440 protein-coding genes, 2 tRNA genes, 3 rRNA genes and 11 pseudogenes (2 of these 456 only partly in view) are annotated in these 458,579 nt (G+C 65.9%); 190 read left to right on the top strand and 266 right to left on the bottom strand.

The features are described from left to right. The 5 genes and pseudogenes from ACQPW1_RS09450 to ACQPW1_RS09430 all read left to right on the top strand — a co-directional run. Nucleotides 1-543, top strand: the 3' portion of a protein-coding gene (locus ACQPW1_RS09450) for a hypothetical protein (RefSeq protein ID WP_433662350.1). It extends 78 nt beyond the left edge of the window; only the last 543 of its 621 coding nucleotides appear in the window; the start codon falls outside the window, past its left edge; it ends in the stop codon at nt 541-543. A gap of 102 nt (nt 544-645) precedes the next feature. Continuing rightward, on the top strand, nt 646-990 hold the full coding sequence (locus ACQPW1_RS09445) for a hypothetical protein (protein ID WP_433662349.1): 345 nt from the start codon (nt 646-648) through the stop codon (nt 988-990). A 20-nt stretch (nt 991-1,010) separates the two neighbouring features. Further along, entirely contained in the window at nt 1,011-1,841 is an 831-nt protein-coding gene (locus ACQPW1_RS09440; RefSeq protein ID WP_433662348.1) for a DUF2637 domain-containing protein, read from the top strand. Nucleotides 1,842-2,936: 1,095 nt separating this feature from the next. Further along, nucleotides 2,937-3,203, top strand: a pseudogene (locus tag ACQPW1_RS09435) (non-homologous end-joining DNA ligase); the annotation flags it as partial. 66 nt (nt 3,204-3,269) lie between these two features. After that, complete coding sequence (locus ACQPW1_RS09430; protein ID WP_433662347.1) at nt 3,270-3,635, top strand: hypothetical protein; 366 nt, start codon at nt 3,270-3,272, stop codon at nt 3,633-3,635. A gap of 63 nt (nt 3,636-3,698) precedes the next feature. On the opposite strand, the pseudogene ACQPW1_RS09425 reads toward ACQPW1_RS09430, so the two are convergent. The 5 genes and pseudogenes from ACQPW1_RS09425 to ACQPW1_RS09405 form a co-directional block, all read right to left on the bottom strand. After that, nucleotides 3,699-4,782: pseudogene (locus ACQPW1_RS09425) on the bottom strand (IS630 family transposase). A 1,076-nt stretch (nt 4,783-5,858) separates the two neighbouring features. Then, entirely contained in the window at nt 5,859-6,365 is a 507-nt protein-coding gene (locus tag ACQPW1_RS09420; protein WP_433662346.1) for a hypothetical protein, read from the bottom strand. A 178-nt stretch (nt 6,366-6,543) separates the two neighbouring features. Next, on the bottom strand, nt 6,544-7,302 hold the full coding sequence (locus ACQPW1_RS09415) for an alpha/beta fold hydrolase (protein WP_433662345.1): 759 nt from the start codon (nt 7,300-7,302) through the stop codon (nt 6,544-6,546). 767 nt (nt 7,303-8,069) lie between these two features. After that, complete coding sequence (locus ACQPW1_RS09410) at nt 8,070-9,191, bottom strand: erythromycin esterase family protein (RefSeq protein WP_433662344.1); 1,122 nt, start codon at nt 9,189-9,191, stop codon at nt 8,070-8,072. Nucleotides 9,192-9,444: 253 nt separating this feature from the next. Next, nucleotides 9,445-9,870 carry a MarR family winged helix-turn-helix transcriptional regulator gene (locus ACQPW1_RS09405; protein WP_433662343.1) on the bottom strand — a complete coding sequence of 142 codons (426 nt, stop codon included), beginning with the start codon at nt 9,868-9,870 and terminating at the stop codon, nt 9,445-9,447. 130 nt (nt 9,871-10,000) lie between these two features. On the opposite strand from ACQPW1_RS09405, the gene ACQPW1_RS09400 reads away from it, so the two are divergent. Both ACQPW1_RS09400 and ACQPW1_RS09395 read left to right on the top strand, forming a co-directional pair. After that, complete coding sequence (locus ACQPW1_RS09400; protein ID WP_433662342.1) at nt 10,001-10,876, top strand: MBL fold metallo-hydrolase; 876 nt, start codon at nt 10,001-10,003, stop codon at nt 10,874-10,876. Nucleotides 10,877-11,174: 298 nt separating this feature from the next. Next, nucleotides 11,175-11,810 carry an AAA family ATPase gene (locus ACQPW1_RS09395; RefSeq protein WP_433662341.1) on the top strand — a complete coding sequence of 212 codons (636 nt, stop codon included), beginning with the start codon at nt 11,175-11,177 and terminating at the stop codon, nt 11,808-11,810. 155 nt (nt 11,811-11,965) lie between these two features. Here the strand turns inward: ACQPW1_RS09395 and ltrA (ACQPW1_RS09390) are convergent, their stop codons facing one another. Beyond that, on the bottom strand, nt 11,966-13,744 hold the full coding sequence (gene ltrA / locus ACQPW1_RS09390; RefSeq protein ID WP_433662340.1) for a group II intron reverse transcriptase/maturase: 1,779 nt from the start codon (nt 13,742-13,744) through the stop codon (nt 11,966-11,968). A 280-nt stretch (nt 13,745-14,024) separates the two neighbouring features. Between ltrA (ACQPW1_RS09390) and ACQPW1_RS09385 the strand changes: the two genes are divergently transcribed. Together ACQPW1_RS09385 and ACQPW1_RS09380 are read left to right on the top strand one after the other, a co-directional pair. Then, entirely contained in the window at nt 14,025-15,248 is a 1,224-nt protein-coding gene (locus tag ACQPW1_RS09385) for an IS110 family transposase (protein ID WP_433654210.1), read from the top strand. 871 nt (nt 15,249-16,119) lie between these two features. Then, nucleotides 16,120-17,088, top strand: coding sequence for a MerR family transcriptional regulator (locus tag ACQPW1_RS09380; protein WP_433662339.1), 969 nt, complete (start codon nt 16,120-16,122; stop codon nt 17,086-17,088). Nucleotides 17,089-17,255: 167 nt separating this feature from the next. Here ACQPW1_RS09380 and ACQPW1_RS09375 read toward each other — a convergent pair whose 3' ends face one another. After that, complete coding sequence (locus ACQPW1_RS09375; protein WP_433662338.1) at nt 17,256-18,035, bottom strand: phosphodiesterase; 780 nt, start codon at nt 18,033-18,035, stop codon at nt 17,256-17,258. A 286-nt stretch (nt 18,036-18,321) separates the two neighbouring features. Between ACQPW1_RS09375 and ACQPW1_RS09370 the strand changes: the two genes are divergently transcribed. Both ACQPW1_RS09370 and ACQPW1_RS09365 read left to right on the top strand, forming a co-directional pair. Continuing rightward, nucleotides 18,322-18,807 carry a hypothetical protein gene (locus ACQPW1_RS09370; protein WP_433662337.1) on the top strand — a complete coding sequence of 162 codons (486 nt, stop codon included), beginning with the start codon at nt 18,322-18,324 and terminating at the stop codon, nt 18,805-18,807. Between the two features lie 276 nt (nt 18,808-19,083). Continuing rightward, complete coding sequence (locus tag ACQPW1_RS09365; RefSeq protein WP_433662336.1) at nt 19,084-19,389, top strand: Ser-Thr-rich GPI-anchored membrane family protein; 306 nt, start codon at nt 19,084-19,086, stop codon at nt 19,387-19,389. 250 nt (nt 19,390-19,639) lie between these two features. Here ACQPW1_RS09365 and ACQPW1_RS09360 read toward each other — a convergent pair whose 3' ends face one another. Beyond that, a complete protein-coding gene (locus ACQPW1_RS09360) occupies nt 19,640-19,888 on the bottom strand; it encodes a hypothetical protein (RefSeq protein ID WP_433662335.1) in 249 nt (82 codons plus the stop codon). Nucleotides 19,889-20,011: 123 nt separating this feature from the next. Further along, nucleotides 20,012-21,223 (bottom strand): polyketide synthase, encoded by a 1,212-nt coding sequence (locus ACQPW1_RS09355; RefSeq protein ID WP_433662334.1) that lies wholly within the window; start codon nt 21,221-21,223, stop codon nt 20,012-20,014. 157 nt (nt 21,224-21,380) lie between these two features. On the opposite strand from ACQPW1_RS09355, the gene asnB reads away from it, so the two are divergent. Next, the gene (asnB, locus tag ACQPW1_RS09350; RefSeq protein WP_433662333.1) at nt 21,381-23,246 is read left to right on the top strand and encodes an asparagine synthase (glutamine-hydrolyzing); all 1,866 of its coding nucleotides are present in this window, start codon (nt 21,381-21,383) and stop codon (nt 23,244-23,246) included. An 875-nt stretch (nt 23,247-24,121) separates the two neighbouring features. On the opposite strand, the gene ACQPW1_RS09345 is transcribed toward asnB, so the two are convergent. The 8 genes and pseudogenes from ACQPW1_RS09345 to ACQPW1_RS09310 all read right to left on the bottom strand — a co-directional run bounded on the left by ACQPW1_RS09345 (nt 24,122) and on the right by ACQPW1_RS09310 (nt 33,437). Further along, nucleotides 24,122-25,945 carry an SDR family NAD(P)-dependent oxidoreductase gene (locus ACQPW1_RS09345; protein WP_433662332.1) on the bottom strand — a complete coding sequence of 608 codons (1,824 nt, stop codon included), beginning with the start codon at nt 25,943-25,945 and terminating at the stop codon, nt 24,122-24,124. Continuing rightward, nucleotides 25,942-27,480 (bottom strand): flavin-containing monooxygenase, encoded by a 1,539-nt coding sequence (locus ACQPW1_RS09340; protein WP_433662331.1) that lies wholly within the window; start codon nt 27,478-27,480, stop codon nt 25,942-25,944. The genes ACQPW1_RS09345 and ACQPW1_RS09340 overlap by 4 nt, the downstream gene beginning before the upstream one ends. After that, complete coding sequence (locus tag ACQPW1_RS09335) at nt 27,477-29,003, bottom strand: flavin-containing monooxygenase (RefSeq protein ID WP_433662330.1); 1,527 nt, start codon at nt 29,001-29,003, stop codon at nt 27,477-27,479. The genes ACQPW1_RS09340 and ACQPW1_RS09335 overlap by 4 nt, the downstream gene beginning before the upstream one ends. Nucleotides 29,004-29,013: 10 nt before the next feature. After that, the gene (locus ACQPW1_RS09330) at nt 29,014-29,877 is read right to left on the bottom strand and encodes an SDR family NAD(P)-dependent oxidoreductase (RefSeq protein ID WP_433662329.1); all 864 of its coding nucleotides are present in this window, start codon (nt 29,875-29,877) and stop codon (nt 29,014-29,016) included. Then, nucleotides 29,874-30,467 (bottom strand): annotated as a pseudogene (locus ACQPW1_RS09325) (SDR family NAD(P)-dependent oxidoreductase); the annotation flags it as partial. The gene ACQPW1_RS09330 and the pseudogene ACQPW1_RS09325, both read right to left, overlap by 4 nt. Nucleotides 30,468-30,531: 64 nt before the next feature. Further along, nucleotides 30,532-31,809, bottom strand: a complete 1,278-nt coding sequence (ltrA, locus tag ACQPW1_RS09320) for a group II intron reverse transcriptase/maturase (protein WP_433655162.1) — start codon at nt 31,807-31,809, stop codon at nt 30,532-30,534. A 524-nt stretch (nt 31,810-32,333) separates the two neighbouring features. After that, nucleotides 32,334-32,636 carry an SDR family NAD(P)-dependent oxidoreductase gene (locus ACQPW1_RS09315; RefSeq protein WP_433662328.1) on the bottom strand — a complete coding sequence of 101 codons (303 nt, stop codon included), beginning with the start codon at nt 32,634-32,636 and terminating at the stop codon, nt 32,334-32,336. Nucleotides 32,637-32,807: 171 nt separating this feature from the next. Then, nucleotides 32,808-33,437, bottom strand: a complete 630-nt coding sequence (locus ACQPW1_RS09310; RefSeq protein WP_433662327.1) for a TetR/AcrR family transcriptional regulator — start codon at nt 33,435-33,437, stop codon at nt 32,808-32,810. A gap of 421 nt (nt 33,438-33,858) precedes the next feature. On the opposite strand from ACQPW1_RS09310, the gene ACQPW1_RS09305 reads away from it, so the two are divergent. Genes ACQPW1_RS09305 through ACQPW1_RS09290 form a run of 4 tightly spaced genes read left to right on the top strand, consistent with a single transcriptional unit; the run spans nt 33,859 to nt 36,964 of the window. Continuing rightward, nucleotides 33,859-34,665 (top strand): MlaE family ABC transporter permease, encoded by an 807-nt coding sequence (locus ACQPW1_RS09305; protein WP_433662326.1) that lies wholly within the window; start codon nt 33,859-33,861, stop codon nt 34,663-34,665. Further along, nucleotides 34,662-35,525: an ABC transporter permease gene (locus ACQPW1_RS09300; RefSeq protein ID WP_433662325.1), complete on the top strand. Its 864-nt coding sequence runs from the start codon at nt 34,662-34,664 to the stop codon at nt 35,523-35,525. The genes ACQPW1_RS09305 and ACQPW1_RS09300 overlap by 4 nt, the downstream gene beginning before the upstream one ends. 6 nt (nt 35,526-35,531) lie before the next feature. Next, the gene (locus ACQPW1_RS09295) at nt 35,532-36,572 is read left to right on the top strand and encodes an MlaD family protein (RefSeq protein WP_433662324.1); all 1,041 of its coding nucleotides are present in this window, start codon (nt 35,532-35,534) and stop codon (nt 36,570-36,572) included. Continuing rightward, nucleotides 36,569-36,964 (top strand): MlaD family protein, encoded by a 396-nt coding sequence (locus ACQPW1_RS09290; RefSeq protein WP_433662323.1) that lies wholly within the window; start codon nt 36,569-36,571, stop codon nt 36,962-36,964. Before ACQPW1_RS09295 ends, ACQPW1_RS09290 begins: the two co-directional genes overlap by 4 nt. On the opposite strand, the gene ACQPW1_RS09285 is transcribed toward ACQPW1_RS09290, so the two are convergent. Beyond that, nucleotides 36,937-37,563, bottom strand: a complete 627-nt coding sequence (locus tag ACQPW1_RS09285) for an IS3 family transposase (protein WP_433662322.1) — start codon at nt 37,561-37,563, stop codon at nt 36,937-36,939. The two genes, ACQPW1_RS09290 and ACQPW1_RS09285, sit on opposite strands and share 28 nt — an antisense overlap. Before the next feature lie 39 nt (nt 37,564-37,602). Further along, entirely contained in the window at nt 37,603-38,826 is a 1,224-nt protein-coding gene (locus tag ACQPW1_RS09280) for an IS110 family transposase (protein WP_433654210.1), read from the bottom strand. 267 nt (nt 38,827-39,093) lie between these two features. On the opposite strand from ACQPW1_RS09280, the gene ACQPW1_RS09275 reads away from it, so the two are divergent. Beyond that, nucleotides 39,094-39,444: a helix-turn-helix domain-containing protein gene (locus tag ACQPW1_RS09275; RefSeq protein ID WP_433662321.1), complete on the top strand. Its 351-nt coding sequence runs from the start codon at nt 39,094-39,096 to the stop codon at nt 39,442-39,444. Here the strand turns inward: ACQPW1_RS09275 and ACQPW1_RS09270 are convergent. Further along, nucleotides 39,412-41,058 carry an IS1182 family transposase gene (locus ACQPW1_RS09270; protein WP_433665190.1) on the bottom strand — a complete coding sequence of 549 codons (1,647 nt, stop codon included), beginning with the start codon at nt 41,056-41,058 and terminating at the stop codon, nt 39,412-39,414. The two genes, ACQPW1_RS09275 and ACQPW1_RS09270, sit on opposite strands and share 33 nt — an antisense overlap. Nucleotides 41,059-41,077: 19 nt before the next feature. Between ACQPW1_RS09270 and ACQPW1_RS09265 the strand changes: the two genes are divergently transcribed. Beyond that, complete coding sequence (locus ACQPW1_RS09265; protein ID WP_433662320.1) at nt 41,078-41,998, top strand: IS630 family transposase; 921 nt, start codon at nt 41,078-41,080, stop codon at nt 41,996-41,998. On the opposite strand, the gene ACQPW1_RS09260 is transcribed toward ACQPW1_RS09265, so the two are convergent. The 3 genes from ACQPW1_RS09260 to ACQPW1_RS09250 all read right to left on the bottom strand — a co-directional run bounded on the left by ACQPW1_RS09260 (nt 41,977) and on the right by ACQPW1_RS09250 (nt 44,474). Then, complete coding sequence (locus tag ACQPW1_RS09260; protein WP_433662319.1) at nt 41,977-42,258, bottom strand: IS3 family transposase; 282 nt, start codon at nt 42,256-42,258, stop codon at nt 41,977-41,979. The two genes, ACQPW1_RS09265 and ACQPW1_RS09260, sit on opposite strands and share 22 nt — an antisense overlap. Nucleotides 42,259-42,360: 102 nt before the next feature. Next, a complete protein-coding gene (gene ltrA, locus ACQPW1_RS09255; protein WP_433662318.1) occupies nt 42,361-43,626 on the bottom strand; it encodes a group II intron reverse transcriptase/maturase in 1,266 nt (421 codons plus the stop codon). 554 nt (nt 43,627-44,180) lie between these two features. After that, nucleotides 44,181-44,474 (bottom strand): transposase, encoded by a 294-nt coding sequence (locus ACQPW1_RS09250; RefSeq protein WP_433662317.1) that lies wholly within the window; start codon nt 44,472-44,474, stop codon nt 44,181-44,183. A 76-nt stretch (nt 44,475-44,550) separates the two neighbouring features. Here ACQPW1_RS09250 and ACQPW1_RS09245 point away from each other — a divergent pair, with 76 nt between their 5' ends. The 10 genes from ACQPW1_RS09245 (at nt 44,551) to ACQPW1_RS09200 (ending at nt 52,683) form a co-directional block, all read left to right on the top strand. After that, nucleotides 44,551-45,243 carry an MCE family protein gene (locus ACQPW1_RS09245; RefSeq protein WP_433662316.1) on the top strand — a complete coding sequence of 231 codons (693 nt, stop codon included), beginning with the start codon at nt 44,551-44,553 and terminating at the stop codon, nt 45,241-45,243. Beyond that, nucleotides 45,231-46,253 (top strand): MlaD family protein, encoded by a 1,023-nt coding sequence (locus ACQPW1_RS09240; protein WP_433662315.1) that lies wholly within the window; start codon nt 45,231-45,233, stop codon nt 46,251-46,253. The genes ACQPW1_RS09245 and ACQPW1_RS09240 overlap by 13 nt, the downstream gene beginning before the upstream one ends. 2 nt (nt 46,254-46,255) lie before the next feature. Next, nucleotides 46,256-47,356 (top strand): MlaD family protein, encoded by a 1,101-nt coding sequence (locus ACQPW1_RS09235; RefSeq protein WP_433662314.1) that lies wholly within the window; start codon nt 46,256-46,258, stop codon nt 47,354-47,356. Continuing rightward, the gene (locus ACQPW1_RS09230; RefSeq protein ID WP_433662313.1) at nt 47,353-48,417 is read left to right on the top strand and encodes an MlaD family protein; all 1,065 of its coding nucleotides are present in this window, start codon (nt 47,353-47,355) and stop codon (nt 48,415-48,417) included. The genes ACQPW1_RS09235 and ACQPW1_RS09230 overlap by 4 nt, the downstream gene beginning before the upstream one ends. Continuing rightward, nucleotides 48,414-49,385, top strand: a complete 972-nt coding sequence (locus tag ACQPW1_RS09225) for an MlaD family protein (RefSeq protein ID WP_433662312.1) — start codon at nt 48,414-48,416, stop codon at nt 49,383-49,385. Before ACQPW1_RS09230 ends, ACQPW1_RS09225 begins: the two co-directional genes overlap by 4 nt. Nucleotides 49,386-49,414: 29 nt before the next feature. Then, the gene (locus ACQPW1_RS09220) at nt 49,415-49,561 is read left to right on the top strand and encodes a hypothetical protein (protein ID WP_433662311.1); all 147 of its coding nucleotides are present in this window, start codon (nt 49,415-49,417) and stop codon (nt 49,559-49,561) included. 103 nt (nt 49,562-49,664) lie between these two features. Further along, on the top strand, nt 49,665-50,978 hold the full coding sequence (locus ACQPW1_RS09215; RefSeq protein ID WP_433662310.1) for an IS256 family transposase: 1,314 nt from the start codon (nt 49,665-49,667) through the stop codon (nt 50,976-50,978). A gap of 20 nt (nt 50,979-50,998) precedes the next feature. Continuing rightward, nucleotides 50,999-51,466 carry a hypothetical protein gene (locus tag ACQPW1_RS09210; protein ID WP_433662309.1) on the top strand — a complete coding sequence of 156 codons (468 nt, stop codon included), beginning with the start codon at nt 50,999-51,001 and terminating at the stop codon, nt 51,464-51,466. Between the two features lie 47 nt (nt 51,467-51,513). After that, on the top strand, nt 51,514-51,726 hold the full coding sequence (locus ACQPW1_RS09205; RefSeq protein WP_433662308.1) for a hypothetical protein: 213 nt from the start codon (nt 51,514-51,516) through the stop codon (nt 51,724-51,726). A 6-nt stretch (nt 51,727-51,732) separates the two neighbouring features. Beyond that, nucleotides 51,733-52,683 (top strand): hypothetical protein, encoded by a 951-nt coding sequence (locus ACQPW1_RS09200; RefSeq protein ID WP_433662307.1) that lies wholly within the window; start codon nt 51,733-51,735, stop codon nt 52,681-52,683. Between the two features lie 115 nt (nt 52,684-52,798). Here ACQPW1_RS09200 and ACQPW1_RS09195 read toward each other — a convergent pair whose 3' ends face one another. Further along, nucleotides 52,799-53,836: a polyprenyl synthetase family protein gene (locus tag ACQPW1_RS09195; RefSeq protein WP_433662306.1), complete on the bottom strand. Its 1,038-nt coding sequence runs from the start codon at nt 53,834-53,836 to the stop codon at nt 52,799-52,801. A 97-nt stretch (nt 53,837-53,933) separates the two neighbouring features. On the opposite strand from ACQPW1_RS09195, the gene ACQPW1_RS09190 reads away from it, so the two are divergent. Further along, nucleotides 53,934-54,995: a methyltransferase domain-containing protein gene (locus ACQPW1_RS09190; protein WP_433662305.1), complete on the top strand. Its 1,062-nt coding sequence runs from the start codon at nt 53,934-53,936 to the stop codon at nt 54,993-54,995. A gap of 171 nt (nt 54,996-55,166) precedes the next feature. Further along, complete coding sequence (locus tag ACQPW1_RS09185) at nt 55,167-55,550, top strand: hypothetical protein (protein ID WP_433662304.1); 384 nt, start codon at nt 55,167-55,169, stop codon at nt 55,548-55,550. Nucleotides 55,551-55,697: 147 nt separating this feature from the next. On the opposite strand, the gene ACQPW1_RS09180 is transcribed toward ACQPW1_RS09185, so the two are convergent. Then, complete coding sequence (locus tag ACQPW1_RS09180) at nt 55,698-56,702, bottom strand: Lrp/AsnC family transcriptional regulator (RefSeq protein ID WP_433662303.1); 1,005 nt, start codon at nt 56,700-56,702, stop codon at nt 55,698-55,700. A 251-nt stretch (nt 56,703-56,953) separates the two neighbouring features. Here ACQPW1_RS09180 and ACQPW1_RS09175 point away from each other — a divergent pair, with 251 nt between their 5' ends. The 8 genes from ACQPW1_RS09175 to ACQPW1_RS09140 all read left to right on the top strand — a co-directional run bounded on the left by ACQPW1_RS09175 (nt 56,954) and on the right by ACQPW1_RS09140 (nt 66,515). After that, nucleotides 56,954-58,510 carry an aldehyde dehydrogenase family protein gene (locus tag ACQPW1_RS09175; RefSeq protein WP_433662302.1) on the top strand — a complete coding sequence of 519 codons (1,557 nt, stop codon included), beginning with the start codon at nt 56,954-56,956 and terminating at the stop codon, nt 58,508-58,510. A gap of 18 nt (nt 58,511-58,528) precedes the next feature. After that, nucleotides 58,529-59,503: an amidohydrolase family protein gene (locus tag ACQPW1_RS09170; RefSeq protein WP_433662301.1), complete on the top strand. Its 975-nt coding sequence runs from the start codon at nt 58,529-58,531 to the stop codon at nt 59,501-59,503. A 42-nt stretch (nt 59,504-59,545) separates the two neighbouring features. Next, nucleotides 59,546-60,778 carry a phthiocerol/phthiodiolone dimycocerosyl transferase family protein gene (locus ACQPW1_RS09165; RefSeq protein ID WP_433662300.1) on the top strand — a complete coding sequence of 411 codons (1,233 nt, stop codon included), beginning with the start codon at nt 59,546-59,548 and terminating at the stop codon, nt 60,776-60,778. Between the two features lie 222 nt (nt 60,779-61,000). Next, on the top strand, nt 61,001-62,020 hold the full coding sequence (locus tag ACQPW1_RS09160; protein ID WP_433662299.1) for an alcohol dehydrogenase catalytic domain-containing protein: 1,020 nt from the start codon (nt 61,001-61,003) through the stop codon (nt 62,018-62,020). Between the two features lie 108 nt (nt 62,021-62,128). Then, on the top strand, nt 62,129-62,878 hold the full coding sequence (locus ACQPW1_RS09155) for a glucose 1-dehydrogenase (protein WP_433662298.1): 750 nt from the start codon (nt 62,129-62,131) through the stop codon (nt 62,876-62,878). Nucleotides 62,879-63,074: 196 nt separating this feature from the next. Further along, a complete protein-coding gene (locus ACQPW1_RS09150; RefSeq protein WP_433662297.1) occupies nt 63,075-64,559 on the top strand; it encodes a GMC family oxidoreductase in 1,485 nt (494 codons plus the stop codon). Next, a complete protein-coding gene (locus ACQPW1_RS09145) occupies nt 64,556-65,551 on the top strand; it encodes an amidohydrolase family protein (protein ID WP_433662296.1) in 996 nt (331 codons plus the stop codon). Before ACQPW1_RS09150 ends, ACQPW1_RS09145 begins: the two co-directional genes overlap by 4 nt. Nucleotides 65,552-65,594: 43 nt before the next feature. Next, complete coding sequence (locus ACQPW1_RS09140; protein ID WP_433662295.1) at nt 65,595-66,515, top strand: MBL fold metallo-hydrolase; 921 nt, start codon at nt 65,595-65,597, stop codon at nt 66,513-66,515. A gap of 287 nt (nt 66,516-66,802) precedes the next feature. Here ACQPW1_RS09140 and ACQPW1_RS09135 read toward each other — a convergent pair whose 3' ends face one another. The 5 genes and pseudogenes from ACQPW1_RS09135 to ACQPW1_RS09115 form a co-directional block, all read right to left on the bottom strand. After that, nucleotides 66,803-67,255 carry a hypothetical protein gene (locus ACQPW1_RS09135; RefSeq protein WP_433662294.1) on the bottom strand — a complete coding sequence of 151 codons (453 nt, stop codon included), beginning with the start codon at nt 67,253-67,255 and terminating at the stop codon, nt 66,803-66,805. A 433-nt stretch (nt 67,256-67,688) separates the two neighbouring features. Then, complete coding sequence (locus tag ACQPW1_RS09130; protein ID WP_433662293.1) at nt 67,689-68,387, bottom strand: TetR/AcrR family transcriptional regulator; 699 nt, start codon at nt 68,385-68,387, stop codon at nt 67,689-67,691. A 149-nt stretch (nt 68,388-68,536) separates the two neighbouring features. Next, nucleotides 68,537-68,626 (bottom strand): annotated as a pseudogene (locus ACQPW1_RS09125) (RidA family protein); the annotation flags it as partial. A 5-nt stretch (nt 68,627-68,631) separates the two neighbouring features. Beyond that, nucleotides 68,632-69,714 carry a dipeptidase gene (locus ACQPW1_RS09120; RefSeq protein WP_433662292.1) on the bottom strand — a complete coding sequence of 361 codons (1,083 nt, stop codon included), beginning with the start codon at nt 69,712-69,714 and terminating at the stop codon, nt 68,632-68,634. Beyond that, a complete protein-coding gene (locus tag ACQPW1_RS09115; protein WP_433662291.1) occupies nt 69,711-70,808 on the bottom strand; it encodes an MBL fold metallo-hydrolase in 1,098 nt (365 codons plus the stop codon). The genes ACQPW1_RS09120 and ACQPW1_RS09115 overlap by 4 nt, the downstream gene beginning before the upstream one ends. Here ACQPW1_RS09115 and ACQPW1_RS09110 point away from each other — a divergent pair. Next, nucleotides 70,794-71,480: a TetR/AcrR family transcriptional regulator gene (locus ACQPW1_RS09110; protein ID WP_433662290.1), complete on the top strand. Its 687-nt coding sequence runs from the start codon at nt 70,794-70,796 to the stop codon at nt 71,478-71,480. The genes ACQPW1_RS09115 and ACQPW1_RS09110 overlap by 15 nt on opposite strands. A gap of 87 nt (nt 71,481-71,567) precedes the next feature. Here the strand turns inward: ACQPW1_RS09110 and ACQPW1_RS09105 are convergent, their stop codons facing one another. Continuing rightward, entirely contained in the window at nt 71,568-71,927 is a 360-nt protein-coding gene (locus ACQPW1_RS09105) for a hypothetical protein (RefSeq protein WP_433662289.1), read from the bottom strand. A 907-nt stretch (nt 71,928-72,834) separates the two neighbouring features. Between ACQPW1_RS09105 and ACQPW1_RS09100 the strand changes: the two genes are divergently transcribed. The 3 genes from ACQPW1_RS09100 (at nt 72,835) to ACQPW1_RS09090 (ending at nt 74,882) form a co-directional block, all read left to right on the top strand. Further along, nucleotides 72,835-73,362, top strand: a complete 528-nt coding sequence (locus tag ACQPW1_RS09100) for a DUF4241 domain-containing protein (RefSeq protein ID WP_433665189.1) — start codon at nt 72,835-72,837, stop codon at nt 73,360-73,362. A gap of 63 nt (nt 73,363-73,425) precedes the next feature. Further along, nucleotides 73,426-74,031: a dihydrofolate reductase family protein gene (locus ACQPW1_RS09095; protein ID WP_433662288.1), complete on the top strand. Its 606-nt coding sequence runs from the start codon at nt 73,426-73,428 to the stop codon at nt 74,029-74,031. Between the two features lie 125 nt (nt 74,032-74,156). Beyond that, complete coding sequence (locus tag ACQPW1_RS09090) at nt 74,157-74,882, top strand: DUF1877 family protein (RefSeq protein WP_433662287.1); 726 nt, start codon at nt 74,157-74,159, stop codon at nt 74,880-74,882. Between the two features lie 110 nt (nt 74,883-74,992). Here the strand turns inward: ACQPW1_RS09090 and ACQPW1_RS09085 are convergent. Further along, a pseudogene (locus ACQPW1_RS09085) lies at nt 74,993-75,358 on the bottom strand (methyltransferase); the annotation flags it as partial. 155 nt (nt 75,359-75,513) lie between these two features. On the opposite strand from ACQPW1_RS09085, the gene ACQPW1_RS09080 reads away from it, so the two are divergent. Next, on the top strand, nt 75,514-75,936 hold the full coding sequence (locus ACQPW1_RS09080) for a VOC family protein (RefSeq protein ID WP_433662286.1): 423 nt from the start codon (nt 75,514-75,516) through the stop codon (nt 75,934-75,936). 186 nt (nt 75,937-76,122) lie between these two features. On the opposite strand, the gene ACQPW1_RS09075 is transcribed toward ACQPW1_RS09080, so the two are convergent. The 3 genes from ACQPW1_RS09075 to ACQPW1_RS09065 all read right to left on the bottom strand — a co-directional run bounded on the left by ACQPW1_RS09075 (nt 76,123) and on the right by ACQPW1_RS09065 (nt 77,533). After that, nucleotides 76,123-76,521: a DUF4870 domain-containing protein gene (locus ACQPW1_RS09075; protein WP_433662285.1), complete on the bottom strand. Its 399-nt coding sequence runs from the start codon at nt 76,519-76,521 to the stop codon at nt 76,123-76,125. 78 nt (nt 76,522-76,599) lie between these two features. Then, complete coding sequence (locus tag ACQPW1_RS09070) at nt 76,600-76,956, bottom strand: hypothetical protein (protein ID WP_433662284.1); 357 nt, start codon at nt 76,954-76,956, stop codon at nt 76,600-76,602. Between the two features lie 130 nt (nt 76,957-77,086). Next, nucleotides 77,087-77,533, bottom strand: coding sequence for a MarR family winged helix-turn-helix transcriptional regulator (locus tag ACQPW1_RS09065; RefSeq protein WP_433662283.1), 447 nt, complete (start codon nt 77,531-77,533; stop codon nt 77,087-77,089). A gap of 84 nt (nt 77,534-77,617) precedes the next feature. On the opposite strand from ACQPW1_RS09065, the gene ACQPW1_RS09060 reads away from it, so the two are divergent. The 3 genes from ACQPW1_RS09060 to ACQPW1_RS09050 all read left to right on the top strand — a co-directional run bounded on the left by ACQPW1_RS09060 (nt 77,618) and on the right by ACQPW1_RS09050 (nt 78,693). Continuing rightward, the gene (locus ACQPW1_RS09060; RefSeq protein WP_433662282.1) at nt 77,618-78,013 is read left to right on the top strand and encodes a nuclear transport factor 2 family protein; all 396 of its coding nucleotides are present in this window, start codon (nt 77,618-77,620) and stop codon (nt 78,011-78,013) included. A gap of 204 nt (nt 78,014-78,217) precedes the next feature. After that, nucleotides 78,218-78,457, top strand: coding sequence for a hypothetical protein (locus ACQPW1_RS09055; RefSeq protein ID WP_433662281.1), 240 nt, complete (start codon nt 78,218-78,220; stop codon nt 78,455-78,457). A gap of 5 nt (nt 78,458-78,462) precedes the next feature. Then, entirely contained in the window at nt 78,463-78,693 is a 231-nt protein-coding gene (locus ACQPW1_RS09050) for a hemerythrin domain-containing protein (RefSeq protein WP_433662280.1), read from the top strand. A 148-nt stretch (nt 78,694-78,841) separates the two neighbouring features. Here the strand turns inward: ACQPW1_RS09050 and ACQPW1_RS09045 are convergent, their stop codons facing one another. Beyond that, nucleotides 78,842-79,159: a hypothetical protein gene (locus tag ACQPW1_RS09045; protein WP_433662279.1), complete on the bottom strand. Its 318-nt coding sequence runs from the start codon at nt 79,157-79,159 to the stop codon at nt 78,842-78,844. Beyond that, nucleotides 79,156-79,626 (bottom strand): MarR family transcriptional regulator, encoded by a 471-nt coding sequence (locus ACQPW1_RS09040; protein ID WP_433662278.1) that lies wholly within the window; start codon nt 79,624-79,626, stop codon nt 79,156-79,158. Before ACQPW1_RS09040 ends, ACQPW1_RS09045 begins: the two co-directional genes overlap by 4 nt. Here ACQPW1_RS09040 and ACQPW1_RS09035 point away from each other — a divergent pair. Then, nucleotides 79,525-80,037: a DUF4267 domain-containing protein gene (locus tag ACQPW1_RS09035; RefSeq protein ID WP_433662277.1), complete on the top strand. Its 513-nt coding sequence runs from the start codon at nt 79,525-79,527 to the stop codon at nt 80,035-80,037. The genes ACQPW1_RS09040 and ACQPW1_RS09035 overlap by 102 nt on opposite strands. A 182-nt stretch (nt 80,038-80,219) precedes the next feature. Beyond that, on the top strand, nt 80,220-80,510 hold the full coding sequence (locus ACQPW1_RS09030; RefSeq protein ID WP_433662276.1) for a hypothetical protein: 291 nt from the start codon (nt 80,220-80,222) through the stop codon (nt 80,508-80,510). Nucleotides 80,511-80,550: 40 nt separating this feature from the next. Here ACQPW1_RS09030 and ACQPW1_RS09025 read toward each other — a convergent pair whose 3' ends face one another. From ACQPW1_RS09025 to ACQPW1_RS09015, 3 genes are all read right to left on the bottom strand, one after another. Next, a complete protein-coding gene (locus ACQPW1_RS09025) occupies nt 80,551-80,868 on the bottom strand; it encodes a DUF222 domain-containing protein (protein WP_433662275.1) in 318 nt (105 codons plus the stop codon). Between the two features lie 365 nt (nt 80,869-81,233). Continuing rightward, entirely contained in the window at nt 81,234-81,833 is a 600-nt protein-coding gene (locus ACQPW1_RS09020) for a nitrilase-related carbon-nitrogen hydrolase (RefSeq protein ID WP_433662274.1), read from the bottom strand. A 256-nt stretch (nt 81,834-82,089) separates the two neighbouring features. Further along, entirely contained in the window at nt 82,090-82,473 is a 384-nt protein-coding gene (locus ACQPW1_RS09015) for an HIT family protein (RefSeq protein ID WP_433662273.1), read from the bottom strand. 257 nt (nt 82,474-82,730) lie between these two features. Between ACQPW1_RS09015 and arfB the strand changes: the two genes are divergently transcribed. After that, nucleotides 82,731-83,159 (top strand): alternative ribosome rescue aminoacyl-tRNA hydrolase ArfB, encoded by a 429-nt coding sequence (arfB, locus tag ACQPW1_RS09010; protein ID WP_433662272.1) that lies wholly within the window; start codon nt 82,731-82,733, stop codon nt 83,157-83,159. A gap of 85 nt (nt 83,160-83,244) precedes the next feature. On the opposite strand, the gene ACQPW1_RS09005 is transcribed toward arfB, so the two are convergent. From ACQPW1_RS09005 to ACQPW1_RS08975, 7 genes are all read right to left on the bottom strand, one after another. Beyond that, nucleotides 83,245-83,886: a hypothetical protein gene (locus ACQPW1_RS09005; RefSeq protein WP_433662271.1), complete on the bottom strand. Its 642-nt coding sequence runs from the start codon at nt 83,884-83,886 to the stop codon at nt 83,245-83,247. 342 nt (nt 83,887-84,228) lie between these two features. After that, complete coding sequence (locus tag ACQPW1_RS09000) at nt 84,229-84,498, bottom strand: Lrp/AsnC family transcriptional regulator (protein WP_433662270.1); 270 nt, start codon at nt 84,496-84,498, stop codon at nt 84,229-84,231. A 96-nt stretch (nt 84,499-84,594) separates the two neighbouring features. Beyond that, nucleotides 84,595-85,761, bottom strand: a complete 1,167-nt coding sequence (locus ACQPW1_RS08995; protein ID WP_433662269.1) for an FAD-dependent oxidoreductase — start codon at nt 85,759-85,761, stop codon at nt 84,595-84,597. An 18-nt stretch (nt 85,762-85,779) separates the two neighbouring features. Further along, nucleotides 85,780-87,342: an AMP-binding protein gene (locus tag ACQPW1_RS08990; RefSeq protein ID WP_433662268.1), complete on the bottom strand. Its 1,563-nt coding sequence runs from the start codon at nt 87,340-87,342 to the stop codon at nt 85,780-85,782. 8 nt (nt 87,343-87,350) lie between these two features. Then, nucleotides 87,351-87,608, bottom strand: coding sequence for an acyl carrier protein (locus ACQPW1_RS08985; protein ID WP_433662267.1), 258 nt, complete (start codon nt 87,606-87,608; stop codon nt 87,351-87,353). Nucleotides 87,609-87,680: 72 nt separating this feature from the next. Then, a complete protein-coding gene (locus tag ACQPW1_RS08980) occupies nt 87,681-89,156 on the bottom strand; it encodes a DHA2 family efflux MFS transporter permease subunit (RefSeq protein WP_433665188.1) in 1,476 nt (491 codons plus the stop codon). A gap of 108 nt (nt 89,157-89,264) precedes the next feature. Next, nucleotides 89,265-90,005: an SGNH/GDSL hydrolase family protein gene (locus ACQPW1_RS08975; RefSeq protein ID WP_433662266.1), complete on the bottom strand. Its 741-nt coding sequence runs from the start codon at nt 90,003-90,005 to the stop codon at nt 89,265-89,267. 601 nt (nt 90,006-90,606) lie between these two features. Between ACQPW1_RS08975 and ACQPW1_RS08970 the strand changes: the two genes are divergently transcribed. The 7 genes from ACQPW1_RS08970 (at nt 90,607) to ACQPW1_RS08940 (ending at nt 97,741) form a co-directional block, all read left to right on the top strand. Beyond that, the gene (locus tag ACQPW1_RS08970) at nt 90,607-91,059 is read left to right on the top strand and encodes a PaaI family thioesterase (protein ID WP_433662265.1); all 453 of its coding nucleotides are present in this window, start codon (nt 90,607-90,609) and stop codon (nt 91,057-91,059) included. Between the two features lie 176 nt (nt 91,060-91,235). Next, complete coding sequence (locus ACQPW1_RS08965) at nt 91,236-91,895, top strand: iron-containing redox enzyme family protein (RefSeq protein ID WP_433662264.1); 660 nt, start codon at nt 91,236-91,238, stop codon at nt 91,893-91,895. A gap of 46 nt (nt 91,896-91,941) precedes the next feature. Next, nucleotides 91,942-92,655: a hypothetical protein gene (locus ACQPW1_RS08960; RefSeq protein ID WP_433662263.1), complete on the top strand. Its 714-nt coding sequence runs from the start codon at nt 91,942-91,944 to the stop codon at nt 92,653-92,655. Between the two features lies 1 nt (nt 92,656). Further along, a complete protein-coding gene (locus ACQPW1_RS08955) occupies nt 92,657-93,730 on the top strand; it encodes a methyltransferase (RefSeq protein WP_433662262.1) in 1,074 nt (357 codons plus the stop codon). Nucleotides 93,731-93,741: 11 nt separating this feature from the next. Then, complete coding sequence (locus tag ACQPW1_RS08950; protein WP_433662261.1) at nt 93,742-94,947, top strand: acyl-CoA dehydrogenase family protein; 1,206 nt, start codon at nt 93,742-93,744, stop codon at nt 94,945-94,947. Nucleotides 94,948-94,980: 33 nt separating this feature from the next. Then, nucleotides 94,981-96,339, top strand: coding sequence for a cytochrome P450 (locus ACQPW1_RS08945; protein WP_433662260.1), 1,359 nt, complete (start codon nt 94,981-94,983; stop codon nt 96,337-96,339). A gap of 103 nt (nt 96,340-96,442) precedes the next feature. Then, on the top strand, nt 96,443-97,741 hold the full coding sequence (locus ACQPW1_RS08940; RefSeq protein ID WP_433662259.1) for a cytochrome P450: 1,299 nt from the start codon (nt 96,443-96,445) through the stop codon (nt 97,739-97,741). On the opposite strand, the gene ACQPW1_RS08935 is transcribed toward ACQPW1_RS08940, so the two are convergent. The 7 genes from ACQPW1_RS08935 to ACQPW1_RS08905 all read right to left on the bottom strand — a co-directional run bounded on the left by ACQPW1_RS08935 (nt 97,738) and on the right by ACQPW1_RS08905 (nt 103,881). After that, on the bottom strand, nt 97,738-98,454 hold the full coding sequence (locus tag ACQPW1_RS08935; protein ID WP_433662258.1) for a hypothetical protein: 717 nt from the start codon (nt 98,452-98,454) through the stop codon (nt 97,738-97,740). The genes ACQPW1_RS08940 and ACQPW1_RS08935 overlap by 4 nt on opposite strands. A 13-nt stretch (nt 98,455-98,467) precedes the next feature. Beyond that, nucleotides 98,468-99,013, bottom strand: coding sequence for a hypothetical protein (locus ACQPW1_RS08930; protein WP_433662257.1), 546 nt, complete (start codon nt 99,011-99,013; stop codon nt 98,468-98,470). After that, entirely contained in the window at nt 99,013-99,774 is a 762-nt protein-coding gene (locus tag ACQPW1_RS08925; protein WP_433662256.1) for a WXG100 family type VII secretion target, read from the bottom strand. Before ACQPW1_RS08925 ends, ACQPW1_RS08930 begins: the two co-directional genes overlap by 1 nt. Next, nucleotides 99,771-100,091: a type VII secretion target gene (locus ACQPW1_RS08920; RefSeq protein WP_433662255.1), complete on the bottom strand. Its 321-nt coding sequence runs from the start codon at nt 100,089-100,091 to the stop codon at nt 99,771-99,773. Before ACQPW1_RS08920 ends, ACQPW1_RS08925 begins: the two co-directional genes overlap by 4 nt. Nucleotides 100,092-100,616: 525 nt before the next feature. Then, nucleotides 100,617-101,261, bottom strand: a complete 645-nt coding sequence (locus tag ACQPW1_RS08915) for a hypothetical protein (protein WP_433662254.1) — start codon at nt 101,259-101,261, stop codon at nt 100,617-100,619. 268 nt (nt 101,262-101,529) lie between these two features. Further along, the gene (locus tag ACQPW1_RS08910; protein WP_433662253.1) at nt 101,530-102,684 is read right to left on the bottom strand and encodes a hypothetical protein; all 1,155 of its coding nucleotides are present in this window, start codon (nt 102,682-102,684) and stop codon (nt 101,530-101,532) included. A gap of 339 nt (nt 102,685-103,023) precedes the next feature. Next, entirely contained in the window at nt 103,024-103,881 is an 858-nt protein-coding gene (locus ACQPW1_RS08905) for an alpha/beta fold hydrolase (protein WP_433662252.1), read from the bottom strand. A gap of 114 nt (nt 103,882-103,995) precedes the next feature. On the opposite strand from ACQPW1_RS08905, the gene ACQPW1_RS08900 reads away from it, so the two are divergent. From ACQPW1_RS08900 to ACQPW1_RS08880, 5 genes are all read left to right on the top strand, one after another. Beyond that, complete coding sequence (locus ACQPW1_RS08900; protein WP_433662251.1) at nt 103,996-105,006, top strand: FecCD family ABC transporter permease; 1,011 nt, start codon at nt 103,996-103,998, stop codon at nt 105,004-105,006. 26 nt (nt 105,007-105,032) lie between these two features. Next, nucleotides 105,033-106,058: a FecCD family ABC transporter permease gene (locus ACQPW1_RS08895; RefSeq protein WP_433665187.1), complete on the top strand. Its 1,026-nt coding sequence runs from the start codon at nt 105,033-105,035 to the stop codon at nt 106,056-106,058. A gap of 11 nt (nt 106,059-106,069) precedes the next feature. After that, nucleotides 106,070-106,918, top strand: a complete 849-nt coding sequence (locus ACQPW1_RS08890; RefSeq protein WP_433662250.1) for an ABC transporter ATP-binding protein — start codon at nt 106,070-106,072, stop codon at nt 106,916-106,918. Nucleotides 106,919-106,972: 54 nt separating this feature from the next. Next, on the top strand, nt 106,973-107,968 hold the full coding sequence (locus ACQPW1_RS08885) for a Fe2+-enterobactin ABC transporter substrate-binding protein (RefSeq protein ID WP_433662249.1): 996 nt from the start codon (nt 106,973-106,975) through the stop codon (nt 107,966-107,968). A gap of 120 nt (nt 107,969-108,088) precedes the next feature. Next, a complete protein-coding gene (locus ACQPW1_RS08880) occupies nt 108,089-108,757 on the top strand; it encodes a lysophospholipid acyltransferase family protein (protein WP_433662248.1) in 669 nt (222 codons plus the stop codon). A gap of 9 nt (nt 108,758-108,766) precedes the next feature. Here the strand turns inward: ACQPW1_RS08880 and ACQPW1_RS08875 are convergent, their stop codons facing one another. Continuing rightward, nucleotides 108,767-115,555 carry an amino acid adenylation domain-containing protein gene (locus tag ACQPW1_RS08875; RefSeq protein ID WP_433662247.1) on the bottom strand — a complete coding sequence of 2,263 codons (6,789 nt, stop codon included), beginning with the start codon at nt 115,553-115,555 and terminating at the stop codon, nt 108,767-108,769. A 938-nt stretch (nt 115,556-116,493) separates the two neighbouring features. Here ACQPW1_RS08875 and ACQPW1_RS08870 point away from each other — a divergent pair. Continuing rightward, entirely contained in the window at nt 116,494-117,513 is a 1,020-nt protein-coding gene (locus ACQPW1_RS08870) for an alpha/beta hydrolase (RefSeq protein ID WP_433662246.1), read from the top strand. A gap of 82 nt (nt 117,514-117,595) precedes the next feature. After that, nucleotides 117,596-118,309 (top strand): spermidine synthase, encoded by a 714-nt coding sequence (locus ACQPW1_RS08865; RefSeq protein ID WP_433662245.1) that lies wholly within the window; start codon nt 117,596-117,598, stop codon nt 118,307-118,309. A gap of 1 nt (nt 118,310) precedes the next feature. On the opposite strand, the gene ACQPW1_RS08860 is transcribed toward ACQPW1_RS08865, so the two are convergent. The 4 genes from ACQPW1_RS08860 to ACQPW1_RS08845 form a co-directional block, all read right to left on the bottom strand. Next, nucleotides 118,311-118,811, bottom strand: coding sequence for a metallophosphoesterase family protein (locus ACQPW1_RS08860; protein ID WP_433662244.1), 501 nt, complete (start codon nt 118,809-118,811; stop codon nt 118,311-118,313). 13 nt (nt 118,812-118,824) lie between these two features. Further along, complete coding sequence (locus tag ACQPW1_RS08855) at nt 118,825-121,683, bottom strand: RND family transporter (protein ID WP_433665186.1); 2,859 nt, start codon at nt 121,681-121,683, stop codon at nt 118,825-118,827. Nucleotides 121,684-121,733: 50 nt separating this feature from the next. Further along, entirely contained in the window at nt 121,734-122,147 is a 414-nt protein-coding gene (locus ACQPW1_RS08850; RefSeq protein WP_433662243.1) for an MmpS family transport accessory protein, read from the bottom strand. A gap of 191 nt (nt 122,148-122,338) precedes the next feature. Further along, entirely contained in the window at nt 122,339-124,249 is a 1,911-nt protein-coding gene (locus ACQPW1_RS08845; RefSeq protein WP_433662242.1) for a sensor histidine kinase, read from the bottom strand. Nucleotides 124,250-124,768: 519 nt separating this feature from the next. On the opposite strand from ACQPW1_RS08845, the gene ACQPW1_RS08840 reads away from it, so the two are divergent. Continuing rightward, nucleotides 124,769-125,146: a type II toxin-antitoxin system RelE/ParE family toxin gene (locus ACQPW1_RS08840; RefSeq protein ID WP_433662241.1), complete on the top strand. Its 378-nt coding sequence runs from the start codon at nt 124,769-124,771 to the stop codon at nt 125,144-125,146. Next, complete coding sequence (locus ACQPW1_RS08835) at nt 125,146-125,472, top strand: helix-turn-helix domain-containing protein (RefSeq protein WP_433662240.1); 327 nt, start codon at nt 125,146-125,148, stop codon at nt 125,470-125,472. The genes ACQPW1_RS08840 and ACQPW1_RS08835 overlap by 1 nt, the downstream gene beginning before the upstream one ends. A gap of 36 nt (nt 125,473-125,508) precedes the next feature. On the opposite strand, the gene ACQPW1_RS08830 is transcribed toward ACQPW1_RS08835, so the two are convergent. Then, nucleotides 125,509-126,618 carry a hypothetical protein gene (locus ACQPW1_RS08830; RefSeq protein ID WP_433662239.1) on the bottom strand — a complete coding sequence of 370 codons (1,110 nt, stop codon included), beginning with the start codon at nt 126,616-126,618 and terminating at the stop codon, nt 125,509-125,511. A gap of 146 nt (nt 126,619-126,764) precedes the next feature. Between ACQPW1_RS08830 and ACQPW1_RS08825 the strand changes: the two genes are divergently transcribed. From ACQPW1_RS08825 to ACQPW1_RS08815, 3 genes are all read left to right on the top strand, one after another. Beyond that, nucleotides 126,765-128,801, top strand: coding sequence for a M3 family metallopeptidase (locus ACQPW1_RS08825; protein WP_433662238.1), 2,037 nt, complete (start codon nt 126,765-126,767; stop codon nt 128,799-128,801). Beyond that, a complete protein-coding gene (locus tag ACQPW1_RS08820; protein ID WP_433662237.1) occupies nt 128,801-129,667 on the top strand; it encodes an alpha/beta fold hydrolase in 867 nt (288 codons plus the stop codon). Before ACQPW1_RS08825 ends, ACQPW1_RS08820 begins: the two co-directional genes overlap by 1 nt. Before the next feature lie 97 nt (nt 129,668-129,764). Further along, nucleotides 129,765-130,430, top strand: a complete 666-nt coding sequence (locus tag ACQPW1_RS08815; RefSeq protein WP_433662236.1) for a serine protease — start codon at nt 129,765-129,767, stop codon at nt 130,428-130,430. An 11-nt stretch (nt 130,431-130,441) separates the two neighbouring features. Here ACQPW1_RS08815 and ACQPW1_RS08810 read toward each other — a convergent pair whose 3' ends face one another. Next, entirely contained in the window at nt 130,442-131,023 is a 582-nt protein-coding gene (locus ACQPW1_RS08810; protein WP_433665185.1) for a TerD family protein, read from the bottom strand. 136 nt (nt 131,024-131,159) lie between these two features. Continuing rightward, on the bottom strand, nt 131,160-131,651 hold the full coding sequence (locus tag ACQPW1_RS08805; RefSeq protein ID WP_433662235.1) for a C40 family peptidase: 492 nt from the start codon (nt 131,649-131,651) through the stop codon (nt 131,160-131,162). A gap of 301 nt (nt 131,652-131,952) precedes the next feature. On the opposite strand from ACQPW1_RS08805, the gene ACQPW1_RS08800 reads away from it, so the two are divergent. Continuing rightward, nucleotides 131,953-132,426: an NUDIX hydrolase gene (locus ACQPW1_RS08800; protein ID WP_433662234.1), complete on the top strand. Its 474-nt coding sequence runs from the start codon at nt 131,953-131,955 to the stop codon at nt 132,424-132,426. Nucleotides 132,427-132,455: 29 nt separating this feature from the next. Here ACQPW1_RS08800 and ACQPW1_RS08795 read toward each other — a convergent pair whose 3' ends face one another. The 3 genes from ACQPW1_RS08795 to ACQPW1_RS08785 form a co-directional block, all read right to left on the bottom strand. Then, entirely contained in the window at nt 132,456-133,745 is a 1,290-nt protein-coding gene (locus ACQPW1_RS08795) for a hypothetical protein (protein ID WP_433662233.1), read from the bottom strand. Nucleotides 133,746-134,206: 461 nt separating this feature from the next. Continuing rightward, nucleotides 134,207-134,386, bottom strand: a complete 180-nt coding sequence (locus ACQPW1_RS08790) for an RNA polymerase sigma factor region1.1 domain-containing protein (protein WP_433662232.1) — start codon at nt 134,384-134,386, stop codon at nt 134,207-134,209. 146 nt (nt 134,387-134,532) lie between these two features. After that, nucleotides 134,533-134,982, bottom strand: coding sequence for an SET domain-containing protein-lysine N-methyltransferase (locus tag ACQPW1_RS08785; protein WP_433662231.1), 450 nt, complete (start codon nt 134,980-134,982; stop codon nt 134,533-134,535). Nucleotides 134,983-135,185: 203 nt separating this feature from the next. Between ACQPW1_RS08785 and ACQPW1_RS08780 the strand changes: the two genes are divergently transcribed. Both ACQPW1_RS08780 and ACQPW1_RS08775 read left to right on the top strand, forming a co-directional pair. After that, nucleotides 135,186-136,544 (top strand): peptide ligase PGM1-related protein, encoded by a 1,359-nt coding sequence (locus tag ACQPW1_RS08780; RefSeq protein ID WP_433662230.1) that lies wholly within the window; start codon nt 135,186-135,188, stop codon nt 136,542-136,544. Between the two features lie 169 nt (nt 136,545-136,713). Then, complete coding sequence (locus ACQPW1_RS08775) at nt 136,714-137,949, top strand: hypothetical protein (RefSeq protein WP_433662229.1); 1,236 nt, start codon at nt 136,714-136,716, stop codon at nt 137,947-137,949. A 10-nt stretch (nt 137,950-137,959) separates the two neighbouring features. Here the strand turns inward: ACQPW1_RS08775 and ACQPW1_RS08770 are convergent, their stop codons facing one another. Then, nucleotides 137,960-138,940 carry a G1 family glutamic endopeptidase gene (locus tag ACQPW1_RS08770; protein ID WP_433662228.1) on the bottom strand — a complete coding sequence of 327 codons (981 nt, stop codon included), beginning with the start codon at nt 138,938-138,940 and terminating at the stop codon, nt 137,960-137,962. Between the two features lie 480 nt (nt 138,941-139,420). Here ACQPW1_RS08770 and ACQPW1_RS08765 point away from each other — a divergent pair, with 480 nt between their 5' ends. Then, on the top strand, nt 139,421-139,879 hold the full coding sequence (locus ACQPW1_RS08765) for a lytic transglycosylase domain-containing protein (protein ID WP_433662227.1): 459 nt from the start codon (nt 139,421-139,423) through the stop codon (nt 139,877-139,879). A 15-nt stretch (nt 139,880-139,894) separates the two neighbouring features. On the opposite strand, the gene ACQPW1_RS08760 is transcribed toward ACQPW1_RS08765, so the two are convergent. The 3 genes from ACQPW1_RS08760 to ACQPW1_RS08750 form a co-directional block, all read right to left on the bottom strand. Next, nucleotides 139,895-140,704, bottom strand: a complete 810-nt coding sequence (locus ACQPW1_RS08760; RefSeq protein ID WP_433662226.1) for an RNA polymerase sigma factor SigF — start codon at nt 140,702-140,704, stop codon at nt 139,895-139,897. Between the two features lie 197 nt (nt 140,705-140,901). Further along, nucleotides 140,902-141,675, bottom strand: a complete 774-nt coding sequence (locus tag ACQPW1_RS08755) for an SDR family NAD(P)-dependent oxidoreductase (protein WP_433662225.1) — start codon at nt 141,673-141,675, stop codon at nt 140,902-140,904. Further along, entirely contained in the window at nt 141,672-143,234 is a 1,563-nt protein-coding gene (locus ACQPW1_RS08750; protein ID WP_433662224.1) for a cytochrome P450, read from the bottom strand. Before ACQPW1_RS08750 ends, ACQPW1_RS08755 begins: the two co-directional genes overlap by 4 nt. A 63-nt stretch (nt 143,235-143,297) precedes the next feature. Here ACQPW1_RS08750 and ACQPW1_RS08745 point away from each other — a divergent pair, with 63 nt between their 5' ends. Then, on the top strand, nt 143,298-143,921 hold the full coding sequence (locus ACQPW1_RS08745; RefSeq protein WP_433662223.1) for a TetR/AcrR family transcriptional regulator: 624 nt from the start codon (nt 143,298-143,300) through the stop codon (nt 143,919-143,921). A gap of 9 nt (nt 143,922-143,930) precedes the next feature. On the opposite strand, the gene ACQPW1_RS08740 is transcribed toward ACQPW1_RS08745, so the two are convergent. Beyond that, on the bottom strand, nt 143,931-144,749 hold the full coding sequence (locus ACQPW1_RS08740; protein ID WP_433662222.1) for an alpha/beta fold hydrolase: 819 nt from the start codon (nt 144,747-144,749) through the stop codon (nt 143,931-143,933). A 13-nt stretch (nt 144,750-144,762) separates the two neighbouring features. Then, nucleotides 144,763-145,374: a TetR family transcriptional regulator gene (locus ACQPW1_RS08735; RefSeq protein ID WP_433662221.1), complete on the bottom strand. Its 612-nt coding sequence runs from the start codon at nt 145,372-145,374 to the stop codon at nt 144,763-144,765. Between the two features lie 126 nt (nt 145,375-145,500). Between ACQPW1_RS08735 and ACQPW1_RS08730 the strand changes: the two genes are divergently transcribed. The 3 genes from ACQPW1_RS08730 (at nt 145,501) to ACQPW1_RS08720 (ending at nt 148,551) form a co-directional block, all read left to right on the top strand. Continuing rightward, complete coding sequence (locus ACQPW1_RS08730) at nt 145,501-146,427, top strand: NAD(P)H-dependent flavin oxidoreductase (RefSeq protein ID WP_433662220.1); 927 nt, start codon at nt 145,501-145,503, stop codon at nt 146,425-146,427. A gap of 14 nt (nt 146,428-146,441) precedes the next feature. Then, the gene (locus ACQPW1_RS08725; protein ID WP_433662219.1) at nt 146,442-148,016 is read left to right on the top strand and encodes an AMP-binding protein; all 1,575 of its coding nucleotides are present in this window, start codon (nt 146,442-146,444) and stop codon (nt 148,014-148,016) included. Between the two features lie 64 nt (nt 148,017-148,080). Continuing rightward, entirely contained in the window at nt 148,081-148,551 is a 471-nt protein-coding gene (locus tag ACQPW1_RS08720) for a DUF4352 domain-containing protein (RefSeq protein WP_433662218.1), read from the top strand. A gap of 28 nt (nt 148,552-148,579) precedes the next feature. Here ACQPW1_RS08720 and ACQPW1_RS08715 read toward each other — a convergent pair whose 3' ends face one another. The 5 genes from ACQPW1_RS08715 to ACQPW1_RS08695 are packed head-to-tail and all read right to left on the bottom strand — an operon-like array spanning nt 148,580 to nt 154,757. After that, the gene (locus ACQPW1_RS08715; RefSeq protein ID WP_433662217.1) at nt 148,580-150,181 is read right to left on the bottom strand and encodes a carboxylesterase/lipase family protein; all 1,602 of its coding nucleotides are present in this window, start codon (nt 150,179-150,181) and stop codon (nt 148,580-148,582) included. Nucleotides 150,182-150,214: 33 nt separating this feature from the next. Further along, nucleotides 150,215-151,081 carry a FadR/GntR family transcriptional regulator gene (locus ACQPW1_RS08710; protein ID WP_433662216.1) on the bottom strand — a complete coding sequence of 289 codons (867 nt, stop codon included), beginning with the start codon at nt 151,079-151,081 and terminating at the stop codon, nt 150,215-150,217. Between the two features lie 11 nt (nt 151,082-151,092). Next, a complete protein-coding gene (locus ACQPW1_RS08705) occupies nt 151,093-152,670 on the bottom strand; it encodes a flavin-containing monooxygenase (protein ID WP_433662215.1) in 1,578 nt (525 codons plus the stop codon). Between the two features lie 52 nt (nt 152,671-152,722). Continuing rightward, nucleotides 152,723-153,658, bottom strand: a complete 936-nt coding sequence (locus ACQPW1_RS08700; RefSeq protein ID WP_433662214.1) for an SDR family NAD(P)-dependent oxidoreductase — start codon at nt 153,656-153,658, stop codon at nt 152,723-152,725. A 25-nt stretch (nt 153,659-153,683) separates the two neighbouring features. Next, nucleotides 153,684-154,757, bottom strand: coding sequence for an alpha/beta hydrolase (locus ACQPW1_RS08695; RefSeq protein WP_433662213.1), 1,074 nt, complete (start codon nt 154,755-154,757; stop codon nt 153,684-153,686). 109 nt (nt 154,758-154,866) lie between these two features. Between ACQPW1_RS08695 and ACQPW1_RS08690 the strand changes: the two genes are divergently transcribed. From ACQPW1_RS08690 to ACQPW1_RS08655, 8 genes and pseudogenes are all read left to right on the top strand, one after another. Continuing rightward, nucleotides 154,867-155,778, top strand: coding sequence for an SDR family NAD(P)-dependent oxidoreductase (locus tag ACQPW1_RS08690; protein WP_433662212.1), 912 nt, complete (start codon nt 154,867-154,869; stop codon nt 155,776-155,778). Between the two features lie 47 nt (nt 155,779-155,825). After that, nucleotides 155,826-156,437: pseudogene (locus ACQPW1_RS08685) on the top strand (flavin-containing monooxygenase); the annotation flags it as partial. A 182-nt stretch (nt 156,438-156,619) separates the two neighbouring features. Further along, complete coding sequence (locus ACQPW1_RS08680; protein ID WP_433665600.1) at nt 156,620-157,399, top strand: hypothetical protein; 780 nt, start codon at nt 156,620-156,622, stop codon at nt 157,397-157,399. Further along, on the top strand, nt 157,396-157,809 hold the full coding sequence (locus ACQPW1_RS08675) for a hypothetical protein (protein WP_433662211.1): 414 nt from the start codon (nt 157,396-157,398) through the stop codon (nt 157,807-157,809). Before ACQPW1_RS08680 ends, ACQPW1_RS08675 begins: the two co-directional genes overlap by 4 nt. A gap of 537 nt (nt 157,810-158,346) precedes the next feature. Continuing rightward, the gene (locus ACQPW1_RS08670) at nt 158,347-158,991 is read left to right on the top strand and encodes a TetR/AcrR family transcriptional regulator (protein WP_433662210.1); all 645 of its coding nucleotides are present in this window, start codon (nt 158,347-158,349) and stop codon (nt 158,989-158,991) included. A 64-nt stretch (nt 158,992-159,055) separates the two neighbouring features. Continuing rightward, nucleotides 159,056-159,535, top strand: coding sequence for a VOC family protein (locus ACQPW1_RS08665; RefSeq protein ID WP_433662209.1), 480 nt, complete (start codon nt 159,056-159,058; stop codon nt 159,533-159,535). A 189-nt stretch (nt 159,536-159,724) separates the two neighbouring features. Beyond that, entirely contained in the window at nt 159,725-159,979 is a 255-nt protein-coding gene (locus ACQPW1_RS08660; RefSeq protein WP_433662208.1) for an STAS domain-containing protein, read from the top strand. After that, the gene (locus ACQPW1_RS08655; RefSeq protein ID WP_433662207.1) at nt 159,976-160,923 is read left to right on the top strand and encodes an anti-sigma factor RsbA family regulatory protein; all 948 of its coding nucleotides are present in this window, start codon (nt 159,976-159,978) and stop codon (nt 160,921-160,923) included. The genes ACQPW1_RS08660 and ACQPW1_RS08655 overlap by 4 nt, the downstream gene beginning before the upstream one ends. Nucleotides 160,924-160,933: 10 nt before the next feature. Here ACQPW1_RS08655 and ACQPW1_RS08650 read toward each other — a convergent pair whose 3' ends face one another. Next, nucleotides 160,934-161,536 carry a TetR/AcrR family transcriptional regulator gene (locus ACQPW1_RS08650; protein WP_433662206.1) on the bottom strand — a complete coding sequence of 201 codons (603 nt, stop codon included), beginning with the start codon at nt 161,534-161,536 and terminating at the stop codon, nt 160,934-160,936. Between the two features lie 114 nt (nt 161,537-161,650). Here ACQPW1_RS08650 and ACQPW1_RS08645 point away from each other — a divergent pair, with 114 nt between their 5' ends. From ACQPW1_RS08645 to ACQPW1_RS08635, 3 genes are read left to right on the top strand one after another with little or no spacing between them, the layout of a single operon-like run. Then, a complete protein-coding gene (locus ACQPW1_RS08645) occupies nt 161,651-162,850 on the top strand; it encodes an MFS transporter (RefSeq protein ID WP_433662205.1) in 1,200 nt (399 codons plus the stop codon). Continuing rightward, a complete protein-coding gene (locus ACQPW1_RS08640; RefSeq protein ID WP_433662204.1) occupies nt 162,847-163,632 on the top strand; it encodes a cyclase family protein in 786 nt (261 codons plus the stop codon). The genes ACQPW1_RS08645 and ACQPW1_RS08640 overlap by 4 nt, the downstream gene beginning before the upstream one ends. Continuing rightward, nucleotides 163,632-164,564 (top strand): fumarylacetoacetate hydrolase family protein, encoded by a 933-nt coding sequence (locus ACQPW1_RS08635; protein ID WP_433662203.1) that lies wholly within the window; start codon nt 163,632-163,634, stop codon nt 164,562-164,564. Before ACQPW1_RS08640 ends, ACQPW1_RS08635 begins: the two co-directional genes overlap by 1 nt. A gap of 38 nt (nt 164,565-164,602) precedes the next feature. Here ACQPW1_RS08635 and ACQPW1_RS08630 read toward each other — a convergent pair whose 3' ends face one another. Genes ACQPW1_RS08630 through ACQPW1_RS08620 form a run of 3 tightly spaced genes read right to left on the bottom strand, consistent with a single transcriptional unit; the run spans nt 164,603 to nt 167,811 of the window. After that, nucleotides 164,603-165,385, bottom strand: a complete 783-nt coding sequence (locus ACQPW1_RS08630; protein ID WP_433662202.1) for a crotonase/enoyl-CoA hydratase family protein — start codon at nt 165,383-165,385, stop codon at nt 164,603-164,605. A gap of 60 nt (nt 165,386-165,445) precedes the next feature. After that, nucleotides 165,446-166,069, bottom strand: a complete 624-nt coding sequence (locus ACQPW1_RS08625; RefSeq protein ID WP_433662201.1) for a TetR/AcrR family transcriptional regulator — start codon at nt 166,067-166,069, stop codon at nt 165,446-165,448. Beyond that, a complete protein-coding gene (locus tag ACQPW1_RS08620; protein WP_433662200.1) occupies nt 166,066-167,811 on the bottom strand; it encodes an N-acyl-D-amino-acid deacylase family protein in 1,746 nt (581 codons plus the stop codon). The genes ACQPW1_RS08625 and ACQPW1_RS08620 overlap by 4 nt, the downstream gene beginning before the upstream one ends. A 354-nt stretch (nt 167,812-168,165) precedes the next feature. On the opposite strand from ACQPW1_RS08620, the gene ACQPW1_RS08615 reads away from it, so the two are divergent. The 5 genes from ACQPW1_RS08615 to ACQPW1_RS08595 all read left to right on the top strand — a co-directional run bounded on the left by ACQPW1_RS08615 (nt 168,166) and on the right by ACQPW1_RS08595 (nt 174,323). After that, a complete protein-coding gene (locus ACQPW1_RS08615) occupies nt 168,166-170,112 on the top strand; it encodes a primary-amine oxidase (RefSeq protein WP_433662199.1) in 1,947 nt (648 codons plus the stop codon). Beyond that, nucleotides 170,105-171,508 carry an APC family permease gene (locus tag ACQPW1_RS08610; RefSeq protein ID WP_433662198.1) on the top strand — a complete coding sequence of 468 codons (1,404 nt, stop codon included), beginning with the start codon at nt 170,105-170,107 and terminating at the stop codon, nt 171,506-171,508. Before ACQPW1_RS08615 ends, ACQPW1_RS08610 begins: the two co-directional genes overlap by 8 nt. 115 nt (nt 171,509-171,623) lie before the next feature. Then, entirely contained in the window at nt 171,624-173,075 is a 1,452-nt protein-coding gene (locus ACQPW1_RS08605) for an AIM24 family protein (RefSeq protein WP_433662197.1), read from the top strand. Nucleotides 173,076-173,326: 251 nt separating this feature from the next. Next, nucleotides 173,327-173,767: a L,D-transpeptidase gene (locus ACQPW1_RS08600; RefSeq protein WP_433662196.1), complete on the top strand. Its 441-nt coding sequence runs from the start codon at nt 173,327-173,329 to the stop codon at nt 173,765-173,767. Between the two features lie 187 nt (nt 173,768-173,954). Then, a complete protein-coding gene (locus tag ACQPW1_RS08595) occupies nt 173,955-174,323 on the top strand; it encodes a DUF1304 domain-containing protein (protein ID WP_433662195.1) in 369 nt (122 codons plus the stop codon). A 13-nt stretch (nt 174,324-174,336) separates the two neighbouring features. Here the strand turns inward: ACQPW1_RS08595 and ACQPW1_RS08590 are convergent, their stop codons facing one another. The 3 genes from ACQPW1_RS08590 to ACQPW1_RS08580 all read right to left on the bottom strand — a co-directional run bounded on the left by ACQPW1_RS08590 (nt 174,337) and on the right by ACQPW1_RS08580 (nt 176,514). Beyond that, nucleotides 174,337-175,770, bottom strand: coding sequence for a family 1 glycosylhydrolase (locus ACQPW1_RS08590; protein ID WP_433662194.1), 1,434 nt, complete (start codon nt 175,768-175,770; stop codon nt 174,337-174,339). A gap of 79 nt (nt 175,771-175,849) precedes the next feature. Then, nucleotides 175,850-176,350: a hypothetical protein gene (locus ACQPW1_RS08585; protein WP_433662193.1), complete on the bottom strand. Its 501-nt coding sequence runs from the start codon at nt 176,348-176,350 to the stop codon at nt 175,850-175,852. Next, nucleotides 176,344-176,514 (bottom strand): hypothetical protein, encoded by a 171-nt coding sequence (locus ACQPW1_RS08580; RefSeq protein ID WP_433662192.1) that lies wholly within the window; start codon nt 176,512-176,514, stop codon nt 176,344-176,346. The genes ACQPW1_RS08585 and ACQPW1_RS08580 overlap by 7 nt, the downstream gene beginning before the upstream one ends. Before the next feature lie 794 nt (nt 176,515-177,308). On the opposite strand from ACQPW1_RS08580, the gene ACQPW1_RS08575 reads away from it, so the two are divergent. After that, a complete protein-coding gene (locus ACQPW1_RS08575; protein WP_433662191.1) occupies nt 177,309-178,985 on the top strand; it encodes a cutinase family protein in 1,677 nt (558 codons plus the stop codon). An 80-nt stretch (nt 178,986-179,065) separates the two neighbouring features. Here the strand turns inward: ACQPW1_RS08575 and ACQPW1_RS08570 are convergent, their stop codons facing one another. After that, complete coding sequence (locus tag ACQPW1_RS08570) at nt 179,066-179,524, bottom strand: hypothetical protein (RefSeq protein WP_433662190.1); 459 nt, start codon at nt 179,522-179,524, stop codon at nt 179,066-179,068. Between the two features lie 451 nt (nt 179,525-179,975). Next, a complete protein-coding gene (locus ACQPW1_RS08565; RefSeq protein WP_433662189.1) occupies nt 179,976-180,437 on the bottom strand; it encodes a hypothetical protein in 462 nt (153 codons plus the stop codon). Between the two features lie 358 nt (nt 180,438-180,795). Between ACQPW1_RS08565 and ACQPW1_RS08560 the strand changes: the two genes are divergently transcribed. Beyond that, nucleotides 180,796-181,743, top strand: a complete 948-nt coding sequence (locus ACQPW1_RS08560) for a glycoside hydrolase family 43 protein (RefSeq protein WP_433662188.1) — start codon at nt 180,796-180,798, stop codon at nt 181,741-181,743. On the opposite strand, the gene ACQPW1_RS08555 is transcribed toward ACQPW1_RS08560, so the two are convergent. The 3 genes and pseudogenes from ACQPW1_RS08555 to ACQPW1_RS08545 form a co-directional block, all read right to left on the bottom strand. After that, nucleotides 181,740-182,324, bottom strand: coding sequence for an isochorismatase family protein (locus ACQPW1_RS08555; RefSeq protein WP_433662187.1), 585 nt, complete (start codon nt 182,322-182,324; stop codon nt 181,740-181,742). The genes ACQPW1_RS08560 and ACQPW1_RS08555 overlap by 4 nt on opposite strands. Before the next feature lie 21 nt (nt 182,325-182,345). Then, a pseudogene (locus ACQPW1_RS08550) lies at nt 182,346-184,080 on the bottom strand (MFS transporter). 27 nt (nt 184,081-184,107) lie between these two features. Then, complete coding sequence (locus ACQPW1_RS08545; RefSeq protein WP_433662186.1) at nt 184,108-184,545, bottom strand: MarR family winged helix-turn-helix transcriptional regulator; 438 nt, start codon at nt 184,543-184,545, stop codon at nt 184,108-184,110. A gap of 496 nt (nt 184,546-185,041) precedes the next feature. Between ACQPW1_RS08545 and ACQPW1_RS08540 the strand changes: the two genes are divergently transcribed. After that, nucleotides 185,042-185,500 (top strand): DUF4254 domain-containing protein, encoded by a 459-nt coding sequence (locus tag ACQPW1_RS08540; RefSeq protein WP_433662185.1) that lies wholly within the window; start codon nt 185,042-185,044, stop codon nt 185,498-185,500. A 28-nt stretch (nt 185,501-185,528) separates the two neighbouring features. Here the strand turns inward: ACQPW1_RS08540 and ACQPW1_RS08535 are convergent, their stop codons facing one another. Then, nucleotides 185,529-185,684, bottom strand: a complete 156-nt coding sequence (locus tag ACQPW1_RS08535) for a hypothetical protein (RefSeq protein WP_433662184.1) — start codon at nt 185,682-185,684, stop codon at nt 185,529-185,531. A gap of 457 nt (nt 185,685-186,141) precedes the next feature. Here ACQPW1_RS08535 and ACQPW1_RS08530 point away from each other — a divergent pair, with 457 nt between their 5' ends. Next, nucleotides 186,142-187,404 (top strand): PucR family transcriptional regulator, encoded by a 1,263-nt coding sequence (locus tag ACQPW1_RS08530; protein WP_433662183.1) that lies wholly within the window; start codon nt 186,142-186,144, stop codon nt 187,402-187,404. A 35-nt stretch (nt 187,405-187,439) separates the two neighbouring features. Here the strand turns inward: ACQPW1_RS08530 and ACQPW1_RS08525 are convergent, their stop codons facing one another. Beyond that, the gene (locus tag ACQPW1_RS08525) at nt 187,440-188,282 is read right to left on the bottom strand and encodes an alpha/beta fold hydrolase (RefSeq protein WP_433662182.1); all 843 of its coding nucleotides are present in this window, start codon (nt 188,280-188,282) and stop codon (nt 187,440-187,442) included. A gap of 461 nt (nt 188,283-188,743) precedes the next feature. On the opposite strand from ACQPW1_RS08525, the gene ACQPW1_RS08520 reads away from it, so the two are divergent. After that, nucleotides 188,744-190,183, top strand: coding sequence for a lipase family protein (locus tag ACQPW1_RS08520; protein ID WP_433662181.1), 1,440 nt, complete (start codon nt 188,744-188,746; stop codon nt 190,181-190,183). Between the two features lie 60 nt (nt 190,184-190,243). Then, entirely contained in the window at nt 190,244-190,789 is a 546-nt protein-coding gene (locus tag ACQPW1_RS08515) for an EamA family transporter (RefSeq protein WP_433662180.1), read from the top strand. Here ACQPW1_RS08515 and ACQPW1_RS08510 read toward each other — a convergent pair. After that, the gene (locus ACQPW1_RS08510; protein WP_433662179.1) at nt 190,764-191,603 is read right to left on the bottom strand and encodes a DUF72 domain-containing protein; all 840 of its coding nucleotides are present in this window, start codon (nt 191,601-191,603) and stop codon (nt 190,764-190,766) included. The genes ACQPW1_RS08515 and ACQPW1_RS08510 overlap by 26 nt on opposite strands. 103 nt (nt 191,604-191,706) lie before the next feature. On the opposite strand from ACQPW1_RS08510, the gene ACQPW1_RS08505 reads away from it, so the two are divergent. The 3 genes from ACQPW1_RS08505 (at nt 191,707) to ACQPW1_RS08495 (ending at nt 192,728) form a co-directional block, all read left to right on the top strand. Next, the gene (locus ACQPW1_RS08505; protein ID WP_433662178.1) at nt 191,707-192,129 is read left to right on the top strand and encodes a PPOX class F420-dependent oxidoreductase; all 423 of its coding nucleotides are present in this window, start codon (nt 191,707-191,709) and stop codon (nt 192,127-192,129) included. 186 nt (nt 192,130-192,315) lie between these two features. Beyond that, a complete protein-coding gene (locus ACQPW1_RS08500; RefSeq protein ID WP_433662177.1) occupies nt 192,316-192,483 on the top strand; it encodes a hypothetical protein in 168 nt (55 codons plus the stop codon). Beyond that, the gene (locus ACQPW1_RS08495) at nt 192,483-192,728 is read left to right on the top strand and encodes a cold shock domain-containing protein (RefSeq protein WP_433662176.1); all 246 of its coding nucleotides are present in this window, start codon (nt 192,483-192,485) and stop codon (nt 192,726-192,728) included. The genes ACQPW1_RS08500 and ACQPW1_RS08495 overlap by 1 nt, the downstream gene beginning before the upstream one ends. Here the strand turns inward: ACQPW1_RS08495 and ACQPW1_RS08490 are convergent, their stop codons facing one another. Genes ACQPW1_RS08490 through ACQPW1_RS08465 form a run of 6 tightly spaced genes read right to left on the bottom strand, consistent with a single transcriptional unit; the run spans nt 192,729 to nt 198,385 of the window. Next, on the bottom strand, nt 192,729-193,913 hold the full coding sequence (locus ACQPW1_RS08490; protein ID WP_433662175.1) for a TetR/AcrR family transcriptional regulator: 1,185 nt from the start codon (nt 193,911-193,913) through the stop codon (nt 192,729-192,731). A gap of 14 nt (nt 193,914-193,927) precedes the next feature. Next, complete coding sequence (locus ACQPW1_RS08485) at nt 193,928-195,475, bottom strand: long-chain-fatty-acid--CoA ligase (RefSeq protein WP_433662174.1); 1,548 nt, start codon at nt 195,473-195,475, stop codon at nt 193,928-193,930. 15 nt (nt 195,476-195,490) lie between these two features. Next, nucleotides 195,491-196,312: an SDR family NAD(P)-dependent oxidoreductase gene (locus ACQPW1_RS08480; protein ID WP_433662173.1), complete on the bottom strand. Its 822-nt coding sequence runs from the start codon at nt 196,310-196,312 to the stop codon at nt 195,491-195,493. A gap of 15 nt (nt 196,313-196,327) precedes the next feature. Beyond that, nucleotides 196,328-196,738 carry a MaoC/PaaZ C-terminal domain-containing protein gene (locus tag ACQPW1_RS08475; protein ID WP_433662172.1) on the bottom strand — a complete coding sequence of 137 codons (411 nt, stop codon included), beginning with the start codon at nt 196,736-196,738 and terminating at the stop codon, nt 196,328-196,330. Further along, nucleotides 196,735-197,193, bottom strand: a complete 459-nt coding sequence (locus ACQPW1_RS08470; protein WP_433662171.1) for a MaoC family dehydratase N-terminal domain-containing protein — start codon at nt 197,191-197,193, stop codon at nt 196,735-196,737. The genes ACQPW1_RS08475 and ACQPW1_RS08470 overlap by 4 nt, the downstream gene beginning before the upstream one ends. A gap of 4 nt (nt 197,194-197,197) precedes the next feature. Then, nucleotides 197,198-198,385, bottom strand: coding sequence for a lipid-transfer protein (locus ACQPW1_RS08465; protein WP_433662170.1), 1,188 nt, complete (start codon nt 198,383-198,385; stop codon nt 197,198-197,200). Nucleotides 198,386-199,098: 713 nt separating this feature from the next. On the opposite strand from ACQPW1_RS08465, the gene ACQPW1_RS08460 reads away from it, so the two are divergent. Further along, a complete protein-coding gene (locus ACQPW1_RS08460; RefSeq protein WP_433662169.1) occupies nt 199,099-200,409 on the top strand; it encodes a fatty acid desaturase family protein in 1,311 nt (436 codons plus the stop codon). A 3-nt stretch (nt 200,410-200,412) separates the two neighbouring features. Here the strand turns inward: ACQPW1_RS08460 and glpK (ACQPW1_RS08455) are convergent, their stop codons facing one another. Together glpK (ACQPW1_RS08455) and ACQPW1_RS08450 are read right to left on the bottom strand one after the other, a co-directional pair. After that, nucleotides 200,413-201,945: a glycerol kinase GlpK gene (gene glpK / locus ACQPW1_RS08455; protein ID WP_433662168.1), complete on the bottom strand. Its 1,533-nt coding sequence runs from the start codon at nt 201,943-201,945 to the stop codon at nt 200,413-200,415. A 30-nt stretch (nt 201,946-201,975) separates the two neighbouring features. Beyond that, nucleotides 201,976-202,740, bottom strand: a complete 765-nt coding sequence (locus ACQPW1_RS08450; protein ID WP_433662167.1) for an IclR family transcriptional regulator — start codon at nt 202,738-202,740, stop codon at nt 201,976-201,978. A 250-nt stretch (nt 202,741-202,990) separates the two neighbouring features. On the opposite strand from ACQPW1_RS08450, the gene ACQPW1_RS08445 reads away from it, so the two are divergent. From ACQPW1_RS08445 to glpD, 3 genes are all read left to right on the top strand, one after another. Further along, entirely contained in the window at nt 202,991-203,812 is an 822-nt protein-coding gene (locus ACQPW1_RS08445) for an MIP/aquaporin family protein (RefSeq protein WP_433662166.1), read from the top strand. 118 nt (nt 203,813-203,930) lie between these two features. Next, nucleotides 203,931-205,451 (top strand): glycerol kinase GlpK, encoded by a 1,521-nt coding sequence (glpK, locus tag ACQPW1_RS08440; protein WP_433662165.1) that lies wholly within the window; start codon nt 203,931-203,933, stop codon nt 205,449-205,451. A 41-nt stretch (nt 205,452-205,492) separates the two neighbouring features. After that, the gene (gene glpD, locus ACQPW1_RS08435; protein ID WP_433662164.1) at nt 205,493-207,172 is read left to right on the top strand and encodes a glycerol-3-phosphate dehydrogenase; all 1,680 of its coding nucleotides are present in this window, start codon (nt 205,493-205,495) and stop codon (nt 207,170-207,172) included. A gap of 134 nt (nt 207,173-207,306) precedes the next feature. Here the strand turns inward: glpD and ACQPW1_RS08430 are convergent, their stop codons facing one another. The 3 genes from ACQPW1_RS08430 to ACQPW1_RS08420 all read right to left on the bottom strand — a co-directional run bounded on the left by ACQPW1_RS08430 (nt 207,307) and on the right by ACQPW1_RS08420 (nt 209,302). After that, nucleotides 207,307-207,492, bottom strand: a complete 186-nt coding sequence (locus ACQPW1_RS08430) for a GNAT family N-acetyltransferase (RefSeq protein WP_433662163.1) — start codon at nt 207,490-207,492, stop codon at nt 207,307-207,309. A gap of 39 nt (nt 207,493-207,531) precedes the next feature. Next, nucleotides 207,532-208,755, bottom strand: a complete 1,224-nt coding sequence (locus ACQPW1_RS08425) for an IS110 family transposase (protein ID WP_433654210.1) — start codon at nt 208,753-208,755, stop codon at nt 207,532-207,534. A 238-nt stretch (nt 208,756-208,993) separates the two neighbouring features. Beyond that, nucleotides 208,994-209,302, bottom strand: a complete 309-nt coding sequence (locus ACQPW1_RS08420; protein ID WP_433662162.1) for a hypothetical protein — start codon at nt 209,300-209,302, stop codon at nt 208,994-208,996. Nucleotides 209,303-209,397: 95 nt separating this feature from the next. Here ACQPW1_RS08420 and ACQPW1_RS08415 point away from each other — a divergent pair, with 95 nt between their 5' ends. Beyond that, complete coding sequence (locus ACQPW1_RS08415; protein WP_433662161.1) at nt 209,398-210,048, top strand: class I SAM-dependent methyltransferase; 651 nt, start codon at nt 209,398-209,400, stop codon at nt 210,046-210,048. Here the strand turns inward: ACQPW1_RS08415 and ACQPW1_RS08410 are convergent. Further along, the gene (locus ACQPW1_RS08410; protein WP_433662160.1) at nt 210,045-210,797 is read right to left on the bottom strand and encodes a GNAT family N-acetyltransferase; all 753 of its coding nucleotides are present in this window, start codon (nt 210,795-210,797) and stop codon (nt 210,045-210,047) included. The two genes, ACQPW1_RS08415 and ACQPW1_RS08410, sit on opposite strands and share 4 nt — an antisense overlap. Nucleotides 210,798-210,934: 137 nt before the next feature. On the opposite strand from ACQPW1_RS08410, the gene ACQPW1_RS08405 reads away from it, so the two are divergent. Next, nucleotides 210,935-211,636: a M24 family metallopeptidase gene (locus tag ACQPW1_RS08405; RefSeq protein ID WP_433665184.1), complete on the top strand. Its 702-nt coding sequence runs from the start codon at nt 210,935-210,937 to the stop codon at nt 211,634-211,636. Nucleotides 211,637-211,640: 4 nt separating this feature from the next. On the opposite strand, the gene ACQPW1_RS08400 is transcribed toward ACQPW1_RS08405, so the two are convergent. Continuing rightward, entirely contained in the window at nt 211,641-212,090 is a 450-nt protein-coding gene (locus ACQPW1_RS08400) for an SRPBCC family protein (RefSeq protein WP_433662159.1), read from the bottom strand. A gap of 274 nt (nt 212,091-212,364) precedes the next feature. On the opposite strand from ACQPW1_RS08400, the gene ACQPW1_RS08395 reads away from it, so the two are divergent. Next, nucleotides 212,365-214,005, top strand: a complete 1,641-nt coding sequence (locus tag ACQPW1_RS08395) for an FMN-binding glutamate synthase family protein (protein WP_433662158.1) — start codon at nt 212,365-212,367, stop codon at nt 214,003-214,005. Here ACQPW1_RS08395 and ACQPW1_RS08390 read toward each other — a convergent pair. Next, a complete protein-coding gene (locus ACQPW1_RS08390; RefSeq protein WP_433662157.1) occupies nt 213,974-214,522 on the bottom strand; it encodes a nuclear transport factor 2 family protein in 549 nt (182 codons plus the stop codon). The two genes, ACQPW1_RS08395 and ACQPW1_RS08390, sit on opposite strands and share 32 nt — an antisense overlap. A gap of 496 nt (nt 214,523-215,018) precedes the next feature. On the opposite strand from ACQPW1_RS08390, the gene ACQPW1_RS08385 reads away from it, so the two are divergent. Both ACQPW1_RS08385 and ACQPW1_RS08380 read left to right on the top strand, forming a co-directional pair. Beyond that, on the top strand, nt 215,019-216,233 hold the full coding sequence (locus ACQPW1_RS08385) for a L,D-transpeptidase (RefSeq protein ID WP_433662156.1): 1,215 nt from the start codon (nt 215,019-215,021) through the stop codon (nt 216,231-216,233). A gap of 62 nt (nt 216,234-216,295) precedes the next feature. Then, nucleotides 216,296-217,687, top strand: a complete 1,392-nt coding sequence (locus tag ACQPW1_RS08380) for a pyridoxal phosphate-dependent decarboxylase family protein (protein ID WP_433662155.1) — start codon at nt 216,296-216,298, stop codon at nt 217,685-217,687. Here ACQPW1_RS08380 and ACQPW1_RS08375 read toward each other — a convergent pair whose 3' ends face one another. Beyond that, nucleotides 217,688-218,158, bottom strand: a complete 471-nt coding sequence (locus ACQPW1_RS08375; RefSeq protein ID WP_433662154.1) for a winged helix-turn-helix transcriptional regulator — start codon at nt 218,156-218,158, stop codon at nt 217,688-217,690. A 132-nt stretch (nt 218,159-218,290) separates the two neighbouring features. On the opposite strand from ACQPW1_RS08375, the gene ACQPW1_RS08370 reads away from it, so the two are divergent. Beyond that, on the top strand, nt 218,291-219,541 hold the full coding sequence (locus tag ACQPW1_RS08370; protein WP_433662153.1) for a cytochrome P450: 1,251 nt from the start codon (nt 218,291-218,293) through the stop codon (nt 219,539-219,541). Here the strand turns inward: ACQPW1_RS08370 and ACQPW1_RS08365 are convergent, their stop codons facing one another. Then, a complete protein-coding gene (locus ACQPW1_RS08365) occupies nt 219,542-220,195 on the bottom strand; it encodes an SDR family NAD(P)-dependent oxidoreductase (RefSeq protein ID WP_433662152.1) in 654 nt (217 codons plus the stop codon). 164 nt (nt 220,196-220,359) lie between these two features. Between ACQPW1_RS08365 and ACQPW1_RS08360 the strand changes: the two genes are divergently transcribed. Next, the gene (locus ACQPW1_RS08360) at nt 220,360-221,955 is read left to right on the top strand and encodes an LCP family protein (RefSeq protein WP_433662151.1); all 1,596 of its coding nucleotides are present in this window, start codon (nt 220,360-220,362) and stop codon (nt 221,953-221,955) included. 3 nt (nt 221,956-221,958) lie between these two features. On the opposite strand, the gene ACQPW1_RS08355 is transcribed toward ACQPW1_RS08360, so the two are convergent. Genes ACQPW1_RS08355 through ACQPW1_RS08345 form a run of 3 tightly spaced genes read right to left on the bottom strand, consistent with a single transcriptional unit; the run spans nt 221,959 to nt 224,093 of the window. After that, nucleotides 221,959-222,411: an SRPBCC family protein gene (locus tag ACQPW1_RS08355; protein WP_433662150.1), complete on the bottom strand. Its 453-nt coding sequence runs from the start codon at nt 222,409-222,411 to the stop codon at nt 221,959-221,961. Nucleotides 222,412-222,441: 30 nt separating this feature from the next. Next, a complete protein-coding gene (locus ACQPW1_RS08350) occupies nt 222,442-222,759 on the bottom strand; it encodes a hypothetical protein (protein WP_433662149.1) in 318 nt (105 codons plus the stop codon). Further along, a complete protein-coding gene (locus ACQPW1_RS08345) occupies nt 222,672-224,093 on the bottom strand; it encodes an FUSC family protein (protein WP_433662148.1) in 1,422 nt (473 codons plus the stop codon). The genes ACQPW1_RS08350 and ACQPW1_RS08345 overlap by 88 nt, the downstream gene beginning before the upstream one ends. Nucleotides 224,094-224,201: 108 nt before the next feature. Here ACQPW1_RS08345 and ACQPW1_RS08340 point away from each other — a divergent pair, with 108 nt between their 5' ends. Further along, nucleotides 224,202-225,611, top strand: coding sequence for an amidase (locus ACQPW1_RS08340; protein WP_433662147.1), 1,410 nt, complete (start codon nt 224,202-224,204; stop codon nt 225,609-225,611). Between the two features lie 847 nt (nt 225,612-226,458). On the opposite strand, the gene ACQPW1_RS08335 is transcribed toward ACQPW1_RS08340, so the two are convergent. From ACQPW1_RS08335 to ACQPW1_RS08295, 9 genes are all read right to left on the bottom strand, one after another. Further along, the gene (locus ACQPW1_RS08335) at nt 226,459-227,493 is read right to left on the bottom strand and encodes a transposase (RefSeq protein WP_433662146.1); all 1,035 of its coding nucleotides are present in this window, start codon (nt 227,491-227,493) and stop codon (nt 226,459-226,461) included. 201 nt (nt 227,494-227,694) lie between these two features. Then, nucleotides 227,695-228,960, bottom strand: a complete 1,266-nt coding sequence (gene ltrA, locus ACQPW1_RS08330) for a group II intron reverse transcriptase/maturase (protein WP_433662145.1) — start codon at nt 228,958-228,960, stop codon at nt 227,695-227,697. Between the two features lie 554 nt (nt 228,961-229,514). Further along, complete coding sequence (locus ACQPW1_RS08325) at nt 229,515-229,880, bottom strand: hypothetical protein (protein ID WP_433656367.1); 366 nt, start codon at nt 229,878-229,880, stop codon at nt 229,515-229,517. A gap of 676 nt (nt 229,881-230,556) precedes the next feature. After that, a complete protein-coding gene (locus ACQPW1_RS08320) occupies nt 230,557-232,140 on the bottom strand; it encodes an IS1182 family transposase (RefSeq protein ID WP_433662144.1) in 1,584 nt (527 codons plus the stop codon). Nucleotides 232,141-232,290: 150 nt separating this feature from the next. Next, nucleotides 232,291-233,316, bottom strand: a complete 1,026-nt coding sequence (locus ACQPW1_RS08315) for a cation diffusion facilitator family transporter (RefSeq protein WP_433662143.1) — start codon at nt 233,314-233,316, stop codon at nt 232,291-232,293. 130 nt (nt 233,317-233,446) lie between these two features. Continuing rightward, a complete protein-coding gene (locus ACQPW1_RS08310; protein ID WP_433662142.1) occupies nt 233,447-234,508 on the bottom strand; it encodes an alpha/beta hydrolase in 1,062 nt (353 codons plus the stop codon). 236 nt (nt 234,509-234,744) lie between these two features. After that, nucleotides 234,745-235,959, bottom strand: coding sequence for a sugar ABC transporter permease (locus ACQPW1_RS08305; RefSeq protein ID WP_433662141.1), 1,215 nt, complete (start codon nt 235,957-235,959; stop codon nt 234,745-234,747). Next, nucleotides 235,956-236,693, bottom strand: a complete 738-nt coding sequence (locus ACQPW1_RS08300; RefSeq protein WP_433662140.1) for an ATP-binding cassette domain-containing protein — start codon at nt 236,691-236,693, stop codon at nt 235,956-235,958. The genes ACQPW1_RS08305 and ACQPW1_RS08300 overlap by 4 nt, the downstream gene beginning before the upstream one ends. Then, nucleotides 236,690-237,772, bottom strand: coding sequence for a sugar ABC transporter substrate-binding protein (locus ACQPW1_RS08295; protein WP_433662139.1), 1,083 nt, complete (start codon nt 237,770-237,772; stop codon nt 236,690-236,692). The genes ACQPW1_RS08300 and ACQPW1_RS08295 overlap by 4 nt, the downstream gene beginning before the upstream one ends. Nucleotides 237,773-237,875: 103 nt before the next feature. On the opposite strand from ACQPW1_RS08295, the gene ACQPW1_RS08290 reads away from it, so the two are divergent. Beyond that, nucleotides 237,876-239,051: an ROK family protein gene (locus ACQPW1_RS08290; RefSeq protein WP_433662138.1), complete on the top strand. Its 1,176-nt coding sequence runs from the start codon at nt 237,876-237,878 to the stop codon at nt 239,049-239,051. A gap of 1 nt (nt 239,052) precedes the next feature. On the opposite strand, the gene ACQPW1_RS08285 is transcribed toward ACQPW1_RS08290, so the two are convergent. The 7 genes from ACQPW1_RS08285 to ACQPW1_RS08255 all read right to left on the bottom strand — a co-directional run bounded on the left by ACQPW1_RS08285 (nt 239,053) and on the right by ACQPW1_RS08255 (nt 248,559). Continuing rightward, the gene (locus tag ACQPW1_RS08285) at nt 239,053-239,598 is read right to left on the bottom strand and encodes a hypothetical protein (RefSeq protein WP_433662137.1); all 546 of its coding nucleotides are present in this window, start codon (nt 239,596-239,598) and stop codon (nt 239,053-239,055) included. Nucleotides 239,599-239,647: 49 nt separating this feature from the next. Then, nucleotides 239,648-239,932: a hypothetical protein gene (locus ACQPW1_RS08280; RefSeq protein WP_433662136.1), complete on the bottom strand. Its 285-nt coding sequence runs from the start codon at nt 239,930-239,932 to the stop codon at nt 239,648-239,650. A 46-nt stretch (nt 239,933-239,978) separates the two neighbouring features. Next, a complete protein-coding gene (locus ACQPW1_RS08275; protein ID WP_433662135.1) occupies nt 239,979-240,509 on the bottom strand; it encodes a hypothetical protein in 531 nt (176 codons plus the stop codon). 50 nt (nt 240,510-240,559) lie between these two features. Then, nucleotides 240,560-245,704: a hypothetical protein gene (locus ACQPW1_RS08270; RefSeq protein ID WP_433662134.1), complete on the bottom strand. Its 5,145-nt coding sequence runs from the start codon at nt 245,702-245,704 to the stop codon at nt 240,560-240,562. 124 nt (nt 245,705-245,828) lie between these two features. Next, nucleotides 245,829-246,164, bottom strand: coding sequence for a hypothetical protein (locus ACQPW1_RS08265; protein WP_433662133.1), 336 nt, complete (start codon nt 246,162-246,164; stop codon nt 245,829-245,831). Nucleotides 246,165-246,412: 248 nt separating this feature from the next. After that, the gene (locus ACQPW1_RS08260) at nt 246,413-247,768 is read right to left on the bottom strand and encodes a flavin monoamine oxidase family protein (protein ID WP_433662132.1); all 1,356 of its coding nucleotides are present in this window, start codon (nt 247,766-247,768) and stop codon (nt 246,413-246,415) included. Nucleotides 247,769-247,866: 98 nt separating this feature from the next. Next, complete coding sequence (locus ACQPW1_RS08255; RefSeq protein ID WP_433662131.1) at nt 247,867-248,559, bottom strand: hypothetical protein; 693 nt, start codon at nt 248,557-248,559, stop codon at nt 247,867-247,869. A 411-nt stretch (nt 248,560-248,970) separates the two neighbouring features. On the opposite strand from ACQPW1_RS08255, the gene ACQPW1_RS08250 reads away from it, so the two are divergent. Beyond that, nucleotides 248,971-249,762 carry a CPBP family glutamic-type intramembrane protease gene (locus tag ACQPW1_RS08250; RefSeq protein WP_433662130.1) on the top strand — a complete coding sequence of 264 codons (792 nt, stop codon included), beginning with the start codon at nt 248,971-248,973 and terminating at the stop codon, nt 249,760-249,762. A 39-nt stretch (nt 249,763-249,801) separates the two neighbouring features. Next, nucleotides 249,802-251,163, top strand: a complete 1,362-nt coding sequence (locus ACQPW1_RS08245) for a DUF2252 domain-containing protein (RefSeq protein WP_433662129.1) — start codon at nt 249,802-249,804, stop codon at nt 251,161-251,163. A gap of 3 nt (nt 251,164-251,166) precedes the next feature. Here ACQPW1_RS08245 and ACQPW1_RS08240 read toward each other — a convergent pair whose 3' ends face one another. After that, complete coding sequence (locus ACQPW1_RS08240; RefSeq protein ID WP_433662128.1) at nt 251,167-251,667, bottom strand: CGNR zinc finger domain-containing protein; 501 nt, start codon at nt 251,665-251,667, stop codon at nt 251,167-251,169. Nucleotides 251,668-251,944: 277 nt separating this feature from the next. Between ACQPW1_RS08240 and ACQPW1_RS08235 the strand changes: the two genes are divergently transcribed. Further along, a complete protein-coding gene (locus tag ACQPW1_RS08235) occupies nt 251,945-253,204 on the top strand; it encodes a phthiocerol/phthiodiolone dimycocerosyl transferase family protein (protein WP_433662127.1) in 1,260 nt (419 codons plus the stop codon). A gap of 127 nt (nt 253,205-253,331) precedes the next feature. After that, nucleotides 253,332-254,606, top strand: a pseudogene (locus tag ACQPW1_RS08230) (phthiocerol/phthiodiolone dimycocerosyl transferase family protein). A gap of 232 nt (nt 254,607-254,838) precedes the next feature. On the opposite strand, the gene ACQPW1_RS08225 reads toward ACQPW1_RS08230, so the two are convergent. From ACQPW1_RS08225 to ACQPW1_RS08215, 3 genes are all read right to left on the bottom strand, one after another. Then, nucleotides 254,839-255,936: a CSLREA domain-containing protein gene (locus ACQPW1_RS08225; RefSeq protein ID WP_433662126.1), complete on the bottom strand. Its 1,098-nt coding sequence runs from the start codon at nt 255,934-255,936 to the stop codon at nt 254,839-254,841. 174 nt (nt 255,937-256,110) lie between these two features. Next, complete coding sequence (locus ACQPW1_RS08220; RefSeq protein ID WP_433662125.1) at nt 256,111-256,839, bottom strand: NIPSNAP family protein; 729 nt, start codon at nt 256,837-256,839, stop codon at nt 256,111-256,113. Nucleotides 256,840-256,870: 31 nt separating this feature from the next. Continuing rightward, entirely contained in the window at nt 256,871-257,191 is a 321-nt protein-coding gene (locus ACQPW1_RS08215) for a DUF4873 domain-containing protein (RefSeq protein ID WP_433662124.1), read from the bottom strand. Nucleotides 257,192-257,362: 171 nt separating this feature from the next. Between ACQPW1_RS08215 and ACQPW1_RS08210 the strand changes: the two genes are divergently transcribed. From ACQPW1_RS08210 to ACQPW1_RS08195, 4 genes are read left to right on the top strand one after another with little or no spacing between them, the layout of a single operon-like run. Further along, nucleotides 257,363-258,355, top strand: a complete 993-nt coding sequence (locus ACQPW1_RS08210) for a diiron oxygenase (RefSeq protein WP_433662123.1) — start codon at nt 257,363-257,365, stop codon at nt 258,353-258,355. After that, nucleotides 258,352-259,353, top strand: a complete 1,002-nt coding sequence (locus ACQPW1_RS08205; protein WP_433662122.1) for an AurF N-oxygenase family protein — start codon at nt 258,352-258,354, stop codon at nt 259,351-259,353. Before ACQPW1_RS08210 ends, ACQPW1_RS08205 begins: the two co-directional genes overlap by 4 nt. Before the next feature lie 2 nt (nt 259,354-259,355). Beyond that, nucleotides 259,356-260,429, top strand: a complete 1,074-nt coding sequence (locus ACQPW1_RS08200) for a 2Fe-2S iron-sulfur cluster-binding protein (RefSeq protein ID WP_433662121.1) — start codon at nt 259,356-259,358, stop codon at nt 260,427-260,429. 8 nt (nt 260,430-260,437) lie between these two features. Continuing rightward, on the top strand, nt 260,438-260,770 hold the full coding sequence (locus ACQPW1_RS08195; RefSeq protein ID WP_433662120.1) for a DUF4873 domain-containing protein: 333 nt from the start codon (nt 260,438-260,440) through the stop codon (nt 260,768-260,770). Here the strand turns inward: ACQPW1_RS08195 and ACQPW1_RS08190 are convergent. The 4 genes from ACQPW1_RS08190 to ACQPW1_RS08175 all read right to left on the bottom strand — a co-directional run bounded on the left by ACQPW1_RS08190 (nt 260,759) and on the right by ACQPW1_RS08175 (nt 263,581). Next, a complete protein-coding gene (locus ACQPW1_RS08190; protein ID WP_433662119.1) occupies nt 260,759-261,379 on the bottom strand; it encodes an NmrA family NAD(P)-binding protein in 621 nt (206 codons plus the stop codon). The genes ACQPW1_RS08195 and ACQPW1_RS08190 overlap by 12 nt on opposite strands. Nucleotides 261,380-261,427: 48 nt before the next feature. Beyond that, nucleotides 261,428-262,651 (bottom strand): IS110 family transposase, encoded by a 1,224-nt coding sequence (locus tag ACQPW1_RS08185; protein WP_433653875.1) that lies wholly within the window; start codon nt 262,649-262,651, stop codon nt 261,428-261,430. A gap of 238 nt (nt 262,652-262,889) precedes the next feature. Then, the gene (locus tag ACQPW1_RS08180) at nt 262,890-263,132 is read right to left on the bottom strand and encodes an NAD-dependent epimerase/dehydratase family protein (RefSeq protein ID WP_433662118.1); all 243 of its coding nucleotides are present in this window, start codon (nt 263,130-263,132) and stop codon (nt 262,890-262,892) included. Further along, on the bottom strand, nt 263,129-263,581 hold the full coding sequence (locus ACQPW1_RS08175; protein ID WP_433662117.1) for a nuclear transport factor 2 family protein: 453 nt from the start codon (nt 263,579-263,581) through the stop codon (nt 263,129-263,131). Before ACQPW1_RS08175 ends, ACQPW1_RS08180 begins: the two co-directional genes overlap by 4 nt. Nucleotides 263,582-263,672: 91 nt before the next feature. On the opposite strand from ACQPW1_RS08175, the gene ACQPW1_RS08170 reads away from it, so the two are divergent. Continuing rightward, entirely contained in the window at nt 263,673-264,272 is a 600-nt protein-coding gene (locus ACQPW1_RS08170) for a TetR/AcrR family transcriptional regulator (RefSeq protein WP_433662116.1), read from the top strand. A gap of 1 nt (nt 264,273) precedes the next feature. Here ACQPW1_RS08170 and ACQPW1_RS08165 read toward each other — a convergent pair whose 3' ends face one another. From ACQPW1_RS08165 to ACQPW1_RS08135, 7 genes are all read right to left on the bottom strand, one after another. Continuing rightward, complete coding sequence (locus tag ACQPW1_RS08165) at nt 264,274-265,545, bottom strand: diguanylate cyclase domain-containing protein (protein ID WP_433662115.1); 1,272 nt, start codon at nt 265,543-265,545, stop codon at nt 264,274-264,276. 53 nt (nt 265,546-265,598) lie between these two features. Then, nucleotides 265,599-266,408: an SAM-dependent methyltransferase gene (locus ACQPW1_RS08160; RefSeq protein WP_433662114.1), complete on the bottom strand. Its 810-nt coding sequence runs from the start codon at nt 266,406-266,408 to the stop codon at nt 265,599-265,601. A gap of 198 nt (nt 266,409-266,606) precedes the next feature. Then, the gene (locus ACQPW1_RS08155; RefSeq protein WP_433662113.1) at nt 266,607-267,806 is read right to left on the bottom strand and encodes an ROK family protein; all 1,200 of its coding nucleotides are present in this window, start codon (nt 267,804-267,806) and stop codon (nt 266,607-266,609) included. A 26-nt stretch (nt 267,807-267,832) separates the two neighbouring features. Further along, a complete protein-coding gene (locus tag ACQPW1_RS08150; protein ID WP_433662112.1) occupies nt 267,833-269,068 on the bottom strand; it encodes a sugar ABC transporter permease in 1,236 nt (411 codons plus the stop codon). Nucleotides 269,069-269,144: 76 nt separating this feature from the next. After that, nucleotides 269,145-269,945: an ATP-binding cassette domain-containing protein gene (locus ACQPW1_RS08145; protein WP_433665183.1), complete on the bottom strand. Its 801-nt coding sequence runs from the start codon at nt 269,943-269,945 to the stop codon at nt 269,145-269,147. Between the two features lie 93 nt (nt 269,946-270,038). Further along, nucleotides 270,039-271,124 (bottom strand): sugar ABC transporter substrate-binding protein, encoded by a 1,086-nt coding sequence (locus ACQPW1_RS08140; protein ID WP_433662111.1) that lies wholly within the window; start codon nt 271,122-271,124, stop codon nt 270,039-270,041. A gap of 187 nt (nt 271,125-271,311) precedes the next feature. Continuing rightward, nucleotides 271,312-271,908 (bottom strand): NAD(P)H-dependent oxidoreductase, encoded by a 597-nt coding sequence (locus ACQPW1_RS08135; protein WP_433662110.1) that lies wholly within the window; start codon nt 271,906-271,908, stop codon nt 271,312-271,314. Nucleotides 271,909-272,121: 213 nt separating this feature from the next. Here ACQPW1_RS08135 and ACQPW1_RS08130 point away from each other — a divergent pair, with 213 nt between their 5' ends. Together ACQPW1_RS08130 and ACQPW1_RS08125 are read left to right on the top strand one after the other, a co-directional pair. Then, the gene (locus ACQPW1_RS08130; RefSeq protein WP_433662109.1) at nt 272,122-273,063 is read left to right on the top strand and encodes an alpha/beta hydrolase; all 942 of its coding nucleotides are present in this window, start codon (nt 272,122-272,124) and stop codon (nt 273,061-273,063) included. An 83-nt stretch (nt 273,064-273,146) separates the two neighbouring features. Next, nucleotides 273,147-273,857, top strand: coding sequence for a hypothetical protein (locus tag ACQPW1_RS08125; RefSeq protein ID WP_433662108.1), 711 nt, complete (start codon nt 273,147-273,149; stop codon nt 273,855-273,857). Here the strand turns inward: ACQPW1_RS08125 and ACQPW1_RS08120 are convergent. The 3 genes from ACQPW1_RS08120 to ACQPW1_RS08110 all read right to left on the bottom strand — a co-directional run bounded on the left by ACQPW1_RS08120 (nt 273,854) and on the right by ACQPW1_RS08110 (nt 276,847). Then, complete coding sequence (locus ACQPW1_RS08120; RefSeq protein WP_433662107.1) at nt 273,854-274,774, bottom strand: LLM class flavin-dependent oxidoreductase; 921 nt, start codon at nt 274,772-274,774, stop codon at nt 273,854-273,856. The two genes, ACQPW1_RS08125 and ACQPW1_RS08120, sit on opposite strands and share 4 nt — an antisense overlap. 49 nt (nt 274,775-274,823) lie before the next feature. Beyond that, the gene (locus tag ACQPW1_RS08115) at nt 274,824-275,234 is read right to left on the bottom strand and encodes a nitroreductase family deazaflavin-dependent oxidoreductase (RefSeq protein WP_433662106.1); all 411 of its coding nucleotides are present in this window, start codon (nt 275,232-275,234) and stop codon (nt 274,824-274,826) included. A gap of 101 nt (nt 275,235-275,335) precedes the next feature. Then, on the bottom strand, nt 275,336-276,847 hold the full coding sequence (locus ACQPW1_RS08110; RefSeq protein ID WP_433662105.1) for a flavin-containing monooxygenase: 1,512 nt from the start codon (nt 276,845-276,847) through the stop codon (nt 275,336-275,338). Nucleotides 276,848-276,916: 69 nt separating this feature from the next. On the opposite strand from ACQPW1_RS08110, the gene ACQPW1_RS08105 reads away from it, so the two are divergent. Continuing rightward, nucleotides 276,917-277,933, top strand: a complete 1,017-nt coding sequence (locus tag ACQPW1_RS08105) for an AraC family transcriptional regulator (RefSeq protein WP_433662104.1) — start codon at nt 276,917-276,919, stop codon at nt 277,931-277,933. Nucleotides 277,934-277,936: 3 nt separating this feature from the next. Here ACQPW1_RS08105 and ACQPW1_RS08100 read toward each other — a convergent pair whose 3' ends face one another. Then, nucleotides 277,937-278,506 (bottom strand): TetR/AcrR family transcriptional regulator, encoded by a 570-nt coding sequence (locus tag ACQPW1_RS08100; RefSeq protein WP_433662103.1) that lies wholly within the window; start codon nt 278,504-278,506, stop codon nt 277,937-277,939. A 126-nt stretch (nt 278,507-278,632) separates the two neighbouring features. On the opposite strand from ACQPW1_RS08100, the gene ACQPW1_RS08095 reads away from it, so the two are divergent. Continuing rightward, nucleotides 278,633-280,063, top strand: a complete 1,431-nt coding sequence (locus tag ACQPW1_RS08095) for an MFS transporter (protein ID WP_433662102.1) — start codon at nt 278,633-278,635, stop codon at nt 280,061-280,063. A 141-nt stretch (nt 280,064-280,204) separates the two neighbouring features. Next, on the top strand, nt 280,205-283,084 hold the full coding sequence (locus ACQPW1_RS08090) for an AfsR/SARP family transcriptional regulator (protein WP_433662101.1): 2,880 nt from the start codon (nt 280,205-280,207) through the stop codon (nt 283,082-283,084). Between the two features lie 330 nt (nt 283,085-283,414). Here the strand turns inward: ACQPW1_RS08090 and ACQPW1_RS08085 are convergent, their stop codons facing one another. Next, the gene (locus tag ACQPW1_RS08085) at nt 283,415-283,894 is read right to left on the bottom strand and encodes a MarR family winged helix-turn-helix transcriptional regulator (protein ID WP_433662100.1); all 480 of its coding nucleotides are present in this window, start codon (nt 283,892-283,894) and stop codon (nt 283,415-283,417) included. Nucleotides 283,895-283,974: 80 nt separating this feature from the next. On the opposite strand from ACQPW1_RS08085, the gene ACQPW1_RS08080 reads away from it, so the two are divergent. Further along, nucleotides 283,975-285,237 carry an FAD-dependent oxidoreductase gene (locus tag ACQPW1_RS08080; RefSeq protein ID WP_433662099.1) on the top strand — a complete coding sequence of 421 codons (1,263 nt, stop codon included), beginning with the start codon at nt 283,975-283,977 and terminating at the stop codon, nt 285,235-285,237. Here the strand turns inward: ACQPW1_RS08080 and ACQPW1_RS08075 are convergent. Continuing rightward, nucleotides 285,189-286,178: a zinc-binding alcohol dehydrogenase family protein gene (locus ACQPW1_RS08075; protein WP_433662098.1), complete on the bottom strand. Its 990-nt coding sequence runs from the start codon at nt 286,176-286,178 to the stop codon at nt 285,189-285,191. The two genes, ACQPW1_RS08080 and ACQPW1_RS08075, sit on opposite strands and share 49 nt — an antisense overlap. A gap of 4 nt (nt 286,179-286,182) precedes the next feature. After that, nucleotides 286,183-286,647: a MarR family winged helix-turn-helix transcriptional regulator gene (locus ACQPW1_RS08070; protein ID WP_433662097.1), complete on the bottom strand. Its 465-nt coding sequence runs from the start codon at nt 286,645-286,647 to the stop codon at nt 286,183-286,185. Between the two features lie 288 nt (nt 286,648-286,935). Here ACQPW1_RS08070 and ACQPW1_RS08065 point away from each other — a divergent pair, with 288 nt between their 5' ends. Beyond that, nucleotides 286,936-287,481, top strand: coding sequence for a YdcF family protein (locus ACQPW1_RS08065; RefSeq protein WP_433662096.1), 546 nt, complete (start codon nt 286,936-286,938; stop codon nt 287,479-287,481). 45 nt (nt 287,482-287,526) lie between these two features. Beyond that, nucleotides 287,527-288,258 (top strand): VIT1/CCC1 transporter family protein, encoded by a 732-nt coding sequence (locus ACQPW1_RS08060; RefSeq protein WP_433662095.1) that lies wholly within the window; start codon nt 287,527-287,529, stop codon nt 288,256-288,258. A gap of 50 nt (nt 288,259-288,308) precedes the next feature. Here the strand turns inward: ACQPW1_RS08060 and ACQPW1_RS08055 are convergent, their stop codons facing one another. After that, nucleotides 288,309-289,520, bottom strand: a complete 1,212-nt coding sequence (locus ACQPW1_RS08055; protein ID WP_433662094.1) for an alpha/beta hydrolase family protein — start codon at nt 289,518-289,520, stop codon at nt 288,309-288,311. Between the two features lie 109 nt (nt 289,521-289,629). Here ACQPW1_RS08055 and ACQPW1_RS08050 point away from each other — a divergent pair, with 109 nt between their 5' ends. Further along, nucleotides 289,630-290,232, top strand: a complete 603-nt coding sequence (locus tag ACQPW1_RS08050) for a TetR/AcrR family transcriptional regulator (protein WP_433662093.1) — start codon at nt 289,630-289,632, stop codon at nt 290,230-290,232. Nucleotides 290,233-290,339: 107 nt separating this feature from the next. Here ACQPW1_RS08050 and ACQPW1_RS08045 read toward each other — a convergent pair whose 3' ends face one another. Genes ACQPW1_RS08045 through ACQPW1_RS08035 form a run of 3 tightly spaced genes read right to left on the bottom strand, consistent with a single transcriptional unit; the run spans nt 290,340 to nt 291,158 of the window. Further along, on the bottom strand, nt 290,340-290,516 hold the full coding sequence (locus ACQPW1_RS08045) for a CsbD family protein (protein WP_433662092.1): 177 nt from the start codon (nt 290,514-290,516) through the stop codon (nt 290,340-290,342). A gap of 9 nt (nt 290,517-290,525) precedes the next feature. Beyond that, nucleotides 290,526-290,681 carry a hypothetical protein gene (locus tag ACQPW1_RS08040; RefSeq protein ID WP_396997687.1) on the bottom strand — a complete coding sequence of 52 codons (156 nt, stop codon included), beginning with the start codon at nt 290,679-290,681 and terminating at the stop codon, nt 290,526-290,528. A gap of 24 nt (nt 290,682-290,705) precedes the next feature. Then, nucleotides 290,706-291,158 carry a hypothetical protein gene (locus ACQPW1_RS08035; RefSeq protein ID WP_433662091.1) on the bottom strand — a complete coding sequence of 151 codons (453 nt, stop codon included), beginning with the start codon at nt 291,156-291,158 and terminating at the stop codon, nt 290,706-290,708. A gap of 127 nt (nt 291,159-291,285) precedes the next feature. Between ACQPW1_RS08035 and ACQPW1_RS08030 the strand changes: the two genes are divergently transcribed. Continuing rightward, the gene (locus ACQPW1_RS08030; RefSeq protein WP_433662090.1) at nt 291,286-291,480 is read left to right on the top strand and encodes a heavy-metal-associated domain-containing protein; all 195 of its coding nucleotides are present in this window, start codon (nt 291,286-291,288) and stop codon (nt 291,478-291,480) included. 38 nt (nt 291,481-291,518) lie between these two features. Here the strand turns inward: ACQPW1_RS08030 and ACQPW1_RS08025 are convergent, their stop codons facing one another. Next, nucleotides 291,519-293,090: a Na+/H+ antiporter gene (locus tag ACQPW1_RS08025; RefSeq protein WP_433662089.1), complete on the bottom strand. Its 1,572-nt coding sequence runs from the start codon at nt 293,088-293,090 to the stop codon at nt 291,519-291,521. 249 nt (nt 293,091-293,339) lie between these two features. Between ACQPW1_RS08025 and ACQPW1_RS08020 the strand changes: the two genes are divergently transcribed. Both ACQPW1_RS08020 and ACQPW1_RS08015 read left to right on the top strand, forming a co-directional pair. Next, nucleotides 293,340-293,576 (top strand): hypothetical protein, encoded by a 237-nt coding sequence (locus tag ACQPW1_RS08020; protein WP_433662088.1) that lies wholly within the window; start codon nt 293,340-293,342, stop codon nt 293,574-293,576. Beyond that, nucleotides 293,576-293,893 (top strand): hypothetical protein, encoded by a 318-nt coding sequence (locus ACQPW1_RS08015; RefSeq protein WP_433662087.1) that lies wholly within the window; start codon nt 293,576-293,578, stop codon nt 293,891-293,893. Before ACQPW1_RS08020 ends, ACQPW1_RS08015 begins: the two co-directional genes overlap by 1 nt. Nucleotides 293,894-293,919: 26 nt before the next feature. Here ACQPW1_RS08015 and ACQPW1_RS08010 read toward each other — a convergent pair whose 3' ends face one another. Next, nucleotides 293,920-294,915 carry a DUF418 domain-containing protein gene (locus tag ACQPW1_RS08010; RefSeq protein ID WP_433662086.1) on the bottom strand — a complete coding sequence of 332 codons (996 nt, stop codon included), beginning with the start codon at nt 294,913-294,915 and terminating at the stop codon, nt 293,920-293,922. A 120-nt stretch (nt 294,916-295,035) separates the two neighbouring features. On the opposite strand from ACQPW1_RS08010, the gene ACQPW1_RS08005 reads away from it, so the two are divergent. Together ACQPW1_RS08005 and ACQPW1_RS08000 are read left to right on the top strand one after the other, a co-directional pair. Next, nucleotides 295,036-295,476 carry a MarR family winged helix-turn-helix transcriptional regulator gene (locus tag ACQPW1_RS08005; RefSeq protein ID WP_433662085.1) on the top strand — a complete coding sequence of 147 codons (441 nt, stop codon included), beginning with the start codon at nt 295,036-295,038 and terminating at the stop codon, nt 295,474-295,476. A 32-nt stretch (nt 295,477-295,508) separates the two neighbouring features. Further along, a complete protein-coding gene (locus ACQPW1_RS08000; RefSeq protein ID WP_433662084.1) occupies nt 295,509-295,889 on the top strand; it encodes a DUF5313 family protein in 381 nt (126 codons plus the stop codon). Between the two features lie 92 nt (nt 295,890-295,981). Here ACQPW1_RS08000 and ACQPW1_RS07995 read toward each other — a convergent pair whose 3' ends face one another. Further along, entirely contained in the window at nt 295,982-297,199 is a 1,218-nt protein-coding gene (locus ACQPW1_RS07995) for a cytochrome P450 (protein ID WP_433662083.1), read from the bottom strand. Between the two features lie 229 nt (nt 297,200-297,428). Between ACQPW1_RS07995 and ACQPW1_RS07990 the strand changes: the two genes are divergently transcribed. Beyond that, on the top strand, nt 297,429-297,983 hold the full coding sequence (locus ACQPW1_RS07990; RefSeq protein ID WP_433662082.1) for a TetR/AcrR family transcriptional regulator: 555 nt from the start codon (nt 297,429-297,431) through the stop codon (nt 297,981-297,983). 9 nt (nt 297,984-297,992) lie between these two features. On the opposite strand, the gene ACQPW1_RS07985 is transcribed toward ACQPW1_RS07990, so the two are convergent. The 3 genes from ACQPW1_RS07985 to ACQPW1_RS07975 are packed head-to-tail and all read right to left on the bottom strand — an operon-like array spanning nt 297,993 to nt 300,744. After that, nucleotides 297,993-298,877, bottom strand: a complete 885-nt coding sequence (locus tag ACQPW1_RS07985; protein ID WP_433662081.1) for an aminoglycoside phosphotransferase family protein — start codon at nt 298,875-298,877, stop codon at nt 297,993-297,995. Between the two features lie 32 nt (nt 298,878-298,909). Further along, nucleotides 298,910-299,554 (bottom strand): response regulator, encoded by a 645-nt coding sequence (locus ACQPW1_RS07980; RefSeq protein WP_433662080.1) that lies wholly within the window; start codon nt 299,552-299,554, stop codon nt 298,910-298,912. Next, nucleotides 299,551-300,744 carry a sensor histidine kinase gene (locus ACQPW1_RS07975; protein WP_433665182.1) on the bottom strand — a complete coding sequence of 398 codons (1,194 nt, stop codon included), beginning with the start codon at nt 300,742-300,744 and terminating at the stop codon, nt 299,551-299,553. The genes ACQPW1_RS07980 and ACQPW1_RS07975 overlap by 4 nt, the downstream gene beginning before the upstream one ends. Before the next feature lie 118 nt (nt 300,745-300,862). On the opposite strand from ACQPW1_RS07975, the gene ACQPW1_RS07970 reads away from it, so the two are divergent. Continuing rightward, a complete protein-coding gene (locus tag ACQPW1_RS07970; protein ID WP_433662079.1) occupies nt 300,863-301,876 on the top strand; it encodes an SDR family NAD(P)-dependent oxidoreductase in 1,014 nt (337 codons plus the stop codon). 4 nt (nt 301,877-301,880) lie between these two features. Here ACQPW1_RS07970 and ACQPW1_RS07965 read toward each other — a convergent pair whose 3' ends face one another. The 12 genes and pseudogenes from ACQPW1_RS07965 to ACQPW1_RS07910 form a co-directional block, all read right to left on the bottom strand. Next, nucleotides 301,881-302,765 carry an aminoglycoside phosphotransferase family protein gene (locus ACQPW1_RS07965; RefSeq protein ID WP_433662078.1) on the bottom strand — a complete coding sequence of 295 codons (885 nt, stop codon included), beginning with the start codon at nt 302,763-302,765 and terminating at the stop codon, nt 301,881-301,883. 42 nt (nt 302,766-302,807) lie between these two features. Then, the gene (locus tag ACQPW1_RS07960) at nt 302,808-303,626 is read right to left on the bottom strand and encodes a hypothetical protein (protein ID WP_433662077.1); all 819 of its coding nucleotides are present in this window, start codon (nt 303,624-303,626) and stop codon (nt 302,808-302,810) included. Between the two features lie 183 nt (nt 303,627-303,809). After that, nucleotides 303,810-304,418, bottom strand: coding sequence for a hypothetical protein (locus ACQPW1_RS07955; protein ID WP_433662076.1), 609 nt, complete (start codon nt 304,416-304,418; stop codon nt 303,810-303,812). A gap of 14 nt (nt 304,419-304,432) precedes the next feature. Next, nucleotides 304,433-305,404: an MlaD family protein gene (locus ACQPW1_RS07950; RefSeq protein ID WP_433662075.1), complete on the bottom strand. Its 972-nt coding sequence runs from the start codon at nt 305,402-305,404 to the stop codon at nt 304,433-304,435. After that, entirely contained in the window at nt 305,401-306,453 is a 1,053-nt protein-coding gene (locus ACQPW1_RS07945; protein ID WP_433662074.1) for an MlaD family protein, read from the bottom strand. The genes ACQPW1_RS07950 and ACQPW1_RS07945 overlap by 4 nt, the downstream gene beginning before the upstream one ends. A 74-nt stretch (nt 306,454-306,527) precedes the next feature. Continuing rightward, nucleotides 306,528-307,613, bottom strand: coding sequence for an MlaD family protein (locus ACQPW1_RS07940; protein WP_433662073.1), 1,086 nt, complete (start codon nt 307,611-307,613; stop codon nt 306,528-306,530). After that, nucleotides 307,613-308,647 carry an MlaD family protein gene (locus ACQPW1_RS07935; protein WP_433662072.1) on the bottom strand — a complete coding sequence of 345 codons (1,035 nt, stop codon included), beginning with the start codon at nt 308,645-308,647 and terminating at the stop codon, nt 307,613-307,615. Before ACQPW1_RS07935 ends, ACQPW1_RS07940 begins: the two co-directional genes overlap by 1 nt. After that, nucleotides 308,635-309,636 (bottom strand): MlaD family protein, encoded by a 1,002-nt coding sequence (locus tag ACQPW1_RS07930; RefSeq protein ID WP_433662071.1) that lies wholly within the window; start codon nt 309,634-309,636, stop codon nt 308,635-308,637. Before ACQPW1_RS07930 ends, ACQPW1_RS07935 begins: the two co-directional genes overlap by 13 nt. Beyond that, the gene (locus ACQPW1_RS07925; RefSeq protein WP_433662070.1) at nt 309,633-310,658 is read right to left on the bottom strand and encodes an MlaD family protein; all 1,026 of its coding nucleotides are present in this window, start codon (nt 310,656-310,658) and stop codon (nt 309,633-309,635) included. Before ACQPW1_RS07925 ends, ACQPW1_RS07930 begins: the two co-directional genes overlap by 4 nt. Before the next feature lie 5 nt (nt 310,659-310,663). Further along, nucleotides 310,664-311,518, bottom strand: a complete 855-nt coding sequence (locus tag ACQPW1_RS07920; protein WP_433662069.1) for an ABC transporter permease — start codon at nt 311,516-311,518, stop codon at nt 310,664-310,666. A gap of 1 nt (nt 311,519) precedes the next feature. Next, nucleotides 311,520-312,365, bottom strand: a complete 846-nt coding sequence (locus tag ACQPW1_RS07915; RefSeq protein ID WP_433662068.1) for an ABC transporter permease — start codon at nt 312,363-312,365, stop codon at nt 311,520-311,522. 510 nt (nt 312,366-312,875) lie between these two features. After that, nucleotides 312,876-313,679 (bottom strand): annotated as a pseudogene (locus ACQPW1_RS07910) (calcium:proton antiporter); the annotation flags it as partial. 12 nt (nt 313,680-313,691) lie between these two features. Between ACQPW1_RS07910 and ACQPW1_RS07905 the strand changes: the two are divergent. Both ACQPW1_RS07905 and ACQPW1_RS07900 read left to right on the top strand, forming a co-directional pair. Beyond that, nucleotides 313,692-313,856, top strand: coding sequence for a hypothetical protein (locus tag ACQPW1_RS07905; RefSeq protein ID WP_433665599.1), 165 nt, complete (start codon nt 313,692-313,694; stop codon nt 313,854-313,856). 253 nt (nt 313,857-314,109) lie between these two features. Next, entirely contained in the window at nt 314,110-314,430 is a 321-nt protein-coding gene (locus ACQPW1_RS07900) for a hypothetical protein (RefSeq protein ID WP_433662067.1), read from the top strand. A 720-nt stretch (nt 314,431-315,150) separates the two neighbouring features. On the opposite strand, the gene ACQPW1_RS07895 is transcribed toward ACQPW1_RS07900, so the two are convergent. The 4 genes from ACQPW1_RS07895 to ACQPW1_RS07880 form a co-directional block, all read right to left on the bottom strand. Then, on the bottom strand, nt 315,151-316,251 hold the full coding sequence (locus ACQPW1_RS07895) for a hypothetical protein (RefSeq protein ID WP_433662066.1): 1,101 nt from the start codon (nt 316,249-316,251) through the stop codon (nt 315,151-315,153). A gap of 30 nt (nt 316,252-316,281) precedes the next feature. Continuing rightward, entirely contained in the window at nt 316,282-316,785 is a 504-nt protein-coding gene (locus ACQPW1_RS07890) for a hypothetical protein (protein WP_433662065.1), read from the bottom strand. Nucleotides 316,786-317,019: 234 nt separating this feature from the next. Continuing rightward, a complete protein-coding gene (locus tag ACQPW1_RS07885) occupies nt 317,020-317,253 on the bottom strand; it encodes a hypothetical protein (protein ID WP_433662064.1) in 234 nt (77 codons plus the stop codon). A gap of 144 nt (nt 317,254-317,397) precedes the next feature. Continuing rightward, a complete protein-coding gene (locus ACQPW1_RS07880; RefSeq protein ID WP_433662063.1) occupies nt 317,398-317,631 on the bottom strand; it encodes a hypothetical protein in 234 nt (77 codons plus the stop codon). A gap of 507 nt (nt 317,632-318,138) precedes the next feature. Here ACQPW1_RS07880 and ACQPW1_RS07875 point away from each other — a divergent pair. Together ACQPW1_RS07875 and ACQPW1_RS07870 are read left to right on the top strand one after the other, a co-directional pair. Further along, nucleotides 318,139-319,023 (top strand): helix-turn-helix domain-containing protein, encoded by an 885-nt coding sequence (locus tag ACQPW1_RS07875; protein ID WP_433662062.1) that lies wholly within the window; start codon nt 318,139-318,141, stop codon nt 319,021-319,023. Next, the gene (locus ACQPW1_RS07870) at nt 319,013-319,219 is read left to right on the top strand and encodes a DUF397 domain-containing protein (RefSeq protein WP_433662061.1); all 207 of its coding nucleotides are present in this window, start codon (nt 319,013-319,015) and stop codon (nt 319,217-319,219) included. Before ACQPW1_RS07875 ends, ACQPW1_RS07870 begins: the two co-directional genes overlap by 11 nt. A gap of 92 nt (nt 319,220-319,311) precedes the next feature. On the opposite strand, the pseudogene ACQPW1_RS07865 reads toward ACQPW1_RS07870, so the two are convergent. After that, nucleotides 319,312-319,545: pseudogene (locus ACQPW1_RS07865) on the bottom strand (ionic transporter y4hA); the annotation flags it as partial. A gap of 76 nt (nt 319,546-319,621) precedes the next feature. Beyond that, a complete protein-coding gene (locus ACQPW1_RS07860) occupies nt 319,622-320,026 on the bottom strand; it encodes a PPOX class F420-dependent oxidoreductase (RefSeq protein ID WP_433662060.1) in 405 nt (134 codons plus the stop codon). Between the two features lie 166 nt (nt 320,027-320,192). Here ACQPW1_RS07860 and ACQPW1_RS07855 point away from each other — a divergent pair, with 166 nt between their 5' ends. Continuing rightward, entirely contained in the window at nt 320,193-321,200 is a 1,008-nt protein-coding gene (locus tag ACQPW1_RS07855) for a DUF4189 domain-containing protein (protein ID WP_433662059.1), read from the top strand. Nucleotides 321,201-321,207: 7 nt separating this feature from the next. On the opposite strand, the gene ACQPW1_RS07850 is transcribed toward ACQPW1_RS07855, so the two are convergent. Beyond that, nucleotides 321,208-321,603 (bottom strand): nitroreductase/quinone reductase family protein, encoded by a 396-nt coding sequence (locus tag ACQPW1_RS07850; RefSeq protein ID WP_433662058.1) that lies wholly within the window; start codon nt 321,601-321,603, stop codon nt 321,208-321,210. Nucleotides 321,604-321,813: 210 nt separating this feature from the next. On the opposite strand from ACQPW1_RS07850, the gene ACQPW1_RS07845 reads away from it, so the two are divergent. Continuing rightward, on the top strand, nt 321,814-322,974 hold the full coding sequence (locus ACQPW1_RS07845; RefSeq protein WP_433662057.1) for an FG-GAP repeat domain-containing protein: 1,161 nt from the start codon (nt 321,814-321,816) through the stop codon (nt 322,972-322,974). Between the two features lie 3 nt (nt 322,975-322,977). Here the strand turns inward: ACQPW1_RS07845 and ACQPW1_RS07840 are convergent, their stop codons facing one another. Continuing rightward, nucleotides 322,978-323,781: a transglutaminase-like domain-containing protein gene (locus tag ACQPW1_RS07840; protein WP_433662056.1), complete on the bottom strand. Its 804-nt coding sequence runs from the start codon at nt 323,779-323,781 to the stop codon at nt 322,978-322,980. Nucleotides 323,782-323,922: 141 nt separating this feature from the next. On the opposite strand from ACQPW1_RS07840, the gene ACQPW1_RS07835 reads away from it, so the two are divergent. After that, a complete protein-coding gene (locus ACQPW1_RS07835; RefSeq protein WP_433662055.1) occupies nt 323,923-324,588 on the top strand; it encodes a phosphate signaling complex PhoU family protein in 666 nt (221 codons plus the stop codon). Nucleotides 324,589-324,591: 3 nt separating this feature from the next. Here ACQPW1_RS07835 and ACQPW1_RS07830 read toward each other — a convergent pair whose 3' ends face one another. Further along, nucleotides 324,592-325,497, bottom strand: a complete 906-nt coding sequence (locus tag ACQPW1_RS07830) for a LysR family transcriptional regulator (protein ID WP_433662054.1) — start codon at nt 325,495-325,497, stop codon at nt 324,592-324,594. Between the two features lie 70 nt (nt 325,498-325,567). Between ACQPW1_RS07830 and ACQPW1_RS07825 the strand changes: the two genes are divergently transcribed. Continuing rightward, nucleotides 325,568-326,713, top strand: a complete 1,146-nt coding sequence (locus tag ACQPW1_RS07825; RefSeq protein WP_433662053.1) for a TDT family transporter — start codon at nt 325,568-325,570, stop codon at nt 326,711-326,713. Between the two features lie 2 nt (nt 326,714-326,715). Here the strand turns inward: ACQPW1_RS07825 and ACQPW1_RS07820 are convergent, their stop codons facing one another. Continuing rightward, on the bottom strand, nt 326,716-327,573 hold the full coding sequence (locus tag ACQPW1_RS07820) for an RNA polymerase sigma factor (protein WP_433662052.1): 858 nt from the start codon (nt 327,571-327,573) through the stop codon (nt 326,716-326,718). Nucleotides 327,574-327,618: 45 nt separating this feature from the next. Next, nucleotides 327,619-328,758 (bottom strand): FAD-dependent monooxygenase, encoded by a 1,140-nt coding sequence (locus ACQPW1_RS07815; protein WP_433662051.1) that lies wholly within the window; start codon nt 328,756-328,758, stop codon nt 327,619-327,621. 117 nt (nt 328,759-328,875) lie between these two features. Between ACQPW1_RS07815 and ACQPW1_RS07810 the strand changes: the two genes are divergently transcribed. Further along, nucleotides 328,876-329,805 carry a TetR/AcrR family transcriptional regulator C-terminal domain-containing protein gene (locus tag ACQPW1_RS07810; RefSeq protein WP_433662050.1) on the top strand — a complete coding sequence of 310 codons (930 nt, stop codon included), beginning with the start codon at nt 328,876-328,878 and terminating at the stop codon, nt 329,803-329,805. Between the two features lie 42 nt (nt 329,806-329,847). Here the strand turns inward: ACQPW1_RS07810 and ACQPW1_RS07805 are convergent, their stop codons facing one another. Beyond that, complete coding sequence (locus ACQPW1_RS07805; protein ID WP_433662049.1) at nt 329,848-330,723, bottom strand: haloalkane dehalogenase; 876 nt, start codon at nt 330,721-330,723, stop codon at nt 329,848-329,850. A gap of 665 nt (nt 330,724-331,388) precedes the next feature. Here ACQPW1_RS07805 and ACQPW1_RS07800 point away from each other — a divergent pair. Next, the gene (locus ACQPW1_RS07800) at nt 331,389-332,120 is read left to right on the top strand and encodes an HNH endonuclease family protein (protein ID WP_433662048.1); all 732 of its coding nucleotides are present in this window, start codon (nt 331,389-331,391) and stop codon (nt 332,118-332,120) included. On the opposite strand, the gene ACQPW1_RS07795 is transcribed toward ACQPW1_RS07800, so the two are convergent. Together ACQPW1_RS07795 and ACQPW1_RS07790 are read right to left on the bottom strand one after the other, a co-directional pair. Continuing rightward, nucleotides 332,121-333,140 carry a zinc-dependent alcohol dehydrogenase family protein gene (locus tag ACQPW1_RS07795; protein WP_433662047.1) on the bottom strand — a complete coding sequence of 340 codons (1,020 nt, stop codon included), beginning with the start codon at nt 333,138-333,140 and terminating at the stop codon, nt 332,121-332,123. Beyond that, nucleotides 333,137-333,583, bottom strand: a complete 447-nt coding sequence (locus ACQPW1_RS07790; RefSeq protein WP_433662046.1) for a hypothetical protein — start codon at nt 333,581-333,583, stop codon at nt 333,137-333,139. Before ACQPW1_RS07790 ends, ACQPW1_RS07795 begins: the two co-directional genes overlap by 4 nt. A gap of 206 nt (nt 333,584-333,789) precedes the next feature. On the opposite strand from ACQPW1_RS07790, the gene ACQPW1_RS07785 reads away from it, so the two are divergent. Both ACQPW1_RS07785 and ACQPW1_RS07780 read left to right on the top strand, forming a co-directional pair. Then, entirely contained in the window at nt 333,790-334,581 is a 792-nt protein-coding gene (locus ACQPW1_RS07785; RefSeq protein WP_433662045.1) for a helix-turn-helix domain-containing protein, read from the top strand. Between the two features lie 65 nt (nt 334,582-334,646). Then, nucleotides 334,647-335,528, top strand: coding sequence for a lipase family protein (locus tag ACQPW1_RS07780; RefSeq protein ID WP_433665181.1), 882 nt, complete (start codon nt 334,647-334,649; stop codon nt 335,526-335,528). Nucleotides 335,529-335,599: 71 nt separating this feature from the next. Here the strand turns inward: ACQPW1_RS07780 and ACQPW1_RS07775 are convergent, their stop codons facing one another. The 8 genes from ACQPW1_RS07775 to ACQPW1_RS07740 all read right to left on the bottom strand — a co-directional run bounded on the left by ACQPW1_RS07775 (nt 335,600) and on the right by ACQPW1_RS07740 (nt 344,576). After that, complete coding sequence (locus tag ACQPW1_RS07775; protein WP_433662044.1) at nt 335,600-336,523, bottom strand: LysR family transcriptional regulator; 924 nt, start codon at nt 336,521-336,523, stop codon at nt 335,600-335,602. 130 nt (nt 336,524-336,653) lie between these two features. Beyond that, entirely contained in the window at nt 336,654-338,222 is a 1,569-nt protein-coding gene (locus tag ACQPW1_RS07770; protein ID WP_433662043.1) for a hypothetical protein, read from the bottom strand. Then, the gene (locus ACQPW1_RS07765) at nt 338,204-338,974 is read right to left on the bottom strand and encodes an ABC transporter ATP-binding protein (RefSeq protein WP_433662042.1); all 771 of its coding nucleotides are present in this window, start codon (nt 338,972-338,974) and stop codon (nt 338,204-338,206) included. The genes ACQPW1_RS07770 and ACQPW1_RS07765 overlap by 19 nt, the downstream gene beginning before the upstream one ends. A 73-nt stretch (nt 338,975-339,047) precedes the next feature. Continuing rightward, entirely contained in the window at nt 339,048-340,250 is a 1,203-nt protein-coding gene (locus ACQPW1_RS07760) for an FAD-dependent oxidoreductase (protein WP_433662041.1), read from the bottom strand. A 183-nt stretch (nt 340,251-340,433) separates the two neighbouring features. After that, nucleotides 340,434-341,093, bottom strand: a complete 660-nt coding sequence (locus tag ACQPW1_RS07755) for a PadR family transcriptional regulator (protein ID WP_433662040.1) — start codon at nt 341,091-341,093, stop codon at nt 340,434-340,436. 82 nt (nt 341,094-341,175) lie between these two features. Continuing rightward, the gene (locus tag ACQPW1_RS07750) at nt 341,176-343,209 is read right to left on the bottom strand and encodes a DHA2 family efflux MFS transporter permease subunit (protein ID WP_433662039.1); all 2,034 of its coding nucleotides are present in this window, start codon (nt 343,207-343,209) and stop codon (nt 341,176-341,178) included. Between the two features lie 54 nt (nt 343,210-343,263). Then, on the bottom strand, nt 343,264-344,217 hold the full coding sequence (locus tag ACQPW1_RS07745) for a sigma-70 family RNA polymerase sigma factor (RefSeq protein ID WP_433662038.1): 954 nt from the start codon (nt 344,215-344,217) through the stop codon (nt 343,264-343,266). 77 nt (nt 344,218-344,294) lie between these two features. Then, a complete protein-coding gene (locus ACQPW1_RS07740) occupies nt 344,295-344,576 on the bottom strand; it encodes a hypothetical protein (protein WP_433662037.1) in 282 nt (93 codons plus the stop codon). Between the two features lie 179 nt (nt 344,577-344,755). Here ACQPW1_RS07740 and ACQPW1_RS07735 point away from each other — a divergent pair, with 179 nt between their 5' ends. Then, on the top strand, nt 344,756-345,391 hold the full coding sequence (locus tag ACQPW1_RS07735; protein ID WP_433662036.1) for a TetR family transcriptional regulator: 636 nt from the start codon (nt 344,756-344,758) through the stop codon (nt 345,389-345,391). Here ACQPW1_RS07735 and ACQPW1_RS07730 read toward each other — a convergent pair. Beyond that, the gene (locus ACQPW1_RS07730; protein WP_433662035.1) at nt 345,376-346,020 is read right to left on the bottom strand and encodes a TetR/AcrR family transcriptional regulator; all 645 of its coding nucleotides are present in this window, start codon (nt 346,018-346,020) and stop codon (nt 345,376-345,378) included. The genes ACQPW1_RS07735 and ACQPW1_RS07730 overlap by 16 nt on opposite strands. Before the next feature lie 198 nt (nt 346,021-346,218). Between ACQPW1_RS07730 and ACQPW1_RS07725 the strand changes: the two genes are divergently transcribed. The 4 genes from ACQPW1_RS07725 to ACQPW1_RS07710 all read left to right on the top strand — a co-directional run bounded on the left by ACQPW1_RS07725 (nt 346,219) and on the right by ACQPW1_RS07710 (nt 348,805). After that, nucleotides 346,219-346,773 (top strand): lipase family protein, encoded by a 555-nt coding sequence (locus ACQPW1_RS07725; RefSeq protein WP_433662034.1) that lies wholly within the window; start codon nt 346,219-346,221, stop codon nt 346,771-346,773. A 206-nt stretch (nt 346,774-346,979) separates the two neighbouring features. Beyond that, nucleotides 346,980-347,855 carry an oxidoreductase gene (locus ACQPW1_RS07720; protein WP_433662033.1) on the top strand — a complete coding sequence of 292 codons (876 nt, stop codon included), beginning with the start codon at nt 346,980-346,982 and terminating at the stop codon, nt 347,853-347,855. Between the two features lie 108 nt (nt 347,856-347,963). Beyond that, complete coding sequence (locus ACQPW1_RS07715; RefSeq protein WP_433662032.1) at nt 347,964-348,413, top strand: transcriptional regulator; 450 nt, start codon at nt 347,964-347,966, stop codon at nt 348,411-348,413. A 53-nt stretch (nt 348,414-348,466) separates the two neighbouring features. Next, complete coding sequence (locus ACQPW1_RS07710) at nt 348,467-348,805, top strand: DUF3817 domain-containing protein (RefSeq protein WP_433665180.1); 339 nt, start codon at nt 348,467-348,469, stop codon at nt 348,803-348,805. Between the two features lie 164 nt (nt 348,806-348,969). Here the strand turns inward: ACQPW1_RS07710 and rdgB are convergent, their stop codons facing one another. The 10 genes from rdgB to clpS all read right to left on the bottom strand — a co-directional run bounded on the left by rdgB (nt 348,970) and on the right by clpS (nt 355,964). Beyond that, on the bottom strand, nt 348,970-349,581 hold the full coding sequence (rdgB, locus tag ACQPW1_RS07705) for an RdgB/HAM1 family non-canonical purine NTP pyrophosphatase (protein ID WP_433662031.1): 612 nt from the start codon (nt 349,579-349,581) through the stop codon (nt 348,970-348,972). 2 nt (nt 349,582-349,583) lie between these two features. Beyond that, nucleotides 349,584-350,354, bottom strand: coding sequence for a ribonuclease PH (rph, locus tag ACQPW1_RS07700; protein WP_433662030.1), 771 nt, complete (start codon nt 350,352-350,354; stop codon nt 349,584-349,586). 42 nt (nt 350,355-350,396) lie between these two features. Next, the gene (locus ACQPW1_RS07695; RefSeq protein WP_433662029.1) at nt 350,397-351,161 is read right to left on the bottom strand and encodes a cyclic nucleotide-degrading phosphodiesterase; all 765 of its coding nucleotides are present in this window, start codon (nt 351,159-351,161) and stop codon (nt 350,397-350,399) included. A gap of 69 nt (nt 351,162-351,230) precedes the next feature. Continuing rightward, entirely contained in the window at nt 351,231-351,968 is a 738-nt protein-coding gene (locus ACQPW1_RS07690; protein WP_433662028.1) for a rhomboid family protein, read from the bottom strand. A gap of 91 nt (nt 351,969-352,059) precedes the next feature. After that, nucleotides 352,060-353,022 (bottom strand): PLP-dependent cysteine synthase family protein, encoded by a 963-nt coding sequence (locus ACQPW1_RS07685; RefSeq protein WP_433662027.1) that lies wholly within the window; start codon nt 353,020-353,022, stop codon nt 352,060-352,062. Between the two features lie 7 nt (nt 353,023-353,029). Then, nucleotides 353,030-353,302, bottom strand: coding sequence for a MoaD/ThiS family protein (locus ACQPW1_RS07680; RefSeq protein ID WP_433662026.1), 273 nt, complete (start codon nt 353,300-353,302; stop codon nt 353,030-353,032). 33 nt (nt 353,303-353,335) lie between these two features. Beyond that, nucleotides 353,336-353,758 (bottom strand): Mov34/MPN/PAD-1 family protein, encoded by a 423-nt coding sequence (locus ACQPW1_RS07675; RefSeq protein WP_379289580.1) that lies wholly within the window; start codon nt 353,756-353,758, stop codon nt 353,336-353,338. 124 nt (nt 353,759-353,882) lie between these two features. Next, nucleotides 353,883-354,947, bottom strand: coding sequence for a P1 family peptidase (locus ACQPW1_RS07670; RefSeq protein WP_433662025.1), 1,065 nt, complete (start codon nt 354,945-354,947; stop codon nt 353,883-353,885). A 74-nt stretch (nt 354,948-355,021) separates the two neighbouring features. Beyond that, complete coding sequence (locus ACQPW1_RS07665) at nt 355,022-355,591, bottom strand: DUF2017 domain-containing protein (RefSeq protein ID WP_433662024.1); 570 nt, start codon at nt 355,589-355,591, stop codon at nt 355,022-355,024. Nucleotides 355,592-355,613: 22 nt separating this feature from the next. Beyond that, nucleotides 355,614-355,964, bottom strand: coding sequence for an ATP-dependent Clp protease adapter ClpS (gene clpS, locus ACQPW1_RS07660; protein WP_357390609.1), 351 nt, complete (start codon nt 355,962-355,964; stop codon nt 355,614-355,616). Between the two features lie 161 nt (nt 355,965-356,125). Here clpS and ACQPW1_RS07655 point away from each other — a divergent pair, with 161 nt between their 5' ends. From ACQPW1_RS07655 to ACQPW1_RS07640, 4 genes are all read left to right on the top strand, one after another. Continuing rightward, on the top strand, nt 356,126-357,481 hold the full coding sequence (locus ACQPW1_RS07655) for a nicotinate phosphoribosyltransferase (RefSeq protein WP_433662023.1): 1,356 nt from the start codon (nt 356,126-356,128) through the stop codon (nt 357,479-357,481). A gap of 121 nt (nt 357,482-357,602) precedes the next feature. Further along, nucleotides 357,603-358,169 carry a nicotinamidase gene (locus ACQPW1_RS07650; protein ID WP_433662022.1) on the top strand — a complete coding sequence of 189 codons (567 nt, stop codon included), beginning with the start codon at nt 357,603-357,605 and terminating at the stop codon, nt 358,167-358,169. A gap of 55 nt (nt 358,170-358,224) precedes the next feature. Continuing rightward, nucleotides 358,225-360,303: an ATP-dependent DNA helicase gene (locus tag ACQPW1_RS07645; protein WP_433662021.1), complete on the top strand. Its 2,079-nt coding sequence runs from the start codon at nt 358,225-358,227 to the stop codon at nt 360,301-360,303. 176 nt (nt 360,304-360,479) lie between these two features. Further along, nucleotides 360,480-361,175, top strand: coding sequence for a class I SAM-dependent methyltransferase (locus tag ACQPW1_RS07640; protein WP_433662020.1), 696 nt, complete (start codon nt 360,480-360,482; stop codon nt 361,173-361,175). Here the strand turns inward: ACQPW1_RS07640 and ACQPW1_RS07635 are convergent, their stop codons facing one another. The 8 genes and pseudogenes from ACQPW1_RS07635 to glgP all read right to left on the bottom strand — a co-directional run bounded on the left by ACQPW1_RS07635 (nt 361,176) and on the right by glgP (nt 369,661). Continuing rightward, complete coding sequence (locus tag ACQPW1_RS07635) at nt 361,176-361,943, bottom strand: ESX secretion-associated protein EspG (RefSeq protein WP_433662019.1); 768 nt, start codon at nt 361,941-361,943, stop codon at nt 361,176-361,178. Continuing rightward, a complete protein-coding gene (locus ACQPW1_RS07630; RefSeq protein ID WP_433662018.1) occupies nt 361,940-363,235 on the bottom strand; it encodes a hypothetical protein in 1,296 nt (431 codons plus the stop codon). Before ACQPW1_RS07630 ends, ACQPW1_RS07635 begins: the two co-directional genes overlap by 4 nt. Then, a complete protein-coding gene (locus ACQPW1_RS07625; protein ID WP_433662017.1) occupies nt 363,235-363,636 on the bottom strand; it encodes a hypothetical protein in 402 nt (133 codons plus the stop codon). Before ACQPW1_RS07625 ends, ACQPW1_RS07630 begins: the two co-directional genes overlap by 1 nt. Nucleotides 363,637-363,723: 87 nt before the next feature. Beyond that, nucleotides 363,724-364,308, bottom strand: a complete 585-nt coding sequence (locus ACQPW1_RS07620; protein WP_433662016.1) for a DUF3558 domain-containing protein — start codon at nt 364,306-364,308, stop codon at nt 363,724-363,726. A gap of 237 nt (nt 364,309-364,545) precedes the next feature. Then, nucleotides 364,546-364,941 (bottom strand): RidA family protein, encoded by a 396-nt coding sequence (locus ACQPW1_RS07615; RefSeq protein ID WP_433662015.1) that lies wholly within the window; start codon nt 364,939-364,941, stop codon nt 364,546-364,548. A 133-nt stretch (nt 364,942-365,074) separates the two neighbouring features. After that, a pseudogene (locus tag ACQPW1_RS07610) lies at nt 365,075-365,521 on the bottom strand (DoxX family protein); the annotation flags it as partial. A gap of 52 nt (nt 365,522-365,573) precedes the next feature. Further along, entirely contained in the window at nt 365,574-366,935 is a 1,362-nt protein-coding gene (locus tag ACQPW1_RS07605; protein WP_433662014.1) for an NCS2 family permease, read from the bottom strand. 131 nt (nt 366,936-367,066) lie between these two features. Beyond that, nucleotides 367,067-369,661 carry an alpha-glucan family phosphorylase gene (glgP, locus tag ACQPW1_RS07600; protein WP_433662013.1) on the bottom strand — a complete coding sequence of 865 codons (2,595 nt, stop codon included), beginning with the start codon at nt 369,659-369,661 and terminating at the stop codon, nt 367,067-367,069. A 95-nt stretch (nt 369,662-369,756) separates the two neighbouring features. Here glgP and ACQPW1_RS07595 point away from each other — a divergent pair, with 95 nt between their 5' ends. Together ACQPW1_RS07595 and ACQPW1_RS07590 are read left to right on the top strand one after the other, a co-directional pair. After that, on the top strand, nt 369,757-369,960 hold the full coding sequence (locus ACQPW1_RS07595; protein ID WP_433662012.1) for a hypothetical protein: 204 nt from the start codon (nt 369,757-369,759) through the stop codon (nt 369,958-369,960). Beyond that, nucleotides 369,957-370,271 (top strand): type II toxin-antitoxin system PemK/MazF family toxin, encoded by a 315-nt coding sequence (locus ACQPW1_RS07590; RefSeq protein ID WP_433662011.1) that lies wholly within the window; start codon nt 369,957-369,959, stop codon nt 370,269-370,271. Before ACQPW1_RS07595 ends, ACQPW1_RS07590 begins: the two co-directional genes overlap by 4 nt. A 27-nt stretch (nt 370,272-370,298) precedes the next feature. Here ACQPW1_RS07590 and ACQPW1_RS07585 read toward each other — a convergent pair whose 3' ends face one another. Then, nucleotides 370,299-370,841, bottom strand: coding sequence for a DUF4262 domain-containing protein (locus ACQPW1_RS07585; RefSeq protein ID WP_433662010.1), 543 nt, complete (start codon nt 370,839-370,841; stop codon nt 370,299-370,301). A 99-nt stretch (nt 370,842-370,940) separates the two neighbouring features. Between ACQPW1_RS07585 and ACQPW1_RS07580 the strand changes: the two genes are divergently transcribed. From ACQPW1_RS07580 to glgB, 3 genes are read left to right on the top strand one after another with little or no spacing between them, the layout of a single operon-like run. Then, entirely contained in the window at nt 370,941-371,582 is a 642-nt protein-coding gene (locus ACQPW1_RS07580) for a LysE family translocator (RefSeq protein WP_433662009.1), read from the top strand. Nucleotides 371,583-371,634: 52 nt separating this feature from the next. Further along, the gene (locus tag ACQPW1_RS07575) at nt 371,635-373,635 is read left to right on the top strand and encodes a maltotransferase domain-containing protein (RefSeq protein ID WP_433662008.1); all 2,001 of its coding nucleotides are present in this window, start codon (nt 371,635-371,637) and stop codon (nt 373,633-373,635) included. A 14-nt stretch (nt 373,636-373,649) separates the two neighbouring features. Beyond that, nucleotides 373,650-375,788, top strand: a complete 2,139-nt coding sequence (gene glgB / locus ACQPW1_RS07570; protein WP_433665179.1) for a 1,4-alpha-glucan branching protein GlgB — start codon at nt 373,650-373,652, stop codon at nt 375,786-375,788. Nucleotides 375,789-375,803: 15 nt separating this feature from the next. Here glgB and ACQPW1_RS07565 read toward each other — a convergent pair whose 3' ends face one another. The 3 genes from ACQPW1_RS07565 to ACQPW1_RS07555 all read right to left on the bottom strand — a co-directional run bounded on the left by ACQPW1_RS07565 (nt 375,804) and on the right by ACQPW1_RS07555 (nt 378,444). After that, on the bottom strand, nt 375,804-376,655 hold the full coding sequence (locus tag ACQPW1_RS07565; RefSeq protein WP_433662007.1) for a tetratricopeptide repeat protein: 852 nt from the start codon (nt 376,653-376,655) through the stop codon (nt 375,804-375,806). A 61-nt stretch (nt 376,656-376,716) separates the two neighbouring features. Then, on the bottom strand, nt 376,717-377,094 hold the full coding sequence (locus ACQPW1_RS07560) for a DUF3817 domain-containing protein (RefSeq protein ID WP_433665178.1): 378 nt from the start codon (nt 377,092-377,094) through the stop codon (nt 376,717-376,719). Nucleotides 377,095-377,265: 171 nt separating this feature from the next. Further along, nucleotides 377,266-378,444 (bottom strand): acetyl-CoA C-acetyltransferase, encoded by a 1,179-nt coding sequence (locus ACQPW1_RS07555; protein ID WP_433662006.1) that lies wholly within the window; start codon nt 378,442-378,444, stop codon nt 377,266-377,268. 108 nt (nt 378,445-378,552) lie between these two features. On the opposite strand from ACQPW1_RS07555, the gene mce reads away from it, so the two are divergent. Both mce and ACQPW1_RS07545 read left to right on the top strand, forming a co-directional pair. Continuing rightward, the gene (gene mce / locus ACQPW1_RS07550) at nt 378,553-379,014 is read left to right on the top strand and encodes a methylmalonyl-CoA epimerase (protein ID WP_150403704.1); all 462 of its coding nucleotides are present in this window, start codon (nt 378,553-378,555) and stop codon (nt 379,012-379,014) included. Nucleotides 379,015-379,100: 86 nt separating this feature from the next. After that, complete coding sequence (locus ACQPW1_RS07545) at nt 379,101-380,099, top strand: hypothetical protein (RefSeq protein WP_433662005.1); 999 nt, start codon at nt 379,101-379,103, stop codon at nt 380,097-380,099. A 277-nt stretch (nt 380,100-380,376) separates the two neighbouring features. Here ACQPW1_RS07545 and ACQPW1_RS07540 read toward each other — a convergent pair whose 3' ends face one another. After that, nucleotides 380,377-380,685, bottom strand: a complete 309-nt coding sequence (locus ACQPW1_RS07540; RefSeq protein WP_433662004.1) for an ATP/GTP-binding protein — start codon at nt 380,683-380,685, stop codon at nt 380,377-380,379. A gap of 210 nt (nt 380,686-380,895) precedes the next feature. Here ACQPW1_RS07540 and ACQPW1_RS07535 point away from each other — a divergent pair, with 210 nt between their 5' ends. Next, nucleotides 380,896-381,612, top strand: a complete 717-nt coding sequence (locus ACQPW1_RS07535; protein ID WP_433662003.1) for a rhomboid-like protein — start codon at nt 380,896-380,898, stop codon at nt 381,610-381,612. 69 nt (nt 381,613-381,681) lie between these two features. Beyond that, nucleotides 381,682-382,368 carry an endonuclease NucS gene (gene nucS / locus ACQPW1_RS07530; RefSeq protein WP_433662002.1) on the top strand — a complete coding sequence of 229 codons (687 nt, stop codon included), beginning with the start codon at nt 381,682-381,684 and terminating at the stop codon, nt 382,366-382,368. A 471-nt stretch (nt 382,369-382,839) separates the two neighbouring features. On the opposite strand, the gene rrf is transcribed toward nucS, so the two are convergent. The 26 genes from rrf to argS form a co-directional block, all read right to left on the bottom strand. After that, nucleotides 382,840-382,956 (bottom strand): 5S ribosomal RNA (gene rrf, locus ACQPW1_RS07525). Between the two features lie 230 nt (nt 382,957-383,186). Then, nucleotides 383,187-386,322: ribosomal RNA gene (locus ACQPW1_RS07520) — 23S ribosomal RNA — on the bottom strand. 348 nt (nt 386,323-386,670) lie between these two features. Next, a 16S ribosomal RNA gene (locus tag ACQPW1_RS07515) occupies nt 386,671-388,187 on the bottom strand. The 16S, 23S and 5S rRNA genes sit together here, the layout of an rRNA operon. Before the next feature lie 474 nt (nt 388,188-388,661). After that, nucleotides 388,662-389,921 carry a UDP-N-acetylglucosamine 1-carboxyvinyltransferase gene (gene murA, locus ACQPW1_RS07510; RefSeq protein WP_433662001.1) on the bottom strand — a complete coding sequence of 420 codons (1,260 nt, stop codon included), beginning with the start codon at nt 389,919-389,921 and terminating at the stop codon, nt 388,662-388,664. Between the two features lie 147 nt (nt 389,922-390,068). Further along, nucleotides 390,069-390,650, bottom strand: a complete 582-nt coding sequence (locus ACQPW1_RS07505; protein WP_433662000.1) for a cob(I)yrinic acid a,c-diamide adenosyltransferase — start codon at nt 390,648-390,650, stop codon at nt 390,069-390,071. Between the two features lie 59 nt (nt 390,651-390,709). Beyond that, complete coding sequence (locus ACQPW1_RS07500; RefSeq protein ID WP_433661999.1) at nt 390,710-391,126, bottom strand: DUF2550 domain-containing protein; 417 nt, start codon at nt 391,124-391,126, stop codon at nt 390,710-390,712. Between the two features lie 193 nt (nt 391,127-391,319). Continuing rightward, on the bottom strand, nt 391,320-391,697 hold the full coding sequence (locus ACQPW1_RS07495) for a F0F1 ATP synthase subunit epsilon (RefSeq protein ID WP_433661998.1): 378 nt from the start codon (nt 391,695-391,697) through the stop codon (nt 391,320-391,322). A gap of 5 nt (nt 391,698-391,702) precedes the next feature. Beyond that, the gene (gene atpD, locus ACQPW1_RS07490) at nt 391,703-393,151 is read right to left on the bottom strand and encodes a F0F1 ATP synthase subunit beta (protein ID WP_433661997.1); all 1,449 of its coding nucleotides are present in this window, start codon (nt 393,149-393,151) and stop codon (nt 391,703-391,705) included. A gap of 16 nt (nt 393,152-393,167) precedes the next feature. Continuing rightward, nucleotides 393,168-394,139, bottom strand: a complete 972-nt coding sequence (locus ACQPW1_RS07485; RefSeq protein ID WP_433661996.1) for a F0F1 ATP synthase subunit gamma — start codon at nt 394,137-394,139, stop codon at nt 393,168-393,170. A 66-nt stretch (nt 394,140-394,205) separates the two neighbouring features. Next, nucleotides 394,206-395,843, bottom strand: a complete 1,638-nt coding sequence (gene atpA, locus ACQPW1_RS07480; protein ID WP_433661995.1) for a F0F1 ATP synthase subunit alpha — start codon at nt 395,841-395,843, stop codon at nt 394,206-394,208. 86 nt (nt 395,844-395,929) lie between these two features. After that, the gene (locus tag ACQPW1_RS07475) at nt 395,930-396,739 is read right to left on the bottom strand and encodes a F0F1 ATP synthase subunit delta (protein ID WP_433661994.1); all 810 of its coding nucleotides are present in this window, start codon (nt 396,737-396,739) and stop codon (nt 395,930-395,932) included. 19 nt (nt 396,740-396,758) lie between these two features. Continuing rightward, a complete protein-coding gene (locus tag ACQPW1_RS07470; RefSeq protein ID WP_397139588.1) occupies nt 396,759-397,322 on the bottom strand; it encodes a F0F1 ATP synthase subunit B in 564 nt (187 codons plus the stop codon). A gap of 5 nt (nt 397,323-397,327) precedes the next feature. Continuing rightward, the gene (locus ACQPW1_RS07465) at nt 397,328-397,576 is read right to left on the bottom strand and encodes an ATP synthase F0 subunit C (RefSeq protein WP_150407935.1); all 249 of its coding nucleotides are present in this window, start codon (nt 397,574-397,576) and stop codon (nt 397,328-397,330) included. 70 nt (nt 397,577-397,646) lie between these two features. After that, on the bottom strand, nt 397,647-398,495 hold the full coding sequence (atpB, locus tag ACQPW1_RS07460; RefSeq protein ID WP_433661993.1) for a F0F1 ATP synthase subunit A: 849 nt from the start codon (nt 398,493-398,495) through the stop codon (nt 397,647-397,649). A 249-nt stretch (nt 398,496-398,744) separates the two neighbouring features. Then, on the bottom strand, nt 398,745-399,203 hold the full coding sequence (locus tag ACQPW1_RS07455; RefSeq protein WP_433661992.1) for a hypothetical protein: 459 nt from the start codon (nt 399,201-399,203) through the stop codon (nt 398,745-398,747). 11 nt (nt 399,204-399,214) lie between these two features. Further along, nucleotides 399,215-400,363 (bottom strand): glycosyltransferase family 4 protein, encoded by a 1,149-nt coding sequence (locus ACQPW1_RS07450; protein WP_433661991.1) that lies wholly within the window; start codon nt 400,361-400,363, stop codon nt 399,215-399,217. A gap of 81 nt (nt 400,364-400,444) precedes the next feature. Beyond that, nucleotides 400,445-401,110: an L-threonylcarbamoyladenylate synthase gene (locus ACQPW1_RS07445; RefSeq protein ID WP_433661990.1), complete on the bottom strand. Its 666-nt coding sequence runs from the start codon at nt 401,108-401,110 to the stop codon at nt 400,445-400,447. A 184-nt stretch (nt 401,111-401,294) separates the two neighbouring features. Then, a complete protein-coding gene (gene prmC / locus ACQPW1_RS07440; protein ID WP_433665177.1) occupies nt 401,295-402,173 on the bottom strand; it encodes a peptide chain release factor N(5)-glutamine methyltransferase in 879 nt (292 codons plus the stop codon). A 31-nt stretch (nt 402,174-402,204) separates the two neighbouring features. Further along, complete coding sequence (gene prfA / locus ACQPW1_RS07435) at nt 402,205-403,275, bottom strand: peptide chain release factor 1 (protein ID WP_433661989.1); 1,071 nt, start codon at nt 403,273-403,275, stop codon at nt 402,205-402,207. 93 nt (nt 403,276-403,368) lie between these two features. Beyond that, nucleotides 403,369-403,617, bottom strand: a complete 249-nt coding sequence (rpmE, locus tag ACQPW1_RS07430) for a 50S ribosomal protein L31 (RefSeq protein WP_433661988.1) — start codon at nt 403,615-403,617, stop codon at nt 403,369-403,371. A 627-nt stretch (nt 403,618-404,244) separates the two neighbouring features. Further along, on the bottom strand, nt 404,245-406,404 hold the full coding sequence (gene rho / locus ACQPW1_RS07425) for a transcription termination factor Rho (RefSeq protein ID WP_433661987.1): 2,160 nt from the start codon (nt 406,402-406,404) through the stop codon (nt 404,245-404,247). Nucleotides 406,405-406,763: 359 nt separating this feature from the next. Then, nucleotides 406,764-407,735 carry a homoserine kinase gene (gene thrB / locus ACQPW1_RS07420; RefSeq protein WP_433661986.1) on the bottom strand — a complete coding sequence of 324 codons (972 nt, stop codon included), beginning with the start codon at nt 407,733-407,735 and terminating at the stop codon, nt 406,764-406,766. Nucleotides 407,736-407,784: 49 nt separating this feature from the next. Beyond that, nucleotides 407,785-408,846, bottom strand: a complete 1,062-nt coding sequence (thrC, locus tag ACQPW1_RS07415; RefSeq protein ID WP_433665176.1) for a threonine synthase — start codon at nt 408,844-408,846, stop codon at nt 407,785-407,787. A 71-nt stretch (nt 408,847-408,917) separates the two neighbouring features. Continuing rightward, entirely contained in the window at nt 408,918-410,270 is a 1,353-nt protein-coding gene (locus tag ACQPW1_RS07410) for a homoserine dehydrogenase (protein WP_433661985.1), read from the bottom strand. Continuing rightward, complete coding sequence (lysA, locus tag ACQPW1_RS07405; RefSeq protein WP_433661984.1) at nt 410,267-411,688, bottom strand: diaminopimelate decarboxylase; 1,422 nt, start codon at nt 411,686-411,688, stop codon at nt 410,267-410,269. The genes ACQPW1_RS07410 and lysA overlap by 4 nt, the downstream gene beginning before the upstream one ends. Before the next feature lie 43 nt (nt 411,689-411,731). Further along, nucleotides 411,732-413,390, bottom strand: coding sequence for an arginine--tRNA ligase (gene argS, locus ACQPW1_RS07400; protein ID WP_433661983.1), 1,659 nt, complete (start codon nt 413,388-413,390; stop codon nt 411,732-411,734). Nucleotides 413,391-413,504: 114 nt separating this feature from the next. On the opposite strand from argS, the gene ACQPW1_RS07395 reads away from it, so the two are divergent. The 6 genes from ACQPW1_RS07395 (at nt 413,505) to ACQPW1_RS07370 (ending at nt 417,547) form a co-directional block, all read left to right on the top strand. Next, entirely contained in the window at nt 413,505-414,425 is a 921-nt protein-coding gene (locus ACQPW1_RS07395; protein WP_433661982.1) for a DUF3105 domain-containing protein, read from the top strand. Then, nucleotides 414,425-415,135 carry a DUF305 domain-containing protein gene (locus ACQPW1_RS07390; protein WP_433661981.1) on the top strand — a complete coding sequence of 237 codons (711 nt, stop codon included), beginning with the start codon at nt 414,425-414,427 and terminating at the stop codon, nt 415,133-415,135. The genes ACQPW1_RS07395 and ACQPW1_RS07390 overlap by 1 nt, the downstream gene beginning before the upstream one ends. Before the next feature lie 104 nt (nt 415,136-415,239). Then, nucleotides 415,240-415,312, top strand: a tRNA-Arg gene (locus tag ACQPW1_RS07385). A gap of 279 nt (nt 415,313-415,591) precedes the next feature. Continuing rightward, nucleotides 415,592-416,023, top strand: a complete 432-nt coding sequence (locus ACQPW1_RS07380; RefSeq protein ID WP_433661980.1) for a hypothetical protein — start codon at nt 415,592-415,594, stop codon at nt 416,021-416,023. A 264-nt stretch (nt 416,024-416,287) separates the two neighbouring features. Then, nucleotides 416,288-417,127 (top strand): DUF1684 domain-containing protein, encoded by an 840-nt coding sequence (locus ACQPW1_RS07375; protein WP_433661979.1) that lies wholly within the window; start codon nt 416,288-416,290, stop codon nt 417,125-417,127. 51 nt (nt 417,128-417,178) lie between these two features. Continuing rightward, on the top strand, nt 417,179-417,547 hold the full coding sequence (locus ACQPW1_RS07370) for a nuclear transport factor 2 family protein (protein ID WP_433661978.1): 369 nt from the start codon (nt 417,179-417,181) through the stop codon (nt 417,545-417,547). 146 nt (nt 417,548-417,693) lie between these two features. Here ACQPW1_RS07370 and ACQPW1_RS07365 read toward each other — a convergent pair whose 3' ends face one another. Beyond that, nucleotides 417,694-418,065: a hypothetical protein gene (locus tag ACQPW1_RS07365; protein WP_433661977.1), complete on the bottom strand. Its 372-nt coding sequence runs from the start codon at nt 418,063-418,065 to the stop codon at nt 417,694-417,696. A gap of 274 nt (nt 418,066-418,339) precedes the next feature. Between ACQPW1_RS07365 and ACQPW1_RS07360 the strand changes: the two genes are divergently transcribed. Both ACQPW1_RS07360 and ACQPW1_RS07355 read left to right on the top strand, forming a co-directional pair. Beyond that, a complete protein-coding gene (locus ACQPW1_RS07360; RefSeq protein ID WP_433661976.1) occupies nt 418,340-418,927 on the top strand; it encodes an Rv0361 family membrane protein in 588 nt (195 codons plus the stop codon). Nucleotides 418,928-418,943: 16 nt separating this feature from the next. Further along, a complete protein-coding gene (locus tag ACQPW1_RS07355; RefSeq protein ID WP_433661975.1) occupies nt 418,944-420,353 on the top strand; it encodes a metallophosphoesterase in 1,410 nt (469 codons plus the stop codon). Between the two features lie 82 nt (nt 420,354-420,435). Here the strand turns inward: ACQPW1_RS07355 and ACQPW1_RS07350 are convergent. Further along, a tRNA-Cys gene (locus ACQPW1_RS07350) sits at nt 420,436-420,507 on the bottom strand. Nucleotides 420,508-420,645: 138 nt separating this feature from the next. Here ACQPW1_RS07350 and ACQPW1_RS07345 point away from each other — a divergent pair. Both ACQPW1_RS07345 and ACQPW1_RS07340 read left to right on the top strand, forming a co-directional pair. Beyond that, entirely contained in the window at nt 420,646-421,188 is a 543-nt protein-coding gene (locus tag ACQPW1_RS07345) for a MarR family winged helix-turn-helix transcriptional regulator (protein WP_433661974.1), read from the top strand. Nucleotides 421,189-421,323: 135 nt separating this feature from the next. Beyond that, complete coding sequence (locus ACQPW1_RS07340) at nt 421,324-422,382, top strand: Hsp70 family protein (RefSeq protein ID WP_433661973.1); 1,059 nt, start codon at nt 421,324-421,326, stop codon at nt 422,380-422,382. Between the two features lie 59 nt (nt 422,383-422,441). Here the strand turns inward: ACQPW1_RS07340 and ACQPW1_RS07335 are convergent, their stop codons facing one another. The 11 genes from ACQPW1_RS07335 to ACQPW1_RS07285 form a co-directional block, all read right to left on the bottom strand. Continuing rightward, nucleotides 422,442-423,269 carry an enoyl-CoA hydratase gene (locus tag ACQPW1_RS07335; protein WP_433661972.1) on the bottom strand — a complete coding sequence of 276 codons (828 nt, stop codon included), beginning with the start codon at nt 423,267-423,269 and terminating at the stop codon, nt 422,442-422,444. Between the two features lie 117 nt (nt 423,270-423,386). Further along, nucleotides 423,387-423,575: a DUF6374 family protein gene (locus tag ACQPW1_RS07330; RefSeq protein WP_364739452.1), complete on the bottom strand. Its 189-nt coding sequence runs from the start codon at nt 423,573-423,575 to the stop codon at nt 423,387-423,389. 72 nt (nt 423,576-423,647) lie between these two features. Continuing rightward, nucleotides 423,648-424,547, bottom strand: a complete 900-nt coding sequence (gene mmsB / locus ACQPW1_RS07325; RefSeq protein ID WP_433661971.1) for a 3-hydroxyisobutyrate dehydrogenase — start codon at nt 424,545-424,547, stop codon at nt 423,648-423,650. Continuing rightward, nucleotides 424,540-425,598, bottom strand: a complete 1,059-nt coding sequence (locus tag ACQPW1_RS07320) for an enoyl-CoA hydratase/isomerase family protein (RefSeq protein WP_433661970.1) — start codon at nt 425,596-425,598, stop codon at nt 424,540-424,542. The genes mmsB and ACQPW1_RS07320 overlap by 8 nt, the downstream gene beginning before the upstream one ends. Nucleotides 425,599-425,671: 73 nt before the next feature. Next, the gene (locus ACQPW1_RS07315; protein ID WP_433661969.1) at nt 425,672-426,811 is read right to left on the bottom strand and encodes an acyl-CoA dehydrogenase family protein; all 1,140 of its coding nucleotides are present in this window, start codon (nt 426,809-426,811) and stop codon (nt 425,672-425,674) included. A gap of 2 nt (nt 426,812-426,813) precedes the next feature. Next, complete coding sequence (locus ACQPW1_RS07310; RefSeq protein WP_433661968.1) at nt 426,814-428,313, bottom strand: CoA-acylating methylmalonate-semialdehyde dehydrogenase; 1,500 nt, start codon at nt 428,311-428,313, stop codon at nt 426,814-426,816. 115 nt (nt 428,314-428,428) lie between these two features. Beyond that, nucleotides 428,429-429,373, bottom strand: a complete 945-nt coding sequence (locus ACQPW1_RS07305; RefSeq protein ID WP_433661967.1) for a DUF2157 domain-containing protein — start codon at nt 429,371-429,373, stop codon at nt 428,429-428,431. A gap of 267 nt (nt 429,374-429,640) precedes the next feature. Next, complete coding sequence (locus ACQPW1_RS07300; protein WP_433661966.1) at nt 429,641-430,591, bottom strand: hypothetical protein; 951 nt, start codon at nt 430,589-430,591, stop codon at nt 429,641-429,643. A 22-nt stretch (nt 430,592-430,613) separates the two neighbouring features. Then, a complete protein-coding gene (locus ACQPW1_RS07295; RefSeq protein ID WP_433661965.1) occupies nt 430,614-431,429 on the bottom strand; it encodes a hypothetical protein in 816 nt (271 codons plus the stop codon). A gap of 50 nt (nt 431,430-431,479) precedes the next feature. Next, nucleotides 431,480-432,526, bottom strand: coding sequence for a hypothetical protein (locus tag ACQPW1_RS07290; RefSeq protein ID WP_433661964.1), 1,047 nt, complete (start codon nt 432,524-432,526; stop codon nt 431,480-431,482). Continuing rightward, nucleotides 432,523-433,536, bottom strand: coding sequence for a hypothetical protein (locus ACQPW1_RS07285; protein WP_433661963.1), 1,014 nt, complete (start codon nt 433,534-433,536; stop codon nt 432,523-432,525). The genes ACQPW1_RS07290 and ACQPW1_RS07285 overlap by 4 nt, the downstream gene beginning before the upstream one ends. A 236-nt stretch (nt 433,537-433,772) precedes the next feature. Between ACQPW1_RS07285 and icmF the strand changes: the two genes are divergently transcribed. Both icmF and ACQPW1_RS07275 read left to right on the top strand, forming a co-directional pair. Continuing rightward, entirely contained in the window at nt 433,773-436,991 is a 3,219-nt protein-coding gene (icmF, locus tag ACQPW1_RS07280) for a fused isobutyryl-CoA mutase/GTPase IcmF (protein ID WP_433661962.1), read from the top strand. 113 nt (nt 436,992-437,104) lie between these two features. Beyond that, nucleotides 437,105-438,187: an amidohydrolase family protein gene (locus ACQPW1_RS07275; RefSeq protein WP_433661961.1), complete on the top strand. Its 1,083-nt coding sequence runs from the start codon at nt 437,105-437,107 to the stop codon at nt 438,185-438,187. A gap of 14 nt (nt 438,188-438,201) precedes the next feature. Here ACQPW1_RS07275 and ACQPW1_RS07270 read toward each other — a convergent pair whose 3' ends face one another. Continuing rightward, on the bottom strand, nt 438,202-438,858 hold the full coding sequence (locus tag ACQPW1_RS07270) for a TetR/AcrR family transcriptional regulator (RefSeq protein ID WP_433661960.1): 657 nt from the start codon (nt 438,856-438,858) through the stop codon (nt 438,202-438,204). A 161-nt stretch (nt 438,859-439,019) separates the two neighbouring features. Between ACQPW1_RS07270 and ACQPW1_RS07265 the strand changes: the two genes are divergently transcribed. Together ACQPW1_RS07265 and ACQPW1_RS07260 are read left to right on the top strand one after the other, a co-directional pair. Beyond that, a complete protein-coding gene (locus ACQPW1_RS07265; protein ID WP_433661959.1) occupies nt 439,020-440,513 on the top strand; it encodes a flavin-containing monooxygenase in 1,494 nt (497 codons plus the stop codon). Nucleotides 440,514-440,554: 41 nt separating this feature from the next. Beyond that, nucleotides 440,555-440,962 (top strand): DUF3224 domain-containing protein, encoded by a 408-nt coding sequence (locus tag ACQPW1_RS07260; RefSeq protein ID WP_433661958.1) that lies wholly within the window; start codon nt 440,555-440,557, stop codon nt 440,960-440,962. Here ACQPW1_RS07260 and ACQPW1_RS07255 read toward each other — a convergent pair. The 3 genes from ACQPW1_RS07255 to ACQPW1_RS07245 all read right to left on the bottom strand — a co-directional run bounded on the left by ACQPW1_RS07255 (nt 440,947) and on the right by ACQPW1_RS07245 (nt 445,552). Further along, entirely contained in the window at nt 440,947-441,768 is an 822-nt protein-coding gene (locus ACQPW1_RS07255; protein WP_433661957.1) for a helical backbone metal receptor, read from the bottom strand. The two genes, ACQPW1_RS07260 and ACQPW1_RS07255, sit on opposite strands and share 16 nt — an antisense overlap. A 221-nt stretch (nt 441,769-441,989) precedes the next feature. Then, nucleotides 441,990-442,757 (bottom strand): SWIM zinc finger family protein, encoded by a 768-nt coding sequence (locus tag ACQPW1_RS07250; RefSeq protein WP_433661956.1) that lies wholly within the window; start codon nt 442,755-442,757, stop codon nt 441,990-441,992. Beyond that, entirely contained in the window at nt 442,754-445,552 is a 2,799-nt protein-coding gene (locus ACQPW1_RS07245) for a DEAD/DEAH box helicase (RefSeq protein ID WP_433661955.1), read from the bottom strand. Before ACQPW1_RS07245 ends, ACQPW1_RS07250 begins: the two co-directional genes overlap by 4 nt. A gap of 115 nt (nt 445,553-445,667) precedes the next feature. On the opposite strand from ACQPW1_RS07245, the gene ACQPW1_RS07240 reads away from it, so the two are divergent. Together ACQPW1_RS07240 and ACQPW1_RS07235 are read left to right on the top strand one after the other, a co-directional pair. Beyond that, nucleotides 445,668-446,030, top strand: a complete 363-nt coding sequence (locus ACQPW1_RS07240) for a hypothetical protein (RefSeq protein ID WP_379286355.1) — start codon at nt 445,668-445,670, stop codon at nt 446,028-446,030. Nucleotides 446,031-446,110: 80 nt separating this feature from the next. After that, a complete protein-coding gene (locus ACQPW1_RS07235; protein WP_433661954.1) occupies nt 446,111-446,809 on the top strand; it encodes an HNH endonuclease family protein in 699 nt (232 codons plus the stop codon). Between the two features lie 49 nt (nt 446,810-446,858). On the opposite strand, the gene ACQPW1_RS07230 is transcribed toward ACQPW1_RS07235, so the two are convergent. Continuing rightward, a complete protein-coding gene (locus ACQPW1_RS07230; RefSeq protein WP_433661953.1) occupies nt 446,859-447,185 on the bottom strand; it encodes a TetR-like C-terminal domain-containing protein in 327 nt (108 codons plus the stop codon). 71 nt (nt 447,186-447,256) lie between these two features. Next, on the bottom strand, nt 447,257-448,075 hold the full coding sequence (locus ACQPW1_RS07225; protein ID WP_433661952.1) for a sulfurtransferase: 819 nt from the start codon (nt 448,073-448,075) through the stop codon (nt 447,257-447,259). A gap of 238 nt (nt 448,076-448,313) precedes the next feature. Here ACQPW1_RS07225 and ACQPW1_RS07220 point away from each other — a divergent pair, with 238 nt between their 5' ends. Further along, nucleotides 448,314-449,543: a benzoate/H(+) symporter BenE family transporter gene (locus tag ACQPW1_RS07220; protein WP_433661951.1), complete on the top strand. Its 1,230-nt coding sequence runs from the start codon at nt 448,314-448,316 to the stop codon at nt 449,541-449,543. A gap of 233 nt (nt 449,544-449,776) precedes the next feature. On the opposite strand, the gene ACQPW1_RS07215 is transcribed toward ACQPW1_RS07220, so the two are convergent. The 4 genes from ACQPW1_RS07215 to pdhA form a co-directional block, all read right to left on the bottom strand. Then, the gene (locus ACQPW1_RS07215; protein ID WP_433661950.1) at nt 449,777-451,183 is read right to left on the bottom strand and encodes a uracil-xanthine permease family protein; all 1,407 of its coding nucleotides are present in this window, start codon (nt 451,181-451,183) and stop codon (nt 449,777-449,779) included. A gap of 79 nt (nt 451,184-451,262) precedes the next feature. After that, the gene (locus tag ACQPW1_RS07210; protein ID WP_433661949.1) at nt 451,263-452,807 is read right to left on the bottom strand and encodes a dihydrolipoamide acetyltransferase family protein; all 1,545 of its coding nucleotides are present in this window, start codon (nt 452,805-452,807) and stop codon (nt 451,263-451,265) included. A gap of 30 nt (nt 452,808-452,837) precedes the next feature. Then, nucleotides 452,838-453,821 (bottom strand): alpha-ketoacid dehydrogenase subunit beta, encoded by a 984-nt coding sequence (locus tag ACQPW1_RS07205; RefSeq protein ID WP_433661948.1) that lies wholly within the window; start codon nt 453,819-453,821, stop codon nt 452,838-452,840. Beyond that, entirely contained in the window at nt 453,818-454,930 is a 1,113-nt protein-coding gene (gene pdhA, locus ACQPW1_RS07200; protein WP_433661947.1) for a pyruvate dehydrogenase (acetyl-transferring) E1 component subunit alpha, read from the bottom strand. Before pdhA ends, ACQPW1_RS07205 begins: the two co-directional genes overlap by 4 nt. Before the next feature lie 134 nt (nt 454,931-455,064). Here pdhA and ACQPW1_RS07195 point away from each other — a divergent pair, with 134 nt between their 5' ends. The 4 genes from ACQPW1_RS07195 to ACQPW1_RS07180 all read left to right on the top strand — a co-directional run bounded on the left by ACQPW1_RS07195 (nt 455,065) and on the right by ACQPW1_RS07180 (nt 458,264). Next, a complete protein-coding gene (locus ACQPW1_RS07195; protein WP_357386696.1) occupies nt 455,065-455,556 on the top strand; it encodes an Lrp/AsnC family transcriptional regulator in 492 nt (163 codons plus the stop codon). Between the two features lie 60 nt (nt 455,557-455,616). Further along, nucleotides 455,617-456,255, top strand: a complete 639-nt coding sequence (locus ACQPW1_RS07190; RefSeq protein ID WP_433661946.1) for an antibiotic biosynthesis monooxygenase family protein — start codon at nt 455,617-455,619, stop codon at nt 456,253-456,255. Between the two features lie 20 nt (nt 456,256-456,275). Beyond that, nucleotides 456,276-457,082 carry an SDR family oxidoreductase gene (locus tag ACQPW1_RS07185; RefSeq protein WP_433661945.1) on the top strand — a complete coding sequence of 269 codons (807 nt, stop codon included), beginning with the start codon at nt 456,276-456,278 and terminating at the stop codon, nt 457,080-457,082. A 165-nt stretch (nt 457,083-457,247) separates the two neighbouring features. Continuing rightward, the gene (locus tag ACQPW1_RS07180; RefSeq protein ID WP_433661944.1) at nt 457,248-458,264 is read left to right on the top strand and encodes a hypothetical protein; all 1,017 of its coding nucleotides are present in this window, start codon (nt 457,248-457,250) and stop codon (nt 458,262-458,264) included. 3 nt (nt 458,265-458,267) lie between these two features. Here ACQPW1_RS07180 and ACQPW1_RS07175 read toward each other — a convergent pair whose 3' ends face one another. Next, nucleotides 458,268-458,579: the final stretch of an alpha/beta hydrolase family protein gene (locus tag ACQPW1_RS07175; RefSeq protein WP_433661943.1), read on the bottom strand. It continues 771 nt past the right edge of the window; the window shows 312 of its 1,083 coding nt (coding positions 772-1,083); its start codon lies beyond the right edge, outside the window; its stop codon occupies nt 458,268-458,270.

Below are 458,579 nucleotides of genomic sequence, written 5' to 3'. Positions count from 1 at the left end.
ATGGGGATCTCCCCCGCCGACCTGGTCGCCGGCACCACGGTGGTGCCGACCTTCGCCGAGGTGATCCCCCAGGTCCGCGCCACCCTGGCGCCGGGCACCCTGCGCACCTACAACGCCGGGCTGACCCGCCTGGAAGGCACCTGGCCCGAGCGTCGTCTCGACGAGCCGACCAAGGCCGATTTCGAGGAGATGGCCCGGGCATCCAGGCCGGCGCGCGGGTCAATCGTGCCTCGCGCGGGGGTACCAGCGCGGTCGAGCACTTCATCAGCGCGGCGCGCTGTGTCTACCGCTACGCCGAGGACAAGGGCTGGATCCGCCGCACCGACAACCCCGCCCGCCGCCTGGCCATGCCGACACGACGCCCTTCACACCGCTACGCGATCCCCTCGGCCCGGCTGGCCGAGATCTGCCAAGCCACCGCCACCAGCGGCGACGACCCCGAACTCGACACCCTGCTCCTGCGCCTGCACATCGAAACCGCCTGCCGTCGCAGCGGCGCGCTCGCCCTGCGCCCGCACGATCTCGACCGCGAGCAGTGCCTGATCTATCTGCGGGAAAAAGACGGCGTCGACCGCTGGCAGCCGGTCTCACCGACGCTGATGCGGTATCTGATCGAGCTACGCCGAGCAACGCCACAGCCCGCTCATGGGACAGCTGCTGCGCTACCGCAACGGGCGCGCGATCAGCTCGCGCCGCTACGACCACCTCTGGAATCGCGTCGGGGAAATCCTGCCGTGGGTCGCCGCCCAGGGCATCACCACCCACTGGCTGCGCCACACCACCGTGACCTGGGTCGAACGCACCTTCAGCTACGCCGTCGCCTGCGCCTACGCCGGACACCGCGGCAAAGGCCCCGGCGCCACCGCCACCTACGTCAAGTCCTATCTGGCCGAGGTCGCCGCCGCGCTGTCGGTACTCACCGGCGAACCCCACCCGATCCTGTCCGCGCAACTGCCCAGCCCGACCGCGATGACCGCGCCCGCACGCTGATCGCACCGGAAAGGTTCCTCATGGCCGACACCACCCTTGAGCTCACCTCGACCGACAATCTTCGCCCGGAGGTGCGCACGCCGCCGCGTTCGCGTGCGCACACCTTCTTCTGGAGCGTGCTCACCGCGGCAGCCACGATCAGCATCACCGGCAACGCCACCCAAGCCGTGCTGCACACGACCGCAGCCCCCGCGATCGCCGCGACCGTCGCCATAGTCCCGCCGCTGGCGCTGCTGGCCGCCGTGCACGGTGTCTCCATCCTGTTGAGCACACATGCGCACGCCCGGGGCATCCATTTCATGGCTGCGGCGATGACAGCGCTGATCGCGGCAGGGGCGTTCTGGCTGTCGTTCACCGCACTGCGAGCCCTGGCACTGCTGGCCGGCATCCCTGCGGGCGAGGCATGGCTCTGGCCGCTGATCGTCGAGGGGTCCATGGCGCAGTCCACCATCGCGCTCCTGGCACTGGCTCACACCGCGAATCGTTCCGGTAGCCGTGCGGACGGCGAACTCCGAGCACAACCGCCAGGGGAAAACGCAGCGAGCACGACAAGGATCGACGACGACGCCACCGTGCGGCCGCCGCGCGAAGACGATGCCGTGCACACGATCCCGGCTCTCGCGACCAGACCCGAGCAGTTCGCCGAGTTGGCGACCCGAATGTGTGCACGCGACCCCGGGCGACGACGAGACCCGGACCTGGTCGTGCATATCCTCACCCGTCACCATCTCGATGGCTGGAACCCTACCCAGATCGCCGAGGAGACGAACCGCAGCCGCTCAACCGTCAGCCGGATCATCAGCGAGGCCGCGCAGATGGAAGCCTCAGTGCAGAACCTGTTGATGAACTGATCGCATCCTGCGGCCGCTCCCCACCACCACCTGTCCATCGCGGCGGACCAGCGTCGGACACGGGCTCCATACCCACCGCATCACGACGAACAGCATCGCCTGCTCGGGCCGCGCTTCATACAATCGGCTAGCTGTCTCCGAGGTCGATCGCTGCGCCCCAGCATTCCGATGCTTCCCTAGATGAAAGGCACGAAGGTGACTGACGATTCGAGCACTCTCCTGCCCGAGTCCGCGCAACTCTCACCAGGTGGGTCGCACCAAGCGACGTACCCGGTCTCCGCTGGTGCCCGCGCACTAGGCAAGTCAGAACGCTGGTACATCGAGCAACTGAAAACCGGCCGCTTTCCGGGACACAAGGCCGGCCGCAGCTGGTTCCTCACCACCGAGGACATCAACGCGGCAATCGAAGCCACTCGACGCCCCGCCTACACGACCCCCGAAGCGCGATTGACATACGAAGCCGCGCTCCAAAAGAGGCGTGCGACGCGTCCGCGCCGTCCGATACCACCACAGAATCCGACAAGGCAGCGAAGCGACCCCACACCCAAATAGCAAACATTGGGCAATCTCATCCTCGATTCGGATCGAGGCCGACAAAGCGAGCCAATTCACGCAGGACCGCCAAGGACTTGAACCTCTTCGGTCTACTCCCGCTAACGCGCAGGTCAGAGGCTGACCCCTACATTGCAGACTGCACGTCACCTGCCGTTTCGTGACACTTGGTTACTGTTCATTACAGAAAATATCATGTCGGTGATGACCGCGTCATCACCGGGGTCAGAGCCATGTTTTCCGGCCGATTGATGACCGCGTCATCAGCCAGCAACCTACCGGATCCCTGAGTTGCCCGACGCCGTTCAACACCTGGTTAGCACCAGTTCGTGCATCGAATGATCTCGCCCTCACGCGCCTACCACTCGATTTTCCGCACCGGCCGGTATCATTCAATCTGGCTATCGATCAGCAACGCGGGGTTCGGAGAGGACCGGCGATGGTGGCGAGACGGGCGTGACAGGGCTACCGCGCTACGCCCCCATGCTGGCCGCCCCCGGCGTACTGCCCAGCGAGGATGCCGACTAGGGTTTCGAGGTCAAGTTCGACGGCATCCGGGCGATCGCCTATATCGACCAGGACCTGCGGCTGACGTCTAGAAACGGCAAAGACATCTCCCCGGCCTGGCCGGAAATCGCCGACCTGGCCCCGGCAGTGCCCGGAGTCGTGGTCGACGGCGAGATCGTGGCGATTGCTGCGGACGGCCGAACCTCCTTCGAGGCACTGCAACCGCGGATGCACCAGCGCAACCCTTCCGCAATCAAAGCGCTGGCGAGCGCAGTCCCGGTGTCAGCGGAACGTACATCTTGACCGTCCGGCCCGACCTCGGCCATCAGCTCTTCTTCATCAACGAGGATGAGCAGTGCGGGCCTACACATGCACCGCCTGAAACAGAATGAGCCGCCGGTGACTACACCTGAAGAACGGCCGGGTGACGTGCTTTCCGTCGTCGTGGCCGCCATCGATGATGAGTCTGATTCCGGCGATTTCGCGACCGCCGACCTCCTCCGAGTCGTGCGTCGCGGCCTTGTTACGCCGCCGACGGAAGGAGAAGTTATCGCGGCGCTGGGCTTGCTCGCGCTACCCAGCATCAACGGTATTCGGGCTGATGGGGACAGCTGGCAAGTTGCTGACCCAATGGATGTGGTCGCCCGGAGGATCCACTATCTGGCGGAGGCCGTAGCCGACTTCCGGCATGGTTACGGCGGCGGCCTTCATTTGGGCGACGACGACGCGTACTGAGATCCGACGCCTCGGCTCGCTCCCTCAACGTAGCGCAGGCATACACATCTGCTGGTCCCGCCGCTAGTGCCCTGCGCCTGAAATTCGTTGAAGATATTTCGCCAGGGAGTTGAGGATTTCCTCGGCGGTCTTCTTCCATACGAACGGTTTTGGGTTGTCGTTCCATGTGGTGATCCATGCGTTTACCTGGCGTTCGAGTGACTGGACGCTGGTGTGCACGCCGCGACGTAGGAGTTGGTCGGTGAGGTAGGCGAACCAGCGTTCGACCTGGTTGAGCCAGGAGGAGCCGGTCGGGGTGAAGTGCACGTGGAAGCGCGGGTGCCGTGCCAGCCACTCGTAGACGGCCGGGGTTTTGTGGGTGGCGAGGTTGTCGCACACGATGTGCACGTCCAACTCGGCCGGCACCGCCTTGTCGATAGCGACCAGAAACTTCTTGTACTCGGCTGCGCGGTGACGTCGGCGCAGCTCGCCGATCACGGTGCCGTCGGCGACGTTGAACGCCGCGAAAAGTGTTGTGGTGCCGTGACGTTGGTAGTCATGGGTGCGTCCTTTCGGGCATGCCCGGCATCATCGGCAATACTGGCTGGGAACGGTCCAGTGCCTGGATCTGACTCTTCTCGTCCACGCACAGCACCACGGCCCGCTCGGGCGGATTGTGGTACAGGCCAACAACATCGACGACTTTCTCCACGAACAGCGGATCGGTCGAGAGCTTGAATCCGTCCTGGATATGCGGTTTGAGGTCGAACCTGCGCCAGATCCGCCCGATCGTCGATTTCGACAATCCGCTGTGAGCTGCCATCGAGGCCCGCGACCAGTGCGTCGCGTTCACCGGTCTCGACGCCAACGTGTCGGTGAGGACCTCTTCGACCTGGTCGAGCAGAATCGACGGCGGCCGACCCGGCCGCTGCTCATCGGCCAAACCAGCCAACCGCGAGGCAACGAACCGTGACCGCCACTTACCCACCGTCGGTGCCGAAACCCCAAGCCGCACAGCAACTTCGGTGTTGGGAGCGGGCTCGGCGCAGGCGAGCACGATTCGGCATCGTAGCGCATACGCCTGCGACGAACTCGCCGCGCGCGCACCACGGGTCAACGCCGCCCGCTCCTCATCACTGAGCACCAATTCGGACTTCGGTCGCCCCATCACCACGCACCGAACCTACGCCCCCACCAACACATCCCGGAATAAATTGAACGAATTTCAGGCGCAGGACACTAGTCCTTGGGACCAAACGTCTGCCAACGGGTTCGCCCGCATGACTCGACGTGCCGCTAGGCCAGCGTGACCGGGATGGATTGCCGTCACCGTCGGAACCTGTAGGCAGAAGCCATTACTCGCCGTCGAATCATCGGACTGGCGCCGTGCACGTCATCGTTCAGTCCGGCTGGCAAGTCGTCGAATCTCGCCGAGCAAGGAGTCCCCAGTGAAAACACTTTTTCGTGGAACAACGCGCACAGTCCCTCGACAGACACCGCTCAAAGGTGTTCGATATCGGAAGGAGTCACCACTACGCATCGCAGAATCCGCCATCGCCACACACGATCCGAGCTCAACTCCTGCTCGGGAGAGGGGCTCTCATATGGAGATCGATATCTCGTGCCCCCGGTGCGGCGACGGTCACGGTGTTCAGAGGGTTCCTGCGGCGCATGCCGAAGGGGTCTCCACCAGCTACGGCACCAACTTCACCACCGGCGTGGGCGTCACCTCGGCGGGATTGGTGCCAGTCCTGGGCACGACGACAGTCGAACGAACACACACGACCGCACTGGCCCAAAGTCTGTCACTCGCCCCCGCGCAACGACCGGTAGGCCGACTCATAGTTGTCGGACTCCTACTACTCGTCCCGGATCTCCTCGCCATAGTCCCGGTGACGCTTGCCATTCTGCAACCCGATCAAGTCGGGTTGTTGGCGAAACTCTTCGGGGCGTCCTTCTTCCTTGGCGGGTTGGCTATGCCGTCGGCCTTAGCGTTCTGCCTCGCAATCGGCAGGACTCGCTTCAATAACCGCATCTCACGGGGACGCCGGGCAGCCCACACGGTGTGGAGCTCGGGGTTCTATTGCCATCGGTGTGGCGTGGTGTTCTGGCCGTTGTCCCCGGCACCGAACATCCCAGCTCGGCAAGCCTTCATACCCGAGCATTTTCGCTGGTTCGTCTGGGACGCCGGAGACTATGTGAATGCGTAACCGGCCTCTCCAGCGGCCAGCGAATCGCCGGGGCTCACGCGCTGGTCTCTTGATTCTGGTTCAGCGAGTTGCTGACTTTCCTGGCGTCGGCTCGGTGTCGCTGCTTGATCGGGCAGATGGGTCGGCGCTCGTGCGGCTCAGGGGATTTGACTTCTGGTGTGGCCTTGCCACTGCCGCCAGAGGGGCCACTCTCGTGAGCAGCGCTCCGGGCAGCGGAGATCAGTTGCCGTGCCTGCCGTGGTGTGATTTCCAGCAGTTCGGCAACATCGTCGTCGCTTTGGCCTTCCTCGCGGAGAGCGACTGCGGCGGCGGCCTGCTCGCCGCGGTATCCGGCCAGTTCCTCCTCAGCGCCGATTTTCAGCTGCTGCATCTGCTGCCGGTAGCTCTCGAGGTCGCGATCGCGCTTACTCTCGCACTCATCGATGGCGACCCAGACTGCGACGTATCGCTTCACCGCCGCCGTGATCGCCTTTTCGCGTTGCCGAGCCCGCGCCCGGCGTTTTTCCACCCGTTCACGGTTTCGTTCCAGGCGTTCGGACACTTCACGGTGGCGGGGCGGACGCGGTGACGGTTTCGGTTTCGATCCTGGATTCGGCATGACGGGTCTCCTCATCGACCCATCCACCTGATTCTCCCGTCCACCAGCGTACCGACATCCACGCCGCCGACCATTCCTGGGATCAATGAACTCGGGGCCGGCGCGACCTGCGATGGGCTTGTCAGTTGTTGATGGAATCCATCCAGTCCCGTACGGCCGCTTGATATTCGGGGGCGCCCGGGGAGAGATTGATCATGTCCCCGCCGTCTTCGAGGACGTAGGTGCGCAGCTGGGCGGCAGGGCTGTAGAACTGGGATTCGGCGGCATAGAGGGTGGCTGCGTCGCGGCATATCGCACCGCAGCCCAGCCGATCTTGGCTGCCTGCTGCCAGCAGTACCGGCACGATGATGTGGGAGGTGGCGCCGGGCAGCGTGGCGACGAGTCCGTCGGGCCACTCGGTCAGCGAGAACCGGTCTTTGGTCCTCTCGGAGGTCTCGATCACTTCGGGGCCATCGTGAGGACCAAAGTAGTTGCGAGCCGCTTCAGGAGTGTTGAACGCCAGAGTCAGCCAGCCAGGCTCGGATCCCCTGAACGCAGGATCGTCTGGGGCGTGGCGAGACGTTTTGGCCGAGTCGAGTGCGACGAGCGGGTCGATCGAGTGTGAGTATCCGGTGAGTAGCCCGTCCACATCGTGATAGTTAGCAGCCTCGAGCACGCTAACCCCGGAGCCGAGTGCGTTGCCCCCGAGGATGACCGTCTCGAATGGGTCGACATCCGGTATGCCGCGCCGGAGCGCTTGCACTGCGGTGTGGACTCCTGACGCATCGCCAGAGGCGGTGACCGTCCAGACTGGCGGCGTCGAGGACTGTCCGTTTCCCGGGCGATCCAGAGCCAGCGTCGCGTAGCCCGCAGCGTTCATTGCACGGGCGAACGAGTACACCTCAGGTTTGTACGGAAAGTCCCACTACACAGCGTTTGCGGCCGCAGAGCCCGATGTCAGGACCATGACCGCCCGCACGTCGCCAGCCGGTAGGCATAACGATCCGGCGATGGTTCCGCCCAGCACACTGAAAGACACTGTCTGACAGTGCCGTTCGGTGTCTGCGTGGGCGGTCGGGTTCGACGCGCCTATGACTGCCGTGGCCATCAGCACAGTGATGATCGGCAGGCTTCCACACCAGCGGAAGCCTGCTTCCTTGTCCGGACGTGTTCGCACCCAACGGCGTTGTGCCCGTTCATGATTGCGCGCGGGCTGGTGGTGGATAACCGTGTGGCGCCGCGATCGCGGGGACGTATGCGAATTTGGTGTCGGCATGACGGGCTCCTGGATCGACCCGTCAACTGATTCCCGCTCACCAGCGTACTCCGCGTATCAGTCCTTCCGTGTCCACGACTCGATCGACGCCGCCGTTCTGTGGGCATCGCCGGCCAACTCCGCGTCACCAACCCCATTCATCGCCCCGCCGAAAGGACGTCTGTTATGAACCAGATTGAGCTTCTGGCCCGAGTCACCCGGCTCGTCGAGCACGAACTTTTGGGGTCTGGCTGGCCCCGGCCGTGCGCTGACTATGACGGCACCGTCGCCAGAGATGTTGGGAGCCTCTTGATGTGGAACGACCTACGCTGATGAGCGGATGTTGGCACTGGCGAGGGATCGTCGCGATCGTCGTTCTCGTGCGTGTTGGTGGCGGCTGAGGGGTTCGGTTGTCAGGTGATGTGCAGGACCGTGTCGGCGTCGGCGAGGGTTGCCTGGTCGAGGGGAAAGTAGTCGTGGTTGGTGTCGGTGCGTGTGCGGGCGGGTCCGAGTGCGGCGGGCATCGCCAGACCCCAGGTCGCGATGTGGCTGCTCAGGATTCCTTCGTAGGTGTCCGGGTCAGGATCGGGGAGGCCGAGAACCTGGCCGCGGCCGAGGCTTCCGGCGATGAACCGATACCGATTCCCGAGCAGGGAACCCACGATCGCGCCCGCACTGAACCAGGTGAGATCCATGCCGGCGAGAGTCCAGTTGCTCGGGTTTCGTTGCAGGTGCCGATTCTGGGCGAAGATGAAGGTGGCTCCCCGTGGTGTTTCGGCTTGGTGGATGTCGAGCAGGTTCTGGGCCATGACGGCGTCCCGGACGGCGAGCATCCGCGATATTCGTGCGGGTTCGTCGAGTTGCCGGTCGGCGGACTGCTTGTGATAGCGCAGCAGGCCGAGGCCTGCGGCGAGATGCGTTTGGGCAGAGACCCATTCGGCGCGTGTGGTGGCCGCGATGAGTTCCGGCGCACGGGCGTAGAGCACAGTGAGCATGTCGTCCGCGATCACCCGCAGCCGCTCGGCCGCGACCGTGGCGCCGATCGAGGCAGCGGGATCCATGATCGCCTCGGCGCGGCTCCATTGCTCGTCGTCACCGATGAGATCTGCGAGATCGATGTCGAGCTGCAGGTAGTCCCGGGCAAATTCGAGATAGCACCGCGGACTCGGCGCACTCGCCATCTCGATAGGTGTATCGAATCCGTGGAAGGACAGCCGCTGCTCTGCGGTCTCATTCGTGTTGTAGTCGCGCATCCAGGCGACCAGTTGCCGGTTGGCGTCGAGGTTTCCGAAGCCGTGGGAGAAGCCCCCATCCATCACTTCGTCGAGGGTGCCGGTTCCGTTCTGGACGAACTCGTTCACGGCGAGTGCGGCCACGCGGTCGGTCTCGAGTGCGATCGATCGGAAACCGCATTCGACCAACCGAGCGAACAATTCGTTGCGGACTTGCCCGAAAGCAGGTTCCTGATGCGTCGGTTCACCGAACGCCAGCAGGCGACATGACGCTGGGACGAAGTCTCGAATGTCTTGGCTCATGCGTCTTGATCGTATCGTTGAAGGGTCTGTTGAGAGTTTGTCGTTCCCGAACCACAGAGCGTCCCCTGAAGTCTCAAAACCGTGCTTTGAACGGGCTAGGCCGTGAGGAGGCCCAGGACCGCGCGGGCAGCGGCAGATGAGGACGTTCGTCGGCCACTCGGAAGCAATGTCGGCATGCGGGTCGGTCGAGGCCGGGTGCCGCTGACGGATGCCCGGTCCGGCTCATCATCGGCTGTCTCTCGCTACGCATCATTCAGGGCCGAAGGATGGCTTGTTCGAGCAGGCTTTGAAGAGTGCGCTGTTGCTCCGGAGCGAGTGCGGCCAGGGGTGAGCCCTGGACGAGGAGTTGAAGTAGCTGCTCACGCAACGCGCAGCCGGTGGGGGTGAGGATGAGGTGTTTAGCGCGCCGGTCGGTCGGGTGCGCCCGACGTTCGATGAGTCCCTGTTTCTCGAGTTTGTCGACGATGAAGGTGGCGTTGGATGGCTCGCAGCTCATGCGTTCGGCGAGTTCGCGCATAGTCATCGCGCCGGTCATCTCGCGCAAAGCGGTCGCCTGAGCAGTGGTGAGTCCCAGCGTGATTGCGCGCTCGCGGACATGGTCGGCTATCTGCTGTGCAAGTCCGTTCACCAGGCCGCATAGTTCGCGCTCGGCGCTTGACTGGGGCTCCGGAGTAGGCATGCGTGCAAGCCTAGCAAATCCATCAAGTCATACTATTTATAGCTTGAATAATTATAGCTTGATGCTTATCGTTGCGGTGGCGGTTCCGCCGGATGCGACCGACAGCCCGACACTGAAGTGGAGATCCACCATGGCGAACTTTGCGATCGACCAGGCCGAGCGGCTGCGGCGGCCTGGGCAGATTCGATCGATCCACCTGGGTGACACGAAAGTGTCGTTCGTCCCGGATGGCGCCATACAGGGCAGGCCTCGCAGCTGGCTGCCGGACGCCACCGACGCGATGTGGGACGCACACCAGCGATACCTCGACGACTCCGGCTACCTCGTCGCCAGCATCGGCGGGCTACTGGTCGAGAACGGCGACCGAGCATTGTTGATCGACGCAGGATTCGGTCCGCAGTCGCTGCCTGCCGAGCCGGGAAGTCCGAACGGCGCCATCCGCAGCGGTGCACTGCTGGACAACCTGGCCGTGCTCGGGCGCAGACCCGAACATATCGAGGCCGTTGCCTTCACCCACCTGCACTCTGATCACGTTGGCTGGGCCTGTCATCTCGCTCCGGACAGTGATCGGCCCGCTTTCGCCCACGCCAACTACCTTGTGGCCGAACCGGAATGGGATAGCCGCGGGCCAACGGACATCGAGATCGCAACCGCATTCGCATCGCGCCTGCGTACCGTGACCGACGGCGAAGAGGTCTTCCCCGGCGTGCGGATCCGGATCACCGCCGGTCACACACCCGGCCACGCTGAATACCGTATTTCCTCCGGGGGACAACGAGTGATCGCTTTCGGCGATGCTCTGCATTCACCTATCCAGGCCGATCACCCTGAGTGGTCGTGCATATACGACCACGACCCGGTCCGCGCGGCCGAACATCGCCACCGTCTCCTCGCCGAGCTGGAAGAGCCCGGCACAATCGGATTCGGCATCCACTTCGCCGACGCCGTTTTCGGCCGCGTCAGCCGCGACGGCTCCGGACCAGCGTGGCGACCCCTGCACATTTGATCCATCGCTTGGATGCCGAGCCACCCGCAAGTCGTTCCCTAGCATCCGCCGCTTCGGGCCACGCGGTCCGCGCCACAAGTGGACGTTTCAACGACGACGGCTCCACCCGTAGATCACTTTGGGCAGAGCCGTCAACGAGACCAGGTGCGGCGGGGAGCTGCGACTACCCAGCGGCCCTTGTTCGAACACAACGTAATCGGCATAGAAAGACGTTACGCGTCTCGGTGTGGCGTGCGGGTCGATATCCGGGACGGCGGTACGTCGGGCGGTCCGGGGATCCGTCGATAGGGTTGTGGCCATGCTGCTTTGGATCAACGGGCCCTTCGGCGGAGGAAAGACCCAGACCGCGCACGAGCTGCATCGGCGGCTTCCCGGAAGCGTCATATGCGATCCCGAACAGGTGGGGTTCGGTCTGCATCGGATGATGCCGTCGGATCTGCGTGCCGATTTCCAGAGCTACCCCAGCTGGCGGCAAGGGGTGTTCGAGGTCCTCGATCATGTGCTTGCTGAGCACGACGGGGTCGTGATCGCACCGATGACAGTGGTCGAGCCTCGATACTTCGCCGAGACAGTAGGGCGGCTGCGCGAGGCTGGGCACAAAGTTCGCCATTTCGCGTTGCTCGCCGACCGGGAAACGGTGCTGAATCGTCTCAGTGATCGTGGACTCGGTCTCGCGCCTGTCCTGCGCTGTATCGGTCAAGGCGATCTACTGCTTCGGCGAGAGCAGTTCGCCGTGGACAAGCTCGACTATTGCCTCGAGCAGCTGAGCAAACCCGAGTTCGCCGAACATATTCGGACCGACACCACCACGGTGGCGGCGGTAGCCGACCGTATCGCCGACACCGTCGGTGTGATGCTGGCACCCAACAACGACAGTCTGCTGCAAGGCAGGCTGCGCCGGATGGCTGTCACAGTCCGCCACGCCCGTTTGTGAATACCGGTCCCGCTGGAAGCGAACCATCCCCATGCGCTTACGCCCTGGGTGCGGGTTGACCATGCCAGCACACACGCACATGCCGGGTAGGCCGAGCGCATTACTGCGCCCGGCCCCCCTCAGAACCGGACGTGCACGATTTCCATGCATCCGGCTCAAGCAAGCCCTTGGCGGGCTGATGGTGTGCCGGGCTGCCGGGGGTGGCAGCGTGTGTGGATGAGACGGAGTTCGGATTGGTCCGGTGCCCGGTCCCGTAAGGTGATGGCGTTGTTGGTGATTGCCTTGCGGGTAGCCGCCAGCCACTGTTCCCATTCGGCCGGGGTTTGTGGCGGATGCTCGGCGTGCAGGAGCAACTCACCGCATCGCGGGCAGCGACCGTGCTGCGTTTGGAGCAGCCGCAGTCGGGTGCTGTCGATGGGAAGCCGTATTCCTTTGCGCCGCCGGGTTTTCCAGTAGTCGGTTAGGGCGGGATCATCGACCGATGCGGTGCCCTTGACCATCTGGTGCCGGACAATCCTGGTCCAGGCGAATTTCAGCAGGTAAGCGCCGCTGACGCGGTCACCGAACACCCACCGATCTCGCCGGGATGTGTTGAACGCACCGAAGTAGCGGCGAACGATCCACCGCGTCGGCTTGTTCGGGTGGCTGTGTTTGGCCCATTTGTAGATGAGCTTCCACAGGTAGTGATCCAGATCGTTGAATTCCTCACTGGATACCACGCTCCGGTAATAGGCGGCCCAGCCCCCGATGATGGGGTTGAGCCGTGAAATCACTGCGGCCGCATTGGATCCCCGCAGGGACCATATTTCGGTGCGCAGCCGTTCCCGGATCCGTCTCAGTGCCGCTTTGCTCGGTTTGATCAGCAGCGTGCCGCGATAGCGGCGGACGTTGAACCCGAGGAAATCGAAGCCCTCGTCGAGGTGGGCGATGCGTGTCTTGTCCTCGTTGAAGGCCAGTCCCCGTGGATTCAGCCATGCGGCAAGCTGTGCTTTGATCTGTTCGGCCTGCTGCCTGGAGTGACAGAGGGCGACCAGGTCGTCGGCATATCTGATCAGCACCGGGGAATTCCGTTGCGCCACCAATGAATTAGCATCGACACGCGCATATCGGACTCCGGCGGCCTGCTCCATTCCGTGCAGGGCCACGTTCAGCAGCACGGGGCTGACCACCCCACCTTGCGGTGTTCCCGCCTCGGTGGCAGTGAACTGCCCGTTGTCGACCACTCCGGCCCTGAGCCATCGCCGAATACTCCTGCTGGCAGGGAATCCGCCGATCTGATCGAGCAGGCTGTCGTGGTCGATGCGGTCGAACGCCGCCCTCAGGTCGGCGTCGAGCACCCACTGGCGTCCCGGGTTGGTGCCCTTGGCCACCTGGAAGATGGCCTCGATCGCGTCGTGGCAGCCGCGACCCGGCCGAAATCCATAGGATCTCGGTTCGAATCGGGCCTCCCACTCCGGTTCCAGCGCGTTGACCACCCGCGCTTGCAGCACCCGATCCACGATCACCGGAATGCCCAGTGCCCGCCGCTTCCCGTTGGCCTTGGGGATATACACCCGCTTGACCGGCCGGGCCGTCCACGGTTTCACTTGGCGGTGAACCCACCGCGTCAGTTCCACCTTCTCCGGGCCGGTCGAGATGACCTGCCCGTCGATGCCCGGGGTCTTGCGACCGGCATTGATCTCCGTCACCCGCCGCACGCTGATCAGCGTGTTCGCGCGCGAGCGGAGCATCAGCTTTTGCAGGTTGCGGACCCGTTTCCAGTTCCCTGCCTGCGTCGCCGTGAAGATCCGTTGCCGCAAACGCCGTACGTTGTTCTCGACGGCCCGCCAATCCAGCGCGGCCCAATCGAATTCGCCGTCCTCCGGTCCGTTCACCATCACAGCTCGCGCCGATCCGGTATCCAACTTGTCCGTCGGTTCCAGTGTCGTTGTCAACCAATACCTCACAGGCTCACCTGGCCCGCGTCAGCACCCTAATCAGTTCTGGGAGTGAGCTATCCGGCACACTCCTGGTAGTAGCCGGCCGGTAGGTGAGCACTTTCGCACCCTGGACTTCGAGTCCTGGAGAAAGACCGTGCCCCTGCCGGTAGGCCGGGAGAGTTGATCGCTGCTGGGATGTCGTGCCCGCCCGAATGGGCGTGAGCACTGCTTGATTAGGTCGCTGATGGTTCTCCTGCTGGCTGCTCGACGGTGATCGGCATTAGCAATTGGAGGATTGTTGCGACTGTTCGTAGGAGATGACTGGGCTGAAGACCACCACGACGTGGAGGTGATGGACACCGCCGGGCGCCGCCTGGCCAAAACGCGCGTGCCCGAGGGCGTCGCCGGAATGGCGAGACTGCACGCGATCCTCGGCGGCCTGGTCGACGACGCCGACGAGGTCGAGGTCCTGGTCGGGATCGAGACCGACCGCGGTCCCTGGGTCGGGGCGCTGGTCGCCGCCGGATACACGGTACTGGCGGTGAATCCATTGCAGGCGGCCAGGTTTCGGGACCGGCTGGGAGTCTCGGGTGCCAAAAGCGACGCTGGTGACGCTCACGTGCTGGCGGATATGGTCCGCACCCATTCCCACGAATTGCGACCTGTCGCTGGGGATTCCGCGCGAGCCGAGGCCGTGAAGGTGGTGGCCCGTGCTCACAAGACGATGATCTGGGACCGAACTCGCCACACCCAGCGGTTGCGTCACGCTCTGCGTGACTACTTCCCCGCCGCGCTGGCCGCGTTCGACGACCTCGACGCCGCCGACACCCTGGAACTGCTCGCCAAAGCACCCACCCCAGCTGCGGCGGCCCGGCTCACGATCCCCCAGATCAGTGCCGCGTTGAAGCGGGCGCGCCGCCGCAACGTCGCCGACAAAGCCACCGCTATTGCGGCCGCACTGCGCAGCGAGCAGCTCGGCCAGCCCGAGGTCGTGGCGCAGGCCTACGCAGCCTCGGTCCAGGCGCTGCTGGCGGTCCTGACTGTCCTCAACACCCAGATCAAGACGTTGCAGGGGCAGGTCGAGGCGCATTTTGGGCAGCACCCGGCCGCTGAGATCATCGCGTCCCAGCCCGGTTTGGGACAGGTCCTCGGTGCCCGGGTGCTCGCAGAGTTCGGTGACGACCCCGACCGCTACCGCAGCGCCAAAGCCCGCAAGAACTACGCGGGCACCTCCCCGATCACCCGCGCGTCGGGCAAGAAGAAGGTCGCCCTGGCCCGGTTCGTACACAACGACCGGCTCATCGACGCCCTCACCACCCAGGCGCAATCCGCGCTGATGTGGTCCCGGGGCGCCCGCGACTACTACGACCGTCAGCGAGCCCGCGGTGTCGGTCACTACGCCGCGCTACGCCAGCTCGCCAACCGACTCGTCGGGATCCTGCACGGCTGCCTCAAAACCGGAACCCTCTACAACGAGACCACAGCCTGGCCCGACCCAGCTCAGCAGTCCGCTGCTTGACATTCAAGCTCCTGGGATGTCTTTCGAGTCCGGACACATGGTCCGGTATCCGGCCGGTTATCCACCACGCACCAGCGGAGGGGCCAGTAACTACCGTCGTGGTTTCCCGTTGCCTTTCGGCCACCGGCATTCGCTTCTCGGGCCATCCCGATCCCGCTCGGGGAGTTCAGCTTTCCTCACAGTCGGCCTACCCGACACCAACATTCGATGCCCGGACCCCGTCGGGGTTACCACGTTCCACACGCGCGAGATACGACCGGGGAGGGTGCCTCCTATATCCCGGGGACGGCGGTGCTCTCCCGGTCGAGTGCCGTCCCCGACCGGCGCCTGCCGCTTCCCAACGGCCAGCCCCTACCCCCTGCCAACACTTCATCCATCGACAGGGCCCGCTTTACGAGACATCAACGAAGGTTCACGCAATTCACCCGTCCGGCCTGCCCCTGGCCCGTGGCCCCCGGATGGAACGGAGACCCTTCGGCGTTCCTCTGAGCTTCGCACCCTGCCGTTACCAGCAACGCACGTCAGAGCGGGGCCGGGCATCGAGCACGCACCCGGAACTCACACAGCCGAAACCAAGTTCGGCCCTCCTATCTGCGAGTTCACTCGCATCGTGTGACCTCGTGTCGCAACGGCACTACCGGACGTCGAGAAGCTGTGCCAGCCAACCATTTTGGACCACTGACCAACGCGCGGCATGCGGCACGTGCGGATGTATGTGAGCGTCTTTGGATCGTCCCTGTCCTTCGTGGCGGCCGTGGTGTGGTGTGGTGGTTGTGCAGCCACTGACTGGGGGTGACTGGTTCCTCCGTGTGGGGGGCGAACGGCAGTGCCAGTACGCTAAAAGCTCCATCGGGGTGAGGTTCAACAGGTTGTGACAGACGACATACGAGCGAGCGCGTTGGTGAGCATCGGGGAGTTGGCGCGCAGCACGGGGCTTGCGGTGCGAACAATCCGGTTCTATTGCGACGAGGGCATTCTGGAATCCCGCCGCAGCGCGGGCGGGCATCGGATGTTCGATGCCGACAGCGCCACCGAACGACTGCTGCTGGTCCGGCGGTTGCGCGCGCTCGGTCTCGGGCTGAGCTCGATCACCGATGTACTGCACGGAGGACGGTCCATCGCCGAGGCCATCGCCGCCGAAAGCGCGCGACTCGATATCGAATTCAGGTCGCTGGCATGGCGGCGTGCATCACTGCGAGCCGTCGAGTCGGCTACCCCGACGCAGCGGGCCGAGCGGCTCGCGTTGCTGGCCGCCGCACAAGACGGTGGTGCGGCACACGATTGCCTTGTCCAGTTCTGGCGGCGCATACTTGCGCCGGTACCTCGGTCCGACCTCGACATGTGGTTGTACTGGAACGTCCCGGAGCCACCCGCTGATCCGTCCGTCGACGAAGTTGTCGCGTATGCCGAGCTGGCCGCTCTCATCGTCGACCCTGGCATGAGCAGCACTGTGCGACAGCAATACTGGCGCAGCCAGCCGGAAATGATCCGCGACCGTCGAGGACTGTACATCGGTGTAGGCGACCTATTGACGGACGTGGTGCCACTGTTATCGGCTGGCGTACGGCCGCACGCCGGCCGCGAACTCGACCGATTCGTCAACGCCCATGCCCGCGCACGAGGCGAACGTGATTCTCTCCGATTCCGCCAGTATTTGCTGATCGACGCAACCGACACCGACCATCGGATTCATCGTTACTGGGCCCTTACAGGGCAGCTGCTAGGAACCCGCATCACCGTGGGGCCAGCCCATAACTGGATCTACGACGCACTGGCCCGCTCCACCGACGTTGCCGACGCACCCGCAGCCCAGCAGCGGCACAACGAGCAAGCACACTGAAATCGGCAGATCCGGACGTTCCAGAAGCGTTGGTGGCCGACCGGTTCGAGGCTGCCACCGACCGCTCAGAACGCGCGCTCCGCGGCATAGAAAGACGTTCGATTGATGGGACTGCCGGGCGCGACCGCGTCGGCTGATTCCTGCCCTGCCTCTAAGCCTCGTGATGCTCAGAACGCGCCGATCAATGCACCCGCATCGCTGATCGGTACGGTATGCGTCGCAACACCGTCGTCAGTGCTGACATGCAACAACAGCCCGGTCGGTTCGGCCAGATACCCGATCTGCCGATCTGCCCGCAATGTCAGCGACGTCTGCCGAAACGTGCTCGGTGCCACCGAAACCAAAGTCCCCGCGAACGGCACCGTGATCACGCGATGGACATGCCCGGTGAGCACTCTGACGACATTACGATGCCGCAAGATGACCTCACTCAGCTCGGCTCCGTCCGCCAATCGCATCCCGTCCAGAAACGGGATACCCACCGCGACCGGCGGGTGATGCAGGCACACGAACACCGGTACACCGCGCCGGGCCGTCAGTACTTGATCCAGCCACCTCAACTGCTCCTCACCCAACCGTCCACCCGGCCCGTCAGAGCTCCACGAGTCCAGCGTGACCACCACGAACGACTCGTGGTCGACGACGTAGCGAGTCTCATCTGCCTCTCCGAGAAACCCTGTCCCAGAGAACACTTCGCGCATCACAACCGGATCGTCGTGGTTTCCGACCACCAGGTGCAGGGGTAAGGGGAACCTCTCGATCAGTTCCAGCAGTTGTGCGTACGCTGCACGATGCCCGTACTCGATCAAGTCTCCGGTGATGACGACACAGTCCGGGCGCGGATCCAACGCCAGGATTCGCCCCAGTGCCAAATGCAAAGCAGCAACGGGTGCCGCGGAGAGTGCATCGGCCCGCAGGTGCGGGTCGCTCAAATGCGCTAGCAGCATCACTCGCTCCAGTGTTCGTCCCTGAGCCGAGTGCGGACGAGCGCTGTGCCAGCCATGCGTAATTGCTCTGCGCCAGAAGCACTTCGACTTTCACTCACCGTAGCGAGTGGCCGGGGCGGTGGTGACCGCAACCCGCCACCGCAGGTCACCGATGCACGGTATTCGGCTAGTACCGGACGTTCTGAGCAGCAACGGATCTGGTCCGTCCGGACACAGTGGCAAGGCACGGCACGGCGATCGGCGGGTCGCGGCATGAGCGCCACTGCTCTGGCACAAAATGATCGGGATGGACACTGAGCCCGAACCGCGGCGTCGACCCCGGACGCATCCGGACTATCAGCCCGAGCCCCGAGAGATCACCGCTGAACATCTGCGCCTCGGAGAGGAGTTCGCGGCGATCGTTTCGCCCCGATGGTCCGAAATCGCAGTGTCCGCATGTCTGCAATGGCTGATGACCAGCAACGCCACAGACGCGCGGCTCATCACTGTCGAGGACGCCCGGGTCGAGGACGAATGGACCTTCGTGGTTGTCTACCGATCTCAGTACTTCGATGGCCGCCTGGCGTTGCGAAGCTCCACCTACAACCCTCGCGACAACACGTTCTCCAGCATGTACTCCCCGGAGTTGACCAGCGCGCCGGACCCGGTGCGTTACGGCCGCGACGTCGCCGACTTCGATATCGGCGAACCGCTTGGCACGGTGGCGGATCGCCTCCGAATTGATGAAAACGGCATCCAGTGGTGGGGAAGCCCGCCGCCGACACCCACTTGAGATCCCGTCGCCCGCACAGAACGCCGACTTGCCGCGAGCGATCCGATCGCAGGACGCGAACGCCCGCTCCTCGGCAGATCCGGACGTTCGCGAGATCGACTGGGGCCTGCCGATTGCGGCCGACCGGCCGTGCGGGCCGCGGCAATACCGGACATCTGAACGCCGACATCATGTCCTCACTCTGGTGCGGCAATTTCCAGCGAGCGTGCGCGCGGTGCGTCATCCTGAGACGCATCAACTGGTCAGCGGCGTATTGTGCGAACAGGCGGAGTGACAATGTCTTTGACGATCGTTTTTCCAGTTTTCGGAACAATCTGGACTCGGGGCGGATCCGGCCGAGTTATCTGGAAGGCGACGGGAACCTCCGCTGGCGGCACGATGGAAGTCACCCTCTGCGATGCCACTGACCCCGACAATGTGCTGCCTGTGTGCGATCTTGCAGCTGGAGTTCGAACCGATCAGGGCTCCCTGAAAGTCGATGTCTTACCGACGTGGCCTCCCGCTGAGTCCTACGTAGTTCGCGCTGTCGTCGACAACGGTGTCGAAGAGCCGGTGTACAGCCCCCGCTTCTCAGTTACCTAGGAGCCGGTGTCCCCGAGTGCTTCTGAGTCGGAGGACATCGCTGCATGAAGCCCGCCCGCTCGGTCGATTAGAACGCGCGCCATGCGGCATTACCGCTCGCTCACTCGTACTGACTGAAGTCAGCCTCGATAAACGCGGCCAGAATGTCCTACGCCGATGAGAGTGCGTTCAGCGTGACCCTTGAACAAAAAGTGCCCCACCTGGGTTTACCCAGGTGGGGCACTTCATGTTCCATTACAGTCGGGGGCCTCTACGCCTCGAGCGCGGACCGGACCTTCGAGATCACCTGATCGACGGTGATGGACGAACCCTCGAACAGCACAGCCCTACCGAACTCTTTTGCGATGGCACCCGTGAACGCCTGGATGCCGCCCTTATTGCTCACGTAGGGGAACAGCGACGATTCGTCGTCGATCTCGGACGCCTTCACCTGGAATTCGTCGGCCAGAACGCGGTGCACCCGTTCCTGGACCTGCTCATACGTCAGTTGCTCAGCCATCGGACGTCCTCCCGCGCGAAAAGGGAACTGGCGGTTAGCGATTCAAACAATACCGGTCTGGGCACCTCCCACGTAGGCGATTGCCGGAAGCCAGGCGCGGCCACAATTTGTTGCGTGGCTGGGCTAGGCGGCACCGAGTACGAGGTGGACGAAGGTGCCGGACAAGCCGTAGGTGTTGACTCCGGCGTAAGGCGGGCCGGAGTAGGGCCAGTCGGTGCCGGTGCGGACTGCAGCGATGCCCAGGCCCGGCCAGTCCACTGCGGAGGTGGGGTGGTCGCAGTGCAGGGTCGCGGGAATGTGGCGATGCTGCAGTGCGAGTGCGGTTTTCATCAATCCGGCCAGTCCACCGGCGGCTTCGGGGTGGCCGATGTTGGATTTGATCGATCCGACCAGGCACGGTTGTGTGGCGGGGCGGTGGCGGCCGATCGCGGTGCCGATGGCTTGCAGTTCGAGGTGGTCACCGGACGGGGCGGCGTTGCCGTGCGCCTCGATGTAGCCGAGTAGATCGGGAGTCAGACCGGCTGTGGCGCAGGCACGTTCGATGACCTGGAGGTAGCCCTCGACCGAGGGCGCGATCACTGCCTTGGCGGTGCGGCCTTTGCTCGCTTGGGCGCTGCCGTGGATGAGCGCGTGGATCTGGTCACCGTCGCGGCGGGCGTGGGTGAGGGTTTTCAGGACGAGGACCGCGGCGCCGTCACTGCGCACGAATCCGTCGGCCTCCTCGCTGCCGAAACGGCAACGGCCCGTGCGGGACAGCATGCCGGCCGCGGCGTATCCATCGGTGTGATCGGTGCCCAGGACCAGACTGACCCCGCCCGCGAGCGCGGTGTCGCATTCACCGGTGCGCAGCGCCTGGCAGGCCAGATGTACCGCCAGCGTCCCCGACGAGCAGGCCGCATCCACTGTCGCGCATGGGCCGCGCAGGTCCCAGGCGTAACCGATGCGCCCCGAGGCCATGCTGCGGGCAGCTGCCCCGGCGATGGCGTACATATCCACGGGGCGGTCGAGGGGGCGGGTGTCCCAGTGCTCGGCGGTGCTCTGCCCCATGAAGATCCCGATGTCTTGCCCGGCGATCTGGTTGTTGTCGAGCCCGGCATCGCGCAACGCATCGCGAGCAGTGAGCAGCAACGCCTTGTGCTGGGGATCGAGTTCAGCGTTCTCGCGGTCGGTGAGGTGAAAATCGCCGGGCACGAAATCGGCGGTGCAGTCCGGTGCTTCGCCGCCGGCCAATGCGTCTGCGCTCGCGCACAGCAGTTCCCACAGCTGTCGGTGGTCGGTGGCGCCAGGAAATCGGCAGCCCATGCCGACGATCGCGATCGGTTCGCTGAGGCTCATGCACCCATCCGTTTCTCGACACGTGATCGACAGAGTGATCGTTCACACAAGATCGCTCGTAAGATAGCCGAGCTCTATCGCAATGTTGGACACCTGATGCTGGTCGGCGCGGCCGTGAACCGTATTTCCGTCTCCCGCAACAGAAAAGGTGTCCGAAATGTGCGGTATCGCAGGCTGGGTGGATCCCTGCGGCCTGGTGCGCGACGGTGAGCGAGTTGTGGCAGCCATGGCCCAGGCAGTGTCTCGTCGCGGGCCCGACGGGCACGGCACCTGGGCCGATTCCCACGTCGTACTGGCGCATCGCCGCCTCGCCGTGTTCGATCCGGACCACGGTCACCAGCCCATGATCGCCACCGACGATGCCGACCGCACGCTCGCGGCGCTGGCCTACACCGGCGAGGTGTTCAACCACGCCGAACTGCGCGGCACACTGGAGTTACGAGGCCACAAGTTCACCACCCGAACCGACACCGAGGTCGTACTGCATGCCTGCCTCGAATGGGGCCTGGACGCGGTCCACCGACTACACGGCATGTTCGCCTTCGCCTATTGGGATGTCGCCAGCCGTCGCCTGCTGCTGGTCCGCGACCGCCTCGGCATCAAACCGCTCTGCTACCAAATACACGGCAGCGGTGTGCGTTTCGGTTCCGAACCCAAGGCCCTGCTCGCCCCGGGCCCGACACCGGCGATCGACACCGACGGGCTGCGCGACTTCCTCTCGTGCGTCCGTACTCCCGGCCGCACCCTGCTCCACGGCATCCAGGAGGTGCGGCCCGGCACCGTCCTGATCATCGACCCGCGAGGCGTTCGCGAACACCGTTACTGGCAACTGGAATCCGCCCCGCACACCGACGACCTGCCCACCACCATCGACACCGTCAGCGACCTTTTGGACGGCATCACCACCAGCCACCTGCGCGCCGACGTCCCCCTCGGCGCGCTGCTATCGGGCGGCTTGGATTCCAGCGCGCTCACCGCGCTCGCCCAACGCACCCTGCGCCCGACCGGCGCCGCCCTGGCGACCTTCTCGGTCGACTTCGCCGGCAACACCACCGATTTCACCCCCGACGCGCTCCGCTCCACACCCGACGCACCCTATGTGCGCGATATGGTTGCCCACTGCGGTTTCAACCATCGCGATATCGTGCTCGACGCCACCGCCCTCACCGACCCCGCGGTGCGCAACGCGGTCGTCGCCGCTCGTGATCTCCCCGCCGCCGGCGACATGGATACCTCGCTCTACCTGTTGTTCGCCGCAGTGCGCGAACATGTCACCGTCGCGGTATCGGGTGAGTGCGCCGACGAAGTCTTCGGCGGATACTCCTGGTTCCACGACCCGCAAGCGACCACGCGGCCCGACTATCCGTGGCGGTACTTCGCGGGCCGCAGCGGCGCCTACCGAGCGTTGCTGCGCGACGACGTCACCGCCGAACTCGATCTCACCGCACACCGATGTGCCCACTACCAGCAAGCGCTCACCGAAATACCCGCGCTCCCCGGCGAATCCGCGGACGCGCGCCGCATGCGCGAGATCTTCTGGCTGCATTACACACGCTGGCTTCCGGACCTGCTCGACCGCAAGGACCGCTTGTCGATGGCCGTCGGCCTGGAAGTGCGGGTGCCATTCTGCGACCACCGCCTGGTCGAATACGCCTTCAACATCCCGTGGCACCAGCAGACTTTCGACGGCCGCGAGAAGTCGCTGCTGCGCGCCGCTGTCACCGGATTGCTGCCGCCCAGCGTCAGCGGCCGCACGAAGGCTCCCTACCCGATCACCCACGACCCCGCTTACGATCGCGCCCTGCGCGAACAAGCCGCCGACCTACTCGCTCAACCCGCGGCCCCGGTCTGGGACTACCTCGACCGCAACCGCTTACGCGAGCGCCTGCGACGACCGCTCGATGATCGAGCCACCCGCTCCGGCATCGACTTCACCCTCAACTTCGACATCTGGCTCCGCCACCTGGCGACCCCCACACATCTCAGCCAACCACTGGAATCCACCGGTTCGTCGATGCTGTAGGAGCCGCTCGATTCCGCTTGCGACCGGCACCACCCCGCAGTCGAATCCCCTCCCTCAGCAAACCTTTCGACAACACCACACACGCCGAACCAAAACCCCACACCGACAACCCAAACCAGTCCACTCGCCCAGCAACAACCCCAGTCGCCACGAAACGCGTTACAGCACAACAAGATAAAGCAGAAACCTCATCCGTCGCGAAGCTCGTGCTACGCTCTAGCGACGTTAAATAACAGCTCTCAAATACGCGGCCACGTCATCAGTGTCGCGGGGACGGGCTTGAGTCCCCTCTCGCGCACAACTTTGCGTCATCCGTGTCGGGTTCGGGGGTGCAAGAACCCCCCGAACCCGACACATGCGCCCCCACCAGGGATCTTCCCGCCATCGAAGCCAGCTGCCGGGTTCGGGACACCGCGAACACGCGCCTGCGGCACACGCGAGAAGTTTGCTCGGCCCGGTCAGGAACCTGTCGAGTACCCGACCGTCTGGCCTCTTCGAGATAACAGGATGGTCGCTGGTCCAACACCGACGAAGGCCGGACGTGTCGGCGTGTCTCATCAAGCACGTTTTCCCGAACGCATGCGAAGCCAGCAACCAAGGTGTAATGGCCTGATAACCGCTTCTACCGCGAAGCGAAGCCGGTCAAACACCCCCGAACCGGACACCGCAACGCAGCAGCTAGCCCTCCCTCGGCCCGAGGAGCGGAATCACCGGCTACGTGTCCCGAGGAGCGTTCGCGCTCCTTGTGCCGTGGCTACCTGTTGTGCGACGTGATCGGGGCCAGTCAGTGAATATGCCCGGACGTAGGTGGTCGGCTTGCTGACACCTTGTCGCTCAGGATTGGCGCGCCCCTGTAGCCGTTACCGTTGCCCGAGTTAGTCGACACTGTTACGTACTCGTCGAGGGGTGAGGCGATCACTCCAGGTCGCCATCGTGTTGGCATCGGACAATCGGGTCGCTATCCGCATCGCCGGTGGCGCGATCGAGGAAAGTACATACGCGAACCACGACTCGATGGTCACCGGTCGTACTGCGGTATTGCGACGTACTGAGGCCGTGACCGCTTTGGCGACCGAGTCTGCGCTGTGTCCCGGTACAAGGTCGAGCATTCTCGCTAATCCGGTCACCTTGCTGCGCTGGCGAGTGTGCTCCTCGGCGTCGAAACCGAAGACCTCGGCATTGTTGAAGATGTTGGTGCTGATGCCGCCGGGGCAGATTGCGGTGACACCGATACCGTGGCCGGCCAGCTCGCCGCGCAAGCAGGCACTGAACATCTTCACCGCCGCCTTGCTCGTGCAATAGATATTGAGCAGCGCGAGCGGTGTATACGCCGCTCCGGAGGCAATATTCACGATATGGCCCCCTTCGCCGCGAGCAACCATCTGCTTGCCGAACAGTCGGGAGCCGTGGATCACCCCTCTCAGATTGACCGACAGCAGCCGATCGATGTCGGCCGGGGCCTGATCCAGAAAAGTCCCGGCCGCACCGAAACCGGCATTGTTGACCAGCACGTCGGCGACGCCATGCGCAGCAAGGACAGCCTCGGCGAACTCTTCCAGGGCGGCCACGTCTGCGACATCTACTCGATACGGATAGGCGACACCACCTGCATCCGCTATCAGCTTCACGGTCTCTTCCGCGGTGTCCTGGTTGATGTCGGCGACGACAACACGGGAACCGCCTGCGGCGAACCGCAGGCTCGTAGCCCGGCCGATGCCACTACCGGCACCGGTGACAACCACGAGTTCGGGTTGATCGGCTCCGGCCTGGAAGACGTGAATCGCCTTGTCCCAGATTTGCACGGTGCAGGGCACGCCTGCTTCGGCGCAGCGTCGAGCGAGTTGCTCGGTGTCGGGTAGCAGCACCTCCTGGGCGCCGACCTGGATGAAAACCGGTGGCATTCCGGTGAAATCATGATTCACCGGAGACCACGACAGGTCCAGTTCGCCGTCGTGGGCAAAGCCGACCAGCGCAGGCACCGATATCGAGAACGCCGACAGCAGAGCATCTTTCGCATCGTTCGGGTGAGTACGGCGCACGGTAGGGTCGAGGTCGGCGAACGGTGCGATGGTCGCGATGCCGCCGGGCAGCGGCAGGCCTTGCTCACCGGCCGCGAGAACGGTAGCGAATGACAGACCGCCGCCGGCGGAATCGCCTGCCACGACGATCCTTTCGGGCGCGAAACCTCGGTCAAGCAGGTGGCGGTAGGCGGTGAGGCCATCCTGAATCGTCTCAGTGATGTGCACCTTTGGCAGTTGCCGGTAGGCGACGTTGAGCAACGGCACACCGCTGGCCCTCGCGATCCGTGCCGCCAACCGTCGATGACTGTGCAGGCCACCGAACACGAACCCGCCACCGTGGAAGTACAGGATCACACCCTGCTCGATGTCGTCCGGCCCTTTGATCCCCTTGTGCCACAACCATTCCGCACGGAAATCTGGAAACAGCTGGGCCCGTCGTACGGTGCCGTGGGGTGCTACCAGTGGCGCGATGACCAATTCCGCCCAGTTGGCGATCCGGAAGGCGGGAGCACCACGCAGCGGCCCCCGCTGAGCAATCTTGGCAACTGTGTCGAGGGCTGGTCGCAGTGTTGCCTTCGATATCGCGTGCGACACCCGTGCGGTGAGACCGGCGCGGTTCATCAGTTCGATGGTGACGAGCGCGGAGTCGGTAGCTCCGGCAACTGCGGGGCTGCTCATGCCGATATCCTCGATTCAGCCATAGCTTCGTAGCTGTAGTCGTCGAGCGGGAACTTGCGGTTGCCGCGGCGGGCTTCGAAGAATCCAGAGGGACGCACGTAGGTGGTGTCTCCCTGGGAGTTCCGGTAGTAGGTCGGCACGTGCGCGTTCAACTCGGTCAGGTAGTAGCGCAGCAGTTCGCCCCGCTCGTAGAGCGCCTCGTGATAGGCATCCGCGGCTTCCTTGCGGATCTCACAGACCACCGCGCCGCGGCGTCGTGTCTCGGTGATCGCGCGTACGGCGTGATCGCTGGTCATCTCGACAAACGCATGCCAGCCGCTACCGGTCCACGAGTACGGGCCGCACAGCGTCCATCTGTTCGGCAGGTTCGGCACCGAAACACTCTCGTACGCCTGCAGTCCGTGCTCGTTGTAGAACTTCGCGAGGTCGAATCCGCCACGCCCCACAATGGTTCCGGGCCGGTAGGTCTCCGGATCGGAGAACACTTCGTACCCGGTGGCCAGAATGAGCACGTCCAGCTTGTGCTGCGTGCTGTCGCGGGTTTTGACGCCGGTCGGGGTGATCTTCTCGATCGGTTCGGTCACCAGCGACACGTTGTCGCGGTTGTAGGCCTTGATGTAGCCGTTGGACATCGTCGGACGTTTGGCGGCGATACCGAAGTTGGGCGTCAGCTTCTCTCGCGTATCCGACTCTGTGACAACACGATTCAGATAGCGTCGGTAGGCGGCGATGCAAACGGCGTCGAATCGGTCCATGGCCGGTCGCATGGCGCCGCGTGGCCCTTTGACGATCGCGCGCAGCACGAGATCGATCACGACCAGTGCGCTGCCGTGCAGTGCGGGCTGTACCCCTGGTACGGCCAGCACCTTCTGCAGAGCGGGTGGTATCCGGAAGTCGGGCTTGGGGATCGACCAGACCGGGGTGCGTTGGAAGACGGTGAGATACCCGACCTGCGGTGCGATGGTGGGGATGATCTGCACCGCACTGGCTCCGGTGCCGATGATGCCGACGCTCTTGCCGGTCAAATCGTAGTCGTGATCCCAGTCGGCAGGCCGCTGCACTTTGCCTTTGAACGACTTCGCGCCGGGGATACCCACGTCCGTTTTGGGCCGCACGAACGCGCCGACGGCACTGATGACGAACCGTGCGGTGACGATGGTGCCGTCGGCGGTGTGCAGCTTCCACAAGCGGGCATCGTCGTCCCACTGCTCGCGCTCGACGTTGGTGTCGAACCGGATATGCGGGTACAGCCCGAAGCGCCGAGCGACGTCGGCGTGGTACTTCTTCACTTCGGCGCCGAGCGGAAAGGCTCTGCTCCAGTTGGAGTTTCGCGCGAAGGAGTATTGGTAGGCCACCGCGGGGATATCGACACCGATGCCGGGGTAGTGATTCTCGTGCCAGCTGCCGCCCACGTCGTCGGCGCGTTCGAGGATAACGAAGTTCTCGATCCCGGCCTTGCGGAGTTTCACTCCTGCGGCGATGCCACCGGGACCCGCTCCGATAACGGCGACTTCGTACTGGGGAACGACATTCATGCGGTCCTGCTCTCGGTCAGCTGGGCCGGCGTACGGGTGAACCGGTAGTCCGACAGCGGGAAATGTTTGTTCCACCAACGCATCTCGACGGTGGTGGTGGGCCGGAACGCGGCCGCGTCGCCTTGATGGTTGAGGTAGTAGGTGTTGGATCCGTGGCACGCGGGCGTCATGATCGGGGTGCGCGCGACACGTTCGAGCATCTGCGCGAAATAACGGTCGTGCGGCTCTTGTCGTACCTCGGCGCGGGTCGCGCCGCGGCGCAGGCTTTCGGTGATGACCCGGATGGTGTGTTTGGTGGTCGACTCGATCAGGACGAGATAGGAGCCAGGGGCATAGGCGTACGGTCCGATGGTCAGGAACAGGTTCGGGAACTTCGGCACCGTGACGCCCTGGTAGGCCTGGTATCGGTGCTGTTCCCAGTACTCGTTGAGATCGATTCCGTCCCGGCCGCGCGTCGAGAACGGTGGGGTGCTGCCCTTGGCCATGACCTTGAATCCGGTGGCGCACACCAGCACATCGATCGCGCGCTCGGTCCCGTCATCGGTGACGACCGCGTCCGGGGTGATCTTCTCGATCGGCTCGGTCACCAGATTCACGTGCGGCAGGTTGTAGGTCTTGAAGTACTCGTTGTGCATCGACGGCCGCTTGCAACCGAGCAGGTACTTCGGGGTCAGCTTTTCCCGCGTCCGCTTGTCCTCGACCTGGGTGCGCATCCACAGCTTCAGCAACGCTTCGGCCCCTCTGATCAGCGGCATCATCCGCCGACCTGCCAGCATTCCCGCGCCGACACCCAATTCGACACCGGCCATCCCGGCCGCGCGCAACGGATACCGCAGCACCCGGTTGCCTAGCACGAACCGGGTGAGCGGTCCCGGCGCGAAATCCGGCTTCGGCGCGACCCAGATCGGCGTGCGCTGAAACACCGTCAGGTGTGCGGAGACCTTGGCGATCTCCGGGATCAGTTGCAGCGCACTGGCACCGGTGCCGATCACCGCGACCCGCTTACCCGCCAGATCCACACTGTGGTCCCACTTCGCGGTATGCAGCACGGTCCCGGCGAAGCTGTCGACTCCAGGGATGTCGGGCAGATTGGGCACCTCGAGCCCACCCACACCTGCGATGACGAAACGCGCCGTGATCTCACCGCTGTCGGTGGTGGCGCGCCAGAGGTCGGCGGCTTCGTCGAAGCGGGCCCCCGTGATCCGGGTGTTCAGCCGCAGCTTGGGACGTAACCCGTGCGCGTCGACGATTTCCTCGGCATAGCGCTGCAACTCGGCACCGGGGGCGAACAGTCGTGACCAGTCGCCCTTCTGCGCATAGGAGAAGCTGTAGATGAACGACGGGATATCCACTGCGACACCGGGATAGCGGTTGGCGTTCCAGGTGCCGCCCACTTTGTCCCACTTGTCGATGATGACGAAGTTTTCGATGCCTGCCTTGCGTAACTGGACGCCGGCATTGATGCCTCCGAAGCCCGCGCCGAGGACCGCGACCTCGAAATCCGGGGTGGTGGTGGAAGTCATTGCCGTTCCTTCACTTGGTCGCGAGTCGGGTGAGTATCGATCGAGCCAACGGCATCACCGCTTCGATTCGGTCGAACGAAGCGCGAGCGAGCAGCTCACGAGTCAGGCTCGGCGAGAACCTGAACAAGGCGTAGGTGGCCCAGGATTCGGGATTGACCGGCACTATCGCCCAGTTGCGTCGGGCCGCGCGTTCGATGACTCTGGCGACCTTGTCGGGCCCGGCGAACGCCAGTGTCTGCATGCCGCTGGCCGCGCGCTGCCATTCATCGGCTTCGCCATCGGACAACCCCGCGCGCTGCCCGTTGGCGATCAGGTCGGTGCGAATAGCCCCGGGACAGATTGTGCTGACACCGATTCCGTGCCTGCGCAGTTCGATGCGCAGTGATTGGCTCGCCATCAGCACTGCGGACTTGGCGACGCCATAGGCCGGGTCCAGCGGTGACGGGAAGTAGGCCGCCATCGATGACAGGTTGACGATGTGACCGCGGACGTTATTGTCGATCATCTGCTGCGCGAACACTTTTGAGCCGTAGACAACGCTCATCAGATCTATATCGATCTCACGTTGCCAGCCGGCCGCGCTCATTTCGACGAACCCGCCCAGGTCCATGACGCCCGCGTTGTTCACCAGGACGTGCGCGGGCCCGAATTCGCCGAACACCCACTCGGCGAAGTCTTCCCACTGCTGCTCATCGGATACGTCGAGCCGACGGGCGACGGCCAGGCCGCCTGTCGCGCGGATCTCCTCGGCGGCAGTCTTCGCACCTACCTCGTCGATATCAGCGATGACGACCCGAGCGCCCTTGTGGGCGAACAGCTTCGCCGTCTCCCTGCCGATACCGGCACCTGCGCCGGTGACGATCACCGTCCTCATCGCTTGCCTCCCAAGTCCTTGCTGACCTGTTCGGTGGCAGCGTCGATGAACGAAACCGTGAAAAGCCCTGTGAGGCCGCGCATCACACTGGGCGATAGCCGGTACAGATACCAACCTGCCCACGCCTCGATGCCGACCGGAACGGTGGACAGGTTCCAGCGCACCGCGCGGTCGATGGCCGCCGCGACCCTGTCCGGGCTCCGGCCGAAATGGCGATGCACCCCGCCGAGCCGGGCGGCCCACGCCGAACTGTCTTGCTTATCCGCGCCGCCCCGGCTGCCGTTGGCGGCCAGGCTGGTGCGGATGAGTCCGGGACAGATCGCGCTCACGCCGATCCCCTGTGGACCGAATTCCGCACGCAGCGCTTGAGTTCCGAACCATGCGCCTGCCTTGGCGGTGACGTAGGAGGGCGCGGCCGCCGCGGGCAGGAACGCCCCGACCGAACAGATGTTGATGATGTGGCCGCGGACGCCCGCCTCGGTCATCCGCTGGACGAACAGTCGCGACCCGACTAGCGGGCTCATCAGGTTGATCGCGATCATCCGCCGCCAGTCCTGCCCGGTCTGCTCCAGGAAGCCGCCGCCGATCAGGGTCGGGTGGCCCGAGGGGATTGCACCCTCGGGCTCCCGCAGATCCCGGCGTGAAGGTCTCCCTTCACCGGGCTCCTGTCGTCTTGATCATCAGCGGATAGGCCACCCAACGCCAGTGGGCGAAGGCACGCGGGTACTCGGTGGTGGTGCGTTCCCAGTACTCCCTGGCCTTGCGGCGCGGCCGTAACCGTTTGAACTTCTTGCGGATCCACCGCACCAGGTAGGTGTTGATGCGGGCCAGAAGGTTATGTATCGCCGAAGGGTAGAACGCCCCGTAATAGTTCATCCAACCCCGGACGACCGGATTGATCATCGCGGCGAGTTCAGCCCAACCGAGATCGGTGCGGCGATGTAACCGCCACCCCCGTACCGTACGACCGAGCCTGGTCAAAGCGTCCTTACTGATCGCGGGCAGAAACGAGGTGAACACCCTGCCCTGCTTGTCGCGAGCACTGCGAGCGCGGAATGTGTAACCGAGGAACGTGAACGACGTATGCTCAGCCGAGCCCCGCCGTTTGCCGCCCTTGCAGTACACGATCCGGGTCTTGTCCGGATGCAACCGCAACCCGACCTCGCTCATCCTGTTCTCGATCGCGGCCAGCACCAGGCGAGCCTGGCGTTCGCTGACGCAGTGCACGATCGCATCGTCGGCATAACGTTCGAACACGACATCGGGGAACTCCCGGACCATCCACATGTCGAACGCGTAATGCAGGAACAGGTTCGCGAGTACAGGCGAGACCGCGGACCCCTGCGGGGTACCTCGATCTCGTTGCGCCACAGTGCCATCGGGCAGTTGAAGCGGCGCTTCGAGCCACCGCTTCACATACAGCACCACCCAACGCTGATCGGTGTGCGCCTGGACCGCTTTGAGCACGAGATCCCAAGGGACACTGTCGAAGAACTTCTCCACGTCCAAGTCGATGACCCAGTCGTATCTCCAACACCGCTGCCGAGCCACCCCGACCGCGTCCAACTGCGACCGCCCCGGCCGGTAACCATAAGAATCCGGATGAAAGATCGGCTCGACCCTCTTCTCCAGCCTCGCGGCCACCACCGTTTGAGCGATCCTGTCCGCAATCGTGGGCACCCCGAGCATCCTCGTGCCCGCGCCATGCGATTTCGGTATCTCCACCGCTTTGACCGGAGGCGGAAAGTAGCTGCCCGACGACATCCGATTCCAGATCCGATACAGATTGTTCTTCAGATCGGTTTCGAACTCCGCCAAGCTCACCGCGTCCACTCCCGGCGCACCCTTGTTCGCTTTGACCTTCTCGTATGCCTCCTGAACTTCCCACTTGAAAATCTCGAACGACTTCGCTGACGACTTCAGCTCGCTCACCACAGCTCCTCCCGGACCACACGGCCCGGTTGACAGGACAAACAACAGCCACAGACGACCCGGCCCCTTCGCTCCACACCCATTACAGAAGCTTCACCACTACTACGAGCCGGTCCGCCGGCGCACCCCGCGACGGGGGTTTCCCTCTCGCCGCCGATCTACTCGACGAAAACGGTTTCAGGGCACGCCTTCCCACGTTCCATGCCAAAGCCGCAGACCAGGCTCATGCCGCCTCAATGCCGGACGCCACCTGACCATCAATCGGGACAACCTGTCAGGCCCAGCTCCCGCAGCCCGGAACATGGCCACGGTTTCGACGTCACTTCGAACGTAACGACACGTCAACAGCGGTTCGGGTTCACTCATCTTCCTGGTCCCCACCTGACGCCTCTCACGACGCCTTTTCCACATCGCTCACCACGACGGTCTTCAGCCAACGCAGCATGTGGCGGTTTGAAGCCTCCGCCCGAGCGGCGACTCCGAAGGGCCAAACCTTCATCTCTGGCACAGCATCAACTCCAAGCTCAGCTACCTACACTGACCTCCTCGTTGTTCGTGGCACACATTCCGGCGTTGTTCACCACCACCTGGGGCACACCGTGTTCTGCGCACACCCAGTCGGCGAAGGTCTCCCATTCGGCGACATCGGCGACGTCCAACCGCCGGAACACCGCACGACCGCCCTCGCGCTCGATCAGCCCGACGGTGTCGGCGCCGGTCTGTTCGTTGATGTCGGCCACGATCACTGTTGAGCCTTTGCGGGCGAATCGCTGGGCCGTGGCTCGGCCGATGCCGCTGCCCGCACCCGTCACCACGGTTACCGACATGCTCGCCGCCCTCGGATCGCCGTGGTGGTGTCTGTGCCGATCATTTGGACGACTCCCTTGTCAGTCTTCATGGCTACTGACTCAGAGAGTAGGAGCATTCAGATACTGATGCAATCCCAAATTTGACAAAGACGTCCACTACCCCGATGTCGGGAGCGATGGAATCAGGGGTCAGTAGGTGTTCGGATGATGTTCGAGGTCGGCCGCCCAGAGGCGCAGCGTTCGAGTGAGCAGCTCGATGACCTGGTCGTCATCGACGACTCCAAGGGTGCGACCGAAGGCGAGTCCGGTACCGGTCGCCATCACTGCCAGCAGTGCCATATCGCGCTGCTGCGGTGAGGCGTCGACCGACAAGACGGTCGACAGCATCGCACCCAGCAATCCTCGGCCCATCTCGATATGCCCGTGCGAGACGGCCATCTGGTCTGGATCTTTATGCACGGCCAGTGCGTACTCGGCGGCCAGCGCGATCAAGCTTTCCTCGCCGACCAGCGCTCGATACCAGTCCCCGAGAGCGTCGATCTGCCGGTCGGGCGAGCTGGCGACTTGGGCCATATCGGCGACCAGACCGGCGAAGGTGCGCAGGTAACAACGCAGCAGCACTTCGGCGCAGAGGTTCTCCTTGCTGGAGAAATTGGCATAGATCGCCCCCTGCGTACGCCCTGCCGCGGCAGCGATCTTGGCAACGGTCGTGCCGTGCAACCCGTCGGCGAGGAACAGCTCCTCGGCGGCGTCGAGCAACTCCTCCTTGGTGCGCTGCCGAGACTCCGCGCGGGTGACCCGCTTGCGCTCGCCTGGCATCGCACACCTTTCCTCATCGACGTGATCGGTCCACCACCGATCCTAATCTGCGACAGGCGGCTCAGATACCGCCGCTATCCCGGCTATTGCACAGCCAACTCCGATACCGCTAGTATTCAAAAATCAATGCAATGCGAATAGGCGGCTGCAGCGACGGCGTCACGGAGGACGCGATGGCCGATATCCGGCCTTCCCGGGCCAGCACCCGTCTCGATCCCAGTACGACGACCGGACTCGACCGCGCGACCAACCCACGCAACACCGCGCGTTGCCATCAGATTGCTGCAACGGTCGATAGGTTGATTCCGTTTCCGCCGGAACCCTGCCCCGCTGGACCATCACTATGCAATCGTGCTCTGGAAGGAGCCCTTTGAAGGCGTCCCAGTCACCGGCTCCGAGATCTGGCCATGCCGCCTCGGCAATGCAGGTCGCCCGTACCAATGTCGTGCAGACGACGCGGTCGAGCCTGCGAACCTTCGGGCGGGTAGTCGATCTGGCGTTGCGGTCGGTACGGGGCACGGTTTCCGATGTCACCACGCGCAGGTTCCAGTGGCGCGAGATGCTGGATCAGGCGTGGTATCTGATCACTGTCACCGCACTGCCCGCGGTGCTGATGGCTGTCCCGTTCGGGGTGGTGGTTTCGGTGCAGGTGGGCAATCTGATCCACCAAATCGGCGCGGATTCGCTGATCGGCGCAGCGGGCGGGCTCGGCGTCATTCAGCAGGGTGCGCCCATCGCCACCGGACTGCTACTCGGCGGCGCGGGCGCCTCGGCGATCGCGGCCGATCTGGGGGCACGCACCATTCGGGACGAGATCGCGGCGCTCGAGGTGATGGGTATCGATCCGGTGCATCGGCTGGTGATTCCGCGCATGGTCGCGATGCTGCTGGTCGCGCCGCTGCTCAACATTCTGGTCATCTTCGTCGGCGTGGTGTCCGGGTACGCGGTGGCCATCGGCGCGCAGAACGTGACACCGGGTAGTTACTGGGCGACCTTCGGGTCGTTCGCGGTGCTGACCGATGTGTGGGTCTCCCTCAGCAAGGCCGTGTTGTTCGGCTTCATCGTGGTGATCGTGGCCTGCCAGCGCGGACTGGAGGCCGGCGGCGGCCCACGTGGTGTGGCAGACGGAGTCAACGCGGCGGTGGTGCTGTCGGTGGCAGCGGTCATCGTCGTCAATCTCGTTATCACGCAGGTGGTCACGATGTTCTTGCCGATCCGGGTCGCATGATGGCCGCTCCGTATCGCCCCAAGGGCACCCGGTGGATCTATCAGGCCGCCGGGTACGCGCGCCCGCTCGCACCGTTCGAGAGCGCCGGGTTCGTGCTCGATTTCCTGTGGCAGGCGCTGTCGTCGATTCCGCTGACACTGCGGCGGTATCGCGGCGAGACCTTGCGCGCGGTCACCGATATGACCTGGGGCCGTGGATCATTGATCGTCGGTGGCGGCACCGTGCCGATGCTGATCGTGCTCGGCCTCGCCATGGGCGCAGGCACCGGCATCCAGGCCTTCGCCGCGTTGGACCTGGTCGGCCTCGGTTCGGTCTCCGGTGTGGTGTCGGCGTTCGCCAATACCCGCGAACTGGCACCTATCGCCGCGGCCGTCGGGTTCGCCGCCCAAGCGGGCTGCCGAATGACCGCCGAGATCGGCTCCATGCGCATCTCCGAGGAGATCGATGCGCTGGAATCCCTTGGCCTGCGGTCGATTCCGTTCGTCGTGACCACTCGGGTCATCGCGGGCGCGGTAGCGATCGTGCCGACCTTTCTGATCGCGCTGATCCTGTCCTACCTGGCCTGCGACACCGTGGTGGTGTTGCTACACGGCCAGGCAGGCGGCGTCTACGACCACTATTTCTTCCAATTCACCAGCGGCTACGACATTCTCGCCGCGACGATCAAGATCCTCATCTTCGGCGTCGCGGTCATCCTGATCCACTGCTACTACGGGTTCTTCGCCACCGGCGGCCCCGAAGGCGTCGGTATCGCCTCCGGCCGTGCGGTGCGCGCCAGCTTCGTCGCCATCATCGGCCTCGACATGGTGCTGACGCTGCTGCTGTGGGGCATCAATTCCTCGATCGAATTCACTGGGTGACCTCAGATGCCGAACTACACCATTCCCGGTGTCGCCACCACCTCGAAGCGGGCCCGAATCCTCGGACTGGTCGCCGCCGTCATCGTGGCTGTCCTGGGGATCGCAGGCAGCCAGTTGCGAGACACCTCCGAGGGCAAGCGCCTCGAAATCCGTTTGCGCACAGACCAGATCGGTGAGGGTGTCACCTCGGGTACCTCGGTGCGGGTCGAGGGTGTCGCGGTCGGGGAAGTCTTAGCGGTATCCAGTGTCGAACAGGGTCGCCAACTACTCACCCTCGGCCTCGATCGCGACCAGATCGCCGGACTCACCGACGCGATCACCGTCGATTACTCACCGGAGAACCTGTTCGGGATCAGCGCTGTCACCCTGCGCCCCGGCTCCGGCGGCACACCGTTGCGCGCCGATGCGGTGATCGATCTGGTTGGCAAGGTCCAGGATTCGACCATGGGTGCCCTGCTGCGGCAGCTCACGCAGACCTCCACCGACGTGTTCACGCCCCGGCTCGCCGACCTGCTCCGAGAGTTCAGCGGCGACCTCCGGGCGTTCACCCCGATCCTGCAGGCGATGGTGACGATGAGCCGGGCGATCGCCGACACTCAGATTTACCCGCCGTCGTTTCTGCTCGATCAATATGCTTCGTTCTTCGGCGGTCTGGGGACCTTCAGTTCGGCGACGTTGACCCTGCTGAACTCCATCCTGTCCATCGAAGTGTTCAACAACGATCGCGCACGGTACGACGCCTCCGTCTCGATGGTGACCGATCAAGCGTTCCCGGCCATCGCCGCACTCGGCGGCGTCGCCCGCGCCCACTTCACCGGCTACGCAGACATGTTCACCCCCTTGGTCGCAGCCCTCGCCGCCACCGTGCCGACTCCGGACCGATCACACGCGCAGTTGAGCGAGCTGATCGACCGGCTCGACCGCATCTTCGCCGACACTCCCGACGGGCCGAAGGTGAACCTCGCCGTAACCCTGCGCGGCGTACCCGGAATCGCGGTACCGCTGCTGGGTCAACAGGCGCTCACCGGCTTGGAAGGGGCACGATGACACGACGATCGACCCTCGGCGTGAGCTGGCGACTGGGCTTGTTCGCCGCCGCCATGGTCGGACTGCTGGTAGTCATCGCGACCGCCATCACCCGACCCGTACACGGCGACACCGACACCTATCACGCCCTTTTCACCGATGTGAGTGGGCTGAAGTCCGGTGACGATGTGCGCATCTACGGGGTGTCCGTCGGCAAGGTCACCGGCATCCACCTCGACGGCACCCGCGCCCAGGTCGACTTCAGCGTGCACTCCGCGCGTCCCGTGTACACCGCCAGCGTGCTCGCCATCCGCTACCAGTCGCTGACCGGGCAGCGCTATATTGAGGGGCCACGAGAATCCCGGACAGCTGACCGGTGGTTAGTTCACGCCGCTTGCTGCCGAGTCATGTAGTCATCGTGGGCTTCCAACGGGGTCATGTAAGAAATCCCCGAGTGGATCCGCCTGCGATTGTAGAAGCCCTCGATGTATTGCACAACAGCAGAACGTGCTTCGTCTCGCGTCGCGAACGTCAGGCGATGGATCCACTCATTTTTCAAAGCACCGAAGAAGGATTCGGCCATCGCGTTGTCCCAGCACACGCCGGTACGACCCACAGATTGCCGGAAACCCAAGTCTGCCAGCTTCTTCGCGAACTCATACGAGGTGTAATTCGAGCCGCGATCGGAATGAATGACACACTCGTCGATCAACTCGATGTTGGATGCCGCCATATCGAGGGCGGAGCAGATCAACGATGTACGGAAATGGTCGGCCATCGACCAGCCGACGACCATCTTCGAATAGCAGTCGATCCAGGTCGCCAAATACAGCCAGCCCTCACCGGTTTGGATGTAGGTGATGTCACCGACGAGCTTGCGACCCGGTGCGTCGGCGCCGAAGTCGCGTCCCACCAGGTCCGGGAGGCGGTGTTCGGTTCCCTCGGTCGTGATCGGGCGCCACGGCCGCGGCTGGCAGGCCCGCAAGCCCAGCTCACGCATCAATCGACGCACTAGTGCCTCATCCAGAAAGACATCCCAGGAGCTTGAATGTCAAGCAGCGGACTGCTGAGCTGGGTCGGGCCAGGCTGTGGTCTCGTTGTAGAGGGTTCCGGTTTTGAGGCAGCCGTGCAGGATCCCGACGAGTCGGTTGGCGAGCTGGCGTAGCGCGGCGTAGTGACCGACACCGCGGGCTCGCTGACGGTCGTAGTAGTCGCGGGCGCCCCGGGACCACATCAGCGCGGATTGCGCCTGGGTGGTGAGGGCGTCGATGAGCCGGTCGTTGTGTACGAACCGGGCCAGGGCGACCTTCTTCTTGCCCGACGCGCGGGTGATCGGGGAGGTGCCCGCGTAGTTCTTGCGGGCTTTGGCGCTGCGGTAGCGGTCGGGGTCGTCACCGAACTCTGCGAGCACCCGGGCACCGAGGACCTGTCCCAAACCGGGCTGGGACGCGATGATCTCAGCGGCCGGGTGCTGCCCAAAATGCGCCTCGACCTGCCCCTGCAACGTCTTGATCTGGGTGTTGAGGACAGTCAGGACCGCCAGCAGCGCCTGGACCGAGGCTGCGTAGGCCTGCGCCACGACCTCGGGCTGGCCGAGCTGCTCGCTGCGCAGTGCGGCCGCAATAGCGGTGGCTTTGTCGGCGACGTTGCGGCGGCGCGCCCGCTTCAACGCGGCACTGATCTGGGGGATCGTGAGCCGGGCCGCCGCAGCTGGGGTGGGTGCTTTGGCGAGCAGTTCCAGGGTGTCGGCGGCGTCGAGGTCGTCGAACGCGGCCAGCGCGGCGGGGAAGTAGTCACGCAGAGCGTGACGCAACCGCTGGGTGTGGCGAGTTCGGTCCCAGATCATCGTCTTGTGAGCACGGGCCACCACCTTCACGGCCTCGGCTCGCGCGGAATCCCCAGCGACAGGTCGCAATTCGTGGGAATGGGTGCGGACCATATCCGCCAGCACGTGAGCGTCACCAGCGTCGCTTTTGGCACCCGAGACTCCCAGCCGGTCCCGAAACCTGGCCGCCTGCAATGGATTCACCGCCAGTACCGTGTATCCGGCGGCGACCAGCGCCCCGACCCAGGGACCGCGGTCGGTCTCGATCCCGACCAGGACCTCGACCTCGTCGGCGTCGTCGACCAGGCCGCCGAGGATCGCGTGCAGTCTCGCCATTCCGGCGACGCCCTCGGGCACGCGCGTTTTGGCCAGGCGGCGCCCGGCGGTGTCCATCACCTCCACGTCGTGGTGGTCTTCAGCCCAGTCATCTCCTACGAACAGTCGCAACAATCCTCCAATTGCTAATGCCGATCACCGTCGAGCAGCCAGCAGGAGAACCATCAGCGACCTAATCAAGCAGTGCTCACGCCCATTCGGGCGGGCACGACATCCCAGCAGCGATCAACTCTCCCGGCCTACCGGCAGGGGCACGGTCTTTCTCCAGGACTCGAAGTCCAGGGTGCGAAAGTGCTCACCTACCGGCCGGCTACTACCAGGAGTGTGCCGGATAGCTCACTCCCAGAACTGATTAGGTTGCTTCGGTAACCGGGTGTCGGTTTGCCCGAGCGCTCGCTGGCAGCGAAGCTGCCGGTGGAGGTGATGCCGGTGGCTCGGAAACCGGAAGTGTTTGTGCGAGCGGTGACCCCGGAAGAGGGGCGACGGTTGCAGAGGATCACGAAGACGAGCAGGCAACCAGTCAGGATGCGGCGCGCGATCGTGGTGATGTGCTCGGCGCAGCGGCAACCGGTCCCGGCGATCGCGCGGTTGATGCAAGTGTCGGAAGCCTATGTGCGGCAAGTGATTCATGAGTTCAACGAGCGGGGGTTCGAGGCGTTGGACCCAAAATGGACACCGTTGGCGAATTCCGGTGTGCTGTCAGACTGTTGGCCGGAGGGCGGCGAAGTGTGATAACCGGGTCGGGGCGAGTGGTGTGTTCTCCCACCAAGCGTTGAGGCGGTTGAGGTTCATGCCTGCAGCAGTCAGCAGGTGCTGGAGGCTGGTCTTGGCTAAGCCTCGATAGCGGGATCGGCGGAGGCCGTAAGCTCGGATGCCTTGAGCCACAGTCCCTTCCACGCCCGCGCGGTGCTGGTAACGCTGTTGCCATTGATCGGTCTGTTGGTCGGCGCGGCCCAGTTGGAGAGCTTGGTGCTGGGCACGATGGCGGATGGTGAGCCGTCGGCCCGAACTGGAGCGGGTGCAATGCTCACGGGCCGGACAGGGGCGGCATGCCGAGTGTGGGAATCGGACCCTGATGACCGGGACTCCGTCCTGGGATCGGTCAGATTTCCAGTCGGTGGAGGCGGTGCCTTGCGGGCAGGTGACCCGCTCGTTGTCCCAGTCGATTCTGAAGTCGTGCAGGGTGTAGCCCCTGTCGGCTGCGGCTTGCCAGCCGGTGGCCGCCTTCACCGGCCCCAGCAGTTCGACACCGTGCTGCTGCTGCGTAGCGACGAGCAGGTCGGCATCGACATAACCGGCGTCGACCAGATGCACGTCGGGAAGCAGATCCCGCTCGGCCAGGCTGGTATGGATCGCCGCGGTCATCGCCATGTCCGGGACCGGTGCCGGTGTGGTGGCGACCTGGGTGATCAGGTGCGGCGCGTCGGGCTCGCAGGTTTCGGTGAGATGGACCTTGTAACCGTTCCAAGAGGTGTCGCGTTTGGTGCCGGTGCGCGCTTGCTCGTCATAGGGCGAGCAGTAGCGGATCGCCGCTGGTGGCAGGTCTTTCTTGTCTCTCCAGGCCACCGCCTCGTCGGTGAGCTGGTATTGCTGCACCCATATCCTTCGCAGCAATTCCACTGCGGGCAGCTGCCGCAGCCACGTTGCGGCAGCGGGTGCGGTGACCGCCGACAGCACGGTCATGCCATCGGAACCGATCTGGTTCGCGTGGGCGGCCCGGGCCGCCCAGCGGCTCGGGAACCGAGTGTCTTCCGACCGGGCACTGTATCGGTCGAACCACTCGGGTTCGGCGATACCGGCCAGCCAGTCGGGTGCCGCGGCGGCAAGGGCGTTGAGCGCGGATCGTAGTGTCTCGGTCACGAACTGGAGCCGGTTGAGGTCCCGGACCGATGCCAGCACATGAGTGGAATCGCTGCGTTGCCGGCCACCCGGCTTCAGCAATCCGGCTTGTCGAACGGCTTCCAGGACCGCGTCGAGCACACGCTGCTCCAGCCCGCCCGTGATCAGCCGGGAACGGAACTCGCTGAGCACCGAGTAGTCGAAACCTTGATCGGTCAACTCCAATCCCAGAGCGTATTTCCAGTCGATCCGAGCCCGAACAGCGTGTGCCGCTTGACGATCGGTGAGTCCTTCGGCGAACTGCAACACCGACACCAGCGCCAGCAACGCCGGTGAAATCGCGGGTTGACCGCGGCGTGAGAACACCTCCGCGAACTCGGCATCAGCGAAGATCTGCCCCAGAACATCCCGCATCCGCATCGCCAGGCAACCCTCCGGAAACACGGTCCGAGCGACCCGAACCGTCTCCACCGGAACCTCATCCCACCTGCGCGGACGCAACGACACCACAACCTCCATCGACATCATGCCCGAAACATCGATGTCAATCATGCCGAACCCGCACCACCCCAAACGAATTCGCCAACGGTGTCCAAAATGGAGCGGGGGCAGGCCGAGGAAAGTCGATCGGGCGACGCGTGAACGCATCGCTTGCATCGCCCGGTGCTGCCCCCGCGACCTGGGTTGGCCGTTCTCGACGTGGAGTCTGTCGAAACTGCGGGAAGTATTGCAGTCCAATGGGATCGCCGAGATCAGCCGCGAAACCGTGCGCAAGATTTTGAAGGCCGAGGGTGTGTCGTGGCAGGCGGTCAAGACCTGGAAGGCCGGCACCGACCCAGAATTCACCGCGAAGATGAACCGCATCCTGGACCTCTATGACCGGCCGCCCACCGACGGGCGAGTGCTCTGCGTGGACGAGTTCGGGCCCTTGAACCTGCAACCCCGCGCTGGTCGTGGCTGGTTTCCGCGACGAAGACCGAAACGATTACGCGCGACCTACCACCGGACCCAAGGAGTGCGGCACCTGCTCGGCGCCCTGGATCTGGCCACCGGAAGAATCCACTACCGAATTCGGGATCGTAAGCGGTGGACGGAGTTCCTGGCGTTTCTGAAATCCCTGCGGGCCCGCTGGCCCGGGGAGAAGCTCTACGTCATCGCCGACAACTTTTCCCCGCACAAGCGAGCCGAGGTCGGTGACTGGGCCACAGCCAACGATGTGGAACTGGTGTTCTTGCCGACCTATTCGTCCTGGTTGAACTGGATCGAGTCGGAGTTCGCCGCGCTGCGGTATTTCGCCTTGAACGGCACCGATCACCGCAGCCACGGCGAACAGGACGCCGCGATCGGCGCCTACATCCGCTGGCACAACCAGCACGCCAAGCCCAAACGCGAGTTCGCGGTGAACTCCAAGATCCGGCTACCCGATTACCTGCCGAAGGTTGCTTGACGAGGCACTAGCTCGAGGCCGACCTCGTGGCCGGACCGGACCAACACCGCATGGATTCGGCGGTGCCCATACGTTTCGTGGCTATCGTCGAAGATTGCCTGGATCATCACCTTGAGATCGTCACGCCGGCGGGCCGTCATCGACATCGGTGCCGAACGCCACTCGTAGTACCGGGATTTCGACACCTCGAGCCACTGACACATCTTCACAATCGGGAAGCGGGCCTTCTCACCGTCGATGAACTCGAACTTCGAGGTCACCGATATTCCTGGGCGAAGAAGGCCGCCGGTCGAGTAGCCCGGAGGAATCGCACCTCCGGGCCCTCACAGAACCGTGCTTAACAATCTCTCGTTACACGGCTCCTACCATCCAGTCGCCATGAAACCACGGGTATATTCCCAGTGCGAAAACGTTCGGGGATGCCGCTCCCCCAACGCTTTCCACCAGGCATTGACCTTCTTGAACCCGTGCAACCGTCGATACTTCTTACGAGCCCACCGCACCAGATAGGTGTTGATGCGTTTGCACAGCGCATACAATTTCGTCCGGTAGAACCGGCCGTAATACTGCAACCAGCCCCGCACGATGGGATTGATCCACCGTGCCAGCTGACCCAGAGTCCAATCCGTGTGCCGATGCAGACGCCAACCGCGGACCTCCCGGTTGATGCGTTTCTCCGCGTCGCGGCTTATGACGGGCAGGAACGAGGTGAACAACTCCCCGAACTTGCTACGCGCCGAACGCATTCGGAACTCGTAGCCGAGAAACGTGAACGAGGTGTGCTCGTAGTCGAGCGTCCTCTTGTTCTCGTCCCGACAGTAGACGATCTTCGTCTTGTCCGGATGCAGTTCCAGCCCCACCTCGGTGAAACGTTCCCCAATCGCGGCCTTCAGCATGCGCGCCTGCCGCTCGCTCGCACAATGGATTACAGCGTCATCCACGTAACGTTCGAAGCCGATATCCGGGAACTTCCGGACCATCCACATGTCGAACGCGTAATGCATGAACAGATTCGCCAGAATCGGCGACACCGCAGACCCCTGCGGGGTCCCGCGATCCCGCGTCTCCAGCGTCCCGTCCGGCCGTTGCAGCGAAGCCGAAAGCCACCGCCGCACATACAACACCACCCACTCCTGGTCGGTGTTGGCCCGGACCGCTCTGACCATCAATTCGTGGTTCACGGTGTCGAAGAACTTGCGGATGTCCAAATCAACAACCCAGTCCTTCTTCAGACACCGTTGTCGGCATGTCGCAACCGCATCCAGCGCCGACCGCTTCGGGCGATAGCCATAGGAGTCTGGATGGAACATCGGCTCCACCCGTTTCTCCAATTCCATGGCCACCACCGTCTGCGCGACCCGGTCCGCGACCGTCGGCACACCCAGAACACGAACCCCACCACCGGTTTTCGGGATCTCCACCGCCCGCACGGGCGGCGGAAAATATGTCCCCGACGACATCCGGTTCCAGATCTTGTAGAGGTTGTTCCTCAAATCCTTGTCGAAGTCATCGATGGACTGCCCATCGACCCCGGCAGCGCCTTTATTCGCCTTGACTCTGCGATACGCCTCGCGCACAGCCCATTTCGAAATTTCGAACGGCTTGCCCGACGACCCTGGTTGACTCATCCAGCTCCTCCCGACCACAGCCGGTTGACCACATCAGCAACCCGAATGGTCCGGCCCCTTCGCTCCACACCCATTACAGGTGCTTCACCACTACTACGAGCCGGTCCGCCAGCACACCCCGCATCGGTACTCAACGCCTCACAGTTTCTGCTGCTCGACGTGCTCCCTCTCGACCCGCCGAAGCGAAATCCGTATCGGGACATGCCTTCCCACGTTCCATGCGAAAGCCGCAGATCAGGCTCACGTCGCCTCCATGCCGGACACCGCCTGGCCAGAAATCGGGCCACCCGCCAGACTCTTTCCCGGTTCCAAAAAGAAGCCCCGGTTTCGATGTCGTCTCATTCATTTCGACACGTCGTCAGCGATTCACTCGCGTTCGTCTTCCTGATCCCCACCTGACGCCTCTACCGACGCCTTTTCCTCATCGCTCACCACGACGGTCTTCAGCCAACGCAGCATGAGGTGGTTTGAAGCCTCCCACCCGACGGGCGACTCCGAAGGGCCACAACCCCTTCATCATTCGCACAGCACCACGATCCTCCGCCTGACCTACCTCATGCGGCCTCCCGTGTTCGTGGCACACCTTTTCCCAAAAACTCGTTCTTCTGCCGGAGTTCACGATTCTCGCGCTCCAATTCACGAAGCCGCGCCCGCTCGTTCACCAACAACGGCTCATCGGCAACCGGCGTCTGGCTGTTCCGATACCGCGCCATCCAGTTACCCAGCGTGCCCTCGTTGATATTCAAGGCACGCGCCACCGCGGCGGCGCCACCGTGCTCGCCCGACAACACCATCTTCACGGCCTCATCCCGAAACTCCGGAGAGTACGCCCGCTTCTTCTGCGCCACTACGCCTTACACCTTTCCTTCCAGACAACCCTAGTAGGTCGACTGTCCGGATTCCTGGTGGCTCCTCAATATCGATGTGCGGCAACCCGATGCCGCGGGTGACAAGCTGCGAGCAGGTGCCACCATCGACACCGACAAGACCGTCCCGTCTTTCGATATCACCCAGCTGTTCAACGGACTACAGCCCGCGCTGGCGGAGTTCTCGCCCGGCGCGATGAACCAGTTCACCCAGAACGTGCTCGCGGTGATCGAGGGCAACGGCAGCGGCATCGGTCCCGCACTGGACGCCTTCGAGCAGATGAGCCGTTACGCCACCGACCGACAGACCGTCCTCGCGGCGATCGTGTCCAACCTGCAGACCATCTCCACGCAGATCGGCGGGAAATCCCCCTACCTGGTCACCCTGCTACGCGGACTGGCCGACGTATTCACCGCGTTCCGCGAAAAGCTCGCCGGGCTCATCGATTTCGCGGCAGTGGCCCCCTCGGCGCTCGGCCCGCTCAACAGCCTCCTGGCCACCCTCGGGTTCACCGAGAACACCAATCCCGATCTCGTGCACGACCTTCGGCTGTTGTTCCCCGACCCCGACCAAGCCATGGAAGTGCTCGGCAGGCTCCCCGGATTGCTGCAGTCACTGGCGAATCTGCTGCCGCCGAGTACGCCTGATGCTCCCCGAATCGACCGAACCTGCTCAAAGGGCCCCGGTGCGGTGCCAGGACCGCTGGCCGTGCTCATCGGCGGGCAAAGGATTTCGATATGCCAACGATGATGCGACGGCGCCCGCGCAGCCGTCACGACCGCCACGAAGACACCAAGCAGCGCCGTGAGATGCGGTTGGGTCTGCTCAGCACAGCCGCACTGGTTGCGCTGTTGATCGCAGCCGGACTGATCTACGTACTGCCGATCGGCAAACACGCCTACACCGCCGATCTCACCGATGCCCAGTCGGTAAAAGTGGGCGACCAGATCCGGGTCGCGGGCATCCCGGTCGGTTCGGTGAAATCCCTGCAGCTGCAACGCAAGAAGGTCCGCATGACCTTCACCGCCGACGACGACGTGCGCCTCGGCGACCAGACCACCCTCGAGATCCGGATGCTGACCGCCGTCGGCGGCCACTACATCGCGGTCTTCCCGGCCGGGACCAAACCCCTGGGCCGCAAGACCATTCCAGCCGACCGAGTGCGATTGCCGTACAGCCTGGTCCGGACCATGCAGGACGCCGCTACCCCGATCGACCAGGTCGACGGCGACACTCTGCGTAAAAACTTTGCCACGCTGCAGGATTCACTCGACAACAGCCCTGACTCACTGCGGCACATGACCAGCGCGATAGAAGGCTTCGTCGGCATCCTCGACCGCCAGAACAGCGAGATCTCCAAGGCGCTGGAGGTGATGGACGAATATCTGACCACCATCGACCAGAACAGATCTCTGGTAGGCACGTTCGTGCGACAGATCGGCCTGCTCGAGACCGAAGGCTTAGACAAGCAGGCTGAGATCAGCGAGGCGCTACGCATTGCGGGAGAACTACTCTCGCGCATCGCGGCCGCCGAGCCGGCCTGGCGAGAGGTGCTGCAGCCCGTCGTCGACAAACTGCTCGAGGCGTTGCCCGAACTCAAAGATCTCGGCGCGCGAATGGGCCAGGCCACCACGGCGATCGGGGACCTCCGTGGGCGGCTGCAAGCCGCGATGACCGCACAGGGCCCGGTTCTCGACCAGTCCGATGTCACCCTCACCGCCCCGAGTCTGTGCGTGCCGGTCCCCGGGCGGGGGTGCTGAAGATGAAGCGCTTCCTCGGCTCGCAGGGATTTGTCACCGTGCTCGGCATCGCATTGGTCGCCACGGTGACCGTTGTCGGCTATCTCGTCGCGTTCGACCCGATGAAGAAGACCCTCGGATATTGCGCGATCATGCCCGACGGCATCGGCCTCTACCCCGGCAACCAGGTCACCATGCTCGGCATCCCGGTCGGCACCGTGGACCGGGTGCACCCCGAAAACGGTGCGGTACGAGTGAATTTCACCGTCGGTGCCGACCATCCGCTGCACGGCGATGTCATCGCGACGACGGTCTCCGACACTCTGGTCGCCGACCGCACCCTGTCCGTGCTCGGCGACGACGACGCACCGACCGAATGGCAGCGTGACACCTGCATCACCAAAGCATTCACGCCTAAAAGCATCACCGAGACCCTCGAAGCGTTCTCCGGACTCGCCGAGGAACTCACCGATCACGGAAACCCCGCCGACCAGCAGCGACTGCGCGACAGCATCCGCGCCTTCCGCGACGCCACCGCAGGCACCGGGCAACAGCTCAACCAAACAATCCGTGATCTCGGTGCGGCACTGCGCCAACCAGACGCCGCCATCGGGCACATCGGGGCACTCCTCGATGCGTTCGCCTCGCTCGCAGACAGCGTCTCCACCAACTGGGGCGAGATCAAAACCACGCTGCTACAGACCGCGCCAGGCATCACCTTGATCAACAACGTCTGGACGCGAGTGGTACAGATCGTCGACTCGCTGCTGGTGATCCTGCCCTGGTTGAACGACATCGCGCGAAAATACGGGCGGCCGATCCTGGCAGGCATCGATGAGCTGGCCCCGAGCTTGCGCATGATCTCGGCCAACGTCGGCACCCTGCAGAAACTCATCGACATGATTCCGCCTCTGGTGACCGCGTTTCAACAGTCCATCGACCCGGAAACCGGGCACGCCAGACTGGTGTACGCGCCACCGAAAGTCGCACTGCCGCAAGAAACCGCCACCCAGGTCTGCGCCACACTGGACGCGATAAACCCAGGCCGATGCACCACCGACGGCAGCAGTCTCACCAACGTTGACCTGGTTCCCCTCGTACTGGGCTTGGCAGGTGCCCGATGACGCACTCCCCCTGGCACCGCACACTCACCGCCATCGCTGTGACCTCAACGGTCATCGCCTCGGCAGGATGCGGTTTCGATCCGGCCACCATCCCAGTGCCCGGAGCCACGGTGCCCGGCCCCACCTACCAGGTTCGCATCGAGCTCGCCAACGCACTCAACCTGCCCGCGCAGGCGAAAGTAGTCGCCAACGGCGCGAAGATCGGCAGTTTGCGCGCGGTCACCGTGATAGATCCCACCCGCACCACACCCGGCCGCATCGACGCCGTCGTCGAGATCTCCTCCTCGGTGCAACTGCCGACGCCCACCACCGCACAGTTGCGCCAGACCACCATCCTCGGTGACATCTATATCGGGCTCACCACGCCTGCAACGGATTTCGGTAAGACCATCCCACCAGGAGGTCTCATCCCCCTTGCCCAGACGAAGCCTGCGTTACAAGTGGAGGACCTGCTCGCCGGCCTATCCACCTTTATCGGCGGTGGTGCACTCCACCAGTTCCAAGAGATCGTCGATCAAACCAACGCCGTGCTGCCCCAACAGCAGCAACAGAGCCGTCAGATCGCCGACACCATCGGTCGCGACGTGGAAGATCTTGCCCACAGCCAAGATTCGCTCGATCGGCTCCTCGACGCCATCCACACCGACCTGGCCGCGGCCACCGACAACCGAGACGAACTCGACGCGCTGCTCAGTCCCCGCGGCGCGGTGGACATTCCCGCCGATGCTCAGTCGCTGGTGCTCACGCTGGGCATCGTCGGCGGGCTCGGCAGTATCGGGCACGCCGTGCAATGGCTGGGACCGTTACTCGCTTCCGGCGACGCCGCCGCACAAGCACTGGTACCACTGCTGTTCGGCAGCCAACCGCTGAACCTGAACGCGCCGTCGAACCTCAACCGGCTGGTGGCCCTGCTGCGCGACAAGATCATCCCCTGGGCCGAACACGGTCCGAAAGCCGACATCACCAGCGTGACAATCGATGGCCCAGCTACTTCGGTCTCGCATGACGACCAAGTCGAGGCCATGGTGCGCACACTTCGGATGATCGGAATAGTGCGATGAAGCCGAGCTCGGTCGTCTCCTTGACCGCTATCGTGGCGATCCTGATCGCGGGCACCACCTACCTGACCTTCGGCGTGGTGCGGGTAAATCCCTTCCGCGACAACATATCCGCCACCATGTCCGTGCCTGACTCGGGTGGACTGATTCCCCGCTCGAAGGTGCTGCTCTCCGGAGTTGAAGTCGGACAAGTCACCTCGGTGCACCGCACCCGCACCGGAATCCAGGTCGGCTTCCAGGTAGACAGCCGCTACCCGATCCCCACCTCCAGCGTTGTCCGCATCCGCGGTCTCTCCGCGCTGGGTGAGCCCTACCTCGAATTCCGGCCCGCCAACGGCGCCGGACCATTCCTGACCGACGGACAGGTGGTGCAGGCCTCCCAAATCCGCCGTCCGATGTCGATCGCCGAGGTCGCCCGCACCGCCACCGGGCTACTCGAACAACTCGAGCCCGAGGCACTCACCGATATCGTGAACACCTTCAGCCAGGCACTCGCGGGCACTCAAACGGTGTTGCCGCAGTTGTCCCGCTCGACCGAACTCCTCTCCGCGACACTGCTGAGCCGCACCGATCTGATCCGCAAGTTGCTGATCGCGCTGCAGGCCAACGCCACCGACATGGACTGGGCCGGTCCCGCGCTCACCGAAGCATCAGGTCCGTGGGCAGACTTCGGCCCGCGCGTCGCCGACGTCGCCAACGCGATCGCCCGCGTCATCCGCACCGGCGATGTACCCGCCGACTACCTCGTCGACACTCCCGAAACACTGGGCCTTGTCCCGTTTCTGCACGAGCTGACGACCAGAATCGACACCCTCGGTCCGGAGGTTGCACCGCTGCTACCTGTGCTGCAACCACTGATCGCCTCAGCCACCGGCACGCTGCACCAGCTCGACATCAGCACCCTTATCGGCCAGGCCCTGGCCACCACCGGTGCCGACGGCACGCTCCAACTACAGCTCCAGATCAAATAGCCGCCACCGAAACCCCCATGGAGACAACGATGTCCGACAACATCACCCTCGACAAGAGCACAGACGACACCGGGAAATCCGCTCCGGCCACCGGCCGCTCGGTGTCGATTCCGCTGTCCACCATCGCGTGGAGCGCGGCCACCGCACTGCTCGCCGTGGTCTCGATCGAGAAATGATCAAGACCTGTGGATGACGGGAAGGACGCACCTTCCCGGATGATCTATCTGTCCGAAGTCTTGATCATGCCGGCGCGCCAACGCCGGTCGGGAAGGTACGTCCGTGTTTACGGTAGTTCAGAACACCCCCTCAGCAAACGATGCGGCTGGTTCGACCCGGTCGTTGCTCGATGAGATCGTGCGTGACGGTGCCCGGCAGATGCTCGCGGCGGCGTTGAAGGCCGAGGTCGCGGCCTATGTTGCCCAGTTCGCCGATCAGCTCGACGAGAACGGCCACCGCCTGGTGGTGCGCAACGGTTACCACGCCGAACGGGAGGTCCTCACGGCGGCGGGCGCGGTGAGGGTGAAGGCGCCGCGGGTCAACGACAAGCGTGTGGACCCGGAATCTGGTGAGCGGCAGCGGTTTTCCTCGGCGATCCTGCCCGCGTGGGCGCGTAAGTCGCCGCAGGTGGCCGAGGTTCTGCCGCTGTTGTATCTGCATGGGCTCTCCACCGGGGACTTCGGTCCTGCGCTCGAGCAGTTCCTCGGATCCGGTGCCGGGCTGTCGGCGGCGTCGATCACTCGGTTGACCGGCCAATGGCAGGACGAGGCCCGCACCTTCGCCGCCCGGGACCTCTCGGGCACCGATTACGTGTATCTGTGGGTCGATGGCATCCACACCAAAGTGCGGCTCGAGCAGGAGAAGCTATGCCTGCTGGTGATGATCGGGGTGCGTGCCGATGGCCGCAAAGAGCTCGTTGCATTGGCCGACGGCTACCGGGAATCGACCGAATCGTGGGCTGATCTGCTGCGTGGCTGCCGTCGACGTGGCATGGCCGCTCCCGTGCTCGCGGTCGGTGACGGCGCACTCGGGTTCTGGAAGGCATTGCGCGATGTGTTCCCGACCACCCACGAGCAGCGCTGCTGGTTCCACAAGAGCGCCAATGTCCTTGCCGCGCTGCCGAAATCGGCGCATCCCGGTGCGATCGCGGCGATGAAGGACATCTACATGGCCGAGGATATCGACAAAGCGCAAATCGCGGTGAAAGCATTCGAAATCGACTACGGCGCAAAATATCCGAAAGCCGTCGCGAAGATCACCGACGATCTCGATGTGCTGCTCGAGTTCTTCAAATATCCGGCCGAGCACTGGATCCATCTGCGGACCACGAACCCGATCGAATCCACCTTCGCTACCGTGCGGTTACGCACGAAGGTCACCAAGGGGCCGGGCTCGCGTGCGGCCGGAATTGCCATGGCCTACAAGCTGATCGAGGCCGCCCAAGGCCGCTGGCGCAAGGTCAACGCACCCGAACTGGTCGCGCTCGTGCGCAACGGTGCCCTGTTCCACAAAGGCAAGCTGCTCGAACGCCCCCGCGACATCACCCCGACATCACCAACCGACCCGGCCGACACCACCCGAACGGAGATTGCCTGAAACTTGCCAATCCACAGGATTTGACAATATCTCTCTCGATCGTGTTGGCAGGCTTCCTCATCGCGGCGCACAACGGCATCTCCGATCGAGACGCCGCCGCGGACAACCATCATGCCGAACAGGTCGCCACCGACTATGCCGTCGGCGCGTCCACGGTCAACTTCGCCGACTTCAATGCCTGGGTCGGACGGCTGAAGAACAACACCGCGCCCGCACTGGCCAACAAATTCGACGCCACGGCACCGAAACTGCAAGAAGTACTCACCCCGCTCAAGTGGACCTCGACCGCGCAGCCGATCACCGCGAAAGTAATGACCGAATCCAACGGCCTCTACCACGTCGACGTCTTCATCAACGTCTCCTCCACCAACGCCCAGACCCCCGACGGTGCGCAAACCACGGTCACCTACCAGGTCACCGTCGACCGGAACTCCGACTGGAAGGTCAGCGACGTCGGGGGTATGGACGGGGCACTGCCGCTCAAGTGAGCGGGCCGGATGCCACAAGGACGAATCGCGAGTAAGGAACAGACCTGATGCCGACCGATAGCCCGCTGCTCACAGAGCTGAAGGAACCAAGGGAAATCCTGGAATCACTCACCCCCAAAGAATCCGACCAGCTCCTAGCGCTGATGCGCCAAGCGATGCGCGACCAGCAGCGCAGTCTCGATGCCGCCATCGATCAGGGACTCCAAATACTGCCACGCCTGGCTCGCATCCCCGCCCGCAGAATCCTGTTCGGAAAGTGAACTGACATGGCCGACATAGTGACTCGGGCACAGATCAATACCCTCGCGCACACCCTCGGCGCCGACCCTACGGCGCTGGCCGGGCTGGAACGCCTCGGCGCGCACAACCTCAAAGTACTGCGTGAGCGCATCTCCGATGCCCTGTTCGACGTGCTGGCACCGACCTTCGCGCGGGTCAGCAAACTCGCACCCATCGTGCCCAACGCGCTCGCGGTCACCTTGGCGCTCAAGGCAATTCCCGCCGAGGTCGCGGGACGCGCAGGCGGTGCGCTCGGCCTCGACCACCCCGACCGTGCCGCCGGAATCCTGGCCGGCCTCACACCCACATATCTGGCCGACGCGGCACCACACCTCGATCCGCGCGCCATCCCGGTGCTCGCACCGCGACTACCTGCCGCCGCCTTGATCCCCGCGGCCAACGAACTGCTGCGCCGCCGTGACTATCTGACGGCGTCCCGGTTCGTCGAGCACGCGACCGAACAGCTGATCCGGGAATTCGAACGCGGCATCGACGATGACGAAGGACTCTTGCATACCGCGGCCCTCGTATCCTCCACCGACCGACTCAACGACATCCTGCGAGTGCTCCCCACCGAACGGCAGCATCGTATAATCACCACTGCCGCAGCAGGTTCCGCCGACACCGTCGCCGCCGCCTTATCCGTGCTCGCACGCCTGGAAACCGAACTTGCCGCACCACTGAGCAATCGACTGTTCCACGGCCAGGACACCGATGGCATCGACCGGATCCTGACCAGCGCAACAGATCACGGCGCCCTGTCCGGACTCCTCGATATCACCGACCACCTCAGCGATGAAATCCTCACCCGCATAATCCAATCGAGGTTCATGAACGACACCTCCGCCGTCCATGCCCTAGAACAGGCCGCAACCGTCGACCGGCACTACCGCGCTCTGCAGCGCCTTTGCCCGCCGAGACACGAAAATCGTTTGTAGTCATGTGATCCCGATAGCCGTTCCTTGCCGGTCACGTCACGAATCAACGCATTGAAGCGATGACTCACCTGGATCGCCGCACCGTGGCAGCACCGCTGTCCGGCGCTGTAGTCGCTCAGTGATCAACGGCAAACAGGGAAAGTAGACCGTGCAGCTCGTCGTGAGTGGCCGGCGGCAGCCGGATGTTCGCGAGATTCCGCTTTGCGCGTTCCTGAAACTGGAGGATTTGCTGATGGCTCCACTCTTTACCTCCGCACTGCTCGATAATGTTGGCCATGTATCGCAATTCTTCGGCTTCTGGAGTGTGGGTCGAGCGGTAGAATTGTCGTAGTTCGTCGCGAAGCCTCGTATTTGAATCACTGTTCAGGGCGTATGCTATCGGGGCTGTGATCTTGCGCTGATACAAGTCCGGGGCAACGGTGTGGCCCGACGTACTGTCCGGCCAGAGGTCGAGGTGGTCGTCGGCGAGCGACAGGGCCATCATCCAGTTCTTTCCGAAGCGTTCGACGTAGTCCAATCGTTCACTGTCGAGCCCGGTGCACATGGCTACCAGCACGAAGTGGCATCCGTAAAACTCTGCCGCCGTGGCCATTCGAACATCGAGCACGGTTTCCAGATCTACGTCGTTGGCGCCTTCGAGCGTCAGATCGTCGAGCCCGCGTGAGTAGCCCTGCTGGATGGCAGCACCGAAGCGCGCACAGGCTTTCGTCACATTTGAGTGTGACTGCTGGGAAAGTATTTTGAAGGCCAATCCGACCAATGCCTGACCACATAACAGACCGGTGCCGGGTCCGAATTCGGCTTGCACTGTAGGGCGTCCGTATCGTGCCTCTTCTTTGTCGATGACATCGTCGTGGATGATGGAGGCGATTTCGGTCAGTCCGCAGGCGACCGCGGTGTCGAGTGCTCTTTCCATCGGGCCGTTGTCGGCATTGCCGAATAGCAGAAGGATGGCGGGGTAGCGCATCGCCTTCGGCCTTCCTTCGGGCGCGCTGTTGTTGTCGCCGCGCCAACCCAGGTGATATTCGATGACCTGCCGCACCGTGTTATCCAGGCTGTGGACGGCGGACTCGAATGCTGGAACAACCATGCGTTGCGACTCGCGAAAAAGAGGACTGCTGATTGCGGCTTCGGCCTTGGCTTCATAACTCACGCTCAGGTACCTCCTGGAGCAGGCAAATTCCATGCGCGGCAGGTACTCCCAGCTCAAGGTTACGCCCCATTCGTTATCCGAGGTGTGTGTTCGCGGAATGGATGCGATGGGTTGTCGATCCGCGCGCTTTGACCTTGTGCACGATCGCCGGATGACCGATACTGAGATCCCGGTGACTTGTGCTGGGTCAGATTCATTTCTCGCGGTCACCGGAAAGCCATGTCGCGCAATCATTCCCAGCCCTATGGACGGGAGCCCGATCGTGGAAGATATGCCAGCTGCGCCGATGCCCACAGCGTCACCGTCAGCGGTGCGCGCGTACTACCTTCGCAAGAACGCCGAAATTCTGCACCGGTACGGTCCCGGTCCGCAGGTGCACTTCCATGCCGCGGTTATGACCGGCGGGCCACCGCATGACGGCACGCCTGCGGAGCTTCGCCGAAGAATCGTCGAGGGCCAGACCCGTTACCTCGATCGGTGCGCCGATATCTGGGAGGCCGCGACGGTGTTTCGCGGTCGGGTGCTCGATATCGGATGTGGCCTGGGCGGGCCGGCCATCTACTGGGCCCAGCGCTTCGGCGTCGAAGTCACCGGCCTCACTATCGAACCAGCGCAAGCTCAGCTGGCAGCACAGTTGGCCGACGACGCCGGGATGGCTCACCTGGTCTCGACAACGGTCGAGGACTTCACTGTCGCGCATCCACAAGGAAAGTTCGACACGGCGGTGTCCAACGAAGCGTTCGTTCATATGGACCGACACGCGGCTTTCGCCAACGCGTCGCGAACGCTGCCGTTAGGGGCGTACCTGTGCATCGAGGATGTCCTGCTGACCAAGCCCGAGGGCAAGGCACCGGCAGATCGGTACTGGACAATCGACATCGGTCCGCTGGCCGAGTACATCGCGGCCGCGCAGGCCAGCGGGTTCACCCTCGATCGCAATGTCGACGTCACCGCCGAAGGTGCTGACTATTGGTTATGGAGTATCGCCTGGGCGGATTCGCAACTGGCACAACTCGAATCCGAAGATGCGCTCACCGAGGCAACCGAATCGAGGCTGCTGCGGTCGATCCGAGAGCATGCGCGCATGTATCGATGTATTACCAACAATGTCTACGAGTTCCGCGCCTTGCGGTTCCACAAAGTGCGAGACCTGGCCTAGCGATCGGAGCTGAGCCGAATGGATCCTGCGACGAGCACGCCAAGACCTCGCATGCCTGTCATCCCGTTCGCAGCGGCTGAGCATCCGCAATAGCAGCGGGCAGAAGAACATCCCGCCGATTACACCGCAGTACGTTACTCGGCTTCGGTGTACCAGGAACGAGGAGTATCCATGCTGTGTGTTCACGCAGACGTCATTACCACCGCGGCTTTGGGTGCCGGATTGCGCAGGGCCGCAACAACACTGACGATCGTCTGGAGCATTGCTGCAGCAACCACCCTTCTCGACGGGGCGGCAGTCGCTGCGCCCCAGCAGACGATGCGCACCCTGGTCGTCAAGCACAACGAAATGACCTGCTTCTCGACCAAGCCGGTGGCAGTGCCTACCACCAGGGCGGCCGTGATTGCGTTTCATTGCTTGCCATCGGACAGTCGGTTCACCAAGCAGCTCGAGCGGGAGGCGAAAGACAAAGTTGTGAAGGAACTCGCCAACAAGCGCGTCGATATTCGATTGCGTTGCACCGCCGACGCCGACGCGGTCGCCTCATGCCGGTGACCGAGGCTTACCGACGGCGCGGACATTGCCCCGCAGGGAAATCGGCCGACTGCCGCTCATTGCTGGAACAAGGGGCCCGAATTGCGTTCCGCGTATGAGTGTCGTCGATGCCATAGCGCACCTCTTCGATATCGGGGCTGGCTTGGCTCACGGAAACCGATGCGGTGTGGTTGTGGTCTTCAGAGTGCGTGTGACCAGCGCGGTTTCATAGCGTTGTAATCCGGGGAGGTGGGCGAGTTCCTGAGTGAGATAGGTGTAAAGCGCGGTCTCGTCGCGGGCAAGGACGTAGGCGTGCAGGTTGCTGGTCCCGGTGGTGGCCGCCACCGCCGCCACACCCCGGTGTGTGCCCAGCACCGCACCGGCATGCTCGAGCTTATCGGGGCTGATTGATAACCAGATCTGGGCCGTGACAGCACAACCGAGTACGGCACGTTTGTCGTAGTCGAGGTCGAAATACAACACTCCGACGCGCCGCAATTCCTCGATGCGGGCACGTACCGCGGCCTCGTGCAGCCCGGTGGCGCCGGCGAGTTCGCGTGCCGTGGCGCGGCCGTCGCGGGCGAGATACTCGACCATCCTGTGGTCGGAATCGGTCAGTGTCGGCGACGACAGCGCGAGCGCGGGGGTGGCCTCGCGGACCAATCTGTTGCGCTGGGTGGGGGTGAGGAATTCGAATTTGGTGATGGCGCTGTCGGTGCCGCCGTAAAACGGGTGCAGCAAGCATTGAGCCGTGACATCGAGAACGCGCGGGGTGTCGCCCAGCTTGTCCATCAGGCCTAGCCGCCCCTGGCGGGTGCGCAGAAACGTGACGATCTCGCAGCCACCAGCGGTCATGCTGACCCACGCGGTGTCTGAGTGTTTCGCCAACGCCTCGGCGATCGGTAGCGCGCCACGCGGTTCACAGCGGATTCGGAGCACCCATTCGGTTTCGCCCATCGCCTGCGGGATCGTCACGCCATGCACGGTGAGCCCGACGGTGGACCTGAGCGTGGAGTAGCGCCGCCGCACGGTGTGGTCGGACACCTCCAGCACTGCCGCCAGCCGGGTGAACGCCACCCGCCCGTCGAGCTGCAGGGCTTGGATCAGGCGCCGATCGAGCTCGTCGATGCCACCGGGTACGCGAGCGGCCCGTGTCATCGATGTGGTCGACATTGTCCACCTTCCGGCTCTCGAACGTCGGATACCGATGTGAAACGACGACATTTTCTCGGATAACACGCGTCAGCCCGCGGTTAGGTGCGTCCCGATGCCCTGTTTCGCATCATAGCCGGTAGCTACCAGCCCTGCTCAGTGCGCTTACCGGATCCGGTTCGGGTCTCCGCCATCAAACCCGTCCTGCTGCACACATCGCACTGAGACCACCGCTGACATCCACCCATCACCTGTACCGAAAGCGAGCCGACATGACCACCAACATCAGGCACGCCGCTTCGACCGAACTGTTGCCCGAGCTCACGCGCCTGGGTGAGCATGACGCAATTCCCTACTACGGCAACCTGATCGGCGGCAAACCACGACCGGCCGTCGACGAGGCGGTGATGGCCAGCACCAACCCCGCTCGCCCCACGCAGATCCTGGGCTACGTCCCCGCCTCGGGCGCAGCCGATATCGAGGCGGCGGTCGCCGCCGCGCACGCCGCGTTTCCGGGGTGGCGCGACACCCCGGCGCCACAGCGTGGGCAGATCCTCGCCCGAATCGCTGAACGGCTGCACGCACACCGGGATGGGTTGGGCCGGTTGGTTTCTCGGGAGATGGGCAAGGTGTACGACGAAGCCCGTGGCTACGACGTGCGTGGTGCCGCCGCACTGGCGGAGTACATGTCCGGGGAAGGCCGCCGTTTCACCGGAGTGACCTCCCCGTCGGAGACCCCGGGGCGGATGGGGTTCACCCTGCGCGAGCCGATCGGGGTCGTCGGGCTGATCACGCCGTGGAATCTGCCGGTGCTCACCCCGGGCCAGAAGATCATCGGCGCGATCATGTGCGGCAACACCGTGGTGCTCAAACCCGCCGAGGACACACCGCTGACCGCGCTGCTGCTGGCCGAGATCTTCCAGGAGGCCGGGGTCCCCGACGGGGTGGTCAACGTGGTCACCGGTCGTGGCGGCGAGGCGGGGCAAGCACTGGTCGCACACCCCGGGGTCGACATGATCAGTTTCACCGGCTCGACCGCGGCGGGACGCACAATCGGCGGGGTCGCCGGATCGCTGTTGAAACGTGTCAGCCTCGAACTCGGCGGCAAGAACGCCATCGTCGTGCTCGACGACGCGGATGTGCAGTTGGCCGTCGACGGCGCGGTGTGGGGCGGATACGCCAGCAACGGGCAACGCTGCACCGCCTCCTCCCGGATCGTGGTGGACCGGCGCGTGGCCGCGGAGTTCACCGACAGCTTCGTTGCCCGGGTGCGCGCGCTGCGCGTCGGAGATCCGCTGATCGAGGGCGTGCAAGTCGGGCCGCTGGTCAACCAGGCCGCACTGGACAAGGTCGACTCCTACACCCGGATCGGGCTGAGTCAGGGAGCCGAGTTACTGACCGGTGGCCGCCCTGTCCCCGACGCCGCGGGCGGCTACTACTACCAGCCCACAGTGTTGGGCAACGTCGCACCCACCGACCGAGTCGCCCAGGAAGAAATCTTCGGTCCCACGGTCTCCATCACCGTGGTCGACGACGAGGACGAGGCATTACAGGTGGCCAACGGCACCGAATACGGGCTGAGCATGGCCGTCTACACCCGCGACGCCAGCCGCGGGCTGGCCTGGGTGCATCGCATGGAAGCCGGAATGGTCTACCTCAACGCGCCAACCATCGGTGCGGAAGTGCAGTTCCCGTTCGGCGGGATCAAGAACACCGGCAACGGCCACCGCGAAACCGGGCCGTCGGTGATCGAGCAGTTCACCGAAGTCAAATCCGTGTATCTGGACTACTCCGGACAGCTTCAGCGCACCGGATTCACCCTCGACTGACCACGCCAAGGAGTCCTCATGCCCGGCAAAATCGCCTTCGAAGAGCACTTCGGCGTCCCCGGCTCCGAGCTGCTCGACCGCACCGAGGAGGTCCTCACCCTCGCGGCGCGCCGCGCCATGCACACACGATTGACCGACCTCACCGGCGACAGATTGCGGCTGATGGACGCCGCCGACATCGAGCACAGCGTGCTGTCGCTGATGGCCCCCGGCATCCAGGCCCTCACCGAGCCCGCGCACGCCGCCACCGCCGCGCGCTGGCACAACGACTACATCGCCGACGCTATCGCCGACCACCGCGACCGCTTCTCCGCGTTCGCTGTGCTGCCCCTGCAGGATCCCGACGCCGCCGCCGCTGAACTACAGCGCGCGGTCATCGAGCTGGGCTGTGTCGGCGCGCTGGTCAACGGATACTCCCAGATCAGCACCGCCGAATCCGCGCACTACTACGACCAACCCGAATACTGGCCGTTCTGGAGCGTCGTGGAGCAACTCGGCGTGCCGGTCTATCTGCACCCGCGCAACCCACTGCCCAGCCGCCAGCAGATCTACCGCGACCACCCCTGGCTGCTCTCGGCAGCCTGGGCGTTCTCGGTCGAAACGGGAACCCACGCACTGCGATTGATGGGATCCGGGCTGTTCGACACCTACCCCGGCCTCAATGTCATCCTCGGACACCTGGGCGAGCTCGTCCCGTTCAACATCTGGCGCACCGACCACCGCATCGGCATCGCCCCGCGCGGCGTGCCCGCCCGCCACCCGTTTCGCACCTACCTGCGAAACAACTTCTACCTCACCACCAGCGGCAACTTCGACCACACCGCACTGGCCCACGTCCTCGACGTCGTCGGCGCCGAGCGGATCCTGTTCGCCACCGACTACCCGTTCGAATCCATGTCCGAGGCCGCCGAATGGTTCGACACCCTGCCGTTGGACCAGACCACACGCACCGCGATCGCCACCACCAACGCCCGCGCCCTGTTACGCCTGTGACGCAAGCGCGGTAGTCCCCGGTTGAAATTAAGGAGAACCGCTATGACTGTCACCGATGCAATTCGATTGTTGGCACCGACCGAAGCGGTGTATGTCGATCGGGGAGTATTCGTCGGATACTCGGTCCGAGTGCGGGGCACGTTGGATATCACGGCGTTGTCAGACGCTTTCGACGCCCTGCGTCGTGCGCATCCGGTCCACGGATCGCGTCTTGCCGTCGATCATCAGGGGACTGCGATAGTCGGCTCGTCGGCGTTGCCGTCGGCGCTGAAGGTGTTCGACGGCAATATCGAGACCGTCTTCCATGATCAGGATCTGGACCCGGCCCGGGCGATATGTGAGCTGCATGTGGTTCGGGACGGCGATCGCGCGAACGTGACTCTGGTGACCCAACACAGCGTCGCCGACGGTCACCACGCGCTGGCGGTGCTGGCCGATCTGTGGTCGCTGTACACCGATTTCGCTGAGGGAGTGGCCGCTCCCGCGGTCGCGCAGCACGGGTACCCGATGTCGATGGAGGCGTTGTTCGCTGAACGCGGGATCGGCGCTGTCGAGGTCAGAGCCGCCCCCGCAGCACCCGGCGATGCATCGGCGGAGACAGACACCGAGCGCCGCCGATGGGTGCAGTGGTGCCTGCGTTGCCAGCTCGACGAGACTCAGACCAGGGCGCTGGTCGACCTCGGTCACCGGGAAGGCGCGACGATCAACGGCTTGGTCTCAGCGGCGATCCTGCTTGCCGTTGCCGATGTGAGTAACGTGCCGCTGACCGAAATACCCTATGCCTTTCTCGTCGATTTGCGGTCGCGCATCTCGCCTCCGGTCGCTTTGACGGCAGGCACGAATGTATTGGGCACCGCGCGATACATCACCGAAGACGGCGTGTTCGAACTCGTGGATATTGCGCGAGCAATCGGGGGAAGGCTCGCTGCCGATCTGGCCGACCACACAATTCATGACGAGGCCACGCAGATTACCGCGACTCCACCGGCCGTGACGTACCAGCTTCGACAGGCACCAGCGTCGGCCTACGCAACGAACTGGGGCAAAGTCCCCGCGCTGCGGCATCCGGAGGCCCTCGAATTCGAAGACCTCTGGCCACTCTTCCAATTCGACGCCCACGTGGCGGTCGCCGCACCAACGACGAACCCGTTGTTCGAATTCGTGATCCTCAGCTTCCAGGGTCGGCTGAGCGTAGACCTGCTCGTCACTGACCCGGATAACACGTCAGAGGAGATCGTCGCGGCACTGCGAAGCCGGCTGTTGTCGGTCCTGTAGCGAGACTCTGGCTTGCGTGGACCGTTCAGCAACGGTCATGTAACGCTGATAACAAAGAGTTGGTAGCGGCGATAGTTAGCGCTAGTATCATGTAATCGTTAGCGCCGATAACACCGGAGAGGGCTTCCCCTGATGCGGTCGACCAAGCACCTAGCGATGTGTCGCGAGCGACTCCACGGCACGCCGAACCCCAATCAAATGACGACACAAGGGAGTACGACTGTGAGCACCTCCACCATGCACGCGATGCAGGTAGTCAAGGCCGGCGCGGAATTCGTTTCGGCCGAAATCCCGATCCCCGAACCCGCAGCAGGCCAGGTCCGCGTCAAGGTCCATGCCTGCGGCGTCTGCGGCGGGGAGAACCTGGCCAGGCTCGGATTGCTCGGCGTCGCCTTGCCACGCGTGCCGGGACACGAGATCGCCGGTGAGGTCGACGCCGTCGGATCGGGCGTGACCGCCTGGCAGGTCGGTGACCGGGTCGGTATCGGTTGGCACGGCGGCAGCTGCATGACGTGCGACTACTGCCGTCAGGGCGAGTTCGCGCTCTGCGTGGACCGCAAGATCGTCGGCCTGTCCTACGACGGCGGCTACGCCGAGTACACGATCGCGCCGCAAGACGCACTTGCTCGGATCCCGGCCGCGCTGTCGTTCGAGGACGCGGCACCCCTGATGTGCGCGGGCATCACCACCTTCAACGCGCTACGTCACTCCGAAGCGGGTCCGGGCGACACGGTCGCCGTACATGGCGTGGGCGGCCTGGGCCACCTCGCGATCCAGTTCGCCAACAAGATGGGCTTCCACACGATTGCCATCAACCGCGGACGCACCAAGGAAGGCATCGCCAGGGAGCTGGGCGCCGACGATTACATCGACAGCAACGAGGGCAGTGTCGGAGAAGCGCTCACCCGCCTCGGTGGTGCCAAGGTTGCGCTGTCCACCGTCGGTTCCAGTCCCGCCCAAGCCGATCTGCTCGCGGGTCTGCGTCCCGGCGGACGTCTTGTGGTGATCGCCGCAGACCACCAATCCCTCGACCTCAACCCCGAGCTACTGGTATTCGGCCGCCGTGCCGTCACCGGCTGGTACAGCGGACACGCCAAGGACTCCGAAGACACCCTCAACTTCGCCGCACTCAAAAACATTCGTCCCCTGGTGGAGACCTACTCCCTCAAAGACGCCGAAGCCGCCTTCCAGAACATGTCCAACGCGCGCTATCGCTCAGTTCTGCTCCCCGACCACCACTGATACCCAACCCCCATACGGGTGGCTGACTCGGCCGGGGCAAGTCCCGAGGACAGCCACCCGGGTTGGTGGCGATGGTCGCCCACCACAACGACAGCAAAGGATTCCGTTATGTCCCTGCACGGAAAAGTGGCCGTGATTACCGGCTCATCCCGTGGCATCGGTCGCGCCATCGCGTTGCGCTACGCCGAACTAGGTGCCGACATCGTCATCAACTACGCCAAAGACACGGCGGCGGCCGAGGAGGTCCAGGATGCCGTGAGCGCGGCCGGCGCGAAAGCGATCATCGTGCGGGCAGATGTGTCCAAGGTTTCCGAGATCGAGCGTTTGTTCGCCGTGGCGCTCGACGCGTTCGGAAAGGTCGACATCGTGGTAGCCAACGCGGGCATCGAAAAGGTCAACATCCCTGTCACCGAGGTGACCGAAGACGATTTCGACCTGTTGTTCCGCATCAACACCAAGGGCCCGTTCTTCGTGCTGCAGGCCGCCGCCCGCCATGTCGCCGACGGCGGACGGATCATCAACATCGCCTCCAGCTCCACCTCCCGCCCACACCCAGGACTCGGGCTCTACGGCACCAGCAAAACCGCACCCAAATACCTCGTCAGAGTCTTGGCCCAGGAAATCGGACACCGCAAGGTCACCGTCAATTCCCTGGTCCCCGGCCCCATCGAGGGAGCCGGAATCTTCGCCGGCGTCAGCGACGACGACCCCTACAAAAAGGAACTCCTGGACTCGGTGCCGATCGGGGCACTGGCCACCGCTGACGACGTTGCCGATGTCGCCGAATTCCTCGCCAGCGACGCCTCGTTCTTCATTACCGGCGAAGAAATTCTCATGAACGGCGGCTCCAGCAACTAGCCACACCAATCAGACCGGAGACACCGTCACCGTCAGCGCCCAGGTCGGCGGCAACGGCTTCAACGGGCCGTCGGACTTCACCTTCACCCTCAACGGTGACCGGCTCGACCTGATGCGCATCACAGTCTGAAAGACAACACAGAAGGCTGCTGGAAGGTACTCGCGCACAACAATTCACACGCGAAAGGCTCTGACCATGACACAAGAGAAAACCGTGGACGTCCTCATCGTCGGTGGTGGCTCGGCCGGTGCCGTGCTGGCCGCCCGGTTGAGCGAGGACCCGGCACAGCGGGTGACGCTGGTGGAGGCGGGCCCGGTATATCCGCCGGATGGTTACCCGCCCTCGGTCTCCTCCAGCAATGTGCTGGGCGGCGCGACCGGCCATGACTGGGGCACGATCTCCGAACCGGGCGTCGTCGGTCACCCGGTGGCCCTCTACCGGGGCAAGGTTCTCGGCGGTGGTTCCGCGATCAACGGTGCGATCGCGGTCCGGGCGACACAGGCGGACTTCGCCCGGTGGAATATCGCGGGCTGGTCGTTCGACGATGTCCTGCCCGCATTTAAAACGCTGGAAAACGCCGACGGGGGCAGTGATCAGTGGCATGGCCGCAGCGGCCCGCTGCCCGTGCACCAGTTGGATCGCACCGAACTGAGCACCATGCAGCGCGCATTCGTCGATGCCGCGCTCGCCACCGGGATCCCGGCCGCCGACGACTTCAACGGCCCCAAACCCGCAGGCGTGGGGCCGTATCCGATGAACATCGTCGACGGCGTCCGGGTCAATACCGGCATGGCGTATTTGACCGAGTCCGTCCGCTCCCGCCCCAACCTGACCATCCTCGGCGATCAGTTGGTGGATCGGGTGCTGACCGAAGGCGGCCGCGCCGTCGGCGTCCTCCTCGCGGGGGGCACTCAGCTCAGAGCCGCGGAGGTGGTGCTCAGTGCGGGTGCCATCGGCACCCCCGCGATCCTGCTGCGCTCCGGGATCGGCCCCGCCGCCCACCTCTCCGCACTCGGCATCGATGTGGTCGCGGACCTCCCGGTCGGCCAGACCCTGTATGACCACCCGTTCTATCACAACGTCTACGCCGCGAAACCAGACGTGATCGGCGAACCGACTCCGGTGCTCGGCGCGAAAGTATGGACCGCCAGTTCCGAAGCCGTCGGCGACGAACTGGACCTACACATCGTCGCTTCTCACGTTGGGGATCAAAGCGTGAGCCCGACGGGCGCCGCGTTTTTGCTCTCGATCGGACTGGTCCGACCGGTCTCCTGCGGCACCCTCACTCTGACCAGCACCGACCCTCACATCGACCCTCGCGTTGATCTCAACCTTCTCGCGGAGAGCACCGACTCCCGCAGGATGGCCGAAGGCATCACGCTGGCCCGGCACATCGCGGCCACCAGCCCGCTGGCCGATCTCATCGACCACGAACTCAACCCAGGATCGATGGACGTCGACGCCTCCATCAAATCCACTGTGAACAGTTATCACCACTATTCATCGACCACCCCGATCGGCACCGTCGTCGACCCGCTCGGAGCGGTCTTCGGAGTCGAGGGGCTGCGGGTGGTCGACGCCTCGATCTTCCCCGACGTCCCCTCCGCGGCGATCCACCTCACCGTGCTCATGGCCGCCGAACACATCGCAGCCGAACTCGCGCCTAGGAGGATCAAGTGAAAATCATTGCCCTGGAAGAGCATTTCACCACTCGGGCGCTACGCGAGGCGAACGCGGATCATCCGCTCACGAAAATGTACGACTTGCTCGCCGATGCCGGGCAATGGCAGAAAGGCGCCGAGATACCAGCGGGCATTACCGATCTCGGTGACGGGCGGCTGGCCGATATGGACGCGGCGGGCATCGACATGCAGCTGCTGTCGCAGACCGTTCCGGCCACCGAATCCCTCGCATCCACGGCGGCGGTCCGGCTGGCCGCGGAGGCCAATGACGTTATCGCAGAAGCGGTCTCGGCCCACCCCGATCGATTCGCCGGGTTCGCCACCCTGCCCATGTCAGAGCCCAAGACGGCCGCCGACGAGCTCGACCGCACGGTCTCACAACTCGGCTTCCGCGGAGCCATGGTCAACGGCCACGTCGGCGGCCGGTACCTCGACGACGAGTTCTTCTGGCCGGTCTTCGAGCGTGCCGAGGCGCTGGGGGTGCCGATTTACCTGCACCCCACCCGCCCACCACAGGCTGTCTTCGATGCCTGCTATGCCGGATTCTCGCCGGTGGTCACCGAGATCCTCGGTACCGCTGCTTGGGGATGGCACGTCGACACCGGGCTGCATGCACTCCGGCTGATCATCGGGGGCGTCTTCGACCGCTTCCCGAACCTCCAAATCATCATCGGTCACATGGGCGAAACCCTGCCCTCCATGATCTGGCGCGTCGAGGACCGGATGGGCAAACTCGTCAAACTCGACAGACCCATCCCCCACTACTTCACCCAGAACTTTCACATCACCATCAGCGGCGTATTCGACTACGCCCCGTTCGCCAGCGCGGTCCACGCCATCGGCATCGACCGAATCATGTTCGCCGTCGACTACCCGTACAGCACCAACACCGCAGGAAAGCAATTCCTCGACAGCCTGCCCATCAGCCCTGGCGATAAAGAAAAGATCGCTCATCTCAACGCGGAGCGACTGCTCGGGCTGGCCAAGTAGCAGTCGAGCATGCCCGTCAGACCAAGGAGATAGGAGAGCACCAATGTTGTTCTCGGTTCTAGGAGCTCTGAACGAGCAGTCAGCGGTGCGGACATTGCAATTGGGTGAGGTACGACTGACCTACGTGGTCGACGGCGCCATGGGACTGACGCCGGCAGGATTCTTCCCCGACATCCCCGCCGAACATTGGGCCGACCATCCCGAACTACTCGACGCTAACGGATTCGTGCCGTTATCCGCAGGCGGCCTGCTCGTCGAACGAGACAACAGACGGCTACTGATCGACACCGGCATGGGCCCCTACACCGGCGAGGTGTCACTCGGGCAGACCTACGTCGGCCCCGTCAATTGCGGGGCACTGCCAGAAGTGCTCGCCGAACTCGGGCACGCACCGTCGGACATCGACACCGTGGCATTCACCCACCTCCACATCGACCACACCGGATGGGCATTCGGACCCGACGGCCACAAATTCTTCCCGAACGCCCGCTACCTGGTCGCCGCACAGGAATGGGCGCCACACGGACGCGGTGAAATCATCCCCGGCGCACCACCGCGGCCCACAGTGATCGAGCCGATGGCGGGCACCCACACCCGCATCACCGACGGCGAGGAGATCTTCCCCGGCGTCCACGCCCTCGTCACACCAGGGCACAGCCCAGGCCATACCTCTTACATCATCTCCACAAGCTCCGGGCGGATCATCGTGTTCGGCGACGGCTTCCACATCCCGGCACAACTCACACATCCGGACTGGCCATCCAAACCCGACGTCGACCGCACCGCGGTACGCACCGCACGCAACCGCCTGATCACCGAACTCGAGCAACCCCAAACGATCGGGTTCGCATTCCATTTCGGCGACCAAGCATTCGGCCGCGTCGTGCGAGACCAGGACGGGCTCGCCGGTTGGGAACCAGTCCCCGCAACGGCACTGCTGCCCACACCCCGCCGCCTCCCCTGACAGGGGCGCCAGAACAACCGACCAAAAACGACCCGACGTATCAGCGGATCAGCCCGGTCGCACAGAACCAGCCCACGGTCCCCGCCGCCGCGCCGGGTGCGCTTCACCTGCCGATCACCCCCGTCGACCGGTCAGCCGCCGTTGCGGGCCCGGCCTGACCAGCGAACTGGATTCGGTGACGGTGCGTCTATGTGCACTGCAGAATCTCGGGATTCGCCGGAGTAACTGATAGTTCCGGCGAGCCGCGGCTCGCCGGAACTATCAGTCATGGGTATCCCGCCAGCGTGTCAGAGGCCGAAGACGCCTTGACGATTGTTCTCCTCGCCGGTCCTGGAAACGCACATGAAGGTGCCGCGGAAACTCTCCTCACAAAATGCTCCCGCGTACGAGATCCGCGCGCCGAACGTGCCGCGATCGTTGGCGACTTGATAAAAGTCGGGGTTGCCACCCGGCTGGGTGTAAGGGTTGCTGAAGTCGTAGCTCGGGCGAGTTCGAGGATCGGCGACAATTTGTTGAGCTGGAACCGGAATCGAGACATCACCGACGATATTGAGACCGACCAACCGAATATTCGGCAGGTCACATCCGATCGAGCCATCCGGCATGATCGCGCAGTTCGCCCCTCCGTAGCTGAAGTACATGGAGCCGGCGGGCGCCGCTTGAGCTGTCGCGGCAAACACGATCGGCAGCGTGGCGGCGACAGAGAGCAATCCTGCACATGTCTTCGTGACTCGTTTCATTACGTCTCCTTATCTCGGTGAACAGGGACGATCGCTCTGGCCGGACCGGTGGGCGATGAACAATCGTTCTCGTGGTCATCTGCCCTCTCACTTCGACCCCGATCGCCGAGTGACTTACCCCGCACACTCGACGGATGTCGGGCCGATATCCCGCGCCGATCTCAGTACACCAGACCAGTCAGCGATCAAACAGCTAACTCGCATATCGGCGCCGAAGACCAATTGGTTAGAACAAAGAGATGCAGTTCACATGCCGTCACCGGGCGGAAAACCGGCAAGGGCTGCCGACGCGACACCGATGCCTGAGGCAGTATGGCAACTCTTCGACGGCTAGGCGGACATCTCGATCCGTCCTGGTTTATCCGGTGGCGTCATCACCGATCCGGCTCTGCGCAGCGGTCAGATACCCGAGCCTCGGATATGTCACCAGGGCCTACCGATGGGCGATGCGTAGCAGCCATTCATGCAAGAGGGCGGTTTCGGCGGTGCTCAACGGGTGGGCTTGGTCGGTGAGCGTTGCCTCGAGACTCAGAGCGCGGGTGGCCAACGAGGCGTTTCCCGTTGGCTCGGCGTCGGCGGTGACGGCGGCGAGGACGATCTCACGCGTGCGCGCGGAGAGTTCGGGATCGCGGTCGGCGCTGGGTGTGGCGATCAGCGACAGGGTGACTCCAGTATTGGCGGCGTGGATGAGGCCCGCGGCGGCTTCCGCGGGCATCCGCAATCTGCCTGCGACGGCGATGCGTTCGAGCACCGCGCGCAGCAGGCGGTCGGTCTCGGCGGCGGTGGCAGGTCGGCGTTCGGGCTGAGGGACGCCGTACATCAGCACATAGAAGGCGGGATGAGTCAGGCCGAACTCGACGTGGCCGTCCCATCCACGCCTGAGGTCTTCCACTGGATCGCCGGTGGGCCCGAGGCTCTTCTTCCGTGCCAGGTATTGCTCGAATCCGTGCGCGGTGACCGCGTCAAGCAGCCCCTGCTTATCACCGAACAGCCGATACAACGTGGGCGCCTGCACATTGGCGGCGGCGGCGACCGCGCGTGTGGAGACCGCCTCGGCGCCGCCGTCGGCCAGGAGATCGGCGGCCGCGACCAGGATGCGCTCACGGGTAGTGTTCGCTGTCACATCACTCATCCATATCGACGATAACAGAAAGAAAGTATCAACGATATCATGTTTCGACACCCCCGCCTGGCTTGGTAAGCGGGGCGGCTGCCTGGCATCGAGGACGCTGCCCGGGTCCGGCTCTTGTGCGTTGCGGCACGCATGCTGGTCGAGAGGCTTCATGACTGGAGGATCGCGAGGGCGTCGATCTCGACGAGCAGGCCTGGTGGCAGTCCGCCGAACAAGGTGGTGCGCGCCGGGTACGGCGGTGCGATTACCTCCTCGAACGCTCGAAGTGATCGGGTTCGGTTCCCGAGCTGGTCGGTGCGGGGAGTCGATCATTTTGTAACAGCGCCGTTTTCAGCACGCGGAGCGCATTGTCGCCGAGGATGCCGCGGACCTCGGCGGCGTCGAACCCGATGTGCGAGAGCGCCGCGGCCAAATTCGGGAAGTCCCTGGGCCCCTTGAGTCCGTCGAGGTAGCCGATGACACCGTTCATGTCGGAGCCGAGGCACAGGTGTTCGGCGCCCACCAGTTGCGCCACATGTGCTGCGTGCCTGGCGAAGTCGTCGAGATCCTGCATGGCGTGCGTGCCGATGCGTGAGGGCGAAAGGCCGATCACGCCGCCGGTCGCGGCGATCGCCTCGACCTCGGCATCGCTGATGAACCTCGGAAAGTCCTGCGCACCGGTCACGCCGGTGTGTGAACTGAGCACCGGTGCCGAGCTGTGCTCGCAGGCCGCCATGGTGGTGGCGATATCGGCGTGCGCGAGATCGATCAGCATGTGCAGCCGATTCATCTCCGCGACAACCTCTTTGCCGAGCGAACTCAGGCCCGCCGGTCTGCGGCCCGACCGGACCGCCCGGCTGCCTCGGCCGCCGAGCGCGGACATGCCGATGGTGCCGAGTCCGTTGTCCGCGTAGTGCACGAGCCCGAGCACTCGAACGCCCAGCCGATGCAGGTCGATCAGCCGTTGCGGATCGGCCCCGACGACATCGGCGCCCTCGACTCCGAGCATGACCGCGGGGCCGCTGGAGTTGGTGATCGCCGCGGCGTCGGTGACCACCGTGAGGCCTGCCGAGATCGCCTCGGCGCGCGCTGCCGACAACTGGTCGACGACCCCCGACCAAGCGGAGCCGCGACGCCAACGGGTCCCGACCGGATCGCCGACGGCGGTGACCACGGTCAGGCTGATGTCCTCCGCCCGAAGCGTGGCTAGCGGGTCGCCCGGCATGGACACCGTCGTCTTGCCCACGGCGCGAAGCCAACCGGGGATGATGCTCGGACTGTGCGCGTGCAAGTCGATAACCGGTGGCCGGTCGCCGCGCCCAGCCGACTCGACACGGAGTTCGTTCATCGCAGCGCCACCGATTCGATTCCCTTGGCTGGCAGCAGCGGCGAGAAACGGTCGAAGTCGGCCGGGTCATGAGCGCAGAAAATATCGACCGTACCGGTGGTGGCCAATTCGCGTAGGCGTTCGACATTGTGCAGTCGATTGGATCGATTCGATTGCAGCGCATACTGGAACGCTGCTAATCCGAGCGGGCAGCTCGGGTCTGCGGCGAGTTGGTTGTGGTGATCGTAGGAATCACCGGCATGCAGCAGCCAGCGCGGGCCGGAGGTGGCACCGGTGTCTATCGCGATTCCGGTATGGCCACGGGTGTGACCATCGAGCGGGACGAGCAGGATTTCGGCGGGTAGGCCGGGCAGATCACGGACGGAACGGAATCCGAACCATTGGTCGCCCTCGGCGCGATGTTCGGCCCACTTCGGCCCGTGTGCCCAGGACGCACCCGCGTAGCGTCGACGCTCCATGAAGGTGAGAGGCCCACGGGCAGCGGCAAGTTCGTCTGTGTTGACGTGCACCGTGGCGTGCGGAAAGTCCGGCAGGCCACCGGTATGGTCGATATCGAGGTGCGTCACCACGATGTGCCTGACGTCTCCGGCGGTATAGCCGAGTCGCTGGATCTGCCGGATTGCGGTCTCGTCGGGATCCAAATCAGGGTGTACGCCCCAGACGAATTCGGCACCCAGGGTCTTGGCAGGGTTCGCGATGTCGTTGTTACCGATGCCGGTGTCGACCAGTACGAGATGCGCATCGGTTTCGATCAAAAGGCAATGACACACGCATTTTCCGCGCCCGAAGAGCGAACCGGTCCCGTTCACCAGCCGTGGCGAAGGGGGTCGCAGTGTCCCGCAATTTAGGTGATGAATCCGCAACAATACTCCTCGAGTCGGCGCATTACGCGCATGCGGGTATTTCGTGGCAAGCCGCTGGCCGCGCGCTCCGAGATAGGTATTCGACTTTGGCGAGGCGGTTGATTTGCGTCGTGTGTAGGGCGGCTGTGCGGCGCTGACCTCAGCATGCCCGACGCGCGGGACAAAGTCTAGAAGATATTCCAGACTTCCTGGATCGGTGCAGCTAGGATCGGTGATATGGCGGCTAACCACCCATCCGATCCGAACCAGGCGACGGCTCCGAAGGCTCGCAAGCATCGAGCGTCGGGCACCGCTCGGCGTGACGCGCTGCTGGCCGCGACGGTCGAAGTGGTGGCCGACCGGGGCATGGCAGGCGTCACGCACCGTACGGTGACCGAACAAGCAGGCGTTCCGCTGGCCACGATCAGCTACTTTTTCGAGTCGATCGATGACCTTGCGGCCGAAGCACTCCGGGTCTTCACCGCCGAGCGGGTGAAGGTGATGAGCTCGCTCAGCGACGTGTTGTCGGGGCAGCCGCTCGATTTACCCGAGTTGGCGTCGCTCGTCGCCAACTCGGCGGCGGCGAACCGAACTCAGAGCATGGCAATCTTCGAGGCCTTTCTGCATGCGGGCCGGCGACCAGATCAACGCGCCATGGTGGCCGCCGCGTTGGCCGCGCTGCGGCAGGTCGCGACCACCGCGCTCACCGCGGCCGGGGCCAGCGATCCCGAAGGAGCGGCGGAGTCCTACGCCGCGCTTGTCGATGGCTTCGCGATGCATGCGCTGACCCACGAAACACAGCAGGTCGACCGCGTCGGACTACACCGCGCGATCCGCGCACTGTTCCTCGGCGAACTCGTCGAAGCCGGCAGACTCGAGGAAGCCGCGCAACTAGCTGCCGCTCAACCGCGCCCAGGAAAGTAACGACCCATCACTTATCGACCGCTGACGCATTCGCACTGGCCAGCTCGAGCAGGACTCCGCCTCGTTCGGGTACGTGGGCCTGGTGCTTCATCGGCGGAAGCCACCCTCCTGGTCGGCGGCAGCGATTTGGTCGTGAAAGCGTTTGTGGACCCAATGACGCTCGCCCAGAATGGTCAGCCGCCCCCATCGGCCGGAGACCGGACCGAGTCGGGTCTGACGTGGCACGATACCCAGCAAATGCCGCGGCTCGGCGCCGCCGGACGATTTGCTGCTTTCCAGCACGTAGATGGCGTCCTGGGTGACCGCCACGCAGCGGTACTCGATCCAAAATATCGTGAGGCCAGTGAGATACATGATCAGGAAGAAGGCGAAGTTCGGCGCCGTCTGACAAATGAACACCTGCCGGATCTGACTGCCTGCGGGCAGAAAAGGTGCCGAACGCTCCACCAGGCCCTTCCGCGGCCCAGGATCACCCAGTCCTGTCCGGTCCGTCAGTCATGGACGAGTCTTTCCACCTCCCCAACGCTAAAGCTCGGCCCCGAGATGCGCTATCGACTCAACGCACTCCGTCCGTGGGGCCATGTTCTGGCCACACGACAGTACGGTGGGGGTGTTGTCGTGTGTAGAGACGGTGAGTTCGTGAATTTCGACAGTCTTGATGTGTCTTATGGTGAGACGTGGGGCTTAACGCTTGGGTCGGCTCATTCGCAACCGATATCGCGTGCGTTAGCTGCGCGCCGACATGCCGCCGGGTACGGGTACGCGGTGTTGCTGGCTGCGCAGGGGCAGCCGCTGGCGATGCTCGAGTACTACCAGCACGAGGGGAAACAGTGGTGGAAGGTGAATCTGTTCAACGACAGGTCCTTTCGCACGCAGCTGATCTGCCTCGAGAGTCACGGCGAGGAGATGTTGCGCGTTTACCAGAAAATACACTGGCGGTTTTCCGGTGAGCGGCAGTACTTCTCCCGTGAATGGGATGTCTATGAGACCACGACGGTCTCGGCGGACGGACTGGTCGAGATCAGATCCGAGTTCGACGGGTCGGATAAAGCCCTGTACCTTCGGCGTGCGGCGCAAAGTAGTGGTCAGTCGCCGGTTGAACCGGAAAATAGCACAGTGCAGCTGTTTTCAGCTCCCGTCGAGGACTTCCTCTGCTCCGCACCGCAATTCGGAGACTGGCAGGTTTTCGTGCGGTTCCTCGCCCAGTATGGCCACGAACCCGCCGCAGCGGTGACCCTGAACGAGACGCCGTCGGACGAGCTCCCGGGGCCGCTGCGCGCCAACGGAATCGAGCAGATGTTCACCCCGGGCGGACGTGACACCCCGCACGGTCCGGCTGTTGTCGAGCTCATCGATGCGGGGCTGCTGCGAGTCCCGTCCGGGCGACTGGTTGCCATGGACCCTGGATGGCCCGAGAAGGTCTCGGCGACCATTTGTGCCAGCGGGCGAGTATCCGGTCACGGTGTCGCTGATGCGGTTCGCCGACACCATGCACCCGCCGAGTGTCGCCGCGGCCCGGGTGTCCCTCCTGGACACCCCACCGATCGAGTGGGAAATGAGTCTGCGGCCCGACGAGGACCAGAGACACCTCGACGACGGCAAGTTCTACGGAGTCGGTGTGGATACCGGCATCGCGGCCTTCCTCGATATGACTCGGACTGTGGACGAAGACGAGTTCAACGACGAGCTGGTCATGCCCTTCGACAGCTGCTTCACGGTGGAACTGGCCAACGTGGCGTCCGAGCCGAACCTCATCGGTTTCCGCGCCGGCTCCCCCGACGGCGGAACCTTTCCTGTCTGGATCGGCCGCACCGAAGGCGGGCAGGTGAGCTGCCTCGTGATCGACTTCCAGCTCTACCCTCCCCTACGGCGGAGTGACTAGGGCCGATGAGTTTGTGGCTCCAGGCCGGTCAAAGCTCGTGACACCCTAGGAAAGGACACCGCCATGCCGGAGCTTCTCGTCGACTTCATCACCTCCCTCGACGGCTACGCATCGGGAGAGGGATGGCCCGGGTTCTGGGGCCTCGAGGGCCCGGAGTACCTCGCGTGGCTCGGCGAGCAACCCGAGGTCACATACCTGATGGGAGCGAACACCTACCGCCTGATGTCGGGCTTCGCCGCCGGCGAGGTCCCGGATGGCCAAGACGAGTTCAGGCCCGAAGAAGAGGCGTCCGTCGACGAGCTCACGCAAGCGTCCAAGGTGGTGTTCTCCTCCTCACTCGCGGAGCCACTGACGTGGGCCAACTCCACGCTCGTCCGTGACGACGCCGTCGAGGCGGTCCGCGCCATGAAGTCGAGTGGTTCGGGGCTCCTCAGCACGATCGGCAGCCTGAGCCTGTGCCGGTCCCTGCTACGAGCCGGCCTCGTCGACCGATTCCGGGTCGTGATGTTCCCGGTGATCACCGGTGCCACGGGCACAGAACGTATCTACGACGGCTATCCGGATGTTGCCCTCGAGATGATCGAGCACCGCACCTTCGACGGCCGCATCCAGCTGGTCGAGTACAAGCCCCGGGTGCTCGAGCACCCGCCGCTCGGCGCCCCTGCGTGACGTCGCCCGTCCGCCGTTCTGGACCGCCACCAGGCCTGGCATCCGGCTCGGCTTTGCACAGTGGTATCGGCGGTGGCTGGACCGAAGCGAGCTGAACTCATGAGCCAAGCACCCAACGCCAGGTAATGCCGACCCGCGCGTTGGCCATTCGTCCAAACCGGTTGGCTGACAGCACTTCTCAACGCACGCATGCCGAGTACAGCGCGAATTTGGACTTCGGGTTGCCGCAGATCCGAGACCGTCGAAACTACGATCTCGGGATGGCCATCGACGCTCGGTACCAGGCAATGCCTTACGAACCGCTGCTGAAGCGCGCTATGCAGGATCGCGAGGCCGCCGAGGACGCTATCCAGTTCTTCGGCAGCTTGGCCATCGACGATGTCGCGAACTCGCGCTACCGGGATGACCCGATCTGGCTCGAGCTGGCCCCGGTCGCTCGTCGGATCGTCAGGGAGCGCCCCGGCATTCTCGGGCGGACCTTCAGCACGCGGGCCTGGGACGCCGTGTACTGGCTGCTTGCGCCCAACCGCCGGAATCAAGAGGGAAGGAATCCCAACGGACTCGCCGAGATCGCCGTGTTCGGGGCGGAGCCCTTCGCTTCCGGTGCGACTGCGACACAAGGGATTCCGCTCCAGTTCGTCAGACCGGATACTGCGCGGGCGGTAGCGGCGTTCGTAGAGAGCAATCGGGAAATCGCCGCACGGCCGCTCGACACTGAAGCGATGGAAGCGTCGGGCGTCTACAAAGGCCCGCGAGATCGCGATTACTTACTCGATCTGCTGGACCAGTATGCGGCCCTGTATCGGACTGCCGCCGACCTGGACGAATGCGTACTGGTGCAGTTCGACTGAAACTGTTCAGGATTTTCGCGGCGTCGTCGTCGTTCCAATCGTGGAGAATCCAGCTCAGCAGGTAGATGTCCGCGTGCGATACGCCTTCGAAGAAGTTTTCCGGCGACCACCTCGAGGCGCTCAGCCATTCGAGTGGCGGCGAGTGTGGCGTGTGCGGCGCCGACGACGCTCGGTAGGTCGAAGACGACGCCTCGCCGATCGAGGTGACCATTCTGGCGAAGCAGCTCCACGAGCACGGCGCCGTCGCCACCGCCAAGGTCGACGATCGAATCGCCGACCGGCAGCTGGTAGCCATCGAACATGCCGGCCCGCAGCGTGTTGGCGAAAACCGTCATCGCCCGCCCGAACGGCTCCGCAAGCTCTGGGTTGGTGGCGACGTAGTCGAAATACGGTGTGCCGAAATACTTTCGCGCGGCCGGCTCCCCGGTGCGCAAGGTGTGTGCGAGTTCGGCGACCGCCCGATAATGCAGGTGCATGCCACCCACGGCAGCAGTACGAGAGGACCGATCGATCGGTGCACATGCCGCCAGGGTTCTACCGGTAATCACGACAGGAGGTGTCGTGATTACCTGAAAGGCTGGCTTGGCGACCGTCGGGCGGCCCGATCGGTCACGTCACGAAGGAGCGTCACGTGAGTTCTGGAGTCAATCCGTGCATCGTGTTCAACGGCAACGCGCGGCAAGCGCTGGAGTTCTATCGGGAGGTCTTCGGCGGCGAGTTGGCGGTCGCAACGGTCGCGGACTTCGGCGCACCCGAAGCGCCCAATGCTGACAAGGTCATGCACGCCCGGCTCGACACGCCGACCGGCTACACGGTGATGGGATGGGACTTCCCCGACGACCGGCCCGGCCAACCGCCGTATCGGCCAGGCAACAACGTTGCGGTCTTCGTCGGTGGTGACGACGACGAACTCCGCGGCTACTTCGAGAAGCTTTCGGTCGGCGGCACCATCACGCTGCCCCTCGAAGAGCAGGTGTGGGGCGACGAGGCGGGCTCGCTCGTGGACCAGTTCGGAATCAGCTGGATGTTCAACATCGCGGCCCAGCAGCACTGACCGAGTAGTGACGTTGAACGCCGACGACTTGAACGCCGAGCCGCACCGGGTCGGGCAACATCCACATGCTTGTCCCCGGGGCGGCGGAGCGAAGGGTAAAAGCGCGTAGTAATCGGCAGTTCCGGACATTCCGCGCGACGCCAACGGCCCGAGATAGCCTCGGGCCGTTGATGGTCGAATACGCCGCTACTTGACCGAGTTGGCCAACCGATCGGCATATGGGGCAGTGAACTTTCCGACAATGGGAAGCTCCGCCCGGACACCGCCGGTGTTGTTCGCCCGGACCATGGCCATGATCCAGACGACGACGGTGAAGACCGAGACTGCGAGTCCGGCGAGGCTGAAGATGATCCCCAGGGCTCCGAGGAGTGAGCCGACGATGCTCAGGACGATATTGACCACCGAGACCGCTCCGAAGAAGACGATCGATTGCGAGGCATGGAATTTCACGTCGGGATCGTTCTTTCCCACGAATAGGAAGATGATTCCGGTGAGCCACCCCAGCGCGTACGACAGGATCGCACTGGTCTTCTTGTCCAAGCCGGCGGACTGCGGTTGGTTCGTGGGAGATTGAGAAGATGTCATGGGGTAAGTAGATCCACGAGCGTCACCTACCGATCCCAGGTTTCGGCACGAACCCGCACGTAGCGCCATGAACGTAGATCAGGGAGGGCTCGACGCTGGAAGGTCGGAGACGTCTGGCGGTAGCCAAAGGTTATCGCCCGGTCGAAGGTCTCCGCTGCGAATACCCCGGTCGGCGCGTGCGCAGGCATAGAAGTCGTTCCGGCAGTAGCTCACCGATTCATAGCACTGTCGATACTCCTGGTGGCTCGTCTCACGTCCCAGTGCCACGTTTTCGAGCTGCCACTTGGCGCGTTCGGTCAGCGCCGTTGCGGTGAACGTCGCAGAGGCGCCGACAAGAACACCGACCAACGTCAATACTTGCTGAGTTGCCGCCCCCACAATGAAATCGTAAGTGCGCCGCTCGGAACACGGCACCAGATCAGGAGATTCGGCCACCGACCCAGCTCGTCGGACAGATGACGGCATCGCGGTATCCGGCAGACCGTCGGACGATCAAGTGCCTCTGTCACCGCGCCACGGGATAGCGAGACGCCATGCCCGGGCGTCGAAGCCGCGGCTGACCGGCTCAGCCGAATGGTTCCTCACGGACGAACCTGGTCAGTGCCGCGGCGAACGCCTCTGCTTCGGACGCGGGCCACGCGGCGAGATGCTGGTCGAAGCGGCGGGCGAGCCGGCCGCGCATCACATCGACCGCTCGCTGCCCGGGTTCGGTCAAGCTGAGCAGAGTGGCTCTGGCGTCGTCCGGATCCGGTGAGCGTCGCACCAGCCCGGCCTGCTCGAGCCGGGTAGCGTGGCGGCTGGTCACCGACCGGTCCAGCCCGATCTCGGCAGCCAGCGCGGCCGCACTGCGTGGGCCGAAGCGGCCCAGGGCGCTGAGTACCGGATAGGTTGCCGTGTCCACTGCCGGGTCCAGTCCTTCGGTGAGTTCGGCGTAGATCGCCTCCCTCGTCCGCCTGCGCAGCAGCTCCGCGATGGCGTCGGCGACGTGGGCACCGAGTCCCTGGTGTGACATGTTTCCAGAATAGCGTGCATCGAGCACGCATATGTTGTAGCCTCATATGCGTGCACGATGCACGCATATGATTGGAGAGATCTCATGTCCGGTACCACCAGCATTGCCGCCGCGCTCAACGACCTGCTGTTCGACCGGCAGCTCGACGTCGACTCCGCTGTCACGCGTCACTTCGCCGACGGCTATCGCCAACGCACCGACGGCGTGTGGAGCGACCGCACCGAATTCGCCGCGCACATCACCCACCTGCGCGACGTTCTCGTCGGCGGACACGTCGAGGTGCACGACGAACTGATCGTCGGCAATCGCTACGCCGACCGGCACACCGTCCACGCCAGCAAGGTCGACGGCAGCGAAATCGCCTTCGAGGTACTGGTTTTCGCCGAGTTGACCCCCGACGGCCGCTTCCAGCAGATCATCGAAACAACCCGCATGGTCACCGGAGGAGAAGGGGATCAACACCTGGGCAGTGCCCGCTGACCGCTCGCCAATGGTACGGACGGTCATGGTGCGGCGACGCGCCTCGCGGCAATGGCGGATGTTCATGAGACCGGCTGGCGGCCAACGGTTACGGCTCACTCATACGACCGGTACGCGGCATGGGCGAGAGTCGCGGGGCCTACAACTTATCCACGGCGACCTGGTTGACGTCCATACCGGGAAGCTGCTAGATCTGGAATTCTCATGCCTTCAGACGGGCGCGCGCGGGCGCTGAGCCGCGAACTGATCGACGTCCACAACTGGCTACGCGACGAATTGCGCCGTGTCACCGACGAACTCGACCACTACCCGGGCACCCACCCCACGGATCTGCGAGCCCATTGCCTCGCCTTCTGCACTGCCCTGACCGACCACCACACCAGCGAGGACGACACCGCCTTTCCACTCTGGCACAACGCTTTCCAGAGCTCGCACCGATCCTGAAGGAGTTGCGCGAAGACCATCAGCTCGTCGCCGACATCCTGCAGCGCCTGCGCACGCTCCTCGCCGACCTCGACTCCGGCAACCTCGACCGCATCAAAGGTGAAATCGCAGGCCTGACCGCAATTCTCGAATCCCACTTCCAATGGGAGGAACGCCGCATCGCGGAGGCACTCGATGAACTGTCGCCGACCGAGCGAACCAGCGCCGAACTGTTCGGCACAACCACACTCCGATAGCAGCCCCCGACCCTGTCGACAGTCTGCGCGGAGCCGTCTCCGCGCAAACCCTGCGATGGATCGATCATCCGACACTCGGCAAATGCGTGCTTCGGGAAGCCTTGTCTACCAACATATCTGGGCCGCGCGGTTTATGGGCGAGGACGATTCACACCGGTAAGTGGTCGGGAGAGTTGGGGACTGGGATTTCGAACTGCCAGGGGCCGGAGCGGGCGGGGCGGGCGGCGGCCCGGGTGTGCAGGTCGGTCGGCACCAGAATGCTCCGCGGGTCCGGGCAGTACCAGTGGATCGTTTCGCCGGGGTTGTACCAGGGAAAGATGCCCGCGGAATAGGCCGCCAACAGCCGCTCTGGCGACAGATCCCCGCCGAGCGCGACCAGTCCGGACGGATCCGCGAGCTCGACCGGCGGGAAAGGCTGGTCCGGATCGACCAGATACATCCGCATCAGGTCGGTAGCGTCGGTCACCGGACAGACGTTACCGACCTGAGCGAACAGCCTCTGGAGCTCATGGTGCCTCTCGGCGGGCGCGGCGCCGTCGTTGCAGACCGGGGTGGATTCCGGCGGGGAGGTCCGCGTGTGCGGCGATGCGATGAAGGAGCGGGAGGAGCAGGGTTCGCTCGGTCTCGTCGAGGGGCGCGAGGATTTCCGATTCCAGTGCGTCGGCCTCGGATTGGATCGCCCCGAGCACTTCGCGTGCGTGCTCGGTGAGGTGGACCGCGTGTGCGCGACGGTCGTCCGGATGCGGGCGCCGGGTCACCAGGGCGCTCTTCCAACTCGTCGACCAGTCCGACCATCGCGTTGCGGTGAACCCGCAGTAGATCCGCGAGTTCTTGCTGGCTGCGGCCATCCGCGGCGGCCAGGTTGCCCAGGACCGCAAAGTGGGCCGGATCCAGATCCAATCGCGCCAGCTGCTCGGTGAACCGGTACGCCACGTGATGACCGATCTGCGACAACAGGAATACCCCACGCGAGTCCAGCGGCCGGTTCGTCATGACCTCACGCCCGCTACGTCGGCCCCGGGCTTCGGCCTGCCGAGCTGGCCCGCCGGCGACGGCGGCGGCTTCCTCATCGTGAAAGGCTGCCGCGAACTCGCGATGGGCCTGAGCACGGGCATCCTGCTGGTAACCGGCCAGCGCCGCGCCCTGGGCTGGGTCCTGCTGATGACGGCCGCGGCCCCGCTCGGCGACATGGTCAACGTCCTGTCCCACCACGGCTCCACGGCCACCGCGTTCGGCGTCCACGGTCTGACCTCGGCGCTGATCGCGATCACGGGCCTGCTGATCCTCGGTGAGACCAGCAAGGCACCAAAGGCTGCCCCAGCGCTCGCCGCGCAGGCCGTCTGAGGTCTGCTCGAACATCAACTCACCCTGTCGAACACCCGCGCCTACCACTGGTTCTTCGCCGTCTACAACACGCGGTCCTCTCTTGCGTCAGCCTGTCGGAACGGCTGAATCAGGTTTGCTCGGTACCCTGAGCCCCGCACGCGGTATCCGGTGCTCCCGAATTCACGCGAGAGGATCTCACCGTGAGGCTTGGGTTTTCCGGCAGCGTCTTGGCTGCCATCGGTGCTCTGCTCGTCGCTCCGGCCATGATTGCCACGCCTGCGGCCACGGCGGCCGTTGTGACCGTCACGCACCTACAGTCCCCGACGAAGAACGGCGACTCCGAGTGGTGGGGGCGCAAGCATCCTGGCCAGACGGATCCCAGCGATCCCACCAGCAACAAGTGGAACTGCGATCGAAAAGGCAACTGGCACAATGACGAGCACGACTCCGCCGGACATGCGGACAGTCGTTGCGAGGAGTGGCCCCAATAGCAGGCGTGCTGCCCGCCCGACGAGCTACCGGGTCTCGGCCTCAGCTCGCGGTCGCCAGCACTCTCCACACCTTTCTGGAACGCGCGCGGGCCTGCGGAGCCGCGTATTCGATTCGCCGGCGTGCTTCGTGAGCGCTGATCCGCAGCAGATCAATCAATAGCTCCACGGTGTCCCGATATCCGGTGTCTGCGGCGAGGCCACGGCGCTCGGCTTCAGCGACGGCCGCGCGCATGGCAGCATCCAGTCGCCGCCGGCGGCGTTCGGTTTCGACGAGGGTACGCAGCAAGTCGGCATCGGCCAGTTCCGGCCATCCTGATGTTCGAGCATCCGGCGCCAGCGCGGTCGAATGTATGTTCACCCGAACCAGCCTACCGCAGAATAGAACATATGTTCGATGGTTGAGCTTGCTGGGTATGTCCGAGTCGGCGTCACAGTCGGTCCGTGGTTGCCGGACCGCTGCCCGCCGTCGCGACACACTCGATTCGGCTATGCGGGTGCGTTCGAACGGAGATCGGTCTTGTTGCTTTGCGGACGCCGAACTGGCTCTATCCAGGCCGGAACGCGCGTGCCACCTTCTGACGGACCAACTCACGAAGGCGTACCCGAGATGAGCTCTGCCCGTTGATCTTCGACCGACCGGCGGGGGCCCGGTCATCGACAGATGCGGACGTTCCGAACGCGCGGGTCGCGGCATTGCCGTGCGTTCGAACTGTGGGCGGTGGGTCAGGGTGTTTCGGGGTCGCGTGGTGGCGGGGCCCAGGTGCCGCGTTCGACGAGTTCTTCGATCAGACCTCGCCGGAGTTGTTCGTGTGCGGCGTGGCCGGGAGGGGCCTGTGTCAGTCGCAGGTTCTTGGGGTAGATGGGCTGGTCGTAGATCAGCTGGTATTGCTCGGTGCGAAGTTCTTTGAGCCAGTTGGTCCCGACGGATCGGACACGGAAGTCGCGCAATGTCTGAATGTCGATGGTCGCGGCCGCGTAGGAGGCGCTGCCGCCGTAGGTATGCTCGCAGAGAATCTGGCCGTGGTAGTCGATGATCATGGTTTGTCCGCCGAAGCAGTCGATCGGTGCCGGGCTGTTCGGTGTGATGTGGTAGCTCGCCAGGTTGGGGGCGATGACGTAGCAGTTGTTGTCCAATGCCCGTGCCCGGTTCTGTACTTCCCATAGTCCGCTGCCGACCGAGGGCTCGGGATAGCTTGGCCGGTAAATGATTTCGGCGCCGTTCATGGCAAGCCCGCGGGCGGTTTCGGGGAAGCTGCCGTCCATGCAGACGATGGTCCCGATCCGCCCGATCGGCGTGTGTGCCACCGGGTAGAACGCGTCCAAGCAGCCGCTGCGAGGTCCGGTAGGGCCGTCTACCGCAACAGCCGGGCCCGCGGCGGCGCCGGGCGTAGGAATTCTCGTCGGCCGTCTCCGCAGAATCGGAATCCGGAGCGGCGTCTAATCACCTTCATCAGACTCGCGGCCAACTTAACAGTCCCGACGGGAAGGGCGACGAACATCCTCAATTCGGAATTGCGTGCGTCGGAAAGCCGTGTCGACCAAGATATCTGCACAATCGTCCAACGACATCCAGATCGCCTCAGCCCGGTAACGCTGCCGCCAACTCGGCACACAGCGCATCGAGTTCGGAAGCAGGGATTCGAGGCGCGGCCGAAGAATCGGCGTCATGCCACGGCACATCTCGCGCGGTACCGGACGGTCGAGTGAAGATGTGCTGGTGGAGGTGAACACCGGCCGCGCTCAGGCCCGCGACGAAGGTGAAGACATGGGCGGGTTCGAGGACCCGCCGCAGGGCGCTGATCGACGAGCGGACAGCGCGGGCGAACCCTACGGTCTCGGCGTCATCGAGCAGATCGAGCGTCGCGACGTGACGGCGCGGCTCGACGAACAGATACCCCGGCCGGGCCCACTCGCCTTGGGCAGGCCGGTGCGTCACCATCATGAGGTCATCGGCATGGATCACCGGGCTTACCAGCGGTCCGGTTCCATTGTGTTTGTCGCAGATCATGCACCCCCACATGCGGGTGGACGATACCGCTGCTCGGATAGCGAGTGCCCAAGCGCAGTCGCAGACGTTCTCGAACGCGCGCCGAGCGGCATTGCGGACGGCCTGCCTCTTACCCGTCGATAAGGTCGTCACTATCGTGAACGACAAGGTCAATCGAGACTGGACCGACGTGGCCTAGTCAACTCGCGGATCAGAAAGAGCGGCGTCGGATCATGGCTGAGGACCTGACCGTGACTCGGGCGCTGGTGATTCCCGCGTCGGAGTTGCGCGAGCGGTTCTCCCGGTCGTCCGGTCCGGGCGGGCAGCACGTCAACACCACCGACAGCCGGGTAGAGCTGTCGTTCGACCTCGCCAACTCGCCCTCGGTGCCGGAGTGGCTGCGCACCCGGATGCTCGACCGCCTGGCCACCCGCCTGGTCAACGGGGTGCTCACGATCGCCGCGTCGGAGCAACGCGCACAGCTGCAGAACCGCGCGGCCGCCCGCGAACGCCTCGCCGCGTTACTGCGTGACGCCGCTGCCGCCCCGCCACCCGTGCGCCGCGCCACCAAGCCCTCACGCGGGGCAAAGGAACGCCGCATCGCCGAGAAGAAGCGGCGCGGCATCACCAAACGCAACCGCCGCGCCTCCCCCGACGACTAGCCGACGGGCAGCGCCACCGGTCCGAAGTATCGGCGGCACAACCATTGGCGAACGGGCCGTGCTCCCCGGTACCCGTCTGCCCCGCTCAGCTCTCGGCGAGGACCGCAGCATCTACATACCGTGGATCGCGGGCGATCGCGGCGAAACTCGACTCCCCTTCGGCGCCAACCGATTCCTCCACCTCGGACAACCGGACAAGCAAATCGAAGTAGCTCGCCTCGGCCGTCCGTAACTCCGCGATCGTCGCCGTGAGATCGATATCGGCGGCGAACCGCGCCCCGTCGACACCCACCGACAGGGTCGCCAGCCATCCGTCCGAATCGGCCGCGAACATCGACCCGCTGGTCTCGGCCCAGAACAACACCGTGCTCGGCGCCGCCTCGGAGCTCAACCGCCCTGCCGCGGCAAGCATCACCAGCGCGGTATAGATGTTCGACTCACAGAACCCGAAGTGCATCAGATACGCCTCGAGCGCCCCCGCCCGATACCTCAGTACGTACGTCAGCCCACCGGCGTCCTCCCCGAAACAGTCGGCAAAATACTCCCGAGGTGTTGTCCCCTCCCCTGCCTGCCGCCAATCCGGCGCCTTCCCGTCCCAGAACCACCCGTCATACATCGCTCCGTGATTCTCGATGACCTCCGCCCCCGGCGCCGGTGTCTCCAGCCACTGCTCGAATGCCTTCCGCCCCATGGGAATTCGCGCAGCAATGACAAACGTGTCCGACACAACCGGCTCCTCATCGATCTCGACGGCGCCCACTTTCCCGGGCCCCCGCGTCATCCTAAGATCTCGCCTCCTGAGCCATGATCGGCCCGCCGCCGACACCCTTCGAGACCTGCTGACCACGGGCACGGGCACGGGCACGGGCACGGGCACGGGTATGTTGCGGCCCGCCGGGTGGACGAATGAGTCCGCCAGCCTTCGGGCGCGCGCCGTGATGGAAACGGTGGCGCGGGCGGAAATGAAACCACCAGGGACACCGGGCGACTCACTGATCGGCGGCGTCCTCGTGGTCTTCGTCGAAGTCCGCCCGCCCTGCCTTCCAGTAGGCGGCCCGAACGTACGGATCTACGTGTCCGCGGCGATACCCAACGAGAAACCTGCAGAAATATCGGTGCGTAAGTGGCACTTGTATACCAGGTACGTAATTGTTCGGGAAACACCGGGGAGCCTGGCGATTCCGTTCGCTACTATTTCCTCAATTTGATCCACGCTCGGTACTCGAATGATGGCAATTAAGTCGACATTCCCAGCGCAAGAATATATTTCGACTACGCTCTCGATGCCTGCGATCACCTCCGCAGTTTCAACGACCCACCCGAGATCGACGTGGACCAAAACGATAGCGTTGACAGATCTGGCCAATCCGTTCCCCCAAATGGCTCGTTCTCGAACACATACCTGAAATCATGACCTGAAGAAAAGGATACCTGGTCACACATGGCGTGCAATGAATTCTCTGTCGACCAACTCGCTCGACGGGCTCGCCCCAGCCAGCGTGGCAAAGAAACGCTCCGTCAGAGCCGGATCGTCAGCCATGGCTTGCATCAGCCGGGTTCGACGCTCCGGACGTAATCTGGCCGCCGTCAATGTATCGCGGTATCCATCCATTACTAATTCGTTCCTCGCGGATTCATATCGGCGCAGCGCAGCTTGCATTCTCAGCCTGTCATCGAAGTGCTCACGTACGCAATCGACCAGTAGGTCGGCTTGTCGAAAGGCATCCGTTATCCCTTTCCCGGTGATCGAATCCTTGTGATGACCCGCATCTCCCACAAGGGCCCAACCCTGTCCAGCAGCGGCACGTAGATAGTTGCGTTGGTCACCTGAACCGAAAATGCGATCGACAGAACGGCCATCTCGAAGGCGCTGGTAGAGCTGCGGCGCCGTTGCTGCAACAGAGTCGAGTAACGCTTGACGCGAATTGGTGCGGATGGCGGCAAATTCAGATTGCGGGAAGTAGCTGGCAACCAGAGTCAGACCGTCATTCGTCGGTACGGATCCAACCCACCGACCACTCGTATTATATACTTCGAATCCCGCGTCAACTCCCTCGAAATAAGTATAGTAGACACAGGTCATCTTGGGATGGCGGGAAAGGTATCCTGCTCCGACGGCAGCAGCCACAGTGGACCGCATACCATCTGCACCTACTACGAGTCGAGCACGCTCGATGCGGCCGGCCAACCGAACGCCGACCACTCGTCCTTCGTCGATCACAATATCCGTAACCGGCACAGCATCTTCGCATTCCGCCCCAGCAGCACCGGCTGCGTTCCAGAGAATTTCGTCGAGCAGATATCGACGCGGCGCCAAAGCCTCGCGGATTCCATCAACCGGCCAGGCACACCCGCTGAAGCGGACGTCCCCAACCTGGTGTATCGCATGGTCTATCGGCGGACACCCGGTCGCACGCACGGAATCCAACAATCCCCATCTATTAAGGAGTGCAGTTCCCGGCTGATGAATATACAGCGTCGATACGGTATCTCGCGGAAATCGCACGCGGTCGACGAGTAGCGTCCGGAACCCAGCACGTGCGAACAGCATTGCGGTCGGACTACCAGCGCAGCGGCCGCCTACCACAATAACGTCATACATGCAATTCCCATTCGCGCTTCAGGTAGTGGGGTGCCGGACGACATCAAAGCGCTCGGAATCAATGTGCCCCATCGTCCGGAGTCGATACCGAGCGAGCTTCCCCGTTGAAGTGGTCGGCAGTGACTCGACCATCTCGACCCTGCCGGGGCGCTTGAACGGTGCAAGGTCAGCACGCATGGCAGCCAGCACAGCGTGGCGCACTGCAGCGGGACTCTCACCGTCGGACACAACATAGGCTATTGCCTCATCGAGTCCGTCTGCGTTAAGGCCGCCAACTACGGCACAGTCGGCAACGCCGGCGACGCCTTGTATGGCACTCTCGATTTCGCCGGGTGCCACCTTGTGGCCACCAAGATTCATCATGTCGTCCGCCCGAGCCACATATCCGACCGAGCCCGCACTGGATACCCGCGCGATGTCTCCGGTGTAGACGCCTCCATCTGCGAACGTTCGCCGCTCAGCTTCTGGCCGATTCAGATATCCCGCAGCGACAGTAGGCCCGGCGATGTGCAACCTGCCCACGGTGTCTTCCGCAAGCACCTTCCCATCATCACCACGCACAGTGGCGACCGTTCCGGGTACGGCGAAGCCCGTTGTCCCGGGCTCTGAATGATCGGACGTGGCTACTACGATGTGCAACGCCTCGGTCGCGCCGAGGCCGTTGATCAGAGGGACTCCGAGTAGACGCCTAGTGGATTCAACCAATTCCGCGGGACAGTGTTCCCCGGCCGTTACGGCTAGGCGCAGACAGTGATCAGTGATCTCTCCAGCACCGAACGTACCGGGCAAAGATGCGTAGATCCGTGGCACCGAACAAAGCACTGTAGGTCTGTGGACACGGATGGCGCGCGTTACGACATAGGCATCGATACCACCACGGAGAAGCACCGTGCACGCACCTGCCGCCAATGGCAGCAGCACGGAGTTTCCAAAGCCATACCCGAATGACAGCTTAGCCGTCGACAGAAGAGTGTCCGCCGGACCAAGAGCCAGAATCCGCCCGAACCCGGCCGAGACATCCATCATTGCCGCGGCTGAATGTCGAACTCCCTTCGCAGTACCTGTGCTGCCCGATGTGTATTGCAGCAATGCCTCCTGACTCGATGCCCACCGCGCCCGAGTCGGCACTCGATCCACTCGCAGCACAGCAGGTGCCTTCGCGAGGTCTTCTCGAACAAGTGTGCTGTCGCATTGTTCGATCTCCGACAGTAGTCTCGCGAGACCTACCCGCCTTGCTGAAAGGACGTCCAGATATGCAAATACCGCGCCGCTGTCCTCGACAATGAAGATAATTTCCTTCTCAGTCAATTGTGGACTGACCGGCACTGGGATACAACCACGCCACCACAATCCAACAATCGCAGCGACGGCTGCCGCCGAATCGTCGGCTACTACGATACACCGCGACCCCGAAACGACACCCTGCTCTGCCAGCCGGGCGGCGAACGCACCGGCTGCACAGTAGAGCTGCCGATACGTTACCTCTCCCATATCAGAGTCAATGTACGCAATTCTGTCCGCGCCGTCCTCAGCCACATGCTTACCGACCAAGGATTCGATAAGATCTACCGTCTCGACCATCGATATTCCTATCGGTTCCGAGAAAAAGAGTTCACAATGCGAGTCGCATCGCCGAGGCTCATTATCGATGCCGACTGATCGAAATCGAGCTTGATTTCGAACTCTTTCTCGATCCGAGATAGTATCTCTATCTTGTCAAGCGAGCTCGCGGCTAGATCATCGTAGATATCCGCGCTCTCGCATATACGTTCATAATCTATATCCAGGACCGCAGAAAATATACTGAGCACTCTGCTTGCCGTATCTGGATCATTCAACGAACACATACTAGAATCCTTCCAATCAGATATATCTACCTCACGCAATCCCTTGCCGTAGGTCGGATATCCGAGACGCCGTCAGGCCACCGACGTACGCTCGGAATTTGACATATCGGTTGTTGCCTGAGCGGGTTTTTTGTGGGCCGTCAGCATGATCGATGCGACAAGTCCGATGAGGAGCACGACGATAGGGATGACAAGCGACTGGGCGAGAGCTGAGCTGAACGGGTGCAGCAGACTCGACGGCAGGTGACGAGCCTGGTCGTGGGTGGCAGGCGACGCAATGCCGTTGGCGGTCATACGTGCGGCTATGAGCGCGCCGATCGCGGCGCTGCCGAGCACGGCGCCAACCTGACGGATGGTGTTGTAGAGTCCGGCTCCCGCGCCAATCAAATCCATCGGCAGATCGTGGGTGGCGGTCGCGCCGAGAGGCGCCCAGATGCAGCACATTGCCAGGCCCATCAACGCAACCGGGATCATGAGTTGCCAGATGGGTTGGTCAACCTTCAGCATCGTCGCGAGCCAGACCAAGCCGATGAAGTTGAGCATGAATCCGAACATCGGGATGTAGCGCGGATGCACCTTGTCGACGAGCCGCCCAACTGAGGGAGCAAGCAGCACTTGACACAGTGCCATCGGCGAGAAGGTCAGGGCCGCACGGGTCGGGGACATCTCGCGGACCGTTTCGAGGTAGAAGAATATCGGCAGGACCATGGCGGTCATCGCAGCGTTCACCGCGCCGATCGCGACACTCGCCAGCGCGAAGTTGCGGACTCTGAACAGCGACAGCGGAACCAGGGGCTCCCGCTTGCTCTTCGACTGGTACAGGATGAAGCCCACCAACACGATCACGCCTGTCGCAACCATCACCCATGTCGTTGGTGACCAACGATTCGCGTCGCCCTGTTGGAGGCCGAACACCAGCAAGAACATCCCGGTTGAGCTCAACAACACACCAGGTATGTCGAAGCGGTGAGATCGCGTCTCCAAGCGCGGAATGAAACGCAGCGCTAGTACGAGCCCGATCAGACCCAGCGGGACATTCATATAGAAGATCCATTGCCAGCCGAGCACGTCGACGAAGACACCGCCGACGACCGGTCCCACCAGCGACGCGACGCCGGCGACCGCACCCCATACGCCCATTGCCGTACCTCGTTTGTCCGGCGGGAAAACGCGGGTGATCAACGCCATCGTCTGTGGTGCTATGAGCGACGCTCCGAGGCCTTGAACGGCACGCGCGGCAATGAGCACGCCGACACTGGTTGCGAGACCACACCAGATAGACGAGGCGGTGAACAAGACAAGCCCGCTGATGTAGACGTTCTTCGGCCCGAACCGGTCGCCTAATCGTCCGGTGACCAGCAGTGAAACGGCGAAGGTCAGCAGGTACGCACTGGTGACCCAGATGACGTCGGAAATATCCGATCTCAAGTCGGACATGATCGCGGGCGTCGCCACCACGACGATCGTCATATCCAGCATGATCATGAAGAAACCGATGCAAAGGGTCCACAGTGTGACCCACGGATTCGATCTCGCGTCTAACTGCATTCCGGCCTTTCGCGTGTCGGTCAATCGGCTCCGAGCGTGTTCAATCGGGCGAGGTCGAGGCTGCGGGTGGTGCGGGTGGTGCGGCCAAATAGGCGCATTACCAGCGGGTCATTGCTGACCGGCAGCGTCGCGGTCGACAAGGACGGCGGACAGTGCCTTGACGACCTCCGCGGCAATGACCGCATGCCCGCTGGTTGTCATATGGATCTTGTCGGCTCCGAGGATTCCGGGGCGCTTTCCGACCGGATGCCACCAGAATTCGACGAGAGCGGCGTTGTAACGACTCGCAACAGTTCGAACGATTTCATTGAGTCGTTCGACACGTGGACGGAACCGAATCATCTTCGGGTCGGTGGTCGCGTCCGCGAAGGTCATCGTGATCAACTGTGCGCCGGTGGATGCCCCAGCAGCGAAGAGCTGATTCAGATTCGATTCGATGTCCTGGTAGTCCGGCTCGGTCGTCATGAGATCATTGCCGCCACACGCAACGAACAACAGGTCGGGATCGAATTCGAGGACCGCCTCCAGTTGATCATCGAGAACTTGCCGGCTGGTCGCCCAACTACGAGCGAGGTTCAAATACTCGAGTCCACCGACAGCTGCGTCGAGAGAATTCTGTACTCGAATCGGCCAATGTAACGACCGATACCCGGGGCTCGCATCGCCGACACCCTCAGCGATGCTATCGCCGATCAAGCCAAATCGACGCCACGGTGCGCCGCGGAGTAAGTCGCGGGCCGACGCATCATCGATACAGTACGGATCGGTCTCTTCGTCGTACTGTGTGGCGTCGTCCGTTTTATCAGTCGTATTACTCATCACGGCCCCCGTCTCGAACGCCGCGATCAATCGCTGGTAATCCTCCGGAGCGATGCCGTCACGGCGCGGACCCCCCGGTCTAACCCGCCACCAGGCTACGACGGAATACTCGTCGAGTCAATGGGCTTCGAGTTCTCACAGCGAAATCAGTTCGCGGCAGGGTTCTCGACGCAACGACGACGACAAGCAAGCTCTTGAAGTCATCGGGTGGTGCGCGTCCACAAAATGAAGGTTCCAGAATGACGCACTTGCGAGACATATTGCATCGGACACGATGCTCCCCAGCCGTCGTCATTTTGTACCACTTGAATCGCAGAACTACTACGCGGTCAGCACTCCGACCAGACCTCGCGTACATGCTCGAACACGTCGACAGCGCACGGCGATGGCATCGAATTCTACTGTGGCAGTGGACAACTGGATTCCGCCGACCACGCCGGAGCACGCCGACGCGCGGCGCGTCGCCGACCGGTCTGCACCTGGCACGCCGTCAACATCTAGGGGTTGCCGTCGACGCGGCCAGTAGATACAGTGGTGCCTATCTCGTTATCGTTCGTTGATTACCCGAACGTCGACGCGGTGCGGTGGGTGAGATCGCACGCAACTCAAACTTATAAGGGGGATTTTGTCGATGGAACGTACAGAACCTGCAACGGTATTCGACCGCCTCGGAGAACGCCCGCAGGTGGCTGCGGCTATCGACTGGACGCTAATCGATCTTGACAGAGATTCTCAAAAGATCCATCTGTCGTTCACTACTGTGGACGAATTCACAAATCCCGCTGGTAACGTGCACGGCGGCTACATCGCAGCCATGCTGGACGAATGCATGGGCTCGGCGATTGTAGGACTCACCGATGCAAAGTTTTTACCGGCTACAATCTCGATGACCATCGATTTCATTCAACCGATCGCGGTGGGCAAGGTGCTGGGCGAAGCACACATTGTGTCGATGAGCACGAACTCAGCGCACCTTGAAGCAAAGCTCACCGATCCGGACGGGCGGATCCGTGCCCGTGCGATCGGCACCTATCGTTTGCTGGCATTCTCCTCAGCGTCACCGAACGGTCCCGCACGTCCGTAGTCACCGAGGCATAAGGGTGAGGGCCGAGATCGTGCTCGAATCCTGAATTCCAGTATCCAACATGCCAAACTTCAACTAACCGACCTTCTCTACCCATGTCCGGGGCAAGAAAGGCCGTGTTGCAGGCGCATCATCAATACTTGGCAAATCTGTATCAAAATGTCTGGAGATCTATCATGAGTAATTTCGAAATCCTTCTTGCCGCAACCGCCGACGATCACAGAAAGGAAATCGAACAGCACCCGCTTCTGGCGCTTGTACTCGAAGGAAAGATGAAGCGCGAGCACTACATCAGCTACCTCCGCGAGACATACCACATGGTCCGGCACACTTCGCGAATGCTTTCATTGGCCGGAGCACGACTCGGCGACGACTATCGCGGCCTTCGAGACTGGTTCTTCGAGCAAGTACAGGAAGAGAACAACCACGATCTGTTCTGCATCAAAGACCTCAGGACCTATGGCGAGGATCCAGAGCGGGTCCTTGCGGAACCGCCGAAGCCTGGAGCCTGGGGCCTGGTGGCGCAGAACTACTACATGGCGACCTACGGTAATCCGCTCGGAATTCTCGGTGTCGCTAGCCTGACCGAAGGTCTCGGCGCCGGTGTCGGCGCGGTATTCGCCGAAGTGCTGGTGGAAAAGTACGGGATGCAGCGCAGTCAGGTCACCTTCATCCACAGTCACGCGGGCTTCGATGCCAAGCACATCGAAGACGTCAAGAATGCCGTGAACAATCTCATCGTCAAGGAATCCGATATGGATGAGGTAGTGCAAGGGCGGCGGATGACGATCCACTTCTACAGCCAAATGTTCCACGACGTGCTCGCGGCGGCCTGACACGACCGGCGCTCTTGCGCCGGCGCAGCACGCTCTGGGGGGTTGTATGTTCGAAACGCAAGTTATTCTCGACAATCGTGATCTAGAATTGCCGATAACATTCTCGGCATCTCCGGCCAGCGCCATTGTCATCGAGGAACTCCGCAAGTACCAGACGCACGAGATTCCGGATGTCGACGATAATGAAGAAAGTTATCGCCAGTACAAGGAATTTCTCGAACGGGCGTTGAAACCACTCGGGCTGTACAGGGAAGAATTTCTTCCGGCCACCGCTTCACTGTGCTACCGGGTAACCTACTGCGACGAGACCGCCGCAATATTCAGGCTCACGCCGGTCGGTGACAAATCGATTTATCACAGACTCATTCCGGGCGCGTCGCGCAAGCGGATTCTAGAGGTAAACAACGTAGCGGTCGAGCCTGCCTATCGCGGCGACCTGCTCCTCGGGATAATCATGAAGAACTGTGCGCTACTATCACACACTCTAGGCTTCGAAATTGTCGCAGGGATCGTACGATATGAAGTGCTGCCCATGTTCGTGGACTTCGGAACAGTTCCCGTCCATCACGAGGCAATCCATCTGTTGGGTGACGACACGATCTGTGATTATATCACCTATTTCATGACCCGCGAACAGGCACATGTCGACTACGCACTGGCACGCAGTTATCACTACTTCCATCGGAAAGTGACGATGAAGAATATCCAAACCGACGTAGAGAGTCGGCAACCGCGCGGAACCGCACGGATAGGGGCTTGACGTGGAGCCCGTCGTCAACAATGCCATCGACTCTCGAAACTCCGAACATAAGCCGAATGCGCAGACGTTCCTGCTGCGCATGGTCCTTCAGGCAATGGCCGCGAAAACCGTCAACGCCGCAGCCGAGCTGGGCATAGCCGACCTGCTTGCCGACGGACCGCTGACCTCCTACGAGCTCGCCGACAAGTCTGGCACCCACCATCAGTCGCTACATCGGCTGCTGCTGGCCCTAGCTGGACTCGGCGTCCTCACCTGTGTCGACAACGAAACGTTCACGTTGGCAGAACTCGGCCGCCCGTTGCGCAGCGACGTTACCGACTCAGTACTAGGGCTTGTCCGAACGATGACCGGCCCCGAGGTCTGGCGTAGTTGGGGCGAGATGGTTCCGAGCGTACGGTCGGGCAAACCGGGGTGGGATCTCGCATACCAGATGAACTGGCTCGACTACTACAGTCGAGATCCCGAGCCGTCGACCATTTTCAATCTGGCAATGGCCGAACAGAGTCGCGACGCCGCACCGGGGATCATCGCCGCGGCCGGTCTATCCCGATTTCGAACCGTGGTTGATATCGGCGGCGGCGATGGAACGCTTATCGCACAGATCTTGCAGGCGGAGCAGCAGATCTCCGGGATCGTGTTCGACCGGTCGACCGGACTGTGCACCGCCACGACCCGACTCGAGGCGGCTGGAGTCGCCGACCGATGTCAGATCGTAACCGGCGATTTCTTCGACTCGATTCCAGCAGGCGCCGACGCATACCTCCTCAAACAGATACTGCACGACTGGAACGACAAACTGTGCCTTGCCATCCTGCGCAATGTACGGGCGGCGATCCCCAGCCACGGCCGACTGCTGATCCTCGAGCGCACCCTGCCCGACCAGATCATCCCAGGCGACGGTGCCGGCATTCAGTCGCTACTTCTCGATCTTCATATGCTCGTCGTCACCGGTGGATGCGAGCGCACCGAGGGAGACTTCGGCGTGCTGCTGCAAACGTCCGGCTTCGAACTTGTGGAGATGTCACCGCCGATCCCGCCCTTCGACTATCGCGTGCTCGAAGCCCGCCCGGTCTGACAGGAGTTGACATGACCTTGTTGAGCGATGCGCAGACCCTCGACGGCGCCGCCATCCTGCAGAACGTCCGCGCGGTCGCGCCGATACTCCGCGCCGAAGCGACCGAGAGCGACCGCAACAGGACGCTCACCCAGCGAACCATCGAAACGTTGCGTTCGACCGGCGTGTTCCGGATGCCCATGCCACGCGAATGGGGCGGACCGGAAGTCGATATCTGCACGCAGAACAGAATCATCGAGGAACTGTCGGCGGCAGACGGTGCCGCAGGCTGGTGCGCGATGATCGGATCCGACGGCGGGTTCTATTCGGCCGCCCTCGAGGACGAACCGGCTCGCCGGCTGTTCTCGAACCTCGACACAATCACCGCCGGATGGATCGTTCCCGCCGGACGGTTGCACAAGATGGCCGGCGGATTCACTTTGGAAGGACGCTGGCAGTTCGGCAGCGGCTGCGGTCATGCCGACGTCATCATTGGCGGTGCCGTGGTTTTCGACAATGGCGCCCCTGTGCTCACCGAGGTCGGACGCCCCGAAATACGCATAGCGTTGCTGCCTGCCGAAGACTTCGAAATACTCGATACCTGGCACACGACCGGCCTCGCCGGTAGCGGCAGCCACGATTATCGAATTTCCGACGCATTCGTCCCTCTCGATCAAACTTTCCGATTCCGCGATCTTCGGCAGCGTCGTCGGGAAGGCCCTCTCTATGCGTGGCCCGGTATGTTCTTCGCGAACGTACCCGGAGTACCGCTCGGAATAGCTCGTGCCTCACTCGAAGTGGCCGAACAGATCCTGGCCGACAAGATGCTGGTGCCCGAGATGCGACCAGCCCGTGAGGACCCGCGGATCCGTGCCGGTGTCGCGCAAGCGCATGCGATGGTCGGTTCAGCGCGTAGCTATCTTTACGACGTGCTCGACGAACTCTGGACTACGTTGGAGTCGGGCGATGAACCACCGATCAGGCTGCGAGCAGCCTTGGCGGGCACATATGTTCACACGATTCGCGCATGTCTCGATGCCGTACGCATCCTGGCAGACGTACTCGGGAGCGTGACCATATATCGGAGTTGCCCGATCGAGGGATATCTTCGCGACCTCACCACGATCAGCCAGCATCTCATGGGGCAACCGAAGATGCTCGAAATGGCGGGTGCTCTCTGGCTGGGTGCCGAAAAGATCACTGCCAGGCATCCGCTGTCGGCCGAAGGGCTGATCTGACCGTTCCAATGCCCCGACTTCAGGAGACTCGTCATGACAACTCAGTCGTTGGCGGCCCCACCGCCGGATAGCGGCCTCGAGCAGATCACCGGTCCGTCCACGAACGGCATCATTCAGATGCTGCGCCAACGTCGGAATCTGTTCGAACAGGCCCGCCTCAACGAACAGCGGTATGGGCCGGTTCATGTGCTCAATATGTTCGGAACAAAATGGGTTGCCGCGTGCGGGCCGAACGCTGCGGAAACAATCTTGATGAACAAGGCGAAGGCATTCGCCAACGGCCCGGGCTGGAGCCCATTGATCGGCAATTTCTTCGATCGCGGCTTGATGTTGCTCGACTTCGAGGAGCACCGGCACCACCGAACAATCATGCAACAGGCGTTCACGCCGACCGTGCTCAAAGGATACCTACAAGAGCTACAACCGATTGTCGCGCGCCACATCGCCGCACTTCCCGTCGGCAGCGTCGAAGACGGCAACCCCGTGCCGATCTATCAGCACCTCAAGAAAATGACTCTCGATGTCGCACTCGAAGTCTTCCTCGGCGCTAAACTGCCGCGGCCCGAAGCTGACAGAATCAACGCCGCGTTCATCGCCTGCCTGCGGGCGAGTGGCGCTATCTTGCGTCGACCGTTACCGGGTAGTCGCTGGTCGAAAGGGGTACGCGGGCGACGGGTACTCGAAGAGTTCCTCGTCGAGCGGATCGATCATGCTCGCGGCAGCGAGACCGCCGATCTGTTGTCGGTGATGTGCCATGCCGAAAGTGGCGACGGCCACCGTTTCAGTGATCAAGACATTGTCGACCACATGATCTTCCTCTTGATGGCCGCACACGACACTACTACCACGACCCTGGCGAACATGGTCTACTACACCGCTAAAACCCCTCGATGGCAGGACCGTGCCCGAGCACAATCGATGGAGCTGAACATCGACCTCTCGTTCGAGGATCTATCGCGACTCACCGATGTCGAGCTCGTCTTCAAGGAAGCATCCCGCCTTTGCCCGCCGACACCGCTCGAACCACGACGAGCCGTCAAAGACACCGAAGTCTGCGGTTATTTCGTACCGAAAGGCACGCTCATCTTTGTGCCGACCAATGTCAATCACCGACGCGCAGAGATTTGGCGTGACCCTGAAATCTTCGACCCGGAACGATTCACAAAAGAACGAGCCGAGGACAAAGTACACCGATTGGCATGGGCCCCGTTCGGCGCGGGAATTCACAAATGTATCGGACTCTATTTCGCACAGTATGAGATCAAGGCAGTGATGCATCATCTCCTGCGTGGATACGAATGGTCGGTCCCGCCCGAATACGAGATGCGCATTGACATCAGCGCATTGCCGGCGCCCGTCGATTCGCTGCCGATCACATTGTCCAAGCTGTGACGCACTCGAGCTGGGCTGACCGGCAGGCCGGGCCCACCACGCAGAGTTCGATCCACGCCATGGGATAGCTCAGGACATTGTTCAGCCGATCAGGAAGTTTTCCATGGACGATATCAGCGGTGTATCACCCGCACAGAACGATAATCTCGAACCGGGCTTCGAAAGTCGGTCCGACTCCGGTCGCCCCGAGAAACGGACCAACTCGATCACCTTCAACCCGTTTGCACCAGGATTCGCGAACAACCCATATCCGCACTACACGGAGTTGCGCGACCAATCACCGGTCAGCTTCAATCCGCTCGGATTCTGGGTACTCACCAAATACCACGATGTGTCGGCTCTGCTGCGATCCAATCTCTCGGTCGAAAGTAAGCACTTGGCACCGAGCCCCATCCGCGAGCTGCGAGACCGAGCGGGCGGGGATCGTGGCTGGCGCATGTTCGGACTCGCCATGGCCGATCGAGATCCCCCCGACCACACCAGACTGCGCAAACTGGTGTCCAAGGTATTCACACCGCGTGCCATCGCCGAGCTCGAGTCGAACGTGATTCGGCACGTCGACAACGCGCTCGATCGAATCGCGCACAAGCGGCGTTGCGACCTGGTCGATGAACTTGCGTCGCCGCTTCCGTTCGCAGTGATCGGAGAAATGCTGGGCATGCCGAACGCGAGCCACGCCCGAATCCGCGAGGTCACCGGAACATTCGTCCGTTCGCTGGAGCCAGTGAACGACCCCACCCTCCTCGCTGCCATCGCCGAAGCTGACACCGAACTGATCGCCATCGTCACCGACTCGATCGCGTGGAAGCGGAAGCACCTGACCGACGACCTGCTCTCAGCATTGATCTGCGCAGAGGTGGACGGAGATGTACTCAGCAGCAATGAGCTGATCGCACAGGTCGCACTCCTGTACGTCGCCGGGCATCAGACGACCGTCAATCTGATCGCCAACGGCACGCTCGCGCTGCTCGAGGCGCCGGATCAGCTTCGATCACTTCGGACCGATCCCAGCATCGCGGCAAATACTGTCGAAGAAGTCCTGCGGTTCGACAGCCCAGTCCAGATGAGCCGCCGAATCACGATCACGCCGTACACCGTCGGCGAGCACGAGATTCCAGCAGGGTCGATAGTGCTGGCGAGTATCGGATCAGCTAACCGCGACGAGTCGTTTTGGGGGCCCCACGCAGCGGAGCTGCATATTGGTCGCCCCGATGCTCGCAGCCATCTCTCGTTCGGAGCCGGCGCTCACGCTTGCCTCGGTCCTGCGCTGGCACGGCTGGAGGGACGCATCGCGGTTGAACGACTCGTGTCCCGGTTCGACTCTCTCCGAATCGACGGTGACGTCGAGCGCAACGGTCGGATCAACCTCCGAGGATTGGACAAACTGCCGGTCAGAATCTAGAAGTCGGGCTGTCTCGTCTCGGGGATGGCCTGCAACGCTGCACGAAAGCGCGGGTGGGCTTGGACGAAGGCGAATCGCTCGTCATAGATCGGTCGGAACACCGCTGGCTGCGTTCCGCTGCGCAGTAGCAGCAGCACCGCGCAGGCGCCGAGGGGAATCGAGCCCGGAAAGAATGCCCACACCAAGGGTTCGACCACTGTCTGAAAGTCGGCCTTGTACCCGGCCCACGCGGCAACGATCAGGATCGTCAAGATGAGCAGGTTGGCGGCCATCACCGCTGCGAGCACTGCGGCGATGCGGCGGGAGTTTCGGCCGGAGCGCTCACACCGGTCGCAAACCGGCCAGTCACCGACGAGGATCGTCGACATCGGTGAAAGCACCCTGCTGTGCCAGTTTTCCACGGAGGTGCGGTGGAACCTGGGGTGCTGCTTCGTATCGTAGAAAGGTACTCTGATCGGCTTGCGTGCCGATGCTGGACGTCCGTGCCTGCTGCAGAGATCGGGAAGTTCCTGGGCGAGCTCCAATTCGAGCGGATCGACAGTCCGCGCCACACTGTCCCGGTACAGCAATTTGGTGTGCGGCAACGGTTCTCGGCAGCGGCGCAGCCGGACCGTCGCATCATCTGCGCCGGTCCATGGCCGCTGATACGTCATCGGCGGCTGACCTCGCCGGTCGTCACCGGCGGGGTCGTCTACTTGATGGCGGCGGTCCATCGGCCCTCCTTGCTCATTCGAGCCATCCGCGTTGACGCCGATCCCGATAGTAGAGATCGTCATCATCGGGTTCGTCGGGGGCGACGATCCGGTCACGGTCCGGTTTGCGCGTTCCGGGAATCACGTTGCGCGTCACCCTCGGATCACCGCGGTGCGCAGTCGGGTCGGCCAGCGTCACGGCTGCCGGGCTCGACTTGGACTCGAGGGCCGCGGTTTCCGGCGCACTGCTCGCGGCAGACGATACGTCGGGGACCTCATTGCGGTAGGTGTCGAGGATCCGTTCTCCTGCTCCCGCCAGCCGTTGGATCTCCTCGGGTGTTCTGCTCGCGGTATCGGCAACGATCTTCGACATCGCGGCCTCGCTGTACCGGGTGAACGATTCGCTGCGGGCCAGATCGCGCAGGCTGCCCTGCCCATTCATGATCTCGCGCAGCTGTTTCTGCAGGTCTTTGTCGATGCCGGGACTGTCGGCGAGGATCTTCAACGCCTTCGACAGATGCCGTGACACGCCGATATCGTTGCCGACCAGATCGAGCATCGGCTCATTGTCGCCCTTCATCACGACACACCGGGGTGATCGTAGGAAGAGGCGGGAAGCGCAGGAATCTTCGACGCTTCCATCGCCGCGCTGATTCCTCCCGACATCACCCCGACCAGTGCCTCGGAGGCGTTCACCATGTGGCCGAGGTTGCCGATAATCTTGACAACCGTAGCCGCCATGTACACCGCCAACGCCGCCGCGGCCGCCTCCAGCGCCGCCGCCACTCCGGCGCCCACGACGGTCGAAGCCGATGCGGCGGCCGCGAGTTCGGTGACCAACCATTGGATGGCGCGGTCACCGAGAGTCTGTACCAGGTCGGCGATTCCGTTGGCCATACCGTAGGAGGCGAGAGCGTAAGCGGAGATCTCGTCGGCCACTTTGCTCAAGGCGTCGGCTTGGCCGTCGAGAGCCTTGGTCAGCGACTCGAAATACGCGCGTGCGCTCTCGGCTGCGTTCCCCTGCCAGGACGTTTCCACATTCTTCAGCGCGGCATCGATCGACTCGTGGTAGGCCTGGTTGTACTCGGCCAGCTTGCCGATCGCGTCAGCCGACTTCTGCAGCGAGACCCAGTCGCCGGAGAGATTGTTGGTGATCGTCGCGATGCAGTTGAAGCCGCCGCCGGCCACGAACGGGCTGGTCGCCATGGCAATGAGGTTGTTCAGGTGATACGTCAAACTGGGGCCGTTGCCGCTGATCACGAGCTCGACGTAGTCATGAATCGGATCCGAGGATTGCGGTTCGGACAGCTTCTCGACGGGGTAGGCGGTCGTTGCTGTCACTTGCCGATCCTTCCGTAGTAGGCGTCCATGTCCTTGGCTCGCTTGGCATCAGTGGTCCGGTACATGCGCGAGGCGTTGGTGAGCTCGGTCGAGGAGTTGTCGGTCACCGTGCCCAAGCGCTCGTAGTTCGACTTCAGCTGATCACACGCCTCCTGCAGCTGATCGAGTACCGGAGTGAGAACGAGACCACCGCTGCTTTGCACTTCGAGCCACTTCTGGGCGTAGGCGACAGCCTGACTGTTGTCTTCGGCGATCTTCCACAGCCCACGTGCCGCCAAATCCACGTCGTCCGGCTTGACTCGGAAATCTTCAGTCATCCATGCACCTACTGATTCTGTGATCGTCGTTCGCGAAGCTGAGCGGCAGATAACTACCTTGCAAAGTATCTGACGCTGCTCGGCGCTGATCGGTTCCATCGGATCAGCGCGGACTCACCTGAGTCGAACAAACATTCAGCTATGCCGCTGCTCGCGCCGACGCCAGCAGCACCACCCGAGTCGACGGCATGGCCGCCCCCTACGGCAAAGACGACCTTTACGAAATCAGTGCAGCACCAACCACACTCACTCCAGAACCGGTTTGGGGAGCAGGTAGGCGATGTATACCTGGGCACCGGTTGCCATTTCGTTGAAGACGGTCGAGTCGCGGATGCCGCGGCGCGCCGAGGAACGGGCCTACTCCGATGGGGCGCGGACGATCTCCCGACAGGCCGTACGCGGCGCACCCGACAAGGTGATGCTGACCGCTGCCACGGAATCCGGTGCGGACCTGCCGGTCGTCGGCAATGGAAGCGCGGGTCCGATTCGGCAGCGTCTGTCCGCCAACGGATCTCGCCCGCACCGTCAGCGCATCAGCTGGGGTATCGGGCTGTTGCCCACCGCTTGGACAGGTTCCGGACAGCTCGCCACAACAGCCGGCAGTTGTTCGAAGTAGTCGCCGACCGCGAACCGCTTGCCGAGGTTGACCGACACCTCGTCGCGATCCTGATATTCAGAAGCTCTGATGACCCGGAATTCGAAACTGACTCTCGTTCGGCCGGATGTATTCGGCACATTTCCGTGCTCGAGGCTGGATGCCTTGAAGATAAGGGCCGAACCGACCGAAACGACGGCCGGTTGGAAGTCTCGCGCACCCTTCGACGACTCCAGCCAGACGCAATTTCGATCGTTCACCGTAGTCAACGGCACCCAGATATTGGTCTCGCTCGGATGGTGTCCGGATTCGCTGTCCCGATGCCACTTTGCCACGGCAACGTCGCCGGGCACCTGAAAACGGAAATTCGGCTTCGATTGGTACACGACGTCCTCACCGAACAGTGGCCGAACCCATTCGGCAACGAATCGGGCATAGACGTCGTAGAACTCGCGGCCGATCTTGTACAGCAGCCGATGCAGGTCTGTTGCTTGCTCGTTCTCGGACGTCAGCCGCGGCACATCGTGGTACTTGTGCAGATCTTCCAGTGTGTCGACACCGAGGTGCGAACGCATGAGCTGGTCGAAAGGGTACTTCCGGACATCGTATGGCCGGTCCCACCAGGCACGCTCCGACAACGCCCATACCCTTCCATTGCCCGAAAGTGACCGACACTGGGCCCATGTCGGTTGACAGCGGGCGGACGCAGTCTAGCGGACGCTATCGGGCATCCCTCCAGCATCCAAGGGCGAGTCGCCACGTCCCGATCACAGTCGGCGACCGACCAAGTACGACCCCTTCGGAGTCGCGGCGTCCGCGTAGCGGCACAGGCTGTGCGGTGAGTTAGCTGTGCCGCCCCATCCGGCCCGACCGTAGCCACGCCGAATAGAAGGGGATGCCGAACGGCCGGAACCAAATCTTTTGCACAAAGAACTGCCAGGCCGCGACGGTGACGCCGACCATGCCGATCCCGGTTACCGAAAGTACCCACTCCCGGTCATGACTGCGAGCAACGGCGATCATCCCCATCAGCGCGAGTACCAACGCGGCAAGGAACCCGAAGCCAACCAGGACGTCCACCACCCGGCGTCGAAACTTCGCACTGCGGTGGTGTTTACGGACTTCCTCCATCAACTCGTCCGAGAGTGCCGTCTCCGCTATACGGGACGCCAGTTTGATCTGCGATGCCGAGATCCACATCGTGGAAGCCAATATCAGTCCTTTACCGCGCACCTTGGCCAGGAGCACCGGGCCTCTGTCGCTATCGGGACCGTCGTTGTACAGCAACGGTATCCAGTCCGAGCCCCACCACGTGAACCAGCCGAACCAAATGGAAGTCGATATGCCATTTCGCGGGTCGTAGCGTATTCCGCCTCTCGCCCGTCCGTCACTGTTCTTCGGTATGAATTCGTCTGGGACATAACCGAAGATCTCGTGTGGTCGCGCCTTACACAGGTTCAACTCGGGGTCCAACGGATCGGACAGTCCACGCAGAATCGGATGGTTTTTCCGTGCACGGTCCCGCCGCGCCCTGGTGCCGTGCGCGGTTGCGCGACTCGGCCAGTCGGTGACGACGCGGAGCTCGCCTGCCCCGAGCACGGCGTCGTAGGACTCCTGCACCGGACGTGACTGGGCCGTCTGGGACTCGATGAAGACTATCGCCTGCCCTTTCATCAGTTCGCCCACATGGACTCTCGCCTGCGTTCGCAGGTACGTCAATGTGGCATCGGACCGGTACAGCGGGTCACCGTTGGCCGAGTCCCAGCTGATGATGAACAGCTTCGTCGCGGCGTACAGCTCGGTGGATGTCGGAAAGGTTGTCACAGAGTAGATCTCCGGATCAGGGATCGAATCCTGTGAGTCCTCGGCCGACAGCCGAATGTCTTTCCAGAAGCAATATCGCGATGGCGGCGGATTTTGTATATAGGGAGTCGGGAGTTGGAAATTCAGAATACCCCGCGCACCCGCAGCGGTTTCGCCAGGATCGGCGATGACCACAATCCTCTTGTGTGGCAAATCGGACATACCGTCACCAACTTCCGAAGGGGCAGAGTTCAGCGATAGACTCCGCGGCCATTCAGCAAGTCTAAGGCCTGATTGCTCTGTGCCGCTGTCGTTCTCGTAGCTGACGCACTACATGCGACTCGACTGCATTCCAGACGTGGCACCAGCAACCATTCGCGCAAACCTGGCTACATGCGGAATGAAGTACAGAAGTCACCATCAGATGCAAACACTCCTGAGGGGGCCCCACGGCTAGCGGCAAACTCGGCACTGAGGGACCCGGCAAGTGCATCAGTTGGGTCTGGGGTTGTTGCCAACCGCTTGGACGCGGGATCAGCTGAAGAAGCGACGCAGCTCCGCGGCAACGAGTTCAGGCTTCCCATCATTGAATGCCGCGGTGTGCCCGACACCAGCCAGCGTCACATACCTCGCATCCGGCAGCACCGTGTGCAGTTGGTCCAGCGCCTCCTTCAGATACTCAATGCTTTTGGTGCCTCCGAGTAGCAGTGTGTCGCAACGCAGTTCGGCCACTTCCGCCCACCGATCGCCGACGCTGCGGACGATCTCGACGTCGTAGCGCCCAGTCGGGACGAGATCACGCAACGCCACCCCGTCGCGGCCACTGTCCATCCGCAACGCCAACGCCATAACCGGCATCAGCAGGAACCGCGGCAGCGACGCGATGCTCCGTACGTCGCCGGTGCCCTTGAGGATGGTGACGAACGCGGCGGCGATCCGGCCCTCGGCGAGCTCACGGTTATAACGTACCGCCCACGTCAACGGCGACACCCCGCCCGCGGCAAGCGGCGGCTCGTACAACGCGAGCTTCGTGATCTCCGGCAGCGCCAATGCCGCACGCAGCGCGATCACCGCACCCGAGCTCAGCCCGAACACGTTGTGGGCGCCGGTCTCTCGCAGCAGCGCGGCAAGATCCTCGATCTCGGCCCCGATCCCGTAGTCCGGCCCGACCGTCCCACTCATGCCGCGACCGCGTCGATCGGGCGCGTAGACGGTGAAGTCCTCGGCCAGTGCCCGGGCGAGCTCGTCGAACAGCTGCGCCGTCATCATCGCGCCGTGCACCAGGATCACGCCCGGTCCACGGCCGATCCGCCGATAGCCGATCGGCGTGCCGTCACTCGACCACACCGACCCCGTCTCGAATTCCGTCGATCGCACCGCATTGCTTCGCATGCGAACAGCCTGATCCCCACCGATTGCGCAGCGCTTGCACCGTGCTGTCACATCCAAGGTAGGCAAGGCTAGGCTATGTTCGATCATTGTCGAACATAGTGGAGAAACGACCCGATGGACCTACCGAGAATCCAGCCCCGGCGCTGGTCAGGGTGGTTGTCCGCGGCGGCGGTGCTGGCGGCGGCGTGCCTGCTCAGCCTCGTCGTCGGCACGAAGTCCGTGTCGATCCCCGATATCTGGGCGGCGATCTGGGACAGTAACGGCTCCCCCAATCATGTGATCGTCACCGAATACCGGGTGCCGCGGACCCTGCTCGGCCTGCTCGCCGGGCTCGCGCTCGGTGTCGCGGGTTGCCTGATGCAGGGGCTCACCCGCAACCCGCTGGCCGATCCCGGCCTCCTCGGCGTCAACGCGGGCGCGGCCTTCGCCATCACCCTCGCGGTCGCCTTCCTCGGCGTCACCGAGATCACGTCGTATGTGTGGTTCGGGTTCGCCGGGGCGGCCGTGGTGTCGCTGGTGGTGTACCGGTTGGGCACCGCGGGCAGGCAGGGTTCGGACCCGATCCGGCTGACCCTGGCGGGTGTCGCGGTCACCGCAGCGCTGACCGGACTGACCAAGGGCTTGATCCTGTTGCACCCCAAGGCCTTCGATGAATGGCGGCAGTGGGATTCGGGATCGCTGACCGGCCGTGGTTATGACGTCATCGGTGGCGCCGCCCCGTTCATCGCCGTCGGTGTGATCGCCGCGGTCATCGCGTCCCGCTCGCTCAACTCCCTCGCGCTCGGCGACGACCTCGCGCGCTCGCTCGGCGTCCACGTCGGGCGCACCCGCCTGCTCACCGTGGTGGCACTCACGCTGCTGTGCGGCACGGCGACCGCGGCGGTGGGTCCGATCACCTTCGTCGGCTTGGCGGTGCCGCACGTGGCACGCTGGATCGTCGGCGCCGACCAACGCTGGATCATCGCCTACTCGATGCTGCTCGCGCCGATCCTGGTGCTGGGCTCGGATGTGATCGGCCGCATCATCATCCGGCCCGACGAGGTGCCCGCCGGATTGGTGAGCGCGTTCCTCGGCGCACCGGTGCTGATCTGGCTGGCCCGCCGCGACCAGGTTGGTTCGTCGTGAGCTCCGGGATCGATTTCGGCCGGTCGATGCTGCGGCTCCGGTCCCGCCGCACCGGGATCACGGCGCGCATCGGAGTACGCACCGTGGTGGTCTGCGCGGTGCTGCTGATCGCGGCCCTCGTCATCGCCGTGCTGGCGCTCGGCACCGGCGACTACCCGATTCCACCCGATCGGGTGCTGCGCGTGCTGTTCGTCGGGGACAACCGGTTCGAACGGCTTGTCGTGTGGCAGTGGCGTTTTCCTCGAGTGGTCCTGGCTCTCGCACTCGGCGCGGCGCTGGGCCTGAGCGGTGCGATCCTGCAATCGGTGACCCGAAATCCGTTGGGCAGCCCGGATATCGTCGGCTTCAACACCGGCGCCTACACCGGCGCGCTGATCGCCATGCTCATGCTCGGCGGCGGCCACTTCCAGACCGCCCTCGGCGCGTTGCTCGGTGGCCTCGGCGCGGCAGTGGTCATCCAGCTACTTGCCTTCCGGCACAACGTGACCGGTTTCCGGCTGATCATCATCGGTATCGGTGTGAGCGCCATGTTGGCCTCGGTCAACACCTGGCTGATTCTGCGTGCCGATCTGAATTCGGCAATGTCGGCCGCCGCTTGGGGCGCGGGTTCGCTGAGCGGTTTGTCGTGGACACAGGTCGGGCCCGCGCTCGTACTGTTGGCCGTGCTGACCATTGTGGTGATCCCGGCCGCGCCTCGATTGCACGTCCTGGAACTGGGTGACGATCTGGCGCGTGCGTTCGGCGTCAAGGTGGGGCGGGCGCGGCTGCTGCTGATCGTGCTGAGCGTCGCGCTCACGTCGGTGGCCACCGCGGTCGCCGGGCCGATCGCGTTCGTCGCCCTTGCGGCACCGCAGTTGGGTCGTCGGCTGGCGCGCACGCCGTCCACCGCGCTCGTGCCCGCCGCGGCGATGGGGGCGCTGCTGCTGATCACCGGCGACTGGGTCGCGCAGCGAGCCTTCGCGCCGACTCAGCTGCCGGTCGGCGTGGTGACCGTGTCGATCGGCGGCGTGTATCTGGCGTATCTGCTGGTGACCGAGGCTCGGCGGACCTAGAGGAAATGACGATGAACGAAAAGCATGATCCCCAGGTCGAATCGGGCGCGGACGAGGCGAAAACCGCCGCGCTGCGGGCAGATCGGGTTCGCCTCGGTTACCGCGGCCGCACGATCAGCGACCAGCTGTCGGTGGACATCCCGGACGGTGAATTCACCGTCGTCATCGGCCCGAACGCCTGCGGTAAGTCCACGCTGTTGCGCGCACTGGCCCGGTTGCTCACGCCCGAATCCGGTGCGGTGCTGCTGGATGGGAAGGCGATCGCGACGTATCCGGCGAAGGAGGTGGCGCGCCGGATCGGGCTGCTCCCGCAGTCCTCGATCGCGCCGGACGGCATCCGGGTCGCCGATCTGGTTGCCCGCGGCCGATACCCGCACCAGTCGCTGTTGCGGCAATGGTCGAAGGCGGACGAGGACGCGGTGGCCGCGGCCATGGCGGCGACGGGTGTGACGGACCTGTCGGCCCGGCCGGTGGACGAGCTGTCCGGCGGTCAGCGCCAACGGGTCTGGATCGCGATGGTGCTCGCCCAGGACACCCCGATGATCCTGCTCGACGAGCCGACCACCTATCTGGACATCGCGCATCAGATCAATCTGCTCGATCTGTGCCGATCGCTGAATCGCGAGTCCGGCCGCACCGTGGTCGCCGTCCTGCACGACCTGAACCACGCCTTCCGTTACGCGGGCCATCTCATCGCCATGAAGGACGGCCGGGTGGTCGCGGCGGGTGCGCCCGCCGACATCGTCACCGCCGAGTTGGTGCGGGAGGTCTTCGATCTCGGCTGCCGGATTATCGACGACCCGGAAACCGGTGCGCCGCTGGTCATTCCGCTCGCACACAATGCCGCACAGGTGGGCTGACCGGTTCGGCCCGCGAATGAGCTTGTCCAACAACACGATAAGGATCACCGATTCATGACGCTGTACCGAATGACGGCCCGCTTACGCGCCGTCGTCGCCCTGTTGATACTCGCGCTGGTCGCGGTGGCCGGGTGTAGCAGTTCCACCTCGGACCCGGCCGACAAGTCCGCCACCCGGCAGGTGCAGACCGAGCGCGGCGCCATCACGGTTCCGGCGAATCCGCAGCGCATCGCCGTGGTCAACGGCGCGCTCGCCGGGTATCTCTTCGACCTCGGTGTCCCGGTGAAGGCCGCGGACCCGCGGGTACTCGGCGTCACGCTGAAGCCGGGCGAGTTCCCGGCGGCCTGGGACGCGGACGCCAAAAAGCAAGGCACCGCGCTGCTTCCGTCCGGCGACGACATCAATCTGGAGTTCATCGCCGCCCAGCAGCCGGACCTGATCATCGGTGGCGGGCAGGGCTTCCCCGCCCAGCAGTCCATCCAGGCCTACGATCAGCTCTCCGCCATCGCCCCGACCGTGCTGGTGTCGACCACCTTCACCAACTGGCAGGACCAACTGAAGGCGGTCGCGGACGCGGTGGGCCGGGCCGACCGGGTGGACGGGCTGATCGGCCAGTACAACGACAAGGTCGCGAAGGTCAGGTCCTCGATCAAGCCGCCGCAGGGCGCGGTCTCCGTCTTCCAGTCACGCAAGGACCTGAAGCCGTCGGTGATCGCACCCGGCACCCCGCTGGCCACGCTGCTGACCGAGGCCGGCTTCACCATCGACAAGCAGGTGGAGGCCAAGGCCGGTAACCCCTCGCGGCCAGCCGCGGCGGACTGGGTGTCGTTCAGTCCGGAACTGCTGACCACCGTCGTCGATGCCCCCGCGTTGATCGTCATCCAGCTCGACGGCGGTCGCACCCTCGACCAGCTGAAGCAGGACCCGATGCTGGCCAATCTCCCGGCCTTCCGGTCCGGCCAGGTCTATGAGCTGCCCGCGACCAGCCAGCGCCCGGACTACCGCAATGTCATGAGCACCCTCGACCTCCTGGCGGCACGCTTCAAGTGACAGTCGACGTGCACTGTTGACCAGCAATCTGGATCCCGCACGGGCGGTTCGGGTTACCGGCGTCGGTAACCTGGTTCGAGGGTTGGAATTTCGAGCCGACCGCACCGTGTGGGGGTAGCAATGAACGAGGAATCGGTACGGCGGCCGAAGGGGCTCGGTAAGCGCGCGTGGCTGACCACGAAGCTGGTGCGGCGGGTGCTGCGCACGCTGGCCTGGTCGAATGTCGTGCGCGTCACGGTGATCGGCCGCGAAGCGGTGCCGAAGACCGGGCCGGTGATCGTGGCCAGCAATCACATCTCGATGCTGGACGCGGTCTTCCTCTGGGGCGCGCTGCGGCGACGAGCCGTCGCCATCGCCATGGCGGAACTGTGGTCGTGGCCGGTGGTGGGGTGGCTGGTGCGGCGGCTCGGCCAGATTCCGGTGTTGCGCCGCAACAGCGAGTCCGGGCAGTCCGCGCTGTCGCAGGCCGAGCAGATTCTCCGGCACGGTGGGGTGCTGCTCATCTATCCGGAGGGGCGACTTGTCGCTGCCGGAGAGCATGAGACTTACAAACCGGGTGTAGCGAAACTTGCGCTGGCGACCGGGGTTCCGATCATTCCCGTCGGCACCACCGGCACCGATCGGGTGCTGCCGATGCGGCGCACCCGCGGCACCGGGCCGGCCTTCGACCGCCGCCAGCAAGTGACGATCCACTTCGGTGCACCCATCCACCCCGGCGACTTCGACGACCCGGAGAAGCTGCTCGACCACCTGCGCACGCAGATCGAAGACCTGCGCATTGTGGATTGACCTACAACGTTATTCGTTGGCGCTCCCGATCGGAGTCGGCAGGAATCCCGACTTCATGAAGGCACCGATGTAGGTGTCGAGCACGCTCTCGTCGATCGGCAGGCAGCTGATCGCGCTCCCGGCCAGCGTTTCTCGCGTGTTGGTGCAATCCACCACGAGCTCGCCCGCGCCGCCCGCATAGTTGCCGCCGAGCAGGGCGGCACGCACCAAGGAGTCGTCACCCGCCAGGTAGCGGGCGTTCGCTTCGTCGGCAAGCCGGAGTTGGATGGTTTCGAGTGGTGCGATCTCGATGGGCAGTCCGCGCTTGCGCAGACTCTCGAAGATGTCGCGGATCGCCAGTGGTGTGTCGTTCACCAGGTGGTATGCGGTGGCGGTCGCGGGGCCGATGGAGATCTCCACGATGGCGCGCGCCACGTACGTCACCGGGGCCAGCGAGATCGTGGCCGCACCCACGTAGGGGGCCATCCCGAGGATCGCCGCCGCTCGGATCATGTTCCAGAACGAGTCGTCGGCGCTGTTGACGCCGACCTGGAGATCGCCGGAAACCAGTCCGGGCCGGTAGATCCGGGTGGGCACACCGCGCTCGCCTGCTTGCAGGATCAGTTGCTCTGCCGCCCATTTGCTCGCGATGTATCCCTGCGCGGGCAGTTCGTCGGCGCTGATTCTGGTGGCCTCGTCGACCGGTGCGTCGGTGTGGACGGTGGAGATCACGGTGTTGATGGTGGAGACGAAATGGACGGGTTTGATCCGGTGAGTTGTCGCCAGGCGCAACACCTCTCGGGTGCCCTCGACATTGGCGGCGCGCAGCCGGGAATACGGCTCGAGGTGATTGACGTGGGCGCCGTTGTGGTAGATGACGTCGATCCGTTCGGCGAGCCACGCGTGGCAGGTCTCGGACAGCCCGAGCGACGGTTCGGCGAGATCGCCTGGCACGGGGACGATTCGGGCCTCCGGTGCGTCACCCCACAGCTGGTAGCGCTCTAAGGCTTCGTTGATCCGGTCGCGTGCCGCGCGGACGGAGTCGGCACGGACCAGACACCAGACGACGACGTCGGTCCGGTCGAGTAGCTCGCGCAGCAGGTATGCCCCGACGAAACCGGTCGCGCCGGTCAACAGCACGTCACGCGCGCGTCCCTGGTGGATCGGGGCGAGGTCGACGGTCGAAACCTCCGGTCCGAGTACGGCATCGGCGGTGATCATGGCCGGGCTGTGCACCGGGGCGTCCTGGCCCGCGATGCGTGCGGCGAGGCCGCGCACGGTGGAGGCACCGAACAGCGTCGCTACCGGCAGCTCTACGCCGAGTCGGGCCGACAGGGCGTGTTGCAGAGTGAGGGTGAGCAACGAAGTGCCGCCCCGAGCGAAGAAGTCGTCGTCGGCGCCGACCCGTTCGACGCCGAGCACCTCCGCGAACACCTCGGCGACGATCTCCTCGGTTCGGGTGCCAGGTGTACGGAAGGCCGCGGCTCCGAAGGTTGGCTCCGGCAAGGCCTTTCGGTCCAGCTTGCCGACCGGTGTCAGCGGAATCTCGTCGAGCACCAGGATCGCGGCGGGCACCATATGCCGTGGCAGGCTGCGCTCGGCGTACTCGGTGAGCCGATCCGTGTCCAGCTCGTGGCCGGTTACGGCACGCACATACGACACCAGAACCGTTTCCCCGGTGGGGGTTTCGTGGCCGATCGTGACCGCGAAGTCGACATCTTCGTTGCTGCCGAGCACCCCATCGATCTCGCCGAGTTCGATGCGGAAGCCACGGATCTTCACCTGGAAGTCCGATCGTCCGACGTACTTCAGCTCCCACGGCTGTTGCGCGGGGACGGCCTGTTCGGGCGGCGCGCACCAGCGCACCAGATCGCCCGTACGGAACATGCGCGCACCTGGCTCGCCCCACGGGTTGGCGACGAACCTGCCCGCAGTGAGCCCGGCGCGCGCGTGATAGCCGCGAGCCAATGCTTTCCCGGCCAAATACAATTCACCGGTGACGCCGGGCGGTACCGGATGCAGTCGCGAGTCCAGCACCAATGCCGCGACACCGCGCACCGGTGCGCCGATGGTGATCTCACGGCCCGCGGTCTGCGCGCCGAGGGTCACGGCGATGGTGGCCTCGGTCGGACCATAGGCGTTGATGTACCGGCGGCCAGGCTGCCACTTCGCCACCAACTCCGGTGCGGTGACGTCACCGCCGACCAGCAAAGTCCCGGTTGACACGCCGGTGGGATCGACGGTGCTCAGCACCGCCGGGGTGACGCTGCAATGCGTCACTTGCTCGTCGCGCAGTACCGTCGCGAACTCGGGCCCGCCGATCACGGTGGGCGGCATGATGACCAGGGTCGCGCCGACCGACAACGTACACAACCACTCCAATACCGCCGGGTCGAAGCTCGGCGAAATCGAGTGCAGCAGTCGATGGTTCGGTTCGAGCCCGAGGACACCCACGGTGTGCTCGATCAGCCCGGCCAGTCCGGCGTGGGTGACCATGACGCCCTTCGGCACGCCTGTGGAACCGGAGGTGTAGATCAGGTACGCCGGATTGTGCAGGCGCAGTGGCGCAATCCGGTCGGCATCGGTGATCGGCAGCGCGGATCGTCGCGCGCACACCGTCGCGATGGCCGGGTGATCGAGCATCAGCCAGGTCACCTCGTCGGGCAGGCGATCGACGTATTCGGTGTCGGTCAGGCCGATCATCGCCGCCGAATCGGTCACCATGTGCCGCATCCGGTCCACCGGATAGGTCGGATCGACGGGCACATACGCACCACCGGCTTTGGTGACCGCCAGCGCCGCTACGAGCATCTGACGCGAGCGCGGGAAAGCCAGCGCGACAATGCGTTCCGGTCCCACTCCGAGACCGATGAGGAATCGCGCCAGCCTGGACGAATGGTCGTCGAGTTCACCGTAGGTGATCGATAGACCTTGATCGCGCACCGCGATCCGGTCACGCCCCCAACGCACACCACGAATCATCAGGTCCGGCATAAGCGCGCCCGCCGCGGCAGGCTGGGCCCGGGTCAACGCGGCGTACTCGTCGTCGGTCAGCAGCGCAAGGTCGCCGACGGGTAGTTGCGGCCGCGCGACGATTGCCGCCAGCATCCGCACGAACCGGTCCGCCAGCACCCGGATCGTGGCTTCGTCGAACAGGTCTCGCGCGAAGGAGAACTGCGCGGCCATGCCCGCAGCCGTCTCCCGGACCGCCAGAGACAGGTCGAACTTCTCGATGCCCGGCTCGAAATCGACTGCGGCGACCTGCAATCCAGGCAACTCGAAGGCGGCATCCGGCAGGTTCTGGAAGACGAACCCGACCTGGAACAACGGGTTTCGTGCCGTCGACCGATCCGGGTTCAGCGATTCCACCAGCCGCTCGAACGGGATATCGGCGTGCTCGAACGCCTGCAGATCTACTTCGCGGACCTGCTCGAGCAGCGCACCGAAGCTCTCCTGCCCGTGGACCCGGGTGCGCAGTACCAGCGTGTTGACGAACATGCCGATCACCGCATCGAGTTCGGACTCGCCGCGACCCGCCACCGCCGTGCCGACGGCGATGTCGTCGGTGCCCGACCAGCGGGCCAGGAAGATCGCCAGCGCGGTGTGCAGCACCATGAACAGCGTCGCATTGTGCGCTCGGGCGAGCTCGGACAGTTCGCGTACCACCTCGCCGTCGATCGAAAACGGCACGTGCCCACCGGTGAACGATCGCATGGGTGGTCGAGGCCGGTCGAAGGGCAGTTCGAGCTCGTCGGGCAGGTCGGCCAGCGCGGTACGCCAGTATTCGATCTGCCGCGAGAGCACGCTGTCCGGGTCGGTCTCGGCGCCGAGCGTTTCCCGCTGCCAGATGCTGAAGTCGGCGTACTGTACCGGTAGCGGCGCCCAATCCGGTGCTGCACCAGCCGATCTGGCCGCGTACGCCATCATCACGTCGCGGGTCAGCGGCACCATCGACCAACCGTCACTGCAGATGTGGTGGGCGACGAACACCAGCACGTGTTCGGTTTCGAGGGCATCATCGGTCTCGACACGGAATAGGTTGGCCCGCAACGGAATCTCGGCCGCTACGTCGAAGCCCGCGGAAGCCACTTCGACAATCCGCGGCAGCACCGTAGCCGCCTCGACCGATTCCGGAGCGAGGTCGATAACGGCTTCCTCGGCGGTCCGGATCGACTGGTAGGCAACACCATTGTGCTGCGGATACACCGTGCGCAGTATCTCGTGCCGCGCTATCACGTCCGCGATGGCCTGGCGCAGTGCCGCGACTTCCAGATCGCCGGTCAGCCGCACCGCGATGGGGATGTTGTAAACCGCCGAATCCCGGTCGAACTGGTTGAGGAACCACATTCGCTGCTGGGCCATCGACAGCGGGATCTGCTCCGGCCGAGGCCCGGCCACCAACGCCCGGCGACCCCCGGCGCCCAGGTGCCGTCCGATCTCGGCGGCCAACGCGGCCACCGTCGGCGCGGTGAACAGCAGGCGGGCGGGCACCCGCGCGTCCAATGCCGCACCGAGCCGGGCCGCGACCTGCGTGGCCAGCAGCGAGTTGCCGCCGAGTGCGAAGAAGTTGTCGTTCAAGCCCGTTCGGGCGACGCCGAGCACCGTCGCGAACACGTCGGCCACTGCTTCTTCGACGGCGTTTTCCGGCGCACGGAACACCGCGGTTTCGACTACCGGCGCGGGTAGCGCCTTACGATCCAACTTGCCGTGCGCGGTCAGCGGTATCGCGTCGATGACAACGAAGGCCGCGGGAACCATGTAGTCGGGCAACACCCGCGCCACCTCGGTGCGCAACGCTGGGATGTCCGGTTGCCCAACCAGATACGCCACGATGCGCTGGTCGCCTGGCGCATCCTCGCGAACGACCACGGCGGCTTGGCGAACCGATTCCATGGCCAGCACGGCAGCCTCGATCTCGCCGAGTTCGATGCGGAAGCCACGCACCTTCACTTGGTCGTCGGCACGTCCCAGGTATACGAGATCGCCGTCGGCGTTCCACGAGGCCAGGTCGCCGGAGCGGTACAGGCGGGAGCCGCCTGCTACGAAGGGGTTGGCCACGAACCGCGCGGCCGTCAATCCGGCGTTGCCGAGATAGCCGCGCGCCAATTGCGTTCCGGCGAGGTAGATCTCGCCCGCGACCCCGGTCGGCACCGGATTCAAGCGGTCGTCCAACACCCAGATTCGCAAACCCGGTATGGCAGAGCCGATTACGCTGCGGTTGCTCGCCGAGACTCGATGAATGGTCGCGTGGACGGTCGTTTCGGTGATGCCGTACATGTTCACCAGTTGCATCTCGCCGTGGCGGGCGCGCCAGTCGTCGAGTCGGTGGAACTCGAGCGCCTCGCCGCCGAACACGATGTACCGCAACGACAACGGGACGGTCGCCGATGCCGTGCGGTCCGCTTCGGCCAACTGATAGAACGCCGAAGGGGTTTGGTTGAGTACGGTCACCCGCTCGTCGCGCAGCAACTCCAGGAACTGATCGGCGGCTCGCGAGGTGTCGTAGTCCACGACAACCAACGTGCCGCCGTGCAGCAGCGGTCCCCACAGTTCCCAGACCGAGAAGTCGAACGCGTACGAATGGAACATCGTCCACACATCGCGGTGGTCGAAGTTGAACTGCGCCCGCGTATTCGCGAACAAAGTCACGACATTGCGGTGCGGGATCTGCACCCCTTTGGGGCGTCCCGTCGAACCGGACGTGTAGATCACGTACGCGAGGTTCTCCGGGCGCAGTGCGATCGCTCGGTCCGCGTCGGTGATCGGCGAGCCGTCCAGGTCGGGAAGGTCGCTGTCGCGCACCGTGATCGAGGGTGCCGCGATGGGCAGGGTGCTGCCCGGCTCCGTCACCACACACATCGGCTCGGCATCGGCGAGCAAGTAGGTGATCCGATCCGCCGGGTACGCCGGATCGACCGGCAGGTAGCCGCCGCCCGCCTTCACCGTCGCGAGCAAGGCGACCACCAGGTCCAGCGATCGGGGCAACGCCACCGCCACCAGCGGCTCCGGGCCGATGCCCAGCGCAATCAGCTTGCGCGCCAGCCTGTTCGCCTGGATATCCAAGTCGCGGTAGGTCAGTGTCTCGGCGCCGAATTTGACCGCCGTCGCGTCGGGGTGCGTCGCCACCACGTCGTCGAACAACTCGCTGAGTGTCTTTCCCTGCACGGGAGACGCCGAGCGGGGGAAGAGTGTGGAGAAGAACTCGCCGAGGGGTCCCGATAGCCGGTGCCGATCCGGCCCCGCGCCGATTGCGGCTACGTCTGCCTGCTTCACCGGCACGGCGTCGTATATGCCCGTCGAGCCGGCGGTCACGAAGGCGATGTCATCCTCTTGGATGGGACGTAACCGATCCTCATACGTCACGGGATCGCTCGACAGCTGGGCGAGTTCGCCCCGCACACCGGGATCATCGACCAGCAGCCACTCGATCGAGCCCTGCGCCGCACTCGATCCAGACCACGGTGTGCCCGCCATGAGACCGATCGCCGGTCGCGCATCGGACAGCAGGTACTCCGCCTGCTCCGCTGACTCATTCGCATCGACCACGACGAAGCCCGCCCCGGTTTTCGCCACCGCCCACATCGCCGACACCGCGCCGATCGGCGACGCGATAGCCACCGCGACAAGGTCCCCAGGGCCGACTTCGCGCCCGATCAACAATCGCGCCAACCGCGACGACACCTCGTCGAGCTCGCGATAGCGGAGCACCGCCCCGCCGAACACCACGGCCACCCCATCGGGGTCGGCCTCCGCCGCCACCGCCAACAGCCGCGGCAGGATCGCTGCCTTGGGCCGTCGGGGCACTGGGCGCGTGCGCACTGGTTCTCGCACTGGCCCGGACGCGTTTTCCCTCACACCTGCCTCCCCTACACATTGCTTTACTTCAGCAGATTGCTCACCGTTCGTCGCCGGTTATTGGTCACTTGACCAGTTCGCGACAGGTAGACCCTTTCGGGTCGGTGACGTCGCCGTCGCCCCCAACCGTCGGATTCCTATCACGAACCGACCGATCTACCGCACATTTGGCTTTCCAATTGAAATTAGCCATCCAATAGCTCTTTCTCTGGAATGGTATGGGAATGGCACACATTGCGCACCGAAAGGACGCGTAAGCGCCACTCGGCTTCGGGGCGTCACAGACCTTTGTCATCAACCGCCCACCGCCGCCAGCAAACCGGCACCTGCACAAAAGCCTCACGTACAGGGGGCAATCCACACCGACGCCAGGCGGGCGCTGAGCCGACTGACATGCACGATCTTGGCCGGATATGGTTAACAAACAACGTCCTATTTGCAAACACTTACACATCAGCCGCATTGCGCGCTATTTGCTACGACCAGACTACACGGCAACTCCGTGACTCAACGCACATATAGTCTTTGGATATAATTAGAAAACTATGATGGTTTGATTACGTCGACCATTCTGTCGGATAGCCCCTCCCTAAAGTACGGTCAGGACCTTCGGTTCGCATTGGGACATCGACAACCCGATGGGATAAGGTCGTCTCCGACCGACTTTGCTTGCGCCCGTTGGGATTCAGGCGCCCGGTCGGCTCGCCGCAGGCTGGATCGGCGGTGGCGCCGAGCATCTCGATGCCGACGCCCCTACGCGTCAGCCGACCTGGGTACAGTCCACCCAGCGGCACTGATGTGTAACAGTTTTGCCTCGACGGAAGACGCACTGTGTGGGGATTGGGGCGGCCCGCGCCGGTCGAAGCACAGCCGATAGGGAGTACTAGATAGATGCATGTCCGATGAAGCTTTCCGCACTACGCACCACCAGCGCTTTGCGGACCACCGTTGTAGCGCTCGCCGCCACGTTGTCCGTGAGCCTGCTGGGCGGCACCGCCTCGGCTGAGCCGCAGAAACCGTCGGCCGTCGCGTCCATCGCCAAGGACGGGCGCACCTGGCACCTCAAGGTCTACTCCGCCTCGATGGGCACCGAGATCAAGATCGACGTGCAGCGTCCGGCCGACGAGTCCAAGCCCGCGCCGAACCTCTACATGCTCAACGGCCTCGACGGCGGTGAGGGCACCGCGAGCTGGCAGGCCCAGACCAACGCGCTAGAGTGGCTGGCCGACAAGCCGGTCAACGTCATCCAGCCGGTCGGCGGTCGCGGTAGTTACTACACCGATTGGCTGAAAGCCGACCCCGCCCTCGGCGTGAACAAGTGGAAGACCTTCTTCACGGAGGAGCTGCCCCCGCTGCTCGACCAGACGCTGCAGTCCACCGGACGCAACGCGCTGACCGGTCTGTCGACCTCCGGCACCTCGGTGCTGCAGCTGGCCGAGGCCAAGCCCGGCCTGTGGAAGACCGTCGCCGCGTACAGCGGATGCGCGCAGATCGCCGACCCGGCCGGTCAGCAGTTCGTGAAACTCGCCACCGAGACGTGGGCGGGCGGCGACACCAAGAACATGTACGGCCCGTCCGACAGCCCGCTGTGGCGCGAGAACGACCCGGTCATCAACGCCGAGAAGCTGCGCGGCACCCAGCTCTACATCTCCAGCGGCAGCGGCATCCCGGTGATCGATGACGTCAACTACTACCTCGGTAGCTCGCCCGGCCCCACCGGCGCGGTCAACCTCGGCCTCGGCGTCATCATCGAGGCCGCCGTCAACGGCTGCACCAGCAACCTGAAGAGCCGCCTCGACTCGCTGAACATCCCGGCGACCTACCAATTCAACCCCGTCGGCACCCACTACTGGCCGTACTGGGAACAGGCCCTGCACGATTCCTGGCCCCTGCTCGCCCAGGGCATGGAGCTGCCGCACTGATCTGCCGCACCGAGAACCACACGGGAGGAGTCCACTGGACTCCTCCCGTTTTCGGTCGTGCCGAGCGCCTATCGTGACTGCGATGAGCGCACGCTTCGAGGAACTCGGCTGGCAGCAGACACCGATGGGTGAGATCAGTTTGCGGCGGCGGTTCGATCCCGTTGCGCGGGCTGATGTTTATGAGGTGAAGCTCGGGGACGAGTACCTCATGTCGAGTTTGTTCACCGTGGCGGAGCGGGAGCTTGCTCGGTTGGGGTTGGCGCGTACTCAGGGTGCGGATTTGGCCGTGATCGTCGGTGGGCTCGGGTTGGGGTATACCGCGCAGGAGGCGTTGCGGGACACCAGGGTTCGGAATGTCACCGTTGTCGAGTACTCGGATGCGGTGATCGACTGGCACAACCGCGATTTGCTGCCTACTGCCGGGTTGACTGCGGACAGCCGGGTCTCGCTGGTGTGTGCCGACTTCTTCGCCGCGGCGGCGGGTGCGGTCGGGTTCGATCCGGACAGTCCTGGGCGGACCTACGATGCGATTCTGCTGGATATCGACCATTCGCCACGTCATGTGCTGCATCACCCGCATGGGACGTTCTACACCCGCGACGGGTTGCGGGCGTTGTCCGCACATCTCGTTCCGCAGGGCACGTTCGCGCTCTGGTCCGACGATGCTCCGGACGACGAATTCCTGTCGATCCTCGAATCCGTCTTCACCGATGTCGAGGCCGAACAGGTCGCCTTCGACAACCCACTCACCCGGGGCCGGTCGACCAACACGATCTACCTCGCCACTCGGTCCTGACCTACGAGCGCGGAATGACGTGCAGTACAACGTCACTCAGCTGACCCGCGCTGACATGCGCCGTCAGGTATGTGTGCTCGGGCTGCCGCCGCCGATCCGTCGGCGAGCCCGGGTTGAGCAGTCGCAACCCGGTCTCCGTGACCGTGTCCCACGGAATGTGACTGTGCCCGAACACCAGCACGTCGGTGTCCGGGAAGTCCCGCGCGCACCGCTGCTCGCGACCCTTGGCAGGTCCGGTCTCGTGCACCACGGCCAGCCGCAACCCGTCCAATTCGGCATGGGCGATTTCCGGTAACCGAGCACGCAGCGGCGGGCCGTCGTTGTTGCCGTAGACGCCGATCAGGCGCTTGCTGCGCGCCTCGAGCCGATCCAGCAGTGTCACCTCGACCCAGTCGCCCGCGTGCACGACCACATCGGCCGCGTCCACCTCGCGCCAGAGTTGCTCCGGCATGTCCCGCGCGCGCGGCGGCACGTGCGTGTCGGAGATGATGAGCAGCCGCATGCTGTCCGGTGTATCACGCCGGGTCGGCCGCGGGTCTACGCATCCGATGGATGTTGATCGGCCACCAGAACCAGCGGCCGGCCAGCGCCGCGATGGCGGGCACGACGAACGACCGAACGATGAGCGTGTCGAGGAACAACCCGATGCCGACGGTGGTGCCGATTTGGGCGATGTTGTGCGCGTAACTCACCAGCATGGCGAACATCGTCACGCCGAAGACGAGACCCGCGGTGGTGACCACCCCGCCGGTATTCACCATCGACCGGATGATTCCGGTATTGATGCCCGCCGCCAGCTCTTCTTTGAATCGGCTCACCAACAGCATGTTGTAGTCCGCGCCCACGGCGACCAGGAATATGAACGACACCGGCGCCACCGACCAGTGCAACGGATTGCCGATGATGTGTTGCCAGATAAGAACTGTCAGTCCCAAGGCGGACAGGTAGGACAGCGCGACGGTGCTGATCACCGCGACAGCCGCGACGAGACTGCGCAGCAAGATCAAGACCACACAGAACACGAAGGCGAACGCGGCCGCCACGCTGGTGATGAAGTCCTCCTTGGCAAAGGCCTCGATATTGAGCAACGTGCCGCCGGGACCGCCGACACTGACCGTACTTCCGGCCAGCGACGTGCCCTTCATCGCCTGCAGCGAGGCCGGGATGATCTTCGCGCTCAGATCCATGGCCTCCCGACTGAAGCCCTCCATCTGCGGCGTCACCACCATCCGCGTCACCTTGCCGTCCGGCGAAAAGAAGTACGGCAGCGCACTTTTGAAGAGCGGGCTATCGAAAGCTTGACTCGGCAAGAAGAAGAACCCGTTGGGATCGCCCGCGGTGAACCCCTTGCTGACTTCGTCCAGGAATTGCGTCATCTCCGATATCTGCGGGAGCAGGATGTTCAGCGTGCCCTGCAGCGGTGCGAGCACACCGTTCACCTGGGTGATGAAATCCTGCAGGCTCGCGATTTGGGCGCCGAGCTGCGGAAGTGCTTGTGAGGCAGTCTGCGCACCGCTCACGAGTCCGTCGACGGTGCTGTCGAGCCGCCCCACATCGTCGAACAACGAGAACCCGGTGGCCGCCGCCTGGCAGGCCCGAACGTCTTGGCAATTCGGGATCGAGTTCACGAATTGCTTTGCGGGCCCGGCGGTATCCCGCAACGAGTTCAGCTTCTCGACCACGCCACCAACGGCCGACTGCAACGCGACGGCGCTGCTGTTCACCTGGGCGAACCCCTGTTCACCCGTGCCGAGCGCAGTCTGCACCCCTTTGATCGTGAGATTCAACTGATCGATCCGCCCGGCAAGGCCGGTCAAGTCGTCGAGCCGCGGGGTGAGCATGCTCTTCAGCTGAGTGAAGCGGTTGCCGATGTAGCCCGCCTGATTGGTCAGCGTGCCTTCTTCCAGCGGTGTCGTCAGTGGTCGCGTAATACCTTGCACCGCACTGACTCCAGGAACCGCCAGCACCGCGTTGGTCAGCTTCGCGAGCGCGATCAGATCCGCAGGATTGCGCAAGTCGTGATCGGATTCGACGAGAAACATGCTCGGCGCCATGATGTTCGGCGGCAGATGGCGGTCGGCCGCCGCGATCCCCAGGTTCGCGGGCGAATCACTCGGCTGGGCGATGCGCTCGTTGTAGCTCGGCCGGAAGGTCGGCAGCACAAGGATCGCGAGCACCAGCACGATGAGGCTGGCAACGAGCACCGGGGCCGGCCAGCGGACCACGGAGGTCGCGATCCGCCGCCACCGACGCTGCGACGACTGCGGACGCGGCTCCAGGAAACCGAGACGACTGCCGAGCGCCAGCAATGCGGGTCCCAGCGTCAATGCCGCAGCGAGAGTGACGCTTACCGCGATCGTGCACGGCAAGCCGGAGGTGCTGAAGATCGCGAGTCGGGTGACGGACATGCACGCGGTCGCACCGGCCACCGTCAAACCCGATGCCACGATGATGTGCAGAACCCCGTGCAGCGCTGTGTAATACGCGGTTTCCGGATCCTCGCCCGCGCGGCGGGCCTCCTGATATCTACCGAGCAGGAAGATGCCGTAGTTCGTGCCCGCCCCGAGCACGATCACCGCGAGCAACGCGGACGCGAAGATCGAGACACCGATTACCTCGTGCTGGCCGAGATAGGCCACCACGGGCCTGGCCACCGCGAGACCCATTCCGACCGTCAGCAGCGGCATCGCGACCGTGATCGGCGAGCGATAGACGAAGAGCAGCACCGCACCGACCAGGCCGGCGCACACGACGATGAGCAGCAGCATCGAATCGTTGATCGCGACGAGTTCATCGTTGACGACCGCGGACGGACCCGTCAGGTGCACCTTGATTCCCGGCGGTGGCGGGGTGTCCGCGATGATGTCCCTGGCCGCCTGCGTGGATTCCATGGCCAGCGCCGTGCCCATATTCCCGGCCAGGTTGAGCAGCACGAACGACGCTTTCCCGTCGGAACTCTCGCTGGCCGGGGAGAAGTTCGGGTTGGACCACAGGTCCATCGCGGAGTTGACGTGTTTTTTGTCCTGGGTCAGCCGGTTGAGCAGCGCCGTGTAATAGCGGTGCGCGTCATTGCCGAGCGGAGCGTCGCCTTCGAGCAGCACATAGACGAAGTTGTTCGTGCCTGCCCCGCCGAAGGAGTTGCCCATCTTGACGATCGCCTGCACCGAGGAGGCCTCGTCCGGAAGAAAGGATTCGGCGTGCCCGTTGACCACCGTTTCCAGTTGCGGGACAAAGAGATTGAGCCCGCCCGCGACAAGCAACCACACCGCGATGATCGGTACCGAGAACATGTACAGCAGCCGCGCCAGCAACGGTCGGCCCGGCGCGCGGCGCGCAAGCGTCCGGTCGAACGGCACCGATAACTCCGCGCGCATTCGGACGAGCACTTCACGCGTGCGGATCGAGGCGCGCGTCATCCGCTCGTTCATGACACCGGCACCGTGCAGTTGACCGAGGCGAACCGCCCTTTCGACACCTGCGCATCACGGGATTGCCCATCGACGACTATCCGGCACGAGACCTGGTCGGCGTCCGATTGGGCGACCACACCCGTCGGGAGAGTCAGTTTGTGGGTGCGCAACGAAGTCCGCCACGGGAGGTCGGCCGAGACGTCCTTGACGTTGCCCTGCTCGTCGAGATACGACAGCCGCACCGGGGTTCCTGCCGGACCGTCGATTTCGTAGTCGATGACCTTCTCGCCCGTTCGTCCGAGCGTCGGAGGCTTGGTCGAATGCCCGATCGCCAAGTCTGGGATCTCACGCAGTCGCAGCCCGGCGATGAATATGGCGGTCACACCTAGAACCAGGAGTACAACGCCGTATACCCAGGCACTCTTCATCACGTTCTCCGCTATCTGTTCGAGCCCTTGGGTCCTTTTCGCCAGCACGTCGGCGGCATATTGCCGTGACGCACGGTAACAGACACAATCGCGGATAAGTAATATGACATACCTCATATTGGTGCCATGTTTGTGGCCTTGACCACGCCTTTTGAACCGAGGCCTCGACGAGTCAGGCTGGCAAGGGCTGGTCAGCGCCGCAGACTCAGCCCGCCGGGCACCCGCCCGTCCGCGCTGCCACCGGACACCGCAGGCAGGGCGGCAACAGGCTGCTCGTCGACCACGTGTGCCAGCGGATCCCGTTCCGCCGCAATGATTTCCGCGGGCAGGTGCAACCGGGCGACGATCCCGCTGACCGGCGACGCGTTCAACTCGACCTCGATGCCGAGCCGCCGCGCCAATCGCCCGACCACGTAGTGCCCGAGATACCGCGACGGCGCGACGACGAAGTCCCGTTCGCCGCGCAGGCGGGCGTTGGCCTCGGCCAACTTGTCCGAGGGCATGCCGATGCCGTGGTCGACCACGGCGAGCAGATACCCGGTCGGCAGCATCCGGCCGTAGATCTCCACCTCGAGATCCGGCGGCGAGTAGGCGAGTCCGTTCTCGATCAGCTCGGCGAGCATGTGGGCGAGCGCGGTGACCACCCCGCCGACGATCGCGACCTCGTCCACTCGATGCACCACCACCGGGTGATAGTCGTCCACCTCGGACAGCCCGGCCCGGATCACGTCGGTGAGCGCGATCGGCTCGGCCCAGCGCCGCGGGCTGGCCTCGCCGACCAGCACCAGCAGGTTCTCCGCGTTGCGGCGCATGCGGGTGGCCAGGTGGTCGAGTTCGAACAGGTTGGACAGGCCCTTGGGATCGAGTTCCGCGCGCTCGAATTCGCTGATCAAGCCGAGCTGGCGGCGGACCAGGTTCTGGTTGCGGCGCGCGAGGTTGGCCAGGGATTCGACGGTATTGCGCCGCACCGTCGCCTGCTCCGAGGCCAACGCGAACGCGGTACTCTGCACGCCGTCCAATGCCGCTGCCAGCGCGTTGATTTCGGTGCTCGCGCCGGGCGCGGCGTACACCGGCTCGGGCGGCGGCGGCTGGGATTGGTCGGAGGCGTGCCAGGCCGCGATGATGCCGGGCAGCCTGCGATCGGCGACGTCGTCGGCGTCGGCCGCCAGCTTCGCGAGCGGGCGGACGATCGCTCGAATGCTGACGAAAACCATTGTCACCTCGGCGATTACCGCGATCAGCGCGACGAGCAGCACGCCGCCGAGGATCAGCGCGGCGTGCTTGCGCAACACCAGCGAACGCTGCCGGACGTCGTCACCGATCACCTGCTGCACCCGGCGCTGCTCATCGATGACCGCCGTCATCTGCGCCCACCAGGTCACCGGATCCACCGACCGCATCAGCGGTCCGGCGTAGGACGCGATCGCGATCTGTTCCGATTCCGCTGCCTTGGTTGCGTTTTCACTACGCAGCGCGGCGTCGACCAGGCGCTGCTGACGGCCGGTCGCGTCGCGCGCGAACGCGGCGAGACCGGCCGTCTTGGCGGCGCGGATCTCCTGGAATTGCCCGTACTCGTCGGGCCGGAACTCGTCGGCGGCGAAGACGCCGTTGAGGAAGCCGCGCTCCTTGGCCGTCTGTTCCTTCGTGTCGCCCAGCGCGTACAGCGCCCGCAGTCCGTGCCGGACCTGTGCGTCGCGCGCCGAATCCAGGCCTAGCGTCAGGCGATTCAGCGCCGAGATGCCATCGGTATAGAATTGGAAGGCCGTCTGCCTGCTGGTCTGGCGACTATCGATCTGCACTCGGGTCGCGGCGAGTGCGACGAATCGGTCCAGGGCCGAACGCAATTGGGCTGCTCCCGGCGTGTTCCCCATCGCGCCTTCGAGCGCGTTCAACGCCCGATCGGTGTTGATCCGCTGATCGGCGACGGACCGTTCCAGCCGACTGTCGCCGCCGAGCAACCCATTACTCAGCCCGCGCTCGCGCTGCACCTCCTGCACCAGGTCCTGCACGGCCAACGCGAGCGAAACCGCGTCCACGGTCTCACCACTCTGCCGATACGACCCGACCTCCCGGACCACGATCACGCCGAGCAACACCGACACCAGAACCAAGGAAACAATCAGGATTCGACCCAACTGCCCTCGAATGGTGCGCGGCCGAACGATCCGGTTCCGGGCAACCCCCCGTTCAGCACCCGGACCGGAAACGAATTCCGTTCTGCCGCTGATATTTCCCGCTCGCTGAGGTAAACGCATAACCTGCTCCTCCGATGGACACCGCGATCGCCCCACGGAGAGCACACGGAAAGTCAGCAGCAGCCTCCATCCACCCCACCCGCCTGTCAACGCAACAAACGGACAAATCGGGCACTCGTTACATTTCTAAACACGCTGGTAATCAACCATTTTCGAAACGCCGACAACCGCACAACCCCGCTGTGAGGTGCTCGCCCGATCACGGTCGATGGCGCACTCCACGTAGGGCTGTTCACCACCCAGCAGTAGCGGCTCAGCCGGGCAGGCCTGCGATCGATGGCCAGCCGACGATCATCGCGCGGACGATTTGGCCCTGATCGAGCAGCCCCGCGCCCATATGTCGTCAACGACATATAGACTGTTGGAGTGAAACCGCTGTACTCGATCGAGATCGAGCCAGAAGTGCGGGACTGGTTGGAGCTGCTGCCCGCTAAGCACTTCCTCAAAGTGGACGAATATGTCGGCCTACTCGCCGAGCGCGCGACGACGCTGGGCGAACCGTTCTCGCGCCATCTGGGCGAGGGAGTGCGTGAGCTACGACCGACACTCGATGGCGCAGCGACCCGGATCACCTACTGGTTCCGGTCCGATCGCACCATCGTGTTGCTCACGACATTCCGCAAGACCAAAGACCGGGAGGACGCTGAAGTGAAGCGCGCCATCCACGCACGAATGGTGTGCGAGGCCGAGCACGGTTCTGCGCATGACGACTTCGTTCGCGTGATCGAAAAGGGAGAGCTGTGATGACCCACAGTCGATGGACGAGACGAGACGATGACGGACTGAACGAACCAGAGGCTGTCACCGAGGTACGGCAGGAGATCCGGCTGGCAATGGCGTTGGCCGAAGCCGTGTACCTCCGCCGCACTGAGCTCGGGCTGACCCAGACCGAACTCGCCGCCAGGGCGGGGCTCACCCAGGCGAAGATCTCCCGGATCGAGGGGTCGGACGCGGTCCCCACCCTCCCGTTGCTCGCGAAACTCGCACGCGCGCTGGACGCTTCGCTCAACATCGCGATCGACGATGACGACGCGCAGGTCAGTTTCACCCCGCATACCAGCGCGGCATAGTCAACACTTCACTGGTCCAGCTGGGTCGGCCCTAAGTCAGGCGCAGCGTTGGCGTTCGAGGATGTAGTCGCAGGCGCGGCCCATGTTGTGGTGGCCTGCTTCGTCCAGTAGTTGCCAGGCGGCTGGGGACGAGAGGTGGAGTTCGTTGCGGAGGTCGAGCTCGTAGAGGCGGGCCCAGATGTTGTGGACTACTTCGTGTTTGGATTCGGTTTCGGCGCGGATGCGTTGGGTGAGGGCCAGGGCGTGGTCGGTGTCGCCGAGCATGCGCTGGTAGGCCACGAGGCGTAGTTGCCAACCGGTGGGGCCGAAGTGTTCGGGGAGGCCAGCGGCGGCTTGTTGGTAGTAGGCGTCGCCTGCGCGGTCGTCGCCTTGGTGGTGGCGGCACAGCGCCAACGCCGATGCGATGCGTGGATAGAGTCGGCTGGTGGTGCCGCTGGAGGCGTCGAAGCTGCCGGTCAGGTAGCGATCCGCCAGGGCGTAGTTGCGGTGGTGCAGGTAGAAGGTTCCGGCGGCCAGGAGTAGCTGTACCCGCGACTGTCCGGCGCCGGGATACCGTTTGCCGCACACGTCGTCGAGGAGACCGGAATCGGCGTTCATGCCCGCGTAGTCGTTCAGTTCGCCGCGGTTCCAGAACTTCCAGGCCGCGCACACCAGGCGCAGATCCAAGCCGACGAAGAACTCGGCGGCGCGGCGCTGTTCGGCGCTCGCCTGCTCGACTCGGCGCAGCCGCCGCATCGACTCCGCGAACCGGCCGAGCGTATTCGCATAGAAGCCGCTGAACACGTCGTCCAGCGCCGCCCATGTGCCCGCCGTCGACCCACTGGTCAGCAGATCGTCGGTGCGGTCGAACCGGCCGGTCAACCACCGGTTGTGCCGCAGCAGCAACCGTGCCACCTCGGCCAGCTCACGATCGCCGAGGACGCGGGCCCGCACGGCGAGACGCTCGAGCAGCTGATCCAGCGCCGCGTAATCACGCCGACGCAGCAGCTCGAAGCGCACATTCCGCAGCACAGACGCGAATTCCGGGGCCGTCGGGTCCCGGTCCCCCGCGGCCACCCCAGGCAGCGGAAACAACGCACCGACCCGGTCGAGACGGTCGATCCGCTCTGCGAGTTCGGCACGGGCGTACTGACCGACATCCCCCATGCCCGCTCTCCTCTCGTCACTGTGCAATGACGCTGTAGACGCGAAACGTGTTGGCACCATAAGCATCCCAGCAACCCCCGCGAGCTCGCGGCGCAATGCGCACATCCACCGCCGACCGGACGCCGATCCGGCATAGGGTTTCTGTCATGACGAGCAACCCGTTCTTCGAGCGCAGCACGCTGCCGTACCAGTTGCCCCCGTTCGCCGAGATCGGCGAGGAGCACTACGTGCCCGCGTTCGAGCGCGGCATGGCCGAGCAGCTGGCCGAGATCGCCGCGATCACCGCCGTGGACGGCGAGCCGACCTTCGCCGACACCGTCGTGGCCCTGGAACGTTCGGGCGGGTTGCTCACCCGGGTGTCCAATGTCTTCTTCAACATCGCGTCCTCGGATTCGAGCGCGGGCACGGACGCGATCGAGGCCGAGATGTCGCCGCGGCTGGCCGCGCACCGGGATGCCATCCATCTGGATTCCGCCCTCTTCGCGAGGATCGAATCACTGTATAGACGCCGCGCCGAGCTGGGCCTGGATGCCGAGGACCTGCGGCTGGTCGAGCAGTACCACCTCCGGTTCGTCCGGGCCGGTGCCGGACTGGATGCCGCAGGTCAGGCCCGCCTGCGCGAGCTCAACACGGAAATCGCGACGGCGACAACCGAGTTCGGGCAGAACAACGTGGCGGCCAGAAACGCCGCGACGGTGGTCCTGGACAACGCGGACGAACTGGCCGGGCTCAGCGCCGCGGCGGTGAACGCAGCCGCCGAGAACGCCCGATCGGTCGGACGCGACGATGCTTGGGCGCTGAGCCTGCAGAACGTCTCCAACCAGCCCGTCCTCGCCGAACTCGCCGACCGGGACGTACGCCGCCGGGTGATGGCGGCCTCGTTGGGACGCGGGTTGACCGAGGACAACGACAACGGCCGCCTCGCGGTCCGGATCGCCGCCCTGCGCGCCGAGCGCGCCGCATTGCTCGGCTACTCGGACCACGCCGCGTACGCGGTGGCCGACCAGACCGCGCAGACCCCCGAGGCAGTCGAAGAGATGCTCGGGCGGCTGGTCCCGCCCGCGGTGGCCAACGCGGAACGCGAAGCGACCGAGTTGGCGGCGGCGATGCAGGGCGACGACGAACTCCGCTCGTGGGACTGGCAATTCTGGTCGCAGCAGGTGCGCGCCGAACGGTTCTCGGTGGACGCCGAGGCGTTGCGTCCCTACTTCGAACTCGAGCGGGTGCTGCGCGACGGGGTGTTCTTCGCCGCCGAGCAGGTCTACGGCATCACGGTCCGCGAACGCGACGACCTGTCCGGTTATCACCCGGAGGTCCGCGTCTTCGAGGTGTTCGACGCGGACGGCAGCGCACTCGGCCTGTTCCTCGGTGACTTCTTCGCCCGGCCGTCGAAGCACGGCGGTGCCTGGATGAACGAACTGGTCAGCCAGTCCCGGCTGCTGGAAGCGCTGCCGGTGGTGGTGAACAACCTCAATATCGTGAAGCCGCCTGCGGGCGAACCGGCCTTGCTGACCTGGGACAACGTCCGGACGCTCTTCCACGAGTTCGGGCACGCGCTGCACGGGCTGTTCTCCGATGTGCGGTACCCGTTCTTCTCCGGAACCGAGGTGCCGCGGGACTTCGTCGAGTTCCCGTCGCAGGTGAACGAGATGTGGATGGCCTGGCCCGAGGTGCTGGCGAACTACGCCAAGCACATCGACACCGGCGAGCAGATGCCCGCCGAACTGGTCGAGCGGATGACGGCGGCCCAGCAGTTCGGCGAGGGCTTCCGGACCGTCGAGTACCTCGGCGCGGCGCTGCTGGACTGGTCGTGGCACCGCGTATCCGGACCCGAAGCGCTGGCCGGGGCGGACGCCGAGACGTTCGAAGACGAGGCCCTGCGCAAGGCGGGCCTCGCGATCGAGGCGATCCCACCCCGATACCGGACCGGCTACTTCGCACACATCTTCGCGGGCGGATACGCCGCCGGATACTACTCCTACATCTGGAGCGAGGTGCTGGACGCGGACACGGTCGACTGGTTCGACGACGGTGCCGCGTCGATCCGGGAGAAGGGCACGGCGTTCCGGCGCGAGCTGCTCGCCCGCGGCGGCTCGGTGGACCCGCTGGCGGCCTTCGCCGCCTTCCGCGGCCGCGCGCCGGAGATCGAGCCGCTGCTGACCCGGCGGGGACTGGTCGGCTGATGCAGGTCCGGCAGTGGCGCGACGGTGGGCGGCAGCTACGCACGCGGGCGGGCTCGGTGTTCGTCCGCTCCGCGCCCGGCGACGGGCCGACCGTCGTGCTGCTGCACGGATATCCGTCCAGCTCATACGATTTCCGCGAGGTCGTCGCACGGCTCGGCGGCCGAGCATGGCTCGCCCTCGACTTCCTCGGCTTCGGCCTGTCGGAGAAGCCGCGACCGCACCACTACAGCCTGTTCGAGCAGGCCGACATCGTCGAGGAGGTGCTCGCCGCCACCACGACGGGCCCAATCGTGCTGCTGGCACACGACATGGGCACCTCCGTCGCCACCGAGCTGCTCGCCAGGGACATCGACGGCTCGCTGACCTGCACCATCGAACGCGCGGTGCTGAGCAATGGCAGCGTGATCCTGGAGAAGGCGACGCTGCGGCCGATCCAGAAGATCCTGCGCGGCCCGCTCGGGCCGGTGGCGGCGCGGCTGGCGAACCGCCCGGTCTTCACTCGCGAGTTCGGGCAAGTGTTTTCGGCAGCGCACCCGCTGACCGCGAGCGAGGCCGCAGCGCAGTGGGCGCTGCTCTCGCACGCCCGCGGTCATCGGATCGCACACCTGCTCACCGCCTACCTCGACGAACGGGTGACCCATGCCGAACGCTGGCACGGCGCGGTCCGCGACTGGGACAAGCCGCTCGGCTTTCTCTGGGGCACTGAAGATCCGGTAGCCACCGTGGCGGTCCTGGACGGATTGCGCGTCTTGCGCCCAGCGGCCGCCGTGATCGAACTCGCAGGCCTGGGCCACTATCCGCAGCTCGAGGACCCCGAAACCTTCACCGCCGGCGCGCGGACACTGCTCGGCATCGATAACCCCTAGGCGAATTCGATTGCGGCGTAGCCTGTTTGGAAAAGCTCGACTCGGGAATGTCGCGAAGGCCCGGCCAGCAGGTCGGTGAGATCGATCCAGAGGAGTCATGCTCGTGCCACGAACCGCACTCGTCTTTGCCGCCGCCACCGCCGCCGCGCTACTCGGGACCGCCTCCGCCGCAGCACAAGACGACAATGTCGCACCGACTGTCGGCGGTGGTTCCGGCATCCTGGTCGACTCTCGGGTCGGGTGCACCCTGACCACCATCGGCCGGGACAGTGCGCAGCGACTGGTCGGTTTGACCGCCGGACACTGCGGGGAGCCGGGCGCGACCGTCGTTGTCGAGGGGGATCCGGACGGCGCGGCGGTGGGACGGTTCGTCTATTCCGATCACACCCTGGACTACGCGGTCATCGAATTCGATTCGGCGCGAGTGACTCCGGTGAACCACGTCGGCGGCACCACCATCACCGAGCTCGGCGGACCCGCGCTGTTCCCGGCGATCGTGTGCAAGCGCGGCAGCACCAGCGGGACGAGCTGCGGTGTCGTGTGGGGCGATGTGCGCGCGACCGCCACCGAGACCTGGACCCAGATGTGTGTGATGAAGGGCGATTCCGGGGCGCCCGTGGTGATCGGCAGCACGCTGGTCGGCATGGTGAACGCCTATCTCGGCGTCGGCTGCTTCGGGCCGGAGGTCGGCACCAACATCAGCGTCATCATGAACGATCTGAACGCGCGCGGCGAGATCGGCGCCGGCTATCGACCGTTCTGACGTGTCCGGCGCTACGGCAGGTACCGCGCGACCTGCGGGACCGCTTCGGCCACGTGATGCGCGTAGATCCCCTCACCGATCCCGACGAAGTACCAACACTGTGGTGTGCGAAGGAGTTTGCCCATCGCCATCCCGGTGTGCGGGCCACCGCTCAGTACGTATCGAGTGATCTCGGCGCCGGACGTGGTGTCGAGCAGGCGGAAGTACGCGTTCTCGATCTGCGCGAAACTCTGTTCCGAGTAGGAGGTTACGAGGAAGATCACCGACGTCACCTCCGGCGCCGTCCGGGTCAGGTCGACGGTGATCACCTCGTTGTCGCCGGCACCGTCGCCCGTCGGGCTGTCGCCGCTGTACGACACCGACCCGTCGCGGGAGACCAGTTGCTCGTGGTAGACCGCGTCGAACAGGACCTCGCCCGCGAAAAGCAAAGCCGCCGAGTTCAAGTCGATTCTGCTGCCAGGGGTAACCGTGCCGTCGACATCTACCCACAGGCTTTGATCGGATGGGTCCCAACCCAACGAGACCGCGACATGCTCCGGCAACGTGCCATCGGGATGCTGCAACGGAAAGGACAACCGTGTCCCCTTTCTCAGGGGCGACCACGGTATCCAGCTACCGCAACGCCTAACTATCTCGAAACTTGCCCGGGCTCAGCCACACCAGCCCGTTACCGGCCGCATACCCCGCAATCATCGAATTCAATCGGGGACTTTCGATACGTCCGGCGAATCACAACCGGCGCGCGCCCGCGTACGGCATCGAGGAGAGCGGCGCGAGTTCGACGCCGGTGCTCTCGGTTCCGGCGTGGATGACGGTGCCGTTGCCCGCGTAGAGACCGGAGTGGCCGCCGCCGTAGAACGAGACGAGGTCGCCGACGCGCAGTTCGCTCTGCGCGACCGGGGTGCCGGAGGCGAGTTGCTCGCCGCTGGTGCGCGGTAACTCGCGGCCTGCCCGCCGGTAGGCCCATTGCACCAATCCGGAGCAGTCGAAGACGTCGGGGCCCGCCGCGCCGCTGCCATACGGTGCGCCGAGTTTGGAGCGTGCGGCGTCGAAGGCGCGTTCCGCGATCGGATTCTGCATATCGGCAGAGTCCGGAATAGGAACCTCGTCGGTAATTCCCGGATTGCCGATATCGGGGAGGCCGATCGGGCGGGCCGGAGCCGGAGCTGCGGCCAGCAGCAGAGAACTCGTCGCGGCGGTCGCGACGACCAGTATCGTCATGAAACGGTACGCTTTGCCCTGCTCAGAGCCACAATGTCGAACTTCATCGATGGATGTCATGGTGCGTTTGCTCCGATCTCCGTCGTCGCTCGGTGCGGAAAGATCACCGAGACTTGAATGGATTTCGAGAACACCGGGTGTTTGTGATTCCATCGGATCCGGAAGTCATGCTCCGGCACATTCCGGCGAACAGCAAGCGCGACACGCGGACTATAACGAACTAATCACCGACGTCATTTCTGTGCAATCACACGCAGATCACTGGCCGATCTCCGCCGTCGCACGATCTACTGTCGACCTCATGGCAACCCCCGACTTCATTCGAACCATCCGGGCCGACGCGGGCAGGCAACTGCTGTGGCTGCCCGGCGTCAGCGCCGTGGTCTTCGATGACGACGGCCGACTGCTACTCGGCCGTCGCGCCGACAGCGGCCGCTGGGCGGTGCTCGCCGGGATGCCGGAACCCGGCGAGCAGCCCGCGGCCTGCGCGGTCCGAGAGGTGTTCGAGGAGACGGCCGTTCACTGTGTTGCCGAGCGCATCGTCCTCGTGCGGGCCATGGCGGCGCATACCTACCCGAATGGCGACATCTGCCAGTTCATGGACATCGCCTTCCGGTGCCGGGCCGTTGGTGGCACGGCGCGGGTGAACGACGACGAATCGTTGGAGGTCGCGTGGTTCGACGTGTCCGCGCTGCCGGAACTGCCCGAGCATGATCTGTTACGCATCGAGCACGCGTTGGCCGATGAGCCGACCTGGTTCGAACCCGTGCCCTGATCTTCGCTGTTCGACTGTGGCACAAACTGTTACTGCTGTTCGCAGGCTGTGACGGAGCCCCTCGATCCCTGCCCCTTGATGGTGCAGGTGTTCTTCCCGGCGCTGCCGTCGACGAGATTGTTGTTGACATCGATCGTGATGACGTCGTCGTCGTTGCCGCCGAAGATGCTGCCGTTGTTGGCGATTGCGGTGATGGTGTCCTTGCCGGTGCCGCTGTTGGGGTCGGCGCCGCTGGCGAAGTCGCTGCCGTCACCGAGGACGACGGAGTCGGTGGTGCCGACCGTGCCGACGTCGATCTTGTCGTCGCCGTTGCCGCCGATCAGGGTGGCCGCGCGGCTGTTTCCGTCCTTGTTGAGCGAGGCCGCCGACAGCACGTCGTTGCCGTCGCCACCGAAAACGCTTGCGCCGAGGTACATGTCGGCGGCTTTGATGGTGTCGTTGCCGTCGTCGCCCCACAGCGCGGAGCCCGAGCCGCCGAGGGTGCCGCCGGTGATGGTGTCGTCACCGGGTCCGCCGTGTATCCAGCCGCCGGTCATCTCGTCCACCGTGATGGTGTCGTTGCCCGCGTCCGGGATCGGCGCGAAGGCATCGCCGTAGATGTCGGCCGCGCCGACGGTGCGGTGGATCGCGATGGTGTCCTTGCCCCCTCCCCCGAACACGGCGTCGGGCGCGTCCGGCGCACTGCCGCTGGGCGGCCGCTCGCCGAGGCTGACGGTGTCGATGGTGATGGTGTCGTCGCCCGCGTCGCCGGAGATCCGGCCGCCGTGCGCACCGGCGGTGGTTTCCGGCTTGGCGGGGTCGGGTTGGAACACGTAGCCGAGGCTGCCGACCTTGATCACGTCATTGCCCGGCCCACCCACGACGGCACCGTGTCGACCGACATTGCCGCCCGGGCCTTTCTGCATGGCCGCGTCGCAAGCGGCGGGACGGTCCTGCCCGCCGACCGTGATCTCGTCATCGCCCGGGCCGCCGTCGAGGACGCCGCCGTTGATATCGTTGGCGCCCAACCCCTCCGCCGGACAGAGGAACCTACCGACGTTGCGTGCCGAGATCTTGTCCTTGCCCGCGGCACCCAACACCGCCGCCCCCTCGAGCACGTCGCCTTCGATCACGATCGTGTCGTCGCCATCGCCCGCGTCGATCACCGCCCCGGCCGCGAGATTGTCGGCACAGGTGATGGTGTCGTTGCCCGGCGTCACCGCCCCGGTACACCCGGCGGGCAACCCGTCGGCCTGTGCCGGAGCGGCCGCCAACACCATTCCCGCCAACAACGCGCAAACCCCCACGATCGAACGTGCACCGCGCGCTCGAATGACCACAGTCCATCCCTCCGTCGCACCGAAAACCTGCCCGGCCTATACCACCGCCATTCCGTATTCGAACCTGTGCGACCTCTGGATCGGCCGTACCCGCGTCGTATTTCGTTCAAGCCGACAGAGCCAGGCATTTCGTGTCGCCGAAATCGGTCATCGCCGTCGACGCTTCGTATATCGACCCGGGCCGATATGAACGGAGGAGGCAATACGCAATCCCGCGGCAACCTGTGCGTGAGCAGAAGGATAGGGACAAGTTGACTACCACGCAACAGGCAAGGATGAACGAACTGACCGGGAGCCCAATGTCGTTCAGCAAGACAGGAATTCGGCGCCGCTATCCCAGGCGACGGGTGGAATCATCAGCACTGGTCGGCGAAACCGTTGTGGCGCAGTGAGTGCCGGGCCGGCTCGGCTTCGCCGGCGACCGCCCGCAGCGGTCTCGGTGCGACTATCGGGGTCGGGAGTTACTCCACCGGGTCCGTCTCGTAGACGGGGATTCCCCTGGCGTCCAGCATCTGGATGATGCCGACGAACTGATCGCGATCGCCGACGACCTCCGGAACGTATTCGTTGATCTCGGCGTGGGTTATGTACTTCTGCTCGTGACCGAGGGTGATCAGTTCCTTGATTCCAGCATGGGGCATACGGTGATCTCCAGGTCTCAGGTAGCCGTACTGCTGTCGGCCCAGGGACGCCAACGCTATCAGCGCCGCGCAGGTCATCGCTGAAATATCGGCGGAATCTCGAGGTTTCGATGGTTGCGCGGCGGTGGCTCCGGTCGGTGGGTCGGTCAATAGTCGGCGAGATAGCCTGCGATATGTGTCAGCCGACTCCGCTCGATGGGCGTCAGATATAGGTAGCCGGGAATCGTGCGGCGGCAAGCCGTTGCACCGCAATGGCATTCAGGCACCGCGATGCTCTGGTATTCGGAGGTGGCGTAGTCCCAGGTGAGTTCCTCGTCGCCCGCGATGGATCTCAGCGCGATGAAATCGAATGCACCGAACTCGTTGTCGCGGATTCCGAGATTGGGATCGCAGGAGTGGTTCAAAAGGCGTGCGGGCTCGTCGAATTCGCAGTGGGTGTCGATCGCGGTTTGGAACGAGTGGGTGGTGCGTTCGGGGATCGATGCGATCACTCGCGCACTGATCACGAGATCGCCCGCGTACCACCGGCAGGCCGCGAACACGCCTCGGCCTTTGCTGGATGTGGCGCGCACGAGCAGTGGTTCTACATCAGTCACGATTCACCGACCAAGGTCTCGAAGGGACTACATCCGGGATCCCGGAGGCCATGAATCTACCTCGGATCACCCTCGTGAGGAGTCCGAAATATGTTGCACCACAGGTCATTGCACAGTATCGATCGGCGGCGCAACGATCAGTTTGGCTAAGGTTGGGCGATATTCCGGCGCCGACACTCGGGGCCGCCCAGGAAGGTACGGTCATGCCGAAACTCGTGCTCGCCAACCCGCACAGCCGCGCGATGACAGCCCGACCCGACGACCTGCCGCCCAAGTCTCGGCGGGGCTGCGATGTCGAAGCGGCCCGAATGCTGTGGAGCCTGGCGGCCGACGACATCGCGGTCATTCCCGGCCCGGTCGACAAGGATTTCCTAGACTACCTCGCCGACTTGCTCGGCATATCGGTCCCGACCGTGTTGAGCCTGCAGGACTATCGCGGCACCAACTGGTACCCGCACGACAACGCCGAACTGGTCACCGAGATACGGAATCGGATCGCCGCCAGCGGTTTCGAGCCGCGCGAGTGGACGGTCTCCTGCTATATCCGCGACCGCGATATCGCGCACTGGGAGCGGCTGCTCGGCCTCGACACCGATGCCGCCCCGTACGCGCAGGATCTGGCCTCGCTGATCAACAGCAAGGCCGTCTTCCGCGCCCTCGCCCTGGCCGCGGGCACACCGGTGCCGGAAGGCTACGTGGTCGACGCGGGACCGGAACTCGTCCACACCGTCATCGAACTCATCGATCGGACCGGGTCGGTCATCGTCAAACAGGACCAGAACTCCGGCGGCCTCGGCAACACCCTGATCACCACCGACACCGCTGTCATCGGTGTCGGCGCCGCTCAGGTGCTCCGACTCGACGCCGACAGCGACCTCCTCCTCGCATTGCCGCACGCAATGCACGAGAACGACCTCGTCCTCGGCGACTCCCTCGACCTACCGCGCGGCATGGCGCCCGCGAAGTTCATCGTCGAGGTCTACCAGTCCGACACCCGCAGCCTGTCCAGCGAGCTCTACATCCCTCGAATCGGCGCGCCGGTTCTGCGCAACTACGGCGAGATGCGGATGGAACCGATGTGGAGCGGTTTCGTCCTACCGCCCCAGGACCTCCCGGCGACCGTGCACGCCCAGTTCTGCGCCGACAGCCAGCAGATCGCCCTCAGCGCCCAACGCCTCGGCTACTACGGCCTGATCAACATCGACGCCATCGTCGGCGCCGACCACCGCCTCACCTACACCGAATTCAACGGCCGGGCAGGCGGAGTCACCAACATCGACACCATCGCCCGCCGTTTACTCGGCGAAGACTACCTACACAGTCATGTCCTGCTGACCCGCAACGGATTACGCGTGCCACGCATCACCGAGTTCGTCGAACACCTTGCGCGCGTGGATATTCGCTTCGACGCGACCCGGGGATCGGGCATCGTCGTCGGCACCGACGATCCGGTGACCGGCGCGATCGAGTACGTGGCCATCGGCCGTGACCGCGCCGAAGCCGAACGCCTCGAACAGCAGTTGGCGACACTCGCTGCCGAACTCGTCACACCCGACGACTAGCGCAGGCCCCGGGGGATATCGTCGACCGGAGCAACCCGCTCGCGCCATAACAGACACGGCACGCGCTTACCCGTTGTGATCAGCGGGCAAAGGCCCCGCTGTTCGGTAACGTCGAGTTCCAGCGTGAATTTCTGCGAGCCATCGTTGTTTTGACTCGAGGGGAGTATCAGTGCGACGGGTCGGTGTATTGCTCACCGTAATCGGTGTCGGCTTGGCTTGGCCATCGGCCGGGGCGGAACCACCTACACCTGCTGCTGTACCGGCCCGTCAGCTGCTTTACCCCGGCAGCAGTTTCTATCCGCGGCTGATTCGCCTCGAGCACAACGGTGCGGCCAACGGGACCATTGTGGCGAGTGTCAATACGTTGCAGCAGACCGGCGCGATCATGGCGAGTACCGACGGCGGCCAGACCTTTCGACAGCGCGGCACGATTACCGATACCGTTTCCAAGCGGAGCGGCCAGCTGTGTTGTTCGGCGCTGTTCGAGCTGCCGACAGCGGTCGGCAATATGCCCGCGGGCACCCTGCTGTGGGCCGACACGGTGTTCTCCGACGTACTCGACGTCGTTTTACGGCATGTCGAGCAGCGGCTCTGGGCCAGCAGGGATCAAGGCGCACACTGGGAATTCGTGTCCAGTATCGCGACATCGAACAGCCTGTTCAGCTTCACCGACTGGGGCCCGCTGCTGCCGAGTGCGTGGGAACCGAGCCTGTCGATGTCGGCGGACGGGCAACTCGTCGCCTTCTACTCCGACGAGACCGACAGCCGCGACCACAGTCAGAAACTGGTGCAGGTCCGCTCCCCCGACGGCGTGCACTGGGTGAACCAGACGGACACCGTGGTCAGCGACGTCCAATACGTGCGGCCCGGCATGGCCAACGCCATCAGATTGCCGGACGGCAGCTACTTCCTGAGCTACGAGATCTGCAATACCGACAAGGTGCATCAGTGCCTGGCGTATTTCCGTAGGTCAACGGACGGTTGGAATTACGGCGATCCGCGATTCCTCGGCACGGTGGTGCGCACTGCCACCGATGGCGGCTACACCCAGCACGCGCCCTACCCGGCCTGGAGTCCAGGGCCAGGTCCGAACGGCACCATCCTGCTGTCCGGTCAGATGGTGTCGAGTGTGGACGGCACGGTGACGCCGAGTACCGGCAGGACCATCTTGGCCAACGACGCTATGGGCGAAGGCAGTTGGTATGAAATGGCCGCACCGATCGTCATCGACGGCATCACCGACGCGCCGTGCAAGAACTACAGTTCGGCGCTCTTGCCCGCGCCGGACGGAAAAACGGTCATCGAGGCGGCGACCGATCTCGACAGCAACGGAGTTTGCCGCGCGTATTACGCGTCGGGCCCGCTGACGGGCCCGACACCGCTACCGGCCCTCGCGGGCAAGTAGCGGCCGCAGCCTATTTGGCGATGGTGAAGCTGGTGCCGTCCTGGGCAATCGGTCCGGGATGCAGCTCACCATTCGTGGCGCCGATCGAGTAACCCACCGGCTTGAACGACGTCAGCGGCTTCCCGTCGACCTTCACATTGGTGAAGACGACCGGGCTGAATCCCGGCAGGGCACTGTTGAGCTGACCTTCGACAATGACTTCCGCGGTCTGCGCCGGGGCGTCGGAGTGCGCGACCGTGGTCCGCGTCCAATTCTGCGTCACGTTCGCCACCGTCATGGTGTATTCCCGACCGTTGAAATCGACCGAGGCCTGCATCTTGTCGCCGGGGGCCGACGTCACGTCCGGGTAGATCACCGGGTTCGCCGGATACGCCTCCCACAGCGCCATCCGATACGTCTGCTGCGCACACACCGCGGCGCCGGGCGCCGAGCCGGTGCCCATGCTCGCGCACGCGCCGGACGCGGCCTGACCCATCTGCGTGTTCACTCCCTCGGCCGCCTTGACCGCATTGCGGAACCACGCGGGGTTGTTGGCCACCGTCGCGCTCGCCAGGTTCACGATCGCCAACCCAGGCAGCGACGCCAACGCGCCCGCGGCGCTCACGCAAATGGCTTCGGAACCGGTCTGCATCAACGGCAATGCCTGTTTGCCGTTGACCAATGTCCCGTTGAGACCGACCCACGGCACGACGCGCTGAATCACGCCGGTGTCGGAGCATTCCACTTCGGGTTCGACCCATTCCGCGGAAATGCTCTTGAAGTTCCCGGTGACCACGTACCCGGCCCAGTTCGTGCCGCGAATGCGCGGCGGCACGGGCTCCGTTTTAGTGCTCGGCGCCACCTCCGCTTTCCCGCCCGGCGGTGTCGCGTTCGGCTCCGGCGCTCGGTCCGCGGTTGCCAAAGCCGGCGAAACCAGCACTGCCACGATCGCCACCACCACCGACGCGGAGAGACGGTTACGAATTCGCGTCTGACCCGGGGTAGTCATCATGAACAGGGACAATAGCTGAAAAGCATCACTGCCGCGCGGTGCCGCGCGGCAGTGTTTTCGCAGGTAGCAGGTGGTTTCAGTGGTGCTCGGAGCTAGCTGACCTGCGCCACTTGAAGATCGACCGCTCCGCGTGTCGCCCACTCCCCTACCCAGATTTCGCGGCGCGACACGCCGTACGCACTCCGCTTCGTGGAGCGCCGGGTGCACCGCTTCGAGGAATACGGCCGGGCGACCCACTCGATGATGCTGCCGATCGGAAGCTCGGCAAAGACCACCGCCAATTCCACATTGCGCAAGTCGATTATGCGCGGGTGGATTTCGTACCCGAGCCGAACCTCGACTATACCCGTATGCGGCAATTCTATTCATTTCGCGGACACTCCGGAGCGGCTGCGCGGCTGCGCCCGTTACTAGTGATTTGCTGAATTGGCACTACCGGCTTCGATTTTCAACCATGGATACGAAAGGACCGAATCGACGATGCGGTACTTCATTCCTACCCTTGCAGCAGCCGTCTGTGCCCTTTTCTTCTGTGCCGCTCCGGCGAACGCCGTCGCGACCGACTGTGCGGCGCCCGATGCGCCGGCTATTTGCGCGACGCCGTCGAGTACCTGGAAAACCCAGCCGGCCGGCTCGGTCCTCTCGATGCCTCGCGCCGCCGTCAAAGCGTTGGCGATGACCCTGGTGCCGCCGCACCATTTCTGGGCGTTCGACAACATCATCACGCGGGAAAGTGGTTGGAATGTCTTCGCCGTCAATCCGGAAAGCGGCGCCTACGGCCTAGGCCAGGCGCTGCCGCCGGAGAAGATGGGCACCCACGGCGCCGACTGGCCGTTCAACCCGGTGACGCAGATCCGCTGGACCTACGACTACATGAACAAGCGCTACGGCAGCCCCATCGGCGCCTGGGATTTCTGGCAAGCGCATCACTGGTACTGACGCGTCGACGCCCGATCAGTCACGTAAAGCCTTTTCGCGCAACGAATCCAGGGTCTTGGACAGGATCCGGGAGACATGCATCTGCGAGATGCCGAGGTGCGCAGCGATCTGGTTCTGCCGCTTGGCTTCGAAGAATCGCATGAACAGCACCTCGCGCTCACGCTCGGGCAGCGCGGCGATCAACGGCTTCACCGCGAGGATGTCCTCGATGGTCCGGTAGTCCGGCACCTCGACACCGAGCGCGTCCAGCAGCGACGCACCCACGCCCTCGCCCTCCGACGGCGCGTCGATCGACGCGGTCTGATAACCGTTGTGCGCGATCATCGCCTGGGTGACATCGACGATGTCGACGTCGAGTTCCGCGGCGATCTCGCCCGCCTTCGGCATCCGGCCGAGGCGCTGGAACAGCACGTCGATCGCGGGTCCGATGCTCAGCTGGATGTCCTTGAGCCGCCGCGGCACTCGCACCGCCCAGGTGTAGTCGCGGAAATGGCGGCGCACCTCGCCCATGATGGTCGGCACCGCGAAGGCCACGAAGGACGCGCCGTAGTCGGGGTCGAAGCGATCGACCGCGGCCACCATGCCCACCCTGGCGGTTTGCAGCAGGTCATCGAAGTTCTCGCCGCGGCCCGCGTACTTGCGAGCGATGTGCTCGGCCAGCGGTAGGCAGCGGGTGATCAAATCTTCCCGCAGGGCCGTTCGCCGTGGATCGTCCGCGTGCAGCGTGACGAGCTCGGCGAACAGCGGTTCCAGGTTGGTGTAGTCATCGGAGCCGCGATGAGTGCGGGGCACTCGCGCGCGGGTCAGTGTCGACGTTTCGGTCACGGTGCTGCCTCGGATCCAGCTGAAGTCGACGATGGTCGCCCAGGACCCGGAGAAGAACGGGCTAGGCCGGTGCGGCCGGAACCAGCGCTCGAATCGGCCGTCCTTTGAGTAGACGCCGTCCGAGGCGTTGTGTCAACAGTGTAGGTCTACACCATCTGACTACATCGTTAGCCGATAGATCGCCGGTTGCGATCAGCTCATACGCGCGCGACCAAATCCACGACCGGACCGGGTAACGCTCGCATCAGCTGATAGGCGAGTCGCACCTCGAACCCCGAGGACACCAGCCCGCGATTGTGCGCGACAGCGGCGACCACCGACTTGGCCACCACATCGGGATCGTGGCTGTACCCGAAGGCCTTGGCGATCCAGTCCTGTTCGGCAATCGCACTGCCGCGCAACCGACTTCGGGTATGAATGCCGGTGTTGATCACGCCGGGGCAGATCACGCTCACCCCCACAACGTGCGCTGCCCAATCCGCCCGCAGGCAACGGGACAGCATGATCACCGCGGACTTCGAGGCGCAGTACGTCGCCATCCGCCGGTTCGGCAGATAGCCTGCGCCGGAGGCGATATTGACCACGTGTCCGTGCCTGCGCGCCACCATCCCCGCGCCGAAGAGGTGGCAGCAGTTGACGACTCCGTCGAGATTGATCGAGCGCAGCCAGGCCCAGTCGTCGAGTGTGGTCTCGAGGAACGGACCACCGACGCCCACTCCGGCATTGTTGACCAGAACGTCGACGGGGCCGATCTGTTCGGCGAGGTCGGCGACCGCCGCAGCATCGGCCACATCGCAGCTGTACGCCGAGCCTCGGCAGGCCGTCGCGGTTTCCTTTGCGGCGGACTCGTCTATGTCGACGGCGACGACACTGGCACCGAGGGCGGCGTATCGACGTGCGGTCGCCGCACCGATCCCCCGGCCCGCGCCGGTGATCACGACCACCGCCCCGCGCGGGTCGATCCGAGTCATGACCGCACCTCCGTATCCGCTGATACCGAATCGGCCACCGGCGGAATCACCCTGCGCCGAGCGATCATTCGCAGCCCGTCGCGCGGCCGCAGGGTCAGCGTCGCCTCGGGCGCGACAGGATGGCCGGGCACCAGGTCGAACACGAACTTCTGACTCATCATCGCCGTGATCAGCACCGACTCCATCACCGCGAAACTCGAACCGATGCAGATCCGTTTGCCGCCACCGAACGGCAGATACGCGGAGCGCGCCCGGTCCCGGCCCGCACCGGGCAGGAAGCGCGCGGGATCGAACTCCTCGGGATTGGGCCACCACCGTGCGTCGTGATGGATGTGATGCGTCGGGATGACCACGGTGGTGCCCTTGCGAATGTGATGGCCGTCGATCACGTCGTCTTCGATCACCACCCGCGGAATCGCCCACGCGGGTGAGAAATAGCGCATCGCCTCCTGGAAACACGCTGCGGTCCAAGGTAATCGGGGCAGATCCGCCGCCGTCGGACGGCGGCCCTGCAGCACGGTATCGACTTCATCCAGCAAACGCGTTCTGACATCAGGGTTCAGCGCGAGGAGGTACCACATCCAGGACAGCGCGTTCGCGGTGGTTTCGTGTCCGGCCAGCATGAAAGTGAGCGCCTCGTTGCGGACTCGCCGCACCGGCAGACCGCCTTCCTCATCGGACGCGTTCAGCAGATGATTGAGCAGATCCGGGCTGTCGGTCGGATGGGCCCGCCGCTCGTTGACGAGAGCCCACACCTCCTTGTCGAGGATCTGCGCGACCCGCTGAATGCGCCGGAACGGCGGCGGCAGCGGGATCGGCGTCAACGCCACCGCGGCGGCGGCCCGCCAGACCCGCTTCGGCGGCGCGGCCACGATGAACAGGCGTTCCAGCCGCTCGGCGAACCGCAAGCCGTCGGTGACCAGGTGCGACATGCTCACCGCGATCCGCCCGAACTGCTGACCGAACAACGCATTACCGACGACATTGAGGGTGAGCTCGACCATCTCGCCGACCATGTCGACCTCGACCCGCCCGTGCTGCGCGTCGATCCTGGCGACGCTGGCCTCGATCGGCTCGATCATCAGATCGATCAGCCCGTGCAGGTGCCGCTTCGCGAACATCGGCGTGAGCATCGTCCGATGGCGTTGCCATGATTCGTCTTCGTCGGTGAACAGGCTGACCCCGAGCAGCGCGCGCAGCAGCTCGTATTCGAACGACTTGTGGTACTTCAGCCGACCGGCGTGCAGCACGTGATCCACGTAGTCGGGATTGGTGAACGCGACGAAACGCCTTGTCCCGGCGCGGAATCGAAGGATGTCGTGGCCCTTCGTCCGGCCGATCATGCCGCCCTCGTAGTCCAGGCCGATCGTCAGGGCTTCGATGGTCGCGACCAGCGTGCTGGTGTGCCCGGACGGTTTCGGCCGCGGCTCAGCGGGCGGCGTCGTGGTCGTACGTGGTGATAGCCATCGAGTCTCCCTGTTCGAGCAGACGGCGAAGCCGCGATGACCCGCGGCTCCGAGTCGAGCGAACCGAGGTTCCACACCACTTTGGTGTCGCATGACACCACTGTCCGCGCATGCCACCAGTTTGCGGTCGGCGGCCCCGCTTGTCAATATGGAAACGTGGCACGAGCAGGAACCTGGGGCGGACGCACCGCCGAGCAACGCCGCGCCGAGCGGCGCGAGCGCATGGTTGACGCGGCCATCGACCTCTGGCGCGAGCAGGGCTGGACCGCGGTGACGATGCGTGCCGTCTGCGCGAGCGCGTCACTCAACGACCGCTACTTCTACGAGGAGTTCGCCGACCGCGACGGCCTGCTGGTCGCGGCGTGGGAGCAGGTGCGCGACGACATGTTGTCCCGCCTCACGGTCGCCTTCGCCGCGAACATCGACCGGACACCGCAGGAGATCGCGCGCATCGCGGCCGAGGTGGTGGTCAACCGGATGACCGAAGACCCCGACTACGCGCGCATCCTGCTGATGCACCACGGCGGGAGCACCGCGCTCGAACAGTGCCGGAGTTCGGCCTTGCAGCTGACCGCGGGCCTGGTTATCGCTGCGACACAACCGTTTCTGAAGCCGGACGCCGATCAGATGGGGCTGCGGATGGACGCCATCGTCGGCGTCGGCGGCTTCGTCGAACTGATCAGCGCGTGGCAGGCGGGCACCATCGACTGCGACGGGCAGGAGATCGTCGACCAAACCGTCCGGATAGCAACGACTTTCGGTGCACGGTATCTGTCCTGAAGGTCTGGCTCAGTTCGCCTTGCGGAGCACGACAGCGCGCGTGGTCCATTCGAGGATGGTGTGCGCGACCAGCGCGGGGTCGTCGTACATGGGGACGTGACCCACATCGGGCAGCGTTCGCCACGTCGCCGACGGTGCCCATCGACGCCAGCCCGCGGCGTATCGGTCGGCGGGGATGATCCGGTCCTTTCCGCTCCAGGCGATGAGAACAGGGATGCTGAGCGGTCCGTACGGCTCGTAGTCGGTGGCGATGATGCTCGGCAGATCATCGATCACGTCGCAGCGCAACGCATTCCGGGCCGCGACGATGGCTTGCCGTGCGGTGAGCCGGTCGCCGTGCTCGCAGGCCGTGCGCATCGCGATCCGGCGTAGCGCGGGGCTGCGCATGACCAGCGGTACGAGCGGATAACCGAAGCGCAACTGCCTGCGCATCGAGTAGAAGATTGCGGGCACCCGAGTCTCGTCAGTCCGCCAAGCACCTGCGGGCGACAGCGCGACCACGCTGCGGGCCCGGCCTCGCCGCGCCAACTCCATCGCCAGCCAGCCGCCGAGCGAGTTTCCCGCGATGTGCGCGGTGCCGAATCCGGCGTCTTCCATGGACTTTTCGACCGCGTCGGTCAGCGCGCCGATCGTGTAGGGACGCGGTAGATCCGGCCTGCCGCCGTGGCCGGGCAGGTTCGGCGCGAAGACGTCGTGATGCTCGCTCAGCAAGGGCACCACCGATTCCCAGCAGTGCCACGAGCTGGTGCCGCCGTGCAGCAGGACCAGCGGCTCGCCAGTTCCGGTGCGGTAGAACGGATATAGGGAGCGGTCGGTCTTCGTCCTCATCGACGAGTCCTTTCTACGACGGATCGGCCAGCGCGAGGCGCGCGAGTTGACCGAGGGATCGCGCCGTCATTTCCGGCGGCTCGACGGGTTGGATCATGTGGCTGAACAGCAGTCGGACCAGGCTGTTGACGAAGAATCGCAGATCGATGTCGGCGCTGATCAGATGCGACCAGTGCTGATCGGCATAGGTGAGGCCGAGTAGCGTCGCCGCCTCGACGAACGGCCCGGACTGTGTCGTCACCATCAACAGCATTTCGTCCGGGGTATCCGGCGCCGCGTTGAGAATGACGGTGGCCAACGGGTCCTCGGCGATGGTGCGCAACACGAATTCGGCCACCGCGGTGATCGCGGCGACCGGATCGTCGTTGTGCTGCTCGAGCAGGGCCGTGGTTCCGGCCAGGTACCGCGAGGTGTTGTGCCACGACATCGCCTCGAGCACAGCGGCTTTCGAGCCGAACTCGTTGAAGACGGTGCGCCTGCTGACGCCCGCCCGGTTCGCGATATCGACCATGCGTACCGCGTTCCAGCCATTGCTGCCCGCCAGTTCCAGGGCGGCGTCCAGCACGCGCTGTCGGGCGAGGGCGCGACTCGCGGCGCGCAGGGAGGTGGTCTCGGCGCTGTTCACGGTAGACATCCTCCCTTCCCGGCGTGGTTGACAGTCAACCAGCCAACCTGGATAGTTGCACTCCGATGCTATCAGAGTGCACTTTGCGCACTATGGAGTCATAATGATGCACATCGTGGAGGAACAGTGCCGTTACCCGCGGATTTGACCGCTCGGCTGTCGTTACCGCTGATCGCCGCGCCGATGACCGGCGTGTCCGGGCCCGAGCTGGCGGTGGTGGCCTGCCGCAATGGCGTGATCGGGTCGTTCCCGACGCACAACGCGGCCAACGTCGAGGTGCTCGATGAGTGGCTCGATCAGATCGGTACCGCGCAGTCCGGGCATCCCGATGCCGCGCCGCTCGCGCCCAACCTGGTCGTGCACCGCACCAACGAACGCCTCGCAGCCGATGTGGACCAGCTCGTCGCGCACGGCGTCGAGCTCGTGATCACCAGCGTCGGCTCGCCGGAACCGGTCGTCGAGCGGCTGCACGCGGCGGGCTGCCTGGTGTTCGCCGACGTCGCCACCCTCCGGCATGCCCAGCGCGCCCTCGAGGCGGGCGCCGACGGACTGGTGCTGCTCACGGCGGGCGCGGGCGGGCAAACCGGATCGGCGAATCCGTTCGCTTTCGTCCGCGCGGTCCGCGAACACTTCACCGGCCCGCTGGTACTGGCAGGCGGGATCAGCGACGGACACGCGCTGCTCGCCGCCGAAGCGCTCGGCGCGGACCTCGCCTACATGGGCACCGGATTCATCGCGACCACCGAAAGCCTTGCGCCCGAGGACTATCAGGCCGCCGTGGTGTCCGCGTCGCTCGACGACGTCCGCCAGACCGAGCAGGTCGGCGGACTACCCGCCAACCTGCTTGCCGCGTGGCTGGAATCGCAACGCGCGCCGATGGTTTCGGCGGGCGACTTCCAAGCGGAGCGGCTGACGAACGGCCGCACGGTATGGAGCGCCGGGCACAGCGTCTCGGGCGTGCACTACGCGTGTTCCGCCGCCGAAGTGATCGACCGCGTTCGCCTGCAATACCGCGACGCCCGCAACCAACTGCTCGAAATGCCGTGCCGATGAAGGGAACACCTCCGATGACAGACCAGAACTCGATGTGGGGTCCGGTCACCCGCGTACTCGATCGCGCGTGCGCCTACTACGCCGACCGCGTCGCCGTCATAGCGGGCGACCGCCGGCTGACCTACGCGCAGCTGCGGGCGCTGTCCAACCGTGTCGGCAACGGACTGATCCGCCTCGGTGTCGCGAAAGGCGAGCGTGTCGGGCTGCTGATGCCGAATACCCTCGAATACATCCCCACCCAGCACGGGATCTGGAAGTCGGGCGCGGTGCCCGTGCAGATGGCGGCGCGGGCCTCGACCGAGGATCACTGCTACTTCCTGACCGAGTCCGCGGCGACGACGCTGATCTATCACGAGGCGTTCGACAGCACCGTCGCCGAGATCAAGGATCGGGTACCCACGCTGCGCAGGCTGATCCGGCTGGCCGACGAGCCGAGTGCCACCGCGGCCGACTACTACGAAACATTCGACACCGCAGCAGATTCCACGCCCGACGTAGCCGTCTCCGAAGCCGATGCGGCACACGTGATGTTCACCTCCGGCTCGACCGGCACGCCGAAGGGCGTGCTGTTCACCCACGGCCAGATGAGCCACTATCTGATCACCGCGGGCCTGGAAATCGGCGATGCCCGGCCCGGCGAGGTGTTCGCGCACGGCGCGCCGCTGACCCACTTCACCCAGGTCTTCGTGCTGCCGACCTTCATGCGCGGCGGCACCAATGTCATCCTGCCCGGTTTGGACGTCGACACGCTGCTCGATGCCGTTGTGCGCCACCGGGTCACCGCGACCGCGGTCGTGCCCACCGTGATCTATCTGCTGCTCGATCACCCGAAACTCGCTGTGGCAGATCTGTCTTCGCTACAGACCGTGGTCTACGCCGGTTCGCCGATGGCACCGGACAAACTGCGTGCCGCGATCGAGGCGCTCGGTGAGGTCTTCATCCAGACCTACGCGGGCACCGAACCCGGATTCCTCACCTGCCTACGCAAGGAGGACCACCGTCTCGACTCCCCCGAGGCACTAGCTCGGCTCAGTTCCGCCGGCCGACCGCTGTTCCACGTCGACATCTCCATCCAGGACGACAACGACAAGCAGCTGCCCGTCGGCGAAGTCGGGGAAATCTGTGCCCGCCAGCCGGGCCGCATGTCCGGCTACCTCGACTCCAGCAAGGACACCGAGGCCCTGCGCGACCACTGGGTCCACTCCGGCGACATCGGATACCTCGACGAAGCGGGCTACGTGTTCCTCATCGACTGCAAGAAGGACTTGGTGGTCACCGGCGGCTTCAATGTCTTCCCACGCCAGGTCGAAGACGTCCTGGCCACCCACCCCGCGGTCGCGCACTCCGCCGTCATCGGCGTACCGCATGACAAGTGGGGCGAAGCCGTGCACGCCGTCGTAGTGCCCAAGCCGGGCCACTCGGTCACCGCCGACGAGTTGATCGCGCTGGTCAAGGAACACAAAGGCAGCGTCTGGGCGCCGAAGACCCTCGACTTCCGCGAAGCCCTCCCCCTTAATCCGTCCGGCAAAGTCGACAAGAAAGCACTACGCGCACCGTACTGGGCGGGACATACGCGACAAGTGAACTGACACTGGCGAATTGGATGTCCCTGATCTGCCCTACAGCGGGGACATCCACTCCTACTCTTGATCCGTGCGCCGGCTTCTCCCCCTCTTGCTGCTATCCCTCGCCGCCTGCGGTGCCGAACCGGCCGCGACGCCACCACCGCCCGCCACCACCACCGCCGCGTATGTCCGCACACCGCAGGACTGCGCCAAGCTGACGGTCGCCGCCCTGACCGTGGAACCCGGCATCGGCTACATCTTCGGCACGCACGCCGAGTGGCTGCCCAAGGGTCAGTACGTCCGGATCCGGGTGGCAATCACCAACACCGACAACACCTTCCACACCACCCGCCCGACCGACTACCAACTCGACGACGCCGCCGATCGCCCGCACCAGACCAGCGTCGACGCGATGGAGATCAAACGGCAGCCGAACGAACTCACCATCGGCGCGGGCAACCGCGTGGAAATGGACCTCTGGTACGACATCCCGGCCGACACCTCCGCAAAGCTGCTGCGCGACACCGCCTGCACCACCACCATCACGCTGCCCGGCTAGGGGCGGCCCCCGCCATGTCCCGTCGGCGTCAGGGGGTGGGAATGCCAGACCACAGATCGCAGTGGTGGTTTCGGGCGGCGTCGGTTGTGGTGATCTTGTTCGGATCGAAGACCAGCGCCTGGTCACCGGTGTGGCGGGGCCAGTCGGGGAGGCCGCGGCCGTTCGGGTCACCGGTGCGGATGAAGTTGGACCAATAGCGGATCATCTTGTCGGACAGGTCTTTTTGGGCCTGGGTCGCTGGGGCCGGGGTCTGTCCTAGGTCGAAGAGGTAGGGCAGTTCGAAGGCGTGCGACGCACCGAAGGGGAATGGCGGCGGCGAGGGCAAGCCGGGCAGGGGCGCCGCATTCTGGTCTGCGAATTCGTAGGCATACACGGGTCCGGTGCGGATGAGGGATTTCATCGCGTCGGCGATGGGGCAGACGAAGATATGGTCGGTCATGACCGCCGACCAAGCCAGCGCCGGTTGCGGATAGCCGTCCAGCGGATACTGCGCGGCCACGGCGTCGGCCTGCGGGCCGAACAACTTCAGCAGCCGGGGATACTCGTCGGCGGTGATCGTCCGGCCGACCGCGAAGCTGGTGTACTCGTCACGGTTCGCACCGATCAACACCGGCACTTTCGCGGCCTTGCCCGCCCGGAAAGCGGCCGCCGGGTCCTCCGGCAGCAAGGGTTGCCCGAAGACGGGGCCGGGCAGACCGGTCCCGTCCGCTCCGGTGTACTGCAACGGCGTTGCGGCGAGCTTGTCCGCGGGGATCGCGCGCAGGCACTGCGCGGTGGCGGCATCGGTGCCGGGGCAGCCGAGCGTCGTCGCGTACTGCTCGCTCTTGTCGACCGCGCTCTGCCGGTCGATCTGCAGTTCGCAGGGCCCGCTTTCCAGAATCGCGCCCTGGAACAACCGTTCCGACCGGGGCGAAACGAGGTGGTCGCAAACCGACATCGCGCCCGCCGACTCACCGGCAATGGTCACCTTGGCCGGATCTCCGCCGAACGCGGCGATGTTGTCATGCACCCACTGCAACGCCGCCTGCTGATCCAGCAGTCCGAAATTGCCGACCTGACCGTCCTCGTGCGCCAGCCCCGGATGTCCGAGGAAACCCAGCGCGCCCAGCCGGTAGTTGATCGTGACGACCACCAGGTCACCGGTTCGCACCAGCCGCGACGGGTCGTACTCGGCGCCGTTGCCGAAGACAAAGGCGCCGCCGTGGATCCACACCAGCACCGGCCGCTGCTGCGCCGCTCCGGCCCGCGGCGTCGACACATTCAGGAACAAGCAGTCCTCGCTGCCCGCTAGCCCGCCGGTCAGTTGGGTCTGTGCGCACGGCGACCCTGGCTTGGTCGCATCACGCTCCTGGGACCACACGGCTGGTGCCACAGGCGGTTTCCACCGCAACTCCCCCGTCGGTGGCGCCGCGTAGGGAACCCCAGAGAACGACCGCGTATCCGCCGAGAGTTTCCCGCGCACCGGGCCGGACCGAGTCTGCACCACCACCGGATCCGCCGGTCGATCCTTGTCATCGCTACACGCCGTGACCACGCTGAACACCGCCGCCACCGCAACGAACGCCGCCGCGACCCGCAATCCGCGCCGCCGCACACGCCACCGGAGCTTGTCGGAGCGGTAGACGTTCATCGCGGAGCCTCTCTGTCAGGGCACGGTCAACACTCACTCGGCAGGATCGGCAACCGGTTTCGCACCGATGAGCTCACTGAAAGTCTGCACGACCTGATCGTGGTATTCACGAACCAGTGTCTCGATCATGCCGATTTCGGGGAGGTCGATGTCGGTCTTCGCCGCCCAGATTTCCAGCAGATTGCGACACAGCACGACGTGCCCGGCGGGCTCCACCGGATCGTAAAAGGCCTGTCCCGCTTCGGGAATGGAAATCAGCATCTGGCCGACGGTGTTGAACAGACTCAGGTACCCCGGCTTGCCGAGGGCGGCGAACATGCAGCGCAGCATGTGCAGCTCGGCGGCCATGATGTCGGTGAGCCCGGACTTGTCGTCGCCGACCAGCAACTCCAAGCGGTCCAGCGCGTGCACGGCCCGCGACATGTCGTAGCGGCGTGGCTCGCGGGCGACCGCGCGAATGGCCTCCATGACCAGCATGTGATCGACATCGATGATGTCGGCGAAGATCTTGGCGGCCCGGTCGGGCACCCGATGCGCGAAACGGAACATGAACCGCCAGGTGTCGATGCCGCCGTAGAGCTGGATGTCGCGAACGAGATAGCCCAGACCGCGGCGCGCCTCGACGAAGCCGAGCGCGGCGAGCCTGCCTAGGGCGCTGTTGGCGGTCGGCGTGCTGACGCCGAACTCCGCGGCGACCTGGCGGACCGACGGCAGCAGCTCACCGGGCTGGTAGCTGCCCGCCGCGATACGGTAGGCGAGCTGCTCGGTGATGTCGTCGACGACCGTTGGTGTTGCCACGCCGGGATTCTTCCAGGCCTCCGGTCGAGGCTGCGCCACCTGGGTGTTCGCGGACGAGCGGGCGGGCGGTGTCGCCCGGCCCGCCCAGCTCGCCGTTGTCACTTTCGGAACTCCTATGCTCCCGCCACGAGTCGGTCGGCGACCGCGGGCTGCTTCTCGTAGCGGTAGTCGTCGAGCGGGAACTTGCGGTTGCCGCGCCTGGCCTCGAAGAAGCCCGAGGGACGCAGATAGGTGCTGTCGCCCTGCGAGTTTCGGTAGTAGGTCGGCACGTGCCCGTTGAGTTCGTTGAAGTAGAACCGCACCGCCTCGGCGCGCTGCAGCGTCTTGCGGTGGTAGGCGTCGTGCGCGTCCTGACGCACCTCCACCGTGGTCGCGCCGCGGCGGATGCCCTCCTTGATGGCGCGCACGGCGTGGTCGGCGGTCATCTCGACGAAGGCATGCCAGCCGCTACCGGTCCACGAGTAGGGCCCGACCAAAGTCCACCGGTTCGGCAGGCTCGGCACCGAAACGCTCTGGTAGGCCTGCATACCGTTCTCGGTGTAGAACTTGCCCAGGTCGAATCCGTTGCGCCCCAAAATGGTTCCCGGCCGGTAGGTCTCCGGATCGGAGAACACCTCGTAACCCGTTGCGAGCACGATCATGTCGAACTTGTGCTCGACGCCGTCGCGGGTCTTGATGCCGCGCGGGGTGATCTTCTCGATCGGGTCGGTGGTCAGCGTGACGTTGTCGCGGTTGAACGCCTTCAGATACCCGTTGGACATGGTCGGGCGCTTGGCGACGACACCGAAGTTCGGCGCGAGCTGCGCCTCGGTGGCCGGGTCGTCGATGATCCGTTTCAGGTATCGGCGGTAGGCGGCGATGGTCCACCGGTCGAAGGCGGTCACGGTCGGGCGCACCACGCTCATCGGTGCCGCGACGGCGGCCCGCAGCACGAGGTCGGCCACCACCAGCACACCGCCGTGCACGACCGCCTGCAAGCCGGGCACACCCAGCACGCGCCTGCCCGCCTCGGGCATGGCGAAGTCCGGCTTGGGCAGCGACCACACCGGGGTGCGTTGGAAGACAACGAGTTCGGCGACCTCGGGTGCGATGGACGGAATGATCTGCACGGCACTGGCGCCGGTGCCGATGATGCCGACCTTCTTGCCGGTGTGGTCGTAGTCGTGGTCCCAGTTGGACGGGCGCTGGATCTTGCCCTTGAACGATTTCCAGCCCGAGATACCCGGATCTTCCTTGGGGCGAACGAATGCGCCGACCGCGCTGATCAGGAACCGCGTGGTGATGATCGTGCCGTCGGCGGTGTGCAGCTTCCAGTAGTTGTGCGTGTCGTCCCACTCCTCGCGCAGGACGTTGGTGTTGAAGCGCAGATGCGGGTAGAGCCCGAACTTGCGGGCCACGTCCATGTGGTAGCGCTTGACCTCCGCGCCGTACGGAAACACCCGGCTCCACCCGGAGTTGCGGGCGAACGAGTACTGGTAGGCGATGGCCGGAATGTCCACGCCGAGGCCCGGATAGGTGTTTTCCTGCCAGCTGCCGCCGACCTCATCGGCGCGCTCGATGATGACGAAGTCGCCGACACCGGCCCGCTTCAGTTTCACGCCGGCCGCGAGTCCGCCCGGCCCGGCGCCGATTACGGCGACCTGATGATCGGGCGCGCTGGGCCCGTCTGACAGAGGAGTCGAAAAGCTCACGGTCGTTGTCTTTCTCGTGGCGGGTTGGTGGAGGATTCGCCCGGCATCTTCATCATCCCTGGCGGTCCGGGTTGTCGACACCGTGGTCGGCGCGGAACGGCACCCGATCGGCGAGGCGCTCGAGCCGGTCGAGCATGCCGTTGTGTTCGACGGCGGCGTGGATGTCGGGCTTGGCCGCCACGGTCATCAACGCGCGGACCGGTCCGGGGAACCAGCGAGCCAGCGGGTAGGAGATCCGGGCCTCGAGGCGGATGGGCTCGACCGCGACGTTGCGGCGAATGGCTCGCACGATGATGCGGCCCGCCTTGTCCGGGTGCATACCAAGCAGCGCTTGACCTTTGAGCATCGTCTTGCGAGTGGTCGAGGATCGTTCCTCGTCCAGCACGGACGACATGCGTGCGGTGGACGAGAGATTCGTCGCGATCAGGCCGGGACACACTGCGGTCACGCCGATCTGGTGCGTCGCCAGTTCGGCCCGCAGGCATTCGCTGAAGTGCTTCACCGCGTACTTACTGATGCTGTACGGCGCGGTGTACGGGGCGGCCGCGAACGCCGCCATCGAGGCGACATTGACGAGGTGCCCGCCGCGGCCACGCTCGACCATCTGCGCGCCGAAGATGCGGCAGCCGTGGATCATTGCCATCAGGTTGATGTCGATGATGCGCCGCAGATCCTCCAGCGGGACATCCAGGAACGGCCCGCCGACGAGGATGCCCGCGTTGTTGACCACCACGTCGGGGACCCCGTAGTTGCTTCGGATCTCGCTGCCGAAGTCCTCGAGCGCGGCGGTATCGGCCACATCGAGCCGATACGCCACGGCGAGACCGCCGAGCCGACGGATCTCGGCGATGGCATCCTGCGCGGAGTCCAGATTGATATCGGCGACAACGACTTCCGCGCCGACGGCGGCCAGCGCCTTGGCGGTGCCGCGGCCGATACCGCTGCCCGCGCCGGTGACCACCGCGATGCTCGGATAGAAGGGTTTCATGTTCGTCCTCGATTCGACGGGGGTGTTATGCGACGCGGGTGCGCCGGGTGAACCGGCGCTTGGCCGGGACTCGGTGCACCGCACCGTTGAGGGTGCGCTGGTTGAACGCGCCGATCTCGCCGATCGCCTGCCTGGCGTCCGGCAGCAGGTCGGCACCGGCTTGGAAGACGTGAATGGCCTTGTCCCAGACCTGCATCGTGCAGGGCACACCGGCTTCGGCGCAGCGCTCGGCGAGCGCCTCGGCATCCGCGAGCAGCACCTCGGTGGAACCCACCTGGATCAGCACCGGTGGCAGCCCGGTGAAATGGTGGTTGACCGGTGACCACTTCGGGTCGAGCACGCCGTCCACCAGCATGCCGAGCTGAACCGGAAGCGCCAGCGCGGCGGCGCTGAGCATCGGATCGAGGCGGTCGTTGGGGTGCCCGGCGCGGCGGGCCGAGTCGTAGTCGGCCCACGGCGCGATCGCCACGATCGCGCCCGGCATGGGCAGGCCACGCTCGCGGGCGGCCAGCGCCAGCCCGAAAGTCAGTCCACCACCGGCGGAATCACCGGCGAAGACGATGCGTTCGGGCGGAAAGCCTTGGGACAGTAGCCATTCGTAGGATTCAACGCAGTCCTCGATGGTCTCGCTGAGGTGCGCCTTCGGCAGTTGCCGATAGTCGACATTGAAGACCGGCATGTCGCTCGCCCGGCCGATCCGCGCCACCAGGCGACGATGCGAGTTAAGGCCGCACGCCACGAGCCCGCCACCGTGGAAGTAGAGGATGGCGCTGTCCTTGACCCGCGTCGGGTCGGGGGTATCGCGATGCCACACCCACTCCGCCCGGAAGCGGTCGAAAAGCATTGAGCGCCGCAATGTTCCGCGCGGCGGCAGCAGCAACGCGGCCAGCGGATCGAGCAGGTTGCTGAGGTGGAAATTGCGCGCGTCGCGGTAGGGAATGCCGCGGCCGACCAGGGCCACGATGACATTGATCCCCATCCGCAGCGTCGCATAGGACAGTGGGTGCGCGATGCGCAGCACGAAGCTCGCCCTGCGCGGCAGTTCGATCGTCACAGACGAGACGGGGGGACGGGCCAGAGCCCGTGGCGCGGTCGGCATGTGCGTCTCCTTCTTCCCGGCGGCATTGCCGTTGTCTACACTGTGTAACACAGCGTAGGTTGTCTGGGACACTAGCACGAGGGCGTGCTGATCGGAGCTGAGGTAAGAGATGACCAAGTTCGATGACAAGCTGGTGATCGTGACCGGCGCGGGCAGCGGGATCGGCCGGGCCACCGCCATTCGATTCGCGAAATACGGTGCGCGAGTGGTGGTCAGTGACCTGAACAAAGACACCGCGCAGGCCACCGTCGAGACGATCGAGGCGGCGGGCGGACGAGCCCACCCCTACGCGGTCGACGTCTCAGACAATTCGGCTATGACGACCTTCGCCGCCGCGGTCTACGACGAGCACGGCGCCCCGAATGTCCTGATCAACAACGCGGGCTACACCACGGCCGGACCGTTCCTCGGCCACAGCGTCGCGGATTGGGACCGGATCATGGGCGTGAACTTCTGGGGCGTTGTGCACGGCAGCAAGCTGTTCGGCCGCCAGATGATCGACGCGGGCCGCGGCGGACGGATCCTGACCGTGACCTCACCAGCCGCCGTGCTGCCGATCCCGCTCAGCACCGCCTACTGCACCAGCAAGGCGGCCGCACAGATGCTCACCGAGTGCCTGCGACTCGAATTCGCCGGGACCGGTGTCGGTGTCACGGCGGTACTGCCCGCGTTCATCAACACCGGGTTCTATCCCAACGCGCAGATCGTCGGCCTCGACGCGCAGCAGGGCATTCGCGGCCGGAACATCTCGGTACTCGCCGCCGGGCTGGTGGCGCGTAGCCCGGAAACGGTGGCGCGCAACATTGTTCGGATTGCCGAACGCAATCCCGCGGTCGCGCCGACCCCGTTCGAGGCGAGGCTCGCGTGTACGGCGGGTCGGGTTTCGCCCAGCGGCGCCCGTCTCGCCGCTCGATTCATCGACATCGAAGGACTCCTCGGCACGGCCGAACGATTCGTGCCCGACGCGATTCTGCGCCGCCTCGACACCGCCGCCGCCCGCGCGGTCGCCGCGCGCGACTAGCGCCGAGTTCGACTGTTCCCTTACCTGTTTCGAGGAAGTAGAGCGATATGCCGATCAGCAGCAACGGCGCGACAGCGGGCGACGTGACACCGGATCACGAGGTGATCATCATCGGGGCAGGCTTCGGCGGCATCGCCACCGCGATCGAACTGCGCCGGGCCGGGATTCACGATTTCGTGCTGCTCGAGAAGCACGACGGCATCGGCGGCACCTGGCACATCAACACCTATCCCGGTCTCGCCGTGGACATTCCGGCGATCTTCTACAGCCTCTCGCGGATGCCGTTCACCACGTCCAGCCGGTTCTTTCCGCCGGGCCACGAGATCAAGCAGTACATCGAACGCGTCGTCGACGCCTACGGCCTGCGGCGCAAGATTCGGCTGAACACCAGGGTCACCGCTGCCAGGTGGGACGAGGAAGCTCATCTGTGGCGCGGCACGCTCGACAACGGTGAGGAGCTGACCGCCCGATTCGTCGTCGGCGCACTCGGCATTCTCGAGGAACCGAAACTCCCGGATATCCCTGGCGTGGAGACCTTCGCGGGCAAATCTGTGCATACCGCCCGCTGGGATCATGACTACGAGTACGCGGGCAAGCGCATCGCGGTGATCGGCACGGGTGCGACCGCGCTGCAACTGATCCCGGAAATGGCGAAGATCGCGAGCCACCTGACGGTGTTCCAGCGGACACCGATCTGGTTGGCGCCCAAGCCAGATTTCCGCATCGACTGGGGGCTCGATCGATTCCTGGGCGCGGTTACCCGGTACGCAAAGCGATCCGCGCGGCCATCGCGGGCGGCATCGATGTCGGACTGGTCGGCGGCCTGCTGGCGATGCGCCGGATGCCGCAGTTCATGCCCTACGTCACCCGCGCGGGCGGTGCGCTGTACCGGTCGTGGCTGCGCGACCCGGAACTGGCCGAAAAGCTCACGCCCACTTACGCACCCGGCTGCAAGCGGCCCTCGATGTCCAACGACTACTTCAAGACCTTCAAGCAGAAGGACCGTGTCGCGCTCATCACCGAGAAGATCGAACGCATCACCGAAACGGGTGTCGTCACGGCCGAAGGTGTCGAGCACGAGATCGATGTGCTGGTGTGCGCCAACGGTTTTCGGGTGTGCGAGCGCGGATTCTCCCCCGTCTTCAACGTTTTCGGCGAATCCGGCAAAGAACTGGGCGACTTCTGGCACGAGAACAACTACCACGCCTATCAAGGAGTGAGTGTCGCCCGCTGGCCCAACCTGTTCCTGGTCGGGTGCGGACCGAACACGATCATCCCCAGCTCGATCCTGGTCACCATCGAGAACAACGCGGCACACGCCCGCCGAGCCATCGTCGAAGCGCACCGGCGCGGGGCGACCAAGGTCGACGTCACCAAGCAGGCCTACGACGACTTCGCCGAGTTCTGCGTGCGGCGCACCGAGGGCTCGATGTGGGTCACCGAACCCTGCGCCGGATCCAACACCTACTACGTCAATTACCAAGGCCAACTGGCGATCCGGCCCACCACCGGCATGAACCAGTGGTGGGGCAACCGCCACTTCCCGTTCCGGCACTACACCTTCACCGGGCGACTGCCGTGGGTGGTCGCCGAGCCGATGGCCGAGGCGATCATGGCATGACACCGTCCGAACCGCGTTCGGACGGGTGGTCGCGGCCGCCGGTGCAAACGTTCGGCCCGGCCAGCAGGCAAACTCGAATCACGGCGCGCGCGTTGCGGGTAACGGCCAAGCCCGCGCTGTACGGGTTCGCGTTGTCGGTGCGGGCGGTCAATCGCCGGGCTCCGGATCTGGTGCAGCGTATCTCCTTCGCCGGAACCGACCTCCCCGGCCTGCTGTTGCCGCCACCCCGGGGCACCACTGTCGAGTCGGCGGCACTTCCGTACTGCCGGGCCGAATGGGTCACGGCCAGCGCGGCCGGCGGTCCAGCCTGCGCCACGGTGATCTACTTTCACGGCGGTGGGTTCATCGGACCAAGCTCAGCGGCCCGAGCCGAGCGGACAACCGGACCGACGAGCTCAGCGATGCGCTGATCCCCCAGGCGTTCGCCAGGCTCGTCGACGAGGTGTATTGCACCAAGAACGGCACCGAACCGTTCCCGGCACCCGTGGATTGCGATCTCGGCGGCCTCGGTCCGTTCCAGCCGGTTCGCGCGAGTTCCTCACCGCCGACGCGGTGCGACTGGCGCAGCTACTCACAGAGGTCCGAGATCGCCACCTTCATCCGACACGTCACGTCCGGTGCCGACGACGCGGTCGCCCCTTAACTGCAATAGATCCGCGAAGAACCCTTCCCACCGGAAGCTTTTCCGGTCGCGGGAGAGCGTCTAATGCGTTGGGTTGCATTATCTTTCAGCACACAACCGCCAGATATCGGAAACATCAGAAACGAATCTGTTTACGCCTCAGGGGAATCCCCCATTTCGCCGTCTGCCGGTGGACGTACCCTTCCCGTGGATCGCGCGGCCGAGCAACCCATCGGCCACGTCCATGACTCGACTCGCACGCCGCTTCGCCCCCACCTCGGCTATTACGTCCGATCGGTCGGACTTATTGCGATAGGATGCTCACATGACGAACAGGCACCCCGCCGACGGGCGCCGAGCGCGCGGCGATCGATCCAGAACGGCCGTGCTGGACGCGGTGGTCTCGATGGCCTCCGTCGCGGGACTCGGCGCGTTGAGCATGGGCCAGGTCGCCGCCGAAGCGGGCGTGAGCAAGTCCGGCCTGTTCTCGCTCTGGCGCGACAAGGAGGAGCTGCAGCTGGCGGCCATCGAACGGGCTCGGACGCAATGGTCCGAGCTGGTCGTGGCGCCCGCGCTCAAAGCCCCGCCCGGCGTACGCCAGCTGTGGGCGCTGCACGAATCACGCTTGACCTTCTACACCGATCTGGTGCTGCCCGGCGGCTGCTTCTTCGTGGCCATCCAGCACGAGTTCGACGACCAGCCCGGGCCGGTGCACGACCGGCTCGTCACACTCGCGCACGAGTGGGATGCGTTCGTGCACTCCATCATTCGCACCGCGCTCGATACCGGGCAGCTGCGGCCGGATACCGACCCCGGCGTGCTCGCCTTCGAACTCGACGCCCTGGGCTACGGCGCGGTCACCCGCGCGCGACTGCTGGACCGCGACGCCGCGTTCGCGCAGGCACGGGCCGCCATGCTCGGTCGCCTGCGGGCGTACTGCACGGATCCGTCGATTCTCCCGGCGTCTTGAGGTAAAACTTTACGACCGATCGTTCTCATTGTAGGCTGGCGGGACCCACCGAAAGGAGCCGCGCATGCCCACCATGCAGCCCGCGTATCACATCGGAATCGTCGTGGCCGACCTCGAACAGGCCATGGCCGAGCTGGGCAAGATCGGCCTGGAATGGCACGCGCCGACCAGGAACAACAGCGACATCCACCACAACGGCGAGACGATGAACATCCAGCCGTGGATGACCTACTCCAAACAGGGACCGCCCTACCTGGAACTGCTCGAGCAGATGCCGGGCACCATCTGGGCCGAGACCGGCCTGCACCACCTCGGCATCTGGGCCGACGACGTACTCGAAGAGTCGAAGCGCCTCAGCGCCGAGGGGCTGCCACAACTGATCTCGTCGCACGACAACACCTCCGACTCCCCCTCCTGTTACCACCAGACCTCCGACGGCGTTCGCCTGGAACTGATGGACATCGGCCGGGTCGGCCCCGGCCTGGCGCTCTATCTGAGCGGCGCCGCCGACGACTACCTCAACAGCCTGCGGACACTCGGGTAGCCGCCTGATCGATCCGGCTCGGCGAAGGCGTATGTTCGGTAGGTAGTTTCCCTGCCGTGGACAGGCAGAAGGGGTGGTGTGAGGGTGCAGGCCGAGCCAGCGAGACCCGCCGATCGGGTTCCCGCCATTTTGCCGGATTCGACTACGCTGCGGACGTTTTCGACCAGCAGACCGCCTGGTCTACGTTGCGTGGGCCAGATCGACCTTTCCACGCATGACGCGTGGGAAACCGCGCTGGCCGAGCTACCGGGCACCCCCGACATCCACCTGGAATTGTCCGAGCTGACCTTCATCGACACCCACGGCACGCTGATACTGGTGGAAGCCACGAATCAGGCGGCGCAGGGACGCAGGGTCGTGCTGCACAACCCGCCCGTGACGCTGGTCCGCATCCTGGACCTGTTCTGGCCGTCGCTCCCGACAATCGAGGTAGACCGCGCATGACCAGCACCACCGCCGGACCACCCCCCGCAGACCCCTTCGTGCACCCGGCGCTGTTCTACCGCGACACCGAGGAGTACCTGGCCGGCACCCTCGGGTTCATCCGAGAAGGCTTGGCCAACAACGAACCCGTCGCGGTGTCGGTCCCCGGACCCAACCTGGAACTGATCCGCGCCGAACTCGGCGCCGACGCCGACGCGGTGCGGCTGATGGACATGACCGTCGAAGGGCGCAACCCGGGCCGGATCATTCCCGGCGTGCTCCGCGCCTTCGCCGACAACTACCCGACCGGTCGAGTGCGCATCATCGGCGAACCCATCTGGGCCGGGCGTTCCGCGACGGAGTACCCGGCGTGCGTGCAGCACGAGGCACTGATCAATGCCGCGTTCACCGGTCGCGAGGTCAGCATCCTGTGCCCCTACGACACCGAACGCCTCGACCCGACCGTGCTGGTCGACGCGCACGCGACCCATCCGACCCTGATCGACAGCAGCGGTGAACGCCCAAGTGGCGCATACGATCCCGACCGCATCGTCGCCTCGTACAACAAGCCGCTGGCCCCGCCGCCCGCGATCGCGCGCGTCATCGCCTTCGATGCCACGTCGCTCACCGAGGCCCGGCACCGGGCAGGCGAGTTCGCCAACCAGGCGGGGATGACCGAGGACCGCATCATCGACCTGGAGTTGGTCGTCGCCGAGACCATCACCAACTCGGTGGTGCACGGCGGCGGCAGCGGCACGCTGACCCTCTGGATCGACGGCAGGCAACTCCGCGCCCAGGTCCGCGACGCGGGCCACATCACCAACCCCCTCGCCGGCCGCCTGCCACCCCAACCATTCCAATTCGGCGGCCGCGGCCTGCTTTTGGTCAACCACCTCACCGACCTGGTCCGCATCCACACCGGCGTGCACGGCACCACCCTCCAGATGGACCTCCGCCTGGCCTGACCGGCCGAAATCAGCCGTGCCGCAGCGCCGCGATGATGTACGAGCGCAGGATGTCGTGCTTCTGCTCGGTGAAGGTCTTCTCGGTCAGGTTGCGCACCCGATCGTCGAAGGCACTCAGGGTCAGTGCACCGACCGAGAACAAATAGGCCCAGTGGTAGAAGCCATCGCGTTTACCGGGTAGCGCCACGCGCAGTGCCTCGATGAACTCGCGAGCCATCGGGTCGAACAGCTCGCTGATGACCGGGCGTTGCTGACTCGACGGGTCGGCACCCTCGCGAAACACCAGCCGAGCGAACCAGACGTCGTCCGGATCGTTGTGCAGCGCCAGTACCGGATCGGTGAAGGCGTGCACGATCTGCTCCACCGCGTCGTCGGCGTGCAGGTCCGGAATGGCGGCAAGCCGATCGATACGTTCCTGGTTGATGTACTGCCGATCTTCGAAGATCGCGACGTACAACTCCAGCTTCGTGGTGAAGTGATAGACCACCAGCGACAGCTTGACCTCGGCCGCCACCGCGATCTGACGCATGGTCGTGCCGTGGTACCCCTCCTGCGCGAACACCTTTTCGGCGGCGCGCAGGATCGCGGTACGACGCCCGCCCGCAACCGTCACCACCCACATCCTCTCGTCACGAATGAATTTACCTCTTGCACCCACTGACTGTACGTACGTACAGTCAGTGACAGCGGTCACACGCCGCAAGGATCCACCGGAGGGACAGTCGGCATGCAGTCTTCCGACAAATGGGTAGTGCTCACAGGCGCATTCGTGGCCTACATGTTCGATGCACTGGAGATCCTCCTGCTGTCACTGTCACTACCCGATATCCGCGCGGAGTTCGGACTGACCGCGACCCAGGGCGGCCTGCTCGTGACGGCGACCCTGCTCGGCATCGGAGTGAGCAGCGTGACCGCGGGCTGGCTCGCCGACAACTACGGCCGCAAGCGCGCGTTGCTGGTCTCGCTCGCGGTATTCGGCGTTTTCACCATCGCGCTCACGGTGGTGCCCAACTTCGCGGTGTTCCTGATGTTGCGTTTCGTAGCGGGACTCGGTCTCGGCGGGGTGTGGGGCGCGGTGTCGACGTACGTCGTCGAGACCTGGCCCGCCGCCCAGCGTGGACGTGCGGCCGCCTTCGTGCTCAGTTCGTTCCCCGCGGTCGCCGCGTTGCTGGCCGGTGCGCTGCTGCCGAACTGGCGGCTGCTGTTCTTCCTGGCGGGCATCGGTGTCGTGGTGCCATTGCTGATCGTCGGCGCCTTCTTCCGCGAGTCGGCGGAATGGACCGAGCAGCGAAGCACCCCGGTGAAAGTGGCGGAAATCTTCGCCCCCGCCTTACACGGCCGGACGCTACTCGGCGCCACCGTCGCCGGACTGGCATTGTTCGGCTGGTGGGGCGCGTCAACCTGGCTACCCACCTACTTACACGCCGACCGCGGCATCTCGACCGCGACGGTCAGCCTGTTCATGACCGTGCTGAATCTGGGAATGTTCTTCGGCTACAACGTTTTCGGCCTGATCGCCGACCGGATCGGCCGCAAGAACGCACTACTCCTTTCACTCACCGGCGTGGCAGCGACCTTGCCGCTGTATGTGGTCGCCGCCGACCGCACCGCACTACTCTGGCTCGGCCCACTGTTCGCGTTCTTCGCCGCGTTCACCGGAATCTTCGGCTCCTACCTCGGCGAACTGTTCCCGCCCCGGGTGCGCGCGACCGGCGCCGGGTTCTGCTTCAACGTCGGGCGCGGTGTGGCCGCCTTCGCCCCGCTGACGCTCGGCGCGCTCGCGACCGCCACCGGACTCGGCACCGGGTTGGTCATCTGTGCCGGGTTCTTCCTCTGCGCGGCATTCGTCATGACGTTCCTGCCCAACTTGCACAGCACGACAACAGTTCCCGCACCGTCCACGCTCGAGATCGAAGGAGCATCATGACCACGTTCGTCGACATCTCCGTCCCGCTGCGATCCGGTATCACCTCCGACCCACCCGGTATGCGCCCCGAGATCGAGTACCTGAACCACAAGGACACCGTGGCCGACATGCTGGCCATGTTCCCCGGTGCCGGACCCGAAGTTCTCCCCGACGGCGAGGCGTGGGCAGTGGAGTGGGTCCGGCTGACCACCCACTGCGGCACCCACATGGACGCGCCCTACCACTACGCCTCGACCATGGACAACGGGCAGCGCGCGATCACCATCGACGAAGTACCGCTGGAGTGGTGTTTCCAGCCCGGCGTGAAGCTGGACTTCCGCGACCTGCCCGACGGATATGTGGTGACGCCGAACGACATCGACGCCGAACTGACCCGGATCGGGCACACGCTCAGCCCGCTGGAGATCGTCGTCGTCAACACCAGCGCGGGCACCCGCTACGGCGAAGACGACTACCTTGCCCGCGGCTGCGGCATGGGCCGCGACGCCACCTTGCACCTGCTCCGGCAGGGCGTGCGGGTCACCGGCACCGACGCGTGGAGTTGGGACGCGCCGTTCAGCTACACCGCCCGACGCTATGCCGAAACCGGTGACGGCTCGATCATCTGGGAAGGCCACAAGGCGGGCCGGGACACCGGCTACTGCCACCTCGAAAAGCTGCACAACCTGGAAGCGTTGCCCGCCAACGGATTCCGTATCTCATGCTTCCCGCACAAAATACACGCCGCCTCCGCGGGCTGGACCCGCGCGGTGGCCATCATCGACGACACCGAGGAGAACTGATGAAATTCGCCGCCCTGCGATTCGACGGCCGATACCGGCAGGCCCTCGTGCACGACGACCGCCTGCACCCGCTCCCGGCAGGCACCGACCTGTTCGAACTACTGGCCGCCGGGCCGACCGAAGCGGAAGTTCTCAGCCGGTGCGGCGTGCCTGTCGCACTCGCCGGACAACACCTTCTCGCGCCCGTCCGCCCAGCGTCCATCCGGGACTTCATCACCTTCGAACAGCATGTCGAAGGGTCGTTCCAGGGCCTGCGCGAGCCCGCGGTACCGCCGGAGTGGTACGAGATCCCGACGTTCTACTTCACCAATCCGCACGCGCTGATCGGGCCGCACGAACCGGTCCCGCTGCCGCCCGGCTGCACTGTCTTCGATTTCGAACTGGAGGTCGCCGCCATCATCGGCACCGACGGTGCCAACCTGCCCGTCGAAGAAGCGGAACGGCACATCGCCGGCTACAGCATCTTCAACGACTGGTCGGCCCGCGACCTGCAGATGTACGAGATGCGCCTCGGCCTCGGGCCGGCCAAGGGCAAGGACACCGCCTCGACGCTCGGACCCTACCTCGTGACACCGGACGAGCTCGAGCCCTACCGACAGGGTGACCGGTTCGATCTCACCATGTCGGTGTCGGTCAACGGGACGCCCATCGGCAAGGATTCCCTGGCCAATTCGGCGTGGTCGTTCCCGGAACTGGTCGCCTACGCCAGCCGCGGCACCGTCGTCCGCGCCTCGGACATCCTCGGCTCCGGGACATGCGGTGGCGGCTGTTTGGTGGAGCTGTGGGGTCGCAACGGCGGCGAACAGGTGCCCCCACCCCTCACCATCGGGGACACCGTCACCATGGAGGTGGACGGTCTCGGCAGCATCGAGAACTCCGTAATCGCAGGTCCGCCTGTGCATCCCGTGCCCGCCGCGCGCCGCGTACGCTGAGCGGCACCGAAAAGGCTTCCGGCGCCGCCACTCCGGCGTCACTTGCCGGTGAACTTCGCCTTCCGTCGCTCGATGAAAGACTGAATCCCCTCTGCGCCATCCGCGGTCGCGAAGAGTTTGGTGACGTCGCCGACCAGATGTTCGGCGGCGGCGGCGTTGCCTTCGTCGCGGGCTCGGTGCGCGGAGGCGAGAATAGTGCGAACACCCAATGGTGCTGAGTCCTCGGCGATTTCGGTGGCCAGGGCGCGCGCCGCGGCCAGCGCCGTCGCGGCGTCGGGAGTGACCTGCTGGATCAGGCCGATGCGCAGCGCCTCGGCGGCATCGAATTCGGCGCCCGTGAGGACCCAGCGCATGGCGTTGCCCCAGCCCGCTTCACGCCAAAACCGCAGTGTCGCACCGCCGAAGGGATAGATGCCGCGACGGACTTCCAGCTGACTGAACCGGGTGCCCTCGGCGGCGATCCGGATGTCGGCGGCCAGCAGCAGCTCGATGCCGAGCGTCATGCACCAACCCTGGGCGACGGCGACAACCGGCTTGGTCCAGTGGTAGTCCAGCCGCCACGGGTCGACGCCGTCCTCGGGGTAGGTGAGCGCGCCGCCCGCGAGGGAGGGGGCGACGTCGGCTAGGTCGAGCCCGGCGGTGAAATGGTCGCCGTGCCCGAACAGGACACCGGCGCGCAGGTCGTCGTCGTTTTCGAGCAGGGCATACGCGCGGGAGAGCTCGCCGAGCATCTCCATCGTGAAGGCGTTGCGCTTCTCCGGACGGTTGAGTCCGATGAGCAGGACATGTCCGTCGCGTTCGACGGTAACGGTGTCGGCCATGCGCCTCAGTCAACAAGAGACCTATCGATTATGCAATGGTCCATAATCGATCGCCGGTGCTCAGGAGCCTGATTCGACCCGGATCTCGCCCGCCAGCCGCTGGAAGGTACCGGCCACATACTCGATCCGCGCGTCCTCGAGTTCGGGCCGCGGATAGGTGGAGCGGAAGATCGCCTCGCCGTCGAACATGTGCACAATCGAGGTGGCCAGCAGGCGAGCGACATCGGGCGGAACGGCAGGCGAAAGGGCCGCGACCGCGACCCGCTCGACGTCGTCGAGCAGCGCGCGGGCGACCGGCGCGAGCCTGGCGCGCAGCTCCGGTTCGGTGCGCGCGGCGACCAGCAGTTCGAACCAGACCGTGTTGGTCTCCTGGCGGATCTGATTGCGCGCGCGGTGCAGGATATGCGTCAAATCCAGCGGCTGGTCGGTGTTTTCGCGCGCGTGGATGTTGTCGAACGCGCGCATGTGCCTGCGGCCGACCTCCTCGGCGGCGGCCACGACCAGGTCGGTCCGCGAGTCGAAGTGCCGGAAGATGCCGCCCTTGGACACTCCGGCGCGGCGGCTGATCTCGCCGAGGGAGGCGTTGTGGTAGCCGACCTCGGCGATGGCCTCGATGGTGGCCTCGACGAGTTTGCCGATGGTGGCGGCGCGACGCTGAGCTTGGGTTCGTCGCGGCTCGGTCACCGCACCTGGGACCTGAGGAATCGTCCGGTGCGGTCGGTGCCGAGGATCGGCGCGGGCGTGCCGTCGCCGAAGACGTACTTGCCGCCGATGAAGACGGCCGAGACCGCGCCGTCGTTGCGATTCACCATGCGAGACAGGTTGCCATACTGCGCGACCGCGCTTTCGGCGTAGGCGTCGAGCGAGGCATCGAGATGCGCCGGGTCGATGATCACCAGATCCGCCCGATCGCCCTCGCGCAGATGGCCCGCGTCGATCCCGTACCAGTCGGCGAGCTCACCGGTCATCCGATGCACCGCGCGCTCCAGCGAGATGAAGGGCGTTCCGGACTGCTCGGCATCGTGCACGCGGCGCAGGAAGCGGAGCCCGAAGTTGTAGAACGCCATGTTCCGCAGGTGCGCGCCCGCATCGGAAAAACCTAGCTGCACACCGGGATTCGCGCCGAGCTTGGTCAGGAACTTCGGCCGGTGATTGGAGATCGTAGTGCGCCAACGCAATTTGGTGCCGTGCGCGACCACCAGATCGAGGAACGCGTCCACCGGGTGCGCGCCACCACGATCGAGACCCACCTGCCCGAACGTTTTGCCGATCACCGAATCGTCCGGGCAGGCAACGATCTCGGCATCGAAGAAGTCGCGGTGCCAGACCCGCATCCCGAACTTGGCGTCGTAGTCCTTGCGGAACTGCCGACGATACGACTCGTCCTGCATCAGGGCGTTGCGCTCGACCTGGTCGGCGAGATGTAGTGCCGCGGCACCGGATCCGAACTCCTCGAAGATCACCAGGTCGATGCCGTCGGCGTACACCTCGAACGGGACCGGCAGGTGCTGCCAGCGGAAGTCACCGCCCAGTGCGTTCAGGGCGCGGGCGATCGGTCCCATGATGTAGACCAGGGCCGGGTTCGCCTTGATATCGGCGGCCGAGAGCAACGTGGTCTTCAGGTGCTTGCGGAAGATGCCCAGGCTGCTCAGCGTCATCGCGGCGATGCTGCGCACCGAGGCGATGTCCGGACCGGCCTGCAACACCCGGCGCCGGCGGCGCAGAATCGCGTTGAGGCGGCGCCGTTCTCGGGTCTTGGCGTAGGTGGACGGCAGCGTGCGCGAGCGGCAGGTGTCGCCGTCGATCTTGTCGAAAAGCAGCTGCTGCGCCGACATTCCGACGAATCCGGCGTCGAGCGCGTCGTTCAGGGCTGCTTCCATGGCGTCCTGTTCGGCCGCGGTGGGACGAACTTCCTTGCGGGTGGCGCGGTCGAGCCCCATCAGTGCCGTGCGGATATCCGAATGACCAAGCATCGCAGCGATATTCGGACCCAGCGGCAACTGCTCCAGCGCCGCGATGTACTCGCGGGCCGAGTGCCAGGTCTTGGTCTCGTCGATGGTGTCGATGACGTGCCGTCGCGGGATCGCCTCGACCCGGCCGAACAGGTCACCCGCGTCGGTCGCCCCGACGTGCACGGTCGACAGCGAGCACGACCCGAGCAGCACCGTGGTGATGCCGTGCCGCACCGACTCGTCGAGTGCGGGCGTCTTCAGCACCTCGATGTCGTAGTGCGTGTGGATGTCGATCATCCCGGGGACGACCCACTTGCCCTCGGCATCGATGACGTTCGGGCAGCCGGTCTCGTCGAGCGGCTCGGCCGACACCGTGACGACACGATCGCCGCGGAGTCCGAGGTGGCGCGTGCCGGAGGGCGAACCGGCGCCGTCGAACCAGCGCCCGGCCTTGATGATCGTGTCGTAGCTCACTCTCACATTGCAACCGATCGGTTGCTAACAGTCAAGGGTCCAGTCCTCACACCTCTCCGGGATCGTCGGCGAGGAATGATTTGCTGTTCTGTAACTCTCGATGCGCCATGTCGCAACCAATGCCCGGCATTCTCATTCGATCAAATGTAGGAACAAGGCAGTGGCATTGCGCTACCACTACTTGCGACGAGCATATTCTTAAGATCAATGCTCGTAAGGGAATGCACATCGGCAATCCGGCCGAGTGCGCTGCGACCCAATTGTCCGAATGGTTGCTGAATATGATGAGCGGACGCAGCTGCTCGGCGAATACCCCCTTGTTCCCACATTCGTAGAACTGAGATGGAGGGGCCCATGCCCACGCTCACACCGGAACGCGCCGATCATCCGCTCGCGCTGCCCACCGAAGACGAGATCGCCCAGGTGCGCGCCGTCGTCGCGGACGCCGGGCTGATCGCGCCGACAACGCGTTTCGTCTACGTCGGACTGGACGAGCCGGACAAGTACGAGGTCTACCAGCAGCCCGGCGCGTTGGATCGCCGGTTCCGGGTGCTGCTGCACGACGTCGACCGCCCGAACGCCGTCGATCTGATCGTGTCGCTCGGCTGCGGAGCGGTGGTCGCCCAGCGCGCCCTCGACGCGATCGTCGACGGTCAGCTTCCCGTGCTCGACGAAGAGTTCGAGCTGGTCGAAGCGGTGCTGGCGAGCAACCCCGACTGGTTGGCCGCGCTCGCCACCCGCGGCCTCGACGTCGCCGAGGTGCGGGTCGCCCCGCTGTCGGCCGGTGTGTTCGATTACCCGGGCGAGGAGGGCCGCCGCATCCTGCGCGGGTTGGCGTTCCACCAGCAGCACGAGAAGGACCACCCCTGGGCGCATCCCATCGATGGGCTCGTCGCGTTCGTCGATGTGATGACCAGGGAGGTGTTGCGGGTCATCGACACCGGGCCGGTCGACGTGCCGCAGGAATCCGGCAACTTCGACGATCCCGCCGTTACCGGACCGCCGCGCACCACGCAGAAACCGATCGAGATCACTCAGCCGCAAGGGCCGAGTTTCACCGTGCACGGCAATCTCGTCGAGTGGGAAAAGTGGTCGGTGCGTGTGGGTTTCGATGCTCGCGAGGGACTTGTCCTGCACCAGATCGGCTTTCAGGACGGTGGCCGGAACCGGCCGATAATCCACCGCGCGTCCATCGCGGAAATGGTCGTCCCCTATGCCGATCCGTCACCGATCCGCTCGTGGCAGAACTACTTCGACACCGGCGAGTACCTCGTCGGGCGCTACGCCAACGCACTCGAGCTCGGCTGCGATTGCCTCGGCGACATCACCTATTTCGATGCCGTCATCGCCGACGAGGCGGGCCGTCCGCGCGTCCTGCACAACGCGATCTGTATGCACGAGGAGGACTTCGGGGTGCTGTGGAAGCACACCGACCTGTGGACCGGATCGCGCGAGGTGCGCAGGCAACGCCGTCTGGTGATCTCGTTCTTCACCACGGTGGGCAACTACGACTACGGCTTCTTCTGGTACCTCTACCTCGACGGCACCATCGGCTTCGAGGTCAAGGCGACCGGAATCGTCTTCACCGCAGGCTATCCCGGCCCCGACCACCCCTTCTCCACGCAGGTGGCGCCCGGCCTCGGCGCACCGCATCACCAGCACCTGTTCAGCGCCCGACTCGACATGATGGTCGACGGGCACCGCAACCGCGTCGAGGAGGTGGAGAGCGCCCGGGTGCCGATCGGCCCGGACAACCCGCACGGCAACGCTTTCACGCTGCGGCGCACGACGCTGGCTCGTGAATCGGAGGCGCAGCGGCACGCGGACAATCGGGTCGGACGGATCTGGCGCATCAGCAATCCCGAGGTGCGTAATCGCCTCGGCCTGCCGGTGTCTTACGTGCTCTACCCGGAGGGCAAGGAAACACTGCTCGCCGACGACGATGCACCGATCGCCAAGCGGGCCGCGTTCGCCACGAAGAGCCTCTGGGTCACCCGCTACGATCCGGCACAGCGTTATGCCGCAGGCGATTTCGTGAATCAGCATCCCGGCGGCGCGGGGCTCCCCGAGTATGTCGCCGCCGATCGATCACTCGACAACGAAGACCTGGTCGTGTGGCACACGTTCGGCCTCACCCACTTTCCGCGACCGGAGGACTGGCCGATCATGCCGGTCGACTACACCGGCTTCCTGCTCAAACCGGTCGGTTTCTTCGACCGCAATCCCACCCTCGATGTTCCTCGCACCAGCTCCGGCCACTGCGACGAGTCGACCAGTTGCCATGGAGCCCCCGATGACTGAAACAGCCACTGCCGGTACACGATTACGCGGCTCGATCGGGGTGGTGGGGATCGTGTTCCTCGTCATCGCGGCGGCCGCACCGCTGACCGCCGTCGGCGGCGTGCTGCCACTCATGATCGGACTCGGCAACGGGGCTGGCGCGCCGACCGCCTACCTCATCGCCGCGGCCGTCCTGCTCGTCTTCAGCGTCGGATACGCCGCGATGAGTGGACATCTGGACGAAGCGGGCGCCTTCTACGCCTACGTCCGCAGCGGCCTCGGGATCGGTGCCGGACTCGGCGCGGCCGGACTGGCACTGCTCACCTATACCGCCATCCAAGCCGGGATCTACGGGCTGGCGGCGTCGACCGTGGAAGAGCTCGTCGTGCACTACGGCGGACCCGACTTACCTTGGTACGTCTACGCTTTCGCGCTGATGGCCGTCGTCGCGGTGCTCGGCTACCGCAATATCGAGCTCGGCGCCAAGGTGCTCGGCGTGCTGCTCGTCGTCGAGATCGGCATCATCGTCGCGTTGTCGGCGGCCGTGCTGATCCGAGGCGGCGCGCACGGCATCGACACCGTCTCCTTCACTCCGGCGGCGTTCCTCGACGGCTCCCCCGGTGTGGCGTTGATGTTCGCGATCGCGTCGTTCATCGGCTTCGAGGCCACCGCGATCTACGGCGAGGAGACCCGGGACCCGCGCCGCACCATCCCGCGGGCCACCTACATCGCGGTGCTCACCATCGGCGTGCTGTACGCGGTGGCCAGCTGGGCGATCGTGCTCGCGTTCGGCAGCGACGGCGTCGCGGCGGCCGCGGGCGACGACCCCGAAGGACTGACCTTCACCGCCGCGCGGATGTTTCTCGGCGAATCCGCCGCCGACCTGATGACGATCCTGCTGGTGACCAGCCTGTTCGCCGCCCTGCTCGCGTTCCACAACGCGATCTCCCGCTACGGCTACGCGCTGGCCCGCGACGGCATCGGCCACCCGGCCCTCGGCCACATCCATCTGCGGCACGGCTCGCCACACAAGGCCTCGCTCGCCCAAACCCTGTCGGCGGCACTGGTCGTCGGCACGTTCGCCCTTGCTGGGGCGGACCCGGTCCTGCAGCTGTTCACCTGGATGTCCGGCCTGGCCACCGTGGCCATCCTGCTGCTGATGCTGCTCACCAGCGTCGCCATCATCGTCTTCTTCCGGCGCACCGGCCTGGACCGACGCCGCTGGCACACGGTGATCGCGCCCGCCCTCGGCACCGTGGGGCTCCTTGTCGTAACGGCCCTGGTCATCGACAACTTCACCACGCTGGTCGGCGGCTCGGCCATCGTCGCGACCACTATGCTCGCCATCGTCGTGGCGACCTTCGCCCTCGGCGTCGCGATCGCCCGGAAACGACGGGCAACTTCCTCCGTCAGCTAACGATTCGGCGTGGCGTACGGCCGACTCGGTGGCGCACGGACCCGACTCGGGACACACTTGACGGCGTGAATCGCATGCCATTCGGCCCGATCGCCGACGACCGGGCCGGTCGACGGTGACCGCCCTCGCTCGCGGCGAGAACCGGCCCGCACCCGCCGACCGGATGACGGTGACCGTCACCTGCCAGGCCGGGGTCGATGTATCCGCGCTGCTGCTCGGCACGGACGGACGCGTCCGGTCCGACGCCGACTTCGTGTTCTTCAACCAGCCGGTCGGACCCGGTGTCACCTATCGGCACGGCAGCGGTCGTGGCGACATGGTCGACGTGCAGACCAGCGCACTACCGCCGGACGTCGACAAAGTCGTGGTCACCGCCAGCCTCGACGGCAGCGGCCCGCCGACCTTCGCCGCCGCGGGCACGCTGCTCGCCACGATCGGATCCGATTCGGGGTCACTGACTTTCCCGATGGACGGGCTCACCACCGAAACCGCCGTGGTGTGCGTGGAGATCTATCGCCGCAGCGGCGCCTGGAAGGTGCGCGCGGTCGGCCAGGGGTACGACAACGGGCTGGCCGGTATCGCCTCGGCGTTCGGCGTGAACATCGACGACGAACCCGAGGCACCGAGCCCGCCTGCCGCCGCGCCGGTTTCGGCACCGAACTACCCGCCGCAGCAGCCCGCGCCCAGTTACCCGCCGCAGGCACCCCCGCCGAACTATCCGCCGCAGCAGCCCGCGCCGAACTATCCGCCGCCCGCGCCCCCGCCGTACCCATCGGCCCCCGCCTACTCACCGCCCGCGCCATCATCACCTCAGCAAGGAGCACTGCCGATGCAGAGCGATCTGTTCAACCCCAGCCACGCCGAAGTCACCGGCGTCGGCATCCAGAAGCAGGGCGGCAAGATGATCAAGGTCGCCGTCAACGGCGAGGTCATGGCCCGGGCCGGTTCGATGGTCGCCTACCAGGGCGACATGCAGTTCAAGGCGCTCGGCTCCGGCGGCATCGGCCGCGCCATCACCCAGCGGCTCACCGGTGAAGGTGTGCCGCTGATGAACGTTTCGGGCCGCGGCGACCTGTTCCTCGCCGACAGCGCCGCCGACGTGCACATCATCGACCTCGACGGCAGCGACGGCCTCACCATCAACGGTTCCAACGTGCTCGCCTTCGACACCAGCCTGTCCTACCGCGTCGCCCGGGTGCAGGGCGCCGCCGGCGTCGCCAGCAACGCCGGGCTTTTCAACTGCGTGTTCACCGGGCGCGGCCGGATTGCCATCACCACGCACGGCTCGCCGGTAGTGCTCCAGGTCGACCAACCGACCTACGCCGATCCGCAGGCGGCGGTGGCCTGGTCGTCGAGCCTGCAGACCGGGATCAAGCGCAACGACTCGTTCGGCCTCGGCAGGCTGATCGGCCGCAGCACCGGAGAGGGACTCACGCTGGCGTTTTCGGGGCGTGGCTTCGTCATCGTGCAGCCATCGGAGCTGCCACCGGGCGGGCTCATCGGCGGTACCGGCGGCGGCCAGCAGGCCGGACAGAGCGGCGGCGCGCTCGGCGGGCTGTTCGGCTGACGGCTTAACAAAGGGATAGTTCGGCTAACAATTCGTGTGCCACGATTGACCGCACGCGTGCCGTCCGCGATGATCGCAGCACCTCGGATTTCTGGAGCTTTTGCGCCGAGGTACTCCTATCACCCTGGCATTCGGCACGCAGCGTGGCGGCAAGGCGAAGAGAGGTCGGAAATTTGATGAGAAACAGGCGTTTTCGGAATTGGTCGGCTAGATTCGCGGTACTGATCGGAGTCGCGTCGGCCGGATTCGCCTTGACGGGAACCGCGCAGGCCGAACCGCTATGGCCCGGCGGCCCGGACATCCCCGGCATACCGGCCATTATTAAACCACCACCACCACCGCCCGCACCGTGCGCCGCACCGAAGACGCGCGCGTGCATGCGGCTGTCGACCAAAGAAGTGTGGCTGATGGAGGACGGCAAGACCATCTACGGCCCCAAGCCGATCGAAATCGGCAGACCGGGATATGAGTCGCATGTCGGCGTCTTCGACGTCGACTTCAAGCGCGAACATTTCTGGAGCACAATGCACAACGCGCCGATGGAATGGGCCGTCTTCTTCGATGGCGATATCGCCACCCACATCGGACCGCTCGATTCGATGTCGCACGGCTGCATTCGGATGAATCCTGATGCCGCCGAGGCCACCTACCGCCATCTCGAGCCCGGCGACATCGTCGAAGTTGTGGAGTAACTCCACGCATATCACCCAAAACGGGATGCCCATGGCGGGCATCCCGTTCTTGTTTTCGTCCGCGGCTCAATCGATCTCCGGCGGTGCTCGATTGCGCGAGTCTGCGCTCGTACGGCGCGATCTTCGGTCATCCTGTAGCCGACAGTCCGGGCGATGCCCGGCCGGTACGCGAGGAAGTGAGTCGATCGTGCGAGTAGTAGCCGAGGTTCTGGTCGGGTTGGTGGCGGCGCTGCACGTCTACATCGTGGTGATGGAGATGTTCCTGTGGACGACGCCGCGGGTGCGGGCGTCGTTCGGCAGCACGGTCGAATTCGCCGAGCAGACAAAGGTTCTCGCCGCGAACCAGGGTCTGTACAACGGGTTCCTCGCGGCCGGATTGATCTGGGGAATCATCGCGTCGGACCCGGTCGGACACGCGGCGATGATCTTCTTCACCGCGTGCGTCGTGGTGGCGGGCATCTACGGCGCGGCCACCGCCAGCCGCCGGATCCTGGTCGTTCAGGCGTTGCCCGGCGCGGTGGCGCTGGTGGCCGTACTGGTAGCGGGCAGCCAGTAGGGCACCGCCCGCGCTAGGGAAGCGCGAGGTCGACACAACCGGGGGTCGGATCGACGACGCCACAACCGGACGGCGGCCGAGTCGGTCGATAGTCGGCCGGAACTCCGCCCGCCGCGATGGTCTCGGTGTAGGTGGCGACCGCCTTGGTGGGGTGCCGCTCCAGCTTGGGATCGTCGCGCACATTGACGGTGTAGAGGCCGAATCGTGGGCTGTAGCTGCCCCATTCGTAGTTGTCGGTGATGCTCCAGTAGTTGTAGCCGATGATGTTCACACCGTCGGCCTTGGCGCGCTGCAGCCAGTAGACGGTGTCGCGCAAATGGTCGCTGCGGTTGTAGTTTCCGGTGCCGGGAACGTTGTCGTCGTCGGAATTGGCGTTCTCCGTTGGCATCCCGTTCTCGACCACGTAGATCGGCATATCGGGCTTGCCGAATTTGCGAGCCTCGTCCGAATAGCGTTTCACCGCATAGTAAATGCCCTCGGTCCGGATCGGCAGGTTCCACATCCCAGGCGAACCGACGGCCGCGATGGACCGGACGGTGGCGGGCGGACTCGATGCGGGCGGTTCGAAGGAGAAGTAGTAGTCGACGCCGATGTAGTCGAGCTGGTCCCGGATCTTGGCGAAGAAGCCACCGTTGACCTGATCGTCGATACCGGCGACGTAGCCGATATTGCTGGTCACCTGCGCGTCGGGGCGCACCTGGTGGATGTACTTGTAGATCTTGTTGTGCGCTTCGGCGACCAGGTCTTCCATCCGCCCCTGGTCCGTCGCGTTGTTGCGGACCTCGTGCATGATGTAGGCGACCGGCTCGTTGATGGTGACCCACAACGGATTTCGCGGAGCGTAGCGGTCGACCACCTTGCGCATGTTGGTCAGCCAGGCATCGACCATCTCCGGGTTGTCCCAACCGGTATCCGGGGTATCCGAGTGCTTCCCATGGAACGCCCCGTCGTAGGCCCAGCCCGGGTACACCCAGTGATCGAGGGTGAGCATCGGGCGCATGCCCGAATTGATGATCTTGGCGATCACCTTGTCGTAGAAGCGGAATCCGTCGGCGTCCCACTCCAGTCGACTGGTCGGCTGCAGCCGCGCCCACTCGATGCCGATGCGGAATACCTTCACCCCGAGCGCCTTCGCCAGATCGATATCGGAGGCGTAGCGGTCGTAGAAGTCGATCGAGCTCTGATACTTGTCGAACTCGGGATGATTCGCGATGTAGCGCACCCAATTGCTGTCGGGCGCATCGTTGCCCGGCGAGACGCGGTCGGTCGGCGGCGCATGGCCTTCCGACTGAAAGCCGGACGCCGCGACGCCCCAGAGGAAGTCGGGGCCGAGCGCGCCGGGCCCCGCCGCGGGCTCCGGCGGAACAGCAATACCCACGCCGGGCACCAGCAGCGCGGCCATCGAGACCGCGAGCGCTACCGCGGCACGTCGAGTCCATGTGCGCATAAACCGAGAACTTAACCGACTAATTGCTGAACCCTCGGTAACCCCGCTCCGTGCGGCGAGTACGGACCACGGAACCGGACTAGTTGGTGGAAAGGTGGTGGCCGATCCGGGCGATCGGCACCATCGCCGGTGCGCCGTACGCCCCGTGGCTGGCACCCGCGGCCGCCTCTTCGGCCGCCGCCGCGGCGTTGGCGACCGTGACGTCGTCGGGGGCGAACGCGGCGGCCTTGGCGGCGTCGAGCGCGGTGGCGGCCGCGTCCTGGACGGTGACCGCCGCATCAGCCGGGGCGACCGTGTAGAAGGTCGCTTTGATCGCGTGGTTGGCGGCGACGTAGGCGTGCCACGCGGCGTCGCGGGTGGTATTCGCGGCCGCGACGGCGCGGGCGGAGCCGTGGGCGCGCGCGATATGGTCGACGGCCTTCTCCCGGTTCATCGCGCGCTTGGCCGCGGCACTGGCGCGGCCCGCGGCGCTGCACGCCCTGGCGTGCGCTTGGGCCAGCAGTTCGAGGGTGGCGTCGGCCTCCAGCACGGCGGTGCCGCGAGTGCCGCCGGGTAGCAGCGGAATAACCTTGCCTACCAACGGAATCCGCCGATACGGTCGAGCTGCTCCGCGTCGAGCCAGTCCGAACCGGCGGTCTCGGGTCCGGCGTCGGTCCTCCAGAAGGCGACGGAATCGGTTCCGGCGCAATAGATGACGATTGCCAGCAGCGCCAAGGCCGCGAGTTCCTTCGACAGACGCGTCACAGCCAACCTCCTCGATCGTCGATGGTGTGCCGGAAAACGCCGGCCGATGCGGAAGCACAGAATGCGGAATACGCACGCATCTCCGGATTGTCCGAATTCGCTCCGGAGTCAACGGAAATGCGCGCTTTCCACCTAGCCCAAAATGCCGAAGGTAAGAATCCCGACGAGGTTCTCCGTTACCGCGAGCACACTGTTCACTAGACCGAAGAGACCACTCAACATGACCTGCTCCTGTGATACGCCATTGACGGATCGGTGCCTTTGTCGAACGAGAGCATGAGCTGGATCGCCGAAGAAGGCTAGCGCATCGGTTCCCAAAAGGACAAAACACCTGCGCCAGCGCGTCCGCCGTGGCGGCGACCGGCGTGGCGCGGGCATTATCGCAGCTCACAGCTCGGCCGAGATTTCTTCCATCCGAACGTACTTGGGTTACGAAGACACTATCGACGCCTGCCACTGACGGTTCCCGGCATGGCCAGCGTTGGACACCCATCCGGGTGGTAACCACATGAAACGAAAGGGAGAACATGCTTGCACCGCTCCTCACCGCCGTTGTCACCGCCCTCACCTCGGGACTCACCAGCGTCGTGACCGCGCTGCTCGGCGGCTGATTCGACACGGTCCGGGGTCGCGGCGAAGCCCACCCCGGACCGGCGGACGCCGGAGACTCTCCCGACCAGAACCAGCCTCAGGCCGTGCGGATCAAGATGAAGATGGGGACGTTGCGTCGAATGCTGTTCTCCAGAACAGGTATTCGGAGATTCGGGACAATCGTCGCTGGAGCGGCCTGCATCGTGAACGCCGCAGTCGGACTGGTCGCGGCACAGCCCGTGACCGGCCAATCCGCTAGCTGCCCAGCGCTTTACGCCATCGGGGTGCCCGGTACCGGCGAATCCTCGCCCGATGCGGACCCTTCCATCGACCACGGAATGCTGTCGGCCATCTTCCTGCCGATGCTGGCGGCCGCGCCTGACCGGACCGATCGCGCCTATGTCCCTTACGAAGCCGGTTTCGGCGGTGCGGTGCCGGGCGGCCCGGTTCCCTACTCGCAATCGGTGACCGGCGGCCTGCAGGAGCTGCGGTCGATGGCGCAATCCGTCATCGACCGATGCGAGAACACCCGACTGACCTTCGTCGGCTACTCCCAGGGCGCACACATCGCCTCGCTGTTCGCCCAGGAGATCGGCGGCGGTCAGTCCAGCATTCCGGCCGACCGGATCGCCGGCGTCGCCCTGCTCGCCGACCCCACCCGCTACCCCGGCGCACCGTTGTTCCCCGGCGCCCCAGGCAAACTCGCCCCCGATCCGCCACCCGGCACGGTGGCCGCGGGTCTGTCCGCACTGCAAGCCCAGCCCGCACCCGCCACCGGCGGCGGCATCGGGCCGTTGCGCGACCTCGCCCCCGACTTCGGCGCACTCACCGGCCGAGTCGCGTCGTTCTGCATCGACGGCGACCTCGCCTGCGACGCACCGGCCAACGCGCCGATCCTGCACATGATCACCAACATCGCGGGCCAAGCGCTGCTGCCGCTGGACGACCCGCTGACCGCGCTGTCCTCGATCACCGACGCACTGGCCGCCACCGTCAGCAAGACCACCACCGACGTGGTCGACAAGGACCTGCACGGCCTCACCCCGGGCAGCCTCGTGCTGTCCCGCGACAAGTCGCTCAGCGAACGGCTCGCCGAAGCCTCCGACCCGCGCTCGCTGATCGACGACCCGACCGGACAGTCCGCCGCGCTGCGCCTCGCGACCATCACGCTGAACACCCTGACCAGCATCGTCGGTGTGGTCCTCAGCCCGGAAGACGTCTGCCAGATCGGCACCATCGGCGCGACGGATCCGCTCGCCGGGCTGGCCGCTCTCGGCGCCAAGATGTTCGCCGCGATGCCGAAACGCTCTGCCGCGCCGCGGTTCACCCAGGTCGTCACCCAGGCGTTCAATGCGATCGGGCAGCTGGTCAGCGACAACATCGAACTCGTCGATACCCAGGTCTGGGCCAAGTATCAGGACGCGGTGGCCCGCCACGGCGCCTACGCGTTCACCGCGGTCGCCGCGGACCGTCCGTCGGTGCAATTCGTCGCCGACTGGTTCATCGAACTGTCCCGAGCGCTACCCGTGCCGGTCGAACCCGAACCAGTTGTCGCCCAGCCGAACAGCGTGCTCGCCTCGATGCCGGACCACGATGCACAAGCCCCGACCGCCAGCAGTGCCGCCAAGCCGCCTCCCGCACAGCACAATTCGCCGACGCCGAACGACGCCACCACCGAGGTGCGAACAGCTCCCCCAGTGCGCGAACCCGATTCGACCCGCGGTCACCTTCGACCGGAGTCCGCCAAGACCAGGGCCGTGCGCCTCGAAGCCGGTCGCCACATCGCCTGGACCCTACTTCTCTCAGAGAGCGCTTGCTTGCTGTACACCGGCCGTCGGCGGCTGGTCCGAACAGGTTGGGACACAGACTTTCTCGGCTGAAACGACACAGGCAGGTCCGCTCGCCGAGCTGCGGACCTGCCTGCTGCCGGATGTATCAGTAACGCCCGGGGATCAACTCATCACCTGATCGGCTTGGCCTTGGGCACGCTGCCGTCGGGGCTGGGCTGCGGCCCGAGGAAGAGGTCGAGCCACTCGTCGGAGGTCTTGCCGCCGGGGCCCATCTCGGCGCCACCATTCGGTGGCCGGAGGAAGTTCCGCAAGAGGGAATTGAGCGCAGCAGCGGCGTCGGTGTCGGCACTGGTCGGCTCATCGGCAGGCTTGCCGCCCTGCCCTTTTCCTTTTCCGCCCTTGCCGCCCCCGCCTTCCTTGCCTTCCTTCCCCTTCCCGCCCTTGCCGCCACCTCCGCCTTCGCTGTCGCTGCTGCCGGTTCCGTCGGCGGGATCCGCCTGCTGTGCCAGCGCCGTCCCGTTGGGCGACGACTGCTCCGGGGCGGCATCGGCCACGCCGGAAGCGACGGCGAGCGTCGCCGCGACGGCGAGCAGACCGGTCACCGCAACGGTCGCGGTTTTGTGAAACATAGGTAACCCCTTGTCGTATCGAATGCGGTACATGCGGCCGACGACAAGCCAGACACGTGTCGGCACTACGGCATATTCGGATCCGCGACAGGTCTGGATCGGAGCATTCAGCACGAATTACGGTTACGACCGGCAATTTGCCCGACTGGACAGGGCTCCGCCATAAACATCCGCTGCCTAATACACGACCAATGAGGCCCGGGGATCACCCGGACCTCATCGGACTGTGTGTACAGCGATAGTGAGTCGCAGGGGCGACCACGACCCACTCTGCAAAACTGCCCCGAAGTTCATGGGACCCCACCAGATTACATAACCAAGCACAATCCCGTGGGCGATTCCGGATGGAATGATCCACCGGCCGCGCAGCGGTGCATAAACGCAATCTTGCATTCCGCAAGAAGTGACACACCGGCGCTCACAATTACCTCCGGCGAATCAGTAATCCGCGCTATTTCTCGTGCGGCTCGTGGCCGGTGAGGTCGTTGTAGGCGTTGCAGGCGGCGATGAGGGCTTGCCGGGTGTCGGTCTGCCGGGCGGGGGTGTCGGTGCTGGTGACGCTGCGCCAGTCGACCCATGCGGCGGCCAGTTGGTCCACTGCCTTGCCGACACCATCTATGCCGGGTGCGGCGTCCGCAATCCCTTCGATCAGGTAGCGGCGCAGGGTGCGGGCCGCGCGTTCGATGCCGGGGCCGTTCGCCCGGCGTAAGGCGGGCGGGGTGAGTTCGATCGCGACCCGATGGCGATGGATCCACTCGTCCACCGCGGCGAGGAGGCAGGCGGCGCGCAGGATGGACGCGGACGGATGGCGTTCGGGGACAACGTCATGCATGGCGTCCAGCAGTTCGCGGGCGGTGGGTAATGCGGACGTCAACCGCTCCTCGAGGGGCGGCCGGTCGGCAGGCTCAGGCATGTTCCGACTCCAGTTATTCGGTGTTCGGCAAACGAGTGAGGCAGGCGGTGGGCTCGGCGCGGTCGGTGACCGGGAGGTGGTCGGCGCGATGTGCCGGGTGGAACTCTTACCTGAATCGAGGGTCGCAGGTCCGCGGGCCCGTTGTCTTGGGCAGGATGCCAAGTTTGGCTGCGTAACTTGTTTTCCGACACAGCCATTCGAATTCGAACGACTCAGACAGCGAGCGGTCGGGGGCACCTGCGCGCGGATGTCGTCGCAGATCGGCCAGCGGCGGCTGTCCGCCATGCCATGGCCCACTCACTACGCCATCTGCGGCGTGTCGAAGTGCCGATAGCAATATGCTCTGGATAATCCGAAGGTGGCATTAGTGACGGTGAGTCGCAGGTCCGCGCTGGCGTTCGCGGCAGGTTTGCCCTTGAGCCTGCTGGCGATGAAGCACGCCGCGGCGACCGGACCGGTGGTGCGGTACACCATGACGTCGTTCACCAATGACAGCGAATCCGATTTGTATGTCTACGAATCCACCGACGCGATCAACTTCCAGCTGTTGCGCGGCCCCGCCTACCGGCCGCCGACCGGGCTGCTGCGCGACCCGTGCATCTTCCGTCACGTCGACGGCGTCTACTACCTCACCTACACCACCGCGTGGGAGGGGCAGACGATCGGCTTCGCGAGCAGCACCGACCGCGTCAACTGGAATCACCTGTACGACTTCCCGATCCAGGTGGACGGCTTGAACGTGACGTCGAGCTGGGCGCCGGAATGGCTGGTCGACGCGCAGGGCCGCGTCAATGTCATCGTGTCGCTGTCCGACGGCTGCCGCTTCACGCCGCACCTGATGACCGCGACCGACCCGGCACTCCGGTCGTGGACTCGCCTGACCCCGCTGGCCGGGCTCGGTCCCGCGCCCGGCTACGTGACCCCCATCGACCGCCCCACCTGCGACCGCTTCGGCTACGGCTACATCGACACCACCGTCGTCCACAGCAACGGCTACTACTTCGCCTTCACCAAGAACGAAACCACCAAACTCATCGAACTCGCCGTGGCCCGCGACCCGCTCGGTCCGTACGTCTTTGTGGCAACCGGAGATTGGGCCAACTGGGGCGGCCCACGCGAGGGCCAATGCGTCATCCCGCTGCCGAACGGCGGCTGGCGAATCTTCTTCGACGACTACGACGAGAACAACCCGAGATACTTCTACAGCGACAGCCCCGACCTGCGCACCTGGACGGCGCCCACCGAACTACCCAACCTCTCCGGCACCGTCCGCCACTTCACCGTCCTCCCCGAAACCAGCGTCTAGCGGGTCTTCTCCAGCAGTTCGAGGATCTCGGCGGTGGTGCCGGTCTCGCCGAAACGCGGGAGGATCCGGTCGACGCTGTGCTGGTGGACGGTTGCGTCCATGTCGGTCATGGCGTCGGTGGCCAGGGTGACGTGGTAGCCGTGGTCGTGCGCGGCCCGGGCGGTGGATTCGACGCCCATGCTGGTGGCGACGCCGGCCAGCACGATCTGGGTGATACCGCGGCGGCGCAGGTGCAATTCGAGGTCGGTGCCGTAGAACGCGCCGACGTTGCGTTTGGTCACGACGAGATCGTCGGCGTGGCCTGCCAATTCGTCGACGATGACGTCCCAGCCCGCCGGGCGAACGCCGCCGGTGCGGCGCGGGGCGTCGCTGCGGCCTTGCGCGAAGTCCGAGCCGTCGGGGGCGCCGCTGACCCGTACCAGGACGACGGGCAGTCGATGGGCACGGAAGGCGTCGGCGAGTTCGGCTGCGCGGTCGATGGTCTCGGTCATCGAGTACGGCGCCCCGGGGATCGCCGTGATGCCTTTCTGCAGGTCGATGAGGACGAGCGCGGTGCCTGTGTCGAGGGTGCTGAGTGCCATGGTGCTTCTCCTAGATGGGTGTCAGGGAATCGTGGGATCCGGGGCGGGCACCGAGTCCCGCTCGGGTGGTGCGGATTTAGGTCTTGTACCGCGCAGCACGGCCAGCGCAGCGAGCGCCGCAAGGATCGCGCCGAAGGCGAACACGATGACCAGACCGGGCATGGAACGGCCCGGAGATCAACTGCGGGAAGAACTCTCGCCCGGTCAAGGTCTGCTGCTGCGCGTTGGTGAGTGTCGGCAGCACCGCGCTCGGCTCGAGCATGTGCTGGATCGGATTGACGCCGAGCTGCGCAGCGAACAAGGTGGAAACCGGTGGCAGGGTAGCGGCCTGTGTGGCTACGGCGACCGGAACACCTTGCTGTTGCAGGCCATTGGTGAGGGTGTGCGGCAAGCTGTTCGCTAGTCCGGCGATCATGAGGGCGAAGAACACCGCGATCGACACGGCGGTGCCGGTGTTCTGGAAGGTCGAGCGCACCCCGGAGGCGACGCCGCGCTGATGCGCGGGCACGCTGCCCATGATCGCCGAGGAATTGGGTGAGGCGAACATGCCGCTGGCAATCCCGTTGATCGCGATCAGCACCGCGAAGATCCAGTAGCTGAAGTTGATCGGCAGCAGCATCAGCCCGATGAAGCTGGCACCGAACAGCCACGCGCCGCTGCTGGCCAGGCCGCGCGAGCCGAACCGATCCGACAGATAACCGGAGACGGGCCCGGCCGCGAGGAACCCCGCGGTCAGCGGCAGCATGAAAATGCCTGCCCACAAGGGTGTGTCGGCGTAGTCGTAGCCGTGCAGCGGCAGCCAGATGCCCTGCAGCCAGATGATCAGGATGAATTGCAGCCCGCCCCGGCCGATCGCGATGGCCAGGCTGGCGAGGTTGCCCGCGGTGAAGGCACGCACCCGGAACAGGCTCAGTTGGATCATCGGTGCGCTGACCCGGTTTTCGATGACAACGAACGCCGCGAGCAGGCCGAGGCCCGCCGCGCCGAGGCCGATGACGGCCGGGCTGGTCCAGCCCATGGTGTGCCCGCCGTGCGGCTGCAGGCCGAAGGTGGCCGCCACCAGTATCGCGCTCAACCCGACCGCGAAAGTGATGTTGCCCCACCAATCGATGCGCCCGCCGCCGGCCCGGCTGGTCTCCCGCAACGTGCGATACGCCCATACGGTGAAGAAGAGTCCGATCGGGACGTTCACCCAGAACACCGCCCGCCAGTCCCACGCGACCAGCAGTCCGCCCGCCACCAGGCCGATGAACATCCCGGCCAGCGCCGCAACCTGGTTGATACCCAACGCGAAACCGCGCTGCCGCTCCGGAAACGCATCGGTCAGGATGGCGGCCGAGTTCGCCGTGAGCATCGACCCGCCGATGGCCTGCACCACCCGCCAGCCGATCAGCCACATCGCCGCGCGGCCGCCGTCGAGCGGATCTACCGACAGCAGAATCGACGCGACGGTGAAAACCGCGAACCCGGCGTTGTAGATCCGCACCCTGCCGTACATGTCACCGAGCCGCCCGACGGTCACCGTCAGCACGGCCTGCACCAGCCGGTACCCCATGATCATCCACAGCAGATAGGCAATGTTGCCCGGCGCCAACGGATCCAGATGAATGCCGCGGAAGATGGCGGGCAGCGCGATCAACACGATCGAGCCGTCCAACGCCGACATGAACACGGCGGCAGTGGTATTGGTCAGCGCAGCCCACTTGTACCGGTCGGTCGCGGGGTCTTCGGTACTCTGCTGTTGCAGATCGATCATCAGAGATGCGCCTGTCGACGTTGCGGGTCAGATGTCGCGTGCCAGCCGTTCGATCAGCGGCGCGGCCACTGCCAGCTGCTTCAGCTGCGCGGTGGTGAATTCCTCGGCGAGCACGCGGGCCATCAATTCGGTTTTGGCGCTGCGTTTTTCGGTCAGCACCTGGGAGCCCGCGAGGGTCAGCGCGAGGACGACCCGCCTACGGTCGGCCGGGTCCGAGTTGCGCTCGATCAGTCCGCGAGCTTGCAACGCGCTCAACGTCGCCCCCATCGCCTGCGGCGTGATCTGTTCCTGGCGTGCGAGTTCCGCCGAGGTCGCGGGCCCGCCGCGATCCAGCCGGGCCAACGCGGTGCGCTCGGGCATGGTGAGCGCGTCTTCCAGCTGTAGATGGCGCAATCGGCGCACCAGTGCACCGATCCCCGTCAGCAGGGCGGACGCAACATCGGATGAGTCCAAGTCCTCGGTCATATACTAAGCCTACCTGATTAACCTAGTTTATCAACTTACCTTAGTAACTCTGCCGGGCCCGACACTCCGCCACCCACGGAAGCCTCGGGCGATCGCGCCGCGGATTGCGGAGACATAACCAAAGAGGCCAAACAGCGCGCGGAATGACCTGAATTCAGCTTCCGGCGGACCACCCGAAGGACGAAACTTGAAGCTGCATCCGGCACCCGGGCGCTTCGCTCCCTTATCTCGGGTACGCGCAGAACGGCTGGTCTGCCCAGAGGAATATGGCTGGTCGCCGGGGTCGGATGCACCTCGACCGTCGCTAGGGAAGGCATAACTTGCCCACGCAGCTGGACAACCGAGAGATGGGGGACGCGCGGCAGCGCGCGCGAACCATGACGCCGAGTCGCCGTAGTGAGGCACGAGCCGGTCGCATTTGCCAGGCGCACGCGCCGGGTCGAGCCGACGCCGTCACGTGACCGTGCAGACCGCCGAGGGACCGAGATCGCGAGCGATGTCCATCGAAGACGGCAGCACCCGTCCGCTGCTGCCGGACTGGCACGAACTGTCCGCCGCGCTGCGCTTGCACACCGGCGACCGCCCCGGCGACCATCTCGTCATCCAACTGGCCAGGGCCTTGGCGCAGCTGCACCACACGCGCCGCGCCCAGCCCGAGCGCCTGGTGGAAATCGACTGTCGCCGTGCCGAAGTCGTCACCGTGATCGACGACTGGGTGGCCAAGCAGGTGACGCCGCGGCGCGCGAAAGACCGGCCCGCCGAGTCTCTCGGCGGCACCCTCGACCGGATGGCCGCCGCCCAGATCCTGGCCGACCACCTGCTGATGACCGCCGACAACGTGCCGGAACAACGCGTCCACGCGGCCTGGTCCCGGCTCGCCGCCCTGGCGAACAAATGGACCGATCTCGCGCACGACATCGAGTCGCGCCGATCACGATCAATCGGGCGTGACTAGGCCCCCGGTCCGTCCGACCGCCTCGGTGTTACGTCGGAATGGTCCAGAGGTAAGCCGATATCGGGCGCAGTTCCGTGGTATCGACAAGGGGGTCGACACGCAACAAACCGATGAATTCTTCCAACGACGTATAGCGCACCAAAATTTCCGCCAGCAAGCGGCGCGCGGCCTCCTCCGGTTTCATGACCGGGTTATGCCCACGAGTCCGAAATACAAACCGACCAATATGTTTCGGCTTTGCTCGGTAGTTCGCTGATCGACGATCCGTTCATTACAGCCCTCCGGGTGTTGGGTCAGTGCCGATCGGAAGTGCCAAACGGCATGGTCGGCGAATTGCCGAAACCGCACCGTCTGTGTGCAGCGATAGCGAGTCGCAGGCGCGAGCCGCGACTCGTCGAAAGACCGTTCCGCCCTCGTCGGAACGTGCTCAGATTACCTATCCTTCGTGCGTCGAGCCGCATTCCCACAGTGTGCGTCGCGAACTTTTCAGACAGGAATAGATATCCATGGATGCCGACCAGTCGGTAATCGCCGATAGGCACCCGGTCGAAGCCCGAAGTGGGCAGCAGTACTTGACATCTCGTCCCGCCGATAGGACGAATGCGCCGCGCTCCGGCAGCCCGAGCAGCAGAATGTGGTCTATGACTGCCTTGGATCAGGAAGCCCTCGACTGGCTCGTCCAGTTCGGGGCACAGGCTCGCAACGACGAGCAGACCCAGCAGCTGGTCGACCTGGTAGACGGCAAGATCAACGAGGTCAACGCGCAGCTGCCCGGCGACGCCGAACTCGCCGAGATGCTGCACGCGGCGACCCGCTCGCACTGGCGCAGCTTCCTCGCCATGGTGAGCAGGGAGGTGTTCGAGGTGCACCCGCCCGCGGAGGTGCTCGCGCTGTCGCGCACGGTCGCCCGGCGCGGGTTCGGCATCGATGTGGTGATGCGGACCTACCGGGTCGGGCAGGCCATGCTCTGGCAGTTCATCACCGATTTCCTGAACAAGGCGATCGAGGACGACCAGCTGCGCAGCGCGGTCCTGCTGCTGTTCTGGGATCGGGTGCTCGAGTGGACCGACACCTGTGTGGAGGCGTCCGTCGCGGTCTATACCGACGAGCGGGAGCAGTGGCAGCGCGGCGCGCTGGCCCGGCGATTCGGCCTCGCGGGTTCGCTGCTGCGCGGCGACACCGTCGACATCGATCACGCCGAGACCCAGCTCGGCCATTCGCTGCGCAGGCAGCAGACCGCGATCGTGCTGTGGGCCGACGAGTCGGCGACCACCCCGGACCCGGTGCGCACGCTGGAGAAGTTCGGCAACGACATCGCCGCGCTGCTCGACGCGCCACGACCGCTGATGCTCTCGTCCGGTGTCCGCGGTATGTGGGCCTGGATCGCCACAGCGGGCGTACCCGACCTCACGGCCCTGCCCGCGGTCGGGCAGCCGGGCCTGCATGCCGCCATCGGCTCGTCCGCGCCGGACATCGCCGGATTCCGGCAGAGTCATCGCGAGGCGCTCGCCGCGCAGCGGGTGGCGATCGCCACCGATTACGCGCCGACGGTAATCCGTTACGCCGACGTCGAATTGGTTTGTCTCACCACCGGCGACGGCAGCGTCGAGGCGATGCGCGTCATGGCGGCAAGGGAATTGGGCGCATTGATGAGCACCGACGACACCACCGCCCGATTGCGCGAAACACTGCTCGCCTACTTGGCCAGTGGCCGCAACGCACCGGCCACCGCACAGCAATTGAACGTGCACCCCAACACCGTTCGCTATCGCATCAACCAATCCGAGGAATTGCTCGGCCATTCCATCGAGGAACGCGCGACCTATATCGAATTGGCGCTGCGCTGTGCGCAGACTTATGGCGACAAAATCCTTACCCCGCAACCGGACCGAGCCATCGCCTGAGTGGTGGAAACACGCCACTCCCCCACGATGTCCGCTCATCCGTCGATATCGGCCAGGAAGCTTTGCACCAGCGCGGTGACGACGCCGGGTTGCTCCAGAACGCAGCAGTGCCCGGCATTCTCGATCACCTCGAACCGCGCCTTGGGAATCAGTTCGGTGAGCCGCCACGCCTCCGCGATCGGGGTGACCGCATCATCGGCGCCGACCGCGACCAAGGTCGGCGCGGTGATGCCGGTGACCTCACGATCGGCCGTGGCACGATCGAGCACCCCGCGGATCGCCTTCCGGGTGCCCACTCTGTCGACGCGATCGAGCCGCTCGGCCCATTCATCGATGGTGGCCGCGGCGGCGGGGTCGGCGAGGAACGCGGGCCCGAACAGCAGTCGCGCGACCTTGCCGCGGACCGCGTCGACACCGAAAAGCCTTACCGCCCAGGCGAGTCGGGTGTATCTGCCGATCTTGCTCGGATCCTCGGGGCCCGCGCTGGTGTCCAGCAGGGTGAGTGAGCGCAGCAGTTCGCCGTGCCGGGCGGCGACGCGTTGCCCGACGAAGCCACCCATGCCGATGCCGACCCAGTGCACCGGTGCGAGATGCAGTGCCCGGATCAGCCCGACCGCGTCGGCGGTCAGCGTGTCCATGTCGTAGCCGTCCAGGGTGGGCTGGGTGCCGCCCTGTCCGCGCCAGTCGATGGCGATGCAGCGGTAGTGCTCGCGCAGCACGTCGATCTGCGCGCGGAACATCCAGCTGCCGAACAGGAGACTGTGCCCGAAAACGATGACGGGACTATCGGATCGGCCGTTCGGGTCGCCGGTGTCGGTGTAGCCGATCGGTACGCCGTGCACATCGATCGTTCGAATGATCGTGGAGAGCATCATCATCGGTGCACCCGCGGCCCGGCCGCTTGTTCGGAGCGAGAGAGGTGGTCGGTGGTGCGAACGATGGCGAGCGTGAACAAGAGGGGCTCCTCGGGGATGGCCTCGACCGAAAACCGGGATAGCGCACCTATGAGCGTGCCAGCGGAGGGGCCTCCGGCGCTTGGCCCAGCCGCCAACGCGGGCACGGTGAGTTGTTTCCGAGCACAACCGGACATCACCTGGTCGCGTCCCGATCGGCATTCATTCTGTGCAATGTGCACAGTCGAGGACTCAATAAATTAGTACTTTGCCTCTGGACCTGTGCCCAGTTCTAGCATTTGCTGTTACGTAGCCTTACAGACATTCTGGTGGGTTACGCGCGGCGCGTCACACTTAGGCGCGCGGTCGTGGCCGGAATACTTTCTGCGCCCGACAGATCCATTCATTGGATCTCATCAGCACCGCTCACCAGCGAAAGAAGCTCAATGAATACCGTCGTACCCGGAAAGATCGGGCGATTCCGCTATGCGGCCTTCATCGCCCTGATCGCCACTTCCATTCAAATAGCTGTTGGAATACCGGCAATTGCGGCACCGGCCGAGCAAAATCCTCCTGCGCAGCAGGTTCCGGTGCAACCCCCGCTACCGTTCCCGGTTCCGCCTTCCCCGCCAGAACTCGATCCGGGATTCTATGCACCGCCCGCGGACCTCGTTGCGTCGAAGAAGCCCGGCGAAATCATCGCGGCGCGCGAGGTCCATCTGGCGTTCAATTCGGTCATTCCGTTCAATATCGACGCCTGGCAGCTGTCGTTCCGCTCGACCAACACCAGGGACGAGCCGATCGCCGCCGTCACCACGCTGATGAAGCCGCGCGGCGACAACGGTGGCGCGCCGCGCCCGCTGCTGTCGTATCAGTTCCCGCAGGACTCGAACGCGCAGTACTGTGCGCCATCCTATGTGCTGCAACAAGCTTCGGTGCCGGGCGATATCACCGGCCAGTTCGACATCCCGTTCGAGTTCGTGCTACCGCTGACCGCGCTCGGCGCGGGCTGGGCGGTGGCGATGCCGGACCATGAGGGACCGAACTCCGCCTTCGGCGTCGGCCCGCTCGGCGCTCGCATCACCCTCGACGGCATCAGGGCGGCGGAGAACTTCGAGCCGATGGGCCTCCAATCGCAGACCAAGGTGGGCTTGGCCGGGTACTCCGGCGGCGCGATCACCACCGGGCACACCGCCGAACTGGCCGCATCCTACGCACCGGAACTCAACATCGTCGGTGCGTCCGAAGGTGGCGTCCCCGCCGACATCAAGGCGATGTACAAAATGGCCAGCGGCAATCTCGGCGCCGGGCTGATTCTCTCGGGGCTACTGGGGGTCGCGCAGGAATATCCAGATCTGGCCGCTTACAACCAGCAGCACATGAACCCGCTCGGCAAGGCTTTGACTCCGGTCAAGAACTCGGTGTGCCTGTACTCCGCCGCCCTATTCCCGTTCATGAATCTCGAGGGCGGCCTCTATGACTCGCCCGACCCACTGGACGATCCTGTCCCCGCCAAGGTGTTCGACACGCTCCGGATGGGTCATTCGGTGCCTTCGATACCGATGTTCATCTTCAACTCCAACCCCGACTGGATCGCGCCGGTCGGCCCGGTCAACACGCTGGTCGACGAGTACTGCCGAGACCCCAAGGCCCAAGTCCACTACACCCGTGACCACTTCAGTGAACACATCACACTGGAGATCGACAGTATGGCGCGGGTACTGCTGTGGCTGAAGGACAGGTTCGACGGCGTCCCCGCCGAGCCGGGCTGCTCTATCCACGACGAGGGATCCATGACGCTCGATCCCGCGAGTTGGCCGATCTGGCTGCAAGGCGCAGGCACGCTGCTCGCAGGGCTGCTGCAGCGGCCCATCGGCAGCCGCTAGCTGGTCGGGGCGACGCAATATTCCGTCGCCATCCAGGGCTGACCGTGCCACGGTCATGGGATGACCGAGCAGCGGACGGACGCAACCGTCCACGACATCGTCGCGTCGGCCGGGACGACCGGCGCGACGATCGGCATTGCCGTTGGCGCGCTGGCAGTTTCGACGTCGGGGGTGCTCATCGCGCTGGCGGACGCGCCGACCGAGGTGTCGACGTTCTACCGCTGCGCGTTGGCATTGCCGGTGCTCGCGGTGTTCGCCTGGCTGGAGAGTCGACGCAACGGTCTGCTCGACGCTCGCGAGTGGGGCTTCGCGCTGCTGCGCGGGTTTCCGTCGACGCTGGCCATCGACGGTGTGGCACTCGGCTGGATCGCGCTCACCGCACTCACCAACGGGGTGATCGGCTGGCTGCTCGTCGCCAGGTACTCGCCACACGTGCCCAGTGCGCTCGGCGCGGCACTGCTGCTCCTGACGCCGGTCGGCTCGCTGCTGCTCGGTGCGCTGATCCTCGACGAGCGGCCCGCGCCGGTCCAAATCATCGGCTGCGCAGTGATTCTCGCCGTCGCCTACGGTGCCTCGACCGTCAGAAGAGGGTCATCGGGTCGGTAGGCGCGGGTTCGGGGAGTGGCTCCAGCTCGGGGACCCGCGCCGCCACCTCGTCGTGGAAACGGCGCGCGAGCGACACGCCTCGGGCGTTGTCCGGAGTGTGGATGAAGACGGTGGGTGAGCGGCCTTCGCGCAGCCAGTCGGCGACGATGCCGAGCCACGGCTGCCAGCCCTCGACCGTGCGCTCGGTCGAGTCGCGGCCGTGGTATCTGACGATCGGGAACTCGGTGAGCGCGCGGGTCCGGCGCGGCAGCCGCGGCTTCTTCGAATACGCCTCCTGCTCGGCGGCGGTGACCGGGAGCCCGTCGAAAAGTGTTGTGGTGTCGAAAGGTACCCACTCGGCCCCGACGCGACCGAGCACGCTTTCCAGTTGCCTGGCGGCCTGTTCGTTCTCGAAGAACGCGGGATGCCGGACCTCGACGGCCGAGCGGTAGGGCTGCGGCAGCCGCCGCAGAAACAGCGCGAGCGCGCCGAGATCGTTCGGCCCGAACGAGCCGGGCAACTGCACCCACAGCGCGTGCGCCCGCGGGCCGAGCGGCTCGATCGCCGACAGAAACGCGCGCATCTCCTCGTCGACGCCGGTCAGCCTGCGTTCATGGGTGATCGACTTGTGCAGCTTCACCACGAACCGGAAATCGGGCGCGGTCTGCGCGGCCCACGACTCGACAGTGCGCCGCGCCGGTATCGCATAGAAGGTGGTGTTGCCCTCGACGGCGTTGCATCGATCGGCGTAGGCCGCCAGCCGATCCCCCGAAGCCGGTTGCCAGTCCTGCCATGCCGCGTGCGTCCACATCGCACAGCCCACGTGAAGCCGCATGCCAGCGACGGTAGTACAGCGTCGACGCGGTCCTCGAGCGCGCTCCGGGTTCCACCGCCGCGCGGGTGGGAATGAATGCGTGGGTCCGGTGGTAGAACAAAACATGCAACTTGACGACGAGGCCCGCGCGCTCATCGGGGCCGGTGCCGACGCGACGCTGGTCACCATCAACCCCGACGGCAGCCCGCAGGTGAGCGTGGTGTGGGTGGCGCTGCAATCGACACCGGACGGCGACGAGCTGGTCACCGCTCACCTCGGCGAATACAAGAAGGTGCGCAATGTCCGCCGCGACGGCCGGGTCGCGATGACGATCCTCGCCGCCGAACGCGGCGAAATCATGCGACCGTACCTCTCGGTCACTGGCACCGCCCGCATCGTCGAGGGCGGCGCCCCCGAACTCCTCGCCGAACTGGCCGAGACGCTGGCCAGCCCCGGGGCCGGCTTCCCGCCCGCCGACGCACCGCCCGGCCTGCTGACCCGCATCCGCATCGAGAAGGTCGGCGGCATCGGCCCGTGGGCCTCCTGACCCACCGCTGAACGGCGCATGCACGAAGGGGCGATCCTGTCGACGGAATGTGACGTTGTACCGGGCAGACGGGGAACCACCGCCGAATACTCGTTCGGCTGCTTACAGTTTCGATAACGCCGTTGCGGGCACCCGGCTACTGCGGGGTGCCCGCGCAACGTACCGATTCTGAGGAGATCCTCCGTCGTGGTCCGTCCAGACAACTTCACACGTTCCCCCAAAGTACCCACGAGCAGCACCGCCCGAACCGGCCCCACCGTCGTGTGGCCCGACCCCAGCCCGCTGGCCTCGTGGTGGCAGCAGGTGATGCAGGCCGGGTCCAGCGAGCGCACCGTCGCCCTCGAGGCCGTCTGATGACCGAAGGCGAGACCTGGGTGCGTGGCACCGTCCGGTGGTTCGACACCGAGAAGGGCTTCGGCTTCCTCGAGGCCGCGGAGTATCCGGACGGCGTCTTCGTGGAGTACTCCAGCATCGACTCCCCCGGCTTCAAGACCCTCATCACGGGACAGGCGGTGGTGTTCACCTGTGAGCTGCGCCCACGCGGCGTCGAGGCCGTCGCGGTGCGGCCCGTGGCGCTGTTAGCCAAGGCCGCCGCGTAATCAAGCGATGGTGAGCACCTCGGCACCGATCGCCACCAACGCGGACACGATGTCCGGGTACGCGCGCAGGTGCGGGGTCAGCGCGAGGTCGTTCAGCATCGACTGCGCGGCTTGGACTCTCATCCGTGCCGGGATCGGGTCCCAGTCGGGGTGCAGTCGGCGCAGCAGGTGTACCCACTCGGCGATGTAGGCACGCTGCGCGACCTTGGTGCGCTGCCGGTCCGCGTCGGGCAGGTGTCTGGCCTCCGAGACGAGCGTCTGCATGAGATAGGGATTCTCGAAGACGAAGGCGCCGTACCCGGCGAGCAGGCGTTCGAGTCCGTCGCGCGGATCGGTGGCCTGCACGAGAGCCCGATTCATGTCGATGCGCAGCCATTCGTCGCCACGGACTATGGCCGCCATGAGAATGTCCACTTTCCCAGGGAAGTGGTTGTAGACGCTGGGACCGGCAATGCCGACGGCGGCACCGATTTCGTCCATGCTGACGCTCATGAAGCCACGTTCGGCGAACAATGTGGTCGCCTCGGTGAGAATCGCCTCACGTCGCGAGCGCGCGGCGAGCGGCGCCTGCGCGATCTGCCGATCCCGCGGCTCCCCCAGCGCCGGTTTCGGCGCGGTCATCACCGCGGCGATGAATTCGCCGAGCAGCGTGGTGAATTCGGGCTCGGGCAGCGAAAGACTTTGGAAAGACACGCTATTGGCGACCGCCAAGGATCCCCAGGAGAGCAGATCGGCCGCCGCCGGATCCAGTTCCGGTCGGCGGGCGGCGATGATCTCGGCGAGGCGGGCGCCGATCTGCCTGGCCTGGCTGCGAAAAGCGGCCCGATCGTCGTCGGACAGATGACGGGCTTCGCGCCGCCACAGCACCCCCACATCGCGGCGGGCCAGCACGGTCGCGGCCAATGTGCCCGCGATGTCGTCGGGTTCGCGGGCCGCTGCGTCGACCGCGGCGGCGAACGCCGCCAACGCCTCGTCGACCACCGTGGCCAGCAGGCTCTGCTTGCCGCGGAAATGCCGGTACAGCGCGGACGGCCCGATGGCCACCGCCTCGGCGACCTCACCCATGCCGACATTCGCGTATCCGTTGCGGCAGAAGAGCTCCGCGGCAGCGGCGACGATCAGTGCACGCCGGTTCGCCGGCCTGGTGCCACGGGCCGGACGGACCAAGCCCGGCCCGTTCACCATTCGATATCGCTCCCTCAGGAAACTTGACTGTCGCTGGGATCCCAGTACTTCTTGCGAAGTTCGCGCTTGAGGATCTTACCGGCGCCCGACATCGGCAACGCGTCGGTGAACTCCACCGTGCGCGGCGCCTTGTACCCGGCGATCAGCTCTTTACAGTGCGCACGCAGCTCCTCGTCGGTGGCCTGCGTGCCGGGCAGCAGCACCACCACGGCGTGCACCCGCTCGCCCCATTCGCGTTCCGGCACCCCGATCACCGCGCACGCGGCCACCGCGGCATGGGCCGCGAGGGCGTTCTCCACCTCGGCCGAATACACGTTCTCGCCGCCGGTGATGATCATGTCCTTGATCCGGTCGACGATGAACACGTAGCCGTTCTCGTCCATCCGGCCGCCGTCACCGGTGTGCATCCAGCCGCCGCGCACGGCGACCGCGGTGTCCTCCGGCCGATTCCAGTAGCCGAGCATCACGCTGTCGCCGCGCACGACGACCTCGCCGACCTCGCCGCGCGGCACCTCGTTGTCGTCGGGGTCGACGATGCGCACCTCGACATGCGGGGTGGCGCGGCCCGCCGAGCGCCGCAGCGCCGGATTGTTGTGATCGGCGGGCGACAACAGCGTGGCGACCGGCGACAGCTCGGTCATGCCGTATGCCTGGGTGAATCCCGCTGCGGGAAAGACCTTTCGGGCTCGGCCGAGCACCGCCTCGGAGATCGGCGAGGCACCGTAGGTCACCGTGTCCACCGCACTGAGATCGAAGTCCGCGACGGCCGGATCGTCGACGAGCATCTGAATCATGGTGGGCACCAACAGCACATTGGTGACACCGTGCTCGCTGATCGCCCGCATGACACCGGCCGGGGTGAACATCGGCACGATCACGTGCGTGCCGTTGACCAGATTGCCCGCCGTCAGCATGGCGATATCCGCGAGATGGAACATCGGCGCCGCATGCAGCACGATGCCGCCCCGCGTGACGAATTCGCCGCCCGCGATGCTGCCGAGCGCGGACAGGATCAGGTTGTCGTGGCTGAGCATCACGCCTTTGGGATGCCCGGTGGTGCCGCCGGTGTAGAAGACACCGGCCAGGGTGTCGCCGCCGGTCCTGGTGTCCTCGATCGGCGCATGCTCGGCGATGAGCGTCTCATAGTGCAGTACGTCGGCGGGTGGTTCGCCGTCACCGCAGAAGATCACCGCGGTCAACTCCGGAAACTGTTGCCGCAGTGTGGGAATCACGGCGGCGAAAGCGTCGTCCACTAGCAGCACCCTGGTGTCGGATTCGCGCAGCGAGTACACGATCTCCGCTGGACTCCAGCGAATGTTCACCGGGTTGACCGCGGCCCCGATCCATGGCACCGCATACAGATACTCGTAGTAGCGATCGGAATTCAGCGCCAGCATGCCGACCCGGTCGCCCGGCCGGACACCCAGTGCGGCCAGCGCACCGGCGAATCGCGCTATGCGATCGGCCGATTCGGCCACGGTGCGCACCCGATCGCCGTAGATCGTCAACGGACGATCCGGGTTCTGCTGCAGATTGCGGTGCAGGGATTGGGTTACATACATTGCGGTCCCTGGTTCCTAGATGTTGAAGCCACCGCCACAGACCAGGGTCTGCGCGCTGACGTAGTCGGACTCGGGCAGGCAGAGCAGGTACACCGCACCGGCGGCCTCGGCCGGTGTGCCACCGCGGCCCAGCGGGATCATCTGTTCCATCGCGGCCAGCAGGTTCGGGTTCACGCCGACCTTGATCTCCTTGCCCTGCACGTCGATGGTGCCCGCGGGCGCCTCGGTGAGCCGGGTCTTGATCAGGCCGAACGCGACCGCGTTCACGGTGACGTTGTAGCGGCCCCACTCCTTGGCGAGCGCCTTGGTGAGGCCGAGCACGCCCGCCTTGCCGGACGAGTAATTCGCCTGTCCCGCATTGCCTCCGGTGCCCGCCATCGAGGAGATGTTGACGACCTTGCGGCACGGCACCGGCTCGCCCGCGTCCTTGGCCTGCTTCACGGCCGCCGAGATCACCGGCTGCGCGGCCCGCAGGATCCGGAACGGCGCCTTGAGGTGCACGTCGAGGATGGCGTCCCACTGCTCGTCGGTCATCTTCTGGATGACCGAATCCCAGGTGTAGCCCGCGTTGTTGATGATGATGTCCAGCCCGCCGAACTCGTCTACGGCGGTCTGCACGAAGCGTTCGGCGAAGCCGTCCTCGGTGACGCTGCCGACGCACGAAACCGCCTGCCCGCCCGCGGCTTCGACCGCTGCGACGGTCTCCTTGGCGGGTTCGGCGTCGAGATCGTTCACCACGACCTTCGCGCCCTCGCTGGCCAGTTTCAGCGCGATCTCGCGGCCGATGCCGCGTCCCGAGCCGGAGACAATGGCGACCTTGCCATCCAGAGTTCCCATGTGCTGCATGTCCTTTCAGAAGGCGACGACGGCGTCGCCGGTGAGTGTGACGGTGCCGTCGGCGAGGGTGACGGCGAGGTCCAGGGTGGCCCGGCGTTCGCCGTCCACGGTGTCGATCGAGACGACCCGGCCGGTCGCGGTGGGTTGGGCGTGCACCGGCGTGATGGCGGCGAAACGCACCCGGTAGCTCCGGATAGCCTGTGGGGCAACCCAGTCGGTGAGCAGTCGGCCGAGGTAGGCCATCGACAGCATGCCGTGTGCGAAGACGTCGTCCAGCCCGGCGGACTTCGCCACATCGATGTCGATGTGCATCGGGTTGTGGTCGCCGGACGCACCGGCGAACAGCGCCAATGTGGTTCGGGAGATCGGCGTGATACGCAGCGGCGGCAACTCGGTGCCGATCTCGACGGATGCGATGCCGGTCATTTCGCTGCCTCCGGGTTGCGCACGACGATCACGGATTTCAGCTCGGCGACGAGGGTGCCGTCGGCACGGGTGACGGTGGAGGTCTTCTCGATGAAGTCCAGCGCGCCGCCCTTCTTGCTGTAGACGTTGCCGATGGTGGGCGTGGCAGTGAGTACGTCGCCCGCCACCGCGGTGGCGTGATAGGTGAACGACTGCTCGCCGTGCAGTATCCGGCGCAGGTCGACACCGAGGTCGGCGAGCCAGCTGAACGAGCCCGGGTTGTCGAGTTCGATGCCGAACAGGAAGGTCGGCGGCACCGGGAGATTCGAGTAACCCGCTGCCTTCGCGGCGTCGAGGTCGGTGAAGATCGGGTTGCGCTCGCCGATCGCCGCGGCGAAGAACCGCAGCCGTCCGGCATCCACGGTCAAGGTGCTCGGCGGCAACTGTTTGCCGATTACGCTCTGGTCCAGGGGCATTCGGTCAGCTCACCTTCTCGTACAGGGTCACCACGGCCGCGCCGCCGAGCCCGATGTTGTGCTGCAGGGCGAGTTTCAGGTCGTCCGTCACCTGGCGCCCCTCGGCCTGCCCACGCAGCTGCCACACCAATTCGGCGCACTGGGCCAGTCCGGTCGCGCCGAGCGGATGCCCCTTGGACAGCAGCCCGCCGGACGGATTCGTCACCACGCGACCGCCGTAGGTGTTGTCGCCGTCGTTGACGAACTTCTCCGCCGTGCCCTCCGGGGTGAGCCCGAGCGCCTCGTAGGTGAGCAGCTCGTTGGCGGTGAAGCAGTCGTGCAACTCGACCACGCGAATGTCCTCGGGCGAAACACCCGACGCTTCGTAAACCTGTTGTGCCGCAGCCTTGGAAATGTCGTAGCCGACGATCTTCGTCATGTCCTTCTCGGTGAAGGTCGACGGGAAGTCGGTGGTCATCGCCTGCGCCCTGATCACGATCGAGGGATCGATTCCGTTGGCCTCGGCGAAGTCCTCGCTGACGATGACCGCCGCGGCCGCGCCACAGGTGGGCGGGCAGCACTGCAGCCGGGTCAGCGGGCCGTAGATGTGCGGCGAGGCAAGCACTTCCGCCACCGTGACCGGATCCTTGAACACCGCGTACGGATTGTTGGCGGCGTGCCGGCGCGACTTCACCGAGATCTTCGCGAAGGTCTCGGCCGAGGTGCCGTACTTCTCCGCGTACTGGCACCCGGCCCCGCCGAACATCTTTGCCGCGAAGGGAGATTCGTCGCGCTGCTGGATCTCGTCCATGACCTCGTCGAACCGCGCGAACGGACTCGGCCGGTCGGTGTAACCCATGGCCAGCGCCCCGCGCTGCATCTGTTCGAAGCCGACGGCGAGAACCGCTTCGGCGGCACCGGATTCGACCGCCTGGCGCGCGAGGAAGAGCGCCGACGATCCGGTCGAGCAGTTGTTGTTGACGTTGATCACCGGGATGCCGGTCTGCCCGAGCCCGTAGATCACCGCCTGCCCGCAGGTCGAGTCGCCGTACACATACCCGGCGTAGGCCTGCTGCATCTTGACGTATTCGACCCCGGCGTCGAGCAGCGCGGCCCGCGCCGCACCGGTGCCCATGACGTCGTAGGTCTCGCTGCGGCTGGGTGTGGTGAACGGAATCATTCCCACACCGGCGACGACGGCGCGTCTGCTCATCTCGTTCCCATCAACGGCGACTAGTAGATATTCACTTATTGAACATCACGTCGTCGGTAGCTGGAAGAGCATTCGACAGAGACGCAGGTCAGTGACCTGGATTACACTATGGGAGATTCACTTACACGAGAGGCGTCGACGACCCATCCCCGATAACGACGCGAGCCCCCGCATCTCCTCGAGAGATGCGGGGGCTCGCGTCATGTCCGGCGTCAGGCGTGCGGCGGATTGGCCTCCCCGACAGCAGACCCGGAGCCGTCTTCGGCTCTACTGAATACCGGCTGATGATGTACGTCACTGCTCTCGGCAGGCGTATACACCTGAATGGGAATGGTGTCATGGCTGAACAGCCCGGACCCTTGCCCGCTTTCCTGACTCATTCGTCGAGCCTCCTCCGATCGGCCGCGAATAGCCAATCCCCCCTATTCAACCCCTTCCGCCCGTAGAACCGCGCATGATCCCGCTCCACTGGGATGTTGTCGTGTCCCGGCGCGCACGTTCCGGCGCAGCCATGTCCCGTTGTTCTGGCGTCCGCCTGCTGTTGCCGTGGCGGTATCCGAGGCGCTGGTACCGTCGAGGCAAGAATCATTGTCGGCCATTTCTTCGGCCGACCATCGAACTCGGTTCACCAGAGCAACGCCGATCACGACACGCGTCGGCGGCCCGACTGGGCTTCCCTGCGCCTGCGCAGCCGATCGATCCGAAGAGGACCAATGGCTATCACCGATATTGCCGTGTACACGCACCTGAGCAAGGAAGACATCGAGGCACTCGGCACCGAACTCGACGCGATCCATCGTGACGTCAGCGAATCGCTCGGCGGCCGCGACGCCGCCTACATCCGGCGCACCATTCGATTCCAGCGGGCGCTCGACATCGCGGCCCGGCTGCTCATCGCGGTGAATCGGAACAAGGCCACCTGGCTACTCGGCACGGCGGGGCTGGCCGCCGCCAAGTGCATCGAGAACATGGAGATCGGGCACAACGTCTCGCACGGCCAATGGGATTGGATGAACGACCCGGAGATCCACTCCAGCACCTGGGAATGGGACATGGTCGGGCTGTCTTCCCAGTGGCGATACTCGCACAACTTCCGCCACCACGTCTACACCAATGTCATCGACATGGACGACGACATCGGCTTCGGCGTAATGCGGGTGACCAGGGATCAGCAGTGGGAGCCGAGCCATCTGCTGCAGCCGCTGCAAAACCTGCTGCTGGCCACCACCTTCGAGTGGGGCATCGGCCTGCACGGCCTGTACGCGGACCGCGACCGTTTCGAGACGAAGGCCGAAAAGGCCACTGTGACAAAGGCTTTTCTGAAGAAGATCTCCCGCCAGGCGATCAAGGACTACGTGCTGTTCCCGGCGCTGAGCGGAAAACGCTGGCGCCGCGCCCTGGCCGCGAACGTCACCGCCAACGTCGTGCGCAATGCCTGGACGTACGTGGTCATCTTCTGCGGCCACTTCCCCGACGGCGCGGAGAAGTTCACCCCCGCCGCGCTCGAGGACGAGACGAAATCCGAGTGGTACCTGCGTCAGATGCTCGGCACCGCGAACTTCGACGCCGGGCCGACCCTCGCCTTCGCCAGCGGAAACCTGTGCTACCAGATCGAACACCACCTGTTCCCGGACCTGCCGAGCAATCGCTACGCCGAGATCGCGGTACGGGTTCGCGCCCTGTGCGACAAGTACGACCTCCCCTACACCAGCGGGCCACTGCTGCGGCAGTACCTGCTCACCATGCGGACCATCCACAAGCTGGCGGTGCCCGATCGCTTCCTGATCGCCACCTCCGATGATGCGCCGGAGACCGCCTCGGAGCGCAAGTTCCAGACCGGTGCCGCTCTGGCCGTCGCCGAAATCTCGGGCGCGACAACGGGTTTGCGTACCGCGCTGCACAACGGTCGCTTGCGGCTGGAGCTGGAAGCGGGCCTCAAGGGTGGCCGGTTGCGCCGTAACGCGCAGCGGGTGCGTTCGAATATCGCAGGCTCGCTTCGTCGGCCGGTCGCCAGCGCCGGATAGTCGTCAGCGCGCCTGGGCCTCGTCCCGTCGCCGCTTCGAGCGCAACCAACCGAACGTCAATTGCACTGCGCGCTGCCAGTTCTCGTACTCGTCCGCGCGCAGGACCGGGTCCATCTGCGGCATCCACTGCGCGGCCAGCCGCCAGTTGTTGCGCAGGCCCTCCAGGTCCGGCCAGTAGCCGACCGCGAGCCCGGCCGCGTAAGCCGCACCGAGCGAGACGGTTTCGGCGTTGAACGGACGCATGACCGGGACGTCGAGCACGTCGGCGACGATCTGCATGAGCAGGTTGTCGGAGGTCATGCCGCCGTCGACGCGCAGCGCGCGGGCCTGTAAACCGGAGTCGGCGTTCATCGCGTCGACCACCTCACGGGTCTGCCACGCGGTCGCCTCCAGAACCGCGCGGGCGATGTGCCCCTTGGTGATATAGGATGTCAGACCGGCGATGAGGCCACGCGCGTCGCTGCGCCAATGTGGGGCGTACAGCCCGGAGAACGCGGGCACGATATAGCAGCCGCCGTTGTCTTGCACTGTGCGAGCGAGGGTTTCGATCTCGGGCGCGCTGGCGACCAGGCCGATGTTGTCGCGCACCCACTGCACCAATGAGCCGGTGACCGCGATCGGGCCCTCCAGCGCGTACACTGGCTTCTCGTCGCCGATCTGGTAGCCGATGGTGGTGAGCAGACCGTGCGAGGACTGCACCAGCTCGCGGCCGGTGTTCATCATGAGGAAGCCGCCGGTGCCGTAGGTGCACTTGGTTTCCCCACGCGCGAAACAGGTTTGGCCGAACAGCGCGGCGTGCTGGTCACCGAGGGCCGCGGCGATCGGGATGCCCGGCACGACGCGACGGGTCGTGCCGTAGGACGCGGTCGAGGGCTGGATCTGCGGCAGCATCGCCGCGGGGATGCCGAAGAAGCTCAGCAGTTCCGCGTCCCAGGCGAGGGTGGCCAGGTTCATCAGCAGCGTGCGGCTGGCGTTGGTGACATCGGTGAGATGCAGGCCACCGTCGACCCCGCCGGTCAGATTCCAGATCAGCCAGGTCTCCATGGTGCCGAACAGCACCTCGCCGCGTTCGGCCCGATCGCGCAGGCCCGGAATGGTATCAAGCAGCCAGCGCAGCCGCGGCGCGGCGAAGTAGGTGGCGAGCGGCAGCCCGCTCAGCTCCCGAATCCGGTGCGCGCCAGGCCTTTCCTCGAATTCGCGGACCAGCTCCTCGGTGCGCACGTCCTGCCAGACGATGGCCCGCCGGATCGGCGCGCCGGTCCGGCGATCCCACACCACCGTGGTCTCGCGCTGGTTCGCAATGCCGAAAGCCGCAACCTGATCGGCGCTGATGCCGGAGTCGCGCAGGGCCTGCGGCACGATCCGGTCGACATTGCGCCAGATCTCCATCGCGTCCTGCTCGATCCAGCCCGGCCGCGGATAGTGCTGCTTGTGCTCGCGTTGCGCGACGCCTACCAGGCGGGCGCGCTGATCGAACAGAATGCACCTGGTCGAGGTGGTGCCCTGATCGATTGCCAGCACGAAACGTTGCGTCATCCGCGTCCTCTCTTGCCATGAGTCAGTGGGTCAGTGTGCGGCGCCCAGATCCCGCGAGACCGCATGGGCGGCGTCGCGTACGTGCCCGACCAGGGCGGTTCGATGTCGTAATTGCGCGTCGCAGAGCCGGTCGACCGGTCCGCTGATGCCGATGGCGCCCACCACGAGTCCGCCGTGCGCGCGGATCGGCGCCGCGATGCCCGCCTCGCCCGGCCGATACTCCTCGGTGTCGCCCGCCCAGCCCACCTGCCGGACCGCGGCGAGGGCCCGGGTGAGCACCGCGCGGTCGACGATGGTGCGCCTGGTGAGCGAGGGCAGCCGGGCGCCGGGTAAGGCGGCCATGAGGTCGCCGTCATAGGCCAGCAGCACCTTGCCGAGCGCGGTCGCGTGCGGCGGCAGTAGCTCGCCGAGTTCGAGCGCCTGTTCGGTGTTGTCGGGCCGGAACACGTGGTGGACCACCACGACGCTGCCGTCCACCGGGGCGCCGATCCGGACGGATTCGCCTGTGCGCGCGGCCAATGCGTCGGCCCAGTTGATGGCGCGCGAGCGCAGCTCGTTGGCATCGAGGTAGCTGGTGCCGAGGTGCACCAGTGCCGCGCCGAGTTGGTACTTGCCGGTCGCCGGGTCCTGTTCGACGAAGCCGACACCTTGCAGGGTGCGCAGGATGCCGTGTGCGGTCGGTTTGGCGAGACCGAGCGCGCCCGCGATCTCGCCGACGCCGAGCTTGCCGGAGCCGCGGGCGAGCAGCCGCAGGATGGCCGCCGCTCGCTCGATCGACTGGATCGGACCGGGCATGTCCCGAAACTAGCCGCCGGATTCGACAATGTCGAACATGCGGTGAACAAAGAGCAACACCCCCGGCGTCCAGTGTGACGTGCGTCATGCCCGCTTCCTCGGCCGCCCGACAGTAGCGGCAGCAGCCGGGGGCAGCCAGGCCCACCGTTCAGCATTGTCGAACGCACCCTATGTCCGGGTTCGCAACCCCGTCGTAACGTCGGACTTCGCAGGGTCGCGTCCGCGACCGCGGGCGAACGGAGGCTCAACGGTGAACTTCGGCTCGATCTTCCTGAGTGAAGCACTAGGCACGGCAATGCTGGTGTTACTCGGTGTCGGTGTAGTCGCGAACGTATTGCTGACCAAATCCAAGGGCTTCAACGGCGGCTGGCTGTTGATCAACTTCGGGTGGGGTCTCGGTGTGCTCGCCGGGGTATATGTCGCGTACAAGACGGGCGGTCATCTGAATCCCGCGTACACGATCGGCGTGCTGTTCAGCGGCGCGGACGAGTACACACCCGGCGTCGCGATCACCGTCGCGACCACCCTCGCCTACATCCTCGGCCAGCTGGTCGGCGCGTTCGTCGGTGCGAACCTCGCCTATGTCGCCTACAAGCGGCACTTCGACGAGGAAACCGACGAGGAGAAGAAGCTCGGCGTGTTCGCCACCGGCCCCGCGATCCGCGGCCTGCCCTGGAACTTCGCCACCGAGGTGATCGCCACCTTCGCGCTGGTCATCGTGCTGCTGTCGATCGGCCACACCGCGACCGGACTCGGTCCGCTCGCCGCGGCGCTGCTGGTGGTCGGTATCGGTGCTTCGCTCGGCGGGCCGACCGGCTACGCCATCAACCCCGCCCGCGATCTCGGGCCCCGGCTGGCGCACGCGCTGCTGCCGGTGAACAAGGGTGCGGCGGTGCGGCCGGCGCGTACGCCCGCGACCGTCGGCGCAGGCTCGGCCGAACAGCTCGCCGACCCGGGCCCCACCGATCAGCCGGGTCGCAAGAACTCCGACTGGGGTTATGCCTGGGTGCCGATCGCCGGCCCGCTGCTCGGCGGCGCGCTCGCCGGGCTGGCCGCACAGGTCCTTTTCTGAATCTCCCTCTCTCGTAACAGTTTTCTCTGAAAGGACCACTCGTGAGCGAGCGCAGCGAGCGAACCGCAAATACAGCGCCCATGGGCATGACGGAGCCGAGCGTCAGCGAGGTGCAGTCATGAGCCAGTACGTCGGCGCCATCGACCAGGGCACCACCAGCACACGCTTCATGGTGTTCGATCACAGCGGCAACGAGGTCGCCCGCCACCAGCTCGAGCACCAGCAGATCCTGCCGCAGGCGGGCTGGGTGGAGCACGATCCGACCGAGATCTGGGAACGCACCCGCGCGGTCATCCAGAGCACCCTCACCAAGGCCGATCTGCAAGCGAGCGATCTGGCCGCGGTCGGCGTCACCAACCAGCGCGAGACCACCGTGGTGTGGAGCCGCCGGACCGGGCGTCCGTACTGCAACGCCATCGTCTGGCAGGACACCCGCACCGACCGCATCGCCGCCGAACTGGAGCGGGCCGGGCACGGGGACACCATTCGGCACAAGGCCGGATTGCCGCCCGCCACTTACTTTTCCGGCGGCAAGCTGCGCTGGATCCTGGACAACGTGCCCGGTGTCGCCGAGGCGGCCGAGCGGGGCGAGGCGATCTTCGGCAATACCGACAGCTGGCTGCTGTGGAACCTGACCGGCGGGGTGGACGGCGGGGTGCACGTCACCGATCCGACCAACGCCAGCCGCACCATGCTGATGAACCTGGAAACCTCCGATTGGGACGACGAACTGTTGTCCATCTTCGGCATTCCGCGGTCGATGCTGCCGGCCATCGCGCCGTCGTCGAACCCGGAGCTGTTCGGAAAGACCAGGGCCGACGGGCCTTTCGGCGGCGAGGTGCCGCTGTCCGGCGTGCTCGGCGACCAGCAGGCGGCCACGGTCGGCCAGGTGTGTTTCCGGCCCGGCGAGGCGAAGAACACCTACGGCACCGGAAACTTCCTGCTGCTCAACACCGGTCACGAGATCGTGCGGTCGCAGCACGGCCTGCTCACCACGGTCGCCTACCAGTTCGGCGACGAGAAGCCGGTGTACGCGCTGGAGGGTTCGATCGCGGTGACCGGCTCGGCCGTGCAGTGGCTGCGCGACCAGCTGGGCATCATTTCCGGTGCGTCGCAAAGCGAATCGCTGGCCAGGCAGGTCGAGGACAACGGCGGCGTGTACTTCGTGCCCGCGTTCTCCGGCTTGTTCGCGCCCTACTGGCGTTCCGACGCGCGCGGCGCGATCGTCGGGCTGTCCCGCTTCAGTACCAACGCCCATCTGGCGCGGGCGACGCTGGAATCCATTTGTTACCAGACCCGCGACGTCGTCGAGGCGATGCAGGCCGACTCCGGCGTGCAGCTCGACGTGCTGCGGGTGGACGGCGGCGTCACCGCCAACGAGCTGTGCATGCAGCTGCAGGCCGACTTCCTCGGCGTGCCGGTGTCGCGCCCGGTGGTCGCCGAGACCACCGCGCTCGGCGCCGCCTACGCGGCCGGCCTGGCGGTCGGATTCTGGAGCAGCACAGACGAACTCGTGCAGAACTGGCACGAGGACAAGCGCTGGAACCCCACCGGTACCGAGGAGCAACGCGCACGCGGCTACGCCCGCTGGCAGAAGGCCGTGACGCGCACCCTCGACTGGATCGACGTCGACGAGTAGCTCGCCGACGTACTGACTTACTACCGAACAAGGAGAATTTCATGTCCGCGAGATTGGATCCGATTTACCGCGCCGACGCGGTGAACGCCCTGGGCGACAACGAAATCGACGTGCTGGTGATCGGCGGCGGCGTAGTCGGCGCCGGTGCCGCCCTCGATGCCGCCTCGCGCGGCCTGAGCGTCACCCTGGTGGAAGCCAGGGACTTCGCGGCGGGCACGTCGAGCCGCTCCAGCAAGCTCATCCACGGTGGGCTGCGCTACCTCGAGCAGCTCGACTTCTGGTTGGTGCGTGAGGCTTTGAAGGAACGCGGGCTGCTGCTGAACAAGCTGGCGCCGCACCTGGTGCGCCCGGTGTCGTTCCTGCTGCCGCTCCAGCATCGGGTGTGGGAGCGCGCCTACATCGGTGCGGGCGTCGCCCTGTACGACACGATCGGCGGCGCACGGGCCCTGCCGATGCACCGGCACCTGTCCCGTACGCGCGCACTGGAATTGGCGCCCGCACTGCGCGAAGACTCGATGACCGGTGCCATTCGCTACTTCGACGCGCAGGTCGACGACGCGCGGCACACCATGACGATCGCGCGCACCGCGGCGCAGCACGGCGCGACCGTGCTCACCCGCACCAAGGTCACCGGGCTGCTGCGCGACGGCGACCGGGTGGTCGGCGCGCACGTCACCGATCTGGAGACCGGGCGCGAGTTCACCGTGCGCGCTCGCCGGGTGATCAGCGCGACCGGCGTGTGGACCGACGAGATGAACCGGATGACCGGCGTCGAATTCCCGTTCCACGTGCGCACTTCCAAGGGTGTGCACATCCTGGTGCCGCGCGAGCGGCTCGACCTGGACACCGGGCTGATCATGCGCACCGAGAAGAGCGTGCTGTTCGTGATCCCGTGGCACCAGCACTGGATCATCGGCACCACCGACACGGATTGGTCGCTGGACAAGGATCATCCGGCCGCCAGCAACGCCGACGTGCAGTACATCCTCGATCATGTCAACGCGGTGCTGCGCGAGCCGCTGACCCGCGACGACATCGTCGGCACCTATGCCGGGCTGCGGCCGCTGGTGTCCGGTGCGTCCAGTGACACCGCGAAGCTGTCGCGCGAACACGCGGTGGCAGAACCGGTTCCGGGTCTGTTCGTGATCGCGGGCGGCAAGTACACCACCTACCGGGTGATGGCGGCCGACGTGGTGGACGCCGCGGTGGCGGGCCTCGGTCGCGCCGTCGCGCCGTCGGTGACCGACAAGCTGCCGCTGCTGGGCGCGGTCGGCTACCAGGAGATGGCCGCCGATCTCGACAGCCTCGCGCAGCGCGCCGGACTGCCGAAGGCCACCGTGGAGCACCTGCTCGGCCGCTATGGTTCCGCGGTGCACGACCTGTTCGAGCTGATCGCCGAGGATCCCGCGCTGGGCGAGCCGCTGGCGGGCGCCGAGGAGTACCTCGCCGCCGAGGTCGTCTACGCGGTAACCCACGAGGGCGCACTGCATCTCGACGATGTGCTCACCCGCCGCACCCGCATCTCCATCGAGGCGTCGGACCGCGGCCTGATCGCCGCACCCGAGGTGGCCTTCCTGATCGGCGCCCGGCTCGGCTGGGACGCCGCCGACGCCGAGCGCGAGCTCACCCGCTACCGGGACCGCGTCGAAGCCGAACTGGCCGCCAACAAGGCCGCCGACGACGAGGCCGCGAACGCCGCCCGCCTGGTCGCTGTCGCCTGACCCCGCGGCCCCCAGCGAGCTCGAACCTGTTTCAGCCCTGCTGTTTCGGCTGAACTTCGAGCTCGCCGGGTGCCCGGACGGTCAGATACCCTTGCCGCGCAAGCGGTGAGCTCGGCACAGTTGGGCGCTGTCCCCTACTGATCGCGCAGGTGCAGCAGCCCGGCGGCGGTCGGCCGGAAGCGACAGGATTCGAGGTAGAAGGGGCGTAGGTGTTCCTCGAAGTCGACGTGCAGCCAGGTGCAGCCTGCTCGGCGGGCCGCTTCGGCGGCGCGCCGGACGAGCTCGGTACCGATTCCGGCATGTCGGTGGCCGGGGCGCACCTTGGGGTCGAGCAGAAAGACATCCCAGGAGCTTGAATGTCAAGCAGCGGACTGCTGAGCTGGGTCGGGCCAGGCTGTGGTCTCGTTGTAGAGGGTTCCGGTTTTGAGGCAGCCGTGCAGGATCCCGACGAGTCGGTTGGCGAGCTGGCGTAGCGCGGCGTAGTGACCGACACCGCGGGCTCGCTGACGGTCGTAGTAGTCGCGGGCGCCCCGGGACCACATCAGCGCGGATTGCGCCTGGGTGGTGAGGGCGTCGATGAGCCGGTCGTTGTGTACGAACCGGGCCAGGGCGACCTTCTTCTTGCCCGACGCGCGGGTGATCGGGGAGGTGCCCGCGTAGTTCTTGCGGGCTTTGGCGCTGCGGTAGCGGTCGGGGTCGTCACCGAACTCTGCGAGCACCCGGGCACCGAGGACCTGTCCCAAACCGGGCTGGGACGCGATGATCTCAGCGGCCGGGTGCTGCCCAAAATGCGCCTCGACCTGCCCCTGCAACGTCTTGATCTGGGTGTTGAGGACAGTCAGGACCGCCAGCAGCGCCTGGACCGAGGCTGCGTAGGCCTGCGCCACGACCTCGGGCTGGCCGAGCTGCTCGCTGCGCAGTGCGGCCGCAATAGCGGTGGCTTTGTCGGCGACGTTGCGGCGGCGCGCCCGCTTCAACGCGGCACTGATCTGGGGGATCGTGAGCCGGGCCGCCGCAGCTGGGGTGGGTGCTTTGGCGAGCAGTTCCAGGGTGTCGGCGGCGTCGAGGTCGTCGAACGCGGCCAGCGCGGCGGGGAAGTAGTCACGCAGAGCGTGACGCAACCGCTGGGTGTGGCGAGTTCGGTCCCAGATCATCGTCTTGTGAGCACGGGCCACCACCTTCACGGCCTCGGCTCGCGCGGAATCCCCAGCGACAGGTCGCAATTCGTGGGAATGGGTGCGGACCATATCCGCCAGCACGTGAGCGTCACCAGCGTCGCTTTTGGCACCCGAGACTCCCAGCCGGTCCCGAAACCTGGCCGCCTGCAATGGATTCACCGCCAGTACCGTGTATCCGGCGGCGACCAGCGCCCCGACCCAGGGACCGCGGTCGGTCTCGATCCCGACCAGGACCTCGACCTCGTCGGCGTCGTCGACCAGGCCGCCGAGGATCGCGTGCAGTCTCGCCATTCCGGCGACGCCCTCGGGCACGCGCGTTTTGGCCAGGCGGCGCCCGGCGGTGTCCATCACCTCCACGTCGTGGTGGTCTTCAGCCCAGTCATCTCCTACGAACAGTCGCAACAATCCTCCAATTGCTAATGCCGATCACCGTCGAGCAGCCAGCAGGAGAACCATCAGCGACCTAATCAAGCAGTGCTCACGCCCATTCGGGCGGGCACGACATCCCAGCAGCGATCAACTCTCCCGGCCTACCGGCAGGGGCACGGTCTTTCTCCAGGACTCGAAGTCCAGGGTGCGAAAGTGCTCACCTACCGGCCGGCTACTACCAGGAGTGTGCCGGATAGCTCACTCCCAGAACTGATTAGGCGTGCTCGGCGCCATCCCAGGCAGTGTTGACGAATCCGACCAGCACGCCACCGAAACGAGCAGTGCCCCAGCCCAGGCTGTGCGGGCGGACTCGATCCCACCAGCCCACCTCTGCGTTGCCATCGTGGGACAACGTCAATTCGACAACCTCGTCGTCGGTGAGTTCACCTCGCCACTGATAGTCGATGCCCATGCCGCGCTTCAGTTCCGTCCAGTTGAAAGTCCCAGATGAGCATGGCCGGTACACCGGCGCCTGCGGCTCCTCCAACCCGAGCAGGTAGGCCAGCGGATGTTCGTAGACCATGGGCGGTGAGGTTACGGAGCGGTCTGTTCGTGAGCCACCGATTTTCGGAGCCGGGCGTTGACCTCAACCCTTGTTCAGGGTGCAGCATGCTGGGTATGACTCGATCCGCCGATTTCTGGAATTCCGCCTACGACAACGACATCGCGCCGTGGGTGATCGATGAACCACAGCCCGCGATCGTCGCGCTGGAGCGCGACGGTTGGATTCAGGGGCGGGTGCTCGACATCGGTTGCGGAGCAGGGGAACACACGATCCTGCTGACCAAGCTCGGGTATGACGTGCTCGGTATCGACCTGGCTGCCAGCGCGGTCGCGTTCGCGCGCAGAAATGCTGCCGCGCAAGGGGTTCCGGCCGCTCGGTTCGATGTGGGCGACGCCATCGCCCTCGGCGATGCCGGTACGCCGCCGGTCTACGACACGATCGTGGACAGCGCGCTGTTCCACATCTTCGGTACCGAGCCCGACGCGCGCGCGGCGTATGTGCGCAGCCTGCACGCACTGTGCAAGCCGGGCGGGCTGGTCGACATCCTCGCACTGTCCGACGATGGACCCGGATTCGGACCGCAGATCAGCGACTCGTTGATCCGCGAATCATTCACCGACGGTTGGGAATTGGAGGATCTCCAGTCCACCCGCTATCGCGGCCGAGTCACCGCGGGCGCCCTCGAACAGCAGCCGGACCTCGGCGTGCCCGAGGGTAGTTCGATCAACGTCGCGGCGTGGCTGGCCCGGATTCGCCGCGTCTAGAGGTCCATGCCGCCGTGACCGTCCGGGGTCGACTCATCGGTCTCGAGCTCGGCCCCCTTCGGATGCTCGTCGGCATACGTTGCCTTGGCATGCTCTTCCGCGAAGTCGGCCTCGTCCTGCTGCGTTTCGGCCGTCGTCCGATCCTTCTCTGGTCCGCTCATGCCCGCCGGATACCCGTCCGCGATGCGAGCATGCAGATGCATGTCGTGCCAGCCGTCGGCGTGCAGCCCCGCGCTCCGCATGGTTCCTTCCAGTGCGTAGCCGAGCTTGGCGGCGACCCGGCAGGACGGCTGGTTCGCCACCGAGTGGGACAGCTGGAGTCGATGGAACCCGACATCGAAGGCCCACGTCGTCAGCGCGGCGACCGCGCGCGGCGTGACGGCTCGGCCGCGTGCGGCGGGCGCGGTCCAGTAGGCGACCTCGGCCTGCCCGCCCGCCAGCTCCAGGTCCTTCAACGCGGCTCGGCCGACCAGCCGCTCGCTGTCGGCATCGACGACCGCCCAATGCGCGCCGACGCCCGCACGCCACGTGCCGGCCCACCGTTCGATCCAATCGCAGACCTCGGCAACCGAGTTCGCGCTGCGGACATGCCAGCGCTGGATCGAGGGATCGCCGTACGCCTCGAAGACCGCGGGCGCGTCATCGGCCGTCCACGGCCGGAGCAGCAGCCCATCGCCGGTGACGAGGACGGGTTGCGCTGACTGCGTGAACCTTTCGGCGGCGACCAAGTCGTCCGTCAACACTGGCATGCGTCGATTCTTCCGACCTCGGCCCGCTCGACGCAAGAAACTTGCTCATGATCGGGCGGCTCCGCAGGGATGTCGCGCGTGCCGGATCGACGGCGAACCGGTCGGTCTAAATGATCTAGGGTCGAGGTATGGAGACGCTGGACGTGGCCGAGGCCGAGCGGGTTTCCGCCCTGTTGGCGGCGGAGGCCAATGCCGTCGCGTTGTTCGACGAGGTGGTCGCTCGCGGGATCATCGCACCGGGGGCGCGCGAATCCGAGGTCAGTGACGCGGTGCGCGATCTGGCCGACGAGATGTTCGGGACGCGACGGTATTGGCACAAGCGGATCGTGCGATCCGGGATCAACACACTCGAGCCGTACAGTTCGAACCCGCCGGATCGGATCATCGGCGCGGACGACATCTGCTTCCTGGACTTCGGGCCGATCTTCGCGGAATGGGAAGCCGACTTCGGTCGCACCTATGTGCTCGGCGACGATCCGGCCAAGCTGGCCTTGCGGGACGCGCTGGAGCCGCTCTGGGAGCAGGGGCGCGCCCACTTCGACGCGCATCCCGATATCACCGGGGAAGAGCTCTACACCTGGGTTACCAAGCAGGCGGCCGAGCAGGGGTGGGCGATGACGGCGGAGATCGCCGGGCATCTGGTCGGCGAGTTCCCGCACAAGCAGATCTCCGGCAGCGCGATCACCTCGTACGTCGCGGCGGGCTCGACCCCGCCGATGCGCCGCCTCGATCCCAAAGGCCGGATCTGCCATTGGATTCTGGAGATCCACCTGGTGGACCGGGCGAACAACATCGGCGGGTTCTTCGAACAGCTGCTCGATATCCGGCCCGCGGTGTAGTCGCTCAGCCCTCGGGGCGTTCGGCGGCGGTGGCGATGTCGTCGAGATCGCGACGGAGCATGCGACGGGTCGGGCCTTCCATCATTTTGCCGATGAAGGCGGCGAAGCGGCCGACCTTGCCCTCGGGGACGCCTTCGAAACCCATTGCCAGCAGGGTGTTGGCGCCCTGCGCCGTGAGGGTGAAGATGGACCGGTAGTGGGTGCCGTGCGAATCGGCTTCCGTGGTGTAGGACTGGCCGGGCACGACGGCCGTCACGGTCATCGTCTCGGTGGCTTCCTTGCCGAGCATCACCCGGGTTTCCCGCCAGGAGGTGCCGACGCCGAAACCGGTTCCGCCGTCGAGGCGTTCCAGCCGGGTCATGCCCCTGATCACCTCGGCGGTGCGATCGATATCGGTGATCACTGCCCAGACTCGCTCCGCTGGCACGGCGATCTCGCGGGTAACCGTGATCATCGACAAAGCGCCTCCTCCGACCGCCTGCACCCGGCCGTAGTTCGGCCGAACTACGGCACTTTCTATCAGCCCGCGGCCGGATACGCGAGCTGCCTGCTCGGCGACGTGCCGCCGGGTTCAGCCGCCGAGGTTGTACTCGGTGCAGCCGTTGCGCGACTGCCGCGACCAACTCGACCTACTCTTGGTCACGCAATCGGACGGCGTCGCTCAGTAGGATCGATTCCGCTGTCGCTTGGATTCCGCTCCGGGTCGCGTTCGATCAGAAGGATGGCCGATGCTGCGTTTCTTCCTGTTCGGTGCGCTGGTACCCGCGATGCTGATCGTCGGCTTCGCCACGGTGATCGGCGGCTGGGCCTGGTCGGTCGTGCTGATCTTGCTCGGCGCGCTGCTGCTGCTCGGGGTCTACGACCTGCTCCAGCGCAGGCACTCGTTGCTGCGGAACTACCCGCTGATCGGACATCTGCGGTATCTGCTCGAAGAGATCCGGCCCGAGATCCAGCAGTACTTCGTGGAGCGCAACTTCGACGGACGCCCCTACGACCGCGAGGTCCGCTCGACAATCTATGAGCGCGCCAAGGGAATTCACGGTGAGCAGTCGTTCGGCACCGAGCGCGACCTCAGCGCGATCGGCAGCGAGTACCTGGTGCATTCGATCGCTCCGGTGCCCGAACCGGCGGAGCCGCCCCGGGTCTTGGTGGGCGGGCCGGACTGCACCCAGCCCTATGCGATGTCGCTGATGAACGTCTCGGCGATGAGCTTCGGCGCGCTCTCGGGCAATGCCATCCGCGCGTTGAATCACGGTGCGGCCCTTGGCGGTTTCGCACACGACACCGGCGAGGGCGGACTCACCTCCTACCACCTCGACGGCGGCGGCGACCTGATCTGGGAACTGGGCTCGGGCTACTTCGGCGCGCGCACCGCGGCAGGCGATTTCGACCCGGCACAGTTCGCCGACAAGGCCGCCGACGACCGGGTCAAGGCGATCTCGCTGAAGCTCAGCCAAGGTGCGAAACCAGGTATCGGCGGCGTGCTGCCCGCCGCGAAGGTTACCGCGGAGATCGCGGGCTTCCGCGGCGTGCCCGAGCACGTGAAATGCGTGAGCCCACCGATGCATTCGGCCTTCTCGACGCCGCGCGAGATGATCGAGTTCATCGCGCGGCTGCGCGAGCTCTCCGACGGTAAGCCGGTCGGGTTCAAACTCTGCGTCGGCTCCCGGATCGACGTGCTCGCCTTCTGCAAGGCGATGCTGGCCGAAGGCATCACCCCGGACTTCATCACCATCGACGGCGCCGAGGGCGGAACCGCCGCCGCGCCACTGGAATACGAGGACCACGTCGGTCTGCCGCTCACCGACGGGCTGATGACCGTGCACAACGCACTCGTCGGCACCGGGCTGCGCGACCGGATCTCACTCGGTGCCAGCGGAAAGGTCGCCACCGCAAGCGATATCGTCATCCGCCTCATCCAGGGCGCCGACTTCACCAATTCCGCGCGGGCGATGATGATGGCGGTCGGCTGTATCCAGGCGATGGTCTGCCACACCAACAAGTGTCCCGTGGGCGTCGCCACCCAGGACCCCAAGCGCTCCCGCGCACTCGACGTGGTGGACAAGAGCATTCGCGTCCAGCGTTACCAGCAGGCGGTCGTCGCACAGGCCGTCGGCCTGATGGCCACCCTCGGCGTCCAGCACCCGGCCGACCTCACGCCACACATGCTCCGTAAACGGGTTTCGGCCACGACCGTCCGTTCCTACGCCGAGCTGTACGAATGGCTCACGCCCGGTGCGCTTCTCGCCGAAACCCCGGCGGCCTGGCGCGAGGACTGGAACTATGCCTCGGCCGACTCGTTCCGGATCAACGCGCCGCATCCCGCCGCCCGGTGTGTCAGGCGACGGCCTCGTCCTGGTCGCTCGTAAAGCCGCGGTGCGAGCCGGGCCCGTAGCCGGGCACATTGATGCCCGGCACATCGGCACCCAACGCGATGATCTGATTGAGCGTGTTGTGATGCTGCTGTACTCCGGCGATCTGGCCGTCGTGGAAGCGGATTTCACTGAGAAACGTTGCGTGGTAGGGACGTTGGCTCTCCAGCGCGGTGAAGTCGCCCTCGATGTTGGCGAACCAGGCGTGCGGTGCGGCGAACGGGCGCACGGCGATGCGGCAGAGGCTGCCCGGCTGCCACAGTTCGGTGCTCCACCAGAGCATGCTTTCGCCCAACTCCGCGCGGCCCTCGATGGTGTCCGGCAGGCCGGGCAGCTGCCACGGTGCGTGGAATCGCACGTCGGCGGTGACCAGGTCCAGGATCTGCTCGTGGTCCTGGAGGAACAGCAGTTCGTAGAAGCGTTCGATCGCGGCACGTTCGACGGCGGCGTCGGGCAGTCCGGCGGCAGTGCTCCGGCTACCGATACGTCTCCGGTCCTGCGGAGCGGTTGTCATGCTGATCATCACAAGCCCTTCCCATCATGCCGGTCGATCGCTCGAAGATGAGTCAGCAAATCATGAGCAAACATGAACCGTCAATGAGCATGCGGCGAATCCGCTGTGGCGCTCGCCACTGGTCAGCACCGGTTCCGGCCACCTGCCATGACGCGTGTCCGTTTGCCGATCAGTGACGGCGGTCATAGCCTTGGGTTGTTCGCATGGAGGTCGAGCCGCGTCAACGAAGCCGGGGTTCGGCGAACACCGCGGGGGCGAAGTTGTACCGCTATACCTGATCGGGAGCTTTCCGATGTCGACGATTCTCTATGTGCTTCTCCAGCCGTTCCTCGGCGAACAGGCCGCCCAGCAGTTGGCCACCGACTTCATGTTCGGCCCCAGTAACTGACGACTGTCCCGCGCGGGAAAACCACCGCCCACGGGCCGGTAAACTGCTGAGCGGGACAGTAAGTCGAGGGTGCGCAGCGGGAAGCGCACGGCGAACACAGGAGAAATCATGTCGAGTCGCCGCTTCCGATCCAGTGTTGCCGGGATTGTCATCCTGGTAACCGCACTGGTGGTTGCCGGTTGTTCAGCGTCGGAGTCGAAGAAGCCGGGATCGGCCGACCCCGCGCCGCCCGCTATCTCCATCACCCCGGCGTCTGGCGCGAAGGATGTCGATCCGAAGGCTCCGGTCCAGGTGACCGCGGGCGACGGCGTGCTGACCTCGGTCACCATGACCAATGAGAAGGGCAAGCCGATCGAGGGCATCCTCACGCCGGACAAGACGGCGTGGAAGCCCACCGAACCGGTCGGCTACGGCCACACCTACACGATCACCGCCGAGGGCCTCACGATCACCGGCCGCAGCGGCCCGGTCGCCTCGACGTTCTCCACGCTGACACCGAACAACCAGACCAAGGTCTACTTCGAGACCACCGGCGGCGGGCTGCTCGACGGCGGCACGTTCGGCGTCGGCGCCGTCATCGCCGCCCACTTCGACGAGGACGTGCCGGACCGGGCACTCGCCGAGAAGCGCCTGCAGGTGACAACCAACCCGCCGGTGGAAGGCTCGTGGTACTGGCTCGACAACCAGCACGTGCACTGGCGGCCCAAGGAGTACTACCCGTCCGGCACCAAGGTGAGCGTCGCGGCGAACATCTACGCGGTCGATCTCGGCGGCGGCCTGTACGGCCAGGAGGACACCAAGGCGTCCTTCACCATCGGCGCCTCGCACGTCTCCATCGCCGACGACAACAACAAGCAGGTCCAGGTCTTCGAGAACGGCAAGATGATCCGCTCCATGCCCACCTCGATGGGCATGGGCGGCAGCGAGAACGTCGGCGGCAAGACGATCACCTTCTGGACCCAGCCCGGCGTCTACACGGTGATGAGCAAGGCCAACCCGGTGATCATGGACTCGTCCACCTTCGGCCTGCCGGTCAACTCCCGGCTCGGCTACAAGGAAACCATCAACTGGGCGACCCGGATCAGCACCGACGGCATCTACCTGCACGAGCTGGCGTCCACGGTGTGGGCGCAGGGCAATACCAACACCTCGCATGGCTGCCTGAACCTCAGCCCGGAGAACGCGCGCTGGTTCTACGACTTCGCGGTCCCCGGCGATGTGGTCGAGGTCCGCAATACCGGTGGCGCGCCGCTCGATGTCTGGCAGAACGGTGACTGGGGCGTGCCGTGGGATCAGTGGCAGCAAGGCAGTGCACTCAAGTAGCAAGGCCAGCACCTGCTGACTGGCTCCCGACAAGTCGGGTAGGTGGCTCGTAGCGTCGAGGCGTGGACGAGAACCTAGCCATCGACCTCGCCGAGCTGCCCGCGCTGCTGGATGCGGTGCGCGAGTCGGCGACGGACATGTTGACCGGCATCGAGACGCGGCCGGTGGCGCTTGCACCGAAAGCGGTAGGGCCCGAGGAACTTCCGGAACACGGCGTCGGCCTGCGCGGTGCGCTCGCGCGATTCCGCGAGAGCTGGGAGCCGCAGTTCTCTGGTAGCGCGAGCCCGCGCTACTTCGGCTTCGTCACCGGTGGTGCCACCCCGGCGTCGGTCGCGGGCGACTGGCTGACCGGGGTGCTCGATCAGAACGCGATGTCGGGCGAGGACTCCTCGGCGACCGAGCTGGAACATCTGACGGTGGGCTGGATCGGGCGACTGTTCGGCCTGGAACGGCACACCGGGGCGTTCGTCAGCGAGGCGACCGTGTCGAACTTCGTCGGCTTGGCCATCGCGCGGGAGTGGCTCGGCGAACAGCTGGGAATCTCGGTGGCGCAGGCCGGAGTCGGCGCGCTCGGGCCCGTGCACGTGTTGTCGGGGACGCCGCATTCGAGCATCGTCAAGTCGTTGTCCATGCTCGGAATCGGGCGTGACAGTGTGCGATTGGTGCCGACCCTGCCCGGCCGGGAAGCAGTCGATTCGACTCGGCTCGAAGCGGCGCTCGAGGCGCTGGACGGTCGTCCCGCCATCGTGGTCGCCAATGCGGGCACCGTGAACACCGTCGACTTCGACGACCTGCGTGCGATTGCCGCACTGCGCCAACGTTATCCGTTCTGGTTGCATGTCGACGGCGCGTTCGGCGCGTTCGCGGCGCTGTCGCCGGAACACGCCGAACTGGTCGACGGTCTCGGCGAGGCGGACTCGGTCTGCGTCGATCTGCACAAGTGGCTCAACGTGCCCTACGACGCGGCGGTGCAGTTCACCCGGCACCGGGATCTACAGCTGCGCGTCTTCCTGAATTCCGCCGCATACCTGACCGCGCCCACCGGCACACCGGATTTCGGGCATCTGGTCCCGGAGAACTCGCGGCGGCTGCGCGCGCTCGCCGCGTGGTTCTCGCTGACCGCGTACGGCCGCGACGGTCACCGGGATATCGTGCAGCGCAACATCTCCTGCGCGAACAGCCTCGTCGAGCAACTCACCGCGAGCGGGCTGCTGCGGCTCGTCGCTCCGGTCCGCCTCAATGTCGTCTGCTTCACGCTCGCTGACCGGCCGACCGTCGAACGGATCGACGCACTGGCCGACGCCGTCGCGCAGACCGGCGAAACCTTCTTGACACCAACGGTTTACGACGGACAACCCGCGCTGCGCGCCGCGTTCAGCAACTGGCGAACGACCGACACCGACGTGGATCGGGCGGCCAAGGCGATCGCCGCCGCGGCACTCGCGCTGTCCTGATCAGCTCGCCGCTTCCGTGGCGGGAGGCGGGTGGAAGCCGGGGCCGGGCTGCGCGTCGACGTCCCGGGGGTCGAGTTCTTTGCGGCAGTGCTCGCACACCATCAGTGGCGTGAGCGCGTGGCCGCAGGTGCGGTGTTCGAGGATGAGCGGCGGGCCGTCCGGATCGGCCAGGTGGCGGTCGCCCCAGGCCGACATGGCGATGATGATCGGGTAGAGCTCGCGACCCGCGGCGGTGAGATGGTAGTCGACACGGCCGCCGCCCTCGTCGGTGCGGGCGAAGATGTCCGCGTCGATCAGCATGCGCAGGCGGCTGGTGAGCAGGTTGCGGTTGGTGATGCCGATATTGCGGGCGAAATCGCTGAACCGGCGCACGCCGAAGAACGCCTCGGCGATGACCAGGATGGTCCACCGGTCGCCGAGCAGCTCGACGACACGGGTCACCGAATCATCGGCCGGGCGTCGGATGGTCATCCGGATATCTTCGCATTCGTCGGTGGTATTGCATTCCTACCGTCAGTATCGGAATAATACTACTTGTCCGAGCGCGGCAAGCGCACCATGGGCGTAGCCGGTTGCGGCCGGGCCCTTCAGGTGGGAGTTCCCATGACGTCAGCAGATCAGTCGACCGCCGACTATGTCGGCTTGCTCGACCCCGCGGTGCGGCCGAACCCGTATCCCCTGTTCGCCCGGCTGCGGGAGCGCGGGCCGTTCCGGATCGGCAGCGCGCCGGTCGTCATCGTGCCCGGCCACGCCGACTGCACGGCTGTCCTGCGCGACCCCAGGGTGAGCGTCGACCGCTCGCTGGCGAAGCTACAACTCGGCTCGATGCCGATCTACGATGCGACGAAAACCACTGCGGAGCAGGTAAAGCCGTCGTTCCTGTTCCTCGATCCGCCGGATCACACCCGGCTGCGGCGGTTGGTGTCGAAGGCGTTCACCCCGCGCGTGGTGCAGCAGCTCGAGCCGCGGATCACCGAGATCGTCGACGACATCCTCGACAAGCACTCGGCGGCAGGGACATTCGACGCCGTCACCGAGTTCGCCTATCCGCTGCCGGTGACCGTGATCTGCGAACTGCTCGGCGTGCCGTTGGAAGACGAAGCGCAGCTGAGTCATTGGTCGTCGCTGCTGGCCCGCACCTTGGATCCGACGTCGCGTCAGGCCGCCGAGTTCCGGGCCGACCCGGCCGAATTGCAGCGCGCCGGAACCGAACTCAGCGTCTACTTCGAGCGGCTGACCGAACGTCGCCGCGCCACGCCGGGGCCGGATCTGCTTTCGCAGCTACTCGCGGCGGAGGACGCCGGGGACATGCTCACCCATGAGGAGCTGATCTCGACCTGCGCGCTGCTGCTCGTCGCCGGGCACGAGACCACGGTCAACCTCATCGCGAACGCGACCCTCGCGCTGCTCCGCCGCCCCGACGAGCTTGCTGCCCTGCGCGCGAATCCCGAACGGGCACAGGGCGTTGTCGAGGAGACGCTGCGCTTCGATCCGCCGGTGCAGCTGATCCCGCGCATCGCCGCCGACGATCTGACGGTGGGCGAACTCGCCGTCGCGCGCGGCGATCTGGTGGTGATGCTGGTCGCCGCCGCGCAGCGCGACCCCGCCGTGTTCCCCGACCCGGACCACTTCGACCCGGCACGCGACAACCGGCATCTGGCCTTCGGACTCGGCGCCCACTTCTGCCTGGGCGCTCCGCTGGCCCGGCTCGAGGCGCGCGTGGCACTCACGCGGTTCGCGCAACGCCTCGAAGCACCGCGGCTGACCACGGATCCGCCGGTCTATCGCGAGCACGTGAATCTGCGCGGCCCGGCGCACATGCCGATCGAGTTCGCGGCGATCCTGCCGCGCTGATCAGCCGTCGTAGGACACGTGCGGTGTCCACTCGTCGAGGGGCCGGACGGCGGCGGCGTGCAGCGCCTCGGCGACCCGCTCCCTGGTGAACGCGCCCTCGCCGAGCACCCCGTTGATCTGCACCGCCACGGCCCGAAACCCCTTGGGCGCCAACGTGGTATCGAAGCTGGTGACCAGATTGCGGACCGCCGCCTTCTGCACGCCGAGCGACGCGGCCTGATTCCACGGCTTGTCCGCCGCCGCGCTCCCGGTGACCAGCACCCGTGCGCCCGCGGCGAAGAACGGCAGCGCCGTCTGGACGGCGGGCAGCAGCGCGGCGGCGCCGATGGTGAAGTCCTCGATCAACTCCGGCACCGACAGCTGCAACGGATCCGACTGCCGGAACATGCTCGGGTTGAAATGCAGCACGTCGATCCGGCCGTGCTGCTCCCCCACCACGGCCACCACGCGAGCCACGTCGGCAGGGTCGGACAGATCCACGCCGACGCCCTCCGCGTCGAAGCCCTCGCCGCGTAACTGTTCGGCCAGCGGCTCGGCCTCCTCGGGCAGCCGACAGGCCAGGAACACCGCATAACCGTCGGCGGCGAAGAGGCGGGCAACGGCCAATCCGACACCGGGACCGGCGCCGAGCACGAGAAGCACGGGAGCAGACATGATCTCGAGCCTAGAGGCGACGAGGTGTGGCTACATAACCGCCGATGATCTGGGTATTACGCGCGCGTGCGTACTCTCGAACGAGTCGGACTAAGGAACAAGACGGCGAGGAACGATCCGTGGCGCGAGTGCCGAGAAAAGCGCAGGGCACAGAGTCTGCGGCGTTGAACGATGACGACACAGTCGAGTTTGCCCGGGTCACCGACCCGCCCGCGAGTCGCGCGCGCCATCGGCGGGCCGCGCCGAAAGCGGGCAAGGTGGCGGCGAAACCGCACCGGTTCCGGGGTGCGGCGAAGGTCGCGGTCCGGGTCGTCGTCTCGGTCACCGCGCTCGCGGTGCTGTCCGGGACCGGGTTCGCGTGGTCGGCCAAGCTCGACTTCAACAACGGGTTCGGCCGTTCCGACGCGATCGGCGAGGACGCGCCACACTCGCTGGGCGGCGACCTCAACGTCCTGCTGATCGGCCTGGACACCCGCAAGGATCAGAACGGCAACAACCTGCCGAAGGAGATCCTCGACCAGCTGCACGCGGGCGACAGTGACGACGGCGGCTACAACGCCAATTCGCTCATTCTGCTGCACATTCCGGCGGACATGAAGAAGATCGTCGCGTTCTCCATCCCGCGCGACGACTACGTCGCGGTCTCCGGCATCCCCGGTTATGACCACGTCAAGATCAAAGAGTCGTATGGACTGAAGAAGGCGGACGCGGAGGCCAAGCTGATCGCCAAAGGCGAGAAGGACCAGGTCACCCTCGAACGCGCGGGCCGCGAGGCCGGACGCGCGTCCATCGTGTCCACGGTCCGCAACCTGACCGGCGTGCCGATCGACCGGTTCGCCGAGGTCGCCCTCGCCGGTTTCTACCACCTGGCCGAGGCGCTCGGCGGCGTCGACGTGTGCCTGAACAAGGCCGTCGACGACAGCTACTACTCCGGCGCGAAGTTCCCCGCCGGGCCGCAGCACCTGAACGGTTCCGACGCGCTCGCGTTCGTCCGCCAGCGCCACAACCTGGAGAACGGCGACCTCGATCGGACGCACCGGCAGCAGGCGTACCTCACCTCGGTAGCCAAGTCGCTCAAGGATTCCGGGACGCTGACCAATCTCGGCAAACTCGGCGAGCTGATGAAGGTGGCGCACCAGGACGTGGTGCTGTCCGAGGGTTGGGACCTGCTCGATTTCGCCAAGAACATGGGGGCCGCGGGCTCGATGTCGGTCGAGTTCCGGACGCTGCCGGTGTTGCGCTACGACAACATCAACGGCCAGGACGTCAACATCATCGATCCGGCCGCCATCAAGAAGGAAGTGCGGGCCGCGTTCGGGGTCGAGACGCCGAGCAGCACCCCGGCGCACCCGCCGACCAGCACGGTCGACGTGCGGAACGCGGGCAGTGCGGCAGGCATGGCGGCGAAGCTGTCCGCCGCGCTGACGAACCGTGGCTATCGCGAGGGTGTGGTCGACAACCTCGGCAGTTCCATCACCACGACGACGGTCACCTATGGCGTGGGTGCCGAGGCGGACGCCACCCAGTTGGCCGAGACGCTCGGCGGACTCACTGCAACCGCCTCGTCGAACGTCACAGCTGGCCACGTCCAGGTCATCATCGGGAGTGACTTCACGATGCCCACCGAGTTGACGTCGAGCTCGACCTCGACCACTCCGACGACACCGTCGACCACGACAACAACCACGGGCGAGCCGGCCCCCGACTCCGGCAAGCCCGTCACGACGACGATCGGCAGCACGATCCCCTGCGTGAACTGACCGCTATTCGACGAACGCCTTGATCCGGTTCAACGTCTCGCGCATCCCGTTGACGTTGGTCTTGTTCCGCGCCCGACCCGCCAGCAGCCAGTACACCCGCAACGCCGGGTTGCTGTGCAGGTGGAACGACTCGGTGACATCGGTGCCACCCTCGACCGGCTCGAATCGATAGGTCCAGGTGTTGATCGACATCCCGCCGGGCCCGAGCACCGTGAAAGCGAATTCACGCCCCGGCTCGGACGCGATGATCCGGCACACCGTCCAGTACTTCAGGCCCCAGCCGTTGCGGTTGACGTGCCCGCGGAACTTCACCCCGACGGCAGGTCCGGTGGCGCCGCCGAGCCATTCGGCGGCGAAGGTCTCCGGACTGAATCGTCCGGTGTTCGTGATATCGCTGACCAGCTCCCAGATCTGCTCGGCGGGCGCGGCCATTCGCACTGTCACACTGTCCTGCATGCTCGAACGCTAGCAGGAGTAAGCACATCGTTACCGGGTGTCGGAAATCGGTGTCAGTGCGTCGAATGCGGCGTCCCAGCGGTCCGGGTCGGCCAGCAGTGCACCGGGCGGCAGCTCCCAATAGGCGGCGAGCAGGTCATAGCCGAGGTGTGCGGTGGCGGCGTGTGTCGGCCAGTGCGCGCCGGTCCATTTCGGATCCTCGGTGGCCGAGTCGATTCCGGTGCGTGCGACGCCGACCAGTCCGAATTGCAGCTGTTGGGTCAGTGCGACGGCGGGGCACCGGCCGGTTCGGTGCGTGACAGTTCCAGGAGGGCGCGGGCGACGGCGCAGACCCGGATCTCGATCCAACGGAAGGTGCGGCGATGCGCGCGCGGCACGACGACGTGCGGGACGAGCACCGCCACGCCGACGCCGATCACGGTCTCGATGAAGCGATCTCGGATCAGCGGCGCGACGGCGCCGTCGGGTGTCGAGCCGACCGCGAGCAGCGCGATCGGGGTGATGAAGATCGCGGCGAGCGCGTAGTTGCGCGGCACGAACAGCTCCATGCAGAACAGCAGCGCGGCCACCAGCGCGATGAGCGCGTAGCCGGTGAGCGCGAGCTGGTGCACCACACCGAAGAGCACCAATCCGACGACGGTGCCGACGAAGCGGTGGATGCCACGCACCTTGCCGCGGACTCGATCGGGGCCGATCTGCAACACCATCAGCGCGGTGAACACGGCCCAGTGCGGTCGGTCCTGGCCAAGCAGTGCGCTGAGTCCGCCCGCAACCAGGCAGGCGACGCCGACGCGGAAGGCGCTGATGGTGGCGTGCGAATCGAACGACAGTGAGCGGCGCAGCCGGAACCAGACACCGGGGCGGACGAACGAGATCAGCGGGTCGACGACCAGGTCGTTGGTGTCGTCGTAGGCCGGACCGGCGAGCCGCCGCCGGGCCGCGACCAGGGTGGCCAGTAGTTCCGAATCCGGGGTCCGGCTCGGCAATCCCGCGTCGTAGACCGCGGCCCAGGCTTCGGCGACCGCGCCGCCCGCCTGATGCCGGAGATCGATGGCCGGTTGTCCCGATGCCCGCGCCGACAGGTAGGCGTCGACCGCGCGGATCGCGGCCTCGACGGCAACCCGCTCAGGCTTGCGACGGTCACGCAGCACACCGGCCATCGACGCCAACACCGATGCGCCGACACCGAATGCCGTGCAGGACAACAGCGCCGTCGTCGAGATGCCCGCCTCGGCGGCCATCATCGCGCCGCCGCACGCGATCACGAAGAGCAAGGCACCGGGCGGACCGAGCCGCAGCGCGTCGATCGCGTAGACGGCGACCACCGCGACGAGCGTCAGCATCGCCACCGTCAGCAGCGAAGCGCCGAGCCCACCGGAGAGCCCGTGGCCGAGCAGCGCACCGACACCGCAGGACGCGAGCAGCGCGAGACCGGCGGCGAGCACCACCCCGGCACGCATGCGATACGCCCTGCGTTCCCCGTACATCACCGCGAAGGCACCGAACAGCACGAACAACGCCTGCCTCGGATGGCCCGTCGCGACGACCACCGCGGCGGGCAGCGCGAAGGCCAGCGCGGACCGCAGGCCGGGGCTCCAGCGCCGTCCCGCAGGCGGAAGCGCGAACAGCAGCGAGCCGATTCGTCCCTGCGGCGGCAGCGGGTCGGAGACCGACTGGACCATGTACTTCCTTCCTGTTCGTCAAGCGGGGTTGCCGTTCCACCGTATGCGCGTGACGGCCACCACTGGACACACGGTCCGCCGCGCGTCGGCGCGGCTAGATTCGAAGAGGTGACCGCTGACGCTCAGACCACCCGCATCCATTCGTTCACCGACGACGCGCTCGGCGAGCACGATGCGGTCGCGCTGGCCGAGCTGGTGCGCAGCGGGGAACGAAGTCCACGGGAGCTCGCCGCGGCGGCGGTGCAGCGGGCGCGGCAGGTCGAGGAGTTGGCGGCGGTCGCGTACGAGAGCTACGAGAAGCCGCTGCTGCCCGCCGCGCGAACCGGCCGGTTGTACGGGGTGCCGACGTTTGTGAAAGACAATGCCGACATCGTCGGGATGCCGACCAATCACGGCAGTCAGGCGTTCCAGGCCAAGCCCGCGCAGCAGCACGGCGGGTATGCGCGCCAATTCCTCAGTGCCGGAATGACGGTGCTCGGCAAGAGCACGCTGCCCGAGTTCGGATTCAATGCGACCACCGAACCGCCGTTCGCGCGGCCGACCCGAAACCCTTGGCACACCGGCTATTCCGTGGGCGGCTCGTCCGGTGGGTCCGCCGCGCTGGTCGCGTCCGGAGTGGTGCCGATCGCGCACGGCAATGACGGCGGTGGGTCGATCCGCATTCCGGCGGCCTGTGCCGGGTTGGTCGGGTTGAAGCCGAGCCGGGGGCGGCACATCGATTCGGCGAACGCACGCAAGCTGCCGGTCAATATCGTGAGCGAGGGCGTGCTGACCAGGACGGTGCGCGATACGGCGGCGTATACCGCTGCGGCGGAACAGTATTGGAGCAATCCAGCGCTGCCGTCGATCGGGTATGTCGAGGGGCCTGGTTCGAAGCCGTTGCGCATCGCACTGCTGCTGGAGAACATCGGTGGCACAGTGCCCGCGGGCCCGATCCGGGACGCCGTCGAAAGAATTGCTGCCACACTGGAATCCCACGGTCACCACGTCGAGCAGGTGCCCATGCCATTCGACGACACGCTCGAGACGGCGTTTCTTCAGTACTGGGGTCTACTAGCCACCTTCGTCGCCTCCACCGGAAAGCTGGCCGACCGCCACTTCGACCCCCGCCGCCTCGACGACCTCACCCTCGGCCTACGCCGATACTTCCTACGCAGCGCATGGCGCGCCCCGGTGATGCTGTACCGACTACGCGCCGCAGCCACCACTTACCAACGCGCCCTAGGCCCTTACGACGCCGTGCTACTCCCCACCCTCGGCCACGAGACCCCCGAACTCGGCTACCTCAGCCCCACCGTCCCCTTCGACGACCTACTCGATCGCCTCCGCACCTACGTGTCGTTCACCCCGATCAACAACATCACCGGCACCCCCTCGATCAGCATCCCCGCCGGCCTCACACCAACCGGTCTACCCATCGGCGTCCAATTCGCCGGCACCCACGGCAACGAACGCACCCTCCTAGAACTCGCCTACCTCCTCGAAGCCGAGCAACCCTTCCCGAGCCTGAACCACTAGCCCCCGCAAACCATTTCGGAACTTCGCACACCACTTTCATCTGTCACACACCCACCAACACCCCAACAGGTGTGCGAAAGATCAAGCAGGTGTGCGAAGTACGCAACCACAACCAAAGGTGAGCATCGAAGCGAGTCATCACTGTCGCTAAACGATCTCCACCAGCAACCATATGACTCACTTAATGTTGAAAATGCCCTCAACGCCACCACAGCCAGATGACCACGCTGGAACCCCGACTCCACGCACCTGACATCCCCCTAAAGCCGGGTACGGCACACGACGCGCCCACACTACTCACGGGAAAACCGGGGTAGGTCTTCAGCTTTCACTGGACTGCTCACCTGGGAGTCCTTAGTTGTACCCGCCAAGTGGGTATACGCATCCGGTCCTTGGTTGTACTCACCAGGTCGGTACACAGGTCCCCGGGGAATGACCGAGTAGTGCTGGGCACGTCAGGTGGGTACCCGGCTTTCTTTGTCAGTCAGGTGTGTGGTGTGGGGGTTCCAGCGTGGTCATCTGGCTGTGGTTGCGTTTCGAGACTTGATAATCAGCGAATCTCGGGTCCCAGCGCGGGGATCTACCAGCCGAAAACTGGCGGTGTGGAGGGAGACTCACAGAGCGTGCGTACCTTTCACAGCGGGCGCCAACGCCTTGTGACAGGTGTGGGCGCTCTGTGGGTTCGGCGTGTGGCGGCGGGCGCGACGTCGATCAGCTCTGCCTGTTGGGGTGGGCCGGCTGGTTCGAGCGTGGCGAATCAGGAAGTGGCTGCCTTCGAGAGCTCACGCGCGGGGAGCTGCCAGGACACACCCTTTGTGTGAGGTGCACACCCCGTATACGGAAGTTGTCAACCTGCTTGAGACAGGTGTGTGTTGATTCCTGTTGGTTTTGGTAGCGCGGGTGGGTGTGGTCGGTACCGGAACCGTTGGGGATGTGCGCTCCAGTACCGATCCAAGTGTTGTTGGCGCTGCCGGTGGATAGTGGCGGCGGTGCCGTGGTGAACCGCGGCAGGGGTGTGGCGACCGAGTCCGCTGTGGCGGTGCTCGGTGGCGTAGCGGTGCAGGAAGCCGCAGGTCCATTCGCGGGCGGCCTCAATGCCCTCGAAGCGGTCGGGGCAGTCCAGGTCGTATTTGATTGTCTTGAACAGCGATTCGGAGAACGGGTTGTCGTCGCTGACTCGCGGTCGTGAGTAGGAGGTGAGCACGCCACTGGCGGTGAGGGCCTCTATCAGCAACGGCGACCGCATGACACCACCGTTGTCTGCGTGCACCACTTTCGGTGTCCCGCGGGCGGTGATGGCCTCGGTGAACATCTCCACGGCCAGTTGCCGGTCTTCGCTGTGCTCGATGCGCCAGCCCACCGGGTAGCGGGAGAACACATCGATCGCCAAGTAAAGCTTGTAACGGTCCTGGGTCCGGGGCCCCCGCAGTTCGGTGACATCCCAGGACCATAGGTCCCCGACCCCGGCCGCTACCGCTATCGGTGTGCGCCGCGACGGGCTGGCGCGGCGACCGGGGCCACGGACACGGCGGCGGTCACCGACCAAACCTGCCGCCTTGGCGACACGGTAGAAGCTGCGCTGCGAGCACGCGAGCCTCCCGGCGTCGAACGCCCGCCAATATGCTTGCACCACAGATAGATCCGAGTAATCGTCATCGGTGAGCACACACAGGATCTGCGCGCGCTCGTCGGTGGTCAACGCCGCTGGCTGATACCGCTGTGCCTGCGGGACCGGCACTACCACCGGCTGGTAGTGCCGATAGCCACGGCTGATCCGATAGAACGTCGACCGCGTCAACCCGAGCAACCCGCACCCCACCGTGACCGCGATGCCGATCCCGACCAGCGTGGCCACGGTATCGATCCCGACCAGCGTGGCCACGGTATCGATTAAGACAGTTTGTTGCGTTCGAGCCACTGCTTGTATTCGTCGGCGCTCATCAACGCCGGCGGGATCTGTTCGGTTTCCTCGGTCGAGCTGTCGTTGATCCCCGACAAGAGCTCGAATGGTCGAGTAGCCCGGAGGAATCGCACCTCCGGGCCCTCACAGAACCGTGCTTAACAATCTCTCGTTACACGGCTCCTACCATCCAGTCGCCATGAAACCACGGGTATATTCCCAGTGCGAAAACGTTCGGGGATGCCGCTCCCCCAACGCTTTCCACCAGGCATTGACCTTCTTGAACCCGTGCAACCGTCGATACTTCTTACGAGCCCACCGCACCAGATAGGTGTTGATGCGTTTGCACAGCGCATACAATTTCGTCCGGTAGAACCGGCCGTAATACTGCAACCAGCCCCGCACGATGGGATTGATCCACCGTGCCAGCTGACCCAGAGTCCAATCCGTGTGCCGATGCAGACGCCAACCGCGGACCTCCCGGTTGATGCGTTTCTCCGCGTCGCGGCTTATGGCGGGCAGGAACGAGGTGAACAACTCCCCGAACTTGCTACGCGCCGAACGCATTCGGAACTCGTAGCCGAGAAACGTGAACGAGGTGTGCTCGTAGTCGAGCGTCCTCTTGTTCTCGTCCCGACAGTAGACGATCTTCGTCTTGTCCGGATGCAGTTCCAGCCCCACCTCGGTGAAACGTTCCCCAATCGCGGCCTTCAGCATGCGCGCCTGCCGCTCGCTCGCACAATGGATTACAGCGTCATCCACGTAACGTTCGAAGCCGATATCCGGGAACTTCCGGACCATCCACATGTCGAACGCGTAATGCATGAACAGATTCGCCAGAATCGGCGACACCGCAGACCCCTGCGGGGTCCCGCGATCCCGCGTCTCCAGCGTCCCGTCCGGCCGTTGCAGCGAAGCCGAAAGCCACCGCCGCACATACAACACCACCCACTCCTGGTCGGTGTTGGCCCGGACCGCTCTGACCATCAATTCGTGGTTCACGGTGTCGAAGAACTTGCGGATGTCCAAATCAACAACCCAGTCCTTCTTCAGACACCGTTGTCGGCATGTCGCAACCGCATCCAGCGCCGACCGCTTCGGGCGATAGCCATAGGAGTCTGGATGGAACATCGGCTCCACCCGTTTCTCCAATTCCATGGCCACCACCGTCTGCGCGACCCGGTCCGCGACCGTCGGCACACCCAGAACACGAACCCCACCACCGGTTTTCGGGATCTCCACCGCCCGCACGGGCGGCGGAAAATATGTCCCCGACGACATCCGGTTCCAGATCTTGTAGAGGTTGTTCCTCAAATCCTTGTCGAAGTCATCGATGGACTGCCCATCGACCCCGGCAGCGCCTTTATTCGCCTTGACTCTGCGATACGCCTCGCGCACAGCCCATTTCGAAATTTCGAACGGCTTGCCCGACGACCCTGGTTGACTCATCCAGCTCCTCCCGACCACAGCCGGTTGACCACATCAGCAACCCGAATGGTCCGGCCCCTTCGCTCCACACCCATTACAGGTGCTTCACCACTACTACGAGCCGGTCCGCCAGCACACCCCGCATCGGTACTCAACGCCTCACAGTTTCTGCTGCTCGACGTGCTCCCTCTCGACCCGCCGAAGCGAAATCCGTATCGGGACATGCCTTCCCACGTTCCATGCGAAAGCCGCAGATCAGGCTCACGTCGCCTCCATGCCGGACACCGCCTGGCCAGAAATCGGGCCACCCGCCAGACTCTTTCCCGGTTCCAAAAAGAAGCCCCGGTTTCGATGTCGTCTCATTCATTTCGACACGTCGTCAGCGATTCACTCGCGTTCGTCTTCCTGATCCCCACCTGACGCCTCTACCGACGCCTTTTCCTCATCGCTCACCACGACGGTCTTCAGCCAACGCAGCATGAGGTGGTTTGAAGCCTCCCACCCGACGGGCGACTCCGAAGGGCCACAACCCCTTCATCATTCGCACAGCACCACGATCCTCCGCCTGACCTACCTCATGCGGCCTCCCGTGTTCGTGGCACACCTTTTCCCAGAATCTCCTGAGCTGCTTCAGATTTCGCGACCTTTGCACGCAGCCGCTCGTTCTCCCGCCGCAGCCGCGCCATCTCGGCCCGATCACGATTGTTCATCTTGTTCTTCGACCTCTCCGAGGACGCCACCATCGCCGCGGTGAACTCACCGCGCCCATCAGCACGCAACCACTCCCGAACTGTCGCACGGGTCAGGTTGTGCTCACGCATCAGCTGCGTCTTCTCACCCCGCTCGATCGCCGCATGGTACTGACGCACGAACTCGACTCGAAACGCCAACGGAAACGTCCGCCCGCCCGACACCGTCCGCCCGATAGGCACATCGATCATCTCTCACTCCGATCCCCACACCCACCACCACGAGGTGTCTCACGATCATCCTGGCAGCGGGCGTATAGAGGGTGTGCAGCTGACACAAGGGGTGTGCGGCTCCCAGCGCGGTGTCAGGTTCCCGAGGTGGCCATCTGGCTGTGGTTCCGTCACAGGCGCTTTGGACGAGAACCAGGTCGGCTCGGGGTTCTGCACAGATCCGCACCCTTTGTGGGAGCTGCCCATTCTTGTACGTCCGCTGCCTCTGGGAGTTCGGCGTGTGCTCGCTGGCGCGGCGCCGATCGGCGCCGCGAGTTGCGGGGTTCCCGTGGGGAGAGCGGCTCGTTCCGCGAGCGCCGGTGCGGGGAGAGCAGTCAGCCGCACACCCGGTATACGAGGTGTGCAGCTGGCACAAGGGTGTGCAGCTCCGGCGTGGTCATCCGTCTCTGGTCGCGTTCCGCCGCCTTCGTCGGTGTGTCGCCTGGCGGCGCACCGTGACTTCCCAAGATCTGCACCCTTCTCGGGATCCGCACTGTCTCTAGGTGGCTGGTGTCGAACGGCCGCTGTGGCGCGTGGTGTCGTCTGTGTGTGGGTGTCTTGGCTCGAGTTGGTGACCGATTGAGGTTCGGCCCGGTCGTGCTGGTGGGTGATGGGTTGATCGGTGGCTGCGGGTGTGGGTGTGTCACGAGCCTGGAATTCAGGCCGTGGTGGGGGTCAATTGTGCTGTGGTGGAGCCGATTCCGAGGACGGCCAGCCGTGCGAGGTTGACCGCGGCGGCGAGTAGTGAGAAGTCTGCGGCGGTCTTGACCTTTCCGCGGACGCGGGCGCGGCGACCGCCGTGGCGTCGGCGCATGAGGTGGCCGATCTTGCGTTCGACTTTGGGGCGGGTAGCGCGGTACTCGGCCCTCCAGGCCGGATCGCGTCGACGCGCGCGGGCTGGGAGTAGATGTTTCTCGTGGGCCCCGATGCCGATCGTGCGCCCGGCAGCCGCTGACGTGCACTGCTGACGCAACGGGCAGCCACCGCAGGCGGCACCGAAAGCGGCGGCGCCGATAGTGCTGGGCTGGCCTTTGCGGGGGCGGATGGGTGCGGTGTGCCCGGCTGGGCAGCGCACCACGGCGCGGTCCAGGTCGATCTCGAAGCGGTCTTTGGAGAAGTGGCCCTTCACCGAGGATGCCGGCTGGACCTTCACTCCGTTGTGAATACCGTTGTCGTCCAACAGTTTCAACAACTCCCCAGCCCCATAAGCGGCATCACCGAACACCCGCGCTTCGGCTTCGGCTTCGGCTTCGGCGGGCAGGATGTCGGCGAGCAGGCCGGGGGCGACCTCGGCGTCGCCGCTGTTGGCGGGTGTGACCTCGGTGGCGGTGATGATCTCGCTGTCGGGGTCGATCGCGATATGGCCCTTGTATCCGTCGAACCCCCGCGCCTGGGTCTTGCGCCCGTGGCGGGTCTCGGGATCCACCGTCGAGATCACCCGGTCAGCTGCTGTGCCACGCACGATCCGGAATATCCCGTCCTCACCAGTGGTGATGTCTTGGCCCACCACGGTCGCCAACAACCGCGCTGCCTTGTCCACCGCTTCGTCGAGGTCGAGCCCGTCGAGCACCGCCAGCATCGCCAGCCCGTCGCGGGTGCGTGAATCAATCAACTGCTCGCGGGCGGTCTCGTCGTCCCAGTCGATCACCGGTTTCGCGGTGCTGGCGTAATCGTCACCGCTGCTGACCCGCGCCCGCAGCTCCCCAGCCAGCCCGGCACTCACCACGGCGAGCAGGCCGCGGATCGCCGACCGGATCAAGGTGATGGTGTCCATCGTGGCCACCGCGTCATAGAGCGGGGTCGAATCCAGCACCCGCTTGCGGCCCACCAACCCCGCAGCACGCGCCACCTCGAGCACGGCATCAAAGATACGATCCGGGCGATCCGAGCGTGCCAGCCGCGCCCGCATGTCCACCAGCACGGTGTGCACGAACCCCGGATAGTCGAAATCCAAGCCGCCAGCAGCGTATTTCCAGCGCGCGTCGAACGCGAACCGCTCCACCGCCTCCCGATCCGACAGACCCTCGATACGCTGCAGCACCATCACCACCGCCACGATCATCGGCGGCACGCTGCGACGCCCCACATCGGTGAACAGGTCAGCGAACATCTCATCCGGGAACAACCCGAAGCAATCACGATGCAGCACACCATAAATCGAGTCCACCCCGACCCGACCCGCGCAGAACTCCACCGTCGACCGCAACAGATCACCCTGCCTCGGCACACGCCCCAACGTCACCCCAACATTCTGCTCGAGACCAGCCCCTCACCGCACGAAAAACACCAGCCACCTAGGGCCCCTATTCCGAATGCGGATCCCGAGAGAGAGTGCGGATCCCGTGAAGGGGTGCGGCTGAGATCGAGGCGCGCCCGGGATCGGGTCCGCAGGCTACTTCTGGGTGTGGCCGACGCCGGGGCGTTCGCGGTGGACGGGGCCGTGGGACTCGTCGCAGTGTTCTTCGAGTACCGGGAGTAGGCGGTCGGCGGCGGGGCTTTCGGCGGCGGAGATGAGTTGGGAGTGGTCGACTTGCAGGGTGGTGTGGGTGATTTCGTAGTCGTGGTCGAGGAGGCGTTCGATCTGCTGGCGTAGGCCGTGGCAGTCGGCGCCGGGCTGGACGAGCACGTGGGCGGACAGTGCGACGTTGCCGGAGGTGATCTGCCAGACGTGCAGGTCGTGCACCTCGTCGATGCCGGGCATCTCGACCAGGCGGCGGCCGAGGGCGTCCGGATCGACGCCTGCCGGTGCGGCTTCCAGGAAGATGCGGCCCGATTCGCGGACCAGGCCGAGGCCCGCCTTCACCATCAGCGCGACGACGACCAGCGTGGCGATCGCGTCCGCGCGGGCGAATCCTGTGACCAAAACGACGATGCCCGCGACGGCGGTCGCGATGAAGCCGTACAGATCGTTGAGCACATGTTGGAACGCGCCCTCCACATTCAGGCTGGAGCGGTTCGCCTTGCTGATCGCCCAGGCCGCAGCCACATTCACCACGATGCCGACGAGCGCGGTGGCGACCACCAGCCCACCGGTCACCTCCGGTGGATCGAGTAGCCGTCGAATGGCCTCGTAGGTCAGCCAGCCCGCGAGCACCAGCAGCGTGATGCCGTTGGCCTGCGCGGACAGGATCTCGGCCCGTTTGAAGCCGTAGGTGTATTTGCCGCGCGCGGGGCGGGCGGCCAGCCGAATCGCGGTGAGCGCCAGCACGATCGACGCCGCGTCGGTCAGCATGTGCGCCGCGTCGGAGAGCAGCGCCAGCGAATTCGCCAGCAGGCCGATCACGACCTCGACCATCATGAACCCGGCGATCAGCGCCAGCGCGACCGTCAACCAACGGCGATCGGCGTCGCCGGACACCCCGTGTGAGTGTCCGTGGCCGTTGCCATGGCTGTGTCCGTGCTCGTGTTCGTGTCCCATTAGCCGCCCGCTTTCATCACCGCCACGTATGCGCATATCTGCATCTGTTCACCCATCTTAGCCCACCCTATGCCGACCGCAGCCTACTACGTCGGATGACGTGGATCACAGGACCGCGGTCGGCGGCAGGTCAGCTGTAGAGACCCTTGGCGAGCACCGGCCACGACGCCACGAACGCGTCCTGCCAGTAGCCCCAGGAGTGCGTTCCGGTCGGCGTGAAGTCGAACGTGGCGGGGATGCCCAGCTGGTCGAGCCGGTTCTGCAGGTTCGCCGAGCACATCCGGATCGCCGCCTCGATGCCGCCGCCGACCACCAGTTGATCGGCCCACGCCGCGGCGCCGGGCTGGGTCTGGAACGGTCCGTCGAAGCCGTCGTGCGCGCCGGGCAGGCCGCTACCACTGGAGACGAACAGGTTCACGCCACGCAGCTTGTCCGCGTGCACATAGGGGTCGTTCTCCACCCACAGCGGATTGTCCGGCGCACCCCACATGTTGGCGAGGGTCGCGCCCGGGCGCTCCACCGTCAGCTTGACGAAGGCCTGGCCGATAGGGTCGCTCGTCTGGGCGCAGCCGCTGTAGGAGGCCACGCTGCGGTAGAAGCCGGGCTTCGCGATCGAGAGCGCGAGCACCGAGGTGCCCGTCATGGAGAGTCCAGCGATCGCGTTCACCTTGTTGGTGCCCAACGCCGCGTCGATCAGCGGCGGCAATTCCTCGAGCAGATAGGTCCGCCACTTGTTCGGCCCGAGTACCGGGTCGTCGTTGATCCAGTCCGTGTAATAGCTGTACTGGCCGCCGAGCGGCTGGACCACGTTGATGTCCTTGTCGGACAGGAAGTCGAGCACGTTGGTGCGCAACTGCCAGGTCGCGTCGTCGACTCCGCCGCCCGCGCCGTTCATCAGATACAGCGTCGGCTTGGCCTGCGAGGTGTCCTCGGGGCGCTGGATGTCGACCGGGAAGGTCGCGCCCTCCATCGCCGTCGACCGCACCCAGATCCGAATGTTGCGACCGTCGGGCTCCTCGACCCGCGCGATCACCGACCCATCCGGCGCGGCGGGCAGGTTCACCCAGTCCGCGCTCGACACCGTCGCCTGCGCCTGGGCCGGTGCGCCCACCGCCACGCCGACACCGAGGCACAGCGACGCCGCCAGCACTACCGCCCTGGCCCGAACCACCCACGTCGATCTGCGATCCACGAACACACTCCCAAAACCCCGACCCTCACGGCTTCGAACTCATGCACAACTCCCCCACCGTGTCGGTCATTTGCCCAGGTCTGTTACTGGATGTTCGCTGGGACACACGACAGCGGCGGCCCCGTACACCTTCCGCACGAGGCCGCCGCCGTGAGTTCGGCCAGGACCGCCTGGACGCGGGACAACCTTCCGCGCCCAGGCGCCCTCCGACGGGCGATCGTGAGATCGCCCTCAGCTCAGCGCGCCCCCTCGGCACCGCGTCGCGCGACCGAGTCGATGGCGACCGAGATCGCGAGCACGGCGCCGGTGACCATGAAGCGCACCGAGGAGTCCACGTTGAGCAGCAGCATCCCGTTCGTAATCGATTGGATGACAAGGATTCCCAGCAGCGCGGCGTAGGCGCGACCGCGCCCGCCGAACAGGCTGGTGCCACCGATGACGGCGGCCGCGATGGCATTGAGCAGGATGTCGCTGCCGCCGGAACTCTGGTTCACCGCGACCAGCCGGGACGCCGCGAGGATGCCACCGAGGGTGGCCAGCGCGGAACAGCCGACGAAGGCGGAGATGCGAATCCAGGTGACGTTGATGCCTGCCCGGCGGGCCGCCTCGGCATTGCCGCCGACCGCGTACATGCGGCGGCCGAAGACGGTGCGCCGCAGGATCAGGTCGAGTCCGAGAACGAGACCACCGAAGATCACCAGCGTCAGCGGAACGCCACGATCGGAATTCAGCACGACGACGGTGACGCTCAACAGCAGCGCGAGGCCGCCGGAGCGCACCACGATCCAGACCGGCGTGGTGGCGTCGAGGCCCGCGTGCACCCGCTGATGCCGGGTGATCAGACTCGCGAGCAGGTGTCCGCCCGCGAGCAGCACCACCAGTAGCCAGCCGAGCAGGGCGGGCAGCCAGGTGTCGCTGATAGTGGCGATGCCGCGGTCGAACGGCAGGTTGACGGTGCCTTCCTTGCCGAGCAGATACAGCATCATGCCCTGCCAGCCGATCAGCCCGGCCAGCGTGACGACGAACGACGGCATGCTCAGCATCGTGCGCATGAGCCCGTGCAGCAGGCCGATCGCGGCGCCGACGGCCACCGCGGCGATCACCGCGAGCACGACGTTCCAGCCGTGGCGCACATAGAGCAGCGTCATCACCACGGCGGTCAAGCCGCTGACCGAGCCCGCGGACAGGTCGATCTCGCCGAGCAGCAGCACCAGCACGATGCCGAGTGCGATGGTTCCGGTCGCGGCCATCTGCAAGGCCAGGTTGGTGAGATTCTCCGCGGACAGGAAGTGCGCGTTCAGGTGGTAGAACACCGCGCCGATAATGACCAGGCCGATCGCTACCGGCACCGATCCGACTTCGCCGCGGCGTAGCCGATCCATTGCGGCGTCGGCCAATCCGCGCCCTTGGTTTCCCTGCCAGACAGGTCTTTTCATAACGACGTCACTCATGCAGCTGCTCCCGTGATCGCTGCCACGATATCTTCTTGAGTCGCTTTAGCGGTCTCGAACTCTCCTGCATTCCGGCCGAGCCGCAACACCACCACGCGGTCACTGACCGAACGCACGTCGACCAGGTTGTGCGAAATCAGCAGCACCCCGAGTCCGCGCTCGCGCAATCGGCCGATCAACGCGAGGACCTGCGCAGTCTGCTCGACGCCGAGCGCCGCGGTCGGCTCGTCCAGAATCACCATCCGCGGCCGCCCGAGCAGCGCCCGCGCGATGGCGACCGACTGCCGTTGCCCACCGGAGAGCGCGGACACCGGGGCGCGGACGTCTTTGATCTTCACATCCAGTGAGGCGAGCAGATCCTTTGCGCTGCGCTCCATCTCGATCTCGTCGAGCACGCTGCAGATGCTGGTCTCCGCACCGAGATGCAGGTTGGCGACGACGTCGAGATTGTCGCACAGCGCGAGATCCTGGAACACCGTGGTGATGCCGAGGGCCTGCGCATCCTGCGGACGGGTGATCCGCACCGTCGCACCGGCGAAGACGATTTCGCCCTCGTCGGCCACCGTGACCCCCGAAATCGCCTTCACCAGTGTCGATTTGCCCGCGCCGTTGTCACCGACCAGCGCGACCACCTCGCCCGCGTGCACCTCGAGATCCGCGCCCGCCAGCGCCTGCACCGCGCCGTAGCGTTTGACGAGGCCGCGGGCCGAGAGAACCGTTGTGGGAGCTGTCATTTGATACCTGCGGCCTGGCACGCCGCCGCCACGTCGGGCGTGCAGATATCGGCGACGGTGTATAGGCCGTCCTTGACGATGGTGTCCTTGATGTTGTCCTTGCCGACCGCGATCGCGTCGAGCAGGTACGACGGGATGTCGGTCGCGCCGTTGTTGGTTTTCGCCGGTGCCGTGGGCTTTTCGCCCTTCGCGAGGGCAACGGCCAGTTCAGCCGCCTTCTCCGCCTGGGCGCGGTAGTCGAGATAGATGGTCATGGTCTGCTCGCCGGTCAGAATCCGTTGCACGCCTGCGAGTTCCGCGTCCTGTCCGGTCAGCGGCGGCAGCGTCGCGTAACCGGCCCGCTTCAGCGCCGCGATCGCGCCACCCGCCATGCCGTCGTTGGCCGAGTACACGCCGACGATCGCGTCCTTGCCGAGCGCGGTGATGGCCTGTTCCATCTGCTGCTGCGCCTTGTCGGGAGACCAATCGGGAGTGTCGAATTCGCGCCCGATCTTCACCTTGCCGTCCAGCGCCCCGTGCGCGCCCTTCTTGTAGTCGCCCGCGCTGGGATCGGTCGGCGATCCGTTGATCACCACCAGCTGGCCCTTGTCGGCGGTGCCGCGCTTGTTCAGCTCGGCGAGCAAGGCCTCGCCCTGCACCTTGCCGACCTTCACGTTGTCGAAGGACACGTAGTACTCGTAGCTGATGCCGGAGATCAGCCGGTCGTAGGCGACCACCGGGATCTTCTTCTGCCGCGCCGTGTTCACCTGTGGCGCAACGGCATCGGCGTTGACCGCGTCGAAGACGATGACGTCCGCGCCCTGGGTGAGCGCGGATTCGAACTGGCCCTGCTGCTTTGCCGCGTCTTGATCGGCGTTGAAGTAGAGCACCTTGCAGTTGCCGCAGAGCTGCTTGACCTTCGCCTCGAACAGCGGGCGATCGAAGGCTTCGTAGCGGGTGGTCTTGGATTCCGGGAGCAGCAGCGCGATCGTCGGGGTGTCGCTGCCCGATTTCGCGTCTTTGGTGCTGTCGCCGGAGCTACAGCCTGCCGCCAGGACGAGTGCGGCCGCCGCCGCGGTGAGGAGCTGAATTCGACGCATGAGGTCACCGTGCCGAGAGGAGTGTGAGAGCGCCCGGTTGAGCGTTGGTAAGAAAGGTAGTTTACTAACACCAAGGTGTCCAGTGGTACGAGCAGGAGGATTGATGAGTAGGGTCGGCAATCCCCAGCTCCTTCGGACGATGAACGAGCGGTTGCTGCTCGACTACCTGCGGCTCAGCGGGCCTGCCTCGCGCGGTGAGCTGGCCAAGGCCAGCGGATTGTCGAAACCGACAGTGTCGGCGGCACTTTCGGGACTGGAGCACGCCGGGCTGGTGCAGTTGGTCGGGTCGCTCAGCGGCCGACCGGGGCCGACCACCGCACTCTACGACGTGAACGTGCGCGCCGGGGTGGTATCGGGGATCGACATCGGCCGCAACTGGATTCGCCTCGCCATCGCCGACCTGCGCGGCGACTTCATCGGGCGCCGGGATGTGCGCAACTCCGCGCGTTCGGCCGCCGATCTGGTGCGCCGGGTCCGCGCGCTGGCCGACGAGGTCGCCGAGGAGGCCGGGGTCGACTGGTCGGCGGTGCATTACGCGGTCATCGGCAGTCCCGGCGTGCTCAATCCGAACACCGGCCGCCTCGACTACGCCCAGAATCTGCCGGGCTGGGGCCGCGCCGGGCTCGTCGGTCAGTTGCGCGACGCGCTCGCGGTCGAGTCGACCATCGAGAACGACATCAATCTGGCCGCCGTCGGCGAGCTCACCTTCGGCGCCGGCGCTGGGGTTCGCAACTTCGTGCTCATCTCGATCGGCACCGGCGTCGGCATGGGCATCGTGATCAACGGCGAGCTCTATGTCGGCAATACCGGTGCGGCGGGCGAGGTTTCGTTCTTGCCCGCCACCGAGGTGGACGCTCCCCTACTCGATGCACGCGAGCGCGGCATGACCGAAACCGTCGCCGCCGCAGGCGGAGTCGCCCGCGCGGCCGAGCAAGCCGGTCTGCCGGGAGCCTCCGCGAAGGAGATCTTCACCGCAGCGGCAGCGGGCGACCCGCGCGCCCTGGCGGTGGTCGAGTCCGAGGGGCGTCGGATCGGCGCGCTCATCACCGCCGTCGCCTCGATCCTCGATCCGGAACTCGTTGTGCTGAGCGGCGGTATCGGCAACAACCTCGACCTGCTCGGCAACGCGATCGCGCGTCGAATGGCCGAACTCGGTCCGCTGCAACCCCGCATCGTCGCCAGCACACTCGGCGACGACGGCGTGCTCACCGGCGCCGTCTCCCGCGCCCTCTCCGTGGCCAGGGATCGGCTCTTCGAAAGGCGTTCGACGGGAACCTGATTCAGCGGGCGCTGAGGGGCGGACCGTACTGCGGGCCCTTCGGCTCGGCGAAGACGGCGGGGCAGGTGCGGCGCATGCGGTCCATGGAGCCGTTGAGGGACGTCAGGGCGGCGGTGACCGAGTCGGCGACCGGCTGGGCCGGGTTGCCGTTGTCGAGGACGGTGGCGAAGTCGGACAGCGAGTTGTGCAGCAGCCCGCCCGCGTTGGCGACGTCGCGGTAAGCGCTGCCGATCAACGGGGACCCCATCCGGTCGACCGCCGGGTTGAGCGTGGTCGAGACCTGGTTGGAAAGCTGCATGCCGTGCGTAACACGGGTTTTCACGTCGCCGAGGTCGCCGCGGGTGGCGGCCGGGCCGAGCCCGTCGAGTTGCTCGGACAGCTGGCGGAAGGTGTCGCGCAGACCCGCGACGGCTTGGCCGCCGAGCGCGCAATCGGCGGTGTCCGCGTTGGCGACGCGGTCGCGGATGGCGTTGTCGGTCGACCCCGAGCTCGAACAGCCGCTCAGCAGCGCGGCGGCGAGCAGGACCAGCACGGCCATGGCCGTCACGCCGAGGCAGGTTGTCCCTCGGCGTGACGGCCGCCCGCTCGGGCGCGGGTCAACCGGCATGGGTCAGCACCGTGAGAATCGCGTTCTGCACGGCGGGCACGAAGGCGAGCGTCATGACGATCGCCATGCCGAACCCCGCCTGGACGTGCCGGTGCCGGTTCCACCACCCGATCGGGGCGGTGCGAGACCGGGTATTCCACTCGACGCCGCTGGCTACGGCGACCTCATTCTGTTCGTAGTAGCCGAACGTGACGGGAGCGGATCGGGCGTCGAGCAGACCACCGAGCGCATCGGTGGCGACGCCACCGGAGCCGATGCTTCGCGAATCGAACATGGTGCCAACCCCTTTCGTACTCGTTGCGGATCAGACTCGGCGCGGATCACACGTCGATGTTGCTGCTCCACGGCAGCATCAGCTCGTCGAAGACGGCCTGGGTGAATTCGCCCTGGCCGATCAGATCGCCCAGCACCGCGGCGGTGACGGCCTGACCGACCACGGTCACCGCGCCGATCGAGCCGAACGACTCGAGCAGTCCGCTGAGGTCACCGGTGGTGCCCGCCGCCGCGGCCGGCGACACGGCCTGACCGGCGATCATGCCCGCGAGCTGCACGTTGCGGGATCGGCCGAACGCCTTGGCCGTCGCGGCCGCGATGTTCAACGGATGCGACGCGACCGTTTGGGCATTCGCGCCCATGCCGAGCCCGGCCAGCAGGCCGCTCAGGCCGCCTTCGAGGCCGGAACCGTTGGACAGAGCCGAAACCTTGTCCTGGATAAGCTTCTTCGACGCGGCGTTCAGCTTCTCCCGTTCCTCGGCGGTCAGCTGGCCGGAGCGCTCGATAATGCGGATCGCGTCCTGCCACTGCGGGCCGTAGAGGTACTCCAGGTGCAGGGGTTCCGTGGCGTTCGTCATCTCTGATCTCCTTCGCTAAAGCTGGATTACTTGGCACAGTGCAGGATTCGTCACATCGAAACGCTGACGAGGCGCGAGGCGCGATCGTGCGCCACCGCTTCGGCGGCCCCCTTTCCGGTGTAGGGCAGCTCGGCGAACGCGACCGGCGCGGCCGCGGGCTTGGCGGGCAGCGGAGCGAGCAGCTGCTGTAGCGAGGCCGCCAGTTGCTCCAGGCTCGGATCGTCGGGGATGTCGTCGAGGAACTGCGTTCCGGTCGCGGCGGCCCCGCCACCCGAAGCACCCAGCGGCCCATTGCGATCCAGCGCGGCCCGGATGGCGGAGATGATGCCGACCCGCGCACCCGGGGTGAGCAGCACGGCAATCACCAGGGCGAGCGCCACCGCGGCGGCAGCACCCAGCGCGGCCAGGGGCGCACCGATCAGAGCCGCGAGTCCGACCAGCGGTGCGGCAACCAGCGCGGCCGCACCGACCGCGGCAAAGGGCGCCAAGACGGCGGCCAGCCCGGCGGCCAACGCACCACCGATCAGCAACTTCGGAATCTCGATCAGCGCGAACAACCCGAGCGCCGCCAGCGGCAGCCCGATCACCGCGGCGAACGCACCCCCGGCGAGCAACACCGGAAGGGCAAGCAGCGCAACCGCACCCGCCACGGCCAGCGGGATGCCGATCAGCGCCGCCAGTGCACCACCGGCCAACAGCACCGGAAGCGCAAGCAGGGCAAGCGCACCCACCGCAGCCAGCGGCACACCGATCAGAGCGGCAAGCCCAACGAGCGCTCCGCCGACCAGCAGGACCGGAAGCGCGAGCACGGCAAGCGCACCGATCGCCGCCAACGGAACACCGATCAGAGCAGCAAGCCCAACGAGCGCACCACCGGCGAGCAACACCGGAAGCGCAAGCAACGCAAGCGCACCCACCGCAGCCAGCGGCACACCGACCAGAGCAGCGAGCCCAGCCAACGCACCACCAACCAGCAGGACCGGAAGCGCCAGCACGGCAAGCGCACCGATCGCCGCCAACGGAACACCGATCAGAGCAGCAAGCCCAGCCAGCGCACCGCCAGCGAGCAAGACAGGAAGAGCAAGCAGCGCAAGCGCACCGACCGCAGCAAGCGGGATGCCGATCAGCGCAGCAAGCCCAGCCAGCGCTCCACCAGCGAGCAAGACAGGAAGCGCAAGCGCACCGACCACCGCGAGCGGGATGCCGACGATCGCGGCCAACCCGCCGCCGATCAACAGAACCGGAAGCGCAAGCAGGGCAAGCGCACCCAACGGCACACCGATCAGCGCGGCGAGCCCGGCCAACGCACCACCAACCAGCAGGACCGGAAGCGCAAGCAGCGCGAGCGCACCCAACGCCAACGGCACACCAACCAGAGCGGCCAGGCCAGCTAGGACGCCACCGACCAGCAGCACCGCAAGCGCACCAGCTGCCAGGACCGGGATACCGACGACCGCAGCCAACGCGGCACCGACCAGCAATACCGGCAGGGCAAGCAGCGCAACCGCACCCAGCGCCAGCGGCACGCCGATCAGGGCGGCCAGTCCGACCAGCACAGCACCGACCAGCAGCACCGGCAGGACGACCGCTGCCACCGCGGCCAGTGACACACCGATCAGGGCGGCCAGTCCGGCCAGCGCACCACCGATCAGCACGGCTGCCAGGGCAACCGCACCGACCGCGGCGAGCGCGAGCAGCGGTACGCCGATCACCGCGGCCAAGGCCCCGCCGATCAGCAGCACCGGCAGCGCGAGCAGGGCGAGCGCACCGGCCGCGGCCAGGGCCAGCAGCGGCACGATCACCAGCAGGGCCAGCGGAGCACCGATCGCGAGGGCACCGAGCACCGCGACCGCGAGTGCCGTCGCCCCGGCGACCGCGCCTGCCACGAGAGTCACTGCCAGCGCGGCCAACCCGGCCAGCGCGAGCAGCGGCAATGCCACCAGGGCGAGCAGCGCGAGGACCGGCAATGCGAGCACCGCGATCACCGGAATCGCGACGGCGGCAAGCACTCCGAGCGCGGCCAACCCGAGTACCGGCAGCGCCACCACGGCCAGCACCGGCAGCGCGAGCAAAGCCAGCGCACCGAGCGCGGCGAGGCCGAGTACCGGCACGGCGAGCAGGGCGAGCACCGGGAGTGCGAGCAGCGCGAGCGCGCCGAGCCCGGCCAGGGCGACCAGCGGTGCCAGCACCGCCGCGACCAGGCCGAGGGTGGCGAAATCGAGCAGCAGGCTGCCGAGGAACAGCGTGACCGCGAGTGCCGTCGTGATGGCAACCACCGAGACGCCGATGATCGCCGCGAGCACCGGCAGACCGATCAGGCCGAACAGCCCGATGCCGATCCCGAGCGCCGCGACCACCAGACCCGCCACCAGCACCGGCGACCAAACCGCAAGCAGCGCAAGGGCAATGATGGGCGACAGCGCTGTCGACACCACCACCGCGAACGGTCCGAAGATCAGGAACGGCAGCGTGAGCACCGCGGCGAGCACGAACCCGACCACCCCGACCGCGGCGGTGGCGATCACCGCCGCCACGGCGAGCACGGCCGAAATCAGCCCGCCCGCAAGCAGAATCGCGCCGAGCCCGACGCCGCCGACCGCGATCGTCGCGATCGCCAGCACCGCCATCACCGCGAAGGCCGCGGCCGCGATCGGCACGGTCACCAGCAGCAGCGGCGGGAACAACGCGGACGCGGCCACGAACACGCCGAGCGCCAGCACGCCGAAGAACACCCAGGCGGCCACCAAGCCCAGCCCGAGCGCCGCGACGAATCCGCCGAGCAGCGTGCTGACCACGGCCACCGTGCCGATGGTCGCCAGCGTGCCGAGCAGTACCCCGCCGAACAGCAGCGGCAGTGCGATCAGCGCGAGCGGCGGGTTGATCACGATCAGCGCGAACGCCGCGAGGGTGAGCATCACGAAGGACAGCACCGAGACCACCAGCCCGCCCGCGAACACCGTCGCGACGACGGCCACTGCGAACGCGATCAGGGCGAGCACGATGGCGCCGCCGCCGATCCAGGTCGCCACGGTGAACGCCGCGGCAACCGCGCCGATGCCCACGCCCGCGATGATTGAGAAGGCCAGTGCGGCAACCAGAATCAGCGGGATCGCGTACGGCATGGTGACCATGAACGCCAGCGTGGCGAGCAGTGTCGCCCCGGCCAGCGTCGCGATCGCCAACAGGACAGTCCCGGTCAACGCGAACACCGAGAAGGCGATCAGCCCGAACCCGCCGAACAGCACCGCGAGTCCGATCGCCGCCGGAATGGCGACCAGCCCGATGAACAGCAGCGGAGCCAGCAGCGGCCCGAGGACCGGAACCGCGAACACCAGCGCGATGGTGGCGAGCAGGCCGCCGACCACCGCGAGCGCGACGCCCACTGCACCGAGCGCGGCGAACACGATGCCCGCCGCGGCCAGTCCGGCCCAGAACACCGCCGCGGCGACGAGCTGAATCGCGGTCGCCACCACGGCCAGCGCGAGCAGCACGGTCACCGCGGCCCCGCCGACCACCGAGAGCACCAGCAAACCGGCGAGCGCCACCACGGCCAGAATCACGCCACCCGCGAGACCGACCGCGCCGAACGCCACCAGTGCGACGGCCGCGAGGGCGATCAGGATCGGGATGGCGATGAGCCCGAACGGGGTCAGCAGCGACAGCAGGCCGACGCCGACAATCAGTGCGGCGGTGGCGAGCCCGGCGACACCGAGCACGCCGAAGAAGGCCACGGCCGTGGCGATCAGGCTGACCACCAGGAAGGCGAGCGCACCGGTGAACAGCACCGGCGCGGTTATCAGGCCGAGGATCGGCAAGAAGATGGTGGCCAGCAGGGCGCCCACGGTCAGCACCACGAAGCCGACAATGCTGAATGCCAGACCGAGGGCCAATGCCACCACGGCCAGCGCGATGCCGCCGACGATGGCCACCGCGATCGCGGCGATACCGCCGACCAGGATGACCGGTGCCAGCACCGAGAACGCGACGATGGCGACCGGAATCGCGATGAGCAGCACCGGAATCCCGATCACCGCGAGCACGATCAACACCGGGATGGCCAGCACGGCGAGGATGAGACCGCCGATGATCAGCGCACCGATCACCAACGGCGCCAACACGATCGCGCCGAGCACCACCGCACCGAGGGCGAGCAATGCAGCCACCCCGATGCCGCCCGCGAACAGCAGCGGCACGATCGCGAGCACCGCGATCACCGGAATCGCGAGCAGCGGCAGCGCTGCCGGATGCCTGGCATCGGAGACCAGCCCGCGCACCGCCTCGCGGATTTGCGTGAATACCGCGCCGATCGCGGCGGCCGGGTTCGAGGCCAGGGCGAGCAGCGGTGCGAGGAACGCGAGCACCGGCGCCAGGCCCGCCAGCTGGGGCGCGAACAGGCCGAGGACCGGCGCGGCGATCGCGAGCAGTCCGGGCGGCAGCTGCTGTGCGACCGGATTCTGTTGTCCCACAGTCGGAGTGAGTAGATCGCGCAGTCCCTTGACCGGATCGGGTCCGTCCTTGGGGAAGCCGAACAGCGTGCGTGCCTGCTCCATCAGGTCGTCGATGGCCGGGGCCGTGCCGGTGCGCCGGGTGCCTGCCAGCTCGGTGGCCTGCTCGACGAAGGCCAGCAGGTCTTCGACCGGGCCGCGCAGCGGGCCGTCGGGGAAGGTCTTGTTTGCCCAGGTGGCCAGCTGATCGAGCTGCATGCCGGACCCGGCGATTTGCGCGACGGTTGCCGCGAGGTCGGCGACGGGCGCCGGGACGCGGCCTGCCACCTCGGATGTGACCGCCGCGGGGCTGTTCGGCGCGCTTTGACCGCCGCCACCGAACCATTCGGGTCCGGGAGGCAGTGCGCCGCCCGCTCGATAGTTGTCGATTGCCGAGTTCACCTGGTCACCGAAGGGCGTGTTCGCACTGGCCGCGCTCGCGGCGCCGAGTGCGTTGTTCAGCGCGTCCTGCTGGCCCGGATCGAGCACCTGACCCGCTACGTCACCGGCGCCGGACAGCATGCCGTTCAGGTCGGTGGGCGGTGCGGGTAACTCGAAATCGGCGGAGGCGTGACCGGCGCCGATCATGGCGGTCGCCATCGAGGCGAAAGTGGCTGCGGCGTACATGCCGCGCCGGGACTTCTCGACGCTCTTGCGGTGCTTGGCCGATGCTTTGGTTTCGCGCTGACGTTCCTTGGTGACTACACGCATTTGGAGCCTCTCCGTGAACCCGTCTCGAGGGGACGTGCTGGTGGACGATGCGCGCGTGGCCCTGTAGTCGAGATCTCGCGGGCGAGGCGCGGAAGGCGATATCGGGGTCGAAGCCCCGCCCGGGTCAGACCGGACCGGTTTCGGCCGGGGCGCAATTCGCCCTGGACCATCCGCCACCGGTACCGATGGTTGCGCCGATGTGGGTGTGCGGCATGCCGAGCAGATCGCGGCAGCGAATGAAGGCGTGCTCGCCGACGCCGGAGCCGGGGTCACAGGTGACCGTCAGTTCATTGGGAACCGAGGGGTCCGTGGTGCAACCGGACAGCTCCGGTTCCGCGACTGCCGCGCCGGGCTCGACGAACCAACCACCGACCAGCACTGAGCACAACACCAGCAGCGCGGCCGGGAAGGTGCGGCTCGGCCACACCAGGCTTTGCTGAACGTTTGCTAGATGTGCCATGCGGTCCATAGTTCGCGCACGGCAGAATCTCAGTCAACATAACGGAGATCACTATCCGCCATTCGCCCAGGTCAACCGCGCCTTTTTGGTCCGGAAATCGCGCGCCGCGTCAGGAAAGCGTAAACAGATATATACAGACATTCTCAATCGGCCTATGATTCAAATCTCAACTGGACGAACGACCATCTATTGAAACTGCAACGTTGTTCGGTGTCCGTAAACCACAGCCCGACACCGGAATCGGTGCGTCAACCCACGGTCGCGGCACGGTGCGTCGCAAGCACCTCGGCGGCCGCACGTTCGCCGGAACGCACGGCACCCTCGATATAACCGGCCCATTCGGTGGCGGTTTCACTACCCGCCCAATGAATCGCGCCAATTGACTGGCGCAGCGCGGAACCGATACTTGTCAGCACACCGGGCGGGAAAAACGCACCGTAACCGCCGCGGGTGTACGGGTCGTCGGCCCAGACCTTCTCGCGCCAGTCGATCGAATCGCGCGCCGCGATCCCGAAGGCGCGGACGAGGGAGCCGACGATCATGGTCCGGCGTTCGTCGGCGGAGAGTGCGGCGAGGCGATGGGCCGCGCGGCCCGGGACGAGAGCGCCGAGGCAGCCCGGTCCGCCTGGACGGGTGGCGTCGAAAGTCACCGGGACCGGATCGTGCAGGTTCAAAGCCTGGCCGGTTAGTCGATTGTCGCGCCAGAAGGGTCGCTCGTAGACGGCGAACGCCTTCAACACCGACCCCATCGGCATCCGCTGGGTCAGGTGGTCGCGGGCGGCAGGCAGCGGTGGGTCGTAGGCGATCCGCCCGGCCAGCGCGGGTGGCACCGCGACGATCACCTGCGCAGCACGGACTTCACCGAACTCGCCGCGCACCGAAACACCTTCCGCTGCTTGCTGAATCGAGGTGACCGGAGCGTTCAACCGCAACGCGCTACCCAGCTCGGCGGCGATCGAGCGGGCCGGGCCGTCGGCACCGTCGACGAACAGCCGGGTGACCGTCTCGGCCGTCACGCCCGCCTCGACCCCGCCCGCGGCGCGAATGGTGGTCAGCAGGGCGAGCATCGAGACGCTGCCGACGTCGACGCACAGTTCCTCGCCGATCATCACCTCGGCGAGGTGCCTGGCCCGGCGCTCGGGCAGGTTGCGGCGCAGCCAGGTCGCCGCGGTCATCGCGTCGAGCCGATCGGCACCCGGGGTGGTCCACGGCCGGGCCAGGTCGATGCGCGCGGCCAACCGCTCGATCCGCCACATGGCCTGTCCGAGAACGACGAGCACGAGTGGCGGCAGCGGCGGTCGGGCACCAGCGAATGGACGCCGGACGGCACCCTCGACCAGCAGATTCACGCCATCGGACGGTGCCGCGTACGTTTCGGCGCCGTACTCCTGCGCCAATGCGGCAAAGCGGGTGTGACCGCCGGAGATCCATTGGGCGCCGAGATCCACGGCCCAGTCGTCCGCGATCCGATCGGTCTGCGCCCGGCCGCCGACGCGGTCACTGGCCTCCAACACGACGATTTCGCGTCCAGCCGCCCGCAGTGCCCGCGCCGCGGACAGTCCCGCATATCCGGCACCGACGACAACCACGTCTGCGTGGTCCATGTCGGCCTCCCGTCACTACACCGTTGGACACCACTGTTGATCACAGTCCGCCGATGCGCAACCGCTCACCGAACCCGATGCCGCGGTGCCGGATCCGGTCAGCGCGGGAGCAGCCGGAACACCGCCTCGACCGGCGGGCGCACCACCTGCTCGACGGGCGGCGGCAGTTGGCGCAGGAATTGCTCCACCGGCTCGGGTAGCGGTGCCGCGGGAGCAGGAGCTGGACGCGGCGGATCCTGCTGCGGCCGTTGACCATTGCCACCGCGGAGGTGGCCCTGACGGTCGACACCGTTGCGGTCGAATCCATATCGATCGAAGCCTGCGCGGTCGTAACCGTTGCGGTCATAGCCGAAGCGGTCGCGTCCGGAACTGTTGAATCCCTTGCGGTCGTAACCGAAACTGTCGTAGCCGTCGCGGTCATAGCCGTCACGATCCCGACGGGACTTGTCGAAACCCTTACTGTCGTAACCGGAATTGTTGTATCCGCTGCGGTCGCGACCGGACTTGTCGAACCCCCTGCGGTCATATCCGAAGGTGTCGTAACCGGAGCGGTCGTAGCCGTCGCGGTCGCGTCCCGACTTGTTGAAGCCGCGCCGGTCATAGCCCCAACGGTCATAGCCTTCGCGGTCATAGCGGTCATCATCGATAGCCGTTGTGGTCCGGGCGGCCGGTGCCTGCGGCTCCGCGGACGCCGGGACCGCGATCAAGGCCGCCGGACCCACCGCTACCGCCGCCGCAACGGCGGTCAGAATATGACGCTTCGTGTTGCGTGTAGTCATTTTGTTAGCCACGCGAATATCCTTCGTAGTCTTCTGTTTCGAGAAGGCGTCCGGCACGAACCGCCATGCACAGCAAAGCAACGATTGCTGAGAAGAACCTTGGATTCATTTCCGCCGAATCCGGAGAACCTTTCGGATCCGACCGCGATGACCGCCGAAAGGCGCGGCAGCGATCTACCGAATCATGCTGCACAGCCTATGTTTTCATCGACACAACTCCAATCGCTAAACCACTTTTCGAGCAAGCCGTCGTGGCGGATGTGAGTTATGCCATGCCGCAACACAAATGACGAGCGTTGCGTTACATAACAATTGAGCATCTTCGACGCCGAGTTACGACTTGCAGACATAGCGATGCGGCAATGCGAAATCTCTATGCTAATTTCCGATCATCGTTATATCTCCGCCACCAGGAAAGGCGTGATGACTTCACAATCCGTTGAAGTTTCGACTATCGACGAATCGTGGGCGGTCAAAGCCTGGATTCTGCAAATCATCGCCTTCGTGCTGACCTTCGGTGCGCCCACCGTTGTTGCCATCGTCTTGCTGATCGACCGGGCCGACCCGCAATGGACCGGATTCCCGGCCAACGCCTACCGCATCGCGGGCTGGGCCGCCTTCCCGTTCGCCGCGCTCGCGCTCTGGGTCGCGCACCGATGGCTCGGTCTGACCGGCGCTGACCTCGGCCTGCGCGCAGGTCAGCCGACCCGCGCGGGTTTCCTCGGCGCGATGGGCGCCGGTTACCTCACCATGTGGCTCGGCCTGTTGAGCCTCGGCACCTTTCCCGAGTGGGTCACCGGCGAAGACGGCAACCCCATCGGCGCCATGTCCTCCTGGGACGGCGTGACCTGGAGTGCGCGCGCCGGATTGGTCGAGGAGACCATCCTGCTGGCATTGCCGATGGCCATCATGCTCCGCCTGCGCTGGGCCTGGCCCGCGCAGTTGGCGGTGCTCATGGCGCTGCGACTGCCGTTCCATCTCTACTACGGTCCCGCCGCGATACTGATGGTCCTGGTCTGGTGCGCACTGCTGCGCTACGCGTACCTCCGCGTCCAACTGATCTGGCCGTTCATCGCGGCCCACGTCCTCTACGACCTGAACGTCGCGGTGGTTCCGATGGGCCCGCTCCGCGCGGCGATCACCCTCGCGATGCTGGTGCTCGGCGTCATCGTCTTCGCGTCCTGGTGGCGCGAAAGAGGTCGACACTCGCAGTAGATTTGCTCGCCGGTTGCCAACCAGTGACAAACTGGCACGATGGCGGACACCTTGGCGATTGTGGAACCGGGCGCGGCCGAACTGGGCCGACGGGCGCGCAAGCGGGTCGGGCGGCGGTCACTCGGGGTGTGGGAGCCGCCCGCCGACCGTGCGGACCCGATCGCCGTGCTCGAACGCCAGGCCAAGACGCGGGTGCCCGAGCTGGTGCCCATCCGGTACGCCCGGATGGCGGCGGGTGAGTTCCCGTTCCTGCGCGGCGCGCCCGCGATCATGGCCGCCGACCTCGCGGCCTCCCCCAACACCGGACTGACGGTCCAGCTGTGCGGTGATGCGCATCTGTCCAATTTCGGCCTGTTCGCCTCGCCGGAACGCGCCCTGGTCTTCGATCTGAACGATTTCGACGAGACCCTGCCCGGCCCCTTCGAATGGGACGTCAAGCGGCTGGCGGCCAGCATCGCGGTCGCCGCGCGGGCCAACGGGTTCGCCGATACCGATGCCGAAACCGCGGTCGGCGCCGCGGCCATGGCGTACCGGGAGGCGATGATCCGGCTGTCCGGCCTCGGCGAATTGGCCGTCTGGTACGAGAAGATCGACGCCGACCAGTTGGCGACGCTGGCCCAGAAACCCAAGCGCCGCAAGGGCGTCGAGCAAGCGCTCGCCGAGGCGCGGGCCCGCACCAACCTGCAGGCCCTGGAGAAACTGACCGAGCCAGATGTCGACGGTGTCCCGCGCATCCGGCACCGGCCGCCGCTGCTGATCCCGATCGGGGAAATCGACGCCGCAACTATCCAAAAGGTGTTCGGCGAATACCGCCGCTCCCTGGCCGAGGAGCGCCGGGTGCTGCTCGACCGGCACGAAATGCTCGACCTCGCCGTCAAGGTGGTCGGCGTCGGCAGCGTCGGCACCCGCTGCTTCGTCGCCCTGCTGGCCGGGCGAATGAGCGGCAGCCCACTGTTCCTGCAGGCGAAAGAGGCCGAGCAGTCGGTACTCGCGCCACACACTGCGGCGAGCAAGTTCCGCAACCAGGGACATCGAGTCGTGCACGGGCAGCGCCTCACCCAGGCCGCGAGCGACATCTTCTTGGGCTGGGCGACCGGCACAGACGGCCGTCACTACTACTGGCGCCAACTGCGCGACATGAAGGGCTCTCCGGTCATCGAGGAAATGTCACGCACTTACCTGCGCGACTACTCGGCGCTGTGCGGCCACACCCTCGCCCGCGCACACGCGCGCTCCGGCGACCGCGTCGCCATCGCCTCGTATCTCGGGTCGAGCGACACCTTCGACCGCGCGATGATCGACTTCGCCATCGCCTACGCCGATCAGACCACTAACGATCACCAAACCCTGCTCACCGCAATCGAATCCGAGCGAATCGTCGCGGCGACGAAGGCGTACTGAGGCTCAGCCCGCGCGCCGGGACCGGTGCTCGGCCACGTGCACCCGGTTCGAGCACTGCGACGAACAGAAGCGACGCCTGCCGTTGCGGGAGGTGTCGATGAATACGTTGTCGCACCCGGCGCGGGCACACCGGCCGATGCGATCGGGGTCGTCGCAGAACAGCGTGGCCAGGCCGACGGCGGTGTACGCCTTGACGCGTTCGTCGACGGGTGCGGTCTCCTGCGCGAAGTGCAGATGCGGCAGCCGGTCGTCGTGCGTCGAGATGTAGGGCTGACTGGTTGTTTTCGCGAGCAGCGCGTTGAGCCGGTGCACCGTGGGGTCGTCGAACACCGCGTTCAGTTCGCCGATCCACCCGCGCAGCTCTGCGGCCTGCGCGGCCGTGAGCGTACCGATTGGTTTGTAATCGGCCGCGGCGAGCAGCGCCCGCAGGTCCTGGTCCGGGTCGGCGTTCACCAGCCGGGCGGCGAGTTCGGCGGCCGCGCCACCGTAAGGGTTGAAATGCACTAGGTCATTACATCAGGCTGGGGCAATGGACCTGACCTGCCCCTCCTGTTTCTGGCCGACTCCGACGGTCGTGTCCGCGCACGGCTCGGTCCGCTATCTGCGCTGTGTGTGCGGTCAGTGGCTGATCGCCGAGCATGGTCTCGTTGTGGCAACGACCGGAAACAGCTCGTTCGGTATGCGCGATACACCACACAGAGGCGATGACCCCGAAAGGCCGTGCAGGGCCCGGTATTCGAGCTAGCCTCGATGGGCAGTCTCATGTGGAGGGTATGTCGACATGACCACGACGGCTACCGTCATCAGGCCGTTGGCACCGAGCGAGGAAATCTTCGCCGGCAGTGAAGTTCTCGTCGGCTACTCGATGCGACTGTCCGGTCGGTTGAATTTGGCCGCGCTTTCCGCCGCATTCGACGCGGTGGTGCGTGCCTATCCGGCTCTCGGCGCGCATCTCGAGCCGGACGGGCGCGGGCACATCCTCGTCGAATCACCCGGCAGCACGCCGGAAATCACCGTCGTCGACGGCGATCCCGAACAGTTACTGAGCGGCGCGCGGTTGGACCAGCGCACGGCACTCGCCGCGCTGTGCGTGGTCCGCGACGGGCACAGCACCGGGGTGACGCTGGTGACCCACCACAGCGTCGCGGACGCGTGTCACTCGCTCGCGGTGCTCGCCGAGATGTGGTCCTGCTACACCGAGATCAGCGGCGGCGGGGCACCGCGGCTGACGTCGCACCGTTTTCCGGACGCGGTCGAGGATCTGCTGCTCGCCAGGTGCGTCGAAAAGATGTCCGGCCTGCCGGTGTCCGCGCGACCGTTGCTGGTCGCCGAAGCGCCGCGCATCGCCGAGCCTGTCGCGGACGACGATTCGTATCTACTACCACTGACGGCACGCTGCCGTCTGACCAAGCGGGAGACCGCCGCGCTCGCCGACCTCGCGCACCGCGAGGGGACCACGATCAACGGGCTGGCCTCGGCCGCGATCCTGCTCACCGAGGCCGAACTGCGCGAGCTGCCGCTCACCGAACTCAGCTACACCTATTCGGTCGACCTGCGTAACCGGGTCACCCCCACGATCGGCCATACCGAGGGAACGAACGTCCTCGGTTTCGCCGACTTCGTCCCCGCCCCGGGCTCGGGCTCGACGCTGATCGGCCTGGCCCGCGGTATCAGCGACGCCCTGCGCAGCGGCCTCGCCAGCGGCGTCGTGCAGCAGACACCGCTGCACATCCCCGACATCGCGTCCGCGCCACCGCCGCGCGCGCCCGGCATCGTGCTGGCCACCAACTGGGGCCGGATCGATCGGCCGCGATTGCCGGAAGGGCTGCGTATCAACGACTTTCGCACGGTGATGATCGCGAAGCCGGACAAGGCCGGGCATCGGCTGCAACAGCCGAGCGGCACCATCATCATCAGCACGTTCGATGACCAGCTCAGTATCGAGATCCATCATCCCGTGGAGACCACCGCGCAACAGCGACGGCGTGTGCGCCTGCTCGCGGCGCATCTGGATGCGGTCCGGGTGGCCGGCGCCGCTTAGCCACTTTCGCGCCTCGACCGCGAAACCGCACTGAGACGTTGGTGAAATCCGGTTCACGGATAATGGTCGGCGGCCGGAATTCCTGCTTGCTCCGGCGTGCGCGCAGCGGCTTCGATCGTCCGTTGGCATGCGCAACTCGTCACAGATGAAGGGGAGCTCTATGACCATGTCCACTGTTATCCGCCCGCTGGCCCCGAGCGAACTGATGTTCGCGGGCGCCGGAGCCTATGTGGGCTACGCGATCGAGGTGTCCGGCCGGTTGGACCTCGCGGCATTGTCCAAAGCATACGAGGCCATCGTGCGCGCCTACCCGGTGTTCGGTGCGCGACTGGAGCCATCCGGCGACGGCGGCCACGATCTTGTCGCCTCGACCGGAGCCACGCCGGAGACCTCCGTGGTCGACGACGATTCGGGCGGCTTGGTGATTGATCAGAAGTTCGATCAGCGGACCGCGCTGAGTGCGGTCTGCGTGGTCCGCGACGGCGATACGGCGAGCGTGACGCTGATGACGCACCACAGCGTGGCGGACGCCTACCACTCCTTGGCCGTGCTGGCCGAGCTGTGGTCGTGCTACACCGACGCCGTTGCCGGACATTCGCTCGATCGGGAAGTGCGCGGATACCCGGCGTCCATCGAGGATTTGCTGGCCGAGCGCGGCATCGAGAAGATGACCTTCCCGGTTTCCGCCGACCAGCCGACGGTCGCCACCGAGGCACCGGCGGGGGCCGAACCGGTGGCGGACGAGGACGGCTGGCAGGCCGCGCCGCACGTCTCGCGGTGCCGCCTCACGGTGGCCGAGACGGCGGCGCTGGTCGAGCTCGGGCATCGGGAGGGCGTGACGATCAACGGACTGGTGTCCGCGGCAGTTCTGTTGAGCGAGGCCGAGATTCGCGAATTGCCGCTGACCGACATCCTGTAAATCTACCCGGTCGATCTGCGCACCCGGATCACACCGACGGTCGGCCTGACCGATGGCACCAATCTGCTCGGCTTCGCCAACTTCACCCCGACCGAGTCCACCGGGCTGCTCGAGCTCGCCCGGGCTATCTGCGAATCGCTGCAAGGCGCGTTGGCCGCGGGCATCGTGCAGCAGACGCCGCTGCATATGCCGGACATGGCCGAGACCGTCACCGCATCGCCTCCCGGCATGGTGATCGTCACCAACTGGGGCAGGGTGCCAGCGCTGCGGGTGCCGGAAGACTTGCGTATCAACGACTTCCGATCCACCATCACCTCGGTGGCCGACACCGCCGCACCGCCGCAACCCGGCGGTGGCGCCTGCATTCTCAGCGCCTTCGCCGGTCGGCTGAGCATCGAGATCCATCACTCGAAAGCGGCTGCCGCGCAACAGCAACGCCACGTCGACAGCTTCGCGACGAAGCTGCGCGGCGTGCTGTCATAACCGGGGCAACAGCTCCGGGGTGATGTGCCGAGGTCCGTCGTACCGGCCGCATCGGCGATCGCCTGCGCGTAGTCGCGGCGTAAGTCTTGGCAGGCCAGTTGATCAGGACGATCCGGCGGTGGCGCCGGACACCAGCATCGACATCACCCAGGCGAAAGCTTGACCGAGGACCGTCATCCAGTCGCCTACATTGAACGAACCCATCGCGAATTTCTTTCTGGTTGTGCGGGTTTCAGCGTGCGCCCGCGTCCGGACGGACCTCGTCGCCCGCGGCGGTGAGGTCGCAGGAGTGGTCGTTGCTGAGGTTGCCGCCGGTGGACAGGATGACGGCGAACACCTTCTTACAGTTCTGTTCACCGAGGCCCGCGGTGTTCTGCGCGATGGTCGAACCGCGCAGGATCAGGTGGCCCATACCGGGATTGAAGACATCGGTGAACTGGTACGGCAATGTGTCGAGATAGCCGGGGGCGACGTTGATGCCGCCACCGCCCTCATCGGCGCTGTTACCCATGACGAGGGTGTCGATCAGCACCACCTCGCCGACGCCGCGGATATCGAGTCCGCCACCGCGGCCCGCGAACCCGCCGAATCGATACCACTTGGTGCGCGGGTTGACGACGCGGTTGTCGGTGATTTCGGTGCGGGTGAAGGTGCAGGTGTTGTCGCAGCGGACTCCCCCGGCTTCGCCCGCCGCATTGGCGGTGATGACGCTGTCGGTGGCCTTCATGTCGGCGACGGGGATGTTGAAGATGCCGCCGCCGTAGTCGGCGGCGTTCCCGGTGACCGTCACATGATCGAGAATCAGCTTGCCGGAGTTGGCGATTCCGCCGCCACCGGTCTCGAACAGCGGAATCTCGTGCTCCGTCGCATTGCCGCCGGTGAGGGTCAGCCCCGAGATCGAAACGCGCGCGGTGGTCAGCACGACCCGATCACGGTGTCCGGCATCGAGGATCGTGCGATCCTGCCCCGCACCCTCGATGATGGTGTCGGCGTTGACATCGAGATCGCCGGTGGCCGGATCGATCAAGGGCCCGTTGGTGTTCCAGAAGTTCGGTGGAATGGTCAGCACATACCGCCCCTCTGGAATCCGAATGGTGCTGCCCGGCCGCACATTCGCGGCCTGCACCGCCGCCCGCAACGTGCACTCACCGGAATCGGTCCGACATCGACCCTCGAACGGATTCGCCGCCGCCCCATCCGCAGTGGTCGTCACGGTGAACACTTCGGGCGCCGTCCCCGCCGACCCGGTATCGCCCACCGCGCGCCCCGGCACCCCGCACAGCGCGCCCAGAAACACGACACCGATCATCGATATAGACGAGATCTTCATCTGACCAACCACTCTCGGCACGACTACTCCGGGTCGAGACGGCGCCTATCCGACGCACTGTCTCAGTCGTTTCGGTTCTAACAGAACCAAAACCCGCCCCGTGGTCGGTCGGACAGTTCCTTCGCTATTGCACAATTCCCCTGGGCGTGTCGACAGGGACACCTTCTTGTCGAATCAGCGCAGCATGGATCGCGCCGTCGGCGCCAGGTGGAGCTGTTCGGGCGGGCCGGACAGCCGCTTCGCGATCTGCGGGTACACATCCTCGGTCCACGTCGGCGTGGCAGCAAGGCGTTCGAGATGCTCGGCGCGTCGATCGGCGTTGTCGAACAGTGCGAACCAGACGAACACCGACTCCGTGCGGACCGGAAGCGCCGCAAAGGTATTCGGGGCGGGATCGGTGACGTAGCAGGCGATCGGCGACGCACCGGCCTCCGCAAGGACCGGCCGGACTTGGTTGTCGAAGAACTCGGCGAACTCCGCCTGCGGCGTATCGAGGTAGTAAATCGTTGCCAGCACACGGGATTCCGGTAGGTCGGTCGCGTGCACGCCGGGACGCCCATCGGGCAACGCCAAACCGGCGGTCGCCGAGGCAGGCTGGAGCAGCAGCGCATTGTCGGTGTCGACCATCGTCGCCCGCGCCGCCGGGGCATGGGTGCGCCACGCCGCCCCGTCCACATAGAAGGCGGTCAACGCGGCACCGCGCGTGGCCAGGTCGGGAAAGGCGCGAACCCAGACGAATCGATCCGGATCGTCCTCGTCGCGGAACTGCGCCACGATGCGCATACCGACGGCTTCCTGCGTCTCGACGAGCTCACGATCGAACAGCTCGATCAGCACGTCCCTGGTCCCCGGACGCAGCGTGTACTGCCTGAGTTCGACTACCGGCCAAACATTTTCAGTCATCCGGTAACCGTGCCATCCGGCACCGACAGCTTCAGGGTAGTGGGTAGGGCGGGGTGCTTTTGCCCATGATGCGGTAGCGATTCCACAGGTCGCGGTCGCCGACTACGGCGGGGCGGGCGTCGTCGCCGGTGCGGATCACGCAGGCGGTTCGTTGTTCGTCGCCGAGTACCTCGGTAAGGGCGTCGTTGGCGTCGACTCGGCCGACCCAGCGGTAGACGCCGTCGGTCGGCTCCGGATAGCCGCGCATCTCCAGGCGGACCGGCACTTCCACGCCGCGGACGACGAGGGTCGCGGTGCCGTGGTAGTCGGCGCCGTCGTGCGGGCTGCGGTCGGCTGCGCTGCGCTGCGCCATGGCGTCCACCTTTTCGAACAGACTAATCTGTGTCTCAGACAATCTTGACAATACCGACCAGTGGTTCCAGACTCAAGGGTGTCGGTACCAGCGGTACCGGATACAACTTTCGCGCCGTTGCGGGTCGAGGCCGGCGACGCACGCGCGTGACCCGGAAGAGAGCCGATCACGATGGGAACGCCGAGCCCCGAGCCGATCGAATTCCACTCGCCCACCACCACTTCGGGCGCACCGGTGCGACGTCGGCGCACCGTCACCGATCGCAAACTCAGCGCACGGCGGCTACTGCTCGATGCCGCGGACGAGACCTACGACGGCGACCTGGACATCGACTGGTCGGCGCCGATCGATCCCGAAAAGCGCTGGCTGCCCGAACATCTCAGCACCATTCAGGGCACCTGGCTGTGGCACCGGATGGGCACCGAACAGCGCGCGACCCTCGCCAAGTACGAGCTGGCCAACCTGCTGACACTGGCCATCTACGCCGACGCCGCCCGGTCCATGCTGCTGTTCCGCGACATCATCGAGGCCTCCGGCCCGGCCGACGACGAGACGCGCGCCGCGCTCGCCAGCATCCACGCCGACAGCCGCACCATGGCCATGTTCGGCCGGATGGTGCACAAGAGCGGCCTGGCGCCCTATCGACGGCCGGTGCTCGCCCAGGTGGTCTCGCGACTGGTGCTGTTGACGCCGAAGAACACCGCGACCGCCGCGGTGACGTTGCTGATCCAGCAGGCCATGTACGACCTGGCCGCGACGATCGCCGACGACCCCGATATCCAGCCGCACCTGCGCCAGCTGATGAAGATCCATCGGGTCGCGGCGCAACGCAACCTGGCCTATGCCCAGGACGAGCTGATCGCCGAAATCGACGAGCACGGCCGGGTTTCCAACGCGGTCGCCGCACTCTGGACCGCGGCGGCCACCAGCGTGCTCTACCCGGCGCTCATCGCGCCGCGCCCCTATCGCGCGGCCGGGGTGCGAGCCAGGCACGCACTGCCCACCGCCCTGCTCAGCAGCCACTATGCCGACTCGGCCCGCACCTTCACCGATTCCTTTGTGCGCCAGGGCATTCAGGTCGGGCTGTTCGGCGGCCCGCTGACCACCACCATTCTCCGGCTGGGCCGCGTCTGGCCCGGTTCCACCACGAGGTGGCAGCGATGACCACCCACGACACCACGCCCCACCGGCACGCGGTCAGCACCGCGGGTATGTCGACCACCCGCGGCAAGAACGTCGGTGACCGGCAGAAGACCGCCCAGCGCTTGCTGCGCTCGGCGGCCGACCGCGCGTACGACGGCGAGGTCGACATCAACTGGGACGCCCCGCTCGATCCGGACAAGAAGTGGATGCTCGATCACCGGCAGACGCTGTACGGAACGTACCTGTGGGACAGGCTGACCGAGGAGCAGCGCCGCACCCTCGGCATGCACGAGGCGGTCAGCGCCCTCAGCTTCGGGATCATCGTCGAGTCCGGGCTGTCGGCGTTCCTGCTGCGCCAATTCCTCGAACACGGGAACCCCGGTGACGATCACAGCCGGTACGCGCTGACCGAAGTCGGCGAGGAGACAAGACATTCCACGATGTTCAGCAGGCTCATCAACAAGTCGGGCCTGCCTGCCTATCAGCCGTTCCTGCCCAAGCCGCTGTTCAAAGCGGTCCGGCTGATCGGCCTCGCGCCGATGGGACCGGCGACCATGGGCGGGCTGCTGCTGGTCGAGGAGACCCTGGATCGGTTGCAGCGGGAGAACATGGACGATCCGCGCATCCAGCCACACATGCGTCAGCTCAACAAGATTCACGTGCTGGAAGAGGCCAGGCACATCACCTATGCCCGCGAGGAACTGGCGCGCCAGATCGCCAAGCACGGCAAGCTGGTCAATGCGGCGCACCGGCTGGCGTTCTCGATCATGGTGTTCGGGATTCAGCCCGCCATCGTGACGCCGCGGGTCTACCGCTCGGTCGGCATCCACCCGCTACACGGACTGGCCGTCGCCCTGCTGAGCCCGAACTACCGCGAGAACTCCAAGTTCGCGGGCGAAATGCTGCTGCGCTACGCCTACGAGGTCGGCTTCGTCCGCGGCGCGGTCAGCACCCGCATCCTGCGGCTGGCCAGGGCGCTGCCCGACGACATCATGGCCGAACTGTCCCGGACGGCGTGACGATGACCGAACTGCACACCGCCGCACCACTGCCCGCAGCGACGGCGAATACCCATGTGCACGAGCTGGAGATCGTCGAGGTGATCCGCGAGACCGCCGACGCCGTGTCGCTCGTCTTCGAGGTGCCCGATCTCCTGGTGGCCCGATTCCGCCACCGCCCAGGGCAATTCCTGACACTGCGCATCCCGAGCGAGCAGACCGGCTCGGTCGCCCGCTGCTATTCGCTGTCCAGCTCACCGCATCTCGACGACGATCTGATCATCACCGTCAAACGCACCGAGGGTGGCTACGCGTCGAACTGGCTGTGCGACAACGCCGTTCCCGGTCTGCGGGTGACCACCCTGTCGCCGTCCGGCGTCTTCACGCCGAAGTCGCTGGACGCCGACCTGCTGATGATCGCCGCGGGCAGTGGCATCACCCCGGTGATGTCGATCATCAAGTCCGCCTTGATCGCGGGCACCGGCACCAGCTATCTGTTCTATGCCAACCGGGACGCGCCCTCGGTCATCTTCGGCGCCGAACTCGCCGACATGATGGCCGAGTACCCGGATCGACTCATCGTCGACCACTGGCTGGAGTCGACCATGGGCCTGCCTACCGCCGAGGCGCTGACCGAGCGCCTCTGGCCGTACACCGGCTTCGACGCTTTCCTCTGCGGCCCAACGGCATTCATGAAGACCGCGCGTGCCGCGATGATTGCCGCGGGCATGACCGAGCGACATGTGCACACCGAGATCTACCAGTCGCTGACCGGTGATCCCTTCGCCGAGATCGTGATCACCCGCGACGACGCCGAAACCCCTGCCACCGCAACGGTGGAACTCGACGGCCGCCGCCTGGAACTGCCCTGGCCGCGCCACACGCCGCTCCTCGATGTCCTGCTCGCCAGCGGCTACGACGCGCCCTACTCCTGCCGCGAGGGCGCGTGCAGCGCCTGCGCCTGCACCGTCCGCTCCGGCGAGGTCCGAATGCTGCGCAACGACACCCTGGTCGACGCCGACCTCGCCATCGGCCTCACCCTCGCCTGCCAATCCGTCCCGCTCACCGACCACGTCGACATCGCCTTCGACCAATAGGACCGATCATGGCGGAACCCGCCGACGACTACGACTATCAGGGCTCGGCGACCGTCACCATCGACGGCACCGACATCCCCGTCGAGCTCATGCTGCGCGGCTACTTCCAGGGCATCGACGGAATCTATCGCTGGTACGGGCGAATTCGGCCGAACCAGGAACTCGCCGCCGCGGTCGGCGACGAGGCGGCCGGGGAGGTCAGCACCGCCTTCGGCACGGCGCCCGCCGTCATCGGCGACCTCGATTTCTGGGGCCGCTACCGCATCTCCGGCCGCAGCACGCCGCCGTTCTTCGTCCCGAACAGCCTGGCCGAGCTCGAGGGCCCGCGCTCAATACACTGAACCACCCGGCAGCACAACAACTTCCGTCGCCATGTCGACCGCCAACTCGCCCCAGTTGCGCGCGATGAACGCCCGGAACGATCCGGCATCCCGGCCGGTCACGTCCGGCACCACCGAGGTGACGCGGTCTTCGGCACCGCGCCGGATCTCGTCGTCGAGACCAGCGAGAAAGGCCGCGTAGTCGGCGGGCACGCCGGATTCCCGAGCCAGCGCGGTGAATTCGGCGACCCCGACCGGCTCGTGCCGCACCACGCGCCCGGTCTCCTCGCCGATGATGGCGGCGGCCTGCGCGTAACTCAACGCCTCCGGTCCGGTGATCACGTGATCGGTGTTGTGCGGCACCGGATCCAGCAGTGCGCGCACCGCGACGGCGGCGATGTCCTCCGCGTCGACGAAGGCCACCCGGCCGTCACCGGTCGCGGTGACGATCTCCCCCGTGGCTCGAATGCCGACCGAAACCGGATGCCCACCAACGAAGTTCTGCATGAACCAGGACGGCCGCAGCACCGCCCATTCCGGCACCGCGTCGCGCACCAGGCCGTACAGCTGTCCCATCCCTGATGACTCGTCGCTGACCGCCGACGAGCCGAGCAGCACCACTCGTCGCACGCCGGCCCGCGCCGCCTGGTCCAGAAAGACATCCCAGGAGCTTGAATGTCAAGCAGCGGACTGCTGAGCTGGGTCGGGCCAGGCTGTGGTCTCGTTGTAGAGGGTTCCGGTTTTGAGGCAGCCGTGCAGGATCCCGACGAGTCGGTTGGCGAGCTGGCGTAGCGCGGCGTAGTGACCGACACCGCGGGCTCGCTGACGGTCGTAGTAGTCGCGGGCGCCCCGGGACCACATCAGCGCGGATTGCGCCTGGGTGGTGAGGGCGTCGATGAGCCGGTCGTTGTGTACGAACCGGGCCAGGGCGACCTTCTTCTTGCCCGACGCGCGGGTGATCGGGGAGGTGCCCGCGTAGTTCTTGCGGGCTTTGGCGCTGCGGTAGCGGTCGGGGTCGTCACCGAACTCTGCGAGCACCCGGGCACCGAGGACCTGTCCCAAACCGGGCTGGGACGCGATGATCTCAGCGGCCGGGTGCTGCCCAAAATGCGCCTCGACCTGCCCCTGCAACGTCTTGATCTGGGTGTTGAGGACAGTCAGGACCGCCAGCAGCGCCTGGACCGAGGCTGCGTAGGCCTGCGCCACGACCTCGGGCTGGCCGAGCTGCTCGCTGCGCAGTGCGGCCGCAATAGCGGTGGCTTTGTCGGCGACGTTGCGGCGGCGCGCCCGCTTCAACGCGGCACTGATCTGGGGGATCGTGAGCCGGGCCGCCGCAGCTGGGGTGGGTGCTTTGGCGAGCAGTTCCAGGGTGTCGGCGGCGTCGAGGTCGTCGAACGCGGCCAGCGCGGCGGGGAAGTAGTCACGCAGAGCGTGACGCAACCGCTGGGTGTGGCGAGTTCGGTCCCAGATCATCGTCTTGTGAGCACGGGCCACCACCTTCACGGCCTCGGCTCGCGCGGAATCCCCAGCGACAGGTCGCAATTCGTGGGAATGGGTGCGGACCATATCCGCCAGCACGTGAGCGTCACCAGCGTCGCTTTTGGCACCCGAGACTCCCAGCCGGTCCCGAAACCTGGCCGCCTGCAATGGATTCACCGCCAGTACCGTGTATCCGGCGGCGACCAGCGCCCCGACCCAGGGACCGCGGTCGGTCTCGATCCCGACCAGGACCTCGACCTCGTCGGCGTCGTCGACCAGGCCGCCGAGGATCGCGTGCAGTCTCGCCATTCCGGCGACGCCCTCGGGCACGCGCGCTTTGGCCAGGCGGCGCCCGGCGGTGTCCATCACCTCCACGTCGTGGTGGTCTTCAGCCCAGTCATCTCCTACGAACAGTCGCAACAATCCTCCAATTGCTAATGCCGATCACCGTCGAGCAGCCAGCAGGAGAACCATCAGCGACCTAATCAAGCAGTGCTCACGCCCATTCGGGCGGGCACGACATCCCAGCAGCGATCAACTCTCCCGGCCTACCGGCAGGGGCACGGTCTTTCTCCAGGACTCGAAGTCCAGGGTGCGAAAGTGCTCACCTACCGGCCGGCTACTACCAGGAGTGTGCCGGATAGCTCACTCCCAGAACTGATTAGGGTGCCACGATCGGCGCCGGATCGGTCGTGCCTACCGGCGGGAGCAGGTAGATGCTGTCCACTCCGGCCAGTGCGGGACCGTATGTCTCGGGATCCTGCCAATCGAATCGAATATGTTTGTCGCCCTGCGGGTTCCGGCTGGCGATCCGCACCGTGGTACCCGCCGCCTCCAGTCCGGCGGCAACTCGGCTTCCGGTGGTCCCGGTGCCACCGGTGACCAGGATGGTCGGCTCGCTCATAGCTTCGCCGCCCCGGCACCGAACGACGCGAACTCATCGGCGCCGCCGAGCACTTCGGCGGCAGCGAGCGGATTCCAATAGTCGCGGTAGTGCACGATCTCGCCCGCCCGCACGGTGATCACCGCGATGTACCGCATCCGGTACGGCCGCCAGGTCCGCACGGCGACACCGTCCGCCGCGAACTCGACGATGACGATCTCGGGGTCGCCGGTCACGTGCACGGTCGGCGCATCGATCGCACGAATATCGAGCTGCTCCGGATAGTCACGCAGGTAATCCTCGATCGCCGCGCGGCCGGCCACCTCCGCCGGGTACCCGGGCGGCGCGAAGGGGAATTCGATGCTGCCCTGGTCCGCCCAGAGTCCGGCGAATCCGACCATGTCGTGCGCAAGGAGCAGCCTTAACGCCTCCGCTACGACCTCGGCCGGGGTGCGTGCCGATTGGGGCATGAGGCCCTCCCATTCAGTTGGACGATACGGTACCGTCCCGGCCTAATATAGTCGGGACGGCACCGTATCGTCCACTCCGTATACTGCGGCCATGAACGAGAAGCCTCGACGCGCCCCCACCGGTGCCGCGGTCCTGCAGCCGCAGATCACCGCCGCTGTCACCGCGGCGGTGATGGCGGAGCTCGCCACGAACGGCTACGCCAGGTTGTCGATGGAGGCGGTGGCCAAACGCGCCGGCGTCGGCAAGAGCGCCCTCTACCGGCGCTGGCCGTCCAAGCAGGACATGGTGGTCGCGGTGCTCGGCGAGTTCAGCGTCGAGCTGGCCGAATTCGCCGACACCGGCGCACTGCGCACCGACCTCGTGGCCGCGTTGGACGTCCTGCACACCTGGCTCACCCACCCGAGGATGGCGGCGATCCTGCCGGACCTCACCGCCGAGGCGGGCCGCAATCCCGTACTGGCACAGGCGGTTCGGACCACCATCGGGCAACCACGGCGAGCCCTGGGTCGCCAGCTGCTCCAGCGCGCCATCGAGCGCGACGAGCTGCCCGCCGATACCGACATCGAGATGGCACTGGATCTGATTGCGGGACCGATGTTCTGGCGTTTGAGCGTCCGGCATGCCGATGCGGAGCCGGACTACCTCGACCGACTGGCCGATCACCTGCTCCGCGCACTGAACGCCCGCTGAGCTACCGCTGCCGGAACCGCGACTCGCGCATCCCCTGCGCGGCCTTGTTGCGGTACATGGCGGTATCGGCCGCGTGCATGAGTTGATCCGGGGCAGTGGGCACATCGTCGAGGAAGACGGTGCCGATGCTCGCGGCGACGGTCACCAGGTGCCCCTCCACCTCCATCGGCTCGACCAGCGCCTGCGACAGCCAGCTGGACACTTCGGTCAATTTGTCTGCACCCGTACATCTTTCGATCAGCAAGATGAATTCGTCGCCGCCGAGCCGTGCGACGAGTCCGTCGACCGGCTGGACGGCCGCGCGTAGTCGCTGCCCGACCACCCGAAGTACCTTGTCCCCCACCGTGTGTCCCCACACGTCGTTGACCTCCTTGAACCCGTCGAGATCGAGGTAACACACGCCGATCGGCGGGCTCGCGTTCGCCAGCCGGTCGAAGAACAGGGTGCGGTTGGGCAGGCCGGTGAGGCTGTCGTGGTTGGCATCGTGCCAGAGCCGGTCGGCCAGCTGCTTGCGTTCGGTGATGTCGACCGCCACCCCGATCAGGAACCGCACCTGCCCGACGCTGTCGCGCACAGCCGACATGGAGAGGTCGATGGTGGTGATGGTGCCGTCCGGGCGCAGGTGATCGGTCTCCAGCCGGAAGCGGTCGGACGCGCCGCCCAACAGCCGCTGCAACTCGGCGAAGGCGTACCCGATGTTCGCCGGGCCGAGCAGTTCGTCGACCGACCGGCCCGGCATGACTTCCACTGGCAGACCGAGCATTTCGGCCATGGCCACGTTCGCGTCGAGCACCCGTCCGGTGACGTCGATGGTGCCGATGCCGACCGAGGCGCCCGCGAACACGGCCGCGAACCTGGCCTCCGACAGCTGCCGTTTGGCCTCGGCCTCCTGCGCGGCCGCCAGCGTCGCGACCAACGTGGCTTCCTGTTCGGCCAGCGCCGCCGCCCGCAAAGCCGCGGTGAAGCCCGCCGCGAATTCGGCGGCGGCGATCACCGCGCGGTCTCGGATGCGCTCGTAGTTCGGTTCGGTCCGGGTCGGGCAGATATCGGCCACCAGGTCATGGCAGATCACCACCACCGAACGACTGACCGCCACCGCGTCCCGATAGTTCGCCGCGACCAGCACGGAGGCCGCATCGCGGGCGACGGTGAGATCGGCGGTACCGAGCACCACCGCTTCGAGTGCCTCACCGAGCCCGGCGAGCATGGCTTCGATCTGGGTCCGCGTGAGAGTGGGGGCCACCGCGCCATCGAGCGCCTCGGCCCACCGCATCGCTAGCTCATGCGACCCCACTCAGGGACCCCCTGCTGGCTCGTGTTCGCGCTTCAGACCTTTCGACCGACGCCGGCCAGACCGAGCGACCGGCCCGGTGCCTCGTGCAGATCCCGCTCGGACTCCGGGCGCCAGACCGGCAACTCGACCACGCCGGGCTCGATCAGGTCCCATCCATCGAACATAGCGACGATCCCGTCGCGATTGCGGAAATGGATACCAACTCGACTCTGATCCGTTGCGTGAGCACCCAATTTGCCCGCGTCCTCGGGGCGCATCTCGGAGGTGAGGTGCGAGATGGCGACGTAGCTACCCGGTTCTACGGCGGCGCGCAGATCGGCCACCTTCTTGATGGGCTCGTCGCCGTCTGAGAGCAGGTGCAGCACCGCGACCAACAGAAGACCGACCGGTTGGTCGAAATCGATCAGCCCGGTCGCACTCGCCCGGTCGAGCAGCTCGGCGGGCTTGCGCAGGTCGGACTCGATGGCCCCGGCCCGGCTGTTGCCCTGCAGGATCGCGCGCGAGTGCGCGACGGCCACCGGATCGATGTCCACGTAGAGCACGCGGATTTCGGGATCGATGCCCTGCACGACCTCGTGCACGTTGCCCGCGGTCGGGATGCCCGACCCGATGTCGAGGAATTGGCGGATGCCGGAATCGGCCAGGAAGCGCACCGCCCGCCGCAAGAACGCCCGATTACTCAGCGCCAACCGGGGCAGGTCGGGCACCAACGTCTTGCCCATCTCGGCGGCCTTGCGGTCGATGTCGAAATTGTGCGAGCCGCCCAGCAGCGCGTCGTACATCCGGGCCGGGCTCGCCTGCTGCATATCCACGCCTTCGGGTGCCCACGCAGGCCTGTCCATCGAAACCCCTTTTTCGCTCACGCTCGAAATCACCGTCATCAGATCGGCCGACCCACTCGAGTGCAGTGTGCTTGATCACCCGAACGGTGGTCTGCGCATAGTAGTCGGCTTTGGTGACCAGCGGGAAGATCACGCCCGACGGTGCTTGGCCCGCTCGGAGCGCTCGCGAGCCGCGAATGCGCGAGGCCGCATCCGGTTTCAGGCGCGGATCCTGGCCAGCGCCTGTACCGGATCGGTGAGTACTTCGGTGAACGCGAGCTCGGCGGCGCCGAGCAGGGTCGCGTCGCCACCGAGCGTCGAGGTGCGCAGCCGCACGCGTTCGCGGACCGCGAGCAGGGCGTCGACCGCGACCCGGCTGCGCACCTGGGCCGCCGAGGCGAGATAGATCTCGCGCAGCACGCCGCCGAAGACGACCATCGACGGGTTGAAGATGTTGACCAGGTTGGCGACGCCGTAGCCGAGCCAGTCCCCCACCTGGTGCAGCGCGTCCCTGGCCGTCGAGTCGCCGCGGGCGGCGGCCTCCACGATCGCCTCGACCGCGGCCCGGCCCGCTGGGTCGTCGCGCCCGGCCGCGGCGATCAAGCCGAGCTCGCCCGCCTCGACCTCGAGGCAACCGCGCGATCCGCAGGCGCAGGGCCGCCCGTCCCGGTTGACGATCATGTGGCCGACCTCGCCCGCGTAACCGCCCTCGCCGCCGAGCAACTGGCCGCCCATGATGATGCCCGCGCCGATGCCGACGTCGCCGTGCAGGTAGATCAGGTCGGACAGCCCCGCGCCGACGCCGCGTTCGCGTTCGGCGAGCGCGCCGAGGTTGGCGTTGTTGCCGACCACGACCCGCAGGCCGAGGTCGAGTTCCCGAGTCAGGCTGGCGCCGAACGGCACATCGACCCAGCCGATGTTCGGCCCGTACCGGACGACGCCGTCCTCCTCGCGCACCATCCCGCAGAACGCCACGCCGACACCGACACACACGGCGTCGCGGGCGGCCTTGCCGATCATCTCGCGGGCCATCGCCGCCAGCGTGGCGATCACGTCGTCCGGGTCGAAAGTGCCGCGTGGGCGGGTGGTTTCGACCTGGTCGAGCACCGATCCGCCCAAACCGACTCGGGCCGCGGCCAATCGGTCGGCGCCGACGTCGAGCGCGACCACATAGACGCGGTCCGACTCCGGCCGCACCACCAGCGAGGGACGGCCCGCCTTGCCGGTCTGGCCGGGCAGTTCCTCGCGCACCAGCCCCACCGCGGCCAGATCGGCCGTCAAGGCCAGAATGGTGCTGCGGTTCAGCCCCATTCGCTCCGCGAGCACGGCCCGCGAGACCGGACCGTCGCGATGGACGTGCCGGAGCAACACAGCCAGGTTGCTCTTGCGGATCTCATCAGGAGAGGGGGCTGCTCGCATTCACCGTCCTTCACTGCCGGGTGGAGTTACCTTCGGAGTAGCGTGCGCTTGCGCGACAAGGCGTCTACGCCGGCCGCCAAGAGCAGCACGAATCCTGTCACAACGAATTTCGTGCCCGCGCTGTAGCCCATCAGGCCCATTCCGTTGTCGATCACTGCGACCACGGCGGCGCCGAGGACCGCGTCCAGCATTCGGCCGCGACCGCCGAACAGGCTGGTGCCGCCGATGACCGCCGCGCCGACCGCGAGCAGCAGCACGCTGCTGCCGCCGGTGTTGGGGTCGACCGAGTTGGCGCGGGAGGCCGCGACCAAGCCGCCGACCGCGGCCATCGTCGAACACAGCACGAAGGCAGTGATTTTCACGCGATCCACCGTGATGCCCGCGCGCCTGGCCGCCTCGGCGTTGCCGCCGACCGCGTAGATGTGCCTGCCGAAGGAGGTGCGGTTGAGCACGAAGGTCCACAGCAGCAACAGGATCGCGATAAGCGGGACCACGATCGGCATGCCCTTGAGCGAGTGCAGTTCCGGGTTGCGGCTGCGTTCGCCGTTGAGCACCAGCACCGCGATGCCGAGCACCACCGCGACGGCGACGATCCGGGCCACGATCACCGGCGCGGTCTCGCCGGTGAGCCCGAGTCTGTTGCGGGCCCGCAGTTTTCGGTATTGCAGGAACGCGAACCCGGCGATGAGGACGAGGTACATCAGCCAGCCGATCAGCGGCGGGACGTTCTTGTTCGCGATGGCGAGGATGGTGTCGTCGCGGATGGAGATGTTGCGGCCGTTGTCCATGATCTTCAGCGCGACCCCTTGCAGCGCAAGGAATGCCGCGAGTGTCACCACGAACGACGGTATGCCGATCTTCACCACGATCGTGCCGATCGTCAGTCCGATCACCACGCCGGTGAGCAGCGACGCCAATACCGCCAGGTACCAGGGCCAGCCGCGGTCGGTGAGCAATACTGCGAGCACCGCCGCGCAGACGCCACTGGTGAAGCCCGCCGACAGGTCGATCTCGCCGAGTAACAGCACGAAGATCAGGCCCATCGCGATCACCGCGATCGCCGCGCCCTGAGTGAACAGGTTCGCGAAGTTGGCCTCGGACATGAAGACCGGGCGTGCGGCCCAGAAGACGCAGGACAGGATGATCAGGGCGAGCACGGAAGGTAATGCACCCATGTCGCCACTGCGCACCCGTCCCACGTAGGTGTTCACTAGCTCGGAAACCGGTGCGATAGTCGGCTTTTCGGTCACCACGGCGCTCATACCTGCGCCTCGCTGGCGCTCGGCTCCGGCATGACCGCCGGGGCGGCTGCGCTGATTGTTCGCTCGCTACGCTCGCTCATCCTTTGACTCCATTCGCGTCCAGGCCCAGTGCGCCGCTGCGGCCTGCCGTAATCAATTCGACGACCTGCCCGTGGGTCACGTCGGAGGTCCGGACCTGGGCGGCCATCCGGCCCAGGTACAGCGCCGCGATCCGATCCGAGACCGCGAAGACGTCGTTCATGTTGTGCGAGATCAGCACCACCGCGAGGCCGCGGTCGGCCAGACGGCGTACCAGCTCCAGCACCTGCTGGGTCTGCTGCACGCCGAGCGCGGCGGTCGGTTCGTCGAGGATCACCACCTTGCTGTTCCACAGCACGGCCTTCGCGATCGCGACGGTCTGCCGCTGACCACCGGACAGGCTCGACACCTGCTGCCGGACGCTCTTGACGGTCCGAACGGACAAGCTGGCCAACGTCTTTCCGGCCAGCTCCTCCATCGCGTACTCGTCGAGCACAATGCCGTTCTTGCGCTCGCGGCCGAGAAACATGTTCTGGACGATGTCGAGGTTGTCGCAGAGCGCGAGGTCCTGGTACACGATCTCGATGCCGAGCGCGCCCGCGTCGCGCGGGCTGTGCACCTGAACGGGGTTGCCCTCGAACAGGAATTCGCCCGCATCGATCGGGTGAGTGCCGCCGATGCACTTGACGAGCGTGGACTTTCCGGCCCCGTTGTCGCCGACCAGCGCCGTCACCTCGCCCGCGTAGGCGCTGAAGGCGACGTCGTGCAGGACGTGAACCGGCCCGAAACTCTTTTCTAGGCCGCGTAATTCGACTACCGGCGTATCGGGCCCACCCGTCACCCGGCCACCACCCCTCATCGAATCGCTGTGCGATGCTTCAGTCATTGCTGCTCCTGAGAAGGGCCCCCTCCGCCGTCCCCTCATCGAAACGGCGGAAGGGGCTGGGTGCGATCAGATGCCGTTGTCCGCGCAGAGTTTCGCGATCTCGCCGGTGCACAGCTCGGCCTTGGTGACGTAGCCGTCCGCGACAACGTCTTTCACCTGCTGCACATAGATCGGCTTGGGCTCCAACAGCACCGACGGCACATCGGTCTTCGCCTCGGGATCCTTCACGGTGCCGTTCGCCTGACCCTGCTGCCCCTTGGTCAGCGCGATGGCCAGCTCGGCCGCCGCCTCGGCTTCCTTCTTGATCGCCTTGTACACGGTCAGGCACTGATCGCCCTTCAGGACGTTCTGCAAGCCCTGCACCGTGGCGTCCTGGCCGCTCACCGGAACCTGGCCGTTGAGCTTCTGCTTCTCCAGCACCGCGATCGCGGCGTTGGCGAGTCCGTCGTTGGCGGCGACCACGCCACCGATGTTCGGCGTACCGGTGAGCATCTGCTCGAAGATGGTGCCCGCCTGGGTGTTATCCCATTCCGGCACCGCCTGGTCCGGGCCCTTCACGAACTGGCCCGCGTCGAACTTCGGCTTCAGCACCCCGTCGTAGCCGGTCTTCAACAGCGTGGCGTTGTTGTCGGTCGGGCCGCCGTTCAGGTAGGCAACGACGGGCTTGGCCGCGTTCTTGTCCGTCAGGCACTTCGCCACGCCCTCGCCGAGCAGGCTGCCGACCTTCACATTGTCGAACGACACGTAGAACTGCGCGCCGCCGCCGAGGGTGAGCCGGTCGTAGTCGATGACTGTGACGCCCTGCGCCTTGGCCTTCTGGATCACGGCCTTGCCGGTGCCGCTGTCCAGGTTCGTCATCAGCAGCACCGAGGCGCCGTTGGTCATCATCTGATCGGCGATCGTCTGGAAGGCGGTCTTGTCGCCCTGCGCGTTCTGGATGTCGGCCTTGACGCCGGCCGAGTCGAACGCCTGCTGCAGGTACTTCCGGTCCGCGGTCTCCCAGCGGGCCGAGGTCTTGCTGTCCGGCAGGATCACGCCGATCTTGGCGCCGCCACCGCCCGAGCTTTTCGAATCGTCACCACAAGCAGTCAAAGTCAACGAGGTAAGCACGGCGACGGAGACTGCCGCAACGCCGAGAATGCCCTTACGCATGAGGGGGCCTTTCGTGGAACCACCGCCCCGGGGAGTGCCCGGGCGGTCGAGGTCGAGCGAATGTTGTTCGCTGCAACATATTCGACTGTGACCCAGAGCACAACCTGTTCAAGCGACCAATTTGTTGTTTGAGATAACAATCAGGACACGTAAGCATCTGCTCACGTGCCGAGGGGCGTATGCGGGCTCAGTTGCCTGCCGCGAGCGCGGCTGCCAGGACGCGGGCTTCGCGCAGCCAGGAGGCACGCATTTCCGCGGTCGAGTCCGTCACCGTTCGGAATACCTTGCGGCGCAAGTCATCCACGCCGATGTAGGGCAGCACGCAGGCCGACCAGATCTGGTGCAACGGGTCGCCGAAGACGTCGCGCTCCCGGTCCTCGGTGGTGTCGGAGGTGTTGAGGACCAGGGCACGCCGGGCTCGCAGCAAGCCGATCGGCTCACCGGCGGCGTCGGCCAGCTTGTATGCCGCGGCGGGGGTGAGCACGCGCTGCACCCAGCCGGCCATGATCGCCGGGGGCATGCCCCACCAGTTCGGGTGGACGAATATCAGGGCATCGAGCTCGGTCAGTTCGGCTTGGTGGTGCCGGACCAGATCGTCGCCCGGCTGCGGGGTGTCGACGGTTTCGGTTTCCGTTGCGGCGAGCATCGGGTCGAAGCCCTCCGCGTACAGGTCGTGCGGCACGACCTCGACCGCTCGGCTCCGCAGCTCATCGATCACCGCATCGAAGAGCGCTTTGTTGAAACTGTCAGCCCCGGGATGGGCGAGGTACACCGCGATACGCATGCGGATCACTGTGCCGGATAGGCCTGCCATTGCCGTCTACCAGGCCTGCGTGGCCGAGAAGCACTGTTCGGCACGGTGATTCGGGCGCATTCTGACGAATCGTGAGATCTCCTAATTTGCGAACAACGCTATTCGCAGAGTGTCGTTCTGCTCTAGATTCACTCTGCGGGGTCGAACAAGTTCGTAGCCGACCCCGGAGGAAAGGATCTCCCGTTGCCCAGACTCAGCCGCTTCACCCTGGCCATCGCCACCGTAATCGCCAGCCTGACATTGCCTTTCACAGTCGACGCGCCCGCCGATGCTGCGGCGGGCACCGTCCGCTGGGAGACCCGGGTCAGTGACCGCATCCTCGATATCGGCATCTCCTCCCCCGATCTGGAAGGTCCGGACTGGTCCGTGAAGGTGGTTCGGCTGCTACTGCCGCCCGGCTGGACCAAGGAATCCTCGCGTAGCTGGCCCACCGTCTGGGTGCTGCACGGCGGGTTCGACGACCACAAGTCCTGGACCGACAAGGGCAACCTCGAAGCGCTCACCGCGGGCAAGAACGCCATCTTCGTACTGCCCGAAACCAGCTGGTGCAGTGCCTATTCCGACTGGTACAACGACGGGCACGGCGGTCCACCGGCATGGGAGAAGTATCTGCTCGACGACGTCCGGACCATCCTCGAATCGACCTACCACGCGAACACCACCCGCGCCATCGCAGGCAACTCCATGGGCGGGCTCGGGGCCATGAAGTTCGCTGCCTCCCAACAGGGTTGGTTCAACTCCGCCGCCTCGTTCAGCGGAAACGTCGACCCGTTGCACGAGTCGGGTGCCCCCGGGGAACCCGACAAGCCAGGACAGGGCTGCGCCGCCGACTGGAAACGAGTCTGGGGCGATTACGCGACCCATCGCGACATCTGGGTCGCCAACAACCCCTACAGCCAAGCCGCCAAGCTGACCAACATTCCGCTCTTCGTCTCCTACGGGAAGGGGGACGGCGTCGAAGCCCTTGCGTACGAACAGAACTACCGTTTCGTCGACCACCTGCAAGAACTGGGAGCACAGGTTGACGAACGCTACGTGGCTGGCCAAGGTCACAACTGGGACGCATGGAAGGTGCAGATGCAGAACGCCCTCCCGATGCTCCTCAACTCGGTCGGCGCACCCTGATCCGCTGAGAAGCAGATCGGCCGGCGTGTAGCAGCGCCCAAACGGCTCGACCGTGAGCGCGTGGACCTGTCATGATGCGCGTCGTGATAGCACAGCTCGACCGGGACAAGTGGGTGCGTGCTGCCGCGCTCGACAATGCCGAGTGGTGTGACGCGGTGTGCCGGTCGCACGGGCTGACCGGCGAATTCGATGCCGCCGCGTGGACGAGTGCCCGTCGGACCCCGCCGTTGTATCCGGACGCGGTGACGCTCAGCGCGCACACGTCCGCGGAGCAGTTGCTGGGTCAAATCGACTGCACCACGCGCGGAGCCTCGATCAAGGACAGTTTCGCGTGCCTGGATCTCAGTCGCCACGGCTTCCATGTCCTCTTCGAGGCACAGTGGATCTATCGACCGGCTGACCATCGGCCACCCGCTGCACCGCACCGTTGGAAGCTGGTCGATGATCCTGCCGGGCTGTCTGACTGGGCGACCGCCTGGGATCCCGCTAACCCCAAGGTATTTCGACCGGAGCTCTTGACCGACGACTCGGTGGCGATACTCGGTTGCTGGGATGGCGACCTGCTCACCGCCGGAGCGATCGCCCATCTGAGCAAGAACGTGGTTGGCGTATCCAATCTGTTCCACTCAGGGATCGCGGCAACGGATGCTTGGGCTGGATGCCTCAGCACGATCTACCAATTGCGGCCTGGCCGAGACATCGTCGGTTACGAGCAAGACGAGGACTTGACTGCGGCCATCCACCATGGCTGCATGCCTGTTGGCCCGCTGCGAGTTTGGGTTGCCGCGACCTAGGCGACGTGCGGCAGTACCTCGGCGGTGATCCGTTCCATCTGAGCCGCCGAGTCGAAAAGCGGGTTGATCAGGATCATTTCGGCTCCGGCTGAAGCTACCGCGCGCAGTCCCTCGATGCAGGTGTCCGGAGGTCCACAAACGGCGACGGGCAGCAAACTCTTGCCGTAATCACCGTATTGAGAGATCAGCGCCTCGGTCATCCGACGCTGGGCGCGGTCGACGTCATCATCGACCGCGATATAGACCCGCTTCGCGATACGGAAATCCGTTGCATCCCTGCCAGTTTCGGCGAGCGCCGCGCGAACAACCGGCACCTGCTCGGCAAACTGCGCGGTCGTCGAGGACCCAGCCCCGAAGAACCCATCCCCCTGCCGAACCGCCCGCCGCAGCGCCGCAGGCTTACTACCACCGAACCACAAAGGCGGATAAGGCTTCTGAAACGGCTTCGGCTCCATCGTCGCCCCAGCCAACTGCCAGAACTCCCCGTCGATATCAACCTCCGCCTGAGTCCACAGCGCCTTCATCACCTCCAGCCCCTCATTGAACCGCCGCACCAGATTGTCCGCAGGATCGACCCCAAACGCCGAAAACATCCTGTTCCGGCCCCCAATCCCCACCCCCACCTCGAGCCGCCCCCGACTCAACTGATCCAACGTCCCGATCCGCTTCGCCAAATGCACCGGATTATGCAACGGCGTAACAAACACCGCACACCCCAACCGCAACCCCTCATTACTGGCAGCGGCAAACGCCAACGTCTCCAACGGACTCAAAGCAGGCGCCGTCCCCAACACCTGCTCAGTCATCCAAGCCCCCTCGAACCCCAACTCCTCCGCCCGCCCCAGATACTCCCGAAGCTCCCTCGGCTGAAAGGTGCCATCAGGTGCATACTGCGGAATCGAGATCGCGTATCGCATGGATTCGACCTTATTACTCCTTGGCCGGTGGAGGGCCCAGGAGTGTTCGTCAGTTCTCGAGGGTGAGGGTTACTACGGGGATTACTCGGTCGGTCTTTTGTTCGTATTCGGCGAAGCCGGGCATTACCTCGACCATGGCGGCGTAGAGACGGTCGCGTTCTGGGCCTTCGGTGATGGGGGTGGCGGTGGCCTTGTGGGATTCGGTGCCGATTTCTACGGTGACCTCCGGGTTGGCGCGGAGGTTGTGGTACCAGTCGGGGCTGGTGGGGGCGCCGCCTTTGGAGGCGATGATGACAACGTGGTCTTGGTCGCGGATGAAGGCGACGGGGGTTGTTCGGGGGAGGCCGGATTTGGCGCCGGTGGTGGTCAGGAGGAGCAGATCGCGGCGTTCGAAGGGGCCGCCTACCTTGCCTGCGTTGCGGTGGAATTCTTCGATGATTTGCGAGTTCCAGTCGGCCATGCGGGGCTCCTTTGGTGAGAGGAATCGACTCCGTTGGCTGAGCCTATCCAGAAGTCCGCCACACGCGGCGCCAATCGTGCACCCAACGGCCCGCCGAAGGCTCAGCGCACCGCTGACAGAACGGGTTCGCGAACCGCCGATTTCGGGGTGGCGGCGAGGGTTTTGTTCAGATCGGTGCGCAATGTGGTGGCGGAGTCGAGCAGGTAGTTCTGGCGGATCTTCCACGGGTGGCGGTCGCCCTGGTGCGGGAAGTCGCCGATCGAGCGCTGGATGTAACCGGCGGCGAGTTCGAGCAGCGGTTGTTCGTTGAGTTCGCCGTCGGGCTCGGGGACGACGGCGGCGTAACCGCGGCGGTCCATGTGGTTGAGGATCTTGCAGACCAGGCGGGAGCTGAGGTCGGCGCGCAACGTCCAGGAGGCGTTGGTGTAGCCGACGCAGACGGCGAAGTTGGGCAGACCGGTGAGCATCGCACCCTGCCAGATGAATTGGTCGGACAGCGCGACCGGTGCGCCGTCGACGCGCGGGCTGATGCCGCCGAAGGGCAGCATTTGCAGGCCGGTGGCGGTGACGACGATGTCGGCCTGCAGGATTCGGCCGGACTTCAGCCGAATGCCTTCCGGCACAAAGGTATCGATGTGGTCGGTGACGACCTCGGCCTGGCCCTTCTTCATCGCCCGGAAGAAGTCGGCGTCGGGCACAGCGCACAGGCGCTGGTCCCACGGGTTGTAGGTGGGCGTGAAGTGTTCGGCAACCAGCTTCTCGTCCTTGAGGATTCGAGTGGTGAGGGCGGTGAGCAGTTTGCGCGCGGCGGCCGGGCGGTGACGGCAGTACTGGTAGAAGCCGATGGTGAACAGGATGTTCTTGGTGCGGATCAAACGGTGCGCCAGGTTCGGCGGCAGCAGCTCGCGGATCTTGTCCGCCCGCTTGTCGCGCCCGGGGACCGCGCTGATCCAGGTCGGGCTGCGCTGCAACATGGTCACCAGCTCGGCTTCCTTGGCCATCGAAGGCACGAGGGTGACCGCGGTGGCACCGCTACCGATCACGACAACGCGCTTACCGGTGTAGTCGAGATCCTCGGGCCAGAACTGCGGATGCACCACCTGACCGGAAAACGAAGAGAGACCTGGGAATTCGGGCGTGTAGCCGTGGTCGTAGTTGTAGTAGCCCGCACACGCGTACAGGAAGCCACAGGTCAGCTCGCGCCGCGAGGTGTTGCCCGCCGCGTCGCGCTCTTCCAAAGTCAGTGTCCAGCGGGCGGTTTCGCTCGACCAGTCGGCACCGACCACCTTGGTCTGGTAGCGGATGTGCCGGTCTATGCCGAACTCGGCAGCGGTTTCGTTGATATACCGCCGAATCGACGGCCCGTCGGCGATCGATTTGGCCTCGCGCCACGGCTTGAACGGGTAACCGAGGGTGAACATGTCGGAGTCCGAGCGGATGCCGGGATAGCGGAACAGATCCCAGGTGCCGCCCATCGCGGCGCGGGCCTCGAGAATGGCGTAGGTCTTGCCGCGGCACTCGGTCTGCAACCGGTAGGCGGCGCCGATACCGGACAGTCCCGCGCCGACGATCACGACATCGAGGTGTTCGGGGGCTACGACAGTCTCGTTCATGGCTCCAGTCTGCGACCGGATCGACCGGCATTCTTGACTTTGCACGACAAGTATTTGACTCTGGACGACATGACGGTGATCCGATCGGCGGGACTGCGCGGCTTCCGCGCCACGGTGGCCGAACTGGGCGGCGATGCCGAGCAGTTCGCCGCCGCCTGCGGCCTGCCGATCGCCGCGCTCGACACCGACGATCTGCTCGTCCCCGATCAAGCGCTGGCCGCGGTGCTGGAGCTGGCCGCGCAGCGGCTCGACTGCCCCGACCTCGGCCTGCGCATTTCCCGCCGCCAAGACCTCGACATGCTCGGCCCGCTGGCCCTGGCCATCCGCAATTCGCCGTCGCTGACGCACGTCCTGGAATGCTCGGCGCGCTACCTGTTCCTGCATGCCCGCGCGCTCACCCTGACCCCGGAGCCGGACCCGTACGGCGATCGCGGGGTGATCGCGCTGCACTACGGCGTCCAGCCCGGAATGCTGTCGCCGATCCAGGCGACAGATCTCGGACTTGCGTTCGTACACCACACAATTCAGCGTTTGGTCGAGGACCGATACCGGTTGCTTTCGGTCGAGTTGCCGTACCGACCGACCGCACCGATCGCCCGCTACGAGGAGTTCTTCGGCGCACCGGTGCGCACGAACCGGCCGTACGCGGCGCTGCGGGTGCCGCGAAACCTGCCGACGCTACCGCTGAGCGGCGGCGACGAGAACCTGCACCGGCTGGCGATGGCGTTCCTGGCGGAGCAGGCGGGCGGCATCGACGCCTCGGTCGTGCCCAAGGTGCGCGCCACCGTGCAACAGTTACTCGGTACCATCCCACCCGAAATCGGTGCCGTCGCAAGGCTATTGACCGTCCACCCACGTACCCTGCAACGCCGCCTGGCCGCGGAGGGCACCTCGTTCGCCACGATCCTCGACGACGTCCGCCGCGACGAAGCCCGCCGCTACCTCACCACCACCGACATGCCGATGAGCCAGGTCGCCTCCGTCATCGGACTCTCCGAGCAGTCGACCTTCACCCGCTGCTGCCGAAGATGGTGGGGCACAACGCCGACCGCGGTGCGCCGCGAGGGCGCGAACAGTCGAGCGTGACGACTACCGGGAAACGCGCAATCCGTCGAGCGTGACACCGAGCAGTCGTTCGGCCGCCTCCGGCGTCTTCTCACAGGCGATCCCGATGCCGTGCCCCAACCGGAGCATGTCGCGTGGCTCGATATCGGTCCGGATCACGCCCGCGTCCTGGGCGGCTGTCAACAGCTCCCCGGCCGCGTCGTTGATCAAGGTCCGGCACAGGGCGAAGGTCTCGGAGTCGTGGTCGATCAACGCCTTCAGCGTGGTCGTGAGGCTGCGCTTGTCCATCACGAACTTCACCTGCTCGCGCATCCATTGCTCGAATGCTTCTGCGGGTGAATGGGTTTCGAGCAGTTCGTGAGCACGCTGACTCAGCCGTTCGATGCTGTCGCGATACACCGCTTCGATGAGCGCCTCCCGATTCGGGAAGTGCCGGTAGAGCGTTCCGGGCCCGACGGCGGCACGGCGCGCGATGTCATCGAGGGGCATTTCCGGCCCGTCTTCGGCGAACGCCTCGCGCGCGCACTCGACGATCCGCACATAGTTGCGCCGCGCATCGGCCCGCATCGGCCGCGCCGTCGACGGTACGTCCACGAGCCCTCCAGTAGAAACGGATGAAGTCTCCGGTTAGTCTTGCGTAAACGGAGAATCTCTCCATATGATAGCTCTATCGAAAACGGAGACTCTCTCCGTTTAGCTCACGACTCGATGGAGCGCTTCTTGTCCACGAACACCATCTCCGCGGGCACAACGACGTCCGCTGTCAGAACCCGGCCGCTCCGTACCGGCCTCGTGCTGACCACCCTGCTGACCTGCCAGTTGATGATCATCCTCGACATCACCGTGATGAACGTGGCGCTACCGCGCATCCGGACCGACCTGGAATTCAGCGCCACCGGCCTGTCCTGGGTGATGAACGCCTACACCCTCGTCTTCGGCGGACTGCTGCTGCTCGGCGGGCGCGCAGGCGACCTGTTCGGCAGGCGCAACCTGTTCATCGCGGGCACCACCCTGTTCACCCTGGCCTCGCTGGCCGGCGGATTGGCACCGTCGGCGACCTGGCTGCTCATCGCCCGCGTGGTGCAGGGCATCGGCGCGGCCATGGCGGGCCCGAGCACCCTCGCACTGCTGACCACGACATTCACCGAACCCAAGGCCCGGATCCGGGTGCTCGCGCTGTTCTCCGGCATGTCCAGCGCAGGCTTCGCGATCGGCCTCATCCTCGGCGGCCTGCTGACCGAATGGCTGAGTTGGCGGTCCGTGCTGTTCATCAACGTCCCCTTCGGGCTGGTCGTCGTCCTGCTCGCACTGCGGTACCTACCCGATGCGGTGCGCCAGCCCGCCCGCCTCGATCTGCCCGGCGCGGTGACCGCGACCGGCGGTGTCGCCGCGCTGGTCTACGGCTTCATCAGCGCCGCCTCGAACGGCTGGGGCAACGAGACCACCGATATCTCGCTCGCCGCGGGCGTGATCCTGCTGGCGGCGTTCCTGATGATCGAGCTGCGGACGGCACAACCATTGCTGCCGCTGCGACTGTTCACCGACCGCAATCGCGCCGCCGCCTACGCCAACATGTTCCTCGGGCCGATGGCAGGCATGTCGATGTTCTTCTTCCTGACCCAGTATCTCCAGGAAGTGCGCGGATTGAGCGCGCTGGCAACGGGTTTCGCGTTCCTGCCGACCGCGTTGCTGATGTTCACGATGATCCGGCTGATCCCTCGGCTGCTGCCGCGATTCGGGCCCAAGCCGGTGACGCTGATCGGCACGGCGCTGATGGGTTCCGGGTTGGCGTTGCTGACCCAGCTGACGACCGACAGCGGATACTTCCCGCTGCTGTTCGTGGCGATGCTGTTGATGGGACTCGGTATCGGACTGGCGTTTTCGCCGCTGAACGTGATCATCATGTCGAGCGTGCCGCCGAGTGAGGCCGGGGCGGCGGGCGGTGCGCTGCAAACGCTGCAGCAGACCGGCTCCTCGCTCGGCTTGGCCATCCTGGTGACCGTGTTCGGCACGGCGACGCACGGCGCGACGGGATCGGCAGCACAGGTTCTGGTCACCGGCATCACGACGGCATTCGCCGCGGCGGTCGGCATCGCCGTGCTGACCTTCCTCGTCGCGCTCACCTTCCGCAGCAACCGATCGACCACCTGACCCCATCGATGCCGGAAGCCGGAGGTCCAACGCCCACCCGTGGCGCGGGGCCGCCGGCTTTCCGGCATCGGCCACGCCGCGATCTACTGCTCGGTCGAGGCGCGTCGGTGCGGCGCAACGTACACTCCCAGCGTTCGGGAGGTGTTGTTGCAGTTCGTGTTGTTAGGCGAGGTCAGGGCATGGCGCGGGGAGGCAGCGCTGCAGCTCGGACCGCCACAGCGTCGGGCCGTGCTCGCGGCCCTGCTTTTGCGTGCCGGTAGCGCGGTGACGGCGGCCGAACTGGTCGAGGGTATCTGGGGTGAGCAGCCGGTGCCACGCGCGATCGCCGCGCTGCGCACCCATGTCGCCCAGTTGCGCCGGACGTTGGAACCCGATCGGGTCGCGCGCGGTCAGTCGACCGTACTGGTGTCCATCGGGGACGGCTACGCACTGCGAATACCGCCCGGATCGACCGATGTCGCCGAGGTGGAGCGGCTCGTCGCCGCGGCCGGACAGACCCGCGACAGCCACCCCGCCGCGGCCCGGGCGAATCTGGTTGCCGCGCTCGGCAAGTGGCAGGGCACCGCACTGAGCGGGCTGCCCGGTCCGTTCGCGGAGCGGCAGCGCTCGCGGCTGGAGCAGTGGCGGCTGGCCATCCTGGAGGATCGGCTCGCACTGGATATCGAGACCGGCCGCAGCTCCGACGCCGTCGCCGAGCTCGGCGCGTTGATCGAGGAACATCCACTGCGCGAACGGTTTCGGGCGCTGCTGATGACCGCGCTGTACAACTGCGGCCGCCAGTCCGATGCCCTGGACGCCTACGCGCAGGCGCGCCGGGCACTGGTGGACGGTGTCGGCGTCGAGCCGGGACCAGAGCTGACCGTGGTGCACGAGCGGATCCTGCGCGGCGCGATGCCCGTGATCGCCGAACCCCGCGCGTCGGCGGAGCACGCACCCGAACCGGTGCCCGCCCAATTGCCGCCCGACATCGCCGATTTCACCGGCCGTGACCGGCTGGTCGACGACTTGGCGGCGCAGCTGACGGGTGCGGGCAGTGCGGTGGCGATCTCCGCGGTCGGCGGCATGGGCGGCGTCGGCAAGACGACCCTCGCCCTGCACGTCGCGCATCGAGTCCGGGATCGGTTCCCGGACGGGCAGTTATACGCGAACCTGCACGGCGTCGACCCGGTGCCCACTCCCCCGGGCGCGGCGCTCGGCGGCTTCCTGCGCGCCCTCGGCACCGCTGAGGGCGACATTCCGTCCACCGTCGACGATCGCGCCGCAGAACTGCGAACCCGCCTGTCCGGCAAGCGAATACTGATGGTGCTCGACAACGCTCGGGACTACGCGCAGGTGGCGCCGCTGCTTGCCGGGTCGGCGGTGTTGATCACCAGCCGGTCCGCGCTCACCGAGCTGCCCGCGGTCACCCGCACCCGGCTCGACGTGCTCGAGACGGCGGAGGCGATGGCACTGCTCGTCCGCATCCTCGGCGCGGATCGCGTTGTCGCCGAGATGGAGTCGGCGCGCGCGGTGGTCGCGCACTGTGGGCTGCTCCCGCTGGCGGTGCGCATTGTCGGTGCCCGGCTCGCGGTGCGGCCGCAGTGGACGATCGCGTCGTTCGCCGACCGGCTGGCCGACGAGAAGAGCAGGCTGAACGTGCTGAAGACCGGCGAGCTCACGGTCGAGGCGGTGTTCCGGCTCGGCTACGGCCAGCTTTCTGCCGAGCAGGCCAAGGCATTTCGCACACTGGCGCTCGCGGACGTGCCCGATCTGTCCATCGACGCCATCGCGGCGATCCTCGGCATCTGCCCGCCGGACGCGGAGGAGGTGTGCGAATCCCTGGTCGACCTGAGCCTGTTGGAGACCACCGCACCCGGCCGCTACCGATTCCACGACCTGCTACGGCTTTTCGCGCGCGGGGTCGCCGACGAGGACGAATCCGCCGTGCTGGTCCGGGTTCTCGACTACCACCTGGCCAGCGCGAAGAACCTGCTCAGCGCGATCGACTACAGCAATACCACCCGGCTGCTCGTCGAGACCGCTGTGCCGGGCCGCGCGTTCGACAGCGGCTCGGATGGGCAGGCGTGGAACGACATCGAACGCCCGGTCGTCATCGCGCTGCATCAGCAAGCGGCGCGGATCGGCCGGCGCGCGCTCGATGTGGCCGCCGATCTGGCCTGGGTGATGGCCGAGCTGATGGACGCGGGCACCGGCGCGCGCGAGCTGTCGCGCGCGCTGGAGTCGTTGCTGGAGAGCGCAATTGCCGAGGACAACCTGGCCGCCGAACGGCGCATCAGGACCGCGCTCGGCGCGCTGCTCCAGGTCGGGCTCGGCGAGGTCGAGGCGAGTCTGCCGCACCTGCACGCCGTTTCCGGTCCGCCGACCAACGATGTCGACCGCAGGCTGTCGGTGCTCGCGTCGGTGCTGCTCGGCGTCGCGGCGCGGCGGATGGGCGACGCGGACGCCTCCCATCGGCATTTCGAGCACGCCACGCAGCTCACCCGAACACTCGGCGACCGGTCGATGGAGGCCTGGTGCCTGGCCTTGGTCACCCGAACCTACTGCGAGGCAGGGCAATACGACGAGGCGGTGGAGATGGCGCAACGGGCCATCGCGCTCGCGCGGGAGTCGTCCAATCCGGTGGCGCTCGGCTGGGCCACGCACGAGTTGGCCGCCACGTTGTCGATGCGCGGCGAGCACCGGCGCGCGATCGAACTCGGCGCCGAGGCGGTGCGCGCGGCGCAACGCAACGGGGTGCGGCTGTGGGAGGGGTGGGCGCGCACCAGGCTGGCGCAGATCCATCTGCAGGCGGGCAATGTGGCCGAGGCGGAGGAGCACGCGGCCGGTGCGCTGCACCTGCTGACCAAGGCCGCCGACCCGATCGATCGGGCGCGGGCGATGGCGTTACATGCCGCCGCGCTGGCGGCGCGGGGTCGGCCGGTACGCGCCGAGCAGGAATTCCGGGAGTCCGCCGAGATCTTCACCCGCGCGGGACTTTCGCCGCCGACCATCGGTCGACTGTTCGGCACCGGCGCGGAATGACACGGTTCGCCGCCACCGAATAACGAACGTTTATTCGCTTTTTATCGGCCGCTGAACGGTAGCTGGCATCCTGCTTTGTCGATGCGACCATCGCCACTGGTGTGCAGGAGATGGGTCGTGCGGACTCACGACCGCCCGGAACTGGGACCGAGTGGTCGGCCGGGTCCGCGCCGACTCGCGCTCGCGGGGTGCGCGAGGCGTTGCGCGGACCCCGTTCCGGCCGTCAGGGCTCAAACGTCAAGTCGAAGGGCGACCCGAGGAGATCGAGGGCCTCGGGATCGCCGAACACGGCTTCCGAACTGACGTCCGAATCCGCCGGATCGGGGCCGGTCAGCGGCGAAACTCCTTGGGCAACGCGGCGATCCGGCCGTGGTGGCGCTCCTGGAGTTCGCGGGAGCGGCGCAAGAAATCGAGGACGGTGCGTAGTTCATCGGCCGTGTAGCGCGCTACGTCTGTCGCGCCCTCCTCGGCGATGGGACCGTAGATCTGCCACGCCTTCGCGGCGGCCTCGGGCGTGATCCGGACCAGCACCTTGCGCCGATCCCCCGGCTCGGGATGACGGACGACGTAGTCGAGCTTGGCGAGACGATCCAGCATCGTGGTCACACTGCCGCTGGTCAGGCTCAGCGCGGTCGCGAGCGCGCTCGGCGTCGAGTCGCCCGCCAAGAGGATCTCCAGGCAGCGCAGGTCGGTTCGGTTGACGCCGAGGACGGCGGCCGCAGCCGAGTCGACAGAGTCGACGGCAGCCTGCAAAGTCTGCGATTCGCGTCCTACCTGCTCACGAAGCGTCTCCAGATTTTCTCTTGACATTCAAACCTCTTGATAGTCAAACTACTAATGTCTTGATAATCAAGATACATCAGGCAGTAGCGAAGTTTCGGAGGCACACCATGAAGAGGGCGTTGATCATCGGCGGCGGGATCGCCGGGCCGGTCACGGCGATGGCATTGCAGCAGGCAGGCCTGGAGCCGATCGTCTGTGAGGCCTACCAAGAAGCGGCGGCCGAGCAGATCGGCGCGTACCTGACGGTCGCGGTGAACGGACTGTCCGCACTCACGTTGCTGGATGCCGAGCACGTCGTGACGGACACGGGTCATCCGACCGGCACACTGTCGTTCTCGACCAGCGCGGGCAAACACATCGTGGACATGCCGATCGGCGGCACCCTCCCCGACGGCACCACCACGCACAGCATCAAGCGGCGCAACCTGTACCGCGCGTTCAATGCCGAAGCCGCGCAACGCGGCGTGCGCTACGAGTACGGCAAGCGGCTGGTCGACGCGACGCCGACACCCGACGGCGGGGTCAGCGCGCGGTTTGCCGACGGCAGCACGATCGACGCCGACGTGCTCATCGGCGCCGACGGAATCCGTTCCCGAACAAGGGAAATCATCGATCCGACCGCACCGGATGCGCACTACCTCGGCATCTACGGGCTCGGCGGATTCGTCACGAACCGGGCCCTGTACGCCGAACTCGGCCTCCGGCCCGGCGTCTACAGCATGATCTTCGGCAAGAAGGCGTTCTTCGGCTACCTGGTCGCGCCGGACGGCGAGATCTGGTGGTTTGCCAATGTGCCACGGGCGAACGAACTTTCACGCGAGGAGCTCGCCTCCACTACTCCGGCGCAGTGGCGTGACCAGCTCGTCGATCTGCTGTTGGTGGATCACACTCCGGCCGCCCGCATTGTCGGCGCAACACCGGACCACACCTTCGTCCCCGGCTTCAACCAATACGACATGCCCACGGTGCGGACGTGGCACAACGACAACATGGTCATCGTCGGCGATGCCGCGCACGCCGTGGCTTCCTCGTCGGGTCAGGGTGTGTCCATCGCGGTGGAAGACGCCGTGACACTGGCGATCTGCCTACGCGATGCCCCTGACACCGCTGCCGCGTTGGCGGAATACGAGGCTCGCCGCCGCGACCGTGTCGAACGTGTCGTGCGGCACGGTGCGGAGACCAGCGGCGACAAGGCATCCAACGGGTTCGGCAGGTTGCTGGTCCGGCTGCTCACGCCCTATTTCCTGAAGAAGGCCGCCAAAACCGGTGTTGCCCCGTTGAGTTGGATGTACGACTACCGAATCAGCTGGGACGACCGTGCTCAGAGCGCGACGACGAGTTTGCCGGTGGCGCCGCCGGATTCCATGTAGCCGTGGGCTTCCTGGATCTGGTCGAGGGTGAAGACGCGGTCGATGGGGATGGTGATCCGCTCGGCGGCGGCCGCGTCGAGGAAGTCCTGCAGGACGTCGGCGGGCAGATCGCTCGCGTCGCCGCCGTAGGCGGTGAGACGGACGCCCTGCGGGAGGTAGCCGAGGGGATAGAAGTTCTCGACGATCCACTCGTTGGACAGCATGCCGGTGAAGCAGACGACGCCGTGGATCTTCGTGGCGCGCAGGGTATCCGGCAATGTCGGTGTTCCGACGAGTTCGAGGGCGTTGTCGACGCCACCGGGACTGATGCGACGGACCTGGTCGGCGACCTCACCGCTGTCGATCAGTACGTGGTCGACACCGAGTTGCTTCAGCGCATCGGTCTTCGCCGGATTCCGAGTGGTCGCGAAGACGATCATGTCGCGCTGCTTGGCGAGGATCGCGGTGGCCGCGCCGACCGAGGAGGTGCCGCCGCGGATCAGGATCGACTGGCCCGGTTGAACATCGAGCCCGATGGTCAGCGAGCCGTAGGCGGTTTGCAGCATCTCCGGAACGGCACCGAGGGTGGGCCAATCCAGCGCGCTGGTGAACGGAATCACCTGAGCCGCAGGGACACACGTGTATTCGGCGTATCCGCCGTCGAAGGTGCGGCCCATGCCGCCCATCATCGCAACGACCTGCTGGTCGACCTCGAATTCGCCGGTGGGACAGGCCGCGACGATGCCGGTCGCTTCGATGCCGGGCACCCGGGGGAAGGTGACTCCTTCCGCAAGCCCGAGTCGGGTGTGTAGCTCGGACCTGTTGAGGCCGAACGCCTTTACCTGGATGAGCACCTCCCCCGGCCGCGGTGTCGGGACCGGAAGCTCCCGTATCTGCAAGGCCTCCAACGGACCTGGACCGTCCAGCACGACGGCCCGCATAGTGGCGGGAATCGCGGACATTCGATTACTCCTTCTCGAGCTCCGCCGTCGGTGCGGCGGACAGGTTGGCGGTGCGCAGCAGCCGCAGGCTGGCGTCGAGCCGATCCACGGAATCGGTGCCGAGCACCGCGCCGATCCGCTCGGCGAGTTCGGCCTCGACGGTCGCCGTCGCGGCCCGCAACAGGCGTTCGCCGCTGGGCGTCAAGGTGATTCGGGACGAGCGACCGTCGGCGGGGTCGCGCCGCCGTTCCGCGTAGCCCGCGGCCTGCACCCGGTCGACGACCTTGCTGGCCCCGCCCTCGGTGATGGTCATGGCCTCGGCGATATCCCGCACCCGTGCCCCGCCGCGCCGATCGGCGACGCGCATCATCTCGAACCAGGGCAGCGGCATCGCGTGGTCGTCGCGGAGCCGCCGCTCGACGGCGTTCCACAGCAGGATCTCCACCCGCACCAGCTGGTCGAACAGCTCGACCAGGCGCGCTTCCGCCACGAGATACTCCATTCCACGTCATGCTTCAAGACCAGCGAAGGCATGATTAACGTGCACTTCCCGGCATACCGCTTGCCTGTCCTGAGAAAGTCCATTCCATGGAATGGAACGTACCCGAAGACGTCCAGTATTCCCGCTGTCGGTTGAGCGACTAGCGACAGACCGTCCCGCGCTCAGGCACGCGCAGATCCTGCCCATCGGGTTACTGCCGACCGAACTCGGGCAACGCGCGGTGACCAAAGCCTGCGTGACACCGGCCGGTTCCGCGATTTCGGTATCGTCGACCTGGTGACCGGCCTGCGACGAGCTGGAATCTTCTTCGGAGCCCTGCTCGCCCTGGTCCTGCTGATCGGGCTCGCGGGTCTGCCGGTGTACGTCTATCCGCAAACCGATCCGCTGCGCAAGGCCGACGCCATCGTGGTGCTCGGCGGCACCGCCTACGAGCGCTTCGACGTCGGGCTCGACCTCGCCGAGCAGGGATACGCTCCGACGCTGCTGATTTCGCGTTCCACCGGCCTCGACGACCACGAGATGGACAAGTACTGCGCGGGCAAATTCGCCTTCACCGTCAGCTGTTTCGTCCCCGATCCGTGGACCACCGAGGGCGAGGCGCACGAAATCCGGCGGCGGGCAAAGCAATACGGCTGGCACCACATCATCGTGGTGACCTACACCCCGCATGTGTCACGGGCCCGCTACATCGTGTCGAAATGCTTCGACGGGGAGTTGACCATGGTGGCGAGTCCGAGCGCGTCGGGCCTGCGCTTCTGGAGCTGGATGTACATCAGGCAGTCGGCGGGATACCTGCGGGCATTTCTGTCACCGGGATGTTGAGCGGCTAACAGTCAGTCGACCGAACTTCGCTTAGTCTTTCGCCTCATGGACGAAACGACCAGCGAACCCGCAGGCGCGCACCCGCACGAGCCGCACGGCGAGGGGCTGGCGTCCAAACTGAACTGGTTGCGCGCCGGGGTGCTCGGCGCGAACGACGGCATAGTGTCCACGGCAGGCCTGGTCGTCGGCGTAGCGGCGGCCACGACCGATACCAGCACCATCTTCACCGCGGGCATCGCGGGGCTGTCTGCGGGCGCGATCTCGATGGCGGTCGGCGAGTACGTGTCGGTGAGCACCCAGCGCGACTCCGAGCGGGCCCTGCTCGCGAAGGAACAGCGGGAGCTGCGCGACGAGCCGGACTTCGAGCTGGCCGAGTTGGCGGGCATCTACGAGGGCAAGGGCCTGTCCCCGGCGACCGCACGCAAGGTCGCCGAGGAGCTCACCGCGCACGACGCGTTCACCGCGCACGCCGAGGCCGAGCTGGGGCTCAACCCCAACGAACTGACGAATCCGTGGCAGGCGGCGTTCTCCTCGGCGGTGTCGTTCACCCTCGGCGCGCTACTGCCGTTGCTGGCGATCCTGCTGCCCCCGGTTTCGGTTCGGATCCCGATCACCTTCGCCGCCGTGCTGGTCGCGTTGGCCGTCACCGGTTCGGTGAGTGCCCGGCTCGGCGGCAGTGAGCGCGGACGAGCGGTGCTGCGCGTCGTGATCGGCGGGGCGCTGGCCATGGCGGTCACCTACGGCATCGGGCAACTCGCCGACGTCGCCGGGATCTGATCCCGGGACGCGGCGATTCCTGGTTCCGACGGCCCAGCAGGCGACCACCATCACTTGACCGGCCGTGCTTCGAAAGTGGCGTCGAGCCAATCGAATACGCGCTGGTTGGTCAGCAGCATCGCGCCCATGTGGCAGTGTTCGCCCGCCCCTTCGTCGTTGGTACCGACGATGAGTTCCTTCGGGCAGGTGAGCGCGTCGTAGACGCGCTGCGGCTGGCCACGGAAGAACATGTCGTTCTCGGCGTCGAGAACCAGTGTGGCGCAGTCGATCTGGTGTGCGATGCCGTCCAATGTGTACGGCTTGGTCTTGCGGATGTAGTCGGCCGGCGAGGCGGCGCCGAAGGTCCAGGTGCCGTTGCGCATCGCCCACCGAGCCGTTGTGTTGTACGCCATGAGTAGTTCGATGACCGGGAGAGCTTCGGCATCGCGTCCGGATTCGACCCACTCGGCGAGGAATTCGGGCAGCGTGTTCATGTTGGAGGAGTGGTAGCCGAAGAGACCACCATTGAGCACCAGCGCGGCGAGCCGGTGCTCGAAAGCGGCGGCGCGGGCGACCAGGTAGCCGCCGAGGCTGTAGCCGTACAACGCGATTCGCGCCGGGTCCACCTCCGGCAGGCTGATCGCGTAGTCGACCACCGGGGTTATGACAGCCTCCCAGTCGGGCCGGAACGTCAAGCCCTGCTCCCGGATCGCGGCACCCTGGCCGGGTCCGTCGAAGGCGAGCACCTGATAGCCGCGCTCGACCGCGGCGGCGGCCAGGACGAACCAGGCCTCTTCCAGGGTGGAGTCGAAGCCGCTGTTGTAGATCACCGTCGGCCGCGGCTCGCCGGAATCGTCGACGAGATAGAGGTAACCGGGAAGGGTGGTGTCCTGGAAGGGGATCGACACCGAGCGCACCGGGGTGTCGAGCAATTCGGCTGCCTGCGCGAAGGTTTCGCGCGAGTGGCGGGACAGCTCGCGGGCCTCGGGGTCCTCGGTCGGGTTGTCCCGGCGGTAGAACTCGGCGGTGCGGTAGTAGTTCGAGGCGCGCAGTAGTGCGTCGCGGGCGCTGACCGTGCGCCCCTTCGCCAAGCTGTCGGCGCCGATCGCGTGCACCCGCTCGGCGGTAGCCCGCCACTCACGTAGCCACGCCGCCTCGTCGCCGTCCGCGATCCGGCTCGCGGTCACCAGCACCTCGCCCAACTCCGCGCCGCGGTAGCCGGCGAAGCCCGCCGTGCGGAGCGCCTCGAAGTTGAAGGACTCGTCGTCGAACACGAATTTCATGGCACTACCTCGATCTTTACGTCGATACGGTTGCGTTTCGTCGTGCAACAAGAACGGTACGACGACTGACGACGAAACGCAACCGTGTCGTCGTTGTTAGGATGCATGCATGACAGAGGCAGTCCCCGACCGCAAGCGCGTTCCCGCCGGGGCCGCGGTGATGCAGCCGCAGGTCACCAGCGCGATCACCGACGCGGCCTTCACCGAGCTGGCCGAGGTCGGCTACGGCAAGCTGACGATGGAGGGGATCGCGCGGCGCGCGGGCGTCAGCAAGCCGACGCTGTATCGGCGGTGGCCGACCAAGGAGCAGATGGTCCTCGCGCTCGTCGAGCAGGTCGCGGTGGCCGCGGCCGAGGTGCCCGACACCGGGTCGCTACACGGTGATCTGCGGGCGTTTCTCCAAGTAACCGCCGGTGGTTTCAGTCATCCGCTGGCCGCGCGGATCATCCCCGACCTCCTTGCCGAAGGCATCCGCACACGCGCCGTTGCCGACGCGCTACAAACCGTCGGGCACAGCCGCCGCGCGAAGGTCGAGCAGATGCTGCACCGCGGGATCGATCGGGGCGAACTTCCGGCGGACCTCGATCTCGAGCTCGCCCTCGACCTCTGCATCGCCCCGCTGTTCTGGCGGCAGCTGATGGGCGGCGAGCCGAACAGGCCCGATTACCTGGACACCCTGACGAACACGCTGATCGCGGCGTTCCGCGGCTGAGGCGGCCGCGCAGATCAGTGATCCGGTCGGGCAGGACGCGTTGAACGCGTCATGGCCGGTGTCAGCCGAGGGGCTTGGATACCCCTCGGCTGACACCGGCCATCAGGTCAGCGTTTGAACGCGGCCCGTAGTTTGCCCGCGGCGCGTTTCACGTTGCCGCCGACCTGTTCTCGACGTCCCTCGGATTCCAGGCGGCGGTTTCCCACGGCCCGGCCGAGGTATTTCTTCGCATTGCCCCTGGCGGCTTGCACCTGGTGCGCGATCCGGTCTTCGAACTTAGTCATGATCGGCACCTAGTAATACCAGCGCCGACCACCGACCGGGCGGCCGACCGATCCGGCGACCATGAGCACGAGGCCGATGACGAGGATGATGATGCCTGCGGTGGTGAGCAATCCGATTCCGAGCAGCCACCCCGCGATGAGGAGGACAAGTCCGAGAATAATCATGGTCGTATTTCCTTTTCTCGATGATTATTTCGACGCCGGCGCCTGCACGCGAGACGTGCTTTCGGCGCGCGGTGTGTCACCGCCGGGAGCCGTGGCCGGACGGCGCACGAATCGACTCCAGACTGGCTCGCGGTGCGGCTGCGGTACGGGCTCCTTGCGGACCGGCGGTGTGCCGTCCGCTAGATCGCGCCGAACCGCCGCCATTTCGCGGCGGGATTGCCTGAGCTCACGACGTGCCACCATGTTGCGGCGCGAGACACGCCAGACACCGGTCAGCAGGAGGGCCAAGCCCACCGTGCCGATGGCGCCGAGGACGATGCCGTAGCCGAACAGCAAACCGCTGGAGCCGTGGAAGTGGTAGTCGAAGACGGCGAAATCACTTGGTAGGAAGTTGGCTTCGCCGTTGTTCGCCACCACGCCGGCGACCCCGACGATCACTGCTGCGATCAAGACGACGAGCCCGATGATGATGATCATGACAATCCTGTTGTGTCGAGTTGTATGACATCCCGGCTATTCCCGGGGACTCGACAACCAAACGTAGGTAATCGAACTCGACTGTTCGTCGGCGTTTACGCCCGTCGATTCGGTCTATTCGATGGTCATGAGTTCGTACACCATCACCTTGCACAACGTCACCCACGAGTCCGCCTCCGCCATCGAATCCTCGCTGCGCAGCGTCAACGGCGTCGATTACGTCGACATCGACGTGCCGTCCGAGTCCGCCACCGTGAACTCCGACCTCACCTACAACGAGGTGCTCGAGGCCATCCGGAACACCGGGGTGTCGGCCAGCTGATCTTGTTGTCCGCCTGGTCAACTCGGCCGCTACCCGGTCTATCGCCTGCCGAGATCGAGTCGTCTGGTTACCCGGTCGACGAGGTCCGGCGGCATGCCGGGTTCGCGGCGGGCGTTGAGGGCTTCGCGGCGGCCCGCTTCGACGACGTCCTCGCGGATGTCGCGGAACTTCCTGACCAGCTTCGCGTTTCGCACGGCCTCCGACTTGGCATCCGCGTCGGCGGCCTGCGGGTCGGCTCGCGCCATGCGTTGACGGAAGCCGTCGCGGAGTCGTTCGTAGACGTCATCGGGTAGGTCTTGTTCGGCGGCAATCTCTTTCAGCCGGACCATCTCCGCCTTGATCACGCGCTCCCACAGCTGGCGTTCGAGTTCGCGTTCCTTCTGGGTGTCCGCGTGCACACCGGTGAGCCGGACGACGAACGGCAGCGTCGGTCCTTGTAGCAGCAGTGTGAACAGGACGACGACGAAGGCCGTGAACAGGATTTCGGTGCGACCGGGGAAGTCCTTGCCGTCGTCGGTCACGAGCGGAATGGCCAGTGCCAGTGCGACAGTCGCCACGCCGCGCATACCGGCCCACCAGGTGACGACCGTCTCCCGCCAGGTGTACGGCTCGTCGGCGTTGGGCCACCAGGCTCGCCCGATCGCCCAGGTGGTCAGGAGCCAGACCAGGCGCAGACCGACCACCACGGCGACCACCACACCCGCGCCGCCGAGCAGCCTCGGCCAATCATGGCCTGTCGCATCGAGTACCGCGCCGAGCTCCAAGCCGATGAGGCCGAAGGCGAAGCCGCTCAACAGCATTTCGATGATGTCCCAGAACGACGCACCGACCAGTCGGTAGTCCGAGTCGGCGAATTCGGTGACGGCGTCGGTCAGATACAACGCACACACCAGCACGGCGAGCACGCCGGATCCGTGCCACGCCTCGGCCAGTCCGTATGCGGCGAACGGCAACAGCAGACTCAACGACACCTGCCACGTCGCCTCCGCGAGATAGTTCGTCAGCCGACTCCCCGCCCACCCGAGCACCAACCCGACGGCGATCGCGACCACCGCCGAGATCACGAATTCCGCAGCGGCACGCGGCGCGGAGAACTTGCCGGTCACCACAGCCTGGACCGCGACGCCATAGATGACGATCGCCGTAACGTCGTTGAACAGCCCCTCCCCACCCAGCACCACCACCAAACGACGCGGCAACCCCAGACTCCCCGCCAAGGCGGTCGCCGCCACCGGGTCCGGCGGAGCCACCAACGCCCCCAACGCAACAGCCGCAGCGATCGGCAGCCCCGGATACCAGGCATGGAACACCGCCGCCACCCCAGCCGCCGTCGCAACCACAAGCCCGAACGCCCGCAGCGCGATCAGCCCCCAGTTCTCCGCGAACTGCCGCCACGAAGTCCGCCGCGACGCCGCATACAACAGCGGCGGCAACACCAACGGCAGGATCAAATCCGGCAGAACATTGATCCGCGGCGCAAACGGAACCAGCGCCACCACACACCCGAACACCGTCATCAACACCGCCGAAGCAACCCCCAACCGCTTCCCCAGCGGCTCCGCGAAGATCGCGGCAAACAAGATCACAAACATCAGCACCAACTGGTCCATGACCGTCCAGTCTGCGATGCCCCGCCAAAGTTACCCACCCGCCGCGCCGTACCGAGGCAACTCGCGCTGCCGGACGTATAGGCGCGCCGAATCCAGCCCAATCCAGGCTCCCGACGGGATCGAATACGTGGAGAGTGATCAACCGTGCGGCTGTGAAAAGGGGGTTCAGCGATGCGATTGCTCCTGCCAGGAACCTACGGTCCTGTCTCATCTGGTCTGCGTACCGCCAGCGGCGGTATAGTTGACGGTATGGCTGGACGGAAGACGTCGATCTCGCTCGATGAGGAAACTCTCGAGATCCTCAAGCGCCGCGCCGACGCCGAGCAGCTCGATCGCTCCGCATACCTCGCTCGGCTGATCCATCGCGACGACCTTCGGCAGCGGATCGCCGCGGACAGCGCCACGCTCAACGCCGCGGGCCATACCCCCGACCGAGCCACCGCGGTCACCGCTGCCCTCATCGCCCAGCGGCGGTCCGCCGACTGATGTCACTGCCTCGATTCGGCGAGGTCTGGCACGCCCCGTCTGGTTCCGTGCTGCCCGGCGGCATGCTCTGCCTCATCGTGAGTTCCGATGACTACCACCGCATTCGGCGCCAATACATCATTGTCGAAGTCGTCACCGATCCGCTGTCGGGCGACGCGATCATCTGCTCCCTCGGACCGGTCGGCGTCGCCCTTACCGGCGCTCCGTTCACCGTCGGGCCGGGGTGGTTCGCCGGTACCGACGAACCGATCGCCATCGTCGACGAGGCCGTCGCCCGCCGTGCCGCCGACCAGATCCGAGCGATTCTCGGGCCATGACCAAACCGGCTGATGTGCCGCTTACCTCATGAATACCGAATGGGTTCTGGGGTACGGCGGGCCGGGACCAGGTCCCACCAGGTGATGCAGCGCCAGATCCATTCGAGGGGGCCGTAGTAGAAGAGCTTCAGCCAGGCCCAGCTGGCGATTGCCTGGATGGCGATGATGGCGGCGGCTACGGCGAGGAGGACGCTGTACTTGGCGGAGCCGGATAGGGCGAGTCGGGGTTCGGCTAGGAGGATCAGGGCGGTGGCGGAGACGTAGTTGGTCAAGGCCATTCGGCCCATTGGTTCCAGGACTTCTGAGAGGACTGCGCCGGTTTCGGTGCGGAGGATCAGTAGTAAGCCGGTGAGGTAGGTGAGGGCGCCGAGCAGGCCGGCGATCGGTGGGGCACTGCTGGCCAAGAGATCCAGGTAGGGGGTGCGGTACTCCCACATTGCTGTTAGTACGGCGGCGGGGAGGGCCAGGGCGAAGAGGGCGGTGATTTGCCAGGTGCGTTCGTCGAGGGTGTCGGCGATGCCGTAGCGGGCGGTGGCCAGGCCGAGCAGGAATAGGCCCGGCACCAGGCCGAAGCCGCCGCCGAGGGTTACCGCGACGCCGATTGTTGCCGCGAGTCCGGAGACCAGGATCGCCAAGCGCGGCAGGGCGGTGGCGGGTAGCAGGATCACCAAACCGACCAGGGCGTAGGGCAGTAGGGCTTCGCCGGGTTGGAATTGGTGGTGGATGAAACCGAGGACGCCTAGTGCGACGAGGCGGCGGATCAGGACCAGCCGGGGGCGGTCGGTGCGCTGGGCCGCACTGTCCAGGAACAGCGCGAAGCTCAGGCCGAACAGGAACGAGAAGATCGGGAAGAAGCGGCCTTCGAACAGCACCGAGAGCAGGTGGCGCAGCGGGACCATCTCGCCGGGTGCGCGGACCGCGGCCATGTCGGTGAGCTGCCAGATGTTGACGACCAGGATTCCGCAGAGGGCGAATCCGCGCACGGCGTCGAGCTCGTGGATGCGGCCTGCCTCGTTCTGCATGCGTCTCAAACTAATGATCATCCGGGCCGGAGCCACGCTTCTCCGACGTGATGTCGCGCATACACTTCATGCGTTAACTGTTTGTGCGTTAACATTGATGACAGTTCTACAGGAGGACAGATGGACGATCCGCTGCAGCTCGACCGGCAGGTGTGCTTCGCATTGGCGGTGGCCAATCGCGCGGTGCTCGGCGTCTATCGGCCGCTGCTGGAACCGCTCGGGCTCACCCACCCGCAGTATCTGGTGATGCTCGCGCTGTGGGGCGAGGCGCCGATGTCGGTGAAGGCGATCGCCGAGGCGATCCAGCTGGACTCGCCGACGCTGTCGCCGCTGCTGAAGCGGTTGGAGAGCGCCGGGCTGATCACGCGCGAACGCGACAGCCGGGACGAGCGGAACCTGGTGGTGAACCTGACGCAGGCCGGTGTCGCGATGCGCAAGCAGGCCGAGAAGATCCCGCCCGCGGTGGTCGAGCGGCTCGGCGTCACCCTCGCCGACCTCGAGGAACTCCGCGAGGTGCTCACTCGCGTCAACGAGGCGGCGCGCCGATCTCTGTCGGTCTAGCCCTATCCGCAACACCCGTTAGGAGTTTGCGCATGACCCGAAAATCGCGGCGGCCCAACCCGATCCAGTGGATCGGCTACGCCTTCGGCCGCCGCCTGCCCGATTCGATGACCGACTGGGTGCGTAACGACCTCGCCGGAAAACACGCGACCACCCGCCACATCGTGCGCGGCATGATCCCGTTCACTCCCCTGTTCGTCGTGTTCCTGCTCTTCCCCGGCGAGCTGTGGTTACGCGGTTCGATGGTGCTGCTCGCCGTGCTCCTCGCGCTGTTCTACACGGCGGCCTTCATGCCGATGAACCGCGCGCATAGGTTGGCCAAACACGGACTCCCCGCCGACTTGGAAAGTCCGGAACGCACGCGCCGCCGCGCACTGGAGCGCGCGAGGTACGCCGCCCAGCACCCACACTGACCGCTCTTCGCTCGCCGCGCATGAGTTGTGCTGCTGCGCGTGAAATTGCCAGCAATTCAGTGCGCGCGTGGATGATTCGTGCGCGGGGCGGTTCAGCCGGTGGTTAAAGCGAGGTGCTGGTGACGGCGGACGAAGATGCTCGGGACCCATTGTGCTGCACCGGGAACCATGCGGAACGTGTCGGTGTGTTCGAGTAGTGCGGCGATGGCAATGCGGGCTTCCAACCGTGCCAGTGCGGTGCCGACGCAGAAGTGAAGGCCCTTGCCGAAGGCCAGATGCCCGCGCGGGACGAGGCGATCCAACCGGATCTCATCCGGATCGTCGAAGACCGCCGGATCACGATTCGCGGCACCCCACAGCAAGAGCAGGTGACTGCCCGCAGGCAGCTCTACGCCGCCCAACTCGGTATCGCTGACCACGTGGCGGTGGTGGGCGCGGAAGGGCGATTCCAGCCGAAGTGCCTCTTCGAGAAAGGGTTCGAGCAGATCCGGATTGGCACGAACGCGGCGCTGCATGGCCTGATCCATAGCGAGGAGCCGGGCGGCATTGCCGATCAAACCTGCCGTGGACTCACCACCCGCGCCGACCAATTGGACCAGCATCACAACGGCGACCTCCCGGCCGAGATCACCTGCGGCGCAGGCACGGGCAAGGTCACCGAGTAGGTCGTCTCCTGGCTCGCGGCAGGCTATGGCGAACTTCTCGTACAGGTAGCCTGCCAACTCGACCGAGGCCGTGACGACCGCGCCGAGACGTTCGGTCGTGACCATCCCGGCGAGCAGTTCGGTGCTGGTGTATCCCCAATTCATCAGCCGCGCAACGTCACTGTCCGGCAGACCGATCAGACCGGCGACCATGGTCATCGGCAGGCGATCCCCCATCGCCGACATCCACTCGATTCGTTCTCCGTCGAACCCCTTCTCCCACAACTGCTCTACGGTCGCGGCGATCATCGGCTCCAGCGCCCGAATACGTTTCGCGACCAACGCTGGCAGCACCATCTTCCGATGCCGCAGGTGCTCGGGGTCGTCACCGGTGGCGAGGACATGCACGGCCTCACCCCGATCATCCAAGCCGAACACCGCCGACGAGCCATCCGGCTGACGGACCAGCGCACCGGTCAGGTTCGAGGAGAAGTCCGTCACCCGGTTGGTCGCCTCGACCACGAGGTCCCACCGGCTCACCAGGAAGAAATCGGTGCCCGCCACGCGATGCACCGGTGAGTCCGCGCGCAGCCGTGCATAGAACGGGTACGGGTCGTCGAGCAGGCCCGGCTCGAACAGGTCGATCGCGTCCAGCGCATTGGTCATCGCCGCAGCCTTTCCGTGGAGCCGATAGCTGTTTCTCTACAACAGATTTCGGCACCTCCACAGCCCTAGTCAACAGTTTCGGGAAAGTGAGAATCGGCTGGTCATCGCTGTTGTAGGCCGCCGTCTCGCAAACCGGAGGGACCTGCGGATCGATGTGGCAAACTGATCGAATCCATCTCACTATGAGACAAAATCGTTTGACCGTATCTCGGCCGAATCGAGGTTCCCGATGCCCGGACAACCGGATTGGCTGGCTGGCGGCGACCGACATGCGCTCGCCATCGAGCGCATTCACGCGGCCGCCGCCGACCTGATCGACCGCAACGGCATGAACGGACTGAACATCGACCACGTCGCCGCACAGGCGGGATGCTCACGGGCGACCGTCTACCGATACGTCGGCGGCAAATCCGCCCTGCGTGAGGCGGTGCTGGCCGCGGCAACCGCCCGGATCGCCCAGCTCATTCAGCGCTCGGTCGCGCCGCTCAGCGGTCCCGAGCGGGTGGCGCAGGCGATCCTCGCGGCATTGTCGGCCGTCCGCGCCGATCCGGTAGCCGTCGCGTTCCTGAACGCGAGCACACCGCAGGAGATCGACGCGTTCCTCGCAGGCAACCCCCGCCTCGCCGACGCCGCCCGCGCACTCACCGGAATCGCCAGCGACGACCCCGCCGCAGGCCAGTGGATCGTCCGGGTGGTGCTGTCACTGTTGTTTTGGCCCGCACCCGATCCCGCCACGGAGCGTGCGCTGGTCGAACGGTTCGTCGTGCCCAATTTCGCCGCATAGCAAGCACACTCAGCGCATCGCCCACGGCGCGATACCCTGCACCGCGAAGTAGCCGTCGTCATCGAGGTCGTCGGTGGCCAGGAAGTCGAGCCAATTCCGCACTGCGCGAACGAGTGTCCATGCTCTGGCTCGATCGGCGTCGAGGCTCGCGCCGTCGACGATCGCAGCGAAGCGTTCGTCCAGCGACGACTCCGATCGACGGTTCCAGATCAGCGACAGGGTGGTGAATTCGGGGTCGCCGACGAGGGGTTTGGGATCGATCACCAGCCAGGGCTCGCGCGTCCCGGCCAGCACGTTCTCGTAGTGCAGGTCCTCGTTCACCAGAAGCCGGGCTGCGTTGGGGCCCAATTGGTTACACGCATCGACGGCCGCGTCCAGCAGTTTGCGCGGGAACGGTGCACCGAGGCGCTGCCAGTCTGCGGGCAGTTCGGCCGCATGTCGCTCGGCTTCGTCTCGCAGGTCGCGGCCGAGGCCGGGCGGTGCCGGAATCGCGAGGCGGCGCAGCAGGCCGGTGGCGATCCGCACGGCGTCGTCGATCGGCTCGGTCAGCAAGGATCGCGTCGAATCGAGGCGCTCGAGCAGCAGCACGCCATGCTCAGCGTCGCTGTCGAGCAGTCGCACGGCGCCCGCGCCGTTCCACGTAGCGAGGACGAGCGGTTCGTCGCGGGTCTCCGGCGTCACGATGCTCAGTTTCAGCACGACCGAGGTGCCGTCTGCCCTGGTGGCGGGCAGCACCAACCCGGCGCAGCCGTGCATCACGGGACCGTCGACGCGCAGTTGCCAGCGTCGTATGTACTCCTCGGCAAGCGCGGGCAGCGTGGCGAGCCATGCCCGCGCCGTCTCCCCCTCGTTCCTGGCAAGACGCTCGGCGAAAGACTCGGGAACAATACTCACCTATCGAGCCTCTCAGCCCTGTCCAGCCAATTTCAGCGCTCGCGGACGCCGAGGACCGCGAGTTGGACGCGGTTGGTGGTGCCGGTTTTGGCCATCAGGTTGGTGATGTGGGTTTTGACGGTGGTGATGCCGAGGTGCAGGCGGGTGGCGATGTCGGCGTTGGCGAGGCCCTCGGCGACGAGGGCGAGCACCTCGGCTTCGCGGGTTGTCAGGCCCTGGGGCGGGACGTACTCGGTCGCGGACGGAGCGGTACGTCCCGCCAGTGCGGAGTCGACCACGCGGCGCAGCACATCGGGTGAGAACGGATGATCGCCTGCGGCGGCACGATGGATACCCTGGAGCAGGTCGGTGGGCGAGGCATCCTTGACGAGGAAGCCGCAGGCCCCTGCGGCGAGCGCCGGGTAGAGGTGATCGTCGTCGTCGAAGGTGGTGAGCGCGAGCACGCGGGTGGCTGGTCGGACCGCGAGAATCGCTGCGGTAGCGCGGATTCCGTCCATGCCGGGCATGCGCAGATCCATCAGGATGACGTCCGGGCTCAGTTGCTCGGCGAGCCGGACGGCGTCGGTGCCGGTGGCGGCCTCCCCCACCACTTCCAGGTCGTCGTCGGTCTGACAGAGCATGCGCAGGCCCGCGCGAACCAGGTGCTGATCGTCGACGATGAGGACGCGGATCGTCATGACGCCACCGGCCTGCCGAGCGGAAGACGCGCTGCGAGTTGCCATTCCGTGCCGACGCGAGCGGCGGTGAATTCGCCGCCGAGCAGTTCGACGCGTTCGTGCAGTCCGATCAAGCCGAGCCCGTGTCCGCCGGAACGATTCGCCGCAGCGCCGTTGCGAGGCTTCGGCGAAGATCCTTTGTCGCGCAACGTGAATCGGACATCGCCGTCTTGCATGGCAATGGTCAACTGCGCGGCCGTACCCGACCCGGCGTGCTTCGCGATGTTCGAGACTCCCTCCTGGGTGAGTCGCAGCAGCGTAAGGGCAAGTACCGCATCGACATCGATGACGTCCTCGGTCACCTCGGCATCCACCGTGATCCCCAACTGCCGTGCGCGATCCACCACGGCGGCGAGTGCGGCGGGCAGGTCGGCGGGGGCGATGAAGGAGTCACCGGTCATCGCCGGATCCCGCAGGATGGCGACCAGCCTGCGCAGGTCGGCGAGGGTTTCCTTGCCACTGGCGTGGATGTCGTCGAGAACTTCGAGTGCCCCGGGTGGCGCGTCGGGCATGGCATGCCGGGCGACGCCGACGCGCAGCACCGTGGAGGACACGTGGTGCGCGACCAGGTCGTGCAATTCCCGTGCGATAGCCGTGCGTTCGAGGGCCCGGGCGGCGGCCACCTCGGCGTCGCGACGCTGGGCGATCTCGTGCGCCTCGCGCCGCGCGTGGTCGGCACCCTCGCGCGCCGTGCGCAGCAGCATGCCGATCAGCACCGGCGCACCCGCCATGACCACCGCTCGATAACCGTTCGCGGCGAGGTCACCGCTGGGATGCAAGAGATAGGCACCGGCCAATGCGCAGGCGGCCAGCCACGGCTGCCAGCCGGACCGCCGGGTCGACAGTTCGACCAACGCGATCGCGGCGGCGACCTTGGCCACCACCGGGCCGGTGTCGCCGATCTCGAAGCCGAGCAGCAGCAGGCCGCTCACCAGCAATGACGTGAGGAACGGCCAGCGCACCCCGCCCGCGGTCACCAGCACCGCGAGCAGCCCGATCGTCCAGTCGAGCACGCTCGGCGAATCGGCGAGGAACAGCAGGCACCCCACCGCCGCAACCGCGAGCACCAACAACCGCACCGGCAAGAAGCGCACGTCGAGCCACGATTCCACCCCGCGTGTCACCCCAGCCGAACTCACCACGTTCCCCATCATGCCGTGCGCCAGGAGCGCCCGGCTCCTCCCTCCGGAGGAGCGCCCTCCTCCGAGCGGCCGAGATTCGGGCCCGCGGGCGGAGTTGTCGGATCTCGGCTGCCGCGAGGGTTGTGGCATGACGAACGACGACGACTCGGCGCGAGTGTCCGACGGTGGCGAGCTCCGCAATTCGACCGAGGCAGCCGAACCCGGCACAGCAAAGGACAAACCACAACCGAGCCGCAGGCGACTACTCGGCACGATGGCCGCCGCATCCGGTCTAGCGGTCGGCGCGGCCGCCGGTCTCGCCGGAGGTGTTGCGCTGGGGACGAATTCGAACCCACCGAAGTTCACACCGGCCGCGCTGCGGCGGTTCGAGGGCAAGACCGTGCTGATCACCGGTGCCACCTCGGGCATCGGCGCGGCCGCGGCACGTTTGTTCGCCGCGGAAGGCGGACGGGTCGCGTTCTGCGGGCGACGCGAGGATCGCGGTCGTGCGGTGGAACGCGAGATCCGCGCCGCAGGCGGTGAGGCGACATACATCCGCGCGGATGTGCTGATCGAGGACGATGTCCGCAATTTCGTCGACTCGGCCGTGAAAACCTATGGCGGACTGGATGTCGCGTTCAACAACGCCGGTATCACCGTGCAGAAGAAGCTGCACGAGTACAGCACCGAGGAATTCGATCGGGTGCTGAACATCAACCTGCGCGGCACCTTCCTCGCAATCAAATACGAAGTGCCACATCTGATTCGGCGCGGCGGCGGCACCATCGTGGTCACCTCGTCGAGCAACGCCCTCGCGACGGACGCGGGTAAGGGCGCGTACACCGCGAGCAAGCGTGGCCTGGTCGGCCTCGTTCAGGCCGCGGCGCTCGACTACGCGGCCAACGGCATCCGGGTCAACGCGCTCATCCCCGGCACCACCGACACCGAGTTGGTGCGCCGGGCAGGCGGAATGGAGAACATCCCCGATGACGTGTACCAGGTGATGATGAAACAGTGGGCTGGCAGCAACGTTCCGGGGCTCGGCCGCCTGGCCACGGCAGCGGAGATCGCCGCCTTCGCGCTCACCCTCGCCTCCCCCGAACACCCATATCTCACCGGCGCCCAACTGGTCATCGATGGCGGAAAGACCGCGCACGCATGAAGATTCAGCGCAACGTCCACGGTCCGATCTCCTGGACGGACGGGTAGCCGGGGTCGTCGCAGTCTTCCTCCTCGGCGAACCACAGCCAGTTCCGGGCGCACTGCACGAGCGTCCACGCACGTGCCCGGTCGGCATCGAATCCCGCGATGTCGACGATGGCGGCGAAGCGGTCGTCGAGCGCGGATTCGGTTCGGCGACTCCACAACAGCGACAGGGTGGTGAATTCGGGATCGCCCGCCAGCGGCTGCGGGTCGATGACCAGCCACGGCTCGCGTGCTGCGGCAAGCACATTCTCGAAGTGCAGGTCCTCGTTCACCAGCAGTTGGTCCGCGACGGGTCCAAGCTCGGTGCACACCTCGACGGCCACGTCCAGCAGCTTGCGCGGGTACGGTGCGCCGAGCCGGGCCCACTCCTGCGGCAGTTCCTCGGCCCAGCCTGCGGACTCGGTCCGCAGGTTCCGTGAAATGCCTTGCGGCACCGGGATAGCCAACCTGCGCAGCAGTTCGCAGGTGATCCGTACGGCGTCATCGATCGGCTCGGTGTGCAGTGCACGTCCGGCCTCCAGACGTTCCAGCAGCATCGCGCCGTCGTCGGCATCGCTCTCGTAGAGCAGCACCGCACCGTCACCCTGCCACGCGGCCAACGCGACGGGCTCGTCCCTGGTTTCGGGCGTCAGGTAGTTCAGCTTGAGCACGGCCGCGGTGCCGTCCGCGCGCCGCACGGGCAGCACGAGCCCGCCGTAGCCGTGCATGGGCGGGCCGTCGAAGGTGAGCCGCCAGCGATCGACATACCGCGCCGCGAGGTCGGGCAGGCGGTCGAGCCAGGCGCGGGCGGGTGCGCCCTCCTGGTTGGCGAGTCGGGTAGCGAAGAACTCGGGCACGACAGTCACGACATCGAGCATCTCAGCCGTGTCGATCGATTTTCGAGGAACCTAACGGGGGCCGGGAGCGGGCAAAGGTTCCGGCTTGGCGGGCGGCGGAACCGGATTGACATGCGGCGGACCCGGATTGGCATGCGGCGGAACCGGATTCAGCAGCGGGGGCACCGGCGGCGGCTCCGGATTCGCAGGCAACAGTTCCGGATTCACCGGCGGCGGAACGAGATTCGCAGGCGGAGGTCCGGGATTCGCGGGCGGAGGGCCAGGATTCGCGGGCAACGGTTCCGGACCGCCACCTTCCTCCTGCGCGACGCAGACCCACCGGCCATCCGAGGTCAACGACCACTGCGCGACCACGCCCTCGTGCGAACAATCCTCGCCGACCTGGTGTTCGTCGCGCCCCTGCCCCTGCGGGAGGCAGACCGAGCGCCCGTCCGGGCCTCGCCCCCACTGCGCGACGATGCCGTCGTGCGAGCAGTCGTCACCGACCCGGTGCCCGTCACCGCCCTGGCCCTGCGGAACACACGCCCACTGACCAGCGCGCAGATTCCACTGCGCGGCGATACCGCCCGCCGAGCAGTCGTCGCCGATCTTGCGGACGGGCTGCGGCACCGGACCGACCGGCGTCGCCGGACCCGGACTCACCCGGTTCGGCGCCACACCGGCGGCCGGAGCGGGGTTGACGCTGGGCGACAGGCTCGCGGAGGTCGTCGATGACGACTTCGCGTCCTTCGAGTCCTGATTCGACCGCAGCAGCAGGCCGATCGCGACCACCAGCACCAGGACCGCGGCGATTACCGCCGCGACGACCAGGGCGCGGTTGTCGGTTGCGCGACCGTCGTCGGGTTCGTGACTGCCGCCGGGTGCCACCATCGAAACCGCCTTCACTGTCGGACAGGAAATACCGGTACGAATGCTGATCTTCTTGGCACGCTACCCGAAGGTTGCTGGGTCAATGTTCGCTTTATGGGATTTTCATTTATGCAGGTAGAAGCCATTTACGAGAAATAGCTGCCGGTAAACTCATTTGCTGGGGAGGTGCTCCGATATTGCGGGTTACTGCTTGGGCAGCGCGCCCGCGACCCCACCGACGTCGGCGACCTTCCAGCCATTGTTCGGATCCACATTCACCGTGTAGGTGACCGTGGTCTGCGCGCCCTCGGGTGTCTGGGCGCTGGTCGAGGTGACGTTGAGGAACACATTCACCTTGTAGACCCCGTTGTCGCTGCTCATCACCTTGGCGGTGATCGGCGTCGAGGTCGAGGTCCACTTCAGCGGAACGAGGATGTCCTGCAGCTTCGGCGCGGTGGCGTCGAACTTGTTGGCCAGCTGCGAGGTGGTGTTGGTCTTGAGCTTGGCGATCCAGGCGTTGACGTCCTGGAAGTTGATGTTGGAGGCACCGACCGCGTAGTCGGTGGCGACCTGCTGGGCGTGCTGGTCGGCGGCGGCCGCGGCGTCACGATCGCTCAGATCGCCACGCGCCGATGCCCACATCGAAGCGAAGACCACACCCGCGGCGGCCAGTCCCACCAGCGCGACACCGAACGCGACGGTCGACAGGCGGATCGACACAGTCCGCGCCTTCTTGGCCACCGCGGGCGCGGCAGCGCTGTCTTCCTGCTCATCGGTTGCCGGCTTCGGTTCGGTCACAACGTCGTTCGACATCGCGGCCTCCTTTCCTATTTGATGGCGACCCGCACCTTGACGGCGCCGTCGGCGTCGACGTCGGCGAGGACCTGGGAGATCAGGGCGGAGATGTCGATCCGCGGCGCGGACGAGGTGATCGCGTCGACCAGGGGACGCAACGCCGGAGCAAGGGAACTCAACTCTGGTTGGAGCTCGCGCAACATAGCAACGTTCTTTTCGGTGAACGGAGCGATCCCGTTGCCTTTGGTGTACTGATCGATCGGCTCGCTGTCGACCATGCGGCCCACGTGAGTGACCACATTGCTCAGCGCCTGAGCGAACTTGACCCACTCGGGTGCGGCGGCGCTGAAGGACGGGCCCACCCAATCCATATTGGTGGCCGTGTTCTGCAGGCTGTTGAGTAGCGAGACGATCTGAGGGTTGCGGCTCATGACGGCCGCGGCGAGCAGATCGCCCGAGCGCTCTAGATTGGGGATCGCGCCGTCGGTGCCGACCAGGGACTTCTCGGCCGTGTCCACCAGCGAGCTGACGACCTTCGGATCTAGCTGGTTCAGCGTTTTGGTGGCCATACGAGCGACCTCAGGAATCGACAGTGGCGTGCGCACATTGGCGGTCTTCAGCTGCTGTCCGTCCCGAATGTACGGTCCGCCATCGGAATTCGGCCGGAACTCGACGTACGGCTCGCCGAGCGCCGACAGATGCTCGATGGTGACCACGCTGTCGGCGGGCACCTGACGGTCGGCGACGAGCTTCAAGCCGACCTCGATGCCACCGACGCTGTTGGTCACCGAGTTGACGCGGCCCACCTCGATACCGGTGAGCAGCACCGGCGAGCCGACGGCCAGCCCACCGGAATTGGCCAGCACCATGGTGGCGTGGGTGTAGTCGGCCAGCGGGTCGACTCGCACTACCCCAAAGGTCAGATACCCCGCGCCGAGCACGATGGTGGCGGCGATGCCGCCCAGCGAGGCGAGCGACCCGAGCTTCATCGGACGACTCTTCATCGGACGACTCCGATCATGCGTAGCGTCTGAATGATCCGGTCGGTCTGGTCCTGAATGGGCACCACGCCGGCGCCATCGGTCTTAATGCCGACAATGTTCACTTTGGGGCCGTGCTCCGCGAACGGAATGATCTTGTCGCGCACCAGCGAAACCACTGCCTGCAGATTCGACGGATGGCTCAGATCCACCGACCCTGCCGATGCCAGCAACGGCAGCAAGGCCTGCACCGTGCCGTCGGCGCTGTTCAGCAACGGCCCCAACCAGGTGAGCGACGTGCCGATCGGAGCGAGCTGACTGAAGATCTTGAACACGCCGACAACGGATGGGGCGATGCCATTCATCTGATCCACCGACTCCTGTGTCAGCAGCTGCGCGAGCTCCGGCCGGATCTTGTGCAGGGCTATGGAGTTGTTGTCGATACCGTCGAGCAGCGAATCGAGCTTGTCCAGGTGATTGCCCAGGTCGACGGCATTGTCGGCCATGGTCTTGCCGATCTGCGCGGTCCGGGCGGGATCCTTCGGCAGGACGCCGTTGAGCTGTTCGATGGTGTCCTGCACCTGCTGCACCGCACCGCCTTGGGTGAACGTGGCCAGCGCGGCCATCGTGTCCTCCAACTGCACCGGCGGTTTCGTCTGCGAAAGCGGAATGGTGCCCGCCGCGGGCAACAACTTGTCGAAGCCGGTGGGCGGGGTGAGCAGCGCGAGGTGGATATCGCCGAGCACCGTGTTCTGCCGTAGTTCGGCACGTGTAGCCGCCGGTAGCTGCACCGACTTCGAGATGCGAGCGTCGACCACCACGTAGCCGCCGCGACCACCGGTCTTGGCCGAATCCACCACCGACACACTCGAAACCGTGCCGACCTGAGCACCATTGGCCATGATCTTCGCCCGCGCAGGCAGGTTCAACACGTTCTCGAACTGGATCCGGATGTCGTAGGTAGCGCCGGAGACCTCGGAGCCGGGCAGGGGAACCGACGAGGGGTCGAAGGCACAGCCCGCGGCGGGCAGCACGGCTGCCATAGCCACCGCGAGGCCGGTTACGAAACGCACACCACCCCTATGTCTTTCGTATTGCCGCCGGTGAAATGAGACGTTCAACCGCCCTGTTTCGTCTCGATTAAACTTCATCGCCCACCTGCCAATCCGAACATCAGGGCCGCCATATCGATCTTCGCCAGGCCACCGTCGGCGGTACAGCGCCCCGGCGCCATGGCATTCAACGCCGCGCAGACCTGGTCGGCATGCTGCTGGGGAATCGCGACCTTCGGCGGGGCGTAAGCGATCCCGGAATTACCCACCGATCGGAACGCGTCGGTCAGCACCGGCGTCATCGAGATGATCTGGGCCACTGAGCCGACCCGGGCACGCAGGAACTTCACCAGCGGCACGGTAAAGTCGAGAGCCTTCATGATCGGGTCACCGAAGTTGGTGGTGAGATCGTTGAGCACCGGAAGCAGCTGCGCAAGCCCATCGACCACGTCCGCACCTGGCTCCAGCAGGTCCGTCCGAGACGCGGAGAGCACCGGCGTCAACCGAGTGAACATCGATTCGATGTCGCCCCAATGCTCCTCGACCTTCTTACCGACCGAGGAGAAGGCGTCGAAGACGCCGACCAGATGACCGATGTCGGCATCGGGCGAAACCATGGCACCACTCAGTTTCTTGATGATCTCGTTGATCTGCGGCCCGGTGCCCGCGGTAGCCGCGTTCAATTCGGACAACCCGTGGGCAAGCGCGTCGGGCGTCTTGGAGTCCGGACCCGAGATTTCCGCCGACAGCTTCGCGACGGCGTTCAATGTCTCGGTGACACTCTTGGGCGTCATCGTCTTGGTGATGCACTGCGCGGAATTCCAGCGCGCGCTGTCCTTACCGGTCGACACCACGGCCAGTTGCCTGGCCGCGACGATACTGTCAGCCAGCGTGGTGGCGCCCGCGTCGGCGTACACCGGTTTACCGGCTTCGACGGCAAACTCCACCCTCACTGATTTGCCCTGCGCCGCAATGGATGTCACCGTCCCCACCGGAATGCCACGCATGGTCACTTGATTGCCGACATACAAGCCGACGCTGTCCGGCATGATCGCGCAGTAGCTCTGGGTCTGCCTCATCGGATCGAAAACGATGAAATAGCCCACGATCACAAGCACGACCGCCACGGCCGCACCCGAGACCGACATGAACGCCCGTGAGCCCAGTATCTTGTGCAACATCAGCAGTTCCTCCCCGGCACCGGTACGCACACCCGCGCGATCGCGTCCGCCGGCGCGGTGATGGTTTGACCGGACTGATCGACCGTCACGCCACCGTCCGGAATGACCAATTTCGACAGCTTCTGCTGCATGTCCTGCACGGAGCCGACGACCGGGTCCAGCCGATTCAGCAGCTCCTCCATCCGCGGCACCGCCTCCAAGAGCGGCTGCAACCTCGGCTTCAGTTCCGCGTAGCTGGGCGCGATAGCCGCAGCCTTGCCGATGACCTGGTTCAACAGCCGAAGACCCTCGCGCAGCTCGGCTTGCTTGTCCAGCACCAAGTCCTCCATGAGGTTGGTGACGTGCACCAGCCTGCCCAGCGAGCCCTTGGCTCCGTCGTACATGGTCACGTACTCGTCGGCGTTGGCGATCGCCTGAGAGATCATCACGTGCTGGCGACTGAGATCGTCGACGAAGCTGTTGACGCTGTCGAGGGTGGTGCGCAACGTGTCCGGGGCCTGCGCGACAGAGGTGCCGAGCGCGGCCAAGTTACGCCGCATGGTATCTCCGTCGATCTTACGGAGCGGCTCGGCCGCGGCCTGGAAGGTCTGCACGAGGCTGTACGGCAGCCGGACCCGGTCGGTCGGAATGTGCTTGCCGCCCAAGGGGGTGGTACCAGAGGGGAACAGCGCCACATAGTTTCCGCCGACGATGGTGAGCATGCGCACGTCCAGCGTGGACTGGTCGCCGACGAACACCTCGGAGTCAGCGGTGAACCGCATGACCACCCGATCCGGTTTCAGCTCCAGCGATTTCACCGTGCCGACACTGACCCCGGCGACACGGATATCGTCACCGACCTTCACCGACTGTGCCTCCGCCAGATCGGCCGTATAGGTCTTCTTGCCGAACGGGACAACGAACAGCACGCCCACCGCGACCGCCATGATCGCCACCAGGGCGACGCCGACCAGGCCCAGCCGGATCTCGCGTCGCCTCTTCTCCCGGTCGCCGACAACCCGACGATCGGCGAAGAAATTGCTCAACCAGCGCATACCGCCACCTGCTGTCCTGCGATCAATACTCCGAGCACCTGCGGCACATCGGCCTGCCCCTTGGCGCACTGCGGCTTCCAGCCCGCCATAGATGACTGAGGAATGGCCGCGTCGAAGCCAGCCAGCAGCCCGGGCAGCTTGTCGAACACTTCGAGGGCCTGCTGAGGATCGGGGAAGGTCTTGTGTATCAACGCATCCACGTCGTCGGGGCTATGCAGGCCGAGCGCGTTGAAAAGGTTGTCCAGCGGACCGAGCACCGAGGGCGCGGTCGCCGCGAATTGAGCCAACCCGGCCATATTGGATTGCAGGCCGGAGAAGATGTCGGCCAGCCGGGCCAGAATCGGCACCATGTAATGGATCTTTCCGCCCGCCGTGTCGTGCAGATCGGACAGATTCTGCAGCACCGCGTCGATCACCGTCTGTCGGTCCTTGACGTGGGCCGCGAGTTTGTCGATCGCTTCCAGGGCGGGCCCGATACCGTTGCCGTCGCCCTCAATGAGCGCGACCATGCTCGCGCTGAACTGGTTGATCTCCTCCGGGGAAATGGCGGCCAGTACCGGCTTCAGGCCGTTGAACATGCTGGTCACGTCGAACGAGGGCACCGTGTGGTCGGTGCCGACGGTCGCGCCACCGGGGATGCGCTTGCCGGGCTGCGGCTGTTGCTGCAAGTCGATATAGCGCTGCCCGGTGAGATTCTGATAGCGGATGGCCAGTTTCGAGTTGTCGTAGATCGGCGCGTCGGTCTTCAGTGACAACTGGACCCGTGCCTGTGCGCCGTCGAGGGAGACGCCGTCGACCTTGCCGACCTGCACACCGTACATGCGCACGTCGTCGCCGACCTTCAAGCCGTTGGCATCGGTGAACAGCGCGTTGTGAGGTTCAGTGGGACCCGACACCGGTCGCTTGATCGCTGTGCAGACGCCGCCGAGCAGGACGATCATCACCAAGGTGAACAACCCCAGCCGCCACGCGGCGGCAGTTACCTTCATCGGGCACCTCCCAGCAACGGTGCCAACACGGGTATTCCGCTTACATCGATCTCGGTGTTCAGGACCGGTCCATTCGGGGTGTCAGGCATCGCCGAGCGCAGGCGTCGCAGCAGTTCTGTGAGATCGGCGCCCGATTGCTGTGGCTGCGGCACCATCCGCGTGAGCAGCGTCAGCACGGGCACGAGCATGTCGGTGACACCGGAGAGATCGCCACCGAGCGCGTCGCCGAGATGGCCGATGCCCGGCAACAGCGTGTCGGTGTGCATCCGCACGCCCGCGTCGAAGGATTCCCGATTGCTCTGCAGCCGTGGGGTATTCCGAAGGATGTACACCATCAGCTCGTTGGCGCTGGAGAAGTCACCAGCGCCGTAGAACGCGGGTCCGAGTCTGCCCGCCAGTTCGGAGGGCGGCATCCGCTGGTTGTCGGTCACGATCTGGGCCACCTGGATAATCGACTGCGCCAGCGGGGTAAACGCCTTCATGTCGTGCGAGACCTGGCTGATCGCCGTGGCCATCTGCGGGGTCAGCACCGAGTCGCCGCTCTGCGACAGGCTGCGCAGCATGCTGCCCATGGTTGCGTCGAACACCGCGGCGGTATGGCTGCCGGTCAGGTCGATCACGCTGTCGTCACGCAGCGCGGACCCGCCGGAGCCACGTCGCAGGGCGATCTCGCTGATACCGAAGAGGTTGGCGGGTGCATAGTCGACCCGCATGCTGTCGTCGAAGCCGTGCAGTTGAGAGCGATTCAGCCGCAGGGTGACTCGCTGCGTGCCCCGATCGTCCGGTGCGATCGCTGCGACGGTGCCCACCTGTACTCCGTCAACGCGCACCGGCGTACCGGCCAGCACGCCGTCGCCGATCTGCTCGGTGTGCAAGGTGATCTGTAAACCGCTGTCGGAACGAAACTCTCGATACAACACAGCGGCCACCAGGACGGCGACGAGCACCCCGAACGCGACCACCCCGATCAGCCGGGTCCGCTGCTTGTCGACCGCCACTCCGGGCATTCCATACTTCGGCATCGCAGTTACCCCGTAAAACTGATCGTCGCGTTGAAGCCCCACAGCACGATGGTGAGGACCATGTCGATGGCCACGATCGCCACCGACGAGGCGCGCACCGCGCGGCCGGAGGCAATGCCGACGCCCTCGGGTCCACCGGTGGCGAAGAAGCCGTAGTAGCTGTGGATGAGGATGACGACGGTGGCGAAGATGGCCACCTTGATCACCGCGGCGACCACGTCGAACCCGGACACGAATTGGAAGAAGTAGTGGTCGTACACGCCCGCGGCTTGGCCGTGCACCAGCGTGATCAGCCCGCGGCAGGACAGGTAGGCCAGGATCAGCCCGATCAGGAAGGTCGGCACGATCGAGATCGCGCCGGCGATCACCCGGGTGGTCACGACGAAGGGCACCGAGCGCAGGCCCATCGCCTCGAGCGCATCGATCTCCTCGGAGATGCGCATGGAGCCGATCTCGGCGGTGATGCGGCACCCGGCCTGCGCGGCGAAGCCGATTGCTGCGGCGATGGGGGCGAGCTCACGAGTGGTCGCGTAGGCGGAGACGATGCCGGTGACCGGGCCCATGCCCAGCATGTTCAACATGGTGAACGATTCGACGGCGACGGACGCGCCCATCACCAGGCCGAGCACGATCATCATCGGCACCGTGCCGCCGCCGACGATGACCGAGCCGCGGCCCCAGGTCATGTCGGAGATGATGCGCAGCGTCTCGTCGCGATAGTGCTTGAGCGTCGAGGGGATCGACGACAGCACCTGCCAGACGAAGGCCAGCACGAAGCCGAGCGACTCGAACCGCGCGAAGACCAGGCTGCGGCGACGGTAGATCCAGCCCAAGCCCTTGGGCACATAGGTCGATGCCATGTCAGACCAGCCTGGTCGGCAGGAACATCTCGACCACCTGGGTGACGCCCAGGTTGACGATGGCGATCGACACGACCGACAGCACCACCGCCGCGTTCACCGCGTCGGCCACCCCGCGCGGTCCGCCCTTGGCCTCCAGCCCGCGCTGGCAGGCGATGACCACCACCAGGAAGCCGAACAGGGCCGCCTTGAGCAGCGACACCCACACGTCGGCGACGGTGGTGAAGGAGCCGAAGGTGGCCCAGTAGCTACCGGGGGTGACGTTCTGACCGCCGACCGCGACCGCGTACCCGGCGACAACGCCGACGAAGATGATGAGGATGTTGAGCAACGGCGCCACCACGATCATCGCGACCATCCGTGGAATCACCAGGCGTGGAATCGGATTGATGCCCATCGTATTGAGCGCGTCGATCTCCTCGCGGATCGTGCGCGCGCCCAGATCAGCGGCAATGGCGGCAGCACCCGCGCCGCCGAGGAGGAATCCGGTGGCCAGTGGGGCGCCCTGCTTGATCACGCCGAGGCCGCCGGTCGCACCGAGCAGCGAGTCCGCGCCGAGCGTGTGGATGAGGTTGCCGACCTGAATCGAGACGATGACGCCGAACGGGATCGCGATGAGGATCGCCGGGATCGCCGTCACGGTCACCAAGCGCCATGCCTGCGTAGTAGCCTCGCGCCACTGGAACTGGCCGCGCACGATCCCGGTGACCGTGCCGGTCACCGATTCCTGCGCGATGTCGACGGCTCGCCCGAAGGTCCGCAACGAGGAGACGACCGTGTCGGAGAAATTCTTGCGGACGATACGAACGGCGGAAGCGCGCGAGCGAGCCCCGGTCACGGAAGCCACGTGTGGTCCCAGCCAAGCTGGTGTGTCGCGAGTTTCAAATCGTTCTCTCCATGATGGGCGTCACTGGCACCATGAAGCTATCGGTGACACTTGGTCACAGTAAAGACGATCACGGTGTGAGCATTGCCTCTTGCTAGCTTGCCAATGAATAGCTTCCCGTGCTGGTCAAAGCTGTAACCTGGAAGTGATTGGCCATTCTGCAACGAGTTATCAGCACATATCGGCTATGGCTATGATGCATATCACTCAGTTGAGCTAACTCTGAGCAAGATCACGTAACGATGGCTGGAAGGACGAAAGCAGCGAAAAGGACAAGGTGGACGCCACGCCCGCGAGATGAGGGCCGACGCGGAGACAACCGTCAGCACACATCGAGCGCGTGACACCGGAAGCAGGCGCAGCGAAATCGTCAAGCCGCTGGCCGCAGCGAAATCGAGCAGCCATGACTCCGGTCACGGGATCGTCGAAGTCCGACATCTGCCGACCAGTATGTGAGCTGAAACATACGGACTACGGACTGGCGGCAAGAAACACAAAAGCCGAGAACAAAGCCAAATGGACGCCACCCTGCAGCAGCGTCGCCCGGCCTGGCACAACCGTCAGGACACCGACCACGATCGTCAGCGCGAGCAACACCATCTGGGTGGCGCCGAGCCCGAGCACCAGCGGTCCGTCCAGCCAGATGGTCGCCACCGCGATCGCCGGGATGGTCAGGCCGATGCTCGCCATCGCCGAGCCGAGCGCGAGGTTGAGGCTGATCTGCACCTGATCGCGGCGCGCGGCCCGCACCGCGGCGAGGGTTTCCGGCAACAGCACGAGCAACGCGATCACCACACCGACGGCCGAGGGTGGCAGCCCGGCATCGGCGACGGCCGACTCGATGGACGGCGAGACCACCTTGGCCAGCCCGACCACACAAACCAAGGCAACGAACAACATCCCGAGGCTGATCAGCGCGGCTCTGGCGGTGGGCGATTCGCTGTGCTCGTCGTCGTCGGTCACCACGCCGTCGCCCTCGACCGGCAGGAAGTCGTCCGGATGCCGCACCGTCTGGACCATCACGAACAGCCCGTACAGCGCCAGCGAGGCGACCGCGGCGAAGGCCAGCTGCCCGGCGGAGAACTCCGGTCCGGACTGGCTGGTGGTGAAGGTCGGCAGCACCAGGCTGAGCGTGGCCAGCGTCGCGACCGTGGCCAGCGCCGCGCCGGTGCCCTCGGCGTTGAACACCGCCACCCGCCTGCGCAGCGCGCCGACCAGCAGGGAAAGGCCGAAGATGCCGTTGCAGGTGATCATGACCGCGGCGAAGACGGTGTCGCTGGTGACGACATGGAGGCGGCCTGGAACGCGTGCAGTCCCGATGTGCGGGGCAAGATCGTTGATGCGTTGATGACGGTAACGATCCTGCCTGCGTCTCGTGGCCGCAAGATCGGCGGTAAGTACTTCGATCCCCGGTTCATCACGATCGAGTGGAAGGACCCGAGTGCGGCTTAGCTCGATACGAGAGAAGCCCCGCCCTTCTTGCCGTTTGGCGAGTTGGACGGGGCTTCGTTGTGGGTGGCGGGTTACGCGGCGTCGGGCGTGACGGGTCGGCCGCTGCCGATCCAGGAAATTCGATCCGCGCCTTTTCGATTCCAACTCGGGGGGATACCGACCCATATGTCAGAGAGCAGGCCAATGGTCGCCTCCAACCCCCTCCCCCCTGGCTGCGTTCCTCGATCGGTGCTGGCTGGGGCATCCTGGGAGTGTGGCGACCGATGAGCAGTTCCACCGGGAAGCGCCTGCTAGTGGTGGCAGGCAGCGTTACGAAGCGGGGCAACAACGGGCCGATGACCATGGCTGGGTCTCGATCGCAGCGCGGTCGGCGGCATTGCGACAGAGTCTGATCGATGCAGCCCACCGGCTCGCCGCAACCGAGGACGATGCAGCCCTCCTGTACGACGAGATCGCGTCTCTCGGCCGTACCAGAGAAGCCACCGCGCGCCGACTCGCCGAGCACGCCCGCGCTTCTGCCCGCCGAGCACGCGAGATCGCCGACCATTTTCACGTTGCGACCGATCCCGACTGATCCCGCAGGAGGGCAGGCCAGCGGTCATCTCGGACCCCCTCCCCCCGGCTGCGCAGATATTGCCCCATATGACTGAGGAGTGGGCCACGCCCTAGAGGGAGGGACCTACCGGTACCCCATCGGTCTGGTGTTCGGCAGAAAGCGGCGAACGATGAGACCCGAACACCCCCATGTCGGCGGAGTTGAGCGGGGACGACGAACGCCACCGCAGTGTGGTCCGGTCGGACCGGGCCAGCAACTCCCGCCCCCTTGGTGCCACCGCAGCACAACCGCACGGACGGTCGGCCCGACCGGCACCCGTATGCATGAGCCGACTGAGCCAACTGGGCCAACTGACCGTGACCAGGTCAAACGCTATGAGCCAACTACGAGACGATTGCCAGTGGGACCACACATCGCAGTGAGCCGACTGGGCTCGGTCCCCTCCCCGCCCGCCTCAGCGATGGCGGTTGGCATAGGGCCTGCCTGCCTGTACGGGTTCCGGAGTTCCGGCCCGACCGATCGGCACCGCCGCGCCTTCTGGTGGGTAAAAGCATTTCAATCGACCCGGCCTTTTGAGAGGGTGCCGAACAAAGCGGTCCCTCGCTCCTCGCGCTAGAGATTTGCAAGGGGGGCAGCCTGTTTACACAACCCGGAAACCCGTACAGCGTTGCTCCTGCTATACCGGACGCATCCACCGCGATACCGGGGCGGGGGCACCTACCCCCAGGCATTGGGTAGCTAACGGCCATCACGCGTTATACCGCGCGAGCGGTCCGGACCCTGCCCGGTACCACCGCGCTCGACGTTGGGCGAGTGTCCCGGTGGCTCCCGCACCGCTCCATGCGGATCGGTGCCTTGCCCCAGCCAGTGGAGCCGTTGCACCTCGGTGAGCCGACCCTGTGCCTGTAGCCGCTCGTACGCCGCGTTCCTGGCCGCGTCTTGCTCTCTCGCTGCGTCACGGGCTAGTTGTTCTTTCTCGGCTGCACGCGCCTTGTCAGCCGCTTCACGTTCCACGCTGGCAGCGTCGGCCACCTCCGGGGCAACTCGGCCCCCAATCTCGACGGCTCCTCGCTCCTGAGACTGGCTAGGCACCGGGAACGGGAACTCCCTCAGTACTCGTTCGGCGGATTCCCTTGCGACCCTGTCCCGTTCGGCTTGTGATGCTGCCCGTTCCCGCGCTACACGCTGGAGTACTTCGAGCGTTTTCCGTTCCCGCGCTACCCGTTCAGGGGCGTCGGCCCGCCCGCGCGCGGCGGCTTCTCGAAGCTGCTGCATTTTACGGTTTTGCTCAGCACGCACTTTCGCCCGCTCGACCGCTTTCTGCTGCGCATCACGCTGTTTGGCGAGTTCCTTGCCGACCTCGATAGCCTGCTTGAACTGTTCCTTAGTGATCTCGACCGTACGGAACTGTCCAGGGTACTTGTCGCGAAGTTCCTGCATCTTGACCGCAACTTCACGGTCGATGCGTGCGTTCGGCCTCATGTACCACTCGATGGTCATACCACGTGCAAGCCCATGCTCATCCTTTTCGAGCTGGCGCAATGCGTCCTTGGTGACTCTGCCCGCTTTGAACTCCATGGCATGGCGGATTTCGATGTGACGAATATCGTCGTATCTCGGCCCTCTATCGGTGGTCCGGTGGACCTCTTTATCCCATCCTTTTTCTTCGGTGCGGCCGAGGATATGCCCCATTCCATCTCTGAATTGGTTACCGAAGTCGCGGGAGCGGCCCCATTTTCCTTGGACACGACGCCAGTCCTCACGGGCGCGTGGCTCTTCACCTCGCGCGAGCTTCCGTTTCCGATACGCCTCGTAGCGGGCATCTTCGGCATCCACCATGCACCCCCCGAGGTGCTGACGCTCAGATCATTAGTCGACCTGAGCTGACTTCCATTTGGCAAAACCATCAGTGGAGTAGCCGAATATGCGGCTCCACTCGTTACCGGTCCGCCGATGCATCGCAGCCGTCAGTAGATTGACCACATCCAGATATTCAGGATTCTCGGGCGTATGAATGACCGGGCCGAAGCCGAGCGGATTCCTGCGGCTATCGAATGACGGCTCATTCCGCCATATCCCTTCGAAATTCCTGCGGAAAACCTCCCCCACATATCGGGAGAACTGGTCTGCGACATCCCGGTTCTCCGGCAGAGGTACCGTCTCCCAATCAGGGAAGAGTTTCAGCGCCGCAGCTTCAGCGTGCTGTAAGCCCTCTGCCGTCCATGGGTTTTCGGGCAGGTCCGGCACTGTTTCAGTGAAAAACTTGTGGATCTGGACGTCCATGTCTGCGAGCCACGCCAACCAGTTCTGGTCTTCCTGGTCCTTCTCCCGCTGCCGCAACTCGGCTTTGGTGTACTTGCGGTCCCTACCCATGTGCACCCCTCACGTATCGGTCCGAACAGAACAGTGTCCCGCGTGCAGGGCACAAGATACAAGCAACTCACGCCGAAGGCTGGTCGTCGCTTGCAACGCAGGGCCGCTGTGCATCAACGAATCGTGTCCGTGCGGCTTCGAGCCATTCGAGGAGTCTCCCGGCCTGTGGCTCCCCTGCGAGATTCCACGCGTCCTTGGCCCGAAGCCACTCGCTCAGCGCCTCCTGATACTCGCTCATGGTCCGTCGTACAGTCGCTCGGTCGGCAAACGCCGCAGACCTGTTGTGTCGCCAGGGATTACGGCCACGGCGTCGATGAAGCCCCTCTGCCGTTGCTCCTCTAGGAAGAACAGCGCGGCGGTGAGACAGGCGGCGAAGTCGAGCGATTCGCCCCGCAGCGTCACGCGTAGGTGTAGGTCCGGCTCCTCCGGATGGGGAGAGCTATGGTCAGCAATCCTGTCGGCACTCATCGGCGTAACCGATCGCTGCCAGCCTCGGCACCGGAGTTCGTAGACTCACGCGAAGGGCACGACACCGCCATCAGCGTGACCGTCGCCGGACGAATCACCGTCGCACCGCACTGCGACAACAACACCGTTTGACCTGCGCCGTTCTCAGCCACGATGCACCGCCAACGATCGCGAATCGCGATTGATCCCGGTACACGCACGTATCACTTCCACTACGGCCTTGCCTGACGGACGGAAGGTATTGCGCGGTAGTTCAATCCAGCGCCGCAACGCCCCCGTTTCCGCTGTTGGCGACGGCAACGCGATTGCCCCGTCACGAACGATCATCACGTTCAGCCGGAACATGTCGCTGAACACCCGCGTGTCGTCATCAGGCACATCAGGCCGGACCAAAAAGCTCCACCGATTTGAGCCGACGTGCACCACGATCGGGCCAACCGCTACGCCATGTCGCTGCATATGGCCCCGTAGCACGATCCCCAACGGTCCGGGCATAGTCAGCGCTCTGGTGCACCCAGCAGGGAACGTAATCCGCGCAGAACCAGGCGGGTCGATGTTGGCGGGCAGGCCACACACCAACCTGTAGTAGATACATCGGGATTCTGGTGTGTCACCAAACGGTATGCGCTCCATCACGTTTCAGACCCCTGCTCGCCCTGGAAAGTTGGGTGGCCCGGCCCTCCCGCCGCGAATCGGGAGGGTAGCTCCGGAAGCGGGAGCCACGTACCGGGCACGTACTAAGAGCACACCCGTTCATGGCACGCTGCAAGTACGTGATGGGTTTTCATCAGCAGTTTTCCCAAAACGCCAGAGTGGTTGTCGCCGGTAGCCGAAACTTTTCTCATCACGGAAAACACCTGTAGCCGCAGCGGGAAGTGAGAGAGCGTGTCAGACGACATCGAGACGACGTTGCCGAGACGTCAACTCGGCCAGTACCTCCGGGAAGCGCGGCAGGCAGCGAACATGACGCTGGAACAAGTCGCGCCGATGATGCAGTGGTCCACGAGCAAACTTCAGCGGGTGGAGAAGGGGCAGTCGCCTAAAGTTCGGGAACTCGACGTTGAAGCCCTTTGCCGCATCTATGACGTTGACGATGACCTGACTTCCGCCCTGAAGGGTCTTGCGCAGCAGGCGACGGTCAAGTCGTGGTGGCACGCCTTCGATGATCTGATCGAGGGCAACTTCAATCTGTACGTCGGACTCGAGTCCAACGCGCATCGACTCGCCCTCTACCGCCCCGACGTAGTTCCGGGAATCCTTCAGACGCCCGAGTACGCCCGTGTGCTCGACCGTGCGTACTTCCCGGATGAACCGACCGAAGACCTCGAGCGACGCGCACAGCTTCGACTCAAGCGACAAGCGCTCATCCATCGAAAGACGCAACCGGCCTCGGCAGAATTCATCCTGAACGAAGCTACCTTGCGCTACGTCGTTGGCGGCCCGGAGGTAATGGCGGTACAACTGCACCATCTCGCGAACATGCCGCAGAACGTGGCGGTGCGCATCCAACCGTTCTCCGCTGGCTTCCCTCTCGGCATCGCGCCGGGGCCGTTCGTCATCCTGGACTTCGGAATAGACGCGAAGGGACGAGAAGCCGCACCGACTGTCGTCTACGTCGAGTCCTATGCCGGTGACATGTACCTCGAGCGGCCAAAAGACGTCGGGAGGTATCGTCAGGCGTACAACACCATCCAGCAATCCACCTTGGATGTGCCGACCAGCAAGAGCCTGTTGAGACGGGTAGCAAGGGAGTACGAGAGTGACCGTTGACCTGTCCGGGGCCAAGTGGTTCAAGAGCAGCCGCAGCGGTGGGGGCAAGGAATGCGTGGAGGTCGCGCACTTGAACGGGGGCAAGGTCGGCGTGCGTGACTCCAAGAATCCGACCGGCCCGGCGCTCGTCTTCACCCCCGGCGCGTGGGACGCCTTTACCGCTGGCATCGACGATGGCGCGTTCGATCGACCGTGACCCTACACGGAGCCCGGTACGACATCACGATTAGTCGTCCGGGCTTCTTCATGCCTTGAACTGGGGTTTTAAAACCGTTTTACCTGATAGTTGGAGACCTCGATGACGGTCACCGCGACCGCGAGCACCAGCGAACCGAACGGCTCGCCGACCCGGTGCGCGACCACCTCCGCGTGATAGACCGCCGCGAGCACCGCACCGATCAGCGCCGCGGCCACCACGACGACGGCCACCCCGGACAGGCTTCGCCCCCAGGTGACGGCCAGCGCGAGGGCGGCGAGGACAGGTACGAACACGGTCCAGCGGTCGGTCAACACACGGATCATGAGATCCATCGTTGCAGCTAACCCTCCGCATCCAGGTCAGAGCATTGCCGCAGGGCGATTTGCCCGATTTCTCGGGTCAGTCGCGGTGTAGTGCGTATCCGGTGATGCCGGTGGGCAGGATCGCGATCGCCACCCGGTCCTTCGCGTCCGGCGGCACCACCGGACCGTTGCCGTAGCGCTCGGACAGGCTCGAGTAGAGCTCGCCCTTCGGGTCGTCATCGATGTGGTCGAGCACACCGCGGACCTCGATGTACCGGTACGGATTGTCCGGGTCGTAAATCGAGATCGAGACGCGCGGCTCGTGCGCGAGATTCTTGAACTTCTGCCGGTAGTTGGTGTGGGTGAACCAGATGAACTCGCCGTCCCACATGAACCACATCGGGTTCACCTGCGGCGCCCCGTCCGGCCTCGTCGTGCCGAGGCTCGCGTAGACAGGTCGTACCAGCAGGTCCCGCACCTTCTCGGGAATCTCGATCGTCATACACCCTCCAGTCGATATGTGCGCTGTCCGCAGGAACGAAACTACGCGTCGCCCGGCGGTTTCCGATGCGGTAGCACCGTCGGCCCCCATTGACAGGGGCAGATAACTGACTACCGAGCCGATAGTCTGGCTCGGCCTTGATCCAGACGAACCGCAGCGGGGGCGCATGTCATACCCACCCGGCCAATATCCCGGGCAGCCTTACGACCCATACGCGCAGCAGAATGCGCAGGAGGGTGGTCAGCAGGCGCCCGGCTATCAGCGGACGGATCCGACGCTGCTGAACCCGATGGGTGGCCGGCCCGACCCGGCTTACGTGCCGCCGCAGGATCCGACCCTGCTCAATCCGCTCAGCCAACACGACCCGGCGTACGTGCCGCCATCGGATCCGACTCAGCTGAACCCACTGAGCCAACCGGATCCGGCTTACCAACAGGGCCAGCCTTACACTCCGCCGCCGCAGCCCTACGCGCCGGTTCCGCAGTACCAGCAACCGCCGAACTATCAGCAGACGCCGTATCAGCAAGCGCCGCAGCAATATCCGCCGCAGCAGGGTTCATTCCCGCCTGGCCCGCCCGGCCAGGGATATCCACCGCAGTACGGGCCCAACGGACCCGGGTCAGGTGGTGGCGGCGGCGGAAAGGTCCTCGCCGCAATCGGTTCGGTGCTGCTCACCGTGGTCGTGATCGCCGGGATCATCGGGCTGAAGGTGTGGAAGAACTCGGCCAAGCACGACCGTGCCGACGCGGGCGCGACCACCACCAGCTTCACCTTCTCCACCACCGCGGCCGACGCGCCGACCACCCGGCCGAGCGCCAAGATTCCCCCGGTCAGCACGGCACCGCCGACCACGGCGCCGACGTCGAAGGCCGCCGCGACCGTGTGGATCGCGGCGGCCTACAACGAGAAGACCAACGAAGTGCATTGGGCCAGAAGCTCACTCGGTCAGGACGCGGCGGCCACCCAGGCGCAGATCGCCTGCGGCGTCACCTGCCAGGAACCGATCTGGTCGAAGGATACCTGCGTCGCGTTCGCCTTCGGCCGGAGCGGGGGCTGGGCCTCCGCCTGGGGTATCACCATTGCCGAAGCGCAGGACAAGGCGGTAGCCAGGGCGCAGGGCGACTGGAATGTCCCGGGCCCCTTCGAATTCTGGTCGAAGTGCGCCACGGAGTAACGCGCGGCTAGTTGTCCAGTTCGATGCGGACGGTGAGCAGGTCGGTGCCGACCAGCTGAACCACCGCGCTGTTGCCGCGCGGCAGCGCGCGCAGCCGGGCGCGCGCGTCGTCATCGGGCAGCAGCTGCGCGGTGCCCGGGTACCAGCGACCGTGCAGCCGCACGCGAACGCGGTTGTTCGCCTTGATGTTTCGGATGTACTGCGAGCGGTCGCCGAATTCGGAGACGAGCCAGAACTCGTTGCCCTCCTTGCGGCCGCCGATCGGGGTGAGCCGTGGCTGTCCGCTCTTGCGGCCGACGGTCTCCAGCAGCTGCTGTCCGGGCAGCTTACGCTGCAGCGGATTGACGACGCAGCGCTGCAACGTCGTCACCACTCGATGTTGGATATCGCGCTTGCTCGCCATGCGGCGACGGTAGCACCGGGCTGGGGCACCGTGCCGCATGGCGCGAGCGAATGTGCGACACGGTGACGAAAGCGCTTTTGGCACACTGCCACAGCCGAATACCGCCCCGGTGGGCAATCCGACGAATTGCCGGAAATAGGACACTTTCGATGTGACGCACGTCATAAAGTCCAGGCCCGGTTATAACTCTGAACGCACCCAGGACAATTCATGCGCACTTCATCCCCGCATTCGCCCGGACTAGTTCTCGCCGCGACCGCCGCGGCACTGTCCATGATCGGCTCCGGCCTGATCACCGCCGCCCCCGCGCACGCCGCGGGGGCGATCAATTTCGCGCCGAAGGTGGATTCGCCCTCCGGCGGCCAGTTTCCGTCCTGGGGGCCAGGCCCCTCCCCGATCGGCACCGTCACCGCCGACTTCAACGGCGACGGCAAGGCCGATATCGTCGCGGCCGATTTCCAAGGGGCGGGCCCGATTCTGATGACCGGCAAGGGGGATGGCCGGTTCAACACCGGTACCAGAGTGGGCGATGTCGGCATCGGCTTCGGCGCGGTGGGCGTCGGCGACCTGAACGGCGACGGCAAGCCCGATGTCGTCGCGCAAGCGTGGACGACCATCGCGACATTCGTGAACAACGGCGACGGCACCTTCCGCCCGGCCAAGAAGTACACGACTCTCGAAGGCGCACAACAGGAAGTGATCGTCGCCGACACCAACGGCGACGGCAAGGACGACGTGCTCAGCCTGGCGCCCGCGGGCGTGCAGACCTGGCTCGGCAAGGGCGACGGCACCCTCGACGCCGGGCAGACCAGCCTGATCCCCGGTGTCGCCGCCGCATTCACCGTCGGAAAGTTCAACTCGGACAACAGGATCGACATCGCGGTGAACAACGATGTGCTGCAGCAGGTGCACGTCTTCACCGGCAACGGGGACGGCAGCTTCACTCGCCGCGGCGCGAGCACGTCCGGCCTGATCACGGAGGACGTGCGCGCGGGCGACTTCGACGGCGACGGCATCGACGACGTGATCACCGCCGACTCGTTCTCCTTCAGCACCACGCTGCTGCTGTCCGACGGGCAGGGCGGATTCAAGAAGACCGACCGGATCGCGCTGTCCGGCCTCGGCCCGACCAGCATCGCGGCGGGCGATTTCAACAAGGACGGGAAGCTGGACGCCGCGATGTCGGCGGTGCTGAGCTCCCGGATCGTGGTGTTCACCGGCAACGGCGGAACCGTCGGCAAGACCGGCGATTTCGCGGTCACCTCACAGCCGCAGACGCCCGTCGTCGCCGACTACGACGGTGACGGCAAGCTCGACATCGTGGTGGCGGGCAGCGCGAACGCGGTGTCGTTCCTGAAGAACATCTCCTGAACGTCACCAGATCGAGGTCGGTGTGACGTTGTCGTCGAACGGCAGGAAGCCCTCGACCAGGGCGGTGACCTGCAGACTGTTCATGATGATCTCGCCGCCGTGGTTGTCCAGGAACGCGACATCGGAGGCGTCCCGGCCGGTAGCGATCCGAACCAGCGTCGAGCGCGGCGCGAGGCCGGTGGCGTCCAGGGCCCGCCAGGTGCCGTCGATGTAGGCCTCGGCGACCGCGTGGAAGTCCATCGGCGAACAGCCGGGCGCGTACACCGACACCACCCGCGCGGGCACCTTCACCGCGCGCAGCAGTGCCACGACCAGATGCGCGAAGTCGCGGCACACGCCCGCACCGGACAGCAGCGTCTCCACCGCGCCGTCGATGGGGTCGCTGCTGCCGGCGACGTAACGGATCCGGCGGCCAACCCACTTCGCGACCTGGACCGCCAGCTGGGCATCCGTTGTGCCGGAACCGAATTCGGTCGCGGCGAAGCCGAGCAGCTTGTCCGACTCGGCGAATCGGCTCGGCCGCAGATACAGCGCGCGGTCGTAGTCCGAGCCCGGCTCCGGTGTCGCGTTGCCGAGCACGGTCGCGCTGTAATGCGCGCGCAAAGTGCCTGGGCCGACCGAGAACTTGTGGATACGGGTGCCGTGCGGGCCGAGAATCTCCCACGGCGCGATAGCCCAGCCGTCGAGCTCGAACACCAGCGACTCGTTCACGTCCAGGTTCGTTTGCCTGGCGACCGCGATCTGGAATTCGAGCGTGGTCGGCGCGGTGATCGCCACCTCGAGATGGGCTGAGACATCGCGCTTCACGGCACAATCCTGTCAGTCGCGGTCAAGTGCCCTTCCTATTTTCGACCACATAGTGCCGAGTTGGCATCATCTGCACTGTCAATTCATGTCCAAGAGGGGATTAGTGCGCCCGGCCGCGCGGATATGGGCGAGAATTTGCGCGTGCGCACCCAGTTCACTCGCGAGCTCGTCGCGTTGACCAATGATTTGACGCTGATGTGCCGGCTCACCCACGACGCGGCCGAGCGGGTGACCGACGCACTCGTCGGCGCCGATCTCACCGCGACCTATGAGGTGTTCGCCCTCGACGAGCAGCTACAGCAGATGTATGGCGCGTGCGAGGCGCGGACGGTGGTGCTGCTGGCGTTGCAGGCGCCGGTCGCCCGGGATCTGCGGCACGTGGTCACCGCGATCCAGATCGCGACCGAGTTGTCGCGAATCGGCGGGCTGGTGAGTCAGGTCGCCGATCAGGTGTATCAAAGCCATCCGGGACATGTTGCGCCGCAGACGATTCTCGAGATTCTCGCCGCGATGGGCAGGCTCGCGGCGACGCGCACCGCGCTCAGCGGGCAGGCCGTCGCCACGGGTCATCAGGAACCGCCCGCCGAACATGATCCCGGCCTGCACGCCATGGAACTCCTGCACAAGCAACTACATTCGGCGCTCGCGGCACCCGCGTCGGCGCAGCCGACCACCGCCGCCATCACCGTCGCCCTGCTCGCCAATCATCTGGAACGGTGCGTCGATCACACCGCGCGCATCGACCGTTTGATTCGGTTCCTGGACACCGGTGTTCCGCCCACCGCGCAGCCCGCCGACACTGCGTGAGTCCTATCGGGCGCGAGCGATCATGTAGAGATCGCGGGCGGGGCCGGTCAGTCGCTGTCCCGTTGGCCATACGGCGCGCAAGGTGCGCTCCAGTTCGAGGTCGGTGACGGTCGGGGAAACCAGCGTGCCCGCGGCGATTTCGGCCGCCACCGCAAGGGAACTCAGTACCGCTGGGCCGACGTCCGAGGCGGCGGCGGTCTTGATGGCGGTGGTGGAGGACAGCTCCAGGGCGACCTCGGGTTTCCAGCCGGGGATCTTGCGAGAAACCGCGTGCTCGAACCAGTTTCGGGTGCCCGAGCCGGTTTCCCGTTGGATCAGTGGGGTTTCCGCGAGTTCGGTGAGGGTGACCGAGCCGCGGCGAGCCCAGCGATGCGTCGGCGCCACCACGACGATCAGGTGGTCGTGCGCGACGACGTGGGATTGCAGGCCGGGGAAGTTCTGCGGGCCTTCGATGAAACCGATGGCCGCCTTGTTGTCGAGTACCTCCTTGGCGACCTCGACGGAGTTGCCGGATTCCAACGCGATAGCGGTGCCCGGCGCGGTGGCCCGCAGTTTCATGAGCCAGGTGGGGAAGAGGTACTCGGCGATCGTCTGGCTGGCCGCGACACGCAGGTGGGAGTCGCGCTCGGCGCGCAAGGTGTCGATGCCGGCGTCGAGTTGCTCGGCCGCGCGGACCACGCCGCGAGCCCACTCCGCGATCAGCGACCCGGCGCGGGTCGGCCGGGAACCGAGGGTGGTGCGTTCCAGCACGGGCATGCCGACGAGCTTTTCCAGATAGCGGATGCGGGAGGACGCGGACGGCTGGCTGATGCCGTGTGCCGCCGCCGCGCGACCGAGGCTGCCCAGTTCGATGACCGAAAGCAGCAGGTCGAGCGCGGCTAGGTCGGGGACACGGGGCGACAGCGGCATAGAACGAGTCTATGCATGCATAGGAACGTGGCGGCTACCTGACCCGAGTGCCTGCGGCGACGCTGGAGACATGACCGCCACAGTGACCTTCCGCCCTGCAGTTCGGCGGCGTCCGGTCGGCGTGATCGACCGCCGCCAGCGCCGACTCGGCTCGTTGCGCCAACTCGGCCCGAACTGGTTCGCCGCGGTGATGGGCACGGGCATCGTCGCGAACGCGGCGGCCACCCTACCGCTGCAATTCCCGGGGCTGCGCGATGCCGCGACCGTGGTGTGGGCGCTGGCCGCGATGGTTCTGGTGGTGTTGAGCGCCGCGTGGATCACGCACTGGGTGCGGTTCCCCGATACCGCCCGCGACCACCGCAACCACCCGGTGATGTCGCAGTTCTTCGGCGCTCCCCCGATGGCCTTGCTGACCGTCGGCGGCGGGACCCTGTTGCTCGGTTCGGACGTGATCGGGATGTCCGCCGCAGTGGCGATCGACTGGGTGCTGTGGACCGTCGGCACCGTGCTCGGCCTGCTGACCGCCTTCGCCATTCCCTACCGGATGTTCACCAGACACCGCGTTGCTGCCGATGCCGCCTTCGGTGGCTGGCTGATGCCCGTTGTGCCGCCGATGGTTTCGGCCGCGATGGGGGCGCTGCTCGTCCCGCACACCCCGGCAGGCCAGCTGCGGTTGACGATGATCCTGTGCTGCGTCGCCATGTTCGGCCTCAGCCTGTTCGCCGCCCTGGTCACCATCACCATGATCTGGTCCCGCCTGGCGCACCACGGCACACCCCAGGCGAGCATGGTCCCGACCTTGTGGATCGTGCTCGGCCCCCTCGGCCAATCGGTCACCGCCGCAGGACTTCTCGCCAATGCGGCACCGTTTGCCCTGCCTGACCTCTACGCCAAGGGCTTCGTCGTCTTCTCGGTCATCTTCGGCATCGCCACCTGGGGCTTCGCCATGCTCTGGCTGGCACTGGCCCTCGCCATCACCGTAAAGACCTTCCGCGCAGGCGAATTGACCTTCAACCTCACTTGGTGGGGTTTCACCTTCCCTCTCGGCACCTGCATCACCGGCAGCACCGTCCTCTATACCCATACCGGCGCAAACCTTTTCGCCGCCACCGCGATCGGCTTGTACGTGCTGCTGGTCGCCGCATGGTCGGCAGTCGCAATACGAACCGCCCGTGGCGTGCTGAGCGGCAGCCTGCTCCGACCCGCGACAAGCTGACCTCAGTCCAGCAGCGGGAAACGGCCGGAGTGCAGCAGGCCCGCGATCGCATCCATCTTTGCTTGCGGCGCAGCGTAATCCGGATGGGCGCGCAGGACCGCGGCCGCATCATGCAGGCGGGCCATCTGCTGTTCGGCTTGGGCTACGGTGCGGCCGCCGGGGGTGATCGGGTGACGGGCGAAGCTGGGTTTGCGGGGGTCGACGCGGCCCAGTGCGACGGCCTTGTCCACGCGGCGTGAGCAGCGGCAGAATGCCTCGGGGTTGGCCAGGCCGCAGGTGGCGGTGAGGAAGTTGCCGAGGCGTTTCTTGGCCCGTTCCAAGCGCTTTCGGTAGGCGGCGGGGGTGATGTCGAGGATCCAGGCGGCGTCGGTGGAGTTGAGTTCGAAGACGTCGCCGAGGACGAAGGCGACTCGCTCGTCGCGGGCCAGGCATTGCAGCATGGCCTGGCTGCAGTTGAGGCGGACCTCCTCGGTGAGCAGTGTCGCCTCCGGGCCGCGGTAGTCCGCTTCCGCGAGGCCGTCGGCCAAGCCCTCGCGATAGGCGTCCAGGCTGAGCTGGATCGCCTCCTGCGGCGTCTGCCGTTTCAGGTTCAGCAGATAGTTGACGCCGATGCGGTAGGCCCAGGTCAGCAGCTTGGCCTCGGCGCGCCAGGTGCCGAGGTGGCCGAGCACGCGCAGCAGGATCTCCTGTGTCGCGTCCTCGGCCTCGGCGGGCCGCCACACCATCCGCAGCGCGAGCCGATACAGCGGATCCTGTAGCAGGCGAACCACATCGGTGATCGCGTCGCGATCCCCGGCGACGGCGCGCCCGACCAGTTCCCGCTCCTCGGCCAGCTCGCCGTCTTGCGCCTCCGTGCTCATCCAGCCATCTTTCGGCTGGTGGAGGCTTCGGCGCAAGCCGGTTTGTCAGTAGTTCTTCAGTGCGAGGAACTCGGGGTCGGCCTCCGGCGGGTTGGCGGCCATGGCGTCGAAGAACTCCTGTGGGGGCGGCTCGGCGAACAGCATGCCGACCACCTCGACGGCACCTTCCTGATTGGTTTTCACGTACTCGCGCAGCTGGTTTTCGTAGCTGGCGAACGCGGCTTCGTAATCGCCTGCGGCGGTGGCCAGTTCGCCCGCCAAGACGTACGCGCCGATCAGCGCCTGCGAGGTGCCCCGGCCGGACAGCGGCGAGGCGCACGCGCACGCGTCGCCGAGCAGCACCACCCGGCCCGCCGACCAGGTGTCCATCTTGACCTGGCTGATCGGGGTGAAGTACAGGTCCGACGACGCCGCCAGGTCGTTCAGCAGGCGCGGGAGCACCCAGCCGTCCCCGGTGAAGTGTTCCGCGATGATCCGCTTCTGTGCCGCGACGTCGGTCCGGTCGTAGTCGAATGGGTCCGTGGCGAAGTACAGCGACGCGCGAGCCTCGGTGTTGTTCCTGGTGCTGAACACATTTGCGGTTCGGCCGGGGGCGAGCTGACAGCCCCGGCCCGCGTAGTCGAGGTCGAGGAAGTTGTCGGTGGCGAAGATCGCGTTGTAGATGCCCAGGTAGTGGATGTACTTCGCGTGCTCACCGAAGGCGAGAGCTCGCACCTTCGAGTACAGCCCGTCTGCGCCGACCACCAGGTCGAACCGGCGCGGCTCGCCGCGTTCGAAACTCACCAGCACGCCATCCGCGTCCTCGTCGATGGCGGTGATCGAGTTGTCGAAGAGGTACTCGGTCTCGTCCTTGGTGAGTGCGTAGAGGATGTCGGTCAGATCGCTCTTCAGCACCTCCAGCTCACCGGCGAAGATCGCCGCGGGCATCGTCACGACGTGCTGGCCGTCGGTGTCGACCACCTCGCTGTCGCGAATGGTGGTGCTGTACTTGCGAACCTCGTCCAGGATGCCCATCCGCTCGAGCACCGTCATGGCCTCGCCGCGGAAGTCGACCGCGTACCCGCCGGGGCGCGGTGCCGCCGCCCGCTCGATCACCGTCGGGGTGCAGCCGTACTTGCGCAGCCAGTACGCGAGTGCCGGACCGGCGACTCCGGCACCGGAAATCAGGATGTTCGTGTTCGTCATAGCTTTCCCACTTCTCTGCGCATCGGAGCTGTTGGAATACAACGTACATGCGGATGCGTACGTTGTACAGAGCGTACTAGTGCAGATAGTGCCTGATAAGTGGTTAACATGAGTCGCATGCGTACTAGTACAGCTGACCCGGCGGACCCCCTCCCGCCCTACCTGCGGATCGCCGGGGAGATCCAGGAACGGATCAGCTCCGGCGAACTGCGGGCCGGCGATCGCGTGCCGTCGGCACGGCAGATCACCAAGCAGTGGGGCGTCGCGATCGCCACCGCGACGAAGGTGCTGGCGGTGCTGCGCCAGGAGGGAGTGGTGCGGGCGGTGCCGGGCGTCGGCACCGTGGTGGACACCCCGCAGGCCGCTCCCCCGCGCGAGCACGGCCGGGAGACCGAGCTGACCGCGGCGTCGATAGTGCACGCGGGCATGGCGATCGCCGATGCGGAAGGGCTTGCCGCGCTGTCGATGCGCCGCGTCGCCGCCGAACTCGGGGTGCCGACGATGTCGCTGTATCGCCATGTGGGCAGCAAGGATCAGCTGGTGTTGTTGATGGCGGACGAGGCGTTCGGTTCGGCCGAATTCCCCGATCCGCCGCCCGCCGGTTGGCGCGAGCGCCTGGAAGTTCTTGCCCGCCTGCAATGGGCGATGTATCACCGGCATCCGTGGGTGGTCGCCGCTCTATGGGTGAGTGAGCCGGAGCCTGCGCCGAAGTTGTTGGCGCACACCGAATGGGCCGTGCACGCGTTCGACGACCTCGGCCTCGACCCGGATTCCGTGATCTACGCGCACGTTTCGCTGTTCAGCTACGTGCGCGGGATCGCGGTGAACCTCGAACTGGAAGCCGGAATACGGCGGGCAGGCACACCGGTCGTACCGTGGGACGCCCGCGAGCCGGAATACGAGCAGTTCCTGGCCAGCGGCCGGTATCCCACGCTGGCAAGCCTGAACGAGCGCAACGACTTCCAGTTCGATATCGACAGGCTCTTCGAATTCGGCCTGCATCGCCTCTTGGACGGGTTCGCCGCCTTCATGGCGCCGCGCGACTGATCGGCGGCTGCGGGGCCGGTGGCAAACCGGCCCCTTAGCCATTCAGGAAATCGCCGCCGCCGCGTCGACGAGTGCGTGCCGCCGCAACCACCCCGCGACCGCCGCACCGATCTCGTCCGGCCGATCCTCGGGCGCGTGATGCCCGGCCGGACCGATCGACGCGACCTCGGCGCTCGCGAAAGTCGTTGCGGCCCACTCCACCGCCGCGGGCGACCCGAGCCCGACCCCATTCTCCAGGCCCATCACCAGCTTCGGCACCTCGGGCGTCTGTGCGGCCCAGCGCCCATAGTTCTGCACGATCGCCACCACATCCGCTGGCTCACCGTCGAGCGGGAACTCGCGCGGCCACACCAGCATCGGCTTGCGCGACTCCGGCGTCGGGTAGGGCGCGCGGTAGACATCGTGGTCCTCGGGCGACAGATCAGCGACACCCCTCGCCAGGTTGAACTCGATGAACATATGCTCCGCCAACACCATTCGCTCGCCCTCCGCGCTGCGGAACTTGCGGAACAGCTCGGCGCCGAGCGGGGGCAGTTCGTCCCAGCGCATCGGCCGCAGGAAGGTCTCGATCAGCGCGATGCCGCGCACCCGGCCGGGATGGCGCGCGGCCCAGTCCATGCCGAGCGCGCCACCCCAGTCATGGCCGACGAGCACCACCTGGTCCAGTTCCAGCGCGTCGAACCAGGCATCCAGATAGCGGGCGTGATCGACCAGCCGGTAGCCGATATCGGGCTTGCCGGACTCGCCCATGCCGATGAGATCGGGTGCCAGCGCCCGGGTTTGGTCGGTGACGTGCGGAATCACGTTGCGCCACAGGTACGAGGAGGTGGGATTGCCGTGCAGGAACACCACCGGCACCGAGCCGGTGCCCGCCTCGCGGTAGTTGATGAACGAGTCGAGAACGTCGACGGTTGCCATGAGCTGTCCTTCCGAGGATCCGGCTTTGTCGCCTTCACCCGGTTTGGACACGGGATGTCGGCGCACTGTGACCGCCCGGAAAGTGACGCTCGTCACCGCTTTGAGCGACCAGAGCTGTCGGCGCTACCTCGCAACCGACCGGCATATCCGTACGTATCCAGTAGATATAGCTACCAGGCTGAAATGAACCTGAGAATACTGCCGAATCAGGGCCATCGACTTGCCAAGATCAAACCTCGTTATCTACTATCTTAATACGTAGCAACAAGTAAGGTCGGGACGGAGAGATACGGTGCACGAGCGAGAGGCGAATTCCCAGTCGCGGGTAGCACTCTCAGCTGACACCGATCGAATCCCGATCTGCCCCTAGTCATCACGAGCGAGCTCGCCCGGCGCGGCTCGACATCTCGGGTCCTCCCTCATCGGCCCTGTGGTGTCGGCGTGTGCGGTACGGACTGGACAACCAGCCGCACCACCGCGTAGCGGTCGATCTCCCTCGTGATCAGCCACCCTCGAGTCGGCGCCGGCACGGCGACTCGAGGGTGGTTTCATATCAACCCCCTTGGCTGTGCGGAACGTCATACCCCACAATCACTTCCGCGACCTCGACCTCCGGATACGTTGGCGCCCGTTATAGTTCAGGGTGGTTGGCGTTAGGAAGTTCGATGAGGTTCACAGTTCAGCGGCTCGCTCTGATAGGGCTGGCCATCGCGACATTCATCGGTCTGTCCTACTACTACGTGAACCGAGTCGAATCCCCCACCGCTAATGCGGCGTGCGGCACCGGATCCGCGCAGGTCTGCGCCAACGCACCGGCCAGCATGCCGAGTCGCGACGCACTCGCCATGCTCGACACGATCCGAGTGGCCGGGCGCGCCCCCAAAACCGGTTACACCCGTGAGCAATTCGGCACCGCGTGGACCGATGACGTGTCCGTCCCCGGCGGCCACAACAAGTGCGACACCCGCAACGACATCCTGCAGCGCGACCTGACCGAGGTCACCTTCAAGGACAACAGCCGCTGCGTCGTCGCCACCGGCACCCTGAACGATCCGTACACCGGCAAGACCATCAAGTTCGTCCGCGGCCCGAAGACCTCCGACGATGTGCAGATCGACCACATCATTCCGCTGTCGGACGCCTGGCAGAAAGGCGCACAACAGCTTTCCGCCGAACGCCGCCAGGACCTGGCCAACGATCCGCTGAACCTGCAGGCCGTCGACGGCCCGACCAACCAGTCCAAGAGCGACTCCGACGCCGCTACCTGGCTGCCGCCGAGCAAGGGCTACTGGTGCGCGTACCTGACCAGGCAAATCCAGGTCAAAGCGGCCTACCAGCTCTGGGTGACCCAGGCCGAGAAGGACGCCATGACACGGGAACTCAGCACCTGCCCGTAACTAAGGCATAGCCACGACGACCTTGCCGAACGGGTTGTCGTCACGGAAGTAGCGATACGCCTCGACTGCCTGGTCGAGCGGAAACACCCGATCGATGAGCGGCCGCATGCCGTGCTCGCTGATCGTCCGGTTCATCGCCTCGAAGTCGGTGCGACTGCCGACGGCGATCCGGCGGATCGACACATACTGCGTGCCGAACACGTCACCGACCGACTCGACCACCGGTGTCCGTGCGGCGCCGATCATGGTGACCTGTGTGTTGTATCCGCCGGAGCGAACGGATTTCGACAAGGTCGGCAGGCCGACAGCGTCGACGACGTGCTCGACGCCGAGGCCGCCGGTCAGTTCCTGCACCGCCTGGTCCCAGTCCGGCGTCTCGGTCGAGACGATCACCTCGTCCGCCCCGAGCTTGCGCAGCCCGTCGGCCTTGCCCGGGCTGGAGGTGATGGAAAAGACCCGCGCGCCCAGCATTTTCGTGTGCTGCACGGCGAACAGCGCGACCGTCCCGCTGCCCACCGTCAACACCGTCTCGCCCGGCGCGATCGGCACCGGCTTCGTGAGTGCCGCCCACGCAACGACTCCCGCGCAGGTCAGCGTCGCCGCCTCCACGTCGGTCAGGTGCGCGGGCACGTGCACCACCGAATCCTCTTCGAGCACCGCGTAAGTGGCGAGCATGCCGTCGAAGTTGGCGCCGTACTGCTCGGCCGCCATGGCCAGCCGCTGCGGGCCGTCGATCCACCGCACGAAGTAGCTCGCGGTGATCCGATCGCCCAGCGCGGCCCGGGTCACGTTCTCGCCCACGGCGATCACCTTGCCGACCCCGTCGGAGAGCGGGACGATCCCCGGCGTGGCGGGCAGCGGGTAGACGCCGTCCATCAGCATCAAGTCGCGTCGATTGATCGACGCCGCCAGCACCTTGATCACGACCTGATTCGGGCCCGGCTCCGGAACTTCCTGTGCCGCGGCGGTCAGGTCGTCGAGGCCGCGCAGCGGATCCAGGTGGTAGGCAATGCCATTCATCGCACACCCACGATGTACTGGTGATCGGACAGGATCCGGCCCTCGTCATCGAGGCCGATCACCTCGAAGCCGCCGCCCGCGACCGCGCCGTCGGCCTTGGCCACCATCGTCCAGCTAACCCCGATCAGCCCGGCGGGCAACCGGATCGCCGCCTCCTCGACCGCGAACTCGTACTCGCCCGACTCGATGAACATCTCGTAGGCCCGAGTCACCCTGCGGTCCAACGCATCATGGCCGCGCACCTCCAGCGGCGGCATCGGGAACTGCAGCTGCTCGGCCGCTTCCCGCATCTCGACCGGCGGGTCGACCAGGGTCTGCGCCCCGGTGGGCGCCCAGAGTTCCCGGATCACCTTGCTGCGCGCCGCCGCGTCGGACTCGTTCCACTGCGCGGCGTACTGCGCGGCGAAGGTTGCCAGTTCGTTGTCGTTCAGTTGCTTGCTCATGCCTGCACCTCGCTGACGCTCGGCTCCGGCATGCGCAAGGCGCGCTGGCACATGATTCGTTCTCTTCGTTCACTCATGGCACAGAGTTTTGCGATTGCGACGATTCCGCGCGATTCCCGGCAGGGTATAGCCGAATCGAGCCGCGGCTGCTTTCTCATACCCTCCACGGAATCGCACTCCGGCCCAGGTCAGATAAGACTGTGCACATGACAACGGCGATAGAAGCACCGGGGTTCGCCCGCGAGCTCAAGCACTGGCGGACCCTGCGTCGGGTCAGTCAGCTGGACCTAGCGATCCGCGCGGACACCACGCAGCGACATCTGAGCTTCCTGGAACAGGGGCGGTCGCGACCCGGGCGGACCATGGTGGTGCGGCTGGCGGAGTCGCTGGATCTGTCGCTGCGGGAGCGCAACGATCTGCTGCTCGCCGCGGGTTACGCGCCCGCCTTCCCCGAATCCGATTTCGATACACCGGAATTGGGCCCGGTGCGGGAGGCGCTGACCACGATCCTCGACGGGCACCTGCCCTATCCGGCGATCGTCGTCAAACCGCGCGGCGTGCTGCTTGCCGCCAACGCGGCCTTCACGGTGCTGACCGAGGGCGCCGCGCCCGAGCTGCTGAAGTCGCCGATCAATGTGTTGCGTCTCGCGCTGCATCCGGATGGTCTGGCTCGGCGCGTGGTGAACCTGCCCGAGTGGGGCAAACATGTGACCGAGGCCCTGCGCGGGCGGGTGTCGCGCAGCCCCGATCCGGCGCTCGCCGAGTTGATCAGCGAGCTGGAAGGCTATCTGCCGCAAGCGGAACCGGGTCCGGACCACCTCGGCTTCGCGGTGCCGCTGCGGCTGCGCAGCGACGACGGGGAGCTGCGGCTGATCACCACCCTGACCTCGTTCGCCACGGCCACCGACATCACCCTCGCCGAGCTGCATCTGGAGGCGTTCCTGCCCGCTGACGCGCAGACGGCGGAGATCCTGCGCAAGCGCGCGGCGCGGGATTGACACAGGTCGAAACGCGGTGCGGCGCGCCGTAATCGGCGGCGCGACGTACCGGCGGCAATTCGGCGCTGTGCAATCCCTCCTACACCCTGCGCGCGGGCGTCTTCAAGGAGATCACCCTGCTCGCGGCGTTCCTCGCGCAGGGCTTCGCGGTGGTCGTCACCGATTTCGACGGTTTCGACGGCACCCATTTCCTCACCTTCGGTGAGGGAAAGATGGTGCTGGACGGGATCCGGGCCGCGAAGAACGATCCCGCACTGGGTCTCGCCGGTTCCGCCGCAGGTCTGTACGGCTATTCCGGTGGCGGCAGCGGCACGGCGCGGGCCGCGGAGATGCACCGCTCGTACGCGCCGGACGTGCTCGTACTCGGCTCGGCGCAGGGCGGCGTGCCCGGCGACATGGTGTCGATCGCCCGGCAGAACATCACCCATGACCAGGGCATCGCCAACTTCAGCGGGCCCTCGAATTTCACTATGTGGCTGGCACTTTCGAACCTGGCGGCAACTTATCCCGAGGTCTTCGACCCCGCGGAATTCCTGACCGAGGCGGGCCAGGCGGTGCTGTCGAATGTCGAGGGCCGGTGCGTTTACACGGCCGCGATGACGGGTGCGTATCGCCCGGTGGCCGACTGCCTGAAGCCGGGCAAGGGCCTCGATGACCCTGCCATCCAACGGATCCTGGTGGAGCAGAGCCTCGACCAGCCGCCGAACCTGCCCGACATGCCGGTGCTGATGTGGCATGCCATCTGGGACGAGCTGCTGAGCTTCCCGGACGCGATCAAGTCGACCGTGGATTCCTACTGGGCCAACGGCGTCGACCTCCGCTACTTCACCAACCCGATCCCCGAACACGTGGTCGGCGACGTAACCGCGGTGCCCGTAGCCGAAACCTGGATCAGCGCCGTCCTGCGCGGCCTCTCCCCCGGCCCGAAGTTCCGCATCGGCATCTGAACTGCACGCCCAATTGGTAAGCCGCACAATCGGTATAGCGGTTGTGCGGCTTGTGCATACGACGACTGCGGCTACCAGGTTCGCGCGGCGGCGCGTAGGCGGGCGTGCACCAGGTCTACATGGGTGCGGGTGTCCGTGCCCGCGCGGCGGACCAGGAAGCCGGTGTTGATCGGCGGGTCCGGCGGGTCGAGTAGCGTGACCAACGCACCCGAATCCAGTTGGGCCGCACAGAGATAGCGCGGTAGCACGCTGATGCCCGCGCCCGCAACGACGGCACCGGCGACCGCACGCAGGTCCGCGACGATGACGGCCGCCTCACCGGTCAGCCGGATCCCGAAGACGTGCCGCCAGTACCGGCGCAGAATCGGCAGATCGGGGGCGTAACTGACGAGGGGCACCGTGGCCAGCGCGGCCGGGCCCTCGGTGCGCAGCCGCGCGGCATCGATCCGGCGGGCGACGGCGGGCGCGGCGACCAGCACGAACTCCTCGTCCGACAACGCTTCGGCGACCACGGTCCGCCCGCGCGGTCGCACGGTCGACAGCACCAGGTCGTAGTGCCCCGCGCGCAGTCCGGCCAGCAGATCCTCCGAGAGCCCGGAACTCACGGTCAGCCGGACACCGTGCGCGATCAACGGCGCCAGCGCCGGAAGCGCCTGTACCGCAAGCAGTTCCGCGGGCCCGGCCACCCGGACCGGCGGCTGCGGCTCATCGTCGGTAGTTACCGACCGTCCGGCGACGGCAGTCAACGCGTCCAGCGGTTCGGCGATCCGCGCGGCCAACTCGGCGGCGGCCGCGGTCGGCGCCACCCCGCGCGGCAGTCGCTCGAACAACCGCTGCCCCAACCGCTTCTCCAAGGCCTGCAACTGCGCGGTCACCGTGGGTTGCGACAACCCGATCAGCCGCGCACCGCCGGTGATGGACCCCGCACGGTGCACCGCCAAGAAAGTGCGCAACTGATTCAGATCGAGACTGCCATCGGAATCCCTATCGCTCACCAGGTAAGTCTATTGCCCAGCCGATGTAGCCGCCTGCGTTGACAGCCGCACACCTCCCGATTTCCCGCAGACGCATTCGCATGCGATTCGGTATGCGGGGAATCAGGAGATGTGCGGCGGTCAGTGAGGTTCAGCGGGGGCGTACCGCGTCGAGCAGCTCGGGGCCGCGGGTGGCCAGGCGCTGTTCGGCGATGCGGGCGCCGAACAGGACGGCGGCGCTGCCGAGGCCGATGCCGACCGGGACCGCGAGCCATTCCACCGCTGGCAGTTCGGTGAAATGGCCGATCAGCAGGATGATCAGCACCGGAAGCACCGCGAACAGCTGGCCGAAGATCATCGCGAACTGCAGCATCGCCTTCGCGCAGCCGGGGTTACCCGAGCCCGAGAACGGATTGCCGGTGCGTGGCGGCAAGTAGTACGGCGCGAGCACCGACATGATCATGGCCGACCCGACGCCGCCGCCGAGCGCGGCGGCATACAGCGAGAGCGCCCACGGGTACATGTCCCACCGGCCGAGCGCGCCCGGCAGGATCAGCGTGAGCAGCAGCGTCGGCAACCCGATCACGATCAGCAGGGCCAGCAGGCGGCCGCGCACGTCCGCCCGTGCCGCGCCGGGCGTGACGAGGGTCTGCCACACGGCCGTGCCGTCGTAGCCGTAGAGGTTGGCGCCGGCCAGCGAGGCGAACAGCGCCGAGGTGACACCCGCGAACGGCACGCCACCGGCGCCGCCGCCCTGGAAGGTGGGGAACACCGGCATCAGGATGCCGACCAGCAGTACCGGCAGCAGCGTGGCCCGGCGGCGGCTGTCCCGCGACCAATTGCGCAGCTCCTTGATCAGCACGGCACCGACCGGTCCGCGCTGGCGCACCCGGCCGAGCAGCCCGCCGCCGGTGCTGCCTGCCACGGAATTCATCGGCGCGGCGAGCCGCCGGGCCAGCAGCACCGACCAGGCCTGCCACAACCCGAGCGAGACCGCGGCCAGGCCGACCAGGGCCAGCAGCGCGAGCAGCCAATTCCCTTGCGCCGCAGCCTCTACGGCGGCGGGTGCCCAACCGGAGGGGAGACAACGCAGGGCCGTCGCCAACCCTGACGGCACGTCCTGCAGCGCACTCACGTGTCCCAGCAGCCAGCTCATCGGGTAGTAGGCGAGACCGAGCAGCCCGGCCAGCAGCACGCCGATGTCTTTGCCACGTCGAGACCGCATGGCGGCGCCGACCCAGGCCAGCACCACCCGGGACAGCAGCACCACGAACACCAGCTGCAACATCATCCCGATCAGCGCGACCAGCGTTGCCGCCCAACCCAATTGCGCCGCGAGCACGACCAACCCGGCGAAGGCGATCAGGTTGACCACCGGCGCGGGTCCGGCGAACGCGGCGGCAAGCAACCCACCGGCCAGCTGCCGATTGCTGAGCGGCAGCAGCCGCAGGTGCTCCGGTTGCACGGTCTCGTCACTGCTGCCGATCAGCACCGGACCGCACAGCCAGCCCAGCGTCCACATCCCGAACAGTGTTGCGGCAACGGTGATGCCGTGCGAAACGCCGCCGTCGTGCACGGCGAATCCGATCAGCGCCGCCGTGACCACCGCGAAGAAGATGCCGACCAGAACGCCCAGTACGAAGCTGATGCCCTGCCAGCCGTTGCTCAGGCTGCGCTTGGTGAGCAGCAGCCGCATCCGGATCAGGACGAGGCCAGCCACGACAGCCCGTCCTCTCCGCCGACGCGGCCACCGACCAGCCGAACGAACGCCTCTTCCAACGTGGTTCCGCCGCGCACCTGGTCGACCGTGCCCGCCGCGACCACGCGTCCGGCGGTGATCACCGCGACCCGGTCGCACATGTTCTCCACCAGCGCCATCACGTGACTGGACAGCACCACCGCGCCGCCGGCCGCGACGAAACGCTGCAGGATGGTGCGAATCGTGCTCCCCGACACCGGGTCCACCGCCTCGAACGGTTCGTCGAGCACCAGTAGTTTCGGCGCGTGCAGCAGCGCGGTCGCCAGGCCGATCTTCTTGCGCATGCCCGCCGAGTAGTCGACGACCAAAGTCTTTTCGGCACCGGTCAATTCGAAGACCGCGAGCAGTTCTTCCGCGCGCTCGGCGACGGTGCCTTCCGGCATGCCGCGCAAAAGGCCGGTGTAGGTGAGCAATTCGCGGCCGGTGAGCCGTTCCGGCAGCGCGAGTCCGTCCGGTAGCACGCCGACCAGGGTCTTCGCGCGGACCGGATCGGCCCACACGTCGGCGCCGAAGATCTCGGCCCGGCCGCTGTCCGGGCGCAGCAGTCCGCAGGCCATCGACAGGGTCGTCGTCTTGCCCGCGCCGTTCGGGCCGACCAGGCCGAAGAAGGAGCCCGGCGGTACCGCAAGGCTCACGTTGTCGACGACCCATGGTCCGCCGAAGCGTTTACACAGGCCGGTCAGGTGCAATGCGGGCTGGTGGTCTGGTTGCATTGGTCCCCCGGAGTCCTTTCGGATCGATGTTCTCCAAAGGGTACGGACCACCAGCCCGCGCGGTTCGAGCGAATCAGGCAGCTACCGCGAGTTCCTTTTGCACCGGCGCGTCCCAATCGATCCGGTAGCGCTGCTCAGGCCCCATGCTCTTCTCCGGGTTCATCAGCTTGATGAACAGCGGCGCCATCAGTTGCATCATCTTGCGCCCGACCGGTCCCAGGGTCTTGCTGTGGTTGGTCTTCGCGACGCGGGCCGCAACGCCTTCCACCCGGGGGCGGCGCAGCTGCTCATAGGCGGCAAAGGCGGCCTCCGGCGTCGGCAGGTCGCGCAGGCAGCGAGCCACCTGAATGGCACTCTCGATGGCCATCGACGCGCCCTGCCCGGAGCTGTTGGACGGCGCGTGCACCGCGTCACCGATCAGGGCCATCCGGCCGCGGAACCAGTGCGGCACCGACGGCATGATGTGCAGTGCCCCGCTCACTTCCAGCTGCTCCTCGGTGGTGCGCCGGGCGAATTCACCGCCGGGCGTGTCGTCGGCGTAGGTCTCGCGCAGGATGCCGAGCCAGTGCGCCTTGGGGATCGCCCGGGCGGCGGTGAGCGACAGGTACTCCTTGTGCGGCAGGTTGGCGCCCCACATCACTTTGCCTTCGCCGGTCGACCCGAACAGGTAGTAGGCCTTCTTGCCGAACGCGAAGGTCATGGATTCCGGCTCGACGCCGTCGTAGTCGATGATCGCGCCGAAGCCGAGCATGCCGAGGTATTCCGGTCCCGGCGCGTCCGGGTCGATCAACCCGCGCACCGTCGACCGGATGCCGTCGGCGCCGATCAGCACGTCGGCGGTGGCGGTGCTGCCGTCGGTGAACCGGGCGGTGATGCCCGACTCGCCCTCGACCACGTCGACCAGGCGCTTGTTGTACTCGAACGGCACGCCGGCGGCGACCGCGTGATCGTGCAGGGTCTGGTGCAGTTCGCCACGATCGACCAATTGCAACGGCGGCAGGCCGGAAAGGCCGGGCATGTACATGTTCTTGCCGCCGATCGACAGACCCATCTTGGAGATCGGCAGCGCGATGTCGCGGACGGCGTCGCCCGCCTCGATGATGTCAAGGGCGGCAATGCCGTTCGGTGCGAGCGCGAGCCCGCTGCCGATGTTGTACGACGAGCCGGGATAGGCCTCGTAGACGCGGGCGTCGATGCCCGCCTTCAGCAGTGCGGTGGCGGCGACCGGTCCGGCGATGCCGCCGCCGATGACCAGTGCGGTTCGTGTTCTAGACATGGGTGTCTCCAGGTTCATGTGTTACGGGTTCTTCGAATCCCCGAACCAACCCGTGCACCACGCACCCAGTTATCCTGTGGTTGCCAGCCTTGTAGCCGGGTGCGCGCATGCGGGCGCGGTTCGAGACTGTTCAATCGGGCTCGGCGGCGGTGTTGCCGCACCCCGCCGAGCCTGGTCTCGCTGTCAGGACGGTTCCGGTTCGGCCAGCCCCCTCTCCACGTGCGCGATGACTTCCGCGGGTGGTATCGCGTCGGCGTGCACCTGCCGCCACCAGTCGACGTCGGGGAACGTGCCCTCGGCGATTTCGTCGCGGAACGAACGCGCCCAGGCCATTTCGGCTTCCAGCATCGCGGCGCCGAATTCGGATTCGATGATGAACAGTCGCGGCAGCTTCATGGCCAAGACCTTGTCGATTTCCCGGCGCACCGCCTCGATGATGTGACTCAGCGCCTCGATGCGCTTGCCGAGCAACTCGATAACCTCGTCCGGCGGCAGCACCGCGAGAACAGAAAGGCCTGCGACGAAGCGGGGTTGCTCCAGTTCCGGCGCGGCGATCAATTCCCTTGTCCAGTCGATGAGTTCGGCGCGCCCGGCATCGGTGAGCTGGTAGATCACCCGCTCCGGCCGCGCGCCGTCGCGCTCGCTGCCGATGATCTCCAGGTAACCGACCTTCTCCAGGCTCTGCACGACGGTGTAGAGCGAGCCCCACTTGATGTCCATGTCGTGGTCTTTGCCGCGCTCCCGCAGCGTCTGCGCGATCTCGTAGCGATGCTTCGGCCGGTCGACCATCGCCGACAGCACCGCCAGCGCGAGCAGGTTGTTCACCTTGCGCTTCGTGGCCATCACACCTCCTTACTCGTCTACGAATATACGTGCACGAGTATTCGTCGCGCAAGGGTGTTTCGTGGCACGAGTGCGGGTGGATTCAGGTGCGGGCGGGTTCGTGCCCGGCGGCTTCTTGTTCGAGCAGCTTGGCGGCGAGGTTGTCCAGGGCCTGGTCGAACAGCGCGCGGTCGGCGGGATCGTCGTTGTTCCAGTCGTCGAGCCTGCTGTCGAGCCAGCGGCGCCACGCGGCCTTGACCCGGTCGAGCTCGGCCTGGCCCTGGTCGGTCAGTCGCAGCTCACGGCCGTCGTCGACGAGGTAGCCCTTGTCGGCAACCCGGCGGTAGATCGGGGCGAGCACGTCGTCGGGCAGCTTGTGTGCCCGTGCGACCGCGTCGAGCGTGGCCCCGCCCGCACCCCGGTCGCGCAGGTAGACCTGGCCGAGCGCCCAGGCCTCGCCGCGGCTGAGCGTGCTGCCCGCGTCCGCGAGGATGCGCGGGCCGATCGGGCCCTCGGCATGTTCCTTACGCATGGTTGCGGCGATGGCCCGCTCCAGCTGCACCACTCGGTCCGCGGAGTCGGGCATCGAAAAGCCTTCGCCCACATCGCCCGCGCTCGTTCGGGCGCTGTCGCGCAGCGGCACCTCTTTGAGGAACCAGGAGACCACGAAACCGGCCAGCGCGACCGGTACCACCCAGACGAAGACGTGGTCGATGGTGTCGGCGTAGGCATCGATGATGGGCGCGGCGACGTCCGCCGGAACCGCTTGCAGCGACTGCGGATTCGCCGCGACCTCCGGCGGCACCACCTTCACCTGGACCAGCGCGTCACGCAGATTCGGGCCGATCTCGTTGCTGTAGAGCGTGCCGAAAATCGCTGTGCCGAAGGTACTTCCGAGGGTGCGGAAGAAGGTGACGCCGGAGGTCGCGGTGCCGAGCTGGGCATAGGGCACGGTGTTCTGCACGACGATGGTGAGCACCTGCATGGTCAGGCCGATGCCGAGACCGAGCACCAGCATGTACAGCGATTCTTCCCAGATGCCGGTGTCGCGGCCCATGGTCGACATCAGATACAGCCCGAGCGCCATCACCAGCGTGCCGACGATCGGGAAGTACCGGTAGTGGCCGGTCTTGCCGACCACCTGGCCGGACAGGATCGAGGTGACCAGCAGCCCGGCCACCAGCGGCAGCGAGCGCACGCCGGACATGGTCGCCGAAACCCCGTCCACGTATTGCAGATACGCGGGCAGGTAGGTGATCGATCCGAGCATGGCGAAGCCGCAGATGAAGCTCAGGATCGAGCACACCGTGAACACTCTGCTGCGAAACAACCCCATCGGCAGCATGGGTTCCTCGGCCCGTAACTCGACCACCACGAACGCGGCGAACAGCAGCACCGACGCCGTGAACAGCCCGAGGATCATCGACGAGCCCCACGCGTACTCCTGCCCACCCCATTCCAGCCCGAGGATAAGGGTGGAAACCGCAACGGCGACAAGGCCGATGCCCGCGTAGTCGATGATCGGCTTGATCACCGCGCGCACCCGCGGAATGGTGCGGGCCGACATCACGATCATGATGATCGCGATGGGCACGTTGACGTAGAAGCACCAGCGCCAGCTCGCGTGGTCGGTGAACAAGCCGCCGAGCGTCGGCCCGATCACCGTGGTGACGCCGAAGACCGCGCCGAGCGCGCCCTGATACTTACCGCGCTGGCGCAGCGGGATGGTGTCGGCGATGAGCGCCATCGCGGTGACCATCAGGCCGCCGCCGCCGAAGCCCTGGATGCCGCGGGCGATGATCAGCAGCGTCATCCCGTTGGCCAGCCCGGCGATCATCGAGCCGATGATGAAGATCAACGCGCTGAGCTGGAAGATCAGCTTGCGGCCGAACAGGTCGCCGAGCTTGCCCGCCAGCGCGGTGGCCACCGCTTCGGCGAGCAGATAGGCGGTGACCACCCAGGCCATGTGCCCGGCCTCGCCGAGATCGGCGACGATGGTCGGCAGCGCGGTGGACACGATCGTCTGATCGAGCGCCGCCAGCAACATGCCCAGCACAATCGTGGCGAACACGATGTTGATCTTCGCCCGGCTCATCGGCTCGGGGGCTTTCTCGGCGACAGCGACTGCACCGGTCATCAGCTCAGTATGGTCTTGATCCGCCGAGCTGTCCGTCCAGCGACACGGCAGCGACTAGCCGAGCAGCCCTTCGAGGACCTTGGCGCGGGTTGGTTGCCGCAACTTGGCCATGCCCTTGGCCTCGATCTGGCGGGCGCGTTCGCGGGAAACGCCGTAGCGCTTGCCGATCTCGTCGAGCGTTTTCGGACCGGTGCCGTCCAGGCCGAAACGCAAGGCGATCACTGCGGCTTCGCGCTCGGGCAAGCCCGCGAGGACCTTGTCGAGCTGGCTGCGCGTCGCGGTCGCCAGCGCGGCTTCGGACGGGTCGGGTGCGGCGTCAGCGATGAGTTCGCCGAATTCCGTGCTGCCCTCCTCGCCGATCGGGGTGTGTAGCGAAATCGGTTCGCGCGCATGGTCGAGTACCTCGCGCACCTTGTCCGGCGTCATGTCGAGTTCGGCGGCCAGTTCTGCCGTGGTGACATCGCGGCCGAGTTGCACCGTCAGGGTCCGCCGGGTGCGGTTCACCCGGTTCAGCGCCTCGACGACGTGCACCGGGATGCGGATGGTGCGGCCCTGGTCGGCCAGCGCGCGGCCGACGCCCTGCTTGATCCACCAGGTGGCGTAGGTGGAGAACTTGAGGCCGCGGCGGTGATCGAACTTCTCCACCGCGCGCATCATGCCCAGGGTGCCCTCCTGCACCAGGTCGAGCAGTGAGATGCCGACCGGCGTCGGGTAGCGCTTGGCGATCGAGACGACCAAGCGCAGGTTGGCCTCGATCATGTGGTCCTTGGCGCGCTGGCCGTCGGTGACGCGGCGGCGCAGCTCGCGGCGTTCAGTGGGGTCGAGATCGGTGGTGTCGGCGAGGCGTTCGGCGGCGAGCACGCCCGCTTCGATGCGTACGGCGAGCTCGACCTCCTGGGTGGCGGTGAGCAGTGGGGTGCGGGCGATGAGCCGCAGGTAGTCGTTGACCGGGTCCTGGCTGACGGTGCCGGAGACGCGAGCGGGGCGGGCGGTGCAGAACTGGGTCACGGGGTTCCTTCCGAGGGGAGCGAACCGGTCGTCGGCGCGGTGGTGCGCCGACGACCGGTGGGAGTGGTGCTCGACGATCAGCCGCGGCCGGGGATGCGCAGCGGGCGCTGCGGGGCCGCGCGGAAGGTGGCTCGGCTACGGGACAGACCGGCAGCCTGTCGATCGAGTCGCTGCGCGCCGGGGAATCCGTTGGCGCGCTGCTTCTTTCGCTCGGCTGCGGGGTCGGTCGGCGCGAAGCGGCGGACGACGGCGTCGATGGTGGTCTGCGCGGAGGTCTTGTCGGCCATGGTGGCTGGTCCCTTTCGGTCGGTGCTGGGGCTGGTGTGGGCCGGGGTTGCTTCGACAAGTCCGTAGTTCATTCGCGGTGACGCTCCTTCGTTCTCGGTAACGCGAACAAACTCAGAACAGACCTAAAAATATGTCAAGCATAAATTTTGGTCGGTATCAGATATGGTGTTCGCATGAGAGAGCGAAGCGAACGAATCGTGTGCCAGCGCGCTGTGCGCATGCCGGAGCCGAGCGTCAGCGAGGCGGAGGCATGAGCACAGAGACACTGGGCCTCCGGGACCGGAAAAAGCAGCAGACCAGGGAGAACATCTCTCATCAGGCGACCATGCTGTTCCTCGAGCACGGCTTCGACAAGGTGACGATCGCCGACGTGGCGGTCGCCGCGCAGGTCGCCAAGATGACGGTGACCAACTACTTCCCGCGCAAGGAGGACCTGGCGCTCGACCTGCACGACGTGTTCGTCGACCAGCTCGCGCGCATCGTCCGCGAGCGCGAACCGGGCGAGTCGGCCTTGACGGCGCTGCGGGCCGCGTACCTGACGGCGGCGACCGAACAGGATCCGGTGGTCGGCTTCTCCGGCCCGGAGTTCGCCAAGATGATCAGCGACAGTCCCGCCCTGGTCGCGCGGCTGCGCGAATTCCACGACGAGCGTGAGCAGGTCCTTGCCGAGACATTGGCCGCCGAAACCGGTGCGGCCGCAACGGATATCACGCCGCGGGTGGCGGCGGCTCAGCTAGGAGGGGTGCATCGGGTGCTGTTCGACGAGACCATGCGCCGCACCCTGGACGGTCAGCCGAACGACGAAATCGCCACGGCCATCATCGAATACATCGGCACGGCGTTCGACGCGCTCGCTCCGTCACTCGACGGCTACGCCTTGCGCTGATCGGGCACTTCCACCAGCGACAGCGCGATAGGTACCAGCAGTTCCACCAACTCGCCGACCGAAGGGCGCGGATCGGCCAGCACCCACTCGTGCGCGAGTCCGTTGATCGCGCCGATGAGAGCGCTTGCGCCCCAGGCACTTCCGCCGCGAATCCGGGCGCCGGGGGCGACCGTCGGCACCAGGCTGGTGTCCAGCATCGCGGCCCACGCGTGCCGCCGTTCGCGGCGATGCCGCTCCATCCGGTCGCTGACGCCGACCACCTCGATGAAGGCGACCTTGGCGCGATACGGGTCGGAGCCGATCGAGCCGAGATAGGCCGAGACCATCGCGGTCATCGCCGCGGTCATGTCGAACCGCGGATCGAGGTCGGCCAGCGCCGTGACCAGCACGGCCGCCGCATCGTCCTGAATCCGGTCATAGGCGGCGACCAGCACGTCTTCCCTGGTCTGGAACTCCTCGTAGAACTGCCGCTTGGACAGCGACGCGGCGGCGCAGACGTCGGCCAGCGAGCAGTTCGCGTAGCCACGTTCGGCGAAGATCCGGGTCGCCGCGTCCAGGAAGCGCTGGCGGCGTTCGGCCTTGCGTTCCGTGACGGCGCGTCCGCCGTACTGCCTGCCAACGATGGTCACGCCTCCACCGTATCGGAGATGCCGGCACAACCTTCGTGACCAGGCGCGTCTCCGCCAACTGCGGACGTGCGCCACCCGCGGTGCGGGCCAGGTCTCGCCGGACGGTATTTGTGATCCGCGTCATGTCGTTGCATACTCGAACACAGTCTGAAACCAACTGGGCTCACATATGCGCCCGGTCAACAAAGAGGTTGGTCTGTGGTTACACCGCGCAAGCACGCATCGAAGCTGCTCGTCGCCCTCGCCGTGCTGGCGTCCGGGCTGCCCTTCGCCCTCGCCGGGCAAGCCGTCGCGGATCCGGGCACTCCCCCGGTCCAGCCAGCGCTGCAGTTCCCGATTCCGCCCATGCCCCCCGGCTTCGATCCGGCGTTCTACCGCCCGGCGCCGGAGACCTACGCGAATCTCGAACCGGGCCAGCTCATTGCGGCACGGCAGGTGAATGTGGCGAATCTGTCGCTGATTCCGGTCGGACCGGTCAACGATCTCGTCGCCTACTACGCGCAGGATCCGAACGCCCGCGTCGAGTACGTCCGCGATCACTTCAGCGAGCATCTGACACTCGACCCGATCGGAGCGCCCCGAGCTTTGCTGTGGCTCAAGGATCGTTTCGCTGGCAAACCTGTCGCATCCGGCGTCTCGACCACCGATGTCGGCTCGATGATGCTCGACCAGGCCACCTGGCAGGTGTGGGGCGAAACAGCCGGCACAACCCTCGCGGCCGCGTTCCAGCAACCCATCGGCAGTGGCCGCTGAATGAACTCCGCGTGCGCACGATGTGATCTGTAGCGAGCCCCTGGCAGTCCGCCGGGCGCACTGCTGTTATCTCTAACGACTGTGCTCTCTCGCGGCTGTGCTCCCGACCTACGCCGAGTGACAGGAATCACCTCCGTCTGAGACACTCGTCATCAGATGACGGGGAAACCCTTCCCCAGGAACTTACTCCAGAGTAAGGTTGATTCATGGCGTGGAAACCTTCTGAAATCCCGGATCAGACCGGACGCACCTTCGTGATCACCGGCGCGAACGGTGGGTTGGGCGCCGTGACCACCGAGGTCCTCGCGGCCCATGGCGCGACCGTCATCATGGCCTGCCGCAACGCGGAGAAGGCCAAGGCGGTCGCCGACGGCATCACCGGCGACGTCCGCGTCGCCGAGCTGGACCTGTCCGACCTGGCCTCAGTCCGCAAGTTCGCCGACGCGCAGGGCGACTTCGACGTGCTGATCAACAACGCCGGACTGATGAACGTCCCGTTCTCGCGAACCAAGGACGGCTTCGAGACCCAGTGGGGTGTCGACCATCTGGCCCACTACGCGCTGACCGGCCTGCTGCTGGACCGCATCCAGGACCGGGTGGTGACGCTGGCCAGCATCGCGCACAAGCAGACACCGAAGCTGTGGATCGACGATCTCAACTACGAGAACCGTCGCTACCAGCGCAATCTCGCCTACGCGCAGGCCAAGCTGTCGAACCTGATGTTCGCCAGGGAACTCCAGCGCCGTCTGGCCGAATCCGGTTCCAGCAAGCGGTCTTACGCGGTGCACCCGGGTGTCTCGGCCACCGACCTGTTCGCCAGGACCGAGACCCCGGTCGACCGGATCATCAAGCCGTTCGTCGCGCTGATCGGTCATCCGCCGAGGAAGGCCGCGCACTCGTCGCTGTTCGCCGCGACCATGCCCGACGCCGATCCGGAGGTCTACTGGGGTCCGCGCCGGTTCTTCCAGACCCAGGGTCCGGTGGAGTCGTCGCCGTCGAGCCGGCTGTCCAAGAACAAGGAACTCTGGAAGCGGCTCTGGGACGAATCCGAGCGGCTGACCGGCATCACCTACAAGTTCTGAGTCCAGCGACCCGCCTGCGCGCTGCGGGCGGGTCGTTGCCGGAATCGCCGCACCGGCAGCGTCGACCTGCTCCTACGGACCGTGTAGTAGACGGGTACCGTAGTAGCCGTGTCCGCTTCACCCCGCCGCTCGGCACACAATCGTCCGGCCCTCATCGCGCTGGTGATCGTCGCTGCGCTGGGTTGCCTGGCGCTGGCGTGGTGGCAGTGGGAGCGGTTCGAATCGTCGAGCGGCACCGGCCAGAATCTGGGTTACGCGCTGCAATGGCCGTTGTTCGCGGCATTCGCGGTGTTCGCCTATTTCCGGTTCGTCCGGCTGGAACGCGAAGCCGAGGAGACCGAGCATCCCGGCGATGAGCCGATGCGTGCTCCGAAAGCTGTTGCGCCGCGCGAGATTCCGGCGGGTCTGCTGCCGGAGCGGCCGAAGGCGGTGCGCGACGAGGATCCGGTGCTCGCCGAATACAACAAGTATCTGGCCGCGTTGCACGCCCAAGACATCGATGATCAGGTCCGCGAGGCGGGCCTGCATGCCCGCGACACCGAGAGGAGCGCCGGTTGACCGCCAGCGAGAATTCCACCGAGAGCACTGCGGCACCGGCCACCGAGAGCACCCTGGCGCCCGCGAAGACCGGTGGCGTGCCGACCGCCAAGATCAAGTCCGCGCTGCTGCGTTACCGCACGCTGGCCTGGATCACCGGTCTCTGGCTGCTGCTGCTCACCGGCGAGATGATCGCCAAGTACGGCTTCGACGTGCACACCCCGAGCTGGATCGCCGTCGTGCACGGCTGGGTGTACTTCGTCTACCTGCTGGTCACCGCCGACCTCGCGGTGAAGGTGCGCTGGCCGGTCCTGCGCACCGTCGGCACCTTGCTCGCGGGCACCATCCCGCTGCTGTCGTTCGTCGTCGAGCATGTCAACGCGAAGAAGGTCAAGCAGGACTTCGGCGTCTAACTCGCCGTAAACCCGCCAACGCCTTGGCTTCCCGCACAGGAAGCAGCGCTGCGCACACCCTTTGTCTACGCCGCACACCCCGTATAGAGGTTGTGCGGCGCAGGCAAAGGGTGTGCGGCTCAGCGGATCACGGCTTCGGCGCGCGAGTTACCCGGCTCCGCGAGTCAGGCTTCGGCGAGCTCGGACAGCGCAGGGAGGAGCTGGGTGAGGGCCCGGCCGCGGTGTGAGACCGCGTCCTTCTCTGCGGGAGTCAGCTGTGCGGCGGAGGTGTCGCCACCTTCCGGGATGAACAGCGGGTCGTAGCCGAAACCGCCGTCGCCCAGCGGTTTCCGGCCGACCGTGCCCGGCCATTCGCCCCGCACCACGATTTCCGCGCCATCGGGTACGACCAGGGCGCAGGTGGAGACGAACCGTGCCCCGCGCCGCTCGTCCGGCACGTCGCCGAGTTGGGCCAGCAACAGCGCGTTGTTGGCCGCGTCGTCGCCGTGCCGCCCCGACCAGCGCGCGGAGAGCACGCCGGGCATGCCGTTGAGCGCGTCCACCTCGATGCCGGAATCATCTGCGACACAAGCCAATCCGGTGGCGACGGCACCGTCGCGGGCCTTGGCGAGCGCGTTCTCCTCGAACGTCGCGCCGGTCTCCGGCGCCTCGTCGTAGGTGGGCACGTCGTCCAGCCCGACGATCTCGATGCCCGCGATACCCGCCTCGGCGAGGATGCGCCGCAACTCGTTCAGCTTCTTGGCATTGCGGCTGGCCACCAGCACCCGACGCGTCATGGCTACTTCTTCTTCGGCTCGGACGGCTCCGGCAGCACGCCGGGATACGGCAGCGCGAGGGCTTCCTTCTGGATGCCGAAGATCTGCTCGCAGCCGACCAGCGCGGAGTCGAGCATCTTGTCCAGGGTGGAGCGCGGGAAGGTGGCGCCCTCGCCGGTGCCCTGGATCTCGACCAGGGTGCCGGTGTCGGTGGCGACCACGTTCATGTCGACCTCGGCGCGCGAATCCTCTTCGTAGGGCAGGTCCAGGCGCACCCGGCCGTCGACGACGCCGACGCTCACCGCGGCGATCGCGCAGGAGATCGGCTGCGGGTCTGCCAGCACGCCCTTGGCGGCCAGGTAGGTGACCGCGTCGGCCAGCGCGACGTAAGCGCCGGTGATGGCGGCGGTCCTGGTGCCGCCGTCGGCCTGCAGCACGTCGCAGTCGATCGCGATGGTGTTCTCGCCGATAGCGGCCAGGTCGATGCAGGCACGGAGCGATCGGCCGATCAGGCGGCTGATCTCCTGGGTGCGGCCGCCGACCTTGCCCTTCACCGACTCACGTCCGCTGCGGGTGTGCGTCGCGGCGGGCAGCATCGCGTATTCGGCGGTGACCCAACCGAGTCCGGAGTCGCGACGCCACGGCGGCACGCCCTCGGTCACGCTCGCGGTACACATCACCCGCGTCTGCCCGAATTCGACCAGCACCGAACCGGCTGGATGCGTGGTGAATCCACGGGTGATCTTTACCTCGCGGAGTTCGTCGTCCGCCCTGCCATCGGCTCGTCTAGACACGGGCCACAGCCTAGGGGATGGCCGTCGGCGCAGCCGACCCGGTCAGAGATCGAAGGTCTCGCCCGGCGCGACCGCGTGCACGGGTCCGGAGAACTGTGCCTTGGCCTCGGCGATGACGTCTTCACTTGAGGTCCATGGCGGAATGTGGGTGAGCAGCAGTTCCTTGACGCCCGCCTGCGCGGCGATCTGACCCGCCTCGGTGCCCGAAAGGTGAATGCCGGGCGGGCGATTCGCCGGATCGTGGGTCCAGGACGCCTCGGCCATCAGGATGTCGGCGCCCTCGGCGAGTTCATGCACCGAGTCGCACATCGCGGTGTCGCCGGTGTAGACGAAGGTTCGCCCGGCGGCCGTGACGATCCGCAGACCGTAGGACTCGGGCGGGTGGAACATCCGGCGCGCCGACACGGTGTGGCCGGGTCCGAATTCGACCTCTTCGCCGACTTTCCAGGTCCGGTGGTCGATGACATCGGACCAGTCGTCGCATTCGCCGCCGACCTCGGCCGAGGCGTTGCCGATGCGCAGCGCGCTGTCCGACGGACCGCGCACGATGGCCCGGCCGACCGGCGGTGTGGGGTGGTAGCGCCGCCAGACCAGCAGGCCGGGCAGGTCGAGGCAGTGGTCGGCGTGCAGGTGGGTGAGGAAGATATCGACCTCACCGGGGTCGGCGTAGCGCTGCAGCGCGCCGAGCACGCCAGGCCCGAAATCGATCACCACGGGCGTCATATCCGGCCCGGTCAGCAGATAGCCCGACGCTGGGGAGTCCGGGCCGGACACGCTGCCCGAGCACCCGAGGACGGTTAGGCGCATTCCCTTATGCTGCCACGACGAAATCTCGGTCAAGAAACTATCCCCCACATTCCTCGACGAGTCGCAGAATCACCGTGGCGACGCAATGACTCCAGCCTGATCCCCGCGACGATTTCGGCGTGCATCACCAGAGAGTACCCAGCCAGCGAGCAGTCCACCCATCGCCCCGAAAAGATGGCCCTGCCAAGAGATTCCAGCTTGGCCGGGTAATACGCCCCACAGCAGCGAGCCGTAAACGGCCAAAACGACGAGCCCGAGCACGATCTGTCCGACGTTGCGGGCGAACCAGCCGCGCGAGATCAGGAACGTCAACCAGCCGAAAACCAGCACCGACGCGCCGAGGTGCACGCTGCCGGACGCGCCGGTCAGCCAGGTGCCCACACCGGCGACGATCCAGATGATCGCCGTCGCCGCCAGTCCGCGGCCGATGCCCGCGGCCAGCGCGAGAAAGCCCAGCACCAGCACAGGCAGGGTGTTGCCGATCAGGTGCGGCCAGCCGTAGTGCAGGACCGGGGCGAACAGGATGCCGGAGAGTCCATCGGCCGCCCTGGGGTGGATGCCCGCGTTGTCGAGCTGGTTGTGGTCGAGGGTATCGACGCCTTCGATGCCGTAGAGCAGCGCGACGAAACCGGCGATGATCACCCCGGCGCGCAGCCACAGTTGCCGGACGGCGGCGAAGTTGGTCGACGTCGCGGGCGCGCTCGCCGGTGTCCGTGGCGTCGCTGTGCCCGGCTTCCCCAACTGCGCACGGATCGCCGCGATCCGATCGGGGTCGAATGACGAACCGATTCCCGAACCGCCGGTCATCGCAGCCTCCTCGTCGAGCAGGAGTACGACGGGTCAGGTACGACCCGTCATCCCGCTATTCCGAGGGTACCGGCGCGGACGCCGACGGGCGCTATGCCCAGAGTTGACCGTCGAGGCGTTCCTCGGCCTCTTCCAGGGTGCCGTCGTACGCGCCGGTCGAGAGGTACTTCCAGCCGCCGTCGGCGACGACGAACGCGATGTCGGCGCGCTTGCCCGTCTTGGCGACCTTGCGCGCGACGCCGAGCGCGGCGTGCAGGATCGCGCCGGTCGAGATGCCCGCGAAGATGCCCTCTTCGGCGACCAGTTCACGGGTGCGCTTGACCGCGTCGTACGGGCCGACCGAGAAACGGGTGGTCAGCACCGATTCGTCGTACAGCTCGGGGATGAAGCCCTCGTCGATGTTGCGCAGCCCGTAGACCAGCTCGCCGTAGCGCGGTTCGGCCGCCACGATCTCGATGCTCGGTACCTTCTCGCGCAGGAAACGCCCGGTGCCCATCAGCGTTCCGGTGGTGCCGAGGCCCGCGACGAAGTGGGTGATCTCCGGCAGATCGGCCAGGATCTCCGGGCCGGTGGTTTCGTAATGCGCCAGCGCGTTGGCGGGATTGCCGTACTGGTACAGCATCACCCAGTCCGGGTTCTCCGCGGCGATCTGCTTGGCCAGCGCCACCGCCTGATTGGAGCCGCCCGCGGCCGGGGAATCGATGATTCGCGCGCCGAACATGGTGAGCAGCTGACGCCGCTCCACCGAGGTGTTCTCCGGCATCACGCAGACCAGCTGATAGCCCTTGAGCTTGGCGGCCATGGCCAGCGAGATGCCGGTGTTGCCGCTGGTGGGTTCCAGGATGGTGCAGCCGGGCGTCAGCAGGCCGTCGGCCTCGGCCTGTTCGATCATCCGCAGCGCCGGTCGGTCCTTGATGGAACCGGTCGGGTTGCGGTCCTCCAGCTTGGCCCACAGCCGCACGTGGTTGTCACCGTCCCACTGCTGGGACAGGGTGCGCAGGCCGACCAGCGGGGTGTTGCCGAGGGTCGCGATCAGCGATTCGTAGCGTGCCACGGGTCGGTCAGCCGCCGGCGACGGCAGGCAGGATGGTCACGCTGGCCTCGGCGGGCACCTCGGCCTCGAGCCCGCCGGAGAAACGCACGTCCTCGTCGTCGACGTAGATGTTGACGTAGCGGTTCAGCTTGCCGTCCTTGAGCAGCCGCTCGGCGAGGCCGGGGTGGTTCGCGTCGAGGTCGGCGATCAGCGCGCTCAGCGTGGCGCCCTGCGCCTGCACGCGCTTCTCCCCTCCGGTGAGGCCACGCATGATGGTCGGGATGGACACGGTTACCGGCATGAGAACTCCTCGGTTTCACGAACAAGCATCGGTTCAGGCGGTTTCGTACGCGTCGACGATCTGCACCGGTTCCTCGGTGACCTCGCCGTCGACGATCCGGTAGCTGCGCAGCTCATGCTGCTCGGGGTCGCGGGTGGAGATCAGCACGTAGTGCGCGAACGGCTCGGACGCGTAGGACACATCGGTGCGGCTCGGGTAGGCCTCGGTGGCAGTGTGCGAGTGGTAGATCACCACCGGCGTCTCGTCGGCGTCGTCCATCGCGCGCCAGACCTTCAGCTGCTCACCGGAATCGAAACGGTAGAAGGTGGGCGAACGTTCGGCATTGACCATGGCCACGAAGCGCTCCGGACGATCGGAATCCTCCGGTCCGGCGATGACGCCGCACGCCTCGTCGGGGTGGTCGGCGCGCGCGTGCGCCACCATTGCCTCCACGAGGTCGGCCCTGATCACCAGCACGAGTCAAACCTTCCCACGGCCTCGGGCCTTCGCCCGCGTATGACGCCGACCTGTCACGGTCGACAACGAGCCAGGATATTCGGCTATTCCCCGAGTGCGTCGCCTGGTCCTGTGTTCTCCGCGCTCAGCGGGGAAATAGGGCGCTGTACGCAGGGACTTCCCCGACCGACACGGCGGACAGGATCGCGTCGACGATCGCGCGTTCCACGCAGAGGGCCGCGGCGGTGCCGAGCAGATCGACCATAAAGATGTCCGGCGGCAACGCGGGCGGCAGCTCGAAGGTCGCGGCCGGCGGCTGCCAGGTACCGGTCGACAGGGCGAAGAACGCGTCACCGTCGAACGGTCCGTGCGCGGGACGGATCGCGCGGGCGAGTCCGTCGTGGGCGGTCATGGCCAGTCGTTGACAGCCGATCGGGTCCAGCGGCGCGTCGGTGGCCACCACACCGATGGTTGTGTTGAGCCGCATGCTTTTCGCGGGCAGCGCGTTCGCGTGCGCCAGCTGTTCGGCGGTCGGCGGCCGCAAACCGAAGTGCTCCGGCCCGTCGGTGCCGACGCCCCACGGCAGCCCGGTGCGCGGGTCGAACACCGAACCCGCCGCGTTGGCCACGACCAGCGCGGAAACCGTGGCTCCGGCCGCGGGCCCGTCGCCGAGCACCACGCTCGCGGTGCCGACGCCGCCCTTGATCGAACCGGCGCGCGCACCCACGCCGCCGCCGACCACACCGCGCTCGAAGTCGAGCGACGCGGCGGCCGCGGCCTGGTAGCCGAACTCGGCGGTGGGCCGAATGTCCCACGCGCCCAACGGAAGGTCGTAGATCACCGCGCCCGGCACGATCGGTACCACCCGGCTCGGGTTGGTCGGGTCCATCGGGATGCCCTCGTGGTGCTCCTCGAGCCAGCGCATCACCCCGTCGGCCGCCGCGAGGCCGTAGGCGCTGCCGCCGGTGAGCACGATCGCGTTGGCCTGACGCATGGTGCGGGCCAGATCGAGCACATCGGTTTCCCGGGTGCCCGGCCCGCCGCCGCGCACGTCGACCGCGGCGGTCGCACCGCCCGGCGCGTAGATGACGGTGGTCCCGGTCGCCGCGCCGGAGCCGAGCGTCGCGTCCGGGTCGAGTGCGGTGTGATGCCCGACCAGCAGGCCGGATACATCGGTGAGCGAATTACGTTGCCCGGCATGCACCTTCATTGCGCTCCTGACTCTCGGTCGCGACGACAATCCGATCTACCCGTTGTACAGGTGCGGTCCGACAAGCGTGGCGTTCAGGGGGCCAGGGCTTGCAGCAACGAGTCCTGCATCCAGGTGAGCCAGTGGTACACGTCCAGGTGTGGCGCGCGCGGGTCGTCCGGGCCGAGATGGTCCGGCGTGTCGGCGTCGATGCCCAGCACCGTGCCGAGGGCTAGTCGCACGTCGGTGAGCGCGGTCAGCCAGGCGTCGGCCTGTTCCGGCGTGAGCACGATCTTGCCGCCGGAGGTGGGCACGGTATTCAGGATGACGCTGCCCGCGGCCAGTTTGGCGTCGATGATCTCCGGCTCGTGCAGCCCGCGCAGCGCGCTGTTCAGATCGGCGCGGTCGGCGTCGGGGGAACCGGGTTCGCTGCGGTGGAAGTCCGGCAGCAGTCGGCGCAGCCGCGGATCGTCGGGCACGTCGGTGTTGCCGGTGCGCAGCCCGGTCAGCGCGGCGAGGTCGTCCTCGGGCGCGGACTCGGCTCTCTCGGTGAGCAACCCGGAGACGGCACCGACCAGCGAGCGCAGCACGTTGGCCTCACGTGCGTCCATCTCGGATCGCAGTTTGAGGCCGCTCAGCGAGTTCTTCCTGCTCCACTTCCGCACGGCGTCAGGGTAGTCGTCCTGGTCAGTCGTCCCGCTGCATGGTCGCCCAGAGTCCCGCGGCGTGCAGCCGCTGGACGTCATGTTCCATCTTGTCGCGCGAACCCGACGAGACGACCGCCTTGCCCTCGTTGTGCACGCAAAGCATCAGCTCGGTCGCCTTCGCTTTGCTGTAGCCGAACAGCTTCTGGAAGATGTATGCGACGTAGTGCATGAGGTTGACCGGGTCGTCCCAGACCACAGTGACCCACGGGCGATCTTCTGCCTCCAGGATCTCGGTGTATTCGACCGCCTCGGGGGTCGCCTGTGCCGCTGACAGTGTCGCGTCCACGGCGTCCACCACGACGCCACCTCGGACTGTGTTGCACAAGGCCATAACGTCAAGGGTACGACTCGACTCCGAATGAGCAACACCCCGCTGACCGTGGATTCGAGCATTTCACGGCTCGCTGAAGTGCCACCCACCTATCATGCGGCCTCGCGCATTCGCGGGATCACAAGCGCTCAAAGCCGACCGTCCTGTCTACAGTTGGCAGCGTGGACATCCGCGACGGCGTCACCAGCACCGCACTGCTGACGGACCAGTACGAACTGACCATGCTGGCCGCGGCGCTGGCCGACGACTCCGCCCATCGCCGCTGCACCTTCGAGGTGTTCGCCCGCCGCCTGCCGCACGGACGCCGCTACGGCGTGGTCGCGGGCACCGGCAGGCTGCTCGACGCGCTGGAGCGCTTCCAGTTCGGCGAAGCGGAGCTGGAGGTGATCGCGCACTTCCTGCCCGCCAAGACGGTGGACTGGCTGCGCGACTACCGGTTCACCGGCGACATCGACGGCTACGCCGAGGGCGAGCTGTACTTCCCCGGCTCCCCCATCCTTTCGGTGCGCGGCAGCTTCGCCGAATGCGTCGTGCTGGAGACGCTGGCCCTGTCGATCCTCAACCACGACAGCGCGATCGCCTCGGCCGCCGCGCGGATGGTGAGCGCTTCGGGCGGTCGCCGGATGATCGAGATGGGGTCGCGACGCACCCACGAACTCGCCGCGCCGGACAGCTCGCGCGCCGCCTACCTCGCAGGCTTCGACGCCACCTCGAATTTGGAGGCGGTGCGCCGCTACGGCGTGCCCGGCGCGGGCACCAGCGCGCACGCGTTCACCCTGCTGCATGCGGGGTCGGCAGGCGGCGGAGCCGACGGGGTGGGTAAACACAGCGGCTCCGACGGTGAGCACGAGGCGGCGGCGTTCCGCAGCCAAGTCGCGGCGCTCGGCATCGGCACAACCCTGCTGGTGGACACCTACGACATCACCCGAGGCGTGGCGACCGCGATCGAGGTGGCCGGGCCGGAACTAGGTGGAGTGCGCATCGATTCCGGCGATCTCGGCGTGCTGGCCAGGCAGGTGCGCGATCAGCTGGACGGGCTCGGCGCGACCAAGACCCGCATCGTGGTATCCGGTGATCTCGACGAGTACGCGATCGCCGCGTTGCGCGCGGAACCGGTCGATGTGTACGGCGTCGGCACGTCCCTGGTGACCGGGTCCGGCGCGCCGACCGCGGGCATGGTCTACAAGCTGGTCGACGTCGACGGGGTGCCGGTCGCCAAGCGCAGCAGTCACAAGGAATCGCGCGGCGGCACCAAGAAGGCGATCCGGCTGTCCCGATCTACCGGCACGATCGTCGAGGAGATCGTCTACCCGGCGACCGGGCCGACACCCGAGGTGAACGGGTTCGAGGCGCGCGAACTGCTCGTCCCGCTGGTGCGCGGCGGCAAGCTCGTCGACGACCTGCCGACGCTGCCGGACAGCCGGGACCACGTGGCGCACGGGCTGATCAGCCTGCCGTGGGAGGGTCTGAAGCTGTCCGCCGGTGAGCCCGCCGTGCCGACCACCTTCGTGAGTTGAGTTCAGCGCCTGGCGAATCGGCGGAACAGCAATAAGGGATTCCGTCAGGCCGCCCGCATCGGCTGCCGCACAAAGCGGCACAATGCGCTACGAGTACTCCGTTCACACCGCGGGAGGTCCCATGACCCGAGCCCTGATCATCGTCGATGTCCAGAACGACTTCTGCGAGGGCGGGTCGCTCGCCGTCACGGGCGGCGCCGCGGTCGCTTCCCGGATCAGCGAGCACCTCGCGGCCGCGGACTACACGGCGATCGTCGCAACCCGTGACTATCACATCGATCCCGGCGAGCACTTCTCCACGCATCCCGATTACGTCGACTCCTGGCCGCCGCACTGCCGGGTCGGGACACCGGGCGCGGACTTCCACCCGAACCTGGACCTCGCGCCCGTGCAGGAGATCTTCTCCAAGGGCGCGTATTCCGCCGCCTACTCCGGTTTCGAGGGCACCGCCGAGGACGGCACCGCGCTGGCCGACTGGCTGCACAACCACGGCATCGAGGCGGTCGACGTCGTCGGCATCGCCACCGACCACTGCGTCCGCGCCACCGCGCTGGACGCCAGGATCGAGGGCTTCGACACCCGCGTGCTGCTCGACCTGACCGCCGGGGTCGCCCGCGACACCACCGACGCCGCGCTGGACCGGATGCGCGCCGCGGGCGTCGACCTCGAAGGAAGCGTTTCCGGGTAGGCCGATCATCGCGACGGCCGCAGCCGGTGTCGGTGCCGGGCAGTAGGCTGCTCGCGTGCCCGAACTCCCCGCCGTCCCCGACCTTTTGGCCACTGCCGTGCAGGCGCTCGGCGGGAAAGAACGCGTCGGGCAGGTGACGATGGCGACCGCGGTGGACCACGCGATCGACACCAAGGAGCACCTAGCCGTGCAGGCGGGCACCGGCACCGGCAAGTCGCTCGCGTATCTGGTGCCGAGCCTGCGGCACGCGGTGCGCACCGGGCGCACGGTGGTGGTGTCGACCGCGACCATCGCGCTGCAGCGTCAGCTGGTCGATCGCGACCTGCCGCGCCTGTCCGAGGCGCTGAGCAAGCCGCTCGGGCGGGCGGCGAAGTTCGCGATCCTCAAGGGCCGCAACAACTATCTGTGCCTGAACAAGATCAACAGCGTGATCCCGGAGGAGCCCGAGGCCGAGCTGTTCGACGCGTTCGCCATCTCCCGGCTCGGCCGCGAGGTGCAGCGGCTCAACGAGTGGGTCTCCGACACCGAGACCGGCGACCGGGACGAGATCGTGCCCGGCGTGACCGACCGCGCCTGGAAACAGGTCAGCGTGTCCTCGCGGGAATGCCTCGGCAAGTCGCGCTGCCCGTTCGGTCAGGACTGCTTCGCCGAAAAGGCCCGGGCCGAATCCGCACAGGCCGATGTGGTGGTGACCAACCACGCGCTGCTGGCGATCGACGCGATCAGCGGCATCCAGGTGTTGCCCGAACACGACGTGGTGGTGATCGACGAGGCGCACGAGCTGGTCGACCGGGTCACCGGCGTGGCCACCGCCGACCTCGCCTCGTCGGCGATCAGCGCGGCCGCACGCCGGTGCACCAAGCTCATCGACGAAAAAGAGGTGGACCGCCTCGAAACCGCCGCCGAGGCCTGGCACGACGTGCTGGACGAGCTGCCCACCGCCCGCTGGGAACGACTGCCCGACGGCGTCGCCCCGGTGCTCGCGCTGATCCGCGACGCCGCGTGGAACGCCCGCACCGCACTCGCGCCGCAGGGCGGCACCACCCAGCAGGGTGACGTCGAGACCGCCGCCGCGCGCACCCAGGCGCTGGCCGCGATCGACGAGATCCACGACAGCGCGGTGCGCGCGCTCACCGCGTTCGACGAACCGGACCCCTCGAAACGGCACGACGTCATCTGGCTGTCCGCCGAGGAGATGCGCGGCGTCGCCCGGCGCTCGCTGCGGATGGCGCCGCTGTCGGTGGGTGGGCTGTTGCGCAGCAGGCTGTTCGGCACCGCGACCGTGGTGCTCACCTCGGCGACGCTGCAGATCGGCGGCTCGTTCGACGGGCTCGCGATCACCTGGGGGCTGCCCGCGCAATCGTCGAACCAGGCCGATCCCGGCTTGGAGCGCTTGCGAGCCGCGGATGCGCGAGGCCGCATGGCCAACGGCGCCGAGGCACCCGCCGACGGCGACAAGGTGCGCTGGAGTTCGCTCGATGTCGGCTCGCCGTTCGACCATGCCAAGTCGGGCATCCTCTACGTCGCCAAGCACCTGCCCGCGCCGGGCCGCGACGGCCTCGCACCCGCCTACCTGGACGAGATCGAGCGGCTCATCAAGGCCGCGGGCGGTCGCACACTCGGGCTGTTCTCCTCGATGCGCGCGGCCAAGGCGGCGACCGAGGCGTTGCGCGAGCGACTGGACACGCCTGTGCTGTGCCAGGGCGACGATTCGACCGGCGCGCTGGTCCGCAAGTTCGCCGACGATCCGGAGACCTCACTGTTCGGCACGCTGTCGCTCTGGCAGGGCGTCGACGTGCCCGGCCCGTCGCTGAGCCTGGTGATCCTGGATCGAATTCCCTTCCCCCGCCCCGACGATCCGCTGCTCACCGCCCGGCAGCGCGCGGTCGAATCGCGCGGCGGCAACGGGTTCATGGCCATCGCGGCCAACCACGCGGCGCTGCTGCTCGCCCAGGGCACCGGCCGGTTGCTGCGCAGCGTCGACGACCGCGGCGTGGTCGCCATCCTCGACTCCCGGCTGGCCACCGCCCGCTACGGCGGATACCTGCGCGCATCGCTGCCGCCGTACTGGGAGACCTCCAACCCGGAGGTCGTACTGAAAGCGCTCAAGCGACTCACCGAAAACACGGTGTGAAACAGCGCACATTAGCGCGCGCATGCTTCCGAACAGAAGTAAATTAAGGGTGGTACTTCGGTGAACCCCAATTCCCACACCGAAAGTATCGGCGGTCCCCGCGCCAAGCCCTGCACGCGGCGCGGGGACACCACAAATCCCCTTCGCGCCCGGTCCGCACATGAGACCGTTTCCAGATGAAGCACCCTTCCGACAGTGATGTCCTAGGCGAATTCCTGGTCAGCGCAAGATCATTGGCCGAGTATCGCGCTATATTCTCCCTCACCGACGCCGATCTGCACGGCCGAATTCTCGACTGCCCCGGCGGCGCAGCGAGTTTCACGGCCGAGGCGAGTGCCCTCGGCGCCCGCGTCACCGCCACCGATCCGATCTACGCCCGCCCACCCGATGACCTGCGCCGTCTCGCACTCGCCGAGACCGATCGCGGAAGCGACTGGGCCACGGCGCATTCGGAAAGATACCGGTGGGACTGGTACGGCGGGCCGCGTCAGCACCGCGAAATGCGCCACGCCGCCGCCCGCCGATTCGGCGCCGACCTGGTCGCCAACCCCGAACGGTACGTCGCCGCCGAACTGCCGTCGCTCCCCTTTCCCGACGACAGCTTCGACCTGGCCCTCAGCTCCCACCTGCTGTTCACCTACGCCGACCGGTTGGACGCCGACTTCCACCTCGCCGCCCTGCTCGAGCTGGCCAGAGTCTGCGCGGGCGAGGTCCGCGCGTACCCCCTGGTCGACCACATCGGCAACCACCACGACGACCTGGTCGCCCATCTCCGAAAGGAACTCGAAGACAAAGGCATTCGAACCGGCCTCCGCGAGATCAGCTACGAATTCCACCACGGGGCTACTACCGTGCTCGTGCTACGCCCCTGATCACCAGCTGTGCGCCACCGCGCGGTAGGTGGTGTCGATGAGCGTGTGCAGCTGACGCTGGATCTCCTCGACCGGGCCCGGGGCCAGGGTGAACTCGTTGTCACCGTGGTTGTGCAGCAGGTAGCGGCCGTCGGCGGGGAGGTAATCCATCCAGTGGAAGCCGCGGCCGTCGGTGGTCGGCCGGCTGTCGATCGCGCCGCCGGCGAAGACGCCCACTTCGCCGAGCCCGGAGCGCGGGCGGCGGACGATGCGGTTGAGTTGCTCGGTGTGCGAAAGGCGCGTCGGATGCTGGGCGTATTCGACCCTGTTCAGATCCGAGCGGCGGCCGCTGATCGTCGGGTATTTACCGCCGACGCAATTCGGTAGTTGCGCGGCGATCTGCGCGGGCAACGCTTGTGGCGGGCACCGGGTCAGCAGAATATCGCGGCCGTATTCCTGTGTCGGGCCGGGCATTTGGACCGCCATTGTCGCGGCGCGGGCCGTCATGCCCGCGTGCACCCGCACCACCTGTTTGAAATCGCGTCCGAAGAAGCCGTGCACCTCGACGCGAACTTGGGGTTCCAGCAATACATTCAGGGCATTGAACAAGTCGGGGCTCGCGAAACTCGACAGCTGCTGCGCGGCGTTCGCGCGCAGCCGCTGATAGTCCTCGTAGGCCTCGACGCCTTCGATGGTGTAGCGCAACGGATACGGCAGACGGTCACGACCGAGCGCCTCCAGCGCCAGCTCGAACATCAAACCGTCCAGGCGCCAGCGGGATTCGTTCATCCGCCGATGACTCCGCCCGGCGGCAGCGCGGGCGGCTGCGTACCCAGCAACTCCGAACCATGGTCATAGATCAGGTAGTCCGGGGTCTTGTGCTCGTTGTCGTCGTCCCCCTTGCCGCGCCCGCCGCCCGCACCCATGCCGGGGGCGCCGGATGTGCCCGCTTTGCCTGCTGAGGAGGAGTTGCGGGCGGCGGTTGCTGCTGGAGCGACGGGGTTCGTCGCCTTGCCCGGGACGCTCTTCGCCGGGGACGGGGTGGAACTCGGAGTGCCGTTGTTGCGCGACGGGGTTCCGGGGAACGTCGTGGACGGAGTGTTCGACGGAGTCCGCGATTTGGTCGGATCGTCGGTGGTCGTGTTCGACGGGGTGGTCGAGGCCGGAGTGGTGCTCGTCGGGTTCTTGTCCGTCGAGTTGTTCTGATTCGTGCTCGACGGTTGGGTGGACTGCGGGGTGGTGCTGTCCTGGTTCTTCGAGTCGTCCTGGGACTTCTGGTCCGTGGAGTTGGGTGTGCCAGTGGGGTTGTTGCTGTTGGGGCTACCTGGTTGGTTCGGACCCGGATTGTTTACTGGGACACCCGGATTGTTCTTGTCCACCGTGCTGGTGGGCTCGGGCAGGATCGGGGTGATCTTGTCGACGTCAGCCGCGCCGGGACGGTAGTACTGCGTCATCACGTACCGCGCCTCACTCTCCGCCTCCTGCGCGCGGTGAGTGGGACCCTTGATGATGTTCTGGAATGGCAGCGCATCGATAAAGCTGTCGCCGGTCGTGTAGCTATCCGGTTTCCCGACACTGCCTTTCGCCTGCGCCAAGTGCCCTTGTATCAGGTCAACACCATGGCCGACCATCTGGAACGTGGCGGCCAGCTTCGAAAACGATGTCGAGAATTCGCGAGTCGCGTCGATGGCACTCTTACCGGATTTACCGTTCCAGTGCTGCGTAATGTCCTGCTCGACACCATTTTTGAACTCTTCGACTGCTTTTCGTGCATCGGCCGACAGGTTCCGCCAGCCATCGGCTTTGTCGTTGATCTCACTCTCTCTAACCCCCGAGAGAGCGTCGTAGATCGCCTGATGAGACATCGTTTCGAACGGATCCTGTGCCTTGATAGCCGGACCATCGAAGGTGCCACTGCCGTACTCGGACAGCAAGTTCGACCACTCGTTGTTGACGAACCCGCGGTCCTGATCCCACTTGGTCTTCTCGTCGTCGGCACGCTGCTGGTCGTTCCGCTTGTTCTTGTCGGCTTCACCCGGCGACCCGGTGACCGAATTGAACCAATCGCTGTAAGACACCATCACGAATCACCCATGCCTAGTCCGGCGAGCTTGTCGGCGGCGGACTGGTCGGATTCAGATATCTTGCCGATGGCGAGTTTGTAGGTTTCGCTCATCAGGCTGACGATGTCCATGCTCTGCTTGAGCCGCTTCACCGCCGAATCGTTGCCGTTGTTCGCCTTGAGAGCGAACTTCTGTCGCAAATCATCGGCGGATTTCAGGTTGCCGAAGCCGGTGAGATGCTCGAGTTCAAGAGCCTTGTTCAACGTCTCTTCGAGCTTGGTGTGCATCTGCTCGGCGTGAGTCGCCAACCGCTGGCCGATCTCCGCGTCCATGCGGAGATCGCCCCCTTCAGCCTGCGTTTTCAATGTCTGCCAGCGCGTGAGCATCCCCTGCATCTCGCTCTGATCGGTATCCGACATTGTCCCTCCTCCAACTGACTAGATCCCTGCACGTTGTCGCCGTTCCCACGGCGCGGCGCTGACCAATGCGGCCGTCGCCTGAGCCGGCTATTTCGGCAGGTAAGGCTCGAGCTCCTGAGCATGCCTAATGGCCAAATCGCATGGCGGCGACTGCGGCATCGAAGCCCGCGAACCGTATCGCCACCCAACGGTGACCTCGAACGTGCCCTTCGACCACGGCAAGTTCGCGTAGCAGCGGAGCTTGTCTTCGTCGGACTTGTCGTAGTAGATCAGCCCGGGGCGGGGGCCTATCTTCACGTCGCGGAGGCCGGTCAGCTTGTCGTTCTTGCGCGCATCATCCTGGCTATAGATAGTCGAGGAGACGCTGACGAGGTACGGACCTTCAGTCGAGTTCCACTGGCAAACCCGAGCGCTGACGGGACCGGTCGGCGCATCCGTGGTCACGCCTTTCGTTGCAGGATCCACCTTGGTGGCACGCAACGCCTCGTCGGACAGTTCCTTACACGGGTTGTACTGAACAGTGGTCTCGCCACTGGTCGGCTGCCCACTAGACCCCTCCGGCTTCGGAGTCCCATCCCCCGTCGACGTGCACCCCGCGACCAGCCCGGCCACCGCCATCCCGGCCAGCACCGTCCGCACTACGAGCTTCGGCGCGATGATCGCGGTTCGCATATCTCTCCTGACTTCGGCCCAGACACCCCGACACAGGATAAGACGCACAAGATCTCCCCCTGGTTCCATTCCAAACTAGAGCAATCCAACTGGATCGTTCCAGTCCGGTGGCGGATTTACTGCGTGCTCGACAACAAGCTCGCAACGATCACGCGGGACCGGCTCGCCGCAAAGGATCGTTCGCGTCGGAGATCCGCCCGCCAACAGGGCACGCGGATCCTCGACCGCCCGACCAGCTCAGCTGCGCACCGCCACCGCATCCACCTCGAACAACATCCCCGGCAACGCAAGCGCGGCAACACCATTCAACGTCTGCACCGGCGGACGCTCACCCCAGATCTCGCCGATCTTCTTCCCGATGACCGCAAGCTTGTCGAGATTGTGCTCAACAATGAACGTCCGCAACTGCGCGACATCGGCGAAGTCCAAACCCACTGAGCGCAAGGCGATTCCGAGGTTGGCGAAGGCGTTGTCGACCTGGGCGGCGAAATCGTCACTGGTCGTGTGCCCCTCCGCATCCGAGTCGTATTGCCCGGCGATGAGCACCAGCTCGCCGCTGACCCGCGCCACGTGGCTGTAGCCGAATCCCGTGGGGTCGTGCAGTTCCGCGGGATTGCTGATCTCGATACCCATCATCGTCTCCTTGTTTCTCGACTCTTCCGCACAACAAGGAGATGACGACGCAGCATCCCCGACTGTGACATGACGCGGCGCGGTGACCCTCATCGGTCACCGCGCCGCGGTCGAGTAGTGCGTCAGTAGGTCGTCAGAGCACCCATTTGAAGATGAGTGTGATCACCGCGGCGACCACGGCGAGCACGATCGCCGCCGCGCCGACCACGAATCCCTGGCGCTGCCACGGCCGCCCGTGGTCCAGCGAGTAGCGGCCCGCGCCGGTGAAGGCGAAGCCCGCGCCGACGACGGCGAACAGCAGCGGGGTCTCCCAGCCGCCCTGGCCGAAGAGGCCTGGACCCCACGTCGCGTTGATCGCGTTGATCATGGTGCCGAGCACGATGGCACCGGCGAGCGGCGTGAGCAGGCCGACCGCGAGGAGCACGCCGCCGGTGAGTTCGCTCAAACCGGCGAGGATGCCGAAGAACTTGCCGGGGTTGTAACCCATGCCGTCGAAGCCCGCGGTGGTGGCATCCCAGCCGTAGCCCCAGAACCAACCGAAGAGCTTCTGGGCGCCGTGCGCGGCGAGCAAAGCGCCGAATACGGCGCGGACCCAGTCCTATGATGATCTACGTTTCCGCACCCCGCCGGGTTCACTCGGCGAGGAAAAAGAAGTACCCGAGAAAGATCACCAGCAGGGCCCACATCGCCGGGTGCACGTCCTTGATCCGCCCCTTGGCGACCATGACGATCGGGTAGAACAGCATCCCCATGGCCAGACCGTTCGCGATCGAGTACGTCAGCGGCATCATCACGATGGTGATGAACGCGGGCACCGAATACTCGAGCCGATTCCAGTCGATCTCGCCGAGCGCCCGCGACATCAACACGCCGACCACGATCAACGCGGGCGCGGTCACCTCCCCGGAACCCGCGACCACGGCGAAGATCGGGTAGCAGAACATGGCGACCAGGAACCAGCCCGCGGTGGTGACGGCGGTCAACCCGGTGCGCCCGCCCGCGGACACGCCCGCGGTGGATTCGACGTAGGCGGTGGTGGTGGAGGTGCCGATGACGGCGCCCGCCATGGTGCCGACGGAATCCGCGGCCAGCGCGCTCGCCGCACGCGGCAGTTTGCCGTCCTTGTCGAGCAGCCCGGCCTGGTTGGCGACGCCGATCAGCGTGCCGGAGGCGTCGAAGAAGTCGACGAAGAGCATGGTGAGGATGACGACGGCCATCTGCCCGGTGAACGCGTCGGGCAGGTGGATGATCGCCTGACCGAAGGTGTGCTCCAGCCCCTTCGGCGCCGCGACGACACCGTTGGGCAGATCGACGAGCCCGCTGACGATGCCGGCACCCGCGGTGAGCACGATCCCGTAGAGCACGGCCCCGTGCCAGCCGATGACGAGGAACACCACGGTCACGACCAGCCCGAACAGCGCGAGCAGCGTGGTGCCCTTGGTGAAGTCGCCGAGCGTGACCAGGGTGGCGTCGCTGTTCACCACGATGCCCGCGTTCTTCAACCCCAGGAACGCCACGAACAACCCGATGCCCGCGCCGACCGCGAGCTTCATCTGCATCGGAATCGCGTTGAGGATGCGCTCGCGCACTTTGGTGATCGCGAGGACGAAGAAGATGATCCCGGACAGCAACGTGCCGGACAACGCGACCTGCCACGGGATGCCCATGCCGAGCACCACCGAGTAGGCGAAGAACGCGTTGAGCCCCATGCCGGGCGCGAGCGCGATCGGATACTTGGCCCACAGTCCCATGACGAGTGTGCCGAACACCGCGGCGACGGCGGTCGCGGTGAACACCGCCTGCATCGGAATGCCCTTGGCGCCCAACGCACCCTCGTCGCCGAGCACGGACGGGTTCACGGCGAGGACGTAGGACATGGCTAGGAACGTCACCGTGCCCGCCATCAGTTCGCGTTTCATGGTCGAACCAGTCGCGCTGATGCCGAAGAACGCGTCGATGCGACCTCGGGGCTCGGTCGGTACGGCGGTGGCCATGGGCGGTCTCCAGTCAGGGAGTGGTACGGGCGTGCCCAGGCACGTTAGCCGACGATTCACTGAATCGGAGAATTCGGCCGACCGACGGCCGCGCCGACCGTCCACGACCCGAAAGGCCTGGTGCGGCCGGTTCAGGCGTTGGGTGCGGCGACCAATCCGAGCTCCGCGTCCCCGGCGAGCAGCTCGTTGTGCGGCAGCACCCGCACCGTGTACCCGACCGCGCCGGACAGCGGGACCGGCGTGTCCACGGTGAAAAGCTCGACGCCGGAATCGGATCCGCCGTGCGTCATCGCGACGGTGGTGACGTCGGACAGGTCGTCGGCGGTCGACACCCGGCCGAGCACCGCCTGCACGATGACATCGGAAACCTGCAGTCCGCCCAGGTCGATGCGTGCGGTCAGGGACAACCGGGCCCCGATGATCGGCGTGTCCGGCAGGCCCGCGCTGTCCACCTGGATCACCTTCACCGACGGCCAGGCCGATTCGACGCGGCGCCGGTAGTCGGCGATGCTGCGGGCGACAGCGAACTCGTCGGCGGTCGCCCGCTGGTAGGCGTTCGCGGCGGGCGCGTAGTACTCGACGGCATAGTCGCGGACCATGCGGGAGGCGAGCACCTTCGGGCCGAGGGTCTGCAAGGTGTGGCGGACCATCTCGACCCAGCGCACCGGCATTCCGGCGGCGTCGCGGTCGTAGAAGCGGGGCGCGACCGTGCGCTCGAACAGATCGTAGAGCGCCGCGGCCTCGAGATCGTCGCGGCGGTGTTCGTCGCGGACGCCGTCGGCGGTCGGGATCGCCCAGCCGTTCTCGCCGTCGAACATCTCGTCCCACCAGCCGTCCCGGATGGACAGGTTGAGGCCGCCGTTGAGCGCGGACTTCATGCCGGAGGTGCCGCACGCCTCGAGCGGGCGCAGCGGATTGTTCAGCCAGACGTCGCAGCCCCAGTACAGGTAGCGGGCCATCGACATGTCGTAGTCGGGCAGGAAGACGATGCGGTGGCGCACCTCCGGATCGTCGGCGAAGCGGACGACCTGCTGGATGAGGGCCTTGCCACCGTCGTCGGCGGGATGGCTCTTGCCCGCGACCACCAGTTGCATCGGCCGGTCGGGGTCGAGCAGCCTGGCGCGCAACCGTTCCGGGTCGCGCAGCATGAGGGTGAGGCGCTTGTAGGTCGGGACGCGCCGGGCGAAGCCGACGGTGAGCACGTCCGGGTCGAAAACGCTGTCCACCCAGCCCAATTCGGCTTCGGCCGCGCCACGGTCGAGCCAGGACGCGCGCACCCGGCGGCGCACCTCGGCAACCAGGATGGCGCGCAACGCATTCCGCGTGGACCACAGTTCACCGAGGTCGACGTCGCGCAGCCGTTCCCAGCCGCGCGCCTCCTCGACGAGTTCCGCACCGATGTGCTTGCGCGCCTTGTCGAACCACTCGCGGGCGGCCCAGGTCGGCGCGTGCACGCCGTTGGTGACCGAACCGATCGGCACCTCGGCCGCGTCGAATCCCGGCCACAACGCGGCGAACATCTCCCGGCTGACCTCGCCGTGCAGTTTCGATACGCCGTTGGCGCGCTGGGCGAGTCGCAGGCCCATGTGCGCCATGTTGAAGACGGATGGATCCGCCTCGCGGCCCAGCCCGGCGATCCGATCGACGGAAAGCCCAGGGAGCATGGCGGATTCGGATTCGCCGTGCGCGCCACCGAAGTAGCGGCGCACCATCGGCATCGGGAACCGGTCGATGCCAGCGGGGACCGGGGTGTGCGTGGTGAACACCGTGCCCGCCCGCACCGCCGCCAGCGCCGTATCGAAATCCTGTCCGTTGGAGACGAATTCGCGAATGCGCTCGACACCGAGGAACCCGGCGTGGCCTTCGTTCATGTGGAACACATCGGGATCGGGTAGCCCAGTCGCGTTGGTGTACGCACGAACCGCGCGCACCCCACCGATACCGGCCAGGATCTCCTGCCGGATCCGATGCTCCTGATCACCGCCGTAGAGCCGGTCGGTGACCGCGCGCAGCTCCGGATCGTTCTCTGCGATATCGGAATCCAGCAGCAGCAGCGGCACCCGCCCGACCTGCGCGATCCACACCCGAGCCCGTAGCACCCGCTGATCCGGCATCGCCACGTGAATGAGCACCGGCGCCGTCTCCGACTCCGGTTCACCGTTGTCCGAGGTGAGCAGTCGCAGCGGCAGGCCCTGCGGATCCAGGTCCGGGTAATGCTCGGTCTGCCAGCCATCCGCCGACAGCGTCTGCCTGAAATAGCCGGAGCGATACAGCAATCCGACACCGATCAGTGGCAGCCCCAGATCGGAAGCAGCCTTCAGATGGTCACCCGCCAGAATCCCGAGCCCGCCCGAGTAGTTCGGCAGCACCTCGGTAACCCCGAACTCCATGGAGAAGTAGGCGATCCCACGAACGCCCTCCTCCCCCGCGCGCCGCTCGAACCAACTCGGCGCCGCCAGGTAGTCCCGCAGATCCGCCGCCGCAGCATCCACCCGCCGCACGTACTCCGGGTCCGCCGCCAGCTCGTCCACCCGCGAGGCAGGCACCTCCCCGAGCATCCGCACCGGGTCGTGCCCCATCTCCAGCCACCGCTGCGGATCCATCTCGGCAAACAAATCCTGGGTAGCCGGATGCCACGACCACCGCAGATTCGTAGCGAGCTCGCCGAGCGCGGCCAGCCGCTCAGGCAGATGGGCACGGACGGTGAATCGACGCAATGCCTTCACCCGCCGAACCCTACCGAACGTCGCGCATTCCGGCCGCCCCGGAGCTGTGGCTCACAACGACCGACTATGCGTTTGACGTTTGTTAAACTGAAGTCATGAGCACGATCGCTTTTCGAGCCACCGACGCTGACCGGGAACTAGTCCAACAACTCGCCGAGCCAGGCGAGTCGGCCTCTGACGTCCTACGCAGGGCGCTGCGAGTGCTCCAGCGCGAGCGTTGGCACGATGAGATGCAGGCCGCCGCCGATCGGATCGTCGCCAGTGGGGAAAACCTCGCCGATGAACCGGACGCCTGGTGATCCGGGGCCTGATTCACCGGGTCGATCTGGGGGATGCCAAGCGCGGGCACGAACAGCGCGGTCGCCGCTACGGTGTCATCCTGTCTCGCACCGACTGGAACATCGTCACCATCGTCCCGACCTCCACTGGCGCCACACCCGCACCGTCCAGAGTAGATATCGAGATCGACGGCGTACCAACACGATTGATGGTCGACCAGATCAGATCCATCGACGTCGGCTACCTCAAAGGCGACCCCGTCGGTTACCTATCGCGCGAAGAGATGACCCAGCTCGATGCGGCCATTACCCGATACCTTGGACTCGACTGACCGGTGGCTCGCAGAACACACGGCCGATCAGAGGTCAGCGGTCCAGATGCCCTGCGGGTGCTCGTCCGGCTTCAGCCATAGTTGGGGCTGTACGTCTCGGACTCCCTCGTAGACCTGCTCTTCCCAGTGGAAGTGATGGTCCGCGTCCGGCCAGGCCACTTGGAGGACGGGGAACGGGGGCTTTCGGTAGAAGCCGATGGCTCGGCCGAAGTAGGCGCGATACCAGTTCGGGTCGATGGATCGGAGGGCGACCGGGCGGCCCTCGATGACATCGTCGTCCCGCTGACCGTCAGCCAGCACCGCACCGGCGGCCGCCTTGGCTCCCAGTGTGTTGAGCATGCTGTGCATCACGTGCACGTCGAGGCCGAACATGGCGAGTTCGGGCGCGCGATAGGTGTGCGTCAGGCCGATCGTGTAGGCGAATTCCATCTCGTCATCGATGACCATGACAACGTGCCAGCCGTGCCGTTGCACATTGTCGATGATCTTCAGATCCGGCCCGTCCGCTTCGTCGCGGTCCCCATAGTCGTGACATAACACGCAACGGCATTCGAAAGACTCGTCTAGCACGGAGCCGACTCTACGACGCGTGCCAAGACCCCTGCTGCCCCAGCGAATGAGGGCACAATCCAGTGGCTGGGAAGGCGACCGTCGTGCCAGCATCGACGGATGCCGCACTGGGTCGCCGTTCTCCCCCAATTCCTGCTGGCCTCCTTGATCCTGACCGCACTCCCCGGACCAGCGACCGCCCTGTTCCTGCAGCGTTCGGTCCGCGACGGACGCAGTGCGGGGCTGGCCGCGGTCGCCGGCGGCGAGATCGGCATGCTCGCATGGAATATCGCCGGTGGCGCGGGACTGTCCGTCCTGCTCGCTGCCAACCATGTTTTGAATGCCGCGATGCATATCGTCGGCGCGCTGGTGCTGATCTGGCTCGGCGTGCAGGCGTGGCGCGGCGCGCGCAATGACGACGAGTTCGGCAGCACCATGACCAAGATGCTGCCGTCGGGCCGGACCCCCGGCGCGGCCTTCCGTGCGTCGCTGGTGTCGATCGCCGCGAACCCCAAGGCAGCGGTGTTCGGGTTGACGATCCTGCCACAGTTCCTGCCGTCCAGCGGACCCGTACTGCCCACGGTGATCGCGCTCATATTGATCCAGCTCGTCATCGACACCGCATGGTGCGGCGGCATCGTGCTGGCCGCGGACCGGGCGGGCGGCTGGCTGCGGCGCACCGGCATCCGCCAGCGGATGGAGCGGGCACTCGGCGCGATCCTGATCGCGCTCGGCCTCGGGCTGGCCGCCGACGCGCGTTGATCAGCCGACCGCGCTGAACACACGAATGGCGGCCTGACGGTAGGTTGAATCCGTGACCGGCCGCATCGCAATCGATGACACTGCCCCGTCCATCGCAGGCGGTCGGCCTGCCAAGGCCGTCGTCGGGGAGGTCTTCCCGGTGCGCACCGTGGTGTGGAGGGAGGGACACGACGCCGTCGCGGCGACGCTGACCGTGCGTGGGCCGAACTCCGCGCGCCCGATCCGGATCCGGATGACACCCGATCTCGAACCGGACGTGTTCAACGCCATCTTCACCCCGAACCTGCCCGGCGCCTGGACCTACCGCATCGAGGGCTGGAGCGATCCGATCGCGACCTGGCGCTCGGCGGTGGAGGCGAAGCTGGCGGTCGGGCAGAACGCCGCCGACCTGGCCAACGACCTCGAGATCGGCGCCCGCCTGCTCGACCGGGCCGCGCAGGCGGTACCGAAGAAGCAGTTCGAACGGCTGCGCGCGGCGGCCGCTGCCTTGCGCAGTGACGAGCAGTTGCCCGCACGGGTGGCGCCGGCGTTCGCCGAGGAGATCGCCGAGATACTGCGCGCAACACCGTTGCGCGACATGGTGACTCGCGGCCCGCAGCACACCGTGCACGTGGAACGGCAACGGGCGCTGTACGGCTCCTGGTACGAGTTCTTCCCCCGCTCCACCGGCGGCCGGGACAAGGCGGGCAAGCCGATTCACGGCACCTTCGCCACCGCCGCGAAGGAATTGCCGCGCATCGCCGCCATGGGCTTCGACGTGATCTACCTGCCGCCGATCCATCCGGTCGGCGAGGTGAATCGCAAGGGCCGCAACAACACCCTGGTCGCAGAGCCCGGCGAGGTCGGGTCGCCGTGGGCGATCGGATCGAAGGACGGCGGACACGACGCCGTGCACCCGCTGCTCGGCACCGCCGACGACTTCGTCGAATTCGTCGACACCGCAGCACAACTCGGCCTCGAGGTGGCCCTCGACCTGGCGCTGCAGTGCGCGCCCGACCATCCGTGGGTCGCCGCGCATCCGGAGTGGTTCACCACCCTGCCCGACGGCACCATCGCCTTCGCCGAGAACCCGCCGAAGAAGTACCAGGACATCTACCCCGTCAACTTCGACAACGATCCCGACGGCCTGTACGCCGAGGTGCTGCGGGTGGTCCGGCACTGGATCGCGTTGGGCGTCAAGATCTTCCGCGTCGACAACCCGCACACCAAGCCCGCCGACTTCTGGGAGTGGCTGATCGAGACGGTGCGCCGCACCGATCCGGACGTGATCTTCCTGTCCGAGGCGTTCACCCGACCGGCCCGGCTGTACGGTCTCGCGCGCCGCGGCTTCAGCCAGTCCTACACGTACTTCACCTGGCGCGTGGCGAAGTGGGAGCTGACCCAATTCGGCGAAGAGCTGGCGGCCAAGGCGGACGACGCCAGACCCAACCTGTTCGTCAATACGCCCGACATCCTGCACGAAAGCCTGCAGCACGGCGGACCGGGCATGTTCGCCATCCGCGCGGTGCTCGCCGCGACCCTCGCGCCCACCTGGGGCATGTACTCCGGCTTCGAGCTGTTCGAGCACCAGGCGGTGCGGCCGGGCAGCGAGGAATACCTGGATTCGGAGAAGTATGAGCTGCGCCCGCGCCCATTCGCCGAGGCGCTGGCGCGCGGAGAATCGTTGGAGCCGTGGATCACTCGGCTCAACGAGATCCGTCGCGCGCATCCCGCGCTGCAACAGTTGCGCTGCATCCACTTCCACCACGTCGACAACGATTCGCTGATCGCCTACTCGAAGGTCGATCCGACCAGCGGCGACGCGGTGCTCGTGGTGGTGAACCTGAACCCGTTCGCCGCCGAGTGGGGCATGGTCTCGCTCGACCTGCCCGCCATCGGCCGCGAATGGCACGACCACCCGGTGGTGTTCGACGAGGTGAGTGGCGAGGAATACCACTGGGCCCAAACGAATTACGTGCGCCTGGACCCGGCAACGTCGGTCGCGCACATCCTCAGTCTGCCCCCGGTCGCGCAGCAAGCGCGTACCGAACTCGCCTATCGGAGCACACTGTGAGACGCCGGGACCTGATGCTGTTGGCCGCGGGCACCCACGGCGACCCGCACACCGTGCTCGGCGCGCACCCACATCCGGACGGCACCGAGATCAGTGTGCTGCGCCCGCACGCGGACTCGGTGACCGCCCGCGTCGGCACCGTCGACCATCCACTGAAGTCGTTGGGGCACGGCATCTTCGCCGCGGTAGTCCCCTACCCAGACCTGATGGACTACCGCATCCTCACCACCTATCCAGGAGGCCAGACCATTCTCTCCGCCGACGGCTACCGATTCCTGCCGACGGTCGGCGAACTGGACCTGCACCTGATCGGCGAGGGCCACCACGAGCGCCTGTGGGATGTGCTCGGCGCGCACCCGCGCCGCTACACCACCCTCGACGGCGACGTCGACGGCACCTCGTTCGCCGTCTGGGCGCCGAATGCCCGCGGCGTCACCGTGATCGGCGATTTCGACGGCTGGAGCGGGACCACCGCACCGATGCGCGCACTCGGATCATCCGGCGTGTGGGAGGTTTTCGTGCCCGGCGTCGGTCCGGGCACCAAATACAAGTTCCGGGTACACGGCGCCGACGGCCGCACGATCGACCATGCCGACCCGATGGCGTTCGCGACCGAGCTGCCGCCCGCCACCGCCTCGGTGGTCACCGAGAGCCACTACGTCTGGGACGACCAGGCCTGGCTCGACACTCGGGCGAAGACCGACCCCACCCAGGCGCCGATGAGCGTCTACGAGGTGCACCTCGGTTCCTGGCGCCCCGGCCTCGGCTATCGCGAATTGGCCGACCAGCTCGCCGATTACGTGCTAGCCACCGGATACACCCACATCGAACTGCTACCCATCGCCGAGCACCCCTTCGGCGGCTCCTGGGGCTATCAGGTCACCTCGTACTACGCGCCCACCGCACGCTTCGGCTCCCCGGACGACTTCCGCGCCTTCGTCGATCGACTGCACAAGGCAGGCATCGGCGTGCTGCTCGACTGGGTCCCCGCGCACTTCCCGCGCGACGAATGGGCACTGGCCCGCTTCGACGGCACCCCGCTCTACGAGCACGCCGACCCGCGCCGCGGCGAGCAACTCGACTGGGGCACCTACGTTTTCGACTTCGGCCGGCACGAGGTGCGCAACTTCCTGGTGGCCAACGCGCGCTACTGGATCGAGGAGTTCCACATCGACGGTCTGCGCGTCGATGCCGTCGCCTCCATGCTGTACCTGGATTACTCACGGCCGGACGGAGGTTGGGAGCCGAACGTGCACGGCGGCCGGGAAAACCTGGAGGCCGTGGACTTCCTGCAGGACCTCAACAACACCGTGCACCGCTACCACCCCGGCGTGGTTACCATCGCCGAGGAATCCACCAGCTGGCCCGGCGTCACCCGCGGCACCGATGTCGGCGGCCTCGGCTTCACCATGAAATGGAACATGGGCTGGATGCACGACACCCTCGGCTTCCTGCAGCGCGACCCGATCCACCGCTCCTGGCACCACAACGAGATCACCTTCTCGGCCATGTACGCGTGGAGCGAGAACTTCGTGCTGCCGATCAGCCACGACGAGGTGGTGCACGGCAAGGGCACGCTCTGGACCAGGATGCCCGGCGACGATTTCGCCAAAGCCGGTGGCGTGCGCGCACTTCTGGCCTACATGTGGGGCCATCCCGGCAAGCAGTTGCTGTTCATGGGCCAGGACTTCGGCCAGTTCCGCGAGTGGTCACACGACCGCGGGCTGGACTGGCAGGAGCTGGACAACCCACTGCACCAAGGGATTACGACCGCGGTGCGCGATCTCAACGCGGTCTACCGCGCCCATCCCGCGCTGTGGAGCCAGGACACCACCCCGGGCGGCTACTCGTGGATCGAGGCGAACGACCAGGCGAACAATGTGCTGGCGTTCCTGCGGTACGGCTCGGACGGGTCCGTCGTCGCGTGCGTGTACAACTTCTCCGGCGCGGTGCACGGTGAGTACCGGGTCGGCCTGCCCTTCGCCGGGCAGTGGACCGAGATCCTGAACACCGACGCCGCCGAATACGGCGGCTCCGGCATCGGAAACCTGGGCGCTGTCAAGGCCACTGACGAAGGTTGGCACGGCCGTCCGGCCTCGGCCACCATCGCGTTGGCCCCCAACAGCGCCGTCTGGCTGGCCCCGAACAGCTGAGCCGGCCCGACCGGCTCAGTACAGCGCGGCGGCCAGCTTGCGCCGGGCGGCGACCACGAACGGTTCTGCCTTGTCGAACAACTCGAAGAGTTCGAGCAGCCGGGTACGCGCCTTCGTGCGCTCGTCGCCCGTCGAGCGCTTGACCGCCCCGATGAGGCGGTCGAACGCGGCCTCGGGCTGCTGATTGAGCAACTCCACGTCGGCGGCGTCGAGGGCGGCGTCCACGTTGTCGGGATCGGCGTCGGCGGTCGCGATGGCCGACTCCGGGATCACCTGCGCGCGACCGAGGAAACGCAGCTGGCGCAGCGCGCCCTTGGCCTCCTCGTTGCCCGGCTCCGCGGCGATGATCGCCTCGTAGGCGGCCTCGGCACCGGCCATGTCGCCCTGCTCCAGCGCCGTCTCCGCGGCAACGAAGCGGGGGTCCTCCTGCGGCTCCTCCGGCTCCTCGCCGCCGGGCAGCTTGCCGGCCACCGCGTCGAGCACCGCGCTCAGCCACTGGCGAACCTGCGCCTCCGGCTGGGCGCCCTGGAAGTCGGCGAGCGGCTGGCCGCCCGCGACCGCGATGACGGTCGGGATGCCCTGCACACCGAACGCCTGCGCGATCCGCATGTTGGTCTCGGCCTCGACGGTCGCCAGATCCCAGGCGCCCCCGCTCTCGCCGACCAAACGCTCGAGCGTGCGAACCAGCTCGACGCTGCCCGGGCTGCGCTGCGAGTACAACGCGACGATCACCGGCACCTGCACCGAACGGCGTAGCACCTTGGTCTCGAAGTTCGCCTCGTTCACCGCGAAATCACCGGCACCGTCGGCACCGGGTGCGCCGGCGGGCGGTTGCTTCAGACCGGAGAGATCAACTGCCCCGGACATGGCGGCGACAGCGGCTGGCGAAGGGCGGCGTGCGGCAGGTCGAGTCACGGTTTCCAGTTTGTCACGACGTCGCGGCGGCCGGGGCTCCGGAGTCGGCAGAAACCGCGTTGCTCAGCTCGCCGAGCTTGCCCGAACGGACCGCCCAGATCTCGAACACGACGGTGAAGAACGGCGGGATGCTCGACAGCAGCGCGAGGATCGTGGTGAGCGCGTTCCAGCCGAGTTCGCGAGCGGCCATGATCACGGTGATCAGGAACAGCACGAAGATGATGCCGTGTGTCATCCCGAACACCTTGACCGGCCACAGCACCGGCTCGGGGAGACGCTTGAACACCATGCCGACGATCAGGAAAACCCAGGAGATCGCCTCGAGCACCGCGAGAAAACGAAACCGCTTCGCGGCGGTGCTCAGGTCGAAGACATTGCCCATGCGCACCATTGTGCCGGATGCACTACGACGCGTCGTAGTGGGTCGAGTCACATCGAGCGTGCCCCCCTCGACGTCATCCCGGTGAAAGGTGGGGCCAGGGCACGACTTTCGCCCGGAGACACCACAGCCCCCGCGAAAGGCATTCGCAGGGGCTGTGGCGAGAAACTCGGTTACCCGGGACTACACCCGCACGATCAGCGCGTCACCCTGGCCGCCACCACCGCACAGCGCGGCAGCACCGACACCACCACCGCGGCGCTTCAGCTCGAGCACCAGGTGCAGCAGGATGCGCGCACCGGACATGCCGAGCGGGTGGCCGATCGCGATCGCGCCACCGTTGACGTTCACCTTCGCCGGATCGATGCCCAGCTTGCGGGTCGACGCGACACCGACCGCCGCGAACGCCTCGTTGATCTCCACCACGTCCAGGTCGGCGGGCGAAATGCCTTCGCGCGCACAAGCCTTCGCGATGGCGTTGGCCGGTTGGTCCTGCAACGTCGAGTCCGGACCCGCGACGACGCCCGCGGCGCCGATCTCGGCGAGCCAGCTCAGCCCCAGCTCCTCGGCCTTGGCCTTGCTCATCACCACGACCGCGGCGGCGCCGTCGGAGATCTGCGAGGCGGTGCCCGCGGTGATGGTGCCGTCCTTGCGGAAGGCGGGGCGCAGCTTGGCCAGCGACTCGGCGGTGGTGTCGGCGCGGATGCCCTCGTCGGCGGCGACCACCAGCGGGTCACCCTTGCGCTGCGGCACCGAGACCGGGATCACCTCGTCGTCGTAGACGCCGTTCTTCCACGCCTCGGCCGCGCGCTGGTGCGAGGCCGCCGCGAACGCGTCCTGGTCCTCGCGGCTGACCGGCTCGGTGTCGTTGCGCTGTTCGGTCAGCGCGCCCATCGGCTGATCGGTGAAGATGTCGTGCAGGCCGTCGTAGGCCATGTGGTCACGCAGCGTGACATCGCCGTACTTGAATCCCTCGCGGCTCTTCTCGAGCAGATGCGGGGCCTGGCTCATCGACTCCTGGCCACCGGCGACGACGATCTCGTACTCGCCGGCCCGAATCAGCTGGTCCGCCAACGCGATCGCGTTGATTCCGGACAAACAGACCTTATTGACCGTCAAGGAGGGTACGTCCATCGGAATGCCCGCGGCGGCGGCCGCCTGCCTGGCCGGCATCTGGCCCGCGCCCGCGGTGAGCACCTGGCCCATGATCACGTAGTCGACCTGCTCCGGCGCGACGCCGCCCCGTTCCAGCGCGGCCTTGATGGCAAAGCCGCCGAGCTCGGACCCGCTGAAGTCCTTGAGGCCGCCGAGCAGCCGACCGACCGGGGTACGGGCACCGGAGACGATCACGGATGTGGTCACGAAAGGCCTCGCTATCTATGTTTCGCAGGATTCCGTACTCCACGGTAACCGCAGTGCCCAGGTTGCCGGTACGCAGGTAGCGGCTACCTTCGAGATGTGAGCAACGTTATGGATTCGGCCGATTTCATCCCCGCGGACTACGTCGTCGCCGTCGACCACGTCGGTGTCGCCGTGCCCGACCTGGATGTCGCGGTTGCCTGGTATGCCGAGAATCTCGGCATGATCGAGACCCACCGCGAGGTCAACGATGCCCAGGGCGTGCACGAGGCGATGCTGTCGCTGCCCGGCGCCCCCGATCGAGGGACTGCCCTGCAGTTGCTGGCTCCGCTCAACGAGGAGTCCACCATCGCCAAGTTCATCGACCGTAACGGAGCAGGCCTGCAGCAACTGGCCTACCGCGTGACCGACATCGACGCGGTCTCCGCGCACCTGCGCGCGCGGGGCTTGCGTTTGCTGTACGAGGCTCCGAGGCCTGGAACAGCGGATTCCCGCATCAATTTCATCCATCCGAAGGATGCTGGCGGTGTGCTGATCGAGTTGGTCGAGCCGAACGCGAATGTTACGCACTAGTATCAAGATCGGGCCGGAAAAACTCTTCGGAATCACATTCGCGGTCGAGTCACCATCAGGTCTCTGTAGGCTGTAGTTTGTGTGCCATGTCGTCACCTGAGTCCGATCGCAATCGCTTCGTTGCACTGCCCTTCACTGTTGTGCGCAAGGGTTATGCGCAAGACGAGGTACGCAACTACTTCGACCGCTTCGACGCCGAACTAAGGGTCACCGCTACCGACCGGGATGCTGCTGCGGCACAAGCCCGTAACCTCGCGAGCCAGCTCGAGGATGCGCGTGACGAGATCGACGAGCTCCGCAAGGAGGTCGACCGACTCTCGGTGCCGCCCACCACCGCGGAAGGCATGTCCGACCGCATCTCCCGCATGCTGCGGCTGGCCTCCGACGAGGCCTCCGAGGTCCGTGCCCTGGCACAGGCCGAAGCCGCGGAGATGGTGTCGATCGCGGAGCAGCAGGCCACCGAGATGCGTGGCAAGTACGAGTCGTTGCTGGCCGAAACCAAGGAAAAGCGCGAGGCGCTCGAGATCGAGTTCGAGCAGACCCTGGCCAACGCGCGCACCGAGTCCGCGAAGATCATCGAAGCCGCTCAGGCCGAGGCCGACCGCCTCGGCAAGGAAGCCGACGCCAAGCGCAAGGCGACCCAGCAGGACTTCGAGGTCACCATGGCGGAGCGGCGCACCAAGCTCACCCGCGCCATGGAGGAGCTGGAGGCCACCAGCCGCGCCGAGGCCGCACAGCGGATCAAGGACGCGACCGACGAGGCCAACCGCCTCATCACCTCCGCGACCCAGACCTCCGAGCGCAAGATCGCGCACGCGAAGGAACTGGCCGAGGAGATGCGCGTGCTGCGTGGACGCGTGCTCGCCCAGCTGCTCGGCATCCGCGGCCAGCTCGACTCCGTGCCCGCGATGCTCGCCGCGGTCAACCGGGAAAGCGAACTGCTGGACGGTGTTCCGGATCAGCGCAAGATCGGCAACAACACCAAGCAGGTCTCCGGATCCAACCGCAAGGCCATCTCCGAGGTTGCGTCCGAGGAAGACGACATCGTCGACGAGGAGCGCGAGAACGCCGACATCAGCAACTAACATCGGCGGGCCACGCGGCGACTAGCGCAACACCCCAACCGAATTCAACCCAAGGCCGCCCCTTACCGGGGCGGCCTTCCTAATTCCCGGGGTCCGACGGGTGCCGCTTACCCGGAATCGCCTCCGCCAACCGGACATTGGGCACGAATGTCACGTACCGGAGGAATCGCGGGAATCGCCTATCGCCGCACGGACATTCAGCACAAACGGCGCGATTCGGCGGAATCCTCCTCGGCGACACGGGCATTCATCATGAACGCCGCATTCCGGACCCCGCCTACGACCAGCGGCGGGTGATCCCACGGGTCTGGCGGCCGTTCCAGCAACCGCGGTGCCAATGCCGGCGATCGTCCTCACCGCCGTCGGCGGGCCAGGCGACGATATGCGCCACGCCCTGTGCGATCTCATGGTCACACCCCGGGCAGCGGTAGATCTTCACCGCACGGGCGCCTGGGATGGTGCGAACGACGTAGGTCTCGTCACCGTCGGGACCCGCCTCGGTCCGGCCGAAGACATCACCGAGCGGTGCGCCGCCCGTCCGCGAGCGGCCCGTTTGACCGTCTGCGCGTGGTTTCCGACGAGGCATACATCCACCCTATTACTCGGCCGCAGATGGCTCTGTTCGGCCGCTGCTTCGTTCGCCCTGCCGTCCCTCAGGTTCGTGTGGCACAGTGGGGCACCGCCTGCTCATCGAGTACCGGCGAACAGTTTCGCAGCAATCTCACAGGGAATACCCTGATCGAGCGCAGCACAGCCCTCGATCATGAAGATGTACCGCAGGACAATGGAGGTGTGCATGGCCGTCGCGACGACCACGGACGACCGGACAACGGTCGTCAGTTCTCGTTGGTGGCGACCGCGGGTGCCCGCGACCATCGGCTACCTGGCCGCGCTGGTCATCGTCACGTCGATCTTCTCGGCGCTGAGCGATTCGGCCCAGTCCAACGTGGTGCTGCATGCCAGCACCAATCTGCACAACCTGCTGCAGGGGCGCGTCGTCACGCTGCTGTCCAGTGCGCTCGTGATCGGTGACGTCGGCGTCGCCTGGCTGATCATGCCGATGCTCGCGTGTCTGCTCGCGCTCGCGGAGCTGCGCTTCGGCGCTCTGCACATGGTGCGCGTCTTCCTCGCGGGACATATCGGCGCGACACTGCTCGTCGCCGCGGGCCTGTGGGTCGCCGTCGAATTCGACTGGCTGCCCGCCAGTGTGCGGTGGAGCGAGGACGTCGGCGTCAGCTACGGCGCGATGGCATTGATCGGCGCGCTCATCTTCGTGGTCCCGCAGCGGTCAAGAATCCCTTGGGCCGCTGGTTGGTTCGTCGCGGCCGTGGGTGGTGTTCTGCTCGGCCAGACCTTCACCAACGTCGGCCACCTGCTGGCGTTCTGCATCGGCTCCGCAGTCGGCTACGTGATGATCCGGACCAAGACACCGGTCGCCCGGCCCTTCAGCAAAGTGGAGCTGGCGCTCCTGGGCACCAGTGCCATCTTGGCGAGCGCCGTACTCTTCGGCTGAGCCGGAACACGACCGCAGTCGCGGCGGGCTGACGACAACTCTGGTCGGCCGGTCACCTACAGTGCTTGGGTGCGCCTAGTGATTGCTCGCTGTCAGGTCGACTACGTGGGGCGACTCACCGCCCATCTGGCGATGGCCCGCCGCCTGCTGCTGGTGAAAGCGGACGGCTCGGTCCTCGTGCACTCCGACGGTGGTTCGTACAAGCCGCTGAACTGGATGAGCCCGCCGTGCTGGCTGGAAGAGCGCGGCGCCGCCGACATCCCCGAGGGCGCGAAGGCCCTCTGGGTCGTCACCAACAAGGCGGGCGAGGAACTCCGCATCACCATCGAGGACATCGAACACGACTCCTCGCACGAGCTCGGGGTGGACCCCGGTCTGGTGAAAGACGGTGTGGAGGCTCATCTTCAGGTCCTGCTCGCCGAACACGTGACCACCCTCGGCCCCGGCTTCTCCCTCATCCGCCGCGAGTACATGACCGCCATCGGGCCCGTGGACCTGCTGTGCCGGGACGCCGTCGGCGCCACCGTCGCGGTAGAGATCAAACGCCGCGGCGAGATCGACGGCGTCGAACAACTCACCCGCTACCTCGAACTCCTCAACCGCGACCCGCTATTGGCCCCGGTAGCAGGCGTCTTCGCGGCTCAGCAGATCAAGCCCCAGGCCCGGACCCTCGCCGAGGATCGTGGAATCCGCTGCCACGTACTCGATTACGACGCCCTGCGCGGTACGGAAAGCACCGAATTCCGGTTGTTCTGAACGAATACGCCGCGGCCGCATTACATCCGCGCGCGTGCATAACTGCTGCCTCAGGCGGCCCAGTCCGCCCGCTGAACGCTCAGCGGGCGGACTTCTTAGTTCCGGGGCGGAGCCGTGTCGGTGCTCGTGGCACCGAAGGCAGTGGCGGACAACGAGGAATGCCACTGTTGTGCACCTCCTGTAGCGCCTGCGGTGCTCTTCGTGGCCCACGGTGGATACTCCGACCGCGGCATGTAGGGCGCCAGGGACGGGCCTGTACGGGCGGCATCGAGTACGCCTGAGTCTTACGCATTCGGATAAGCGCGGACGGTGCTGCGGAATACCGATCACCCAACTCGGGCGAGACGCCGACGTCAGCGCGAGCCCGGCGTATACGCAAGGCGTGCAGGGAATCCGAGGCTAGACGCTGTTTGTAACTGTCCTTGAACGCAAGAAGACCCCCAACAATGTTGGGGGTCCTCTGCAATGATGTTCCGGCGGTGTCCTACTCTCCCACACCCTGTCGAGTGCAGTACCATCGGCGCTGGCAGGCTTAGCTTCCGGGTTCGGAATGGGACCGGGCGTTTCCCTGCCGCTATGGCCGCCGTAACTCTATGAAACTGTCACACTCCGTGCCCCAGGTTCACCAGGGAGGAATCTTCAGGGGCCTAGGCCCCTGAAACCCCACCAGCGAGACAGAACCTCCAGGAAGTAAACCCTGAAATCCTGCCAATCCGGTAAGTGTTCAAAGGCGCAAGCCTCTGAAACTCTCACTCCGAACCCGTGAACACGGATCGTGTGTTGTTTCAGATACTGCACAGTGGACGCGTAGCTTCTTTGTTGGTAAGTCCTCGGCCGATTAGTACCAGTCACCTACACCCGTTACCGAGCTTCCAGTTCTGGCCTATCAACCCCATGGTCTGTGGGGGGCCTTAACCACTCAAAGGTGGTGAGAAACCTCATCTTGGAACAGGCTTCCCGCTTAGATGCTTTCAGCGGTTATCCCTTCCGAACGTAGCTAACCAGCAGTGCTCCTGGCGGAACAACTGGCACACCAGAGGTTCGTCCGTCCCGGTCCTCTCGTACTAGGGACAGCCTTCCTCAAGTTTCTGACGCGCGCGGCGGATAGAGACCGAACTGTCTCACGACGTTCTAAACCCAGCTCGCGTGCCGCTTTAATGGGCGAACAGCCCAACCCTTGGGACCTACTCCAGCCCCAGGATGCGACGAGCCGACATCGAGGTGCCAAACCATCCCGTCGATATGGACTCTTGGGGAAGATCAGCCTGTTATCCCCGGGGTACCTTTTATCCGTTGAGCGACACCGCTTCCACTTGCCGGTGCCGGATCACTAGTCCCGACTTTCGTCCCTGCTCGAGCTGTCGCTCTCACAGTCAAGCTCCCTTGTGCACTTGCACTCAACACCTGATTGCCAACCAGGCTGAGGGAACCTTTGGGCGCCTCCGTTACATTTTAGGAGGCAACCGCCCCAGTTAAACTACCCACCAGGCACTGTCCCTGAACCAGATCATGGTCCGAGGTTAGAAGTCCAATACGATCAGAGTGGTATTTCAACGATGACTCCACAAACACTGGCGTGCCCGCTTCACAGTCTCCCACCTATCCTACACAAACCGTACCGAACACCAATACCAAGCTATAGTGAAGGTCCCGGGGTCTTTTCGTCCTGCCGCGCGTAACGAGCATCTTTACTCGTAATGCAATTTCGCCGAGTCTGTGGTTGAGACAGCTGAGAAGTCGTTACGCCATTCGTGCAGGTCGGAACTTACCCGACAAGGAATTTCGCTACCTTAGGATGGTTATAGTTACCACCGCCGTTTACCGGGGCTTAAATTCTCAGCTTCGCGCCGAAGCGCTAACCGGTCCTCTTAACCTTCCGGCACCGGGCAGGCGTCAGTCCGTATACATCGTCTTACGACTTCGCACGGACCTGTGTTTTTAGTAAACAGTCGCTTCTCACTGGTCTCTGCGACCTCGCCCAGCTCAGGAAGTAAATTCCGTCACCAAACCAGGTCCCCCTTCTCCCGAAGTTACGGGGGCATTTTGCCGAGTTCCTTAACCACAGTTCTCTCGATCGCCTTAGTATTCTCTACCTGACCACCTGTGTCGGTTTGGGGTACGGGCCGTGTACCAACTCACTAGAGGCTTTTCTCGGCAGCATAGGATCACTGAATTCGCCTCAATCGGCTACGCATCACCTCTCAGGCTACATGCGGTGCGGATTTGCCTACACCACGCCCTACAGGCTTACACCAGTACAACCACTGACTGGCCCAGCTACCTTCCTGCGTCACCCCATCGCTTGACTACTACCAGCCAGGGTCATGTGCATCCCTCCACTCGAGACCCGAAGGTCTTCTCGGAAGTTCAGGACACTTAGCACAACTGATTCATCATGGGCGCGGATACACGGGTACGGGAATATCAACCCGTTGTCCATCGACTACGCCTGTCGGCCTCGCCTTAGGTCCCGACTCACCCTGGGCGGATTAACCTGGCCCAGGAACCCTTGGTCATTCGGCGGACGAGTTTCTCACTCGTCTTTCGCTACTCATGCCTGCATTCTCACTCCCATAGCCTCCACAACTAGGTCACCCTGCTGCTTCCATGGCTATAGGACGCTCCCCTACCCATCCACACCGCTGCACACACCCCCGTAAGGATGTGCGGACGTATTGTGTGAATGCCGCGGCTTCGGCGGTGTACTTGAGCCCCGCTACATTGTCGGCGCAAAATCACTTGACCAGTGAGCTATTACGCACTCTTTCAAGGGTGGCTGCTTCTAAGCCAACCTCCTGGTTGTCTTCGCGACTTCACATCCTTTTCCACTTAGTACACGCTTAGGGGCCTTAGCCGGCGATCTGGGCTGTTTCCCTCTCGACTACGAAGCTTATCCCCCGCAGTCTCACTGCCACGCTCTCACACACCGGCATTCGGAGTTTGGCTGATTTCGGTAAGCTTGTAGGCCCCCTAGACCATCCAGTAGCTCTACCTCCGGCGTGAAACACGTGACGCTGCACCTAAATGCATTTCGGGGAGAACCAGCTATCACGGAGTTTGATTGGCCTTTCACCCCTACCCACAGCTCATCCCCTCAGTTTTCAACCTAAGTGGGTTCGGGCCTCCACGACGTCTTACCGTCGCTTCACCCTGGCCATGGGTAGATCACTCCGCTTCGGGTCTAGAACATGCGACTCTGGTCGCCCTATTCGGACTCGCTTTCGCTACGGCTACCCCACACGGGTTAACCTCGCCACATGCCACTAACTCGCAGGCTCATTCTTCAAAAGGCACGCCATCACCCACAGCCGACCAAACGACTCGCAGGCTTTGACGGATTGTAAGCGCACGGTTTCAGGTACTATTTCACTCCCCTCCCGGGGTACTTTTCACCTTTCCCTCACGGTACTAGTCCGCTATCGGTCACCAGGGAGTATTCAGGCTTACCGGGTGGTCCCGGCAGATTCACAGCAGATTTCACGGGCCCGCTGCTACTCGGGTACTCACTACAAGAGCCGCTGAGTTTTCGTCTACGGGATTCTCACCCTCTACGACAGGCCGTTCCAGACCACTTCGACTAACACAACGGTTTCTGACTCTCGCCAGGCTCGGCAGAACCTGGAAAGTGAGCCCCACTACCCCGTCTAGACAACCCCTGCCGGGTATCACATCTAAACGGTTTAGCCTCTTCCGCTTTCGCTCGCCACTACTCACGGAATCACTATTGTTTTCTCTTCCTGTGGGTACTGAGATGTTTCACTTCCCCACGTTCCCTCCACACACCCTATATATTCAGATGCGGGTAACACGACATCACTCGTGCTGGGTTTCCCCATTCGGAAATCCTCGGATCTCAGCTCGGTTGACAGCTCCCCGAGGCTTATCGCAGCCTCCTACGTCCTTCATCGGCTCCTGGTGCCAAGGCATCCACCGTACGCTCTTAAACACTTACTAACAAAGATGCTCGCGTCCACTGTGCAGTTCTCAAACAACACACAAAACCGAGCTTCGATCACCACCATGCCCACCAACCCCTCTCCGAAGAGAGAAGCCGATGCGGTCTGCGTGACCACTCGGTCTTGTCGTTATCTTCGCCTAGAGAGTCACTTGCGTGTTCTCTCAGGACCCAACAGTGTGTCGATATATCCCCCACGGGGCCAGTCACTGAGGACCGGCCACTATGTGAGAAAGCTTGTCAGCGTTCCACCCATGAGCGTCCGCAGTCCCACGAATGGGGACACAAACGGTCTCTGCCACAACCACATTCACCTACGTGAAGCGTCGTGGAGATGTGCTCCTTAGAAAGGAGGTGATCCAGCCGCACCTTCCGGTACGGCTACCTTGTTACGACTTCGTCCCAATCGCCAATCCCACCTTCGACGGCTCCCTCCCACAAGGGGTTAGGCCACCGGCTTCGGGTGTTACCGACTTTCATGACGTGACGGGCGGTGTGTACAAGGCCCGGGAACGTATTCACCGCAGCGTTGCTGATCTGCGATTACTAGCGACTCCAACTTCACGGGGTCGAGTTGCAGACCCCGATCCGAACTGAGACCAGCTTTAAGGGATTCGCTCCACCTCGCGGTCTCGCAGCCCTCTGTACTGGCCATTGTAGCATGTGTGAAGCCCTGGACATAAGGGGCATGATGACTTGACGTCGTCCCCACCTTCCTCCGAGTTGACCCCGGCAGTCTCTCACGAGTCCCCGCCATTACGCGCTGGCAACATAAGATAAGGGTTGCGCTCGTTGCGGGACTTAACCCAACATCTCACGACACGAGCTGACGACAGCCATGCACCACCTGTACACCGACCACAAGGGGGCCTACATCTCTGCAGGTTTCCGGTGTATGTCAAACCCAGGTAAGGTTCTTCGCGTTGCATCGAATTAATCCACATGCTCCGCCGCTTGTGCGGGCCCCCGTCAATTTCTTTGAGTTTTAGCCTTGCGGCCGTACTCCCCAGGCGGGGTACTTAATGCGTTAGCTACGGCACGGATCCCGTGGAAGGAAACCCACACCTAGTACCCACCGTTTACGGCATGGACTACCAGGGTATCTAATCCTGTTTGCTACCCATGCTTTCGCTTCTCAGCGTCAGTTACTTCCCAGAGACCCGCCTTCGCCACCGGTGTTCCTCCTGATATCTGCGCATTTCACCGCTACACCAGGAATTCCAGTCTCCCCTGAAGTACTCTAGTCTGCCCGTATCGCCTGCAAGCTTAAGGTTGAGCCCCAAGTTTTCACAGAAGACGCGACAGACCGCCTACAAGCTCTTTACGCCCAGTAATTCCGGACAACGCTCGCACCCTACGTATTACCGCGGCTGCTGGCACGTAGTTGGCCGGTGCTTCTTCTACAGGTACCGTCACTTGCGCTTCGTCCCTGTCGAAAGGAGTTTACAACCCGAAGGCCGTCATCCTCCACGCGGCGTCGCTGCATCAGGCTTTCGCCCATTGTGCAATATTCCCCACTGCTGCCTCCCGTAGGAGTCTGGGCCGTGTCTCAGTCCCAGTGTGGCCGGTCACCCTCTCAGGTCGGCTACCCGTCGTCGCCTTGGTGAGCCGTTACCTCACCAACAAGCTGATAGGCCGCGGGCCCATCTCGCACCGATAAATCTTTCCACCAACCAGCATGCACTGGAAGGTCATATCCGGTATTAGACCCAGTTTCCCAGGCTTATCCCGAAGTGCGAGGCAGATCACCCACGTGTTACTCACCCGTTCGCCGCTCGTGTACCCGAAGGCCTTACCGCTCGACTTGCATGTGTTAAGCACGCCGCCAGCGTTCGTCCTGAGCCAGAATCAAACTCTCCGTTGAAGACTCTTGACTTACCCCGAAGGGCTAATCAGAAGAATAACTAGAGTCCGAAAACCTAGCAAAACAAAACGCCAGCAAAAAGATTTGCTGACTAAATGTCCGACCTCGTCAACCGGGGGGTATGAGAGGCCGGAACCAATTAAATAATTGGCACTGACATTCATCGACACACTATTGAGTTCTCAAAGAACACACGCACAAACCATCGCCCGGGTTTTAATCCGCTTGATCGGTGAGGCAACTTATCCAGCTTAGCTCAGCCGTTCCCCCAGAACCAAATCGGGGTCTCAGTCAAGCCAGTGTGAGCGTCAGGCGCTCCTCGTACTACCTCGTGTCCCCGGCCTTCGCTCAGCGTTTCCGCTCAGCTCCTCGGCCCCGGGTCGGTGTCCGTGTCGCTCTGACTTGAATAAAGTTACGTGTCTGCGTGCATCATGTCAAATCCGCTGGTCAGGAAGCGTTTTCGGCGTTAACACTTCATTCCGCCGCGCCGACTCGCTTCACTTCGCCGCCCAAAGCCTGCAGTTGCTCGACGAAATTCGGGTAACCGCGGTCGATGTGGAAGACGTCGTGCACCTCGGTGGTTCCGTCGGCAACCAGACCGGCGAGTACCAAGCCGGCGCCGGCCCGAATATCCGACGACCACACCGGCGCACTGGACAGCCGCGGAATACCGCGCACCACCGCGTGATGACCATCGGTCCGCGCATCGGCGCCGAGCCGAATCATCTCTTCCACAAAGCGGAAGCGCGCTTCGAAGACGTTCTCGGTGATCATCGACGTGCCGTCGGCGATCGCGGCCAGGCCGATCGCCATCGGCTGTAGGTCGGTCGGGAATCCGGGGAACGGCAGCGTGGAGAAGTTGACCGCGCGCGGCCGCTCCGCCTGCACGACGCGGAAACCGTCCTGCTCGAAGGAGATACGCGCGCCCGCCGAGCGCAGCTTGTCCAGTACCAGCGACAGATGCTTGGGATTGACCCCGGTCACCCGGACATCGCCCATCGTCATCGCCGCGGCGATGCCCCAGGTCGCGGCGACGATGCGGTCGCCGATCACGCGATGTGTCGTCGGCGAGAGACGCTTGACGCCCTGCACGGTCAGTACCGAGGTGCCCGCACCGGTGACCCGGGCGCCCATCTGCACCAGCATGTTGCACAGGTCGACGATGTCGGGTTCGCGCGCGGCGTTGTCGATCACCGTCTCGCCCTCGGCAAGGACGGCGGCCATCAGGATGTTCTCGGTCGCGCCCACGGAGGGGAAGTCGAGCCGAATCTTGGCACCCTGTAGCTCGTCGGCCCGCGCGACCACACAACCGTGCTCGATCTCGCTGGTCGCACCGAGCAACCGCAGACCGGCCTGGTGCATGTCCAGCGGACGGGAACCGATCGCATCGCCGCCGGGCAGCGCGACGACCGCGCGCTTGCAGCGCGCCATCAGCGGGCCGAGCACACAGACGGACGCGCGGAACTGCGTCACCGCGGGAAAGTCCGCGTGGTACTTCGGTTCTGCCGGGGTGTTGATGGTGACCATCCCCGCGTCGATCGCGACGTCGCAGCCGAGGCCGCGCAGCACGTCACCCATCAGCGGCACGTCGAGAATGTCCGGGCAGTTCGTGATCGTGGTGGTGCCCTCGGCCAGCAAGGCAGCGGCCATCAGCTTGAGGACGCTGTTCTTGGCGCCCCCCACCGCGACTTCACCGACGAGTCGATTCCCGCCGGTAACCAAAAACCGTTCCATGCCGCCTCTCCGCGTATTCGGCGCACTGTTGGGTGCAAGGATAGTTGCGGCACTGTTCCGCCACTCCGGGTATTCAGCGCACTAGTGGGGTGTACCCGGGTGTTACCCATGAACTCGAGGACGTGCGTCCTCGTGTCTCGAGCATTATCAGGTGCTCGACCTGGTTCCGCCGGGCTTCCACAGGATATCGCCGCCAGGATTGGCCACGCGGCTCAGGATGAAGAGCAGATCCGACAGGCGGTTGAGGTACTTGGCAGGCAAAACGTTCGTGTCGTCCGGGTGTGTCTCGACCGCCGCCCAGGCGGAACGTTCCGCGCGGCGCGCGACGGTGCGCGCCGTGTGCAGCAGTGCCGCGAGCGGTGTGCCACCCGGCAGAATGAACGAATTCAGTGCTGGCAGTTCAGCATTGAACTCATCGCACCAACCCTCGAGCCGATCGATGTAGAGCTGGGTGATGCGCAGCGGCGGGTACTTCGGCGCCTCGACAACGGGGGTAGACAGATCCGCCCCCGCATCGAACAGATCGTTCTGTATTTGGAGCAGCACCTCGCGTAACTGCGCCGCGGGCTGCCCGAGCGCGATCGCCACCCCGATTGCGGCGTTCGTCTCATCGCAATCGGCATAGGCGACCAGGCGCGGATCGGTCTTCGCCACCCGCGAGAAGTCACTGAGACCAGTGGTCCCGTCGTCGCCGGTACGCGTGTAGATCCGCGTCAGATGCACACTCACAGGACAACCCTAACCGCTGCTCACGCAACAACTGATTCCGCGAGGACATTGGAGACAGCTCAGCGCATCCGACGGGTGCGGTCCGAGGGGCGGGATTCCACCCAGGAAAGAAAAGCGGTCCGCGAGGCCCGATCCAGGGCCAGCTCGTAGCTGCCGTCCCGATCGGTCACCGCGATCACCGCGATGTCGTCGCTCATGATGTCGAACTCGTCGCCGACGGGTCCGCGACGGTCGCCGATCTCGATGCCCTGGCGGTGAATTGTGCAGTCCGGTCCGAGTTTCAGGCTGGTCAGCTTGAAAAAGACCATTCGGTCCTCGTCGTATCGGATCAGTCCGTGCCGCCAACCCTGACCACCGCGCGCGGGCAGTACCCGCAGCAGTGCGGCGGTTCCGCCGCGCCGCAACATGATCAGGCGATAGGTCGAGGCGAGGGCCAGGAACACGAGCGTGAGCACCAGAATGATCAGGAGAACCATCCCGGTCTGCAATGCAGTTCGTCCCTTCGCTCTGTCGCCGTGTCGTCGACACCCCGCGGTCATTCAACCACGACACCAAGTTTACAAACTGGGGGGCCGTGTATTAAGACGATCGTCAGCCGTTATAAGACGACTGTCGGCGGCGAAGATCCCTTCGCCGCCGACAGTCTGGTGTTCTATATCCGGTTGTCGCTTACGCGTTCGCGGCCTGCTCCGCCGCGCGGACCTGGGCCTGCGCCGCAAGCTGGTCCTCTTCGCTGGCCGCGTCGTCGGCCAGCACTCGGCGGGCCGCCTCGACATCCACCTCGTCGGCGAATTCCGCGGACTCGGCCAGGATCCGGACCGTCGTCGCGGTCACGGAGAAGAAGCCGCCGTGCACCGCCGCGACGATGCGCTCGCCGTCAGTGGAGACGATGGCCACCGTGCCGCCCTCGACCAGCTGACCGAGCAGCGGTTCGTGGCTCGGCATGATGCCGATCTGACCCTCGGTGGTCTGCGCACTGACGAACGTTGCCTGGCCGGACCAGAGCAGCCGTTCGACCGCGACGAGATCAACTGACATTTCCGACATCGGGACTACTTTCCGGCGATCTTCTTCGCGGCCGCCTCGACATCGTCGAGGCCACCGCAGCTGTTGAACGCCTGCTCCGGGAAGTGGTCGAACTCGCCCTTGCAGACCCGGTCGAAGTCGTCGATGGTCTGCTCCAGCGGAACCACCGAACCGACCTGGCCGGTGAACTTCTCGGCCACGATGAAGTTCTGGCCGAGGAACTTCTCCAGGCGACGGGCGCGGCCGACGAGGACCTTGTCCTCTTCGGAGAGCTCGTCCATGCCGAGGATGGCGATGATGTCCTGCAGTTCCTTGTACTTCTGCAGGATTCGCTTCACCTCGTTGGCCACGGCGAAGTGCCGGTCGCCGACGATCGAGGCCTCCAGGATGCGGGAGGTCGAGGTCAGCGGGTCGACGGCCGGGTAGATGCCCTTCTGCGAGATCGGGCGGGAAAGCTCGGTCGTCGCATCGAGGTGGGCGAAGGTGGTGGCCGGCGCCGGGTCGGTGTAGTCGTCGGCGGGCACGTAGATCGCCTGCAGCGAGGTGATCGAGCGACCACGGGTCGAGGTGATGCGCTCCTGCAGCTCGCCCATCTCGTCCGCGAGGGTCGGCTGGTAACCGACGGCGGACGGCATGCGGCCGAGCAGGGTCGACACCTCGGAACCGGCCTGGGTGAACCGGAAGATGTTGTCGATGAACAGCAGCACGTCCTGGTGCTGCACGTCGCGGAAGTACTCGGCCATGGTGAGGGCCGAGAGGGCGACGCGCATACGGGTGCCCGGCGGCTCGTCCATCTGGCCGAAGACGAGGGCGGTGTCCGGGAGGACGCCCATCTCTTCCATTTCCAGACGGAGGTCGGTGCCCTCACGGGTGCGCTCGCCGACGCCGGCGAACACGGAGGTACCGGAGAACTCCCGCGCGATACGGGTGATCATCTCCTGGATGAGCACGGTCTTGCCGACACCGGCGCCACCGAACAGACCGATCTTGCCACCCTTCACGTACGGGGTGAGCAGGTCGATGACCTTGATGCCCGTCTCCAGGATCTCGGTCTTACCCTCGAGCTGGTCGAATGACGGGGGCTTGCGGTGGATGCCCCACTGCTCACCGTCGCGGCCGAGGCCGGGGGTGTCGAGGCAGTCGCCGAGCGCGTTGAAGACGTGGCCCTTGACGACGTCGCCGACCGGCACCGAAATCGGCTTGCCGGTGTCGGTGACGGGTGCGCTACGGACCAGGCCGTCGGTCGGCTGCATCGAGATGCAGCGAACGATGCCGTCGCCGAGGTGCTGGGCGACCTCGAGGGTCAGCGTCTTGGCCACCGAGGTCAGTGCGATCTCGGCGTGCAGGGCGTTGAACAGGTCAGGGATCGAGCCCCGGGGGAACTCGACGTCGACGACGGGGCCGATGACTCGGACGACGCGACCTGAGTCTGCGCCGGTCCGACTCGTGTTGTCTTGCGTGACTGCTGCGGTCATTTTTCTCTTCCTGCGCTTAGTCGCGGTCCGAGCTCGAAGCCAGCGCGTTTACGCCGCCGACAATTTCGCTGATTTCCTGCGTGATCTGGGCCTGCCGCACCGAGTTCGCCTGCCGGGAAAGATCCGTGGCAAGGTCGTTGGCGTTATCGGTGGCTGCCTTCATTGCGGTGCGCCGAGCCGCGGACTCGGATGCCGCTGCCTCGAGCAACGATGAGTAGATACGCGTGTTGATGTACTTCGGCAGCAGGGCCGCCAGCAGCACATCGGCGTCGGGCTCGAACTCGTACTGCGCGTGCACATCCGCCGTCGGCGAATCGGACACGAAGTCCTCACCCATGTCGAAGTTCTCGTCGACGTAGCTCACCTGGATCGGCGCCAACCGGCGCACCTCCGGGGTCTGCGTCAGCATCGACACGAACCGCGTGTACACGATGTGCAGCTCGTCCACACCCGCGATATCGCCGGTGCCGTTCGGCGCGGGAACCACGCCGTCCGAACCGGCCATGAACGCCTCGACCAGGTGGTTGCAGGCGGCCGACGCATCGGTGTACTTCGGCTGCTGCGAGAACCCGGTCCACGAGGCCAGCGGGGTGCGGTTGCGGAAGGTGTAGTACGTGACGCCCTTGTTGCCCATCACGTAGATCACCGGCTCTTTGCCCTCGCCGCGCAGCGTGTGCATCAACTCTTCGGCGCGCTTGAGCACGTTGGAGTTGTAGCCACCGGCCATACCGCTGTCACTGGTGATCACCAGCACGGCCGCCCGGCGCGGCTCGGCGCGCTCGGTCAGCAGCGGATGGGTCAGGTTCTTCGACGCGTTCGCCAACTCGCCGAGGACCTTGGTGATCTCCTCGGCGTACGGCTTGGCGGCCGCAACCCTGGCCTGCGCCTTGGAGATTCGCGAGGTCGCGATCAGCTCCTGGGCCTTGGTGATCTTCTTGATCGAATTCACACCACGAATGCGGGAGCGCAATTCACGCAAACTTGCCATCAGCGGTTCACACTCCCTTCATTCGCATCGTCTTTACGAATAGCTCGCATCAGTCCCGAACCTGGGTCACTTCTCGACGTGCTTGCGGGTGACCGACAGGGTCTCGACCTCTTCGTGCTCGAGATCGGCCGCCTCGGCCTCGTTCACCACACGGCTGCCATCGGAAGCGAGGAAGCCCTGCTTGAACTTGTCGGTCTCCGACTTGATCTGATCGGCGGCCTCGTCCTTGAGGACCTTGCCACCCTCGATCGACTTGAAGGCGTCGGCCGCGGCGCGATGCAGGTGCTCGAGCAGTTCGACGTTGAAGCGACGAATGTCGGCGACCGGGACCGAGTCGAAGCGACCGTCGTCGACCAGGAAGATCGAGACGATCTGGTCCTCGACGGCGACCGGCGAGTACTGGTCCTGCTTGAGCAGCTCGACCCAGCGGGCGCCACGCTCGAGCTGCGCCAGCGACGCGGCATCGAGGTCGGAGGCGAAGGCGGAGAACGCCTCCAGCTCGCGGAACTGCGCCATTTCCAGACGCAGCGAGCCGGCGACCTTCTTCATGCCCTTGGTCTGGGCCGCGCCACCGACACGGGAGACCGAGGTACCGACGTTGATCGCCGGGCGGACGCCCTTGTTGAACAGGTCGGACTCGAGGAAGACCTGACCGTCGGTGATCGAGATGACGTTGGTCGGGATGAACGCCGAGATGTCGTTGGCCTTGGTCTCGATGATCGGCAGACCGGTCATCGAGCCGGCGCCCAGCTCGTCGGAGAGCTTGGCGCAACGCTCCAGCAGACGCGAGTGCAGGTAGAAGACGTCACCCGGGTACGCCTCGCGGCCCGGCGGGCGACGCAGCAGCAGCGAGATGGCGCGGTACGCCTCGGCCTGCTTGGTCAGGTCGTCGAACACGATGAGGACGTGCTTGCCCTGGTACATCCAGTGCTGGCCGAGGGCCGAACCGGTGTACGGCGCAAGCCATTTGAAGCCGGCCGAGTCCGACGCGGGGGCCGCGACGATGGTGGTGTACTCCAGCGCGCCGCGGGCCTCCAGCGCGGACTTGACGCCCGCGATGGTGGAACCCTTCTGGCCGATGGCGACGTAGATGCAGCGCACCTGCTTCGCCGGATCGCCGGAGTCCCAGTTCGCCTTCTGCGCCAGGATGGCGTCGATGCAGACCGCGGTCTTGCCGGTCTTGCGGTCGCCGATGATCAGCTGACGCTGGCCACGGCCGATCGCGGTGAGGGCGTCGATGGCGGTGATGCCGGTGGCCAGCGGCTCCTCGACGGGCTGACGCTCCAGCACGGAGGCGGCCTGCAGCTCGAGCACGCGCTGCTCTTCGGCCTCGATCTCGCCGAGTCCGTCGATCGGGTGGCCGAGCGGGTCCACCACGCGGCCGAGGAAGTTGTCGCCCACCGGAACCGAGAGCACGTCGCCGGTCCGGCGGACCTGCTGGCCCTCTTCGAGGTCGGCGTATTCGCCGAGGATGACCGCACCGATCGAGCGGTCTTCGAGGTTCAGCGCCACGCCGAGCACGCCACCCGGGAACTCCAGCAGCTCATTGGCCATTGCCGAAGGCAGGCCACTGACATGCGCGATGCCGTCGGCCGTGTCGGTGACAACACCGACTTCTTCGATGGAGGTCTCGGGGGTGTAGCTCTGCGTGTAGCTCTCGATCGCGCTACGGATCTCGTCGGAGGAGATCGTCAGCTCCGCCATGTTCTTCCTGCTCTCGCTGTGTCGAATGTCGGGGTGGGGGGACGGCAGCCGGCGAAGCCGGCGGGGTGGGTAAGACCCGCGGAACGTCAGGTCAGGGACCGACGCAGCCGTTCGAGCCGGCCGATGGCGCTGCCGTCGATCACGTCGTCGCCGACGTGTACGACGAGCCCGCTCAGCAGACTCGGGTCGACCTGTACGTGCACCTGGATCGGCTTGTCGTAGATGCGGTGCAGCGAGGCGGCGAGCCGCTCGCGCTGCTGTGCCGACAGTTCGATCGCCGCACGCACGTGCGCCACGATCTGGTCGCGGCGGGCCGCGGCCAGATCGGACAGTTCGTCGAATGCCACCCCGACTGCCGTCTTCTGCCTGGTCACCACCTGCTCAGCCAGGGTTAGGGTGATGGATTCGGTCTTGCCGGTGAGCAGGCGATCGACCAGTTCCCGCTTCGCCTCGGCCGGCTTGGTCCGATCGGAAAGGGCCTGCTCGAGGTCGGGGTTGTCGCTGATGATCCGACCGAGCCGGAACAGCTCGTCCTCGACCGCGTCGAGCCGACCACTGTCGGACGCCGACTCCAGCAATGCCTCTTGCCCGAGCAACACCAGGGTGTCGACCAGGTCGGCGGTCCGGGACCAGTCCTGGGCCACGGCGGTGGTCAGCACGGCCTGAGTGGCCGGGCTGACCTTGCCGCCGAAGACCCGTTCACTGAGCTCGGCCCGTACCGAACCGGGCACCGACACGTCCGCGAGCGCAACACGCAGCGAACGCTGGTCGTCCAGCACGGCGACAACGGCGAACAGTTCGGAACCCGTTGTGGCCGCGACACTGTCGCTTCCGGTCAGAGCGGCCCTGAGCGCCTCCCGAGACCGGGCGCAGGCCTCGCGGCTCGCTGCGTACATGCTTCTCACTTTCGCGTCGCTACCTTCCGACCCCGATGCCGGCTTTCGACTCGTCGTCGAGCTCGGTCAGGAACCGCTCGATCGACGCCGCCTGCTTAGCTTCGTCCGAAACCGACTGCCCGATAATCTTTTCGGCCAAATCTACGGCGGTATGGCCGAGTTCGGAGCGCAGTTCGGTAAGGATTTGCTGGCGCTGTGCTTCCAGCTGGCTGTGGCCCGCGGCAACGATGCGGTCACTTTCGGCCTGCGCGTCCGCGCGCATCTGCGCGAGGATCTGCTGGCCCTGGGTGCGCGCGTCCTCACGGATACGCGATGCCTCGAGCCGCGCTTCGGCCAGCTGCTGCTGGTACTGCTGCAGTGTGAGCTGGGCCTCTTCCTGCGCGGCCTCGGCCCGGGCGATGCCGCCCTCGATCTTATCGCTGCGCTCGTCGAGCACCTTGAGCAAGCGCGGGATCACATACTTGTAGAAAACGACGCCGATGATCGCAATGCAGACCACCGACCACACGATGTCGTATGTCTCGGGGATGAGGGGGTTGATGTCTTCCCCAGCATCCGCGGCGAACACAGAAAGCCCGTTCATGGCAATCAGAAGATGAACCCGGCCACAAGGCCGATCAGGGCGAGGGCCTCGGTGAACGCGATACCGAGGAACATGTTGGTACGGATCGTGCCCTGGAGCTCGGGCTGACGGGCAATGCCCTCGATCGCCTTACCGACAACGATGCCAACACCGATGCCGGGGCCGATGGCGGCGAGACCGTAGCCGATAGCGCCGTATCCCTTGATCTTGTCAGAGTTCGAAGCGGCTTCCTGGGCCAGGTACGCGAGGCTCATGAGGTTCCATTTCCCTTTCTGTTGCTCACCCGCCGGTCGGCGTGTGTAGCAGGTATCCGGTAGTTGTGGGTCAGTGCGAATCTGCGTGCTGAGCCAGCGAGATGTAGACCGCGGTCAGCAGGGCGAAGACATAGGCCTGCAAGAAGATGACCAGGAGCTCGAAGAGGGTGAACCCGAGACCCGCGATCAGCGAGAACGGCGAGAACACCTTCATCCACGAGACGGCATCGAACAAGAAGAACCAGGTGGCGCTGAAGAAAAGCACCAGCATGATGTGTCCGGCCAGCATGTTCGCCATGAGTCGGACCGTCAGCGTGAACGGCCGCAGTATGAACGTCGAGACGAATTCGATCGGAATCAGCAGCACATGCAGCGCGGGCGGGACATTCGGAACAACGACGCTGGCGCGCATGTAGGTGAAGAACCCGTACTTCTTGATACCCACGTAGTTGAACGCGACGTAGGCAATGAGGGCCAACACCAGCGGAAAGCCGACTCGGGCGTTCGACGAGATGTTCAAACCCGGAATGATGCCGGAGAAGTTCAGAAAGAGCACCGAGAAGAAGATTGTCGCGATGAGCGGAAGGAACTTGCGACCGGTTTCCTTACCCAGGATCTCGTCGGAAATCTGCTCCTTGACGAACACCAGAGCGGTTTCGGCGACGTTCTGCAGTCCGCGCGGGACGAGGCGCGGATTCCGGAATGCGAGCATCATCACGACAATCAGGACCGCCGACATGATCAGCCTGATCAGCATCAGGCGATCGAGTTCGAACGGCGTACCCTCGAACAGCAGCGCTGGAGGGAAGAAGTCGGACAGCGATGGCGCGTGGAACTCGCCCGCCAAAGTGGTGACGCTCAGCGTTCTCTCCCGTGTTCGGGCCGTGGGTTCGGTTGATCCCACGGTTCGATCGGACATTGACGATCAATTTGGGTCGACTCAGGTCGGCTCGAAGTTCGTCAGCAGCTGTGCGGCGGGTTTTGATTCCACCTGGCGTCTGTACGTGTGTCGGCGACATCGTCGACATGCAGAACCGGAACCCTCAGAGCCCGGCACGGCAGTAAGCATAGCGGCACTCGGAGGGATCTTGACGATCCCCCCTCGCTTGGTTGCTTGCTTACCAACACTTTACCAAGTTATCTACGACAGCGTGTAGGTGGGTGGGGATCAATCTTCCCGAGTCGGCGATTCCGGAGCCGCGTCCGGCACCGTCACGTACGGAACCTTCTGGCGCACAACGCCATACGTCTCCGCACCGAGCACGATGACCAGCGCACCGATCACCGTCAAGAAAAGGACCATTCGGTCATAAAAGTCGAATTGATTCAGTATTGCTATGACCAAAAGGGCTACCAGCATTTTACCGACCCAGCTGGCCAACATCACCATGCCCGCGGTGGACGGCGGCAATTTCGCGCCGAACAACACCACCGCGGCGGTGGTCAGAATGAAGCCGCCGCCGATGGCCGAGCCGATCAGCGCACCCCACAGACCGGGCATGCCCGCGGCCGCGGCGCCGATCGCGACGGACAGCACCACCAGCACGCCCAATCCGATCAAGCCGTAGCGCAGCGCCGCCTTCAGCGGGGCGTCGGGACCTGGGACGGGGGTAGGTGTGAAGCTCACATTCGCGAACCTTACCCGGACGAAGATCGGTCCCCTGCGGGCTCCCCGCGTCGCATTCCCGGGATAGCGGTCACGACGAGGGCGAAAATCAGTCCGCCCGCCATCAGCAGAACCACCAGGCGACGATCCATCAACGACGTCCCGACCGCGCCGAACGCGAGCACACCGACCCATAAATAGATCAGCAGCACGACGCGGCGGTGCGAATGCCCGATCTGCAACAGCCGGTGATGCAGATGCATTTTGTCCGGCGTGGAGAAGCTCACACCCGCGCGCACCCGGCGAACAATAGCCAGCAGCAGGTCCAGCACTGGGATGAACATCACAGCGCCGACCAACAGCAGCGGCGAGAGCAGACCGACGATGTCGCGCGGGCCGTAGCCCTGCAAGGGAATGCGGCCCGAGGCACTCGTCGACGCCGCAGCGAGGATCAATCCGATCAGCATCGAGCCGGAATCACCCATGAATATCTGGGCGGGCTGGAAATTGTGCGGCAGAAATCCGATGCACGCGCCGGCCAGCGCGGCGGCGAGCAATGCGGGCGGATAGGTGTCGACCGAGCCGCCCTGCTCGTTCATCAACCCGAGGGAGAACACGAAAACGGCCGCGGCGGCGATGAAACCCAGTCCGGCCGCGAGCCCGTCGAGCCCGTCCACGAAGTTCATCGCGTTGATCAGCGTGACCGAGATCGCCACGGTGACCAGGCCGCCCTGCAACGTGTCGAGGACGACGGTGGAGTCGTCGAACGGGTTGTAGATGACGTACCAGCTCAGGCCCATCACGGCCATCACACCCGCGGCGGTGACCTGCCCGGCGAACTTGGTGAGCGCGTCCAGGCCCCACCGGTCGTCCACGATGCCGACCGCCACGATCAGCGTGGCCGCCACCAGCACCGCGGGGATGTCCGGGCGATAGTCGAATCCCCGTCGCAGCGCGGGCAATTGGTGCGCGAACAGGACCGCTGCCACCACGCCGATGTACATCCCGACGCCACCCATGCGCGGGATCGGCTTGACGTGCACGTCGCGCTCGCGCGGCACCGCGACCGCGCCGAAGGTGATGGCGAGAATCCGGATTCCGCCGGTCACCAGGAAGGTCACCACCGCGGAGATGAGCACCACCAGCAGCAGCTCGCGCAGCGGAACGACAGCGCCGCTCATCCGAGGGACCGCCCGATCACCCGCGATACCGTTCGATCGTCCCGCGGTGACCGTGCGGCGTCGGCACCCGGCGCCGCCGGGTCACCTAGTGGCAGCACTGGTCAGCGCCTCCGGCGACATGCCGAGCACGTCGGCGATGTCGCCGATGGGGACCGCGCCCTCGCGCAGGATGCGGGGCTGGTCGGCGGTGAGGTCGACGATGGTGGAGGCGATGGCGTGGTCCGCCGGGCCGCCGTCCAGGTAGACGCCGACGAGGTCGCCCAGCTGGTCGCGCGCCTCGGCCGCGATCTTGGCGGGCGGCTGGCCGGAGACATTGGCGCTGGAGACGGCCAGCGGGCCGACCTCACGCAGCAGTTCCAGGGCGACCGGATGCAGCGGCATCCGCAGCATCACCGTGCCGCGTGTGTCGCCCAGGTCCCAGGCGAGTGAAGGGGCTTGCTGCACAACGAGACTCAGGCCGCCGGGCCAGAACGCCCGGATCAGCTCGCGGGCCTGCGGGCGCACCGAGAAGACCAGGCCGTCGATGGTGTGCCAGGAACCGACCAGGACCGGCACCGGCATGTCGCGGCCACGACGCTTGGCCACGAGCAGCGAACTCACCGCGGTGGAGTCGAAAGCGTCCGCGGCCAGGCCATAGAGCGTGTCGGTGGGCAGCACGACGAGTCGCCCGGATTTCAGGGCGCTGGTGGCTGCGGTCAGTCCGGCGGCGCGCGTGTCGGGATCCGCGCAGTCGTAGACGGTACTCACGGGCACCATGCTAATCCGCCTCTCCGAGCCTCTTGGCCAGGCCTAGGTGCGTCACCCGTCGCAGACGCGGCCGGCGGTGAGGCATTGGTCGGGTTGGCCCGTCCCCGACGAGTTACCCATGTACTTACGAAATCAGTTGTTACCTTGGCATAACGGTGCGATCGACGCCCACACCGGGTAGTGATCAGTACTGAGCGCGGGTGGCGGCGACGAAGCGGGGTTTGCCCGCGAGGTCAGGATGTTCGACGATGTCGGTGAAGTCACCTTGTTTGCCCAGCAGAGCCGCGAGATCTGAGCCGTTCGAGTCATCGTGTTCGATGGCTGCGGCTCCACCTTTGCGCAGCAGGCGAGTGATCGTGGGGATCATGCCACGGATGACGTCCAGGCCGTCGGGGCCGCCGAAGAGGGCCAGGTGCGGATCGTGGTCGGCGACTTCGGGATCCAACTGCGCGCCTTCGGGGATGTAGGGCGGGTTGGAGACCACGAGGTCGACTCGGCCGTCGAACTCGGTCAGCAGCCTCGGATCGGTGACGTCGTCGGCGTAAAGGGTGATGGGTGTGTCGCCGTCGATGATGCACTGGTCGGCATTGCGGCGGGCCCAGTGCAGTGCCGACGGATCGAGTTCTACCGCACGGACATCGGCGTCCGGACGCGCGTGCGCGATGGCCAGGGCCAGCGCGCCGGAGCCGGTGCACAGGTCCACGACGACCGGCGTGTGATCGTGCGGCAGCGTCTCGAGCTGAGCCAGCGCCCAGGCGAACAGCAGCTCGGTCTCCGGACGCGGAATGAACACACCGGGCCCGACGGCCAGGTCGATCTCCCCCATCGCCACGGTTCCGGTCAAGTGCTGCAACGGAATTCGCTGCGCCCGCCGGTCCACCAGCGCGCGATACTCGGTCAAGGTGTCGGGCGCGACGAGTGGGGTCAGCGCCAGCCTGCTCCGCTCGACCCCGATCACGTGCGCGGCCAACTGCTCCGCATCGGCCTGCGGACTGTGTACCCCGGCCGTTCGCAACGTCTGGATGGCGTCGTTGATGGCGGGGCGCAGCGCTACGCGGGTCATAGACATGACAACAACTCTTCCCGAATCCCGCTTACTCCGCGGCCATTCGGGCTTCGCGATCCGCCTTGCCGAGTGCGTCGAGCAACGCGTCCATGTCGCCGTCCAGCACGGCATCGAGGTTGTGCGCCTTGAAACCGATGCGATGGTCGGCGATTCGGTTTTCCGGGAAGTTGTAGGTGCGGATGCGCTCGGAGCGGTCGACGGTGCGGATCTGGCTGGCCCGGCCCGCCGCGGCTTCCTGGTCGGCCTGTTCCTCGGCGAGTGCCTGCAACCGCGCGGCGAGCACCTGCATGGCGCGCGCCTTGTTCTGCAGCTGCGAGCGCTCGTTCTGGCAGGTCACCACGATGCCGGAGGGCAGGTGGGTGATCCGGACGGCGGAGTCGGTGGTGTTGACGCCCTGGCCGCCCTTGCCCGACGAACGGTAAACGTCGATGCGCAGGTCGGTTTCGTCGATCTGCACCGCTTCGACCTCGTCGGGTTCCGGGTAGATCAGGACACCGGCGGCCGAGGTGTGGATGCGGCCCTGCGATTCGGTCACCGGCACGCGCTGCACCCGGTGCACGCCACCCTCGAACTTGAATCGCGACCAGACTCCGTCGCGCGCGGCGTCGCGGCTCTTGATCGACAGCGTCGCGTCCTTGTACCCACCGAGATCGGACACGGTGACGTCGAGGATCTCGACCTTCCAGCCGTGCCGTTCCGCATAGCGGACGTACATGCGGGCCAGGTCGGAGGCGAACAGCGCCGATTCCTCGCCGCCCTCACCGGATTTCACCTCGAGCACCACGTCGTCGCCGTCGTGCGGGTCGCGCGGGGCGAGCAGGTCCGCGAGGGTCTGCTCCAGCTCCGCGACCTGGCGTTCCAGGTCGGGCACCTCGGCGGCGAAGGTGGCGTCGTCGGCGCCGAGTTCCCGTGCGGCGGCGAGATCGTCGCGCGCGGACTTCAGCTTCGCGTAGGTGGACATGATCGGCGCGAGTTCGGCGAATCGCTTGCCGACCCGGCGGGCAGCGCCCGGATCATTGTGCAGCGCCGGATCGGACAGCTGTGTTTCCAGGCCGGCGTGCTCGGCCAGAATGTCGTCGATCGCGGACGGTTGCGTCACTGTGCTCCCTCTTTCTGATTTCCTGATGAAAGGACCCCATACAAAACACCGACGCCCGGCCTGCAGGAGCAGGACCGGGCGTCGGCGAGGAAGCTAGTTGGCTGCGGCGTCGTCCGCGTCGGCCTTCTTGCTGCCGGCACGCTTGCCGTAGCGGGCCTCGAAGCGGGCCACGCGGCCACCGGTGTCGAGGATCTTCTGCTTGCCGGTGTAGAACGGGTGGCACTGCGAGCAGACCTCGACGTTGATGTGTCCGGACTCCTTGGTGCTGCGAGTCTGGAAGGTATTGCCGCAACCACAGACGACCGTGGTCTCGACATACGTGGGGTGGATTCCTGCCTTCATGGGTGTCCTCTCGATATTGGCCGCCGGGTCGCTCACGCGAGATTCGCGGGAACGTGAACCGGAGCCGACTTAGGCGGGAGGTCTGCTCGAAACAGAGCAGACGCAACGACCGTTCAGTATGCCAGAACAGTCCCTACGCTCCCAAAACACCCCCGGTAAGTGGTTTGTTCCCGCCCTAGGTACTCCCCCCATCGCCGCCGCCCCAGGAAGTTCGGGCACGCGCTTCGAGGCTGTCTCAGGAACCCTGAAGACGGGTAGTTCGCTACTCAGGTATGCGAACAGCTGCGTTCATAGAGTTTGAGGCCTCAGCACACCGGCGTGCGGTGATCAGCGAAGGGAGAACTTGTGAACATCCGAGTCGCGTCCGCGATTTTCGGTCTGTTGATTCTCGCTGTCGCGGTCGGCTGGTGTGCCCTTCCGGACACCGCGACCACGGCCGCGCCGGGAACCGCCGTCTACATCAAGGCTTCGGCCACCGCCCCGGAGGGGAGTGCGGTGGCGAGCCCGGCGGTCATTCTCGGCGGCGTGATCGGCGGCGCGGCCCTCATCGGGCTCATCTTCTTCAGCCCGCAAACGCCGAGAGGGCCCCGCTTGCACGGAGCCCTCTCGGCGGAACAGCTTGCGAACTTACTCGTCCAGTGCGCCAGGCGCGGTCTTGCTCACCTGCATCAGGAACTCGAGGTTGTTCTTGGACTTCTTCAGACGGTCGATCAGCAGATCGATCGCCTGGTGCGAGTCCAGGCCGGACAGTACGCGACGCAGCTTGTGCAGCACCGCGGCCTCGTCCGGGTTGAGCAGTAGCTCGTCCTTACGAGTGCCGGACGGGTTGACGTCCACCGCGGGGAACACGCGCCGTTCCGCGATCTTGCGGTCCAGCTTGAGCTCCGCGTTACCGGTGCCCTTGAATTCCTCGAAGATGACCGTGTCACCGGTCGAACCGGTCTCCACCATCGCGGTGGCGATGATGGTGAGCGAGCCACCGTTCTCGATGTTGCGCGCCGCGCCGAGGAACCGCTTGGGCGGGTACAGCGCGGTGGAATCGACACCACCGGACAGGATTCGACCCGAAGCGGGCGAGGAGTTGTTGTACGCACGGCCCAATCGAGTGATCGAGTCGAGCAGCACCACAACGTCTTTGCCCATTTCCACCAGTCGCTTGGCCCGCTCGATGGCGAGCTCGGCGACGGAGGTGTGGTCGCCCGGCGGCCGGTCGAAGGTGGAGGCGATGACCTCACCCTTCACCGAACGCTGCATGTCGGTGACCTCTTCGGGACGCTCGTCGACCAGCACGACCATGAGGTAGACCTCGGGGTTGTTGATGGCGATGGCGTTCGCGATGTCCTGCATGATCGTCGTCTTACCGGCCTTCGGCGGCGAGACGATCAGGGCGCGCTGACCCTTACCGATCGGCATGATCAGGTCGATGACCCGGGTGGTCAGCTTGTTCTGCTGAGTCTCCAAGCGCAGCCGCTGATTCGGGTAGAGCGGGGTGAGCTTGCTGAACTCGGGCCGCCGCTTCGAATCTTCGACGTCGCCGCCGTTGACCGTGTCGAGGCGAACCAGCGGATCGAACTTCTGTCGCTGGTTGTTCTGCTCGCCGTCGCGCGGAGCGCGGACCGCACCGGTGATCGCGTCACCGCGGCGCAGGCCGTTCTTGCGGACCAGGTTCATCGAGACGTAGACGTCGTTCGGTCCGGCCAGGTAACCCGAGGTCCGGACGAAGGCGTAGTTGTCCAGCACGTCGAGGATGCCCGCGACCGGCTGGAGCACGTCGTCTTCGCGGATCTCCAGCTCACGGGCCTCGCCGCCACCGGTGCCCGGCTCGCGGTCACGCCCACGACGACGCTCACGGAACCGACGTCCCCGCCGACCGCGACCGTCACCCTCGTCGTCGTCACCGCGGGTGTTGTTGCGGTCGTTGTTGCGGCCACCGCCGGCATTTCCGCCGCCGTTGCCGTTCTGGCTGTTGCGGTCACCGGATTGGTTGCGCTCGCCCGACTGGTTGCGGTCACCGGACTGATTCCGGTCGCCCTGATTCCGGTCGCCCTGATTCCGGTCGCCTTGATTGCGCTCACCGGATTGCGTGCGCTCGCCCTGATTGCGCTCGGACTGATTCCGCTCGCCGGACTGGTTGCGCTCACGGCGGCGCTCGCCCTGCTCGGCGTCCTGCTTCGGCTCGTCACCACGCGCATCGGCGGAAGCGGCCTCGCCACCGCCGGATCGCGCCTGGTCACGGCCGCGCCGCTGCCGACCACGACCACGCTGGCCACCCTCGCGGCCGGAATCCTCGGTGGATTCGGTCGTGTTGGCCGGTGCGGCCTCGGTCGGCGCCGAGTTCACGGGAGCGGATTCCTTTGCCGGGGCGGCAGCCTCGACGACCGGCGCTTCCTTTGCCGGGGCGGTGGACACATCGAGGGTCCCCTGCTCGGCCCGAGCGGGCGTCGACGCGGCGGCCGGCGCTTCCGTATTACCGGGCGTGTCGGCCTTGGCGGAAACCGCGGACTTGGCCTGTCCCCCTTCGGGCTTTTCACCCTTGGCCGGTTTCCCGGACTGATTTTCCTTGATAGCGGCGATCAAATCGCCTTTGCGCATTCCGGAGGTGCCTCGGATACCGAGCTCCCCCGCGAGCGCGCGCAACTGCGGCAACAACATTCCAGTCAGCCCCGATCGTGCGACGTCGGTTTGTTCGCTCATCTTCGAAATCTGTCCGGAGTCACTTTCGCGGTCCCCCGGAGATGTTGGGTTGGATTCCACCCCGGGTGTTGCGAGCAGGTCCGTATCTGTCACGGAAATCCTTTCCTTCCCCCGATTGCCGTGTGCTGTTTCGAGGGTTCGTCCCGCAGTCCGGGCATTCTGCCGGACTCGGATGCGTCCGTCCGCTTCGCCACCGGTGGTGTGAGGTGGGAGAGATCATTCCAGTTGCACAGCTACGCAGCACCCCCATGGCCTGGAGGCTCGAGCCTGGAGCCTGCTGGAGCGATTGCCCTGAGTGAAGCACCGGCGTCTGATGCGCACGATGTACGGACTCGCTCAGGATAGCTGCCCATTGCGAATCTCGGCAAGCCAGACGCGCCGCCGCGTCGCGAGCGACGGATCTGGAGGCGGCAGCGGAGTGTAACCACGGAAGATCCCGGGAGCGTCGCCGATCAAACACCGTCGATCAGGACTCCGTCGGCAAGTCCCGGTTCGACCACCCGCAACCCGTCCATGGCCGCGAGTTCACGGAGTTCGGCAGGGAATTCGCTGGTACCCAAGGCCAAAATGGTGGGACCCGCGCCCGAAACGGTGGCCGCGATGCCCGCCGCGCGCAGCCGGGAAACCCAGGTGGTCGTCAGCGGTAGCGCGGGCGCACGCTGGGTCTGATGCAGCCGGTCGGCCGTCGCGGGCATCAGCAGGTCGGGACGCTGGGTCAGCGCCACCACCGCCAGGGCGGCCCGGCTGACGTTGAACGCGGCGTCGCCGTGCGGCACCACCTCGGGCAGCAAACCCCTGGTGTGCGCGGTGGCCGAGCGTTCTTCCGGAATGAGCACCACAGGTCGCAGCGCCGGATGAGCGTCCAGCCGGACAGCGCGGTAGACCCGGCCGTGGTGCTCAGCTATCGGCACGTCGTCCTGGCCGATGTCGGCGGCCCGGTCGGTCTCGGTCCAGGACACCACGATGCCGCCGAGCACGCTGGCCGCCGCGTTGTCCGGGTGACCCTCGAATTCCGAAGCGAGCTGCACCAATTGGTCGGTCGAGGTGGCCAGCGCCGGATCGAACTTCGCCGCGACGGCGCAGCCCGCGGCGAGGCCGCCGACCACGGCCGAGGCCGAGGAGCCGAGCCCGCGCGAATGCGGAATCACGTTGCGGCACACCACATCGAGGCCGTCGGCCCACACCCCCGCCGACTCGAGTCCGCGCTCGATCGCGCGCACCACGAGATGTGAAGGGCCCCAGGGGACATCGTCGGCGCCCTCACCCTCGACCCGGATGTTGAGGCCGGAATCGGTAGTGCGCACCTCGATCTCGTCGTAGATCCCCAATGCCATACCGAGCGAATCGAATCCGGGACCCAGGTTCGCGCTGGACGCGGGTACCCGCGCGGTCACCGAAAGTCCCGCGGGCAGCGTGCGACTCATGCTCGCGGCCCGCGGCCGCTCGGATAACTGGCTTTCGCGCGAATTCAACTCAGGCCAGCTCTAGTTCGCGGGCGACCGCCACCGGATCCACCGGAATCGCCTGCACCTGCGGCATTCCCAGCAGCGCGGTGTCGGGATCCTTGAGCCCGTTGCCGGTTACCGTGCACACGACGGTCAGGCCCGAGTCCAGCCAGCCCTCCTCGTGTGCGGCGAGCAGGCCCGCGACACTGGCCGCCGACGCGGGCTCGACGAACACGCCCTCGCGCGCCGCGACGAGCCGGTAGGCCGCCAGGATCTCGTCGTCGGTGGCCGCGCGGAACGCCCCACCGGACTCCTCCTTGGCTGCCATCGCGCCGTTCCAGGACGCGGGTGCGCCGATCCGGATGGCCGTCGCGATGGTCTCCGGGTTGCTCACCGGGGCGCCGTTGACCAGCGGCGCGGCCCCCGCGGCCTGCACGCCGAGCATGCGCGGCAGCTGGGTGGTGATGCCGTCGGCGTAGTACTCGCGATAGCCGCGCCAGTACGCGGTGATGTTGCCCGCGTTGCCCACCGGCAGCGCGTGCACGTCGGGCGCCCTGCCGAGCACGTCGCAGATCTCGAACGACGCGGTCTTCTGGCCCTCGATACGGGCCGGGTTCACCGAGTTCACCAGGCCGATACTCGGGAAGTCCGAGGTGACCTTGCGGGCCAGCTCCAGGCAGTCGTCGAAGTTGCCGTCCACCTGAATGATCTTGGCGCCGAGCATGACCGCCTGGGCCAGCTTGCCCATCGCGATCTTGCCCTGCGGGATCAGCACGGCACAGGTCATGCCCGCGCGGGTCGCGTAGGCCGCGGCCGATGCCGAGGTGTTGCCGGTGGACGCGCAGAGCACCGCCTGCTGGCCCTGGTACTTGGCGTCGGTGATCGCGACCGTCATGCCGCGGTCCTTGAACGAGCCGGTCGGGTTCAGCCCCTCGACCTTGAGATAAACGTCACACCCGGTCAATTCGGACAGGTGTGGTGCGGGCACCAGCGGCGTTCCGCCCTCATACAGGGTGACCGGCTCCCACTCTGCCGCGCCCGCGATCCGATCGCGGTAGGCAGCGATCAGACCGGGCCAACGGGAGTGCACTCCTGCTTGGGGCGCCACGCCGGCGCTTACCCACCCCGCCGGCTCCGCCGTCTGCCGTCCCCTGGCCGTACTCATTCTTCGGTGCCTTCCAATCTAAGAACACTGGTGATTGATGTGACGGATTCCATTTCCGCAAGGGCGGCAACGGTGTCCGCGAGCGCGGATTCCACGGCGTGGTGGGTAACCACGACCAAGCGAGCACCCGTGCCGTGCCCCTCTTGGCGGACGGTCGAAATGCTCACCCCGTGCTTGGCGAATTCGCCCGCCACCGCGGCCAGGACCCCGGGACGGTCTGCCACCTGCAGGTTCACGTGATAGCGGGTGGGCGTATCGCCGATCGGCGCGATCGGTAGCTCAGCATAAACCGATTCGCCGGGAGCGCGGCCACCGTAGAACTTGTTGCGCGCGGCCATCACCAGATCGCCGAGCACCGCGGAGGCGGTCGGCGCGCCGCCCGCACCCTGTCCGTAGAACATCAGCCGACCGGCGTTCTCCGCCTCGACGACCACCGCGTTGAACGCGCCACTCACGGCGGCTAACGGATGCTTGCGCGGCACCAGCGCCGGATATACGCGAACCGAGACGCGGTCCTTGCCGCCCTCGGCCACGCTCGGCTCGCCCGGTCCGGCGGGCACCCGCTCGCAGATGGCCAGCAGCTTGACCGTGCAGTTCAGCGCGGACGCGGTCTCCAGGTCCTCGGAGCTGATCTTGGAGATGCCCTCGCGGTACACGTCAGCTGCGGTGACCCGGGTGTGGAACGCGAGCGAAGCCAGGATCGCGGCCTTGGCCGCGGCGTCGTAGCCTTCCACGTCGGCGGTCGGATCGGCCTCCGCGTAACCGAGGCGGGTGGCCTCCTTCAGGGTGACCCCGTAGTCGGCGCCGGTCTCGTCCATCGCGGAGAGGATGAAGTTGGTGGTGCCGTTGACGATGCCGACCACCCGGTTGACCCGGTCACCGGCCAGCGACTGGATGAGCGGGCGGACCACCGGGATGGCGCCGGCGACCGCGGCCTCGAAGTAGAGGTCGGCGCGGTTGCGTTCGGCGGCCGCCGCGAGTTCGCCGGTGTAGTCGGCCAGCAGCGCCTTGTTCGCGGTCACCACGGATTTGCCCGCGTTCAGCGCGGCCAGGATCAGCCGGCGCGGCGGGTCGATGCCGCCGATCACCTCGACCACGAGGTCGACGTCGTCGCGGGCGACCAGGGCGTCCGCATCGGTGGTCAGCAGGTGCGCCGGGAGGCCGCGATCGTTGTCGAGATTGCGGACCGCGACGCCGCGCAGCACCAGCGGCGCACCGACCCGGGCACGCAGGTCTTCGGGTTGCTCGCGCAGAATCCGCACGACCTCGGTGCCGACATTGCCCATGCCGAGGACCGCCACGCCGATCGGCTGATCTCTTCCCCACGTCTTCGGAGCGGGATTGGTCATGATTCAACCTCCAAGCTGAGCAGGTCCGCCACCGTTTCCCGGCGCAGAATGAGTCGCGGTTGTCCGTCACGCACCGCGACGACCGCAGGGCGGGTCAGCTGGTTGTATCGGCTGGACATCGAATAGCAGTACGCGCCGGTCGCCGCGACGGCGACCAGATCGCCGGGGCCGACATCTTCCGGCATCCAGGTATCGCGGATGACGATATCGCCACTCTCGCAATGCTTTCCGACCACGCGCGCGACCACGGCCGCGGCCTCGGACGAGCGGGAGACCAGGCGGCAGTCGTAGTCCGCCTGGTACAGCGCCGGGCGGATGTTGTCGCTCATGCCGCCGTCGACGCTGATGTAGCGCCTGCGCAGGCCGCCGTCGAGGGAGACATCCTTGATGGTGCCGACCTCGTACAGGGTGACGGTGCCGGGCCCGGCGATGGCGCGGCCGGGCTCCACCGCGATCTTCGGCTGCGGCAGGCCGATGGCGGCCGCCTCGGCGGCGACCAGGTCGGCCACCTTCGCGGCGAAGTCGTCCAGCGGCGGCGGGTCGTCGCTCGGCAGGTACGAAATACCAAGTCCGCCACCGAGATCCAGCGTCGAGATCTGCGCGGTGCGGTCGACGCCGAACTTCTCGATGGCGTCGTGCAGCAACCGCAGCATCCGGCGGGCGGCGATCTCGAAGCCGTCGATCTCGAAGATCTGCGAACCGATATGGCTGTGCAGGCCGACCAGGCGCAGGTTGTCCGCGTCGAAGACGCGCGCGAGCGCCTCCATGGCGTCGCCGCCGGCGATCGAGAAGCCGAACTTCTGATCCTCGTGCGCGGTCGAAATGTATTCGTGCGTATGGGCTTCCACGCCGACGGTGACCCGGACGAGCACGTCCTGCACCACACCGGCGCGACCCGCGATGGCCTCGAGGCGCTCGATCTCGATCAGCGAGTCGACCACCACGTGGCCGACCCCGGCGGCCACCGCGGCCTCCAGCTCGGTCGCGGATTTGTTGTTGCCGTGCAACGCAATTCGCTCGGCCGGGAAGTCGGCGTGCAGGGCTACCGCGAGCTCGCCGCCGGAGCACACGTCCAGCGAGAGGCCCTCGTCGCGGATCCAGCGGGCGATCTCGCCGCACAGAAAAGCCTTGGACGCGTAGTGAACTCGCGCGTTCGGGCCGAATGCGCGCACCATGTCGCGGCAGCGGGAACGGAAGTCGTCCTCGTCGATCACGAAGAGCGGCGTGCCGAACTCGACGGCCAGCTCGTGCACCGGTACGCCCGCCAGCCGGACCACGCCGTCGTCATCGCGGGAAGCGTTGCGCGGCCACACATTCGCGGGCAGATCGATCATCTGCTGCGGGTCGCGCGGGCGCTCCGGCAGATTAGGGGCATGCGGAATCTCGGCGTGCCGAGGTCCAGCAGGATGCGCGCTCATAGTCGTTCCTTCCCGGCGCTCGTCTGAAAGTTCTTGTGCCCGTTCACATGCGCTCCGGTGCGCTGACGCCGAGCAGAGCGAGGCCGTTCGCGAGGACCTGACGGGTCGCGTTGACCATCACCAAACGCGCGGCGTTGGTCGGGCTGACGGGCTCGTCCCCGAGGGGCAGCACGCGCAGGTTCTTGTTGGTCTGGAAACGGTGGTAGGTGCCGGCCAGTTCCTCCAGGTAGCGGGCGATCCGGTGCGGCTCGCGCAGGGCCGCGGCGCTGCTCACCACCCGGGGGTACTCGCCGAGGGTGCGAATGAGTTCGCCCTCTTCGTCGGAGGTCAGCAGCGCGAGATCCGGTGTCACCTTGTCGTATTCGAGCTCGGCGGCATTGCGCGCGATCGACGCGGTCCGCGCGTGCGCGTATTGCACGTAGTAGACCGGGTTCTCGCTGCTCTGACTGGTCCAGAGGTCCAGGTCGATGTCGATGCTCGAATTCACCGAGGAGCGCACCAGCACGTACCGGCCCGCGTCGACGCCGATCGCCTCGACCAGATCCTCGAGGGTGACCACGGTGCCCGCACGCTTGCTCATTTTCACCGCGACACCGTCTTTGAGCAGATTCACCATCTGCCCGATCAGCACCTCGACGGTGGCCGGATCATCGCCGGACACCGAGGCGATCGCCTTCAACCGACCGATATAGCCGTGATGGTCGGCGCCGAGCATGTAAATACACAGATCGAAACCGCGTTCCCGCTTGTTCTGGAAGTAGGCGATATCGCCTGCGACATAAGCGGGCTTGCCGTCGCTTTTGATGACAACGCGATCCTGATCGTCACCGTAATCCGAACTCGCGATCCACCAGGCGCCGTCCTTTTCATAAAGGTCGCCGGAATCCTTCATCGTCGCGACGGCCCGTTCCACCGCGCCGGATTCGAACAGCGAGCTCTCGTTGAAGAAAACGTCGAAGTCGGTGCCGAACTCGTGCAGCGACTGCCTGATCTGCGCGAACATCAGCTCGACGCCCTCGGCGCGGAACAGCTCCTGGCGTGCGTCCTCGGGCAGCGTCGGCGCCTCCGGGTGCGCGGCCACGATCGTGTTCGCGATCTCGCCGATGTAGGCGCCCGCGTAGCCGTCGTCCGGCGTCGGCGCGCCGGTGGCCGCCGCGACCAGTGACCTGGCGAACCGCTCGATCTGCGCGCCGTGGTCGTTGAAGTAGTACTCGCGCACCACGTCGGCGCCCTGCGAGGCCAGGATCCGGCCGAGCGCGTCGCCGACCGCGGCCCACCGGGTGCCACCGAGATGCACCGGGCCGGTCGGGTTGGCTGACACGAACTCCAGGTTGATCCGGGTGCCCTTCAGCGTCTCCGAGCTGCCGTACCCGGTTCCGGCGGCGAGCACCTGCTCGATGATCGCGCCCTGTGCGGACGCGGCCAGCCGGATGTTCAGGAAGCCGGGCCCGGCCACCTCGGCGGAGGCGACCTCGTCGGCCGCGCTCAGCGCCTCGGCGAGCCAGGTCGCCAGATCGCGCGGATTCGCGCCTGCCTTTTTCGCGACTTTCATGGCCACATTCGTGGCATAGTCACCGTGTTCCGGGTTGCGGGGGCGCTCGACAGTGACCTCGTCTGGGAGGACCGCGGGGTCCAGTCCGCGTTCGACAAGCACCTTCGCCGCGGTAGCGCGAAGGAGATCTGCAAGGTCAGCTGGAGTCACGAGTCTCTATCCTATGGTCTTGGCGGGTGTACACCTCGAGTGGGCACTGCGCCGGAACTGTCCGCAATCCACAGCACCCTGCGGATCCATCACATCGAGAGAGCACAACGAGCGATGCCGAGTAGTCCCAGCGCCAAATCGGCCAAGGCCGCCGCCAAGTTGTCCGGTTCCCGCAAAGGGGGCGGGCGAGGTCAACTTCCCAAGAAGAGTCGTCAGATCCCCTGGTTGGCCATCGGCGCGGCCGTAGTCATCATCGCACTGATCGGTGCCCTCGCCTACAGCCTGGTGCCCAAGTATCAGGAGAAGGCCGACCTGGAGAAGTTCACGCCGAGCGCGGAACGCAAGGACCCCTCGGACTCGATCCAGGGCGTGGTCAAGAAGGAGTACCCGGCGGGGCTGCACATCGGCCCGACGCAGCGGGTGGCCTACGACCAGAGCCCCGCGTTCGGTGGACCACACGACGCGGCCTGGGCCACCTGCACCGGCGTCGTGTACGACAAGCCGATTCGGATGGAGAACGCGGTGCACTCGCTCGAGCACGGCGCGGTGTGGATCGCCTACAACCCGGACAAGGTCGATGCCGCGGGGGTGGATTCGCTGAAGGGCAAGGTACAGGGCAAGCCGTACTCGTTGATGTCGCCGTATCCCGGGCTGGACAGCGCGGTTTCGTTGCAGTCGTGGGGGCATCAGCTGAAGCTGGACAGCGCCGGTGACCAGCGCGTCGGCCAGTTCATCACGGCGTTGCGCTTGAACAACTACACCTACCCCGAGGTCGGCGCGGACTGCTCGACGATCGCGTTCGACACCGACAATCCGCCGCCGTTCGACCCGACGCCGCCCGGACCGGGTGCGGTGCCGATGGACGGCAAGGGCCTGCAGCAGGATCCCTCGGAGATGCCCGGCGGGCTGCCGGGAGTGCCCGGCGTTCCTGGGCTGCCCGGTCTGCCCGGCGCGCCCGTCCCGAACCAGCCCGCACCGCGCCCCGCGCCGAACCCGGCCCAGCCCGCACCGGGCCAGCCGCAGCCGAGTCAGTAGTGGCTACCGAGGTCGAGCCGGTTTCCACGGAATCCGGCCTGGGTGCCCAGGTCCGTCGCCAGAGCACCGCGCTGCTGATCCTCGGCGTGATCGGCGCCATCCTGATCGGCGTCGCCATCGGCACGCTGATCCGGTTGCCGTTGAACAACTCGTCCGAACCGGATCCCGGCGCGGTGGATGTCGGCTTCACCCAGGACATGTCGGCGCACCACGCGCAGGCCGTCGAGATGGCAGGCGTCGTGCTGGTCCGCTCCACCGACACCGACGTGCGCCGCCTCGCCTACGACATCATGACCACCCAGCAGAACCAGGTCGGTCGGATGCAGGGCTGGCTACAGCTGTGGGGCAAGCCCGCGCAGAGCGTCGACGGATACATGGGCTGGATGAGCGGACAGCCGGGCGGGCACGGACATTCCGGCGCAACCCAGACCATGTCGGGCCCGATGCCAACGATGCCAGGCATGGCCACCCCCGCTGAGCTCGCCGCACTGCGCCAAGCCACCGGCCCGCAGCTCGACACCCTCTTCCTGCAACTCATGCTGCGCCACCACCAGGGCGGCCTGCCGATGATCCAATACGCGGCCGAGCACGCCGAAACCACCGCCGTGCGCACCCTCGCCGACACCATGGACAAGATCCAACGCGGCGAAGCCCAACTCATCACCACCATGCTCACCGCCCGCGGCGCCAACCCCATCCCACCGAACTGACCCCAACCGCCGCCCCCGACAACCCTTTTTGGCACACAGCGACCGATGCGATACGCTTTCCCCGCCCGATCGGCGGCCGCACCGCCCCGATCGAGTCCTATCCCGCCCTCGTAGCTCAGGGGATAGAGCGTCTGCCTCCGGAGCAGAAGGCCGCAGGTTCGAATCCTGCCGAGGGCACCGAAGTAAAAGGCCCCGACCAGTATCGATCTGATCGGGGCCTTTTTCGTACCCATCGGTCAGCCCGCCTCGATGACACGACCTCCCCCAGAGAACTGACGGGCGACGGCGGCTAGCTCGGGCGGGCCGCTGCGTCGGAGGCTGTGATGCAGATCTCGTGACGCCTCGAAACGCGAATCGACGGTCGTTGGTCGTGATACTTATCTGCTTGCTGGTGGCAGTGGCCACCGGATAGTTGGACCGGCACTGGGAGTTGCCGGGTTTAGGGGAGGAAGTGCGATGCGTCGCAAGATGATTCGGGTTCTGACTACTGGTGCCGTCGTATTGATCGGTGTGGGTGCGGCTGTGCCGCTCGCGTCGGCCGACCCCGCCCCCTCGGGGACGTTCACCGTCGATCCGACCGCTTCCGTCCCGGGCGGTCGATCGTCCTACGCGCTTGTCACCGGCACCGCGTTGTGTACCGGCAGTTTCGATGTGGCGATTCACCTTACACTCGATGAAAACAGTCATGTTTCAAACGGCGGTAATGCCAGCGACACGATTCGCTGTGACGGCACCCTCCGCAACTGGACTGTCATGTCTATGGCGACGATAGGCGGTTTCAACAAGACGTACGTGGCACCTGGAGATGGCAGAGCCACGGTGAATTTCTCCACCGGGAGTACTGGACTCGCCAGGAAATACCAGGACATCCAGTTCGTGGCGCAATAGTCTCCGAACCGCAGAACGCCTCGGTCTCGCCCTTAGACAGCAGACACAGAAGGCCCCCGAACAGCGGTTAGCTGTCGGGGGCCTTTCTCGTTCGGCGCTGCCGTTCGGTCGGTCAGCCGGCGTAATTGCTCGCGCGGCAACCCCTAGTCCCAGCTTGTTGCTTTATAGGCAATGTTTCACGCCCCTAGCGCATGGCGGTCGTAGTTTGATCTCAGGCGCGGGCAACGGCGTGCGCTCCTCGGCAGAGTAGGAAGTACACACCTGATGTATGCGGATCATGTTCCCTCGCAACAGCAGTCAGCGAATGGCGACACCCACGGCGGGCCCGCCGACTACGAAGCGTGGCGCAGGGGCAGGTGGGAAGAGATCGCCGGTCCGAACGGTAAGGCGAAGGTTGTCGCCAATGCCAGGGTGACCGGGCGGGATACCCACGTCATTCCGGGCGTTCCCGGGCAGTGGAGCATCACCGAGGCGGGTGCCTTGGCGGTATCGGTCGCTGCCGACGACCGCGTGACGGTCAACGGCGAAGCGGTGAACGGAACGACCGAAGTGCCATCCGGTAGCTCGCTCGAGTTCTCCGGGCGACGGATGGGCTTTGCCGGCGGCGCGGACGGGTCCTACGGCGTCGTCGTCATGGACGCCGAGGCCCTCGCCCGGTCGGGCCTCAGCGGGATCGACACCTACCCCTACGACCCGGCCTGGGTCTTCGAAGGCGAATATCGAGCGGCTCCGCAAGGCCGCCGTATCGAAGTGGGACGCCTGACGAATCCCCGCAGCACGGAAGCCATCTCGGCGCCCGTCGACCTCGCCATCACCATCGACGGCACCGAATACGTGCTGTCCGTACTGGAAGACATGCCGGGCCAGCGGCTCGTGGTCTTCACCGACGAGACCAACGGAACGGAAACACCTGAGATCGGCCGCTGGCTGGTGCTGCCACTACTCCAGCCCGGCAGCACCCTGACGGTCGACTTCAACCAGGCGACGCTCTCGCACCACCACTTGGCCCCGACCGTCTTCACCTGTCCGCTCTCGCCTCCCGACAACCACCTGCCCATGCGCGTCGAGGCAGGGGAACGCGCTCTCGTCTACGCCACGAACTGAGCGCCCGCCAATTCCCGACACGCCACTCCACGCACGAAGAAAGCGATTCCCATGAGCCAGGATCTCAAAGACAAAGTGACCACCTACCTCCGCCACCTGGAGAACCGGGAATGGGCCGAGGCACAAGCGATGTGCTCCGAGCAGGCCACCGTCTGGCACAACGACGGCAAGGGCGACTCGACGATCCAGGAGAACATCTCGGGCATGCAGGCTCAAATCGAACCCATCCGGTCGATGCGCTACGACATCACTCGGCAATTCTCCGAACCCGACGAAGTGTTGCAGCAACACGTCGTGCACGTTGTCATGCAGGACGGAGCGCTCTTCCGCCTCGATGCCGCCGCGTACTTCCGCTTCGAAAACCACCTCATCACTCGGATCGAGGAGTACGCCAGCCTGCCCAGCAGCGACGCCGCCTGAGCTACACCCGCTGCTTCCGGGCCAGCAACCACAGCACTATTGCCGACACAACCTACGAGATGGTGACATCCCAGAGTCGGGTCACCACAACGGTTCTCGCCCGAGCGGGACGGCTCGACGCCGTCGAGTCCCGCTCGGGAACTCGATCAGGCGCAGCTGACCTGGAAGGCCGCGGCCTGGGTGGCGGCGGGGATCACGTCCACCTTGACGGAGGTCGAGCTCTTCGGCTCACAACCGGAGGCCGACGTGAACTGCGCCAGGTAGCACCCGGGAGGCAGGTTCGTGGTGGCGCTGCCGTCCGGCCCGGTGGTCAGGGTCGCGAGCACCGGCCCCGCCGCACACGTGGTGACCCCGACTTGCACGCCCGCGACAGCGGACGACTCGGCACCGGTGGTCGCCGCCTGCACCCGCAGCGCGCCCTGCCCGGCGGGCACCGGGTCGGCCCCGGCGGTTCCCGCGCCCTGCGCGATCGCCAGCAACCCGACGCCGAGGACGGCCATGCCGATCAGCCTGCGCATTCGAATCTCCTTCTGCACGAACGAACGTGGGTGGTCGTCCGCACCCGGCAAATATAGTCCGCCTGCCGCGCTCGGCATCCGGACACGCGACGCCGACGCCATCCAGTTCAGCGAGCTCGGCATGTTCCGACGCGGCACGGCTTGTTCGACGCGCGCCGAGGGACATGCCCGAACCACCGGTCAGCGCTTCGGCCGAGGCCGGATTTCGCTCGCCTGAGCACGCGGTTGCCGTAACCTTCGAGGAAGCCGAGGGGGGCTGACGGAGGACGAGACGATGACTTATCCGCCGGGCGGGCAGCCGCCGCAAGGACCTGAGTATCCGCAGCAGCCCACCGAATATCCGCCGCCGACGGGCTACCCGCAGGCCGGTTATCCGCCGCCGCCTCCCGGCCGTCAGCCGTCGCGGAAGAGCAAGATCGGCCTGATCGTCGGGCTGGTGGCCGTGGTGCTGCTCGCGCTCGGCGGCGTGGTGGTGCTCGGCGCGGTGTTGACGGCACAGGGGAAGGGACCGCTCGCCTCCGACGGGAAGCGGATCGAGGTCGCCATCCACGACTTCTACGACACGCTGGAGTCCAAGGGATTCCGGGCCGCCGCGGCCAGGGCCTGCGCGGCGGATCGGGCCGAGTTCGACGCGCTGCCCGAGGAGCAGAAACAGGAGTTCGAGTCGGCGACGGTCGCGGTGAACATCGATAAGATCGAGAACATCGTGATCACCGGCGAAACCGCGACCGCGCACATCATCGGCAAACTCACCCTCGAAGTACCGGGTCAGGCACCCGATACCGACACCAGCACCACCGAACACCTGAAGAAGGAAGACGGTAAGTGGAAGGTCTGCTCCGCGAGCTCGGCCAAGAATTGACGCCACACCCGCGCGCATGAACGGTACGACGTGCTGCGGGCCGTCCCGGCGAACCGTGCTCGGCGCCATCGGTTTCGCGGCTCTGCTGCCGTTGGCGCGGCCGGGTTCGGCTCGGGCCCAACCGAATCCGCTGATCGCCACCGATCTGGAGGTGGTCACGATCACCGACCGATCGGTGATCGTGACCTGGACAACGGTGACGCCCGATCCCGCCGGACGCCTGGTACCGGTGGACGCCGACACGGAACTGCGCCTGGCTCCGGCAGATTCGGCTCGCGCGCCGGTTCCGATGCACGCAGACCCGCAGCCGACCCCGTTCCACTACGCCGAGATCGACGGCCTCGAACCCGGCCGCACCTATCGCTTCGAGGCCTGGTCCACCGGCGTACGCGCGATCCCCGCGCTCTCGCTGACCACGCTCAGCCCCGGAACACCCGAATGCACCGGCGAATTCACCACATTGGTGCCACCGCCCGGTCGACCATTGCAAACTCTCGCGCTCGCCAACGACGTGCACTACGGCGAAGAGGTGAGCGGTCTGCTGTTCGCCAACCTCCCACCCGGCGTCCGCCAGGACGTGCCGCCGTACCCCGAGGTGATGCTGGCCGCCCTCCTCGACGATCTGCGTCGCCCCGACCGCGGCGCCGACCGGCTGCTCGTCGCGGGCGACCTCACCAGCGAAGCGTCCCTTCAGGATTCGCGCGCCGTACGCGCGCAACTCGACGCGTGGGGCACGCTGGGCAGCGACTACCTCGTCGTGCGCGGCAACCACGATCGCCCCCACGCCGGCTCCGACTACGCGACCTGTCAGCCCGCCCCCGCCGACCACTACGACTGCTGGGCCGAGGCGTTCACCCCGCGCCAGCAACTGATCGAACACGAGTCCGGCGGCCTGCGCCTGCTCGGCCTGGACACCAGCGAACTCGACGGCTCCGGCGGCACCATCGAGCGCCCGCAATTCGACCTGCTCACCGAGCGACTGCGCGCCGACCCCGACCGCCCGACCCTGGTCTTCGGCCACCACCCCGTCACGATCGAATCGGGCCTGACCAATCTCGCGGGACCGGGATTCGTCCTCAACGGCCGCGACAGTGCCGAACTGCAAGCCCTGTACGACCGCTCCCCCGGCGTCTTCCTGCACCACAGCGGCCACACCCACCGCAATCGCCGCACCCGCCCCGACACCGCCTGCGCCGTCGAATTCCTGGAAGTCGCTGCGGTGAAGGAATATCCGGGCGGCTACAGCCTGCTCCGCCTGTACGAAGGCGGCTACATGCTCAACTTCTACAAGACCCGCACCGACGCCGCGCGCCGCTGGAGCGCGACCACCAGGTCCGAATACTTCGGCCTACTCCCGGATTACACCCTCGGCACCACCGCGGATCGCAATCACGTTGTGCTGCGCGATTTCTCGGGAATCGGCTGACCGCCTGCAGCCCGAGGTGCTCGGTTCGGCCGTATGCCGAACCGAGCGTTACCGCCTGAGGCGACCCTCGAACCCTTCATAGAGCGAGCGGCGGGAATTGAACCCGCGTAAACGGCTTTGCAGACCGTTGCCTCAACCACTCAGCCACGCCCGCCTCGCGATTGATATTGCCCTGCGCGGACTCCCGGACCCACCCTTGCGCTCACTCTGATTCGAAGCGGGCGACCGCACTGTGATCCGAAGCCGCCCGGATGTCCCCGAACCACGCCCACCCGCATGGAATGATCGGAACATGTCTCGGCCACGCCCACTTCCGCTCGACCCGATCGAGGAGGCCCATCGCCAATGGGTCGGCCACGGCTGGGGTGACGTGGCCGATGGCATGGCCGCGGTGACCTCACTGGTACGCGCCCAGCAAATCGTGATGGCCCGGGTGGACGAGGCACTGAAACCGACCGGTTTGACCTTCTCCCGGTACGAACTGCTCATGCTGCTGAGCTTCAGCAAGACCGGCGCGTTGCCGATGGCGAAGGCCAGCGCGCGGCTGCAGGTGCACCCCACCAGCGTGACCAATACCGTCGATCGACTCGAGGCGGCGAAGCTGGTCGAGCGAGTGCCGCATCCCACCGACCGACGTGCGACACTGATCGAGATAACCGACGCCGGAAGGGAATTGGTCGCGCAGGCCACCGAGGAGCTCAACACGAGAGTCTTCGCGCTGCCCGGCCTCGCACCCGATCGGCTGCACACGCTGCTGCAGTTACTGGCGGAATTCCGACACGCCGCAGGCGACTTCGACACCGGCGACGAACAGGCGCGCTGGTCCGCGACCTAGACCGAACCAGACATTCATACTGGTCGGTTCACTACACCCGCAGATTGACCATGGGGTAACGGTCCGGCATCCAACTAGCGAATTTCCCGGCCCGTTGTCTTGGCAGCGGGCACAAAAGGGTTCACCATGTAAACCATGGTGCTGGTCTTGGGGGTATCGGCGGGCGCTGGTGGCGCACGCGCGATGCTGACACATTCCGATCAGCCACACCTCCCCCCGATCGACCGCTGCCAGGTGCCCCGGCGGGCCGGCGGCGGGGTCGAGGAACCCGTCTTCGAGGCCATCCGCCAGATGCGCGGCGCCGCCGACCGACGCGACGAACTGGTCACCGGAACCGCCGTGACCTGCCGCTGCACCATGCACGCCGACGCCATCCGGACCATCGCGGGCCGCAACCGCCTCACCATCGTCGATGAGCCCCTCGCGCAGCTGCGCTATCTCCGGTTCACTGGACAACTGCCCGACGACGGCACGGTCCTGCTCTACGACCTCGGCACATCCGGCCTGACCATCACGCAGGCCGACTGCCGCAACGACACCATCCTGGCCGGCAAACGCAGCACGGTGCTCGGCGGCGACGGCTACGACGCGTTGCTGCGCTGGCAGCTCGCGCGCGGCGGCGTGCTCACCGACAAGCTGACCAGCCGCAAGCATCGCGAGGCGTTGAGCAGCGAGCGGGTGGTCACCGCGATCGACCCCATCTCCGGCGGCCGTGAGGTGGTCACCCGCAGTGACCTGGCGGAACTGTGCGCCGCGAGTATCCATCACTCGGCGTCGTTCGTGCGGCAGCTCATCGAGGAGAGCGGCGTGCAGCCCGAGGCGTTGGTGCTACTCGGCGGCTGCACCCGCAACCCGAGCATCCGCGACGAGCTCGCGGAGCTGATCGACCTGCCGATCATCTACGACCCGGAACCGGATTACGTCTCGGCCCGCGGCGCGGTGCTACTCGCGGCGGAACGCCACAGCGGCGATGTGCGGATGCCGCGCGCACGGGCGGGCGCGGCGCTGTCCGCGTCGCTGGTGCACGGCCCGGTCGACCGCCGCAAACTCATCGCCGCCGTCGCGGTGACCGCGGCGCTCGGCGCGACGATCGCGGGAATCCTTGCCATGGACAAGAGTTCGGCCGAACCGAGCCACGGCACCCCGTCGACGCCGGTGGAGATCGTCGGACCGTCGCCGTCACAGTTCGGCTAGCACGCCGAAATACCCGGCTAAGTGGATACGTATTCTGCTGGGGATTTCGCGCAGGCGGATCAGCGGTTGTTGAACTTCGCGGGACGCTTCTCCACGAAGGCGGCCATGCCTTCCTTCTGATCCTCGATCGCGAAGAGCGAATGGAACACCCGACGTTCGAAACGCAGGCCCTCGGCGAGGGTGGTCTCGAAGGAGCGGTTGACCGATTCCTTCGCAATCATGGTGACCGGCAACGACATCGACGCGATGGTGTCGGCGACCTCGAGCGCGGTGTCGAGCAGCTCGGCGGCGGGCACGATGCGCGAAACCAGTCCGGCGCGCTCGGCCTCCTCCGCGTCCATGTTGCGACCGGTGAGCACCAGGTCCATCGCCTTGGCCTTGCCGACCGCGCGGGTGAGCCGCTGCGAACCGCCGATGCCGGGGATGACGCCGAGCTTGATCTCCGGCTGGCCGAACTTCGCGGTGTCCGCCGCGATCAGGATGTCGCAGATCATGGCCAGCTCACAGCCGCCGCCGAGGGCGTATCCGGCCACCGCGGCGATGGTCGGCTTGCGGAACTGGGCGAGCCGGTCCCAGCGCGCGAAGTGGTCGTTCAGGAACATGTCCATGTACGACTGCGGCTGCATCTCCTTGATGTCGGCACCGGCCGCGAAGGCCCGCTCCGAACCGGTGATGACCACGGCGCCGACCTCGTCATCGCGCTCCAGCTCGTCGAGCGCGGCGATGACATCGTCGAGGACCTGGGCATTGAGTGCGTTGAGCGCCTTCGGGCGGTTCAGCGTGATCCAGCCGACCCGGCCCTTGCGCTCCAGCAGAATCGTCTCGAAGTCGGGCCCTCCCGTCGCCCGGCCACCGCCCCTCACGGAATCGCTTCGCGATGCAGTCATTATCAGGCACCTTCTCGGTAGGAGGTCAGGAATATCGGTGACGATACAGGAGGTAGGTTTACCGATTCTCCCACAACGCCCCGAAGGTATTCTGAAGTTGTTACAGCACAACGGAATTCACGCCCCGGACGGGCCGCGGTCGCTGGTCAATTCGGTATAGACCCGCAGCCCCTCGGCGATCTTTCCCGCGGCGTTCTCCAGCTGCTCGGGCGGCAGGTACTTGCCGAACGCGGCCGCGTCGAGCAGCTGGTCACGGACCTGTTCGAGGTTCATCCTGGCCCAGTCCTGGCGGGAAAGTGGAGACACGGCTCGAACAATACCTCGAGTCGAACGCATGTTCGAGACGTGTCATCAACTGAGCTTCAGCGCGTCGAACGGTCAGGCCTCCGCGCCGGGGCTGTCGCTTCGTTCCCGGATCTCGGTGACGATGGCCGAGAAGTCCCGCGCGCCGGACGCCTGGTTGAACCGGTTGTAGATCTCCGCCGCGAGCAGGCCGAGCTGGCCATCGATGCCGTTCTCGCGCAACGCGTTTGCCGCCAGACCCAGATCCTTGTTCATCAAGGCGGTCGCGAAACCCGGCTGGTAGTCGTTGTTGGCGGGGCTGGTCGGCACCGGCCCGGGGACCGGACAGTAGCTGGTCAGCGCCCAACTCTGGCCCGAGGCGGTGGAGACCACGTCGAAGAACGACTGGTGGGTCAGCCCGAGCTTCTCGCCGAGCACCAGGGCCTCGGACAGACCGATCATCGAGATGCCGAGCAGCATGTTGTTGCAGATCTTGGCGGCCTGGCCCACGCCGGACCCGCCGCAATGCACGACCTTGCCGCCCATGATCTCGAGCAGGGGCAGCGCGTCGGCGAAGTCCTCGGCACCGCCGCCGACCATGAAGGTCAGCGTGCCCGCGGCCGCGCCCGCGACGCCGCCGGACACCGGGGCATCCAGGGCGCGATGGCCCGCGCCGATGGCCAGGACCGCGGCCGACTTGGCGTCGGCGACATCGATGGTGGAGCAGTCGATGAACAGGGTGCCTGGCTTGGCGACCGGAAGCAGTTCGGCATACACGTCGAGGACGAGTTTTCCGTTGGGCAGCATGGTGATCACGACACCGGCGTCCGCCACCTCGACGGCCGTGCTCACCACGGTGGCGCCGTCCTTGATGGCCTGCTCCTGCGCGGCGGGCACCGGATCGTAGGCCAGCACTTCATATCCGGCCTTGACGAGGTTCGCCGCCATCGGCGCACCCATGTGGCCGAGTCCGAGGAATCCGATCTTCTCAGTCATTGCTCACCAAACCCAGTTCCTGATCGCCCAATTCGGCGAAGTATGCGTCGACCTGTGCGGTGGTGACCTCGGCGAGGGTCGCCGGTGACCACTGCGGATTGCGGTCCTTGTCGATAACCTGCGCGCGGATGCCTTCCACCAGGTCCGGCGAGGACAGCGCCGTGATGGAGACCCGATATTCCTCGTTCAGCACCGTCTCCAGGTTCGGCGCGGTGCGCGCCGAACGCAACGACCGTAGCGCGACCTTCAGCGCGACAGGCGATTTCGTCAGAATGTCGGCGGCCGCCTTGACCGCCTCCGGCGCATCGTGTGCCTGCAGGCGGGCGACGATCTCCTCGACGGTGTCCGCGCTGTAGCACGCGTCGATCCACTCCCGCTGAGCCAGCAAGCCGGATTGCGGTGCGTCCGTGGCGAATTTGGCGATCGCGACCTCGACCGTCTCGGTGCGCAGCGTCTCCAGCAACCCCGGCAGGTGTTCGGTGGCGACGAAGTAGTCGGCGAAACCGGCCGCGATGGCATCACCCGCGGTCATCCGGGCAGTGGTCAGCGCGACGTGCGTGCCGATCTCGCCCGGGCTGCGCGCGAGCAGGTAGGTGCCGCCGACATCCGGGACGAAGCCGATGCCGACCTCGGGCATGCCGATCTTGGACCGCTCGGTGACGATCCGGTGGCTGCCGTGCCCGGACAGCCCGACACCGCCGCCCATCACGATGCCGTCCATCACCACGAGGTAGGGCTTCGGGTAACGGCCGATCAGCGCGTTGAGCACGTACTCGTCCCGCCAGAAGCGGCCGGTGGACGAATCCGCGCCGGTGGCACCGCCGGTGGCGTCGGTGTGGATGGCGACGATGTCGCCGCCCGCGCACAGACCGCGCTCCCCCGCGCCGGTGACGACGACGGTACGCACCTCGTCGTCGTCCGCCCAGGCGCGCAGCGCATCGGTAATGGCAAGTGCCATCGGGTGATTCAGCGCGTTGATGGCCTTGGGCCGGTTCAACGTGATGAGCCCCAGCCCATTCTGTTTGTCGACCAGAACTTCCGCTTCGCTCATGACTGCGCCTCGCTGGCGCTCGGCTCCGTCATGCGCGAAGCGCGCTGGCACATGATTCGCTCACTTCGTTCGCTCATGCCGCTCCTACCACCGCGCGGGCGACGACCACCCGCATGATTTCGTTGGTGCCTTCGAGGATCTGGTGCACCCGCAGATCCCGGACGATCTTCTCCAGGCCGTATTCGGCCAGGTAACCGTAGCCGCCGTGCAGTTGCAGCGCCTTGTTCGCGACCTCGAAGCCCGCGTCGGTCGCGAATCGCTTTGCCATGGCGCACAACTCGACCTTGTCCGGCGCGTCGGCGTCGAGCGCCGCCGCGGCCCGCCACAGCAGGGTGCGGGCGGCCTCCAATTCGGTTCGCATATCGGCGAGTTGGAACCGCAGCGCCTCGTTCTTCAACAGCGGCTTGCCGAAGGCCTGCCGCTCCGCCAGATACGGCACCGTCTTGTCCAACGCCGCCTGCGCGCCGCCGACCGAGCAGGCGGCGATGTTCAACCGTCCGCCGTTGAGGCCGTTCATCGCGATGCGGAAGCCGTCGCCCTCGGCGCCGAGCAGGTTCGCCGCGGGCACCCTGGCGTCCTCGAAGATCACCTGCCGGGTGGGCTGGGCGTGCCAGCCCATCTTTCTCTCGTTGGCACCGAACGAGACTCCCGGTGTGTCGGCGGGCACGATAAACGCCGAGACGCCCCGCGCGCCCGCCGCTCCGGTGCGCGCCATCACCACGTACACGTCGGTCGCGCCCGCGCCGGAGATGAATTGCTTTGTGCCGTTGAAGATGTAGTCGTCGCCGTCGCGAACGGCCTTGGTGCTCAAGGCCGCCGCGTCCGAGCCTGCGCCGGGTTCGGTCAGCGCGTAACTGGCCAGCAGCTCCATCGATGTCAGCTTCGGCAGCCACCGACTGCGTTGCGCGGCATCGCCGTAGCTGTCGATCATCCAGGTCGCCATGTTGTGGATGGAGATGTAGGCGGCGATGGCCGGGCACCCGGTGGCGAGCTGCTCGAAGATGCGCACGGCGTCGAGCCTGCGCAGGCCCGAACCGCCTACGTCCTCCTGGACATAGATGCCGCCGAGGCCGAGCGGCCCCGCCTTGCGCAGCACGTCGACCGGAAAGTGTTTCTGCTCATCCCATTCCAGGGCGTTCGGGGCGAGGAACTCGTCGGCGAAGCCGCGCGCGGTGTCGCCGATCGCCTTCTCGTCTTCGTCGAGGATGAACATGGTCAGTCCATCGTCGGAATGACGAAGGCGTTGCTTTCCTTCATGCCGGAAGGCCAGCGCTGCGTGACGGTCTTGGTCTTGGTGTAGAAGCGGAACGAGTCCGGGCCGTGCTGGTTCAGGTCGCCGAAGCCGGAACGCTTCCAGCCGCCGAAGGTGTAGTACGCGATCGGCACCGGGATCGGGACGTTGATGCCGACCATGCCGACCTGCACGCGGGCGGCGAAATCACGGGCGGTGTCGCCGTCGCGGGTGAAGATCGCGACGCCGTTGCCGTATTCGTGCTCGTTGGCCAGGCGCAGGCCCTCCTCGTAATCCTTGGCGCGCACCACGGTCAGCACCGGGCCGAAGATCTCCTCTTTGTAGATCCGCATCTCCGGGGTGACCTTGTCGAAAAGCGTTGCGCCGACGAAGTATCCGTCCTCGCCACCGGGGACGGTCACGCCGCGACCGTCGATCACCAGCTCCGCCCCCTCGTCGATGCCGATCTGGACGTACTTGTTCACCCGGTCCACGCCGTCCTGGCCGACCAGCGGGCCGTAGTCGGCGCCGGGATCGTCGGAGCGGCCGATGTTGAGCTTCTCCACCCGCTCGGTGAGCTTGGCCAGCAGGCGATCCGCGGTCTCCTCGCCGACCGGAACGGCCACCGAGATGGCCATGCAGCGCTCGCCCGCGGAACCGTAACCGGCGCCGATCAATTGGTCGGCGACATCATCGAGGTCGGCGTCCGGCATCACGATCGCGTGGTTCTTCGCGCCGCCGAAGCACTGGGCGCGCTTGCCGTTCGCGGTCGCGGTCTCGTAGATGTACTGGGCGATCGGGGTGGAGCCGACGAAGCCGACGGCCTTGATCCTCGGGTCGTGCAGCAGTGCGTCGACGGCCACCTTGTCGCCGTTGACGACGTTGAACACACCGGGCGGCAGGCCCGCCTCGAGGAACAGTTCGGCCAGCCGCAGCGGCACCGACGGGTCGCGCTCGGATGGCTTGAGCACGAACGCGTTTCCGGTGGCCAGCGCCGGGCCCGCCTTCCACAGCGGGATCATGGCCGGGAAGTTGAACGGGGTGATGCCCGCGACGACGCCGAGCGGCTGGCGCATCGAGTAGACGTCGATGCCGGTGCCCGCGCTCTCGGTGTACTCGCCCTTGAGCAGGTGCGGGGCACCGACGGCGAACTCGATCACCTCGAGGCCGCGCTGGATGTCGCCCTTCGCGTCCGCGATGGTCTTGCCGTGCTCCGAAGAGAGCAGCGCCGCAAGCGAATCCATCTCGTCCTGCACCAGCGTCAGGAACTTCATGAGCACTCGCGCCCGCTTCTGCGGGTTGAACGCGGCCCACACCGGCTGCGCCGCTTCGGCATTGGCGATGACCGCCTCGACCTCGGCCGTGCTGGCCAGCGGCACGCGCGCCTGCACCTGGCCGAGATTCGGGTCGAAGACGTCACCGAAGTTGCCGGAGGCGCCCGCGACGTGTTGCCCGCCGATGAAGTGAGTGAGTTCGCGAACCATGCCAGTCCTGTTCTGGTAGCCGACCATGACACCGCAGCGCGGTATGCGGTCATCCTATAGTTGGACGTCCATGTAAATGTGAGGTGTGACTCATCCCACTTCCGTGCGGGGCAGGTCAGGCGGCCGGTTTCGGTGCCTTGGTGAGTAGGTACGCGCCGATCCCGAGCACCACGGCCCCGACTACCAGCACCGCCACCGCGGCGGCGAGGACGCTGTCGGTCCACTCGGTCACCGCCTGGCCGGTCGCGAGCGCGACCGCGAGTCCCCCGCCGACGACGAGCACCGTCGAGCGCTGCTGCGCGAACAGCGCGAAGCAGACGACGGCCACCAGCGCGCTGAGCAGGAACGCCCACGGCCCGCTGTCCGACTCGACGACGAGCGCACCGATCAGCGAGATGCCGACCGCGATCGCATACCCGAGCCAGGTCTCGACGAGGGCGCCGATCCGGCTGAGCGCGAACCAGATTCCGCCGACCACGAGCATGCTCAGTCCGATCCAGACCTCGCTGACCCCGAACAGGTCGTCGAGCAGCACCGGAACGGCCGCCGCGCTGAAGAAGCCGCAGGCGAGCATGCCGATCACCGACGGGACGGCGAGATAGCCGAGGACGGCGGCGATCAAACCCGCGACCGCCGCCCACGTCCCCGCATTGTCGGAGCCGTTGTCCAACGCGGTGCCCACCGTCCCGGCGACCGACCCGGCGGCCAGCGCGAGCAAAGCCGAGGCGAGCCGGACCCGGGAGCCGTGCGGGTCCTGGACAAACAGCTTGGACGGGCCGCCGACCACGGCGATCGCGCCGAGGGCAAGGCCGACCGATACCGCGATCAGCAGTGCCACTTGCGCACCGCGCGCGAGGTCGTCCCACGACGACCCGATCACCAGCGCGATGCCGCAGAACACCAGCCCGGCACCGATGTATGCGGCGATCTCGGCGAGGATCTTGCCGCGCGGCCGCGGCTCCTGCGCCGCGAGCGCGCCCATGACCGCCTCGAATTGCGCCTCGGTCAGCACACCCCGCTCGACCAGCTTCTGCACAGCCGCCCTCTGGTGTGTCGCCATGCGCTCATTATCTCCGCCTGAACCCCACCCAACCGGAGATCACCCGATCCGACGCGCCACCGCCGCGCACGTCCCATCACGCCGCGCACGATATCTACGGCGAATTCGTGCGCGCGGCAACACTATGTACGCGCGACGCCGAACAGCGCGGGACGTGTCGGCGCGGGCATCCGCGACACAGTGTCGGCTGCCGCGCACCTTCTGTTGGACCGCGCACGGAATGGCGGGTGGATTCGTGTGCGGGGTGACAGAAGGTGCGCGGGGATTTCAGGACTCGGGGCCGAGTTCCACCGTGGTGCCGGGGTGGGCGAGGGAGGCAACGGTGATGCGGCCGCCCTTGGCCTGGTCGATGATCTGGCCCTGCCAGGCGACGAAGCAGGAGGCGGCCTCGCTGTTGTAGGCGTTGGTGAGGATAGGAGCCAGCACCTTGGCGAGCTCGCCCTCGGCCGCGATCAGCTGACCACGGTACGGTCCGTAATAGGGCAGGATTGCTTGCAGGACAATGGCTTCTACGCCCTGAACTTGGGTGATGAACGGGTCGATCGCAGGCTGGTACTGCGCCAGGATCGGGGCGATCTCGGCCAGCACCGGACCCGCGAGCTGCAGGATGGGCTGGTAGACCGAGCCGAGCGCGAAGGCTTCCGAGGAGAACGGGCCCGCCAGTGGCGCCAGCCCGATCAGCGAGGCGAGACCGCCCTGCTGCTTCGGTGCGGGCCAGCCGATCGGGCACGCGGGCTGCGCCGCGAGCGGGGCGGCGGCGAACGGATTGGCACCGCCCGCACCGCCGAGCGGAACGGAGCTGTTCGGCGCACCGCCACCGAGTGGGACCGAGCTGTTCGGCGCGCCCGCACCCAAGGGCGCAGAACCGCTGGGCGCACCGGCATTCGGAGCGCCCGCACCCGGGTTGATGGCGACAACGGCGGGGGCACCGCCCGAGCCGAGTGGCACCGAGGCGGCAGGTGCCGGACCGCCGGGTGCGGGTGCCGGTGCGGCGGCAACGGGCGCGGGCGGCGCCGCCGGGGTCTCGGCCGGAGCCGCGGGCACGGCGGGCCGGGCCGCGGCGGCGGGCTGCTCCTGGGTGATCACCACGCTGGTGACGTCGTCGTCCTGGCGCACCGTCAACGCGGTGACCGCGACGGCGCTGCCGATGACCGTCAGCGCGGCCACCGCGCGGATGGCACTGGCGAGCGCAGGCCGGGTCGTCGTGCGAGAACTCATCGGACCGTACTCCTTCTGATGTCTATTTGACCGGGGCCGCAGGCGAATTCGGCGCGGCCTCGGCTGGTTCGAATAAGCCCTCCAGGTGCCAGACGCCGGTGAAGCCGTTGAACGGCCCGCCGACGATGAGGCTGGTCCACTGCAGGGTGAACTTGCGGGTCTTCGAGTCGTAAGTGCCGGTGGCCGAAGGACCTTGGGCGGCATCGGGGGCGGGCTTGTCGAACCATTGCTTGGCGACCCAGTCCCACACCTTCTGCACCTGTTCGGCGCCCGCCACCTGTGCGTCCTGCTTCTCCGGCGGCTTCGGCGCGCCCTGGTTGAACTCCTGGTCGTTCCAGGAGGCCGCCCAGGACGACACGTCGGCGGTCAACTTGCCGCCGTCATTCGTCACCGCGGGCGGCGGGACGCGCCGCTGGGTCTGCGGGTCCACCGGATTGGTGGAGATGCCGAACTCGACGGCGAAGAACTTGGTCGGCTTGGTGATCGATGCGGACAGCGAATTCCCTTGCGCGAAACCGGGGTTCGGTTCGCTCTGGTATCCGCCGATGCGCAGGCCGCCCGCCGTGCCCGGCTCGAGCAAGGTGGTCGACCCACCCTGTGCGGGGGAATCGCCGTTGGGCATGTAGGGGCCCTTCTCCGGCGTGCCGCCCGGCTGCACCATCCGGAACCAGGTACCGGCGACGCTGTCGCCGGACACCGAACCCGGTGTGATGCGCAGCAATCCGACCAGCGGCTCCGGTCCGGTCGAGGCGGGTGTGTGATCGCCGCTGGAACATCCGGACACCACCAGCGCCAGTGTGGCCACAACTGTCGCCGCGATCATCTTTCGCGCACTCATACCGGTTCCCCTCCTCCTACGTTCGGCCACGCGTGCCGTTCGGCTCCGTGTCATTTCCGTACACCGCCAGGCGAATTCGCGCCGCGCAGTGCCGCGCGCTTTGCCAGCACCCGGCTCGGCACGCGAACGCCCTCCACCGTGGCGGCAAGGACGAAGATCCCCGGCAGTAGATAGAAGAAGCCGAGTCCGCGAAATGCGCCGAAACCGAGCGGGCGGGTCGATTCGTTCAGCGCGACAACGGCATCGAAGTTGCGGACGTTGTCGTTCATCGCACCGATCAGCGCGGCGAAGCGGGACGTCATCGGCTGCCAACGGGTTTCGAGCGTGCTGATGCCGGTGAGGTCGGCCTCCGGATGCGCGGTGCGCACGGCCGCGGTGTAGCGGCTGTTGAGTTCACCGTCGGCCGCGACCAGAGTGACGAAGTAGCCCTGTAGTTTTCGGACCTCGTCGTGGGTGAGGATCGGGCGTAGGTCGTCGATCAGCGGTTGCGCCGCGGGCGAAGCCGGGAACAACCCACCGAGCAGTGGCACGGCGATCAGCCCGAGCGCCGCGAGCCCCGCGGCCGTGCGCCAGACCAGCGCCTGCTTGCCTTCCTGCGCACGCCGGTAACCCAGCACCCCGGCACCGACCAGAATCACGCCGGGCAGCGCGAACAACCACGGCAGGGTGCCGAAAGGCGGTACCTCAGCCAGCTTTTCGTAGTTCTGCCGGTTGTCATCGATCGCGCCGATCATCCCCGACATGTGGTAGTTGATCTCCGGGTAATCGCGGACGAACTGGTCGACCCGGTCGAAGCTGCCCGGCTGCTGTCCGTTCTTCTGCAGCGTGAGGACGTTCGTCCGGGCGTCGTCGAGCACCTGCAGATCGTGGCGGTAGCCGTCGATGCTCGACCGCGTCATGTACGGCTCGAACGCGTCGATCATCGCCTCCCCCTTGACCGCCCGCGGAAACATGCCGGTGACGATCGGCGCGAGGACCAGGAGCGCGCCGATCGCGATGATCAGCACGAACGGCCACCGCTTCAACGGCCGCGGCGGCGCGGGCTCGGGGTTCGAGACGAACTCCGAATAGGTGGGCAGCCCCGACACTGCTGTCACTGCCGTTGCCGACGGACGATCCGGTCCGCGTTGAAGAACACACCGGCGGCCGCGACCGCGACGACGAGCAGCGTCGGCACCACCCACGCCGGGGTGTGCCGGCCACGCGGGACCTCGACCGTCTTGGAGGCGAGCACCGGATCGGTGCGCGCCGACTGGTTTTGCGCCACCGGCACGGCGGCGGGCGCGGGTGCCGCCGGAGCACCCGGCGCGGGTGCCGCCGGAGCAGGAGCCGCCGGAGCGGGAGCGCCTGGCGCGGGAGCAGCCGGAGCCGCCGCGGGAGCAGCGGGCGGGGCCGCGATCGGCGCGGCCGCCGGGGCGGCCTGCGGAACGCTGCCGCCGCGGTACTGACCGGCCAGATGCCACAACCCGGTGAAGTTGTTGAACGGACCGCCGACGATCTGGCTCGTCCACTCGATCACGAAGTTGCCCGAGCCGTCGATGGTGCCGCGCACGGGACTGGTCTTGCCGGGCAGCCCACCACCCGGTTTCGGCGCACCCTGGTTGAACACCTGGTTGTTCCAGGTGACCCCGAGGCTGCTCAGGTCGCCGGACAGCTGCCCGCCGTCGGAGTACACCTCGGGCACGCCGGTGCCGCCGCCGGTCTGCGGATCGGTGGGGTTGGTCGCGGTGGCGAAATCGACGCCGTAGAAGCGCACGGGCGTAGTGACCCGGCCCGACTGCGCGTTGCCCGCGCCATCGAAGGCGGCGGCGGGCTGCGGCTGGTAACTGCCGCTGACCAGGCCGCCGTCGCTGCCCGCGGACAGCGTGGTCACCGTCTGATCGCTGCAGGCCGAGTCGCTGTTGGCCAGGTAGGGACCGCCCGCGTCACCGGTCGGCAGGATCATCCGGAAGAAGCTGCCGGTCACCGCGCCACCCGAGCAGACGCCGGGCGACAATGCGAACAGGCCGTTCAGCGGCGCGGGTTCGGCGTGCGCGAACGGCGCCGCGAACATCGACAGGCCGAGGGCGGCTACCGCGGCGGTGAGCCGATAAGAGTTCCGTCCCATGGATCGTCCTTTTGGTGGATTTGTGCGGATGGATTTCGGATTTAGGGCATCGCGTCCCATCGGAACTCGAGCCTGGACCGGTTGTCGCCATTTGCATTCACGGTGAGCGGAACCCAGGTGGCCGGCTTTCCTGAATTGACCGGGCGTGTTCGTCCTGGCGCTGTGATGGGCATCACCGTAGGATTAGTTTGACGTCCTAGTATCGGGCGCCAACTGGATATCGCCGGAGGAATATCGTGGCCGACAACAGCGCGCTGCACACGCCGACCAACCCCGTTCGTTTCGTGACCTCCGCGGCACTATTCGACGGACACGACGCGGCGATCAACATCATGCGGCGGATCCTGCAGGCGCAGGGCGCCGAGGTGATTCACCTCGGTCACAATCGCGCGGTCAGCGAAGTGGTCGACGCAGTACTCACCGAAGACGCTCAGGGCGTTGCGGTCAGTTCATATCAGGGCGGCCATGTCGAGTACTTCGAATATCTGGCCGACGCGCTGAAAAAGGCCGGGGCGGACCATGTTCGGATATTCGGCGGTGGCGGCGGTGTCATCGTCGCCGAGGAAATCGCGCGGCTCGCCGAATCCGGCGTGACCATCTTCTCCCCCGAGGACGGCCAGCGACTCGGCTTGCCCGGCATGATCAATCAGCTGTTTCGCGCCTGCGACGTCGACCTCGCCACCGAACCGCCGGTGCTGGAGGCAGTTCTCGCCGGTGAACGCCCCGCACTCGCCCGCGCCATCACCTGCATTCAGCAGGACGCATTGTCCGACAACGACCGGCAGGCCTTGGCGCAGGCGGCCGCTGCGCGGACGGTGCCGGTGCTCGGCATCACCGGCACCGGCGGCTCCGGAAAGTCCTCGCTCACCGACGAATTGGTGCGCAGGCTGCGCTCCGACCAGCAGGACAAGCTGCGCGTGGCGATTCTCGCGGTGGATCCGACCCGGCGCCGCGGCGGCGGTGCGCTGCTCGGCGACCGCATCCGGATGAACGCCCTCGACGGCCACCACATCCTCTTCCGTTCGCTGGCCACCAGGGGCGGGCGCGAACTGCCGAACAATATCGAGCTGATCGTGACCGCCTGCAAGGCAGCGGGTTACGACCTGGTGATCCTGGAGACGCCGGGCATCGGCCAGGGCGACGCCGCCGTCACCGACCATGTCGACGTGTCGATGTATGTGATGACACCGGAATTCGGCGCCGCCTCCCAGCTGGAGAAGATCGACATGCTGGATTTCGCGGATGTGGTAGCGATCAACAAGTTCGAGCGCCGCGGTGCCGCCGACGCGCTGCGCGATGTGTCGCGCCAGCTGATCCGCAATCGGGAGGATTTCACCGCGGCACCGGAGGGCATGCCCGTATTCGGCACGAGCGCCGCGACTTTCAACGACGACGGGGTCACCGCGCTGTATCAGCACCTGGCCGGGCTGCTGTCCGAACGCGGCCTGCGGCTGGAGCAGGGCGCGCTGCCCCGGGTGAACACCCGTGCGTCGACCCGATTCGCCCAGATCATTCCGCCCGCGCGGGTGCGCTACCTGGCCGAGATCGCCGAGACGGTGCGCGACTACCACGCGGCGACGGCCGCGCAAATCGTTGCCGCACAGCGGGTACAACGCGTCGAGCAGGTGGCCGCGGAACTGCCGGACGAGCAAGCCGTCGCCGAGCTGACCACGAAGGCCCGCGCCGAGCTGACCGCCGAGAATGCCGCGCTGCTCGCCGAATGGCCCGCACTCGCCGAGTCCTACCGTGGTGACGAGCAGGTGGTGCGGGTCCGCGATCGGGAGATCCGCACCCCGCTGCGCCGGGAGACGCTGTCCGGCAACTCGATTCCACGGGTCGCACTCCCCCGGTTCACCGATCACGGTGAGCTGCTTCGTTTCCTGCGCGCGGAGAACCTGCCGGGCCGCTTCCCGTTCACCGCGGGCGTCTTCCCGTTCAAGCGGGACAACGAGGACCCGGCCAGGATGTTCGCCGGTGAGGGCGACCCATTCCGCACCAACCGGCGATTCAAGGTGCTCAGCGAATATGCCGACGCGAAAAGGCTGTCCACCGCGTTTGACTCCGTGACGCTCTACGGCCACGATCCCGCCGAACGCCCCGATATCTACGGCAAGGTCGGCACCTCGGGTGTTTCGATCGCCTCGCTCGACGACATGAAGGCGCTCTATGACGGTTTCGACCTGACTTCGCCGACCACCTCGGTGTCGATGACCATCAACGGTCCGGCCCCCACGATCCTGGCCTATTTCCTGATCACCGCGATAGACCAAGCGCTGGAACGTTTCTCGGCCACCGAGGGCAGGGCACCTACTGACGACGAGGCCGCCGATATCAGGGCGAAGACCTTGGCGACGGTGCGCGGCACCGTGCAGGCCGACATCCTCAAGGAGGATCAGGGCCAGAACACCTGCATCTTCTCCACCGAATTCAGCCTGCGCATGATGGCCGATATCCAGGAATGGTTCGTGCGCAACGGCGTTCGCAACTTCTACTCGGTCTCGATTTCCGGCTATCACATCGCCGAGGCCGGTGCGAACCCGATCAGCCAGCTGGCCTTCACCCTCAGCAACGGATTCACCTATGTGGAGGCCTATCTCGCGCGCGGCATGCGGATCGACGACTTCGCGCCGAACCTGTCCTTCTTCTTCTCCAACGGCATGGACCCCGAGTACTCGGTGATCGGCCGGGTCGCCCGGCGCATCTGGGCGGTCGCCATGCGAGATCGCTACGGCGCCAACGATCGTTCGCAGAAGCTGAAGTACCACGTGCAGACCTCCGGTCGCTCGCTGCACGCACAGGAGATGAGCTTCAACGACATTCGCACCACGCTGCAGGCGCTCATCGCCATCTACGACAACTGCAACAGCCTGCACACCAACGCCTACGACGAGGCGGTGACCACCCCCACCGAGGAATCGGTGCGCCGTGCGCTGGCCATCCAGCTGATCATCAACCGCGAGTGGGGCGTGGCGATGAACGAAAACCCGTTGCAGGGCAGCTTTCTCATCGACGAACTCACCGACCTGGTGGAGGCGGCGGTGCTGGCCGAGTTCGACCGGATCAGCGAACGCGGCGGCGTGCTCGGCGCGATGGAGACCGGATATCAGCGCGGCAAGATCCAGGACGAGTCGATGCGCTACGAACACCGCAAGCACGACGGGTCGCTGCCCATCATCGGCGTCAACACCTTCCGCAACCCGCACGGCGAACCGCAGCACGACATCGAATTGGCCCGCGGCACCGAGACGGAAAAGCAGTCCCAACTGAGCCGGGTCCGCGAATTCCAGCACCGGCACCGCGATGCCGCGCACGATGCCCTCGCCCGCCTCGAAGCCGTCGCCCGCACCGACGACAACATCTTCGAGGTGCTGATGGACGCCGCCCGGGTGTGCACCCTGCAGCAGATCACCGACACCTTCTTCACCGTCGGCGGCCAATACCGCCGCAACGTGTGACAGCTCGCTGCCGATCTGTGCCGAAACCGTGACTGGCCGATTCCGAACGAACAGCACGGTTGCCGTGTGACAATCGCCGGGTCAAGGCCATCGGCGCGGTTGGGACGGCAGACATGGATCTATCGGGTCTTCGGATCATCGACGCACACATCAATCAGTGGGATCCGTTCACCACACCCCGGGTATTCAGCCAGACGGCGAAGTTGCTCCGAATACTGCCGCTCCCGATCGATCTGGCCAAACGGGTGGCACCGCGTCGGGATCGCGAATTCACCGGGGACCCCACGGCTTACTCCCGGCCGTACCTGCCCGCGGACTATCGCGCGGATGCCGGTGACGAGCCGATCGACACGATCGTGCACATCGAGGTCGGCTGGGTCGGCAAGGACGCGCTGGCCGAGGCCGACGAGACGGCGTGGGTGGCCCGATTGCCGTTCGGCGGCGACAATCCCGAGCTCGGCGCGATCCTCGGCTGCGCGGATCCCGCGGCACCCGACTTCGCCGCGCTGCTCGATGCGCACCTCGCCGCTGCACCGTTGCTGCGCGGCATCCGCTCGCACGCGGCCCATCATCCCGATCCGGATGTCCGGCCGTACACCGACCACGCGGGCGCGCTGGCCACCAAGGAGTTCCTGAACGGCTTCGGGCAGCTGGCCGAGCGTGACCTCTCCTTCGAGGCCTGGGTGTACTCGCATGCCCTCCCCGATGTGACGGCGCTCGCCGAGCGTTATCCGGAGGTGCCGATCGTGCTCAACCATCTCGCCACTCCCGCAGGCATTTTCGGGCCCGTCGGCAAGCACACCGGAACCAACCCGAGCCTGCGCCGCGAGCTGTTCATCCGCTGGCGCGACGACCTGTCCGCACTCGCCGAACAACCGAACGTGGTCGCGAAGGTGAGCGGGCTGATGATGCCGGTCCTCGGCCATCCGGTGCCGCCGCGCGGTACCGCCACTCCGGTTCCGTTGCTGGTGGACCGGATTCACCCGCTCATCGAACACGCCCTCGACGTGTTCGGCGCGGACCGCCTGATCTGGGGCTCGAACTTCCCGGTGGACAAACCGATTACCACCATCGCCGGCAGCATCGAGGCGGTCGCCACCGCGGTCACCGGACACGGTGGCGGGCAGCCGGAGCTCGAGCACATCTTCCGGACTACCGCCCGACGCGTGTACCGGATCGACAACGCGATCGCTTGACGGGCCGAAACCCGTTATCCCGCAGGGGAAATGATCTCCGGCGGCAGGTACTGGGTGCCGAGCAGCGCGCCGAGTCGGCAGGTGTGCTCGATGATCCGGGTGCCGTCGATGTCCATCGCGCCGGTGCGGCACGCGGTGAGCAGTTCGATGAAGCCGCCGATGCCCGCGAGGGTGCTCATCCGGAACTCGAGTTCGTCGGTCTCCGGGCGCAGGTACGGCCGCGAGGTGACGACGAGCAGGTCGGTGGCGTCGGTGAGCATCGTCTTGCGGCGCTGCTCCAGCACGGCGCTGCCCGCGTGGTCGGCCAGCAGGATGCGGGCGCGCCCGTTGTCGTCGGATTGCAGTCGCACCGCGCGGGTCACCGCCGCGCGCAGGATCTCCAGCGGCGGTTGCGCGACGTGATCGGTGAAAATCGCGGCCAGCTCAGCCAGCACGTCGGTGCAGACCGCGTCCCAGGCGGCACCCAGCAGTTGGTCGCGGTCGGCGAAGTGCTCGTAGAAGTAGCGGTCGTTGAGCGCGGTGCGCTGGCAGACACCGCGCATCGTTACGGCCGCCCAGCCGTTCTCGATCCACATGTCCAGGGCCGCATCGATCAGCCGCGCGCGGCGTTCGGCGCGGCGTTCCTCGGTGGTGCGCCCGCCCCAGGTCCGGGCCGGTACACGCAGGCTCATGGTTGACAAAGTACCCCACCACGCGCCTAATTGGTGGCATGTGCGGCCAATTACCGATTGGCGGCGCTCAGCACCGGGCCGACTCCGCCGTCTTCGCCGCGGACACGGCCCATGACGCACGGGCGGTGGCGCGATGAAGCGCACCGGATACGGGAGGTGGCATGAGCAGCAACGGGATCGACCATGAGGTGATCATCGTCGGCGCCGGGTTCTCCGGAATCGGCGCCGCGATCAAGTTGCAGGAGGCCGGATTCGACGATTTCCTCATCGTCGACGAGGCCGACGGTGTCGGCGGCACCTGGCACTGGAACACCTATCCCGGTATCGCCGTGGACATTCCGTCGTTCAGCTACCAGTTCTCCTTCGAGCAGCGCGCCAGCTGGTCCCGGACGTACGCGCCGGGCCGGGAATTGAAGGCGTACGCCGAATCGTGCGTGGACAAGTACCAGCTGCGGCCGCGAATTCGGTTCGATACCAACATCACCGAGGCCGAGTTCGACGAGGACGGCTGCCGCTGGCGGCTGCACACGTCCGACGGTGGCGAGTTGACGGCCCGCTTCGTCATCAGCGCCACCGGGGTGCTCACCCGGCCCAAGCTGCCGGAGATCCCGGGCGTCGAGGACTTCACCGGGGTCACCATGCACACCTCGCGCTGGGACCATCAGCAGGACCTGCGCGGCAAGCGGGTCGCCATCATCGGCACGGGAGCGTCTGCGGTGCAGGTGATTCCGGAGACCGCGCCCGAGGTCGAGCAGCTCGTCGTCTTCCAGCGCACGCCGATCTGGTGCCTGCCCCGGCTGGATCTGCCGCTGCCCAAGCCGGTGCAGTGGGCGCTGCGGATACCCGGCGCACGGTCGCTGACCCGGCTGATCAGCCAGACCTACGTCGAGATCACCTTCCCGATCGCCGCGCACTATCACACGAGTCTGCCGACCGCCGCGCTCGGCGAGCGGGCAGGCCACGCACATCTGCGCAGTCAGGTGCACGATCCGGTGGTCCGCGAAAAGCTCACGCCTCGTTACGCTTTGGGCTGCAAACGGCCGAGCTTCTCGAACGACTACCTGGCCACCTTCAACCGCGACAATGTCGTGCTGGAGACCGATCCGATCGAGCAGATCACCAGCACCGGCGTGCGCACCGCCAGCGGCACCGAATACCCGGTCGACGTACTGGTGCTGGCGACCGGCTTCAAGGTGATGGAATCCGGCAACATGCCGACCTACCACCTGCGCGGCATCGGCGGGCTCGATCTGGAGAAGTGGTGGGACGAGAACCGGCTGCAAGCCTATGAGGGCGTGAGCGTCCCCGGATTCCCCAACTTCTTCTCGATCATCGGCCCCTACGGCTACAACGGCTCGTCCTACTTCGCCCTGATCGAGAACCAGACCAGGCACATCCTGCGCTGCCTGCGGCACGCCCGCGCGGGCAACGCGACGGTGGTCGAGGTGACCCGCGAGGCCAACGACCGCTTCTTCAAGGAGATGCTCGACCGCCGCGGCGGCCAGGTGTTCTGGCAGGACAGCTGCGCCGTGTCCAACAGCTACTACTTCGACAAGCACGGCGACGTGCCGCTGCGGCCGTCGACCACGGTCGAAGCCGCCTGGCGCAGTGGGCACTTCGACCTGACCGACTACCGGTTCGCGACGTCGGCGTAGCAGCGGCGAAGGTGTCGGTGCGCGTCGTTACGATCCGGCGCATGAAAGCTATCGGCACCTTCTCCGTCGTCTCGTTCGTTCCTACCGAAGTAGTTCCTGACCCGCCCATCGACACCGCGCTGCCGGTCGGCGTCGCACACATCGTGAAGGAGTTCGACGGCGACATCACCGGGCGTTCGGCGACCCTGTTCACCGCGGCGTTCGACCAGGCCACCGGGAACGGCACCTACGTCGCGATGGAGTCGTTCGAGGGCGCGCTGAACGGTAACGCGGGCAGCTTCAACTTCGCCCATTCGGCGACCACCTCGGGCAGCGACCGCGCCGCCGAGTTCTTCGTCATCGTCCCGGCCAGCGGGACCGGTGCCCTGGCCGGCATCACCGGCACCGGCGGCCTCAGCGTGGACGAGGACGGTGGCCACCACATGTGGTTCGACTACGAGCTCGGCTGAGCTCCACCGGGGAAAGCCGCCGCCAGCTGCTGGGTGAGGGTTTGCCGGGCGGTGGCCAAGGACGGGCCGTACCAGGTGAGGCTGCGGCCCTCGACCAGCGCGACCGGCGTTCCCGGAAAGGCTTCGGGGCCATCGGTTCTGGTGAACACGTAGGGCTCGTCAGGTAGGACGGCAAGGTCGATTCCGGTGGTCAGTTCGGGGTCGGTGAGGCGGGGATAACGGTCCTGGCGGTCGGCGTGCACGAGGCGTAAGCCGAGGCGGCTGGCCAGGTCGCCGGTGAAGGTGTTGCGGCCCACCACCATCCACGGGTTGCGCCAGATGGGGATCACCGCGTTGCGCGGCGGCGTGGGCGGTGGTGGCGCCCAGACTGATTCGGCCTCGGTGAGCCAAGGCGGGATGGCGGTACTCAGGGCGACGGTGAACAGCCGCGCCAGCGAGGCGAGCGCGTCGTCCACGGTTTCGATTCTGGTGACCCACACCGGAATTCCGGCCGCGCGGAGGCGGTCGACATCGATGCGACGGTTCTCCTCCATGTTGCACAACACCAGATCGGGCGCGAGTTCGATGATGCGGCGCACGTTGGGGTTCTTGGTGCCGCGCACCCGCTCGACACCGAGATCGGCCGGATGCGTGCACCAGTCGGTTGCGGCGATCAGCACGTCGGGACGGGTCGCGGCGACGGCCTCGGTCAACGAGGGCACCAGCGACGCCACCCGCCGCGGTGGCCGCGCGAGCAGGACAGCGGCGCCCAGATCATCGCTGCTGGTCGACGGGCCGGATTCCGGCCATGCACGCTCGCCTGCCACGGCTACCAGCCTAGGCAGGGGCCGGGGCACTGCCCGAAGTGCGGTGCAAGGGCAGCGGCTGGGCAACCCTCGGGCAGTTCCGGGGCGGGTTCGGTGCGCGCAGACTGAGTAAGGCATCCGGTGTCGGGAAGTCCCGGTCCCTGTGTCACCGGACCTGATCCCGCCCCGAAAAGTCCGGTGGCATACCGCAAGCCCCGACGCCGGATGCTTACCAAGCTCGATCAGCCCTCGAACATGCGATACAGCGCGGTGAGATCGCGCAGCCCCGCCGCGGCGATCGGCTCTTCGGCCGAGGTCATCCGCAACGCCTTGCGCAGCAGCAACGGGTCCAGGTCGTCCGGGGCCGGGCGGAAGTCGATCTTCGGCAGGTTCGGCAGCTGGGCGTCGTTCCCGTAGGGATCGTCGGAGTCGGTGGTCTGCAGGTCGCGTTCGATGCCGCCGATGAGGGTGTCCAGGTCGAGGCCGCGCAGCGCGAGGATCTCGCGGGGGCGTTCATCGAGCCGTTCGGCGAGCAGGTAGCAGACCGCGGCCACATGTTTGCACGGCCAGCCCGGGTCGGGGCAGGTACAGGTGAAATCCAGGTCGGCGGCGGTGGTCGGCAGCAGCAGCGGACCGAGCGCGGTCGGCAGCGCACCGGACGCGATCTCGGCGAGCATGCCCGGCGCGTCGCGGATCGTCTCGATGAGTAGCTCGAGTTCCTCCTCGCGCAGCGGCCGCACGGTGAACACCGCGGTGAACGGACGAGGTTGGCTGCCCTGCACCTCCGCGGTCACCGAGCCGGGCTCGATCCGGTAGCTGACCACCTGCCCGGCCCGCGCATAGGTGCGGCCCCGCGACATGCGCCCGCCATCGGCCATCTGCTCGACCGCCTCGATCAGCGCCCGGCCCCACCAGGTGCGCCCGAAACCGCCACGGCGACTGCGTGCCTCGACCCCGCCGCGCACCGGGCGGCGCTTGCCGTACTCGTTGTAGTCGATGTAGGGACTCATTCGCCGACCGCCTCCGCCCCGAGCATGAACAGCTCACGCAGGTCGTCGGTGCTCATCTCGGTGATCCAGTTCTCCCCCGCGCCGACGGCCAGATCGGCGAGTTGCCTTTTGCCGTTGATCATTTCGTCGATCCGCTCTTCGATGGTGTCGACGCAGACCAGCTTGCGCACCTGGACGTTGCGCACCTGCCCGATCCGGTACGCGCGGTCGGTGGCCTGGTTCTCCACCGCCGGATTCCACCAACGATCCAGGTGCACCACATGATTGGCCGCGGTGAGGTTCAGCCCGGTGCCACCGGCCTTGAGCGACAACAACATCAGCGGCGGGCCGTCCGGCTCCTGGAACCGGGTGACCATGGTGTCGCGCCGCTGCTTGGATACGCCGCCGTGCAGGAACGGGATCTCCGTGCCGAAGCGCTCGACCAGGTAGGGCGCGATGAGGTCGCCGAACTCGCGGAACTGGGTGAACAGCAACGCTTTCTCGCCGTCCGCGAGCACCGCGTCGAGCACGTCCTCCACCAGCGCGAGCTTGCCGGAGCGGTGGCTACCGCGGTGCAACACAGTGGAGCCGTCGCCGAGGAAGTGCGCCGGATGGTTGCACACCTGTTTGAGCCTGGTCAGCGCGCTGAGCACGGCGCCCTTGCGCGCCATGCCTTTCGCGTCCTTGATCTTGGCCAGCATGTCGTCGACCACCGCCTGGTACAGCGCGGCCTGCTCGACGGTCAGGTTCGCCCGCACCGTCATCTCCAGCTTGTCGGGCAGATCGGTGATCACGGCGGGGTCGGTCTTCACCCGGCGCAGCACGAACGGCTGGGTGATCATCCGCAGCCTGCTGATCGCGTTCTCGTCCCGCTCGCGTTCGATCGGCACAGCGAAGCGGGCGCGGAAGGTCTGCGGACTGCCGAGCACCTTCGGCACCGCGAAATCCATGATCGAGCGCAGCTCTTCCAGGCGGTTCTCCACCGGAGTTCCGGTGAGCGCCAACCGATGTCGCGCGGGCAGGCTGCGGGCCGCGCGCGACTGCCTGGTGCCTGCGTTCTTGATGTGCTGCGCCTCGTCGAGCACGATCCGGTCCCACGACTGCCGCTTCAGCTCATCGAGGTCTCGAGCGAGCAGCGAGTACGTCGTGATCACCAGATCCGCCTCGGCCACCGCCGAATCCAGCTCCGCGCCCGAGCGCCTGCCCACCCCGTGGTGCACCCACACGCGCAGGTCCGGCGCGAAACGCTCGGTCTCGCGCTGCCAGTTGCCGACCACCGACATCGGGCACACCAGCAAGGTGGGGCCGTCGGAGACACTTGCAGCCTCGCGCTCATGCACCATCAACGCGAGCACCTGAATGGTCTTGCCGAGACCCATGTCGTCGGCCAGGATCGCGCCGAAACCCATGCGGCTCATGGTCGCCAGCCAGGCGAGGCCGCGTTCCTGGTAGGGCCGCAGCTGCGCCTTCAGGCCGATCGGCGGGGTGATCGGCTCGAGTTCGCGGGTGCGGTCCAGGATGTCGGCGGCCCAGCCGGTGGCGGTGACCTCGGTGACCGGCACCTGTTCGATGCGACCGCCAGCGAGTTCGCCGATCAGGTCGGCGAAGGTGATCTCGGAGGTGTCGGTGTGCGCGGCGACGTAGCGGGCGGCCGCGGCCAGCACCTTGTGGTCGGCCTGCACCCAGTCGCCGCGCAGCTGGACCAGATCGGATTTGCTGCTGACCAGACGCTCCATCTCGGCCTTGGTCAGGATGGTGTCGCCGAGGGCGAGTTCCCAGCGGTAGGAGACGAGTCCCGGCATGCCGACGGTGCTTTCGGCGGCGGGCACCGCGCTCTCCACCCGCAGCCGCATGGTCGGCGCGCTGACGTTCCAGGCGCGCGGCAACAGCAGGCGCACGCCGGCGGCCTGTAGCGCGTGCGCGCCGTGCTCGACCAGGTCGACGACGACCTCGGTCGGCAGCAGCAGGTCCATCGAGCGCGGATCGCTTGGTAGGTCACGCAGCCGCGGGTACGCCCGCTGCGCTTCGCCGAGCTTCTCCACGGCGACCCGCAGCAAGTTCGGATCAGTGTGCAGCAGAACGGGATTCGGTGCCTCACCGTCGACGCGCAGGCAGACCTCCAGCCGCCACAGCGCCACCGATTCGTCGGCGGTGCCGAGCTCGCCGTCCGGCTCGAGTAGACGCAGCACCAACTCCGGCTCGTCACCGGTCAGCGTGGCTCGCCAGTGCTCCAGCGTCTCGGCGACCCGGTAGCTGCCCGCGTCTAGGGGGATATCGCGGACGAGGGCGTCCACCAGCGGATGCTCGGAGTCCGGCGGGTCGATCAGCGCGCGTGCGATCGGGTCGGTGAGCTCGGTGACCAGGTCGTCCAGCAACGCATTCGGCCGCCCCGCCACCTGCAACGCGGCGGGCATCGCGACGGCCAGTTCGGCCAGCCACGCGCGCTGCCGCTCGCCGCCGACCAGTCGCCAGCGCGCCCACCACTGCCCGTCGGCTCGGCGCAGTTCCGGCACGATCCGACCGGCCCGCACCCAGCGTTCGACACCGTGCGCCACATGGGCGAGAAAGCGCAGGTCACCCGACACCGCCTCGGCCGGAAGTCGCTGCCGCAGTGCCACGGCGGCGGCCGCCGGGGCCATCGCGTGCGCGCGCACCTGCTCGGTCTCCTTGCCGTCCGGACCGATGATCAGCACGTCTGCCCGGTGCCGGAATTTCGACGCGCTCAATACGCCGCCCAACGGGTCGGGCAGCATGGTGAGGGGTGAGTCGTGCCAGAGCAGCAACCCGGATCCCGGCGACCACAGACCGTGCAGCATCAACCCATCCAAGCAGGTGGGTCCGACAGCGCGCCGAGCGCCGCGATCCCGCTTTTCTGGATTTCTGCGCCCGGGCGGAACATACTTGAATATCCGCTGGTCAACGGAGGCAATCATGACGATTCTGCTCCAAGTTCTCGAGCAGAGCTTCACGCCGACGACGCCGTGGGAACGGCGCAAATTCACCTTCATCAACGCCGAGAAGATCGTCGGCATGCGGCTCGACGGTCAATCCGGTGTGTGGCTGGACCTGTCCCGCCCCGGTGAATCACAGCGCCTGGCCCGAACCCTGGACTCGCACGACGCCATCGCCTTCCTGCTCGCCACCTTCGCCAAGCTCGCCGAGTGCGAGGAGCGCGGCGGCTCGTGGCTGATCGGGCACGACGGCGCGAACGCCGAGTCGATTTCGGCCACCCGGTTCCCACCGAGGGCAAGCGAGGTCGCCGACGACGACCTGCTCGCGCGGGCCTGGTTGTGAGGGTTGTGTCGCCGCTCTGCTGACAACTGCTCGTGCTTCAGGTTCCACGAATGTCGGTCCACCCGTGTATCTCTGGCGTCATGGACATTCGGCGTTGGTTCGTCGGCGCGCTCGTCGCGCTGTGCGCCGTCGGGTGCGGCCAGTTCGGTGTTGCCCCGGTGGCGCCCGCGCCCGGTAGTCCGACCAGCGTCGAGTTGGAGCGGCTGCTGGCCGAGGTGCAGGTGGTTCCGGATCGACCGCATCCCGGCGGTTACGAGCGTAGGTGCAAGCCGGGGCAGGGCTGTGTGTTCGGGCCCGCCTGGACCGATGACAATGACGGGCCCGGCGGGCACGATGGCTGCGATACCCGCAACAACGTGCTGGCCAAGCAGCTCGCCGAGGTGAGCTTCCGGCCGGGGACGCGTGACTGTGTCGTCGTCGGGGGCACGTTGAACGACCCCTACACCGGCAAGCAGATCCCGTTCAAGAAGGCCGACGCCAACGACGTCCAGATCGACCACGTGTACCCGCTGGCCGCCGCCTGGGACCTGGGCGCCGCCGCCTGGCCGCCCGAACGCCGCATCCGCTTCGCCAACGACCTCGACTTCAACCTGCTCGCCACCGACGGCCGCACCAACGAGGCCAAGGGCGACAAGACCCCTGCCGTATGGCTGCCACCCGCACGCGCGAACCACTGCTTCTATGCGGGCAAGTACCTCACCGTTGCCGTGCAATACGAGCTGTCGGTGAGCGAAGCGGACAGCAGGGCGTTGCAGGGTGTGGCGCGTACGTGCCCCTGAGCATCGGCGAACTGGACCTGCTGTCGAAATTGTTTACTGCCAAGGGAATTCAACTCCGATCTCGCATTGTCGCCGAACCCGTGGCAGCGGCGAGATGTGCGGTGATCAGCGTTTCGAGCAGTACGTCGAGGTCCGGCCAGGGAAAGCTCGGCCGGTCCTGACGCAAAGTGATCAGGCCGTGCATCGCGGCCCAGAGGCAGGTGGCTGTGGCGGTGGGATCCGCGCTGCCACAGGCCTCGGCGGCAGCCACGAGCCGACGGAAGACCGGCAGGCCGGGCAGCTGGGCATCGGTCGGCTCCCAGCCGGGCGTACCCGCCGTGCCGAACAGCACTCGGTAGTGGCCGCCGCCGACCTGGCGCCCGATGCCAGCGTTCACATCCTCCCGCCCGGCCGGTCATTGCTCCGCTGAGCCACCGCACGAGCGGGTCGGATCCGGTGCCCTGGCGATCAGCTTCCGGTCGCGACCGGTCGCTTCGGATCGTTCGACCACTGCGACCACGAGCCCGGGTAGAGCGCCGCGTCGATACCGACGACGGCGAGGGCCGCGACCTGGTGGGCCGCGGTGACGCCGGAGCCGCAGTAGACCGCGACCGGTTCGGCGGTGAATCCGGCGAAGCGGTCGCGCAGTTCGGCCGGGGCGCGGAAGCGTCCGCTGGCGTCGAGGTTTTCCGCGGTGGGGGCGCTGATGGCGCCGGGGATGTGGCCTGCGCGCGGATCAATCGGCTCGATCTCGCCGCGGTAGCGCTCGCCCGCGCGGGCGTCGAGGAGGACGCCGCGCCAGCGGGCGGCCGCGTCGGCGTCGATGACCTGCAGGTGGCCGGGGCTCAGCGCGACATCGCCGGGTTCCGGGTCGGGCTCGGTGCCGGTGGCGAGTTCGCCGCCCGCGTTCGTCCAGCCGGGCAGTCCGCCGTCGAGGATCCGCACGTCGGCGATGCCTGCCCAGCGCAGCAGCCACCAGGCGCGGGCGGCCGCCATGCCGCCGGTCGCGTCGTAGACGACCACCGGATCGTCGTTGCGGATGCCCCAGCTGCGCGCGCACTTCTCCAGCTGCGCGATGTCCGGCAGCGGGTGCCTGCCGCGGGTGGGCGACGGCGGGGCGGACAGCTCGGTTTCCATGTCGACGAACACCGCGCCGGGGACGTGACCGTCCAGATAGTGTTGCGGCCCGTCCGGGTCACCCAGCGACCATCGGACGTCCAGCAGGCGAACCCGCTTGTCCGACAACGCTTCCCGAAGCTCTACCGGTGAGATCAGTACCGCGCTCAACACAGCTCCTAGTCCAGTAATCGCACCCTCGCGCACCGAATACCCATCAGACTACGCATTTGAACAGGGCAATGTGGCTGCACCCCAGCGCTACTCGCCGGTAAGTGGGGCAATGCGGACGATCGGACCACCGGCGGGTCGTGCGGATCGCCCTGGTCACGGGCGGTGCACCAATTCGGTCCAGTTTCGGCCGACTGGCACGTGACGGACCAGTCCAGTTGCGGGCAGGATCGCCACAATGTCGAACGTTTCCCCAGCTACCGCGGCGCCCGAGCAGGACCACGGGCCGGAATCCACCGTCGCCCCCGAGGTCGGACTCGCGCAGCCGCTCGGTGCCGGCGTTGTCACCGCATTGGTGGGTTTCACCAGCGCGTTCGCCGTCGTGCTCAGTGGGCTCAATGCGGTCGGCGCGAATGCGGCGCAGGCGGCGTCGGGGCTGCTCGCGGTGTGCGTGACGCAGGCGGTCGGCATGCTGCTGCTCAGCTACAAGTATCGGATGCCGATCACGCTGGCCTGGTCCACGCCCGGCGCGGCGCTGCTAGCGAGCACCGGCGCGGTGGTCGGCGGCTGGCCCGCCGCGGTCGGCGCGTTCGCGATCGCCGGGGTGTTGATCGTGATCACCGGCCTGTGGCAGCGGCTCGGGAACCTAGTAGCCGCGATTCCGGTGGAGATCGCGCAGGCCATGCTGGCCGGGGTGCTGCTGCCGCTGTGCCTGGCCCCGGTGAAGGCGGTGCAGTCCAGTCCGGCGGTGGTGATTCCGGTGATCCTGGTGTGGCTGGTGCTGCAGCGGGTGGCCAAGCGCTGGGCGGTGATCGCGGCATTCGTCACGGCGGCGGTCGGCTCCGGCATCAGTATCGCGGTGCAGCACAAGCATCTCGACTTCGCCGCGATGGTGCCTTCGGTGGAACTGACACTGCCGCACTGGAATTGGCAGGCGATCATCGGCGTCGCGATACCGCTCTACATCGTCACCATGGCGTCGCAGAACATTCCGGGCACCGCGGTCATGAAATCCTTTGGCTACCAGGTCCCCTGGCGCGCGGCGATGACCGTTACCGGCATCGGCACCATCCTCGGCGCCCCCGCGGGCGGCCACGCCATCAACCTGGCCGCGATCAGTGCCGCCCTCTCCGCGGCCCCCTCGGCCCACCCCGACCCGAAGAAACGCTGGATCGCCACCTTCACCTCCGGCATCGGCTACCTGGTGCTCGCCCTCGGCTCCGCGGCCCTGGTCACGCTCATCGCCACCGCACCCAAAGGCATACTGGAAACCGTTGCGGGCCTTGCCCTCCTAGCCACCCTGGCCGCCGCCCTGACCGGTGCGCTCAGCTCCGAGAAGCACCGCGAAGCAGGCATCGTGACGTTCCTGATCGCCGCCTCCGGCGTAGGTTTCCTCGGCATCGGCGCCGCCTTCTGGGCGCTCATCGCGGGCCTGATCGTCCGCAAGGTACTGACGGCCCGAGACTGACGGAACCCCCAAACCTGTTGCGGCCAGCCGGTCAACGTCACGACTTCGCATACCTCGTTGATCTCTCGCACAGCAATCGACTGTCTATCGGATGCGCGAGGAAGCAAGCAGGTGTGCGAAGTCCGAACACAAGCGGGCCCGGCCCATGAGGCGCGAATGCTCGGCGAGTGGCACACGGTGGCGGCAAACGTCGAGAGCGGTCCGCCGTGGTGTGCCACTCGCGGTGCGGCCGGTCAGGCGGGAGCCGGACTTGCTGGGGCGGGGATGTCGCTGTGGCCTGTTGATTCGGCGGCAGTCGACTCCTCTGCGAGTTTCGGAGTGGAGTCGCCTCGGGCGAATGTGCCCAGCCTGGTGTGGTTGAAGACCATGTTCAGCGTGAAAGCTGTTATCGCGCCCAGGGTTATGCCGCTGGTGAGGAGGATCTGAGCGGCGTCGGGGAAGTGGACGAACATGTCCTTCGCCATGACCGGCAGTAGGCCGACGCCGACGGCGGTGGCGACGATGGTGGCGTTCACGCGGTCGCCGAGGTCGGCTTTGCGCAGGGTGTCGACGCCGACGATGGCGATCGTGGCGAACAGCACCAGTCCGACGCCGCCGACCACCGGCTCGGGGACCGCCGCGACGAACGCGCCGAAGCGCGGCAGCACACCGAGCACCACCAGGATCGCCCCGCTGGTGGCGGTGACGTAGCGGCTGTAGACCCGAGTCGCGGCGACGGCGCCGACATTCTGGTTGAAGATCGTGTCGACGAACGCGGTGAACACCCCGCCGAGCACGCCGGACAGCCCGTCACCGACCAGGCCACGCGCCAAATCGCCCTTGCTGATCGGCTTTCCGGTGATCTCGCTGATCGCCAGCATGCTCGCCGTCGATTCGGCGAACACGACCGCCATCACCACACTCATCGCGACCACCCCGGTGATCGGGAACTCCGGCGCGCCGAAATGGAACGGCTTCGGCAGGCCGACCCAGTCGGTCCCGGCGATGCCGTCGGTATCGATCAAACCCATCGGGATGGCGATGACAATGCCGACCACCAGGCCGATCAGCACCCCGAGCTGGGAAACCATGCCCCGGCCGAGGCACATGAATCCGACGGCGATCACGAAGACGACGGCGGCGAGACCGATATGGGACGGCGCGGCGAAGTCGGCCGCCTTCGAGTCGGTGCCGATGATCAGCCCGCCCGCCACCCCGATCAGCGAGACGCCGACCACGGTGAGCACGGTCCCGGTGACCAGCGGCGGAAAGAACCGCACCAGGCGGGCGAACGGCAACGCCAGCGCGACGCCGACCACACCGCCGATCATCATCGAGCCGTAGACCGCCGGGAGCCCGTACTCCTTGGCGATCAGGATCATGGGATCGAGCCCGATGAAGGTGGCCCCGCAGATAATCGGTAGCCGCGCACCGGCGAGCTTCCCGATCCCTAGGCTCTGCACCAGCGTGATCACCCCGGCGATCAGCAGGTCCGCGCTGATCAGCAGGCCGATGGTGGCCCGGTCGAGCCCCGCGGCCGCCCCGAACACCAGCGGCACCGTGATGCACCCGGTGTACATGATCAGCACGTGCTGGATGCCGAAGGTGAGCTGCCGCCCGAACGGCAACCTGGTATCGACGAGATGCGCAGTCTCTGCCATACCTACAGAACTAGTCGGTCTTCTTTACATCGAGCCCCCACAATGTTTCCCCCACGTGACATCACACCTGAATCTCGCACTAGATGCGACTCAGCAGGGTGAGTGGGTCTTCGAGGAGGCTGGCGGTGGTGGCGAGGAAGCGGGAGGCGAGTTCGCCGTCGATCATCCGGTGATCGAAGCTGATGCCGAGCGTGGTGACCCAGCGGATCGCGAGTTCGTCGCGGAACACCCACGGCCGCTTACGGATCGAGCCGAGGCACAGGATCGCCGCCTCGCCGGGATTCACCAGCGGCACGCCGGTGTCCACCCCGAACACGCCGACGTTGGTGATGGTGAACGTGCCGCCGCGCAGGTCGGTGGGGCTGGCGCCGCCCGAGCGCGCGGTCTCGGCCAGCCAGCCGATTTCCCTGGTCAGGTCGCGCAGGCTCAACGACTGCGCCTCCTTGATGTTCGGCACCAGGAGTCCGCGATCGGTGGCCACGGCGACGCCGAGGTTCACGTAGTGCTTGGTGACGATCTCCTGATTCGCCTCGTCCCAGAAGACATTGATCTCCGGGAATTCGGCCAGCGCCGCAAGCACCGACTTCGCCACCAGCGCGAGCGGGGTAAGGGTCAGTTCGGCAAAGGATTTGGTGCTGCGCAGGTGGTCGAGCAGCTCCATCGACGCGGTGCAGTCGAGGGTGACGAAGGTGCTCGCCTGCGGGATAGTGCGGGCACTGGCCAGCATTGCCGCCGCGGTACGCTTGCGGATGCCGCTGATCGGTGTGCGCAGCTCGCGGGCGGAGGGGCGGATCAGTCCGGCATCCGGGTCGGTGACGGCCGGTGCGGTCGCCACCGGGGCGGCCTGCGATTGACTGGCCAGTGTCCGCGGTTGCGACACGGGGACGGCGCCGCGCACGTCCTCGACAGTTACAGCACCGCCTGGTCCGGAGCCCGCGACGAACCACAGATCGATGCCCAACTCACGGGCGAGCCTGCGGGCGGCCGGGGTGGCGGCCGCTCTGGTTGTGGTCAGCGAGGGTCGGGCACGGCGCGAGAACGATTCTGCTGCTTCATCTTCGGGAAGCTCCGAGCCGGATACCGCAATGTCGGGTGAAACTGATTGCACGGCAGGTGATTCCGACCCGGCGCCGCGGTGCGCAAAGGATTCATCCGCGTCCGGCTCTGCTGCCACATCGACCGGTCGCCGACTCGAATCCGATTGTGTGGCAACAGATGCAACGGGCCTACGACGCCGCGACACCGTTTCGCCCTCCGGCCCATAACCCACCAGCACCGCAGTACGCCCCGCCCCGGGCGCATCCCCTGCCACCTCGGCACCATTCGTCGCACTCTCCTGGCCGGACGGCACCGCCGTATCGTCCTGCACCCGAATCAACGGCGCCCCGACCAGCACGGTCTCCCCCGGCTGCGCGAGCAACTCCACCACCCGCCCGGCGAACGGCGAAGGCAGCGCCACCACCGCCTTCGCCGTCTCGACCTCGGCGATCGTCTGATTCAGTTCCACCGCGTCGCCGACGCTGACCGACCAGGACACCAACTCGGCGTCGGCCAGCCCCTCCCCCAGGTCGGGGAGCCGGAATTCCAGGACGTTGCCCGGGCCCGGCTTAGCACGATCTTCCACGTGGGCACCTCTCACTACGGCGGACCGGCGTCAGGCGGCGAGCGTTCGATCGACCGCGGCGAGGATGCGATCGGGATCGGGCAGGTGGAACTTCTCGAGCTTAGCCGGGGGGTATGGGATGTCGAATCCGCCGACGCGCAGCACCGGCGCCTCCAGGTGGTAGAAGCAGCGCTCGGTGATCCGCGCCGCGATTTCCGCGCCGAGACCGGCGAATACGGGTGCCTCGTGGGTGACGATCAGCCTGCCGGTCTTGGCGACCGACTCCTCGATGGTGTCGAAGTCGATCGGCGAGAGACTGCGCAGATCGATCACCTCGAGCGAATGTCCCTCCTCCGTAGCGATTTTCGCGGCGGACAGGGCGGTGGCCACGGTACCGCCGTAGGCGACGACAGTGGCGTCGGTGCCGACGGTGCACACCCTGGCGCGGCCGAGCGGCAGCCCGCCGTCCTGGTCGAGCGCGAGGAAGTCGACGTCGGCCTTGTCCCAGTAGCGCCGCTTGGGTTCGAAGAAGATCACCGGGTCGTCCAGCGCGATCGCCTGGCGGATCATCAGATACGCGTCGGCGGGATTGCTCGGCGTCATCACTCGCAGCCCGGCGGTGTGCGCGAAATAGGCTTCCGGCGATTCCGAATGGTGCTCCACGGAGCCGATGCCGCCGCCGAACGGAATGCGAATCGTGATGGGCGCGTTCACCTTTCCCTGCGTCCGGTAGTGGATCTTGGCCACGTGCGAGACGATCTGGTCGAAGGCGGGGTAGACGAATCCGTCGAACTGGATCTCACACACCGGCCGGTAGCCGCGTAGCGCCATGCCGAAAGCTGTTCCCACGATGCCGGATTCGGCCAGCGGGGTGTCGACGACCCGGTTGTTGCCGAAGTCCTTCTGCAAGGTGTCGGTCACCCGGAAGACGCCGCCGAGACGACCGATGTCCTCGCCCATGAGAATGACCTTGGGGTCGTCCTCCAGCGCGCGGCGCAGTCCGGTGTTCAACGCTCCTGCGAACGTGGTGATCATGAAGGGACTCCTTCCGGTCGCGCGGCCGCCTCGCTGGGATCGCCAGCCAGGTATTCCGCGTACTCCCGTCGCTCTTCGGTGATGAGCGCGTGCGGGGTGGTGTAGACGTGGTCGAACAGGTCCATCGGTTCGGGGTTGGGCATCTCGATGGTCGAGGTGCGCACCTGGCGGGCGACCTCGTCGGCGTGCTCGGCGACCTGCCGCTCGAATCCGTAGTCGAACAGCGACTCGCGTTCCAGCAGCCTGCGTAGCCGGTCGATCGGGTCGCGGCGGGCCCACTCCTCGGTCTCCGCGGACGCGCGGTAGCGGGTGGGGTCGTCGGCGGTGGTGTGCGGGCCCATCCGGTAGGTGAGCGCCTCGATGAAGGACGGTCCGCCACCGGAACGGGCGCGTGCCACCGCCTGTCGCGTCACGGCGAGCACCGCGAGCGCGTCGTTGCCGTCGACCTGCACGCCGGGGATGCCGTAGCCGTAGGCCCGGCGCACGATCGGCGTCTGACTCTGCACTCGAACCGGTTCGCTGATCGCCCAGTGATTGTTCTGGCACAGGAACACCACCGGCGCACTCCAACTCGCGGCGAAGCCGAGCGCCTCGGCGATGTCGCCCTGACTGCTCGCGCCGTCACCGAAGTAGGCGATGGTCGCGATCTCCGCGCCGTCCAGATGCGCGGCGTAGGCATAGCCGGTCGCGTGCAAACCTTGCGAGCCGACGATGATGTTCGGGTTGGTCATGTTGACCGCGTTCGGATCCCAGCAGGAGTGCGCGACGCCGCGCCAGAGCCGGGTGATCTCGCTGGGATTCACGCCGCGGCAGTAGGCGACGGCGGCCTCGCGATAGCTGCAGAAGACGTAGTCGTCGGGGTGCAGGGCGTGCGCGGAACCGACCTGGGTGCCCTCCTGCCCCAGCAACGGCGCCCATAGACCGAGTTGGCCCTGGCGTTGCAGCGCGGTCGCTTCGGTGTCGATCCGGCGGGTGACGACCATGTCTTCGTATAGGGCACGTAGCTGCTCGGGCCCTACGTCGGCGACCAGCGCGGCGTGCTCTCGATCGAGGACGCGGCGACCGTCGGGCTGGACCAATTGAACCGGATACTCGACCTTGTCTGGCATCGGTAGCCGCCTCCTCACCATCCGGTGTGCTCTACCTCACAGCATCCACGATAATGCGATCTGCGCAAGTGATCGACACGCGAATGCGCAGAATGCTCAATTCTTACCCGGTCGCCAATGTCATACTGCGTTGCATGACCAGAGAAACCGTCGACGTGACCTTGGACGCCACCGACGCCAGGCTCTTGCTGGAACTGGTCGCCAATCCGAGAGCCACCGGCGTGGAGCTGGCCGCCCGGCTCGGACTGTCCCGCAACACCGTGCAGGCTCGGCTGTCGCGCTGGGAGGCCGGTGGCGTGCTCGGCAGTTTTGAGCGCCGGGTACAGCCGCGCGCGCTCGGTTATCCGCTGGCAGCCTTCGTCGCGGTGGTCGTCGATCAGCACCAATTGGATTCCGTCGTAGACGAACTCGCCGAGGTGCCGGAGGTGACCGAGGTGTGCGGCATGACCGGGCTCACCGATCTGACGGTCCGTGTGGTCGCCAGGGACGCCGACGACCTGTATCGAATTGCCGGGCAGATACTGAAGATTCCCGGGGTGGAGCGCACCAACATGGCGCTGGTGATGCGCGAACTGGTCGGCCCACGCACCGCGCCGCTGCTGAATCGGCTGTCGCGCGGCAACTGACAGGTATTTGCCACGCGGAATCCTTGACCTCGAGTGCGATCGAGGCCTGAGGATGAGGAGATGACCGACAACGCGCTCACCGTGATCGACACGACCCGGCTACCGGCCGACCGAGCCGACGAATTCATCGAGCAATGGCGCCACCGCGCCGAAATCGTCAGCAAAGCACCAGGATTCCGCGATGCCCGACTGCATCGCGCGCTCGCCACCGACGCGCAGCTTCCGCTGGTGATGGTCGCGAACTGGGACAGTGTCGCGGCCCGCGATGCGGCACTGGCGAATCCGGCCTTCCAGACCTCGGCGCAGTCGTCTCGTGACTACGCCGAGGTGCAGGGCAGCGAATACGCTGTCGCGGCCGAATATCGTTCGGACGCAACACCGGCCGGGCGGGGTATCACCTTCGTCAACGCCTTCGAACTGCCCGCCGAACTCGTGGACGAATTCCTGGCGCACTGGCGGACCCGCGCCGAGTTGATGAGCGCCGCAGCGGGTTTCCGCGACAACCGGCTGCACCGCTCGACCGACCCCTCGGCCCGATTCCAGGCGGTCAATGTCGCGCACTGGGACAGCGCGGACGCCTGGCGCGCCGCAGGCAACAACCCGGCCTTCCAACAGCGACTCGCCGTCGCGCCGACCTACGCCACCGCCCATCCTGAGCTGTACGAGGTGGTTGCCGAATTCGCGGCGGCGGGCCGGTGAGGCCCCGCTAAGGTGCGGGAATGGAGATTTCGGGCAAGGTTGCGATCGTCACGGGGGCCGGAGCGGGAATCGGCGCGGCATTGGCCCGCAGGCTGGTTGCCGACGGGGCACGCGTGGTGCTCGCCGACCTCGATGCCGACGGCGCGGCCCGCGTCGCCGAATCCCTCGGTGCCGCAGCGGTCGCGGTCGGCGGCGATGTCGCGGACGAGCAGGTGATTCGCGGGCTGATCGAGCGCGCGGAGGCCGAATTCGGTCCGGTGGAACTGTATTTCGCGAACGCGGGCATCGGTGGTGGCGCCGGACTGGACAGCACCGATGCGCAGTGGGCGGCGGCGCTGGAGGTCAATGTGCTCGCCCACGTCCGCGCCGCACGGCTGCTGGTGCCGGATTGGCTGGCACGCGGAACGGGCTACTTCGTCACCACCGCCTCGGCGGCGGGCCTGCTCACCCAGCTCGGATCCGCGCCCTACGCCGTCTCCAAACATGCCGCCGTCGGATTCGCCGAGTGGCTGTCGGTCACTTACGGCGACAAGGGCATTCGAGTGAGCTGCGTGTGCCCGATGGGAGTGGACACCCAGCTCCTGCACGGCGGCCTGGTGCCGCCGGAGCATTCCGCCGAGGCCGAGCTCGCGGTGAAGGCCGTGAAGACCGCCGGCGCGTTGCTCTCCCCGGACCAGGTCGCCGAGGTCGTTGTCGCCGGTATCGAAGCCGAGCACTTCCTGATCCTCCCGCACCCCGAGGTACTGAAGATGTACCGCTACAAGGGCACCGACTACGACCGCTGGCTCGACGGCATGCGCCGCTTCCAAGCCGCCTTGCAAAGCTGAAAGCCTCAGCCGCACACCTCCTGATTTCCCGCATATCGAATCGCATGCGATTTCGTGTGCGGGAAGTCAGGAGGTGTGCGGGCTCGGTTATGCACAGGTGCGAGTTATCCACAATCGAGCGAGCGGGGGTGTGCGTGGGCATTCGGAGGGGCGAGGATCTCCGCCATGGAGGAGATACAGCGCCGTCGGAGCGTGTTGGCACAGGGGTATACCGACCACGACATTCGCCAGCTGTATCGCCGACAGGGGTGGCATCGGCTCGGCCATGGTTGCTACATCGAAGAGGCTGACTTCAACGGCAGGGATGGCGTCGGACGACACCGACTGCTCCTCGAATCGACCCTGTCCGCCATGGCGCCGGAAACGGTGGTGAGTCATCAATCCGCGGCCGTGTTATACGAGGTGCCTTTGTGGGCAACAGCATTGGAGTGCGTGCACGTGACGCGCGATCGACGAAACGGGGGACGCGTGCGTCATTCATTGAAGGTGCACTGTGCGCCTATCGTTGGCGGAGTGGTGGAGGTCGATGGGTGGTGGGTCACCTCACCAGCACGGACGATAGTTGATCTCGCGCGTACTCTGCCGTTCGAGCAAGCTGTCGTCGCGGGCGATGCCGCAATCCGGAAGCTCGGTGTCACGACGGAAGAGCTGGCCATCGAGCTCGAACTTGCCAACCGCCGCAACGGGATATCGCAAGCGCGGCGGACGGTTTGCTTCCTCGACGCCCGCAGCGAGAGCGTTGGCGAATCGCGGAGCCGAGTCATGTTCCATCGACACGGGTTACCTATGCCATCACAACAAGGAGATGTCTGGTCGGCAGCGGGCAATTTCCTAGGCCGCGTGGATTTCTACGACCAAAAAGCCGGCGTGGTCGGCGAATTCGACGGGCGAGTCAAGTACGGCCGACTGCTGAAGCCCGGACAAGAAGCTGGTGACGCTGTCTTCGAGGAGAAGCTTCGCGAGGATGCCCTCCGCGACGCAGGCCTGCGCGTGGTCCGGTGGACTTGGCAGGACCTGAACGGCGAATCGGCAATTCGCCGTTGGCAACGCGCAATCGACCATGCCCACCCGCCCGCAAATCCGGTCGCTGCCAACACAGCCGCACACTTCGTGATTTCCCGCATATCGAATCGCATGCGATTCGGTGTGCGGGAAATCAGAAGGTGTGCGGCTCGATGCTGAGCGTTAGCGGTTGAGGACGAGCTCCGGATCCGTCGGCGGTTGGTCGAGGACGGTGTTCGGGCGATCGCGGAGGAACTTGTCGAACATGGCCGCGACGTAGGTGCGTACCAGGGTTGTGGCGCGGTCTGCGGGGATGGGGCCGATGTATTGCTTGGTGGCGGGACGGGCGATCGCGGGTACCAGGGCGGGCATGTCGGTGAAGTCGTAGTGGGCCGAATCTCGCAGCATCAGTTGACGTTTCCAGCCGGTGGTGTGCTGCCAGAACGCATCCAGGGATGGGACGGCGTCGCCGACCTCGGTGGCCTGTTGACTCGT

Source organism: Nocardia sp. CA-128927 (assembly GCF_050955855.1).
GTDB lineage: Bacteria > Actinomycetota > Actinomycetes > Mycobacteriales > Mycobacteriaceae > Nocardia.
Note: the sequence above shows the minus strand (reverse complement) of the source record. Positions and strands in the feature narration are given on the sequence as shown.

Coding starts and splice junctions, on each gene's coding strand:
- ACQPW1_RS09150 (WP_433662297.1), top strand. CDS start 63,075: ATGACACAAGAGAAAACCGTGGACGTCCTCATCGTCGGTGGTGGCTCG.
- ACQPW1_RS09340 (WP_433662331.1), bottom strand. CDS start 27,480: ATGAATGTCGTTCCCCAGTACGAAGTCGCCGTTATCGGAGCGGGTCCC.
- ACQPW1_RS08780 (WP_433662230.1), top strand. CDS start 135,186: ATGCCGAAACTCGTGCTCGCCAACCCGCACAGCCGCGCGATGACAGCC.
- ACQPW1_RS08015 (WP_433662087.1), top strand. CDS start 293,576: ATGTCACTGCCTCGATTCGGCGAGGTCTGGCACGCCCCGTCTGGTTCC.
- ACQPW1_RS08525 (WP_433662182.1), bottom strand. CDS start 188,282: ATGATGATGCTCTCCACGATCATTCGAACGATCGATGTGCACGGCGTA.
- ACQPW1_RS08160 (WP_433662114.1), bottom strand. CDS start 266,408: ATGGACAGGCCTGCGTGGGCACCCGAAGGCGTGGATATGCAGCAGGCG.
- ACQPW1_RS08920 (WP_433662255.1), bottom strand. CDS start 100,091: ATGACTGAAGATTTCCGAGTCAAGCCGGACGACGTGGATTTGGCGGCA.
- ACQPW1_RS09200 (WP_433662307.1), top strand. CDS start 51,733: ATGGCCGACATAGTGACTCGGGCACAGATCAATACCCTCGCGCACACC.
- mce (WP_150403704.1), top strand. CDS start 378,553: ATGGATTCGGCCGATTTCATCCCCGCGGACTACGTCGTCGCCGTCGAC.
- ACQPW1_RS07740 (WP_433662037.1), bottom strand. CDS start 344,576: ATGAACTACGGACTTGTCGAAGCAACCCCGGCCCACACCAGCCCCAGC.
- ACQPW1_RS07670 (WP_433662025.1), bottom strand. CDS start 354,947: ATGAAGGTGCATGCCGGGCAACGTAATTCGCTCACCGATGTATCCGGC.
- ACQPW1_RS07810 (WP_433662050.1), top strand. CDS start 328,876: ATGCGTACTAGTACAGCTGACCCGGCGGACCCCCTCCCGCCCTACCTG.
- ACQPW1_RS09135 (WP_433662294.1), bottom strand. CDS start 67,255: ATGAAACGAGTCACGAAGACATGTGCAGGATTGCTCTCTGTCGCCGCC.
- ACQPW1_RS08680 (WP_433665600.1), top strand. CDS start 156,620: ATGCCGCAGTTCATGCCCTACGTCACCCGCGCGGGCGGTGCGCTGTAC.
- ACQPW1_RS09180 (WP_433662303.1), bottom strand. CDS start 56,702: ATGTCGACCACATCGATGACACGGGCCGCTCGCGTACCCGGTGGCATC.
- ACQPW1_RS07205 (WP_433661948.1), bottom strand. CDS start 453,821: ATGATCACCACGTTCGCAGGAGCGTTGAACACCGGACTGCGCCGCGCG.
- ACQPW1_RS07960 (WP_433662077.1), bottom strand. CDS start 303,626: ATGGTGGCACCCGGCGGCAGTCACGAACCCGACGACGGTCGCGCAACC.
- ACQPW1_RS08890 (WP_433662250.1), top strand. CDS start 106,070: ATGAACGAAAAGCATGATCCCCAGGTCGAATCGGGCGCGGACGAGGCG.
- ACQPW1_RS07630 (WP_433662018.1), bottom strand. CDS start 363,235: ATGGTGTCTTACAGCGATTGGTTCAATTCGGTCACCGGGTCGCCGGGT.
- ACQPW1_RS07940 (WP_433662073.1), bottom strand. CDS start 307,613: ATGTTGCACAAGATACTGGGCTCACGGGCGTTCATGTCGGTCTCGGGT.
- ACQPW1_RS08970 (WP_433662265.1), top strand. CDS start 90,607: ATGGAACGTACAGAACCTGCAACGGTATTCGACCGCCTCGGAGAACGC.
- ACQPW1_RS09100 (WP_433665189.1), top strand. CDS start 72,835: ATGCGGGGCTGCTGCGAGTCCCGTCCGGGCGACTGGTTGCCATGGACC.
- ACQPW1_RS07860 (WP_433662060.1), bottom strand. CDS start 320,026: ATGACGATCGAGATTCCCGAGAAGGTGCGGGACCTGCTGGTACGACCT.
- ACQPW1_RS07825 (WP_433662053.1), top strand. CDS start 325,568: ATGACCGCCACAGTGACCTTCCGCCCTGCAGTTCGGCGGCGTCCGGTC.
- ACQPW1_RS08205 (WP_433662122.1), top strand. CDS start 258,352: ATGACCACCCACGACACCACGCCCCACCGGCACGCGGTCAGCACCGCG.
- ACQPW1_RS07345 (WP_433661974.1), top strand. CDS start 420,646: ATGTCTCGGCCACGCCCACTTCCGCTCGACCCGATCGAGGAGGCCCAT.
- ACQPW1_RS09240 (WP_433662315.1), top strand. CDS start 45,231: ATGCCAACGATGATGCGACGGCGCCCGCGCAGCCGTCACGACCGCCAC.
- ACQPW1_RS07890 (WP_433662065.1), bottom strand. CDS start 316,785: ATGGGTAGGGACCGCAAGTACACCAAAGCCGAGTTGCGGCAGCGGGAG.
- ACQPW1_RS08870 (WP_433662246.1), top strand. CDS start 116,494: ATGAAGCTTTCCGCACTACGCACCACCAGCGCTTTGCGGACCACCGTT.
- ACQPW1_RS08250 (WP_433662130.1), top strand. CDS start 248,971: ATGACTTCACAATCCGTTGAAGTTTCGACTATCGACGAATCGTGGGCG.
- mmsB (WP_433661971.1), bottom strand. CDS start 424,547: ATGACTGAGAAGATCGGATTCCTCGGACTCGGCCACATGGGTGCGCCG.
- ACQPW1_RS08305 (WP_433662141.1), bottom strand. CDS start 235,959: ATGAGTGACGTCGTTATGAAAAGACCTGTCTGGCAGGGAAACCAAGGG.
- ACQPW1_RS08055 (WP_433662094.1), bottom strand. CDS start 289,520: ATGAAATTCGTGTTCGACGACGAGTCCTTCAACTTCGAGGCGCTCCGC.
- ACQPW1_RS08765 (WP_433662227.1), top strand. CDS start 139,421: ATGCGGTACTTCATTCCTACCCTTGCAGCAGCCGTCTGTGCCCTTTTC.
- ACQPW1_RS07595 (WP_433662012.1), top strand. CDS start 369,757: ATGAGCACGATCGCTTTTCGAGCCACCGACGCTGACCGGGAACTAGTC.
- ACQPW1_RS09120 (WP_433662292.1), bottom strand. CDS start 69,714: ATGAACGAACTCCGTGTCGAGTCGGCTGGGCGCGGCGACCGGCCACCG.
- ACQPW1_RS08290 (WP_433662138.1), top strand. CDS start 237,876: ATGAGTAGGGTCGGCAATCCCCAGCTCCTTCGGACGATGAACGAGCGG.
- ACQPW1_RS07720 (WP_433662033.1), top strand. CDS start 346,980: ATGGCGTGGAAACCTTCTGAAATCCCGGATCAGACCGGACGCACCTTC.
- ACQPW1_RS08895 (WP_433665187.1), top strand. CDS start 105,033: ATGCTGCGGCTCCGGTCCCGCCGCACCGGGATCACGGCGCGCATCGGA.
- rpmE (WP_433661988.1), bottom strand. CDS start 403,617: ATGAAGGCAGGAATCCACCCCACGTATGTCGAGACCACGGTCGTCTGT.
- ACQPW1_RS08245 (WP_433662129.1), top strand. CDS start 249,802: ATGGCGGACACCTTGGCGATTGTGGAACCGGGCGCGGCCGAACTGGGC.
- ACQPW1_RS08675 (WP_433662211.1), top strand. CDS start 157,396: ATGACACCGTCCGAACCGCGTTCGGACGGGTGGTCGCGGCCGCCGGTG.
- ACQPW1_RS08640 (WP_433662204.1), top strand. CDS start 162,847: ATGACCACGTTCGTCGACATCTCCGTCCCGCTGCGATCCGGTATCACC.
- ACQPW1_RS07930 (WP_433662071.1), bottom strand. CDS start 309,636: ATGAAGGTAACTGCCGCCGCGTGGCGGCTGGGGTTGTTCACCTTGGTG.
- ACQPW1_RS09410 (WP_433662344.1), bottom strand. CDS start 9,191: ATGAGCCAAGACATTCGAGACTTCGTCCCAGCGTCATGTCGCCTGCTG.
- ACQPW1_RS08805 (WP_433662235.1), bottom strand. CDS start 131,651: ATGACGATACTGGTCGTCGCGACCGCCGCGACGAGTTCTCTGCTGCTG.
- ACQPW1_RS08005 (WP_433662085.1), top strand. CDS start 295,036: ATGGACGATCCGCTGCAGCTCGACCGGCAGGTGTGCTTCGCATTGGCG.
- ACQPW1_RS07265 (WP_433661959.1), top strand. CDS start 439,020: ATGAGCAGCAACGGGATCGACCATGAGGTGATCATCGTCGGCGCCGGG.
- ACQPW1_RS09175 (WP_433662302.1), top strand. CDS start 56,954: ATGACCACCAACATCAGGCACGCCGCTTCGACCGAACTGTTGCCCGAG.
- murA (WP_433662001.1), bottom strand. CDS start 389,921: ATGGAACGGTTTTTGGTTACCGGCGGGAATCGACTCGTCGGTGAAGTC.
- ACQPW1_RS08315 (WP_433662143.1), bottom strand. CDS start 233,316: ATGGGACACGAACACGAGCACGGACACAGCCATGGCAACGGCCACGGA.
- ACQPW1_RS08365 (WP_433662152.1), bottom strand. CDS start 220,195: ATGTCTGCTCCCGTGCTTCTCGTGCTCGGCGCCGGTCCCGGTGTCGGA.
- ACQPW1_RS08915 (WP_433662254.1), bottom strand. CDS start 101,261: ATGCGTTCGCACCTCGGTGTCGACACACTGGAAGATCTGCACAAGTAC.
- ACQPW1_RS09140 (WP_433662295.1), top strand. CDS start 65,595: ATGTTGTTCTCGGTTCTAGGAGCTCTGAACGAGCAGTCAGCGGTGCGG.
- ACQPW1_RS08175 (WP_433662117.1), bottom strand. CDS start 263,581: ATGCCCCAATCGGCACGCACCCCGGCCGAGGTCGTAGCGGAGGCGTTA.
- ACQPW1_RS08935 (WP_433662258.1), bottom strand. CDS start 98,454: ATGGACCGCCGCCATCAAGTAGACGACCCCGCCGGTGACGACCGGCGA.
- ACQPW1_RS08105 (WP_433662104.1), top strand. CDS start 276,917: ATGACGGTGATCCGATCGGCGGGACTGCGCGGCTTCCGCGCCACGGTG.
- ACQPW1_RS08540 (WP_433662185.1), top strand. CDS start 185,042: ATGTCCATCGAAGACGGCAGCACCCGTCCGCTGCTGCCGGACTGGCAC.
- glpK (WP_433662165.1), top strand. CDS start 203,931: ATGAGCCAGTACGTCGGCGCCATCGACCAGGGCACCACCAGCACACGC.
- ACQPW1_RS07680 (WP_433662026.1), bottom strand. CDS start 353,302: ATGCCGGTAACCGTGTCCATCCCGACCATCATGCGTGGCCTCACCGGA.
- ACQPW1_RS07885 (WP_433662064.1), bottom strand. CDS start 317,253: ATGAGTGCCGACAGGATTGCTGACCATAGCTCTCCCCATCCGGAGGAG.
- asnB (WP_433662333.1), top strand. CDS start 21,381: ATGTGCGGTATCGCAGGCTGGGTGGATCCCTGCGGCCTGGTGCGCGAC.
- ACQPW1_RS09225 (WP_433662312.1), top strand. CDS start 48,414: ATGAAGCCGAGCTCGGTCGTCTCCTTGACCGCTATCGTGGCGATCCTG.
- ACQPW1_RS09375 (WP_433662338.1), bottom strand. CDS start 18,035: ATGCTGCTAGCGCATTTGAGCGACCCGCACCTGCGGGCCGATGCACTC.
- ACQPW1_RS07795 (WP_433662047.1), bottom strand. CDS start 333,140: ATGAATGGCATTGCCTACCACCTGGATCCGCTGCGCGGCCTCGACGAC.
- ACQPW1_RS07975 (WP_433665182.1), bottom strand. CDS start 300,744: ATGGGGAACGTGGTGAGTTCGGCTGGGGTGACACGCGGGGTGGAATCG.
- ACQPW1_RS07850 (WP_433662058.1), bottom strand. CDS start 321,603: ATGGCGAGCAAGCGCGATATCCAACATCGAGTGGTGACGACGTTGCAG.
- ACQPW1_RS08880 (WP_433662248.1), top strand. CDS start 108,089: ATGAACGAGGAATCGGTACGGCGGCCGAAGGGGCTCGGTAAGCGCGCG.
- ACQPW1_RS07315 (WP_433661969.1), bottom strand. CDS start 426,811: ATGTTCATCCTCGACGAAGACGAGAAGGCGATCGGCGACACCGCGCGC.
- ACQPW1_RS08950 (WP_433662261.1), top strand. CDS start 93,742: ATGACCTTGTTGAGCGATGCGCAGACCCTCGACGGCGCCGCCATCCTG.
- ACQPW1_RS08740 (WP_433662222.1), bottom strand. CDS start 144,749: ATGAGGACGAAGACCGACCGCTCCCTATATCCGTTCTACCGCACCGGA.
- ltrA (WP_433662145.1), bottom strand. CDS start 228,960: ATGAGTCAACCAGGGTCGTCGGGCAAGCCGTTCGAAATTTCGAAATGG.
- ACQPW1_RS08865 (WP_433662245.1), top strand. CDS start 117,596: ATGAGCGCACGCTTCGAGGAACTCGGCTGGCAGCAGACACCGATGGGT.
- ACQPW1_RS08200 (WP_433662121.1), top strand. CDS start 259,356: ATGACCGAACTGCACACCGCCGCACCACTGCCCGCAGCGACGGCGAAT.
- ACQPW1_RS08790 (WP_433662232.1), bottom strand. CDS start 134,386: ATGCCCCATGCTGGAATCAAGGAACTGATCACCCTCGGTCACGAGCAG.
- ACQPW1_RS09440 (WP_433662348.1), top strand. CDS start 1,011: ATGGCCGACACCACCCTTGAGCTCACCTCGACCGACAATCTTCGCCCG.
- ACQPW1_RS08345 (WP_433662148.1), bottom strand. CDS start 224,093: ATGGTCCAGTCGGTCTCCGACCCGCTGCCGCCGCAGGGACGAATCGGC.
- ACQPW1_RS08725 (WP_433662219.1), top strand. CDS start 146,442: ATGACAGACCAGAACTCGATGTGGGGTCCGGTCACCCGCGTACTCGAT.
- ACQPW1_RS07275 (WP_433661961.1), top strand. CDS start 437,105: ATGGATCTATCGGGTCTTCGGATCATCGACGCACACATCAATCAGTGG.
- ACQPW1_RS08045 (WP_433662092.1), bottom strand. CDS start 290,516: ATGACTAAGTTCGAAGACCGGATCGCGCACCAGGTGCAAGCCGCCAGG.
- ACQPW1_RS09445 (WP_433662349.1), top strand. CDS start 646: ATGGGACAGCTGCTGCGCTACCGCAACGGGCGCGCGATCAGCTCGCGC.
- ACQPW1_RS08460 (WP_433662169.1), top strand. CDS start 199,099: ATGGCTATCACCGATATTGCCGTGTACACGCACCTGAGCAAGGAAGAC.
- ACQPW1_RS08135 (WP_433662110.1), bottom strand. CDS start 271,908: ATGCGTATCGCGGTGTACCTCGCCCATCCCGGGGCTGACAGTTTCAAC.
- ACQPW1_RS08505 (WP_433662178.1), top strand. CDS start 191,707: ATGCAACTTGACGACGAGGCCCGCGCGCTCATCGGGGCCGGTGCCGAC.
- ACQPW1_RS08050 (WP_433662093.1), top strand. CDS start 289,630: ATGACAGAGGCAGTCCCCGACCGCAAGCGCGTTCCCGCCGGGGCCGCG.
- ACQPW1_RS08510 (WP_433662179.1), bottom strand. CDS start 191,603: ATGCGGCTTCACGTGGGCTGTGCGATGTGGACGCACGCGGCATGGCAG.
- ACQPW1_RS07605 (WP_433662014.1), bottom strand. CDS start 366,935: ATGGCCACCGCCGTACCGACCGAGCCCCGAGGTCGCATCGACGCGTTC.
- ACQPW1_RS07295 (WP_433661965.1), bottom strand. CDS start 431,429: ATGAGTGCGCGAAAGATGATCGCGGCGACAGTTGTGGCCACACTGGCG.
- ACQPW1_RS07760 (WP_433662041.1), bottom strand. CDS start 340,250: ATGTCTAGAACACGAACCGCACTGGTCATCGGCGGCGGCATCGCCGGA.
- ACQPW1_RS07485 (WP_433661996.1), bottom strand. CDS start 394,139: ATGGCAAGTTTGCGTGAATTGCGCTCCCGCATTCGTGGTGTGAATTCG.
- ACQPW1_RS09310 (WP_433662327.1), bottom strand. CDS start 33,437: ATGCCAGGCGAGCGCAAGCGGGTCACCCGCGCGGAGTCTCGGCAGCGC.
- ACQPW1_RS08120 (WP_433662107.1), bottom strand. CDS start 274,774: ATGCGATACGCGATCTCGATTCCGCAGTATGCACCTGATGGCACCTTT.
- ACQPW1_RS07340 (WP_433661973.1), top strand. CDS start 421,324: ATGGTGCTGGTCTTGGGGGTATCGGCGGGCGCTGGTGGCGCACGCGCG.
- ACQPW1_RS08535 (WP_433662184.1), bottom strand. CDS start 185,684: ATGAAACCGGAGGAGGCCGCGCGCCGCTTGCTGGCGGAAATTTTGGTG.
- ACQPW1_RS08555 (WP_433662187.1), bottom strand. CDS start 182,324: ATGGCACTCAGCACCCTCGACACAGGCACCGCGCTCGTCCTCATCGAC.
- ACQPW1_RS07220 (WP_433661951.1), top strand. CDS start 448,314: ATGTCGAACGTTTCCCCAGCTACCGCGGCGCCCGAGCAGGACCACGGG.
- ACQPW1_RS08750 (WP_433662224.1), bottom strand. CDS start 143,234: ATGCGACACCAAAGTGGTGTGGAACCTCGGTTCGCTCGACTCGGAGCC.
- ACQPW1_RS07335 (WP_433661972.1), bottom strand. CDS start 423,269: ATGACTGCATCGCGAAGCGATTCCGTGAGGGGCGGTGGCCGGGCGACG.
- atpD (WP_433661997.1), bottom strand. CDS start 393,151: ATGACCGCAGCAGTCACGCAAGACAACACGAGTCGGACCGGCGCAGAC.
- ACQPW1_RS09400 (WP_433662342.1), top strand. CDS start 10,001: ATGGCGAACTTTGCGATCGACCAGGCCGAGCGGCTGCGGCGGCCTGGG.
- ACQPW1_RS07950 (WP_433662075.1), bottom strand. CDS start 305,404: ATGAAGAGTCGTCCGATGAAGCTCGGGTCGCTCGCCTCGCTGGGCGGC.
- ACQPW1_RS08060 (WP_433662095.1), top strand. CDS start 287,527: ATGGACGAAACGACCAGCGAACCCGCAGGCGCGCACCCGCACGAGCCG.
- ACQPW1_RS08590 (WP_433662194.1), bottom strand. CDS start 175,770: ATGCGCACATGGACTCGACGTGCCGCGGTAGCGCTCGCGGTCTCGATG.
- ACQPW1_RS07920 (WP_433662069.1), bottom strand. CDS start 311,518: ATGGCATCGACCTATGTGCCCAAGGGCTTGGGCTGGATCTACCGTCGC.
- atpA (WP_433661995.1), bottom strand. CDS start 395,843: ATGGCGGAGCTGACGATCTCCTCCGACGAGATCCGTAGCGCGATCGAG.
- ACQPW1_RS07370 (WP_433661978.1), top strand. CDS start 417,179: ATGAGCCAGGATCTCAAAGACAAAGTGACCACCTACCTCCGCCACCTG.
- rdgB (WP_433662031.1), bottom strand. CDS start 349,581: ATGACGCGTCGGGTGCTGGTGGCCAGCCGCAATGCCAAGAAGCTGAAC.
- ACQPW1_RS08690 (WP_433662212.1), top strand. CDS start 154,867: ATGACCAAGTTCGATGACAAGCTGGTGATCGTGACCGGCGCGGGCAGC.
- ACQPW1_RS07185 (WP_433661945.1), top strand. CDS start 456,276: ATGGAGATTTCGGGCAAGGTTGCGATCGTCACGGGGGCCGGAGCGGGA.
- ACQPW1_RS08275 (WP_433662135.1), bottom strand. CDS start 240,509: ATGACGAACGCCACGGAACCCCTGCACCTGGAGTACCTCTACGGCCCG.
- ACQPW1_RS09365 (WP_433662336.1), top strand. CDS start 19,084: ATGTCTTTGACGATCGTTTTTCCAGTTTTCGGAACAATCTGGACTCGG.
- ACQPW1_RS08475 (WP_433662172.1), bottom strand. CDS start 196,738: ATGACCGGCATCGCATCCGTCGAGATCGGCACCGAGTTGCCGCCGCTG.
- ACQPW1_RS09305 (WP_433662326.1), top strand. CDS start 33,859: ATGCAGGTCGCCCGTACCAATGTCGTGCAGACGACGCGGTCGAGCCTG.
- ACQPW1_RS09330 (WP_433662329.1), bottom strand. CDS start 29,877: ATGAGGACGGTGATCGTCACCGGCGCAGGTGCCGGTATCGGCAGGGAG.
- ACQPW1_RS08630 (WP_433662202.1), bottom strand. CDS start 165,385: ATGGCCGACACCGTTACCGTCGAACGCGACGGACATGTCCTGCTCATC.
- ACQPW1_RS09295 (WP_433662324.1), top strand. CDS start 35,532: ATGCCGAACTACACCATTCCCGGTGTCGCCACCACCTCGAAGCGGGCC.
- ACQPW1_RS08450 (WP_433662167.1), bottom strand. CDS start 202,740: ATGCCCGGTCCGATCCAGTCGATCGAGCGAGCGGCGGCCATCCTGCGG.
- ACQPW1_RS07495 (WP_433661998.1), bottom strand. CDS start 391,697: ATGTCGGAAATGTCAGTTGATCTCGTCGCGGTCGAACGGCTGCTCTGG.
- ACQPW1_RS08355 (WP_433662150.1), bottom strand. CDS start 222,411: ATGCAGGACAGTGTGACAGTGCGAATGGCCGCGCCCGCCGAGCAGATC.
- ACQPW1_RS07470 (WP_397139588.1), bottom strand. CDS start 397,322: ATGAACGGGCTTTCTGTGTTCGCCGCGGATGCTGGGGAAGACATCAAC.
- ACQPW1_RS08080 (WP_433662099.1), top strand. CDS start 283,975: ATGAAGAGGGCGTTGATCATCGGCGGCGGGATCGCCGGGCCGGTCACG.
- ACQPW1_RS07450 (WP_433661991.1), bottom strand. CDS start 400,363: ATGAGCGGCGCTGTCGTTCCGCTGCGCGAGCTGCTGCTGGTGGTGCTC.
- ACQPW1_RS09065 (WP_433662283.1), bottom strand. CDS start 77,533: ATGTCACACCAGGGACTCGGTGCCCACGTCGCCGACGCCATCGCGGAG.
- ACQPW1_RS07235 (WP_433661954.1), top strand. CDS start 446,111: ATGGACATTCGGCGTTGGTTCGTCGGCGCGCTCGTCGCGCTGTGCGCC.
- ACQPW1_RS07845 (WP_433662057.1), top strand. CDS start 321,814: ATGCGCACTTCATCCCCGCATTCGCCCGGACTAGTTCTCGCCGCGACC.
- ACQPW1_RS08295 (WP_433662139.1), bottom strand. CDS start 237,772: ATGCGTCGAATTCAGCTCCTCACCGCGGCGGCGGCCGCACTCGTCCTG.
- ACQPW1_RS07410 (WP_433661985.1), bottom strand. CDS start 410,270: ATGACCAATCCCGCTCCGAAGACGTGGGGAAGAGATCAGCCGATCGGC.
- ACQPW1_RS08140 (WP_433662111.1), bottom strand. CDS start 271,124: ATGCGTAAGGGCATTCTCGGCGTTGCGGCAGTCTCCGTCGCCGTGCTT.
- ACQPW1_RS07500 (WP_433661999.1), bottom strand. CDS start 391,126: ATGGTTCTCCTGATCATTCTGGTGCTCACGCTCGTGTTCCTGGCCCTC.
- ACQPW1_RS08830 (WP_433662239.1), bottom strand. CDS start 126,618: ATGGGGGATGTCGGTCAGTACGCCCGTGCCGAACTCGCAGAGCGGATC.
- ACQPW1_RS07270 (WP_433661960.1), bottom strand. CDS start 438,858: ATGAGCCTGCGTGTACCGGCCCGGACCTGGGGCGGGCGCACCACCGAG.
- ACQPW1_RS07300 (WP_433661966.1), bottom strand. CDS start 430,591: ATGAGTTCTCGCACGACGACCCGGCCTGCGCTCGCCAGTGCCATCCGC.
- ACQPW1_RS07475 (WP_433661994.1), bottom strand. CDS start 396,739: ATGTACGCAGCGAGCCGCGAGGCCTGCGCCCGGTCTCGGGAGGCGCTC.
- ACQPW1_RS09300 (WP_433662325.1), top strand. CDS start 34,662: ATGATGGCCGCTCCGTATCGCCCCAAGGGCACCCGGTGGATCTATCAG.
- ACQPW1_RS09220 (WP_433662311.1), top strand. CDS start 49,415: ATGTCCGACAACATCACCCTCGACAAGAGCACAGACGACACCGGGAAA.
- ACQPW1_RS08195 (WP_433662120.1), top strand. CDS start 260,438: ATGGCGGAACCCGCCGACGACTACGACTATCAGGGCTCGGCGACCGTC.
- ACQPW1_RS09360 (WP_433662335.1), bottom strand. CDS start 19,888: ATGGCTGAGCAACTGACGTATGAGCAGGTCCAGGAACGGGTGCACCGC.
- ACQPW1_RS08210 (WP_433662123.1), top strand. CDS start 257,363: ATGGGAACGCCGAGCCCCGAGCCGATCGAATTCCACTCGCCCACCACC.
- ACQPW1_RS09170 (WP_433662301.1), top strand. CDS start 58,529: ATGCCCGGCAAAATCGCCTTCGAAGAGCACTTCGGCGTCCCCGGCTCC.
- ACQPW1_RS09205 (WP_433662308.1), top strand. CDS start 51,514: ATGCCGACCGATAGCCCGCTGCTCACAGAGCTGAAGGAACCAAGGGAA.
- lysA (WP_433661984.1), bottom strand. CDS start 411,688: ATGAGCGCGCATCCTGCTGGACCTCGGCACGCCGAGATTCCGCATGCC.
- ACQPW1_RS07305 (WP_433661967.1), bottom strand. CDS start 429,373: ATGGCGACACACCAGAGGGCGGCTGTGCAGAAGCTGGTCGAGCGGGGT.
- ACQPW1_RS07690 (WP_433662028.1), bottom strand. CDS start 351,968: ATGACCGGCGGTTCGGGAATCGGTTCGTCATTCGACCCCGATCGGATC.
- ACQPW1_RS07215 (WP_433661950.1), bottom strand. CDS start 451,183: ATGGCAGAGACTGCGCATCTCGTCGATACCAGGTTGCCGTTCGGGCGG.
- ACQPW1_RS07735 (WP_433662036.1), top strand. CDS start 344,756: ATGAGCACAGAGACACTGGGCCTCCGGGACCGGAAAAAGCAGCAGACC.
- ACQPW1_RS07650 (WP_433662022.1), top strand. CDS start 357,603: ATGACCCGAGCCCTGATCATCGTCGATGTCCAGAACGACTTCTGCGAG.
- ACQPW1_RS09405 (WP_433662343.1), bottom strand. CDS start 9,870: ATGCCTACTCCGGAGCCCCAGTCAAGCGCCGAGCGCGAACTATGCGGC.
- ACQPW1_RS08565 (WP_433662189.1), bottom strand. CDS start 180,437: ATGCCTGAGCCTGCCGACCGGCCGCCCCTCGAGGAGCGGTTGACGTCC.
- ACQPW1_RS09315 (WP_433662328.1), bottom strand. CDS start 32,636: ATGTCGGTAACCGTGGTGACGGGTGCGGGCAGCGGCATCGGCCGAGCC.
- ACQPW1_RS08165 (WP_433662115.1), bottom strand. CDS start 265,545: ATGCGGTGGGCCGAGGCGCTCGATGGCGCGGTGGCCCCCACTCTCACG.
- ACQPW1_RS08470 (WP_433662171.1), bottom strand. CDS start 197,193: ATGCCCCTGGACCAGAGCGTAATCGGCAAACAGTTGCCGCCGAGCACC.
- ACQPW1_RS08820 (WP_433662237.1), top strand. CDS start 128,801: ATGCAGGTCCGGCAGTGGCGCGACGGTGGGCGGCAGCTACGCACGCGG.
- ACQPW1_RS09235 (WP_433662314.1), top strand. CDS start 46,256: ATGAAGCGCTTCCTCGGCTCGCAGGGATTTGTCACCGTGCTCGGCATC.
- ACQPW1_RS08695 (WP_433662213.1), bottom strand. CDS start 154,757: ATGCCGACCGCGCCACGGGCTCTGGCCCGTCCCCCCGTCTCGTCTGTG.
- ACQPW1_RS08960 (WP_433662263.1), top strand. CDS start 91,942: ATGTTCGAAACGCAAGTTATTCTCGACAATCGTGATCTAGAATTGCCG.
- ACQPW1_RS09430 (WP_433662347.1), top strand. CDS start 3,270: ATGCACCGCCTGAAACAGAATGAGCCGCCGGTGACTACACCTGAAGAA.
- ACQPW1_RS08850 (WP_433662243.1), bottom strand. CDS start 122,147: ATGAAGAGTGCCTGGGTATACGGCGTTGTACTCCTGGTTCTAGGTGTG.
- ACQPW1_RS08145 (WP_433665183.1), bottom strand. CDS start 269,945: ATGAGGGGTGGTGGCCGGGTGACGGGTGGGCCCGATACGCCGGTAGTC.
- ACQPW1_RS08465 (WP_433662170.1), bottom strand. CDS start 198,385: ATGAGCAGACGCGCCGTCGTCGCCGGTGTGGGAATGATTCCGTTCACC.
- ACQPW1_RS08940 (WP_433662259.1), top strand. CDS start 96,443: ATGGACGATATCAGCGGTGTATCACCCGCACAGAACGATAATCTCGAA.
- ACQPW1_RS08150 (WP_433662112.1), bottom strand. CDS start 269,068: ATGAGCGCCGTGGTGACCGAAAAGCCGACTATCGCACCGGTTTCCGAG.
- ACQPW1_RS08495 (WP_433662176.1), top strand. CDS start 192,483: ATGACCGAAGGCGAGACCTGGGTGCGTGGCACCGTCCGGTGGTTCGAC.
- ACQPW1_RS08900 (WP_433662251.1), top strand. CDS start 103,996: ATGGACCTACCGAGAATCCAGCCCCGGCGCTGGTCAGGGTGGTTGTCC.
- ACQPW1_RS08265 (WP_433662133.1), bottom strand. CDS start 246,164: ATGGCACATCTAGCAAACGTTCAGCAAAGCCTGGTGTGGCCGAGCCGC.
- ACQPW1_RS08855 (WP_433665186.1), bottom strand. CDS start 121,683: ATGCGCGCGGAGTTATCGGTGCCGTTCGACCGGACGCTTGCGCGCCGC.
- ACQPW1_RS07755 (WP_433662040.1), bottom strand. CDS start 341,093: ATGGCCACGAAGCGCAAGGTGAACAACCTGCTCGCGCTGGCGGTGCTG.
- ACQPW1_RS07320 (WP_433661970.1), bottom strand. CDS start 425,598: ATGAGCGAAGCGGAAGTTCTGGTCGACAAACAGAATGGGCTGGGGCTC.
- ACQPW1_RS07535 (WP_433662003.1), top strand. CDS start 380,896: ATGGCCGTCGCGACGACCACGGACGACCGGACAACGGTCGTCAGTTCT.
- ACQPW1_RS09185 (WP_433662304.1), top strand. CDS start 55,167: ATGCTGTGTGTTCACGCAGACGTCATTACCACCGCGGCTTTGGGTGCC.
- ACQPW1_RS08485 (WP_433662174.1), bottom strand. CDS start 195,475: ATGTATGTAACCCAATCCCTGCACCGCAATCTGCAGCAGAACCCGGAT.
- ACQPW1_RS08420 (WP_433662162.1), bottom strand. CDS start 209,302: ATGGTCTACGAACATCCGCTGGCCTACCTGCTCGGGTTGGAGGAGCCG.
- ACQPW1_RS08645 (WP_433662205.1), top strand. CDS start 161,651: ATGCAGTCTTCCGACAAATGGGTAGTGCTCACAGGCGCATTCGTGGCC.
- clpS (WP_357390609.1), bottom strand. CDS start 355,964: ATGGCCTTGTGCAACACAGTCCGAGGTGGCGTCGTGGTGGACGCCGTG.
- arfB (WP_433662272.1), top strand. CDS start 82,731: ATGGCTGAGGACCTGACCGTGACTCGGGCGCTGGTGATTCCCGCGTCG.
- ACQPW1_RS07375 (WP_433661979.1), top strand. CDS start 416,288: ATGTATGCGGATCATGTTCCCTCGCAACAGCAGTCAGCGAATGGCGAC.
- ACQPW1_RS08215 (WP_433662124.1), bottom strand. CDS start 257,191: ATGGCGCAGCGCAGCGCAGCCGACCGCAGCCCGCACGACGGCGCCGAC.
- ACQPW1_RS08110 (WP_433662105.1), bottom strand. CDS start 276,847: ATGAACGAGACTGTCGTAGCCCCCGAACACCTCGATGTCGTGATCGTC.
- ACQPW1_RS07565 (WP_433662007.1), bottom strand. CDS start 376,655: ATGTCCGGGGCAGTTGATCTCTCCGGTCTGAAGCAACCGCCCGCCGGC.
- ACQPW1_RS07765 (WP_433662042.1), bottom strand. CDS start 338,974: ATGCAACCAGACCACCAGCCCGCATTGCACCTGACCGGCCTGTGTAAA.
- ACQPW1_RS07380 (WP_433661980.1), top strand. CDS start 415,592: ATGCGTCGCAAGATGATTCGGGTTCTGACTACTGGTGCCGTCGTATTG.
- ACQPW1_RS07360 (WP_433661976.1), top strand. CDS start 418,340: ATGACTTATCCGCCGGGCGGGCAGCCGCCGCAAGGACCTGAGTATCCG.
- ACQPW1_RS07820 (WP_433662052.1), bottom strand. CDS start 327,573: ATGAGCACGGAGGCGCAAGACGGCGAGCTGGCCGAGGAGCGGGAACTG.
- ACQPW1_RS07905 (WP_433665599.1), top strand. CDS start 313,692: ATGGAGGCGGCCTGGAACGCGTGCAGTCCCGATGTGCGGGGCAAGATC.
- ACQPW1_RS09355 (WP_433662334.1), bottom strand. CDS start 21,223: ATGAGCCTCAGCGAACCGATCGCGATCGTCGGCATGGGCTGCCGATTT.
- ACQPW1_RS09265 (WP_433662320.1), top strand. CDS start 41,078: ATGCCCGAAACATCGATGTCAATCATGCCGAACCCGCACCACCCCAAA.
- ACQPW1_RS08490 (WP_433662175.1), bottom strand. CDS start 193,913: ATGGTGAACGGGCCGGGCTTGGTCCGTCCGGCCCGTGGCACCAGGCCG.
- ACQPW1_RS08040 (WP_396997687.1), bottom strand. CDS start 290,681: ATGATTATTCTCGGACTTGTCCTCCTCATCGCGGGGTGGCTGCTCGGA.
- atpB (WP_433661993.1), bottom strand. CDS start 398,495: ATGTCCGATCGAACCGTGGGATCAACCGAACCCACGGCCCGAACACGG.
- ACQPW1_RS08770 (WP_433662228.1), bottom strand. CDS start 138,940: ATGATGACTACCCCGGGTCAGACGCGAATTCGTAACCGTCTCTCCGCG.
- ACQPW1_RS09165 (WP_433662300.1), top strand. CDS start 59,546: ATGACTGTCACCGATGCAATTCGATTGTTGGCACCGACCGAAGCGGTG.
- ACQPW1_RS09290 (WP_433662323.1), top strand. CDS start 36,569: ATGACACGACGATCGACCCTCGGCGTGAGCTGGCGACTGGGCTTGTTC.
- ACQPW1_RS08995 (WP_433662269.1), bottom strand. CDS start 85,761: ATGTATGACGTTATTGTGGTAGGCGGCCGCTGCGCTGGTAGTCCGACC.
- ACQPW1_RS08980 (WP_433665188.1), bottom strand. CDS start 89,156: ATGCAGTTAGACGCGAGATCGAATCCGTGGGTCACACTGTGGACCCTT.
- ACQPW1_RS09075 (WP_433662285.1), bottom strand. CDS start 76,521: ATGACATCTTCTCAATCTCCCACGAACCAACCGCAGTCCGCCGGCTTG.
- ACQPW1_RS07830 (WP_433662054.1), bottom strand. CDS start 325,497: ATGCCGCTGTCGCCCCGTGTCCCCGACCTAGCCGCGCTCGACCTGCTG.
- ACQPW1_RS09055 (WP_433662281.1), top strand. CDS start 78,218: ATGCCTTCAGACGGGCGCGCGCGGGCGCTGAGCCGCGAACTGATCGAC.
- ACQPW1_RS07180 (WP_433661944.1), top strand. CDS start 457,248: ATGGAGGAGATACAGCGCCGTCGGAGCGTGTTGGCACAGGGGTATACC.
- ACQPW1_RS07625 (WP_433662017.1), bottom strand. CDS start 363,636: ATGTCGGATACCGATCAGAGCGAGATGCAGGGGATGCTCACGCGCTGG.
- ACQPW1_RS07395 (WP_433661982.1), top strand. CDS start 413,505: ATGCCGAGTAGTCCCAGCGCCAAATCGGCCAAGGCCGCCGCCAAGTTG.
- ACQPW1_RS08170 (WP_433662116.1), top strand. CDS start 263,673: ATGAACGAGAAGCCTCGACGCGCCCCCACCGGTGCCGCGGTCCTGCAG.
- ACQPW1_RS09130 (WP_433662293.1), bottom strand. CDS start 68,387: ATGAGTGATGTGACAGCGAACACTACCCGTGAGCGCATCCTGGTCGCG.
- prmC (WP_433665177.1), bottom strand. CDS start 402,173: ATGACCCGCGTAGCGCTGCGCCCCGCCATCAACGACGCCATCCAGACG.
- ACQPW1_RS07560 (WP_433665178.1), bottom strand. CDS start 377,094: ATGGTGCGCATGGGCAATGTCTTCGACCTGAGCACCGCCGCGAAGCGG.
- ACQPW1_RS08545 (WP_433662186.1), bottom strand. CDS start 184,545: ATGACCGAGGACTTGGACTCATCCGATGTTGCGTCCGCCCTGCTGACG.
- ACQPW1_RS08395 (WP_433662158.1), top strand. CDS start 212,365: ATGCTGCGTTTCTTCCTGTTCGGTGCGCTGGTACCCGCGATGCTGATC.
- ACQPW1_RS07310 (WP_433661968.1), bottom strand. CDS start 428,313: ATGGTTCGCGAACTCACTCACTTCATCGGCGGGCAACACGTCGCGGGC.
- ACQPW1_RS08180 (WP_433662118.1), bottom strand. CDS start 263,132: ATGAGCGAGCCGACCATCCTGGTCACCGGTGGCACCGGGACCACCGGA.
- ACQPW1_RS08700 (WP_433662214.1), bottom strand. CDS start 153,658: ATGAAACCCTTCTATCCGAGCATCGCGGTGGTCACCGGCGCGGGCAGC.
- ACQPW1_RS08390 (WP_433662157.1), bottom strand. CDS start 214,522: ATGACAACCGCTCCGCAGGACCGGAGACGTATCGGTAGCCGGAGCACT.
- ACQPW1_RS07750 (WP_433662039.1), bottom strand. CDS start 343,209: ATGACCGGTGCAGTCGCTGTCGCCGAGAAAGCCCCCGAGCCGATGAGC.
- ACQPW1_RS08520 (WP_433662181.1), top strand. CDS start 188,744: ATGAATACCGTCGTACCCGGAAAGATCGGGCGATTCCGCTATGCGGCC.
- ACQPW1_RS08220 (WP_433662125.1), bottom strand. CDS start 256,839: ATGACTGAAAATGTTTGGCCGGTAGTCGAACTCAGGCAGTACACGCTG.
- ACQPW1_RS08235 (WP_433662127.1), top strand. CDS start 251,945: ATGACCACGACGGCTACCGTCATCAGGCCGTTGGCACCGAGCGAGGAA.
- ACQPW1_RS07990 (WP_433662082.1), top strand. CDS start 297,429: ATGCCCGGACAACCGGATTGGCTGGCTGGCGGCGACCGACATGCGCTC.
- ACQPW1_RS08815 (WP_433662236.1), top strand. CDS start 129,765: ATGCTCGTGCCACGAACCGCACTCGTCTTTGCCGCCGCCACCGCCGCC.
- ACQPW1_RS08115 (WP_433662106.1), bottom strand. CDS start 275,234: ATGGCCGACTGGAACTCGCAAATCATCGAAGAATTCCACCGCAACGCA.
- ACQPW1_RS08155 (WP_433662113.1), bottom strand. CDS start 267,806: ATGCGAGCAGCCCCCTCTCCTGATGAGATCCGCAAGAGCAACCTGGCT.
- ACQPW1_RS08025 (WP_433662089.1), bottom strand. CDS start 293,090: ATGGACCAGTTGGTGCTGATGTTTGTGATCTTGTTTGCCGCGATCTTC.
- ACQPW1_RS08000 (WP_433662084.1), top strand. CDS start 295,509: ATGACCCGAAAATCGCGGCGGCCCAACCCGATCCAGTGGATCGGCTAC.
- thrB (WP_433661986.1), bottom strand. CDS start 407,735: ATGAGTCGCACGCTGCCCGCGGGACTTTCGGTGACCGCGCGGGTACCC.
- ACQPW1_RS07895 (WP_433662066.1), bottom strand. CDS start 316,251: ATGGTGGATGCCGAAGATGCCCGCTACGAGGCGTATCGGAAACGGAAG.
- ACQPW1_RS08075 (WP_433662098.1), bottom strand. CDS start 286,178: ATGTCCGCGATTCCCGCCACTATGCGGGCCGTCGTGCTGGACGGTCCA.
- ACQPW1_RS07935 (WP_433662072.1), bottom strand. CDS start 308,647: ATGCGCTGGTTGAGCAATTTCTTCGCCGATCGTCGGGTTGTCGGCGAC.
- ACQPW1_RS08375 (WP_433662154.1), bottom strand. CDS start 218,158: ATGACCATCCGACGCCCGGCCGATGATTCGGTGACCCGTGTCGTCGAG.
- ACQPW1_RS07260 (WP_433661958.1), top strand. CDS start 440,555: ATGAAAGCTATCGGCACCTTCTCCGTCGTCTCGTTCGTTCCTACCGAA.
- ACQPW1_RS07635 (WP_433662019.1), bottom strand. CDS start 361,943: ATGAACGAATCCCGCTGGCGCCTGGACGGTTTGATGTTCGAGCTGGCG.
- ACQPW1_RS07250 (WP_433661956.1), bottom strand. CDS start 442,757: ATGAGTCCCTACATCGACTACAACGAGTACGGCAAGCGCCGCCCGGTG.
- ACQPW1_RS07355 (WP_433661975.1), top strand. CDS start 418,944: ATGAACGGTACGACGTGCTGCGGGCCGTCCCGGCGAACCGTGCTCGGC.
- ACQPW1_RS08280 (WP_433662136.1), bottom strand. CDS start 239,932: ATGTTCGATTCGCGAAGCATCGGCTCCGGTGGCGTCGCCACCGATGCG.
- ACQPW1_RS08665 (WP_433662209.1), top strand. CDS start 159,056: ATGCCCACCATGCAGCCCGCGTATCACATCGGAATCGTCGTGGCCGAC.
- ACQPW1_RS08990 (WP_433662268.1), bottom strand. CDS start 87,342: ATGGTCGAGACGGTAGATCTTATCGAATCCTTGGTCGGTAAGCATGTG.
- ACQPW1_RS08480 (WP_433662173.1), bottom strand. CDS start 196,312: ATGGGAACTCTGGATGGCAAGGTCGCCATTGTCTCCGGCTCGGGACGC.
- ACQPW1_RS09370 (WP_433662337.1), top strand. CDS start 18,322: ATGGACACTGAGCCCGAACCGCGGCGTCGACCCCGGACGCATCCGGAC.
- ACQPW1_RS08755 (WP_433662225.1), bottom strand. CDS start 141,675: ATGACTCGGATCGACCCGCGCGGGGCGGTGGTCGTGATCACCGGCGCG.
- ACQPW1_RS09345 (WP_433662332.1), bottom strand. CDS start 25,945: ATGAGCAGCCCCGCAGTTGCCGGAGCTACCGACTCCGCGCTCGTCACC.
- ACQPW1_RS08270 (WP_433662134.1), bottom strand. CDS start 245,704: ATGCGTGTAGTCACCAAGGAACGTCAGCGCGAAACCAAAGCATCGGCC.
- ACQPW1_RS07970 (WP_433662079.1), top strand. CDS start 300,863: ATGACGAACGACGACGACTCGGCGCGAGTGTCCGACGGTGGCGAGCTC.
- ACQPW1_RS09190 (WP_433662305.1), top strand. CDS start 53,934: ATGGATGCGATGGGTTGTCGATCCGCGCGCTTTGACCTTGTGCACGAT.
- ACQPW1_RS09335 (WP_433662330.1), bottom strand. CDS start 29,003: ATGACTTCCACCACCACCCCGGATTTCGAGGTCGCGGTCCTCGGCGCG.
- ACQPW1_RS07925 (WP_433662070.1), bottom strand. CDS start 310,658: ATGCCGAAGTATGGAATGCCCGGAGTGGCGGTCGACAAGCAGCGGACC.
- ACQPW1_RS08020 (WP_433662088.1), top strand. CDS start 293,340: ATGGCTGGACGGAAGACGTCGATCTCGCTCGATGAGGAAACTCTCGAG.
- ACQPW1_RS07190 (WP_433661946.1), top strand. CDS start 455,617: ATGACCGACAACGCGCTCACCGTGATCGACACGACCCGGCTACCGGCC.
- ACQPW1_RS07365 (WP_433661977.1), bottom strand. CDS start 418,065: ATGCGCAGGCTGATCGGCATGGCCGTCCTCGGCGTCGGGTTGCTGGCG.
- ACQPW1_RS07245 (WP_433661955.1), bottom strand. CDS start 445,552: ATGCTGCACGGTCTGTGGTCGCCGGGATCCGGGTTGCTGCTCTGGCAC.
- ACQPW1_RS08860 (WP_433662244.1), bottom strand. CDS start 118,811: ATGCGGCTGCTCATCATCTCCGACACGCACGTGCCGCCGCGCGCGCGG.
- ACQPW1_RS07815 (WP_433662051.1), bottom strand. CDS start 328,758: ATGACGAACACGAACATCCTGATTTCCGGTGCCGGAGTCGCCGGTCCG.
- ACQPW1_RS08415 (WP_433662161.1), top strand. CDS start 209,398: ATGACTCGATCCGCCGATTTCTGGAATTCCGCCTACGACAACGACATC.
- ACQPW1_RS09090 (WP_433662287.1), top strand. CDS start 74,157: ATGCCGACCCGCGCGTTGGCCATTCGTCCAAACCGGTTGGCTGACAGC.
- ACQPW1_RS08260 (WP_433662132.1), bottom strand. CDS start 247,768: ATGGACCACGCAGACGTGGTTGTCGTCGGTGCCGGATATGCGGGACTG.
- ACQPW1_RS08985 (WP_433662267.1), bottom strand. CDS start 87,608: ATGTGTTCGTTGAATGATCCAGATACGGCAAGCAGAGTGCTCAGTATA.
- ACQPW1_RS07615 (WP_433662015.1), bottom strand. CDS start 364,941: ATGGGTATCGAGATCAGCAATCCCGCGGAACTGCACGACCCCACGGGA.
- ACQPW1_RS08610 (WP_433662198.1), top strand. CDS start 170,105: ATGACTGAAACAGCCACTGCCGGTACACGATTACGCGGCTCGATCGGG.
- ACQPW1_RS08325 (WP_433656367.1), bottom strand. CDS start 229,880: ATGATCGATGTGCCTATCGGGCGGACGGTGTCGGGCGGGCGGACGTTT.
- ACQPW1_RS07540 (WP_433662004.1), bottom strand. CDS start 380,685: ATGCCTCGTCGGAAACCACGCGCAGACGGTCAAACGGGCCGCTCGCGG.
- pdhA (WP_433661947.1), bottom strand. CDS start 454,930: ATGCCAGACAAGGTCGAGTATCCGGTTCAATTGGTCCAGCCCGACGGT.
- ACQPW1_RS08825 (WP_433662238.1), top strand. CDS start 126,765: ATGACGAGCAACCCGTTCTTCGAGCGCAGCACGCTGCCGTACCAGTTG.
- ACQPW1_RS07240 (WP_379286355.1), top strand. CDS start 445,668: ATGACGATTCTGCTCCAAGTTCTCGAGCAGAGCTTCACGCCGACGACG.
- ACQPW1_RS07785 (WP_433662045.1), top strand. CDS start 333,790: ATGACAACGGCGATAGAAGCACCGGGGTTCGCCCGCGAGCTCAAGCAC.
- ACQPW1_RS09395 (WP_433662341.1), top strand. CDS start 11,175: ATGCTGCTTTGGATCAACGGGCCCTTCGGCGGAGGAAAGACCCAGACC.
- ACQPW1_RS07980 (WP_433662080.1), bottom strand. CDS start 299,554: ATGACGATCCGCGTCCTCATCGTCGACGATCAGCACCTGGTTCGCGCG.
- ACQPW1_RS07285 (WP_433661963.1), bottom strand. CDS start 433,536: ATGGGACGGAACTCTTATCGGCTCACCGCCGCGGTAGCCGCCCTCGGC.
- ACQPW1_RS08615 (WP_433662199.1), top strand. CDS start 168,166: ATGCCCACGCTCACACCGGAACGCGCCGATCATCCGCTCGCGCTGCCC.
- ACQPW1_RS08570 (WP_433662190.1), bottom strand. CDS start 179,524: ATGTTTCACAAAACCGCGACCGTTGCGGTGACCGGTCTGCTCGCCGTC.
- ACQPW1_RS07805 (WP_433662049.1), bottom strand. CDS start 330,723: ATGGCAACCGTCGACGTTCTCGACTCGTTCATCAACTACCGCGAGGCG.
- ACQPW1_RS08635 (WP_433662203.1), top strand. CDS start 163,632: ATGAAATTCGCCGCCCTGCGATTCGACGGCCGATACCGGCAGGCCCTC.
- ACQPW1_RS07955 (WP_433662076.1), bottom strand. CDS start 304,418: ATGTCGAACGACGTTGTGACCGAACCGAAGCCGGCAACCGATGAGCAG.
- ACQPW1_RS09230 (WP_433662313.1), top strand. CDS start 47,353: ATGACGCACTCCCCCTGGCACCGCACACTCACCGCCATCGCTGTGACC.
- ACQPW1_RS08225 (WP_433662126.1), bottom strand. CDS start 255,936: ATGAAGATCTCGTCTATATCGATGATCGGTGTCGTGTTTCTGGGCGCG.
- glpD (WP_433662164.1), top strand. CDS start 205,493: ATGTCCGCGAGATTGGATCCGATTTACCGCGCCGACGCGGTGAACGCC.
- ACQPW1_RS07580 (WP_433662009.1), top strand. CDS start 370,941: ATGCCGCACTGGGTCGCCGTTCTCCCCCAATTCCTGCTGGCCTCCTTG.
- ACQPW1_RS08300 (WP_433662140.1), bottom strand. CDS start 236,693: ATGACAGCTCCCACAACGGTTCTCTCGGCCCGCGGCCTCGTCAAACGC.
- ACQPW1_RS08965 (WP_433662264.1), top strand. CDS start 91,236: ATGAGTAATTTCGAAATCCTTCTTGCCGCAACCGCCGACGATCACAGA.
- ACQPW1_RS07620 (WP_433662016.1), bottom strand. CDS start 364,308: ATGCGAACCGCGATCATCGCGCCGAAGCTCGTAGTGCGGACGGTGCTG.
- ACQPW1_RS08010 (WP_433662086.1), bottom strand. CDS start 294,915: ATGCAGAACGAGGCAGGCCGCATCCACGAGCTCGACGCCGTGCGCGGA.
- ACQPW1_RS08930 (WP_433662257.1), bottom strand. CDS start 99,013: ATGAAGGGCGACAATGAGCCGATGCTCGATCTGGTCGGCAACGATATC.
- ACQPW1_RS07995 (WP_433662083.1), bottom strand. CDS start 297,199: ATGACCAATGCGCTGGACGCGATCGACCTGTTCGAGCCGGGCCTGCTC.
- ACQPW1_RS07800 (WP_433662048.1), top strand. CDS start 331,389: ATGAGGTTCACAGTTCAGCGGCTCGCTCTGATAGGGCTGGCCATCGCG.
- ACQPW1_RS08715 (WP_433662217.1), bottom strand. CDS start 150,181: ATGAACGTCTACCGCTCCGACAAGCTCCGGTGGCGTGTGCGGCGGCGC.
- ACQPW1_RS08800 (WP_433662234.1), top strand. CDS start 131,953: ATGGCAACCCCCGACTTCATTCGAACCATCCGGGCCGACGCGGGCAGG.
- ACQPW1_RS08885 (WP_433662249.1), top strand. CDS start 106,973: ATGACGCTGTACCGAATGACGGCCCGCTTACGCGCCGTCGTCGCCCTG.
- ltrA (WP_433662318.1), bottom strand. CDS start 43,626: ATGAGTCAACCAGGGTCGTCGGGCAAGCCGTTCGAAATTTCGAAATGG.
- ACQPW1_RS08400 (WP_433662159.1), bottom strand. CDS start 212,090: ATGATCACGGTTACCCGCGAGATCGCCGTGCCAGCGGAGCGAGTCTGG.
- ACQPW1_RS09095 (WP_433662288.1), top strand. CDS start 73,426: ATGCCGGAGCTTCTCGTCGACTTCATCACCTCCCTCGACGGCTACGCA.
- ACQPW1_RS08515 (WP_433662180.1), top strand. CDS start 190,244: ATGACCGAGCAGCGGACGGACGCAACCGTCCACGACATCGTCGCGTCG.
- ACQPW1_RS07790 (WP_433662046.1), bottom strand. CDS start 333,583: ATGAGCAAGCAACTGAACGACAACGAACTGGCAACCTTCGCCGCGCAG.
- ACQPW1_RS07195 (WP_357386696.1), top strand. CDS start 455,065: ATGACCAGAGAAACCGTCGACGTGACCTTGGACGCCACCGACGCCAGG.
- ACQPW1_RS08030 (WP_433662090.1), top strand. CDS start 291,286: ATGAGTTCGTACACCATCACCTTGCACAACGTCACCCACGAGTCCGCC.
- ACQPW1_RS08085 (WP_433662100.1), bottom strand. CDS start 283,894: ATGTCAAGAGAAAATCTGGAGACGCTTCGTGAGCAGGTAGGACGCGAA.
- ACQPW1_RS08385 (WP_433662156.1), top strand. CDS start 215,019: ATGTCGAGTCGCCGCTTCCGATCCAGTGTTGCCGGGATTGTCATCCTG.
- ACQPW1_RS08410 (WP_433662160.1), bottom strand. CDS start 210,797: ATGCCAGTGTTGACGGACGACTTGGTCGCCGCCGAAAGGTTCACGCAG.
- ACQPW1_RS08035 (WP_433662091.1), bottom strand. CDS start 291,158: ATGATCATCATCATCGGGCTCGTCGTCTTGATCGCAGCAGTGATCGTC.
- ACQPW1_RS08835 (WP_433662240.1), top strand. CDS start 125,146: ATGACCCACAGTCGATGGACGAGACGAGACGATGACGGACTGAACGAA.
- ACQPW1_RS07855 (WP_433662059.1), top strand. CDS start 320,193: ATGTCATACCCACCCGGCCAATATCCCGGGCAGCCTTACGACCCATAC.
- ACQPW1_RS09060 (WP_433662282.1), top strand. CDS start 77,618: ATGTCCGGTACCACCAGCATTGCCGCCGCGCTCAACGACCTGCTGTTC.
- glgB (WP_433665179.1), top strand. CDS start 373,650: ATGCTGTTGGCCGCGGGCACCCACGGCGACCCGCACACCGTGCTCGGC.
- ACQPW1_RS07545 (WP_433662005.1), top strand. CDS start 379,101: ATGTCGTCACCTGAGTCCGATCGCAATCGCTTCGTTGCACTGCCCTTC.
- ACQPW1_RS09155 (WP_433662298.1), top strand. CDS start 62,129: ATGTCCCTGCACGGAAAAGTGGCCGTGATTACCGGCTCATCCCGTGGC.
- ACQPW1_RS08655 (WP_433662207.1), top strand. CDS start 159,976: ATGACCAGCACCACCGCCGGACCACCCCCCGCAGACCCCTTCGTGCAC.
- ACQPW1_RS07465 (WP_150407935.1), bottom strand. CDS start 397,576: ATGAGCCTCGCGTACCTGGCCCAGGAAGCCGCTTCGAACTCTGACAAG.
- ACQPW1_RS09110 (WP_433662290.1), top strand. CDS start 70,794: ATGGCGGCTAACCACCCATCCGATCCGAACCAGGCGACGGCTCCGAAG.
- glpK (WP_433662168.1), bottom strand. CDS start 201,945: ATGACGCAACGTTTCGTGCTGGCAATCGATCAGGGCACCACCTCGACC.
- ACQPW1_RS08530 (WP_433662183.1), top strand. CDS start 186,142: ATGACTGCCTTGGATCAGGAAGCCCTCGACTGGCTCGTCCAGTTCGGG.
- ACQPW1_RS08905 (WP_433662252.1), bottom strand. CDS start 103,881: ATGCGAAGCAATGCGGTGCGATCGACGGAATTCGAGACGGGGTCGGTG.
- ACQPW1_RS07695 (WP_433662029.1), bottom strand. CDS start 351,161: ATGCGCCTAACCGTCCTCGGGTGCTCGGGCAGCGTGTCCGGCCCGGAC.
- ACQPW1_RS08945 (WP_433662260.1), top strand. CDS start 94,981: ATGACAACTCAGTCGTTGGCGGCCCCACCGCCGGATAGCGGCCTCGAG.
- ACQPW1_RS08370 (WP_433662153.1), top strand. CDS start 218,291: ATGACGTCAGCAGATCAGTCGACCGCCGACTATGTCGGCTTGCTCGAC.
- ACQPW1_RS07640 (WP_433662020.1), top strand. CDS start 360,480: ATGAAGCACCCTTCCGACAGTGATGTCCTAGGCGAATTCCTGGTCAGC.
- ACQPW1_RS08670 (WP_433662210.1), top strand. CDS start 158,347: ATGACGAACAGGCACCCCGCCGACGGGCGCCGAGCGCGCGGCGATCGA.